Annotated in this window: 455 protein-coding genes, 55 tRNA genes, 6 rRNA genes, 5 pseudogenes, 2 riboswitches and 8 other annotated features (2 of these 531 cut by a window edge); of the genes and pseudogenes, 57 read left to right on the top strand and 464 right to left on the bottom strand. The window is 32.7% G+C overall.

Annotation, left to right across the window (positions count from 1 at the left end; genetic code table 11):
- The 38 genes and pseudogenes from QO263_RS13515 to QO263_RS13700 all read right to left on the bottom strand — a co-directional run.
- Positions 1-282, bottom strand: partial view of a hypothetical protein gene (locus tag QO263_RS13515; protein WP_285622453.1) — the 5' portion only. The gene continues 54 nt to the left of window position 1, outside the view; only the first 282 of its 336 coding nucleotides appear in the window; its start codon is at positions 280-282; its stop codon lies beyond the left edge, outside the window.
- Positions 283-300: 18 nt separating this feature from the next.
- Positions 301-1758: pseudogene (locus QO263_RS13520) on the bottom strand (VirD4-like conjugal transfer protein, CD1115 family); the annotation flags it as partial.
- A 7-nt stretch (positions 1759-1765) separates the two neighbouring features.
- Entirely contained in the window at positions 1766-2251 is a 486-nt protein-coding gene (locus QO263_RS13525) for a TRAG family protein (protein WP_285622457.1), read from the bottom strand.
- Entirely contained in the window at positions 2184-2522 is a 339-nt protein-coding gene (locus tag QO263_RS13530) for a hypothetical protein (protein WP_285622458.1), read from the bottom strand. Before QO263_RS13530 ends, QO263_RS13525 begins: the two co-directional genes overlap by 68 nt.
- Positions 2497-2718 (bottom strand): aspartyl-phosphate phosphatase Spo0E family protein, encoded by a 222-nt coding sequence (locus QO263_RS13535; protein WP_285622460.1) that lies wholly within the window; start codon positions 2716-2718, stop codon positions 2497-2499. Before QO263_RS13535 ends, QO263_RS13530 begins: the two co-directional genes overlap by 26 nt.
- A gap of 2 nt (positions 2719-2720) precedes the next feature.
- Positions 2721-3281: an MT-A70 family methyltransferase gene (locus QO263_RS13540; RefSeq protein ID WP_285622462.1), complete on the bottom strand. Its 561-nt coding sequence runs from the start codon at positions 3279-3281 to the stop codon at positions 2721-2723.
- A 121-nt stretch (positions 3282-3402) separates the two neighbouring features.
- On the bottom strand, positions 3403-4773 hold the full coding sequence (locus tag QO263_RS13545; RefSeq protein WP_285622464.1) for a relaxase/mobilization nuclease domain-containing protein: 1371 nt from the start codon (positions 4771-4773) through the stop codon (positions 3403-3405).
- 11 nt (positions 4774-4784) lie between these two features.
- The gene (locus QO263_RS13550; protein ID WP_285622466.1) at positions 4785-5093 is read right to left on the bottom strand and encodes a plasmid mobilization protein; all 309 of its coding nucleotides are present in this window, start codon (positions 5091-5093) and stop codon (positions 4785-4787) included.
- 342 nt (positions 5094-5435) lie between these two features.
- On the bottom strand, positions 5436-5987 hold the full coding sequence (locus QO263_RS13555) for a GNAT family N-acetyltransferase (RefSeq protein WP_285622470.1): 552 nt from the start codon (positions 5985-5987) through the stop codon (positions 5436-5438).
- 567 nt (positions 5988-6554) lie between these two features.
- Positions 6555-7505, bottom strand: coding sequence for a DUF3991 domain-containing protein (locus tag QO263_RS13560; RefSeq protein WP_285622472.1), 951 nt, complete (start codon positions 7503-7505; stop codon positions 6555-6557).
- Between the two features lie 61 nt (positions 7506-7566).
- On the bottom strand, positions 7567-7944 hold the full coding sequence (locus tag QO263_RS13565; RefSeq protein WP_285622475.1) for a DUF6075 family protein: 378 nt from the start codon (positions 7942-7944) through the stop codon (positions 7567-7569).
- A gap of 96 nt (positions 7945-8040) precedes the next feature.
- A complete protein-coding gene (locus tag QO263_RS13570; RefSeq protein WP_285622477.1) occupies positions 8041-8334 on the bottom strand; it encodes a hypothetical protein in 294 nt (97 codons plus the stop codon).
- Between the two features lie 215 nt (positions 8335-8549).
- Positions 8550-8939 carry a hypothetical protein gene (locus tag QO263_RS13575; RefSeq protein WP_285622479.1) on the bottom strand — a complete coding sequence of 130 codons (390 nt, stop codon included), beginning with the start codon at positions 8937-8939 and terminating at the stop codon, positions 8550-8552.
- 66 nt (positions 8940-9005) lie between these two features.
- Positions 9006-9131: a hypothetical protein gene (locus QO263_RS13580; RefSeq protein WP_285622481.1), complete on the bottom strand. Its 126-nt coding sequence runs from the start codon at positions 9129-9131 to the stop codon at positions 9006-9008.
- A gap of 75 nt (positions 9132-9206) precedes the next feature.
- Positions 9207-10217, bottom strand: a complete 1011-nt coding sequence (locus tag QO263_RS13585; protein WP_285622483.1) for a ParB N-terminal domain-containing protein — start codon at positions 10215-10217, stop codon at positions 9207-9209.
- Positions 10210-11007 carry a ParA family protein gene (locus QO263_RS13590; protein WP_285622485.1) on the bottom strand — a complete coding sequence of 266 codons (798 nt, stop codon included), beginning with the start codon at positions 11005-11007 and terminating at the stop codon, positions 10210-10212. The genes QO263_RS13585 and QO263_RS13590 overlap by 8 nt, the downstream gene beginning before the upstream one ends.
- A gap of 98 nt (positions 11008-11105) precedes the next feature.
- Positions 11106-11387, bottom strand: a complete 282-nt coding sequence (locus QO263_RS13595) for a sigma factor (RefSeq protein WP_352168822.1) — start codon at positions 11385-11387, stop codon at positions 11106-11108.
- Between the two features lie 76 nt (positions 11388-11463).
- Positions 11464-13113 carry a peptidoglycan D,D-transpeptidase FtsI family protein gene (locus tag QO263_RS13600; RefSeq protein ID WP_285622487.1) on the bottom strand — a complete coding sequence of 550 codons (1650 nt, stop codon included), beginning with the start codon at positions 13111-13113 and terminating at the stop codon, positions 11464-11466.
- A gap of 62 nt (positions 13114-13175) precedes the next feature.
- Entirely contained in the window at positions 13176-13796 is a 621-nt protein-coding gene (gene udk / locus QO263_RS13605; RefSeq protein ID WP_285622490.1) for a uridine kinase, read from the bottom strand.
- Positions 13797-13801: 5 nt separating this feature from the next.
- Positions 13802-15031 (bottom strand): peptidase U32 family protein, encoded by a 1230-nt coding sequence (locus QO263_RS13610; RefSeq protein ID WP_285622492.1) that lies wholly within the window; start codon positions 15029-15031, stop codon positions 13802-13804.
- On the bottom strand, positions 15024-15686 hold the full coding sequence (locus QO263_RS13615) for an O-methyltransferase (RefSeq protein WP_285622494.1): 663 nt from the start codon (positions 15684-15686) through the stop codon (positions 15024-15026). Before QO263_RS13615 ends, QO263_RS13610 begins: the two co-directional genes overlap by 8 nt.
- Before the next feature lie 297 nt (positions 15687-15983).
- The gene (gene mltG / locus QO263_RS13620; RefSeq protein ID WP_285622497.1) at positions 15984-17057 is read right to left on the bottom strand and encodes an endolytic transglycosylase MltG; all 1074 of its coding nucleotides are present in this window, start codon (positions 17055-17057) and stop codon (positions 15984-15986) included.
- 189 nt (positions 17058-17246) lie between these two features.
- A complete protein-coding gene (locus QO263_RS13625) occupies positions 17247-17735 on the bottom strand; it encodes a QueT transporter family protein (protein ID WP_285622500.1) in 489 nt (162 codons plus the stop codon).
- Positions 17736-17797: 62 nt separating this feature from the next.
- The gene (locus QO263_RS13630) at positions 17798-19462 is read right to left on the bottom strand and encodes a ribonuclease J (RefSeq protein WP_285622502.1); all 1665 of its coding nucleotides are present in this window, start codon (positions 19460-19462) and stop codon (positions 17798-17800) included.
- Between the two features lie 247 nt (positions 19463-19709).
- Positions 19710-20144, bottom strand: coding sequence for a Fur family transcriptional regulator (locus QO263_RS13635; protein ID WP_285622505.1), 435 nt, complete (start codon positions 20142-20144; stop codon positions 19710-19712).
- Positions 20145-20260: 116 nt separating this feature from the next.
- On the bottom strand, positions 20261-20524 hold the full coding sequence (locus QO263_RS13640) for a DUF1292 domain-containing protein (protein ID WP_285622507.1): 264 nt from the start codon (positions 20522-20524) through the stop codon (positions 20261-20263).
- Between the two features lie 4 nt (positions 20525-20528).
- Positions 20529-20951, bottom strand: a complete 423-nt coding sequence (ruvX, locus tag QO263_RS13645; protein WP_285622509.1) for a Holliday junction resolvase RuvX — start codon at positions 20949-20951, stop codon at positions 20529-20531.
- Positions 20952-20963: 12 nt separating this feature from the next.
- Positions 20964-21914 carry an aldo/keto reductase gene (locus QO263_RS13650; protein WP_285622511.1) on the bottom strand — a complete coding sequence of 317 codons (951 nt, stop codon included), beginning with the start codon at positions 21912-21914 and terminating at the stop codon, positions 20964-20966.
- Between the two features lie 83 nt (positions 21915-21997).
- Positions 21998-22159, bottom strand: a complete 162-nt coding sequence (locus tag QO263_RS13655) for a hypothetical protein (protein WP_285622514.1) — start codon at positions 22157-22159, stop codon at positions 21998-22000.
- A gap of 493 nt (positions 22160-22652) precedes the next feature.
- Positions 22653-22907, bottom strand: coding sequence for an IreB family regulatory phosphoprotein (locus QO263_RS13660; RefSeq protein ID WP_285622516.1), 255 nt, complete (start codon positions 22905-22907; stop codon positions 22653-22655).
- A gap of 151 nt (positions 22908-23058) precedes the next feature.
- Positions 23059-25698, bottom strand: coding sequence for an alanine--tRNA ligase (gene alaS / locus QO263_RS13665; RefSeq protein WP_285622519.1), 2640 nt, complete (start codon positions 25696-25698; stop codon positions 23059-23061).
- Between the two features lie 56 nt (positions 25699-25754).
- Positions 25755-25959: a binding site (T-box leader), on the bottom strand.
- A gap of 98 nt (positions 25960-26057) precedes the next feature.
- Positions 26058-27236: an AI-2E family transporter gene (locus tag QO263_RS13670; RefSeq protein ID WP_285622522.1), complete on the bottom strand. Its 1179-nt coding sequence runs from the start codon at positions 27234-27236 to the stop codon at positions 26058-26060.
- A gap of 46 nt (positions 27237-27282) precedes the next feature.
- A complete protein-coding gene (locus QO263_RS13675; protein WP_285622526.1) occupies positions 27283-27444 on the bottom strand; it encodes a YtxH domain-containing protein in 162 nt (53 codons plus the stop codon).
- A 49-nt stretch (positions 27445-27493) separates the two neighbouring features.
- Entirely contained in the window at positions 27494-28027 is a 534-nt protein-coding gene (locus QO263_RS13680; RefSeq protein ID WP_285622528.1) for a PRC-barrel domain-containing protein, read from the bottom strand.
- A 295-nt stretch (positions 28028-28322) separates the two neighbouring features.
- Complete coding sequence (nifU, locus tag QO263_RS13685; RefSeq protein ID WP_285629318.1) at positions 28323-28751, bottom strand: Fe-S cluster assembly scaffold protein NifU; 429 nt, start codon at positions 28749-28751, stop codon at positions 28323-28325.
- 9 nt (positions 28752-28760) lie between these two features.
- Complete coding sequence (nifS, locus tag QO263_RS13690; protein WP_502928722.1) at positions 28761-29933, bottom strand: cysteine desulfurase NifS; 1173 nt, start codon at positions 29931-29933, stop codon at positions 28761-28763.
- A 46-nt stretch (positions 29934-29979) separates the two neighbouring features.
- Positions 29980-30429, bottom strand: a complete 450-nt coding sequence (locus QO263_RS13695; RefSeq protein ID WP_285622534.1) for an RrF2 family transcriptional regulator — start codon at positions 30427-30429, stop codon at positions 29980-29982.
- 178 nt (positions 30430-30607) lie between these two features.
- Positions 30608-31240, bottom strand: a complete 633-nt coding sequence (locus QO263_RS13700; protein WP_285622536.1) for a hypothetical protein — start codon at positions 31238-31240, stop codon at positions 30608-30610.
- Positions 31241-31352: 112 nt separating this feature from the next.
- On the opposite strand from QO263_RS13700, the gene QO263_RS13705 reads away from it, so the two are divergent.
- Positions 31353-32792 (top strand): hypothetical protein, encoded by a 1440-nt coding sequence (locus tag QO263_RS13705; protein WP_285622538.1) that lies wholly within the window; start codon positions 31353-31355, stop codon positions 32790-32792.
- Here QO263_RS13705 and QO263_RS13710 read toward each other — a convergent pair.
- On the bottom strand, positions 32789-33091 hold the full coding sequence (locus tag QO263_RS13710) for a putative Se/S carrier protein (RefSeq protein ID WP_285622540.1): 303 nt from the start codon (positions 33089-33091) through the stop codon (positions 32789-32791). The two genes, QO263_RS13705 and QO263_RS13710, sit on opposite strands and share 4 nt — an antisense overlap.
- An 85-nt stretch (positions 33092-33176) precedes the next feature.
- Here QO263_RS13710 and QO263_RS13715 point away from each other — a divergent pair, with 85 nt between their 5' ends.
- Positions 33177-34028 (top strand): glycosyltransferase family 2 protein, encoded by an 852-nt coding sequence (locus QO263_RS13715; protein WP_285622542.1) that lies wholly within the window; start codon positions 33177-33179, stop codon positions 34026-34028.
- 203 nt (positions 34029-34231) lie between these two features.
- On the top strand, positions 34232-35023 hold the full coding sequence (locus QO263_RS13720) for a glycosyltransferase family 2 protein (protein ID WP_285622545.1): 792 nt from the start codon (positions 34232-34234) through the stop codon (positions 35021-35023).
- Positions 35024-35097: 74 nt separating this feature from the next.
- Here QO263_RS13720 and QO263_RS13725 read toward each other — a convergent pair whose 3' ends face one another.
- The 5 genes from QO263_RS13725 to QO263_RS13745 form a co-directional block, all read right to left on the bottom strand.
- Positions 35098-36075, bottom strand: coding sequence for an SDR family oxidoreductase (locus tag QO263_RS13725; RefSeq protein ID WP_285622548.1), 978 nt, complete (start codon positions 36073-36075; stop codon positions 35098-35100).
- Positions 36076-36077: 2 nt separating this feature from the next.
- The gene (locus QO263_RS13730; protein WP_285622552.1) at positions 36078-37403 is read right to left on the bottom strand and encodes a nucleotide sugar dehydrogenase; all 1326 of its coding nucleotides are present in this window, start codon (positions 37401-37403) and stop codon (positions 36078-36080) included.
- Between the two features lie 197 nt (positions 37404-37600).
- On the bottom strand, positions 37601-38407 hold the full coding sequence (locus QO263_RS13735) for a hypothetical protein (RefSeq protein ID WP_285622555.1): 807 nt from the start codon (positions 38405-38407) through the stop codon (positions 37601-37603).
- Between the two features lie 61 nt (positions 38408-38468).
- Positions 38469-39500 carry a CotS family spore coat protein gene (locus QO263_RS13740; RefSeq protein WP_285622559.1) on the bottom strand — a complete coding sequence of 344 codons (1032 nt, stop codon included), beginning with the start codon at positions 39498-39500 and terminating at the stop codon, positions 38469-38471.
- Positions 39501-39529: 29 nt separating this feature from the next.
- The gene (locus tag QO263_RS13745) at positions 39530-40837 is read right to left on the bottom strand and encodes a glycosyltransferase family 4 protein (RefSeq protein WP_285622562.1); all 1308 of its coding nucleotides are present in this window, start codon (positions 40835-40837) and stop codon (positions 39530-39532) included.
- Between the two features lie 197 nt (positions 40838-41034).
- On the opposite strand from QO263_RS13745, the gene QO263_RS13750 reads away from it, so the two are divergent.
- Complete coding sequence (locus tag QO263_RS13750; protein WP_285622567.1) at positions 41035-41844, top strand: glycosyltransferase family 2 protein; 810 nt, start codon at positions 41035-41037, stop codon at positions 41842-41844.
- Between the two features lie 133 nt (positions 41845-41977).
- Here the strand turns inward: QO263_RS13750 and QO263_RS13755 are convergent, their stop codons facing one another.
- From QO263_RS13755 to QO263_RS14000, 50 genes are all read right to left on the bottom strand, one after another.
- Positions 41978-43042, bottom strand: coding sequence for a glucose-1-phosphate thymidylyltransferase (locus QO263_RS13755; RefSeq protein ID WP_285622569.1), 1065 nt, complete (start codon positions 43040-43042; stop codon positions 41978-41980).
- 304 nt (positions 43043-43346) lie between these two features.
- A complete protein-coding gene (locus QO263_RS13760; protein ID WP_285622571.1) occupies positions 43347-44303 on the bottom strand; it encodes an L-threonine 3-dehydrogenase in 957 nt (318 codons plus the stop codon).
- A gap of 215 nt (positions 44304-44518) precedes the next feature.
- A complete protein-coding gene (locus QO263_RS13765; RefSeq protein WP_285622572.1) occupies positions 44519-46132 on the bottom strand; it encodes an S-layer homology domain-containing protein in 1614 nt (537 codons plus the stop codon).
- 132 nt (positions 46133-46264) lie between these two features.
- Entirely contained in the window at positions 46265-47005 is a 741-nt protein-coding gene (locus QO263_RS13770) for an amino acid ABC transporter ATP-binding protein (protein WP_285622573.1), read from the bottom strand.
- Positions 47006-47018: 13 nt separating this feature from the next.
- Positions 47019-47801, bottom strand: a complete 783-nt coding sequence (locus QO263_RS13775; RefSeq protein WP_285622575.1) for an amino acid ABC transporter permease — start codon at positions 47799-47801, stop codon at positions 47019-47021.
- Between the two features lie 66 nt (positions 47802-47867).
- Positions 47868-48713, bottom strand: coding sequence for a transporter substrate-binding domain-containing protein (locus tag QO263_RS13780; RefSeq protein WP_285622577.1), 846 nt, complete (start codon positions 48711-48713; stop codon positions 47868-47870).
- A gap of 124 nt (positions 48714-48837) precedes the next feature.
- A riboswitch (Lysine riboswitch) is annotated at positions 48838-49012 on the bottom strand.
- Positions 49013-49203: 191 nt separating this feature from the next.
- Positions 49204-50118: a pseudouridine-5'-phosphate glycosidase gene (locus QO263_RS13785; protein WP_285622580.1), complete on the bottom strand. Its 915-nt coding sequence runs from the start codon at positions 50116-50118 to the stop codon at positions 49204-49206.
- Position 50119: 1 nt separating this feature from the next.
- On the bottom strand, positions 50120-51205 hold the full coding sequence (locus QO263_RS13790; protein ID WP_285622583.1) for a PfkB family carbohydrate kinase: 1086 nt from the start codon (positions 51203-51205) through the stop codon (positions 50120-50122).
- Between the two features lie 168 nt (positions 51206-51373).
- Positions 51374-51910 carry a TDE2712 family protein gene (locus tag QO263_RS13795; RefSeq protein WP_285622585.1) on the bottom strand — a complete coding sequence of 179 codons (537 nt, stop codon included), beginning with the start codon at positions 51908-51910 and terminating at the stop codon, positions 51374-51376.
- A 52-nt stretch (positions 51911-51962) separates the two neighbouring features.
- The gene (locus QO263_RS13800; RefSeq protein WP_285622588.1) at positions 51963-52460 is read right to left on the bottom strand and encodes an SEC-C metal-binding domain-containing protein; all 498 of its coding nucleotides are present in this window, start codon (positions 52458-52460) and stop codon (positions 51963-51965) included.
- Positions 52461-52553: 93 nt separating this feature from the next.
- On the bottom strand, positions 52554-53945 hold the full coding sequence (gene asnS, locus QO263_RS13805) for an asparagine--tRNA ligase (RefSeq protein ID WP_285622591.1): 1392 nt from the start codon (positions 53943-53945) through the stop codon (positions 52554-52556).
- 88 nt (positions 53946-54033) lie between these two features.
- Positions 54034-54276, bottom strand: a binding site (T-box leader).
- A 518-nt stretch (positions 54277-54794) separates the two neighbouring features.
- Entirely contained in the window at positions 54795-55622 is an 828-nt protein-coding gene (locus tag QO263_RS13810; RefSeq protein ID WP_285622594.1) for a CsxC family protein, read from the bottom strand.
- Between the two features lie 168 nt (positions 55623-55790).
- A complete protein-coding gene (locus QO263_RS13815) occupies positions 55791-56597 on the bottom strand; it encodes a CsxC family protein (protein ID WP_285622597.1) in 807 nt (268 codons plus the stop codon).
- A gap of 136 nt (positions 56598-56733) precedes the next feature.
- On the bottom strand, positions 56734-58071 hold the full coding sequence (locus tag QO263_RS13820; protein WP_285622602.1) for a replication-associated recombination protein A: 1338 nt from the start codon (positions 58069-58071) through the stop codon (positions 56734-56736).
- Positions 58072-58393: 322 nt separating this feature from the next.
- A complete protein-coding gene (locus QO263_RS13825; RefSeq protein ID WP_285622606.1) occupies positions 58394-58720 on the bottom strand; it encodes a DUF4870 domain-containing protein in 327 nt (108 codons plus the stop codon).
- 109 nt (positions 58721-58829) lie between these two features.
- On the bottom strand, positions 58830-59894 hold the full coding sequence (orr, locus tag QO263_RS13830; RefSeq protein ID WP_285622608.1) for an ornithine racemase Orr: 1065 nt from the start codon (positions 59892-59894) through the stop codon (positions 58830-58832).
- An 87-nt stretch (positions 59895-59981) separates the two neighbouring features.
- Positions 59982-61352, bottom strand: a complete 1371-nt coding sequence (locus tag QO263_RS13835; protein ID WP_285622610.1) for a GlmL-related ornithine degradation protein — start codon at positions 61350-61352, stop codon at positions 59982-59984.
- Positions 61342-63558 (bottom strand): D-ornithine 4,5-aminomutase subunit OraE, encoded by a 2217-nt coding sequence (gene oraE, locus QO263_RS13840; RefSeq protein ID WP_285622613.1) that lies wholly within the window; start codon positions 63556-63558, stop codon positions 61342-61344. Before oraE ends, QO263_RS13835 begins: the two co-directional genes overlap by 11 nt.
- The gene (locus QO263_RS13845) at positions 63558-63923 is read right to left on the bottom strand and encodes an ornithine aminomutase subunit alpha (protein ID WP_285622615.1); all 366 of its coding nucleotides are present in this window, start codon (positions 63921-63923) and stop codon (positions 63558-63560) included. Before QO263_RS13845 ends, oraE begins: the two co-directional genes overlap by 1 nt.
- A 15-nt stretch (positions 63924-63938) precedes the next feature.
- Positions 63939-65366, bottom strand: coding sequence for a 2-amino-4-oxopentanoate thiolase subunit OrtB (gene ortB, locus QO263_RS13850; protein ID WP_502928723.1), 1428 nt, complete (start codon positions 65364-65366; stop codon positions 63939-63941).
- A complete protein-coding gene (gene ortA, locus QO263_RS13855) occupies positions 65350-65664 on the bottom strand; it encodes a 2-amino-4-oxopentanoate thiolase subunit OrtA (protein ID WP_285622620.1) in 315 nt (104 codons plus the stop codon). The genes ortB and ortA overlap by 17 nt, the downstream gene beginning before the upstream one ends.
- A 10-nt stretch (positions 65665-65674) precedes the next feature.
- Positions 65675-66721, bottom strand: coding sequence for a 2,4-diaminopentanoate dehydrogenase (gene ord / locus QO263_RS13860; RefSeq protein ID WP_285622623.1), 1047 nt, complete (start codon positions 66719-66721; stop codon positions 65675-65677).
- Positions 66722-66953: 232 nt separating this feature from the next.
- Entirely contained in the window at positions 66954-68363 is a 1410-nt protein-coding gene (locus tag QO263_RS13865) for a sigma-54 interaction domain-containing protein (protein WP_285622625.1), read from the bottom strand.
- Positions 68364-68387: 24 nt separating this feature from the next.
- Complete coding sequence (gene pgeF, locus QO263_RS13870; protein WP_285622626.1) at positions 68388-69212, bottom strand: peptidoglycan editing factor PgeF; 825 nt, start codon at positions 69210-69212, stop codon at positions 68388-68390.
- Between the two features lie 136 nt (positions 69213-69348).
- Positions 69349-69804 carry a transcriptional regulator NrdR gene (gene nrdR, locus QO263_RS13875; protein WP_285622628.1) on the bottom strand — a complete coding sequence of 152 codons (456 nt, stop codon included), beginning with the start codon at positions 69802-69804 and terminating at the stop codon, positions 69349-69351.
- Between the two features lie 94 nt (positions 69805-69898).
- Positions 69899-70180, bottom strand: a complete 282-nt coding sequence (locus tag QO263_RS13880; protein WP_285622630.1) for a YlmC/YmxH family sporulation protein — start codon at positions 70178-70180, stop codon at positions 69899-69901.
- A gap of 138 nt (positions 70181-70318) precedes the next feature.
- Entirely contained in the window at positions 70319-71092 is a 774-nt protein-coding gene (gene sigG / locus QO263_RS13885) for an RNA polymerase sporulation sigma factor SigG (RefSeq protein WP_285622632.1), read from the bottom strand.
- Between the two features lie 202 nt (positions 71093-71294).
- Complete coding sequence (sigE, locus tag QO263_RS13890) at positions 71295-72026, bottom strand: RNA polymerase sporulation sigma factor SigE (RefSeq protein WP_285622634.1); 732 nt, start codon at positions 72024-72026, stop codon at positions 71295-71297.
- Positions 72027-72932: a sigma-E processing peptidase SpoIIGA gene (gene spoIIGA, locus QO263_RS13895; RefSeq protein WP_285622637.1), complete on the bottom strand. Its 906-nt coding sequence runs from the start codon at positions 72930-72932 to the stop codon at positions 72027-72029. It abuts the gene before it with no gap.
- Between the two features lie 145 nt (positions 72933-73077).
- Positions 73078-74169 carry a cell division protein FtsZ gene (gene ftsZ / locus QO263_RS13900; protein ID WP_285622639.1) on the bottom strand — a complete coding sequence of 364 codons (1092 nt, stop codon included), beginning with the start codon at positions 74167-74169 and terminating at the stop codon, positions 73078-73080.
- Positions 74170-74442: 273 nt separating this feature from the next.
- Positions 74443-74784 carry a small basic family protein gene (locus QO263_RS13905; protein WP_285629319.1) on the bottom strand — a complete coding sequence of 114 codons (342 nt, stop codon included), beginning with the start codon at positions 74782-74784 and terminating at the stop codon, positions 74443-74445.
- Between the two features lie 2 nt (positions 74785-74786).
- Complete coding sequence (locus tag QO263_RS13910; RefSeq protein WP_285622642.1) at positions 74787-75530, bottom strand: DUF881 domain-containing protein; 744 nt, start codon at positions 75528-75530, stop codon at positions 74787-74789.
- Between the two features lie 20 nt (positions 75531-75550).
- Positions 75551-76285 carry a DUF881 domain-containing protein gene (locus QO263_RS13915; RefSeq protein ID WP_285622643.1) on the bottom strand — a complete coding sequence of 245 codons (735 nt, stop codon included), beginning with the start codon at positions 76283-76285 and terminating at the stop codon, positions 75551-75553.
- A gap of 11 nt (positions 76286-76296) precedes the next feature.
- Positions 76297-77049, bottom strand: a complete 753-nt coding sequence (locus QO263_RS13920) for a cell division protein FtsQ/DivIB (RefSeq protein ID WP_285622645.1) — start codon at positions 77047-77049, stop codon at positions 76297-76299.
- Between the two features lie 51 nt (positions 77050-77100).
- On the bottom strand, positions 77101-78351 hold the full coding sequence (murA, locus tag QO263_RS13925; protein WP_285622648.1) for a UDP-N-acetylglucosamine 1-carboxyvinyltransferase: 1251 nt from the start codon (positions 78349-78351) through the stop codon (positions 77101-77103).
- A 95-nt stretch (positions 78352-78446) separates the two neighbouring features.
- The gene (gene murG, locus QO263_RS13930; RefSeq protein WP_285622651.1) at positions 78447-79553 is read right to left on the bottom strand and encodes an undecaprenyldiphospho-muramoylpentapeptide beta-N-acetylglucosaminyltransferase; all 1107 of its coding nucleotides are present in this window, start codon (positions 79551-79553) and stop codon (positions 78447-78449) included.
- Between the two features lie 4 nt (positions 79554-79557).
- On the bottom strand, positions 79558-80667 hold the full coding sequence (gene ftsW / locus QO263_RS13935; RefSeq protein WP_285622654.1) for a putative lipid II flippase FtsW: 1110 nt from the start codon (positions 80665-80667) through the stop codon (positions 79558-79560).
- Between the two features lie 2 nt (positions 80668-80669).
- The gene (gene murD / locus QO263_RS13940; protein ID WP_285622660.1) at positions 80670-82028 is read right to left on the bottom strand and encodes a UDP-N-acetylmuramoyl-L-alanine--D-glutamate ligase; all 1359 of its coding nucleotides are present in this window, start codon (positions 82026-82028) and stop codon (positions 80670-80672) included.
- Between the two features lie 23 nt (positions 82029-82051).
- A complete protein-coding gene (gene mraY, locus QO263_RS13945) occupies positions 82052-83017 on the bottom strand; it encodes a phospho-N-acetylmuramoyl-pentapeptide-transferase (RefSeq protein WP_285622663.1) in 966 nt (321 codons plus the stop codon).
- 48 nt (positions 83018-83065) lie between these two features.
- Positions 83066-84523, bottom strand: a complete 1458-nt coding sequence (locus tag QO263_RS13950; protein WP_285622669.1) for a UDP-N-acetylmuramoyl-L-alanyl-D-glutamate--2,6-diaminopimelate ligase — start codon at positions 84521-84523, stop codon at positions 83066-83068.
- Positions 84524-84648: 125 nt separating this feature from the next.
- Positions 84649-86826 (bottom strand): stage V sporulation protein D, encoded by a 2178-nt coding sequence (locus QO263_RS13955; protein ID WP_285622671.1) that lies wholly within the window; start codon positions 86824-86826, stop codon positions 84649-84651.
- Positions 86827-86838: 12 nt separating this feature from the next.
- Positions 86839-87312, bottom strand: coding sequence for an FtsB/FtsL family cell division protein (locus QO263_RS13960; RefSeq protein ID WP_285622673.1), 474 nt, complete (start codon positions 87310-87312; stop codon positions 86839-86841).
- Between the two features lie 30 nt (positions 87313-87342).
- The gene (gene rsmH / locus QO263_RS13965; RefSeq protein WP_285622679.1) at positions 87343-88275 is read right to left on the bottom strand and encodes a 16S rRNA (cytosine(1402)-N(4))-methyltransferase RsmH; all 933 of its coding nucleotides are present in this window, start codon (positions 88273-88275) and stop codon (positions 87343-87345) included.
- A gap of 56 nt (positions 88276-88331) precedes the next feature.
- A complete protein-coding gene (gene mraZ / locus QO263_RS13970; RefSeq protein ID WP_285622682.1) occupies positions 88332-88763 on the bottom strand; it encodes a division/cell wall cluster transcriptional repressor MraZ in 432 nt (143 codons plus the stop codon).
- A gap of 231 nt (positions 88764-88994) precedes the next feature.
- Positions 88995-89162, bottom strand: coding sequence for a Spo0E family sporulation regulatory protein-aspartic acid phosphatase (locus QO263_RS13975; protein ID WP_285622685.1), 168 nt, complete (start codon positions 89160-89162; stop codon positions 88995-88997).
- Positions 89163-89334: 172 nt separating this feature from the next.
- A complete protein-coding gene (lgt, locus tag QO263_RS13980) occupies positions 89335-90087 on the bottom strand; it encodes a prolipoprotein diacylglyceryl transferase (protein WP_285622688.1) in 753 nt (250 codons plus the stop codon).
- A gap of 87 nt (positions 90088-90174) precedes the next feature.
- On the bottom strand, positions 90175-91461 hold the full coding sequence (gene yfmH / locus QO263_RS13985) for an EF-P 5-aminopentanol modification-associated protein YfmH (RefSeq protein ID WP_285622691.1): 1287 nt from the start codon (positions 91459-91461) through the stop codon (positions 90175-90177).
- A gap of 6 nt (positions 91462-91467) precedes the next feature.
- Complete coding sequence (yfmF, locus tag QO263_RS13990) at positions 91468-92739, bottom strand: EF-P 5-aminopentanol modification-associated protein YfmF (protein WP_285622693.1); 1272 nt, start codon at positions 92737-92739, stop codon at positions 91468-91470.
- A gap of 18 nt (positions 92740-92757) precedes the next feature.
- On the bottom strand, positions 92758-93951 hold the full coding sequence (locus tag QO263_RS13995; protein WP_285622695.1) for a ferrochelatase: 1194 nt from the start codon (positions 93949-93951) through the stop codon (positions 92758-92760).
- Between the two features lie 101 nt (positions 93952-94052).
- Positions 94053-94556 (bottom strand): YhcN/YlaJ family sporulation lipoprotein, encoded by a 504-nt coding sequence (locus QO263_RS14000; RefSeq protein WP_285622698.1) that lies wholly within the window; start codon positions 94554-94556, stop codon positions 94053-94055.
- A 149-nt stretch (positions 94557-94705) separates the two neighbouring features.
- Here QO263_RS14000 and ychF point away from each other — a divergent pair, with 149 nt between their 5' ends.
- A complete protein-coding gene (ychF, locus tag QO263_RS14005) occupies positions 94706-95797 on the top strand; it encodes a redox-regulated ATPase YchF (protein ID WP_285622701.1) in 1092 nt (363 codons plus the stop codon).
- 173 nt (positions 95798-95970) lie between these two features.
- On the opposite strand, the gene QO263_RS14010 is transcribed toward ychF, so the two are convergent.
- The 3 genes from QO263_RS14010 to pepF form a co-directional block, all read right to left on the bottom strand.
- Positions 95971-96420, bottom strand: coding sequence for a peroxiredoxin (locus tag QO263_RS14010; protein WP_285622705.1), 450 nt, complete (start codon positions 96418-96420; stop codon positions 95971-95973).
- Positions 96421-96735: 315 nt separating this feature from the next.
- Entirely contained in the window at positions 96736-97344 is a 609-nt protein-coding gene (locus tag QO263_RS14015; protein ID WP_285622708.1) for a DUF3298 and DUF4163 domain-containing protein, read from the bottom strand.
- 99 nt (positions 97345-97443) lie between these two features.
- The gene (gene pepF, locus QO263_RS14020) at positions 97444-99255 is read right to left on the bottom strand and encodes an oligoendopeptidase F (RefSeq protein ID WP_285622711.1); all 1812 of its coding nucleotides are present in this window, start codon (positions 99253-99255) and stop codon (positions 97444-97446) included.
- A gap of 185 nt (positions 99256-99440) precedes the next feature.
- On the opposite strand from pepF, the gene QO263_RS14025 reads away from it, so the two are divergent.
- Positions 99441-100820 carry an MATE family efflux transporter gene (locus QO263_RS14025; protein WP_285622714.1) on the top strand — a complete coding sequence of 460 codons (1380 nt, stop codon included), beginning with the start codon at positions 99441-99443 and terminating at the stop codon, positions 100818-100820.
- 187 nt (positions 100821-101007) lie between these two features.
- Here QO263_RS14025 and QO263_RS14030 read toward each other — a convergent pair whose 3' ends face one another.
- From QO263_RS14030 to QO263_RS14075, 10 genes are all read right to left on the bottom strand, one after another.
- Positions 101008-101964 carry a 1,4-dihydroxy-2-naphthoate polyprenyltransferase gene (locus tag QO263_RS14030; RefSeq protein WP_285622716.1) on the bottom strand — a complete coding sequence of 319 codons (957 nt, stop codon included), beginning with the start codon at positions 101962-101964 and terminating at the stop codon, positions 101008-101010.
- Positions 101965-101995: 31 nt separating this feature from the next.
- Positions 101996-103807 (bottom strand): DUF2207 domain-containing protein, encoded by a 1812-nt coding sequence (locus tag QO263_RS14035; protein ID WP_285622719.1) that lies wholly within the window; start codon positions 103805-103807, stop codon positions 101996-101998.
- A gap of 164 nt (positions 103808-103971) precedes the next feature.
- Positions 103972-104649: a metal-dependent hydrolase gene (locus QO263_RS14040; protein ID WP_285622722.1), complete on the bottom strand. Its 678-nt coding sequence runs from the start codon at positions 104647-104649 to the stop codon at positions 103972-103974.
- Positions 104650-104851: 202 nt separating this feature from the next.
- On the bottom strand, positions 104852-105523 hold the full coding sequence (deoC, locus tag QO263_RS14045) for a deoxyribose-phosphate aldolase (RefSeq protein ID WP_285622726.1): 672 nt from the start codon (positions 105521-105523) through the stop codon (positions 104852-104854).
- A gap of 18 nt (positions 105524-105541) precedes the next feature.
- Positions 105542-106114 (bottom strand): phosphate propanoyltransferase, encoded by a 573-nt coding sequence (pduL, locus tag QO263_RS14050; protein ID WP_285622728.1) that lies wholly within the window; start codon positions 106112-106114, stop codon positions 105542-105544.
- A gap of 90 nt (positions 106115-106204) precedes the next feature.
- Positions 106205-106792 (bottom strand): flavodoxin family protein, encoded by a 588-nt coding sequence (locus tag QO263_RS14055; protein WP_285622731.1) that lies wholly within the window; start codon positions 106790-106792, stop codon positions 106205-106207.
- A gap of 98 nt (positions 106793-106890) precedes the next feature.
- A complete protein-coding gene (locus tag QO263_RS14060) occupies positions 106891-107862 on the bottom strand; it encodes a restriction endonuclease (RefSeq protein ID WP_285622734.1) in 972 nt (323 codons plus the stop codon).
- Between the two features lie 69 nt (positions 107863-107931).
- Positions 107932-108609, bottom strand: coding sequence for a TIGR01906 family membrane protein (locus tag QO263_RS14065; RefSeq protein ID WP_285622737.1), 678 nt, complete (start codon positions 108607-108609; stop codon positions 107932-107934).
- Positions 108610-108624: 15 nt separating this feature from the next.
- Entirely contained in the window at positions 108625-109245 is a 621-nt protein-coding gene (locus tag QO263_RS14070) for a DedA family protein (RefSeq protein ID WP_285622740.1), read from the bottom strand.
- A gap of 134 nt (positions 109246-109379) precedes the next feature.
- Positions 109380-109553, bottom strand: a complete 174-nt coding sequence (locus QO263_RS14075; RefSeq protein WP_285622743.1) for a hypothetical protein — start codon at positions 109551-109553, stop codon at positions 109380-109382.
- A gap of 160 nt (positions 109554-109713) precedes the next feature.
- Here QO263_RS14075 and QO263_RS14080 point away from each other — a divergent pair, with 160 nt between their 5' ends.
- Positions 109714-109896, top strand: a complete 183-nt coding sequence (locus QO263_RS14080; RefSeq protein ID WP_285622745.1) for a hypothetical protein — start codon at positions 109714-109716, stop codon at positions 109894-109896.
- Between the two features lie 58 nt (positions 109897-109954).
- Here QO263_RS14080 and QO263_RS14085 read toward each other — a convergent pair whose 3' ends face one another.
- From QO263_RS14085 to QO263_RS14150, 14 genes are all read right to left on the bottom strand, one after another.
- Complete coding sequence (locus QO263_RS14085) at positions 109955-110413, bottom strand: hypothetical protein (RefSeq protein ID WP_285622748.1); 459 nt, start codon at positions 110411-110413, stop codon at positions 109955-109957.
- Positions 110414-110542: 129 nt separating this feature from the next.
- A complete protein-coding gene (gene asnA, locus QO263_RS14090) occupies positions 110543-111556 on the bottom strand; it encodes an aspartate--ammonia ligase (protein WP_285622751.1) in 1014 nt (337 codons plus the stop codon).
- A gap of 57 nt (positions 111557-111613) precedes the next feature.
- Positions 111614-111862, bottom strand: a binding site (T-box leader).
- Positions 111863-111930: 68 nt separating this feature from the next.
- A complete protein-coding gene (locus QO263_RS14095; RefSeq protein ID WP_285622753.1) occupies positions 111931-113106 on the bottom strand; it encodes a CD0519/CD1768 family membrane protein in 1176 nt (391 codons plus the stop codon).
- A 164-nt stretch (positions 113107-113270) separates the two neighbouring features.
- The gene (locus QO263_RS14100) at positions 113271-113996 is read right to left on the bottom strand and encodes an amino acid ABC transporter ATP-binding protein (protein ID WP_285622755.1); all 726 of its coding nucleotides are present in this window, start codon (positions 113994-113996) and stop codon (positions 113271-113273) included.
- The gene (locus QO263_RS14105; RefSeq protein ID WP_285629321.1) at positions 113989-114600 is read right to left on the bottom strand and encodes an amino acid ABC transporter permease; all 612 of its coding nucleotides are present in this window, start codon (positions 114598-114600) and stop codon (positions 113989-113991) included. Before QO263_RS14105 ends, QO263_RS14100 begins: the two co-directional genes overlap by 8 nt.
- 75 nt (positions 114601-114675) lie before the next feature.
- On the bottom strand, positions 114676-115509 hold the full coding sequence (locus QO263_RS14110; RefSeq protein ID WP_285622758.1) for an ABC transporter substrate-binding protein: 834 nt from the start codon (positions 115507-115509) through the stop codon (positions 114676-114678).
- Between the two features lie 289 nt (positions 115510-115798).
- Positions 115799-116011: a DUF3006 domain-containing protein gene (locus QO263_RS14115; protein WP_285622761.1), complete on the bottom strand. Its 213-nt coding sequence runs from the start codon at positions 116009-116011 to the stop codon at positions 115799-115801.
- Between the two features lie 11 nt (positions 116012-116022).
- The gene (locus QO263_RS14120; RefSeq protein ID WP_285622763.1) at positions 116023-117084 is read right to left on the bottom strand and encodes an MBL fold metallo-hydrolase; all 1062 of its coding nucleotides are present in this window, start codon (positions 117082-117084) and stop codon (positions 116023-116025) included.
- Positions 117085-117115: 31 nt separating this feature from the next.
- Positions 117116-117634: a hypothetical protein gene (locus QO263_RS14125; RefSeq protein WP_285622765.1), complete on the bottom strand. Its 519-nt coding sequence runs from the start codon at positions 117632-117634 to the stop codon at positions 117116-117118.
- Between the two features lie 13 nt (positions 117635-117647).
- Positions 117648-118262, bottom strand: a complete 615-nt coding sequence (locus QO263_RS14130; RefSeq protein ID WP_285622768.1) for a J domain-containing protein — start codon at positions 118260-118262, stop codon at positions 117648-117650.
- Positions 118246-119133 carry a DUF5685 family protein gene (locus QO263_RS14135; RefSeq protein ID WP_285622771.1) on the bottom strand — a complete coding sequence of 296 codons (888 nt, stop codon included), beginning with the start codon at positions 119131-119133 and terminating at the stop codon, positions 118246-118248. The genes QO263_RS14130 and QO263_RS14135 overlap by 17 nt, the downstream gene beginning before the upstream one ends.
- Positions 119134-119384: 251 nt before the next feature.
- On the bottom strand, positions 119385-121184 hold the full coding sequence (locus QO263_RS14140) for a putative glycoside hydrolase (RefSeq protein ID WP_285622774.1): 1800 nt from the start codon (positions 121182-121184) through the stop codon (positions 119385-119387).
- A 134-nt stretch (positions 121185-121318) separates the two neighbouring features.
- Positions 121319-121777, bottom strand: coding sequence for a ribonuclease HI (rnhA, locus tag QO263_RS14145; protein WP_285622777.1), 459 nt, complete (start codon positions 121775-121777; stop codon positions 121319-121321).
- Between the two features lie 20 nt (positions 121778-121797).
- Positions 121798-122019, bottom strand: a complete 222-nt coding sequence (locus QO263_RS14150) for a YdbC family protein (protein WP_285622780.1) — start codon at positions 122017-122019, stop codon at positions 121798-121800.
- Between the two features lie 138 nt (positions 122020-122157).
- On the opposite strand from QO263_RS14150, the gene QO263_RS14155 reads away from it, so the two are divergent.
- Positions 122158-122649 (top strand): hypothetical protein, encoded by a 492-nt coding sequence (locus tag QO263_RS14155; protein ID WP_285622783.1) that lies wholly within the window; start codon positions 122158-122160, stop codon positions 122647-122649.
- 94 nt (positions 122650-122743) lie between these two features.
- A complete protein-coding gene (locus tag QO263_RS14160) occupies positions 122744-123301 on the top strand; it encodes a CD3072 family TudS-related putative desulfidase (RefSeq protein WP_285622785.1) in 558 nt (185 codons plus the stop codon).
- Positions 123302-123397: 96 nt separating this feature from the next.
- On the opposite strand, the gene QO263_RS14165 is transcribed toward QO263_RS14160, so the two are convergent.
- The 4 genes from QO263_RS14165 to QO263_RS14180 form a co-directional block, all read right to left on the bottom strand.
- Complete coding sequence (locus QO263_RS14165; protein ID WP_285622787.1) at positions 123398-124777, bottom strand: ABC transporter substrate-binding protein; 1380 nt, start codon at positions 124775-124777, stop codon at positions 123398-123400.
- Positions 124778-125108: 331 nt separating this feature from the next.
- Positions 125109-125933 (bottom strand): carbohydrate ABC transporter permease, encoded by an 825-nt coding sequence (locus QO263_RS14170; RefSeq protein WP_285622789.1) that lies wholly within the window; start codon positions 125931-125933, stop codon positions 125109-125111.
- A gap of 23 nt (positions 125934-125956) precedes the next feature.
- Positions 125957-126862: a carbohydrate ABC transporter permease gene (locus QO263_RS14175; protein WP_352168855.1), complete on the bottom strand. Its 906-nt coding sequence runs from the start codon at positions 126860-126862 to the stop codon at positions 125957-125959.
- An 11-nt stretch (positions 126863-126873) separates the two neighbouring features.
- Positions 126874-127914 carry an ABC transporter ATP-binding protein gene (locus QO263_RS14180; protein WP_285622792.1) on the bottom strand — a complete coding sequence of 347 codons (1041 nt, stop codon included), beginning with the start codon at positions 127912-127914 and terminating at the stop codon, positions 126874-126876.
- A gap of 305 nt (positions 127915-128219) precedes the next feature.
- Here QO263_RS14180 and QO263_RS14185 point away from each other — a divergent pair, with 305 nt between their 5' ends.
- A complete protein-coding gene (locus QO263_RS14185) occupies positions 128220-128390 on the top strand; it encodes a hypothetical protein (RefSeq protein WP_285622795.1) in 171 nt (56 codons plus the stop codon).
- Between the two features lie 110 nt (positions 128391-128500).
- Here the strand turns inward: QO263_RS14185 and QO263_RS14190 are convergent, their stop codons facing one another.
- From QO263_RS14190 to QO263_RS14200, 3 genes are read right to left on the bottom strand one after another with little or no spacing between them, the layout of a single operon-like run.
- Positions 128501-129667 (bottom strand): class I SAM-dependent methyltransferase, encoded by a 1167-nt coding sequence (locus QO263_RS14190; protein ID WP_285622798.1) that lies wholly within the window; start codon positions 129665-129667, stop codon positions 128501-128503.
- Positions 129668-129679: 12 nt separating this feature from the next.
- The gene (locus QO263_RS14195; protein WP_285622799.1) at positions 129680-130006 is read right to left on the bottom strand and encodes a DUF1294 domain-containing protein; all 327 of its coding nucleotides are present in this window, start codon (positions 130004-130006) and stop codon (positions 129680-129682) included.
- Positions 129993-131372: a CCA tRNA nucleotidyltransferase gene (locus QO263_RS14200; RefSeq protein ID WP_285622801.1), complete on the bottom strand. Its 1380-nt coding sequence runs from the start codon at positions 131370-131372 to the stop codon at positions 129993-129995. Before QO263_RS14200 ends, QO263_RS14195 begins: the two co-directional genes overlap by 14 nt.
- A 183-nt stretch (positions 131373-131555) precedes the next feature.
- Here QO263_RS14200 and QO263_RS14205 point away from each other — a divergent pair, with 183 nt between their 5' ends.
- Entirely contained in the window at positions 131556-133574 is a 2019-nt protein-coding gene (locus tag QO263_RS14205) for an LTA synthase family protein (RefSeq protein ID WP_285622807.1), read from the top strand.
- A 581-nt stretch (positions 133575-134155) separates the two neighbouring features.
- Positions 134156-136186, top strand: coding sequence for a M28 family metallopeptidase (locus QO263_RS14210; protein WP_285622809.1), 2031 nt, complete (start codon positions 134156-134158; stop codon positions 136184-136186).
- A gap of 300 nt (positions 136187-136486) precedes the next feature.
- On the opposite strand, the gene QO263_RS14215 is transcribed toward QO263_RS14210, so the two are convergent.
- From QO263_RS14215 to QO263_RS14260, 10 genes are all read right to left on the bottom strand, one after another.
- Entirely contained in the window at positions 136487-137251 is a 765-nt protein-coding gene (locus QO263_RS14215; RefSeq protein WP_285622812.1) for an acyl-CoA dehydratase activase, read from the bottom strand.
- Between the two features lie 82 nt (positions 137252-137333).
- Positions 137334-138479, bottom strand: a complete 1146-nt coding sequence (locus tag QO263_RS14220; RefSeq protein ID WP_285622814.1) for a double-cubane-cluster-containing anaerobic reductase — start codon at positions 138477-138479, stop codon at positions 137334-137336.
- 253 nt (positions 138480-138732) lie between these two features.
- Entirely contained in the window at positions 138733-139179 is a 447-nt protein-coding gene (aroQ, locus tag QO263_RS14225; RefSeq protein ID WP_285622816.1) for a type II 3-dehydroquinate dehydratase, read from the bottom strand.
- Positions 139180-139294: 115 nt separating this feature from the next.
- On the bottom strand, positions 139295-139816 hold the full coding sequence (locus QO263_RS14230; RefSeq protein WP_285622818.1) for a shikimate kinase: 522 nt from the start codon (positions 139814-139816) through the stop codon (positions 139295-139297).
- Positions 139817-139883: 67 nt separating this feature from the next.
- Positions 139884-140162: a chorismate mutase gene (locus QO263_RS14235; RefSeq protein ID WP_285622821.1), complete on the bottom strand. Its 279-nt coding sequence runs from the start codon at positions 140160-140162 to the stop codon at positions 139884-139886.
- Positions 140155-141252 (bottom strand): chorismate synthase, encoded by a 1098-nt coding sequence (gene aroC, locus QO263_RS14240; protein ID WP_285622823.1) that lies wholly within the window; start codon positions 141250-141252, stop codon positions 140155-140157. The genes QO263_RS14235 and aroC overlap by 8 nt, the downstream gene beginning before the upstream one ends.
- Positions 141230-142531: a 3-phosphoshikimate 1-carboxyvinyltransferase gene (gene aroA, locus QO263_RS14245; protein ID WP_285622825.1), complete on the bottom strand. Its 1302-nt coding sequence runs from the start codon at positions 142529-142531 to the stop codon at positions 141230-141232. Before aroA ends, aroC begins: the two co-directional genes overlap by 23 nt.
- Positions 142532-142735: 204 nt before the next feature.
- Positions 142736-143803 carry a 3-dehydroquinate synthase gene (gene aroB, locus QO263_RS14250; protein ID WP_285622829.1) on the bottom strand — a complete coding sequence of 356 codons (1068 nt, stop codon included), beginning with the start codon at positions 143801-143803 and terminating at the stop codon, positions 142736-142738.
- Positions 143804-143835: 32 nt separating this feature from the next.
- Positions 143836-144981, bottom strand: coding sequence for a DUF362 domain-containing protein (locus QO263_RS14255; protein WP_285622832.1), 1146 nt, complete (start codon positions 144979-144981; stop codon positions 143836-143838).
- A gap of 75 nt (positions 144982-145056) precedes the next feature.
- Positions 145057-145884 (bottom strand): DegV family protein, encoded by an 828-nt coding sequence (locus QO263_RS14260; RefSeq protein WP_285622835.1) that lies wholly within the window; start codon positions 145882-145884, stop codon positions 145057-145059.
- Positions 145885-146036: 152 nt separating this feature from the next.
- Between QO263_RS14260 and QO263_RS14265 the strand changes: the two genes are divergently transcribed.
- On the top strand, positions 146037-147200 hold the full coding sequence (locus QO263_RS14265) for a YibE/F family protein (RefSeq protein ID WP_285622837.1): 1164 nt from the start codon (positions 146037-146039) through the stop codon (positions 147198-147200).
- Positions 147201-147232: 32 nt separating this feature from the next.
- On the opposite strand, the gene QO263_RS14270 is transcribed toward QO263_RS14265, so the two are convergent.
- The 14 genes from QO263_RS14270 to QO263_RS14335 form a co-directional block, all read right to left on the bottom strand.
- On the bottom strand, positions 147233-148426 hold the full coding sequence (locus tag QO263_RS14270) for an NAD(P)/FAD-dependent oxidoreductase (RefSeq protein ID WP_285622839.1): 1194 nt from the start codon (positions 148424-148426) through the stop codon (positions 147233-147235).
- 124 nt (positions 148427-148550) lie between these two features.
- Positions 148551-149546 (bottom strand): ABC transporter substrate-binding protein, encoded by a 996-nt coding sequence (locus QO263_RS14275; RefSeq protein WP_502928724.1) that lies wholly within the window; start codon positions 149544-149546, stop codon positions 148551-148553.
- A gap of 41 nt (positions 149547-149587) precedes the next feature.
- Positions 149588-150379: an ABC transporter permease gene (locus tag QO263_RS14280; protein WP_285622843.1), complete on the bottom strand. Its 792-nt coding sequence runs from the start codon at positions 150377-150379 to the stop codon at positions 149588-149590.
- Complete coding sequence (locus tag QO263_RS14285; RefSeq protein ID WP_285622846.1) at positions 150373-151206, bottom strand: ABC transporter permease; 834 nt, start codon at positions 151204-151206, stop codon at positions 150373-150375. The genes QO263_RS14280 and QO263_RS14285 overlap by 7 nt, the downstream gene beginning before the upstream one ends.
- A complete protein-coding gene (potA, locus tag QO263_RS14290; protein WP_285622849.1) occupies positions 151203-152252 on the bottom strand; it encodes a spermidine/putrescine ABC transporter ATP-binding protein in 1050 nt (349 codons plus the stop codon). The genes QO263_RS14285 and potA overlap by 4 nt, the downstream gene beginning before the upstream one ends.
- A gap of 18 nt (positions 152253-152270) precedes the next feature.
- Positions 152271-152810, bottom strand: coding sequence for a helix-turn-helix domain-containing protein (locus QO263_RS14295; protein ID WP_285622852.1), 540 nt, complete (start codon positions 152808-152810; stop codon positions 152271-152273).
- A gap of 199 nt (positions 152811-153009) precedes the next feature.
- Positions 153010-153447 (bottom strand): Fur family transcriptional regulator, encoded by a 438-nt coding sequence (locus QO263_RS14300; RefSeq protein WP_285622855.1) that lies wholly within the window; start codon positions 153445-153447, stop codon positions 153010-153012.
- Positions 153440-154291, bottom strand: a complete 852-nt coding sequence (locus QO263_RS14305) for a metal ABC transporter permease (RefSeq protein WP_285622858.1) — start codon at positions 154289-154291, stop codon at positions 153440-153442. The genes QO263_RS14300 and QO263_RS14305 overlap by 8 nt, the downstream gene beginning before the upstream one ends.
- Positions 154291-154974, bottom strand: coding sequence for a metal ABC transporter ATP-binding protein (locus QO263_RS14310; protein ID WP_285622861.1), 684 nt, complete (start codon positions 154972-154974; stop codon positions 154291-154293). Before QO263_RS14310 ends, QO263_RS14305 begins: the two co-directional genes overlap by 1 nt.
- On the bottom strand, positions 154975-155928 hold the full coding sequence (locus QO263_RS14315) for a metal ABC transporter solute-binding protein, Zn/Mn family (protein WP_285622864.1): 954 nt from the start codon (positions 155926-155928) through the stop codon (positions 154975-154977).
- 138 nt (positions 155929-156066) lie between these two features.
- Positions 156067-156849, bottom strand: a complete 783-nt coding sequence (locus QO263_RS14320) for a TPM domain-containing protein (RefSeq protein ID WP_285622866.1) — start codon at positions 156847-156849, stop codon at positions 156067-156069.
- A 12-nt stretch (positions 156850-156861) separates the two neighbouring features.
- A complete protein-coding gene (locus tag QO263_RS14325; protein WP_285622869.1) occupies positions 156862-157425 on the bottom strand; it encodes a LemA family protein in 564 nt (187 codons plus the stop codon).
- A 112-nt stretch (positions 157426-157537) separates the two neighbouring features.
- Positions 157538-158716, bottom strand: a complete 1179-nt coding sequence (gene thiI / locus QO263_RS14330) for a tRNA uracil 4-sulfurtransferase ThiI (RefSeq protein WP_502928670.1) — start codon at positions 158714-158716, stop codon at positions 157538-157540.
- Positions 158713-159870 carry a cysteine desulfurase family protein gene (locus QO263_RS14335; protein ID WP_285622874.1) on the bottom strand — a complete coding sequence of 386 codons (1158 nt, stop codon included), beginning with the start codon at positions 159868-159870 and terminating at the stop codon, positions 158713-158715. The genes thiI and QO263_RS14335 overlap by 4 nt, the downstream gene beginning before the upstream one ends.
- Before the next feature lie 503 nt (positions 159871-160373).
- Here QO263_RS14335 and QO263_RS14340 point away from each other — a divergent pair.
- Positions 160374-161366: an asparaginase gene (locus QO263_RS14340; protein ID WP_352168866.1), complete on the top strand. Its 993-nt coding sequence runs from the start codon at positions 160374-160376 to the stop codon at positions 161364-161366.
- 32 nt (positions 161367-161398) lie between these two features.
- Here the strand turns inward: QO263_RS14340 and QO263_RS14345 are convergent, their stop codons facing one another.
- The gene (locus QO263_RS14345; RefSeq protein WP_285622880.1) at positions 161399-162799 is read right to left on the bottom strand and encodes a hypothetical protein; all 1401 of its coding nucleotides are present in this window, start codon (positions 162797-162799) and stop codon (positions 161399-161401) included.
- 208 nt (positions 162800-163007) lie between these two features.
- Between QO263_RS14345 and QO263_RS14350 the strand changes: the two genes are divergently transcribed.
- The gene (locus tag QO263_RS14350; RefSeq protein ID WP_285622883.1) at positions 163008-163961 is read left to right on the top strand and encodes a hypothetical protein; all 954 of its coding nucleotides are present in this window, start codon (positions 163008-163010) and stop codon (positions 163959-163961) included.
- A gap of 47 nt (positions 163962-164008) precedes the next feature.
- Here QO263_RS14350 and QO263_RS14355 read toward each other — a convergent pair whose 3' ends face one another.
- Complete coding sequence (locus QO263_RS14355) at positions 164009-165052, bottom strand: HD-GYP domain-containing protein (RefSeq protein ID WP_285622885.1); 1044 nt, start codon at positions 165050-165052, stop codon at positions 164009-164011.
- Positions 165053-165121: 69 nt separating this feature from the next.
- Complete coding sequence (locus QO263_RS14360) at positions 165122-165598, bottom strand: nucleoside recognition domain-containing protein (protein ID WP_285622887.1); 477 nt, start codon at positions 165596-165598, stop codon at positions 165122-165124.
- Positions 165599-165901: 303 nt separating this feature from the next.
- Here QO263_RS14360 and QO263_RS14365 point away from each other — a divergent pair.
- Positions 165902-167149 (top strand): annotated as a pseudogene (locus QO263_RS14365) (IS110 family RNA-guided transposase).
- Positions 167150-167265: 116 nt separating this feature from the next.
- Here the strand turns inward: QO263_RS14365 and QO263_RS14370 are convergent.
- The 4 genes from QO263_RS14370 to QO263_RS14385 all read right to left on the bottom strand — a co-directional run bounded on the left by QO263_RS14370 (position 167266) and on the right by QO263_RS14385 (position 170877).
- Positions 167266-167742, bottom strand: coding sequence for a nucleoside recognition domain-containing protein (locus QO263_RS14370; RefSeq protein WP_285622890.1), 477 nt, complete (start codon positions 167740-167742; stop codon positions 167266-167268).
- Between the two features lie 100 nt (positions 167743-167842).
- Complete coding sequence (locus QO263_RS14375) at positions 167843-168823, bottom strand: acyl-CoA dehydratase activase (RefSeq protein WP_502928671.1); 981 nt, start codon at positions 168821-168823, stop codon at positions 167843-167845.
- Positions 168798-169907, bottom strand: a complete 1110-nt coding sequence (locus tag QO263_RS14380; RefSeq protein ID WP_285622893.1) for an acyl-CoA dehydratase activase-related protein — start codon at positions 169905-169907, stop codon at positions 168798-168800. Before QO263_RS14380 ends, QO263_RS14375 begins: the two co-directional genes overlap by 26 nt.
- A complete protein-coding gene (locus tag QO263_RS14385; RefSeq protein WP_285622896.1) occupies positions 169879-170877 on the bottom strand; it encodes an acyl-CoA dehydratase activase-related protein in 999 nt (332 codons plus the stop codon). The genes QO263_RS14380 and QO263_RS14385 overlap by 29 nt, the downstream gene beginning before the upstream one ends.
- A gap of 807 nt (positions 170878-171684) precedes the next feature.
- Between QO263_RS14385 and QO263_RS14390 the strand changes: the two genes are divergently transcribed.
- The 4 genes from QO263_RS14390 to tnpC all read left to right on the top strand — a co-directional run bounded on the left by QO263_RS14390 (position 171685) and on the right by tnpC (position 174232).
- Complete coding sequence (locus QO263_RS14390; RefSeq protein ID WP_285622899.1) at positions 171685-172239, top strand: site-specific integrase; 555 nt, start codon at positions 171685-171687, stop codon at positions 172237-172239.
- Between the two features lie 124 nt (positions 172240-172363).
- On the top strand, positions 172364-172726 hold the full coding sequence (gene tnpA / locus QO263_RS14395; RefSeq protein WP_285622901.1) for an IS66 family insertion sequence element accessory protein TnpA: 363 nt from the start codon (positions 172364-172366) through the stop codon (positions 172724-172726).
- Positions 172720-173076 (top strand): IS66 family insertion sequence element accessory protein TnpB, encoded by a 357-nt coding sequence (tnpB, locus tag QO263_RS14400; protein ID WP_285622903.1) that lies wholly within the window; start codon positions 172720-172722, stop codon positions 173074-173076. Before tnpA ends, tnpB begins: the two co-directional genes overlap by 7 nt.
- A gap of 112 nt (positions 173077-173188) precedes the next feature.
- The gene (gene tnpC / locus QO263_RS14405; RefSeq protein ID WP_285622905.1) at positions 173189-174232 is read left to right on the top strand and encodes an IS66 family transposase; all 1044 of its coding nucleotides are present in this window, start codon (positions 173189-173191) and stop codon (positions 174230-174232) included.
- A 56-nt stretch (positions 174233-174288) separates the two neighbouring features.
- On the opposite strand, the gene QO263_RS14410 is transcribed toward tnpC, so the two are convergent.
- The 3 genes and pseudogenes from QO263_RS14410 to QO263_RS19055 form a co-directional block, all read right to left on the bottom strand.
- Complete coding sequence (locus tag QO263_RS14410) at positions 174289-175305, bottom strand: site-specific integrase (protein ID WP_285622909.1); 1017 nt, start codon at positions 175303-175305, stop codon at positions 174289-174291.
- Positions 175292-176245: a tyrosine-type recombinase/integrase gene (locus QO263_RS14415; protein ID WP_285622912.1), complete on the bottom strand. Its 954-nt coding sequence runs from the start codon at positions 176243-176245 to the stop codon at positions 175292-175294. Before QO263_RS14415 ends, QO263_RS14410 begins: the two co-directional genes overlap by 14 nt.
- 45 nt (positions 176246-176290) lie before the next feature.
- A pseudogene (locus QO263_RS19055) lies at positions 176291-176419 on the bottom strand (tyrosine-type recombinase/integrase); the annotation flags it as partial.
- Between the two features lie 370 nt (positions 176420-176789).
- On the opposite strand from QO263_RS19055, the gene QO263_RS14420 reads away from it, so the two are divergent.
- Entirely contained in the window at positions 176790-177170 is a 381-nt protein-coding gene (locus QO263_RS14420; RefSeq protein ID WP_285622916.1) for an IS110 family transposase, read from the top strand.
- Positions 177124-177951: a transposase gene (locus tag QO263_RS14425; RefSeq protein ID WP_285622919.1), complete on the top strand. Its 828-nt coding sequence runs from the start codon at positions 177124-177126 to the stop codon at positions 177949-177951. The genes QO263_RS14420 and QO263_RS14425 overlap by 47 nt, the downstream gene beginning before the upstream one ends.
- A gap of 164 nt (positions 177952-178115) precedes the next feature.
- Here the strand turns inward: QO263_RS14425 and QO263_RS14430 are convergent, their stop codons facing one another.
- Genes QO263_RS14430 through istA (QO263_RS14440) form a run of 3 tightly spaced genes read right to left on the bottom strand, consistent with a single transcriptional unit; the run spans position 178116 to position 180859 of the window.
- The gene (locus QO263_RS14430) at positions 178116-178556 is read right to left on the bottom strand and encodes a hypothetical protein (protein ID WP_285622922.1); all 441 of its coding nucleotides are present in this window, start codon (positions 178554-178556) and stop codon (positions 178116-178118) included.
- Positions 178557-179366, bottom strand: coding sequence for an IS21-like element helper ATPase IstB (gene istB, locus QO263_RS14435; RefSeq protein WP_285622924.1), 810 nt, complete (start codon positions 179364-179366; stop codon positions 178557-178559).
- On the bottom strand, positions 179363-180859 hold the full coding sequence (gene istA, locus QO263_RS14440; RefSeq protein ID WP_285622927.1) for an IS21 family transposase: 1497 nt from the start codon (positions 180857-180859) through the stop codon (positions 179363-179365). Before istA (QO263_RS14440) ends, istB (QO263_RS14435) begins: the two co-directional genes overlap by 4 nt.
- A 187-nt stretch (positions 180860-181046) precedes the next feature.
- Here istA (QO263_RS14440) and QO263_RS19160 point away from each other — a divergent pair.
- A pseudogene (locus tag QO263_RS19160) lies at positions 181047-181202 on the top strand (IS110 family RNA-guided transposase); the annotation flags it as partial.
- 407 nt (positions 181203-181609) lie between these two features.
- Here the strand turns inward: QO263_RS19160 and QO263_RS14445 are convergent.
- The 7 genes from QO263_RS14445 to QO263_RS14470 all read right to left on the bottom strand — a co-directional run bounded on the left by QO263_RS14445 (position 181610) and on the right by QO263_RS14470 (position 184750).
- A complete protein-coding gene (locus tag QO263_RS14445) occupies positions 181610-181879 on the bottom strand; it encodes a hypothetical protein (RefSeq protein ID WP_502928672.1) in 270 nt (89 codons plus the stop codon).
- Positions 181845-181970: a helix-turn-helix domain-containing protein gene (locus tag QO263_RS19060; protein WP_352168875.1), complete on the bottom strand. Its 126-nt coding sequence runs from the start codon at positions 181968-181970 to the stop codon at positions 181845-181847. The genes QO263_RS14445 and QO263_RS19060 overlap by 35 nt, the downstream gene beginning before the upstream one ends.
- Before the next feature lie 469 nt (positions 181971-182439).
- Positions 182440-182778: a S24/S26 family peptidase gene (locus QO263_RS14450; protein ID WP_285622933.1), complete on the bottom strand. Its 339-nt coding sequence runs from the start codon at positions 182776-182778 to the stop codon at positions 182440-182442.
- A complete protein-coding gene (locus QO263_RS14455) occupies positions 182768-183562 on the bottom strand; it encodes a hypothetical protein (protein ID WP_285622936.1) in 795 nt (264 codons plus the stop codon). The genes QO263_RS14450 and QO263_RS14455 overlap by 11 nt, the downstream gene beginning before the upstream one ends.
- Entirely contained in the window at positions 183555-183857 is a 303-nt protein-coding gene (locus tag QO263_RS14460; protein WP_285622939.1) for a PqqD family protein, read from the bottom strand. Before QO263_RS14460 ends, QO263_RS14455 begins: the two co-directional genes overlap by 8 nt.
- 99 nt (positions 183858-183956) lie before the next feature.
- The gene (locus QO263_RS14465; RefSeq protein ID WP_285622941.1) at positions 183957-184109 is read right to left on the bottom strand and encodes a hypothetical protein; all 153 of its coding nucleotides are present in this window, start codon (positions 184107-184109) and stop codon (positions 183957-183959) included.
- 44 nt (positions 184110-184153) lie between these two features.
- Positions 184154-184750, bottom strand: a complete 597-nt coding sequence (locus QO263_RS14470) for a hypothetical protein (protein ID WP_285622944.1) — start codon at positions 184748-184750, stop codon at positions 184154-184156.
- A 246-nt stretch (positions 184751-184996) separates the two neighbouring features.
- Here QO263_RS14470 and istA (QO263_RS14475) point away from each other — a divergent pair, with 246 nt between their 5' ends.
- Together istA (QO263_RS14475) and istB (QO263_RS14480) are read left to right on the top strand one after the other, a co-directional pair.
- The gene (gene istA, locus QO263_RS14475; RefSeq protein ID WP_285622947.1) at positions 184997-186559 is read left to right on the top strand and encodes an IS21 family transposase; all 1563 of its coding nucleotides are present in this window, start codon (positions 184997-184999) and stop codon (positions 186557-186559) included.
- Positions 186547-187290 (top strand): IS21-like element helper ATPase IstB, encoded by a 744-nt coding sequence (gene istB, locus QO263_RS14480; protein WP_285622950.1) that lies wholly within the window; start codon positions 186547-186549, stop codon positions 187288-187290. The genes istA (QO263_RS14475) and istB (QO263_RS14480) overlap by 13 nt, the downstream gene beginning before the upstream one ends.
- On the opposite strand, the gene QO263_RS14485 is transcribed toward istB (QO263_RS14480), so the two are convergent.
- The 4 genes from QO263_RS14485 to QO263_RS14500 are packed head-to-tail and all read right to left on the bottom strand — an operon-like array spanning position 187287 to position 192010.
- Positions 187287-188396, bottom strand: a complete 1110-nt coding sequence (locus tag QO263_RS14485) for a YcaO-like family protein (protein WP_285622953.1) — start codon at positions 188394-188396, stop codon at positions 187287-187289. The genes istB (QO263_RS14480) and QO263_RS14485 overlap by 4 nt on opposite strands.
- A 13-nt stretch (positions 188397-188409) precedes the next feature.
- Positions 188410-189480: a radical SAM protein gene (locus QO263_RS14490; protein ID WP_285622956.1), complete on the bottom strand. Its 1071-nt coding sequence runs from the start codon at positions 189478-189480 to the stop codon at positions 188410-188412.
- The gene (locus QO263_RS14495) at positions 189481-191115 is read right to left on the bottom strand and encodes an ABC transporter transmembrane domain-containing protein (protein ID WP_285622957.1); all 1635 of its coding nucleotides are present in this window, start codon (positions 191113-191115) and stop codon (positions 189481-189483) included.
- 13 nt (positions 191116-191128) lie between these two features.
- Positions 191129-192010: a radical SAM protein gene (locus QO263_RS14500; RefSeq protein ID WP_285622959.1), complete on the bottom strand. Its 882-nt coding sequence runs from the start codon at positions 192008-192010 to the stop codon at positions 191129-191131.
- Between the two features lie 323 nt (positions 192011-192333).
- On the opposite strand from QO263_RS14500, the gene QO263_RS14505 reads away from it, so the two are divergent.
- Positions 192334-192948 (top strand): helix-turn-helix domain-containing protein, encoded by a 615-nt coding sequence (locus QO263_RS14505; RefSeq protein WP_285622961.1) that lies wholly within the window; start codon positions 192334-192336, stop codon positions 192946-192948.
- 218 nt (positions 192949-193166) lie between these two features.
- On the top strand, positions 193167-193619 hold the full coding sequence (locus tag QO263_RS14510; protein ID WP_285622963.1) for a hypothetical protein: 453 nt from the start codon (positions 193167-193169) through the stop codon (positions 193617-193619).
- Between the two features lie 396 nt (positions 193620-194015).
- On the opposite strand, the gene QO263_RS14515 is transcribed toward QO263_RS14510, so the two are convergent.
- The 69 genes from QO263_RS14515 to QO263_RS14855 all read right to left on the bottom strand — a co-directional run bounded on the left by QO263_RS14515 (position 194016) and on the right by QO263_RS14855 (position 228586).
- Positions 194016-195431 (bottom strand): S-layer homology domain-containing protein, encoded by a 1416-nt coding sequence (locus tag QO263_RS14515; RefSeq protein WP_285622965.1) that lies wholly within the window; start codon positions 195429-195431, stop codon positions 194016-194018.
- 35 nt (positions 195432-195466) lie between these two features.
- Positions 195467-197626: an Eco57I restriction-modification methylase domain-containing protein gene (locus tag QO263_RS14520; RefSeq protein WP_285622967.1), complete on the bottom strand. Its 2160-nt coding sequence runs from the start codon at positions 197624-197626 to the stop codon at positions 195467-195469.
- A gap of 25 nt (positions 197627-197651) precedes the next feature.
- On the bottom strand, positions 197652-198665 hold the full coding sequence (locus tag QO263_RS14525) for a ribonuclease H-like domain-containing protein (protein ID WP_285622970.1): 1014 nt from the start codon (positions 198663-198665) through the stop codon (positions 197652-197654).
- Between the two features lie 147 nt (positions 198666-198812).
- Positions 198813-200480, bottom strand: a complete 1668-nt coding sequence (locus QO263_RS14530; RefSeq protein WP_285622972.1) for a sensor histidine kinase — start codon at positions 200478-200480, stop codon at positions 198813-198815.
- Position 200481: 1 nt separating this feature from the next.
- Positions 200482-201150, bottom strand: a complete 669-nt coding sequence (locus QO263_RS14535) for a response regulator (protein WP_352168881.1) — start codon at positions 201148-201150, stop codon at positions 200482-200484.
- A complete protein-coding gene (gene phoU / locus QO263_RS14540) occupies positions 201150-201806 on the bottom strand; it encodes a phosphate signaling complex protein PhoU (RefSeq protein WP_285622974.1) in 657 nt (218 codons plus the stop codon). The genes QO263_RS14535 and phoU overlap by 1 nt, the downstream gene beginning before the upstream one ends.
- A gap of 5 nt (positions 201807-201811) precedes the next feature.
- Positions 201812-202564, bottom strand: coding sequence for a phosphate ABC transporter ATP-binding protein PstB (gene pstB, locus QO263_RS14545; RefSeq protein ID WP_285622976.1), 753 nt, complete (start codon positions 202562-202564; stop codon positions 201812-201814).
- Positions 202565-202569: 5 nt separating this feature from the next.
- Entirely contained in the window at positions 202570-203436 is an 867-nt protein-coding gene (gene pstA, locus QO263_RS14550) for a phosphate ABC transporter permease PstA (RefSeq protein WP_285622978.1), read from the bottom strand.
- Complete coding sequence (gene pstC, locus QO263_RS14555) at positions 203436-204290, bottom strand: phosphate ABC transporter permease subunit PstC (RefSeq protein ID WP_285622981.1); 855 nt, start codon at positions 204288-204290, stop codon at positions 203436-203438. Before pstC ends, pstA begins: the two co-directional genes overlap by 1 nt.
- A 51-nt stretch (positions 204291-204341) precedes the next feature.
- Positions 204342-205220 (bottom strand): substrate-binding domain-containing protein, encoded by an 879-nt coding sequence (locus tag QO263_RS14560; RefSeq protein ID WP_285622984.1) that lies wholly within the window; start codon positions 205218-205220, stop codon positions 204342-204344.
- Positions 205221-205432: 212 nt separating this feature from the next.
- Positions 205433-205508: transfer RNA gene (locus QO263_RS14565), tRNA-Phe, on the bottom strand.
- Positions 205509-205520: 12 nt separating this feature from the next.
- Positions 205521-205597 (bottom strand) — tRNA-Ile (locus QO263_RS14570).
- Positions 205598-205644: 47 nt separating this feature from the next.
- A tRNA-Ile gene (locus QO263_RS14575) sits at positions 205645-205721 on the bottom strand.
- A gap of 11 nt (positions 205722-205732) precedes the next feature.
- A tRNA-Pro gene (locus QO263_RS14580) sits at positions 205733-205809 on the bottom strand.
- 26 nt (positions 205810-205835) lie between these two features.
- Positions 205836-205909: transfer RNA gene (locus tag QO263_RS14585), tRNA-Trp, on the bottom strand.
- Positions 205910-205984: 75 nt separating this feature from the next.
- Positions 205985-206061 (bottom strand) — tRNA-Ile (locus QO263_RS14590).
- Positions 206062-206071: 10 nt separating this feature from the next.
- Positions 206072-206163, bottom strand: a tRNA-Ser gene (locus QO263_RS14595).
- Positions 206164-206172: 9 nt separating this feature from the next.
- A tRNA-Ser gene (locus QO263_RS14600) sits at positions 206173-206261 on the bottom strand.
- Between the two features lie 15 nt (positions 206262-206276).
- A tRNA-Lys gene (locus QO263_RS14605) sits at positions 206277-206352 on the bottom strand.
- 143 nt (positions 206353-206495) lie between these two features.
- Positions 206496-206571, bottom strand: a tRNA-Gln gene (locus QO263_RS14610).
- A 50-nt stretch (positions 206572-206621) separates the two neighbouring features.
- Positions 206622-206698, bottom strand: a tRNA-Arg gene (locus tag QO263_RS14615).
- A 45-nt stretch (positions 206699-206743) separates the two neighbouring features.
- A tRNA-Gly gene (locus QO263_RS14620) sits at positions 206744-206817 on the bottom strand.
- Between the two features lie 138 nt (positions 206818-206955).
- Positions 206956-207041, bottom strand: a tRNA-Tyr gene (locus QO263_RS14625).
- Between the two features lie 86 nt (positions 207042-207127).
- Positions 207128-207203, bottom strand: a tRNA-Thr gene (locus QO263_RS14630).
- Positions 207204-207355: 152 nt separating this feature from the next.
- A tRNA-Asp gene (locus QO263_RS14635) sits at positions 207356-207432 on the bottom strand.
- A 17-nt stretch (positions 207433-207449) separates the two neighbouring features.
- Positions 207450-207525 (bottom strand) — tRNA-Val (locus tag QO263_RS14640).
- Between the two features lie 77 nt (positions 207526-207602).
- Positions 207603-207677: transfer RNA gene (locus QO263_RS14645), tRNA-Glu, on the bottom strand.
- A gap of 110 nt (positions 207678-207787) precedes the next feature.
- Positions 207788-207863 (bottom strand) — tRNA-Met (locus QO263_RS14650).
- 19 nt (positions 207864-207882) lie between these two features.
- A tRNA-Asn gene (locus tag QO263_RS14655) sits at positions 207883-207957 on the bottom strand.
- Between the two features lie 153 nt (positions 207958-208110).
- A tRNA-Phe gene (locus QO263_RS14660) sits at positions 208111-208186 on the bottom strand.
- Between the two features lie 9 nt (positions 208187-208195).
- A tRNA-Ile gene (locus tag QO263_RS14665) sits at positions 208196-208272 on the bottom strand.
- A gap of 35 nt (positions 208273-208307) precedes the next feature.
- A tRNA-Pro gene (locus QO263_RS14670) sits at positions 208308-208384 on the bottom strand.
- Between the two features lie 27 nt (positions 208385-208411).
- Positions 208412-208503: transfer RNA gene (locus QO263_RS14675), tRNA-Ser, on the bottom strand.
- A 9-nt stretch (positions 208504-208512) separates the two neighbouring features.
- Positions 208513-208601, bottom strand: a tRNA-Ser gene (locus QO263_RS14680).
- A 15-nt stretch (positions 208602-208616) separates the two neighbouring features.
- A tRNA-Lys gene (locus QO263_RS14685) sits at positions 208617-208692 on the bottom strand.
- 18 nt (positions 208693-208710) lie between these two features.
- Positions 208711-208786 (bottom strand) — tRNA-Gln (locus tag QO263_RS14690).
- Positions 208787-208836: 50 nt separating this feature from the next.
- Positions 208837-208913 (bottom strand) — tRNA-Arg (locus QO263_RS14695).
- 45 nt (positions 208914-208958) lie between these two features.
- A tRNA-Gly gene (locus tag QO263_RS14700) sits at positions 208959-209032 on the bottom strand.
- A 137-nt stretch (positions 209033-209169) separates the two neighbouring features.
- A tRNA-Tyr gene (locus tag QO263_RS14705) sits at positions 209170-209255 on the bottom strand.
- An 86-nt stretch (positions 209256-209341) separates the two neighbouring features.
- Positions 209342-209417: transfer RNA gene (locus tag QO263_RS14710), tRNA-Thr, on the bottom strand.
- 152 nt (positions 209418-209569) lie between these two features.
- Positions 209570-209646, bottom strand: a tRNA-Asp gene (locus QO263_RS14715).
- Positions 209647-209663: 17 nt separating this feature from the next.
- Positions 209664-209739: transfer RNA gene (locus QO263_RS14720), tRNA-Val, on the bottom strand.
- Between the two features lie 77 nt (positions 209740-209816).
- Positions 209817-209891 (bottom strand) — tRNA-Glu (locus QO263_RS14725).
- A gap of 66 nt (positions 209892-209957) precedes the next feature.
- Positions 209958-210046, bottom strand: a tRNA-Leu gene (locus QO263_RS14730).
- 7 nt (positions 210047-210053) lie between these two features.
- Positions 210054-210128: transfer RNA gene (locus QO263_RS14735), tRNA-Asn, on the bottom strand.
- A 5-nt stretch (positions 210129-210133) separates the two neighbouring features.
- Positions 210134-210250: ribosomal RNA gene (rrf, locus tag QO263_RS14740) — 5S ribosomal RNA — on the bottom strand.
- A 90-nt stretch (positions 210251-210340) separates the two neighbouring features.
- A 23S ribosomal RNA gene (locus QO263_RS14745) occupies positions 210341-213281 on the bottom strand.
- A gap of 187 nt (positions 213282-213468) precedes the next feature.
- A tRNA-Ile gene (locus QO263_RS14750) sits at positions 213469-213545 on the bottom strand.
- Positions 213546-213605: 60 nt separating this feature from the next.
- A tRNA-Ala gene (locus QO263_RS14755) sits at positions 213606-213681 on the bottom strand.
- A 142-nt stretch (positions 213682-213823) separates the two neighbouring features.
- Positions 213824-215424: ribosomal RNA gene (locus QO263_RS14760) — 16S ribosomal RNA — on the bottom strand.
- The 16S, 23S and 5S rRNA genes sit together here with 37 tRNA genes alongside, the layout of an rRNA operon.
- A 992-nt stretch (positions 215425-216416) precedes the next feature.
- A complete protein-coding gene (locus tag QO263_RS14765) occupies positions 216417-216575 on the bottom strand; it encodes a hypothetical protein (RefSeq protein ID WP_285622988.1) in 159 nt (52 codons plus the stop codon).
- A gap of 235 nt (positions 216576-216810) precedes the next feature.
- A complete protein-coding gene (locus QO263_RS14770; protein ID WP_285622990.1) occupies positions 216811-217437 on the bottom strand; it encodes a peptidoglycan recognition protein family protein in 627 nt (208 codons plus the stop codon).
- Positions 217434-217838, bottom strand: coding sequence for a phage holin family protein (locus QO263_RS14775; protein WP_285622992.1), 405 nt, complete (start codon positions 217836-217838; stop codon positions 217434-217436). Before QO263_RS14775 ends, QO263_RS14770 begins: the two co-directional genes overlap by 4 nt.
- A 78-nt stretch (positions 217839-217916) precedes the next feature.
- Positions 217917-218048: a CD1375 family protein gene (locus QO263_RS14780; RefSeq protein ID WP_285622994.1), complete on the bottom strand. Its 132-nt coding sequence runs from the start codon at positions 218046-218048 to the stop codon at positions 217917-217919.
- Between the two features lie 35 nt (positions 218049-218083).
- Positions 218084-218215 (bottom strand): hypothetical protein, encoded by a 132-nt coding sequence (locus tag QO263_RS14785; protein WP_285622996.1) that lies wholly within the window; start codon positions 218213-218215, stop codon positions 218084-218086.
- A gap of 2 nt (positions 218216-218217) precedes the next feature.
- Entirely contained in the window at positions 218218-218586 is a 369-nt protein-coding gene (locus tag QO263_RS14790) for a hypothetical protein (RefSeq protein ID WP_285622998.1), read from the bottom strand.
- 20 nt (positions 218587-218606) lie between these two features.
- Complete coding sequence (locus QO263_RS14795; RefSeq protein WP_285623000.1) at positions 218607-219386, bottom strand: hypothetical protein; 780 nt, start codon at positions 219384-219386, stop codon at positions 218607-218609.
- 1 nt (position 219387) lies between these two features.
- Positions 219388-219915, bottom strand: coding sequence for a putative phage tail protein (locus QO263_RS14800; protein ID WP_285629327.1), 528 nt, complete (start codon positions 219913-219915; stop codon positions 219388-219390).
- A gap of 9 nt (positions 219916-219924) precedes the next feature.
- Positions 219925-220944 (bottom strand): baseplate J/gp47 family protein, encoded by a 1020-nt coding sequence (locus QO263_RS14805; protein WP_285623002.1) that lies wholly within the window; start codon positions 220942-220944, stop codon positions 219925-219927.
- Positions 220944-221339 (bottom strand): DUF2634 domain-containing protein, encoded by a 396-nt coding sequence (locus QO263_RS14810; RefSeq protein WP_285623004.1) that lies wholly within the window; start codon positions 221337-221339, stop codon positions 220944-220946. Before QO263_RS14810 ends, QO263_RS14805 begins: the two co-directional genes overlap by 1 nt.
- Positions 221336-221569: a DNA helicase gene (locus QO263_RS14815; RefSeq protein WP_285623006.1), complete on the bottom strand. Its 234-nt coding sequence runs from the start codon at positions 221567-221569 to the stop codon at positions 221336-221338. The genes QO263_RS14810 and QO263_RS14815 overlap by 4 nt, the downstream gene beginning before the upstream one ends.
- Entirely contained in the window at positions 221566-222495 is a 930-nt protein-coding gene (locus QO263_RS14820) for an XkdQ/YqbQ family protein (RefSeq protein WP_285623009.1), read from the bottom strand. Before QO263_RS14820 ends, QO263_RS14815 begins: the two co-directional genes overlap by 4 nt.
- Positions 222492-223166, bottom strand: a complete 675-nt coding sequence (locus QO263_RS14825) for a LysM peptidoglycan-binding domain-containing protein (RefSeq protein ID WP_285623012.1) — start codon at positions 223164-223166, stop codon at positions 222492-222494. Before QO263_RS14825 ends, QO263_RS14820 begins: the two co-directional genes overlap by 4 nt.
- Positions 223166-225046 (bottom strand): tape measure protein, encoded by a 1881-nt coding sequence (locus QO263_RS14830; RefSeq protein WP_285623015.1) that lies wholly within the window; start codon positions 225044-225046, stop codon positions 223166-223168. Before QO263_RS14830 ends, QO263_RS14825 begins: the two co-directional genes overlap by 1 nt.
- A gap of 181 nt (positions 225047-225227) precedes the next feature.
- Entirely contained in the window at positions 225228-225629 is a 402-nt protein-coding gene (locus tag QO263_RS14835; RefSeq protein ID WP_285623018.1) for a phage tail assembly chaperone, read from the bottom strand.
- A 49-nt stretch (positions 225630-225678) separates the two neighbouring features.
- On the bottom strand, positions 225679-226152 hold the full coding sequence (locus QO263_RS14840) for a phage tail tube protein (protein WP_285623022.1): 474 nt from the start codon (positions 226150-226152) through the stop codon (positions 225679-225681).
- A 16-nt stretch (positions 226153-226168) separates the two neighbouring features.
- Positions 226169-227218 (bottom strand): phage tail sheath C-terminal domain-containing protein, encoded by a 1050-nt coding sequence (locus QO263_RS14845; protein WP_285623025.1) that lies wholly within the window; start codon positions 227216-227218, stop codon positions 226169-226171.
- 17 nt (positions 227219-227235) lie between these two features.
- On the bottom strand, positions 227236-227643 hold the full coding sequence (locus QO263_RS14850; RefSeq protein WP_285623028.1) for a phage tail terminator family protein: 408 nt from the start codon (positions 227641-227643) through the stop codon (positions 227236-227238).
- A 478-nt stretch (positions 227644-228121) separates the two neighbouring features.
- Entirely contained in the window at positions 228122-228586 is a 465-nt protein-coding gene (locus tag QO263_RS14855; RefSeq protein ID WP_285623031.1) for a DUF722 domain-containing protein, read from the bottom strand.
- Positions 228587-229024: 438 nt separating this feature from the next.
- Between QO263_RS14855 and QO263_RS14860 the strand changes: the two genes are divergently transcribed.
- Together QO263_RS14860 and QO263_RS14865 are read left to right on the top strand one after the other, a co-directional pair.
- Positions 229025-229351, top strand: a complete 327-nt coding sequence (locus QO263_RS14860; RefSeq protein ID WP_285623033.1) for a helix-turn-helix domain-containing protein — start codon at positions 229025-229027, stop codon at positions 229349-229351.
- Positions 229352-229373: 22 nt separating this feature from the next.
- Complete coding sequence (locus QO263_RS14865; RefSeq protein ID WP_285623035.1) at positions 229374-229835, top strand: ImmA/IrrE family metallo-endopeptidase; 462 nt, start codon at positions 229374-229376, stop codon at positions 229833-229835.
- A 611-nt stretch (positions 229836-230446) separates the two neighbouring features.
- Here QO263_RS14865 and QO263_RS14870 read toward each other — a convergent pair.
- The 24 genes from QO263_RS14870 to QO263_RS14985 all read right to left on the bottom strand — a co-directional run bounded on the left by QO263_RS14870 (position 230447) and on the right by QO263_RS14985 (position 245362).
- Positions 230447-230523: transfer RNA gene (locus QO263_RS14870), tRNA-Arg, on the bottom strand.
- A 5-nt stretch (positions 230524-230528) separates the two neighbouring features.
- Positions 230529-230603, bottom strand: a tRNA-Cys gene (locus QO263_RS14875).
- Between the two features lie 9 nt (positions 230604-230612).
- A tRNA-Gln gene (locus QO263_RS14880) sits at positions 230613-230688 on the bottom strand.
- Between the two features lie 96 nt (positions 230689-230784).
- A tRNA-His gene (locus QO263_RS14885) sits at positions 230785-230861 on the bottom strand.
- Positions 230862-230893: 32 nt separating this feature from the next.
- Positions 230894-230967: transfer RNA gene (locus QO263_RS14890), tRNA-Gly, on the bottom strand.
- Between the two features lie 39 nt (positions 230968-231006).
- Positions 231007-231081: transfer RNA gene (locus tag QO263_RS14895), tRNA-Gly, on the bottom strand.
- 42 nt (positions 231082-231123) lie between these two features.
- Positions 231124-231209, bottom strand: a tRNA-Tyr gene (locus tag QO263_RS14900).
- Between the two features lie 97 nt (positions 231210-231306).
- Positions 231307-231382: transfer RNA gene (locus tag QO263_RS14905), tRNA-Thr, on the bottom strand.
- 153 nt (positions 231383-231535) lie between these two features.
- A tRNA-Asp gene (locus QO263_RS14910) sits at positions 231536-231612 on the bottom strand.
- A 32-nt stretch (positions 231613-231644) separates the two neighbouring features.
- Positions 231645-231720: transfer RNA gene (locus QO263_RS14915), tRNA-Val, on the bottom strand.
- A gap of 65 nt (positions 231721-231785) precedes the next feature.
- Positions 231786-231860: transfer RNA gene (locus QO263_RS14920), tRNA-Glu, on the bottom strand.
- A gap of 68 nt (positions 231861-231928) precedes the next feature.
- Positions 231929-232005 (bottom strand) — tRNA-Met (locus tag QO263_RS14925).
- A 41-nt stretch (positions 232006-232046) separates the two neighbouring features.
- Positions 232047-232122 (bottom strand) — tRNA-Met (locus QO263_RS14930).
- Between the two features lie 22 nt (positions 232123-232144).
- Positions 232145-232233 (bottom strand) — tRNA-Leu (locus QO263_RS14935).
- A 7-nt stretch (positions 232234-232240) separates the two neighbouring features.
- Positions 232241-232315, bottom strand: a tRNA-Asn gene (locus tag QO263_RS14940).
- 5 nt (positions 232316-232320) lie between these two features.
- Positions 232321-232437: ribosomal RNA gene (rrf, locus tag QO263_RS14945) — 5S ribosomal RNA — on the bottom strand.
- A gap of 233 nt (positions 232438-232670) precedes the next feature.
- A 23S ribosomal RNA gene (locus QO263_RS14950) occupies positions 232671-235733 on the bottom strand.
- 161 nt (positions 235734-235894) lie between these two features.
- A 16S ribosomal RNA gene (locus tag QO263_RS14955) occupies positions 235895-237425 on the bottom strand.
- A gap of 757 nt (positions 237426-238182) precedes the next feature.
- Positions 238183-238758 carry an indolepyruvate oxidoreductase subunit beta gene (locus QO263_RS14960; RefSeq protein WP_285623038.1) on the bottom strand — a complete coding sequence of 192 codons (576 nt, stop codon included), beginning with the start codon at positions 238756-238758 and terminating at the stop codon, positions 238183-238185.
- Between the two features lies 1 nt (position 238759).
- Positions 238760-240535 (bottom strand): indolepyruvate ferredoxin oxidoreductase subunit alpha, encoded by a 1776-nt coding sequence (gene iorA / locus QO263_RS14965; protein WP_285623041.1) that lies wholly within the window; start codon positions 240533-240535, stop codon positions 238760-238762.
- 48 nt (positions 240536-240583) lie between these two features.
- Entirely contained in the window at positions 240584-241492 is a 909-nt protein-coding gene (locus QO263_RS14970) for a bifunctional enoyl-CoA hydratase/phosphate acetyltransferase (protein ID WP_285623043.1), read from the bottom strand.
- Between the two features lie 133 nt (positions 241493-241625).
- Positions 241626-242759, bottom strand: a complete 1134-nt coding sequence (locus QO263_RS14975; protein ID WP_285623045.1) for a tetratricopeptide repeat protein — start codon at positions 242757-242759, stop codon at positions 241626-241628.
- Positions 242760-242798: 39 nt separating this feature from the next.
- Entirely contained in the window at positions 242799-243575 is a 777-nt protein-coding gene (locus tag QO263_RS14980; protein ID WP_285623049.1) for a hypothetical protein, read from the bottom strand.
- A 5-nt stretch (positions 243576-243580) separates the two neighbouring features.
- On the bottom strand, positions 243581-245362 hold the full coding sequence (locus QO263_RS14985; RefSeq protein ID WP_285623052.1) for a B12-binding domain-containing radical SAM protein: 1782 nt from the start codon (positions 245360-245362) through the stop codon (positions 243581-243583).
- 342 nt (positions 245363-245704) lie between these two features.
- Here QO263_RS14985 and QO263_RS14990 point away from each other — a divergent pair, with 342 nt between their 5' ends.
- Positions 245705-245905 carry a hypothetical protein gene (locus QO263_RS14990; protein ID WP_285623054.1) on the top strand — a complete coding sequence of 67 codons (201 nt, stop codon included), beginning with the start codon at positions 245705-245707 and terminating at the stop codon, positions 245903-245905.
- A gap of 43 nt (positions 245906-245948) precedes the next feature.
- Here QO263_RS14990 and QO263_RS14995 read toward each other — a convergent pair whose 3' ends face one another.
- From QO263_RS14995 to infC, 22 genes are all read right to left on the bottom strand, one after another.
- Complete coding sequence (locus QO263_RS14995) at positions 245949-246986, bottom strand: hypothetical protein (protein ID WP_285623057.1); 1038 nt, start codon at positions 246984-246986, stop codon at positions 245949-245951.
- A gap of 81 nt (positions 246987-247067) precedes the next feature.
- Positions 247068-247781 (bottom strand): hypothetical protein, encoded by a 714-nt coding sequence (locus QO263_RS15000; RefSeq protein ID WP_285623060.1) that lies wholly within the window; start codon positions 247779-247781, stop codon positions 247068-247070.
- 19 nt (positions 247782-247800) lie between these two features.
- Positions 247801-248250, bottom strand: coding sequence for a zf-HC2 domain-containing protein (locus tag QO263_RS15005; RefSeq protein WP_285623065.1), 450 nt, complete (start codon positions 248248-248250; stop codon positions 247801-247803).
- Positions 248229-248825, bottom strand: a complete 597-nt coding sequence (locus tag QO263_RS15010) for an RNA polymerase sigma factor (RefSeq protein WP_285623068.1) — start codon at positions 248823-248825, stop codon at positions 248229-248231. Before QO263_RS15010 ends, QO263_RS15005 begins: the two co-directional genes overlap by 22 nt.
- Before the next feature lie 29 nt (positions 248826-248854).
- Entirely contained in the window at positions 248855-250276 is a 1422-nt protein-coding gene (locus QO263_RS15015; RefSeq protein ID WP_285623070.1) for a DUF4097 family beta strand repeat-containing protein, read from the bottom strand.
- Positions 250277-250410: 134 nt separating this feature from the next.
- Entirely contained in the window at positions 250411-252111 is a 1701-nt protein-coding gene (gene argS, locus QO263_RS15020; RefSeq protein ID WP_285623073.1) for an arginine--tRNA ligase, read from the bottom strand.
- Positions 252112-252412: 301 nt separating this feature from the next.
- Positions 252413-252625: a binding site (T-box leader), on the bottom strand.
- Positions 252626-252672: 47 nt separating this feature from the next.
- Positions 252673-253275, bottom strand: coding sequence for a GerMN domain-containing protein (locus tag QO263_RS15025; protein ID WP_285623075.1), 603 nt, complete (start codon positions 253273-253275; stop codon positions 252673-252675).
- Positions 253276-253290: 15 nt separating this feature from the next.
- Entirely contained in the window at positions 253291-253734 is a 444-nt protein-coding gene (locus QO263_RS15030; protein WP_285623077.1) for a 2-thiouracil desulfurase family protein, read from the bottom strand.
- A 41-nt stretch (positions 253735-253775) separates the two neighbouring features.
- Entirely contained in the window at positions 253776-256154 is a 2379-nt protein-coding gene (locus tag QO263_RS15035; protein ID WP_285623079.1) for an endonuclease MutS2, read from the bottom strand.
- Positions 256155-256187: 33 nt separating this feature from the next.
- A complete protein-coding gene (locus QO263_RS15040) occupies positions 256188-258656 on the bottom strand; it encodes a U32 family peptidase (protein ID WP_285623081.1) in 2469 nt (822 codons plus the stop codon).
- A 142-nt stretch (positions 258657-258798) separates the two neighbouring features.
- Entirely contained in the window at positions 258799-259341 is a 543-nt protein-coding gene (locus QO263_RS15045; RefSeq protein ID WP_285623087.1) for a cell division protein ZapA, read from the bottom strand.
- Between the two features lie 425 nt (positions 259342-259766).
- A complete protein-coding gene (locus QO263_RS15050) occupies positions 259767-259907 on the bottom strand; it encodes a M56 family metallopeptidase (RefSeq protein WP_352169754.1) in 141 nt (46 codons plus the stop codon).
- A gap of 212 nt (positions 259908-260119) precedes the next feature.
- A complete protein-coding gene (gene pheT, locus QO263_RS15055) occupies positions 260120-262516 on the bottom strand; it encodes a phenylalanine--tRNA ligase subunit beta (protein ID WP_285623090.1) in 2397 nt (798 codons plus the stop codon).
- Positions 262517-262537: 21 nt separating this feature from the next.
- On the bottom strand, positions 262538-263560 hold the full coding sequence (pheS, locus tag QO263_RS15060) for a phenylalanine--tRNA ligase subunit alpha (protein ID WP_285623093.1): 1023 nt from the start codon (positions 263558-263560) through the stop codon (positions 262538-262540).
- 19 nt (positions 263561-263579) lie between these two features.
- A complete protein-coding gene (locus QO263_RS15065) occupies positions 263580-263843 on the bottom strand; it encodes a hypothetical protein (RefSeq protein WP_285623097.1) in 264 nt (87 codons plus the stop codon).
- A gap of 214 nt (positions 263844-264057) precedes the next feature.
- Positions 264058-264277 (bottom strand) — a binding site (T-box leader).
- A gap of 11 nt (positions 264278-264288) precedes the next feature.
- Positions 264289-264378, bottom strand: a complete 90-nt coding sequence (locus tag QO263_RS15070; protein WP_285623100.1) for a YqzL family protein — start codon at positions 264376-264378, stop codon at positions 264289-264291.
- A gap of 92 nt (positions 264379-264470) precedes the next feature.
- The gene (gene rlmB / locus QO263_RS15075) at positions 264471-265277 is read right to left on the bottom strand and encodes a 23S rRNA (guanosine(2251)-2'-O)-methyltransferase RlmB (protein ID WP_285623103.1); all 807 of its coding nucleotides are present in this window, start codon (positions 265275-265277) and stop codon (positions 264471-264473) included.
- Positions 265278-265287: 10 nt separating this feature from the next.
- Positions 265288-265941: a potassium channel family protein gene (locus QO263_RS15080; protein ID WP_285623106.1), complete on the bottom strand. Its 654-nt coding sequence runs from the start codon at positions 265939-265941 to the stop codon at positions 265288-265290.
- Between the two features lie 12 nt (positions 265942-265953).
- The gene (locus QO263_RS15085; protein ID WP_285623109.1) at positions 265954-267300 is read right to left on the bottom strand and encodes a TrkH family potassium uptake protein; all 1347 of its coding nucleotides are present in this window, start codon (positions 267298-267300) and stop codon (positions 265954-265956) included.
- A 127-nt stretch (positions 267301-267427) separates the two neighbouring features.
- Positions 267428-267778: a 50S ribosomal protein L20 gene (gene rplT / locus QO263_RS15090; RefSeq protein ID WP_285623110.1), complete on the bottom strand. Its 351-nt coding sequence runs from the start codon at positions 267776-267778 to the stop codon at positions 267428-267430.
- 26 nt (positions 267779-267804) lie between these two features.
- The gene (rpmI, locus tag QO263_RS15095; RefSeq protein WP_285623113.1) at positions 267805-267999 is read right to left on the bottom strand and encodes a 50S ribosomal protein L35; all 195 of its coding nucleotides are present in this window, start codon (positions 267997-267999) and stop codon (positions 267805-267807) included.
- A gap of 22 nt (positions 268000-268021) precedes the next feature.
- Positions 268022-268549, bottom strand: a complete 528-nt coding sequence (gene infC / locus QO263_RS15100) for a translation initiation factor IF-3 (RefSeq protein WP_285623115.1) — start codon at positions 268547-268549, stop codon at positions 268022-268024.
- 352 nt (positions 268550-268901) lie between these two features.
- Here infC and ftsH point away from each other — a divergent pair, with 352 nt between their 5' ends.
- On the top strand, positions 268902-270482 hold the full coding sequence (gene ftsH / locus QO263_RS15105) for an ATP-dependent zinc metalloprotease FtsH (RefSeq protein ID WP_285623119.1): 1581 nt from the start codon (positions 268902-268904) through the stop codon (positions 270480-270482).
- Between the two features lie 71 nt (positions 270483-270553).
- Here the strand turns inward: ftsH and QO263_RS15110 are convergent, their stop codons facing one another.
- The 11 genes from QO263_RS15110 to QO263_RS15160 form a co-directional block, all read right to left on the bottom strand.
- On the bottom strand, positions 270554-271156 hold the full coding sequence (locus QO263_RS15110) for a DUF445 domain-containing protein (protein ID WP_285623121.1): 603 nt from the start codon (positions 271154-271156) through the stop codon (positions 270554-270556).
- Positions 271157-271435: 279 nt separating this feature from the next.
- Positions 271436-272338, bottom strand: coding sequence for a putative sporulation protein YtxC (gene ytxC, locus QO263_RS15115; protein ID WP_285623122.1), 903 nt, complete (start codon positions 272336-272338; stop codon positions 271436-271438).
- Between the two features lie 81 nt (positions 272339-272419).
- Entirely contained in the window at positions 272420-273157 is a 738-nt protein-coding gene (locus tag QO263_RS15120) for a DUF6873 family GME fold protein (RefSeq protein WP_285623124.1), read from the bottom strand.
- Between the two features lie 114 nt (positions 273158-273271).
- Positions 273272-273346 (bottom strand) — tRNA-Cys (locus QO263_RS15125).
- A 198-nt stretch (positions 273347-273544) separates the two neighbouring features.
- A tRNA-Gly gene (locus QO263_RS15130) sits at positions 273545-273619 on the bottom strand.
- 19 nt (positions 273620-273638) lie between these two features.
- Positions 273639-273714: transfer RNA gene (locus QO263_RS15135), tRNA-Phe, on the bottom strand.
- Positions 273715-273818: 104 nt separating this feature from the next.
- The gene (hslO, locus tag QO263_RS15140; protein WP_285623126.1) at positions 273819-274703 is read right to left on the bottom strand and encodes an Hsp33 family molecular chaperone HslO; all 885 of its coding nucleotides are present in this window, start codon (positions 274701-274703) and stop codon (positions 273819-273821) included.
- A gap of 205 nt (positions 274704-274908) precedes the next feature.
- Positions 274909-275109: a cold-shock protein gene (locus QO263_RS15145; protein ID WP_285623129.1), complete on the bottom strand. Its 201-nt coding sequence runs from the start codon at positions 275107-275109 to the stop codon at positions 274909-274911.
- A 156-nt stretch (positions 275110-275265) separates the two neighbouring features.
- Positions 275266-276003, bottom strand: a complete 738-nt coding sequence (locus QO263_RS15150) for a class I SAM-dependent DNA methyltransferase (protein ID WP_285623132.1) — start codon at positions 276001-276003, stop codon at positions 275266-275268.
- Between the two features lie 95 nt (positions 276004-276098).
- Positions 276099-276296 (bottom strand): alpha/beta-type small acid-soluble spore protein, encoded by a 198-nt coding sequence (locus QO263_RS15155; protein WP_502928673.1) that lies wholly within the window; start codon positions 276294-276296, stop codon positions 276099-276101.
- 295 nt (positions 276297-276591) lie between these two features.
- Positions 276592-277566, bottom strand: a complete 975-nt coding sequence (locus QO263_RS15160) for a type II CAAX endopeptidase family protein (RefSeq protein ID WP_285623137.1) — start codon at positions 277564-277566, stop codon at positions 276592-276594.
- Between the two features lie 189 nt (positions 277567-277755).
- Between QO263_RS15160 and dapA the strand changes: the two genes are divergently transcribed.
- On the top strand, positions 277756-278634 hold the full coding sequence (gene dapA, locus QO263_RS15165; protein WP_285623140.1) for a 4-hydroxy-tetrahydrodipicolinate synthase: 879 nt from the start codon (positions 277756-277758) through the stop codon (positions 278632-278634).
- Between the two features lie 9 nt (positions 278635-278643).
- Positions 278644-279408, top strand: coding sequence for a 4-hydroxy-tetrahydrodipicolinate reductase (dapB, locus tag QO263_RS15170; RefSeq protein WP_285623143.1), 765 nt, complete (start codon positions 278644-278646; stop codon positions 279406-279408).
- 41 nt (positions 279409-279449) lie between these two features.
- Here the strand turns inward: dapB and hpt are convergent, their stop codons facing one another.
- Positions 279450-279977, bottom strand: coding sequence for a hypoxanthine phosphoribosyltransferase (gene hpt, locus QO263_RS15175; RefSeq protein ID WP_285623146.1), 528 nt, complete (start codon positions 279975-279977; stop codon positions 279450-279452).
- Positions 279978-280319: 342 nt separating this feature from the next.
- Between hpt and QO263_RS15180 the strand changes: the two genes are divergently transcribed.
- Positions 280320-280493, top strand: coding sequence for a hypothetical protein (locus tag QO263_RS15180; RefSeq protein ID WP_285623149.1), 174 nt, complete (start codon positions 280320-280322; stop codon positions 280491-280493).
- Positions 280494-280496: 3 nt separating this feature from the next.
- Here QO263_RS15180 and QO263_RS15185 read toward each other — a convergent pair whose 3' ends face one another.
- From QO263_RS15185 to QO263_RS15200, 4 genes are all read right to left on the bottom strand, one after another.
- Positions 280497-282389 carry an N-6 DNA methylase family protein gene (locus tag QO263_RS15185; RefSeq protein WP_285623151.1) on the bottom strand — a complete coding sequence of 631 codons (1893 nt, stop codon included), beginning with the start codon at positions 282387-282389 and terminating at the stop codon, positions 280497-280499.
- A gap of 16 nt (positions 282390-282405) precedes the next feature.
- On the bottom strand, positions 282406-282537 hold the full coding sequence (locus QO263_RS15190) for a hypothetical protein (RefSeq protein ID WP_285623155.1): 132 nt from the start codon (positions 282535-282537) through the stop codon (positions 282406-282408).
- 40 nt (positions 282538-282577) lie between these two features.
- Entirely contained in the window at positions 282578-283252 is a 675-nt protein-coding gene (locus QO263_RS15195; RefSeq protein WP_285623157.1) for a single-stranded DNA-binding protein, read from the bottom strand.
- A gap of 238 nt (positions 283253-283490) precedes the next feature.
- Positions 283491-284927: a Mur ligase family protein gene (locus tag QO263_RS15200; protein WP_285623160.1), complete on the bottom strand. Its 1437-nt coding sequence runs from the start codon at positions 284925-284927 to the stop codon at positions 283491-283493.
- 171 nt (positions 284928-285098) lie between these two features.
- Here QO263_RS15200 and QO263_RS15205 point away from each other — a divergent pair, with 171 nt between their 5' ends.
- Positions 285099-285263, top strand: a complete 165-nt coding sequence (locus QO263_RS15205) for a small, acid-soluble spore protein, alpha/beta type (RefSeq protein ID WP_285623163.1) — start codon at positions 285099-285101, stop codon at positions 285261-285263.
- Positions 285264-285356: 93 nt separating this feature from the next.
- Here QO263_RS15205 and QO263_RS15210 read toward each other — a convergent pair whose 3' ends face one another.
- Positions 285357-286127 (bottom strand): polysaccharide deacetylase family protein, encoded by a 771-nt coding sequence (locus tag QO263_RS15210; protein WP_285623166.1) that lies wholly within the window; start codon positions 286125-286127, stop codon positions 285357-285359.
- Positions 286128-286317: 190 nt separating this feature from the next.
- Positions 286318-286570: a binding site (T-box leader), on the top strand.
- Between the two features lie 56 nt (positions 286571-286626).
- On the opposite strand from QO263_RS15210, the gene QO263_RS15215 reads away from it, so the two are divergent.
- Together QO263_RS15215 and QO263_RS15220 are read left to right on the top strand one after the other, a co-directional pair.
- Positions 286627-287106, top strand: a complete 480-nt coding sequence (locus QO263_RS15215; protein WP_285623169.1) for an Lrp/AsnC family transcriptional regulator — start codon at positions 286627-286629, stop codon at positions 287104-287106.
- Positions 287103-288272 carry an aminotransferase class I/II-fold pyridoxal phosphate-dependent enzyme gene (locus QO263_RS15220; protein ID WP_285623172.1) on the top strand — a complete coding sequence of 390 codons (1170 nt, stop codon included), beginning with the start codon at positions 287103-287105 and terminating at the stop codon, positions 288270-288272. The genes QO263_RS15215 and QO263_RS15220 overlap by 4 nt, the downstream gene beginning before the upstream one ends.
- Before the next feature lie 163 nt (positions 288273-288435).
- Here QO263_RS15220 and QO263_RS15225 read toward each other — a convergent pair whose 3' ends face one another.
- The 5 genes from QO263_RS15225 to QO263_RS15245 all read right to left on the bottom strand — a co-directional run bounded on the left by QO263_RS15225 (position 288436) and on the right by QO263_RS15245 (position 292856).
- Entirely contained in the window at positions 288436-288828 is a 393-nt protein-coding gene (locus tag QO263_RS15225; RefSeq protein ID WP_285623174.1) for a MaoC family dehydratase, read from the bottom strand.
- Positions 288829-288839: 11 nt separating this feature from the next.
- Entirely contained in the window at positions 288840-289502 is a 663-nt protein-coding gene (locus QO263_RS15230; RefSeq protein ID WP_285623177.1) for a 3-oxoacid CoA-transferase subunit B, read from the bottom strand.
- On the bottom strand, positions 289503-290168 hold the full coding sequence (locus QO263_RS15235) for a CoA transferase subunit A (protein WP_285623179.1): 666 nt from the start codon (positions 290166-290168) through the stop codon (positions 289503-289505).
- Positions 290169-290237: 69 nt separating this feature from the next.
- Positions 290238-291569, bottom strand: coding sequence for a short-chain fatty acid transporter (locus QO263_RS15240; protein WP_285623181.1), 1332 nt, complete (start codon positions 291567-291569; stop codon positions 290238-290240).
- Between the two features lie 96 nt (positions 291570-291665).
- Entirely contained in the window at positions 291666-292856 is a 1191-nt protein-coding gene (locus QO263_RS15245; RefSeq protein ID WP_285623184.1) for an acetyl-CoA C-acetyltransferase, read from the bottom strand.
- Between the two features lie 402 nt (positions 292857-293258).
- On the opposite strand from QO263_RS15245, the gene QO263_RS15250 reads away from it, so the two are divergent.
- Entirely contained in the window at positions 293259-294983 is a 1725-nt protein-coding gene (locus QO263_RS15250; RefSeq protein WP_285623185.1) for a sigma-54 interaction domain-containing protein, read from the top strand.
- A gap of 20 nt (positions 294984-295003) precedes the next feature.
- Here QO263_RS15250 and QO263_RS15255 read toward each other — a convergent pair whose 3' ends face one another.
- On the bottom strand, positions 295004-295492 hold the full coding sequence (locus tag QO263_RS15255; protein ID WP_285623187.1) for a pyridoxamine 5'-phosphate oxidase family protein: 489 nt from the start codon (positions 295490-295492) through the stop codon (positions 295004-295006).
- A 186-nt stretch (positions 295493-295678) separates the two neighbouring features.
- Here QO263_RS15255 and QO263_RS15260 point away from each other — a divergent pair, with 186 nt between their 5' ends.
- Positions 295679-296623, top strand: a complete 945-nt coding sequence (locus QO263_RS15260; RefSeq protein ID WP_285623189.1) for a Na/Pi cotransporter family protein — start codon at positions 295679-295681, stop codon at positions 296621-296623.
- A 45-nt stretch (positions 296624-296668) separates the two neighbouring features.
- Here QO263_RS15260 and QO263_RS15265 read toward each other — a convergent pair whose 3' ends face one another.
- Positions 296669-297793 (bottom strand): polysaccharide deacetylase family protein, encoded by a 1125-nt coding sequence (locus tag QO263_RS15265; RefSeq protein WP_285623192.1) that lies wholly within the window; start codon positions 297791-297793, stop codon positions 296669-296671.
- Positions 297794-298063: 270 nt separating this feature from the next.
- Between QO263_RS15265 and QO263_RS15270 the strand changes: the two genes are divergently transcribed.
- Complete coding sequence (locus QO263_RS15270) at positions 298064-298267, top strand: alpha/beta-type small acid-soluble spore protein (RefSeq protein ID WP_285623194.1); 204 nt, start codon at positions 298064-298066, stop codon at positions 298265-298267.
- Positions 298268-298437: 170 nt separating this feature from the next.
- Positions 298438-298968, top strand: a complete 531-nt coding sequence (locus QO263_RS15275) for a DUF4364 family protein (protein WP_285623196.1) — start codon at positions 298438-298440, stop codon at positions 298966-298968.
- A gap of 44 nt (positions 298969-299012) precedes the next feature.
- Here the strand turns inward: QO263_RS15275 and QO263_RS15280 are convergent, their stop codons facing one another.
- The 7 genes from QO263_RS15280 to pgsA form a co-directional block, all read right to left on the bottom strand.
- Positions 299013-299939 carry a YncE family protein gene (locus QO263_RS15280; RefSeq protein WP_285623198.1) on the bottom strand — a complete coding sequence of 309 codons (927 nt, stop codon included), beginning with the start codon at positions 299937-299939 and terminating at the stop codon, positions 299013-299015.
- Positions 299940-300037: 98 nt separating this feature from the next.
- The gene (locus QO263_RS15285; protein ID WP_285623201.1) at positions 300038-300268 is read right to left on the bottom strand and encodes a hypothetical protein; all 231 of its coding nucleotides are present in this window, start codon (positions 300266-300268) and stop codon (positions 300038-300040) included.
- A gap of 55 nt (positions 300269-300323) precedes the next feature.
- Positions 300324-301622 carry a bifunctional folylpolyglutamate synthase/dihydrofolate synthase gene (locus tag QO263_RS15290; RefSeq protein ID WP_285623202.1) on the bottom strand — a complete coding sequence of 433 codons (1299 nt, stop codon included), beginning with the start codon at positions 301620-301622 and terminating at the stop codon, positions 300324-300326.
- Positions 301623-301709: 87 nt separating this feature from the next.
- Positions 301710-303347: a hypothetical protein gene (locus QO263_RS15295; RefSeq protein ID WP_285623204.1), complete on the bottom strand. Its 1638-nt coding sequence runs from the start codon at positions 303345-303347 to the stop codon at positions 301710-301712.
- Positions 303348-303512: 165 nt separating this feature from the next.
- A complete protein-coding gene (locus QO263_RS15300; protein ID WP_285623206.1) occupies positions 303513-306155 on the bottom strand; it encodes a valine--tRNA ligase in 2643 nt (880 codons plus the stop codon).
- Positions 306156-306193: 38 nt separating this feature from the next.
- Entirely contained in the window at positions 306194-306364 is a 171-nt protein-coding gene (locus QO263_RS15305) for a hypothetical protein (protein ID WP_285623207.1), read from the bottom strand.
- 45 nt (positions 306365-306409) lie between these two features.
- Positions 306410-306634, bottom strand: a binding site (T-box leader).
- Between the two features lie 47 nt (positions 306635-306681).
- A complete protein-coding gene (gene pgsA, locus QO263_RS15310) occupies positions 306682-307227 on the bottom strand; it encodes a CDP-diacylglycerol--glycerol-3-phosphate 3-phosphatidyltransferase (RefSeq protein ID WP_285623209.1) in 546 nt (181 codons plus the stop codon).
- 295 nt (positions 307228-307522) lie between these two features.
- On the opposite strand from pgsA, the gene QO263_RS15315 reads away from it, so the two are divergent.
- A complete protein-coding gene (locus tag QO263_RS15315; RefSeq protein ID WP_352168907.1) occupies positions 307523-308533 on the top strand; it encodes an ABC transporter substrate-binding protein in 1011 nt (336 codons plus the stop codon).
- Between the two features lie 162 nt (positions 308534-308695).
- Here the strand turns inward: QO263_RS15315 and QO263_RS15320 are convergent, their stop codons facing one another.
- The 3 genes from QO263_RS15320 to QO263_RS15330 form a co-directional block, all read right to left on the bottom strand.
- The gene (locus QO263_RS15320; RefSeq protein WP_285623214.1) at positions 308696-309442 is read right to left on the bottom strand and encodes an AAA family ATPase; all 747 of its coding nucleotides are present in this window, start codon (positions 309440-309442) and stop codon (positions 308696-308698) included.
- A 117-nt stretch (positions 309443-309559) separates the two neighbouring features.
- Positions 309560-310228: an HAD family hydrolase gene (locus tag QO263_RS15325; protein WP_285623216.1), complete on the bottom strand. Its 669-nt coding sequence runs from the start codon at positions 310226-310228 to the stop codon at positions 309560-309562.
- A 105-nt stretch (positions 310229-310333) separates the two neighbouring features.
- Entirely contained in the window at positions 310334-310669 is a 336-nt protein-coding gene (locus QO263_RS15330) for a GNAT family N-acetyltransferase (RefSeq protein ID WP_285623218.1), read from the bottom strand.
- A gap of 278 nt (positions 310670-310947) precedes the next feature.
- Here QO263_RS15330 and QO263_RS15335 point away from each other — a divergent pair.
- Positions 310948-312194 (top strand): annotated as a pseudogene (locus QO263_RS15335) (IS110 family RNA-guided transposase).
- Between the two features lie 83 nt (positions 312195-312277).
- Here the strand turns inward: QO263_RS15335 and QO263_RS15340 are convergent.
- From QO263_RS15340 to QO263_RS15360, 5 genes are all read right to left on the bottom strand, one after another.
- Positions 312278-312466 carry a hypothetical protein gene (locus tag QO263_RS15340; protein WP_285623220.1) on the bottom strand — a complete coding sequence of 63 codons (189 nt, stop codon included), beginning with the start codon at positions 312464-312466 and terminating at the stop codon, positions 312278-312280.
- An 84-nt stretch (positions 312467-312550) separates the two neighbouring features.
- On the bottom strand, positions 312551-313405 hold the full coding sequence (locus tag QO263_RS15345) for a class I SAM-dependent methyltransferase (protein ID WP_285623222.1): 855 nt from the start codon (positions 313403-313405) through the stop codon (positions 312551-312553).
- Positions 313406-313724: 319 nt separating this feature from the next.
- Positions 313725-314786 (bottom strand): Glu/Leu/Phe/Val family dehydrogenase, encoded by a 1062-nt coding sequence (locus QO263_RS15350; RefSeq protein ID WP_285623224.1) that lies wholly within the window; start codon positions 314784-314786, stop codon positions 313725-313727.
- Between the two features lie 207 nt (positions 314787-314993).
- Positions 314994-315764 (bottom strand): CAP domain-containing protein, encoded by a 771-nt coding sequence (locus QO263_RS15355; protein WP_285623226.1) that lies wholly within the window; start codon positions 315762-315764, stop codon positions 314994-314996.
- 294 nt (positions 315765-316058) lie between these two features.
- Positions 316059-319292 (bottom strand): DEAD/DEAH box helicase, encoded by a 3234-nt coding sequence (locus QO263_RS15360; RefSeq protein WP_285623228.1) that lies wholly within the window; start codon positions 319290-319292, stop codon positions 316059-316061.
- A gap of 205 nt (positions 319293-319497) precedes the next feature.
- Between QO263_RS15360 and QO263_RS15365 the strand changes: the two genes are divergently transcribed.
- Positions 319498-320571, top strand: coding sequence for a GIY-YIG nuclease family protein (locus QO263_RS15365; RefSeq protein ID WP_285623230.1), 1074 nt, complete (start codon positions 319498-319500; stop codon positions 320569-320571).
- A 47-nt stretch (positions 320572-320618) separates the two neighbouring features.
- Here the strand turns inward: QO263_RS15365 and QO263_RS15370 are convergent, their stop codons facing one another.
- The 5 genes from QO263_RS15370 to trpS form a co-directional block, all read right to left on the bottom strand.
- Positions 320619-321002 (bottom strand): metallopeptidase family protein, encoded by a 384-nt coding sequence (locus QO263_RS15370; RefSeq protein ID WP_285623232.1) that lies wholly within the window; start codon positions 321000-321002, stop codon positions 320619-320621.
- A 259-nt stretch (positions 321003-321261) separates the two neighbouring features.
- Complete coding sequence (locus tag QO263_RS15375) at positions 321262-321822, bottom strand: DNA-3-methyladenine glycosylase I (protein WP_285623234.1); 561 nt, start codon at positions 321820-321822, stop codon at positions 321262-321264.
- A gap of 226 nt (positions 321823-322048) precedes the next feature.
- Positions 322049-322843: a uracil-xanthine permease family protein gene (locus QO263_RS15380; protein ID WP_285623236.1), complete on the bottom strand. Its 795-nt coding sequence runs from the start codon at positions 322841-322843 to the stop codon at positions 322049-322051.
- Positions 322840-323325, bottom strand: a complete 486-nt coding sequence (locus tag QO263_RS15385) for a solute carrier family 23 protein (protein ID WP_285623238.1) — start codon at positions 323323-323325, stop codon at positions 322840-322842. The genes QO263_RS15380 and QO263_RS15385 overlap by 4 nt, the downstream gene beginning before the upstream one ends.
- Positions 323326-323908: 583 nt before the next feature.
- Positions 323909-324919 (bottom strand): tryptophan--tRNA ligase, encoded by a 1011-nt coding sequence (trpS, locus tag QO263_RS15390; protein ID WP_502928674.1) that lies wholly within the window; start codon positions 324917-324919, stop codon positions 323909-323911.
- A gap of 87 nt (positions 324920-325006) precedes the next feature.
- Positions 325007-325215: a binding site (T-box leader), on the bottom strand.
- A gap of 257 nt (positions 325216-325472) precedes the next feature.
- Between trpS and QO263_RS15395 the strand changes: the two genes are divergently transcribed.
- Positions 325473-326321: a DegV family protein gene (locus tag QO263_RS15395; RefSeq protein WP_285623242.1), complete on the top strand. Its 849-nt coding sequence runs from the start codon at positions 325473-325475 to the stop codon at positions 326319-326321.
- A gap of 120 nt (positions 326322-326441) precedes the next feature.
- On the opposite strand, the gene pyrE is transcribed toward QO263_RS15395, so the two are convergent.
- The 9 genes from pyrE to QO263_RS15440 form a co-directional block, all read right to left on the bottom strand.
- The gene (gene pyrE, locus QO263_RS15400; protein WP_285623244.1) at positions 326442-327005 is read right to left on the bottom strand and encodes an orotate phosphoribosyltransferase; all 564 of its coding nucleotides are present in this window, start codon (positions 327003-327005) and stop codon (positions 326442-326444) included.
- A gap of 1 nt (position 327006) precedes the next feature.
- Entirely contained in the window at positions 327007-327912 is a 906-nt protein-coding gene (locus QO263_RS15405; protein WP_285623246.1) for a dihydroorotate dehydrogenase, read from the bottom strand.
- Complete coding sequence (locus QO263_RS15410) at positions 327905-328645, bottom strand: dihydroorotate dehydrogenase electron transfer subunit (protein ID WP_285623247.1); 741 nt, start codon at positions 328643-328645, stop codon at positions 327905-327907. Before QO263_RS15410 ends, QO263_RS15405 begins: the two co-directional genes overlap by 8 nt.
- Complete coding sequence (gene pyrF / locus QO263_RS15415; protein ID WP_285623248.1) at positions 328620-329492, bottom strand: orotidine-5'-phosphate decarboxylase; 873 nt, start codon at positions 329490-329492, stop codon at positions 328620-328622. Before pyrF ends, QO263_RS15410 begins: the two co-directional genes overlap by 26 nt.
- The gene (locus tag QO263_RS15420; protein ID WP_285623250.1) at positions 329482-330687 is read right to left on the bottom strand and encodes a dihydroorotase; all 1206 of its coding nucleotides are present in this window, start codon (positions 330685-330687) and stop codon (positions 329482-329484) included. The genes pyrF and QO263_RS15420 overlap by 11 nt, the downstream gene beginning before the upstream one ends.
- A gap of 3 nt (positions 330688-330690) precedes the next feature.
- Complete coding sequence (locus tag QO263_RS15425; RefSeq protein ID WP_285623252.1) at positions 330691-331122, bottom strand: aspartate carbamoyltransferase regulatory subunit; 432 nt, start codon at positions 331120-331122, stop codon at positions 330691-330693.
- Complete coding sequence (pyrB, locus tag QO263_RS15430; protein WP_285623255.1) at positions 331122-332048, bottom strand: aspartate carbamoyltransferase; 927 nt, start codon at positions 332046-332048, stop codon at positions 331122-331124. Before pyrB ends, QO263_RS15425 begins: the two co-directional genes overlap by 1 nt.
- A gap of 343 nt (positions 332049-332391) precedes the next feature.
- A complete protein-coding gene (locus QO263_RS15435; protein ID WP_285623257.1) occupies positions 332392-332640 on the bottom strand; it encodes a spore coat protein in 249 nt (82 codons plus the stop codon).
- 15 nt (positions 332641-332655) lie between these two features.
- Positions 332656-332862 (bottom strand): hypothetical protein, encoded by a 207-nt coding sequence (locus QO263_RS15440; protein ID WP_285623260.1) that lies wholly within the window; start codon positions 332860-332862, stop codon positions 332656-332658.
- Between the two features lie 172 nt (positions 332863-333034).
- Positions 333035-333139: riboswitch (SAM riboswitch) on the top strand.
- 151 nt (positions 333140-333290) lie between these two features.
- Between QO263_RS15440 and QO263_RS15445 the strand changes: the two genes are divergently transcribed.
- Genes QO263_RS15445 through QO263_RS15455 form a run of 3 tightly spaced genes read left to right on the top strand, consistent with a single transcriptional unit; the run spans position 333291 to position 335767 of the window.
- On the top strand, positions 333291-334304 hold the full coding sequence (locus QO263_RS15445) for a methionine ABC transporter ATP-binding protein (protein ID WP_285623263.1): 1014 nt from the start codon (positions 333291-333293) through the stop codon (positions 334302-334304).
- Positions 334297-334950 carry a methionine ABC transporter permease gene (locus tag QO263_RS15450; protein ID WP_285623266.1) on the top strand — a complete coding sequence of 218 codons (654 nt, stop codon included), beginning with the start codon at positions 334297-334299 and terminating at the stop codon, positions 334948-334950. The genes QO263_RS15445 and QO263_RS15450 overlap by 8 nt, the downstream gene beginning before the upstream one ends.
- Positions 334951-334963: 13 nt before the next feature.
- On the top strand, positions 334964-335767 hold the full coding sequence (locus QO263_RS15455) for a MetQ/NlpA family ABC transporter substrate-binding protein (protein WP_285623269.1): 804 nt from the start codon (positions 334964-334966) through the stop codon (positions 335765-335767).
- 48 nt (positions 335768-335815) lie between these two features.
- Here QO263_RS15455 and ppsA read toward each other — a convergent pair whose 3' ends face one another.
- The 18 genes from ppsA to QO263_RS15545 form a co-directional block, all read right to left on the bottom strand.
- Positions 335816-338179 (bottom strand): phosphoenolpyruvate synthase, encoded by a 2364-nt coding sequence (gene ppsA, locus QO263_RS15460; RefSeq protein WP_285623272.1) that lies wholly within the window; start codon positions 338177-338179, stop codon positions 335816-335818.
- Between the two features lie 245 nt (positions 338180-338424).
- A complete protein-coding gene (locus QO263_RS15465; RefSeq protein ID WP_285623275.1) occupies positions 338425-339843 on the bottom strand; it encodes a L,D-transpeptidase in 1419 nt (472 codons plus the stop codon).
- 153 nt (positions 339844-339996) lie between these two features.
- A complete protein-coding gene (locus tag QO263_RS15470; protein ID WP_285623278.1) occupies positions 339997-340878 on the bottom strand; it encodes a YitT family protein in 882 nt (293 codons plus the stop codon).
- A 179-nt stretch (positions 340879-341057) separates the two neighbouring features.
- Complete coding sequence (locus QO263_RS15475) at positions 341058-341255, bottom strand: hypothetical protein (protein ID WP_285623280.1); 198 nt, start codon at positions 341253-341255, stop codon at positions 341058-341060.
- Positions 341256-341455: 200 nt separating this feature from the next.
- Positions 341456-342808, bottom strand: a complete 1353-nt coding sequence (locus QO263_RS15480; RefSeq protein ID WP_285623282.1) for a TldD/PmbA family protein — start codon at positions 342806-342808, stop codon at positions 341456-341458.
- The gene (locus QO263_RS15485; RefSeq protein ID WP_285623285.1) at positions 342808-344199 is read right to left on the bottom strand and encodes a TldD/PmbA family protein; all 1392 of its coding nucleotides are present in this window, start codon (positions 344197-344199) and stop codon (positions 342808-342810) included. The genes QO263_RS15480 and QO263_RS15485 overlap by 1 nt, the downstream gene beginning before the upstream one ends.
- Positions 344200-344453: 254 nt before the next feature.
- Entirely contained in the window at positions 344454-345578 is a 1125-nt protein-coding gene (locus QO263_RS15490; protein WP_285623287.1) for an aminopeptidase, read from the bottom strand.
- A gap of 194 nt (positions 345579-345772) precedes the next feature.
- Positions 345773-346165: a DUF2500 domain-containing protein gene (locus QO263_RS15495; RefSeq protein WP_352168919.1), complete on the bottom strand. Its 393-nt coding sequence runs from the start codon at positions 346163-346165 to the stop codon at positions 345773-345775.
- Between the two features lie 21 nt (positions 346166-346186).
- Positions 346187-346924: a metallophosphoesterase family protein gene (locus QO263_RS15500; protein WP_285623289.1), complete on the bottom strand. Its 738-nt coding sequence runs from the start codon at positions 346922-346924 to the stop codon at positions 346187-346189.
- Positions 346925-347068: 144 nt separating this feature from the next.
- Positions 347069-347656 (bottom strand): hypothetical protein, encoded by a 588-nt coding sequence (locus tag QO263_RS15505; protein WP_285623292.1) that lies wholly within the window; start codon positions 347654-347656, stop codon positions 347069-347071.
- A 76-nt stretch (positions 347657-347732) separates the two neighbouring features.
- On the bottom strand, positions 347733-348410 hold the full coding sequence (locus QO263_RS15510; RefSeq protein WP_285623293.1) for a HesA/MoeB/ThiF family protein: 678 nt from the start codon (positions 348408-348410) through the stop codon (positions 347733-347735).
- 33 nt (positions 348411-348443) lie between these two features.
- Positions 348444-348995, bottom strand: coding sequence for a class IV adenylate cyclase (locus QO263_RS15515; RefSeq protein WP_285623295.1), 552 nt, complete (start codon positions 348993-348995; stop codon positions 348444-348446).
- Positions 348996-349262: 267 nt separating this feature from the next.
- On the bottom strand, positions 349263-350972 hold the full coding sequence (gene ptsP, locus QO263_RS15520; RefSeq protein WP_285623297.1) for a phosphoenolpyruvate--protein phosphotransferase: 1710 nt from the start codon (positions 350970-350972) through the stop codon (positions 349263-349265).
- 11 nt (positions 350973-350983) lie between these two features.
- A complete protein-coding gene (locus QO263_RS15525; protein ID WP_285623299.1) occupies positions 350984-351247 on the bottom strand; it encodes an HPr family phosphocarrier protein in 264 nt (87 codons plus the stop codon).
- Between the two features lie 13 nt (positions 351248-351260).
- The gene (locus QO263_RS15530) at positions 351261-352829 is read right to left on the bottom strand and encodes a BglG family transcription antiterminator (protein WP_285623301.1); all 1569 of its coding nucleotides are present in this window, start codon (positions 352827-352829) and stop codon (positions 351261-351263) included.
- Between the two features lie 209 nt (positions 352830-353038).
- Positions 353039-353731, bottom strand: a complete 693-nt coding sequence (locus tag QO263_RS15535) for a metallophosphoesterase (protein WP_285623304.1) — start codon at positions 353729-353731, stop codon at positions 353039-353041.
- A gap of 97 nt (positions 353732-353828) precedes the next feature.
- Positions 353829-356549 (bottom strand): ATP-binding protein, encoded by a 2721-nt coding sequence (locus QO263_RS15540; RefSeq protein WP_285623308.1) that lies wholly within the window; start codon positions 356547-356549, stop codon positions 353829-353831.
- Entirely contained in the window at positions 356546-357649 is a 1104-nt protein-coding gene (locus QO263_RS15545; RefSeq protein ID WP_285623310.1) for a metallophosphoesterase family protein, read from the bottom strand. The genes QO263_RS15540 and QO263_RS15545 overlap by 4 nt, the downstream gene beginning before the upstream one ends.
- A 316-nt stretch (positions 357650-357965) precedes the next feature.
- On the opposite strand from QO263_RS15545, the gene rimO reads away from it, so the two are divergent.
- A complete protein-coding gene (gene rimO, locus QO263_RS15550) occupies positions 357966-359273 on the top strand; it encodes a 30S ribosomal protein S12 methylthiotransferase RimO (protein ID WP_285623312.1) in 1308 nt (435 codons plus the stop codon).
- A gap of 87 nt (positions 359274-359360) precedes the next feature.
- Here rimO and QO263_RS15555 read toward each other — a convergent pair whose 3' ends face one another.
- From QO263_RS15555 to QO263_RS15865, 64 genes are all read right to left on the bottom strand, one after another.
- Entirely contained in the window at positions 359361-361520 is a 2160-nt protein-coding gene (locus tag QO263_RS15555) for a bacteriocin-associated integral membrane family protein (RefSeq protein WP_285623314.1), read from the bottom strand.
- 27 nt (positions 361521-361547) lie between these two features.
- Positions 361548-362192, bottom strand: a complete 645-nt coding sequence (locus QO263_RS15560; protein WP_285623316.1) for an ATP-binding cassette domain-containing protein — start codon at positions 362190-362192, stop codon at positions 361548-361550.
- A gap of 527 nt (positions 362193-362719) precedes the next feature.
- A complete protein-coding gene (locus QO263_RS15565; RefSeq protein WP_285623317.1) occupies positions 362720-363391 on the bottom strand; it encodes an ABC-2 transporter permease in 672 nt (223 codons plus the stop codon).
- Complete coding sequence (locus QO263_RS15570; protein WP_285623319.1) at positions 363391-364266, bottom strand: ABC transporter ATP-binding protein; 876 nt, start codon at positions 364264-364266, stop codon at positions 363391-363393. Before QO263_RS15570 ends, QO263_RS15565 begins: the two co-directional genes overlap by 1 nt.
- Positions 364266-364640, bottom strand: a complete 375-nt coding sequence (locus QO263_RS15575) for a GntR family transcriptional regulator (RefSeq protein WP_285623322.1) — start codon at positions 364638-364640, stop codon at positions 364266-364268. The genes QO263_RS15570 and QO263_RS15575 overlap by 1 nt, the downstream gene beginning before the upstream one ends.
- Positions 364641-364830: 190 nt before the next feature.
- On the bottom strand, positions 364831-365061 hold the full coding sequence (locus QO263_RS15580) for a DUF2164 domain-containing protein (RefSeq protein ID WP_285623327.1): 231 nt from the start codon (positions 365059-365061) through the stop codon (positions 364831-364833).
- 97 nt (positions 365062-365158) lie between these two features.
- Positions 365159-366430 carry a metallophosphoesterase gene (locus QO263_RS15585; RefSeq protein WP_285623329.1) on the bottom strand — a complete coding sequence of 424 codons (1272 nt, stop codon included), beginning with the start codon at positions 366428-366430 and terminating at the stop codon, positions 365159-365161.
- A 207-nt stretch (positions 366431-366637) separates the two neighbouring features.
- Positions 366638-367807 (bottom strand): iron-containing alcohol dehydrogenase, encoded by a 1170-nt coding sequence (locus tag QO263_RS15590; RefSeq protein ID WP_285623331.1) that lies wholly within the window; start codon positions 367805-367807, stop codon positions 366638-366640.
- Positions 367808-367990: 183 nt separating this feature from the next.
- On the bottom strand, positions 367991-368920 hold the full coding sequence (locus QO263_RS15595; RefSeq protein ID WP_285623333.1) for a DUF2935 domain-containing protein: 930 nt from the start codon (positions 368918-368920) through the stop codon (positions 367991-367993).
- Positions 368921-369041: 121 nt separating this feature from the next.
- The gene (locus QO263_RS15600) at positions 369042-371831 is read right to left on the bottom strand and encodes a VWA domain-containing protein (RefSeq protein WP_285623337.1); all 2790 of its coding nucleotides are present in this window, start codon (positions 371829-371831) and stop codon (positions 369042-369044) included.
- Positions 371821-373614: a vWA domain-containing protein gene (locus tag QO263_RS15605; RefSeq protein ID WP_285623340.1), complete on the bottom strand. Its 1794-nt coding sequence runs from the start codon at positions 373612-373614 to the stop codon at positions 371821-371823. Before QO263_RS15605 ends, QO263_RS15600 begins: the two co-directional genes overlap by 11 nt.
- A 4-nt stretch (positions 373615-373618) precedes the next feature.
- Positions 373619-374488 carry a DUF58 domain-containing protein gene (locus tag QO263_RS15610; protein ID WP_285623342.1) on the bottom strand — a complete coding sequence of 290 codons (870 nt, stop codon included), beginning with the start codon at positions 374486-374488 and terminating at the stop codon, positions 373619-373621.
- Positions 374489-374762: 274 nt separating this feature from the next.
- The gene (locus QO263_RS15615) at positions 374763-375746 is read right to left on the bottom strand and encodes an AAA family ATPase (RefSeq protein WP_285623345.1); all 984 of its coding nucleotides are present in this window, start codon (positions 375744-375746) and stop codon (positions 374763-374765) included.
- A 153-nt stretch (positions 375747-375899) separates the two neighbouring features.
- A complete protein-coding gene (locus tag QO263_RS15620) occupies positions 375900-377510 on the bottom strand; it encodes a DUF8809 domain-containing protein (protein ID WP_285623346.1) in 1611 nt (536 codons plus the stop codon).
- 12 nt (positions 377511-377522) lie between these two features.
- Positions 377523-378404: an ABC transporter permease gene (locus QO263_RS15625; RefSeq protein ID WP_285623348.1), complete on the bottom strand. Its 882-nt coding sequence runs from the start codon at positions 378402-378404 to the stop codon at positions 377523-377525.
- Positions 378404-379330: an ABC transporter ATP-binding protein gene (locus QO263_RS15630; protein ID WP_285623351.1), complete on the bottom strand. Its 927-nt coding sequence runs from the start codon at positions 379328-379330 to the stop codon at positions 378404-378406. Before QO263_RS15630 ends, QO263_RS15625 begins: the two co-directional genes overlap by 1 nt.
- Entirely contained in the window at positions 379330-381750 is a 2421-nt protein-coding gene (locus QO263_RS15635; protein ID WP_285623354.1) for a DUF8725 domain-containing protein, read from the bottom strand. The genes QO263_RS15630 and QO263_RS15635 overlap by 1 nt, the downstream gene beginning before the upstream one ends.
- 248 nt (positions 381751-381998) lie before the next feature.
- Positions 381999-382223 carry a glutaredoxin family protein gene (locus QO263_RS15640; RefSeq protein ID WP_285623357.1) on the bottom strand — a complete coding sequence of 75 codons (225 nt, stop codon included), beginning with the start codon at positions 382221-382223 and terminating at the stop codon, positions 381999-382001.
- A gap of 75 nt (positions 382224-382298) precedes the next feature.
- Positions 382299-382562: a YciI family protein gene (locus QO263_RS15645; RefSeq protein ID WP_285623362.1), complete on the bottom strand. Its 264-nt coding sequence runs from the start codon at positions 382560-382562 to the stop codon at positions 382299-382301.
- A gap of 237 nt (positions 382563-382799) precedes the next feature.
- Positions 382800-383465 carry a flavodoxin family protein gene (locus QO263_RS15650; protein ID WP_285623364.1) on the bottom strand — a complete coding sequence of 222 codons (666 nt, stop codon included), beginning with the start codon at positions 383463-383465 and terminating at the stop codon, positions 382800-382802.
- A 212-nt stretch (positions 383466-383677) separates the two neighbouring features.
- Positions 383678-384094, bottom strand: a complete 417-nt coding sequence (locus QO263_RS15655; RefSeq protein WP_285623367.1) for an NUDIX hydrolase — start codon at positions 384092-384094, stop codon at positions 383678-383680.
- 141 nt (positions 384095-384235) lie between these two features.
- Positions 384236-385081: a DUF3788 family protein gene (locus QO263_RS15660; RefSeq protein ID WP_285623369.1), complete on the bottom strand. Its 846-nt coding sequence runs from the start codon at positions 385079-385081 to the stop codon at positions 384236-384238.
- Between the two features lie 395 nt (positions 385082-385476).
- Positions 385477-385839 carry a DUF6483 family protein gene (locus QO263_RS15665; RefSeq protein ID WP_285623370.1) on the bottom strand — a complete coding sequence of 121 codons (363 nt, stop codon included), beginning with the start codon at positions 385837-385839 and terminating at the stop codon, positions 385477-385479.
- A 67-nt stretch (positions 385840-385906) separates the two neighbouring features.
- Positions 385907-386101 (bottom strand): DUF4177 domain-containing protein, encoded by a 195-nt coding sequence (locus QO263_RS15670; protein ID WP_091730609.1) that lies wholly within the window; start codon positions 386099-386101, stop codon positions 385907-385909.
- A 38-nt stretch (positions 386102-386139) separates the two neighbouring features.
- A complete protein-coding gene (locus QO263_RS15675; RefSeq protein ID WP_285623373.1) occupies positions 386140-386649 on the bottom strand; it encodes a GyrI-like domain-containing protein in 510 nt (169 codons plus the stop codon).
- 286 nt (positions 386650-386935) lie between these two features.
- The gene (locus tag QO263_RS15680) at positions 386936-387391 is read right to left on the bottom strand and encodes a GNAT family N-acetyltransferase (protein ID WP_285623375.1); all 456 of its coding nucleotides are present in this window, start codon (positions 387389-387391) and stop codon (positions 386936-386938) included.
- Positions 387363-387824, bottom strand: a complete 462-nt coding sequence (locus tag QO263_RS15685; RefSeq protein ID WP_285623377.1) for an NUDIX hydrolase — start codon at positions 387822-387824, stop codon at positions 387363-387365. The genes QO263_RS15680 and QO263_RS15685 overlap by 29 nt, the downstream gene beginning before the upstream one ends.
- Before the next feature lie 36 nt (positions 387825-387860).
- Positions 387861-388349 (bottom strand): GNAT family N-acetyltransferase, encoded by a 489-nt coding sequence (locus tag QO263_RS15690; RefSeq protein ID WP_285623380.1) that lies wholly within the window; start codon positions 388347-388349, stop codon positions 387861-387863.
- A gap of 189 nt (positions 388350-388538) precedes the next feature.
- On the bottom strand, positions 388539-389045 hold the full coding sequence (locus QO263_RS15695; RefSeq protein WP_285623383.1) for a D-glycero-alpha-D-manno-heptose-1,7-bisphosphate 7-phosphatase: 507 nt from the start codon (positions 389043-389045) through the stop codon (positions 388539-388541).
- Between the two features lie 165 nt (positions 389046-389210).
- Positions 389211-389375 (bottom strand): hypothetical protein, encoded by a 165-nt coding sequence (locus QO263_RS15700; protein WP_352168932.1) that lies wholly within the window; start codon positions 389373-389375, stop codon positions 389211-389213.
- 165 nt (positions 389376-389540) lie between these two features.
- Positions 389541-390431 (bottom strand): hypothetical protein, encoded by an 891-nt coding sequence (locus QO263_RS15705; protein WP_285623386.1) that lies wholly within the window; start codon positions 390429-390431, stop codon positions 389541-389543.
- Between the two features lie 214 nt (positions 390432-390645).
- Positions 390646-391377 (bottom strand): carbon-nitrogen hydrolase family protein, encoded by a 732-nt coding sequence (locus QO263_RS15710; RefSeq protein ID WP_285623388.1) that lies wholly within the window; start codon positions 391375-391377, stop codon positions 390646-390648.
- Positions 391378-391589: 212 nt separating this feature from the next.
- The gene (locus tag QO263_RS15715) at positions 391590-391988 is read right to left on the bottom strand and encodes a GNAT family N-acetyltransferase (RefSeq protein ID WP_285623391.1); all 399 of its coding nucleotides are present in this window, start codon (positions 391986-391988) and stop codon (positions 391590-391592) included.
- A 43-nt stretch (positions 391989-392031) separates the two neighbouring features.
- On the bottom strand, positions 392032-392919 hold the full coding sequence (locus QO263_RS15720; protein WP_285623393.1) for a GNAT family N-acetyltransferase: 888 nt from the start codon (positions 392917-392919) through the stop codon (positions 392032-392034).
- A gap of 66 nt (positions 392920-392985) precedes the next feature.
- Positions 392986-393171, bottom strand: a complete 186-nt coding sequence (locus QO263_RS15725; protein ID WP_285623396.1) for a hypothetical protein — start codon at positions 393169-393171, stop codon at positions 392986-392988.
- Between the two features lie 138 nt (positions 393172-393309).
- Positions 393310-393630: a DUF2651 family protein gene (locus QO263_RS15730; protein ID WP_285623399.1), complete on the bottom strand. Its 321-nt coding sequence runs from the start codon at positions 393628-393630 to the stop codon at positions 393310-393312.
- Positions 393631-393842: 212 nt separating this feature from the next.
- Positions 393843-394517, bottom strand: coding sequence for a hypothetical protein (locus QO263_RS15735; protein ID WP_285623402.1), 675 nt, complete (start codon positions 394515-394517; stop codon positions 393843-393845).
- An 84-nt stretch (positions 394518-394601) separates the two neighbouring features.
- Positions 394602-395225 (bottom strand): HD domain-containing protein, encoded by a 624-nt coding sequence (locus tag QO263_RS15740; RefSeq protein ID WP_285623405.1) that lies wholly within the window; start codon positions 395223-395225, stop codon positions 394602-394604.
- A 263-nt stretch (positions 395226-395488) separates the two neighbouring features.
- Positions 395489-396340: a 5'-3' exonuclease gene (locus tag QO263_RS15745; RefSeq protein ID WP_285623408.1), complete on the bottom strand. Its 852-nt coding sequence runs from the start codon at positions 396338-396340 to the stop codon at positions 395489-395491.
- Positions 396341-396433: 93 nt separating this feature from the next.
- The gene (locus QO263_RS15750; RefSeq protein ID WP_285623410.1) at positions 396434-396970 is read right to left on the bottom strand and encodes a GNAT family N-acetyltransferase; all 537 of its coding nucleotides are present in this window, start codon (positions 396968-396970) and stop codon (positions 396434-396436) included.
- A gap of 127 nt (positions 396971-397097) precedes the next feature.
- Positions 397098-397823 (bottom strand): hypothetical protein, encoded by a 726-nt coding sequence (locus tag QO263_RS15755; RefSeq protein ID WP_285623412.1) that lies wholly within the window; start codon positions 397821-397823, stop codon positions 397098-397100.
- Between the two features lie 37 nt (positions 397824-397860).
- Positions 397861-398001, bottom strand: a complete 141-nt coding sequence (locus QO263_RS19065; RefSeq protein WP_352168936.1) for a histidine phosphatase family protein — start codon at positions 397999-398001, stop codon at positions 397861-397863.
- A 106-nt stretch (positions 398002-398107) separates the two neighbouring features.
- Positions 398108-398242 (bottom strand): hypothetical protein, encoded by a 135-nt coding sequence (locus QO263_RS15760; protein ID WP_285623415.1) that lies wholly within the window; start codon positions 398240-398242, stop codon positions 398108-398110.
- A gap of 24 nt (positions 398243-398266) precedes the next feature.
- On the bottom strand, positions 398267-398992 hold the full coding sequence (locus QO263_RS15765; protein ID WP_285623417.1) for an HAD family hydrolase: 726 nt from the start codon (positions 398990-398992) through the stop codon (positions 398267-398269).
- Between the two features lie 401 nt (positions 398993-399393).
- Positions 399394-399546 (bottom strand): hypothetical protein, encoded by a 153-nt coding sequence (locus tag QO263_RS15770; RefSeq protein WP_285623420.1) that lies wholly within the window; start codon positions 399544-399546, stop codon positions 399394-399396.
- Positions 399547-399697: 151 nt separating this feature from the next.
- On the bottom strand, positions 399698-400435 hold the full coding sequence (locus QO263_RS15775; protein WP_285623423.1) for a GNAT family N-acetyltransferase: 738 nt from the start codon (positions 400433-400435) through the stop codon (positions 399698-399700).
- Positions 400436-400545: 110 nt separating this feature from the next.
- Positions 400546-401364, bottom strand: a complete 819-nt coding sequence (locus tag QO263_RS15780) for a hypothetical protein (protein WP_285623425.1) — start codon at positions 401362-401364, stop codon at positions 400546-400548.
- A 231-nt stretch (positions 401365-401595) separates the two neighbouring features.
- Positions 401596-402249: a zinc dependent phospholipase C family protein gene (locus QO263_RS15785; RefSeq protein ID WP_285623428.1), complete on the bottom strand. Its 654-nt coding sequence runs from the start codon at positions 402247-402249 to the stop codon at positions 401596-401598.
- A gap of 425 nt (positions 402250-402674) precedes the next feature.
- Complete coding sequence (locus QO263_RS15790) at positions 402675-403115, bottom strand: DUF3888 domain-containing protein (RefSeq protein WP_285623432.1); 441 nt, start codon at positions 403113-403115, stop codon at positions 402675-402677.
- Between the two features lie 25 nt (positions 403116-403140).
- Positions 403141-404025, bottom strand: a complete 885-nt coding sequence (locus QO263_RS15795) for a hypothetical protein (protein WP_285623434.1) — start codon at positions 404023-404025, stop codon at positions 403141-403143.
- A 197-nt stretch (positions 404026-404222) separates the two neighbouring features.
- Positions 404223-404663, bottom strand: coding sequence for a DUF6144 family protein (locus QO263_RS15800; RefSeq protein WP_285623437.1), 441 nt, complete (start codon positions 404661-404663; stop codon positions 404223-404225).
- A gap of 281 nt (positions 404664-404944) precedes the next feature.
- Positions 404945-405436, bottom strand: coding sequence for an NAD(+) diphosphatase (locus QO263_RS15805; RefSeq protein WP_285623442.1), 492 nt, complete (start codon positions 405434-405436; stop codon positions 404945-404947).
- Between the two features lie 299 nt (positions 405437-405735).
- Positions 405736-406704, bottom strand: a complete 969-nt coding sequence (locus QO263_RS15810; protein ID WP_285623445.1) for a phosphotransferase — start codon at positions 406702-406704, stop codon at positions 405736-405738.
- Positions 406705-406972: 268 nt separating this feature from the next.
- The gene (locus tag QO263_RS15815; protein WP_285623448.1) at positions 406973-407461 is read right to left on the bottom strand and encodes an NUDIX domain-containing protein; all 489 of its coding nucleotides are present in this window, start codon (positions 407459-407461) and stop codon (positions 406973-406975) included.
- A 360-nt stretch (positions 407462-407821) separates the two neighbouring features.
- On the bottom strand, positions 407822-408649 hold the full coding sequence (locus QO263_RS15820; RefSeq protein WP_285623450.1) for a hypothetical protein: 828 nt from the start codon (positions 408647-408649) through the stop codon (positions 407822-407824).
- Positions 408650-408801: 152 nt separating this feature from the next.
- On the bottom strand, positions 408802-409314 hold the full coding sequence (locus QO263_RS15825; protein ID WP_285623452.1) for a zeta toxin family protein: 513 nt from the start codon (positions 409312-409314) through the stop codon (positions 408802-408804).
- A gap of 155 nt (positions 409315-409469) precedes the next feature.
- On the bottom strand, positions 409470-410105 hold the full coding sequence (locus QO263_RS15830; protein WP_285623454.1) for a Type 1 glutamine amidotransferase-like domain-containing protein: 636 nt from the start codon (positions 410103-410105) through the stop codon (positions 409470-409472).
- A gap of 87 nt (positions 410106-410192) precedes the next feature.
- Complete coding sequence (locus tag QO263_RS15835; protein ID WP_285623456.1) at positions 410193-410666, bottom strand: GNAT family N-acetyltransferase; 474 nt, start codon at positions 410664-410666, stop codon at positions 410193-410195.
- A gap of 374 nt (positions 410667-411040) precedes the next feature.
- Positions 411041-411319: a hypothetical protein gene (locus QO263_RS15840; RefSeq protein WP_285623458.1), complete on the bottom strand. Its 279-nt coding sequence runs from the start codon at positions 411317-411319 to the stop codon at positions 411041-411043.
- 381 nt (positions 411320-411700) lie between these two features.
- Positions 411701-412243 (bottom strand): ribonuclease FAU-1 family protein, encoded by a 543-nt coding sequence (locus tag QO263_RS15845; RefSeq protein WP_285623460.1) that lies wholly within the window; start codon positions 412241-412243, stop codon positions 411701-411703.
- 270 nt (positions 412244-412513) lie between these two features.
- A complete protein-coding gene (locus tag QO263_RS15850) occupies positions 412514-412996 on the bottom strand; it encodes an NUDIX hydrolase (RefSeq protein WP_285623462.1) in 483 nt (160 codons plus the stop codon).
- A gap of 33 nt (positions 412997-413029) precedes the next feature.
- The gene (locus QO263_RS15855; protein WP_285623464.1) at positions 413030-413227 is read right to left on the bottom strand and encodes a hypothetical protein; all 198 of its coding nucleotides are present in this window, start codon (positions 413225-413227) and stop codon (positions 413030-413032) included.
- Between the two features lie 3 nt (positions 413228-413230).
- A complete protein-coding gene (locus QO263_RS15860) occupies positions 413231-413476 on the bottom strand; it encodes a hypothetical protein (protein ID WP_285623466.1) in 246 nt (81 codons plus the stop codon).
- A 446-nt stretch (positions 413477-413922) separates the two neighbouring features.
- A complete protein-coding gene (locus QO263_RS15865) occupies positions 413923-414396 on the bottom strand; it encodes an HIT family protein (protein ID WP_285623468.1) in 474 nt (157 codons plus the stop codon).
- Between the two features lie 368 nt (positions 414397-414764).
- On the opposite strand from QO263_RS15865, the gene QO263_RS15870 reads away from it, so the two are divergent.
- Entirely contained in the window at positions 414765-416072 is a 1308-nt protein-coding gene (locus QO263_RS15870) for an IS110 family RNA-guided transposase (RefSeq protein WP_285623470.1), read from the top strand.
- A 392-nt stretch (positions 416073-416464) separates the two neighbouring features.
- On the opposite strand, the gene QO263_RS15875 is transcribed toward QO263_RS15870, so the two are convergent.
- The 7 genes from QO263_RS15875 to QO263_RS15905 form a co-directional block, all read right to left on the bottom strand.
- On the bottom strand, positions 416465-417466 hold the full coding sequence (locus QO263_RS15875; protein ID WP_285623472.1) for a S66 family peptidase: 1002 nt from the start codon (positions 417464-417466) through the stop codon (positions 416465-416467).
- 312 nt (positions 417467-417778) lie between these two features.
- Positions 417779-418633 carry a hypothetical protein gene (locus QO263_RS15880; protein ID WP_285623474.1) on the bottom strand — a complete coding sequence of 285 codons (855 nt, stop codon included), beginning with the start codon at positions 418631-418633 and terminating at the stop codon, positions 417779-417781.
- A gap of 148 nt (positions 418634-418781) precedes the next feature.
- Positions 418782-420602 (bottom strand): group II intron reverse transcriptase/maturase, encoded by a 1821-nt coding sequence (gene ltrA, locus QO263_RS15885; RefSeq protein WP_285623477.1) that lies wholly within the window; start codon positions 420600-420602, stop codon positions 418782-418784.
- Positions 420603-421489: 887 nt separating this feature from the next.
- Positions 421490-422311 carry a hypothetical protein gene (locus tag QO263_RS15890; RefSeq protein ID WP_285623480.1) on the bottom strand — a complete coding sequence of 274 codons (822 nt, stop codon included), beginning with the start codon at positions 422309-422311 and terminating at the stop codon, positions 421490-421492.
- A gap of 634 nt (positions 422312-422945) precedes the next feature.
- A complete protein-coding gene (locus QO263_RS15895; RefSeq protein WP_285623482.1) occupies positions 422946-423452 on the bottom strand; it encodes an HIT family protein in 507 nt (168 codons plus the stop codon).
- A gap of 728 nt (positions 423453-424180) precedes the next feature.
- Complete coding sequence (locus QO263_RS15900) at positions 424181-424378, bottom strand: hypothetical protein (RefSeq protein WP_285623485.1); 198 nt, start codon at positions 424376-424378, stop codon at positions 424181-424183.
- A gap of 329 nt (positions 424379-424707) precedes the next feature.
- Entirely contained in the window at positions 424708-425463 is a 756-nt protein-coding gene (locus QO263_RS15905; protein ID WP_285623487.1) for a class I SAM-dependent methyltransferase, read from the bottom strand.
- 437 nt (positions 425464-425900) lie between these two features.
- Between QO263_RS15905 and QO263_RS15910 the strand changes: the two genes are divergently transcribed.
- Together QO263_RS15910 and QO263_RS15915 are read left to right on the top strand one after the other, a co-directional pair.
- On the top strand, positions 425901-426680 hold the full coding sequence (locus QO263_RS15910; RefSeq protein WP_285623490.1) for an ABC transporter ATP-binding protein: 780 nt from the start codon (positions 425901-425903) through the stop codon (positions 426678-426680).
- A complete protein-coding gene (locus QO263_RS15915; RefSeq protein ID WP_285623492.1) occupies positions 426673-427497 on the top strand; it encodes an ABC transporter permease in 825 nt (274 codons plus the stop codon). The genes QO263_RS15910 and QO263_RS15915 overlap by 8 nt, the downstream gene beginning before the upstream one ends.
- Before the next feature lie 48 nt (positions 427498-427545).
- On the opposite strand, the gene QO263_RS15920 is transcribed toward QO263_RS15915, so the two are convergent.
- From QO263_RS15920 to QO263_RS16000, 17 genes are all read right to left on the bottom strand, one after another.
- Positions 427546-427710, bottom strand: coding sequence for a zinc-ribbon domain-containing protein (locus tag QO263_RS15920; protein ID WP_285623495.1), 165 nt, complete (start codon positions 427708-427710; stop codon positions 427546-427548).
- A gap of 191 nt (positions 427711-427901) precedes the next feature.
- Complete coding sequence (locus tag QO263_RS15925) at positions 427902-428864, bottom strand: tetratricopeptide repeat protein (RefSeq protein ID WP_285623497.1); 963 nt, start codon at positions 428862-428864, stop codon at positions 427902-427904.
- 73 nt (positions 428865-428937) lie between these two features.
- Positions 428938-430371: a sensor histidine kinase gene (locus QO263_RS15930; protein WP_285623499.1), complete on the bottom strand. Its 1434-nt coding sequence runs from the start codon at positions 430369-430371 to the stop codon at positions 428938-428940.
- Between the two features lies 1 nt (position 430372).
- Entirely contained in the window at positions 430373-431062 is a 690-nt protein-coding gene (locus QO263_RS15935) for a response regulator transcription factor (RefSeq protein WP_285623501.1), read from the bottom strand.
- 74 nt (positions 431063-431136) lie between these two features.
- On the bottom strand, positions 431137-431376 hold the full coding sequence (locus QO263_RS15940; protein WP_285623503.1) for an SHOCT domain-containing protein: 240 nt from the start codon (positions 431374-431376) through the stop codon (positions 431137-431139).
- Positions 431377-431449: 73 nt separating this feature from the next.
- The gene (locus tag QO263_RS15945; RefSeq protein ID WP_285623505.1) at positions 431450-432187 is read right to left on the bottom strand and encodes a DUF3784 domain-containing protein; all 738 of its coding nucleotides are present in this window, start codon (positions 432185-432187) and stop codon (positions 431450-431452) included.
- Between the two features lie 109 nt (positions 432188-432296).
- Entirely contained in the window at positions 432297-432857 is a 561-nt protein-coding gene (locus QO263_RS15950) for a histidine phosphatase family protein (protein ID WP_285623508.1), read from the bottom strand.
- Positions 432858-432873: 16 nt separating this feature from the next.
- Positions 432874-433611, bottom strand: coding sequence for a lysoplasmalogenase family protein (locus QO263_RS15955; RefSeq protein WP_285623510.1), 738 nt, complete (start codon positions 433609-433611; stop codon positions 432874-432876).
- 126 nt (positions 433612-433737) lie between these two features.
- The gene (locus QO263_RS15960) at positions 433738-434520 is read right to left on the bottom strand and encodes a sugar phosphate isomerase/epimerase family protein (RefSeq protein ID WP_285623514.1); all 783 of its coding nucleotides are present in this window, start codon (positions 434518-434520) and stop codon (positions 433738-433740) included.
- Positions 434521-434675: 155 nt separating this feature from the next.
- Positions 434676-435161: a hypothetical protein gene (locus tag QO263_RS15965; RefSeq protein WP_285623517.1), complete on the bottom strand. Its 486-nt coding sequence runs from the start codon at positions 435159-435161 to the stop codon at positions 434676-434678.
- A gap of 28 nt (positions 435162-435189) precedes the next feature.
- Entirely contained in the window at positions 435190-435813 is a 624-nt protein-coding gene (locus QO263_RS15970) for a non-canonical purine NTP pyrophosphatase (RefSeq protein WP_285623520.1), read from the bottom strand.
- A 95-nt stretch (positions 435814-435908) separates the two neighbouring features.
- Entirely contained in the window at positions 435909-436028 is a 120-nt protein-coding gene (locus tag QO263_RS15975; RefSeq protein ID WP_352169756.1) for a nucleotidyltransferase domain-containing protein, read from the bottom strand.
- A gap of 158 nt (positions 436029-436186) precedes the next feature.
- Entirely contained in the window at positions 436187-436843 is a 657-nt protein-coding gene (locus QO263_RS15980) for a CPBP family intramembrane glutamic endopeptidase (RefSeq protein WP_285623522.1), read from the bottom strand.
- Positions 436844-436890: 47 nt separating this feature from the next.
- On the bottom strand, positions 436891-437607 hold the full coding sequence (locus tag QO263_RS15985; RefSeq protein ID WP_285623524.1) for an ABC transporter permease: 717 nt from the start codon (positions 437605-437607) through the stop codon (positions 436891-436893).
- A complete protein-coding gene (locus QO263_RS15990; protein ID WP_285623527.1) occupies positions 437607-438446 on the bottom strand; it encodes an ABC transporter ATP-binding protein in 840 nt (279 codons plus the stop codon). The genes QO263_RS15985 and QO263_RS15990 overlap by 1 nt, the downstream gene beginning before the upstream one ends.
- 558 nt (positions 438447-439004) lie before the next feature.
- Complete coding sequence (locus QO263_RS15995) at positions 439005-439691, bottom strand: anaerobic ribonucleoside-triphosphate reductase activating protein (RefSeq protein ID WP_285623530.1); 687 nt, start codon at positions 439689-439691, stop codon at positions 439005-439007.
- A 33-nt stretch (positions 439692-439724) separates the two neighbouring features.
- Positions 439725-441845 carry a ribonucleoside triphosphate reductase gene (locus tag QO263_RS16000; RefSeq protein ID WP_285623533.1) on the bottom strand — a complete coding sequence of 707 codons (2121 nt, stop codon included), beginning with the start codon at positions 441843-441845 and terminating at the stop codon, positions 439725-439727.
- Between the two features lie 222 nt (positions 441846-442067).
- Here QO263_RS16000 and QO263_RS16005 point away from each other — a divergent pair, with 222 nt between their 5' ends.
- Positions 442068-442622: a hemerythrin domain-containing protein gene (locus QO263_RS16005; RefSeq protein ID WP_285623535.1), complete on the top strand. Its 555-nt coding sequence runs from the start codon at positions 442068-442070 to the stop codon at positions 442620-442622.
- Between the two features lie 195 nt (positions 442623-442817).
- Here the strand turns inward: QO263_RS16005 and QO263_RS16010 are convergent, their stop codons facing one another.
- Positions 442818-444260: a M28 family peptidase gene (locus tag QO263_RS16010; RefSeq protein WP_285623539.1), complete on the bottom strand. Its 1443-nt coding sequence runs from the start codon at positions 444258-444260 to the stop codon at positions 442818-442820.
- A 329-nt stretch (positions 444261-444589) separates the two neighbouring features.
- On the opposite strand from QO263_RS16010, the gene QO263_RS16015 reads away from it, so the two are divergent.
- A complete protein-coding gene (locus tag QO263_RS16015) occupies positions 444590-445900 on the top strand; it encodes an alpha-L-fucosidase (RefSeq protein ID WP_285623541.1) in 1311 nt (436 codons plus the stop codon).
- Between the two features lie 70 nt (positions 445901-445970).
- Here the strand turns inward: QO263_RS16015 and QO263_RS16020 are convergent, their stop codons facing one another.
- The 7 genes from QO263_RS16020 to QO263_RS16050 form a co-directional block, all read right to left on the bottom strand.
- Positions 445971-447293 carry a sensor histidine kinase gene (locus tag QO263_RS16020; RefSeq protein ID WP_285623544.1) on the bottom strand — a complete coding sequence of 441 codons (1323 nt, stop codon included), beginning with the start codon at positions 447291-447293 and terminating at the stop codon, positions 445971-445973.
- Positions 447294-447308: 15 nt separating this feature from the next.
- The gene (locus tag QO263_RS16025) at positions 447309-448031 is read right to left on the bottom strand and encodes a LytR/AlgR family response regulator transcription factor (protein ID WP_285623547.1); all 723 of its coding nucleotides are present in this window, start codon (positions 448029-448031) and stop codon (positions 447309-447311) included.
- 720 nt (positions 448032-448751) lie between these two features.
- Positions 448752-448871, bottom strand: a complete 120-nt coding sequence (locus QO263_RS16030; protein ID WP_285623550.1) for a cyclic lactone autoinducer peptide — start codon at positions 448869-448871, stop codon at positions 448752-448754.
- Positions 448872-449468 (bottom strand): accessory gene regulator ArgB-like protein, encoded by a 597-nt coding sequence (locus tag QO263_RS16035; protein WP_285623552.1) that lies wholly within the window; start codon positions 449466-449468, stop codon positions 448872-448874.
- A gap of 157 nt (positions 449469-449625) precedes the next feature.
- Positions 449626-451812, bottom strand: coding sequence for a heavy metal translocating P-type ATPase (locus tag QO263_RS16040; protein ID WP_285623554.1), 2187 nt, complete (start codon positions 451810-451812; stop codon positions 449626-449628).
- Positions 451813-452162: 350 nt separating this feature from the next.
- Positions 452163-452714 carry a phosphatase PAP2 family protein gene (locus QO263_RS16045; RefSeq protein ID WP_285623557.1) on the bottom strand — a complete coding sequence of 184 codons (552 nt, stop codon included), beginning with the start codon at positions 452712-452714 and terminating at the stop codon, positions 452163-452165.
- 165 nt (positions 452715-452879) lie between these two features.
- Positions 452880-453107: a DUF6199 family natural product biosynthesis protein gene (locus tag QO263_RS16050; RefSeq protein ID WP_285623559.1), complete on the bottom strand. Its 228-nt coding sequence runs from the start codon at positions 453105-453107 to the stop codon at positions 452880-452882.
- Between the two features lie 335 nt (positions 453108-453442).
- Here QO263_RS16050 and QO263_RS16055 point away from each other — a divergent pair, with 335 nt between their 5' ends.
- The 3 genes from QO263_RS16055 to QO263_RS16065 are packed head-to-tail and all read left to right on the top strand — an operon-like array spanning position 453443 to position 456199.
- Positions 453443-454456, top strand: a complete 1014-nt coding sequence (locus tag QO263_RS16055) for an ABC transporter ATP-binding protein (RefSeq protein WP_285623561.1) — start codon at positions 453443-453445, stop codon at positions 454454-454456.
- 11 nt (positions 454457-454467) lie between these two features.
- Positions 454468-455340, top strand: coding sequence for an ABC transporter permease (locus tag QO263_RS16060; protein ID WP_285623564.1), 873 nt, complete (start codon positions 454468-454470; stop codon positions 455338-455340).
- 19 nt (positions 455341-455359) lie between these two features.
- Positions 455360-456199 (top strand): ABC transporter permease, encoded by an 840-nt coding sequence (locus tag QO263_RS16065; protein WP_285623566.1) that lies wholly within the window; start codon positions 455360-455362, stop codon positions 456197-456199.
- Positions 456200-456271: 72 nt separating this feature from the next.
- On the opposite strand, the gene QO263_RS16070 is transcribed toward QO263_RS16065, so the two are convergent.
- The 6 genes from QO263_RS16070 to QO263_RS16090 all read right to left on the bottom strand — a co-directional run.
- Positions 456272-457579 carry a 6-phospho-beta-glucosidase gene (locus QO263_RS16070; protein WP_285623568.1) on the bottom strand — a complete coding sequence of 436 codons (1308 nt, stop codon included), beginning with the start codon at positions 457577-457579 and terminating at the stop codon, positions 456272-456274.
- Positions 457580-457950: 371 nt separating this feature from the next.
- Positions 457951-458064 (bottom strand): RCKP-type rubredoxin-like domain-containing protein, encoded by a 114-nt coding sequence (locus tag QO263_RS19070; RefSeq protein ID WP_352168956.1) that lies wholly within the window; start codon positions 458062-458064, stop codon positions 457951-457953.
- Positions 458065-458148: 84 nt separating this feature from the next.
- Positions 458149-459888, bottom strand: a complete 1740-nt coding sequence (locus QO263_RS16075) for an ABC transporter ATP-binding protein (protein WP_285623569.1) — start codon at positions 459886-459888, stop codon at positions 458149-458151.
- Between the two features lie 15 nt (positions 459889-459903).
- Positions 459904-460344: a MarR family winged helix-turn-helix transcriptional regulator gene (locus QO263_RS16080; protein ID WP_285623570.1), complete on the bottom strand. Its 441-nt coding sequence runs from the start codon at positions 460342-460344 to the stop codon at positions 459904-459906.
- 163 nt (positions 460345-460507) lie between these two features.
- A complete protein-coding gene (locus QO263_RS16085) occupies positions 460508-460885 on the bottom strand; it encodes a hypothetical protein (protein ID WP_285623571.1) in 378 nt (125 codons plus the stop codon).
- A 283-nt stretch (positions 460886-461168) separates the two neighbouring features.
- Positions 461169-461373, bottom strand: partial view of a PTS sugar transporter subunit IIA gene (locus QO263_RS16090; protein ID WP_285623573.1) — the end only. 242 nt of this gene lie beyond the right edge of the window; only the last 205 of its 447 coding nucleotides appear in the window; its start codon lies off the right edge, out of view — the gene reads right to left on this strand; it ends in the stop codon at positions 461169-461171.

Consider the following 461373-nt stretch of genomic DNA (forward strand, 5'->3'; position numbering starts at 1 on the left):
TATTGTAGATATTACCGCTACATTAATTCGCTTTTGCCACATCTTTTGATCCATTTCATCCGCTGCTCCTTTTCTAAGAAAGAAGAATCCAACAAGTAAAGCACCTGCTATAGGTGCTAATACCATTAGCCAAGTGGTAGCATCTTTAATAAGATTTTCTGTTCCCTTAGCTATCTTACTATCTTGTAATCTTCCTGGTGCTGCAAATGCAACTACTTTATTAAGTAATGTAAAATACATTACTGTAATTAAAGTTATAGTTTTCTTATATAATTTTTTCATATATATCGTTCCTCTCTTCTAATATTCAGCATAAAAATCCCATATTCCCCAGAGCTCCATTTCATTAAATCTTACTGATTTTTCTTTACGCCTATTTTCTCTTATCTCTCTTACTTTTGTGTTGTGTGTTTTGCTCCCAAGTCCCAGCATTTTATTAAAATGCCATTTACTCAAATCAGGAGCGTACATAATAGCTGGATGACTATTTGACATAACTAAAGAGTATGGTCTCTTTATAAGCCTTACTTCATCTGAAGTAAGTAAAGCTCTCGCCGTAAGGTTTACACTATGTGAGCTGCTAGGTGTAGTATATTTCCCATGAGAAGCACTTTGAGAATAACTAGTTGTTGTATAATTCCCTAGTCTTTCAGATATTTCTTTTAATGTTTCATTGTCACTTGCCTGTAAATATATCCAGTATTCACAATTTCCCCTTATGGTTCTAGCTGTCTCCTTGCCATACTTCTCTTCTAACTGAGCAAAGGACTGTAGGAATAAATTAAATCTTATTCCCCTTCCTCCTCCTACGGTCAATTTGTTTGCAAAGTCAGAGATTTGAGTAAAGTTTCCAAACTCATCTAATACAAAATTAACTCTATTTTTTAATCTTCCTCCTTTCGCATCTGCCGCTTTTACTAGGTGTTCATAGTGTTGTGATACTAAAAGACTTGCTAATGAATAGTAGGTTGTCTTTTCATCAGGAAGTATAATAAACACAGCAGTTTTTGAATCCCCTAAATCCCTTGGATCATAGTCACTTCTACAAGTCATAGAGTTTATTAAAGGATTTGTAAACAGCCTTAGTGTTGTTAGTGCAGCAGTAAAAAAGCTACCTTTTGTTTTGGACGGAGCAACTTCAGATATAGCTAAAAGTCCTTTAGCAGGATGATTATCCTCTAAGTTCTTTAAGTATTCAACTATGGGCATTGTCTTTCCAACAGGCTTACACATTTCAGCTATAAAAAAATAGACATTTGTCATGTTCTGAAAACGTCTATTTTCTCCTTCTCTATTATCATAAACTACACTCATGATAGCACTAGCAATAGTAGATGCTTCCCCATCCCTCCATATTCTTTCACCCTTTGCTTCCCCTACTAATGTAGCTGTTAAATCCCAGGTCGAGTCTATGGCAGCAGATATATCATCTCTATCAACTGCATCAATTATAGGCTGTAGGAAATTATATTCATTACTTTTTAGGGGATTTCTAAAATCTATTGCATAGACATCATATCCTAGCCTTTTTAGAAATGGACCAGTATAGTGAAATAACTCTCCTTTAGGATCGCTTAAAAACATACTCTCTCCTGCTAAGCCTAAGGTACTTATAGTTTGCAAAACTAAACATCTTGTTTTTCCACTCCGAGTAGCTCCAATGATTAAACTATGAACATCGTCTTCTACAAAATAAATCTCTTGTTTAGTCAAGCCTTTCTTCGCCATACCTAATACAAGTCCCCCGCCTTCTTTAGGTAAAAAGCTATTGCTCAGACTTTTTTCTCTTTGCTCTATTTTCCTCACCTCTTTCATTCAAATCCTTTTCTCCTTTTTTGATAAGGTCTTTTATATAACTGTTACTTGAGTTTAAAGTGTAACTCTTAAAAACCTCCTTTTTTTCTTTTTCAGTAAGCCATCTAGCTGAGCCATGTTGATTTTGCCCTGCTTTAACAGGTGTATATATCATAGGTGTTACTTTAGTAAGTTGGCTCTGGTATGCTTTATCATCTGAAAAATAGAAACCAATACTTGCTAAAAAGCTAAGTGCCAAAAAAGATAAAAAGAGCTTTAAATGTTTTTGATTAGACATAAGGCTCTTTAAACAATCTTCAAACTTAGGAAAACTTAAATTGTTAATTTCTCTAGATAACAGTTTATGAAATATAGTTGAGAAAAACACGCTAAAGGTAAAACCTATTATTAATACTAGAATTGAAATTATAATTTTGTTTCTTTTTTGCCTGTTCATGTAAAGCAATCTCCTTTCTAACTCTTTCTATTACAAAATAATTTATTTCTAAGTCTATTTTTAAAAAACACTCTCTAAATCCCTTATCGTTTTCAAAAAGATAAAAATTTTCATAGGTTTTAATAAGCCTTCCATTAAATTTTGAATCACAGCTTTTAGAATCCTTTCTCTTTATTTCATAGCTATCTCCCTTATTCAATCTATTCAATTTTATAAGTTTATCTATATAGAAGCCTTTTATATTATCACCTACTTTTAATCTTTGTTTCATATTCCAATACTATTAACTCATCGAGTTGCTGGCTCATCTCTACAATTTCTTTGCTAGTTAGTAATTTTTCATCAGAAATTGTCTTATTAAGCTTTTCTCTTAGGCTTTCTAAATTATCTTGTTTCAGTATTTTAATCCTCTCCTTTGAAGTAAAAAACAAAAAAACTAACTTTATAGTTAGTAGCTCTTGTATCATTTTTAGTTGTTGACTTCATTCCCCCAGCAATCCCATCCTTCTACTTTTTCTCTCGCAAACAATTCTATTTTTGATATGTTACCAAATAATTTCTCAATTCTTTTTCTTGCTTCCTCAGGTTTCTTACTGTGCTTAGTTCTTATTTCTTTAAGTAATCCTTTTACGTTATTTGCTATCTTATATTTTCCCATACTACCCTTAACTCCTATTAGACAGAGTTCCCAACTTTTTAAAGTCCATGGTGCAAAATTAACACATGTCTCTCCACTTTCGTATTTCTTAATCCAATTAAATCCTATTGTTTTATATTTAAAGCCCCATGCTTCTAATAGTTTTATTCCTTCTTTTAAGTGGCTGTCTGTTACCCACATGAAACAAATACAATCTCTTTCAGCTATATCTTGTACAGGCAATTTTTTAAACTCTTCTAACGTCATTGTTTGATAATGATTATCTTCTAATTTGTCAAAGTCTCTCCCATTATCCTGATATTTTTTGCTCCCATATTTCCAGGGTGGATCTGCATAAATCACATGATATTTTTTTGAAGGAAATGGTGGCATTTTTTAACTCCTTTCTCTAAATTTTTAATTTTAAAAACGAAATTTTATATTTCATTTTTGTTCTTTACTTATTTTCAATTTATCTCGTAATCTAAATTTTTAGTACTTATCTAAATAGTTTTTATCTTTCCCAATCCAAACCATCACCTTTTTCTTTTTCCTTAAATTTTTCTTTTAGAGCTTGTCCTTCAAGGAATGACCTAGGATAATCTTTATGACCTAAATCTGGGTTTTTTTCAAGTATTTTTATTGTTTGCATGACTAACTCTTCTTTGGCTTCGAACCTTCTTTGCAATTCTCTTTTTTGTGTAGTTTCCTGATGTTGAGAATTTAATTTAAATGTTTTTAATAAATTCTCCTTTGAGAAAATTCCTGGTGGATGGAATTTATCACTATTACATTTTCTAACTTTACCATTAACTGAAAAGATAAATGTAATATCTTTTCTGCTATCTTCCCATCTAACCTGATAACCTAATTGCTCTAATTTAAATATAAAATCTTCTTTTGATGCTGCAACTTTTTTACAGTCGTTAATTGTATAAAATGCTTCTGTTTTCCAGGATTCTCCCTCTTGCTTATATTTAAGTTCTTTATCAGATAATCTATAAATCTGTTTATTAAGTTCAAAACGTTTTAATAGTTTTTCTTTAGTATAATTTTTATAGTCTTCCAATTTTATGTCTCTACATTTTTTATTATCAGGAGTTATAAAGGTAATATACTTCCTAGTATCTTCCCATCTTACTTTATATCCTAATTTATTCATATTTTTAATAAAATCTGACTTGCTTATGGAAACCTTAATACAATCATTAATCGTTAATTTTAATTCATTCTTCCATGAACGATATTCTTTTTTTGCCCTCAATTCTCCTCTGTCCATGTTTTTTCTTTGGTTCTTGTGTAAACCCGTATTAACATAACTATATTTAAGTCCATATTCTTTACAAACTTCATTTGATAATTCTTTCATCTCAGATAAAAAAGTATTTGATTGTTGCCATTTCTTACCTGTCTCAATGTTTACAGTATTTAATATAATATGCGTGTGAAGATGTCCTTTGTCTATATGGGTCGCCGCAAAAATTTGAAATCCTTCAAATCTCTTTTCTCTTGAAATTAAATCAAGAGTTATTTGATGTGCTGTTAAAGGATCCAAATTTTCTTTATCAGAATATGAATGGTAAAAATGCTTAAACATTCTTCCACCTTCTTTACGATACATCTTTTTTACAAGTATCATATCATTATATGCTCCATCTGTATCTGAAAGACAATTTATTCCAGTCATCAATTTAACTTTAGTTTTTTTGTTTTGTGTAACGTACTTAAATAATTCTTCTACATTCTCCCTTTCAACTATATCAGCTATCTCCATTAGTTCAATTTCTGTCTTTTCTTCTTTTCCTGCATATTTTGTAACGCCCTTCAAATCTGATTTTTCTTGAACCTTTTTATTTTTAGGTTCAGTCTCTCCAAAATTAGCCATCTCTCACCTCATTACATTATTAAACTTATCCTTTCAAATATTTCAGAAATTTTATTCTGCATATCGTCTGTGTTAATATAAGAAATTCTGCCTTGATGAGCTAATAAGGTTAACTGATTGAGATTTCTACTAATACCTCTCAAATCTTTGGTGAGCTCTTTAAATTCTTCTATCACTATTATTTTTTTATTTAGTGCTGCATACCTTAAATATTCACTTACTGTCATATTTGCTTTTCTAGCTTTTTCTTCTATTCTCTTATTTTCTTTTTCATTAACCCTAAAAGAAATTTTTAAAATTCTATTTTCAATTGCAATCACTCCCCTTAATTTTCAAAATAAAAAAACACTAATAATGTCTAAAATAGGCTATTTATTAATTTAATCTGGTAATGTAATTCTAAGTTCTTATCTCTTTAAATGCTAAGCATTTAATCTTAACAGTTTTTCTACCATTACACTCTCCTTTGTTATTAAAAAATCGTCTGCAACATAAGCACTCTTGATTAAATTTGATTAAATCAACATCTTTCACGCTTCGCCTCCTAATATTATAGTTAGTGTATGATAAACTTGAAATGCTACATAAAAATACCGTAAAATTCATTTCTGAATAATACGGTATTTTTGTTGATTGTTCCGTTTTTATAATTATGCTGTTTTCTAAGAATATAGTGTCTTGCTTAATATTACGCTCTTATAGTTTGCAAAATCCCATTGAATAGTTTCTACATATCTATACTCTCTTTTTTTATAAAATTCAATTAAATGATGTGCTGATTCAGCAGTATCTATTGCAAGCTCTGTCACATTCTTTATCGTTTTAGCCTCTTCTTCAACAATGTCCATCATTTTACTGCCAATTCCGTATTTCTGAAATTCAGGTGCAACGGCAAACTGTCCAAACTTAGCTACAAAACCTTTACTATACCAACTGCTTTTTTCCGAAGGTTCTGGACCATACAAAGATATTGTTGAAATAATCTTATTCTTATACATGCCTATATAACATTTGTAAGCATGCGTTGCTCTTTTTAATGTTATACTATGATTCTGCGTAGCTGCTACATAATTAAGGCCCATGTCAGCTAAAATTTTGTAGGATTTATGAAGAAGTTGTGTTAACTCTTCAATTGAATCCCCACTTGAAAGTAATCGAAACTCTATATACTCGTCATCATTAAAGCTATAGGAATATAAACTTCTTTGTTGCATCTAACCCCTCCTTGTAATATCGCAGAATTTCAAATTATATATTGACTTTTCTTGAAATAATAGGACATAAGTTAAAATTAATATGTCATAATCCTACTACTTACTTACAAGGCAATTATAGCATATTAGCTATGCTTCATATAGTTTTTTGCATAATATAGAAACTTTCAACTTCATAAGCAGAGATATATTATTCTAAATACATTATATTTATTTTTAATTAAATTTTTTAAACTATTAAACATAAAGCAATCTCTCAAATTTTAATTTTCTCACTTTAAACATAGCTAATGCTTTTTTGAGGGTTCGGGATACTTCCCGAGTATTTAGGGGTTAAGGGGTATCCCCTTACAAGCTATTTTCGGACGAATGTCCGACAAATAGGTCACTTGCCTTCCCTAAAAGAGAAGTTTTGGGATATTGAAAAAAAGAAAAATATGCTTGTAGACACTCTCTTATACATTTTTGCACCTCCAGTTCTAATACCTAACGTTATTGAAAGAAAGAAAAAGAGGAGGTATATTTCTAGCTCCTCTTCATTGAATAAATTATTTTCTTATTTGTAACCTATATCTCTAATTCTTCATCTTCTACTTCTTCATAATTTTTCTCGTTGTTAACGTGCTTAGAAGAAACTATATCTTCATTAAAATCTTTTAACAGTGGATATTCAACTTCTATGCTATAATCACATTTGTACTTTTCTACTAAGCTTTTTGTAGCTTTTTTACCAGCTTGGTCATTATTGAGACAAAATCGTATTGTCTCAATATTTTTGTTGTCTCTTAAAAACTTTTTTAATGCTATGTCAGATACACCTGCCAATGATATAGCATTATGATTAAAACCTTTATTAATACTCATATAACTCATCAACTCAATTGGAGATTCGAATGCATACAATCTATCACTATTTCGTTTTAAAAAATTAAAGGAGTAGGCTTTATTTGAATTTTTCACCTCTCCTCTGAATCTCTCTGTGTTAGTGTTGGTACCTCTTATACTTGCATATTTAGCATTACCATCTTTGTCATGCCCAACAAAGACACAATTTTTATATTTATCCTCATATAGCTTTTTATCCTTTATGAATTGATAAACAATATCTTTATCAATCCCTCTTGTTTGGATGAGATAAGCTATCATATGTTTATATGTATTATTTTTCTTTGGAAGAACTAATTTTCCTTTGGTATCTTCTTTCTTTACGTTCTTTATGTCTTTTTGATAATTAAAAGTGTTGCTGAAAGTAAGTCCAAGAAGTTGTTTAACTGATTCGACCCAAGATTTATTTTCTGTAAACATTACAAACTGAATTGGACCTCCACCTTTGTTTTGAGAAAAGCAGTTCCATTTGTTGATTACAGGATTTATGTGAAGTCCCCCATATCCTTCTATTTTGTATGAATTAACCCCTACTCTTTTTACATCAAAATACTGGCTTGCATATTCAAGGATATTTACACTATTAGCTGATTGAATTTGCTCATCGGTAAATCTACGCTTTTCATATGCCATAAACATGCCTCCTTAAAATATAAAGAGAAGCTAAAGTTCTAGCTCCTCTTCTAGTTCATCTTCAATATTCAATTTTTTCAATATTCCTTTCAAACCTGATGTCAATTGCTTTGGTTGCAAGACTATAATTCTCCCTATCTAAGCAGTAAAAGATATTCATTGGTGATATATAGTCATCCTTGAAATTATTATATAGATTAAAACCTAAACGTATTAATGCCTTAGAGCTTGTTGAAAAATCTACTCTTTCATCAGTTAAGCATTCGGGATTTATGCTATTGTTTTTAAAGTCATATATAAAATTTCTTTTTTTATATAAATCATTATTGCCTGCTATAATATAAAATAGTGCATGTCTTTCACTGTCTTTTGGATAAGTATTGTCTTTTTTAATTAGCTCTCTAAATTTTAGAGCATGCTTACTACTTAAAAAAACCATTTGTTTTCCCTCCATGTTTATTTTAATTTATATATATGAAAGAGCAGGCAAGAATAATACTTACCTACTCTAATAGGGGGTTAAAAAACAAAAAGCCTATATTTCAGATTCCCATTCATCTTCACTCTCATCTTTATTTCTTTCTGTAGAATCTTGGGACTTATACCAATAATCATCACAGTAATGACCTTGGCCAATACCTTCGAATTCCCATCTAACTTGACAATTGTTAGAGATTGAAAGACTAGAACTAATGCTAGAAAGTATTTTTCTAGCTTCTTCTATATTATCAACTCCTGTATTATACTTAAATCCTTCGACCTCTTCATATGGTAAATTTGATTTAAATTTAATAACGCCTACATAATTCTTAGAGTTTGCTTTACTCATTCTTATTCCTCCTGTCTATTGTTTTTTTACATAAAAAAATAGATAGCTGATTAACGCTATCTATTCTTATAAAAACTTTATTATTCTAATTCTTACTTATCATTTATCATTGGTGGGTAACCTTCCTCATTAATTCTAAGTTTGAAAGTAATCTCCCTATTCTTCCATTTTCATCATATAATGCAACAAAAGTTGTTGCCGTTATCCTAATCTTTTTATAATTCTTCGATCATTAAAAGCGCACTTATACCTAAGTCTGTTATTGCATAAGCATACTCTAAATGAGCTACATTTCTAACATTGACTACAAACCCTCGGGTTTCCAAGTCATTCAAACAAATATATAAATCAGTCCTTTCAAATCCACTAGGTCTATCAATATTTTCATATAGGTTAGTAAAAACATAACATTGGCTAATTTTTTCGCTTAACTTATTTTCGGCAGTGATACTACCTTGCATTTTTCCTTGTTTAAAGAAAGTATTTAACACTTCAATATGAATTGCATGTAGTCCTTCTAATTTTGATATAATATTATTTTTAATAAAACAACTTTTATTAAACTCTTTATTTACATATCCTTTTTTTAATTCGTGAATTGTCATAACTTATTACCTCCTTTCTTTATAATCTTAATAAGCCGTCTTCTCTTGTAATGTAAGTGTATTTTTCTATACAGCATTGAGTTTATAGGTAAAATCAATTAAAAACTCTTCTCTTAATCTGCGGACTTCTTCACTTGTTAATGGTCTGTACTCATTTAATTTTGATTTTAACTCTTCAACCTTATCAAACATAGAATATCTCTCCTAAAAGTTAATAAATTAGAAATTTTTAATTTTTATTATAATTATTATATCATTAACAATACTTTATTCCATCTCTAATTCATCTTCATTTTCAATTTCTTGACTCTGTGAGAAATATAATTCCAATGCCTTTTCAATTATCCTTTCAATGTCTTTTTGATTTTGACCTTCTGAAAAATATTTGCTAATAATCTTTGGTTTTACTTTAATACTTTTAGGTTTTTTATTAGGATTATCAAAATACTTTCCAGACAATATATCAAAAGCTTTTTCTTCTGTGAGGTTTCTTTTCTGAGAAAGTTTCTTTAAAACTGTAGCTTTCTTTATATCTACCTTAAATTTATTCTTTTTCAATATCCCTTCAATGCTCTCCTGTTCATCTTTTTTAAGGAATGATAAATCTACTGCTGCAATAAATGGAATTTCTTTTGTATCTAGTCTAATCTTTAGCGATTCGTTTAGTGTATCTACTTTTATGTATCTAGCGACATCTCTTGCTGAAAGTTTATAATCATCACCAACTTTTTTATCACTTCTTCCCTGAGTGCCAAATTGGCACGAATCTAAGTTTTCCTCTAAATCATCAGCATTTGAAAGCTTTTCAAGTTCATTTATCAAGTCTACTTTTTTGCCTTGCTGCTTTATTGCATTATAGTGTTCAGTTAATACTCTAGCTTTTTCTGAATAAGATAAATCTGTAAAGGATCTCTGTATTAAATTACTCTCTGTAACTATTAACATAGCTTCTTCATCAGTTAATCCTTCTTTGATTACTATGGGTACTCTTTCAAGTCCTGCTATGGTTGCAGCATTGGCCCTATTATGTCCTGAAAGGATTTCATATTTACCGTTATTATCAGCTCTAACTATAAGTGGTAGTATTACTCCATGCTCCTTTATACTATCCACCATGTCATTTAGACGTTGGCCTTCGTATAGCTTAAAAGGATGATTTTTAAAAGGTACAAGTTGAGATAAATCTATTTCTTTTATTCCAGAATCTGAGCTTTCTAGCAAATCTTCTTCATCAGAAAATAAATCGTTTATGTTTATAACTTTTCTTTTCTCAATCATTAGCAATCAGCTCCTTGGCAAAACACTGGTAAGCTTCAGATACCTTATTTTTAGGATCGTATTCTATAATACTTTTTCTATTTTTGATTGCTTCTCCAGCTCTAACAGAAACAGGTATTTTATTATTAAATATTTTCATATCTAAATCAAATTTATCTTTAATATACACTGCACTTTCATTCACTGCTTTAAGCATTTCTTTGGATAAGTTAGTCCTTTCATTTAGCATAGTTATTAAAACACCTTCTACCTCAATACTTGGATTTATTCTTTTCTTTGTCTTCTTTATTGTAGATGTTAAATCCCCTAAACCCTTAGCTGATAAAAATTCTGGAGTAACAGGTATAATTACGCTGTCACAAGCTGTCAGAGCATTGATTGTCAATGTACCTAATGATGGTGAGCAGTCTATTAATATATAATCGTAATCTCTTCTTATAGGCTCTGTAATTGATTTTAATATCTGTTCTTTACACATGACATTTACCAACGTCATTTCAATGCCTGCTAGTTGTAGATTTGCAGGTATTAGTTTCATATTTTCTTTGATTTCTAAAATACAATTCTCTTCTGTTTCTCTTTCTTCTATTGCAGCTGTCATAAGTGTTTGAATACCTGGTTTATTATCTGTCTTATATCCTAAGGCAACCGTTAAACTTCCTTGTGGATCAAAGTCTATCAATAAAACTTTTTTTCCTATTTGTGATAACGCATATCCTAAATTTAAAGCTGTAGTCGTTTTACCTACTCCGCCTTTTTGGTTTACAATCGCTATTATTTTATTTCCCATGTTCATGTCTCTCCTTTTCTCGTAAATTAAAAAAAGATAAGTTTTTTACTTATCTTAATGAATAAAGTTTGTGATTATACCTCTTATTATCGTTGTCTTTATGGTACTTTTATAAGACCTATTGTACCAATAGAAATTAAATCATCTACCTCTCTTCCAGTGTTATGATATTTCTTTACTATATGAGCAACTAATCTTAAATTTCTTTCTACTAAAATATTCTTTGCATCTTCGTCTCCTTGTTCATATAGCATTAAATAATGCTCCTCCTCCTCCTGAGAAAGAGGCTTCGGAAAAGAACTGCTACTATAAACATAGCCAACTAGGGGTAGAATAGGATTAACAAGAAAACTAAGGCCTGCTAATACAGCCGCTAGCATTAGAGCAAACACCTCCATAATATTATGCACTATAATTAATTATATGAAGATGTTTAGTCTTGTGTGCACGTACACTTTACTTTAAATCAATATCATAAATACTTTTTGCAATCTCCTCGAATATTGGTGCCGCAATTTTGCCCCCTGATCCACCTTCCTCTATAAAGACAGTAATTACATATTTAGGTTTATCACTTGGAAAATAGCCTGAAAACCATGCATGAGTTATCTTTTTGCTATTTTCCGCTGATCCTGTTTTACCTGCTGCACCACCAATACTTGACATATTAATATTTTTCGCCGTACCATTATCAACAACACCTTCAAGGACTTTTTTAATTTGTTTACTTACTTTTGTCGATAAAGCCCTTTCTTCCTTTTCTCTCATTACCTTTTTAACAAAACCGCCTTCTTCAGTTACAATACTATCTACTATACTTATATCTTTCTTAACACCTTCATTAGCAATAATCATCATCATATTAGTTACTTGTATTGGTGTAACCTCTATATTAGATTGGCCAATGGATATATTTCCTATAGCAGGACCTAATAACTCATCATTTTTAGGAAGATTTCCTGACGATTCAATTAAAATATTTTGTATTTTTTCTCCAAAGCCTAATCTTTTAGCCATATCAATTATTTTTTTAGCCCCTACTTTTTTTCCTATCTGGATAAAAGCTGAATTGCAGGATTTGGAGAAGGCTTCATATGCAGTTATTTCTCCATGTCCTTCAGTATTATTGCATTTAATTTTAAAACTTCCCAAATCTTCATACCCCTCGCATACAAAGGTATCATTAAAGCTAATCAAGTCCTCCTCAAGGGCAGCAAGCATAACGACAGTCTTAAAAATGGAGCCTGGAGGATAAGCCACCTCTAAAGCTTTATTATAAAAGTCCATATTATTACTATTAAAATTTATTCCAATATCGTTTTGGTTTAGAGTCGGCCTGCTTGCCATTGCCAATATATCACCTGTTGTCACCTCTGTAACTATAGCAGCACCGTTAACCTTCCTATAGTCAAGTACTTTTTCTACTGCTTTTTGTATATTTATATCTACAGTTAATTTCACACTATTAGAACTAGTTTTTTTCTCGCTAATGACTTCTGTATCCTTTAGACCAGGAATAACTCTTTGTTTTCCATCTACTGCAACATACTTAACACCAAAGCTGTCATTCATTTTTAAAATGCTATCGTATTCTTTTTCTATTCCATACTCACCAACATTCTCACTTTTCTTTATATATCCTATAACATGCGAAAGCAAATTGTTACCATCATACCTTACTTTTCTTTCCTCTATAGTTACACCTCTAATAGAAATATTGTCTTCAACTTCCTTGCTTAAAGGTATTTCAATAATTCTATTACTTGATTTTTTTATTATTTCTATGTCCTTCTCTGAGAGATCAAAAGCTTCTCTTATTTTCTCTAAAGTCTCATCGTCACCTGATACAGCGTCTCTAAATATATAAATTGTCTTTTCTGTTTTATTGTTTGTTAACTGAACATTATTTCTATCAAATATATTTCCTCTGGCAGGAGCTACTCTAATTTCCCTTACATATTGTTTTCCTGCCTCTAATCCATATTTTTGCCCCTTCACTATCTGTATCCAAAATAGTCTTATAACAAGCATTGCAAAAACAATAGTTGAGACTATCATAATTTTCTTTGCTCTTCTATAAATATTATTCCTTGTCTTCTTATCCATAATAAAACCTCCATATAAGCCTATGGAATAATTATTCCCAACTTAGTATGGAGGTATAATATCTATTTTGAAATTATTGATTTAACCTTTGTAACCATAAGATCAATGGCTACTTTGTTGTATCCACCTTCTGGAATGATAATATCCGCGTATCTTTTACTTGGCTCTATAAACTGCATATGTGCTGGCCTTACAGTTGTCATATACTGCTCTATAACTGAGTCCAAGGTTCTTCCTCTTTCTTTAATATCCCTTGTTATTCGCCTAATAATTCTTACATCAGAATCAGTATCCACAAATATTTTGATATCCAATAATTCTCTGATCCTCTCATCATCAAGTATTAATATACCTTCTAGGATTATAATATCCTTAGAGTAAACAACTATGGTTTCTTTCCTTCTTGTATGTTCTTCAAAATTATAAATAGGTTTATTAATGGAATTTCCATTCATGAGTGCAGTCAAATGCTCAATTAGCAAGTCATTATCAAAAGCAAAAGGATGGTCATAATTAGTTTTTACCCTCTCCTCAAATGATAAATGACTCTGATCCTTATAGTATGAATCCTGTTCAATAATAACAATATTCTTTTCTGGTAATGAACCGAAGATTTCCATTGCAACAGTACTTTTCCCTGAGCCAGTACCTCCAGTAATGCCAATTAGTATTGGTCTGTTCAAAGCTATCATTCCTCTCTAGGTTTTCTAATAATGTCCCAAGTTTCAACAGGTTTATCCATCTTGATCTTTATAATCTGCTGTGCATGAGGGGCAACATCAATTTCATTATTAGCTTTGTCCCACATTTTTTCAATTACTTGGTTAAAATGCTCCTTATTAGGTCCAAAAACCTCAATCTCATTACCAACAAAGATTCTATTCCTTTGTTCTACTGTTGCTATACTTGTGCTATTGTCATAATCTAGTACCAATCCTAGAAAGTCATATGTTCTAATATATGAACTGCTAGTATATAACTGTTCGTTACCTGTTGGCTTTCCAAAGTAAAAACCTGTTGTATGATCTCTATGACTAGCTTTTTTTATTTCTTCCAACCATTTTTCGTTGAACTTATAATTAGCTGGATCAGCAAAGTATTCGTCCATAGCCATTCTGTATGATCTTACTACTGTAGCAACATAATATGGGCTTTTCATTCTGCCCTCTATCTTAAAGCTCTTTACCCCAGCCTCTACTAACTCCGGAATATGTTCTATCATACATAAATCCTTCGAGTTAAAAATATAAGTACCATTCTCATCCTCATATACTGGATAGTATTCATCTGGTCTTTTCTCTTCTACTAAATTATACTTCCATCTACAGGACTGTGCACACTCACCTCTATTTGCATCCCTATGCGTCATATAGTTACTTAGAAGACATCTCCCTGAGTAAGATATACACATTGCACCATGAATAAAGGTCTCAATTTCCAATTCAGGAGGTATTTTATCTATAATTTCTTTGATTTCATTTATAGATAGTTCCCTAGCCAACACTATTCTTTTGACCCCTATTTTATGCCAAAAATTTGCTGATAGGTAATTTGTAGTATTAGCCTGAGTACTAATATGAATCTCCATATTTGGAGCAATCTCTTTTACCACTGAAACTACTCCAGGATCAGATACAATAACAGCATCTACACCTATTTCATCTAGTGTTTTTAAATATTCAGGTAGACCACTTAAATCTTCATTGTGCGGAATGATATTTAAAGTAACATATAATCTTCTTCCTCTTGAATGAGCAAATTCTAAGCCTTCTTTAATCTCATCAATAGAGAAATTTTTTGATGAAGCTCTAAGCCCAAATGCTTCGCCACCTAAGTATACAGCATCTGCTCCATAAACTATGGCCATCTTAAGCTTTTCTATATCTCCAGCTGGAGCTAAAAGCTCAGGTCTATTCATTTTCCTTTACCTCCTTTTTATAAGTAATGGCAACTCCATCACCAATTGGTATTACACTTGATTCTAAGTCTTTATTGCTAGTTATATAATCTAAATAATTTCTCATTCTCTTCACTATGGTTTTTTTCCTTCTCAATACTAGCTCATCACTGGCTACCATTCCTTTATACAGGACATTGTCTGAAAGGATAATTCCCCCATCAGCTAAGTTTCTTATACAATGAGGAAAGAACTCCATATATTGTCCCTTTGCAGCATCTATAAATATAAAATCAAACTTATCGTCAATGTTAGGCAGTACTTCCTCTGCTTCGCCTTTGATTATTTCTATCATATTTGAATATCCATTATCATGTATATTTTTCTCAGCAAGACCTGTCATATCATCTCTTTTTTCTATAGAGATAACCTTGCCATCCTTTTCCATAGCACTAGCCATCACTAATGCAGAATAGCCGATTGCAGTTCCAATCTCTAGTATTCTCTTAGGCTTTGTAATGCTTATCAAAACCCTAATAAGCTGAGCCACTTCAGGATGAATTATTGGCACATGATTAAGTTCTGCGTACTTCTCTAGCTCTACAAAAAAATTATCTCTTGATGGAATTAAACCCCGTATATATTCCTCAACGCTGCTTTCATTTATATTGCTCAACCAACTCTCTCCTTGCATAAAAAATCATTTTCCACAGTCTCGCTACACAAATTTATGATCTGGCATAATTGTAGTACTCAGAAACTTGCTTTCTGAGCCTCCTTTATTTTTCGATAAAATCATTCAAAAAATCAGGTTAGGTCATAAATAATACGTGGGCAGTCTCCACGTATTATCTTTACAAAATATTCTATCCAACCTAGTAATTAAAATACTATCATTAAATTTGACAGTCCAAAATATATTTTAGCCTATTTATATGAACTTTAAAAAACAAAATTTTACTTTTATAAAGAATTATCTTTTATTTTGTATTCTGTTTTTTGCTTTTTTATGCTCATCGTATGTCACACTAAAAGTATGAGTTCCTGTTTCATCCTCATTAAATACAAAAAACTTATAGTCTACATCAGCAGGATTAACAGCAGCTTCAATTGACCTTATACCTGGAGAAGCAATAGGCCCAGGTGGCAATCCTTGATTAATATAGGTATTATATGGTGAATCAATCAAGGTATCTTCAGTGGATAAAACTGGTTTTCTTTCTCCTAGAATATATTGTACAGTAGCACATGATTGTAGTGCCATTCCTACCTTTATCCTATTATGAAAAACACCTGATATTATTTCTCTTTCACTATCGACTCTACCTTCTCTTTCAATAATTGAAGCAAGAGCTATAACTTGATTTATGTCTAAATCTAATTCTTCTGCCTTCGCTTTTAGTTCATCAGTATATAGGCTATCAAATCTGCTTAGCATTTTCTTAACAATATCCTTTTCACTTACATCAGTATATACCTCGTAAGTATCTGGATACAAATAGCCCTCAAGTGATAGTTCTTCAGGAACATCCTTTAGAAAATCAAACTCAGATGAAAAATTGGAAACTTTTGAAGTTAATTCGAGAAAAGAATTTTTATCAACTAAACCCATTTCGCTTAATCTTTCAGCAATCTGTTTTAACTCAAAGCCTTCTGGTATAGTAAATGTAACAGAATCCTTTTCAACTCCTCCTGCCACCAACTTCCTCATAATTTCTTCCTGAGTCATACCATTATTTAATACGTATTTCCCAGCTTTAAACTTCCCATCCATCTTTTCGTATTTTGCAAATAAACTAAAAATCAAATCATTTCTAATAAGATTATTGTCTTTCAAAATTTTTGCTATACCATTTGATGATGTTCCCTTTGGTATTACAATTTGTATTTCTTTAATATTTTCTACTGCCATTGGCTGCAATTGGTTGTCCACAAATTTTTTAAAGCTAATAATAGATATTGCAATAATTACTAGGACAATAATAAAAAGATATAGTAATATAGGCTTTTTTCTTCTTTTTTTGCTGCCTTCAATAGTCTGGGTCATATTGCTCCCCCTTTTATCTTATTGTTTCTTAAATTATACAATACTTGCTACTGTAAATACAAGAAGTATGAACAAAAATCGGCAAATAAAGATGCTTATTTTAGTTAACATAATCTAATTATGGTAAGCTAGCAATTTGATTCTTAAAAATCTATAAACACCAAGCAGAATCCTAACTTTATAATATAATTAATTATATCCGCTTTTTTTCATTCTATTGTATGCATATAATACTATATTTCCAAACAAACCAACAGCAACTAATTCCCCTGCACCAATACCTGCTGCTACTGCCCAATAACCTAACTCTGGGAAAAAAGAAGATACCCATATTGATACTAAAAGAGCATTCAATATAACAGGCGGTAAAATACCCAAAAACTTATTTGGCATTTTACTAGTCAAGTATGCAGAAATTAAGGTTATTAGACTTCCTCCTACAACATCAATAAGCCCATAGCCTGAAGCAAAAGTGAGTATTAAATTTGCAATAAAGCAACCGACAAAGACTCCTGGAATAGCAGCGGATTCTACTAAAGGCAATAAAACTAAAGCCTCTGCAACTCTCACTTGAATAGGGCCAAAGGCAAGCTGTCCTAAAGGTATTTCGATAATTACTAAAATAACATATAACGCTGCTATCATTCCTGCTTTTGCTAAGTATTTAGTATTTTTCATTCTTTCCCTCCAAATATGATCATTAATTAACCAAAGAGAAGTCGTAGTTAATACTACGACTATTATACCTCCATGATAATTGGAAGAATCATTGGGTTTCTCTTAATTTTTTCATAAAGGAAATTTCTTAATGCATCCTTAATACTAGATTTTAGTGTTGCCCAATCTGTAATTTTATTTTTTTCACATTCTGTTAATACATCTCTTACAATGGTTCTAGCCTCTTCCATTAAATCTTCTGATTCTCTAACATAAACGAACCCTCTAGATACTATATCTGGTCCTGAAATCACATAGCCTTCTTGTTTACTTATAGTAACTACTACAACAATAAGACCATCCTCTGAAAGATGCTTTCTATCTCGAAGTACTATATTACCTACATCGCCAACACCTAGTCCATCAACTAATATATTACCTGCAGGAACACTTCCTACTATAGCTCCACTATCCTTAGTAAATTCAATTATAGATCCATTCTCAGCAATAAATATGTTTTCTTTTGGCATCCCTAGCTCATGGGCTAAACCAGCATGTTGTTTTAAATGCCTATATTCACCATGTACTGGAATAAAAAACTTAGGCTTCAGCAAACTATGCATTAGCTTTAGCTCTTCCTGGCAAGCATGGCCTGAAACGTGTACATCAGCCAAAGCTTCATAAATAACATTAGCTCCTCTTTTAAACAACTGATTTATTACCTTTGCTACTGTCTTCTCATTGCCTGGAATTGGACTAGCTGATATTATAACTAAGTCTCCTGGCATTAATTCCATCTTTCTGTGGTCTGAAGATGCAATTCTTGCAAGAGCAGACATAGGCTCTCCCTGGCTGCCAGTAGTTATAACTACTATTTTATTGTCTGGGTATCTATGCATATCATTTATATCGATTAAAGTGCCTTCAGGTACATCTAAATATCCTAAATCTGTAGCTACTTTTACTACATTAACCATGCTTCTTCCTGATACAACAACTTTCCTATCAAAAAGAACCGCTGCATTGACTACCTGTTGCACTCTATGAATATTAGAAGCAAAAGTGGCTACAATGATTCTTTGTTTAGCAGTTAAAAATATATCCTTAAACGTATCTCCAACCGTCTTTTCAGACATTGTATATCCCGGTCTCTCTACATTAGTACTATCAGCTAAGAGAACTAACACTCCCTTTTTCCCTAGCTCTGAGAGCTTATGAAAATCCATTACTTCTCCATTAATTGGAGTATAGTCAACTTTAAAGTCTCCCGTATGAACTACTGTTCCCACAGGTGTATGGATAGCTAAAGCTACAGAATCAGGTATACTATGAGATGTTCTTATGAATTCAATATCAAATTGACCAAGCTTTATACTTTGTGATGCTTTAACTACATTCAAAATGGTATTACTAATATTATGTTCCTTAAATTTATTTTCGACTAATCCAAGAGTAAGCTTAGTTCCATATATAGGTACATTAATTTTCTTCAATACATATGGCAATGCCCCTATATGATCCTCATGTCCATGAGTTAAAACTATACCCTTTATTTTTTCTCTATTCTTTAATAGATATGTTATATCTGGAATAACTACATCTATCCCTAGCATTTCGTCTTCAGGAAAAATAAGTCCGCAATCAATAACGATAATATCATCCTCATATTCGATAGCCGTAATGTTTTTTCCTACTTCATATAAACCCCCTAGAGGAATTATTTTTAATTTTGATGATTTTTTTGCCACTCTGTCACTCTCCTTTTATCTTTTCACTTAAATATACAAAAACTCACGCTCAAATAATTTTATTCTTATATTTGAATACCATTTTATGCAGCTTCACTTTTCATCTAATATTATTCTATCCATAAAACCATTAAAAATTTCAAATGCAAATAGCATACAGAAACTTTCCTAATGGTACTTTTCCCCACATCATAGTTACCCATAGCCTTACAAAATTGTAAAAAAATAAATCCCAAATTGGGATTTACTACTTACAATCTTTGCAATAACCAAAAAACTTTACATTATGATCTATAACCTTAAAATTTTTCTGTTTTTCGATTTCCAATTCAAGATTCTCAAGTAAGTCCAATTCGACCTCTAATACTTTACCACAGTTTAAACAAATAAGATGATGATGCTGGTGGTCATTAGAAGAAGAACTTAGTTCGTATCTGCTGCACCCATCATTAAAATTCAGCTTGTAAATAATATTTAATTGTTCAAATAACTGCAACGTTCTATATACAGTAGCAAGCCCAATTTCAGGATATTTATCTCTTACGCTATCGTATATCTCCTCAGGGCTTAAATGTCTACCATGATTTTCCAAGATCACGTCCAATATAACTCTTCTCTGTGTTGTAAGCTTATACCCTTTTTCCTTAAGCTTTGTTTTTAAATCGTCAAAAAAATTATCCATCATTCCACCTGCTTATTTGCTTTATAAATATAGTCTATTATTATAACATGCAAAAGTCAACAAATATGTAAGTAATTATAACAAATTTGCCTTAGAATAAGCATATGAAAAAACGACTACAGTATTTCATCTGCAATAGCCTCATAGACAGCCACAGCATTTTCAAGTTCTTCTTCATCTTCAATATTTACTAATAGTAATTCTCCATTTTCGTCATACTCAATTCGCAAAATGTAAGCCCCATCTTCAGCTTCTTCGTTTTGTAACGGAAACAATACTGCATACTCATCTTCCTCAATATCAAATGTTGCCATTACTTCGAATTTTTGCTCTTTACCATTTTCATCTATTAATGAAATAATATTGTCATCATTTACCATGCTCTCATTCTCCTTTTTTATTTTTTTCTAAATAAGAGTTTAAAATATATGTTGCTGCTACCTTATCAATTACATCTTTTCTTTTTTTTCTACTCACATCTGCATCTATAAGCAATCTTTCCGCAGATACTGTAGTTAGTCTTTCATCCTGTAATACTACATTAACATTAAATTTACCCTTGAATTTTTCAACAAAATGCAATACTTTTTCCCCCTGCGGGCCAATAGTATTGTTCATATTCTTCGGTAATCCAATTACAACTTCAACAATATTATATTCACTAATCAATGCTTTTAATTCGCTAAAATCACTATTGATTCCCTTTCTTCTTATAGTAGTAATTCCTTGGGCAGTAATACCTAATGGGTCGCTTATTGCCACCCCAATAGTTTTATCTCCTACATCAAGCCCCATTATTCTTTCCATAAACTCCTCCAATTATATTACTTTTATGCAAAACTCTGGACATTTTCTTGCACAATAACCGCAAAGGACACATTTCTCCATAATTGGAACTGCTTTATTATTTACTAAATGTACTCCACCGTTCTTACATGTCTCTACACAGGAACCGCAGCCTATACACCAATCTGAAATATGAAGCCTTCTTTCCTTCTTTTTAATTCTTTGTTTAATATCATCAGGAATATATCCACTGTTAATCAAACTTACATTCGCATCTACTTCATCTTTGCTTTGCATTCCCATGGCAAATGAATGTAAATATGGTACATTTCTAACAAAATCAACTGATTCCTCTACGCTCTTAATTAAATGTCCTCCGCCTAAGGGCTTCATACCGTAAATGCCTTTTCCGATATTATAGGATATTTTTAATGCAGCTATCATATCATCCACACTTCCATCCTGTATTCCTATTCCTAATTTGTTGATTATAGGATGTATCACTTCAATTTCTCTGTATTGGTTAGCTGCCAACACAGCTTCTACTCTATGGGTGGATATGCCTATAGCTCTAATAATGCCCTTTTCTTTAGCTTTCATAAAATACTCTATCGCTTCATAATGTCCACGAATTGTATGCTTGCTCTCCTGCTCATGCAATAGAAAAATATCTATATAATCTGTGTCTAATTCACTTAAAGCCTTAGATAAACTTTTTTCAGCTGTTTCTTTTGAATAAGAATATGATTTTGTAGCTATAACTATATCTTTTCTATTTACTGTTTTTAATGCTTCTTTTATATGCCCATAATTATCGTATATTTCTGCTGTATCTATGAAATTAATGCCCTTGCTAAAAGCATAGCTTATAATCTGAGCACCTTCCAAAATATCCAAATTCACCTGCAATGGCCCAATAGTTAACGATCCAAAGCATAACTCAGATACTTTTATACCTGTATTACCTAACAATCTATTTTCCACTATGTCACTTCCCTAAGATTCAGTCATATAATCAAATATATAATACATTAATATAGTCACCAAATATGCATTTGATATAGCTGCTAAAAAACTCCCGAATCATTTACTAATAATCCTACTATACTTCCTATAAGAGTGCTGATAAGCCCAGCAGAAAAATATTTGCTGCTTTTAGTTAACATAGTAATTTTCTTCTTACAATTGAACAGCATATATATTTCTCCTAATCCACTTCTAGCAATCATAAAAAGCCTTCTGTCCAGATGAGTAGGATTTAGATTTATATAGATATTAATTATACCCTAATAAAGATAAACAATAACACTATGATACCAATAATGATAACTTTTTTCAAATCAATCTTAACTTTAAAGACATATGATAAAAAAATTATATATGAAAATAACTATGTAGTAACCAATACCATTGATAAAGCAGTTAGCTTCTATAAAACTTTCAGCAGTATCTGAATTACCAAATACTGCTGTCTTATGCTCACTATTGTGTAAATTATTTCCTAACACACCTATTACGGAAGCATTAGTGCTATTATTATTTACATTGTTAAGCTTATTGATTTCAATATTAGTAATACTGTATCCTTCTGTAGTCTTTCCTGGTCTTCTTTCATAGGCAGCTTGAACTTCCTTGTCCAGGTCAAAAAAAGTTAAAGCAGCAATAAAGCATCAATACTTATGCTTCTCTTTTGCAACTTATTCAGCAATTAGACCTCTCCTATTACTTTTTCCCTAAATACTTTTTAAGAATTTCCTCTAAAAGCTCATCTCTTTCCAATTTTCTTATTAGAGTTCTTGCATTATTATGGCTAGTTATATAAGTAGGATCTCCGGACAATATGTACCCTATTATTTGGTTTATTGGATTATAGCCCTTTTCTTCTAACGCTTCATAAACCGAAAACAATATTTCTTCAGCTTGACTTTTATTATCCTTAGAAACATTAAATTTCATTGTTTGATTGATACTGTTCATAGAAACACCCCCTTATATATTTATATCATATATTGAGATTTGTATACATCTATTTATTAAAAATTCTATGGCTTGTTTGAAACACAATAGAAATTCTTAGCCAAGCACTTCTATTGTGTTTCTTCAATTTATACACTACAAAACAGTAAAACTACTTAAGCTGAGATAATACAACATCCTTTACTATACTTAAAGCCTCATCTATCTTTGAAGGATCTTTTCCACCAGCTTGAGCCATATCTGGGCGTCCACCGCCACCTCCGCCAGCCATCTTTGCTACCTCTCTAATTATGTTTCCAGCGTGTATTCCCCTACCTACTAAGTCTTTTGTTGCCATAGCTATAAATGAAACCTTATCTTCTAATACTGAGCCAAAAACAATTACTACAGAATTAATAGAGTCTCTCGCTTTATCACCTAATTGTCTAAGGCTATTCATATCCATTCCATCAATTCTTTTACTTATGACTTTAACCCCGTTTACTTCAAAGCTCTCATTTATTATATCATCTAATTTTGACATAGCCAAATCCGATTTTAGTTTTTCAACTTCTTTTTCTAAATGCTTTGTATCATCAGTTATCTGCTGTACCCTACTTATTATATCCCTTCTATTTGTTTTTAGAATATCAGCCATCTTCAATATCTGCATATCCATTTCTACAAACTGTTCATATGCTTTCTTTCCTGTAATAGCTTCAATCCTTCTAACACCAGAAGCTATACCTGATTCACTTACTATCTTAAATATTCCTATTTGACTTGAGTTTGAAATATGGGTACCTCCGCATAGCTCTTTGCTGTAGTCACCGATTTTTACTAATCTAACTACATCACCGTATTTTTCATCAAATAGTGCAGCAGCTCCCTGATTTCTAGCATCCTCCAAGGAAGTCTCTACAATTCTTACATCTAATCCCTCAAATATTTTATCGTTAACAATTTCCTCTATTCTATCAATTTCTTCTTTTTTCAATGCCTCAAAGTGTGTAAAATCAAATCTCAATCTATCTGGCATTACCAATGAACCCGCTTGATTTACATGATTCCCAAGTACTTCCTTTAACGCTTTATGAAGCAAATGAGTCACCGAGTGATTTCTAGCCGTAGATAGTCTTTCTGATTTATCAATCTCTGCGCAAACCTCAGCTCCACCTTTAAGTGTACCTTCAATTACTTCAACAAAATGTAAAATTTGTCCGCTGCCATTCTTCTTTGTATCATTTACTTTTGCAACAAATTCATTACCTCTTAGCAAGCCAGTATCGCCAACTTGACCTCCTCCTTCAGGATAAAAAGGAGTTTTGTCTAATAGTATTATACCCTTTTCATTTGAGTTTAAAATTTGAACTTCATTTTCATCCTTTAAAACTGCAATTATTTTTGAACTTAAAGCCGTTTCTGTATACCCAACAAAATCAGTTCTTATTGTACTATCAATTGACAATGGACTATCTTTACTCCATGCCTGATTATCACCTGCTTCTCTTGCCTTCCTAGCTCTTTCTCTCTGTTTCTCCATTTCAGAGTTGAATTCAATCTCATCAACCGATAAATTATGCTCTTCTAAAATTTCCTTAGTCAAATCGAGAGGGAAACCATAAGTATCGTATAATTTAAATGCAAATCCACCATTTAGTACTTTTTCATTATTATTTGACATATTTTCAATGTACTCATTTAGTATATTTATTCCCTGATCTATAGTTTCTTGGAATTTTTCTTCTTCAACCTTTAATATTTTTTGAACTTGAGGCAGTCTTTCTATTAAGTCGGGATATGCCTCTCCCCATAATTCAACTACAGTTGGTACTAGAGTATTTAAGAAATCAGTTTCTATTCCTAAAAGCTTGCCATGTCTTGCAGCTCTTCTAATCAATCTTCTTAGGACATAACCTCTGCCTTCATTGCTTGGCAAAACTCCATCGGAAACTAGAAATGTTACCGCTCTAATATGATCTGTAATTACCCTTATGGACATATCTTTCTTTTCATTTTCCCCGTAAGTAGCCCCACTCTTTTCTTCAACCTTTTTTAGCAATATTTTCATTACATCAGTACTGAAAATATTCTCTGCATTTTGCATTACAGCTGCAATTCTTTCAAGACCCATTCCTGTATCAATATTTGGGTGTGGAACAAGGTTATAATTTCCTTCCTCATCCTTATCGAATTGTGAAAAGACAAGATTCCATACCTCTACATATCTATCACAATCACATCCTGGCTTACATCTTTCGCTGCCACATCCGTATTTCTCGCCTCTATCCACATATATTTCAGAGCAAGGTCCACATGGCCCTACTTCGAGTTCCCAGAAGTTGTCTTCTTTTCCTAATTTAACAATCCTATCTGATTTGATTCCAATGTACTTATTCCATATTTCATAAGCTTCATCATCTTCCTCATAAACTGAAACCCATAGCTTTTCCACTGGAATTTCCATTCTTTCAGTCATAAACTCCCATGCCCATTCAATAGCTTCTTTTTTAAAGTAATCTCCAAAAGAGAAATTACCTAACATCTCAAAAAAAGTGCCATGTCTTGCTGTTTTACCTACATTCTCAATATCATTTGTTCTAAAACATTTTTGGCAAGTTGCCATCCTTCTTCTAGGAGGTTCTTGTGCTCCCGTAAAATATGCTTTCAATGGTGCCATTCCTGCATTTATTAATAATAAACTTTTGTCATTTTTTGGTACTAAAGAAAAGCTTGGGGCAACCAAGTGTCCTTTTTCATTAAAAAAGTCTAAAAATTCTTTTCTGATTTCATTTAATTCTGTCTTTTTCATAACCTATCTCCCCTCTAATCATTTTTTAAATATAAAAAACTCGCCCCTATATCCTACTTAGGGGCGAGTTTACCCGCGGTACCACCCTACTTACTAAAAGTTAGCCTCTCAAAAAGATAACGGATAAACCGGAAACCTCTACTATATATTCAAGGCTCCAACTCCAGGACTGCTTCAATATCCTTGCCTAAATGCCTTCCAGCCTAGGGCATTCTCTCTGCAAGGTTTGGAATATTTACTAATTCCTTTCATTGTTGTTAAATATTTATTTCTTTATAAAATAATTTATTCTCTCTATCTGTTATTGAACTATCTATAGATAGGATTATAATTTATAAGCCGTATTTTGTCAATATAGGTTATATGCGAGAAATTTTGTCAATTAGAAAGCTTGAAACTATCTTCAGAACTATTGTCGCAGGAATTGCAAAGAGCATGCCTGTAATTCCGAAATAGCTTCCTCCTATTAAAAGTGCCAGCATTATAATTACAGGATGGACCCCAACACTTTCTCCAACTATTTTAGGTGCTATTATGTTACTCTCTAATTGCTGAATAACTGTGAAAGAAATTATGACCCATAGAGCTTTCATAGGACTTTTTAACAGAGCAAATACTATAGCAGGGAAAATGCCTATTATAGGGCCAAAATAAGGTATTATATCTGCTATACCAGCAACTAAACCAATGATTATGGCAAAATCTACTCCAATAATCAGTAAAGCTATTGAAGAAGAAATACCAACAAAAGTACAGACTAATAACTGCCCTCTAATAAATCTTCCTAAAACTTTATCAACCTCTCTTCCAATTTTTAAAACATCATTTCTTTGATTTTTAGGAATTATGAGTGTGATTTTTTTCTTAAAATAATCTTTATCTTTTAAAAAATAATACGCCATAATAGGTACAATAACAAAGCTCACCATCTTTGAGAAAATACTAATTGCAGAATTAGTGATATTTCTCAAATAATTGAGAATCAGTACCTGAAAATTCTTAAGATTTTCAAAGAAAACTTCTTTTATTGCCTGAAACTCTGGAGGTAATTTATCTAAATGCTTAGAATACTTCACAGAGATGTTATTAAAATAATCATATATTCTATTGAAATAGCTAGGCAACAACCTTACTAAATTTTCAAACTCACTAGATAATTTTGGTACAATGGATACTATTAGTAAAATGATTAGAGTTAATAAAAACAAATATATAAGTAATATGCTATATGATCTTTTAAATCCTCTTTTTTCAATGATATTTACTAATGGATTAAGTAAATAAGATAGTACTATTGAATAGAACACCAATAAAAGTAATGGAGCAATTTTACTATATCCCTTAAAAAGATTATAAAATATAACTATTAGAATAACTATCACAAAAGTAAAGATAATTTTTCTACGTGAAAATTGAAGCCTATTTTCAGGCTTCACATATCTGTTGCCAATATTCAATAAGAAATATATACATAATCCCAACAATGCGGTTATAAATATACTTCGTAAATAGTCACTTAGTTTTAGAAGATTATCCATAATGTGGCTCCCTTTGATGTAAATTAAAGGCAGCTAAGCTGCCTTATTAAAATAATCCTATATTGCTAACAACACTCGTTACTATTCTTCTACCTACCTTCATTGCTTTTCTTCTCTGTCTTGGGCTCATCCTTGTGATTGCATACATTCCAGCAGTAGCACCTATTAAACTCCCTGCTACAATTCCTGATATAAATCTTCCTTTCATATTCTCACCCCATTTTTTAGATTCTTTATACTTAGTTTGGTACAAATTTTCAAAGTAATTCTAGAAGTTTTTTGTAATCTTCCTTATATCTGTCAAATGAATTTTTAGCTTCATTACTTATAATAATAGAATTCTCCCCAAAAACTGCCTCAGTAGTATATGGCAATACATTTCTACCTTCTTTAATATCTTGAATTAACCCATCTGTAAGTATAAAACCTATTATTTTTCCGTTTTTATCATCTATTAAAGTATCTTTTACATGCCCCAGACTCTCTCCATCTTCAGTTAAGATTTCTTCTTCAATTATTTTTTTTTCATTAATTAACTGATTTATTTCTGGTAATAAACTAGATTTTTCTATCATATTTTCGTTTTTGATAATCAATGCTTCTTCGCCTATTGAATCAATATTATTAAATTGAATTATTTTAGCCTCTCTAAAAATATTTCCTTCACTAACTAGAAAACCTACTATTCTATATTTTTTCTTTGAATATATTACTTCCTTTACAGTCGCAATTTTGCTTCCAGATTTTTTACATATTACTGGGAGTCCAATTATCTCACTTACTTTCCTCAATTGAATTACTCCTTTTATAAATTTCTATGTAATTAGTATTCCACATTAACAGTTGAATATTATTTTGTTTATTTCCACAGTTTGCATTTTTCGTAGTCTCGCAACGCAAGTTTATTTGCTCCCTGCTCTCACATAAATTTGATTCTTACAGGACATTCCTATATAAACCTACAATAAGATTAGCATAATTACAGTACTCAGAAACTAGTTTTCTAATTAGTTGTTGACTTTCATATAGAAAAAGAGGCTGTTTCATAACTGATTTGTAAGTTATGAAACAGCCTCTTAAGTTCTCTTATTCGTGATCGTGAACATCCTCATCAGGATTAAAGTTTTCTAATCCTTCTATGACCACATTATTCTTCTTAGAATAGTCATATAAAGCTGATTTAATAGCCTGCTCAGCTAACACTGAGCAATGCATTTTAACTGGAGGTAAGCCATCTAAAGCTTGAGCTACAGCTTTATTCGTAAGCTTCATTGCTTCTTGTATGGTCTTTCCCTTTATTAGTTCTGTAGCCATACTTGAAGAAGCTATTGCTGAGCCACATCCAAAAGTCTTAAATTTTACATCAACAATAGTATCATTTTCGATTTTTAAATACATTTTCATTATATCTCCACACTTTGGATTTCCTACTTGACCAATTCCATCAGCATTTTCAATCTCTCCAACATTTCTAGGATTCATAAAATGCTCCATAACTTTTTCTGAGTACATAATTTTACCCCCTTATATCCTTTTTACATTTTCGTATAATGGTGACATTTCTCTTAATCTATCAACTATTTTAACTAAATTCTCTACTACATAGTCTATTTCTTCTTCTGTATTAAAATCTCCCAATGTAAGTCTTAAGGATCCATGAGCAATTTCATGAGGAAGTCCTATGGCCAATAATACATGTGAAGGATCTAATGAGCCTGATGTACATGCTGAGCCGCTAGAAGCTGATATTCCTACCATATCTAAACTCAGTAACAAAGACTCTCCTTCAATAAATTCAAAGGAGAAGTTAACATTACCAGGCAGTCTATTTTTAGGATGTCCATTTAGTCTGACATAGCCAATGTTTTTATATATATCCTTTATGAACTTATCTCTTAATCTCGTAAGATTGCTATTATGCTCGTCTATAGTTTCATAAGCTAGCTCTATAGCTTTGCCAAACCCAACTATACCAGGAATGTTTTCTGTCCCAGCTCTTCTGTTTTTTTCCTGAGCTCCACCATGTATATGTGGATGAATCTTTACTCCTTGTCTTATATAAAGAGCTCCTACACCCTTTGGTCCATATAATTTATGGGCAGACATAGACAAGAGATCAATGTTCAAGTCATCAACATCTATATTAATATTTCCTATTGCCTGTACAGCATCAGTATGGAAATAAATCTTATTTTCCTTAGCTATATTACCAATTTCTTTTATTGGCTGTATGGTGCCAATTTCATTATTTGCAAACATTATAGAAATTAAGATGGTCTTATCAGTAATTGAATCTTTTAATTGCTCAATATTCACTGTTCCATTTTCATCTACGTCTAAATAAGTAACCTTAAAACCATTCTTTTCTAGGTACTCACATGTGTGAAGAACCCCATGATGTTCTATTTTTGAAGTAATAATATGATTACCCTTGTCTTTATTTGCAAAAGCAATTCCCTTTATTGCCCAGTTATCGGCCTCTGAACCACCACCTGTAAAGAAAATTTCTCTTGAATTAGCATTTAATACCTTTGCAACCTTTTCTCTGGCCTCATCTATAGCAGCTCTAGTTTCTTGACCCAGTCTATAAATACTAGATGGGTTTCCATACTTTTCTGTAAAGTAAGGAAGCATTGCTTTAAGAACTTCTTCTTTTACAGGAGTAGTTGCTGCATTATCTAGATATACTTGTCTTATCATATTTCATCCTCCCAATAAGTTGTACATATTTTAAAAAATAAGGCTAAATATAGTACATGTATCCTTTACTTCCATTTATTTTTATAAAATCATCAACCATATCTTGTAATGTGATTGAATCAATTACATCATTAATACTGTTTCTAATCTTAACCCAAACATTTTTAGTAACACAGAAATCCTCTTTTACACACTTACCTAAATTTTCATCAAGTACACACTCTGACGGTGCAATATCTCCTTCTAAAGCTCTTATAACATCTCCTACTGTAATGTTCTTAGGATCGTCATTAAGTAGATACCCTCCTTGAGCTCCTCTTACACTCGTTGCTAGTCCATTTTTTCTTAAAACTGCAATTAGCTGTTCCAAATAATGTTCAGATATATCCTGACTCTCAGCTATATTCCTTAGCACAACAGGACCTTCCCCATAGTGTAAGGCTAATTCAAACATAGCCTTAAGCCCGTATCTCCCTTTTGTTGAAAGCTTCATTAAACCACCTCTTTATAATTCCAAGTATATTACTAGGCTTTCTTTTCTAAGTATATTATACCCTACTATTTCTGTCAACATTCAATTTAAAATAATTATTTTTTTGCTGCTTTCAAAAAAAAATTAAAGGCTACTAACATTAATTAGTAGCCTAAGAGGAGCTAATTGCTCCTCTTTTTTATGCATCTGGGAATAAATCTTCAAATTGAGGAGGGAAGAAATCTGGGAATGGTTCATACTCAAAATTATCACAAATACCCGTTGGACTGAATTCTTCACACTCAGGTGGTTCTGGACAGAATCCGAATGCTGGAATAAGTAATTGCACTCTGCCTACAACTTTTACAATTATGAATACTCCAACAGCAAATGATAACACACAACCGCTTTGAGTTGGCTCTCCTAATACTCTTGAAGCTGTTTCCACCACTATTCTAAAATCAAATTCATCTCTAGCATCTGGAATAAATAATATTATGTCTTTAAAAATATCTGGTAAAAATCCGTTTATAACGGTTCCGTCAGTAGTTATTACCTCAAATGGTACTCTTAAAGTAAATCTTACTCTTCTGAAATTCGGCCTGTTTTGTATATCTGTTACGACTAAAGTATTTTCCACAATAAAACCAGGTCTAAATCTGATGTTTGCAAATGTTTTTTCTCCCAATTCAACATCTATTCTTGGGAAACATTCTCTTTGTTGACAATGTGCGTATACCTTATCAGTAATAATACATACTGTTTCAGTAATATAACTTAGATCATCCGGCACAAATGGATCACCAGGACTTGGATCGAATCCGTTTACCATAGTTTTCACTCCTTTACCCAAATATAATTTAATAAAATCATCTTTACTTTCATATTATGAATTATAGATAGAATTGTGATTGTTTTTTAATATGTTTGAAAGGGTGATATTGATGAATATTTTTTACATCAAAGATTACATAATAAAAAATTCAACAGGAGAAATCCAAAGATTTTATTTAGACAAAAATAATAGAATTAATTACGACTTATACAATAATAATTGCGTTTTAACTGATCAGTACCTTATTTCTGATGACATTATCAATGATTTCTCGCTAGACATAGATAGTAAAGACAGAGTACATTTGATTTATCTTACTAATGAGGGAAGCGTATACTACAATCTTTATTCAAATAAGAAATGGGCAAAGAAAGCTATTACTCAGTTTGATATCAGATCAAATTCTTATAGCAGTTTGGCTTTAAGAGTTAATAAAGAAAACATCCATATTTTATATTCCTTTTCGAACCTAATAAATTCAAAAGTATGGACTATTCAGCATCTTATAGGAGTTAAAGGAATTTGGGAAAAAACTAATGTAATTAGCTTCACATCCGGCAAAACAATACCAACCTACTCTTTTGATTTTGACAAATTCGATAATATTCATATGATTTATACTTCGATTGTAGAAAATGCTCAACAAATTTACTACACCTTCTTTAACTCATATTTAAAAAAGTGGAATCAAGTTCCTAGGCTACTATCAGAATATCAAGATAGTAGTGGCTATCCATATATTCTAGTTGATAAAGCTGACAATATTCATGCAATATGGACAGTCCATAAAAATAATAGCTCTGAAGTAAAATATAAGCATCTGCCACAACTGGGCAGCAGTAAAAATACATGGAAGGAAGAATACTTTCCTTTCTTGAACAATGAATATAAATACCCCATGATCTATGAAGAAATAGACTGTCTTAAAATATTTCTAATAGGTAATAACAAAATTTTTTCTCTAGTTTCCTATGATTATGGGTTTAGTTGGGGTTTAAACAACACTTTATCCATACCTGAAGAAGCTAAAATTCAAATAGCAAGATATCTTACCAATTTCCCTGGAGAGAAAAACATAAAGGAAGTGTCTCAAGTCTTATTTTGCCTAGATGGCAAAAAAATTTTACTTAAACAGAACTTAATAGACTATTTAAGTAAATTCTCTTTCATAGATGAGAAAAAAAATAAAAACATTAACTTTGAAGCTACTGAATCAACAAATACAAAAGAATTTATTGATGAGGAAGATTCTATATTAAGTTATAAAGAAAAAAATGCCGAGCACCAAAAAAAATACTTTAGCGAATTAATAGATATTACCCTTATCACAGATACACTATCTGATATATCAGATAATATGAGAAGTTTAGACGATGTTAATAAGGATTATATTTATCAATTTAAAAATATAGATAATACTCTCCTTGCACTTAAGGAGTCCATAGACATCAATAATCAATGTCTTGTAGAGATAAACAAAAAGATTGATGAACTAAGTAATAGAACCTTAAGAAAAAGGTTCTGGTCAAGACTATTTAAACGTGCTTAAATACTGTTCTTAAGGCTTATGGCATCATAAACCTTAGTTCCGTTTCTTTTTTCTACATGGTAAACACCATATATTTCTTTTTCAAAATCTGAAGAATAGTTTTTGAAATAATTTAAATCACTAAGTCTTGAAAATTTAATAGAATAGCTACATCCACCACTTATATGACATGGAGTGGATATTAACTGAAACATGCTATAGCCTGCTTTTTCTAATTTATAATACAATTGGACAGCATAGTTTTTTGATTTAAATACAGCTATATAGTATTTACTTCCGCTGATAGATTTAATGTCCATATTATCACTTCCTTTAAGTTATATGATATAAATATGTTCTGTGTAATTAAAGTTGTTACAAAATTTTTAATCAAGGAGAAAAATTATGCAAAAAAAATTGCATGCTAATATAAAGCCTATAACTATAAATGCGGGAAAAACACCTATTAGTAGGGTTAAGTTAAAGCTTGATAATAGGAAGCCTATAAAATATGATGATAATTCAGCAGATACAAAAGTATCTGTTATCACCTGTACAAATAGACCTAAATATATAAAAAACGTTTTTGAAAACTATCATAGACAGTTATTTAAAGATAAGGAGCTAATAATTATTCTAAATAACAATAAAATGAATATAAATGAATGGATTTTGAAATCAAAGGAATATCCTGATATTTCAATTTTTCAAGTGGATGAAAGTAAGTCTTTAGGCTACTGTTTAAACTACGGAATTGAAAAGGCCAGTTATGAAATTATAGCTAAACTAGATGATGACGACTATTATGGTCCTAAATACCTTTCTCAGGCTGTTAATGCTCTAAAATATGCTGACGTAGTTGGTAAATACACTACTTACGTATATTTTCAAGATACTAAAACCCTAGCCATTAGAAATCCTAAAAGAGATAATAGGTACGTTTATAGAATAGAAGGGCCAACCCTCGTATTTAGAAAAGAAATTTTTAATAAAATTAAATTTCAAAATAAATCATTAGGAGAAGATAATCAATTCTGCAAAGATTGTATAAAAAATGGTATCAAGTTATATGCAACTGATAGGTATAATTATGTATATATCAGACATAATTCAACTGATAAGCATGCTTGGAATATTAGAGATGAGTTATATAAGAAGCTGTGTAAAGTTATCGGTGAAGTTGATGACTATATAAGTTTTATAGAGGATTCTAAGAACAGAAATAAAAACAGCCAAAAGAAGAACCGACCCCCTTAGTTAGATTTTTGGTCTAACTTTTGGGGGTCGGTTCTATACTTGGTTGTTTTTTGCTTTTTGCTTCCATTATGTGTTATAAAATGCAACAAATATATTGGTAAAGCATAGTATTACAATAAGACTTCACTACTAAAAAAACAGTTTAAAAAAACATATATCTCAATGCTTATTAATTAATTGTGTAAACATTTGAAGGTGATTATATGAGTATATGTATGCAAAGTAAAATGAATCAAGTAATTTTAAATAATCCAGTTAATAAAAAAATTGGCAGATTGAATAGGCATAATACAAAAAGTAGCATAAATCATGGGGTTTCAATTATAACAGTTACGAATAGACTTAACCATATAAATCAAGTTTTTGATAATTATAATCGACAAAAAATCAAAAGAAAAGAACTAATAATTATACTGAATAATAATTCTATGAGTTTAAAACATTGCAAAGCCATGTCTAAAAAATACCCAAATGTAAAAGTATTTAAAAAGGATGAATCTATCACATTTTCAGAATGTAAAAATTATGCTATAACAATGACTAAGTTTCCATATATATCGCATTTTGATGATGATGATTATTATGCCGAAAACTTCCTAAAAGATATACTAGAAACATTTAATAAAGTAGAAGCAGATATTATTGGGAAAAGATCAGCATTTGTTTACTTTTCTAGAAACAAAATATTAGCCATAAGATTTCCTAGATATGAGAATGCTTATGTAAAATTTGTTATGGACTCCAGTATGGTAATTAAGAAAAGTGTTTTTGACAAAATAAAGTTTCCGACTATGAAATCTGGTGCTGATTTCTCCTTCCAGAAAAAATGTTTAAAAAATGGTTTTAAAATATTTTCAACAGATAGATACAATTATGCTTTCATAAGGCATAAAAATTTAGACAATCATTCATGGAAAATAACAGATAATGAACTGCTTAGAGAGTGTTCAATAATCTGTAGGACCGATAATTTCATTAAATATATTACAAAATAATATTATCAGAAAAATATATGTCAGCCTAACAATCTGATAAAATTTAGATTGTTAGGCTGACTATTTCAATTTAATTATCTAAGTTTTTCTAAATACCAGTTTATAGTTTTTTTAATTCCAGATTTAAAGTCATAAATTGGAGTATAGTTAATTAGTTTTTTTGCTTTTTCAATGTTAGCAAAGCTATGCATCACGTCTCCAGCACGCCAATCCATAAAAATAGGAGATACTTTGGCTTCTAGTATATCGCAAATTTCGTTTAGCAAGTCTAATATTGACACTCTATTCCCTGTAGCAATATTAAATACATTTCCAGTAGCCTCATCACTAGCTAAGCATGCCCTAATATTTGCTTCAACTACATTTTCTACAAAAGTAAAATCCCTTGTTTGCGACCCATCTCCCCATATAACTGGGGATTCTCCTAAAATAATCTTCTTAATGAAGCTTGGAATTACTGCTGCATACTGAGAATTAAAGTCTTGATTTTTACCAAAAACATTAAAATATCTTAAGCCAATAGTTGGTAATTTAAAATTGTCATGAAATATTCTTCCATACATTTCATTTGTTACTTTTGTTATTGCATATGGGGATAATGGTTTTCCTTTATTTTCTTCTTGTTTAGGAAGATTTTCATTGTCACCATATACCGAAGATGATGATGCATAAACAAATCTTTTGATATTATTATCTTTTGAAGCAATTAGCATATTTAATGTGCCTGAAATATTTACATCATTAGTTGTCTTTGGATCTGACATGGATCTAGGAACTGAGCCTAATGCAGCATTATGCAATACATAATCTATATCTTTGCATGCCTTGTTGCAATCATTAATATCTCTGATATCACCATCAATCAATTGAAGCTTTGAGTTTGATAATAAATGTTCAATATTTTCTATTTTACCTGTACTAAAATTATCTAGTATTGTAACCTCTAATCCTAAGCTCAGTAGTTTTTCTGCAATGTTTGAGCCAATAAAGCCTGCTCCTCCTGTAACTAAAAGCCTCGTATTTTCATAAAATTTATAATCTCTATTTTTCATTGCTATAGCCCCCAGTATATAAGTCCATGTTCTTCAAGTAATTTTCTATCAAATATTCTCTTTATATCTATTAAAACTGGAATATTCTTAGATGAATACCTCTTTTTTAAATTAGGTATATCATATTCAACAAATTCCTTATGGGCTACTGCTATTAATAGTGCATTGACATCAGCTAAATCGTCAAATTGACAGATTTCAATATCATATTCACTTTTTACTTTATCTTTATCTACAATCGGGTCATAAACCAGAACTTCAATATCATATTCCATCAATTTATATACTATGTTAGCAACCTTTGTATTTCTAATATCTGAACAGTTTTCTTTAAAGGAAAAACCTAATATTCCTACTTTACAGCCCTTAACTACAGCCCCGGATTTAATTAAGCTTTTTATAGTGTTTTCAGCAATATATTCGCTCATATAATCATTTAATTTTCTTCCTGGAAGAATCACTTGAGAAGTATATCCTCTCTTTTCAGGTAAATAAGTCAAGTAATATGGATCTACTCCTATGCAATGTCCACCAACTATACCTGGCAGGAACTTAGTAAAATTCCACTTCGTAGAGGCTGCATCAATTACTTGCTTTGTGTCAATGTCGAGCTCATCCATTATTATTGCTATTTCATTCATAAATGCAATGTTTATATCTCTTTGAGCATTCTCCAAAAGTTTTGCCGCTTCGGCCACTTTTATACTTTCTGCCTTATAGGTCTTAGCTTCCAGTATCAAATCATAGACATTGGAGATTATCTCTAGGGATTCGTGGTCTATTGCGGATACAATCTTAGTTATTGATTTAAGTGTATGAAGTTTGTCCCCTGGGTTTATTCTTTCAGGAGAGTATCCGACCTTAAAATCTAATCCACATTTCATATTTGATTCTTTTTCTAAAATTGGTATACATACTTCCTCTGTTGTTCCAGGATATACTGTTGATTCATACACAACTATAGAATCTTTCTTTAGATTTTTTCCTATTATTTTAGTTGCAGCTATAATATAGCTTAAGTCTGGAGTATTATCATCATGCACAGGTGTTGGAACAGCTACAATATAGAAGTCTGAATTCCTAATATCCTTCTCGTCTGAAGTGAACCTAATACTTGATTTAAGAATTATTTCAGCATCTATTTCTTTAGTTGAATCTATTCCTTTCTTTAGCTTTTCAATCTTATAATTATCTATGTCAAAACCAATTACATCAGTTACCTCAGAAAAAGCTAAAGCTAGTGGAAGTCCCACATACCCTAAACCAACGACTGATATTTTTGAACTTTTATTAACTATATTTTCATATAAGTTCTTGAAAGAACTCATTATTTTCCCTCCAAGGTTAATTTTGAATATTTAGTTACTATTCATGTAATATATTATGTTAATTCAATAAATTAGTGATATCTTTGTACAAAAAAACTTGGATATTTGAAGAATTGCAACTATCCAAGTCGAATTTTAAAATCTGATATTAATTTTAAAAATCTAGTTATTTCTAATGTGTTTATGAATATTTTATTTTACCCATCTTTATATTTTTCTAATTCAACTGATAATTCTATAATCTTTTCTACAGGTAATATTTTAAGCATATCTAGAAACAAAGGATCAGAAAAATATTTTTTTAACTGATTTTTAAGATGGTTATATCTTGCTTTTGAAGATTCTTTTCTATTTTCAAAGTATCCCTCAATTTCACAGCTAAGATGTAGTCCATGATGAGGTCTATATTTTCTAGCTTGATTTAACTTGCCAAAACCTATTTTTTTATTAATGATATAGTAAAGAAATCTTTCATTGCTTTTCATTTTATCCATCAATTTATATAATTCATCTATATTATTCAAATAATATTCAATAATTTTATTCATCTTGCAATAATATTCTTTTACCTTAAAGAAATGAAGACCTGATAATCGTTTTGTTCCTATACGAATTTCATTGCTATAGGGAAGATCAATATTTTCGCAATGCTTTAAATGTCCCTCTAAAATAGAAGGAGTCTCTTTTACAATTAAAAAATCTACATCCCCTATATATGCATTTTCAAATTCCTTAAATTCATCATAAGGAATCAAAAATCTTAGGACTCTCATAGTACTATCTGAAAATCGAAAGTTAGAATAGTAGTTTTCTTTAATCTCAAAATTGCTTGACAATCTTTCTCTTATTAAGTCTATACACTTTTTTTCACCTTTAGGCAATGTCTCTCTTAAAAAAACCTTAACATAATACTCAGGATAGCTTTTTAGAATACTGTATATATAAAAAGGTATAAATTTAGTATAGTCTTCATAAACATATACTGCAAAACACAAAGATTTCATATTAACCTATCTCCTTAAATCTATTTAAAAAACACAAGAATATTTTTTGAAAATATTATGATTACATTACTAATTTATTGATAATGTCATCATAATTCCCTAAGTCATAGTATAGCTTTTTTTCAGTTTCTATTGATTTAATTATCAAACTTATAATGTTATCCATGTTTTGCTTTCTATTCATCTTTATATATTTTTCAAATAAGTTAATTGCTTCAATGGGATATAAAAAAATAAGTCTTGCTACTAACCATTCTTCTTTTGATAAAGGATTGCTCTGTTGATACCATGATAGAATTTTCCTAATTGTATCACTATCGTATATATTAGTATAATAAATATGATAAATCAGCTTTCTAATATCTATAGCTGGAAGCTCCATAGCCAATGTGTCAAAATCAAATATATATACTCTATTATCAGGGCATATTCTTAAATTATATCTAGCATAATCTAAATGACATAGTGAGCCTTTTCTCTTAGCCTTTTCCACCCATGAATTGTATTCAGATATTCTTAATGCTAAAACAAGCTGTTTTGTTCTTTTAATAAGGTAAGGTAATTCTTTCAAAATAACTTCCCCAATTTTTGTATTTTTCTCCTCTTCCTTCCCTATTTTATATGAACATCTTAAAATCCTTAGACCATTTATCATCATATTAGGCCATTTTCCTAATAAGTCAATAATATTACTTTCAGCTGGAGGTATAAAACCCTTTGAAGCATTGTGAAATCTACCTAATTCATTGACAATAGTCTCTAAATCATCCATGCTATTATAGCGTGGTGGTCTTCCATTTATTACTTTCATTAAAATATAGCAGCTGCCTTTATAAGTAGTGTAAGGTCTATTATCAACATTAGGATAAATTTCTGGAATATTAATACCATTTTTTCTTAGATGTTCCATTCCAGCAATAATAAATTTTGTTCTTGGTTCAAGTCTGCAAAACTTTTTTAGAATCATAGGTCCTTTTTCTGTAGCAACTGTCCAAATTTCTCTACCCTTACTTCTTTCTAAAATAATGTCTTGAACTTTAAAATTATATTTCTTAAGTATCATGTTTTGTAGGTTTCTCCCACTTTCGCCCATATCTTTCTCCTTTATAAAATCTATAAAAATTATCTTTTTAACATTTTTTTATATAATTTTATATATCTTTTAGCTATAATTTTTCTTGAGTAATTTAATTCAACACTTTTTCTGTTATAGAAGCCAGTTTTTTCTCTGATATGAGGTTTTCTCAGCATTGTATTCATTGCTTTAATTAATTGCTCAATATCTTCAGGATTAAAAATAATATTAGAGCTACCTCCAATAATCTCATTAACACAGCCTACATTACTTGCTATAACAGGTATACCGCAAGACATTGCCTCTAAAAGAGTATTCGGAAAGCTTTCATACCTAGAAGCAAGAATAAAGCAATCAAATTTCTGATAATATTCAACTAATTCTTCTCTTGGAATTTGTCCTATTATTTTAATTCTTTCCTTTATGTTCTCTTCTAAGCAGCTAATTAAACTATATGCATAGTCACGTTCTCTACCTATTAGAAATAACTCTACTTTATCATTTTCCGCAGCAATAACCGAAAAAGCATTTATTATATTATCTACTCCCTTTGCATATCTTAGCTTACCAACATAGCCAAATACAAATTTCCCCTCATTATCTGCTTTGTTTTTTCTCTTTTTAGGTTTAAAGAAACCAGAATCAATTGAGTTTGGAATTATTTCATATTTTAAATTATTTATCATCATAATCTTCTTAGCTGCTTCAGCAGTTGCATTGCATGACGAAATAACTAAATCACAGTTTTGAAGTGCGATTTTTTCTAATTCTAACCTTTGATATTCCACTAATGAAAGAGTATCTTTCATTTTTTTATAATATTTAGTAAAGCTATGAAGCCTTATTAAAGTTCTGAAATTATTTTCATTATAATTGCTTGCTAATTGTTCTTTTACATCCTTTAAGAAACAATACGCTTGCCCATCTAACTCTGGAAATTGGATAATATCAATTTTTTTTTCATTTAAAAACGAAAATAGCTTTTTTGATACAGCCTTACTCCAATATAATGATTTAAGTGTAGCTCTCTTAAGTTTTATATGTTCTTCTGGTTGATAATACATTGGGAAAATTTTATATATATGAACTCCATTTTCAAAATAGCTGGTTTCCTTTATTCTAGTTAAGGTAATTACGCTAACATCATGACCAATGCTTACAAGACCATTGGCTAATTCATAATAGACTGTACCAATTCCTCCTCCTGGTGTTCTTCTCTCATCAGTTGGATACTCATTAGTAACTAAAACTATTGAAAATCTATCTTTTTTATTACTTCCTTTTATTTCTAACTTCCTTTTTAAAACATCTGCAATAGATTTATTTACTGGATTTGTTATTATTTCACTATTCAATTATATCCCACCTTGTACTAAATACTAGCTTAATATTTATGCTCATAATAATTATATGTATTCTCACACCATGTGTTCTAATGAAAAAGACTTATAGCAAAACAGAATTCATTAGAATAAAATAAATTAAGTGAAAAGTATAGATATATATCTTTAATATAATTCTTCAAAAAAATTAAAAGGAGTATAGAGATTCCATGCCTACTAAGCTTGAGTACTATAAACCTAAGAATCCAGTAAATAAGACTATTAAAAAAACAAAAAAAACTATGAAAAAAAGCATTACTAAACGAGAGAAACAAGGTTTTTCAGTGATTACTGTTACAAATAATGAGTTGTTTATTGATAATATTTTCGAAAATTATAATAGACAAATTTTTAAAAATAAAGAATTGATAATCGTATTAAATAAAAACAGCTTGAATATAGATAAATATAAATCTAAAGCGAAGTCCTACAATCATGTGAAAATTCATAGGATGGACGAGAAAATATCCTTAGGCTACTGTTTGAATTTTGCAGTAAATATCTCAAAATACAATATAATTGCAAAATTTGATGATGATGACTACTATGGTTCTAAATATCTTTTAAACTCAGTTGAAGCCTTTGAGCAAACAGGGGCGGAAGTAATTGGTAAAGCCTCCCATTTAGTTTATTTTCAACAGTCACAATTACTAGCAATTAGGGATCCAAATAGTGATAATAGATATGTTGGTTTTGTTAATGGCTCCACACTTATGTTTAAAAAAAGTGTATTTAAAAAAGTAAGCTTTGCAAATGTCTCAATTGGAGAAGATACACAGTTTTGTAAAAGTTGCATAAGAAAAGGAATCAGAATCTACTCCTCTAACATGTATCATCATGTTTATATCAGACGAAAATCCAGGGCATCCCATACTTGGAAGGTAAGCGACAGGTTTTTGCTAGAGAGATTTTGTAAGCCTATTATGAGAACAACAGATTATATATCCTATGCAGACAGAACTAAGATCCTGCCTATATAATCTGCTCATTAAGGTTACTAATAGCGAAGTTCTAATATAATTCAATAAAAAAAGAGGTAGGGATTTAATTTCTAACGGGAGATGTTTTTTAAAAGTTATCATTACCATCTCCCTATAATCCCTTCGAGGTCTGTCAATATAGTATTAGGCTACTATCTTTACCTAAGATAAAGGAGTTAATTTTCCTACAAGAACCTTGAGAAATAATATTACAATTTTTTTCAATAATACTAGAATCAATAGTATTACTAATTCGTGATATAAAGCATTTATCCAATATAATGCTATTTTCTATCTGAGAGTCTATTATTTTTACATTATTCATAATCGAAGTATACGGTCCAATATAACTATTTTCAATAATTGTATTGTTTCCAACAATTACAGGACCTCTTATGATGCTATTGTATATCTTGGAATTTTCTCCAAGAGATATATTCCCAGTTATTGTGCTTTTTTCATTAATTAATCCTTTGATATTATTTTTTAGTCTACTTAGAATATGTTGATTAACGTGTAATATATCTTTTGAAGTCTCTAAATCTAACCACAGGGACTCTGAAATATTATATGTTACTTTATAGTCATTGTTTAAAAGCCATTTTATACTGTCAGTAATTTCATATTCTCCTCTCCATGAAGGACCTATTTCCTTACAACCCTTAAATATGTTTTTATCAAAGATATAAACTCCTGCAATAGCTAAATTAGTCTTTGGATTTTTAGGCTTCTCCTCTATAGCTAATACTTGATCCTCTTTTATCTCAGCAATTCCAAAATTTTGGGGCTCATCTACCTCATGAAGAAGAATACTGCAATTACTAGATGAATTATAGTAATCGTCAATTAGTTTTTTTAAATCAAACTCGTAAAAATTATCTCCAAGTACTACAATGAAATCATCATCTTTTACAAAATTCTCAGACATAGCAACTGCATCTGCAAGTCCTAAGGGTTGAGATTGATGAATGAATTCATAGGATAAGTTTTTATTTTCATATTCCTTAAGAGTATTTTTGAAAATATCTTCATCATCTTTTATAAATATACCTATTTCAGTTATATTTGCTTCTACAAGGGAATCTAGAATATAAAAAATAACAGGTCTATTTGAAACAGGTATAAGTTGTTTGGGTAAAGTATAAGTAATAGGTCTTAATCTAGTTCCTAATCCGCCGCATAGTATTACTCCCTTCATTTACACACCTCCATAAATCCCTAATGAATATCATTATGTAAGCAAATTGATTAAAGTTATATTATTTTATTATATGAATTAGCTTATTTTATGTCACTTATAATTCTTCTATTACCTGGGCAATAGTCAAATAGCGACATACATCAAATTTCATTTAATGATTATTGCATTTTTATGTATTTTTATGTAAAAGAAAGCTGATTTTTTAAAAAAATTTTACTATTAAAGCACATAAAAATACCCTATGAGTAACTTTTTTGTCCACTCATAGGGTAGATTTGAATTATAACTATTTACTATTCAATTATTTCCCTAGCTTTATTCTTAATTTCTCCAACATATCATTAGTCATTGTTGCTAAATTGTATTTTGGGCTCCATCCCCATTCTTTACGAGCTGCACTATCATCTAATGAGTTAGGCCATGAATTAGCAATGTTTTGTCTTATTGGATCAACGTCATAATCCATCACAAAATTAGGAATATGTTTTTTAATCTCTGCATAGATGTGCTCAGGAGCAAAGCTCATAGCTGTTACGTTAAACGCATTTCTATGTACTAATTTTGCTGGATCTGCTTCAGCAAGCTGAACGATAGCATTTATAGCATCAGGCATATACATCATATCCATGTAAGTACCTTCTCCTATAAAGCTTGTATATTTTCCTTTTTCTATTGCATCATAGTAAATGTGTACTGCATAATCTGTTGTCCCGCCGCCTGGCAAAGCTTCATAGGAAATTAATCCAGGGAATCTAACTCCCCTAGTATCAACACCATATTTTTGATAATAATAGTCGCATAAAAGTTCACCTGAAACTTTCGTCACGCCATACATAGTGGTAGGTCTTTGAAGTGTGTCTTGTGGAGTGTTGTCTGCTGGAGTAGATGGTCCAAATGCTGCAATGGAACTAGGTGTAAATACAGAAACTCCTGTTTCTCTTGCTACCTCTAGAACATTAAATAATCCACCCATGTTGATTTCCCAAGTAAGAGACGGATTTTTTTCACCAACTGCAGATAATACAGCAGCTAGATGGATAACAGTATCAATGTTATGTTTTTTCACTACATCAGCTACTTGTTGAGCATTAGTTACATCAACAATCTCAAATAAACCAGACTCTATTAGCTGTTCTGCTCCTGCTTTTTTACTTCTACTGCTGGCGATTACATTAGCTTCACCATAGTTTTTTCTTAAATACATAACTAATTCAGTACCTATCTGACCTAAAGCACCAGTCACTAAAATTTTTTTCACGCTTCCACCCCCGTAATTTGACTTAAAAACCATTTTGAAACTCCTTGATTATTATATCACATTCTTCGCTAAACTTTAATATTAATAATTGTTACACTTTTTTTATATTATAATAACCATCTTAACTATTTTTAACCAAATATATTATACTATTAGTTTTCCTAGAAAATAAAAAAGAGCAGAAGTGCCTCTGCTCTAATTTGCGGATAATTTTTTTAATTAAAGTCAATAGAATCCTTTACCCTATTTAATACTGCAGCCATTTCTGCTCTTGACATCCTTACCTTAGGTCTAAATGTCTTGTCCTCAAATCCAACAAAAACACCTGCACGATTCATCTGCATAATTGAATCATAGGACCAGCCCGCCTTTACATCAATAAAAGGATTTTTATAATCTGTAGTATTCTTATGATAATTTGTAATTCTGCTTAATAAAGTTGCCATTTGCTCTCTAGTAACAGGTTCTTCAGGAGCAAACTTTTTATTGCCCACACCCGCAAAAATACCTTTCTTAGCTGCTATTTGGATTTCTTTATTTGCCCAATGAGTTGAAGAAACATCAGTAAATTTATCTCCATTGGTAGCATTGATTTCTTCCAATCCTAATGCACGAACTAAAGTAGCAGCTGCTTGTGCTCTAGTAATAGTTTCATTAGGTGAAAAATTCACATTGGAAGTTCCTTTCATCCAGCCCATACCAACTATTGAAAGTATATCATTTTTTGCCCAACTATTCTCAACATCTGTAAAGTACTTGCTATTAAGCCAAAGCTTATAATAATCCCAGGTACTAGGCAGCTCTTGCCCCAAAGACCAACTACCAGTGCCTTTTAAATTATATTTATGAACTAACTGAAGCTTGTCCTTTATAGAATCTTCATTTTCAAACCACATTGTATAATTTCCTGGAGACAAGGCTTTTCCATTAACTAATAATTTTGTGTCATTTACACCTATTGAAAAAGTAGCATATGGAGACATAGTAGTCTTATCAAAGTATACCTTACCCTTATAGTGCTTTATTACTGAATCAGCTTTAGCTAAGCTTATACCATCACCACCTACTGATTCATTATCATTCCAGTATCTTCCGAAAAATGGGATGCCTAAAACTATTTTTTCTGGACTAACCCTATTTAATACATATTTTATTGAATTCTCTACAAATGATTTGCTGGCTACAGGTCCTGGTTTGCTGCCATAATAACTCTCATCGTAAGCCATAAGCATCAGATAATCACTATATTTAGCTAATGCCTCATAATCGTATGAACCATGCCAGCCCGTAGTAAATCCTCGAGGATTTGCTGCTACCGCTACTGACAATTCTTTTCCTTTAGGAAGCTTGCTTCTTAAGATTCTAACAAAGTCTGTATAGTTTGCTCTGTCAGCTTCAGTTACATTTTCAATATCTACATTAATTCCATCAAGATCATATTTTTTTATTGCTGCTACGATCTCATCGGCTAGCCTCTCTCTATTTGTTAATGCCGCTCTCCCTAATTCTCTATCCCAATGATTGCTTATAAAAGGAACCACCTTTATATTTTGAGCATGCATACTTTTAACAAATTCAGCACTTAGCAAACTAGTCAACAATAAACTGCCATCGCTGTTGATATTGAAATAATTTGGAGAGATTACACTTAAAGAACCATTAGTCTTCTCAACTAAGCTCATTTGATTATTTGCATCTCCAAAGTATAAGTACGTCATATTATATTTACTAATCTCAGCTTGTCCCTCATCTGGCTTGAATAAAAATATTGATAAGACAATAGCTATTATTGCTGGAATGGTGATTATTAACATTTTTTTATTTTTCATAGAATCCCTCCTTCATATACATTATAAAAATATTTAAGAGATTTCAATGAACAAATTATGTAAACCAGTAAAAAATATAGACTCATCTCATATATAATACCTATACACAAGGTGAGTCTATATCATAAAAAATTACATCCTTTTTAAATAGCGCTGTAAAAATTCCTTAGTTCGTTCTTGAGTTGGATTATTGAAAATTAGTTCAGGATTGCCCTCTTCCGCAATAACTCCCTTATCCATAAATACCACACGGTCAGATACATCCTTTGCAAATTCCATTTCATGAGTTACTATTAGCATGGTAAGGCCTGATTCGGCAAGCTCCTTCATAACCTTAAGTACCTCGTCTACCATTTCTGGGTCAAGAGCAGATGTTGGCTCGTCAAATAAGATAACTTCTGGTTCCATAGAAAGTGCTCTGGCAATTGCAACACGTTGTTTTTGCCCGCCTGATAACTGCTTAGGCTTTGCATTAATGTATTTGTCCATTCCAACAATCCTTAAATACTTCATGGCCACCCTTTCAGCTTCTTCTCTGGAACGTTTAAGGACTTTTATCTGTCCTATTACACAGTTGCTTAACACATCATGATTGTTAAACAGATTAAACTGCTGAAACACCATACCTAATTTTGTCCTATATTCATATACATTATGATTATCATCTAAGATATTTTCTCCATTATATATAATTTGGCCACTACTTGGCTTTTCTAGAAGATTAACACAACGAAGCAGAGTTGATTTACCAGATCCAGATGAACCGATTATGCATACTACCTCTCCTTTGTTTACTGAAAAATCAATATCTTTTAATACTTCATGAGCTCCAAAGGATTTGCTTAAATGTTGTATATCGATTACTTTCTTCATATTTTCCCCTCCTCTAGTATTTAATCTCTCTATTACCCTGTTTCTTGCGTATTATATCCTCTGGTCTTGCCACCTGCATCTGATTGCCTGCCATAATATAATCAGCAGGTCCATCCATTTTTCTTTCGATTAAACGTAATATCCTTGTAACTGTAAAAGTCATTACTAGATAAATAATGCTTGCCACAAAAAATGGTTCAAAAAACTTAAAGCTACTGCCTGCAATTGATTTTGTCTGGAAGTACAATTCTGTTACAGAAATTACATTCAGTACTGAAGTATCCTTTATATTAATAACAAACTCGTTGCCTGTTGCTGGCAAAATATTGCGAATTACCTGTGGCAGGATTACATTAGTCATAGTTTGAACATGATTCATACCAATAGCTTGAGCTGCTTCAAACTGTCCTCTGTCAATTGAAACAATACCGCCACGAACTATTTCTGACATATAGGCCCCAGTATTTATGGAAACTATGAATATAGCCGCTACAACTCTATCCATTTGTATGCCAAAGGCCTGTGCGGAACCATAATAAACTACCATAGCTTGCACTATCATCGGTGTACCACGGAAAAATTCTATATACATAGAAAGTATAGTATTAACTATTTTAAGACTTGTTCTCCTTGCTCCTTTATCAGGAACTGGTATGGTTCTTATGATTCCTACTATCAAGCCTATGATAAGGCCTGCAATAGTACCTATAATTGAAATTAGAAGTGTCATACCAGCACCTCGAACAAACATTGGCCAATTCTTTACAGCAATTTTAACTACAGTTTCAAAGCTCATTTACTTACCTCCTCTAATAAAATTATGAAACTGACTATTTTAAATTAAGTCAGTTTCATAACAAAACTATTGAACTGCTGGTTGATTTTTAATAGCATTATCCATAATACTTTGACGTTCTTCCTCTGATATGTCTGATAAAATTTCATTAATTTTTTCAGTTAACTTACTGCCCTTTACAACGCCTACAGCAATAGCTGTATCCTCATCTGATGTAACAAATCCATCTTCAAATTCTACAAATGTAAAGTTTTCATTAGCGGCTGTTGCACTAATTCCTTCTGGACGTTCAGAAACATATCCATCAATTATTCCTGATTCAAGGGCAACCCTCATAGCTGGAAAGTCATCCATAGCTGTTTCCTTTATAACACCTTGAATCTGATCTATTACTGTGTAGTGAAAAGTATTTAATTGAGCTGTTACCTTGGCTCCTTTAAAATCTTGTATAGAAGTAGCTTCTTCATATTTACTGCCTTTTTTAACAACCATAACTAAATCTGATTTATAATAATTATCCGAAAAATCGATTGACTCTGCACGTTCTGCTGTTGGTGACATACCAGCTATGATTGCATCTATTTTCCCTGAGGTTAAAGCTGGTAAAAGACCACCCCATTCAGTTTTTACAATTACTAGTTTTCTTCCTAATCCCTCAGCAATTTTCTTTGCAATTTCAACATCATATCCACCTGCATATTCTGAGTTTCCATCAATTTTTACTCCACCATTAGAAGCATCCATTTGAGTCCAGTTAAATGGCGCATATCCTGCTTCAAGTCCTACTCTAAATGTTTCTTCTCCTGTCTCTGATGGTACATTTGCATCTCCTGAATTATTGCCAGAACCACATCCTGTTAACAAAATAACTGCTGATAAAAAAATTGCTACAAATGATAAAATTCTTTTCATTTAAATCTCCTCCTTATTTTTGTGTAAAGCGAAATGTCTTGGAGAAGAGTCCATCATAAAATAAAAAAACTCTGGGCTTTCACTCAGAGTTTTATACACACAAAAAATACAGCATGTGTTAAATTTGAATGATAGCTCTCCACAAATAGCTTTGTGACAGTTCTGCATATATTCTATGCAAAACCAACTATACAGCCTTAAAGCATCAGCTGTACGTTTCGGCAATATCTCCTTTCATATAGCTTCATTGTGCTTACCTCTGCTATATTACTAATAAATACTGCACCTCTACCTATTAAGTATTCACTTTTAAATCATTATGGACTAAATATCGAAATATGTCAATAGAAATTTGAAATTCTTTTATTTGACTTAATTGATTTAATTGCAAAACTAAATTAGGCCCCTTTTTACATTGCAGTCTAATTTAATTTTACAAAGTCTAAGTTAGTTTTTCAATTAATCTTTATCGGCTAAAATACATTGAATGTTATAATCTACTTAGCTCCAATGCCAATTTAGCTGCTAATCTAGCATTGTTATAAACCAATTGTATATTTGATTCTAAGCTTTTACCCTTAGTTATATCCTTTACCTTTGAAAGTAAAAAAGGAGTTGCTTCTTTGCCTTTTATCCCATTATTTTCAGCCTCTACTAGAGCTTCATTTATTGCATTGTTTATGTTGTTATAGTCCATTTCATATTCATAGGGTATTGGATTACCAATAACTAAGCCACCTTTTAAACCTATATCCCATTTAGCCTTCAATGCTCTAGCTAACTCAGTCTCAGAATCTACTCTATAATCTGTCTTGAAACCACTTTTTCTAGTATAAAATGCTGGAAATTCATCAGTTCCAAAACCTATAACTGGTACTCCCTGTGTTTCTAGATATTCCAGTGTAAGCCCGATATCTAATATGGATTTTGCTCCTGCACATACTACCGCTACATCAGTATTGGCTAGTTCTTGTAAATCAGCAGAAATATCAAAGGTCTCCTGAGCCTGTCTATGAACACCACCAATTCCACCTGTGGCAAATACTTTTATTCCAGCCATAGCTGCAATTATCATGGTAGCTGCTACAGTAGTAGCACCATTCATTTCTTTTGCAATAATAAAAGGCAAATCCCTTCTACTAGCTTTTACTACATCCTTACTATTTCCTAATATCTCTAATTCCTTCTCATCTAATCCAACTGTCAGTTTTCCTTTTAATATTGCAATAGTCGCTGGAACTGCTCCATTTTCTCTTACTATTCTTTCAACTTCCCTTGCAGTCTTTATATTTTCAGGATAAGGCATACCATGAGAAATAATAGTTGATTCTAGTGCAACTACTGGAAGCCCATTATTAAGTGCTTCTTCAATTTCTGGTTTTATTGATAAATATTCGCTTAACATATTATTCACTCCTCATTTTCTTAAATATATTTTCAGCTGATATGTTTGGATTTATTGTGTTTTCATGACTTAAAGCCATCTCTGCCGCATACATAGAAAAATGTATTGCATCATCTATTTTCATATCATTAATGTAGCTGTAGACTAGTCCAGCCATAAATGCATCTCCTGCACCAGTAGCATTTACCACTTTTACATTTGGAGAGCTTACATATTTTTGAGTATATTCATCTTTATAAAATACTCCTCTTTCACCTAAAGTGATAAATATTCTTTTCAATCCTTTATTCAACAATATTTCTGCAGCCTTTTCAATATCTTTATTGTCAATTATTTTAATACCTGTTAGCTCTTCAGTTTCATAGATATTTGGCTTAATTGTATGGAAATAACCGATCAAATCTTTAACCTTATTAGCTTTCGCAGTGGATACTGTATCTATGAAAAAGTCCTTGTATCTAAAATTACTTAAGAGATATTCAATTAAATCCTGTGATAAATTGGTGTCTATTACTATGGCAGACGAGTTTTCAATAATATGAGCTTTTGCTTTTATAAAATCAATATTCAGATAATCAATGATATCCATATCTGAAATTGCCACCTTCATATCTCCATTTTCATCTAATACAGATAAATAAGAGGAAGATGGCAGGTTTTTCAAGACAAGGCAATTGTCAATATCAATCCCTGCACTTCTACACTCATAGGATATTTTATCACCATATAAATCTTCACCAAAAGCTGATATTAATTTTGTTTTAGCGCCTAGCCTAGATAAATTCTCTGCTATATTTCTACCTACCCCTCCAGCTGAAACTTTTACTATTCCTGGGTTTGAATCATTTAGTTTTAATTTACATAGAGAAAATCCCTGGATATCAACATTTGCTCCACCAATAACTGTCACATAAGCCTCTTCATTTAAAACATACCCTTTTCCTTTGATATACCCTTTTTTAGTCAGATTGCTAATATGAACTGCTACAGAAGATCTAGTAATGCCTAAATAATCTGCAATTTCCTGCTGACTTATCATAGGATTTTTCTTTATCATTGAAAGTATTTCTTTTTCTCTTAAGGTCATATTTATCACCAACTTTTGTTTATAATCTAAGCTTATGCTTATTTTAGTATATCAGAATTATTTCTAGTTTTCAATCAAAAAAGTAGCAGCCAAAACTAAGGCTTGCTACTTTTATTTTTAAATTTATACTATAATTATATACACAACTACTTTTGTCCAATATAGATTTTACTTTAAAAGCTCAATAATTTTTTCTTTAATGAAGTCACTAATCTCTAATTCACCTATATAAGTTTTCTCATCAACAAAATCTGGTCTTACTCTAAAGAAGTTTATTATCAGCTTATCGCTAGATATTACATACTCTTCTGTATGGAAAGGTACAAAAAATACTTCAATAGTCTCGTAATCCTTGCTTTCTTTAACAGAATTTATTTCATCTACTATTGAATCTAGATTTAACTTCTTTATTGGCTGCAGTATTGCATCAGTATATTCTAAGTCTTCTAACATCCAAAGATTATTGTTCCAGAATCTTCCTTCCTTCTTGTTTTTACTTTGAAATGGTTCTCTATTAGATACTGCACTCATGGCTCTTCTCACTGATTCTCCATCGAATTCTTCATCATATATGAGTTCAAAGCCTTCCATACCTGCAACATCATTTAAGTATTTTTCAGTGACTTTTTCTCTATCATTTGTAGCTTGCCAAAAGAACAGCATTGCCTCTACTGTATCAAAGTTTACTTTTATTCTTTGTACCATTACAATTCCTCCCAGTTCTCTTGTATATTAGCTTCACATATATATTTACATATTATTGTCCACAACATTTTTTGTATTTTTTCCCGCTTCCGCATGGACAAGGATCATTTCTGCCAACTTTTTTATCTTTAACTACTGTTTTAGAACTTCTATATTCTTTTGTTATCTCTTTCCTTCTTTCTTGAGTTAATATATCATCCCATTGAGGTAATTCATAAAGCCATGGTGCTTTTGCATTAAGCATATTGAAGTATAGCTTTTCAAAATCAATTTCTAGCTCTATTTCGCTATCTTCCTCTAGGTTTTCTAAATCAAGAGAGTTCACTAAGCTTGTATTTATACCATCTAAAAATCCTGTGAATGTGACAGCATCTAAATCAAACTTTTCAGCAAGCTCTTTTAATTTTCCCTGTATAGCATTATTTTTACCTTCTAATATACTTGCATATACGCTTTTTTCTTGCTCTAAATATACTTCCCAAAACTTATTATATTCTTTTTGATCTCTTTCTTCATAAGCTGTTTCTGACCACTCTTTATATAGACCCATATCTATCTCCTCCTAAAAATAACTAAGTTAATCTATCCCTATTAGCTATGTCACTAATTGAAATAGCTAGCATTATTAATAATATTACTTAAATTAAAATTCAGCTGAATTTACTGTTCTAGGGAAAGGAATTACATCTCTGATATTACTCATTCCTGTCAGATACATAATAGCTCTTTCAAACCCTAACCCGAAGCCAGCATGTTTAGTTCCACCATATTTTCTTAAATCTAAATACCACCAATAATCCTTACTATCAAGTCCCATTTCTTCCATTCTTTTTTCTAAAACTTCAAGTCTTTCTTCTCTTTGACTTCCTCCTATAATCTCTCCAATACCAGGTACTAGTAAATCCATTGCCGCAACAGTCTTATTATCATCATTTAATCTCATATAGAAGGCTTTTATATCCTTTGGATAGTCAGTTACGAATACAGGCTTCTTAAACACTTCCTCAGTTAAATATCTTTCGTGCTCTGTTTGAAGATCACATCCCCATGAAACAGGATATTCAAATCTATCTTTAACTTTTTCTAGTATCTCAATTGCTTCCGTATAGGTAACAGTACCAAAATCAGAGTTCACTATATTGTTAAGTCTTTCAATTAATCCTTTGTCAATAAAGGAGTTGAAAAATTCCATTTCTTCAGGAGCATTTTCCATGACATATTCTATAATATATTTTAGCATATCTTCAGCTAATTCCATATCATCTGTTAAATCCGCAAAAGTAATTTCTGGCTCTATCATCCAGAACTCAGCAGCATGTCTTGCAGTATTTGAATTTTCTGCCCTAAATGTAGGACCAAAAGTATAGACATTTCTAAATGCTAAAGCATAGCTTTCTGCTTCAAGCTGACCACTTACTGTTAAATTTGTTTCTTTACCAAAAAAGTCTTGTGAATAATCAATCCTTCCAGCTTTATCCTTAGGTACATTTAACATGTCAAGAGTGGAAACTCTAAACATTTCTCCCGCTCCTTCAGCATCACTTCCAGTAATAATAGGTGTGTGAACATAGACAAATCCTCTTTCTTGAAAAAACTTATGGATTGCATAGGCTGCTAGAGATCTTACCCTAAATACTGCTGAAAAAGTATTGCTTCTTGGTCTCAAATGAGCGATGGTTCTTAGATACTCCATGCTATGTCTTTTCTTCTGTAGTGGAAAGTCTACACTTGAATATCCTTCTAATTCTATTCTTTCAGCTTTAATTTCAAATGGTTGCTTTGCATTAGGTGTTTCTACTAACATTCCTTCAATTTTTAATGCAGAGCTTATTGGATACTTAGACACTTCTTCAAAGCTTGGCAATGTTTCATCATATACTATCTGGATGTTTTTGAAAAAGCTACCATCATTTATTTCGATAAACCCAAAAGATTTAGAACTTCTAATAGTTCTTACCCATCCTGCTACTTTAAGAGTTTTTCCTAAGTACTCTTCTTTATGTCTATAAATATCTTTTACTAATGTATAACTCATAATACTTCCTCCTTTTTATTAATTTTTATAATTATTTTATTTTTAACTTCAGATAATTTAAAGCAATAAAAAAAGCCCCTCCTTCCCATAAAGGGACGAAAGGCTATATTTCGCGGTACCACCCTAATTGTCATATTATATGACCAACTTTATAAAAGTACTATTCAATACTGCTCGCTAATAACGGTGCGATTCCGTCTAAGTCTACTCTCTTTGGATTTCGGTTAGAGACTCTGAGATGTTCTTCAATATAGATTTCGTGCCAACCTTCCACCATAGTCAGCTCTCTATAACTACCTTCTATATCTACTCTTCTCTTCATAGTCTTTTTTGTTTTATTTACCAGTATTATAATATTTAACAAATCTTTTGTCAAATATTATTTGTAATTATAAATTTAAATATTCACCAAATATTACAAAACTTAATATACAAGATTTTACTATAAAATTTTATCTTTAGTATTATAAGTACTTCTCCATATTAGTTAGTATCCCACTTTATCTAATTAAGTTACCTATTTATACTAGTTAATAATAATTATTATGCTATGATACTTAGAGTTTGTAAGCCTGCCTCGGCTGAACTGACTTCCCTAACAAATTCTTTAAGCCTCAGTTCAATTCGATTTTATATTATCTAGCAAATCAAGTTTAGTCATTTACAATTTACTAAAATCGCAAAAAATATTTGCACATTTTTATTAGTTAATCATATTATAATAATGAAAAGCTTTTGTACCTTGATATCTATAGCAAAATCCCTGATATGGTCTTTAAATGAAAACAAATAAACATCTGGGTATAAAACCCAGATGTTTAATAGTAGAATCTATTATTTAGAGTTTTCTTATTCACAAGTAGATGAACAAGAATAGCCTCCTGTGTCACCTATAGCTACTTGACGCTTTTGTAAAATCTTCAATGTTATGAATATTACCATTTTTTCTTCAATATTCTTGAAAATTCTTTCTTCAAATGGAATCTCTGCTCTGTGAGGCTTAGCAGGAAATAAGAACTCATCAAATTCTACAATTCTACTGCTGATCAATTCACAGAAAGGAAGCTCATTGAAGAATTCTGTTGATATTTGATTGAATTCAGATAAGTCACCAGATAATAATTTGTCTTTTTCTGCGAATTCTGGTCCGTGTAGATCTTGTTTTCTAAAGTATTCGAATTCTGATTCACTTCTGTTTATAATAGGTGCAGGAGCCGTTCCATTAAAATTAACTGGTGTTGTGAATTTAAATGGTACATCTATTGTGCAGTGCTTAATATCTCCACATAATCCTTTTACATTTGAGCAGCCAAGTGTAGCATACTCAATATTCTTTCTTACAAAACCTTTTACAAATAGCATGTTAGTATTTTGTAATAATAGACATTGAGTAATCTTTAGATGTTTTTTAATATTTTTAATTTCTATAGCTGGTTCTGGTAGTTCAATTATTGAATCTACATTCACTTGTACTGTAAGCTCTGCTAAAACAACAGGTACCTTAGCCACTACTCCAGAAACTATAGGTGCTAAGTTTACAGGAGCGTTAACAGCATCAACTAACGTAGTAGAAGTGATGTCTGTGCACACTGATTTTCCTGGCTTACACACATTACAAGTTTCTTGTTTACCATAGTTTACCTTTGATCCATATTGATTATTGTCTAGATAAGACATCGGTTTACCTCCTTAAAAACTATTCCTAAATATGAGACTTTTCTTTCTGTCTCATATCCTAGTACATAGTATTCGGGGGTGTTTTTTTAGTTACACTTTTCTCATAAATTTCTTGATTAATACCTTAGATATATTTTTGATTTACTAAATGTGACCAAGCACCACATCTCAAGGCATCATAGGAATAGAAACCAGTCGATTTTGTAAAATTCTTATTTCAACATAGAGAACTCCTTCTCCTTCAATTGCATAAATTCCCTGTTGTATAGAGATATTATCATTTTCTGTTTTGATTTCTATTAGTTTTTCAGACTCTATTATTTTGCTGCTGGTAATTTCACAGTACGGTACTTCATTATAATACTCGTTGGTAATTTGATTGAAATAGTTAAAATCATCATACACTATATTTTCATTTTCATCTAAATCAAAATTTAAATATTCATTGTTTTTGATGTATTTGAATTCTTCTGCTGTGTTCTTTATAATCTCTTGAGGCTCCATTATATTATATTTAATATTAGTTGTACACTTAAATGGTATATCTAGAATTAGAGTTTGCACTGCACCATATGTTTTATCGCTGTTTGAAGAAGTATTTGTATAGTATTCTATACTCTTCTTTACAGAACCTTTAATAAATAGTACATCGGTGTCTTGCATTATATTACATTGATGAATATTTACTTTCTTTGCTATCTCCTTTATCTGGAGAATAGGTTCAGAGATTTCAATTAAAGAATTTATATTAATTTGAACTGTAAAGGCAGCAAGCATTACTGGAATTTTAGCTATTGCACCTGATTTTAGAGATATTATTTCTACCTCTTCATTTGGACAATTTTCTATAAGTTTTTCTTCTCTCCACCTTTCCCCGTTCCACGCTTTTTTATATTGCTGTGATATATGTACTACATTAGAGTTTTCATATAATACTTTATAACTTTCTGAGTGTTCAACCCTTACATTTACCATTTTTTCACCTCTTTTTATCAAATCCAAAAATAATTAAAAATATTTTCTATATTTATACTATTCTATTGAGACTATTAAGTTCCGATTTGCAAAAAAATAAATAAGGAACAAATATATCTGTTCCTTAGAGTAGAATTTATTTTTCAAGTAAGTCTTTTAATCTTTCCTTAATAATCTTCTCATATCCATTTTCTGTAGGTCTGTAATAACTGACTCCTACTAGCTCATTAGGTAAATATTGCTGCTGGGTAAAACCATTAGGATAGTCATGGGGATATAAATAATCCTTACTTTTTTCATCTTTATTTAATATATATTTTTCCTCCATTTTTCTTGAAGTAGAGTCTCTAAGGTATGTGGGCACCTGACCCATTACCCCTTTTTCAATATCGCCTAAAGCCCTATCTATTCCCACATAACATGCATTGCTTTTTGGTGCACAGGAAACATATACTGCAGCTTGTGCAAGTGGAATTCTACCTTCAGGCATACCTATAGTATTTACAGCCTGAAAAGCTGATACTGCTAAAGTAAGGGCTTGAGGGTCAGCATTGCCCACATCTTCTGAAGCACATATTATTATTCTTCTTGCAATAAACTTAGGATCTTCCCCTGCATATATCATTTTAGCAAGCCAGTATAGAGTCGCATCAGGGTCTGAGCCTCTCATACTCTTTATGAAGGCTGAAATAATATCATAATGCTCATCACCATTTTTTTCGTACCTAATTGCTCTTTTTTGTATGCACTCTTCTATTACGCTTAAGGTAATTTTAATAATGCCATTTTCATCTGGAGGTGTAGTTAATACTCCTAGTTCTAATCCATTTAATGCAATTCTTGCATCTCCATTACAAGCATTGACCAAATGTTCAAGAGCGTCATTATTAATTTCAATGTTAAATTCCCCCAAGCCTTTATCTCTATCCTTGATTGCATTATCTAAAATCATCTTGATATGTTCATTTTTCAAAGGTTCAAGCTTAAAAACCATAGACCTTGAAATAAGTGCCTTATTTACTTCAAAAAAAGGGTTTTCTGTTGTTGCGCCTATGAGTATCAGTGTTCCGTTTTCAACATATGGTAAAAGAGCATCCTGTTGGCTTTTGTTAAACCTATGTATTTCATCAATAAAAAGAATTGTCCTTTTGTTATACATGCCAAGTCTTTCCTTGCTTCTTTCTATAACCTCTCTAATATCCTTTATACCTGATGTTACAGCATTTAGCTGTTCAAAATATTTCTTAGTAGAATTAGCAATTATTTTTGCCAAAGTTGTTTTACCTGTTCCAGGCGGGCCATAGAAAATAATAGAGCTTAGCTTATCAGCTATGATTCCTCTATAAAGAAGCTTTCCCTTCCCTATTATATGATCCTGACCTGTAAATTCTTCAAGTGTATTTGGTCTCATTCTATCTGCAAGTGGTGCAGATTTTTTCATATTCATCTCAGCACTAATTTGAAACAAATCCATATGCTTCACCTCTTGTATATTTCTAAGCTACTCTAATAAGTTTCTTATATAATCAATCTATTCTTCATTTATAGCATCTATAAAATCAATCTTGGCTCTTCTATGAAGCATTTCTTCAATTATTTTTTATTAAATAATTTACGCTTCTCCGCCAAGATTCATTATATCATAGTTTATCACTCTTAAAATAACTTCGCAAATGTCTTAAATCTCTTGATTAAGTTCCATCACCACGTACTTTATTTCTTCATTCCAAAAAAGTCCTCCTTCATATACTCTTATATATAAGATATGAAGGAGGACTTTTTTAGAAGTATGATTTTTACATTTTTCTTATAATAGAACCTGAAATAGGATAAGAGTAATCTACACCATCTATTACTTTTACTATTGCTATTATTGGGAAAACTACAGTTACTATTCCTATCACTAGCAATAGAGGTATCCCGATAAGAACAATAACTAATATTCCAGAAATAATACCAGCAGCAATCAGCATGATTTGAAAACCCAAAGCCTCTTTTGCTTGCATTTTAACAAAATTATCATTTGAGACTAAAAGAGCTATTATCGGTGCTATAATTGGTATTCCAACAAATACACCAAGATGAGCTAAAGCGCATAAAAGTTTTTGTTCAGTAGTTAGCATTCCAGCATTACCTCCTTTGGTAATTTAATTATATTATAATACTATTCTAATTGAAAGAAAAATAATTAGATACCTGTATATAAAAGTAGGAACACTAAGCTATTTATTATTAAACAAATATCTTCTTTACATATTCAGAGGTTAATGTGCTTAAAATTCCTCCATAGCTTAATTTAAAAGATACTCTATCTCCAATCTTATAGCTGCTTGAGCTATCTGTAATATCAATAATCAGATGATCACTACTGCCTCCTAAAATACTTATCTTATCATCTTCTGGAACTATATTATCTGTACTCACATCTTGTTTTCCTATGGCACAAATAGCTCTTTTTCTTATTCCTCTATCTTGAAAAACAGGCTTATTGCCAAAAGCATCCATTCCTATTTCACCAATGGGCAAAGAAGGCTTTTCTTTTATCTCAACTATCTCTGTTATTAGTGTAAAACAATCCTCATACGTATCTTGAATTCTATTTCCATATGCAGTTTCCCTTCCTAAAACTATGGATTCGCCTAATCTAAGCTGATTTATGCCTTTAGGAATACCTTCTCCACATTGGAGAAGATGCAGGCTGCTTGAATTTCCACCAGATACGATTTCAAGCCTTATGGAAAATTTCTTTTCTATTTCCTTTTTTATATTTATTAAATGGTTTAGATTTTCTTGTTTAGGTATTACTCCGCCATAGCATGTGAGATTAGTTCCTATGCCGATTAAATTTATGCCTTCTAGCTTTAAGATTTCTCCTACATTCTGAAAGATTTCTTTTTCATCAATAATGCCCTCTCTTAAATCTCCTAGATCTATCATCAAAATGACATTATGGACTATGGATTTTTCAATGGCTTTTTTTGAAAGTGCTTTTATTGTATCTAATTCGGAATTCAAAGATATATCTGCAAATTTCACTACTTCTGAAGCTTGGCTAATCATCGGAAGCCTAAGCAGTAGCTTTGGAATATCTATCGATTGCATCCGTTTTAAGTTTTCAATCCTAGAATCTGCAAGAATTGAAGCTCCAGACTCTACTAAAACCTTTGCTATTTCTGGCATTCCACAAAAAACTTTAGTTACAGCAGCTACATTGATTCCGCTGTCATTGCAAAGAGCTATTAATTTTTCTGCATTATGTCTTATTTTATCTAAAGATATTTCTACCCTCGGATACATTTCATCCCTCCTTATATATTTGTAACAACAGTATAAATTCCTAATATTCTAGATAAACAATATTTAGGGCTGGCATGAAAACCAGCCCTAATCTATGCCTAGGCTATTTTTTAGAAGCTTTGTTGCAGCTTCTGGATATTTTTCTGACAACACCCCTAAAGACGCCATAATATAATTATTGTCAACCAATATTTGTGCTTCTTTATTTGGCAGTAGCTCATTGCCTTTATTGCTTGATGCAATACGTTTCATAATCTCCACTCTATTAGGCAGTCTAGTTAGTGCTCCCCCAGTACCAACTATATATCTAATATTTGTTAAATCCTTACCTTCTGCAATTGTTTTTTTGCCATTAGGACCGTACAGATATCTAAACTTCCCCGCATGTCTTTTTACTGCTGTTATCACTGCTTCAAGGGTTAATTCTTCAATGAATCTCTTTTCAATATCCGAAGCTGGTATAGGTTTATGGCTTTTAACCAACATAGCTAATTCCTCCGTACCAATGTTGAGTTTATATGCCAAGTCATCTAATCCAATTCTATCTACTATATTCTTTAAATTTACATATACCCCTAAATCTCCTTCTACCGTTCTTTTTGAAATTGGCTCAGGACTTATTAATAATCTATTTACTTCATCACTGCCTTCTGTGACAGAATGAATATCAGTTGTAGCACCACCAACATCTATAACAAGAACATCTCCCAGTTCTTCTTTTAACAGTTTTGCCCCCAACATAACTGCTCCTGGTGTTGGCATAATTGGTCCTTTTACCATTTCTCTTACTTTACCCATTCCCGGTGCATGTATAATATGCTCTTCAAACACTTCTTGAATGATTTTTCTTGTTGGCTCAATATTTAACTGGTCAATTTTAGGATAGACATTTTCTACTATGTATAGCTGCGCTTTTGTATCTTTAAATATTTCCCTAATCTCTTCTTGATTTTCTACATTTCCGGCATATATTACAGGAATCTCTAAATTTAATTGGCTAATTAATTCGGCATTGTAAAGAGCAGTATCTCGTTCACCATAGTCTACTCCTCCAGCAATTAAAATAATATTAGGATTTATTTCTATAAGTTTATTTAAGTCTGTTTTTCTCATCTTACCAGCTGTTATCATATGAAGGTTTGCACCTGCACCTAGAGCACCTTCCTTTGCCGCTCTTACTGTCATGTCATATACTAGACCATGAACAGTCATCCTTAATCCCCCAGCAGCACTACTAGTAGACATTAACTCATCATACCGCATATAATCTTCTATCCCCAGATTTTCACTTAAATCTTTAATTGCCATTCTAAGTCCTATATTTACATCTCCATTTCCTACAGTTGTAGGAGCTTGACCCTGCCCCACAAATACAGGGCAGTTGTCATATATCCCATTAAAAGCATTCACTACTGTAGTTGTACTACCTATTTCAGCCACTAGTACATTAATTTTCATTTAATATTTCCCTTCTTTTTTTAACGAGGAAGGTAGCTACATGAACTCCTTTTGTACCTCTTCCAAATCCCACATCCACTCCCTGCTCTACTGCTAGCTCATTAGATACCTGAGTTCCCCCGCAAGCTAAAATAATTCTATCTCTAATACCTTTTTCTACACAAAGCTCATGGATACGTTTCATATTTTTATAATGAATATCATCATGACTAATTATTGTTGAAGCAAGTATTGCATCTGCATTTAATTCTATGGCCGCATCTATTAGCTTTTCAACTGGTACTGAAGTTCCAAGATAATGACATTCTATTCCGTAGCCTTCTATTCCCCCATGTTTAATATCAATTATTTCTCTTAAGCCTACAGAGTGTTCATCCTCTCCCACTGTTCCTGCTACTATTTTCATTGGACATCTTTCTATTTCTTCTCTTATTTCATCATCTGACATAATCTCTGGCTTTGGCGGAATTACGAGTGTACTTGTATCTATTGTAAATGGCACCTTTCCTTTTAGTTCAATCCTAGTACCTTCTGCTGCTTGAAGCACTTCCTTATGAATTACTTCCACATCCTCAAGCCCTAGATTTTTGCCTATTTCAATAGCAGCAAATTCAGCTGTTCTTTCGTCAGTTGGGAGGAATAATGTTATCTGAATTATTCCATCGCCTTGCCACTCCATTTCAGGCTTTATCTTTGTAGTTTCTCTTAGTTCTCTTGTTTCTTCCATCCTAACATTTACGTTATCAGTTTCATCTAATTCATCAATGTATACTATCTTATCTGGTTCTTCAAAGGTGCATCCTCCAATAAGAGCTGACGGATTACCTACTGCATTTGCATCGTATTGCTGCACATTGTTATATCCAAAATGGGCAGTAACTGGAGCCATATAGTCATTTTCTCTTTCATATACAGTTCCTACACCTATACCTCCATCGATTTTTCTAACAATACCATCACCATTTCTTTCAGGATAATATCCCGAGTCAACAAAAAATCCTTCTTCTACTGCTCTAAAGTATCCACCTACCTCAAGCATTTCTTCCATAAATAATATGGCTCTTTCTTTTAGTTCTCTAACCTTATCTGCCAATTCACCACTATTTCTTTTTATTTCAACCATTTCTGTAAGTCCGTCCATACCTATTAAAGCTTGCTTTGCAGTATTCGTTCCTTCTATATTGTATATATGCCATGGAACATTTCTTCCCTCATCTGGAGTAATGGTAGATTGGATATCTGCTCTTGTAAGCTTTGAAATTAAGAGATTAAGAGTATGTGTTACAGTAGCTTCTCTTGTTGAAGATCCCATATATTTAGTATTTTGTTGAGCTCTCATTTTGTATTCCTTAAATAACTCCCTTAGGGCAACTGCATAAGGCAAGTCAATTCTCATACAAGGAGCTGGTGGTGCTGTTGGCGGTACAGTTGAAAGACATATGTTTTCTTTTCTCATTCCTATCTTTACAGAATACATAGAGTTAATAGCATGCTGTACCATAAGCTCTGGCATTACCTTCCACGCTTCTCTAGCTGTTGCATTTGCATTGTGAGCACCATCAATCTGAGCCATATCCGCCCAGGTCATGACTTTTTTTGCCACTGCCGCATCTACAAAGGATCTAATCATATTAATGTTTCTATACAAAACATTATATTGCGGATCCTGATGAGCTCCATTTACTCCTTCCTCAGCAAACATAACTGCTATTTCTGGACCTGCTACTCCACTTACATAGGAGTGATAATTAATTGGCCTTCCGACTTCGTCTTCTATTAGATCAAGAGCCTTTCTTTGTGCTCTAACTTGTTTTCTAGTAATAGGTATACCGCCTATACCTTGGGGAGTTCCCTCGATTAGACCATCAAAATGGCTTTGGCCAGCAGTTCTAATAACCATTAGATGATCCGCTCCATGCCATGCAGCCATTCTCATTCTTCTAATATCATCTTCGAATCTCCCTGATGCAATTTCAGTGGTAATAACTGAATCTGGCTGTGGATCAATATCATCAAAATAGTGTGCTGATGGTAAAGGCTGACTTTGCTCTAGATTTTCTGATGTATCATAATATTGAAACTTTCCTATATCTCTTTTCTGTCCTATTCCGTCTCTCCAATGCCAGCCTCTTCTTCTAGGTCTATAGCTTTCAAGATTCTCTAATATATTTGCTATATCTAATTTTTCATTAGGCTTCAATTTCATTAATTCTCACCTCCTGCAAATATTTTCATGACTTCGTCCCACATCTGTCCTTCTACTAGTTTCAATCCTGCTTCTCTAACACTCAAATTATAATCCTTAGACAATCTATATACTAAATGACCAGCTCCCCTACCTAATAATCCTCTATCTATGGCTCCGTCAACAATAGCAGTAGCCTCTAAGCTTGAAAAACCCATTCTTAATAAAACTGATCTTTCAATTGAAGGACTTGTTTGCTTATAAGCCAAGTCTATCAGTGGATCAACAATTTTTTCTGCCAACTCCCAAAATCTCGCTTCTAGCTGCTCCTCTGATAAATCTTTTAAATGCTGCCTTCTGATTTCAAAATCATCTTTTCTTTTCATGCTCACACCCCCAAATTATACTCTTATTCCTAGTTCCTTTAATGTATCGATAACAAATTCAGTATTTGATTTACTATCTTCAGCTAAAAATTTGACATCTTCGTTTGTGAAGGAAGTCACATTGGTTATATCTATACAGTTTTTAATATAGGATTTTCTTAGCTTGTTTAAATCTATATCCTTTGCTTTTATTAAACCTGGATGCTCTGGCAATATAATATTCTCACCAGGAATTTCTTCTTCAGGATTTCCTATAATAATCTGAATCCCATTTTCCCTCGCAAAAGTAAGCTGAGGCTGTATGTGCTTACCTGCACCAGTATATTCAGTTTCTTGTACTAATACTATTTTATCTTGGTCCAGCTCTTGAGCAATTGAAAAAGCTGCCGCCAAGGATGTATTTCCTGCTGGTCCTCTTTCTATGCCTTCTATCTGAGCTAAAGCCTCAGTTATATAGAATACTTCTCCTTGGTTCACTGTCACATATCTATCTAGGTATCTAAGTGGTCTGCCTGCTGACCTAGGTACATCTGAACGATCTGGCCAAGTAGCAAAAGGTATTCCAAAACCAGTATGTCCAGTAGTAAATGATTTTCTATTAAACTGCTTATCACTTGCCATATGAAGTCCCTTTAAGTTTACACTAGCGCCAACTATTTGAGTATTTAATGCACCTGCTTTTATAAGTCCTCTAGCAGTTCCTGTCAAATTACCTCCCCCTGCATTCGTTGCGACTACTACATCAGGGTCTCTTCCTTCTCTTTCCCTAAACTGCATAGCTATTTCATAGCCTAAGGTTTCAACACCAGCAATTCCAAAAGGAGTATACAATGAAGCATTAAAATATCCTGTATCCTCTAGCATTCTTAAGAATGTATAGAAGAGTTCAGGTCCTACGGACAATTGAGCTACTTCTGCTCCTAATGCTTCACATTTTCTTGCTTTTTCAATTATCTCGGGCTGCCCTATTCCCCTTGAATCATAGCATTCTTGAACTATGATGCATTTAAGTCCTCTCATGGCAGCTTGACTAGCTACTCCAGCTCCGTAGTTACCACTTGTAGCAGCAATTACACCCTTGTATCCAAGTTTTTTTGCATGATAAACACTTATTGCCGCCCTTCTTGCCTTAAAGCTACCAGATGGATTTGAAGCCTCGTCCTTTATAAATATTCTAGCTCCCTTACCCTTAGGAGCTAATTGCCTGGCAAGCTTTGTAAGGTTTTTAAGCTCAAGAATTGGAGTGTTTCCTACTCCTGTTTCTCTTTGTATTTCCTGCATCTCCTGCAAGGAGTATCCTGTCTCTCGCATCATTCTTTCATAGTCAAAGGCTATTCCACCTGTTTCAAATTCATCATAATCTATACCTACAGCTTGTTTCATAATGTCCTTTTTTCTCGCCATGACTGCATCGTAGCTTATATCATTATTCAATTCTTTCACCACCTTCGAGAATACCTCTTAACTGTCTGCCTATGTACAATAATTCTGGTATGCATTTTCCAAAGTCATGTTCAAAATAAGGATTGATTTCTATAAGATTTCCAGATGCTTTTCTTCCTATATAGGTCTCTACAGTTACGGTATCTCCAATCTTTGCCTCATCAGCAATCAGAAAACCTTTAGTCCACATTTCAAGAGGAACTCTCTTTGTGTCTTCTGGAACCTGTGCTGCTCTTTGATCAGGAGTCAGTACAATGCTGTGTATTCTTACCCAATCACCTTTCTTAGCATAATCCATTGATATCACCCTACCTTTTTATTAAATCTCTCATGTCTCCCATTATTGCTCTTGGAACCGGTAAATCTATCATTGTTTTTAAACCCGGTTCTGCATTTATAACATGAGGAATCATATTAACACACATAGCTATAGTGCCTAATCCACCTTCTACCTCTGGTTTAATAGACATATTTACTTCCGGTGTACCCTTTATTGTTATGTAATCTCCAGTATAAGTCCCTTCCATTTCAGGCTCTATTTGTTGAGGATGTATCATGTCTATCTTAACTTCTCCGTTTACATATCCTTGACCTGTCATGTTTACTCCTGCCACATCTCCTGCTTTAGCAAATCCAAAAGGAGACTTCCTGTCAACACTAGTAACTATTGGCTTCATCTGTTGTTCAATCTTTCCTACTTCCCATCCTATAGCCTTAGCAATCATCTGTATGGATTCAGGAAAACCAACATGTCCAGCTAATGTACCATCTGTTATTCCCCTTTCAAATGCTTCAACGGTCAATCCCACACCTTGCTCCTCCATTACAGCAGGTCCAAATGGTGATAAGCTATTTACTCGTTTAGCTTCTATATGCTCTACATCAATCATGCATCCTGTTAAGCAAACTACTAGTAAATCCATTATTAGTCCTGGATTAATTCCAGTACCTAGTACTGTGACACCATTTTCCCTGGCTATATTATCAAGTTCTTTTGCTAATTCTGGACTTTGGGCATATGGATAAGACATTTCCTCTGCCGTAGATATAACATTCACTTTCTTTTCTAGTGCATATTTTAGTTTTGGAAATGCATTTTTAGTAAAGGAATCAGTAGCACATAAGCATATGTCACAGCTTTTTTCAGTTAAAACCTCTTCGATATTACCATTAATAATCACTTCCGGTCTTTCTTCTCTGTCAACGCCTAATACTTCATAAATACTTTTTCCTATTTTATTTGGACTTACATCACAAATACCAACAATCTCTACTCCTTTTTTCTTTAGCAGCATCTTTGCCATTCCACTTCCCATTGCCCCAAAACCCCAAATTATTACTTTAACCTTCTCCATAAACCACACCTCCAAAATATTCTTAAAACTTACTATATTCACCAAATACTAATGCAATATCTTTGCCAATAAACTATGACTTTTTAAGTAAAAATCTTTATCATTCTTAGCCGTTACTGCTATGTAAATTGCTAATGTATAACAGAAAACTTGGGTAATTAGTTAAGTAGAAGCATTGAGTTAAAAAAATAACCGCAAAATATTTTGCAGATATATGCAAAATATTTTGCGGTTATAATGGTATCTCGTATTTTTTAATTTTATGTTGCAGAGTCTGCCTTTTTACTCCCAAGATTCTTGCAGCTTCAGAAATATTATAGCCAGACTCATCAAGAGACTTTTGTATTAGTCTTTTTTCTACTGAATCAATTATTTCTGATAAGGGTTTGTGAGAATGAATGATGTCATTATAATTAGATTCATCCTCTAATGAGTTGGGTACGAAACCATAGAAATGCTCTGATTTGAGTACATGCTCATCTCTATAAATTAGATTCATAGCTCCTTCTATTAAGTTCTCCAGTTCACGAACATTCCCTGGCCAGGAATGCTTCATAAAAGCCTGCATCATGTCCTGAGATATTACCCAGACATCTTTATCTAATACTTCATTATATCGCTTAATGAAATGTGCACATAGAAGCTTAATATCATCTTTTCTCTCTCTTAATGGTGGAACTTTAATAGAAATTACATTTAATCTATAATACAAATCTTTTCTTATTATTCCCTTATTTATTGACTCCACAGGATCTTCATTAGTAGTAGCAATTATACGTACGTCAATAGGTATGTCTTTTAATCCTCCCACTCTTCTTATGCAGCCTTCTTGTAATACTCTAAGAAGTTTTGCCTGTAAAGAAAGACCCATTGAATTAATTTCATCTAATAAAAGTGTTCCTCCGTTTGCTTGTTCAAACAGACCTGGCCTGTCCAGTGCGCCTGTAAAGCTTCCTTTTACTGTTCCAAATAAAATGCTCTCCAATAGAGATTCTGGTAAGGCAGCACAGTTTTGTCCAATAAACGGATTGTTTTTTCTGCTTCCATCGTAATGTATACTTTGAGCAAACAGTTCTTTTCCAGAGCCTGTTTCACCATAAATTAATACACTAGAAGATGAATCCTTTGCCTTCCTAGCAATGTCTATAGATCTTACAAAGCTTTCATTATGACCTCTTAAGTCCTCAAATGTATACTTATTGCCCGTACTTAAAGGCTCTTTTTCTTTATCTCCAATGAGTTCCATCTGCAAATCAACCAGTTGTTCTGAAAGCTTTTGAATATTAGTAACGTTCCTTGCAATTTCCAGTGCTCCTAAAACAGTTTTATCTTTCTTAATAGGAATAGTTGTATTTATTGTAGTTATTTTTTCGCCTTTATAATTTAAGTAGGTCTGAGTTTTATCGAATATCTTCTGCCCAGTACTGACAACACTTAACAAAGTACTTGTGTGCTCATTTAGACTAGGAAATATTTCTAGCAACTGCTGGTTTATAACCTTTTCTTTTTCAATCCCCTCTAATTTAGCCATTGATTCATTATAAAATATGGTTTTTCCATCTGAATCTACAACATGAATTCCTACATCTATATGCTGCAAAATTTTTTGCAGTAGAAGCTTTTCAAATTCATGTGACCTCATACAATCATCCCTTTTATTGTCGAATTATATAAGCTGTATTAAAGCAGCCATTCTTCCTGTTCTTCCATTTTCCTTTCTATAGGAAAAAAACTTATCATTATTGCAGCCAGTACACAGTCCACATATGGTAATATTTCTACTTAATATTCCATTTTCCTCTAATATCTTTTTATTTGCTTTCCACAAGTCTAACCTCCATGTTTCTGTAGACTCTTTCATAAGCACTTCTTCAGTAAATGGTAGACTCTCATTGAATTTATCGTATACATCTTTTTTAACTGTATAACAGCAAGACCCAATTGATGGACCTATGCCCACCAGTATATCCTTAGAGTTTGAACCATAAGCCTTTTTCATTGTGTCAATCATTTTTTCTCCTATCCTTGCTACAGTGCCCTTCCAGCCAGCGTGTGCAACTCCTGCAACATTTTTAACTTTATCAAGGAAAAATAGGGGAACGCAGTCTGCATAAAAAGTTAAAAGCATAAGGCCTCTTACATTAGTTAGAAGCCCATCTATTTCTTTATAATCCAAAGGCTTATCTAAGCCCTTACCTGCATCTTCTTCTGTTACAATTCTTATAGTTGTAGCATGTACTTGATCAGATAGTACCATTTTTTCTAGGGGAACGTTAAAAGCATCTGAAATGCTTTGGAAATTTCTTATTATATTTTCTTTTTCATCTTTTGTATTTAAGCCTAGATTTAATGTGTTAAAAGGCTTAGGGCTTACTCCGCCTATTCTAGTAGTAAATCCGTGCTTAACAAGTCCTGTCTGTTCAAAGCTAGGTATTATATAATAGTGCAGTCCACCTATTTCTCTTAGTTCAAAGCCTATATTTTCGTTCACAGTATCACCTCTTTTAACTTTTTTTGAAATGCAGTATGAAACATAATGGGAATACTAAACGCACTTCCAAATAAAGCCATAATTCTTAGTAACATGCTTCTCTGCCTAAAATACTTGAAAAGGACTCAAAAGAGTCCTATTTTTCATCAAGTATTTTCTTAAGCTCATCCATGAATGTATTCAAATCTTTAAACTGCCTGTATACAGAAGCAAATCTAACATAGGCAACCTCATCAATGTTTTTGAGTCTATTCATAACCATCTCTCCTATGAGATCTGTAGTTATCTCTCTTTCCATAGAGTTAAAAAGCGTCTTCTCTATTTCATCCACCATATCTTCAATAGCCTTCATAGAAACTGGTCTCTTTTCACAGGCTCTAATTATCCCATTTAGGAGTTTATTTCTATTATATGATTGTCTATTTCCATCTTTTTTAATTACTACAAGGGGTATGTCCTCAATCTTTTCATAAGTTGTGAATCGCTTATTGCATTTAATACATTCTCTCCTCCTACGAATAGCTTGTCCTTCATCAGTAGGCCTAGAATCAACTACCTTGGATTCATAATAATCACAATAGGGGCATCTCATCTTTTTTCCTCCCTTTAAGCCAAAGTCTTAATCAAATTATATTATATCTTTTCTTTAATGTCTACATATAATCATCTTCTATACTTGATTATTTCTACTCTTCCCTATTTTCTCCTCCATAAAATAAATAATCCTCAGTATTTATATTAAGATCTACTAAGATAACATCTGAGCCTATTCTAACAATATTCTGCCATCTGATAACATAATCTTGATTTTTGCCAAATAAACCTAGTATTCTTCCTGGTCCTGGTAGGACAATAGCATCAATTGTTCCCTTCTCTAGATTTACTTCTAAATCTGATATGAATCCTATCCTAGTCCCATCCTTTACATTTATTACTTCCTTTTCACGTAAATCAGTAGTCTTTACCATTGTTTCACCTTCTTTTCAATATTTATATACTATATATATACTATGTAAGCCTATAATATTATTCCTAATATTTATCCTGTGAAACAATGGTAAATTATCAACAATTGAATATTAATTTTAATTAATCTTCTGTGCTAGTTAAATTAATTTTCTCATATGTTTTAAAGCTGTTTTCTCTAGTCTTGATACTTGAGCTTGAGATATTCCAATTTCCTCAGCAACCTCCATTTGAGTCTTTCCTTCATAAAACCTTAGATTAAGAATGAGTTTTTCTCTATCATTTAGCTTTCTAATGGCTTCCCTCAAAGCTATCTCCTCCAACCAAGTCTCATCTTCACTTTTTTCATCACTGACTTGATCCATAACATATATTGCATCCCCACTATCATGATATATAGGTTCAAATAGAGATATTGGATCTTGAATAGCATCCAAAGCAAAAACTACTTCTTCTTTTGGTAAACCTAATGCTTCAGCTATTTCAGATATAGTAGGTTCCTTTGAATTTTTATTTACCAAATGATCCCTTGCCTGCAATGCTTTATATGCTATATCCCTTAATGATCTACTAACTCTTATTGAATTATTATCACGTAAATATCTTCTTATTTCTCCAATAATCATAGGAACAGCATATGTTGAAAACCTAACATTTTGTGATAGGTCAAAATTATCTATTGCTTTTATCAGTCCTATACATCCTACTTGGAACAAATCATCGACATGCTCGCCTCTTTTACTGAATCTTTGAATGACACTTAGAACTAATCTCAGATTTCCTTTTACAAACTCTTCCCTTGCACTCATATCACCTGCATGTATTCTATCAAATAGCGCTCTCATTTCAGTATTAGTAAGTACTGGTAGTTCAGAGGTGTTTACTCCGCATATTTCTACTTTATTTATATGCATATAAGTAATTCATTCCTTTCTTGATGTTTTGCCCCTTTTACATAAAAATTATTGCCTTCTTTACAGTTTATTATTCAACAATTAATGTAAATAGATTAAGTAAATTTTTAAATAAAAAAAGACCCATTGCTTTCATTACAGATGACAAAAACATGCCAGCCTGAACTCCAGTTAGGGTCCCAAACTACTTTATTTTTCTGATTTAAATCATTTTATTTATTTCCTTTTTTAGTCTTTTAATTATTCTTTTTTCCAATCTGGATATATAAGATTGAGAAATGCCCAAAAGATCAGCTACCTCTTTTTGTGTTTTTTCTTCTCCATTTTTAAGTCCAAATCTAAGTTCCATGATTTTCTTCTCACGAACTGTCAATTTACAAATTGCCTGATTTAATAAATCTTTATCTATTTCTTCCTCTAATGATTTAAATATTACATCATTTTCAGTACCCATTATATCTGACAATAATAGTTCATTTCCATCCCAATCAATATTTAAAGGCTCATCAAAGGATATTTCAGCTTTAAACCTACTATTTCTTCTAAGGTACATTAGGATTTCATTCTCAATGCATTTTGAGGCGTATGTAGCAAGCTTTATTTTTTTATCTGGCTTAAAAGTGTTTACAGCCTTAATTAACCCAATTGTCCCTATTGAAACTAAATCCTCTACTCCTATGCCTGTATTTTCAAATTTTCTTGCAATATATACTACAAGTCTGAGATTTCTCTCTATTAACACAGTCTTTATAGACTCATCCTCGCTAAGTTTTGATACAAGGTAATTTTCCTCTTCTGGAGTTAAGGGAGGCGGCAGAACTTCACTTCCTCCAATATAGAATATCTCTTTTTCATCATATAATCTAAGTCTTCTTAATATCCTTATATAATGTATCCTAATTATTAGTTTTAGCTTATTTATTATCTTTCTCACTTAAACTACCTCCTTTTCAGTAAACATTTCAGGATGAAGTAAGGCAACATAATTATCATCACTTGCAAGATTATTATTGTAAATCCCTACAATAATATCACAAAATGATTTATCCTCATCGTCCTTAACTATGACATTATCAGGTTTAAATCCTATTAGCATACCGTTTTCTTTTCCCAAGGATTTATATGGTATCAATCTAAATTTCAAACTAGAAGCGTTTTCGACCATAATTTCTGAAATAGCCTGTAAATCATTCTCTTTATACTTTTCAAAGATACTTTGTACCTCTTTAGGCAATAGATCTTTTATAGCAGAGAATTGAATTATTATTACTGGTGTTTGTGTGAGTGGGTCTCTCAACAGATTTCCGGTATCAATTAACCCCATTACCTCAACAGATTTATTGTTTAACCCAACTACAATAGGCATATAAATCTTATTCTTTGTTAAAATTGATTGAATATATCCCCAAACAATTTTAATCAGTATGTATGATATAGAAACAGCAAGTACTAGCATTTTTACAGGAAAATCCCTAATGTAAAATATGCCATTGCCTGCATAAGCTTTTACATCAGCTAAATAAAATAATGCTAAAGAGGCTCCAGCAAATATAAAAGCCATTACATAGAATGTCGCTATAAGTCTAATAAATTTTTTGATTTTAACAGGGTTAAAAGCTACTATTATTATTAAAATAGAAACAGAAAATTTTATAATGAATTTAGTCATGAACCTTAATGATGGAAAAAATATGACTAATGAATAGATTGCCCCAATAAAAGAAGCTAATAATACTCTAATATTATTTGCCTCTGTTTTTGTAAATTTTTTTGTTAAGTAAAGTAGAATATAATTAATTATCATATTTTCAAGCAAAAGATACTCTGCATATATGTACAAATCATTGCCCCCTTTTTGTACATCCTCATTATAATAAACTTTTATTCACCTATCCTTATTTTTATGTCTATTATAATACAATGAAGTTTAGAATTATGTCACATACTGAAGTCGAAAAAAAACCCTTTCTATATAATAGAAAGGGTTATTTATCTCTTCTCCTTAAAAAAGTTGGAATATCTAAGTCATCAGTATCAAAATGTTTCGTTTCAGGAATATGTTTTTCTTTATTTTTGTCAATAGGGATAGATAAGGATGGCTTGTCTACAGGTTTTTCTTGTATGACATTGTCAAATCCTGTAGCAATTACTGTTATCTTTATCTCATCCTTTAAGTTTTCGTCTAGACCTGCACCAAATATAATATTAGCATCTGGATCCACTGATTGCCTGATGAGATCGGCAGCTTCATTAACCTCAAAAATTCCTAAGTTTGGTCCTCCTGTTATGTTTAATAAAACACCTTTTGCTCCTTCAATAGAGGTTTCGAGTAATGGACTATGTATTGCTTGTTTAGCTGCTTCAGTTGCCCTATTTTCACCGCTTGCTTTTCCTATTCCCATATGTGCTAGTCCTTGATTCAACATAATTGTTTTAACATCTGCAAAGTCTAAATTTATCAGCGCAGGTACAGCAATTAAATCAGATATACCCTGTATACCTTGTCTCAAAACATCATCTGCTATGGTAAAAGCTTCAACAATGGAGGTTTTTCTTTCAACTACCTGTAATAATCTATCATTAGGTATAGTAACCAATGTATCTACTCTCTTTTTGAGTTCTTCAATTCCTTTTTCTGCATGCATCATTCTTTTTCTACCTTCAAACATAAAGGGTTTAGTTACAACTCCAACAGTTAGAATACCAAGCTCCTTGGCTATTTCTGCAACTATAGGTGCTGCACCTGTTCCAGTTCCGCCACCCATACCAGCAGTTATGAATACCATATCTGCACCCTTCAGGATTTCTGTTATTTCGTTTCTGCTTTCTTCAGCCGCCTTCATGCCAACTTCAGGATTAGCCCCTGCTCCTAGTCCTCTCGTTAACTTTTCTCCAATTTGAAGCTTAGTCTCTGATTTAGAAGAATGAAGGGCTTGTCTATCAGTATTAATAGTTATAAATTCAATTCCTTTTACCTGATTTTCTATCATCCTATTTACAGCATTATTTCCGCCACCGCCAACTCCAATGACTTTAATGTGTGCAAATTGTTCTACATCTACTTCAAAATCGAACACTTTATTACCCCCTTATTTAATACTAAAATAGTCATTCAATAGTTTTATATACATTCAAAATTTGCTACTTTTCTTGTTTTTCCCTTAATTTTTTATTTTTTCTTTCTAACATTATTATATTCTATACGATAATTGAATTTCCTCTTTAATATTTTATTTATCGCACCTGCTAGAATGATAAATGTTGGCTTGTATCCACATTTCCTTCTTTAGTCCTAGATACTTTTTGTAATTAAAACCATATTTTCTAAGATTTAGTCAAAAGGAAATAAATTATTCCTTTGTATCTTTTTTTCTAAATAGTAATCTCCTTATGATTGCAAAGTTTTGGAACAGTCTACCACCAAAAGCAAAAATCGCTGCATAATAGAGAGGTACTCCTAATCTGTCTCCAACATAAGCTAAAAATGCCGCCAATACTGCATTACCAAAAAAGCCCGATATAAATATTTCTGTATTGAACGTTTTTTCTAATGTAGCTCTTAGTCCACCGAAGACAGAGTCGAGACATGCTAGTATGGCTACTGAAACATATAGAGAGTAACTGGCTGAATAAGTTATTGGTAAGTATATACCCACTAAAACTCCTATAACAATACCTACAAAAGCTAATATAATCATGATTGTTCACCTTCTTTTTTTGGTTTTGCGTGTTTAAATTCTTGGTCTGCCCAGTAATATTTAGGCACATATACGTTGTCTTTCATTATTGTTTCAACTCTAAGCTTGTGGACCTCCTTCAATATCCAGCCATAAGTATTTGGTGCATTGATAGCTGCATAAAGTAATTTAGGATCTCCTATTGCAGTTATAACAAAAGGATTTGCAGAGCTTCTGCCATTAACTCTTATTGTAGGTCCAGCACATTTAATCTCTGATCTCGACATAACCCTTTGCCCATTAATACTTATAGCCTCTGCACCAGCCTTCCTCAAATCATTTAAAAGGATTTGTACAGTAGCATCATGCACAATATCATCGTTTATTTGTCCACCAACTATTTCTTCATCTTCGTTATCAGCTAATATTATCCTTATCCCAGGGCCTTGAACATCATCTAACCCTGATACTAGCTTTAACTGACTTATCTCATCCATCAAAAGCTCTGAAACATTGGAATCTTCATCATTAATGACACTTTCAAGCTTTGTTAATTCCTTTTTCCTATTTTCTGTTAGATATTTTATATCATCAATTTCTTTACGAATATTATTTATATCGTTTTTCATCGTCTGTATAGACTTTAACGAAACTAAGTCATAATCATCTATATTCTGCTTCATCTGAAAAGACAATAATACCCCTAGTAAAATAGAAAGGATTATGAGCCATACCATTCCGTTACTTTTTTTCTTGCCCATTATTTAATCCCTCCCAATGCTTAGTTTGATATTTCTTCTACTGGTTTAGCATATCTAAAATCTTTGATTTTTCTATATTTAGGAATAACTATATTTTGTTCCTGTTTAATGTGAATATCTAAATTAAGAAGATTTTCCATTCGCCATATGAGTCCATGCTTTATACGAAGTGCGTTTTCTAAATCATCAGGTTTTCCTATTGCCCTTATCACAAAAGGAGGACCTACGGATACTCCATTTATCTCTAGGTGACCAGCAGCTGGAACTATTTCTGTGAAGCTTGTATATCTTTGTTCATTTATAGAGATAGCTTCTGCCTCTGTTGCATTTATGACACTTATCATTTGGAGGAGAAACTCATAATTTTCAACAATAATACTAGAATCACCTCCAAATATAACTTCAGCTGGAGGGTCATTTATTTCAATAATAATCCCCGGACCTTGGAGATCTTCATATCCTGCTAAGGCTCTATACTTTTCTATATCCTTATATAAATTTTCAACATAAACATCTTTTTCTGCTTCGCCTTTTTCATACTGTTTTAGCTTAGATTCAAGATTATCTAATTCATTTCTTATCCCGTCTCTCTCGTCTTGAAGCTTTTTATAATCAATTGCCATCTGTTGAGCTCTTTGAGTAGGTATTGTTCCATAGCCTACAGTATTCTCAACAGTTTTGAATTGAACTGCTAGAATTATACCTAATGCGATACAGACCAATATAATGGCGACTTTGCTCTTGACATCGTTCATTTTCTCCACTCCTAATCATTATCCTTAATTATGACTGCATTGCTTCCTTTGTCTAGATGAATCACCCGATACCCTTGGTTTTTGCTTTCTAGTTCTTTTAATATAGATATAAGAAAATTCAATTTATATTTTACATCATCTAAGGTCCCAAATGCAACCTCTCCTCCATTATCCATATAAATAGTAATTTTATTATTTTCATCAATATTCGCTGTTTTAAAGGAGGTTGATAATCCTAGGCTTATGATATCGTTGATAAATTCCAATATTTTCTCTTGTATTTCTTCATTGCTAAAGACTATTTTTTGCCCTATTACTGGATTGCTTATTTCTAATCCACTTATTTCAACAATATGCTCATCCTTTTTTTCAGAAAGCATATTTAAAATAGTTCCTTCTTCATCAATATATACATATGAATTAATGTAATTAATAATAGCTACTTCTTTTCTCTCTTCTATATTAATAAATATTTTATTTGGTAACTTTCTCTGTACTTTAACATTTTTTACGTAAGGATGCAATAATATGTTTTCCTTTGCCATCTTCAGATTAATCTTAAAAATATTCTCATCTATTATTATACCTGATGCAAGTATCAATTTATCATCGGTAATTTTTTCATTTCCAAAAACCTCTATACTAGAAATATGAAAAAAGCTTGTCTTAGTATAAAGAATAAAAAAGGTCGAGGTTAGTAATAAAATTATAATAAATATAAGTCTGTTCTTTTTCCTTTTAATTTTTCTATCTACTTTACTCATCATCTTCCTCCGTCAAGGCTTGTCCTTCAGGCTTTAAGCAGCATAAGCTGCCTAAGTCTTCTTAATGTCTGCATTTAAAGCAAGAAGAGCTTTTTCTAAACCATCATAGCCTCTTTCAATATGGAAAGTATCTTCTATAACTGATGTTCCATTAGCTGCCAATGCAGCTAAAACAAGAGCGGCTCCTCCTCTTAAATCCTTAGATGTAACCTTTGCACCTGTAAGTTCTTTTACTCCTTTAATTATAGCAACCTTTCCTGCTATCTTTATATTGGCACCCATTCTAACAAGCTCTTCTACATGCTTAAATCTATTTTCAAAAATTGTTTCTGTAACAATGCTTGTTCCATTAGCAATACTGAGTAAAGCAATCATTTGTGCCTGCATATCTGTAGGAAAGCCAGGATAAGGTAAAGTCTGAACTGTTTCAATAGCATTGACCTTTTTAGGTCCAATTATTTTTAAAGTAGTACAATTATTATATATCATACATCCTGTTTCCTTTAGCTTTGCTATAATAGATTGAATATGCTCTACCTCTATATTTTTCAGTATAACTTCTCCTCCTGTGATTGCAGAAGCAACCATATAGGTTCCAGCAACAATTCTATCTGGTATTATCGTATGCTCTACGCTAGTAAAGCTATCTACGCCATCTATTCTTATTACACTTGTGCCTGCCCCATGTATCTTGGCTCCTATTCCGTTGAGAAAGTTCTGAAGATCTATTATCTCTGGCTCACGGGCAGCATTTCTAATTATTGTAGTACCTTCAGCTTTTACAGCTGCTAACATAATATTTTCTGTAGCACCTACACTTGGAAAATCTAGCTGTATATCACAACCCTTTAATTTTTCAGCTTTACAATACAGAAAACCATGAGATTCTTCGATTGTAGCCCCTAGTTGTCTAAGTGCTTTTAAATGAAGATCAATAGGTCTAGGTCCAATCTCACATCCACCAGGATAGCTCACTTCTACTTCACCACATCGAGTCAACATTGCTCCCATTAATATAATCGAAGAACGCATTTCCCTAACAAGCTCTTCTGGTATCTTAATCTTAGAAATATTTCTTGAGTCTACAAAAATAACATTGTCTACTCTATTAACCTTGCATCCTATAGAAATTAAAATTTGTTCCATAATCTCTACATCTCTTAGATTTGGAGTATTAAAAATCGTACTTGTATTATTATTTATTACAGTTGCTGCTAATATTGGTAGCACTGCGTTCTTAGCTCCTATTACAGGAACTTCTCCAACTAGCCTTTTGCCACCTTCTATGATATACTTACTCATTCTTACACCTCCAGAATATGCTCCAAACTGTATGTAAAAAACAGTATATATCTATCTTATGCATATTCATAAAAGGTGTTACAGTTACAAAACATCTATGAAATTAATTCTCTTACTATATTAAGTATTCTATCATCTGCATTAATGATACCCATTTTTCTACTTTTAATTGCCATATCCCTTAATTTTCTTTTATCAGACAGTAGATTGTTGATCTCTTTGTTTAGTAGTTCTCCATTCAAGTCTTTTTCCAGTATAACTATACTGGCTCCATTTTTTTCTAGAGCCCTTGCATTATACTCCTGATGATTTTCTGTAGTATAAGCCTTTGGTATAAGTATACTTGGAATGCCTACTGCTGTTATTTCTGCAATGGCAATTGCTCCACCACTAGTCAAAGCTACATCGGCTATAGACAATGCTTTTGGTACCTCAAAAAAATATGGATATACTCTAATATTATCTATTAACTCATCTACGCCTTTTTGTTTCAACTCTTTCATAAAGCTTTCATATAATCTCTTACCTGTTACATGAATTATTTGCATATTTTGATTATTACTATTCTTAACAATAACCTCAAGCATAGCATCATTTAATTTCTTCTGGCCGCCACTTCCACCAAAGGATAATACGAAGGGTTTATTTTTATCAATATTTAGGTCCTCGTAAGCAACTTGTTTATCAAATCCAACAATATCTTGACGTATAGGATTGCCTGTAATTACCAATTTATTAGTGTCCTTAAAATACTTTCTAGACTCCTCAAAGCTGCCTGCTATTCTGTCTACAAATCTAGAAAGTATTCTATTGGTAACCCCAGGAAAAGCATTTTGTTCATGAATCATTGTAGGTATTTTCTTTAATGCAGCAGTTAAAACAAGAGGTCCACATACGTACCCACCTGTGCCTATTACGATATCGGGCTTGAAATCATTTATTACTTTTTTAGCGTCACTTAAACCTAAAAATAGCTCCTTAATAGATTTAAAGGTATTCTTTGAAAGCTTCCTGCTAAAGCCCATTACCCTAATAGTCTTAAATCTAAGCCCTTCCTTTGGAATTAATTCTGCTTCTAGCCCTTTTTCTGTTCCTACATATAATATATCTGCGTTCTTATATTCCATTTTAATTTTTCTAGCAATGGCTAAAGCAGGGTAGATATGTCCCCCTGTACCTCCACCTGTAATCAACACTTTCATGCTTTCAGCTCCTATCTAATTCCGAATGTCTTGATATGTTTAATAAAATACCAGCAGCTGCCATATACATCATTAGTGATGTTCCTCCAAAGCTTATGAAGGGCAATGTAATTCCTGTAGTAGGCATTGAGGATGTTACAACTGCTATATGGATCAAGGACTGGACAGTAATAAGCGAAACTATCCCTGTTGCAAGATAACATCCAAATAAATCCTTTGTACCTAAAGCAATTCTTAAACCTCTCCATATTATGAGAAGAATTAGTAGCATAACAGTCACACATCCTAAAAATCCAAGCTCTTCACCAATGATTGCGAATATAAAATCATTATAGGGCTCTGGAATGTAAAAAAACTTTTGCCTGCTTTTGCCTAGGCCTAGTCCAAACAATCCACCTGAACCTAAAGCATAAAGAGATTGGACTGCTTGATATCCAACATTATCTCTTACCTCTGGAGCAAAGGGGTCCAGAAAGGCCAAGATTCTCTTTCGTCTAAATTCTTCACCTAATATTGCTAAAAAACCTGCTGCCCCTCCAAGTATGGCCAGAAAAGAGAGATGAAATATATTTACTCCTGAAACAAATAGGAGAATAAACAAAGTTAAGCCTAGTGTAGCACTAGTACTTAAATCCTTCTGCAAAATTATGAGTCCACAGGCAATCCCTATTATTACCATGGACGGGATAAATCCTTTGGTAAACTTCTTTATACTGTCTTTTCTTTTAGCTAAAAAAGATGATAAATAAATAATTGATCCCAATTTAATAGCATCTGACGGCATGAATGTAGTAAAACCTAAATTAATCCATCTTCTAGCTCCATTGGCCTCCATTCCAAGTGGCGTATATATTAATAATCCTAAGACTATTGATGCAGTAAATATTAACCTAGCCAATTTATCAAGGTTCCAATAGTTAAAGTTCATGAAGAATATCATGGCTACTAGTCCTATAGCACTGGCTACAAGTTGTTTTTTTAAAAAATGGTAGCCATCTTTCTTGCTGTACAAGGCATCTGGCCAACTAGAGCTAAAGACCATTATTATCCCAATACAGACAAGTAAGATTACAGCAATCATCAAGGTAAAGTCACTGGCTCTTTTTTTAGCCATTCTTAATCCTCCCTTAAATTCTTTACAGCTTGCTTGAACATCCTTCCCCTTTCTTCGTAGCTTTTAAACATATCCCAGCTTGCACATGCAGGAGAAAGTAACACATTGTCATTGGACTCCGATAATTCAAAGCTTTTTTTAACTGCTTCTTTAATACTATTTACTATATATATATTATTAAAACCCTTACTTATTGCAGTATCTTTTATTTTTTCTCTAGTTTCTCCTAATAGAATTAAAGCCTTTACCTTATTATCAAAACTATCTATAAATTCTTCAAAACTGCCTCCCTTATCAATACCGCCTGCTATCAATATTATTGGCTTGTTAATAGCTTCAATAGCCTTAATTGAAGCATCTGGATTTGTTCCCTTTGAATCATTATAAAAACTTACACCAGATATGCTACCTACAAACTCTATTCTATGTTCTACCCCTTCAAACTCCTTAAGTGTACTTGCTATTATCTCAGCCTCAATTCCCATTGCCCATCCAATCGCAACTACGGCTAAGGCATTCTCTATATTATGTTTACCAGGTATCCTTATGTCACGATAATCCATTACATTAATAGATTTTAGTCCGTCATTTATAATAATTTTACAATCGTCAACATAAACTCCTCTATCTAGCTTATTTCCTGCACTAAAATATATTAAATTCGAATTTATTTTCTTTCCTATTTCTCTAAGCAATAAATCGTCATAATTTAAAATAGTATAATCGCCTTTTTCTTGATTCATAAGAACTTTTTTCTTCGCATTAATATAATTATCAAAGGTTTTATGCCAATTCAAATGATCAGGAGTAATATTTGTAATTACACTTATGCTAGGCTTAAAATGTTTAGTGCTTTCTAGCTGAAAACTACTTGCCTCAATGACAAAAATATCATTCTCATCTGTATTTACTGCTTCCCACAATATTCCTACTCCAATATTTCCTGTAACATGGCATTTTAAGCCTGCTTTTTTAATCAACTCTCCCGTTAGGGCTGTTGTAGTAGTTTTTCCATTAGTACCAGTTATAGCGATAAACTTATTTTTAGAAATTCTATATGCTAGTTCTATGTCTGTAACTACTTCAATTCCTTTTTCCAGAGCTTCTTTCATAATTGGTGCTTCTAAAGGAATACCTGGGCTTTTTACTATTAAGTCAATATTCCCTAAATCTACGTTATTGCTGCCCAATACATAATCTATATCTATATCCTTTAATTCAACCAAATGCTCTTTAAGCTCTTCTTCTGACTTCATATCAGTTACTGTTATCTTTGAACCCAGTTTATTTAAAGCTTTAGCTGTAGACACTCCACTAATAGCTAAACCTAATATTAATACATTTTTATCTTTTAATTTCATTTTATTCACCTGCTCCTATTAGATTAACTTAAACTATAAATACCTATTAAACATAGAATAACTGTGACTATCCAAAATACTACTACTACCTTTGTCTCCTTCCAGCCTTTTTGTTCAAAGTGATGATGAATTGGTGCCATTAAGAAAACTCTCTTTCCTGTAAGCTTAAAAGAGGTTACTTGTATCATCACTGAAACAATCTCAGCTAGGTAAATACCTCCTACTATAGGAATTATCAAGGACAAGTTAAGCAGTACTGCTATAGCTGAAACTGCTCCTCCTAAAGCTAAAGAACCTGTGTCACCCATAAAAACTTTTGCTGGGTACGAATTATGCCTTAAAAAGCCAAGACAAGCTCCTGCTAAAGCAGCAGAAAAAATAGCTATACTATCCATACCAGCCTTAAGTGAAATCAAACTAAAAGAGGATAATATAATTAAAGTTACTCCTGACGCCAATCCGTCAAGTCCATCTGTAAAGTTAGCACCATTTACAGTACCGAGTACTACTACTACAATAAATGGAACATATAGCATACCTAAGTCTAGGTAGGTATTATCCAAAAAAGGTACAATAATTTTAGTTCCTAAAACTGAATTATTTGATTGATATATTGCTAAAATCACTGCTAGAACAATTTGTCCTAAAAGCTTTTGATACGCTCTTAATCCCAAGGATCTTTTAAGTACTACTTTTATGAAATCATCTATAAAACCAATAAGTCCAAAACCAATGGTTGCTAATAGCAGCACAATCATATCTCTATTAAGCAGTCCAGACGATATTGTAGTAATTAATAGTGCAGCAATTATTATAATACCACCCATAGTAGGTGTGCCACTTTTTTTATAATGTGTTTTTGGTCCTTCCTCTCTAACACTTTGTCCTACCTTCAATCTTTTTAGTATAGGAATTAAAATAGGACCTAAAAGCAAAGTTATAGTAAATGATATAACTATTACTCTTATAATATCTTTATAGTTTGACATATTACTTCTCCTCCAAATGCAGATTAAATTCTTTCATCTTTAAGTTTTCTAGATTGATTTTAGCGCTTCTTTAACAATTTTACTTTCATCAAAAGTCAATACCTCTTCACCAATAATGGTATATGTCTCATGACCTTTACCGGCTAATAATATTATATCTTTTGGTCGGCTGTTCTTAATAGCATATTCTATTGCTTCTTTTCTATCAACAATAGCTATATAATTACCTTTGACATTTTTTATGCCTTCTATAATATCATCAATAATTTTTTTTGGCTCTTCTGTTCTTGGGTTATCTGAAGTTACAATGCATAAATCACAATGTTTTCCTGCTACCTCTCCCATGGGAGCTCTTTTAGATTTATCTCTATCTCCTCCAGCTCCAAAGACTATAATTTTTCTTCCTTCTGCAAATTCTTCAATAACAGATAGTACTTTATCAAGGGCATCAGCAGTATGTGCAAAATCAACGATAACTGTAAAGTCCTTATTAGTTGGAATCACTTCAAATCTTCCTTTTACTCCCTTTACTTGCTCTAAGCCTTCTTTAATATGTTCAATGCTTATGCCATATGCAAAGGCACATGAGGCAGCTGCTAGGCTATTATATACAGTAAATACACCTGGGATATTCATATTTATATCAGCACTCCCCTTAGGAGTATGTAATTTAAAGCTAACACCTGTAGCTTTAAGCTGCAAATCTGTTGCATAAATATCTCCCTTAGATTCTATTCCATATGTTAATAATGGCGTGTTAACTTTAGATAATTCATCAATAAGCCTTCTACCATATTCGTCATCAATATTTATAATATTATATTTACTCGTCATGTAAAATAGTTTCTTCTTTGCATTATAATAATTTTCAAAGGTTTTATGATAATCTAAGTGGTCTACAGTGATATTGGTAAAAATTCCCACATCAAAATTACTATAAGCAACTCTATTTAATTCCAGAGAATGGGATGATACCTCCATAATGCAATTCTCAACATTATATTTTAACATCTCGTCAAATAATTGCTGAAGCTCTAAGGACTCAGGGGTTGTATTTTTGGTCTCTATATTCCTTCCATTTACTTTACTACCCATAGTTCCTATTATTCCAGTCTTTTTCCCACTCACTCTAAATATTGAATCTATAATGTAAGTCGTGCTTGTCTTTCCATTTGTCCCTGTTACACCTATTAGATTAAATTTATTAGAAGGATTATTATAGAATTCAGAAGATATTTTAGCTAAAGCTTGCCTAGAATCTTTTACCCTAATTAAAGTTATTTCTGAGTTAAGTGCCACATCTCTTTGAACAATAATAACTCCTGCTCCCTTTTTTATGGCCTCATTTATAAAATCATGACCATCAAATTTAAATCCCTTAATAGCAATAAAAGCATTGCCTTTTTCAACCTTTCTCGAATCATAAGCAACTCCAGTAATATCAACGTCTGTATGTCCATTTACCACTTCCATATCTAGGTCGAAAGTAATTTTACTTAACTTCATTTACTCCACCTCACAGAATAAGAGTTTGCACTCTATATGATAATACCATAAATTTATAAATGAATATAGTCTACTTAAAAGGCAACTTTCAAACATTTTGCTTGAAGTTGCCTCATAAGTCAATTTTAATTAACGTTGTCAAATCTTACATTTACTAGAGAATTTAAATCCACTTCTGTTCCTGCTTTCGGCATCTGCCCAACAACTACTCCTGACCCAGAGAATTCAAATCTAAGATTTAATTGGTTTAAAACCTCAATTGCTTGTTCACGAGTAGTTCCTGTCAAATCTGGCACTATTATTTTTTCAGTGTCCTGTCTTTTTGATTCTATATATAAATCGATGCTAGATCCTCTCTTAACAACTGTTCCTGGCGAAGGAAACTGATCTAAAACAACGGAGCCTTCTTCTATAAAATAAGCATCAGTATTGTACTTCAATCCTAGTGACAAAACTATTTTACTAGCATCTTTTATGTTTTTATTTCTTACTTCTGGAACTGTTACATTTTCCTTTTCATTGCTCTCTTGTTCTTCTTTATTAAATTGAGGTTCTACATCAAGATAATTCAAAACATCCTTAACTACTTCACCTGCAACTGGTGCAGCAATTTGTCCACCATAGTATCCTCCATTGCTAGGCTCATCTACAATTACAATTACAACTATTCTAGGATCATTTGCAGGAGCTATTGCTGCAAAGGAAGCTACATATTTACCGTCTGCATAACGCCCATCAACAACTTTTTGTGCAGTTCCAGTTTTCCCTGCTATTCGATATCCTGGTACATAAGCACTTTTTCCTGTTCCATCTGAAACTACGCTTTCCAATATTTTCATAAGTGTTTTTGAAGTTTCTTCAGAAATAACCTTTCTTTTAATTTCTGGCTCATATTTATGTATAACATTCCCCTCTTCATCTACTAGTTCCTTTACTACTCTAGGAATCATTAGATTTCCTCCATTTGCTACAGCAGATATAGCTGTAGCAAGCTGGATAGGAGTAACTGCAACTCCCTGCCCAAAAGAGATAGTAGCCAAATTTACATCCTTTATTGCCTTAGGACCGCTAGGTATTATTCCTGGCGATTCCCCAGAGAATGGCACTCCTGTTAATTCGCCAAATCCAAAGGCTCTTAAGTATTCGTACATTTTTTCTGCACCTAATCTAAGACCAACCTCTACAAAGACTACGTTACATGAATTTTGTACACCTTCTACAAATGTTTGGCTACCATGAGGATTATAATATCTCCAGCATTTAATAGGTTTTCCGCTTTTTATTTGTCTAACATATCCACTACAATAAAATTGACTACTTGGAGTTACAACATTTTCCTCGAGACCTGCTGCAGCTGTTATTATTTTAAAAGTTGACCCAGGTTCATATACGTCGTTAACAGCAAAGTTTCTCCACATATCATACCATTTTTTCTGAATTTCCTCCTGTGATAAACCCTCCCAAGACTTAGCTTCATCTTCGTTAACAGGTATTGTGGGTTTATTTGGATCATAGTCCGGCTTGTTAGCCATAGCCAATAAATCTCCTGTCTTAGGCTCCATTACTATGATCGAAACATTTTTTGCTTTGTTTTTAACTAATACCTCTAATGCTGCCTTTTCAGCAAAATGTTGTATAGTCTCATCCATAGCTAAAACAACATTCAAACCATTTTTCGCTTCGTAGAGTTTCTCATTATCATAGGGAAGCTGTCTTCCTGCGGCATCTGTAGTTTTAACCCACTTTCCTGCTGTTCCAGTTAAAAACTTGTTAAATGCTGCCTCAATTCCATACTGACCTACTTGGTCTACATTATTATGACCTATTATATGTGCTGCAAAGCTTCCAAAAGGATAATATCGCTTATTATCTTCAGCTATTTCTATACCTTTTATATTAGCTTTTCTTAAAGCTTCACTTTCTTCCTTCTCTATCCACTGCTTTATCTTTACTAAGCTCTGCTTACTGGTAATCTTTTTATATACTTCTTCTTCATTAAGCTGTAATATTTCAGCAACTTTTTTAGCATCTTTCTCAGGATCCTTAATATCAATAGGTCTACACCACACAGTATCTCTGCTAATGCTTATTGCAAGTTTCTTACCATTTCTATCAAGTATAAATCCTCTTTCAGCTTTTACTGGAATTCCCCTAGTCCATTGTTCCAATGCTTGTTTTTTAAGTCCTTCACCTTGAACAATCTGTATGATTCCCAATCTTACAATCAAAGCGAAGACTAATGCAGATACAAGCAGTAAGGTAACAATCAGCCTTCTTTTCGTTGATAAAGTGGGTAGCGACACAAACCTGACCTCCTAAAACTTATTAGATATTTTACCAACTAAATTACTAAACAATTTCAAAAAATCTAATCCTTCTTTTTCGTTGACTTCTTCCGCACTATTGCTAGCTATACTGTATATAGCATTATCATTAACAGCTATGTACACTGTTTGTTCATCTGTGGGATACACCATTCCTAATCTGCTCTCAGCTTCTTTTTCAATCCATCCAGATTCCTTAATTCTTTCTAACTCCAAGGAAATATCTACCTTATGCTTTTTTAGCTCTATTATTTCCTTATCCAGCTTTGAAACCTCCATTTTTATCTGAGTTATTTGAGCATATCTAAATAAAACTCCTAAGCAAATAACTAGGGCTAGTAATGCTAAACCAAAGATTTTGACTTTAAATGAAGAGTTGCTTTTTTTAATCTGTTTAACTTTCTCATCTGCTACTACATTATTGTCCTCGACATATGAATATACTTCTCTTTTTGCTACTAACAAGTTTATTCACTCCTTTTAACGTTTAGAACATTAAACTTTTTCTCCAATCCTTAGCTTTGCACTTCTTGACCTTGGATTAATTTCAATTTCATTTTCTGATGGCAAAGTAGGTTTTCTAGTAATAATATTTAGCTCTTTTTTCTTGTTACATGTGCATATAGGCATTCCTGGAGGACAAATACATTCAAGGCTTAACTCCTTAAATGTCTCTTTCACAATCCTGTCTTCTAGAGAATGAAATGTAATTATGCAGATTCTTCCCCCAGTATTTAGTACCTTCACAGCATTAATAATTGAATCCTTAAGTATCTCAAGCTCTTTATTTACTTCTATACGTACGGCTTGGAATGTTCTTTTAGCAGGATGTGGCCCATCTTTTCTAGCTCCACTGGGAATAGCCTTCTTTATAATGTCTACTAGCTCGCCAGTAGTATCTATAGCCTTGTTTTTTCTTTCTGTCTCAATAAATTCAGCTATCCTAGCCGCCCACCTTTCTTCACCATACTCTTTTATGATTCTTTCCAGCTCTTTTTTCGAATATTTATTTACAACATCCCATCCGCTTAAATCCTGAGATGTGTCCATTCGCATATCAAGAAATGAATCCTTGTTATATGAGAAACCTCTCTCCCCTTCGTCTAATTGGTGAGATGAAACTCCTAAATCCAAAAGTACCCCATCTATTCCTGATATATTCTGCTCTCTGACTATGACATCCAAGTTTTTAAAATTGCTGTGTACTATTGTTACTTTATCCTTATAATCTTTAAGAACCTCGGTAGCCTTCTCTATAGCATTAATATCTTGGTCTATGCCAATCAGTCTCCCAGTTTCTAGTCTCTTCACTATTTCCTTCGAATGACCTGCACCCCCAAGAGTGCCATCAACATATATTCCATCCTTCTTGATATTAAGTCCTTCTATCGATTCCTGTAATAATACCGATATGTGCTCAAAGTCCATATCATCACCTCATATTTTTTAAGTCTATTATTTGCTATTTAGGTTACATATATGACTTAGATACCAAGCTCAGCCATTTTTTCAGCTATTGATTCATAACTAAGGTTTTCATCATCATTATATAAATCCCATTCTTCCTTACTCCATATCTCAACTCGATTAGAAACTCCTATTATTACTGCTTCCTTATCTATTTTACAATGCTCTCTTAGGTTTCCAGGAATGAGAATTCTCCCTTGCTTATCTAATTCACATTCAGTCGCCCCAGAAAAGAAAAACCTCACAAAGGCTCTTGCATCCTTACGAGTAAGTGGTAAAAGCTTTAATTTTTCCTCTAATATCTTCCATTCACTTTTAGGATAAACAAAAAGGCAATTATCCAGTCCCTTAGTAATAATAAAGATATCACCAAGGTCATCTCTAAATTTTGAAGGAACTATCAAGCGTCCCTTACTATCTAATGAATGTTGATATTCACCAATGAACATATACTACACCTCATTTAGGGAGTCTCCCCCACTTTGTACCACTTTGCACCACTTTATAATAGTATTTCTATATTGCTTCATAAAATCCTGCTAGATTTATAGAAATTTATTATTTTTTTTATAGGTCTTTGGCACCAAAAAACAGCATTTTTCAACAAAAAAATAAAATCAGCTACCATATTGATAGCTGAAAAGTAAAAATATTGATTTTTAGTTATTTAAAATAAAAAATTAAGAAACCTTAATCTTTTTTCGTTCATTGGTTTCTGTTTGATAGAATAAAACAATAAGATCGTCTAACTGTGTACTCAATCTATATATTTGTTCATAGTCTCTGTCTTCCATGATTGATTTATTAAGCTTGTCCCTCATATTTGTAATTTCGTCAATAATCTTCATTTCTCCGTCACCCTTTTATAGTTGGTGAGGTCATTTTATTACAATTTTCTTGATATTGTCAATTCCATTCTAGACTAATCTACCTATATTATCTATTTTTGACATCAGTTCTCTCTCTTTTTCTTCAATTTGATATGTTTTCTAGTTTATTTTAATACAAAAAAGTGGCTATTTATTCACATATTTCATCATTATTTGACAAACTTCTTTTTCTAAGGATTACAATGATTACAATACTAATAACTATAGTTATTACGCTAATCAATTGTGCAACTCTAATTGTACCATACATTAGGCTGTCTGTTCTCAATCCTTCAATGAAAAATCTCCCTACAGAATAAAGTGCAAGATATAATAGAAAAACTTCTCCATCTGCTTTTTTTCTTTTTCTATACCATAATAAAAACAGGAAAACTCCAAAATCCCATAATGATTCATATAAAAAGGTCGGGTGTACTTTTTGCCCCCCTACGATAATTCCCCAAGGTAAATCAGTAGGTCCACCATGAGCTTCACCATTTGCATAATTTCCCCATCTTCCTATGGCCTGCCCTAGAATAATACTTGGTCCAGTCAAATCTGCAAGCTTCCAAAACTTAATTTTCTTTACCTTGCAAAATACTATGCCAACAATTATTGAAGCTATTAGAGCACCATGTATTGCCAAGCCACCTTCTCTAGTATTAATGATTCTCATAAAATCGCCTTTATAGTAATCCCAGTTAAATACAACATAGTAAATCCTAGCCCCTATAATAGCAGCAGGTACAGCAACTAATAATAAATCTAAAATATCCTCTTCTTTTATGCCAACTCTTTTAGCTTCTCTCATGGCAACTAGTGTCGCCATTAATAATCCAAAAGAAATAATAATTCCATACCATCTAACTGGCACTCCCAATATTTCAAATGCAATTGGATCCATTAAACCCTCCCCTTTCGTAATATATTAAAGCCACCATTCCTTCTAGTAGCTTTAATTATATTTTTATTTTATTATAAAGTCAATAAACTACTTAGGATTGACAATAGATAAGCAGCAACTATTTTCATTAAGAAAGTTTTTACATCTTTCTTCTAAGTTCTGAATAGTTATGCTTTCTAATGTTTCTAAATAATTAAGTAAAGAGTAGTTTTTATAAGAATAATTTATAAAACTTGTTGCCATATTTTCAATAGAATTTAATTCCACAATGTAATAACCAATTAATTTCCTCTTAATTCTATCAAATTCACTTTCTGATATACCTTTTTTCATTGCACTCTCTGCATTTTGTAGTATTCTTTTATGGACCTCTCTAGGATTATTTGATTCACCTGCCAAAATTGCATACCCATAATCTCTATAGCCTAAATACTGAAATCCAAAGCTATCGTTTATTAATCCTTCTTCATAAAGCCGCCAAAAAAAATCTGAACTATTTCCATATAGCACTTCGAGTAAAATATTAGTGCAAATTTCCTTGTGCACTAACTTATGACCATCATAGCCTACATCTAAATCTTTAAATCCTATATTGAATAAAGGTATAGAGACACTTGAATTTTCCTCAATAAGCTTTTCATTAATAGACTCGGGCTCCTCAATCTTTATTCGAGATATTCCCTTCTCTAGCTTCTCTGTTTTCCTTTGCTTTTTCTCAATTATAGCTAATGCTTTTTTAAAATCAATGTCTCCTATCATAAATATAAGCATATTACTTGGATTATAAAATGTATTGTAGCATTTATATAATAGCTCCTTATTTATGCTCTTTATACTTTCAACTGTACCTGCAATATCAATTCTTACTGGATGCTTAGCATACATTCCAGTAAGACAATTCGAATATACCTTCCAATCAGGTGAATCATTATACATTATAATTTCTTGCTGTATAATACCCTTTTCTTTTTCCACATTATCATCTGTAAAATAAGGCTCTTGAACAAAACCAACTAGCAATTCTAAATTCTTTTCAAAATCGTCCACACATGAAAAAAGATATGCGGTTTGATTATTGCTTGTGAATGCATTTACATATGAGCCTAATTTGGCAAATTCGTCAAATATGTTTATATCTGGCTCTTCAAACAGCTTATGCTCTAGAAAATGTGCTATACCCTCTGGAACTACTATTTCTTTCTCATCTCCAATAGGAATAAATATATTATCAATTGAACCATAATTAGTTGAATATATGGCATATTTCTTGACATAGTTTTTCTTAGGCATATAAAAAACCTTTAATCCATTGCTTAGCTCCACATTAAGAACCTCTTCATTGAGTTTTTTGCTCTTTATAGAGTTAATCTTCAATATATGTCACCCCTCATCTTCATTAGTTAGGAAATAAATAGTATCTAGCTTTAGTTCGCAGGATTTAATAATCTCTTCTCTTGTAACACTTTGAATACTTTTTACATAATCATCAAAGGATTTATCCTCCTTTGAGATAGCGTTACTTAAATAATACTCAGCTATAGAATAATTATTATCCTGTAATTCCTTTATTGACGTAGTTATTGAGTTTTTAGCATCTTTTATATCCTCTTCAGTAAAATTACCTTTAATCATTTCTTCTACCTGACTCTTAATTATTTCTTTTGTTTTTTCGAAATTTTTACTTTCAATACCCGAGGATATCAACATAATAGACTTATATTTAAGCACTTGAGAATACACATAATAGGCTAAACTTTCTTTTTCTCTAACATATAAAAAAAGTTTAGAATTTGGCCCACCTCCAAGTATTTCACTGGCCACTATAAAAGCATCGAATAATTTATCGTCATAGGGTATATTTATTCTATAGCCTAGTATTAATTTGCCTTGGCTAACATCCATTTTTTCAAATATAACACTTTTCCCACTTAATTTTTTGTTTGATAGGCTTTCTCGTGGAATATCAATAATATCTTTTCTATTTAAATTAACTTTACTGCTCAATATTTTTTCAATATCTAAGTCTAATGATTTCCCAACAATCGTTATTTCTATAGGACTAGTTTCTAACATATTTTTATAATGGTCATACAAACTCTTATTATCTATCTTCTTTACATTATCAATATCTCCAAATTTATAAACACTAAATTTCTCACCCTTACACATTTCCTCTATAGCTCTATCAAAAGCATACTGTTTCTTGTCATTAATTCGTCCTTCAATTCTCTTTATTAGATTTTCTTTCTCCTGAGTTATATACTTCTCTACAAAAACTCCATCCTCTAGTAAAGGGTTATATATAATATCTAAAAGTATATCGAAAAGCTTAGTATTATAGTCACCTGCCCCTGTAAGTTCAGCATCTGGACCTTCTATAGAAAATCTTATAATGTGCTTTTCACCCTTCTTATTTACATCTAGATTTAAATTTGCACCATAAAGTTCTTCAAGCTTTTTCTGTATATCCATAGAAGTTTTGTAATTCATAGTGCCCCTTTTTAGAACTGAAGGCACTAGAGCATTTAATGAAGCTTCTTCATTGGATAAAGGTCTTATAAAACTGAAGCTAATAAAACTTGACTTGAATTTGTCAGTACTTATTCTATTAACACCTATACACTTTCCCACTTCTCTTCTGTTATATTCCATTTGCATATTCTCCTTTATCTATTCCCATTTCTGAAGATTTGTAAATTCAATTCTATTCTTTAGTTCATTAATAAACAGCAGATCATGTAAAAAACCATCTATAATTATCACCTTTACACCCTCTGGAATATCAACTTTTGAAGCAATACTTCTTGAGATAATAGTGTTTTCAATATTGGTAACAGATGGTTTAGTGTAAATTATTATAATTTCGCCTATACTGTAATCTAGTAGAGCATTCAAAGAATCCACATAATCAGGCTCTATATATTTAAACCAGCCAGCTTTAATCTTGTTTTCATCTATACTAAGGTAGTTCAATAATTTGGATTTAATTCTATTTCTAAACATTGAATCTTCTCTTGCTGCTTTTAGATTCTTGTCTTTCTCATACCCTATTTGACCTTCACCAACTAATATGATACCAGTACTGCCTATGTTATCCTTGTTTATATGCTGTTCAATAATACTTTCGTATGAGGTTACCATAGCCTCACTATTCCATAAGGGTTCTATATATTTCACCTCTATATTTAGTTTAAATAATTTCATTTTTTCAATTCTAGATTTTAAAATACTTAGGTTTTGACCATCTGTCAGGAACACTGGAACAATTATTACATCCTTATATCCATCATTGGCAATATTAATTAAAGCCTCCTCTACGTATGTGGTATCATACATATAAGATAGATATACTTTAAAGCCCTCAGATAAAAAGGTCTGAAGCTCCGATCCTATCTCCATTGTATTCTTCCTATAATCACTTTTGCCTAACCTCTGATAGTATCTTTTATATTCGTATAAGACAAAGGGTGAAAGCATCTTACTTTTTATTGTTCCATTTTTATTAATATTTGTTATAATCTTTTGAAAGGAATACATTTCAGGTTCTCCCTCGTATACCAATAGTACTGCTTTTCCTTCAACTTCCTTACTTCTTCCTGTAGTCGATAAATTCATGGAATAACCTCTAGTACTTATAAAGAGAATCGAAATTAAATAAGATAATACAAAAACAAATATTAAATAATAAAAAGGAGTTTCCTTTAATATTTTCTCCCTATCTTTTATAATTATTATAAGGACACAGACAGAAAGAATAAGAAAAATACTTTCCTTCGGTTCTTCAAAAACTAGATACAGCACACTAAAAAATACAAATAGGAATATGTATATTGAGTTTTTATCAAAAAATATTAGCTTCTTCATATATCCTCATTCTCCAAACCTAAAATAGATTATGCTACTATATTATTTGAAAAATTTTCAATATATGAAGAAATCCAATCAAAAGACTGGATTTTTAAAATTTACTTTGTATTTTTAATCTTATTTAATACACCCTCAATGTCTTTACCAAGGTTTTTAATCTGCTCTCCTCTAATCATGGATTGTTGGATGTCATCTAATTTGTCGAATGTCTTTTTATCTGTCGCAATGTCTACTTCAGTAATATTTGGATTAAAGCCCTTTACTGTATTTATTATTTTTTCTCGCAATTCTTCAGATAATATACCTTCTTTTTCTCCTGATACTATAACTGCCACTACAGCCTTATCTCCCCAAAATATTACAGTTGCATCATCAATTCCTGTTAGTCCTACTAATGAATCTGCCGCTTCCTCACCTTTTATTACTTCTTGATTTATTTCTGTAGCTTTTCTTTCTTGTTGAGTTTTCTGTCCTTCATCAGTTCTATTATTTTCTGTACCCACATTAGGTCCAGGTTTTCTAGGAGCCTGACAGCCTGATACAATAAAAACAATCAATAATATGACAGAAATACTATACAGCATGCGAAATATTTTGTTCACTATTCACACCTCCTAAGTTTTAGTTTTCCAAAAAATATTTTTTTTATTAATAAAAAGCTTAATTTAAATTGAAGTGGTAAAAATATTGTTGTATAATTTACCTTAGTGCATGAAATTACTTATCATAAAGTATCGAAAGGAAGATAATAATGAAATTAGGAATTGTAGGATTACCTAATGTAGGTAAGAGTACCCTTTTTAATGCTATAACAGCTGCTGGTGCAGAATCAGCTAACTATCCGTTTTGTACTATAGAACCAAATGTTGGTGTTGTAGCAGTACCAGATGAGAGACTAAAGGTACTAGTGGACATCTTTAATTCAGAAAAAGAAGTACCTACTGCTATTGAATTCTTTGATATTGCTGGTTTAGTTAAGGGAGCTAGCAATGGTGAGGGATTAGGAAATAAATTTTTATCACATATTAGGGAAGTAGAAGCCATAGTTCATGTGGTAAGATGCTTTGAAGACGAAAATATAACTCACGTTGAAGGAAGAATAGACCCTATTGGCGACATTGAAATCATAAATATTGAGCTTATGCTTTCAGATTTAGAGATAATAAATAGGAGAATTCAAAAAACAGAAAAACTCGTTAAGGCTGATAAATCTCTACAGAAAGAGCTTGATGTACTAAATACTATTAAGGAAACAATAGAAGCTGGCAGCTCCGTAAGAGCAATTGATTTTACAGATGAGGAGAAAGCTTTTGTTAAGGACTTAAATCTATTATCATATAAACCAATTCTATACGTTGCAAATATATCTGAGGAAGACCTACTTTCTAATCCTGAAAATGATTATGTAAAACAGGTAATAGAATATGCTAAAAAGGAAAACTCTGAAGTAATAACTATATCTGCACAAATCGAGGCTGAAGTCTCAGAACTAGAAGATGAGGAAAGGCTAAGCTTTTTAAATGATTTAGGTCTTGAGCAATCTGGATTGGATAAGCTAATAAAAGCTAGCTACAAGCTTTTAGGCCTTATGAGCTTCTTAACTGCTGGTCCTAAGGAAGTTAGAGCTTGGACGATTAAAATAGGCACTAAAGCACCACAAGCGGCAGGTAAAATTCATTCTGATATGGAAAAAGGATTTATAAGAGCTGAGGTTGTGAACTTTAATGATTTAGTCACATGTGGAGGTTATCCCCAAGCAAGAGAAAAAGGATTAGTGAGGCTTGAAGGAAAAGAATATGTAATGCAAGATGGAGATGTGGTTGTGTTTAGGTTTAATGTTTAATCAAAATCTACTGTATTAAGTAAAGAATTTATTCATTCAGAAAAAAGTATCACTATGAACTTCAGTAAATTATACCCTGTTGATGAAGCTAAGAGCTAAAAAAACACAAAACTTGAAAATCAAGTTAAAGGGTGGCGAAAAGCCACCCCTTATTATTAGATATTGAGGGTGTTCTACTCCCCAGTCTTTAAGAATTCTAGTACTTTTTCTGCATGTCCCTTTGCTTTCACATTTCTAAACTCTTTTACTAGCTCTCCATCCTTATTAAATACAAAAGTAGATCTTTCTACTCCCATATATTCCTTTCCGTACATCTTTTTAAGCTTCATTACATTAAAAAGGTTATGAACTTTTTCATCTTCATCACTAAGAAGTAAGAATGGTAAAGCATGCTTATCTCTAAATTTGACATGAGAATTTAAACTGTCTCTGCTTATTCCGATTATAACAGTATCTAGTTTTTCAAATTCATCATATAAATCCATAAATTCTAGTGCTTCTGTAGTGCAGCCCGAAGTACTATCCTTTGGATAAAAATATAATACTACATTTTTACCTTTAAAATCTTTTATTGAAATATCAGTACCGCTAGTTTCCTTTAATATAAAGTCATAATTTAACATATTCAAACCTCCTTATTAATATCTAAAAATGTACACAATATAATAATAAAGCCTTATTGAAATCACTGCTGAAATGAATAGCTCAATATAAACAGATTAATTAAAATACTTTTGTATATACGATACCACAAATTAATTTCTGGAACAATATAATGGGATTTTATATATTATTTCTTATCCTTTAATTGCTTAATTAAAAGCATATAATATTAACTTTCAAAGGAAATAAAAAAGGACATTGAAGCAACAATCTGTCATTCAAATGTCCTTTTAAGTATTTATTATTTAGAAAATCTATTATACTTGGTAGTTTTATTATATACCCATCATCCTGCTAAGTATCCCATCTTCTACGATAATATCCTGTAGCTTATAAATAGGTATTGAGAAATATGGAAAACCTGCAACGTATGGTGAGATTTCGTATAATTGAAAAAATATTATAAGATTGTTGTCCACTATATAAAAGTCTTGATCTGGCCAGATTCCTTTAAACTCTTCTAGTAATGGAATATCCCTTTCTTTAATCTGCCCATCAACTATTTCAGATATTCTCTTAACATAGTTACTACCTGGCTTGAATAAGTCCTTTAGTTCATAAACTCTTCCTGTCGATACATCCATGTTTAATGCCTTGATGATTGTCATAGGATGTGCTCCTCCAAAGTTTCCTAATTGACCTAATGTAAGACTAAGAAAATCCCTTTGATTAGCCTTCAGTTCATATGAACCAGTAATATAGGTTATTCGATCAGGCTGCCTTAATTCAGAGGCAATCTTTAGCATTAGTCTATAAATTTCAAAATTTATCTTTTCCTGTGCAACTGGATTTCTAAGTCCGTATACCATTGGGTAAAGAATATCTGTAGTAGGAATATAATATCTGTGAGTTTGGATCATAACAGGCAAATATCTAAAATCCACATTTTCACCTTCCTAACTTTCATAATAATAGTCTGTAATTAAAAAACTCTAATCACTACTAATTTATGTAAGTTAATAGCTATGGTGACAATGGATATATTATCCCCTCTCAATTTCATCTGTAAGGGCTATAATTTGATCTATTAGGCTTCCTATATACTCTATAGTATCTAACAATGGCTTATCAGTAGTTATATCTACTCCAGCCATTTTAGCAAGCTCTACAGGTGTCTTTGTTCCTCCTGACTTCAATACATTTTTCCAGTCCCCTACTGCTTTCTCTCCTTCAGATAATATTCTTTGGCTCACTTCAGTTGCAACTGTAAGACCTGCACTATAAGTATATGGATAAAGTCCCATATAGTAGTGAGGCTGCCTCATCCAAGTTAGCTCTGCTCCTTCATTGATAATTACAGAGTCTCCCCAGAATTTTTCTAATACACCTTTCTTAATTTCACTAAGCTTTTGTGCATATACGCTTCCACCATCGTCTATTATTTTATATACCTCTCTCTGATAAGCAGCCTCTAATAGATGTGTTACAAAGTTATGATAATATGTATTGCTAATCATAGAAGACAAAACCCATCTCTTAAATCTAGGATCATCCTGTTGCTTAACAAGATAATTGCATAAAAGCATTTCATTTATAGTTGAAGGTGCTTCTATAAAATAAAGTGATGGAGATTCATTGAATAGATTATTATACTGTTGTGACAACATAAAATGCCCAGCATGACCTAATTCATGAACTAATGTAAATACCTCACTCATGAGACCATTCCATGAAAGAAGTATATATGGATGTACGCTGTACGGAGTTGCACAAAAGCCACCAGTAGATTTACCTATATTTTGAGCAAAATCTACCCATCTTTCATCATAAGCCTTCATCACTAAATTAAGGTAATCTTCTCCCATAACAGATAAGGCACCTTCAATATATTTCTTTGATTCTTCTATAGTTACATGTGGATCATAATCAGGATCTATGGATACCTTAAGATCAGCAAAAGTTACTTCATCTAGCTTATATACTCTTTTAATTAGTTCTGCATATTTTCTCATATGAGGTGCTAGCGTTTCCATTATCACATCTATTTGTCTGTCATAAAGCTCCCTATCAACCTTCTGATCAAATAGCAAATAATCAAATACAGAATTATGCTTTCTCATTGTAGACATGATTTTTTCTTTTTGAACCTGTGCTTGATATGCAGAAGCTATTGTATTTTGGTATTCTTTAATTTTCTTGGAAAAGGCATCAAATGCTGCCCTCCTTATTTCTGTATCTCTTTCAACTTGGTAGTTATTTTCAAACAATACAAAACTAAGAGGATGTTCTTCACCCCTTGCTTCAAACTTACCGAAATCCATATCTGTCGATTTGGTTTGCTCGTATAGGCTGCCTGGAAATCCTAGTACTGGCGATAAACTAGCAAGAGCTTTTTCAACCTCTGGATGTAGAGTATGGGGTTTACTTCTTTTTATATCCTCCAAAAATATTTTATATTTTTCCGTCTTGTTAATAGCTTCATCTAGTATCTTATCATCTGTTTCCTTTAGTTCGCTTTCTATAAAGGTAAGCCTGCTAAAGACCTCTGAAAGCATCATATCATTCTTTGTTAATCTCGTTTGACTATCTGAATTCGTTTGATCTACTGATAATGCTAGATAAGCATAATCACCAGTCAGTATTCCTTTTATGCATACTTTTTCAAACTCCTCAACACATTTTAAAATAGTCTCTGAAGCATTTAATTTTCCTTTGTATGTACTTTCTATAATCTTAGATTCTTCAATAATTTCTTTCATTGCTTTTTCATATTCTTCTTCTGTTTTAAAGATGTGGGATAAGTCCCATGTCAATGATACCTCTATTTCTTTTCTAGGTTTTAATCCATTACTCAAGTTTATCTACCCTCTTTCATTTAAGTTATGGTATATGTATTATTTTACCTTAATGAATTAAAAAAGCAACTAAAGAAATATATGGATTTAAAGCCAAAAGTTATAACAGAAAAGTAACAGATTGTTCAATGATTTTATTGTATAATTATTTGTAGCTTAATTGAATTGTAGAGGAGTAGAAGAAAATGGAGGAAAGCGTAAAAAAATTTGATTCAAAAGAAATCAGAAAAAAAATCTTATCAATGATTTTACCAATTACTATAGAAAACATCCTTCAAATGTTAACTGGATTTGTTTCTATGGCCATGATAGGAAGAATTGATGCCATAGCTATTGGAGCATTGGGAATAAGTCAAAGAATAACTCAGATTGTATGGGCATTGTTCAAGGGAGTTACTACTGGTGCATCTGTTTTTGTGGCTCAAGCCTATGGAGCAAATAATATTAAAAAGCTCAAAAGTGTTGTGCAGCAGACTCTATTATCTACAGTTATACTGGTATTGATTTTTCAGCAAATTATTTTCTGGAAGGCTTCATCACTCTTAAGCATTTTTAATCCTTCTATAGAGCTTATGACAAATGCAACTTTATTTTTGAAAATTGTATCATGGGGACTTCCTTTCATGGCTATATCTCTTGTAGTCACTGGAGTATTGCAGGGAATGGGCAATGCTAAGGTTCCTATGAAAATAGCATTTATAATGAACATAGTAAATATAGCTTGTGGCTTTGTACTTATTTTCGGTAATTTAGGCTTTCCTGCTCTAGGAATTAAAGGTGCTGCTATCGCAACTGTAATTGCTCAAATAGTATCAGCTTTAATAGGATTATATGTTCTCTTTGATAAAAATGGTGTTCTAGGTTCTATGTATAACAAGAGCTTCTTTGAGCTTGACTTTAAAGAAATATTTTCAGTATATAAGGTTGGAATGCCTAGTGCCTTAGAATCTATTTTCTGGCAATTAGCCGCTATTATATTGACTAAGATTATATTATCCTTTGGAGAGACTGCATTGGCTGCATACCAATTGGGACTTCAAGCCGAATCAATTTCCTTTACTCCTGCAGCAGGATTTGGTATTGCTGCAACGGCATTCGTTGGTCAGGCAATTGGTTCTAAAGACAAAGAGTTGGGCAAAGTTTATTTAAGAGAACTTGTAATAGGCACTTTGCTTATTACCGTTTTCTGTGCAAGTATTTTGATTTTCCTTCCAAGAGGAGTTATGGGACTATTAACTGACGATTATGAGGTAATTAAACTAGGCTCCATATACCTTATTATAATGGGATTAGTACAGATTCCTCAAAATATCTCAGGCGTGCTAAATGGTGCTCTAAGGGGTGCGGGCTTTACTAAGGTTCCTATGATAGTTGCTGGTGTTGGAATTTGGGGTATTAGAATTCCTTTCGCACTGCTAATGACTTATTATTTTAAACTTGATATTAAAGCAATATGGATTGTTATGGGTGTGGATTTAGTTTGTAGATTTTTCCTAAGCCTATTTATATATAAAACTAAAGATATTTACGAGCAGGAGCTTTTAATTGAGGCATCAAATACATAAAAAAACTTGTGATAATTTCATGGTCACTTAAAAAGTCTGTTTTTTTGTTTGTCATTCTGAGACGCAATCGAAGAATCTTATGTTTTCAATACATAAAAGATTCTTCGCTGACGCTCAGAATGACAGAAAAGGAATTTTTCAGTGGCCTCAATAATTTCACAGTTTTTTTATATCCCTTCCTTATGAATTAAAAGATAATCTTAATCACAGCCCCTATACCAATAGTAAGGACTTGTACAATATTTAAAATCACAAAGTTTTTAACTGCCAAAATAAATGTATCTTTTTTAGTTTGCTTTTCAATAAATAATTTGATGTTTTTATTTATTGGTATAAAAGTAAGCAGTGAAATAGCAGATATAGTTGGAATAATCCCTAGTATAATCAGCAAAACAATATCTAAATATGCGATATAATATAATGCTCTAAATAACTTTAGAGCTCTTTCCTTTCCTATAAAAATTGGCAATGTGTATCTTTTATTTACTATATCGTCATCTATATCGCAGGTATTATTAGCCAGCATTATATTCGCAATTCCTACTATAGCTGGAATACATAACAAAAAAACATATATTATTTCTTTTATATTTAGACCAAGGCTCAATACTTCATTTGCAAATGAATAAAAAATAATATTACTATCATATATGTGTATGAACACAGAAATGAACACTATTATGAAGCCCATAAATAGCCCTGAAAATATTTCTCCCAAGGGCATATGAGATATAGGTATTGGCCCATAGGAATATAAAACTGATGCAGCAAACGATACAGCTCCTAGCGCTAAAACAATGAAGTTAGTATTTATGTATAGTAAAATACCAAATACTATGGCTAGTAAAAACAGTAGTATTATAGTAGCAACTACAACAGATTCTTTCAAGCTATAATTCACTATTGCATTATGCGTTTCATAATTATACCCATGCTTCTTGACAGCCTTTCTATAGTCCATATAATTATTTATAGCTGTAGTTCCCATATCTACAGAAATTAATGAAATGAACATTATTATAAAGTTTTTCAGGTTGAAATTGTCAAATCTATAAAGTGTATATACTGTTCCAAGAAAAAATGGAATTACACTAGCTACTTTAGTTTGAATTTCAACTAGCTTAAGAAAGCTTGATATTGTCATGTTATTCCTCCTGTATCTTTTGTTTTAGGTACTAGAAGCCTCCTGCTCCCCCTCCTCCAGCACCGCCGCCTCCGCCGCCAGAGAATCCACCTCCACTGCCAGTTGATGAAGATACGCCACCGAAGGAATTATCTATGCTTTTTCTGAAGGTATTATTTCTATCCTGTGCAAATATAAAATACCAGTATAGCCAACCATTACTGTATAGATAGTTCTCATTGCTATTTGATGTATCAAATTTTAACTTTTTAATCACCTTTTTATCTACACCTAATCCTAGTGCATATATTAGAGATATGTCTAATGGATACTCGCTAGATTCATTTATTTTAGTATAGTTTTTGGAGTTATTCATGTATTTTTTAAACCCCAGCCACTTCTGGTACTGACTATATCCATAATCTGATTTTCTAAAAAATAAAGTTATTCCATATATCAACAATGATATAGAGGTAGCAAGCAAAGCTAACCCAAACAAATTCTCAAAAATCAAGGTTACAATACTTATCAGCAATGTTATTGAAGAAAAAATCACTAAAAATGTTCCGTATTTATTTCTTCCTTTTTCAAAATATCCTTTATTAATAGCATCTTCTTTAATCTTCTTCTGCCACTTATAATAACTCATTTGAAATTCTGAACTATATTTATTGCTATATTTTTCAATATCCTTAGTGTTTACAGATGTTCCATCTCCAATTTCATCTAATAGCCAGCTCATAAAAAATTGCTCATGGCTTAGCAGTGCATTATCATATTCTTTAACCTTTGTAATTGTAAAATCTTTAAGTTTTTTTCTCTTCTCTGTATATTCTTCGCCATCATCAATTTTTATATAGCCCTTTCTAAACAAGTCAAGTATTGTAGCCATTATAGCATTTGAATCAATAAATGCAGTTGTAATATACCCTGCTACAGCAGGAGTACAATCCTCAGGTATTACATTATTACTAATGGTTTCATAAATATCTCTTTCTCGCCTAAATATATTCAACATCAAAATAAAAATAAGAATTTCTACTATAGATATAATAAGAGAAATATATCCTAGGGATCTAGTTATTGCTGCATCTAAGACTAGCTTTTCTTCTATTCGCTTTTGAAAAGAAGCTTCTTCATCTAATATGTTTCTATAATTATTTTTGTCTACAAGATTATTAGAATAAGGGATAAAGTCTTTTGGAAAAAGAACTCTTCCTTCAATATATGTGTTTTTAGGAACATCCTTTACCTGCATATAGACAATATTATTAGTCTTTCTTGTTATCTTCCCATCTAAAGGGCCATGTGCAAATATTTTGACTTCATCATTCACATCATTTTGAGGAAGTTTTATTTCTACAATAAAGTCATTTATAGGAGTCTTATTTTCTTTACCTAAAAATTTATAATATAACTCTCCAATATCATTGTGTCTAATTGCAACATTTTTGATTGTATAGCTTATCCTAAAAGTTTTTTCTTCATTTCTTGAAGGTGAGAATATTTGTATCTTATTCACATCAGTACTCTCTTTTACAACAAAAACCTCATGGTCTCCTTTTTTCGCATCCTTAACTCTTTTATATTGATATTCACCACTTTCTCTAACCTCTGCTACTTTAATATCTTGAACTCCAGATGTTTTATCTAGTACTATTTCTCTAAATACGCCATTAAACTTATCATTAAACTCAAATGTTATGTCCTCTATTATTGATAAATCCCCATTTTCCAGTAATATGGATTCCATTTTCCATTCTGGTATGATTAAAGACTCCTCAGCATTAGACTTAGAAGAAAAGCTAAGGACTATTATTATTGCTAGAAATAATAATAGACTGTTTCTTAAAAATATCTTCACTTTATTTCCTCCTCTTAAAAATGAATAGTAAAAACACAGTACCAACATTGTATGATTTGATTATAAAATAATTTATGTATATATACAATACAATATCCCATTATAGTTATGTCAAAGTATTGAAAAAAATTTAACCCTTTAGTTTTTTACTAAAGGGATTTTTCTTATAATTCTATACTCTCGCCAAATGATAATACTTTAACTTTTGCTTTCCTTACTTTTTTTTCAAATTCAAAGGGATCAGCTTTTATTACTGGAAAAGTATCATAGTGCATAGGAACTACAGTTTTGGGCTTTATAAAATCTACTGCCCTCACTGCATCGTCTATATCCATTGTATAGTTACCTCCTATTGGAATAAAGGCAAGATCAATGTTTTCTTCCTCTAAAAGCTTCATATCTAATGTCAGGCCAGTATCTCCTGCATGGTATATTTTTTTATTTTCAATCTCAATTAAAAAACCGCAGGGATTGCCGCCACATTTAAATTCTTCTCCATCATATATTCCTGAACCATGTAAAGCAGGTGTCATCTTTACCTTTCCAAAGTCAAAGCTAACCCTTCCACCAATATGCATAGTATGTATATTTAAGTCAAACTTAGTTAAATAGTTACCTATTTCGAAATTACATATTACCATAGCGCCCCATTTTTGAGCTATTTCCATAGTATTTCCTAAGTGATCTCCATGCCCATGGGTTACAAAGACATGAGTTATGTCCTTTAAATCATCTACATTCACTGGACAATTTGGATTTCCTGAAATAAATGGATCGATTATTGCCTTTATCCCCCTACTCTCAATTAAAACTACTGAGTGACCAAGATATTGAACTTTCATTAAATCATCCTCTCCATTTAATAATACTAACACAATCATATTATATATATGTACTACATTCAACCCTAATGTATTTCTAATATAATCAAAATACTTGATATAAAAAATAGAGTAGCTAGTACAATTTATGCCTGCTACTCTATTGCTTTACTATAATTATTTATTGTTATTATAATCGTGGAAAATAAAATGATCCATATAATTAATAGCTATGATCTGTCACTTCTAAGCCTTTAACTATTTCTACAGAAGAACTTGCTCCTATTCTTGAAGCGCCTGCTTCTATCATTTCTCTAGCCTTTTTTGAATCTCTTATTCCTCCTGATGCCTTTACTCCAATATTAGGACCTACTATACTTCTCATTAGCTTTACATCTTCTACAGTTGCTCCGCCAGTGCTAAAGCCTGTAGAAGTTTTAACATAATCAGCACCAGCCTCTAGGGACAGTTTACATGCCATATCCTTTTCTTCATCTGTCAATAAACAGGTTTCAATAATTACCTTAACTAAAGCTTTATCTTTAGCTGCATTTACAACAGCTTCTATGTCTTCTCTTACTATATGGTATTCTTTGTTTTTCAATGCTCCTACATTGATTACCATATCCAGTTCATCTGCACCATTTTCTACGGCATTCTGTGCTTCAAAAGCCTTCACTTCTTTTGTAGTGCTTCCTAATGGAAATCCTATTACTGATGTAACTTTTACATCAGTGCCCTCTAATTGACTCTTTACAAAGCTTACGTAGTATGGATTCACACAAACAGATGCAAAATTATATTCTTTTGCTTCATCACAAACCTTTTTTACCATTTCTCTGGTAGTATCTGGCTTTAATATTGTATGATCGATCATTGAGGCTATGTTTTTCATATGGCTATACCCCCAAAATTATTTTATTAATTCTACCATCTGACCATTTTTTACTCCTGCAGCATTTCCTTCTTCAACGTCTACATGCATTTCTAATGCATAGTCTTTATTAACTCTCACTAATACATTGTCGAAAACTAAACCTCTTTCTCCGCCAACTTTTACCTTTACTCTATCTTTATCCTTTACTCCAAATTCATCAGCATCTGAAGTATGCATGTGAATATGCCTTGCTGCGGCTATTATTCCTTCTTCAATAATGACTTCTCCTTTTGGGCCTACAAACTTAGCTCCTGGGCTTCCCTCTAAGTCTCCAGAATCTTTTACTGGTGGAACCACACCTAGAACAAAGCCATCCGCCAATGAAATTTCTACTTGTGATTTTTTTCTTTCAGGTCCTAATATTCTTACTCCCTTTAATGTGCCTTTTGGTCCAACTATATCAATTTTTTCTTCACAAGCATATTGACCAGGCTGGGACAAATCCTTAAGTCTATTAAGCTTGTATCCCTCTCCAAAAAGTTTTTGTATATGCTCCTCGCTTAGATGAACATGTCTGTTTGATAATGCTATTGGTAGCATGTTTTTCATAAATAATTCCTCCTATAATTTTTACTACAGATAAATCTGCGCTCTTTATAGCCTTTCATCAAATAATTATAATTCTTTTAGCTATAAAAATCAAATGTTTATACTATGTTTAGATAATTCTTTTCCTTTTTCAAATGCAAGGTCTAAAATCTCTTTTCTTTCCCATACTGGTATTTCATCCGTATGAGAGGCAAATATATTCTCTCTGTATTCAGTATTTATTGCTTTAAAAAATAAATCCATTACTGGAATACACGCATCAAAATGTCCTTCTCTCTTAGGTGCTCCTCCTACACAAATAAACATTCCAATTCTTTTTTTATTCACATCTATAGATGGATTTTTCAGAACGTATTTGCTTGACCAGTATACTTGACATCTATCTATCATCATTTTAGTTAGACTGCTTACAGTATTGAAATACAATGGTGAGGCAATTATAATAATATCACTGCTGTTAAAATCCTCATACATACTCTTCATATCATCATCCATAAAGCAGTCACCAGTTCTTTCACAATTACCACAAGATATACAAGGTGAAAACTTTAGGTCTTTTAAGTAAGCTTTTTTCACTTCTACTTCATTCGTTTTTAGTCCTTCTATAACCTTATCTAGTAGTTTGTCTGTGTTCTTGTTTTTTCTGGGACTTCCCATAACTGCCAATACCTTTTTCATAAAAACCTCCTTAATTATAGCTAAGGCTACTAGCTTAAGCCAGTAGCCTAATAATTATCTAACCTTTGCATATTAAAATGATTTTTATAGAATATAAGCTATAAAACTTTATTCTCCTGTTTTTCCTCGTCTACTCTAAATAGGTTAATTAATAATACTATCAATGATATAATCGCTATGGAAAAGATAATGACTGCAACAATGTTATAATAAGTAGTATATGGTGTAAATCTTCCAAATACAATCATTGTAATTCCTAAGAAAATGTATTTTATTATCTTTCCCTTTGACAATACAACATCTTTATAGCTTTTAAAATGCATCCTGCTATCAGATATTTCATTTAAGATTATCTTTTTTATTTCAGCTTCTGATGGATATAAATCAGCTTTTTTTATGATTTCTAATAATCCCTCAATATCTACGAGCTGAATTTGTGCATATTTTCTAAGCTTAACAAGCAAATTATTAGCCTCATGAGTAAATGAAGATGTAGTAATAATAACGCCCTCGGTTAATTCAAGCCTTCTTAGCTCGATGAAGAAATCCCTTACAATATCCACTCCTACCTTATAATCATTATCGTATTGCAAACATCTAATACCAACTTTTCTATCTGATATAGTCCCAACTATATCTATATCTCTTCTATCTACTTTAGTTATACTGTCGAACCCATATTTCTCTAAAATATCAACTATATAATCTAAGAAATCTTGCGGAGATTGGTTTAACAACTCTCTAAGAGTCTTTTTAAGAACTACCTGTTTGTTTACTAAAAATATTTTCTTTTGCAGCTTATTTTTGTTTATTTTATACATTATTAGATTATAGAGAACAAAAACTTGAAGTGAAATTATTGCTGAAAATATTAGGCTCTCACTGATAAAATAGAAAAGAAAAATAAAGCTAATCAGCACAATGATTCTAAATATTATTTTGTCTAAGATAATTGCCATGTATGTCTTTCCTGTTCCAGGCTTTTCACTATAGTATCGCCTTAATCTCATACCATTAATAATATTTATAGATTTCTTTTTAAGATTATTTTTCATAATATCTACATTCATATTGTTATCCTCCTTTTACATTAGATTATCTCCAATTTTAGGAAAATAATAACAATATGATTAGAAAAGCTATTGTGCTTTATATTTAGACCTTCTTTTCAATACAATTCCTGCTATAAGAAACAATAACAATTCAGCTATAAAAAACAATAAGATTCTATATGCCATGCTGCTAAAAAATTCTAATGGTAGCATTTGAATAAGTATATCTGTATTTGGGTCTAAGAGCCATAAATCATTGGTAAAAAATATATGATGGAAATAATTAAAGTATTTATTAAAATCTATGTACATTAGCAGTCCTAAGATAGCCATTATTGCAGTAGGCCATAAGGAAGCAATAATAAAAGCTTTTCCAATTGCTTTTCTATGAAAGAGTGCTAAGAATGCCAAGGATATAATTAAAGCAATTAACATAGTGTTTCTTATAATATATCCTTTTGAAAATAAATCTTTTACGTCTACCATATGTAATATTTCTCTTTCCTCAAAAACCTGTTCAGTTTTATTGTTTACCTGTGCAAATATTATTAAATTTTCTCTTTTTCCTTTTAGATAATCTAGCATTTCACTTGTAACAGTCATAAGGTTTTTCATCTCTATACCAGTTACTTCTGTAATATTGTATTCTTCATATTTTTTTTCATAAAAGTCTAAATCAAAGGCCACAGCTTCTACATCAGTCAATAATAGCACAAAGGGTAATGATATTGAAATAAGTATAATAAAGAAAACAGCTTTTTTCATTTATACTCCCCCATTTTAGTCAAGTAATCTTTTTTTCAATTGAAGCATTATTAAATATATTATTATTGCTATTATTGCTATAATAATAAAATATCTATTGTAAACATCTAGTTTTCTTAAAATTATGGTCCAGTTTTCTCCAAGCAGTTTGCCTAGTGCTATGAGTACAAAGTTATGAAAAAACGATACTGCTATTATGGATAAATAAGCAGACTTTCTTTTTACCTTAAATACTCCAGCAGATAATAATGTCAATGAAAAAATTCCGGGTATAAATTTACTAATAACTATTACAAGAGCTCCTAATTTGCTAAAAAGCTTATTCAGCTTAGCAATCTTACTAGTACCAAATAAAAGCGCAACTACTTTAGAATGTAATATCTTTTCTTCTTTTTTCCTGCCTATATTATATAGCAATATTGATGACAAAGAGGTTGAAGCTACTGCATTGGTAATAATAAAATATATGTTTAAATGCGCGACCTCTGATAAATATCCTTCTATTATAAGCACCATATCTCCGGGATAGGGCGGAAAAAGCACTTGAAGTGACTGTGAAGCAAAGAAAAATACATATGACAATAAAACGTTCTCCATAACAATATTATGTGCAAAATCAATTATAAATTCTTCCACAATATCCCCCCTAATTTCTGTATGTTCTAATAACTGATCCCTCTAAAAATATATAATAAAATAAATGTAATTTCAATATTATAATATCATTATATGCCTTTTTCTTCACAAAAAAACCCGATATATCGGGTTTTTTATGACATGGCTCTTTCTAATTTATCTAAATGCTGTATTGGAAACATTCTTAATAATTCTTTGAACTGTTCTACAGAAAGTCCTTGCGTTGTAGTATATATCTCTATTTTTTCATCCAATCCTGCATTTTTAAATTTCTGCTTTATTTCTTCAAAGTTCACATCATTTGGCATGTAATCGCTCCTTTTTATCTCCCTATTTTAAAAGACTAGATTCATTAATAGTATGAATTAATTCACTTTAAAATATTCTAGTATTATGAGCGCATTGCGTTATGCACACTACATTGTAATTTTCATATTATATATTGATAATATGAAGGGAGGCTCCATAATGATGAGAAAAAGTAGAAGAAAAATGACCATCGACGAACATATACCGCAAACTGAACCAATTCAAGAGATCGAATTTATAGAAAGCATTGATGACAAAGAAGTTTTCAATACTGGGCAAAATGATATTTCTAGTTGGATAATTATAATAATTATTGTTATTTTTCTGTTCCAGTTTCTATAAAATAATACTTATAAAAAAGTGGGAAAAACCCACTTTTTCAATTAGGTAAATTTATAGGTTATTTGCCCGTTAATGTCTTAATTAAGGATTCATGATCCATTTCTAGCTCCAGTTCATAAACGCCATACTTAAACTTTCTTTGAAGACTTTTTTCTTTTATTTTTTCAATAAATCCTTCTTTATCCTTTATAATGCCTTCTTCAAATAACTTGTCAACTATTTGCTCACTATTATCACCCTTATTAATGACAAACTCTATAACATGCTTGTCCTCTTCAGCTGGTGTAGCATCTTTCTCTGAATCATTTGAAGTATATTCTGGTGTTTTTTCATCGTCTTTTGAGATTGCTTCTTTTAAAGAGATCATTCCTAATTCTCTAGCTTTTTCAATTATTTGTGCTTCTGTATATGAAATATATTCAGTTTTAGGATATGCTATGTTTAGCAAGCTAGAAATTAGAAATCCTATGCCTATACCCAAAATTAAGAAAAGCTTATTCAGTTTATTTGTATCCATAAGCATCTCCTTATATTATGATAATGTAATCTATTATTATATAATAACATGAAAAGAATAAGATGTATATCTAAATTATAGAAACTCCTTGGATTCCTCCTATACCTAAAGAGTAAAATATAATACTCCTTACAGTAAAAATATATTTGCCATATTGCAATTTCTAATCATATCCTTAGGCCATGCCGATGCCTGTACCTCACCAATATGTGCTTTTTGAAGAAAAAACATACAAATCCTTGACTGTCCTATACCTCCACCTATTGTATAGGGCAGCTTTTCACTGAGAAGCATTTGATGATAATCTAGACTCAGCCTATCTTCACTATCACTCTTCCTTAACTGCTCTATTAACGCTTCCTTGTCTACTCTAATGCCCATTGATGAAAGCTCGATTTCCTGCTCCAATATAGGATTCCAAAAAATAATGTCACCATTTAGTTTCCAGTCGTCATAATCTGGTGCCCTACCATCATGCTTAGTTCCAGAATTCAGCAAATCACCTATTTTCATAAGGAAAATTGCCTTCTTTTCTTTTGCAATAGCGTGCTCCCTCTCCTTTGGTGTGAGATTAGGATACATATCCTCCAGCTCTTGTGTAGTAATAATTGTAATATTCTCAGGTAAATTCTTATCTAATTGAGGATAAATGCCTGTAATATATTTTTCTACTTTTAAAAAAACATTATATATTCTTCTTACTATTTCTATCAAATATTTTTCTGTTCTTTGAGCTTTTTCAATAACTAGTTCCCAATCCCATTGATCCACATATATAGAATGGATATTATCTAAATCTTCCTCTGCCCTAATGGCATTCATATCTGTGTATAGTCCTGTATTTGGTTTGAAGCCATATTTATCCAACGCCATTCTTTTCCACTTTGCAAGAGAATGAACTATTTCCAGCTTGGCATAGTTATCATACTTCATTCCGAAAGAAACAGGCTTTTCCATTCCACTTAAATCATCATTTAGACCTGTTTCTGGCTTAACGAATAATGGAGCGGATACTCTTATCAAATTTAGTTCTTTAGCGAGCTCACCTTCAAAATAATCTTTTATCTCTTTTATTGCTATTTCAGTGTCAATTACATCTAAAGCAGGTTTATAGTCATCTGGTACTATTAATCCTTTTATCATTTATCTTTCTTCCTTTCTATATATAAATATCAAAAAATAAAAATGCTTTTCATCCAAAACAAGGACGAAAAGCATATGTTTCCGTGGTGCCACCTAAATTAGCTAAATATTAGCTCACTTCATCAGTACAGAAAATATTCGATACTGTCCAATATATAACGGTTTGACTCCGTCTAAGCCTACTTTCTGTCGATTTCGGTTAGAAACTCATAGATGTTCTTCAAATAAAGTAATGTATCGAACTCTCACCAACGCCGACTCTCTTTGACATTTTCTTTACTCTACTCTTCTAATCATAGCTTTTAGTTTTTCTTCGATTTAGTATTTTTAATATTATAATCTTATTATGTTAAGTTGTCAATAATTTTATTATCCTAGAATAGTTTACTTAAGGAATTTATTAGAACTAGAATGTAATGAGCTGATATACCAGCAATTATTCCACCAATAGTATGGCTTCCTATTGCTTTACCAATCAATTTTCTATGTCCTAATGCATCGAGCATTGCAACATGTGTACTTAAAAAGCCACTCCAGCACATTCCCATAGCTGTAAATACTGCTATTTCATTTGAACCGATAATCCCATTTTTCAAGAAATTTGGAACTAAGCTTAATGCTGCTCCAACTGCGCCAAGAGCAGTTATAGGAAATGCTATAGCCTCTGGTCTTTCAAATCCAAATAATACTTTAGAAGCAGGAGCAATCAATTCTCCTATTTTAGGCAATAACCCTACTCCTTCAAAAGCCTCTCCTTGATATCCTATAGAAGGGTCTAACGGGCCAAAGGTGAGTATCATGATAATAGTACATATTACGAGCACTCCAGGAATTATGCTAAGCCCTATATCTACTCCAAGCTTTCCGCCTTCTAGAAAAGCAGTGAGAAATCTCTCAAAAAAACTACCTTCTGATCTCTCTATCAATGTATCTGATAAATCCCTTTTATATGAATTCTTTTCAACAGTAGCCTTGCTCACACCCATAGCTTTTCTCGTTCTATAGGCCATGATTCTTACACTAACTATGCTGCCAATTATGGCCCCAAGATTTCCTACTACTGCTTCTTTAAAATACCCTAATCCTATCATAAAAGTTGTAACAATCAATCCCATTCCAAATGCTGTACCAAGATTACATAAGCATGGAGTTTCATATTCTTCAAAATAGCTAATATATTCGTCATCCTTTGCTAGTGAAATAATAGCAGGATTATCTGACAGATATGTCGTTATTATTCCAAGAGAAGCAACTCCAGGGAGACTGTATAAAGGTCTCATAAGCGGTGAAAAAATCTTATTCAATATCTTTACCAATCCAAACTCTGTAGCTAGTTTACCAAAGGCACCTGCTAATACTGCGATTGCCATTATATATAGTACTGTGTCTACTAGGAGCTGATAAGCTGTTGCCATGATAGTTGAAAACATGTTGCTAATTCCCATTTTAATACCTATATAACCAAAGAATGTTATTAATAAAACAAGAAAGGCAAGCGTATCTAAATAAGGAATTTTTCTTTTCTCTTTACCTGCCACAATATTTTGCATTTTCCCACTCCTTTAGACATTGTATTTAGTCAATCCACTCACATTATAACCAATAGTTCATCTAAAGGGCAATAGCTTAAAATCATAATTAAATTAAGTTTGTGTTAAATATTCTTGACAAATATTTAACAACTATTATCTAAAATTAATATTCATTGCCTTGGTTAGACTAAAAGCTTGGCAAGAAATTCTTTTGTTCTTTGATTTTTAGGTGTCTTAAATATTTCTTCAGCTGTTCCTTCCTCTATTATAAAGCCTTTATCCATAAAAAATACTCTATCAGCTACTTCTTTAGCAAAACCCATTTCATGGGTAACTACTATCATTGTCATACCTTCTTTAGCCAAGCCCTTCATAACATCTAGTACCTCTCCAACCATTTCAGGATCTAATGCAGATGTAGGCTCATCAAACAACAGCACATCTGGCGACATGGCTAAAGCTCTAGCTATAGCTATTCTTTGCTTCTGACCTCCCGAGAGATTTTGAGGATAAGTATTGGTTTTGTCTTCTAAGCCAATCCTCTTAAGAAGCTTTACAGCAATATTCCCAGCCTCTTCCTGTGACATCCCTTTAACTTTCATTGGAGCTATAGCTATATTTTCTAATACAGTTAGATGAGGGAAAAGATTAAATTGCTGAAATACCATCCCCATCTTTTGTCTTTGTAGATTTATATCATTTTTTTTACTTGTAATGGATTTTCCTTCAAAAATTATTTCTCCTGATGTAGGTTCTTCAAGTAGATTAAGGCATCTCAAAAAAGTACTTTTCCCTGAACCACTAGGACCGATGATAACTAGAACTTCACCTTTTTTTATATTTGTTGTTATGTTATTTAAAACTTCTAAATCTCCAAATTTTTTATTTAGATTACTAATCTCAATCACTTGTCTTTAACCTCCTCTCCACTCTACCTACTAGCTTAGATAGTGTGTATGTTAGCACAAAATAAATTACGGCAGCTGCTAAAAGAGGCTCAAAAGGTTTAAAGGTATTACCTCTTACTGTTTCAGCATTGTACATTATTTCAGGTACACCAATTACAGATACTATGGAAGATTCTTTTATAACAGTAATAAACTCGTTTCCTAATACAGGTAATATGTTCTTTAGTGCCTGAGGAAGTATAATATATCTCATTGACTGAACATGAGTCATACCGAGAGATCTTGCTGCTTCCATCTGTCCTTTATCAATAGCTTGAATCCCAGATCTAATTATTTCGGCTACATAGGCACCACTATTAAGCGATAATGCTACTATACCTGCAGGGATTGCTGAAAGATTAATAGGTAAACCATAGTAAACTATAAATAATTGCACTAATAGAGGTGTTCCTCTGACAAATTCTATATAAGCTGTTGAAAAAAATTTTAATAATTTTATTTTCGATTGCTTCATTAGCCCTAATAAAGTACCTAAAGCTACTCCAAATACTACAGAAAAAATTGCTATAACTACAGTATTCTTGGCACCTATTATAAAAAACATATAATATTTATTTAAAAAACTAAAATCTAACAAATCTTTACCTCCTAATAAGGGCTAATGCCATACATATTAACCCTATTCATTGTCCATAATTTCATTTGCATTGATTACAAATTCTTCTATCTTGTTTTCTTTCATTAGTCTTTCAATAGTTTTATTAATTGATTCTAATAATTCCTTATTTCCTTTTTTTACAGCCACTGCTGAACCGCCTTCTTCATCTTTAAATACAATATCAGTCATATATAATTCATCATTGCCCTTTACATAAGCGCTTGCCACAGGTTGTTCCACTACAACTGCATCGACCTTCCCGGTTTTAAGCTCAAGCATTAAATTAGATACTTTTCCAAGTGCTTTTATCTGTGGAGATTCTATTTGCTCTTTTGCTATATCCTCCTGTATTGCTCCTTTTTGAACTCCAATGATCTTTCCCTTTAAATCAGATATTTCTTTATATTTATCTATATCTTTTTTATTTACAACAAGTCCATGCTCTGCATTATAGTATATGGTTGAAAAATCTACTTCCTTTACTCTCTCAGCATCAGGTGTCATCCCTGCCATTACAAAATCAACCTTATCTGTCTTTAAATCAGCTAATAATCCGCCAAACTCCATGCTCTTTATTTCTAGTTCCACGCCTAAATCCTTTGCTATTTCTTCTGCTATTGCTATATCAAAACCAACTATAGTATCTTTTCCATTGACTTCTTTATGAAATTCATAGGGTGGGTAATCTGGACTTGTTCCTAGAACTATTTTTCCAGAAGCCTTTATTTTATCTAAGCTTGTTCCAGTCTTTCCAGCCTTTCCATTTCCTGAATCTTTCCCGCATCCAGTAAATGTAATTGTGATTAATGCTAAGATTAAAGCTACTACAACAATATTTTTTAATCCTTTTATCATTTTGACTCCCCCTTAATTTTTATCTAGATTTTATAATAATACATCTTTTTGTATATATTATCAAGTATTTTTTTAATATTTTTTACTAACAATTTATTCAATCAATTGAATTTAGTATAATTATAATTATGTAAATAAGTCATTCCCAGCTTGACAACGTTTTCATTTTGACTAATGCTCTAATCCTCTTTTATCTGCTGCTGCATGTTTTTTGTATAATGCATACTTATTCATGTAATTTTATTTGTTTAGAAATATAGGAATAAAAAAAAGCCACTCCCTTGAGTGACTAGTTAAATAAATCTTCTAAAAGCTTATCTGCTTTTCTTTTTCTTTCTTCTGTTTTCTCTTCATCAATATAAATATTATCTCCATCTATTATTAAGACAGAACCTTCCTTTACTTCTAATGGCAGTAAATCCTTCGGGATATTTTTCATAGTCTCATCTTCTAATTCCACAACTGCAAAGTCTTCTTCAAATCTATCTATTATACCCTTCAAATTTTTCACCTCTATTTCTTAATGCATGCTTTATGCGGCTGGTAGCCTTCATTTTCTGCTTCTTGAGTTGACTTAAATTCTACTTGGTTTTCTTTATTAGGCAGACTGCTGCAACTTTCAGAATGATATATTTTAGTGTTTTTATTTCCAATATATCTTTCTATATTTTCTTTAGAATTCTCTACATTATCTTCAGTATTATCAAATCCTTTTATATCTATATTGGTTCCATCTGAAATGAGTACAATTGTCCCCATTTCATCTGTTCTCAATATGCTTACCCCTTTTTTAGTCAATCTTTCAATTGTCTCTTTATGAGGATGTCCATAATCATTACCTTTTTCTACGGATATAACAGCATACTTTGGATCTATCTTATTTAAAAATTCTTCAGATGTAGATGTTCTACCTCCATGATGCCCTACTTTTAACACATTTGCTGATAAGTTATATCCCTTTTTAATCATTTCGTTTTCAGATGGTTTTTCTGCATCTCCAGTAAATATAAATGATGTGTCCTTGTATTCTAATTTAGTCACTATAGAATAATCATTAGTCTCACTATATTCAGAAGAGTTTGGAGCTAGTATACTGAACTTTAACCCATCTTCCATGATAATATCTATTCCAGCCTTCCCTTCTACAGCCTTTAGTCCCTTATTCTTTATTTCAGCTACTAGGGTTTCAAATATCTTTGTAGAAGCAGATTTTTTTGGCATATATATCTTTTCTATATCGAAGTTTTTAATAACTTCTGGAAGCCCACCAATATGATCCTCATGAGGATGTGTTGCTATGAGATAATCAATCTTTTGTATTTTTAACCCTTTAATATAGTCTATTATTAGCCCCGCATCTCCTCTATTTCCTCCATCTATAAGTGAAGTAGTGCCATTTGGCATCTGTATAAGTATACTGTCTGCTTGACCTACATCTAAAAAGTGTATTACTAGATTGCTATCATTGCCAATACTTGAACCTTGGCTATCTTCTAAAGTCCCTAGATCTTCACAGCCTGTTATGAGTAAAAGAATTGCTATAATCAGTAGTAAAATATTATTTAATTTTCTCAAACTTATCTATATCCTCCTTCTATGTTGCTATTTACCTTATTTTTGGTCTTATCTTATTTCGATAAAAGTACACACCTAGACTAAATGCATAATCGTATACTATAAATGCTAGCTGCATTAATAGAAATACTGCCCAAGCTGGAAGCTTTATTATTATCTCTCCAAGCAAAGCTCTACTGACAATACTGTATGTAATATAAATAGATAGATTAAATAACATGAACTTTATAAACAACTCAACTGCAAGAATATTTATTCTTTCAATCAACGACTTTACTATTGCATAATAGCCAAAGAAAATAGCATATGGTAGTACTGCCGCCTTATTTGGAATTATGATAAAACTAAGTATAGAAGATGAAAAATATACTAAAACAGCAAAACCAATATTATTTTCAATTATAATCGCTGCAAGAAAGAAAGTACTTAGAGCAAAGAAAAACAGTCTATTTGTTGGCAATATTGAAGATATATATAGTGATACAGTTGACAAAAGAGTCACTATACCACCTAAAGCAACTTTTTGTGATTTACTATTATATCTTCTCATAATTATCCTCCCACTATATGCAGCGTATCAAATCTCCCCCAAGACATTCGCAGAGACAGTCACTGCAGAACAAGCATTGACATATTTCACAAAAAGATGGGTCTTTTCTATATCCTCTACTAGTTCCGATGTCCCTATATGCATTTGCTCTAGAAGCTAAATTGTTCAAAGCCGTCCTATACTCTGTATTATAAGGATCAAGGTTCACAGCTAATTGTATATGCTGATATGCCATATCATACCATCCACGTCTAAGGAATATTATTCCTTTTAAGTAGTTCCATTCAGCATCTCTAGAGGTAATGCTTTCTAGCATTTGATCTGCTTGATTAATATTTCCTCTTTCAATATAGGCCCTAATCTGTGTATAAATACTAGAATTATTATTATTATATTGCTGGTTGCTCCAATTATTACTTTCTTGATTTCTATTATAGTTGCCTTTGTTTTTCATTAGGAAATCATATGCTTCATTAATTTCCTTTAATTTTTCTTCTGCCAAATCTGATAAGGGATTGTTAGCATATTGATCTGGATGATATTTTCTAACTAACTTCTTATACGCTGCTTTTATTTCTTCTTCGCTAGCACCTTCTCTAATTTCTAAGACTTCATATGGATTTCGCATGTTTGCAGACCTCCCTTTTATTTAGTATTACTTCCATCTTATGTCGAGTTCCCATATAGACTATATTTTCAATTATACCCTGATTTTTTCTTATATTGAGAATTTCAAAGCTTTTTGAAATAGCTTCTAAAGACATGGTTAAAGAAAATTCTATAGAGGCTACTATCCTCTCTTTAAAATTATCTACCGTTTCATCTTTATTGTAATTATATTGCAGCAGAACTGGGTTATAGCTTTTGTTTTTAATATCATCTTCTAAATCGTTAAAAGCATCTAATATATATATCCATCTTCCAAGATTATATCCTATCCACTTGAGGATTCTTTCTGTCTTATTGTCTTCAATATAATCTGGAGCTGATATTTCTTCCATGAGCTTTCCAAAAGTATCTGCAGCTTCATCTATTCGATTACATTTATTTTTTTCTAATTCCGTAAGCTTATCTAAACAATCTTTTATTACAAGAGACTTATTATTATATGCATTATTTGCCTTTTTTAGTGGCAACAAGAAAGGAGTAGCTGCTATTAGTGATTTAATAGATTTTTCATCCTTCCAATTGTCTAATAATTTATAATATATAAGTATGATGCTTATATTTGAAGCATAGATTAAGGATTTATTTGTATTTACTATGTCTTTCTTTTTTAAGGGATTAGCTATACAGCCTTCTCGGGTTATAATTTCCTTTTCTTCTTCTATTGAAGATAGCAATAATGCTAGGAAAGTTAAATCATAATTTAATCCAAACCTTACTATATGATTAAACTCTTTCCCCAGAGTTTTACAAAGCCCACAGTAATATGCTTTAAACATATCATACTCTCTAACCTTTAGTTCGCTTTTATAAGGAGTTACGTATCCAAACAATATGATTCACTCTCTCAGAAATATTTACGTGCATATATCTATTTTAATTTATAAGTAAGTATATATCAATAAACAAAATATGAAATATGAATCTCTTATACCTCTACCCAAATCAAGATATTTTCATAGTAAAAAAGTAAGAGACCCTTCGCTATACTTCTCAGGGTGACAAAGAATGTTCCCATCCTAAGTGTAACGAAAGATCTCAATTTGTAATTAGCTATATACTTTTATATTTCCAATACCAGTTTTTATTGTACTTCAATTGGTTTTATTTCTGGTCTTGTAACCTTCCAGATTCCATTTTCCTTTTTAAGCTTCCATGAAGCCTCTTCACTTATTGCCTTTAGCTCTTTTTCCTCAAGCTTTGTACTATATTCATAGGATAGCTTAACCTCTGCATTATTCTCATCCATTAAAACATACTCTTTCACTTCAAATTTAATTAGCTTTAAGTCTAGTGATTCTACACTAGTTTCAAATTCTTCATAGTTAAAGACTCTATCTTTTATTGGTGTAAGAAGATACATCTTTGAGTAAACTTTATTTTTCTCTGCATTTAGATAATCTTTTAGTACACTGTCAGGCGTTCTGCCAATTAAGTCCTTTTCTTTATCCTGTCTTTTATCTGGAGTAATCACATTGTTTTCTGCTTCCATAGGAAAATATGCTAATGGATCATAGGTATTTCCTGCATTCCAAACAAGATACTCATTAATTCCAAGTTCTTTTCCAGCCAATATCTGTTCTCTTACTTCTTTAGGTGTATAGTTTATATATCCCTTCACCCAAGATGCTGTGAAGCCTTGAATCCAAGGCCTAATTACTGGAGGGTTCTCTAATGAAGCATTTCTTTCAATAGCTTCTTTTAACGCTCCTGCCAGTACTCCATAAGGTTCTTTATCTGGTACTGCATATCCATACCAGCCTGCACCGTAGTGACTTGGATATATCATAGGGCACATATAATCTGCACTCTTAGCCATTTTTCTCCAAGTCTGACCTATATCCTCTGGTTTATCATCCCAGGATTTTGTTATAACTCCAAAAACATCGGCTGCAATATTAACCTTATAAGATTCCAGCTCTTGTTTTGCATATTCAAGAAAATCCTCTACCGCCTCATCTTTAGCTCTACCATCTCTGCCGGGAAACTCCGTTATAGGATTATATTTTTTTGCATTATCAGGAAAACGTATATAGTCAAATTGAATCTCCTTAAACCCATTTAATACTGCTTCCTTTGCAATAGCTATATCATAATTCCAAACAAACTTATCATATGGATTTACCCATGCCACACCTTTATTATCTCTCCAAACCCCTCCCGATTTAAGCTGTATAGCATGATCAGTTCTATGACTAGCAAAATTTTTATCTTTAAATGTTACAATTCTAGCTATAGGATAAATATCATACTCTTCAAGTAGTTCCATTAGTGCTTTAACATCTTTAATTCTCACATTTTTATTAGCTTCAACCTGATCAACTATAGCTATATCGCTTTTATATGTCATTAATCCATCATCATCTTTTACGTCAATAACTACAGTATTGATCTCAGTAGCTACTGCAATGCCAAGTATCTTCTCAAATTTATTAAGCTTGTCCACCTGTGGTTTTAGTTCTTTTATTTTTTCATTATTTTTTGTGTGTAATGCCTTAGCATATTCCGAATATATTTCTACATTTGCCTTGTCCACTGTCATACCTGCTACATTACCCGTAACAAAAAGTCCCTTAGCTTCGACTTTTTCTATTTCCCTATCATCATCTAAAGGTAACAAAGGCACATAAAAATCTCCAAGTTCTTCTTTTCTTTGCTCTTCTAGAGCCTTCCTTTCTTCTACCTTTTTTTCAAGCTCTGCTTTTTTTTCTTCTTCTGACATCTCTTTATTATCTTCTTTTTGTTCATTATTATCCCCACCTATAGTATCTGCTTGTACAACTTTACCGCCTGATGGGTTTTTTGATATTTGACAGCCCGTAATTAATAAGGATAAAACTAAAATAAGTACCATTAATGTTGACACGACCGGATATTTCCTCATATGCTACAATAACCTCCATAAAATTATTTGAAATATATAAGCTGAAAAATTTTAAAAAATATATATATTCTACTTTATTCTACTTTATTTTTACATCTAAGATGTTACAGAACGATTACACATTAACTACAAGATTATTTCTTTACTTCTGCCATACCTTTATTGGCTAATGCATCTGCTAATTCATTAAGCTCTATCCCACTATGTCCTTTAACCTTTATGAAATTGATGCTATTAAAACTATTGACTAAATCAATTAACTCGCTCCATAAATCTTTGTTTTCAACAGGCTCCTTTTTGGAATTAATCCAGCCATTTTTTTGCCATTTAACATACCATTTTTGGTTAAAACAATTACATAAATAAGCAGAATCTGTATGTATTTCTATGGGTATACTTTTTTTCTTAAGGGCTTGGAGAGCCATAATACAAGCTTTAAGCTCCATCCTATTATTAGTGGTGTTGATTTCTCCACCACATATTTCTTTTCTATTATCTTTATATATAAGTACTGCTCCATATCCCCCTATATTTTCGTCATGCTGATTCCCTGAGCATGCCCCATCTGTATATATAATTATTTTATCTTCCATCCTATCCCATCCTAGTTTAATTATAGTTTTATTTTGTTTAAAGCATCTCTTAAGCTAATTAGCTCTTCTTTCGTCAAAGTGATTCCTTTTCCCATCTTTTCCTTGTCAGGTGCCCAATCTCTAATATCATATTTAGGCTCTCTAGCATTCCAGCTGATTAGGTTTAATTCCTTAGTCCAGCCTTTTGATGATTCAGAAAATACAGCTATTTCTTCAACAACCTCATATTTTATTTCTCCCACAACTATTCCTCCTCAGCATTTAAATTTTATTTGTCCTTTTATGTCTTATTATACTATAATAATAGACATAATGAAGTAAAATTATATGAATAAATATTAAGTAAAATATATTAAACTATAATTATGGAGTGTGAAGTCATGAAAAAAACAAAATTATTTAATAAAAAAGCTATTATAGTTATACCTATTGTGCTTGCACTATTATTAGGCTCTGTAGGCACCCTAGGACTAATGGGTCTAGGTAATCAACCTGATTCCAATGAATCACAGTCAGAATATCTTAGCATTGATGATCTAAAAAAGTTAATTGACAATGAAACTGTGTTAAAGATAATGGACATTCATGAAAATCTTGATAACTATATAGATGAGACACAGACCTTTGAAATGCAGTTTTTTGAATTTGAAGATGGATATTCTGTAGGTATTGAATACTCTTTTGAAGGTGGAGAGCCTCTATTGTTTGATATACCTGCTAATTTCACTAATGTAGAGTTACCTGAAGATATACAAAATAGTGATTGGATAAAAGTATCAGGAAAAATTGGCAGAACTGATGAGGCAGATAGTGACCATACCCATACTGTTCCAGTCATTTACGTTAGTTCAATTGAAAAAATTGATAAATAATAGCTTTCTTATTTAAAAGTACAATTTGACTTACTCTATATCCAATAATAGAATTTAACAAGTACGCAGTTAATTCAATAAAGGAGTGAGCAAATTGGATAAAGTTAAAAAAGTTATTTTACTATGTCACTGTGTAATAAATGAAAAATCAAAGGTAAAGAAAGTTGATATTAACCCTCCTGGAGATATTAAAGAATTTATTAATCTACTTATAGATAATGAAATCGGTATTATACAGCTACCCTGTCCTGAATTGACATGCTATGGATTAAAAAGATGGGGTCATGTTAAGGAACAGTTTGATACTCTCTATTATAGAAAAATTTGCAGGGAACTTTTCCAGCCTTATCTTGAGCAAATTCAGGAGTACTTAGCTAATAATTACAAAATAGTCGGCTTAGTTGGCATTGAAGGCAGTCCTACCTGTGGAGTTTATAGAACATGCTCTGGAAAATGGGGAGGACAATTAGGTAACAATCCTTATCTTCAAGATACTTTAAATACTATAACTTTAGCAGAAGAAAGTGGAATTTTAATTGATGAGATAAAAAACATTCTTAACAAGAATAATATTTCCTTTCCACTTATTGATTTTAATAAAAATGATATGACTACTTTTATGGATAAAATCAAGCCAATTATAGAACAATAAATAACTGGATTTTAAAGATTATATTCACTAGTGCTCAGTATGACAATAAAAAAATACGACCAACAGTACGCTGGTCGTATTTTTTTATATTTTCTATTAGTTATTTCTAGCCTCTTGCATTGCTCTTTCTCCTCTTTCTTGAGCAGCCTTCAATGCATCGTCAATTGATTTTTCATTGCTGAACACTAGATCTAATTCTTCACCTAATACGTCAAGTGCATTTATTTCTCCAATATTTCTTGCCCCTTGGAAGCCAATTTCCATGCTTGGAAATGAAATAGCCTTAACTGGCTTTTCTTCTAAGAATTTTTTGTAGTCATCTAATTCTTGAACAGATTTTCTAACAGGTAGATACCCTGTTTGTTGTGAGAAGAATGCTGTGCTTTCTGCACTTGTAAGGAATTTTGTATACTCCCATGCAGCTAATTTTTCTTCTGGTGATAGAGTATTAAATACCGCTACATTTGTCCCATAAAATAATTGATCATTTGATTTATGACCTGGAAGTGGAGCTGCAAACCAATTTAAACCTTCTATAGAGTCCTTTTCTATATATGGAATTGATGATGTTGAAGCTACACACATAGCTGCTCTGCCTTGTTGTAGTGGAACATTAGCATTTTTATCCTCTCCAGCTAATCTTGCAATCTTTTCTTGTATCATGCTATTTAAAAATTCCACAGCTTCCTTAGTTTCTGGAGTGTCAAAATTAACCTTGTCTTTTTCTTCACTGATTATTTCTCCACCTGCTTGTTTAACCCAAGGTGCTATATCTGTTGAAAGATTGTTTGCTAAAACTAATCCATATATTTCTGGTTCACCATTCCCATCTTCATCTACAGTTAATTTTCTAGCTGCTTCTTTCCATTCTTCCCATGTTGTAGGTACTTCTACACCTGCTTCTTTAAGCATATCTACGTTATAATAAAGCACCATTTGACTTTTATTAAATGGCATAGCATATTGTTTACCATCCCAAATACCATCATCTAAAAACAATTTTGGAAAATCTTCTATTTCTGTCTTTGTCAATCCAATTTTTTCATTTTCCATATATGGGTTTAAATCTTCTACTAAGCCTTTAGATACATACCAGGATAGTCTATTTGAATATATTTGAGTAATTGCAGGTAGCTGATTTGCTTTTGCTGCACCCATTAATTTATCAAATAAATCTCTATATCCACCTTGATTTACTAATTTAACAGTTATGTTATCATGAGTTGCATTAAAATCATCTGTTAGTTTTTGAAGAGCTTCTCCACTTGCCCCACTCATTGCATGCCAAAACTCAATTTCTACTGGATTAGTAATTTCAGTTGCAATTGTTGCTTCTTCTCCTTTTGTGTCTGGACTTTCATGTTGGCTACCTTCATTTCCTGCTACATCATCTGTTGTAGTCTTTGGACTATTATTACATGCTATAAGTCCAAATACTAATACTAATGACAATACTAATGCTAAAAGCTTTTTCATAAAATATCCCTCCTGTTTGTTAAGTATGATAGATTGCTTTTTATATATATAAACCCTTTAGCAGTCTCGCAACACAAATTTATTTGCTCGTTAACACTCACATAAATTTGGTCCTCGTTGCATTTGACCTACCTACGATTTATAAAATGCATAAATCGGGTTAGGTCATAAAGCAGTCTCGCAACACAAATTTATTTGCTCGTTAACACTCACATAAATTTGGTCCTAACGGACACTCCTATCATAAACCTACGACAGGGTTGGTCCTCGTTGCATTTGACCTACCTACGATTTATAAAATGCATAAATCGGGTTAGGTCATAAAGGTTTATTATCCTTTTATACCTGTCCGTGATACTCCTGCAACAATATGTTTCTGGAGAATTAAGTAAATAATAAATACTGGAATTATGTTCATCGTAGCAGCTGCCATCAAAATATTATAATCTGTTCCTGCCTCAGAGGAAAATGCAGATAAGGCTACAGGTAATGTTCGCATATGCTCTGAATTTGTAACTATTAAAGGCCACATAAATGAATTCCAGCTGCCTATAATTTTAAGTATAGCTAGAGTTATGAGGGCTGGTTTAGCCAAGGGAACCATTATTAGCCATAAAAATTTTATATCAGAGCATCCATCTATCTTGGCAGAATAATATAACTGCTCAGGTATTCCAAGAAAATATTGTCTGAGTAAAAATATTGCATATATACTTGCACACCAAGGAATTATTAATGCCTTATAAGAATCTATCCATCCAAGCTTACTAAGGGTTACAAAGTTTGGAATAATCAAAACCTCACTAGGCACCATCATAGTTGCTATTAGTATTGAAAACAATATGTCTCTGCCTTTAAACTTAATCCTAGAAAAGGCAAATGCAGCTAATATAGTTGTAATTAACTCACCAATGGTAACCATAGCAGCTACAAATATGCTATTTATAAAGTACCTTTTAAAAGGAGCAGATCTAAAAGCAATTTTATAGTTTTCCCACACTAGTTTTGATGGTATCCATTTTGGAGGCATTATCAATACCTCATTAGATGGCTTAAGGGATGTAGAAATCATCCATGCAAAAGGCAAAAGTATAAAGATTGCACCTATTAGTAAAAACAAATATATAATTGTTTTATGCAAAATTCTTTTTCTCATATCTTTTACTCCCTTAAAAGAACTCAATAATTGGTTTTCTTCTGTCCTACCCTGAGCTGAATTAAAGTAAACACTAAAATAATTATAAACAATACAAAGGCTGCCGCTGATGCTATTGAAAACTGCCAATACCTGTTAAACTTATTGAATATATAATATACAATAGTAAGTCCACTTTTAAGAGGGCCCGTTTGCTTATCATATAGAACAAATACTTCATCAAAAATCTTAAATGAACCAATTACTGAGGTTATTGATACAAAAAATAGTGTTGGAGAAAGTAACGGTACTGTTACAGAAGTAAATCTCCTCCATATAGATGCACCATCAATTTTAGCTGCTAGGTAATATCTTTCATCTATGTTCTGAAGTCCCGCTAAAAAGATAATTATTTTATATCCCATACCCTTCCAGACATTCAGTAAAACCAGCATTGGTATAGTCATCTTAGGGTTTGTCAGCCAGTTTATTTTTTCTACACCAAAAATCATAAGTATTGAGTTTACCATTCCAAATTCTTTGTTAAACATCCAGCGCCATACTATTGAAACAGCAACTGTAGATGTAATAAAGGGAATAAAATATACACTTCTAAAAAAATTCTTTAGCTTTATGTTTGAATTAAGGAGTAATGCAAATCCTAGAGATACGATTATGGATAATGGCACTGCCCCTAAGACAAATATAAATGTATTCTTAAGTGCTAGATAAAAGTCTGGGTCTGTTAATACATATTGAAAATTATCTAATCCCCTCCTATAGACTTCATCTGTAAGATAATCAAAGTCAGTATAAAAGCTCATTGCAAGAGATTTTACTATAGGATATATTTGAAATACTGTTATAATTAACAGTGCTGGAAGCAGATATATAAAAGCTTTAACTTCTTTTATATTTGAGATTTTTTGTATAATTGCTGGTTTTTTCATCTAACCACCTCTTAGAAAATATGCAGCTTCTTTATTCCTAAAGCTATACTGTCTCCGATTTTTAAATCTAGGTCCCAAGGAGTTACCATAACAAGCTCCCATTTTCCTACTTTTGTCTTTACATATATTTCTTTTCCAAGGGTTTGCAGACTTACTATGCTTCCAATAAAGGAATAAGCTTTTTCCGCTATGAATAAATCCTCTGGCCGTATACCTATAGTTACTTGCGCATTGCTTTTATTTAGATTTGATGTATATTTACCTATATCTAGTATCACATTTGCATCCTGTATTTGTACAGAATTGGTGTCATCTATATAATTTCCTTTTAACAGGTTTATAGGAGGATTTCCTAGAAATCTAGCAACAAACTCATTTGCAGGATTCATATACATTTCTTTAGGAGTAGCAAATTGTTGACACTCCCCATCCTTCATCAAAAGAATTTTATCCGATATACTCATTGCCTCTTCTTGATCATGAGTAACAAAAATTGTTGTAATCCCAACCTGTTTTTGAATTCGTCTTATTTCATCCCTAAGCTCAATCCTCAATCTGGCATCTAAGTTAGATAAGGGCTCGTCCAAAAGTAATATCTTAGGTTTTTTTACTAAAGCTCTTGCTATGGCTACCCTTTGCTGCTGTCCCCCTGATAATTGAGAGGGTTTACGATTTAACAGCTCATCTATATGCATCAGTTTTGCAATTTCCTTTGCTTGTACTTCTGCCTCTTTCTTGGGAACCTTTTTCATCTTTAATGGAAACATTATGTTCTTTAATACTGTCATATGAGGATATAGAGCATAGCTTTGAAATACCATTCCAATTTCTCTATCCTCTGCCTCTATGTCATTTACTTTTATGTTTCCAAAAAAAATATTCCCTGAGGACAATTTATGAAGCCCCGCTATTAAAAAAAGTGTTGTACTTTTACCGCAGCCACTAGGCCCTAATATTGAAACTAACTCACCATCATCAATAGTTATGCTAAGATTTTTTACTGCCCCTACTGTATCAAATTTCTTTGATAATTTTTCTAATCTTATTTCCAAGTTAACACCTCATTTTAAAAGGCAATTATAATTACAAAAAAACATTGCTAATCTTTAAAACAGTTAGCTACAATAGATAATTTTTTCACACTTTAGTTTATATTCACAACAAGTAACAGGTTAGCACTTTTATTGTTGAATTTGAAATTGAATATTTCTATATTATTGTACAAGTTTATAGATAATTAAAATACCTTCCTATTTTTTTACTTTGCAAAACAAGTTTTTATAGTTATGGAAGTTTGTTATAATGTACATGCTGATTATAATGTACGGATGAATTTGAGTACTTAAGGAGGGCATAAATGTTTGAAATAATTTTGATATTATTTGTGGCTGCTTATCTAGTATATACAATTGCATTTCAGATACCTAGGAGGCTTCAGAAGATGGAAAATAAAATGGATAGCTTAAGCATGCAATTAAAAGAGATTAATCTTAAATTAGTTGGTATTATTAACAAGAAAAACAAATAAGATTCTTAGCTATCGTTCAGTATAACACCAGCTGGGTCATTCTAAACTAAGCCAAGAATCTTAGGGTCATTGGTAATATTGAATTTTGATTTCATTTTCAAAACTATAATTTATAAGTTTAGATGTCTTTTTAGCTTCTCTCCCAATTCCTTTTCTATATAAAGTTCTTCTATACCCCAGAACTCTTTGAAGTCTAGATATTGTTTTACAGCATCTCTGTTTAAATTATCAGTTTTTATAGCTCTTATGAGTATATTTTTGGGAGTATGCTCCATATCTATAAATTCCATTAGTTGTACAGAGTAGCCTAATATCTCTAAAATATTTGCTCTAATACTGTCTGTTACTAAGGATGATAGCTTTTCTTTTATAATTCCGTGCCTTTCCATTGGAATCATTAAAGGATTATGAATAGTATCAAGGAGTTCATGCTGACAGCATGGTACTGAAAGTATTGCTTGAGCTTCCCAATTTACTGCCTTGACCAATGCAGCATCAGTGGCTGTGTCACAGGCGTGAAGCGTCACTACCATGTCTACATTATCATATCCTCTAAAATCCTTTATGTCACCATGTATAAATTTTAGCCTATTATAGTCAAGGTCTTTAGCTACTTCGTTGCAAAAATTGATAACATCGTGCTTTAAATCTAATCCTATTATATTTACATTTAAATTTAATATATTTATAAGATAATGGTATAAAGCAAAAGTCAAATATGATTTTCCACATCCAAAATCTACAATATTCAAGGTTTTATTCGTCTTTATCCTTGGCATGACATCTGCAACCATTTCTATAAATCTATTAATTTGCCTAAACTTGTCATACTTTTTTGAAAAAACCTTTCCATTTTCATTCATTACACCTAGTCTTATAAGAAAATCACAGGGTATACCATCTTCAATAATATAGGCCTTTTTTCTGTTATGGCTTAAGTCTACATTCTCTTTTGTTGGATTCTTTTTTAGTATTGTGGCTTTACCCTTTTTGCTAATTAGAATTTGATAATCTGCCTCTGTTGTAAAAAACATAGCCTGTCTAAAATATTCGTTTAATAATCTATTTATTTCTTGAATAGCTTCTAGTGATTCTAAATTTTTATGAATAACCTTTTTTTCATACTCAAAAGTAAATTGAAATTTCTTTTCTTCTCTTATTAACACTGGCTTAATACTAACCTTATTAAAATCAACTTCATTTTTCTTTTTCAAATTGCTCAGCACTGCATAAATAAGCTTTTCACCTTGTATTATATCTTGAATTGTATTTTCCATTGTGGTCACTCCTTAAGGCTTCATTGGCAAGTTGTTTAGATATACTGTTATTATTGTAGTCATTATTCTATTTAATATGTAAATGGCAGGGACACCAATATAGAACTTTTGCTTTTTAGTTTTATGATTAAAAAACACCATTCCAATTAATACTCCAATAGCTCCCCCAAGAAGAGCTAGTATGATTAGAGTAGCCTCTCTTACTCTCCAGTCTCCTTTTTTAGCTTTTGACTTATCTATTCCTATTACTATAAATGAGATAATACTAATTACAATTCTATATACTGCAAATCCAATCTCCATATCTGAAAAATTACTTAAAAAGCTAGTTACTGTCATTATCCTCACTCTCCTTTTGCTGAAAATCTATTTGCTGTATTTTCTGTTTGGCTAGTCCTGCCAATAATTCTTTTTTGTTCAACTCAGGGCTCTCTAATATAACCTCTAATAAGTAATTTAGTATATCTCCTATTTCTTTGCCCTGATTTATTCCTAAATTCATTATATCGTATCCATTAATATCTAAATCTCTTAAGGTTATAGGCTCTTTTTGATTGATTATTCTTGTGCATTCTTTTTTTAGGTTTTCAATATTTGTAAAGTCATGAGGTGGTGCTGAGCCTTTAATGTCTGCAATTTGGAGTCTAAAAAGTCTATCTAGATTATCTATACCAACCTTATTGATAAACTTTTTATAGCTTTTTTCTCTTAAAAAATCATACCTAGACATATGTTCATTAACTAAAAGCCTTACACTGTCTATGGTTTTATTATCAAATTTAAGTCTAGTCAATATTTCCTCTGCTTTTTCAGCACTTATTTTATGATGCCCATAAAAATGTCCCTTACCATTTTCATCTACTGTAAAACATTGAGGCTTTCCTATATCATGGAGAAGTGCTGCAAGTCTTAGGGTTATATCCTTCTCCGTATTATCTAAAACCTCCATAATATGATTAAATACATCCTTATCATGGTTAGAATTGTTTTGTTCAAAGCCTATACATTCTATAAGCTCTGGCACTATATACTCCATCAGTTTAAGTGAAACTAACCTTCGTATCCCTTCTGATGGTTTTTCTGTCATAATTATCTTTAAAAATTCTTCTCTAATTCTCTCATTACTTATATTTTTAAGAAGCTCTCTATTATTTGTCATTGCTAATGCAGTACCTGCTTCAATATCAAAGCCTAGCTGCGCGGAAAATCTAACACCTCTTATAATCCTTAATGCATCTTCGTTAAATCGTTCATTAGGATTGCCTACAGTCCTTATTATTTTTTCATCTAAATCTCTTTGTCCATTAAAACAATCAATTAATCCAACAAGTTCATTGTAGGCAAGAGCATTGATTGTAAAATCTCTTCTCTTTAAATCTTCATATATATCCTTGGTAAATTCTACTTCTCTAGGCCTTCTATTATCAATATAATCTTTATCCGTTCTAAAGGTTGTAATCTCAAAGTTTTTATTATTCACTACTACAGTTATGGTGCCATGCTTCAATCCTGTGGGTATTGTACTATATTCTTTAAATATTTCTTGTATATCCTCAGGTTTTGCATCTGTACATATATCCCAATCAGATGGCTCTTTACCTAGCAGGATATCTCTTACACATCCCCCAACTATATATCTAGAATATCCGCTGCTTCTCAGTTCTTTAAATATGATGTCTACTTCTTTTGGATATGTTATTCTCATGTCTTTCTTCAACTCCCAACAGCTTTTCTATTCTTCATTTTATACTATTTGATTTTTATGTCAAACAAAAAACTAAAGATATATAAATGCAAACTAGATTCAACTTTTATATTTCTTTTTCTAATTATTTTATTTACTGTATCATATTATACTACTATAATGTAACTGAGGGGGATTGTGGAAATGATTAGAATAAATAAAGATAGGCATCTATTATTTTATTATATATTATCATTATTTTTCATGGAATTCATATTGAGAATATCGATAGTAAAAAACTTTTTTTCTTCTGGGCTAATATTTACTTTATTATTTACTATTTCTATGGCAGCCCTGCTTTTTATTATATGCAGCTCATTTAGTGATAAAATTAATTACATATTATCTTCAGTATTTCTTGGAATTTTAGCGTTTATTTTTTCTTCACAATTGATATATTACAAATTTTTTAGAACCTTTTATACTGCTTATTCACTTGGAAATGGGTCCCAGGTTCTCGAATTCTGGAGAGACATTTTAATTCTCATATTCCGAAATGTTCTATGGATTATTCTATTTTTTGCTCCCGTTATATTAATTATAGTTTTAGGACAGAAATTGTTTTGTTTTAGAAAAATTGAAAAATCCTATAAATTCTCCTTGATGTATTTTACCATTTTCTTGCATATTATGAGCTTAGAAGCTATTTATATTAATGGAACTGATGAAAACTCTGCCTATGATTTATATTTTAACAGCAATTATCCTGTCCTTTCAGTAGAAAAGCTCGGACTAGTCACAACAGTGAGGCTTGATTTCCAAAGATTGATTTCAGGATGGTCTCCTTCTTTAAAAGCCTCAGCAACAGAACTAACGTATTCTTCTAGTGAGAAATCTGCTTGTCTCACATATGAAAAAGACCCTACTTTAGCTGAATTTCCCACTCCAATAGCTGAATCTGATAAAAAATTAGTCGGAGAAGAAAAAATTGAATACAATATTATAGATATAGACTTTGAACTTCTAATGTCAAAGGAAGAAAACAAAGCTATTAAAGATATGCATGAGTATTTTAAGAATGAGCAGCCTACAAAGAAAAACGAATATACAGGAAAATACAAAGGATATAATCTTATTCTGATTACAGCAGAAGGTTTCTCACATTATGCCGTAAATAAAGATGTAACTCCAACTCTATACAAACTAGTTAATGAAGGCTATAATTTCACCAACTTCTATAATCCCATATGGGGAGTAAGCACCTCCGATGGTGAATATGTGGCATGCACTGGACTCATTCCTAAAAGTGGTGTGTGGAGCTTTTATCATTCAGGGAAAAATCATATGCCATTTGTAATGGGAAATCAGTTGAAAAAGCTTGACTATAAGACAGTTGCTTATCATAATCATACATATACTTATTATAAAAGGGATGTTTCTCACCCTAATATGGGCTATGATTATAAAGGAGTAGGAAATGGTCTTGACGTGAAAAAAACATGGCCTGAATCTGACCTTGAAATGATGGAAAAAACTATACCTGAATATATTAGCAATCAGCCCTTTCATGCCTATTACATGACTGTAAGCGGTCATATGCAATACAACTTTTTCGGAAATTATATTTCTTCAAAAAATAAGGAGTACGTAAAAGACTTGCCTTATTTTGAAGAAGGCAAGGCATATATTGCAGCTCAGATAGAGCTTGATAGAGCTCTAGAATATTTACTGAGTCAGCTTGAAGAGGCTGGTATTGCAGATAAGACTCTCATTGTCTTGAGTGCAGATCATTATCCATATGGCCTTAAGGACGATGAAATAGATAATCTTGCAGGCCATGAAGTCGAAAAAAATTTTGAATTATATAAGAGTGCCTTTATTCTATATACAAAGGGTATGAAACCTGTTATTATAGATAGGCCTTGCTCAAGTCTTGATATTATCCCAACTATTTCTAATTTATTGGGACTTGAATATGATTCAAGACTCCTTATGGGAAAGGATATTTTCTCTGATTCAGAGCCTTTAGTTATTTTCTCAAATAGAAGCTTTATTACTGACAAGGGGAATTATAATTCTCTGACAAAAGAATTTACTCCAGTTGATGGCATAGAAATTGAAGAAGGATATGTGAAAAGTATTTCTTCTATAGTAAGAAACAAGTTTTATTACTCTGCTAAAATACTTGAAACTGATTATTATGGAAAGGTGTTTGAAAAATAAGACGAAGGAGATGCTGCAAAACTAGTTAATCTAGTCTAGCAGCATCTCTTCTTTCATATCTTTTGGCATCACTTGCTTCAAAGATAACAGGATTTTTTAGTATTCTATGACAGATTTGTTTTCATTTTAATCGAGCACATGGAGTTGATCTACCAAACGTTTTTTAGTCTTACTTACACCACAAGGGCATCTTTGTTCTGTGCATATGTACTCCTTGTATATAGTACAACTTGAATAAACAATTTCATCATATGCATCTTTTAATGCGTGCCAGTGAGTGGAAACTTCAATATCTGTCCAGCTTTGACCATCTACATAAACATGTTGCTTTCCAGTAAAATCACAGGGCACATAGTTAGGTGTAATAATACCATTTAGATAGTCATCTTCATTAGCATAAGAAACTGAAAATACTGTAAAAATAAGTACTAAAGTAATAAAAGACTTAACATTCTCTTTTTCATACAGAATAACCCATTTCCTATGCTGTATGGCAAATATGTCATTATATTAAATAATATACAAATTTATGTTATAATTATCTTGTCTACAAATTCCTATATAACAAGGAGGGATACTAAATGAAGTATAAAAGGTTTATCCTTGCATGTCTGGTTATAATGTTACAAACATCTTGTACTGCTAATAAGACAATAGACAGCCTTAACTCAAATATTCAGGATACTGTATCTATTCTTGCATCTAAAAATCTAGGTGGAAGATTAACTGGAACTCTGGGAAATGAAATGGCCCAAGAGCTTATTGTCAATGCATTTATGGATATAGGATTGAAGCCCTACATAGAAGAAAGTTATCTTCATGAATACAAGCATATATACTTGCCACCAGAAAAGCAAAAACATATCCTGAAAATTGAATTTTCAAAAGATAATATAAAAGAACTGGCTTATGGTATAGATTTCTTAGAACAAAAGAATATATCTAGTATAGATATAAACTATCCAATAGTATTTGATTTATATGATAAAAATATAAATGAATCCATTTTAATTATAGACGACTTGGATAGATTATCAGAATACTATAAAAATGAAAATAAGAATATTGAGCCTAAAGCTATTTTGGTCAAAGCACAAATCTTTAAGAAGTACTTGAGCATGCAAGAAAAGGGAATTCCTGTTATCCAAGTCACTCCACAAGTCTATGATGAGTTTTTAAGTAATCCTAGAGCTATAGTACGTATATTTCAAGAAACTGATATTCAAGAAATCCAAGCTCATAATGTTATAGGAAAAATAGAAGGACATAATAATGAAAAAGCAATTATTCTCTCAGCTCACTTCGACCATGTTGGCAAATTATCTGATGATGAAATTTTCTTTGGAGCTATTGATAATGCTTCGGGGATGTCTGCTCTTATGGAACTGGCGAAAAAACTGCAATTATACTATAATGAAAACAAGCCTAGCTACGATATATTATTCTGTGCTTTTAACGGCGAAGAATCTAATCTACAGGGAAGCAGAGCATTTGTTAAAGAAACTCAGGAAATATATTCTCAAATTATAAATATTAATATAGATTCTATCGGAATAAAAGGCGATGATATTTTAGCCATAGCTGGTGACGAAGAGGTAAGTGGTCCATTAATAACCGAGTTGTTGAATTTCTTTGAACAAAATCAGCTTAACTCAGTGATTGAAGGCACTGACTTAATATCTGATCATATATCATTTTCACAATCTCAAATTCCTTCTGTAAACTTAGGTAATTTAAATATTGACAACATACACACTACTAGGGATACTGTATCAGGGGTAGATATTAAGTACATTGCACAGTTAACAGATGTCCTTTATGATTTCATAATAGCTAAAGAAACAAGTATTTTTTCTACAGAGGGATTATTCCAATACTCAATAACTAAAAATGAAGAAATTGAATCAGAAGACAATAATATTATGATTGCATACTCAAAAGCAAAAAAAGACATGCCCTTTGGTAGTTATAAAATCATTATTCTAGAAGATAAACCACTTACAGTAATCAACACAATTGGTAGTTTCAGCGATTTGCAATCAATTAAAGACTTTTATGCAGATTTAGAACTACCAGAAAGATACAACGGATATGATTTTTTAAAAGTAAATATAATAGATAGTACAATAGCAATAGTAAACGATGGTTTTATTAAGATTGGTAACTTATTATTAGATAAAGATTCATATGAGATTGGAAAAGAATATAAATTGAATATGGATAAAGAAAATATATCTCGTATAGATATTTTATATGAGAAAAATGGTACAGCAGATAACAATGCTTTTAGAATAACAGTTATTCGTAGCTCACAATTTAAAAGTGAATTTGAAAGCGAATTTGAAACTAAAACTATTATACTGGGAAATCAAGAATATACTTTAGAGTATGACAAAAATACAAAAATAATTTGTGGTATAAGAACTGAAAAAGAAGTTAGTGGAAATATCTATAATATATCATTATTAAAGGGAGCTATTATTACAGTAGACATTGATAATATTACGAATAAAATATTAAAATCTACTTTTAATATTGAAGAAATTGAAAGCATTGAGGATTTTATACAATCTATAGATATTGATTATTTCATTAATACTATATGGGGGTAATTATATATAGATTGATATACTTATCTCCTCAAAATCTCTAAGATAAAATGGAGTGTCGCAAAACCACTGAATCAGTTAGCGAAGCTCCTTTTTTGGTAAATAAAAAAAATCAACCGTCATACTTGACTGATAATCTATATGTCAGTTCAATTGGTTGATTTAAAGCATATATTAATAAATCCATGAGTTTAATGATTAAATAATTTCATTTTTTACACTGCTTTTGCCACGGGTCAAAAACCTGTTAAATTAAGGAAGTTATATCATTTCTATATTGGAAGATCCAATTAATCGAAGTATCTAATCTCTATAACCAATTACTGCTGCACCAATGGCTCCTAGATATTGTGACAGCTCTGATGAAAAAACTTCTACTCCTAATTTTTTGCTTAAGAATTCTCTTAGTAAATAGTTTTTTGATACACCACCAGAGAAGAAAACTTTATTTTGAACTCCTACCTTGCTTACAAGAGTATAGGTTTTACTGCATACGGATTGTAGCAATCCTGCTGCTATGCCTTCCTTTGATGCTCCGCTTGCCATTAGGCTTATTACTTCTGATTCTGCAAATACAGTACACATACTGCTTATGGTTTCAGGGGTTGCGCCTTCTCCAATTTGTGATAATTCACTTACATCTATTTCTAGTGCATGAGCCATTACCTGTAAAAAGCGTCCAGTTCCAGCAGCACATTTGTCGTTCATCAAAAAGTCGATGATATTGCCTTTTTCATCTAGCTTTATTACCTTGCTATCTTGACCGCCGATATCAATAACGGTCCTTATATTTGAATCTATAAAGTGGGCACCCTTTCCATGGCAAGTTATTTCAGTTACCTTTCTATCTATAAATGACAGTGCAACTCTACCATAACCAGTTCCAACTATGGACTTAATTTCATTTTTATCTACTCTTGCCATTGATGTTACCATTTCAAATAGCTTTTCTCCTGATTCCTTCGGACTCCAGCCCGTAGGTATTATTTCCTTAGCAACTATTTCATGACCATCAAATACTACAGCTTTAGCAGCTACAGAGCCTACATCAATTCCAACACTGTACATTTAACCCCTCCTTCTAAAGCAATTGCTATGACATTCAAATTGTATCTTACAACTTGAAAAAGAGCCACAAGGCTCTCTTTCACTATTTTATTCCTTCTAAAAATGCCTCTACCCTTACCTTTATTTGTCCAACATCAGAATCAGAATAATCCGTTTCTATTTGAAGGAAAGGAAGATTTAGTACATCTTTTGCAAAGTTTTTAACTGTAAAGGATTCAATATTATATGTGTGACATGCCTGCCATGTTAAGTCTACTATACCATCTACTTCATATTCTTTGGCAAGTCTTTCAATTAAATCAAGTCTGCCATTATTGTTTGTCATACATGAACATGGAGTAGATAGATATTTTTCTGCTAAAGCTGTAATAGGATCCTTATCTTCATCAACAAGTACATCTAAACCTTTGTATCCAGTACAATTCTCTAAAGCAACAACGCTGGCTCCTGATTCCTCAAGTATTCTAAGTACCTTTTCTGAGCCGCTTCCTATAGGACATCCTGTCAATAAAATACGAGGTGCATTTTCATCAAAGGCATAAATTCCTTTTTCTACTCTTTCCTCAACTTCTTTAGTTAATCTTTCTATTAATTCAATTCCCGCTTCCTTGTCAACATTAAAGCCTTTTAGCCATTGAGCTAGCATCATATCCATTCCTGATAAAGGTGCTGGTTTATGAGCATTTAGTTGATGAAGTCGTTTCATTGCTTTTCTTTCTCTATTCAATAATTTAATTGCAGCCCTTAACTTATCATCTGTAATCTCTACTCCAAATTGTTTTTCTAAAAACTCCTTAAAATAGATCATTTCTTTTTTCCATAGCTCTAGAGAATTTTCAGCATTAGCAGTTTGAGGAAGATTCATGATGTGCATTGGCTTTAGCTTTGACATCAGCTCATACATTTTTTTCTTTCCATCGCAGGTTGTCTCTGCTAATAGCACATCTGAGAAGTAAAAATATGGACACTTATCAGTAATAGCAAATCCATAGCTTGATTTGATAAGCGGACATAAGTTTCTTGGAAGTTCTTTCTCAGCTTCTTCTATTGGTGCTTGTATTGTACCACAAAGGCTGACAGTAATCGCATCTGCTGCCATTGCGATTTCTTGTGGTGAAAATACACAGTACATTCCTACTACTTTTTTGCCTGCTTCACTAGCCTCTTTAATTTTTACTGAGTTGACTCCTCTTAGCCCCTCTACCTCTGCCATTATTTCTGGTCTCATTGAAATTGCCCCCTTTATTTTAGGTTGTTTTTATATTGTCAATAATTGCTTAATGTCTTATTTTACAAGTACATAAATAGTTTAGCAGATAGGTAATCTATTAACAATTGAATAGGAAGCATATGACTATTGAAATTTTCCATAGAATGTAGCTCTCATATAGATAATTCTTATTGCTTTTATAGGCATATAAAAAAACATTGAGTTTAAAGCACTAAAATTACTAAAACCCAATGTCTTTGTTATAAAAAAATTATAATTTGTCTAGATTTTCTAAATAGTTTTTCATCCCTATCATCGCCATAGTATATCCATATATTCCAAAACCGCTGATTTGTCCTATACATGCAGGAGCTATTACAGATTTTCTTCTGTACTCTTCCCTATTATATATATTGCTTATATGCACTTCAATAGTAGGTATATTCACTGCTTTTATGGCATCATATATGGCTATACTATAATGAGTGTATGCACCAGGATTTATTATTACACCATCATAAGTCCTTAAGGCATTTTGGATGTAATTAATTATCTCACCTTCTATATTACTTTGAATTATATCTATATCTAGGGAAAGTTCCTTTGCATTTTCTTTCAGTTTTTCACAAAGCATTTCGTAGGAAGTATTTCCATATATGCCTTTTTCTCTAATTCCTAATAGATTTATATTAGGTCCATTCACAATAAGAATCTTCAAGGTATCATCTCCATTGCTTTAATTTTATCCTACACACACCAATCAATAGTAAAATAACAAATAGGAGGTTTCCAGCAAAACAGTGTATTACAAGATATAATAACATGGTTTAACCTTACCTGCTCAATCTGCTGTGATAATCAATTATTAAGATAATATCATTGACAGCACAATCTATGGTCTTATCATTCATTAATTCATAATCACAGTATTTTTTATATAATTCTATTCTCTCATCATAAAGCCTGTACAAGTTCTCCTTCTTATCTTTCAGTAGAGGTCTTTCTTCTGTATTTATGTCCTCAGCTATATTTTCTAAAGGCCTATTAATAAAAATAATTATCCCATTATTTTTCAGCGCTTCGATATTTTCAATTCTTTTTACAACTCCTCCCCCTGTTGCCATTACTATATGTGATTTTAAAGACAATTCCTTTATGGATTCAGTCTCTAATTGTCTAAAATAATCCTCTCCATTTTGAAAGATTCTTGAAATACTTTTACCAGTAATTTTTTCTATGTAATTATCACTATCGTAAAAGTCAACTCCAAGTCTCTGAGCTAACATCTTTCCTATGGTTGTTTTGCCGCAGCCAGGCATTCCTATTAAGGATATATTTTTTTCAAAACTATTCAATCTTTTTCCTCCCAGTTTCTATATGGTGAATTTTTGAGGTTCATATCATCTATAATATCTATTAATTTTATTTGCCATCATCTATTTCTTTTTTCTGTATATCCTTACTTATCTTAAAAATCATTTTATAAAATATCTCTAGCTCGTTACTTAAGCTTTTGTCATCTAGTTTTTCAACATTCTTCTTGATTATTTCATTTTCTCTTGATTCATCATATATGGGCATATTGTTATCCTTTTTATATTCTGCAACTCTCTTTGCAATTTTCATTCTCTTTTCAAAAAGCACTATGAGCTCATTATCTATTTCATCTATTTCTTGCCTGAACTTTTTTAAATCATTCATTGAATTTTCCTCCCTGTTCCATTAACAAGTCTAATACAGCTAATGCAGATACAGCTTCTACTACAGGTACTGCTCTAGGTACTATGCATGGATCATGCCTGCCTTCTATTTCTATTTCAGTATCTGTCATATGCTTTATGTCTACTGTTTTTTGCTTAAGGCTTATAGATGGGGTTGGTTTTATTGCAGCTCTAAATATAACAGGCATTCCGTTGGTTATGCCTCCTAAAATACCACCATTGTTATTTGAATAAGTCTTTACTTCACTACCTTTAATATAATATTCATCATTAGCCTGAGAACCCTTTAACCTTGCAATTTCAAATCCTCTTCCAAACTCTATGCCTTTAGTACCTGGAATTGAAAACAACAAATGGGATAGCTTACTTTCTACTGAATCAAAAAATGGTTCTCCTAATCCAGCTTGTAGGTTCAAAATTGCTGTCTCAATAGTTCCACCTATAGAATCCCCCTCCAATTTAACTTTTTCAATTAATTCTATCATTTCCTCTCCCTTTTCATCATTTACTATAGGGAAATCTTTTTTACTTAATTGATTCAAGGTTTTAGCATCGACCTTTACTAAGTCAAAGAAGTCATCCTGTATATGGCCTATGCTTGAGATGTGGCTTCCAATGACTATATTACTTTGCATTAGAATTTGTTTTGCAATAGCACCTGCAAAAACTAAGGGAGCTGTTAGCCTGCCAGAAAAGTGTCCTCCTCCTCTATAATCATTAAAGCCCTTATATTTTATATAACCAGTATAATCAGCATGTCCTGGACGTAATAGTTCTTTTGTTTTGTCATAGTCTTGAGATCTATTATCTTTATTACGGATAATAGCACATAAAGGCGTTCCAGTAGTTTTATTATTAAAATATCCACTTATTATTTGAGCAGAATCTGCTTCCTTTCTTTGAGATGATATTTTATTTCTCCCTGGTGCTCTTCTTTTCATTTCCTTATCAATTAACTCAAAGTCTATCTCTAATCCAGCTGGCAATCCATTAATTACTACTCCAATTCCCTCTCCATGGGATTCTCCAAAAATTGACAGCCTTAATTTATTTCCCCATATTCCACTCATCTATAACACCACCTAATCTTACAAAGTCCTGCCAAAATTCTGGATATGATTTATTTACTGCATTGCTATTTTTAATTATTAGAGGTTCTCTGCATTTAGTAGAGGCCACTGCTAAAGCCATAGCAATCCTATGATCATTCCAGCTGTCTACTACTCCTCCATTTAATGTATCCACTCCATTTATATTAAGTCCATCCTCAGTTTCTACTATATCAGCACCTATTTTATTTAACTCACTTGCTATTGCCTTTAGCCTATCTGATTCCTTTATCCTCACTCTTTGTGCATTGACTATTTTGGTTTTTCCTTTACTTAAGGCTCCAAGAACAGCTAAGATTGGCACTAAGTCTGGACACTGGGAAGCATCTATTACTATTCCCTTAATCTGTGAATCAATTGCTCTTATGTGCTCATCCGTATATATGATATTAGCACCCATTGCAGCTGCTATATTTAATATTTCCTTATCTCCTTGAAGGGAGTTTTGATTTAAGTTATTTATGGCAATATCGCCATTTAATGTCCCCGCGGCCATCCAAAATGCTGCTTGAGAAAAATCTCCTTCTACTTTATAATCTGATGGGGCATAGTTCTGATTTCCTGGGACATAAAATCTACTATAATTATCATTCTGTATATTGATAGAGAATCTATGCAGCATATCTAAGGTTAAGTCAATATATCCCTTGGACTCTAGTCTCGTTGTTATCTCTATTGTGGAATTCCCTGACAACAGGGGCAATACAAACATAAGTCCTGTAATGAATTGGGAGCTTATATTGCCTTCTAGTTCAAATCTTTTAGGTTTAAGTGTTCCTTCTATACTAAGAGGAAGCCTGCCATTATCGTTTGAATATTTAATTCCTTGATCATCAAATATTTTATAATATGAAGTCAGTGGTCTTTCTACAAGCTTTCCTTTACCAGTAAATATGATTTTTTCTCCTAATAGACATGCAATTGGTATTAAAAACCTGAGAGTAGAACCTGATTCACTACAATCAATTATTTCTTTTAGCTTTTCTATATAGCCCTTACCTTCTATAGTTATTCTATTTCTATTAGTTTCCTTATTGGTGTCTATATCTACTACCTTCATACCAAAAGCCTTCATTCCTTCTAAAGTAGCTAGTATATCCTCCGAAAAAATTATGTTTTCTATATGGCTAGTTCCCTTCGCTAATGCTGCACATATAATTGCTCTATGGCTTAGACTCTTCGACGGCGGGATATTAATACTACCTTTTAGCGGTGAAGGTGTTATCTTAATACAATTCATATATCGAGTCCTCCTTTATACAGTTCTCAGTTAAATACGAGATTCTTCGACTGCATACCAGATAACTTTTTTTGTCATCCTGAACGTAGTGAAGTATCTCGTTTTCAATTCTCAGCTTAGGATTTCTTCATGGGTAGATCCTTCATGAGTAAGGCTTATTCTGTCCGTCTCAGGATGACAGTTTTGGCACAGTCTAACAGTAATTTACGAAAATAGATACTGAGCCACTTTTTCTTTTTCTATCTTTTTTATGAAGCTTTCTCCGATTTCATTGATTAAAACTAAATTTATAGATTCACTTTCGCTTTTCTTATCTAAATTTATTGCCTCTAAAAGTATATTGAAGTCTATTTTAGGTAGCTCAAAAGGCAGTTTAAATTTAACTAAAAGCTCTTTTATCGAATCTGAGGTGCCTTCTTTCGTTATACCCATAGATTCACTTTTTCGAACAATACAGTACATCCCTATAGCCACTGCCTCTCCATGAGTGTATCCTTCATAATTAAAGGCTTTTTCAATGGCATGGCCTATGGTATGCCCAAAGTTTAGGAGCATCCTCTCTCCTGCTTCCTTTTCGTCTTTTTCTACTATTCCTTTTTTTATATTACAGCAGCTATATATAATTTCATTAATTATTGTGAATAAATCTAACTCCGTATTAATTTCTCTAAGCCTATTAAATAGCTCCTTATCTTTTATGCATGAATATTTTATAACCTCTGCCATTCCATCATGCAAAAATCTTTCAGGTAAGGTTTTTAATAAATCTGGATCTATGTATACTGCCTCAGGATGATAAAAATTGCCTACCAAATTTTTGCCTCTTGATAGATTTACAGCTACTTTACCTCCAATACTGCTATCTATCTGCGCTAATAGGGATGTAGGGATTTGTATATATCTAATACCTCTGAGGAAGGTAGCAGCTGCAAAGCCTGCTAAATCACCTACAACTCCTCCCCCAAAGGCTATTATCATGTCTTTTCTAGTCATTCCAGCATCTAACAGCTGGTTATAGACATCAGTTAGCACATCCAAGGATTTACTATTCTCTCCTGCTTCTACAGAAATAGTATTCACTTCAAATCCATAAGATTTGAGATTCTCTGACAATGCCTCGCCATATATTCTCTGTACATTATGGTCTGTTATTATGATAATTCTTTTATTGTTAAAAACTTTCTTTATTTCATTTCCTATATCATTAATGATACCTCTTTTTATTAATATAGGATAACTTTTTTGGGGTAATTTGACTTCGAGTTTATACAAAATTATATATCACTCCTATTTATTGCAATAATTTATAGCTTTGACAACAGCTTCATCAATGCAGGTCTGTGTATATGGATTGCTTTCTCAGGACAAAGCTCCTGACAGCAAAAACATCTTATACAGCCCCCTAAATTTACAACTGGCTTTTTATTAACCATTTCAATAACCTTTGCGGGACAGTTATTTGCGCAATCTCTACAGCCTATACAATCCTTATGATGAAAAACTGGTTTAGGCTGCAATAGCCTATTAGACAAAGTTCTTATAAGAGAAGGCTTATTATCTTTAATGAAATGAACACTTCTTATGGTTGGTGCCTTAAAATCATTTACTTTAAACCCTTCTATGCTATCACCAATGAGTTCAATGTCATCTAAGCTTCCCTTGATTATTTTCCTTTCTACAGCTCTTAAAATAGTGGGAACCTTTAATGGGTCTATATTTACTATTGTAGTAGCTACAACATCTAGATGACAAGGTGATGGAGAAGCTAATACTACACCTATTTCCTTTGGCTCTCCTGCAGAAGGTCCTGCTCCCTCCATGCCTACTATTCCGTCCATAAAAGACAGTACCGGATTAGCGTACAAGCAAATATCTAATAGTGCCTCTGAAAAATCTTCTATATGAGGCATTTTAAAATGGTATTCTGCCTTATGCAGTCCAGGAATAATACCGAACATATTTTTTACTGCCCCTGTAAATAGCATCATACCGTGAGTTTTAAGCTTAGATACTGATATAATCTTATCAACATTTGTTACCATTTCCGCTACTTCCATAGTTTTTAATATCTTACCCTTTTCATTTTTCACTTCTACAGAATTTGTGTTGTAGTTTAGTTCTGCTCCTATTTCATTTGCAATTTTATCTATTCCACAATATTTATATATTCCTTTTAGAATTCTCTCATTAAAAGGACCTCCAGGGCTATCACCTATAACTACATTTGCACCGTATTCTATTAATATCTCAGCTAATGCCTTGACAAACATGGGATGAGTTGTAGTGGCTTCCTCTGGTTTCTTTTTCATCAGTAAATTTAGCTTTAAAAGTACAGTTTCTCCTTTATTAATATATTTCTCTATTCCTCCAAGATTATTAAAGCTTTTATTAATAGATTCCCTTACCTTATCATAATCATAACTCCTGCATTCAGTTAGTGATACCAGCATAGCAAAACCTCCTCTAAATATGAGAATACCATACAAGTATAAAAAAATCACTATATTATATAGTGATTTTTCTCTCTACCAGCTTGAACATAATCCTATGGCCTTTGGCCCAATATGTGAGCCTATTACAGGGCCAAGCTCATCTATTGTAATTATTGCATTTGAGAATCTCTTTTCTAGTTCAATTTTATATTGCTGTGCTTCACTTATATTCTGAACATGAGCTATGGATATTCTCTTTACATTTTCAGGAACCATAGAAATGATAGCTTCCATAGCCTTCTTTTTTCCTCTTTCCTTTCCTACAGGAACTAGCCTGCCATCAACTAGCCCGATTACAGGTTTAATATTGAGTAAAGTTCCGAGAAAGGCCGTTGTATTAGATAATCTTCCTCCACGCTTTAAATACTCTAATGTATCTACAGTCAGATTGATGTTCATGTTTTCTCTCTGTTTTATTATTTCTCTTTCTATTTCCTTCCCTGATAATCCTTGTTCTGATAATTGAACAGCAATTTCAACAAGTAATTTTAGATTTCCAGCAGACGTCTTTGAATCTATTACAGTTATTTTGTCTGAAGCTACTATATCAGCTGCTAATCTAGCGCTATTATATGTTCCACTTAGCTCAGAGGAAATAACTATAGTGACTATTTCTTCTCCTAGCTCAAGTGCTTTTTTATATGCTTCAACAAAGTCTCCTACTGCTGGTTGAGATGTTGTTGGAAATTCATTTGTATTCTCTAGCTTATCAAAAAAATCCTTAAATTCACCTGCAAACCCCTCCTTATTTACACTACCACAAAAATGTACTGAAAGAGGTACTATATTAATATTTTTTTCATTAGAATCTTCTTTTTTAAAATATGCTGTACTGTCTGTTACAATCTGAATTTTTCTCATATATATCCTCACTCCTATTATAGTATATGTTAATAGTACCAGATACTAGAACCTGATTCAAGTTGTATTTATGAACAATATAGTAAACAAGAAAATGTATTTTTCTATTCATTATGATATAATGTAAAAAAACTGATTAAGGAGGAATTTTGTTGAAAAGAATCTCTTATATAATTGTAGCAATGCTTCTACTCTGCTCTTCTTTTAGTTTTGCCGAAGATGAATATGATAATTCAGAAGTTGGTTATTTCTATGCTAGAGGTAAGGTAATGGAAGTATTATCAGATTTACAGAATACTGATGAAAATAATACGGGCCAGCTTAACATCGACAAGCAGGTAATAAAGATTAGAGTTACTAGTGGAAAATATAAAAATGAGGAATATATTATTGAAAACCATGTTAGTGGAAATCCTGTCTTTGATATCATAGTTAAAGAAGGCGATAATGTAATATTAGACATAGAAGAAGATGAAAATGGTGTTCCAGAGATCTCAGTTGCTGATTTTGCTAGAGATAAATACTCTGCCTTACTTCTATTTGTTTTTATAGGATTACTGATACTGATAGGTAAAATGAAGGGAGTTAAATCTGTTATTTCACTAACTATAACTGGAGCAGTAGTGATGAAACTCATGCTTCCTATGATACTTAAGGGATTTAACCCAATATGGGTAGCTATTTTATCAGCTACTATAATCACCTCAGTAACCTTTATCATAATTGCTGGAATTAATATTAAGTCTTTTTCCGCTATTATAGGCACCATTGGTGGAGTTGTATCAGCAGGAATCTTAGCTTATATTGTTGGCTCTTTAGTCAAATTGACTGGATTAAGCAGCGAGGAAGCTAGTATGCTCATGTTTATTCCTCAACAGATTAATTTTGATTATAGAGGGCTCTTGTTTGCAGGTATAATAATCGGAACTCTAGGAGCAGTAATGGATATAGGCATGTCAATAGCCTCTGCTATGTATGAAATGAAAAACTTAAATCCTGAAATGCCTCCAAGTAAATTAATTGCCTCAGGGCTAAATATAGGAAGAGACGTTATGGGAACAATGTCTAATACTCTAATATTAGCTTATACAGGAAGTTCTGTGCCATTACTGCTACTTTTTATGGCCTATGATACGCCTCTAATTAAAATATTAAACTTAGATATGATAGCAACAGAAATTGTCAGAGCATTAGTAGGAAGCATTGGATTAATAGTGGCCATTCCTATAACTGCCATGGCTACAGGACTAATATTGAAATACGAACATATTTTCCCAAAATTCAAGAAACAAAGCAATGAAGAACAAAAAAATTAGGAGATAGAATCATTCTATCTCCTAATTTTTTATTAAAGCTTCTCAATGATTTCTTTACAGCTAAGGCCTTCATTAATATATTCTGATATATCTCTATTGCCAATCACTGCCTTTCTTACACTTGACATCTTAGATAAGTCTCCAAGAAGAATACCACCAGATAATTTATTATCAGTCACAAATAGCCTGTAGTGAGCATCTTTGTCATCATATTTCAAAGCATTTGTAAAATCCTTTATATTTCCTACTGAGAAAAGAGATATATCGCCTATAGAAAGTGTAGTAAAAGGCTCTGGATGCTTATATTCTTTGCTAGCTCCTGCCATATTAGCTCCAGCGATTTTACCTTGATCATTTGCAGCTGTCCATAGTCCTAAAACTATACCGTTCACCTCTGCTATATCTCCAGCTGCATATACATCTTCAATATTAGTTTTCAAAAAACTATCTACTTTTACTCCTTTATCAAAATCTATAGCTGTATCTCTTACTAAATCAATATTTGGTCTGATACCAGCCGAGAAAAGAACTGCATCTGTTTTGATCTCTCTATTATCCTTGAATCTAATACCCTCTGCTTTTACTTCTCCTAATATCTCTTCTGCGGCAGCATCAAAATATAGATTTATTCCATTATCGCTTAATTTTTGTGAAACTATGTCTGCTAACTCTTTATCTAATTGTCTAGGAAGAAGATAAGGGAAAAACTCTACAACATTTACCTTCTTACCTAGTTCCTTTATTGCCCATGCTGCTTCAAGACCTAGAAGCCCTCCACCGATTACAGTAATATCCTCACATGAATTAAAATATCCCTTTATATATTTCAAATCCTTTAGAGTTCTTAGTGCGAACACGCCATCTTTAAATTTTCCACCTATTGGAGGCACAAAAGGTCTGCTTCCATTAGCTAATAACAGCTTGTCGTATTCAACAACCTTGCCATCATCTAACTTAACCTTCTTATTTTTTGTATCTATTTTTTCTACAATTTTTCCTAATATGACATCAATTTTATTTTCATCGTACCAGCTTTTTTTATTTACTAAAAGCTCATCATCATTAAATGATTTACTTATATAGTGGGAAAGCTTTACCCTGTAATATGTAAAGTACTCCTCTGATGTGATAATAGTTATGCTTCCTTCTTTGTCAATATTCCTAATTTCCTTTGCTGCAGATAAGCCTGCAATTCCATTTCCAATAATAACATATTTCAATGTCACAAAATCCCTCCTAACAAATTTTTTACGTATGTAGTTATACTTCTTTTTATTAATTACCCCTTTGTTATAAATTTAATCATCTATAGGCTAGAACCAATGCAAAAAACCACGGATATTCCGTGGTTTAGCTTTTTACATCAGTCCATATTTTATCGTATTCTTTTATAAACTCTCCTAAATCTAGGAAAACCTCACAATTATTTATTATATCATCACTAGGATATGCTACTTCATTGTTTATTACCTCTGGAGCTAATAGCTTCATAGTCTCTTTATTTGTAGTAGAATACCCTATATATTCAGTATTTTTAAGTGCTATATCTGGTCTACTCATAAAGTTAATAAACAATTCTGCTTCTTTTTTGTTTTTACTTGCCTTTGGTATTACTATATTATCAAACCAAAAGTTACTGCCTTCCTCTGGCACTACATATCTTAAGTCTTCATTTTGCTCCATCATATACACTGCATCTCCAGACCAAACAACAGCTAAGGCAGCTTCCTCGCCTATCATCATATCCTTTACTTCATCACCTACATAAGCTAATAATAAAGGCTTTTGCTTTATTAATTCTGCTTTTGCTTCCTCTAACTCATTTACATTTCTAGTGTTTATTGAATAATTTAGTTTCTTTAGGGCTACAGCTATAGAATCTCTTTGACTATCAAGCATTAATATTTGACCCTTGTACTTACTGTCCCATAGTATATTCCAACTGTCTACAGGCTCTTTTACTACTTTTTGATTGTATAATATTCCTACAGTTCCCCACATATAAGGCACTGAGTACTCATTGTTAGGATCAAAGTCTAGATTTTTAAACCTATCATCAATGTTTTTGTAATTAGGTATATTATTCATATCGAGCTTTTGCAATAAATCTTCTTTAATCATTTTTTCAATCATATAGTCTGAAGGAAATACAACATCATAATCTGTTCCACCAGATTTGATTTTTACATACATTTCTTCATTTGTAGCAAAAACTTCATAGTTTACTTTAATATTATATTCTTCTTCAAATTCATCAATAACTGACTCATCTATATAATCTCCCCAATTGTACACATTGAGTACAATCTGGTCTTGATTGCTACAACCAGTGCTAATTAAAACTATTGATAATACTAAAACTAAAGATAATAATCTCAAACCTCTTTTCAAGCTACATCATCCTTTCCTTTAATTTCTAATGAACTTCTTTTATTTATCATCAGAAGAAGAATCAAAACACTTAAAAACATAAGAGTTGAAAGAGCATTTATTTTAGGATTTATTCCCCTTCTTGCCATCGAGAATATCGTTATAGATAAATTTGACACTCCCGAACCAGTAGTGAAAAAGCTAATAACAAAATCATCTATTGACATAGTAAAGGCAATTAAAGCCCCAGAAATAATTCCTGGCATTATTTCCGGCAATACTACCTTTCTAAAGGCATAAAATGGTGTTGCTCCCAAATCCATTGCTGCCTCCGCTAAGTGCTTGTTCAATTGCTTAAGCTTTGGTAAAACTGATAATACCACATAGGGAATATTGAACGTAATATGTGCCAGTAGCATAGTTACTAGTCCTAATTGCTTGCCAACGAATACAAAAAGCGACATTAAAGCAACTCCTGTTACTATATCAGGATTTAAAACAGGGACATAGTTTAAATTCAATAATATTTTTTTCTTAAAATGGCCTGCATTGTGTATTCCAATAGCAGCTAAGGTACCTATTACTGTTGCTATTGCTGATGAAAAAAACGCTACTAATACTGTATAATATAAGGCCTTCATTATTTGTCTATCTTTAAATAATTCGACATACCATTTCAGAGTAAAACCGTCCCAACTCCCTCTTGATTTAGAGCTGTTAAAGGAATATACTATTAAAACTATAATTGGGGCATAAAGAAATAAATAAAGTAAAAATGCATAGAATCTTTTTATCCATTTTTCTACCATATCCTGCCCCCCTCTTTATCTTTATCAAACCTCTCCATAAATGCCATGGCAATAAGTATCATTACCATCATAATGATAGATATGGCAGAACCAAAATGCCAATCGTACACTGTCAAGAATTGTTGCTCTATTAAATTGCCTATGAGCATATATCTATTTCCACCTAGCAGCCTTGAAATAACAAATGTACTAACTGCTGGCATGAATACCATAGTTATGCCAGAAACTACTCCTGGTATACTTAAGGGAAAAATTATCTTTCTAAAAACAGTTATTCTATTTGACCCTAAATCCTCTGCCGCCTCTATAATGCTTTTATCTATTTTACTTAGCACTGTATATATTGGCAGTACCATAAATGGTAAAAAGTTATAGACCATACCAAGAATAACTGCGCCATTATTATATAATAAATTTAATGAAGGCAATCCTAAAAATTCTAAAAATCCATTTATCAGTCCTTGTTTCCCTAAAAGCGTCATCCAAGCATATGTTCTCAATAGAAAATTCATCCACATAGGTACAATGAATAAAAGCACCCAAAAATTTCTTTTCTTTGGCTCCATGCTTGATAATATCATGGCCATGGGATAACCTAGTACAAAGCAAATTATCGTTGATATTAGAGCAAGTCCTGCAGAACGTCCTAATACACTAATATAATTTGGCTGTAAAAACCTCTTAAAATTTTCCAATGTAAACTTCATTTCTTTTATGTTTTGTATATTCCCTTCTGTAAAACTAAAAAGCAGTACTAACAAAAGCGGAATTATTGTAAACAAAGTCACCCAAATCAAAAATGGGAAAGAAGCTGCGCTCTTTTTCATCTCTCACCCACCTTTTTCATAATATGAATACTTTCAGGGTCAATTACCATGCCAATGTGTGAGCCCACTGGCTCCATTACTGTACTGTGTATCATCCATTCCCTGTCTTTTTCTTGTACCATCATTTCATAGTGAACTCCTTTAAATGTAACAGATGTCACCAATCCAGTGAGCATTCCCTCTTTTTCAGGTACAACCTTTATATCTTCAGGTCTTATGACAATATCTACAGGAGTATTTTCTCCAAATCCTTTATCAACACATGGAAATTGGGCGCCTGCAAACTCAACTAATAAATCCCTCACCATAGTACCTTCTATTATATTGCTTTCACCTATGAAGTCTGCAACAAACGCATTTTTAGGCTCATTATATATATCCTCTGGTGTGCCAATCTGCTGAATCTTACCTTTGTCCATTACTATTATAGTGTCGGACATTGTTAAGGCTTCTTCTTGATCATGAGTTACATATATAAATGTAATTCCAACTCTTTTTTGCATGTCCTTTAGCTCTATTTGCATATCTTTTCTAAGCTTCAAATCTAATGCCCCTAGGGGCTCGTCTAAAAGCAATACTTTTGGTTCATTTACCAATGCTCTGGCTATGGCTATTCTTTGCTGTTGACCACCACTTAATGAATCAACATCTCTTTTTTCAAAGCCACTTAGGTTAACTAATTTAAGAATTCTCTGCACCCTATCTTTTATTTCATCATTTGGTACCTTTTTTATTTTAAGACCAAATGCTATATTTTCAAATACATTCATATGAGGAAATAGTGCATATTTTTGAAATACCGTATTAATTTGTCTTTTAAATGGGGGAACATCATTTATTTTATTCCCTTCAAAAATTATGTCTCCAGTTGTAGGCTGTTCAAAGCCTCCTATGATTCTGAGTGTAGTGGTTTTACCACAACCGCTTGGACCAAGCAAGGTCAAAAACTCATTTTTTCTAATATAGAGATTAATATCCTTTAGTACTACTGTTTCATCATATTCTTTAGAAATGTTTTTTAAATCGATAATAATATTATTCTCCAATTATATCCCCCCTAGCTATTAAAAATTCGGTGGTGTGCTCACCCACAATACTTTTGCTTTTGTCTTTCCAATATTCTTTATATAATGATTAGCATGAGCTTTATAATAAAAGCTTTCACCTTTTTTTGCTTTATACTTTTCATTTCCTATGTGTATAGAGATTGTACCTGATAAAACATATCCAAATTCTTCACCCTCATGGGGATAATCTTCTTTAGAGCTTCCCTCTGGCTCTAGTTCTAAAAGTATTGGCTCCATTAGGTTTTTTTGAGCATTTGGAATCAACCAGTTTAAAGTATATTTAAACTCGTCATTTTCAGTTACAAATACATCATCCTTTGAAAAGACTATTTTTTCATCTTCTATCTCATTAAAAAAATCTCTAAGGTTTGTTCCTAACCCTTCTAATATATCTACTAAAGTAGCTATTGATGGAGAGGTGAGATCTCTTTCCAGCTGAGATATGAATCCTTTTGTAAGTTCACACCTATTTGCTAATTCTTCTTGGGTTAAAGAGCTCTTAACTCTAAGTCGCCTAATTTTTTCACCTATTTTCACAAAAAATCCTCCTTGTTAAATTAGCTCTTTATTAAACTTTTTGTTTATAATTACTAAACTATTACTTCTAACTAGTATATTATAATCAAAATATATTTGAAAAGTCAATAGAAATAAAAAAATATTTTTTTGTCTTTAAACCTGTATAATATCTAGTTTCTAATAACAAATAAAAAATAGAGCTTCTTTCATATAAGCTCTATTTTTTATCTAATAAACATTCTTTGCAAAATCCATAAATCTCAAATTTATGTGAATCTGGAAGAAATCCTTTCTTTTCAAATATAGTCATATCAATTTTTTCAAAGGGACAGGATTTAAGTGTCTCTACTCTCCCACATTTTTTACATATCATACTATGAATATGATGGTCTTCAAAGATAATCTGGTAATAGCCTTTTCCATTTTCCAGACTTATCTTTCTTACAATGCCTATATTAAGAAAAATCTCAAGATTTCTATATATAGTTGAAAAATTTATATCTTTGTTTTTTTTAAGAACCTTTTCAAATATCTCTGATGGTTCTAGCAAATAATCTTTGTTTTCTATAAGGACATCTAATATTGTTTTCCTATGATTCGTAAGCTTGTATCCTTTTTCTTGTATATTTTCGTATAAAGCATTTGTTTTATCCATCATAAACATCTCCATTTACTGTATTAGTAGTCTTTTTTACTAATTTCATATACAGGCTTTTAACAAGGATAACTAAGAACAGTAGTAGCAAAGATACAATTACTATTGATCCCCCTGGTGCTACATCTAAATAAAAAGAAGCTATTAATCCAATGGAAACGGAAAGCACACCAAAAATATTAGTATAAATGAATGCTTGCTTGAAGCTTCTAGCTATTTGGATACTAGTAGCTACTGGCACTGTCATCATAGATGAAATCAATAAAATACCAACTATCCTCATAGATAATGTTATGGTAATAGCTACAAGCATAGCAAATAAAAGATTTAGCTTGTTCACTGGTATACCCCTTAATTTCGCATCAGCTTCATCAAATGTCATATAAAATAATGCTCTAAAGAATATTAGTACTACAGCAATAATGATTATACCTAAAAAAGTAACTATTTTTAAATCATCTTCTGTAACTAAGGATATGCTACCAAACATGTAATTCATAATTCCTATAGTTTTATTTTTTCCTATACTGATGAGTAGACTAGCTGCACCTATTCCAGCTGCCATGACTATGGCAAGGGAAAGCTCTGCATATTCCTTATATTCCTTTCGAAGCTTTTCCACTACAAAGGATGCTGCCAAAGTAGTAACTATAGCTGTATATAGTGGGTAAATATTAGTAATCATTCCTATGGCCACGCCAGCTAAAGCAGTATGAGAAAGGGTATCCCCTACCATTGATAACCTCCTCAGTACTAAAAAAAGCCCCATACTAGAACTTATTATAGATATGATAATTCCGATAAATAATGCTCTTTGCATAAATGGATATGAAAAAATACTCATTACTGTCCTTCCTCTCTAATACTTATTTTTCCGCTATCTAGATGAAATACTTTATTTGCTCTATTCTGTAATGTACCAACATCATGTGTAACAATCACTATGGTTATTCCATAATCTTTATTTAATTTATCTATCATACTAAAGAAAATATTCTGAGATTCTGTATCTACTCCTATTAGAGGTTCATCCATAAATATTATTTCTGGATTATTTACAAGGAGTTTTGCCAAAAAAATTCTCTGCTGTTGTCCCCCAGAGAGATTACCTATAAGGCTGTCCTTAAACTTAACCATATTTACAGCCTCCAATGCAGCTATTGTAGCTTTATTTATTTTCTTATTCAATATTTTTAAAATATTCATTTGAGAATACTGACTACTTCCAACTACTTCTTCTACTGTGGCTGGAAATTTAGTATTAAAATTTCTTGCATTTTGTGGTAGATATCCAACTCTATTCCACTCTTTAAAGTCTCCAATATCAGAACCAAATATCTTTATGCTGCCATCATTAGGTTTAAGAAAGCCCATCATTAGCTTTAATAATGTGCTTTTAGCTGAGCCGTTTGCCCCTACTATTCCTATATAATCTTTTCTATCTATTTCAAAGCTTATATTGCTAAGAACCAAATTTTTTTCATATCCAAAGCTTAAATTGTTTACTTTTACTATTTCCTCACTCATTTATCTCACCAATGCCTTTTTTAAGTTTTCAAGGTTTTGCTCCATTAAAAAAAAATAGTCTTCATTTTTATCCTGCTGTTCCTTTGTAAGTCCTGCAATTGGATTTAGCTCTAATACTTTAAGATTTCCTTCTTTAGCTAATAACTCTACTACCTTTGGGCTTGCTAAGCTTTCTAGAAAAATATATTCAAAGTTTTCTTTTTTTATTTTATCCATAAGGTTGGCAAGAGTTCTTGGGCTAGGTTCTTCATGAGGAGTTATACCTGTAACTGAAACCTGCTCCAAGTTATATCTTTTAGTCAAATAGCCAAAGGCTTGATGTGAAACTAATATGGTGTTTTTGCTCCTATCTTTAAGCTGAGAATCATAAGCTATGTCCAATTCTTTTATTCTTTCTGAAAAATTCTCATAATTTTTCTTATAAAAGTCTTCATTTGCTTTATCTAACTCTATAAGCTCTATCATTATCTGATGAGCCATCTTATCCATATTAGCTGGATCAAGCCAGATATGAGGATCATATAAGCCATGATTATGTTCATCATGATTATGTTCATCATGCTCATCTTCTTCCTCAATTTTTATTAGATCAACATATTCGCTCAAATTTATTGTCTTAATGCCTTTTTCAGTTAAGCTATTAGATAGTTTTTCAGCCCAAGGCTCCATTCCTGTTCCATTGTAAATAAACATGTCTCCATTTTCTACATTTGAAATTTCTCTCATTGAAGGCTCATAATCATGAGGCTCAGAACCGTTTGGTATAACAGAATATAATTCTATCCTTTCTCCACCAACTTTCTCTGCTGCAAAGTAAATTGGATAAAAGCTTGCATAAACCCTTAGTATATCGCCCTTATTTTGTCTAGGTTCTTCTATATTACAGCCACTTAGTAAAAGCATAAATACTATAGTCATTAAAGATATTTTCTTGATTGATTTAATTTTCAACATATTATCCTCCTATTAATGCAAATAGTTTGCATTTGCTTTTCCAATTTATTATTACCCATTAAATAATAATTATAACCATTATTTTTATATGGAGGCTTTCCTTAAAAGGAAAAGAGCGTAGAAATTATCATCTACGCCCTACCATCCTCCACCAGCGCCTCCTCCTCCAGAGGAACCTCCTCCTCCGCGGTTTCCGCCGCCTCGTCCTCCTCTGCCTCCACCAAAACCACCTCTTCTTGATGAAGACCTGAGTAACATCATAGTAAGCATTCCACCGAAAAATCTAAAGTCAATAAATAAAAATATTATAATACCTATGACTATTACTATAGGCTTTATACCAATTCCAGTACTATAATATTCATCGTAATCATCATAATTTCCTTGAGATTTTGAACTATCAGGACGTTCTATATCATACTCATTAGCTACTACAGATAATATAGCATCAAAGCCTTTTAGTATGCTTGTATTATAGTCATTTTCCTTAAAGTAAGGAAACATGTTCTTATCTCTAATTTCGCCTACTTTTCCATCTGGCAAAGCTCCCTCTAGTCCATAGCCTACTTCAATCCACAGCCTTTTCTCATTGGGAGCTACAAGAATTAAAACACCATTGTTTTTTTCCTCGCTGCCTATGCCCCATTTTCTAAAAAGCTGGACTGCAATCTCCTGTTCACTGTTTCCATTTAGTGAATTTAATGTGGCAACTACTATTTGTGCTCCAGTTTCACTATAAAGCTGTTCATTAGTATTTATTATATAATCTTCAAGATAACTATCTATGATATTTGCCTCATCATATACATAAAAATACCTGCTTGGCTCTGGAAGCTTAAATCCACTTCCGTAGGCATTAACACCTACTAGGAGTAAAAGAATCGTCAACAGAAAACAAAGGGTTAATCTGTTTTTTTTCATTTACGTCACCTGCTAAAAGTTTACTTTTGGAACTTCTTTATCTTGCTCACTTATCTCAAAGTATTCCCTTTGTTCAAAGCCAAACATACCTGCAATAATATTCGCTGGAAATGATCTCACTTTATTATTTAATACCTTTGCTGATTCATTATAATCCATTCTAGATACGGCAATTCTATTTTCTGTTCCTGCAAGCTCATCTTGGAATCTTATAAAGTTCTCATTAGCCTTAAGCTCCGGATAAGCTTCTACTACTACATTTAATCTATCTAGTGCGGTTGTAAGCTGAGCATCTGCTGCAGCGTATTCACCTGGAGTTTTAGCAGTTTCAAGCTTGCTTCTAGCCTGTGTAACTCCTAACAATACATTTTCTTCATGAGCTGCATAGCCCTTCACAGTATTTACTAGATTAGGTATTAAATCTGCTCTTCTTTTTAATTGATTTTCTATTTGTGCCCATTTAGCATTAACTTCTTCATCTAACCTCACTAAATTGTTATAGCTGCCTGCGATAACAAAGCCAAAAGCTATTACTATTGCAAGTATTACAGCTAATATAATTAATCCTGGTCTCATAATATCATTCTCCTTTACTATAATTTCTATAAAATATTTCTTAACCACTAATTACATATTATTAACTTTAATAATATAATACTACAAAAATTCAAGTTTTCCTAATATTATATTAAGGCCTTATTTCATAAACTTCCATTTTATCTATTGCATCCTCTACAAGCTTTTCATTATCTAAGGCTTTTTCCGATTCTTCAATATCTTCTAGTTTAGGTCTTGTTACGGGGTGTTTAGGTAGAAATACTGTACAGCAATCCTCAAATGGAAGAATTGAAGTCTCAAATGTACCTATTTCTTTCGATATTTCTGTTATTTCCACCTTGTCCATTCCTATTAGCGGTCTTAATACAGGCAATTTAACTGAAGAATTAGTTACATTAATGCCTTTAATTGTTTGACTAGCTACTTGCCCTAGGCTCTCCCCAGTAATCAGAGCATCTATTTCCTCTTTCATAGCTATTTTTTCTGCTATTTTCATCATAAATCTTCTAGAAATAATAGTCATCTCATCTTCAGGACATTTTTCGTTAATCTCTTTTTGAATATTTAATAGATTAACACTGAACAATTTTATTTTCCCACAATAATTAGTCAATATTTCGGCTAGAGCCTTAACCTTTTCTTCTGCCCTTTCACTAGTAAATGGATAGCTATGATAATGAACGGCGCTTATTTCTACTCCTCTTTTGGCTATCATAAAGCCTGCCACAGGACTGTCAATGCCACCTGATAAAAGCAATAGTCCTTTTCCATTTGTACCTACTGGCAATCCACCAAATGCCTTAATCTTTTCAGTGTATATATAGCAATTAGTTCTAATATCTATATATATATATGCCTCTGGATTGTGTACATCTACAGTAAAGCCTTCTGAATTGCTTAAAATATACGCCCCAACTTCCTTTGCAAGCTCAACTGAATTAGGCTGAAATCTTTTATCCGCCCTATTTACATCAACCTTAAATGTTTTTATTCCTCTCTTGCTTCTTACTTCTTCTAGCAGCTTTAATGAGTGCTTTTTAATTTCATCTATATCCTTTTCTATTCTATAGCTAGGACTAATATTGACAATACCAAATATTCTTCTTAATCTTTTAATCAATTCCTCTTTATACTCTTCTTCTGCTTCAATATAGATTTTACTTTGCTCCTTATATACTTTAGTTTCTCCCATTCCTCTTGCAATGTTTTTTATATTTCTTACAAGTTTATTCTCAAAAAAATAACGATTTTGTCCTTTTAAAGCAACTTCACCAAAGCTAACGCTTATTACCTTATCCAATATTCTCACCTCATAGTTATTCTTCTAATATCCTTTACTGATTGTTCTAATGTTTGAGCAGCATAATCAATTTCTTCTAGTGTATTGTAATGTGAAAAGCTAAATCTAATGGCTCCTTCTATCTCCTCATCCTTTAATCCTATAGACTTGAGTACATGACTCTTTCCCTTTCCATGAGAAGAACAAGCTGACGCTGTGGATACGTATACTCCGTTATCCTCTAGATAATGTAATAATACTTCTCCCCTAACACCAATAAATGAAACATTTAATATATGAGGAGCACATCTGTCATCTAAAAGACTATTTACTTTTACATCCTCTATATTATCTATTATCTTCTTTACAAAATAGTCCTTTACTCTTTTTATATCTTCTGCTTCCTTCTTATATTTTTCTTTTAGAATATCTACAGCTTTTCCAAAGCCTATAATTCCTGGTACATTTTCAGTGCCTGACCTTATACCTCTTTCCTGATTCCCTCCATAGATTATAGGTTCAAGTATAACATCCTTTTTAACATATAACCCGCCTACTCCTTTAGGGCCATGAACCTTATGGCTGCTAAAAGAAAATGTATCTATGTTAAGCTTTCTTAAATCAATATCAAGCTTACTAAAGGCTTGAATTCCATCTACATGAATTTTGGTGTTTTTATTTTTACTTTTTATTACTTCATTAATGTCATTTATGGGCAGAATGCTTCCTATCTCGTTATTTACCATCATTATAGCAACAAGAATAGTTCCTTCATTAATACTATCTTCTAATTGCTCTAAATTTATCATACCATATTCATCTAAATCTAGATATGTCACTTTTAAGCCTTTACTTTCATAGTGCTTTGCTATGCTTAATACTGAAGAATGTTCGAATTTAGTTGTAATTATATGATTTCCTCTTCTAATATTTTTGTTTATTATGCCCTGAACAGCAATATTGTTTGATTCAGTGCCACCTGACGTAAAAAATATTTCATCTTTATCACATTTCAAAAAATCTGCTATTGTTTTCCTTGAGCTTTCTATTCTTTTTTCAACTTCTAATCCCATTCTATGTAAAGATGATGGATTTCCGTATTGGACCTTCAACATATGACATACTTCGTCTATTACCTCATCTCTTGGCCTAGTTGTAGAGCTATTATCTAAATAAACCTTCATAAGTTCACCTCATTTTCTAAAATATATAATCCTTCTACATCTAGTATTATATAAGTCCTTATTATTTATATATTCTAAATTAAATAGTAAAAAAGATTTGCATGCTTATTATTATATAAGAAATTGTTGAAAGTTAAAAGTCATGTTATTAGCTAAAATAAAATCTTTCCAATATATTTATAAACTTTTTCTCTAAAAGCCTTGCAAACCATGTCGTAATTTGTTATAATTTGTTTGTGGTTATCCCCCTGGTAACCTCAAATGAGATCTCTATTCCCAATACCCCTTTTGAACGGTTTACTTTGCTTCCTAAACGTATAGGAATGCGCAAAAAGACCCCCTCGAGGGGTCTTTTTGTTTTTAGACACTACATAAATTACTTACACGAAATCGAGGATTTCGGTAATCTGCTTAATTTATTAATTTAAATACATTTCTTTTTAAATATTTCTTTTTTATGCTAAAATAATATTAGTTAATTCCATTCTATGGGGGGGCTAATTGTGAATAATAAAGTGGCAGTGATTTTCACTGGTGGTACAATATCTATGAAGGTTGATCCTAGATTGAATGCGGCTATTCCAGCTTTATCAAGCGAAGAAATAATGGGTATGGTCACAAACATAGAAAGGTTCACAAAAATTGAGACAATTAATTTTGGAGAGTATCCTGGTCCTCATATTACTCCTAAAATGATGCTAGAATTGTCTAAGCTTGTAAAAAAGACCTTAGAAAGAGATGATATTACAGGAGTTGTTGTAACTCATGGTACAGATACTCTTGAGGAAACTGCATATCTTTTAGATTTAACTATTAAATCTGAAAAACCTGTTGTTGTTGTTGGTGCAATGAGAAATTCTTCAGAATTAGGTTATGATGGACCAAGTAATCTATCAGCTGCAATTTGCACTGCCATATCTAAGGAGGCCATAAATAAGGGTGTCTTAGTTGTCATGAATAATGAAGTAAATGCTGCATCTCATGTAACTAAAACAAATACCCTATCACTTGATACTTTTAAATCTCCCGAATTTGGTGCGTTAGGCATAGTGGATAACGATAAGGTTATTTTTTATAGAGATATCCTTGATCATCATCATATAGAAACTAATGACATCGAATGTAAAGTTGCATTGATTAAATGTGCTGCAGGTATGGATTCTGATTTAATTGATTATTGTATAGATGCTGGATATAAGGGTATTGTAGTTGAGGCTATGGGACGTGGTAATATTCCTCTTGAAATGTTCGAAGGAGTTAAAAGAAGTCTAGATAGAAACATCCCTGTAGTTATTGTCTCAAGATGTCCAACTGGTAGAGTACTAGGCACATATGGCTATCCCGGTGGTGGGAAAAACCTTAGAGATGTTGGTGCAATTTTTGGTGACAATCTTCCTGGTCAAAAGGCGCGTATTAAGCTCATGCTTATATTAAGCATTACCAATGATATCGATACTATAAGAGAAATATTTGAGAAAGATATTTATACAGAATAAAAAAAACTGGCTTGATGTTCAGGCCAGTTTTATCATCTCATTAAAAAGCCTCTTCTTCTTCTACTTAAAAAATATTCAATATCATTTACTCTTTTTTCTATCCCTATAATTTTTTCTTCACAAGTATCTATATTTTGATTTTGGGAGCTGGTCTCAGATATCTTATTTTCCAATATTTCAGTAATAGTTTTTAATGCCTGTTCTATTATAGTAACTCTTTCTTTTAACTCCTCTATTCCTTCTAATTTTACTTTCAATTCTTCAATTTCTTTCATTTCTTTGTTTTCTTTTATGTCTATTAAATTATCCTCGATTCTACTCACATCCCTTTCTGATAAGATATCTAATTCGTCTATTTTTTCCTCATCGACTTTTTTTTTAATTTGTGATTTTAGTGGAACTTCTACTGCATTTTGGATATCACCAAATCCAATAAAAGAAGTACTTTTTCCATATGTTCCAAACCCATAATTAAAATTATATCCATCTATTATGGAGCTATTATTGGTAGAAAATTTATATCTTGCAAAATCATCCTTCTTTGAATTTTCCCATGAATAAGGCGAACTCCAACTTAGACCCCTGTCCTCAGAAAAACAGCTCAATAAACCATCATACTCTATCCATATAGTCCATAAAGTTCCACCACTATTTATGAAAGTAGGATACATGCAGTTTGCTGGATTTGACAATACATGTTCCGTAACCCTAGTAATTTCTCCATTTAGTATATTGTATTTTTCATATGTTATTACGAAATTACCATCTATGAGCTTGCTATAGCATAAATCAATTTCATTATTCCCTTGGCTTAGCATATCTAAATACATCTTCGCAGAACTATCTGTAGTAAGCTGAATTTTATCCGACCATTGAGAATCAGCTAAGCTAAATGTATTTACAAAAACCTGTTCTATGTTGTCTACTATGTCATAATAACCCATCACTACCATATCCTCTAGTTGTATAATGGAAATTGGATTCAAAATCTCCCTTTTAGTTATGTCTGTAACTATATGCGTATCCCATTCATCCTTTAATAGACTGTGATGGTATATTCTGAACTTATTATTGCCTTCATTAGCTTCTACACAATATATAATATGTATTTGGTCATTTATTACTTTAATATTTATATTCCTAAGCTTAGCATCAAATTTTTCTGCAAGCAGATGTTCTTCTTGCTTATAACCATCTATTGACACCAATACAATGCTTCCATCTATTTTCTGGCATACAAGATACACTGTCCCATCCTCAGATATGGTAGAGTCGTATTCATCTAGGCAATCACTAATAAGGATTCTTTTTTCAGCCTTTTCGCTATTTTTATCATATAGTACCATCTTAATTTTCTTTTCATACATATAAAAGCTGTATATATTTTCTTTATTGTCCATTATGAGCACATCATGAATATTCATAAAACCCATTGAAACACCTCCTTACATAATTATTATTCTGTAACCTACTGAAGATCATATTCATAATATATTGTATAACCATAGTTTTGCTCCTTATATAATAATATTTTCTACTATAAAAAATATGACAGAATAGTACATGAATGTAACATAATTTTTACGCAAGAATATATTGAAAGTGAGAAGTATTTCATATTTTAGAAAAGGAGGATTAGTTATGTCTTGTGGTAATAAATCTGGGCCAATAAACCTTGCTTTACCAGATAAATGTTGTACAGCTACAACTGGTTGTTCTCCATTCGATGGCAATTTAAGAAGGGTTGTAACTGAACCAATATATGTACAGAAAGTTTATGACGCAAAATTGTTTAATCTTCAAGCAATTAGAACTGTAGCTAATCAAACATTCTCTCCAGCATTAGGCAGAGGTGCAAGAATAATTAGAATACTTGATATTAGATGTAGGAAGTTCTTTAATCCTAGGAATATTAACGATCCAGAAAATCTTGCAGCATCTCCTGATACCACTCTTTCAGGTGCAGAGTTTGTTGAAACTTCACATGGGATCCCTGTAACAGCAATAGGACCTGATGGATTTGCTAGTGAAAGATTAGTTTACACTGATACTCAAGATTGTGATGAGCTTGGTAGAGGAACACCTATTTTCGGTACACAGAATATAAGAATCACAGGAAATGTAGTTATAGAAATTGATGTTCTATTTACTGATGATTGTGATAAAGAATGTGTGACTACGTTAACTGCTAATGTGCCAGTTGGTACAGCAGATAACCCACTGCTAATAACAAACTTCTTTGAACTATGCTTACCATCAGTATTTGAAGGTGCTTTCCTTCCAAGATTCACAGAATTCTGTAATATTTCTTGCGAATCAAGACTTGCAACTAACAGTATTATGAGAGATATAATGATAAATCCTACTACTGGAGTTGTCAGAGCTAACCTATTAATAGCTCTATGTGTAACTTGTGAAAAGAAAATTATAGTTCCTGTTCAGCTTTGCGTACTATCAACAGGATTCCCTGTATTATCTGCTGAAGAATCTCCTATTTGCAGTACTTTCCCAAGTCTATTCCCTAGGCAAATAGATAGTAATAAGCCACATCGTTGTGTATCTGAATCCACTGAAGCAGAAAATATTGAGGAGTAGTGCAACGTATATAAAAGCTCAAATCCAAAGGATTTGAGCTTTTTGTATTAGATAATTACATCTTCTATATAATAGCTTCTATCTGTTAACAAGTCAATAAATTTATCTTCTACTTTTACTATTGGTCTTGTAGGCATTTGCTTATGAATATATATTACCTCGCCTATGTCTCCGCTGTTAAGCTTAACTACATTACCTACATAAAATTTTGATATATTATTAATGAATGTAGTTGCTATTCTAGGATCCAAAGTTACAAAGCTGTCGTTAAAAATTTGCTCTGCTACTAAAAAAGGTGATTGTTTTTCCTTATATACTCTTTCTGTTGTCATTGCATCAAATATATCGCATATAGCTATTATTTTTGCATATTCATGTATTTTCTTAGATTTAACTCCCATTGGATATCCGCTTCCATCTTCTCTTTCATGGTGCTGTAGCGCACCAAGGGCTACATTCTTGCTTATACCAACAGTTTCATCCAGTAAATTATATCCTAAAATAGTATGTTTTTTTACTAACTCAAATTCACTTTCAGTCAGTTTACCCGGCTTATAGATAATATTATCTGAAATCTTAACCTTTCCAATATCATGAAATAGTCCTGCTAAAGAAAGCTGCTTAAGCTCAACTTTTGAATATCCTAACCATTTCCCGATTATTATTGCTAACAAGCAAACATCAATAGAATGCTGAAAAGTATAATCATCATCCTCTTCTATTTGTCTCAACGTACCTAAAATATTATTGCTCTTAATAACTTCCTCTATCATTTCATTGATGATCTCGCCTATTTCGTTTACGGCTAGCTTTTTCCCAAATCTTGCGTTAAATAGAATTGTTCTTGTTTTATTGGCAAATCTATTGTATTTTTCTGTGAATCCATCATTGTCAATAATCAAAAAGTCGTTTTCATTATTCTTGTTTAGGTATACATCTATATTTTTTACCCCTAAGCTTTTTAAAGTTAGAATATTATTTCTATTTAATACTGTACCACTTGTTAGCAATATTGCACCTGTCTTCTCATTGTCTATATTTTTATTGATTACCATTCCTACTTTTACTTCATCAATATTTAAAAGTGCCATATAGCTCTCCCCCTGCCAGCAAAGTTATACTTCTATATTCTATATTTACCAGCAAAATCCTCTTTTCTTCTACATCCTAATTCTATCTTTAGATAATATTCTGTCAATATATCTTGCTGTTAATGAATTTAAAACTAATGCTACTATAATTCTAACACCTAGCAATAACCAGCCATTTGCGCCAATTGCAGCGAATAATAATGTATCTTCGAACACAGAATGACAAGCTACTAAAAAAATTACTACAAGATAGAGATCTTTTTTGCTTAAATTTCCTTCTTTAGCACTACTTATTATGACCCCTGCCCCATACGCAAGTCCTAGTATTAGTCCTATAATTAGAGGAAAAGTAGAATCCTCAGAAATACCTAAAAATCTTGCCAATGGCTTCATTTTACTAGATAATTTCCCCAAAACATCCAAGTCCTTTAATATTTGCATTACCACCATAAGTGGAATGACTATCTTTGCTATATTTAAAACTGAACTAATGCTTCCTATTGTTCCTTCCTTTAAAATCTCCATAATGCTCATCTTTATAGCCATTCCTTTCGCTTCGCTCAAGGCACAAAACGTAATGAAAAAGTGCTTTTGAGCGTTATTTGTTTTATAATTAACCCCATAGGGATTTCGGTAAACTACAAATCACGGGGAGGTGAGTGGGCTGTCTGACTTGTCAGATGACCGTATTTTTATATGTGTAGAACGCCTTTTCAAGCACAAATAAGTGTACCTTAGAGTACGTAACCTTATCTTTGTTTAAACAATCTCGTTTAAATGCCAGGCGTTCAGTCAATGCCGTATCTCCCTATAATTCTTATGAACTTTCTAGTTCAGAAAGGAGTCCCTATGGCTTTAAAAATCGTGTACAAAATCTGCTGCGGAATTGATGTTCACAAAACTTTTGTTGTAGCCTGCATCGCTTCCACCGATAAACAAGGTGTTACCACCTACAAGAGCCATCGCTTTTCCACCTACACCAAAGGTCTGAAAGAGCTGTTACAATGGCTGCTTGAATCTAATTGTAAGGATGTCTGCATGGAATCTACAGGTAAATACTGGATTCCCGTGTACAACGTCTTGGAAAAAGACTGTTCTATTGTGCTTGCACATCCTAAATACGTTAAGGCTATTCGTGGTAAAAAACTGACAAGAAAGATGCTAAATGGATTGCTGACCTGTTTAAGCATGATCTTGTTGCCGGTAGCTTTATGCCCCCTGCTGATATTCGCCAGCTACGCGACCTTATGCGCTATCGTTACAAACTAACCTGCTTTATGTCCAGTGAAAAGAACCGTCTTCAAAACTGTCTCACGGTTTCCAACATTCAATTGTCTTCCGTTGTCTCCGACACTTTTGGTAAAAGTGCTCAAAAGATTCTGAATAAGATTCTTGAAAATCCTCTAGATACTTCATTCGATATTGAACCTTTAATTCACGGCTCTATGAAGGGTAAAATTCCTGAATTACAGCTCGCCGTTGATGGGCATATCTCCCCGCAACAGGCTGGTAAATTAAAGATTATCAAGAAGCACTTTGAAGATTTGGAATCCCGGAAATCAGAGTTAGAAGAACTGATTCTTGTGCTCGCCAGCCCCTATCAACAAGAACTCGACCTAATCCTAACCGCTCCATCTTTTAAAAACATCTTCTCTGCAATCACAATCATTTCAGAGATTGGTGTTAATATGGAGGCTTTTCCTTCTGGCGAAACACTTGTGTTCATGGGCAGGGCTTACACCTACCAACAATGAAAGTGCAGGGAAGAAAAAATCTGTCCGGGTTTCCAAAGCTGGATGCTATATTAAACCACTTCTTGTTCAATGTGCCAACTCTGTGGTTAAAAGTGAAAAGCATCCAGAAATCCGTAACCGCTACCTTCGTTTAAGAAAGCGTCGTGGTCACAAGAAGGCAATCATTGCAATAGCAAGAATGCTTCTAACAGCATTATACAACATGTTGAAGAAAAATGAACCATACAATGCTGAACTTTACAGAAACTCTGACGTTATTCCTGTCAATCGCGAGATTACTGTAGAGCAGGCTATACAATTAGCAAAATTCCAAGGTTACAGAATTAAGTCAGCTACTGAATAACCTTAATTTTGTCTATATATTCAATTTTTTGAAGCCACCGCAAGATGGCTTGTTTGCTATGCCCTTAAGTGAAGTGCCAATCCCTAGTTTTCTTTTTCAACCTTCTTCCTCCAAAATTATAAAAGTATGTTTAATATAAGTCCTGATAGAATTGCAAGTGATAATCTAATAAACAGGATAACTACAACATTTATTCCCGTCTTTTTTGCAACTGCTGTTTCCATAAATAAGCTATGGGAAAATGAAAGCATTACTGCTATAATTGTAATCTCTTTTGAGGTTAAGGTAAGAGTTGCTATGGAGCCTAATGCAGCATATAGATTGACCATGTTCCCTAATACTAGTACGATTGCAGCCTCACCTGGCAGCCCTACAATATTCATGAAAGGCTTAAAAATATTAGATATAGCTTCTAATAGAAAAGTATGCTTTAGAATCGTTACTGCAAAGTAAACAGGTATTATAATTTTAGCCAATGTCCAAGTGGTATTCAATCCACTTTTTAGACCTTTTATAATCGTTTGCTTATAATCCCAGCTGTTCTTATTGTTTTCAGGCTTTAAGGAGCTATCTTTCAAGCAATTTTCTCCCACAATGTCATCCCCTCTTCTATAATAATAATAACGATATTATTATAGCATAGAGAGCCTTGCTTCGTCACAACTAAAAAGCAGATACATATAGTACCTGCTTTTATGCTAAGTTTTTATTCGAAGCTGTTAATTGCCCAGTCCATTTTCCACATTTATCTCCATATCTAGCTATAATAGAATTATTTGCAACTATCTCAATTACTTCACACATATTAGAACAATCTCCACATTCGGAGCCTTTAACCTTATATGGTACATCTGAAATGCCCAATCCTCTGAAGCTTGTTTTTCCTTTAACCTTTATTTCCTCCTTAGCTAGTAATGCTACTCCAATAGCTCCCATAACATCAAAATGTTCTGGTATTAGAACACTCGTATTGAGAACATCTTCAAAGGCTTTCTTGATTCCTGCATTGGCAGCTACTCCCCCTTGAAAGACTACTGAATCTAGAATCTCTTTTCCCTTTCCCACATTATTCAAATAGTTTCTGACTAATGCTTCACAAAGACCTCTTACTATATCCTCCTGATTATGACCTAGCTGCTGCTTATGTATCATATCTGATTCTGCAAAAACTGCACATCTGCCAGCTATTCTGACCGGATTTTTAGATTTTAAAGCTAGCATCCCAAATTCTTGAATTTGAATATCAAGTCTTGAAGCTTGCCTATCTAGGAAGGATCCTGTTCCTGCAGCACAAACAGTATTCATTGCAAAATCAGTAACTACCCCATCTCTAAGTAATATTATCTTTGAATCCTGTCCTCCTATTTCTAAAATAGTCCTGACATCCGGAACATATTTTATTGATGCTACAGCATGTGAGGTTATTTCATTTTTCACTACATCTGCACCTAATATCATACTAGCTAGATATCTCCCACTGCCAGTAGCTCCTACTCCCTTTATTGATAAATCTCCTAATTCCTTTTTAATTTCTCCAAGTCCATTCTGTAAAATTTCTATAGGCTTACCTTGAGTTCGTATGTATTTCTTTAGTAAAATATTATCCTCTTCATCTATTAAGATAATATTTGTGCTTACAGAACCAACATCAACCCCTAAGTAACATTCTTTCAATATCTTTTTCCTCCCTTCTTTTTTTCAAAAGGTCTACAAATGCCTCTAGTCTAGTTAGGTATCCAGCCTCACCTGTCATCTCATCAACTACTAAAGTAAGTATAGGTATATTATAATCTCTCTGAATAGCAGGAAGAATACTTTCAGCCACTATCTCTGGCATACAAGTTAACGGAAATATCTGCACTAGCCCATCAAATCCAGATTGAGCATACTGCACTGCGCTACCTATGGTTTCTCTTCCATGCCCTCCTACTAAGGTACTTAAGTATGGTCTTGCTGCCTCCCATTTACCTTTTTCCTCCTTTGAGCCAAATGGAAATGAAAATATATGATGTCTTGCCCAGTTGCTTGGTGTTAAAGCTTTTTCTACTTCTGCACCAAGATGCCCAAGCTTTTTTTCTACATCTAAATTTACGAAAGGTTCAATAATAGTATATATCTCTCCAATTATACCAATTTTAATTGGTCTTTTTTCAGCGTCTATTTCTATTTCATCTAGTCTTTCTCTAGATTTTTTAATAAGCTGCAAAATTTCCTGTACTCCGTGTGTATATTCTATATCCCTATAAAATTCTTCCATTATCATATCTACCTCATATCCATTTAAAGCTATTGGACGCTTTTTATTTGCAAGATCGGTTAGGGCATCTGCATCGCATAGTATTTTATATGCCCTTTTACCGCTTCTTATAATTTTATAAGGATTTGACGTATTCATTGCCTCAGCTACTCGATTTATCAATACCATTGGCTTGCCGTCAGGAGGATCAAAAGCTATGATTCTAGCATCATATCCTAAATCTTTTAATAGGGCCTGTTCCATAACAGGATAAAAGCCAAATCTACAGGGACCACAGCTACCAGTTATTATTACAGTATCTGCACCTTTTTCAATGGCCTCAATATAATTACCAATGTTTATTTTCAAAGGCAGGCAAATTGACTCAGGTGAGTATTTAGTTCCCAGCTCAAGGGTTCTTTTACTGCATCTAGGCGCTAAAACCACTTCATTACCTAAATCCTCCAGTAGTCCTTTAACAGCAATATATGTATTACCCATGTGTGGAAATGTTATTTTCATTTTTACTCCTCCGTTTAATCATGTCTATAAATGCTTCAATTCTAGTATTTATGCCAGCTTCTCCTGTATGTTCGTCTATTGTCAATAGGGTAAAAGGAATACATTCCTTCCTAGCTTCTCGCTGTACAAAATCTATCAGTACTGAATCAACCCCACATCCAAAAGAAGAGACATATATTATCCCATCTATTTTTTTCTCATTAATCATATAAAATGATGAACCAATAATTCTTTTTCCAAAACTCCAAAACATTCTTTTAGGCAACATTGAGGAATAATAATCTGCCTTGACAGTATCTATCATCTCCGGGGTCACAACCCTAATGCCATTGCTCCATAGTTTTTTTATTAAGTTCATATTTATATATTCATCATATAGATTATACGGATGACCTACTAGCATAAATATAGGCCCATTATTATTAATTGGCCTTATTGCTTTAGTAGCACTATTATAAATCTGTATGGCCTCAATAGGTATCACACCTTTATTGATGAGTCCTCTATAGTTCTCATAATGTTTAGATGCAACTTTATAGGCTTTCTTTATCTTAGAAATATTTGGAGTAATATGTTTCCCGGCTTCTTCAACTGCATCGATTAATCCAGAATTAGATTTTATTAAATTTACTTTTAAGTCAATACAATTGGGAAGGTTATCTACTGAATTTTGCACCATTTCAGGTAATCCTAAATATTTTGGGCAACCATACTCTCTTTTTTGAATGCTAATCATTTTAGGAATAAACAGATAATCTACCTTATCCCTTAGACTCATTACATGCCCATGATATACTTTTACTGGGAGACAGGCTTCATCTACACAATTTGAAACTCCATCATTTAATATAAATTTATTTGTTTTAGGAGAAACAACTACTTCTGCTCCAAGCTCATTAAAAAATTCCTTCCATAAAGGAAAATAATCATAAAAAAATAGGCTTTGTGGAATACCAACCTTGAAAGACATTAAATCCCTCCAATCTCACTAGTATAGTATGGGCTAAATGTCTTGTTTTTATAACCTATAGGAGAAGATAATTTATTTGATTAGTTTGATCTATTCCTACTGCAAGGGGATGAAAAGACATAGAGGACAGAAGAAAAAGATAAAAAGCGGAAGTCAAATATTTAATGTAATCTGATAGAGGTTCAAAATTTGCCTTAACCTGAAAGGGTGTAGACTTACCATGTGGTATTTCCTGGCAGGAGGGGATTGTAAACCTATGAATTTTAATAACTCAACGACGGATAAAACGGAGAGTCCAAAAGACATAAAATCACTTTCCAACCAATAAGAATCCATTGATTGGGCAAGTTAAATACAATGTTAATAGGCTACAAATCCGAATCGCTAAGAAAGGCAAAAACAAAAAGTGTCCATTAGGAACCCCGGCATGTATGATATATCCATGCAGGCCCTTTATGCTCTAGCACTTGAGCCTATTGCTGAAACATAGGTTGATAGCATTTTTTGATTTTCGCAGAGTGGGAAGTGCAAAAAACAAATCTTTTGTATGCTTACTAGAAAATGTTCTCCAACATGGATACTTGAGGGAGATATCAAAGGCTGTTTTGATAACATCAACCATGACTGGTTACAATCCAATACTCCAGTGGACAAGAGAATCATGAAACAATTCCTAAAATCAGGTTTTATTTATGAAGGTAAACTGCTGTATATCACATAATTACTGGGTTTCCCTTTGATTTACTTTGCATAATCTTCGGTAATGATTATAAAGTAGACCCAAAAATCATTGAATGAGGTATTTTAATGAAAAAAACAATTAAGGAACTATTGCGTTTAGGATACACGGAATGCTCTATGAAGTTTTATCGTAACAGGTGGCAAAAAATCCTACAGTTTGCAGAGGAGAATAACGAAACCCATTATTCTGAACAATTAGGGATTAATTATGTTGAAAACCATTTTCAGATTTATAAAAAGAACTTTGACCAAACCCTATCACAGAAAGATACACAGGAACTTTGTATCATCCAAATGATTGGAGATTTTCAGCTCCATCATAAAGCTTTAATGCGATGTTACAAACATCAAGAATTTCTTAAAGATCAATATTATATTATCATCAGCAATGACTTCAGTAAATACTGTGAATCTAAAGATTATTCCAAGGTAGCTGTAGATCATTATGTGAAACAATCAAAACGATTTATAGATTATCTGGTTTCTCAGGAGATTTACGACTACCAAAATATCACTCTTCCTATTGTCAACAGCTATATCAATACACTAGCTAGATATACCTATACAACTGTGGAACAGAATATCTGCTCCATTCGTGCATTTTTAAGATATCTTTTGTAAGCGTATAATAATTGATGGATTTTATAACTGATCCCCAAATGAGATAATGAAGTAGACTTGTGAACACTCTTAAAGTGTTTACAAGTGTTACAAACACTTTAAAAGTCTCAGGAGGGATATCTGTATGGACATGAGAACTGTAAGTCATCAGGTTAAGGTTCAGGAATGGCGTGAAATTATCTCTAGATGTAGAAATAGTGGTATGCCAGTACGAGAATGGTGTAGCAAAAATGGAATTAAGCCAAGTCAATTCTATTACTGGCTAAGGGTAATTCGCAATGAGTCTCTGGCATTGATACCAAGAGAACTGCAGGTAGTTCAACCTTCTTTTGCAGCTGTTAAAGTTTCTGAAATGAACAATACAGACACTGATGAGGCTGGTACCTGTGCAGTAGTAAAAACTAGTTCATTTTCCATCGAAATTAAGAATGCTGCTAATCCTAAAACACTGGAGCAGGTTCTCCAGATATTAGATAGCTTATGTTAGCAGAATTTAATGACTTTGTCCATATTTACGTTGCATGTGGGCATACGGATATGAGAAAATCAATCGATGGTCTTGCAGCCATTGTATCTCAGAATTTTCATCTTGATCCCTTTGAAAAAAGTCTGTTTTTGTTCTGTGGAAGAAGACGTGACAGAATAAAAGGATTATTATGGGAGGGAGATGGTTTTTTACTACTTTACAAAAGACTTGAAGGAGGTTCTTTTAGCTGGCCCAAAGATCCTCAATACGTCTTAGAGATAACCCCTCAGCAGTATCGTTGGTTAATGGAAGGTCTATCTATTCACCAGAAAAATACCATACCTAAATTAGAGAAAAAAAGAGTAATTTAAAGGCTTAAAAACGCTAAAAAATGCGTATTTTAAGCCTTTTTTTAGTAGCTTTTTCAAACAAAAAATGGTATAATTAAGATAGATAAAAACTTAGGGAGAAGGCTAAATTCCAATGACTGAAAGCTTGATAATACAAACACTTCAAAAGACAATTGAATCACAAAATGAAATAATAGAATCTCTAAGAAAAGAGCTTCAACGTGCTAATGAAAATGTAGAATTTTTATTAAAGAAACTATATGGCAGAAAGACTGAAAAAACATCTGCAATTGATGGACAACTTGTAATTGAGGAAGTGGCTCTTGGTCTTTTTAATGAAGCAGAAGTAACTGCAGATTTTACAGAGCTAGAACCAGTTCCATTCGAAGAACCTGTAAAAAGAACACGTTCAGGTTACAAAAGGAAGGCAGCATTTAAAAATATCCCTCAGCAAGACCAAGTATACAAATTAGAAGAAACTCAAAGGAATTGTCCTAAATGTGGAGATAATCTATCAGTCGTAGGTAAGAAATTTTTACGTTCAGAAATTAAATATATTCCAGCCGAAATCAGCATTGTAAATATATATCAGGAGACCTATGAGTGCAGAAAATGTAAAAAAGAAGGTCTACCTTCTATTTTTAATTCCTATACTCCAGAACCAGTATTACAACATTCCTATGCCACTGCATCAAGTGTAGCTTGGACTATGTATCAAAAGTTCGTACAAGCAGTTCCCCTATATCGCCAAGAAAAAGATTGGAAGCAGATGGGTTTTTGGGTAAGCCGTGCAACACTATCCAATTGGATACTAAAGACATCCGAAGAGTGGTTAATGCCTGTAGTGGAAAAACTTGAGGAAGAACTCTTAAAAGAGAAATATCTACATTGTGATGAGACTCCAGTTCAAGTATTAAACGAGCCAGGAAAGAAAAATACTACTAAGTCATATATGTGGGTTTACTCTACATCCACTCATGCAGATCATGGCATTAGAATATTTAAATATTCTATGGGCAGAGCTGGAGAAAACGCAAGCAAGTTTCTCCAAGGGTTTAGTGGATTCTTACATACGGATGCTTTTTCAGGTTACGGAAAAGTAAAAGATATCCGCCACTGCCTGTGCTGGGCTCATGTCAGGAGTAATGAGAAGTTGATTTTAATGGGATGTAATTAGTACCAAGCCTTAATTTATCAAATTTGACTTTATATTACTTCCCATTTTATTATTGATTATCCTAGACTATTTAACCATTCTAATAGAGACTTATTTTCCTGCCAAATGGGCAAATCATCACTTGGAACCAGATTCATACCTTTTTCTAAGGCTTTTCTTTTCATTTCTCCATCAATTCTAGCGTAAATTTCTGTCGTTTTAATATCCACATGGCCTAAAAGATCTCTTATATATATTAAATTAACACCTGCCTGCAGAAGATGCATACTTTTACTATGGCGGAAACAATGAGGGGTAAATTTATCTGGAAAATAATCCTTATAAGTTTCTTTTGCTATTTTTACATATTTATCAATAATATAAGAAACACCTTTTCTAGTTAATTTTCCACCCATCCTATTTTGAAATAATGGTTCAAAATTTAAATTATCCTTATTGAGACTATAACTTTCCATATAATCCTTAAGAAGTTTTGACATTGATGGCAATATTGGAATAATACGTATTTTATCCCCCTTACCAGTTATTTTTACTGTACCAGGGATGTTTAATCTAATATCAATTGGCCTTAAATCACACAGTTCTTGTACTCTGCAACCAGTATCATACAAAAGACTGAGTAATGTAGCATCACGTAGACCTGCTTTTGACCTTGTATCAGGAAGATTTAGTAAAAACCCCATGGTATCCTGATCTATATACTCTATAGTTCCATTTTTTGTTTTCTTGTAGGGAATATCTAGTATTTGTTTCATTTGCACCATAATAGAAGGCTCTTTTTTCATTAAATAGCGACAAAATGAATGTATTGAAGCTAGTCTGATATTACGGGTAGAAATGCTGTTATTACGTTTGTTCTCTAGCCATTTAAGAAAATTTAATATATTGTCTTGGTTCAAACTACTTATTTGAATTTTTTCAGGAGAAATAGATAATTCTGATTCGTAAAAGTTCAATAAAAGCCTAAACATATCCCTATATGAAAGAATTGTATTTGTGCTAAGACCTGCTATACCAGGGAGATACTTAGATAAATAATTTGAAATATAAATTGATAGATTAGTAGGTTTCATTATTTTCCTCCTTCAATTGTGGAAGAACATCACAACCAGAATTTATCAATAACTCAAGAATTTCCGGATAAAATTCTGATGTTAACCTTAGGTAATGCTGGGTTTCTTTAATTGATGTATGCCCAATATAAACAGATAAGAGTGGTAGTCCCGCATAAATATCTACTCCCGATCTTTGCATGGATTGTAATGTATGAACACAAAAAGTGTGCCTTAAGTCATGTTCCCTTGGTCCAAGGCCTACCCCTAAATGACTTATTCCTGCTAATTTTAGTATTATTCTAAACCATTTATATATGGTTGCCCTGGTAATATGTTCAGTATATTTAGCTGGAAATAGGTAATTATTTAAGTTAGTATTCTTTCTAAATCTACAAATATAATCTTTCAATATTTCTGCCATAGGATCAGATAAAGGAACCAACCTATCTTTGTTTAATTTAGCTTCGTGGATAGATATTAGATTATTTTCTAAATCTACATCTTCATATTTAATATTAGCAGTTTCTGTTGCCCTTAGACCACAACTGTATATCAGGCGATAAAGAATGGGCACCTGTATATGTCGCAAACTTCCAGAGTAGGGCTTAATTGAATCCGTAGCCTCAAAAATTCGAGATATTTCTTCTTTAGTAAATATATATGGCTGATATTTTTTTATCTTTATCTTTGGAATTTCAGGATAATTGACCTGAAAGCTATAACATTCAGCATATCTACAAAATTGTAGTATAGTGTTTACCCTAGAATTATGGGTACTTGATTTTTCATTAATTCTTCTCATACACCATGATTCAAGTAATTCTAAAGGAATTTTCTTTCCTGATAAATCATAGTTTTTAGATAGTAATGAGAATCTAAACAGAACTCCTTCTTCAATTCCATATTTAAAACCTAATGAACGCTTGTAATCAATATACTGAATTATTATATCTTTCAAATCCCCAACAGGCGTATAATCCATTTTAGAATTTTCGGTTGTCCTAGTATCTTTGTGTCCAAGGATTTCTGATATAATTGGTAATGGTATATTATTTTCTAGTAGATGGGTTGCAAGTGTGCTTCTTAATGCATGAGGGCCTCCTTTACCATAGACTTTACAATCAATGCCAGCATTATTAGCATGACTAGTATAATAATGTCATAGTCACGAATGACTATGCTGTTAACACATTTCTATTATTTCGTAACAGAAGAAGGAGTTCTTCCTTCATCAGACGTTACTTCTTAAATTAATATGTCTGACGGTTCCTGGTAGACTCCAGACCTATCATAAAGTATAATCTTTACGGATAGGATAAAGAATGTTCATCTCCTTGGGAAGTCAGTTTCTACTGACCTATACCTACGATTAAGTCAATTAGTCCATTCAATGAGGTTTTATGATTTGGCTGGTTGGGAGCCTCAGGCTATACCTGTATCACATGCTAGGATGTGTACTCATTGCTTGGAAATGGATTCCTATCAGAAAGGAGCTGTAGATCATGTCAAACATTATTAAATATGATTCTTTTATTTCGGTTGGTATTGATGTTGGTGCTGACTTTAGCTGGATGTCTATTGCACTACCTAACCAAACCTTTGTAGGAAAACCTTTCAAAATTCTACATTCTGATTTAAATTCCCTAGCTGCTTCTGTTTCTAAAATCAAAGAAGCAGAAGAGCTGTATTCTTTGGAAAGTCGCATTTTCCTCGAATCCACGGGAATTTATCATTACCCACTCTTCTGCTATCTTCGTGATAAGGGATTTTTGGTATCCATCATTAATCCTATCATCACTAAGAATAGCACAAATATTAACATTAGAAAAGTACATAATGATAAATTTGATTCAAAAAGCTGCATTAATTGGTTTAAAGCCTGATTTAAAAGTTTCTATTATGCCATCAGACCTTGTACTTGATTTAAGAAATCTTTCAAGAGAATATTATGATCTGATGGATAACCGCTCTGCTTATGTTAATAAGCTCCAAGGTGAACTGCGGATGGTATTTCCTCAGTTTTTAAATATTTTTTCTAAAATAACTACAAATACTGCTTTGACCTTGTTGGAAAAATATACTTCACCAGATGCTTTTTTAAACGCTTCTAAAGATGAAATAATTCTTTCCATTCGCTCTACTGCACGTTTTGGTCTTACTTATGCTGAAAACAAGTATAATGCAATTATTCAGGCAGCAAATGATGCAAAGACTTTTGGTCATTCAGTAAGCAGCAACTTTAAGCGTATTCTTCTATATATTCGTTTTATCCGTCAGTATGATGAAGAAATCTCAACCATACTCTCTGATATGCATGAATTCGTGAATGCTAACGAGGATACTGAATTTGTAAAACAGATACACCTCATTGAATCCTTTAAAGGTGCAGGATTTCTTTCTGCTGTAAGCCTTATGGGTGAAATCGGAGATTTTTCTGCTTTTCATTCGCCTAAACAGCTTTTTGCTTATTTTGGTCTAGACCCGGCGGTAAAGCAATCTGGCAAGTTTAATGGCAGCAAAATTAGTATGTCAAAACGTGGTTCGCGTATTGCTAGAAGAGTAATACACACCATGGCTTTAGTCAGTATTGGGTTAAATCGTAATGGATCTGCTAACAATTCTGTTTTACGTGAATACTATCTTAAAAAATGTCAGTGCTGTTGATTGTCAAGTAATTTTGACCACTTTTTACGAATAAATTTGACCATCAAATCTAATAATCGTTTATATATAATTTTTGTATTTTCTTAGTGGTCAATTTTAAGCTTTTACACTTAAAATTAACCACTTGTATCATTTATTTACGTCTAAAATTGACCACTTTATAACTAGTTTATAGTTATCTGATAGCCATCCATTTTCAGTGCTGTTTTATCTATAATAACCGTATTTGAATATCGGTTGAGCTTAATATATTTACTTAATTCCATTAGCTTCTCTTGCATGAGGTCTTTGTATAGGAATTCAAGAGTAATATCTTCTATGCTATTAACAGAAACGGTTTTACGGATTGATATTTCGTTTTCAACCTTTTTATTACATAATTCTTCTATTCCCATAAAGATTTCTCCTTCTGAAGTACTGGAAGTTATTATCTTATTGTTTATAGAATCGAAACTAAACCCAGGAGAGTTCTTAATTCTCATTATTACACCCCTAGGAGCTTTACTTCCATAATTCTCACTAATATATTCCATTGCAGCCTGATTACCTGATTCATTATATATATTTGCTATTTTTTCGTAATCATATTTACGCACTTTAGACATCTATTTTCCCTCCTTAGTACTTTGTTTTCTAGATTTAGTTTCTTTTTGTTCTGCTAGATATTTCCCACCTTTGACACGGAAACTATCTCCTGTTACACTAAGGATATGACAATGATGGACTAATCTATCTAGTATTGCGGTCGCTGCTAATTGACCAGTAAATATTTCATCCCATCTGCTTAAGGGAAGATTAGTTGTTATGATTAGGGAGCTTTTTTCGTATCTTTGCCGGATAACCTGAAAAAATATGCTCTCTTTTTCTTTGCCCATTTTGACGTAGGAAAGCTCGTCTATGATAAGGAGCTGAACCTTACTTAAAGCCTTTAACGTCTGTTTTAAAGTATCTTTCTTAACCGCTTCTGATAGTTTGTCCATTAATTCCTTTGCGTTAATAAACATGACAGTTTTTCCAGCATTACAGGCGTTTATTCCAATTCCAGTGGCAATCATGCTTTTACCAACTCCAGGCGGACCAATGATAATGATATTTTCATTTCGATCCATAAATGACAGTGTACCTAGTTCTTTAACCTTTTGATAGCTGATGCTTTCATTAAAATCGTATTCTATGTCATCTAAGGTTTTGATAAAATCAAATCCTGCCTTAAGCGTTAACCTTTCTGTCAGTCTTTTTTTCTTTCCTTCTTCTTCAACTTGAATCAGCCTAATTAAGAAATCCTTGTATCCTAGCTTTTCTTTTATGGCCTCTTCTATGATGCTTTGATAGTTTTCACGTATATCAACAAGCTTGAAGAGTTTTAGCATTTCGCGGATATATTTGTCGTCATATTTCGCAGTACCTGCTATCATAATGCTGTTACCTCTCTAGTTCCCTCATAGTAATCTAGGCTTCTTATGATGCCCTCAGTATCAGTACTTTCGATAGCTTCATTGGTTTTAGTATCATCTGCTATGATTTTAAAGAAGTCATTCCTTATCAGCTGCTTTATTGACTTAATATCAAGCTTGTTATTAGCGATTGCGTATGCGATTATCTTATCCAGTACTTCAGGCTCATAAAGATCTAATAGTTCCAATATCTTTCTGGCATGATAACTAGGTTGTTGGAACAACCCGGTTGCAGCCTTTAAATATGCTTCTCCATTTTTAAATGTACTCGTAAAATCTCTTTTTATCTGTGGAATAGATTTATTAGCTTTGACTTTAATATCTTCATAATGTTCAGGGTTTCTAAAGATCCCATGTTTACCATCCTGAACCTCAAGAGACATTATGTATTCTTGTTCCTCTGTATATATTTCTATACGAAATCCATAAACAATGCGGTATTTAAGCTGTTTTGTAGCATATTTTATTGGTACGCTGTACTTATTAGTATTTATGTGTATATATCCATCATTGCTTACTATTCTTTTTTCAAGGGCTTTCATTCTAAATCTAGTGTTTGGTAGTGGCAATAGTGCCTGGATTTCCTCATTTTCGAAGAATTCATTAGGGATTCGCCTTGTGGTTGTATGCATTTCTCCATTCCAATCCCTGATAAATTTTTTTCCTCTTTTATTTAGCTCTTCCATAGAAGAAAATGTATTTCCTTTGATAAATTGCTCTTCTATATATTGAAATGGTTTTTCTATCTTGCCCTTGGTTCTAGGCCAGTAACAGTTACAGGCATTAAGCTCTGTACCAAGATGTGCAGCCAAAAGAAGCGCCTGCTCATTAAATTTTATTTCATCCTCACTCTTAGGGTTGTTTTCTATTACAAGAGTCTTAGGATTATCAATCAAAAGCTCTAGTGTAATGCCACCCAAATCATCATAGAGTTCTTGTATTGCTTCATAAATTGCTTCAGAATCACAAGATAATGAAAAACATATTGCCTTCTTTCTACTTGCTGCTAGTATCATGCTAAAACAGTAGACAGTTCTAACTCTCTCGGTTACTACAATCTGATACTCAGACCAATCATACTGAGCTTGATCTCCAGGAGGTGTTTCAATTCTAACAGTTGCATCGCGTGAGATCTCAGTCTTTCCTTCATCAATTTTCTTTAAGGCTCTGTAAATTGGATTAATTGAACCATCATAGCCCTTTTTAACTAACTCCCTAAAGATTCTTGTGCCATTGAAGTCGTATTCAGTGGAAGTACGCCATATTAATATCTGATCTAAATATGATTCAACCTTGGAAGGGTAATGAACTCTAGTGTACTTTGGCTCCTCCTTTAGCTTTATTAGCTTCTTAACAGTGTTTCTTGACATATTTAATTGCTTTGCAATCTTAAGTATGGGAACCTTTCTTTTATGTAATTCCTGTACTGCTGCCCATTCTCTCAAATTTTTCACTTCCTCCTTGACCACCTTTCGTAAATACTACAAAAGTATGGTATATTATTTATATTAGGTGGTCAATTTTGGGCGTAAAAAATTATGAGAAAACGAATTAAAATTTTTGGCTAGATGCTTTGAATTTTATCCACTTGGTGGTCAGTTTTATCTGTTAATTAGTGGTCACTTTTAATTGTAAATCAATAAGTGCAAACCTAAGATGGTAGCTCTTGGAGCAATTATGCACAAAGTATGCAATATTGTATTTGCAATTTTACGTGATGAAAAAGAATTTGAAATCATCACTCCAGAACAACATCAAATGAATTACTTAAAAGCGAAATGCGACATCGCTGCATAGTGAAATTCTATATTTCAAATTTTTGTTTTTTGATAATCACTCAAAAGGCTTGTTAACGTTACCCTTTTTTAGCGCAACTGGTATATCAAATATTTTTAAATTACTTATTGACAATTCTTAGCTGGACTTAAATCATACACCTTATTAGTTATTGATCCAATACATCAATTATTGATCGCTTACTATCTTTTAGAACAGGAAATTCTAAAGGATGATTTAGCTTCAAAACCCCCTATGGTTGAAGCAAGAAAACAAGCCCGCATGTTAGGACTTAGGTTCACAGATATTAAAAATCTAACCTTTGATTGCTTTCATTGGGAAGAAAAGAAATTGAAATTTGCCTAATTAAAAACAAGAGAGGTTGTCACTCTTCTCAACCCATCTGAAATAGGTTGGACTGTAATTGACTATCTAAGGTATGGTAGACCTAAGGTGGATTCTCTATTGGGCACTAAAGCTTGAGGTGGTACATTCTGACTATCTTTTAACTCTTTTACTACTTTACGTATTGTAGATTCTGCTCCAACAAATCCTTTTTCTTCAACTAGTCGATCATAAATTCGTTTAGCTGTATGTTTTTGTTTTTTGAGACCATGTTCTTTATCTTCTTTGAAGCAGCTTAAGATAAAGTCCTTTACATCCTCAGTAACTGTAAACTGTCTGTCTTGCAATACCAAGTCTTTTCGCGATATCTCTTTGAGATTCTCCATTAATGTAGCTTTGTCGTATATCTTTATACATGTCCACTTCTATTACCACACCTTTCATCCCTCCCGAAAAATATTTAATTATATTTTACAGGATTAATATGTTCTGTGGTAAACTAATTCAATATCAAATTAGGTAAAAGTGGTACACTTTTAGAATATCATTTACACTTATTTCACCAGAAGTGCGGAAGAATCCACTTTTAATTGTAAATCAGTAGTTCCTGTAAACGGTCTAGATTCTTTTATTATAAAAAATACAGATGAGAATTAGAAATTAGATTTTCATCCGTATTTTTTATTTAGGACCATTTTGCAACAACACCATATATATTGGTGCACTACTTTAGATCCCATCTTATAATAGAAAATGTTATTTTTGGTTAACGGTTACTACCTCAATCCTTTATCAAACTATCACTGTTAAGCTGTCGACCATGTAAGTACACGGAATCAGCAAATACCTAGCTAGACTATTGATAGAGTTCTCTGAACAATCTATCTTGATCTTTTATTTCTTTAGAATCTTATCATATAATTACTTCAGCAATGATCATTTGCATAGCTACTGGAGCATCAATTTCACTTCTATTATCGCCTTTAAAATAACAAATATTGTTTTTTATGTCTATTAACCTATGGCATACCAACCTCTTAGTAGGTGAATTTAAATCAATATATATATATATATTGTTTAGTTTTAAAGATGTTGGGTTAATCAACTTAATTTTTGATTTTGGTAATATAGTAGGTAACATACTTGTTCCATCAAATAAAAACGAAAAACTGAAGCCCATTGAAATCAAATTCATAATAATCTCTGTTGAGTGTTCAAAATCATATTCTATTTTATTAATACTATCTTTCATTTATAATCTTCCTTACTGATTCCCATGATTGATATTCACAATTATAAATATCAATCCAATCTTCCGCAATATAATAAATCTTGTTTATGAATGAATAGATTACGTCGTCAATAGAATCATGATATGAATAGGCAACAGTAAATCTTAATAAGTCTATCAATCCATTCATTCCAATTTTGTCTAAACAAATAAGTCTTATTTTTTTAACAATATACCACTTATTCACTTCTTTTGATTTATTCTCTGCATCCCATATTGGACAAGATAGTAAAATAGAGGATTTTTCAGCGCAAATATGAATATGATCATCAGCAATAATCTTACCTGATGTAAATAATTTGGAAATCATTTTAACAGAAGTAGATTTGCCAGAATTACTTCTTCCTAAAAAAATGTATCCTATCTCATTCTGTACAAAACATGAGGCATGAATAGTTAAAATATTCTTCATATAAAGTAAGTAAATTGATAATTCATTTGCTATTGCAGTCATATCATTATAAGGTGAGTTTATAGTGAGATTGCCCCCATCTATCACTTCTGAAGTAATAATTTCAGAATATGAAGCATTAGGATTATTTAAACTAGTTAATATGCATATCGTCTTATAATAATTGTCTTTTTTATTAACTTTAAGTGATTTAACAATAGTTCCAAATGGAAGTTTATTATCACTCATTTTTATAGCTATGAGGCTATTTTCTGCAAATAATTTTGATGATATATTATTAGAACTCAATACTAAATAATTATTATTTAAATGATAATTAATTGTTTTAATCATCATTAAGCTCCTTAACTAAATTCATGTTTTTCAATTCAGATATAAATTCAACTACATCTCTATCTATTATTTCTCTTTGTATGTCATAAACTTCTTCTATAGAATCAATAATATCTGAAATTTTAACTTCATCATTTTCTTCTATTAATCTCCATATATGAGTTCCCGTTTCACTAATTTTGAATAAATTATCTACTTCTATGGAACTATCATGTATTGGAATCAAAAACCATTCACCTGCAATTATTCTAATTCTGCAAGTACAAGTCTTTTCAATTATGGATTCAATGTTCATTTAATCTTTCACCTCTCTTAGTTTTTTAGCTAACTTAGTGATTTTTCCTAAAGTTAGACAAATCCAGAGCATTACGCTCCGGATTTGCCTCTTTTGTTCTTATGCATATGGTAACACGACGCTCTGCTTCCACCCAGAGCAATTACCTAAAACTGTAGTTGAACTTGCACTAAATTTGACGATTTCAATTTTAGGTTTTGTATACTCAGTCTTCTTATTGATAAATTTTTTCTGCTCTATAAATTTTTTCATGTTTTCACCCCCTTATATTTAAACTTTATATAAATCTTCTATCTCTACTTAAAACTATAGGATAGAAGATTTAATAATAACTCTTTTTCATTATAATATTTGCATTCGCAAAAAAAATCACATGTTTCGCATTTGTAACATGAAACTTGAGGCATTAAGTTTTTTATGTTTTTATTTAGAATATCATCTATGCTATCAAGTATAAGCGTATCTACATTATAATTACTAATAAGTTCTTTAATTTGATTCGGTGTATATTTACAACTTATTAAATACAATATAGACGTTATTGATGAAACATAGTTGTAAAATGGAATATTTCTATGTGCCTCATAATCTTTTAGCCATTTTAATCCATAAGAATATGCTTGTTCATAATCCTCCAACAAAATACTTATCCCTAAATTTATAAAATTTCTATTGATTAATTCCATATTGCTATCAGGTTTGATAATTAGAGGAATCCTTATTGTTGACAAAAGAGTAGTATCGTTAGATACCAGAAATGAATCCCAAAACTTTTTTATTTCAATTAAGTTTTCTGTTTTATATTCACCCCTAGATAATTTCATATACAATTTACAATTTCTTTTAATTTCCTCTAAAAAATATAATTCTCTAATATTGTCTGTCAGTGCCACTTCGCTAAAACCTGGGATTAATAATTGAATTGATTCAAACCCTAAAAAATTTCTATCCGCAATATAAACGCTCTTATTTAATTTTAAGAACAACTCGTCATAATATTTCACCATTTCTGTGTGACTGGTATAATAAAAGGGAGGAATTTTGGCAAACAAAAACGGAGAAAATTTTCCAGCTTAATACAATAATACCTTATCTTCTGATAAAATTAAAGATAAGTTTTATCAGGGGAGGAATACAGCTTGAAGGGATGGAATATGTTTGCTGAAATTAAGCAGTATAAATTAAAAGGATTCAATAAGTCTCAAGTAAGTAGATTTCTTAATATTAACTACAAAACAGTAGATAAATACTGGAACATGTCTTATGAAGAATATGCAGAACTAAAGGAGGATGCTAAGAGTAGAAGTAAAAAGGTTGATAAATATATGGAGCTAATATTATCTTGGATAAAGGAATTTAGAGATATTTCAACTGCTCAAATATTTGATTGGCTTAGAGAAAGGTATGGTGAAGTGGATTTTAGTGATAGAACATTAAGACTTTATGTAAAAGATTTAAGAGAAAAACATGGACTGCCTAAAGTTCCTTGTGCAAGGCAGTACGAGGAGATTCCAGAGCTTCCAATGGGATATCAAGCACAAGTAGATTTAGGTCAAACTTGGTTATCCAAGCGTGATGGCTCAAAAATTAAAGCATATTGTTTTGCAATGGTACTTTCTCATTCAAGATATAAATTTCTATGGTGGAGAGACAAGCCTTTTAATACCCTATCATTCATAGAAGCTCATAATAAAGCTTTCGAATACTTTGGAGGCATGCCAAAAGAAATAGTATATGACCAAGATAGGATTTTGGCAGTATCAGAAAACCATGGAGATATTATCTTCACTGAAATGTTTCAAAACTACATAAGTAGCATGAAATTTAAGACTAGGCTATGCAGAGCTTTTGACCCAGAAAGCAAAGGAAAAATAGAAGCAGTAGTCAAATATGCAAAATATAACTTTGCAAAGCATAGAGCCTTTATAGATATTGATTTACTAAATGAAGACTCACTTAAATGGTTAGATAGAACTGGTAATGCTAAAGTACATGAAATAACAAGAAAGGTACCTAAAGAAGTGTTTACTCTGGAAAAGGAACACTTACAGAAAGTACCTAGCCTGTTTGAAAATATTCAACTTAATGATAGTTTAACCTATTCTGTCAGAAAAAACAATACCATATCATACAAACAGAATAGATATCAGGTTCCAAAAGGTACATATAGACCAGGTAAAGAAGTTAAACTAATAATAAATGATAATAAGATGAATATAGTCGATTTAGATACTGGACTAGTTATAGCAACTCACGGTATTAGTAATCAAAAGGGTAAGTTAATTCAAATATATCATCCAGAAAGAGAAAAAAAGAAAACCAAAGATCAAATGTATGATAAAGCCTTTAAAGCTCTTGGAATGACAGATAAAGCAAAAGAGCTATTAGATAACATACGAAAAGAAAAAGAGAGATATTGTAGAGATCAGTTTGGATTAATAATATCAGTAGTAAAGGATTATGACGAAAAGCTAGTAGGACAAGCAGTAGAATACTGTGTAAAACGAAAGCTATTTAGTGCAGGAATGTTTAAAGATACACTAGAATATTTGAGTATAAAAAAAGAAACAGGTTCAGAAAAGAAATATGATAAAGCAAATCTATCCATCTCTTCAAAGTACCAAGATGTAAAACCAGAGATCAGAAACATTGATGAATATATAAATGCTTTGAAGGGAGATAAAAAGACATGGATAAACTAGAGCAAATTAAAGAACATGCAAAAGAACTTAGCCTGAATTACTTAAGAATTAACGCAGATAAAATTATTGAGGAAGCTGATTTAAACGATTACTCATATCAAGATATATTAATAAAAATACTTGAAAATGAAATAGAAATAAGAGATAAAAAAGCACAAGAAAGAAGATTAAAGAATGCAGGATTTCCGGTAATAAAGAAAATAGAAGACTTTGACTTAGATTTTCAAAAATCTATAACAAAGAAACAGATAAATAGGCTATTAGAAATGGAGTGGATAGATAGGATGTATAATCTTATCTTCCTAGGCCCTCCAGGTGTAGGAAAGACGCATCTATCAATTTCATTAGGATATAAAGCAGTAGAATTAGGGTATAAGGTTAGCTTTGTAACAATGGATAACCTGATGCACGTACTAAAAACACACGAAATATCAAGAAAGAGCAAAGGAAAAATGAATAGAATACTATCTTCAAGCCTTGTAATAATAGACGAACTAGGTTACCTTCCAATAACAAGAGAAGAAGCAAATCTATTTTTTCAGTTAGTATCGGCACTTCATGAACAGGCTTCAATTATTATCACATCTAATAAAGGCTTAGAAGATTGGACAGAGCTATTAGGAGATCCTGCTTTAACAACAGCAGTATTAGACAGAATTACATACAGATGTGAGCTTTTTAGCATGTCTGGCAAGAGCTATAGACTAGAACACAGAAAGTCATTATTCTAATGTTCAAACTGGGAAAAATTCAGTAAAATTATTTGCCGAAATTTCTCCAAAAACACTTGCCAGTAACATTCTGAATTTTCATGATAGTTTTTTCCCCAAATAGCAGGTAGAATCTTAGCTTTTTTTCTAAAAAAAATTTCCAAAGGAAAAGTTCCAATACCATTATGGAATATAGATGATATATTTATATTTTTATCAATATCATCAAAATTTGAGTAGAATGGAGTCATATCATTTAATTCATTTATATTACTACCTTGCAAAAACTCACTTAATGAGCGTGTAATTGCAGTATGTAAATCAGGGTGGCAACCAAAGTTTAAAAAATATCTCATACTAATTCTATCTATATATAATACACCTATAACCGGAAAAATATTTTGTTGTGAACAGTCTAAAAAAACTACATCTATGTTATAATCGTTTAATATTTTAACATAGTTGTCAATATCATGAAAACGATTACTGATTACAGGAGTAATATTATAAATGTATTTTATCAATGATTTAAGAACTATATTCTTTGCAATATATCGTTCAATTACTTCAGAATATGCTTGGACAAGAGCTTCATTAAAAGTATTACCCGAAGCCATTCCATTAGATCCATAGTAATAGTCAAGTAATGTATAAGGAATGTAAATAACATTACTTTCATCAAACCTGCATGAAAATCTAGAGAGTAACCTACTTCTTGGCTGGTCTGAACTATAAAAATAATCATACAACTTTTTTGCTACTTGATTATCAAATACTAGCTTTGTCCATTTTTTTATCATATTTACATCATCTTCGCTTTTAATATAGTAATCATCTTTAAAAAACTTATAATTGATTTTGCTCTCTAAGGCGTGTATATCACAAAGTCGAAAATGGAGGAAGTTCTGTAATCTTTCAATTAACTCAGCATAAGCACTTGCCTTAGCAAATTCTATGCTTGTTCCTTTACCATTTGCTGAAATACTAGTATTAGAAACGTTTATTATTACAGAAAAAATACCATCTATGGGTTCTAATATTATTTCGTTTAATGAGATGCCAATAGATTGAAAAATATTTTGGATTTTATTTATAGTATCCATTGGCTCAGCATCTTTAAAGTACATATTAACCACCCCATCACTTATTTTTATTAATCTCTTCATAGGCAACTTCTGCTAATTTCAATTTTTTCATTATAAATTCATCTGAGAATCTCAAGTTCTTGTAGTTATCAATTAATTCTCTGGCATGTTCTATAAGGCTCTTGGATGTATCAAAATCTGGATCACTATATATTTTACCCCAAGGACATTGCTCTCCATTAGAAAAAATCTCTTTTGCCAAGCAGTAATCTTCATCTGAACGTCTGAACATAGGATACCATTTTTCCCAAGCTTCCCTCATAGATGAGGTTAATAAATCATATTCTGGTTTCCAAAATGTAATACAAAAATTTAATTGTCCATACGGATTAATGTTGAAGTCATAAATTCCTGTTTTACATGTTTTTTTCTCAGGTCCTTTTGTCTCAAGTAGCAATGCTTCCTGATATAACATCTCATAAATAGGATTCTTATCTAAATATTCTTTAATCATATCAGAAGAGCAGCGGTAGGAATCACACTTCTCGCCGTTTTGCTTCCAAAAGATTTTACATGTTGGAGTATACTTCAAACCATTTTGTCTAGCAAAGTCAGCAATTAGGCCTACTTGATTCAAGTTGATTACTGTAACTGGTGTTCTTATAGTTAAATCTATTCCCTTATTTTTTAAAGTTAGGATGTTATTAAGAGGAATTACTACATCTATATTTGAATCGGTAGCTTTTTGATAAACTTCATTATTAAATGCATATAGAGAAACAAATAGTTTTTCTGGATGATGTAAACTAAATAATTCTACCACTTCTTCAGGCAAAAATACTAAACTTGTTTCTACAGATGGGAACATTCCTTTCAGCACTATTTGTTTGTAAATATTACAAAAATCACTTCTAATCAGTGGGTCACCACCTGTTAAGTTTATATGAAAGCATCCCATGTCTGCTAATTCATTAATTATAGTTACAATTTGCTCATAGTTCATCTCTGGCATTTCTTTTTTTCTTTCATTATAGCAAATTAAACAATTTAAAGGACATTTTCTAGTTAACTCAAAGTTTCCAATTAGCGGAATTCTCTTTTTTGACGCAAATTCTTGTATATCCATCTATAATTGTCTCCTTTCAACTTTTACTATATTTTTAGTATGAGAGCTTATCAAATTACTGATTTGATGGGTTGTATAAATAATTGCTCTTTTTTTACTTTCTTCAACTATACACTTTTCCATAACCTGTATAGATTTAGCATCGATATTCGATGTAATCTCATCCAATATCAATATTGGAGTAGGGGTAATCATAGATCTTATAAATGTTATTTTCTTTTGTTCTCCACCTGAGAGTTCACAGCCACCCTCACCAGCAATCTTATACATTTGTTCATCCTTAAAGTTTAGTTTACTAAGAAACCCTTTAACAGTTTCAATTGTCTTACTATCTGCACTTTCTAAATCTAGAGGATATAAGCAATTCTCAATTACAGTTAAATTAAATAATATGGCGTTTTGCTTTGAATAAGCAAATATTTTCTCAATATATTGTAATTTTTTATCGGCATATATGAGACCTTTTTCAATGTTATAAATGCCTAATAAACCTTTTAATATTGATGACTTTCCACTTCCATTATCACCTTCCACAAGGTTTATTGTCTTATCCTTTATGTTAAAGTTCTTACAAGTAGCTACTTTATTGCCATTTACTGATATTTCCAGATCTTCTCCAGACATTAAATAAGGAGCAGTATCTTTGTATTTCAAAAATTCATACTTTATAAAATCTTCTTCTTTTAAAAAAGCTAAAATATTATCTATACTAGCAAAACCTTGTTGAAGATATTGAAAATATCTTATCATATTAGTTATGGGAGCAAAGAATTTTTCTGAATATATTACAATAACCAAGAAACTACCAGTATCTACTTTTCCATTAATAATGTTAAATGTTACATACGAAAGCGCAATAGCAGTTCCAATGACTCTACAAGTTTTTTCCAATACATAGAATGTACTTAATTTCTTATCAGACATATTGGATATGTTTCTATATTCATTGTTTACTTGCCCAAACTTCTTGACCTCTCTTTCTTCACCATTGTACACTCTAATATAATCTATGTTATTATATGAATCATTTAAATTATTTATAATTTTAGTTCCAGCATCAATTCTATTTATTGCCAATATTTTTTGTTCATGCCCTGATCTTTTGGCCATGAAATAGGTAAAAGGTATTACGCTTATGAGTATAAGAAGGATAATAGGATCAATTTTAATAATGAATATGCTCATTATAATTAAATCTAAAATATCCGAAAGCATAGTAAACAAAGATGTACTAAATATTAATTCTAAACGTTCAGTATTATTAAATACCATATTTGTTACTAACCCCATATCCATTTCGTTTAATCTATTTACATTAACTTTTAATAGCTTACTATAAGTTCTATTTCTAATTTTAAAGACTATCATGTTTGAAAATTTAGACGAAAGATAGCAAAACACATTCCTTATAATAGTACCTAGGATCAAAGTGATAACATATATAATAAGAATAGTTTTTATCGTATTTACGCTACCATTACCAGCTAATAAATCAATTATTATTTTTGAAGTTTCTCCTAAAATATTTGTTGGTAATATAGAAAAGAAAGAAGATGTAATAGCTAAAAGGAGAATACCAAATAGTGTCCACAATTTTACATTAGATATTTTTAGTAATTCTATAATTCTCTTCACATCTTTTTTCCTCCTATAATTTTACTTTTAAAATAGATGAGATCTTCGTTTTATTTTCTAACTCTTCCCAAGCGGGACAATATTTATAAGATTTATTATTTATGTTTAACTTAATATCATCTACAATCTCTTCTAGAGCATAAGTTGTCATCACATCCCAATTTATTGAATATTCTCTTGTAAGAACAGGACAACCTTTTAGATTACCACTAGAGGTTATATATAATAAATCTCCAGCATCACACCTAATTTGAGATTGTAAAGCATCAACTTTGATTTTTTGAGGATACTTTTTTATAATCACATCTAATTCAGAAGAAGATAATCTAAAATTAGTTTCTAGATGTTTTTCATTAAGAAGAGGAAATAATGCTGGATTTATAGAATGCTTTATACTATTCTTTTTAACATATTCAATAAATTTATCTAATTGGTGTAAATTATGCTTCATTGCAACATATTTCAATTCAACATCAATACCTTGTTTTAAAAACCAATTAACGTTGTTAAAGATAACATCACAATTAGTTCCTACTCTTGTAATATATGAATATATCTCATCTGTCATCCCGTATATGCTTACTTCCATAGCAAATGGTTTCTTTTGAGTAAGTGCCAGCTTTATCTTATCTGTTAAAATAAATCCATTTGTAAAAATTGTCGTTAAAAATCCTTTGTCAATCGCGTAGCTATAAAATTCATCAAACCTATTGAGCATAAATGGCTCACCGCCAGTCAGAAAAAGATTTATAGAATCAGTACTTATGAAAAAGTCTAGTATTTTAGTATATTGCTTAAAACTAAGTGTAGCAACTGTACTTTTGCCTTTATCTACATAACAATGGTGACAGTTGAAATTACATACATTTGTTAACTCAATGCCTATCGGTCCCATATTAATTCCCCCTTTATTCGATTGCGTTTTATAACTCCCCTGAATAGTAAATCGATATTATTATTTTTGTAAATCTTTGTAATTCCATAATAACATTTTATTAATCTATGTCAAGTTAAATGGCAAATTTTATTCACAGATTTTTTTAAATCCTCAGTTGACAAAATAAATGCAACCTTATCGAATTAAGGTAGTTGCATTTAATCTTACAAAGTGGCAGGTTGCATTTAGTCTGTCAAAAACTCCAGTTTTTTTGTCAAGAATATATATGAAGACAATTACCATATGTATCTTGCGCAAATTAGAAAACTGAGGAATTTATCGTGGCTAAAAATAAACATTTAACTGACGCTGAGCGTCTACAAATTGAACAATGGTTGAAGGATAGGGTATCCATCAAGCAGATTGCTCTGAAACTTGATAAGAGCACATCAACTATTTCAAGGGAGATTCGTTCTCGCGCCATAACCAGCATCAAATTTGTACCATACCGCACTCACAATAGGTGTGTGGAACGCTATGATTGCCATAAGCACTATCTTTGCAGTGACAAACCGAACTGCACAAAACGTTGCTCTACATGCAACCTTTGCAATGAATTATGCGAGGCTTACCAAGAACAGCCCTGTTACAAACTCTTTGAGCCGCCATATGTCTGCAACGGCTGTATAGAGGAGCACCAATGTGTTCTTCGAAAAAAATATTATCTTCACCACCAAGCTCATGAAGCTTATCGTGAAATGCTTGTGGAGTCTCGTATTGGAGCTAATATAACTGAGGATGAACTATTGGTGCTTGATGAGATTGTAAGCCCTTTAATCATGCGTGGCCAGTCAGTCCATCACATAGTCACACATAACCCAGATCAATTCGAGGTTAGTGAAAAATCCATTTATCGTTATATTTCAGGCGGCCTTCTAAAAGCTAGAAATATTTGATATGCCCCGTGTTTGCCGCACAAAGCCACGTAAGTCCAAGCCAGTGGAGCACAAGGTTGATAAAAGCTGCCGGATTGGACGCACATATGCCGAGTTTCTTTCCTTTGTAGAACAATCAAACTCTTCGGTTGTGGAAATGGACTCAGTTATCGGACGAGTAGATGGCAAAATTTTACTAACTATGATGTTCAAGTCCTGCGATTTGATGGTAGCTTTCATTGGGGATCGAAACACATCACAAGTCGGTGATTGATGTTTTTAATTCAATATACTGCGCGCTAGGCTCAAGGCCTTGTTCCCCATCATCCTCACTAGACAACGGCTCAGAGTTTTCAAACCCGAAGGCGTTGGAGTATGACGCACAGGGTAACCGCAGGACAAGGTTGTATTATTGCGACCCCTGCGCATCATTCCAAAAGCCTAATGTAGAGTTGAATCATGAGTTCATAAGGAAAATACTGACCAAAGGCAGATCCTTTGATGATCTCACGCAAGATGACATCTCACTTATGATGTCACATATCAACTCTTATTCCAGAGAGAAACTGAATGACAAGTCACCATTTGACACATTCGGCTTTCTCTATGGATACGACGTCCTTGAAAAGCTGGGAATTAGCAGGATACCAGCAAACGAAATATTACTTAAACCATCCCTGCTTAAAAAATAGTTTAATCTAATTTCCTGCGAAAGACACAGCTAACTTAACAGTCGTTTTAGGGGGCGCATTTACTCTGACCGAAAAGTCAGATTCTTGTGACCCTTATATGAGTTTGCCCTTTTTTATCGAAAATCAAACCAACTATTACCATTAAATGCTGAACAAACTATGTTTTTTGTACTTTTTCCCTTTTTCAATTTCACCTTTGGAGCAATTAGCTGAAACTCAGTCCAATTTACCCTGACAAAGGTTGTATTTACTTTGTCTATTCACCCCCAAAAACAAAATATCACGGACAAAAAAAAGAACCCAGCAAGATTAAAAGACTTTTTCAAAGCCTAAAATCTGGAGGGTTCTCTTTATTTTAGTTATCGGAGCTTAAAACAGCTATTTCCAGACAGCCCCTTAATAATTTTGCTTCAAACTAAGAACTTCTTTCAATGCTCCTATAAACTGTTCATCATATTTTCTACTATTAAATTTATATGCATCTAAACCTTTTATTTGTTCCCAGCCTTCCCTAAGAATATTTTCAGCATCATCATATTTCTCTAGATTAATAAGTACATGACTTTGATTCATTAATTGCGCAATTCGTATATCAGCATTAGAGCTATTAATATTATCATACAATCTTATTGCCTCACTAACATTTCCTTCCGCCATATGAATCTTAGATTTCATAAATAAAGCGTTATTACTAACCACTTCACTTGATGATGTGCTCTCCCAACGATCTAAAGCTCTTAGCATTATATCTGTGTTTTCGATTAAATCAGAGAACTTTTTAAAGATAATCTGTAGTTCATCGTCAGTTACTATAGCACCATTGGCATATGAAGTAAATATTTCATCTATAAGTTGGGATTGATTATTATAAGCTTTACTCTCATATTTAATGAGGTAATAATTTATCCCAATAATATTGTCATATTTATTTTTCTTTAATTCCTCTATGGTCTTTATAGGATCTGAGTCATATAAATGTTGCTCTTCAAAGGGTATGATACCAACTAGAGACTCATACTCTAGCGTTTCAATAGCCCTTTTATAAAGCAAATCCTTAGCATCGAGCTTTCTATCTATATAGTCTCCAAATAAAGGATATTCCGTAGCGACATTACTGCTTTCTACAAGCGTTATATCTCCAATATATGATTTCTTCTGGTATTCCATATCTTTATATAATCTTTGAATAATTGTAACTGATTCAGCCCTAGTAATATTATTTTCAGGTTTAAATGTTCCGTCTGGATTTCCAAAAATTATTCCATTTCTAGCCATTGATGTAATTTGATTATAGTACTTGTAATTATCATCGATATCATTGAAGCTAATATTCTTTAAATCTATTGGCAAGGTGGTAAAAAAGTAAGTTAAAACTGTTGCTTCTTCTCTAGTTATTTTTTCATTAGGAAGAAAATTATCTCCAGAAAATATATCTTGAAACTTTACATAGCTGTTTTTATTATCTATAAACGACTTAACTCTAGAAATGTGATCATATGCCCAAAAGCCACTATCTATGTCTAAATAGTCAAGAGCCTCATTTTCTAGCTGTTGATCATTGATTATTCCTTGTTTTTTTGCAGTTCTATAAAGTAATGATACATACTCAGCTCTACTTATATCGCCATCTGGATTAAAGGAACCATCTTCATATCCATTTAGCAATTTTACAGTATTGGCTCCCCACATTATAGAATCTTCTGCCCAATGGCCAAAAATATCGTAAAAATACATTCTTGCATATGTAATATTCAAGCTGAAAAATAATAATAAGCATGTAGTTATTGTGACAAATGTTTTTCTTAATCTCATGAAATCCCCCCGTTAATTTATTCGATATATGATTATTATACATATTTATTAATGATGTTAATTTCACTTTTTTCAAGTCCATATAGCCTAAAAAAATAGTTATTTATATAATTGATTTCTTCTTCAATTTCATGCTCTAGATATTTAACGTTACAATTAGACTCTTTGTTCCCTTCTATAGTATCTGTTTGTCCAAGTTCATAATATAAATTCATTATTTTCTTAACTTTATTCTCTATTGACTCCATTTCTACGCCAATTTTAATTTTTAGAGTCATGAGTTTATTAGGATAATATTCATACATACCTTCATTCAACTTTTTTGCAACTGATTTAAAATAAAACTCAAATAGCGAAGAATTTAGGAAGGCTAACAAATATTCTAGAGATATTTTGTTTATATAATTGTCTCTGAGACTTATTATATATACATCAGCACTACAACACATTTCTCCATACTCTATTGTAAATTCATTAGCAGAGGCTTTATAAGGAAATAATATTTTAGGCTGCTTAAAAACCCCAACATCTCGTCCCCATTGAAGTTTATACCACTCCCTTGTACCAGCTAAACATTCTCTCCTATTTTCAAGTCTATTCCTATAAGGTGCAATATGATTTATAGTATTTTTATACTCATCCAAATCATCAATCAAATCTGTGTATAAAACAAATCGTTTACTTTGAATATTTCTAAATTTCCTTACCTCACTATTTTTCACCCAAGGTTTGCAAATATCTTTTTCAAGGCTCTCTCTTTCGATAGTTTTAATATCTACGATAAAAGCCTTATCGCATCCAGTTATTATTCCTTGATTGCATAGGCAAACCTCATCTAAAAGATGTTCACCCTGAGCCTCTATTTTACAAAATAACTGTCTTTCCTCTTCACTTGCCAATAGCCATCCACTATCATCTAGTTTCTCTTGGCTAACATAATATTTTTCAAAATCTCTACTAAGCTCTAGATTCATTTTTTTAGGAAGTATGCCTTCCTTATGTCTATATACTAAAATGTTATCTTTGCTCGACTGTATTTTAAGGAGCTTAATTATTACCGGACTAATACCTATCCCCTTAAAAATATTTACTCCATAAAAATCTATTATCTCTTCTATTTTATATTTATTTTTTAGAAACTTTCTCAGATCCTTGGCTGAAGGTGCTTCAAGAAAATATCTTGATGTTATAAAAATCAACTTCCCATTTTTGTTAAGAAGCTGGTATCCTTTTTTAAAGAAGCAATAGGAAATATCTGCTTTATCTGAATAAACATCATAATATATATCTTGAAGTATTTTTCTATAGTCCTTATCAATGCTTTTATGGCCAATATAAGGAGGATTACCTATTACTAAATCATACTTACCCATGCTGCAATCTTCTAATATCATTTCCTCTAAATAATCTAATAGACTATAGTCCTTTTCCACTACAATGTCTTTATTGAATATATTAATTTCAAGATTGTCTCTTATCTCTCCTTTTAGCATCAGTGAAACTCTTGTCATATAGACTGCAAAGGGATCTATATCAAATCCTGTTAAATTGTTCTTCAATATAAATGAATGAAATCCATCTTTTATCTCTTTTTCTAGCTTAGGATAGTTCTGAATTATAGCTGTACGGTTTTCATCAAATATTTGTTTTATTTTATCATAGGCTTCTAATAAGAAATACCCCGCACCACAGGCTGGATCAACAACACTAAAATATGGATTTTCTATAATTGCTTCATCAGTTATCCCTAAAGAAATCATGTGTTTCACTATATATTCTGGTGTATAAACCTGCCCTAGCAACTTTTCCTGCTTATTGGTAATAAAAGTCTCATAAAGTTCACCTAATGAAAATCTTGCTAATTCGTCTTTATCTATATCTTTAAGTACTTTAACAATATTAATTTTAAGTTCTTCATTTAATAATATCTTGTCATTAAATAATTTGTCTGCTTCCTTAAAATTTCTAGATAAAAATATTGAATATGTTTTTTCAATTAGTTCTACGTCTATGTCTTCTGAACTAATACTCTTATTTTCTTTTAAATATTTAATGCCTAATACTGATTTACCTATAAAAAATAAAATGCTTTTTATTCCTAGGATATAGATATCCACTTGTTCTTTATCTATCTTGTCTAAAGAATCCTTAGCAATTTTTTTTAAGATTAAAGTATAGATATTTTTAGTTCCCACATATTTCCCTCTTTTCTATTACTGACTAAAATTTATTCTTGCTAAGCTCTTGCCATAGATATTTTATCAAAATCTCAATATTATCTGCTAAAATATTACCATTATGGCTAAGTATTAATATATTATCTGGCAAATTATACTTTAATCTATTGATTTCATTAGTATTCAGCTCTAGGACTTTTGAATCATAATATATACATTTGCTCCCATCAGATAGTTTCCCACTTTCTATCTCTAGGCTAATCTGAATCTTGCCTGTTTGTGGACACCATTTGAATGTATGAGAAGTTCCATAATGCATTTCATCTGGTAAATTTAGAGTATTGGTTAAGCCTTCCACATGCATCATATTACCCTTACACTCAATGCTTTCTACTTCAACAGCTATATCAATACTATAATTAAGATATTCTGTTTTAAAATTAATTCTACTTTTATAGTCTATAATATCAAATATCTTCATGATTTTTGGAAGATTATATATATCTTCGTAATTATGCCTTAAAATAATGTCCTTAATATTATTATTTTTTGTTTTAATATACTTATAATACATTTCTACACTTTCTTTACCGCTTATAGTGTCTTCTCGATTTATTCCTAATAATTTTTCTATACTCTTGAGATTATATTTTTCTAGGCCTAATAAGTTTTTCTTATTTCTAATAATCTTTAACATATCGATACTTTGAATATTTTTTATTTGATAATCTATGCTATGATGAACAAGCCTGCAATTAATAAAAGGTATATCAAAAGCATCACCATTAAAAGTAATCATTACTTCAAAATCTGATACATATCTAATAAAATTACATAGTAGATTTTTTTCATCCTTTTCATCATTGCCAAAAAATTGTATGATTTCCGTTTTCGAATTATTAGTATACAAGAGCCCAATTAGAATTATATGATTGTACTTTCTACTAAAACCTGTAGTTTCAATATCCATAAAACAAACTTTTCTATCTGCTATCTGATTTTTAAGCGTATCTGGAATATCAATTTGTTCATCTAATACATGCCTAATAACTTCCATACTTATCTTCCTTTCAATTTCACCATATGTATTACTACGTATTTTAGTAAATTATATCAAAGAAATGTAATTGATGCTATGAAGAGAAAGTATGAAAATAGCTAACTATGCAAAAAAAAATACTACCTAAATGATTTAAATAATCAATTAGGTAGTAAATTTGACTGTGATTTTAGTGCCAACATTGACAGTACTGCTTAATGATATTTTAGCATTATGCCGCTGAACAATATGCTTGACTATGGATAATCCAAGTCCTGTTCCACCTGTAGATTTAATACGGCTCTTGTCTACACGATAAAACCGCTCAAAAATACGATTTTGATATTTCTCTGGAATTCCAATACCAGTATCTTCAACAGATAGTATGGCATATTTATCTTCGGCCTTCACAGTTACAATTACATTACCATTAGGTTTATTGTAGCGAATAGCATTGTCACAAAGATTATATATAAGCTCTTCCATCATACTAGGATTAGCAAATATTTTACATGATTCGCCTACAACCTCCATAGATATTTTTTTCTTTTGAGCAGGCACTAATAGCATGTTTTTACATTCCTTAGCTATCTCTAACAAGTCTACCTGTTCAAGCTGTAGTTCTGCGCTAGTCTCATCTAACTCAGATAGCTTGATGATATCATTTATAAGCAATATTAGACGGGCAGCTTCATTGTGTATTTTTTTAGCAAAATCCTTTATATCTTCTTGCTTTGCTATGCCATTTTCTATTATTTCTGCATATCCAGAAATAGAAGTAAGAGGTGTTTTTAATTCATGAGATACATTTGCCGTAAATTCTCGTCTAATTTTTTCACTTTCCTTTTTTTCTGTGACATCTAACAAGATACACATAACGCCAATAATTTCATCCTTGTCATAGACAGGATTAGTAAAGACCTGTAGGCACTTGCCATTGATAAAAATGTCATCAGATATACTCTCACCTTTAACTGCATAGTTGATGCTGTTGTTTAAAGGCTCATTACGTGAAAGATACAAAATATTCTTACCTAAATAATCTATTTCCTTTGCAGAAAGCAGACGAATTGCACTATGATTAACAGATAAAATATTCTTATCAATACTTAGCAGTAAAAATCCCTCAGACATATTTTCCAATATCATTTGAATTTTATTTTTTTCCTGCTCTATATTCTCCATCTGCCTTATAATACGTATGTTTTGCATTTTAATTATTTTAGCAAAAGGAATCAGTTCATCATAGGCTAAATTGTTCTCTAGTGAGTCTATATTTTCTGCCATTTTTTCGATAGGATTAATGATTCGTTCAGTTAGGGCATTAGAAAGCAAAAGACATAGTAGAAATATAATCATTCCAATCCCTATGATGAGTGGAAAAACTCCTAGAAATAAAGCCAAAATGCTATGAGTCTGTCTTGAAACACGCAAAATGTTACCATCTTGCAATAGCATTGCATAATAAAAGGTATTATTTTCTAAGGTGTTAGAATAACGAACTGCTTCACCTGTACCTGTTTTTATAGCCTCAACAATTTCAGGACGATTACTATGATTATCCATTTGATTAGTATTAGCATCACTTTCATAAATAACCTTACCATCTGGATTAATAATGGTAATACGTATCTCTTGAGACTTAGTTTCATAAAATTGAATATTATGGCCAGAGAGAACATAGTTTTCTCCTAATAGTCCCGCATAAATTCTTAAATCTCTCTTAGTCTGCTGTTCAATAAGTCCATAGTATATCATCATAGTAAATATAGTAGTAAGCAAAATAGATATACCACCAACAAGATATAAATGAAAATTAATTTTTCTCCTCATATCAATCCCCTATTTTATATCCGACATTTCGTACAGTTTTTATTGCTTTTCCTCCTATTCCAAGCTTTTGACGCAGTGTTTTTATGTGCATATCTACAGTTCTGCTTTCTCCCTCAAATTCAAAGCCCCATACCTGCTCCATTATTCTATCTCTTGATAGAACAATTCCTTGATTATGAAGCAAGTATTTGAGCAGTTCAAACTCTTTAAAGGTTAGTTCGCAGTCTTTACCTTTAACTGTAACACGATGCCTTTCATCATCAAGAATAATATCTCCGAAACTCAAGACTCTAATATTATCTGATTGTCGAGCTCGTCGCAATAAAGCCTTAACACGAGAAATTAGTTCCATTACACCAAATGGCTTAGAAATATAGTCGTCAGCACCAGCATCCAACCCCTTTACCTTATCCAGCTCAGTAGTTTTAGCTGTAACCATAATTATTGGTATATTTTTTGTTCTTTCCTGATTACGTAGATTTCTTAAAATACTAATCCCATCTTCATCAGGCAACATAATATCTAGCAAAACAAGATCTGGCAACAGCTCTTTACATGCATTATAAAAATCAGAGCTATTTTCGAAGGATTTTACTATATAGCCACTGCTTTGCAATGCATAACTCTCTAATTCTCGTATGTTTTTATCATCTTCTACAATATAAATCATTATAATATCCTTTCGTTTTTATGTTTTCCTGTTATAGAAAAAGCAACCCATTCTGCAATATTTACTGCATGATCACCTATACGTTCAAAATACTTAGCAACCATTAATAGGTCTACTGCCTGTTCTCCACTTTCAGCATTTTCACGAATTAAAGCAATTAGTTCATTCTTTACAGTATTAAATAAATCATCTACAACATCATCATAATCTTCAACTTCATAGGCTAATACTAAATCACGTGCTACGAAAGCATCAATACTGTCCTTTACCATTTTTGTAGTAGCTTGAGCCATTTGGTGAACATGTTCAAGATTTTTAATGTACTCCTTGTCCTTCAATCTAAGCGTGATTTCTGAAATATCTGAAGCATGGTCGCCTATACGCTCCATATCAGTTATCATTTTTAGTGCAGTGGAAACCAAGCGCAAATCTGATGCTACTGGCTGCTGCTGTAATAATATCTTTAAGCATCTGCTTTCGATTTCCTTCTCTTTTTCATCTATTATTTCATCAAAATTAATTGCTTCCTTTGCCAAAATCTCATCCTTATTAATCAATGCTTCAACTGCTTTTTTAATTGCATTTTCAATGAGTAAACCCATTTCTATTAGCTCTGTGTTTAGTAATTCCAATTCTCTATCAAATCTATTACGCATAACTTTTAACCAAACCTCCCTGTAATATAGTCTTCAGTACGTTTATCCCTTGGCATAGAAAATAATTCCTCAGTAACACCATATTCAATTATCTCTCCAAGCAGAAAGAAAGCTGTTTTATCTGATACCCTAGCTGCCTGCTGCATATTATGCGTAACCATAATAATAGTATAATCATTTTTTAATTCAAGTACAAGGTCTTCAATCTTTGAGGTTGAAATAGGATCTAGGGCTGAGGTAGGCTCATCCATGAGCAGAACCTCTGGGTGGATTGCTAAAGCTCTTGCTATACAAAGCCTTTGCTGCTGTCCACCTGATAAGTCTAGAGCGTTCTTTTTTAATCTGTCTTTGACTTCATCCCATATTGCTGCGCTTTTTAAAGAGGTTTCCACAATTTCGTCTAGCTTCATTTTCGAACGAATTCCATGAGTTCTTGGTCCAAAGGCAATATTGTCATATACACTCATAGGAAAAAGATTAGGTTTTTGAAATACCATACCGACACGCTTACGAAGTTGGTTAATATCTATATCTCCATAAATATTTTCTCCATCAAGAAGTACTTCTCCTGTAATTTTGCAATTTTCTACCAAATCATTCATACGATTAAGAGTTTTTAGTAAAGTAGATTTACCACATCCTGATGGACCGATGAAAGCAGTAATTTCGTTGCTCTGTATTGTCAGATTTACACCTTTAAGTCCCATAAATTCCCCATAATAGAGTTTCAAATCATTTATTTTAAATTTATCTTTCATAGCTGTTATCCTTTCACTATTTTTTTCGCCACGTATGCTGAAAGCCAGTTGATAAATAAAACTATAATAAGTAATACTACAGCTGTAGCATACGCCTTATCAGTATGCAATCCTTCGCTAGAAAGTGCGTACATATGAATGGCAAGGGTCCGTCCTGAGGAAAGTAAATTTGATGGTATTTCAGCTACAGTACCTGCCGTATACATTAGTGCCGCTGTTTCTCCAACAATTCTCCCAATGGCAAGAATAATTCCTGCCAATATTCCAGGAAGAGCAGATGGCAGCACGATTCTAAATACAGTTCTTAATTTTCCAGCACCCAGACCATAGCTACCTTCACGAAATGAATCAGGTACTGCTTTTAATGCTTCTTCAGTAGTACGCATAATTAGTGGCAATATCATAATAGCAAGGGTAAAGGCACCAGCCAGCAATGAAAAACCCCATCCAAGTGTTGTTACAAAAAATAGCAATCCAAATAATCCATATACTATAGAAGGTATACCCGAAAGGGTTTCTGTAGTTAATCGGACTATTCTAGTAATTCTGTTGCCACGTTTAGCATACTCTATCAAATAAATTGCTGAAAAGATTCCTAATGGAACTGCTATAAGCAATGACAGCACAACCATAATTATGGTATTTATTATAGCTGGCATAAGAGAAACATTTTCTGTAGTATATTTCCACGAAAAAAGATCAAGGGAAATATGTGGAACACCTTTAATTAACATATAACCAATTAGAAATAATAGGATTGTAAAAGTCAGAATAGCTGATATTGTCACCATCAAAAACAGTATCATAGATAATGGGTTTTTCTTATATGCCTTTACCTGACTCTTAAAAGTCTGTTTGTTAATATGCTCCATTATATTTTCCTCCTTGTTAGCATCGAAAAAATAAAATTGATGATGAGAATAAATGCGAACAGCACTACTGCTGTAGCAATAAGTGCTCCTCGATGCAAATCGGCCGCATAACCCATTTCTATAACAATATTAGCTGTTAAGGTTCTAATACCCTTCAATAATCCTGCTGGCATTCTCGCTTGATTTCCTGCTACCATAATTACAGCCATAGTCTCACCGATTGCCCTTCCAATTCCAAGCACTATACTTGCAATTATTCCTGATTTTGCAGCAGGTAGAGTCGCGAAAAATATACTTCTCTCTCTACTTGCTCCTAATGATAATGCCCCTTCATAATAGCTATCAGGAACAGCACGAATGGCCGACTCGCTTACTTCAATTATAGTAGGTAGTATCATAATTCCAAGTAAAATAGAGGCTGTTAATATGCTGCTTCCATTACCACCAAATACATTTCTTACAAATGGAACTATTACTACAAGTCCAAAAAATCCATATACAACTGAGGGGATTCCCGCCAACAATCCTACTGCTGGTTTTAAAATTTTATGGATTTTTTTTGGACAAAATTTAGCCATGAAAACAGCTGTTAAAACACCAATTGGTGCACCAATAATAAGTGCACCTATGGTAACATATATGCTGCCAAGTATCATTGGAAAGATACCATAAGCCGCTGGCTCATTTCCTGGTGACCAATCTTTTCCTAAAAGAAATTGAAATACACCTATCTTGCTCATAGCAGGAATACCGTTAGCGAACAGAAAAATACAAATTAATGCTACGGCAATAATAGAAGCTAGAGCAGCGATTAAAAATACATTTTTCATTAATACTTCTTTGAAATTTTTCATATTTTTCTCCTAAACATAAAGGGTTTATTTGACTTTATTTCAATAATTCCATTATTTTGTTTCTTTAATTACTTCATTCCAGCTAGTAAAACTTCCTGTAAAAATACTCTTTACTTCATCACTAGAAATATTGTCTAATGGATTATCAGTATTGACTATAACAGCAATACCATCCAATGCAATTTCAATAGGTGTTAAGCTTGCCTTTTCGCTATCTTTTAATTCACGAGATGCCATACCTATATCGCAAGTTCCATCAATCACTGCTTGAATTCCTGTTGTTGAGTCACTTTGTTGAATTTCAATATTAGCATTGGGATTAACAGATATATAAGCTTCTTTTAATTTCTCCATTATAGGAGTTACAGAAGAAGAACCTGCTACTACAATCTTACCGCTTGGTTTAGTACCGCTATAAGCAAGTGCACTATCATTAATTTGAATGTAGCTTTTAGCTACTACTGATTGTCCATCAGCACTCAGTATGAAATCAATGAAATCTTTCTTCAGTCCAGTTGCCTCGCCTTTTATTGCTATATTAAATGGACGAGAAATTTTATAGGTTCCATTTTTAATATTTTCTACATTTGCAGCAGCATTATCAATATCTAATGCTTTTACACTATCATTTAATGAACCCATAGAAACGTATCCTATTGCATAAAGATCACCTGAAACATTAGTCAACATAACATCAGTTTTGTTTGCAATAGTAGCTTCCTTAGTTGTCTTATCTATTTTTTTTCCATCGCTATCCTTTTCTTCAATTTTAAAAAGCTCTATAAATGCTCCTCTTGTTCCGGAACCATCCTCTCTAGATATAACTGAGATATCTTTACTTGTATTGAATCCGTCTTCTGATTTAGAGCATCCTATAAATAAGGTTGAAGCCAATACTAAAAGTAACATAGCAGATATTGTTTTTTTCATGTTTTATACTCTCCTTTATTTTGTTTTCAATGTCATTATAATTTATATAAGTAAAAAGAAGAGGTAAGGTTATGTAAAATGTAAGTAAAACTTTTCAATAATATGTGGAATATTAAGAAATGTAGTATAGGGAAAGGTAATATTCTATGTATAAGACAATAGATACCAAAAAAAGTTTAAGCGAGATTATCTAATCTCGCTTAAACTTTTTTTGGTGCCCAGAGGCGGAATCGAACCACCGACACGGGGATTTTCAGTCCCCTGCTCTACCTACTGAGCTATCTGGGCAAATGATTATTATGGTGGGCCTTCAGGGATTCGAACCCCGGACCTGCCGGTTATGAGCCGGACGCTCTAACCAACTGAGCTAAAGGCCCTCATAAATATGAAGTATATAATTAGTATCTAATGGGAAAATTATTGATGGTGGGCCTGGGTGGACTCGAACCACCGACCTCACGCTTATCAGGCGTGCGCTCTAACCACCTGAGCTACAAGCCCATCATTTTTATTGGTCGGGGTGGAGGGACTCGAACCCCCGGCCCCATGGTCCCAAACCACGTGCGCTACCAAACTGCGCTACACCCCGATCATTGTAATATTTTATTATAAAATTGGCAGGGGTGGAGGGAATCGAACCCCCACTAATGGTTTTGGAGACCAGTGTGATACCACTTCACCACACCCCTATATCTTAGGTAGAATAATAGCTTTGAATGCCTACATTCCACCAACTTAATTATGCCTTTAATTTAATTACTTAATGGTGGGCCTTCAGGGATTCGAACCCCGGACCTGCCGGTTATGAGCCGGACGCTCTAACCAACTGAGCTAAAGGCCCTAAAAAAACATGGCGGAGAAGGAGGGATTTGAACCCTCGCGCCCCTAAACGAGACCTACTCCCTTAGCAGGGGAGCCTCTTCAGCCACTTGAGTACTTCTCCATATTATTTTGGCGGAGGGGGTGGGATTCGAACCCACGTGGGCTTGCACCCTAACGGTTTTCAAGACCGCCCCGTTATGACCGCTTCGGTACCCCTCCATGTTATTTGTTTAATGGTGACCCATCCGCGATTCGAACGCGGGACACCCTGATTAAAAGTCAGGTGCTCTGCCGACTGAGCTAATGGGTCAATTTTAATTTATTTCTCGGATTCACTACTTTATTATGCTAACTCATTCTAAGCAACTAAGCGATGTACCCCAAATCAAAAGCATGATTTGGGTCCCCTGCTTATGCCGACTGAGCTAATGGGTCAATGTTAGCAGATTATACTGGCTGGGGTAGCAGGACTCGAACCTACGAATGCCAGAGTCAAAGTCTGGTGCCTTACCGACTTGGCTATACCCCAACAATTATTTTTCCTTGAGACAGCTGTAGCAATGTCCACTAGGATTATTATGGCGTACCCACAGGGATTCGAACCCCGGACACACGGCTTAGAAGGCCGTTGCTCTATCCTACTGAGCTATGGGTACATATTATTTTTGCTCTTATTGGATATAATTATATGTTACTTTTTATGGAGCGGGTGAAGGGAATCGGACCCTCGCAACCAGCTTGGAAGGCTGGGGCTCTACCACTGAGCTACACCCGCATGTATTAGTAACTCTATATATTACTTACTTTAGTTGCGGCTTGTTTCTGGGACACCTAAGCGATTCACACCAAACCAAAAGCATGGTTTGGGTTCTCTGCTTATACCACTGAGCTACACCCGCATGTATTTATTTTTTGGTGGAGGGGACTGGATTCGAACCAGTGAAAGCACAGCTAACGGATTTACAGTCCGTCCCCTTTGGCCAACTCGGGAACCCCTCCATATTTTACAGTCTAGTAACACAATTTTGGTGCTCATTGCGTTTGATCTACCTTTAATTTGCTTCGCAAATTAGGTTAGGTCATAATGGAGCTGGTGAAAGGAATTGAACCCTCAACCTACTGATTACAAGTCAGTTGCTCTGCCGATTGAGCTACACCAGCACATTGTCTTTACTTCTCGGATTAACTTTTTTTACTGCATTAACTCCTTATAAGCAACTAAGCGATTCACACCAAACTAAAAGCATGGTTTGGGTTCTCTGCTTATGCCAATTGAGCTACACCAGCATATTGCTTTACATATTAAAAACTATTGGCGACCTGGAAGGGACTCGAACCCTCGACCTCCAGCGTGACAGGCTGGCATTCTAACCAACTGAACTACCAGGCCAAAATGTCAATTATTTATGGTGGGCGCAATAGGGCTCGAACCTATGACCCCCTGCTTGTAAGGCAGGTGCTCTCCCAGCTGAGCTATGCGCCCATAAAATTTTAAATATTGAATTTATGTGATCTTTACAGACACTCCTAAATGTTGTCCTGACGGACAGATACTAAAGTTGGTGACCCTACCGGGATTCGAACCCGGGTTACCGCCGTGAGAGGGCGATGTCTTAACCGCTTGACCATAGGGCCATTATCATTTTAATTGTCCTTATCAGGCTTCTGTTTATTACCTGCACTTATACTGATATAATGGTTTCTCCTACAGACAATCTTAATTTTTGTCCTAAATATGAATTTTATGGTTGCGGGGGCCGGATTTGAACCGACGACCTCCGGGTTATGAGCCCGACGAGCTACCAGCTGCTCCACCCCGCGATGATTTAAATATATTTATTGGCTCCTAGGGTGGGACTCGAACCCACAACCTACCGGTTAACAGCCGGTTGCTCCGCCATTGAGCTACCCAGGAATACTCATGGCTAATTAATTTTTAACTTAGCGACAAAATATATATTATCATATAGGATTGATTATGTCAATAGTATTTGCTTGGTAATTTAAGGTATTGCTTGTGGTGATTAAAAAACCCCCATCATTTTCTATAACGACAAGGGTCTTTAATTGGTGCCCAGAGGCGGAATCGAACCACCGACACGGGGATTTTCAGTCCCCTGCTCTACCTACTGAGCTATCTGGGCAAATAATAATGGTGGGCCTTCAGGGATTCGAACCCCGGACCTGCCGGTTATGAGCCGGACGCTCTAACCAACTGAGCTAAAGGCCCTCATATAATATCACGACTAATTATATTTCTATTATTGGTCGGGGTGGAGGGACTCGAACCCCCGGCCCCATGGTCCCAAACCACGTGCGCTACCAAACTGCGCTACACCCCGATTTAGTATGAAATATATCCAGCCGAATGGCGGAGAAGGAGGGATTTGAACCCTCGCGCCCCTAAACGAGACCTACTCCCTTAGCAGGGGAGCCTCTTCAGCCACTTGAGTACTTCTCCATATTATTTTGGCGGAGGGGGTGGGATTCGAACCCACGTGGGCTTGCACCCTAACGGTTTTCAAGACCGCCCCGTTATGACCGCTTCGGTACCCCTCCATGTTATTTGTTTAATGGTGACCCATCCGCGATTCGAACGCGGGACACCCTGATTAAAAGTCAGGTGCTCTGCCGACTGAGCTAATGGGTCAATGTTAGCAGATTATACTGGCTGGGGTAGCAGGACTCGAACCTACGAATGCCAGAGTCAAAGTCTGGTGCCTTACCGACTTGGCTATACCCCAACAATTATTTTTCCTTGAGACAGCTGTAGCAATGTCCACTAGGATTATTATGGCGTACCCACAGGGATTCGAACCCCGGACACACGGCTTAGAAGGCCGTTGCTCTATCCTACTGAGCTATGGGTACATATTATTTTTGCTCTTATTGGATATAATTATATGTTACTTTTTATGGAGCGGGTGAAGGGAATCGGACCCTCGCAACCAGCTTGGAAGGCTGGGGCTCTACCACTGAGCTACACCCGCATGTATTAGTAACTCTATATATTACTTACTTTAGTTGCGGCTTGTTTCTGGGACACCTAAGCGATTCACACCAAACCAAAAGCATGGTTTGGGTTCTCTGCTTATACCACTGAGCTACACCCGCATGTATTTATTTTTGGTGGAGGGGACTGGATTCGAACCAGTGAAAGCACAGCTAACGGATTTACAGTCCGTCCCCTTTGGCCAACTCGGGAACCCCTCCATATTTTACAGTCTAGTAACACAATTTTGGTGCTCATTGCGTTTGATCTACCTTTAATTTGCTTCGCAAATTAGGTTAGGTCATAATGGAGCTGGTGAAAGGAATTGAACCCTCAACCTACTGATTACAAGTCAGTTGCTCTGCCGATTGAGCTACACCAGCACATTGTCTTTACTTCTCGGATTAACTTTTTTTACTGCATTAACTCCTTATAAGCAACTAAGCGATTCACACCAAACTAAAAGCATGGTTTGGGTTCTCTGCTTATGCCAATTGAGCTACACCAGCATATTGCTTTACATATTAAAAACTATTGGCGACCTGGAAGGGACTCGAACCCTCGACCTCCAGCGTGACAGGCTGGCATTCTAACCAACTGAACTACCAGGCCAAAATGTCAATTATTTATGGTGGGCGCAATAGGGCTCGAACCTATGACCCCCTGCTTGTAAGGCAGGTGCTCTCCCAGCTGAGCTATGCACCCATAAAATTTTAAATATTGAATTTATGTGATCTTTACAGACACTCCTAAATGTTGTCCTGACGGACAGATACTAAAGTTGGTGACCCTACCGGGATTCGAACCCGGGTTACCGCCGTGAAAGGGCGATGTCTTAACCGCTTGACCATAGGGCCTTATTATTTATCATAGTTAATCCTTACAACACTCTTAACTATTGTCCTAGGGACAAATATAATAGCTGGTGCCGGGAACCGGAATCGAACCGGTACGATCTTTGGGGATCGCAGGATTTTAAGTCCTGTGCGTCTGCCTGTTCCGCCACCCCGGCATTTTGCTGGCTCCTAGGGTGGGACTCGAACCCACAACCTACCGGTTAACAGCCGGTTGCTCCGCCGTTGAGCTACCCAGGAATACCATCCAGCAACGCCCTACTCTCCCAGGCGGTTTCCCACCAAGTACCATCAGCGCTGAAGGGCTTAACTTCTGTGTTCGGTATGGGAACAGGTGTGACCCCTTCGCTATTGTCACTGGATTTATGCCCTAAATCATTTGTTCAGAGCTTATATATATTTAGTTTTAAGGTATTTATTTGTACCTTAAAAACTACACAGCGTCCATATTTCTGGTCAAGCCCTCGACCTATTAGTATCGTTTAGCTTAAAGCATTGCTGCTCTTACACCTACGACCTATCAACCAGTTAGTCTTTCTGGGGTCTTACTCTGTTTACCAGATGGGAAATCTTTTCTTAAGGGGGGCTTCGCGCTTAGATGCCTTCAGCGCTTATCCCTACCAGACTTGGCTACTCAGCCATGCCCTTGGCAGGACAACTGATACACTAGTGGTCTGTCCATTCCGGTCCTCTCGTACTAGGAACAGCTCCTTTCAAATTTCCTACGCCCACGACAGATAGGGACCGAACTGTCTCACGACGTTCTGAACCCAGCTCGCGTGCCTCTTTAATGGGCGAACAGCCCAACCCTTGGAACCTGCTACAGCTCCAGGATGAGACGAGCCGACATCGAGGTGCCAAACCTCCCCGTCGATGTGGACTCTTGGGGGAGATAAGCCTGTTATCCCCGGGGTAGCTTTTATCCGTTGAGCGATGGCCCTTCCACTCGGCGCCACCGGATCACTAAGTCCAACTTTCGTTCCTGCTCGACTTGTGGGTCTCGCAGTCAAGCTCCCTTCTGCCTTTACACTCTTCGCACGATTTCCGACCGTGCTGAGGGAACCTTTGAGCGCCTCCGTTACTTTTTAGGAGGCGACCGCCCCAGTCAAACTGCCCAACTGACAGTGTCCCAAAACCAGTTTCATGGCCTATGGTTAGAACTTCAGTATCATAAGGGTGGTATCCCAACGACGACTCCACCAATGCTGGCGCACTGATTTCTCTGTCTCCCACCTATTCTGTACATAGGATACCAAAATCCAATGTCAGCTTGCAGTAAAGCTCCACGGGGTCTTTCCGTCTAGTCGCGGGTAACTCGCATCTTCACGAGTACTACAATTTCACCGGATCTCTTGTTGAGACAGTGCCCAGATCGTTACACCTTTCGTGCGGGTCGGAACTTACCCGACAAGGAATTTCGCTACCTTAGGACCGTTATAGTTACGGCCGCCGTTTACTGGGGCTTAAGTTCTTACCTTCGCTTGCGCTAAGCATTCCCCTTAACCTTCCAGCACCGGGCAGGTGTCAGCCCCTATACTTCATCTTTCGATTTAGCAGAGACCTGTGTTTTTGGTAAACAGTCGCCTGGGCCTATTCACTGCGGCCGAAGGAGGCTTATGTGGCTTGCACTTCACCTCCCTCGGCACCCCTTCTCCCGAAGTTACGGGGTTAATTTGCCGAGTTCCTTAACAAGAGTTCTTCCGCTCATCTTAGGATTCTCTCCTCGCCTACCTGTGTCGGTTTGCGGTACGGGTACCTTTAGGCTTGATAGAAGCTTTTCTTGGCAGTGTGGATTCAGTTAGTTCGCTACTTGTATTTCGCTCCCCATCACTTCTCAGGATATTGTACCTACGGATTTGCCTTTAGATACTCCCTACTTGCTTAGGCACACTCAACCAACGGTGTGCTTAACCTATCCTCCTGCGTCACTCCTTCTCTTTTAGCGCCTTCTGGTAGTACAGGAATTTCAACCTGTTGTCCATCGCCTACGCCTTTTGGCCTGGGCTTAGGTCCCGACTAACCCTGAGTGGACGAGCCTTCCTCAGGAAACCTTAGGCTTTCGATGGGTGAGATTCTCACTCACCTCTCGCTACTCATGCCAACATTCTCTCTTGTATACTGTCCACTACTCCTTTCGGTATAGCTTCTACCTGTATACAATGCTCCTCTACCGATACTTACGTATCCCACATCTTCGGTGACTAGTTTGAGCCCCGGTAATCTTCGGCGCAAGACCACTCGACCAGTGAGCTATTACGCACTCTTTGAATGTGTGGCTGCTTCTAAGCCAACATCCTGGTTGTCTGTGTAGTCTTACATCCTTTCCCACTTAACTTGTACTTTGGGACCTTAGATGGTGGTCTGGGCTGTTTCCCTTTTGACTATGAAACTTATCTCACATAGTCTGACTCCCAAGTATATGACTGTGGCATTCGGAGTTTGATAGGTTTTGGTAACGCATGCGCGCCCCTAGACCAGTCAGTGCTCTACCTCCACGTCACTTTCCTTGAGGCTAGCCCTAAAGCTATTTCGAGGAGAACCAGCTATATCCGGGTTCGATTGGAATTTCACCGCTACCCACAGGTCATCCGATAGCTTTTAAACGCTAAGCGGTTCGGTCCTCCATTGAGTTTTACCTCAACTTCAACCTGCCCATGGGTAGGTCACCCGGTTTCGGGTCTACGACATGCAACTTAATCGCCCTATTTAGACTCGGTTTCCCTACGGCTCCATACCTTAAGTACTTAACCTTGCTGCATATCGTAACTCGTTGGCCCGTTCTACAAAAAGTACGCGGTCGTTCATATATAGAACTTCCACTGCTTGTAAACATAGGGTTTCAGGTTCTTTTTCACTCCCCTCCCGGGGTTCTTTTCACCTTTCCCTCACGGTACTATTCTCTATCGGTCACTAGGTAGTATTTAGCCTTGGGGGGTGGGCCCCCCTGCTTCCCACAAGGTTTCTCGTGTCTCGTGGTACTCTGGATCTCAGCTGGTGGGTTATCTATTTCGTATACTGGACTTTCACCTTCTATGGTGGGCCTTTCCAGACCTCTTCTACTATAGATTTTCCCTACCGTTATGCTGGTCCGCAACCCCAGTAAAGTTACCTCTACTGGTTTGGGCTCTTCCCCGTTCGCTCGCCGCTACTTAGGGAATCGATGTTTCTTTCTCTTCCTCAGGGTACTTAGATGTTTCAGTTCCCCTGGTCTGCCTTCTATCTACCTATGGATTCAGTAGATGATTCCTAAGGTTCTCCTTAGGTGGGTTTCCCCATTCGGATATCTACGGATCTATGTCTACTTGCGACTCCCCGTAGCATTTCGGTGCTTATCCCGTCCTTCTTCGGCTCCTAGTGCCAAGGCATTCACCCTATGCTCTTAGTATCTTGACCAGATGCTGCAATTACCCAAATCTTTGATTTGGTGTAATTGTAGTACTCAGAAACTTTGTTTCTGAGTTTCCGTTTGAATTGTAGTTTTTCAATCTTTTCTGTCTTGATTTTAAAACTTTCTTACGCTGTGTAGTTTTCAAGGTACAAATGATACCCAGAAATCTTAGTTTCTGAGATTTCTTTTATGTGGTGGGCCTGGGTGGACTCGAACCACCGACCTCACGCTTATCAGGCGTGCGCTCTAACCACCTGAGCTACAAGCCCACATAATGGCAGTCCTTACGGACACATATAACTAATGTCAATAAACAAAAGCTATAATTATGGTGGAGATGAGGAGATTCGAACTCCTGACCCCCTGCTTGCAAGGCAGGTGCTCTCCCAACTGAGCTACACCCCCATATTTTATTGAGTGTTGAGAGTTAAAAATGAGAATTGTTTAGATTCTCTTTTAGTTTCTCTTTCTCTTTATTAAGTTTTATCTATTTGAAAGACTTTGTTAGCCTCTCAAAACTGAACAGTGAAAAGGTACTTCTCCTTAGAAAGGAGGTGATCCAGCCGCACCTTCCGATACGGCTACCTTGTTACGACTTCACCCCAATCATCGATCCCACCTTCGACAGCTGCCTCCTTTAAGGTTAGCTCACTGGCTTCGGGTGTTACCGACTCTCATGGTGTGACGGGCGGTGTGTACAAGACCCGGGAACGCATTCACCGCGACGTGCTGATTCGCGATTACTAGCAACTCCGACTTCATGTAGGCGAGTTGCAGCCTACAATCCGAACTGGGATCGGCTTATTGGGATTTGCTTAACTTCACAGTCTTGCTTCCCGTTGTACCGACCATTGTAGCACGTGTGTAGCCCAGGACATAAGGGGCATGATGATTTGACGTCATCCCCACCTTCCTCCGGTTTGTCACCGGCAGTCCCTCTAGAGTTATCAGCTTTACCTGTTATCAACTAAAGGCAAGGGTTGCGCTCGTTGCGGGACTTAACCCAACATCTCACGACACGAGCTGACGACAACCATGCACCACCTGTCTCCTCTGTATCCGAAGATAAAGGATTATCTCTAATCCGATCAGAGGGATGTCAAGCCCTGGTAAGGTTCTTCGCGTTGCGTCGAATTAAACCACATGCTCCGCTGCTTGTGCGGGTCCCCGTCAATTCCTTTGAGTTTCAGTCTTGCGACCGTACTCCCCAGGCGGAGTGCTTAATGCGTTAGCTGCGGCACTGATGGATGTCTCCACCAACACCTAGCACTCATCGTTTACGGCGTGGACTACCAGGGTATCTAATCCTGTTCGCTACCCACGCTTTCGTGCATCAGCGTCAGTTGCAGTCCAGAGAGTCGCCTTCGCCACTGGTGTTCCTCCTAATATCTACGCATTTCACCGCTACACTAGGAATTCCACTCTCCTCTCCTGCACTCAAGCCCTTTAGTTTCAAATGCTAACTACGGTTAAGCCGTAGCCTTTCACATCTGACTTAAAAGGCCGCCTACGCACCCTTTACGCCCAGTAATTCCGGATAACGCTCGCCCCCTACGTATTACCGCGGCTGCTGGCACGTAGTTAGCCGGGGCTTCCTCCTAAGGTACCGTCCGTTTCTTCCCTTAGGACAGAGCTTTACGACCCGAAGGCCTTCTTCGCTCACGCGGCGTCGCTGCATCAGGGTTTCCCCCATTGTGCAATATTCCCCACTGCTGCCTCCCGTAGGAGTCTGGACCGTGTCTCAGTTCCAGTGTGGCCGTTCACCCTCTCAGGCCGGCTACTGATCGTCGCCTTGGTGAGCCGTTACCTCACCAACTAGCTAATCAGACGCGGGACCATCCCATACCGATAAATCTTTGACTCACGTATCATGCGACACTTGAGCTTCATGGGGTATTAATCCCGGTTTCCCGAGGCTATCCCCCTGTATAGGGCAGGTTTCCCACGCGTTACTCACCCGTCCGCCACTAACACAATATTCAACACTCAATACTCAGTTCTATTTGCCTGAGATCCTTCGCTATCGCTCAGGATGACATAAAAGAATTTCGTCTGAATACTCAGTGTTGAATATCATGCTCGTTCGACTTGCATGTGTTAAGCACGCCGCCAGCGTTCATCCTGAGCCAGGATCAAACTCTCATATAAAAGCTTTTTGTTCTCCTGTCACTCGTTATAACGTTGACATGTATTTTTAAGCGTATCTCAAAATTTGAAATTTTGGATGTTTGCTTGTGACTTCTCACTGTTCAGTTTTCAAAGACCAACTATTATTTCGCCCGTTAGGGCTATTGTTATGAGTGTCTAAAGGAGCACATCTACTATATGTTCATCAAGACACATTTTTTCAGCAACTTTTATATCATAGCATTTTCGAGCTTATTTGTCAACAGTTTTTTGAAACCTAATTGATTTCTTTTTTTACTATTTAACAATCCATCACCAAGAAGTTCATATTAGGCTTCTTTAGCGACTTGTCTAGTATAGCATTTTAGAATTTTCTTGTCAATTGCTTTTTGAATCTATTTTTTGTATCATTTCTTGTCGATTAGTGACGACCTTATTACTATAACAAATTATTTGATAATTGTCAATAGGTTTTTATGCTTTTCTTTTTTGCATAAAATTTAATTAAAAGCAACTTTCACTAATATATCATATTATTGTTCTTTTTTCAACAAATATTCAATAATTATTTATCTTGGCGAATCATGTCAATTATATAAAAAGTATTATAATCTAGGATTATTGTAAAAAGAACATAAACCAATTTATAAATCATTACATATACTGTTATTAGAAACAAACATTGATTACCTAGACTTAATTTTAGGAAGAATAAGGAGGTGTAGTAATGTCAGAATCTAAACTTGGTATATTTGGAAATGGCAGTAGTTTATTATTTTTCTTTTTGATACTTGTAATAATATTCTGTAATTGTTTTTGGGGTTAGGTTAATTAAAAGCAAAACATAGTGTTATGACTTAAAATTAGATGTAATTTATGATTTGATTTAACATAGCTTCGTACTTTGATATTGACACACATAAAAAATAGAAAGCTTAATTCTAGCTTTCTATTTTTTTATGTGCTAAAGTTACAAGAATATATAAGAGTAATTTCCATCTAAGTTTCTAATATTATATGTTCGTTAATTTCCTTAATGTTTCTTCTATTAATTCTTTGTACTTTATCTTACTCTTTATTTTTTCATAGCAATACATTTTCATATCATAAGTTATTTCATCACTTTCCAGTATACTTTTATAATCTACAATAGCAGAATTTACCCTTTCCAATATATAAGTCCATTCTTTTATAATATCTATATTTAGTACCCCTTTCCATAATAGTCTATGTTAATGCTCTCTTTCTTACTATGTTATGCAGAATTTTGTATTTTAAAAGCAGAAACTAAAAATACTCTGACTACATAAATTAAACCTTCTGATGACACATCTAAAGAATCGAATGTTATTACATGATTTTAGAATTTTTAAAAGTAAAAAAAGACTAGAGTTTTTGAACCCTAGTCTAATTATCTATCCTAATTCTATGTAGCATAGCCCATACTTCTTCTCTTGTTATAGGATCCTTTGGTCTAGTTCCATCACTTATTTTTTCTTTTACTATCCATGTATGAGCCTCTTTGGCCCACGAGGATACTTCGTTACTTTTCTCTTTTTTCACTTCTTCATCTATACACTTTATAAAATCATTCCAATATGGGAGGATTATTCTAGGACATTGTTTGCTACTCCAATGTTTATGTGGTTTTACTCTATCTGTTCCCCAGTCTTTCTCTATTAGTATAGAGGCTATTAGCTCTACAGCATTCTGTTCTGTCTTAGCATAATCTCCTGATTCGCAAATTTCAATTCCTATAGATTTAGTGTTACCTAGTCCGTTTGCTCCATCTCCTGCATGATATGCAACTTCTGAAAGAGGTATAGCCTCTATAGCCTCAAACTCATCTACTACTATATGCCAGCCTGTGGTGCTAGTATTTTGTGGATTATCTAACCATGCACGTTCATTCTTAGCTGTAGAAGTAGGATTAGCTGTATTATGTACAGTTATATATTGAAAATCTAAGGCTTTACCTATTCTTTTCTTATTATCTTTTTGCAAGTGTTGTTTTCTTACTTCACTATATTTCATTCTAGCTTTCTCTCCTTACCTTTGAATATCCCAACAGCTTTTTTTATTGGTTCTGGAACAGATATACCCACTCTACCTACATTTTCTATTATTGATAAAAGCTCGTTACCAAGGTAGAAAAATATAGTAGCATCTCTAACTATATGTCCGTCTCCTAAGCTAATGTCTATTAAATTTGCTACCGCCACAAGAGTAAATATTAATACTTTCTTTGCTATCCCTTTAAATCCTACTGAGCTAGATAACTTTCCTCCTATCCCTGCAGCTATAATGCCTGTTATATAATCTATAATTACAAATGCTAATAGTACAAATAACAACTGAGACCACCCTCCTAAGATGTACGATAGTACACCTCCCAGTGCTGCTAAGATAGTCTTTATTATACTTTCGATATTCATTTTGACACCTCCAAAATTATTAAAGAAGGGCATAAAAAAAGCCCTTCTCGGGTTTAAAATTGTTCGTTAAAGCCTTGGTTAGTCTATTAATGCTTCTTGAACTGCTGTTCTTAAATTAAACAGATTAGGCACTTGTTCATATGTCATTCTTTCTGCTAGTATTAAAATCACATAGCTTCTAACTATAGCTGAATCAGGTTTAAATGTCATAGCTATTACCTCCTTCACAAATTTTATTATATTTCTTATTGTTCTAAACATTGCTGAACTACCTCACGCAAATTAAACAAATCAGGAACTTCGTTATAAGTTTTCAATTCTTTTTTTATTAATAAAACATAATCCTGTACTATTCTGCTTTCTGGTGTAAATAACATATTTACATTCCTCCTTGGAGTGAAATTATCAACTCTATCAATTCTGCACTACTTTGAGCTTGTTCTATTCTCTGCATTTCATTTAATATTGCAATAACTTCTAATGTTTCTGCTGTATTTTGTGCTATCTGTAAATTTATTTTTTCTTCTAGAGTAGGCCCTAATGGTTTAACAGGTTTTTGTATTGTTTCAAATTCTAACGTTTCAAAGTCTAATATTTTTACATCTACTGTACTATCCAACACTGCTCTTTCTAATTCTTCATTTTCTATGTTTTCTAATATAATATCTTTGTCATTTATTTTAGAAGGAATTGAAGGATATTCAACAGTTGTGACTAGTCCGTCTTGTCGTGTTCTTATATTTAACATACTACCACCCCTTATTTAAATTAAAAGTAAGCTATATAGTTATACCTCTTATTAGCAGCATTTGATTGTGGGCGATATCCTGAACCCGATTCTTGAAAAACTTTAAAGCCATTGGCAACTATTTCTAAAACTAGTTTTGTTCCAGAATAATTCGAAGGAGAACCCGTTACAGCAAACCCACCAGCCGATCTAGTATAAAATGGGTCTTCACATTCTACAACTAATACAGCCACAGGAGTAAAACCTAAATTAATAATCCTTTCAGTTTGACCATCACCAGTATAATATCCAGATACATACCCTACATTCGAGCCTGCAAAATCAGTTATTTTCTTTCCACTATCTATTACATCTTTACTAGCATTAAAAATAGCTATATTATTAGTAAGAGCACTTGCAGGCTTATTAATTTTAGTAGCAAGACCAGTTGCAAGACTATCATTTACTGTCTTTACTGATTTTGAACTTGCTACAGTTGTAGAACTAGTAGAAGTTACACTATCGCTTATAGCTGTCTTATCTATTTTTTTTGTCTCTAACTCAGCCATTTGCGTAGAATTTTCTGCTAATTTTTCTTCTACTGTTTTATCGTCACTAGCTTTTATATCAATTGCTTTTAAAACAATGTCTCCTGTTTTAGTATTTACAGATGTGACAGGAACCTCTATATTACTAGTTTTATCATTTATCACTTTTAAGGCTTCATCTATTATATCCATATTTGCATTAGCATCTTCAATATTATAAAATTCATTTCCTACAGGTTTTTTCAAATTATAATTAGGTGTTTGAATAGCCATATTAACTTATCACTCCTTCCCTAAGCTGAGCATGTGTGTATGCACTTAGTTGTGCATGTGTATAATGACTTAGTTCTGCATGTGTACGATATACGTACTCAAATGTAAAACTAAGATGTGCAGGCTTAATTTCTTCAATGGTTAAGGTCAAGTCTGCCATGTTAGCTGGTACTCCTAAAGTACCTACGAATTTTATCCTAAAACTATAGTTCTCATTATCTTCTATTACTTCTACCTCTCCATTGGAATAAGATTTAGCAACATCAACAATCATTTGTTTTGTTACTGTACCGGTTCCTCTAATTTTTGCTCTAATTCTCTCACGTCTAAATTCATCGCTTTTACTTACATCAACTTCTATACCATATATTTTTTCATATCTGCTTAGTAAAGCAGTAGCGGTATTTACAAAACACTGATCTATAGTTTTATTTAAACTGCTTGCAAAGCTGTTTATATCAGTACTTAAAATGCTCTGCAATTCTTCCATTGTCAAATTGCCCTTATAATAGTCAGGTAGTAAAGTCATAAAGTCCAACTATATCACCTCCGTAAGCTTTACAGTGCCAGTAATAGGCATTTCGGTATCTAGTATCATAATATTCGCAGTATCATTATTTACAAGTAAATTTGAGTAATCCGACACCCCTGGAGTAGATAACAAAATACTTCCTATTCTTGCATAACTCACACTGTAAGTTTCAAATACAATTTCTTTAAGGTACGCTGTGAATACTTTGGTAAACTCTGTTATAACATCAGTTATTAGCTTTGTACCATCCAGTACTATATCAGCTGTTACATTTATTTCTTTACTTATAGGACTATCTACCGTTACTGTTGCACCTATTGGTCTTACAGTCTCAATATAATCATATACAGTTTGTTCTAATGTTTCATCTATTTCCATATTACTATCAACTATAATCACTTTTACAGTACCATTGCCATCCCACAAAGGAAATACTTTAACATCTCCCACTCCAGGAACTTCAAGTGCCCATTGCACATAATTATCAGCATTGCCAGAAGTTGATGGAGCTTGTATCTGATTATAAAACCTTGTTCTTAGATTATCATCTGTCTCCCCATCTATTCCTGAAATAATTATATCTGTAAGAATTGCAGTTACTCCATTGACATTATCAATATTTTCAAGAGTTCCAGCGTATTGATTGCCTATCTCTCCTAACTGTTCACATTGTGCTTTGTATTCTGTATCTGATATCTTTTCAGTGATAATATAAGTTGTATCATTCAATCCCCATCTAGTACCAATTGATATGGGACCAGTAGTTGATATTTTTCTCGCTGCATATGTTGCAGGCTTTCTTGTAATTCCATAGTCAGCAACTACCCTATCTAGGTACTCACCTACCGCTGTATCTCCACTAACTAAGTCAATAAAGTGATTTAGCTTGAAATAGGTTTGAGCTAATTGAAAAGCACAAGGAGCTAAAGCATCATATAATACAGAACCCTCTCTTTTATCTACATCACTTGTAACTCTTCTAAGCATATTGCTTAGTATATTTTCATAAGTCATATTTTCAAACATTAGATGTTCACCTCCTTATTTATCTCAACTTCACCATAGATACTTTGTACATCAAAAGTACATATCATTTCATCACCTTTAGCTTCAAATTTAAAATTATCTACACTTTCAATTCTGTTATCTTGAAGTAAGCATTCTTGTATTCTTCTTTTTAGCTCTATTTGCGCATAAGTAGAATCTTTACCTATAAGGCTTTCAAGTTCAATCCCATAAGAAAAGCCATATACTGGATGCTCATACTTTTCAGTATTTAGCACCTTATATATAGCTTGCTTTAACGCCTCTATTTCATCAGTTATGCCTTGTATTTTGTTCCTTGTAATTTTATATGTCCTAGTAGTTTCTACATCTTCTGTTACTTCTAGTTCTGTATTAATTGAGCCTTTTGGTATCATTCAACAACCACCTCCAGGATGTAAAATTGCTGCCCCCCATGATTTCTTAGAAGCCTCACCTTATTACCTAATTGTATTGTTCTTTTGAGGTTGCCAACTATAAGCTCGTTTGGAATAGTTAATTTAGCACTTATTTTAATACCATCAGCCGCTACTGTACCAACCATTAAGCTAGTTAATTTCGCATTATTAAGGTAATTTTGAACTATAGTTTTTATTTCATTTATCATAACATCACCTCTAAGCTCATAGTATGGACTGGCATAAACTCATGAGTAGCAGAACGAACTATAAGTCTTTTATTAAGCTCTATATCTTCTATCTGTCCATAAAAACTACTTCCAGCTCTTACTCTTGTATCCCCTAAGCATTTAAGGGTTAAACTCTCTACTTCCTGATTGTATAGTTTCAAAAGTGTATCGGCCATTGACTTGATTTGCGAAGCGTTCATTTTTTCACTTGCTACATTGAAGTATTGCAATAGTCCATATCTATTAATAGACTTTTTGTCCTCGACTTCAATAAATTGAGCGTTGTTTTTATCTTGTATCCTAATCAAATTATAGAAGCCATCGTCAATGGACTTACCATAATCAAAATCATATACAAAACTCTCATCTCCTAAAATCAAATTTAGCTTTAGTTCTTCAATGTCACGAATAGATATAGCTCCAAATTCATCACGTAAAGCATAAAACCTACCTGTATTCTGCAATGTCTTAGAGATAGCAGAATATATAATATCAAGCCATGTCATATTATCATATACATCTGTAGCTAATATATATTTTGTATCATTGAGTGCTCCTTTTAACAATCCAAAATAGTTACACATTCTATTTACAAGTGTTGTTACTGTGGCACGACCAGAGGCAAAAGTATCTTTAGCTTTACAGTATCTCAGTTGGTCATATGCTGTAACCTTAATTTCTTTGCTCTTATTCATTCCGACATTGAATACAACACCATAAAACATTTTTACATCATTGTACTTAAAGCTTACTGTACTGCCATTTTCTATGATTAAATCATCATCGATGTAAGAAAACTCAAGTTTACTACATCCGTCATTTAGGCGATCATTCCAAGAAATTGACGTTACAAGCTCGCTAATCTCATATATTTTTCCATCAATATCAACTAAGAACTCCATCATACAGGTATCACCAACTTTTGACCCGGATAAATTAAGCTAGGATTCTTAATCTTATCTTTATTGGCATTTGCAATTTTAGGATATTGATTACCATCACCATAGTATTTTTTAGCTATAGCCCATAGACTGTCTCCAGATTGTACAACATATGAACCAGTGCTCTTAGGATTAACCTGCTGTGTAGGCTCTTCTTTTTTTACTGTAGCTAATATTCCTTTTGAAGTAGGAGTTGTAACAACTACTGACTTTTTACCATAGGGTCTATATTCAATTAAACCAAAGCTAATATATTTATCTCCTTCTTCTCCAGCCTTTTCATTTATTTCCAAGTCCTCAATTAACACTAGAGTGTTTATATCATCGCCTATTCCATTGCTAGCTATAAACCTAATGGGTTTTAGCTCTTCTCTCAATTTCTTAAAAAGATCAATATAGTAATCAGCATCTTTAAAACCATTTGCAGTTTCAACATAATGTAAAGGCTCATGAGGAAGCTCACACTCAAAACTATATTCTGCAAGCTCTACATGTGTAGGGATTAATATTTGACCAAGTTTTAGAATCTCATACTTTTGATTTGCTTGTACTACTTTAGTTTTAATTTGTTCAGGATTAGTGGGAAGCCTATATGTTCTGTTATTGTAGTCAAAAAATATAGCATAATTACTCATCAAGCATACACCCCCTCTGCTGCCGTTGCTATTTCTTCCTGCAATATCTTTCTTATTCTTCCTGCCACCTTATCAGCATCTGCATTTTCATGTACATCACCAAAAGTTACTTGAATATTAGGAGCTAGTGTTGCTGCACTAAATTTGTTTATATATTCTCTTTCTGCTATATCTCTTAAATATTTTAAATCTTCATCTGACATATCTACCTCAACTGCTTTATTGTTTCCTGTACCTTCTACTATCAATGGATTATTATTATCTATTGTATCTAAATCAGAAATATTATCATAAAGATTATTGTCTATTGTACCTAAATCAGAAATACCATCAAAAAGATTATTGAAACTAAATTTATTTTGAAAACTTTCACCAGCACTATACCCAATATCCCATGCTGTGCCATATTCAAATCTATCGAGATGCATGGATGACGAATCCATTCTTGGAACTTTTATTTCAGCTTCGCCAACTAAATTATCTACTATCCCCTGAAGCCCACTTCTCCATCCGCTAATTGAGCTTGCTAAATTAGAACCAAATAATGTATCAATTACTGAAGCAATACCCTCTAAAATTCCAAGGACAGTATCAGCCATTCCTGCAAATAATCTTACAATTGAACCTATTGGATCATTAAATACGTTGGCAAGAAATTCGGCAACATTTGCATATCCATTCCAAATATTAACTATCAAATCAGCAATCAAGTTCCATAAGCCTACAAATAAATTTCCAACAAAAGCTAATGCAACCATAAATGCACCTGCAATAATCCCTGTTGCTGATATACTTGTGCCAGCAAACTTATTTACTGCTGCTACTGCTGCATAAAATATCGCTATCAATGCAATAACTGCGATTATAATCCAAGTAATTGGACATGCTGCAAGCGCTGCATTAAGTCCGTCCTGTACTAAGATTAATGCAAATATTGCTGCATATTCTAACCAGTCTGCTGCTACCTTTAACATTTTTGCTCCTAACATTTTTAAAGTGTTTAAATAAGCTATGCCACTTGTCGCATTATATACTACCAATGCGCCTATAATACCCCAGAGTAAAGGTTCTATTATACTCCAATTATTAGTAAAGAAAGAGCCTATGCTAGATATTATATTAATTAAAAAGCCTGCTACCTGTGATACCCTGTTAAAGCCAGTAATTAAGCCATTAACAAAATTTTCAAATCCTTCAGTTTCAATTAACTTATTGACTTCTTCAATAATAGGTCTAAATGCTTTTAACCCACCATTTTTGATTCGATTCCATATATCTGCGAAAGTTATTGACACATCCTCAAATCTTCCGTTTATATCTTTACTCATTGCAAACATAGCATTTTTAATTATGTCTGATGTTATCAGTCCGTCTACTGACATTGATTTTAATTCATCCTTAGACAGACCTGTATATTTGGCAATTGCCTCAGCAATCACAGGAGCATTGTCCAAAATAGAGCTAAATCCGTCACCTTGAAACGCTCCTGTAGACATTGCCTGTGTTAATTGTGATAAGGCAGAAGATTGTTCGGTTGGACTTGCATCGCTAATTTTGAAAGATTTTTGTGCTAATTCCATAAAAGCTATCAGTTCATCGTTAGAACTAAATGCATCTTCTGCTAATATCCCCATTTCTGATATTGCACTAGCCATATTAACATAGGCCCCTCTTGACCTATTTGCAGCAGCAAATACTTTATCTTGGAGTTCAGCTTGAGTCTGCAAACCATCATTTATAGAACCAAGTCTTGCATTGGTATTCATAAACCCATCTATAAAATCCGTACCTTTTTTCAATTCTTTAAAGCTTTTGTTAATCTTCTCAATCTTAGATATATAACCATTGAACATCTTAAACATAGCTTCTAAAGTTGCCACTATCCTCTTCCCCCCTTCGTTCTGATTTTCTTTGCCTGTTTCTTTTCCTCCTCTATTCTGATTTGAATGCTTCCATATATAAATGCTTTTTCCTTATCATCCATATTTGTAAACGTAGAAGGAAGTATTCGTAGTTTCTGTAAAGCAAAGTGAGCTAAATTAAACTCTGCATCACCTTGCTTTATTCGTTTTTTACTTCTTCGATATCCTCATTAATATCATAATCAAGACCACTTAGAGTTTGAACTTCTTGTGCTAATAGTGCATATTCACCAATTAGCAACATATTTTTGAGGCATTCAGCTTCCCCCAATCCATATATTTTTTGCAATTCTGAGTTCGTTAGGTCAGGAAATACAACTGCACTTGCTGTTAATGCCTGCACATATTCAGTTTTGTTAAATGTTTCAACACCCTTCTTATCTTTCTTCGTATATTTCTTAATAAACTGCTCGTTTTCTTTTTGTGTTATCGGCTTGATAGTAAACGGTACTGGTTTGCCCTCTTCCATAAACCTATTTGAAACTATGATCTCTTTATTTTCTACTTCTATTGGATTTAAAAATGCTTTTAATGAACTCATAAAATATCCCTCCATTTAATATTGAGAGGAGCAGGTGAAAACCTGCTCCTTATCTATAATTCTCTGGTAAATTAAAATAACTTAGTCCTTCTAAGCTGTCAAAGGTAAAATCAGTATCAATAGTAATAGGATCATCTGATTGATCGTCAAGAACAGCCACAGGAATTGTCTTTAATAGGACATTGAGTAGTACAACTTCCTGAGTACCTATGGTTGATTGTTCGTCAAAGTTCTTGATCTGTAGTTTTAGCCCTCCATAGTAGCCCTTCTTGATATATTTAATTGCAAGTCTTAGCATGTCACTATTCATGAAATACATTGTCATAGAGCCTGTCCCTTCTGCTCCTACAACCTTGTGCTGTGTCATTCTATGGCCTAACATTCTTCTAGATTGAATAACTAAGTCTAGTTGAGCCTTTATATTAGAAATCTCAAACAACTCTCTATTAGAGCCCTCTATTGTAATAAAAGCTTTACCCTCTTTAGAGGATATTGTATCAGACAATCTTGTATAATTATCCATATGTCACCCTCCTTCTTTATGATAAATTAACTGTAATATACATTTTCTCAACACTATCTACTGGTTGGATATAACAATCAATAACAACCGCATCCGAATCTATTCCTTGATTAACTGTAACATCTTCCGGTATAAAGTTTTGAATTGCATTTAATCTCTGCAACTCATTGAAATATTCAATTAGCGTTGCCCTTAATAAGGACCTACCATCACCATTATTATTTATTTTACCAACATAACTAGATTCAAATATCTCAACAATATCATTATTGATTCCGTCAATAGTTCTAATCACTCTATTTTTAGCAAATTGTTTCCCTTTATCTGCTGTAACAGTCGTTAAAGAGTTAACGTCATATACTGCTGTAACATTTTGAGCTGTGTCAACTTTAAAAATGAATTCTCCTGCAGTAATAGCTGTCTCCATTTCTGACTTAGTCATTCTAGGTACTACATCAATAGCACCTAAATATTTTCTTCCAGTGTTAGACTGGTTGATGTTTGCCCCTGCTGTAACCCCGGCAACCCATGCAGTAGCTTGAGCTGGCGTTAGTATTACCCCATCTGCAAATTTAACTCCATGAGTTACATTGATAACACCTTCATAGTCACCTTTGTAATTAGCTAAAACCACTTGAGATTTAATACCCTCATCATCTCTCATAGCTTTAATCCATGTAGCTATAGCAAGCTTATTAGATTCATATGCTTCATCATCATATGGGTAGCAAAGAGTATTAAATATTTCAGTTTTCAATGTATTTAATGCAACTGTAATCTCTGCTTCTGTATGAGCTACTTCGCCTAAATTATAAATAATAACTGTCTTTGCACCTTTTAAAACTTCATTTGCAAGCAATTTATCTGTAGATGTAGTACCTTCTGGATATTTACTTGTATCAGTAGTACTAATCTTATACATTTCTCCTTTTGCTCCTACACTCATTTCTTGAAGCAATACCACTATTCCTCTATCACCTGGGGTAATAGATAGTGGAGCATTTGTTAAAAAATTAATGTAAGCACCAGGTAAGATTTTATTTTGACTTGTCCATGTTCCTCCCATGATAATCCTCCATTCTCCTAAATATTAGTTGTTGTTTGTTGTGTCTGCATTTTAATTTCTTCCTCTCGCCTAATCTCTGAATAATTTATGTCAAATTTAAAATGCAGTACATTGTCTGTTATTGTAGCTTGTTTATTTAAAGCTCTGTAAGTTCCTATCAAATCAAATGTCCTAATTAAATTTAGTTGTACTTCTAAGCAATCTGATTTTATCTCTGTAGTCGATTTATCGCTGAAATAAGCCACATCAAAAGAAATTATGCTTTTATATTTGCTATTCAACCGCTTATTGTACTTCTGATCTATGAGTTTAATTAAAAATGATTTTTTCTCGAAATTTTCAGGAACATTTTCATCATAGATTGTATATTCTGGATATAATTTTAACAGTTTATTTATTATAGACTGCTTAATGCTATTTATCATATTTTCTATTCACCCCCTTAACTTCTTTCTTAAACTCTGTTGTTTATCTCTTTCCTTGCTTAAATTTCAAGCTATATTTTAGTTTCTATTACTTAATTGTACTTATCTTTAGTAATTAGATGTTTATGTTTTACCTTATTAATTTGTCTACTCTTTCATTAGTCTTTGTCTTCTCTATTTCTGTGTTTTAAAATTTTTCTTTTTTACTAATCCATTTATATCCCTCCATACTCTTTATTGGCCGATGTCAGTCCTAGGCTCTTGTTCTTTATACTCTGTACATATCATCTACTTTAAAAAATTTCTCACCTCTATTCCATATATTCAAAAACTAGAAAAGGACTAAGTAAAGCAACCCTAGTCCTAATAAAATGCAGTATACTATCTTAATTAATTTTTTTGTGAACCTGAACTGATATCTGCCTAATATCATAATACTATATTTTTTCACTAGAAAGGGGACATAAGTGGGACATGATTACATAACTTCTTTCTCAAGTACTTTCTCTCCATATAATCCAACTGCCAGTTTTCTTATAGCTTCTGTCCTTATTCTTTTGCAATGTCTTTCACTATATTTAACCTCATATGCTATTTGCCACCATTGCCATCCTTCTATGTAATACATACTCACTATCTTTTGCTCTGTTTCTTTTAATTCTTCTAATAATCTATCTAATTTGTTTAGTTTCTCTAATAGCTTTTCTTTCCTCTTGATAATTAATTCTTCTTTTGCAATATTTCTCTCTGCTACGATCTCTGTCATACTGCTAATTTTATTTGTAGCACTTGTTTGTATTCCATCATAGCTTATCGCTGTCATTCCATCTTCATTTTTAAGTTCTTCTAGCTGTTTATCTGCTATTTCAATATTTATTTTAAGCATATTATAGTTATAGAGTAATCCTTCTATATTTTCATAATATTTGTCTTTTATTTTCATTTCGTAACCCTCCTTACCTTGTTATTTTGACTTCCCCAACCTTATGCTCCTCGCATCTAGTAATAAATCTTTTGCGCTTAGGACAATATCCTGTTTCGTACTTCCTACCTTATTTATATAATTCTATTTTCTTCTATCAATTTATTGAGCCATTCTGCAAATGTCCTTGTAATTATTTTATTATTCCTAGTTCTTGTTTCTATGAAAATCTTCTACCAGCTTGTACAGCTTCTAAGTCTCTGTACATAAACTCACCTCCTTCTTTTATGCAATTGCGTATTGTGTGTTTTCATTATATTCGCAACTGCATATTGTGTCAATAGCTTTTTCTTATAAAAATTTGGAATTGCGAATATTCTTGCTTTACATTTAAAGTAGAATAATGTAATATGTAATTACTTGATACGAAACATCGTATAGATTGAGGAGGAACATTTTGTGAAAAAAGCTAAAGTATTAAAAAAGTTAATTGAAGATACAGGTAGTATTAAGGCTTTTGCAGAAAAAGCAGACATACCGTACACCACTTTATATTCAATATTGGAAAGAGGAGTGGGAAAAGCTTCTGTAGATAATGTAATCAAAATATGTAAAACCTTAGGAATAACTGTCGAGGAAATGGAAGAGATGGCAAAAGGTGAGATAATGGAAAAAAACAAGCCTGCTACTATAGCTGCTCACTTAGATAAAGTAAAGCTTACAGAAGAAGAAGAAAAACAATTGAATGATTATATTCAATTTCTATTGTCTAGAAGAAAGAAATAAGCAATAATAAGGGGGATTTTTTATGACATATGAAGAGTTGGTTTTAGAAGCAGAGAATGAGGGAATAGAAATATTGGAGAACAATCGTATAGTTGGAATGAAAGGATTGTATGTAGATAATACAATAACTCTTAATTCTAACTTAAAAACTACTATAGAAAAAAAATGTATATTAGCAGAAGAATTAGGACATCATTACACTAGTTTTGGCAACATCATAGATCAATCTAAGGTTCCAAACAGAAAACAAGAAAGAAAAGCACGAGCTTGGGGATATGAAAGAATTGTTAGTATTCAAAAATTGATAGACGCTTCAAAATACGGTATTAGAAATAAATATGAGTTAGCTGAATACATAAATGTCACGGAAGAATACTTAGAAAATGTATTGAGTTATTATAAAGAGAAATATGGTCTTTATTATCAATTCAATAATCATATAATTTATTTTGACCCTCTAGCTGTCTATGAAAAATTTTTTTAATCTTGCAAGGAACGTATGTTCTGCATATGAAAATAGGAGATATTTCTAAAAAACAAAGGGAAAATGATAAAGAATTTTAGGGGTTAAATGAAAAACTAAATTCCATACTGCAAGAGTAATTTTGCAAGAGTAATTTCTATTTGACTAGAAATAAGTTATGCACATATTTTTGATTGTATATTGCAAGGAACATATATTATGTATATTTTTAAATTTTTTCCGGTATAATTTATAGGTACTGTTGATTGTCTGCCTGCGCAGGAAAAGAGGTTATCATGAGTTATATTGGTAGCAGGAACTTAATTAAATAATGAAATAAAGCTCAAAAAAATAGACATACCTTATAAAAAATTTCACGCTTCAAGGCAGACCTATGCTACTCGATTAATAACAAACGGAACACCTTTATTAACCAGTGTTCCGTTTGTTAGGTCATAGTTCCATAAAAACTACAGAAATATATACTCATGTTTTAGAAAGCACAAAAGCGAATCATGTACAGTCCTTGAACTCGCTATTCAAGTAGATTTTAAAACCAATTGGCTAAAAATTGGCTAAATCTGTTTTAGTACAAAATTCGCTTTCGCATAATTGAGCATTTTTAATTTGTTTGGTGTACCCAGAGGGATTCGAACCCCCGACCTTCTGATTCGTAGTCAGACACTCTATCCAGCTGAGCTATGAGTACTAATATGGAGGCGACACCCAGATTTGAACTGGGGAGTAAAGGTTTTGCAGACCTCTGCCTTACCACTTGGCTATGTCGCCATAATTATATGGCTGGGGTAGCAGGACTCGAACCTACGAATGCCAGAGTCAAAGTCTGGTGCCTTACCGACTTGGCTATACCCCAACAACTATAGGATCAATAATTAAGAATATCCTACAAAATCAATATTAATTTTTACACGAAAAACAACTGTCAGGATTAATATTTAGAATAAAAAAGTGGGGTGGATAATGGGATTCGAACCCATGGCCTCCAGAGCCACAATCTGGCGCTCTAACCAACTGAGCTATAACCACCATAATATATCAATTATATCTTTCACAAAAAATGGAGCGGGTGAAGGGAATCGGACCCTCGCAACCAGCTTGGAAGGCTGGGGCTCTACCACTGAGCTACACCCGCACAATTAATTAGTCTTATATGATGAATACATAATCGAATTGGAGCGGAAGACGAGATTCGAACTCGCGACCCTCGCCTTGGCAAGGCGATGCTCTACCACTGAGCCACTTCCGCATAATACAATTGTTTTTTATATCTGGATTCTTATATATTTATTGGTGGAGGGGACTGGATTCGAACCAGTGAAAGCACAGCTAACGGATTTACAGTCCGTCCCCTTTGGCCAACTCGGGAACCCCTCCGATTTCGCAGTCTCGCAACACAAATTTGGTACTCGTTGCGTTTGACCTACCATCGATTTTCCGATAAAAACGTCCAGAAAATCGGGTTAGGTCATAATGGAGCTGGTGAAAGGAATTGAACCCTCAACCTACTGATTACAAGTCAGTTGCTCTGCCAATTGAGCTACACCAGCATATTGTCTTTACTTCTCGGATCAACCTTTTTACTGCATTAACTCCTTATAAGCAACTAAGCGATTCACACCAAACCAAAAGCATGGTTTGGGTTCTCTGCTTATGCCAATTGAGCTACACCAGCGTATTTGTCCTACATAGTAGAAATTTATTGGCGACCTGGAAGGGACTCGAACCCTCGACCTCCAGCGTGACAGGCTGGCATTCTAACCAACTGAACTACCAGGCCAACTAAAATTCATATAAACCTTCTATAGAAAATGGTGGGCGCAATAGGGCTCGAACCTATGACCCCCTGCTTGTAAGGCAGGTGCTCTCCCAGCTGAGCTATGCGCCCATAATTTTAGATGTTCAATCTAGTATGGTCTTAACAGATCTCCTATCATGAACTTAAATTAAGGTTGGTGACCCTACCGGGATTCGAACCCGGGTTACCGCCGTGAAAGGGCGATGTCTTAACCGCTTGACCATAGGGCCTTATTTAAATGTTGAAATCAGTCCTAATGGACACTCCTATTTATCGTCCCACAGACGGATATTAAGGTTGGTAGCGGCGAACGGATTTGAACCGCTGACACTGCGGGTATGAACCGCATGCTCTAGCCAACTGAGCTACGCCGCCATGATTAAAAATTACATTAGTCCATCTGGACAGAAATATTATGGTTGCGGGGGCCGGATTTGAACCGACGACCTCCGGGTTATGAGCCCGACGAGCTACCAGCTGCTCCACCCCGCGATGTATATTTAATTATAGTAATTGGTGCCGGGAACCGGAATCGAACCGGTACGATCTTTGGGGATCGCAGGATTTTAAGTCCTGTGCGTCTGCCTGTTCCGCCACCCCGGCATTTTGCTGGCTCCTGGGGTGGGACTCGAACCCACAACCTACCGGTTAACAGCCGGTTGCTCCGCCGTTGAGCTACCCAGGAATACCATCCAGCAACGTCCTACTCTCCCAGGCGGTTTCCCACCAAGTACCATCAGCGCTGAAGGGCTTAACTTCTGTGTTCGGTATGGGAACAGGTGTGACCCCTTCGCTATTGTCACTGGATACGAGTAACTGAAATCTATGATTTCTTCTCTCTATACTTAGCATTGACTAAGTATGTTATTTATTTTTTAGGAACAAGATTTAGTATAGCATATTTTTCGCTACTTGTCAAACCTTTTTTATCAAGGTAATTTGATTCTTTTTCAGTCATTAAGTAGCTATTCACACAATCTTAAAAAGCGTTAAGATTGGTTCTCTGCTTGTACCTTAAAAACTACACAGCGTCCATATTTCTGGTCAAGCCCTCGACCTATTAGTATCGTTTAGCTTAAAGCATTGCTGCTCTTACACCTACGACCTATCAACCAGTTAGTCTTTCTGGGGTCTTACTCTGTTTACCAGATGGGAAATCTTTTCTTAAGGGGGGCTTCGCGCTTAGATGCCTTCAGCGCTTATCCCTACCAGACTTGGCTACTCAGCCATGCCCTTGGCAGGACAACTGATACACTAGTGGTCTGTCCATTCCGGTCCTCTCGTACTAGGAACAGCTCCTTTCAAATTTCCTACGCCCACGACAGATAGGGACCGAACTGTCTCACGACGTTCTGAACCCAGCTCGCGTGCCTCTTTAATGGGCGAACAGCCCAACCCTTGGAACCTGCTACAGCTCCAGGATGAGACGAGCCGACATCGAGGTGCCAAACCTCCCCGTCGATGTGGACTCTTGGGGGAGATAAGCCTGTTATCCCCGGGGTAGCTTTTATCCGTTGAGCGATGGCCCTTCCACTCGGCGCCACCGGATCACTAAGTCCAACTTTCGTTCCTGCTCGACTTGTGGGTCTCGCAGTCAAGCTCCCTTCTGCCTTTACACTCTTCGCACGATTTCCGACCGTGCTGAGGGAACCTTTGAGCGCCTCCGTTACTTTTTAGGAGGCGACCGCCCCAGTCAAACTGCCCAACTGACAGTGTCCCAAGACCAGTTTCATGGCCTATGGTTAGAACTTCAGTATCATAAGGGTGGTATCCCAACGACGACTCCACCAATGCTGGCGCACTGATTTCTCTGTCTCCCACCTATTCTGTACATAGGATACCAAAATCCAATGTCAGCTTGCAGTAAAGCTCCACGGGGTCTTTCCGTCTAGTCGCGGGTAACTCGCATCTTCACGAGTACTACAATTTCACCGGATCTCTTGTTGAGACAGTGCCCAGATCGTTACACCTTTCGTGCGGGTCGGAACTTACCCGACAAGGAATTTCGCTACCTTAGGACCGTTATAGTTACGGCCGCCGTTTACTGGGGCTTAAGTTCTTACCTTCGCTTGCGCTAAGCATTCCCCTTAACCTTCCAGCACCGGGCAGGTGTCAGCCCCTATACTTCATCTTTCGATTTAGCAGAGACCTGTGTTTTTGGTAAACAGTCGCCTGGGCCTATTCACTGCGGCCGAAGGAGGCTTATGTGGCTTGCACTTCACCTCCCTCGGCACCCCTTCTCCCGAAGTTACGGGGTTAATTTGCCGAGTTCCTTAACAAGAGTTCTTCCGCTCATCTTAGGATTCTCTCCTCGCCTACCTGTGTCGGTTTGCGGTACGGGTACCTTTAGGCTTGATAGAAGCTTTTCTTGGCAGTGTGGATTCAGTTAGTTCGCTACTTGTATTTCGCTCCCCATCACTTCTCAGGATATTGTACCTACGGATTTGCCTTTAGATACTCCCTACTTGCTTAGGCACACTCAACCAACGGTGTGCTTAACCTATCCTCCTGCGTCACTCCTTCTCTTTTAGCGCCTTCTGGTAGTACAGGAATTTCAACCTGTTGTCCATCGCCTACGCCTTTTGGCCTGGGCTTAGGTCCCGACTAACCCTGAGTGGACGAGCCTTCCTCAGGAAACCTTAGGCTTTCGATGGGTGAGATTCTCACTCACCTCTCGCTACTCATGCCAACATTCTCTCTTGTATACTGTCCACTACTCCTTTCGGTATAGCTTCTACCTGTATACAATGCTCCTCTACCACTGTCGTAGATTCAATGCTACCCTTAAGTTTTCACTTAACTAGAATCTGGCCGAAGGCTTTTATTGTAGCCTTTTGTGGCCTTCGGCAAAGCTTTCTTTGCCCTTTACTTTAAGAGTAATATTGAATCTACGACAATCCACATCTTCGGTGACTAGTTTGAGCCCCGGTAATCTTCGGCGCAAGACCACTCGACCAGTGAGCTATTACGCACTCTTTGAATGTGTGGCTGCTTCTAAGCCAACATCCTGGTTGTCTGTGTAGTCTTACATCCTTTCCCACTTAACTTGTACTTTGGGACCTTAGATGGTGGTCTGGGCTGTTTCCCTTTTGACTATGAAACTTATCTCACATAGTCTGACTCCCAAGTATATGACTGTGGCATTCGGAGTTTGATAGGTTTTGGTAACGCATGCGCGCCCCTAGACCAGTCAGTGCTCTACCTCCACGTCACTTTCCTTGAGGCTAGCCCTAAAGCTATTTCGAGGAGAACCAGCTATATCCGGGTTCGATTGGAATTTCACCGCTACCCACAGGTCATCCGATAGCTTTTAAACGCTAAGCGGTTCGGTCCTCCATTGAGTTTTACCTCAACTTCAACCTGCCCATGGGTAGGTCACCCGGTTTCGGGTCTACGACATGCAACTTAATCGCCCTATTTAGACTCGGTTTCCCTACGGCTCCATACCTTAAGTACTTAACCTTGCTGCATATCGTAACTCGTTGGCCCGTTCTACAAAAGTACGCGGTCGTTCATATATAGAACTTCCACTGCTTGTAAACATAGGGTTTCAGGTTCTTTTTCACTCCCCTCCGGGGTTCTTTTCACCTTTCCCTCACGGTACTATTCTCTATCGGTCACTAGGTAGTATTTAGCCTTGGGGGGTGGGCCCCCCTGCTTCCCACAAGGTTTCTCGTGTCTCGTGGTACTCTGGATCTCAGCTGGCGGGTTTTCTATTTCGTATACTGGACTTTCACCTTCTGTGGTGGGCCTTTCCAGACCTCTTCTACTATAGATTATCCCTACCGTTTTGCTGGTCCGCAACCCCAGTAAAGTTACCTCTACTGGTTTGGGCTCTTCCCCGTTCGCTCGCCGCTACTTAGGGAATCGATGTTTCTTTCTCTTCCTCAGGGTACTTAGATGTTTCAGTTCCCCTGGTCTGCCTTCTATCTACCTATGGATTCAGTAGATGATTCCTAAGGTTCTCCTTAGGTGGGTTTCCCCATTCGGATATCTACGGATCTATGTCTACTTGCGACTCCCCGTAGCATTTCGGTGCTTATCCCGTCCTTCTTCGGCTCCTAGTGCCAAGGCATTCACCCTATGCTCTTAGTATCTTGACCAGATAAAAATTGTAGCTTTATTTATCAATTCTGTATTGATTTTAAAACTTTCTTACGCTGTGTAGTTTTCAAGGTACAAGTTGACAACCTGTGTTGTCAATTAAGTTGAAAGACTTTGTTAGCCTCTCAAAACTGAACAGTGAAAAGGTACTTCTCCTTAGAAAGGAGGTGATCCAGCCGCACCTTCCGATACGGCTACCTTGTTACGACTTCACCCCAATCATCGATCCCACCTTCGACAGCTGCCTCCTTTCGGTTAGCTCACTGGCTTCGGGTGTTACCGACTCTCATGGTGTGACGGGCGGTGTGTACAAGACCCGGGAACGCATTCACCGCGACGTGCTGATTCGCGATTACTAGCAACTCCGACTTCATGTAGGCGAGTTGCAGCCTACAATCCGAACTGGGATCGGCTTATTGGGATTTGCTTAACTTCACAGTCTTGCTTCCCGTTGTACCGACCATTGTAGCACGTGTGTAGCCCAGGACATAAGGGGCATGATGATTTGACGTCATCCCCACCTTCCTCCGGTTTGTCACCGGCAGTCCCTCTAGAGTTATCAGCTTTACCTGTTATCAACTAAAGGCAAGGGTTGCGCTCGTTGCGGGACTTAACCCAACATCTCACGACACGAGCTGACGACAACCATGCACCACCTGTCTCCTCTGTATCCGAAGATAAAGGATTATCTCTAATCCGATCAGAGGGATGTCAAGCCCTGGTAAGGTTCTTCGCGTTGCGTCGAATTAAACCACATGCTCCGCTGCTTGTGCGGGTCCCCGTCAATTCCTTTGAGTTTCAGTCTTGCGACCGTACTCCCCAGGCGGAGTGCTTAATGCGTTAGCTGCGGCACTGATGGATGTCTCCACCAACACCTAGCACTCATCGTTTACGGCGTGGACTACCAGGGTATCTAATCCTGTTCGCTACCCACGCTTTCGTGCATCAGCGTCAGTTGCAGTCCAGAGAGTCGCCTTCGCCACTGGTGTTCCTCTTAATATCTACGCATTTCACCGCTACACTAGGAATTCCACTCTCCTCTCCTGCACTCAAGCCCTTTAGTTTCAAATGCTAACTACGGTTAAGCCGTAGCCTTTCACATCTGACTTAAAAGGCCGCCTACGCACCCTTTACGCCCAGTAATTCCGGATAACGCTCGCCCCCTACGTATTACCGCGGCTGCTGGCACGTAGTTAGCCGGGGCTTCCTCCTAAGGTACCGTCCGTTTCTTCCCTTAGGACAGAGCTTTACGACCCGAAGGCCTTCTTCGCTCACGCGGCGTCGCTGCATCAGGGTTTCCCCCATTGTGCAATATTCCCCACTGCTGCCTCCCGTAGGAGTCTGGACCGTGTCTCAGTTCCAGTGTGGCCGTTCACCCTCTCAGGCCGGCTACTGATCGTCGCCTTAGTGAGCCGTTACCTCACCAACTAGCTAATCAGACGCGGGACCATCCCATACCGATAAATCTTTGACTCACGTATCATGCGATACTTGAGCTTCATGGGGTATTAATCCCGGTTTCCCGAGGCTATCCCCCTGTATAGGGCAGGTTTCCCACGCGTTACTCACCCGTCCGCCACTAACTATATTAATTTCAATCCGAAGACTTCCATTAATATAGTTCGTTCGACTTGCATGTGTTAAGCACGCCGCCAGCGTTCATCCTGAGCCAGGATCAAACTCTCATATAAAAGCTTTTTGTTCTCCTGTCACTCGTTATGACGTTGACATGTATTTTTAAGCGTATCTCAAAATTTGAAATTTTGGATGTTTGCTTGTGACTTCTCACTGTTCAGTTTTCAAAGACCAACTATTATTTCGCCCGTTAGGGTTATTGTTATGAGTGTCCGTTAGGACTCATTTTTTGTCATCAGCTTTAGGAGCCGACTTTTATTATGTTAACATTTTTATTATCTTTTGTCAACACTTTTTTATAATTTATTTTCGTTTTTCTTTTCTTGTCGTTTAGTGACGACTTCATTACTATAACAAATTTTATACAGACTGTCAATAGTTTTTTCTTTAACATTTGTTTAGAATCACTATCTAATTTCTTAGTTTTAACGACACAAGCAAATATATCATATTAGTATACTCATGGTCAATAGCATTTTATTCTTAACAACTCATAATTATTGTTCCACAGTAAGCTATGAATATGCAGGATGGCAGTCTCGCAACACAAATTTATTTGTTCGCTATCGCTCTCATAAATTTGGTGCTCGGTGCATTTGACCTACCAGCGATTTTCCGATAAACTCATTCGGAAAATCGGGTTAGGTCATAAGCAGTCTCGCAACACAAATTTATTTGTTCGCTATCGCTCTCATAAATTTGGTCCTAAGGGACACTCCTATTATAAACCTACAACAGGGTTGGTGCTCGGTGCATTCGACCTAAGTCGTAAAAATGGAGCTAAGGTTTATCCCTAGCTCCATTAATCAATCACTAAACCAACATTTTACCTATGTTAAATGCTTTCAGATTAATATCTACAAATTTTTCTTTTACCTCTTCCTTAATAACACTTTCCCAATCTATTTCATCTATACCCATTGCTTTAATAAGAGCTCCAAGCATAATCATATTTAGTGTTTTAATATTCCCTAATTCTTTTGCCTCTTTTGCCGCATCTATATTTATGGTTTTAACTTTTTCTTTTAAATCTTCAATTATTCCTTTTGGGTATTCTGCTTTTCCAGATAAAACTGGTGCAGGCGGTATAGCATAATCATTTACGACTATCTTTCCATTTGGTTTTAAGTATTCTATCCATCTCATAGCTTCCATCTTTTCAAAGGACACTATTATATCAGCCTGCCCGATACCTATTATTGGTGCATAAACTTTTTTCTCATACCTTATTTGTGTGGTTACACTGCCACCACGTTGTGCCATTCCGTGTACCTCAGACATCTTAACATCATATCCTGCATCAATAAGACCTTTAGATAAGACTTTACTAGCAAGTATTATTCCCTGTCCTCCTACCCCTACAAACAAAATATTTTTCACATCAGACATATTACTCACCCGCCTTTACTATTGCTTTAAATGGACATATTTGCAAGCATACATCACAGCCTACACACATAGATTCGTCAATTATTGAACCTATATTTGCATCAAATGATATAGCTGGACATCCAGCTTTAGTACACATCTTACATTTCCTACACTTTTCTCTATCAACTAAGCATTTAATTCTTTTGTTCAAGTTATATTCTTTTATTTCTTCTGTAGGTGATTTCTTTAGAACACAAGGCATCTTGGTTATTATTACCATAGGCTCATTTGTATTAAGTGCTTTATTAATAGCATCCTCGGTTTCTTTTAAATCTAATGGATTTACTACAGCTATGTTCTTAACCCCTATAGCCTCGCATAACTTTTCAATATCAATGTGTTCTGTTGCCTCTCCAGATAGAGTATATCCTGTTCCTGGGTTGTCTTGATGTCCTGTCATTCCTGTTATCCTATTATCAAGTATAATAGTTGCCACATTTCCTTTATTATAGATTACATTTATCAGGCTTGTGATGCCAGAATGGAAGAATGTAGAGTCTCCTATAACTCCAAATACCTTAGTATCTTTTCCACCCTTTTCGAAGGCTTTAGTAAATCCGTGCCCAGCACTTATGCTAGCCCCCATACATATACATGTATCCATGCTCTCTAGTGGTGGCGCTGAACCTAATGTATAGCATCCTATATCTCCTGTCACAACTGCATTTTTCTTTTTGCTAAGTACGTAGAACAATCCTCTATGTGGACAGCCTGCACACATTGTAGGTGGCCTTCCAACAACTTTTTCAGGACTTATATCTACTTTTTCAGGTTTTTTTCCTAACAATACTTCTGCTAATATATCTGGATTAAGCTCTCCCATAGCTGGAATAACATCTTTACCAATAACATTTATGCCCATGCTTCTAATTTCATCTTCTAAGTAAGGCTCTAATTCTTCTATTACATATAGCTTTTCTATTTGTTCAGCAAATTCTTTTATTTTTGCCTTTGGTACAGGGAATGTAAATCCTAATTTTAAGAATGAAGCATTGTCGCCAAAAACTTCTTTTGCATACTGATATGCTACTCCTGAAGTAATAACTCCTATTTTTCTGTCATTCCATTCTATCTTGTTTAATTCAGAATTATTGCTTAGTTCTTCTAACTTTATTAATCTTTCTTTTAGCAATAATCTACGTTTTTTTGCATTTGCAGGTGTGGCTACATATTTTGAAATATCCTTTTTATATTCTTTAATTCCAACTTCTTTTCTCTCTCCAATTTCCACTAAGCCTTTTCCATGACATATTCTTGTTGTAAGTCTTAGTAAAACTGGTGCATCATACTCCTCACTTATTTCATATGCAATTTTAACAAAATCCTTTGCTTCTTGGCTGTCACTAGGCTCTAGCATGGGAATCTTTGCAGACTTTGCATAGTATCTATTGTCTTGTTCATTTTGAGAGCTATGCATTCCTGGATCATCTGCTGATACAATTACACAGCCTCCATTGACTCCTGTATAGGCAAAGGTAAACAATGGATCTGCCGCTACATTAACACCTACATGCTTCATTGCAGCTATAGATCTTGCACCTGCTATAGAAGCTCCCACAACTACCTCTACAGCTACCTTTTCGTTCGGTGCCCACTCTGAATATATTTCTTTATGCATTGCTATGTTTTCTAGTATCTCAGTACTTGGAGTCCCTGGGTAAGCAGCAGCTACAGTTGCTCCTGCCTCATATGCCCCTAAGGCTACTGCTTCATTTCCAGTCAATAATCTTTTCATACTTTTACACCCCTTTATTTATAGTTTAAAAAGAATTCAAAGCATTATTTAATTAAGTTCAGAAATCATGCTTCCAAGAGCAATTGAATAGAGCTTTGCCTCATGAGAGTCAGCTCTAGATACTAAAACTATTGGAACCTTCGCTCCCATTACAATGCCTGCTGATTGGCTATTTGCAAAATAGGTTAAGCTTTTTCCAATTCCATTCCCTGTTTCGATATTAGGAACTAGTAGAATGTCTGCATCTCCTGCAACTTCACTATTGTAGCCTTTAATTTTTGCCGCTTCCTTTGAAACTGCTAAGTCAAGTGCCAAAGGTCCATCAATGATAACACCATCTTCAAATAGTCCACTTTCGCTCATTTTCTTTAGCTCATCAGCATGAATAGTGGCAATCATCTTAGGGTTTACTTTTTCTTTTGCAGCAATAGCAGCCACCTTTATTTTTTCATAACCAAGAGATTTGCAAACCTTCACAGCGTTTTTTACTATTTTTACTTTGTCTTCTAGATTTGGCTCTAAATTCATTCCTCCATCTGTTAAAAATACAAATTTATGATATGCTGGCACTTCGTATATCATTACATGACTGAGTAAGCTATCTGTTCTTAGTCCATATTCTCTGCTCAATACTTCCTTCAATAATATAGATGTATCTATTAATCCCTTCATAATAAAATCTGACTTGCCACTACTTACATGTTTTACTGCTATTTTCGCAGCTTCCGCTAAATCTTTTACGTCAATTCTTTCATAAGCCTCAATAGATAACCCCAGTTCCTTAGCTATCTGCTCAGTTTTTTCAATATCTCCGATTAATATGGGTTCTACTATTCCAATTAAAGCAGCTTCATGAACAGCCTTAAGTACTTCTTCATCTTGACAGGCAGCTACTGCTAATTTCTTCTTTGCTTGTCCTTTTGCATTTTCAATTAAGTCTGTTAAGTGTTTTAGCAAGTTATTCCCCCCTTTAAAATATGTAATAACCATCAGGGAAATCGTTTCCCAAACCTATTCTATCACAATAATATCTATTTGTTCAAAGTGTTTACAAAACCTTAAATGTTTTTAAATAAAAAAAGAATATGACCTAGGCCATACCCTTCATTTTTTCAAGCTCTTGTTTACATGAAATAGTTATTTCATCAGTACTACACTGTTCATAAGCAGTATTTATATCTTTTTCTGCATTTTCAATGTCGTTTATTTGTAAATATGCCATTCCTCTATTACATCTTATTTCATAGTCTTTGGGCTTTAATTCTATGGCCCTTGTAAAATTTGAGATTGCCTCGCTGTATTTTCCTATAAAAGCTTGGCAAAGTCCAAGTTCGTTTAGTGCTTCTACCTGATCAGGCACAAAATCAAGAACAGTCTCAAACTCTATAATAGCTTCCTCATACATGCCTATCTGCCTATATCCTAATCCAATCATGAAAAACAAGTTCCACCAATCAACATACCTTTCCTTTAGCGGCAAAAGCTTTTCTAAGCCTGCTTTTGGATTTCCAGATAAAATTAAATTATATCCTTCTTCATATATTACATCATCCTGAATTGTCTCTAAGTTTTCTCTTATTTCCTCTAGCATTTCAGTATCTTTTCCTAACTGAATGTATCTCTCCCACATTAAACTGCTTTTTACATATTGCTGGCTATTTTTATAATGGTAGCCTAACTTATAGTAAGCTAAATCAAAGCTTGGGCTTTCATTAATAATCTCCTCAAAAACATTTGTTGAACTTCTCAGAAAAACACTACCCATTTTATTGTTAACTGTAAATAATCTTCTGGCTTTTTCCTCTAAAGCAAGAGCATAATTGTATTTACCCATTAAATTTTTACTATTAATATGATACAAAGCTCTAAGCCAGACAATACCATCTTCAAAGGCATTTTCATTGACCTTTTTCAGTCCCATATAAAGTATATAATCTTCTATTTTTTCATCATAATGATAAACTATCTTTTTATATTGTTGACAAAATGCAAATCCTGGATCTGCTCCAATAATGTATATCATTCCATTAATAATAGAAGAAACCTTTACTTCATCCTTGGCTGTTCCCGTTTTTATTTCACTAATTAATTCATTTACAATTAATGGTAACGGTACTTCAGAGCCTATTTTATAATCCTTTATGAAAACCATTGAGTCAGGTTTTACCTCAATAAAAGAAATATTATCTGTCTTCTTAAGAAAGTATTCCCGTAATCCCTTCATATACCTCACCTGTCCTTTTTACGATAACTGCAAAGTTGATTATTTGTATAAATGCTGCATATATGCTCTTTTTCTTCTAGTACTTGTACTTAATGTATCAAATAAAATTCCTCTATATATCATAATAAAAGAAAACATAACTTGACCTATTACATAAAGCAGAATACCTCTTATAGAGAAGCTAAAAAAGTAACCAGAGCTTATAGCAAAAACATCTCTTATCACATTACCTGTAACTAGATAGAATAATCCTAGCATTATAACATTTGGTACAAACCATTCAATCCAATTTTCCTTTACAAAATTAAATGCATATGTTACCGTATCCCAAGCAGAGTAATGCTTTTGATATATAGACTCAGGTAGAGCATTCATCAATATTAAGACTAAAAGGCTTATTATAAAGCTTATGGTTCCTGAAAGCGATAAGTTCGCTGAATAAATTACAGGTCCTATAATCCTATCAAATAAAAAGCTAGCTACCCAGCCAATGAATAGAACCCCATATACCTTCCATAAGTACACTGTAAATCCATCCTTAAAATCTTGTATGGTAACTCTTCCATATCTAATTATTTGATTAAGAAGATATAGAAAGCTTGATATCATGGCACTAGTTGCTATAAAGGAGATAATCCCTGAAAAGAATCTCATAATAGGGATTCTAAAAATTATATTCATTACAATAATTAAGGCAATATTAAGTAAAGTATATACAAATCCAGTAAAAACAATTACCCAGTTGTTCAAGAATAGCTTAGAGGCTTTCTTTATTGTGCTTCTATTTACTAAAAGTAAATCCTTTAAAATATCCAAATCCATCACTCCTCTTTTAAAAATTCTTCGGTTACTTGAAAACACCTACATTTTTCAAATACTTTTCTATCATAATCATAGACAAATAATATATAGGTATCTGACAAAATATCGTGACCAAGCTTATAATTTTTCTCTCTGATTTTCAGTATATCATAATTAAACTTATCAATATATACTTCATTAATTATCTTTTTTGCAGGCACATCTAGATATTCAGGCAAATATTTTTCTAGGTTTGCCACGTTCTTTAAAAAATCATGTTTCTTATGCTTTGGTATATCTTCACTTGCTTTTCTCATAAAATTAGGAATAGTAGGAGATTTAGTATTATAAATAAAATCAAATCTAAGAATATCTTTAAATAATTCTATATGCTTAATTATATTGCTGCTATAGAATTCTAGAAGTATTCTATATAAATCTACTCTGCTATGGGCCTTACTATTAAGATTTTCCTTTTCCCAGTATTCAGAAAAAGATTCAAAGAAGTCGAAGGGCTTATGATAAAAATTATTCATTATAAAATTAATGCTATTTTCAAAATAAAGCTCATTCGCATATTTTTCTACTAAGTCCTCAATAGCCTTTAGCTTAATCATTTCCCCATAATTAACATAACTGCTTTCAAGTACCTCATAAGGCGGCCTATCTAAGAATTTATAGCCATACAAATCTTTTTTGCTTCTTAGCTCCGATCCCTTTAAAAGCTTTAAAAAACCTAGCTGTAGCTTTTCAGGTCTTAAAGAATAAATATCATTAAATGACTTTTTAAAGCTATTGATATCTTCATATGGCAGACCAGCTATTAAGTCTAAATGCTGGTGTATGTTATTGAAGCTTTTAATCTTCATTACCACATCCATTAGTTTTTCTGTATTAGTCACTCTGTCTATAGCCTCAAGGGTATGAGGGTTAGTTGACTGTACACCAATCTCAAATTGGAATAAGCCCTCAGGTACATTTTCTAAAAAGCTTAGAACATCATCATCTAATAAATGAGCAGTCACCTCGAAATGAAAGTTAATATTTTTTACATTCTGTCCAATAATAAATCTCATGATTTCCAAAGCATAATCTTTTTTTGCATTAAATGTTCTATCTACGAATTTGACTTGCTTAACCTTTGCATCTATTAGCTTTTTTAAATCTTCTTTAACTCTTTCAATTGAAAAAAATCTTACGCCCTTAATGGTAGATGAAAGACAAAACCTGCAATTAAAGGGGCAACCCCTTGAACTTTCGAAATAAACTATTCTATCTTTAAAATCCTCAAGACAGTCATCAAAAGGAGAAGGTATAATATCTAGGTTTTGTATTAATGGTCTAGATTCATTTATACGTACTTCCTTTCCATCCTTAAAGATAAGCCCCTTTATACTTTTAAAGCTATTATCCTTGCTCTCCAGTTTCAATAGCAGCTCTTTAAAAGTCTCTTCTCCTTCACCATAAATGATAAAATCAATAAAGGGATTATTTTTTATCAATTCCTCTCCATCAAAAGATACCTCTGGCCCACCTAATATAATCTTTATGTTAGGGCTAACCAGCTTTAGCGCTTCTGATATACGAAGTATGTCTTCTATATTCCAAATGTAGCAAGAAAAAGCCACTACATCAAGCTCCTTCTTAAATATATCCCCTATTATATAATCAATATTTTGGTTTATTGTATATTCCTCAATATCTATATCAGGAAAGGCATCCTTAGCAAAGCTTTTTAAATATCTTATTGAAAGAGAAGTATGTATAAACTTTGAATTTAAAGTTGTTATGAGTATTTTCATTGTAAAACCTTCTTTCACATTATTGCGTAATCACTATTTAGAATTGCTGCTTTATATAATTTTGAATATTATTAACTGACACGACAGATTGAATTATATCAGCAAATGTAGTTGGATATTTACATCTTATATTGTTAACACAATTTTTCAAGTTAATCTACTGGTTTCATACCAACTATATTATATCAGAGATATTATAATATTAGTATTTATCTATTGTACAAAAATTAAAAAGAATTCTTCCTAAAAAATTTGTAAATTGGTGAAGGTATTTATCGTTTTTTATAGAATAGTTAACTTAATAATTACATTAGTTTGCACTAGAGGAGGGGATTTAATAAAATGCAAGAATTCGAGAAAATATCAATTGCTGAAATTTCAAAAAAAGATATGTTGGTAATATTAGAAGCCCTTGAATATACAGGAAAAAACACTAATATTGATACTTTTCTGAAATTAAAGGATAACATTATTAGAGAATTAAGTGATTTAGCAGATACAAGTGAGGATGAATTCATAAAATATTTAAATAAAGATCTATAATATAGAGAAGTGGTTCTTTGACCACTTCTCTATATTTCTAATTTCATCTTTTTATGATTTTCCAAAATCTATAAATACCTGACTTTGTTCTTATAAAGCTTATTATTCTTTCAGGCTCATTTATTTTCCTTATGACTTGGCACTTCTTCAATAAAGTATGAAAAAATAGTTCTCCCTCTTTGTATTGAAACACATCAGGTAGTATGTATTTGTCTATTTTAAGGCTCTCAGCTGCAATTCTTCCTTTTCTTAATTTTCCCAAAAAACTGCAAAGATTTTTGATAAAATCCTCGTCCTTTAAAAGAACACCCTCGCAATTTGATTTTAACCCATTAAGACCACCAAGAAAAAAACTAGACAATTCACAAGCTTCTTGCTCTTCTAATATATTTAAAGATTGCTTTAAAATACTGTACCTCATTCCGTTATTTGCTCCATTTAATGTGCTAAGCAATTCAATACGTCTTCTTTCAAATTCAATAATATAATTTCCCTCATATGAATCTAATGAGAATCTAAAATTATTTGAATGTTCCTTGATAAAATCCTTCTGAGAAAAACAAATTATTTCTTCTTTAATTTTACTAGTCAAATCATCATAACTAATGCTTGGATTAGCAATGAGGATAAAAAGAAGCTTTGAAAGTGCTAAGCCTTCAAAAACAGATAGAATTTTACCAGAAGTATAAAGGATGCTCTTTAATATTTCACTTCTAGCCACTTCCCAATCTTCGTTTGCAAAGATTATAGGTGTGATTCTCGCCAGCATACTATCATCTTCATACTCCCAATAAGCTTTCTCATCATTATTTAGGCTCCCTAATAAGCAATTGTTTTCTCCATGCCTATAATAATACCATAGCTTTAACTCCTCGTTGAATCTTTCATAATCTATTATTGAACCGTGACTAGATTCATAAGGAACTAAGGATTTAATAGTAATAATCATAATTTCTACTATATAGGTCCACTGATTCCTGTCATATTCTAATGAATTGAATGAATTAAAAAGTTCTTTATATCTATATACTTCTTCACCACATCCACAAACTATAAATTTTTCTATATTAGTTTCAAGCATGCTAACACCCCTTAGTTAAGCTATATATAGTATAGCAGAAACTATGATATTTAAAAAGTAAAAGCTAGGTAAGCCCTAGCTTTATTCATTAGTATTTTTTTTAGTTTTTTTAAGTATGAAGAATCCAAAAATTATTAGAACCACTGGGAATATTGAATCTCTTATTAGCCTTATTGCAACTCTAATAGACTCAGAGTTCATGTTCATTCTATTAGTTATATAAACCAGCTGATCAAAGAATTCATTTAATAGCACTAACCCACCTAACACTATTAATCCAATTCCTAAATGCCTTGCATTTATATTTTTAATATCTACTGGAAAAATTAAGTCCTCATCTATATCTTCATCACGCTCTAGCTTTCTTCTCATATGGAAGCAATCGAAAAAGCTATAGAACCATACGACTGTTGCAAAGAACATTAGAAAATCTGCTGAATAAAAGAAGCTTGATAAAGCAATAATCCCGAAAAACACTAGCATAATCTGAAGTCCTCTTTTCATTAGACCCAAATACATATGTCCGCCACCAGGTATAAAGGAAAAAACAATAGACCAAAATGTGCTATATTTTCTTGGAGTCCTTTCATTATGATAATTTGATTTATTAGTATTATAGTTATTTTTATTATCCTCATATGCTGTGTTCTTTATAATTGGCAAACCATTCTTTTTTGCACATTCAATACATACTATCTTGCCATTATTATTAACTGCACAATCCTTGCATATACCTACTTTACAATCAGAGCAAATATAAACTGCTTCTAAATTCTTATGATATTCACAATTCATATGCTTACCTCCTTATTATCTATTTATTACTATTATTGTTGTGGAAACTTGTTATATATTTTAATCCTTCTGATATCTTTGTAATTGGGCTCGTTACAACTTGATTTATCTCAAAGGCACTCCTAAATATGCCTCTTGCTAGGATTTTATGATTATAGTCTGAAAAGTTAAGTAATGATATCATTATTCCTGCTGCTACAAAGCTAGCTCCTAAATTCTTTAGAACCTTAGTACTTTTCTTTTTAGAGTTTTCAAAGCTACTTATTTTCATCATTATTTTATCTGCTAAATCATCTGGTGCACTTATAAAATGGCTGTCCAGGATACTAAACGCAAAGCTCATATCCTCATATTCTTGTTTGCATTTATTGCATTTTTCTAAATGCTTTTTTATATTATGTTTTTCAATATCACTAAGTCTATCTTCAAAATATTTATCAACTTTGTTTAAGACTTCTTTGCATTCCACTTGTATCCACCCCTATCATTTAGCTTAGTTAATTCATCCTTCAATAGTCTTCTAGCTCTATACAATCTAGTTTCAACAGTTCGTTCAGGAACATTAAGAGCTGTTGAAATATCCTGATAAGACATGCTGTTAAAATGATACATTATGATTACAGTCTTATATTTATCAGGAAGTCCATGAACCAGTTTGTGAACTTCCCTTTGATTTTCAGAGCGAATGAATGCTTCATCAGGCAAAGGATTATCATCTCTAATGTCAATATCAATAGTTTCATCATCATCGTTTATTATGCTGGTACTTAATATCTTCACTTTGCTGTTTTTCCTTTTCCAGTCTAAACAAGTATTTATTGAAATCCTATATATCCAAGTAGAAAGCTTACTTTCAAATCTAAATCCACTTATTTCTTTATATACCTTAAGAAATATTTCCTGCGATAAATCTTGAGCTTCATCATAATTATTTGTGAATTTATATGCCATCCCAAATATCCTATTTTTAAATAATTCAACTATCTCTTTAAAAACAGTATAATTTCCCGCTTTTAGCTCACAAACTATACGTTCTTCATTCAATTGTTACCACCACCCTATTTCCTAAGAAGCTAGTTTGTGTTAAGATCTATGTTCCCATTTCTACTTCTTATATAGAATTTTATATTACTATTATCTATAAAATCATTTATACTTTGGTCTGTAATGCCTTCAGTTACATTTAAACCTAATCTATTTTTAATTTCTCCAAACTCTGCTACAACATTAAAGCTGCCTTTCTGATCTGATGGCACTGTAATATCTATATTACCAAACTCGTTTTCTATTTCTATACCTTTTTCAATTAATTCATTGGTTTTAAATGATATGTTTCCATTATTCGAAATTATCTTTATATACTTGCTGACACTATTCACACTAATATTTCCAAACTTATTATAGGTATAAAGTTCTCCTTTGATATTTTCAACGTTGACATTATCATGTTCGCTCTCAATATTCAAATTTCCTCCGATATTTTTAGCATCTACCCAACCAAACTGATTCTTAATCTTAACATCCTTTTCAACGTTTTCAACATATACACTGTTATGTTGGTTACTTATGTCAGCACTACCCTTAATATTTGTTGCTTTAATACTTCCAAAGGAATTGTTTACTGTTAAATCCTTGGACACATTGTCTATTACTACATCTCCATGCTTAGAATCTATCTCAGCATCCTCACTAATATTATCTACAATCGTACTGCCAAAGGAATTGTCTAGCTTTACTGCACCTATAATATCAGCTACTTCAATATTACCATGCTGATTATTAATTTTCACATCTTTTTTTATGTCCTTTACAGTTGTGTTTCCAAATTTGTTTTCAATATTTGCTTTGATATGCGCTGGCATATGAATATCATAGCTTACGCTTATTTCTCCTGCTTTATCTCTATCGTATTTAGAGTTGTCTAAGTCAGATAATACTTTGAGACTGCTTCCACTCTCATCAATCTTTACAATATTTTTCGATAGCTCATCTGCATAAGTTTTATCATTATACCTAATTTTAATCTTTGCTGCTATCTCTATATTGTCTCCTGAACCCTCTATTATTTCTACATTACCAAAGCTGTTTAATACTTGAAGCTCATCCTTGCCTTCAGTATTAATAGTAAAAGTATAATTATAAGTTGATTCATCCTTATAGCTTGATACAATTCTTGAGAAGTCTCCTAAATCAAACGACTGTAAGTTTGACAAAAAATCGAAGTTAAAGCTTGAATAAATAGACATTATGATTATTATTATACATAGCATAATAACACTTAATGGATCTACATAAGTCCTTACATCTTCAGACCTTCTAGATAATACAAACTTAGTTATAATAATCTCTATACCAAATAGTATAATTATACTTGGCCACGCAATGGCAAATATTATTTTAAGATTGATGTCGGTAAAGTTTTTCATAAGTAACAAAATACCTAGTGAAATAAGTGTTATAGCAAATGTAATAATTCCGATTTTCTTTTTTTGCATACTATAGTCCTCCTTCATTGCTTCTTTATATTTATAGACGGACAATAGATAATAATCCCTTCAAAAAAAATAGAAATATTCCTTCACTATTTCATACATGAAGGGCATTTCTATTTTTCAGCTTATTATTTCATCTACATTTTTTGTGGTGCCTCAATTCCTAATAATCCAAGGCCGATTTTAATTACTATGGCAGCACTGTAGACTATTAATAGCCTTGCTTTTTGAAGTTCTTCATCCTCTACAATTATTGGACATTCATGATAGAACTTATTAAACGCCTGTGCAATATCTATTACATGTCTTGCAATAAATGATGGCTCGTTCTTTTCCATAGCTGCTATAGCAGTATTCTGAAAAGAATATAATAGTCTGATTATATTTACTGCCTCATCATTTGTGAGTAAAGAATAATCCACATCTGGAGTTATAGGGTACTCTGCCTTACTTAAAACACTATTAGCTCTTGCGTGAGTATACTGAACATAAGGGCCAGTTTCTCCTTCAAAGCTAAGCATTCTATCCCAGTTAAATACAATATCCTTGATCTTACCATTGCTTAAATCATTAAATATAACTGCTCCTATTCCAACCATTTTTGCTACTTCATCTTTGTTTTCCAGGTTTGGATTTTTTTCCTCTATTATTTCTTTTACTTTTTCTATGGCTTTGGTTAATAAATCATCAAGTAAAATGACATTTCCTTTTCTAGTTTGAAGTCTACCCTCTTCTGTACTTACTCTTCCAAAAGGAGCATGGTAAAGGTCTTTAGCCCAGTCATATCCCATAAGCTCTATTACCTTCATCCATTGGTCAAAGTGAAGCTTTTGAGAATAATCAGTTAAATAGATAGCTTTTGCAAAACCATAGGTCTCTTTTCTGTAAATTGCAGCAGTAATATCCCTAGTAGCATAAATAGTTGTTCCATCACTTTTTAATATTATACAAGGCGGCATATTATATTTTTCTAAATCAACTACATATGCACCTTCACTCTCTACTAGTAAATTCTTTTCCCTCAGCATATCTACTATTCTGTCCATCTTATCTTCATAAAAGCTTTCGCCTGTATTGTAATCAAATTTTACTTTTAAAAGGTCGTATATCCTGTTGAATTCTTCTAAGCTTAGCTCAACAAATCTTTCCCATATGTCCCTAGCTTCCTCATCTCCATTTTCAAGTTTCTTGAACCAAAGTCTTCCTTCATCTTCAAGTTCAGGATTCTTCTCTGCTTCTTCATGAAATTTCACATAAAGAGCTTGGAGTGTTTTTATAGGTTCCTTTTTTAGTGCCTCATCGTCTCCCCATCTTTTATATGCAGATATCATTTTTCCAAATTGTGTTCCCCAATCGCCTAGATGATTGATTCCTATTGAATTATAGCCTAAAAAGTTATAAATCCTGTATAGTGAATTACCTATTACTGTTGATCTTAGATGACCTACATGGAAGGGCTTTGCAATATTGGGTGATGAATAATCAAATAAAGCATTTTGACCTTTTCCAATGTCAGCGGAACCAAACACTTCTTTCTTTACAAATACCTCCTTTAGTACTGTTTCACTAAAAACCTTTTTATTTACAAAAAAGTTGATATATGGTCCAACATTTTCTATTCTCTCAAATAGTTCATTTCCTTTTATGTTATCTACTATTTCCTGAGCAATAACATTAGGAGCTTTTCTAAGTTCTTTTGCTAATCTGAAGCATGGCATTGCATAATCTCCAAGATTATAGGTAGGTGGAACTTCTAAAAGGTCTATTATAGTATCTTCATTTAGGTTTTCAAAATTTTTGCTTACTAGCTTTCCAATTTCTTTTTTAAAGTCAATCATGATTTGCCTCCTTATATATTTTTTCGTTTTTAATTTTCATTATTTTTTATTTAAAAATAGATCCATTACTATCGTTCAGGATGACAGAAAGAAGCATTTAGAAAATCGGGTTAGGCCATTTTCCGCAGTCTCGCAACTCAAATTTATTTGTTCGCTGTCGCTCACATAAATTTGGTCCTAACGGACACTCCTATCATAAACCTACAACAAGGTTGGTGCTCGTTGCGTTTGACCTACCATCGATTTTCCGACAAAAGCGTTCGGAAAATCGGGTTAGGTCATAAAAAATCTCGCCTCTAATGAAAGAGACGAGATTAATCCCGTGTTACCACTCTAATTGGCATACATAAAAGTATGCCCACTCAAGCCCTTTAACGCTGGGTATCGGCAATATCCTACTTAATTTCAGATGGCTTCTCAGAGGCTCTATTCAGATACACCTATGTGTCAGCTCCCACCACCCTGACTCGCTGTGACAATCAGTACAACCTACTTTCCTCATCCTAGAATTTCTATATGTTGTTTAAAAGCATAGCATATTTTGTTAATTATTTCAAGAGGTTATTTTTCAGGTATAAATTCGCTGCTAAATACAAACTCCTTTTCAAGACTAACACCATTTATCTCTTTAATACTCTCCCCTCCTACTTTAAATACTACCTTTTCATTTTCTGGGAAGAACGTAATTGTATTAACTATGGAATCGATGGCCATACGTATTAAATCTTCTTCTTTAGGCATATTGTCAACAAATTCCTTAGATAAATCTAAATAAACAGTGCCGTCCTTCTTCTCAAGCTCCAATACTTTTGTATTCTTAGGAACAGGAGATACAAAGCTTTCCTTATTATAAGTAAAAAGTTTTTCCAATGCTATTTCTTCAATAGTCTTTTCTTTAAGTATGGGATCATCTGATTTTATTTCAAATCTTTCTCCAAAAATATATGGCAAGTCTTTATGCTTCAAATATACTGCAAAGTCTATATATTTTACTTTATCTGAACTCGTATCATTATTCTCTTTCTCTACTTCCTTCCCTGTCTGATCATTGTTGCTATCCGCAGAAATAATATCTCCTTCGCCATTATCTTTGTTTTTGGAGCATCCAAACAAACTAAATACTGCAATAGCTAATACAAGGAAAAATACTAACCCTTTCTTCATCCCTACACCCCCATATTATTTTAGGTTTTCAATATCATCTTCTTCGGTATATACCTTAATACCGTATTTCTCAAGGAGGTCAGTCGTTATTCCATTTCCTTCAACTAATATTTTCTTAAATTGTCCATCATATATTTTCCCTTTTCCACATGATGGACTTTTTGCTTTCAATATTGCTTCTTTTGCTCCAGTAAGTTTTGCGATTTTTAACGTCTCCTCTGCACCTTTAAGAAACTCTTTTGTTAAATCTTTTCCTTCTATATTTACTACCTTTCTATTGCCATTTTCATCATAAATAATTTCAGAAGGAAGTCTAGGAGTTGTTAGTCCACCAAGCTGTTCTGGACAAACTAAAATTGCTTTCTTCTCCTCTATTAGTTTGACGATTTTAGGTTCAAGATTGTTCCTTCCATTATATTTGCAATTGATACCTGCTAGACATGCGCTTATCAAATACATTTCAATCATTCCTTTTATATTTTAATGACAAAAGCTGTAGTCTACTTAATTTCTACTACAGTTACTCCCGTTCCGCCTTCTCCATAGTTTCCTAGTCTATGGGTCTTAACATGCTTATGTCCCTTTAACAGTTGGGTTATGCCTTCTCTTAGAATACCTGTACCCTTTCCATGTATTATATAAACCGTCTTTAATCCAGCTATATACACATCATCAAGGTATTTATCCACATCCAGCATTGCTTCTTCTAAATTTTTTCCCCTTAAATCTAACTCATTTTTTACAAAAGAGGATTTTGATTTTACTATTGATTTCACTGCTGTTTTATTTTTTGCTTTTTCATCTTTACCTGACCTAGCCAATGTAGAGATATGGACATTGAGCTTCATTATTCCCACTTGAACCATAGCATTTCCAGCTTCATCTGGCTCATTTAGCACTACGCCCTCCTGATTTAAACCTAATAGTGTTACATTCTCTCCAGGCTTTAAATTTTTTGGAGGCTTATTGCTCTTTTTAACTATTATACTTTCTGTAATATCTCCTTCTACTTTCTCTAGCCCTTTTCTTATTTTATCTCTAGCTTCTTGCAGTTTTTTATTTTTATCCTTTTCAATTTCTGTTGAAATATCTCTTATTTCATTTATTATACTTTCTGATTCTTCTTTTGCTTCTCTTAGTATTTTTCTAGCTTCTTTTTTAGCCTCTCTTATTATTTCATCTCTCCTGCTGTCTGCTTTTTCTTTTTTCTGAAGAAGCTCGCTTTTAAGCTTTTCTATTTCTTCCCTTAGCTTCTTAGTCTCTTCTCTATTTTGTTCGGTTTCTTTTCTATCTCTTTCTATACTAGCTAATACATCTTCAAATTCTATGTTTTCCTTTGATACTAGATTTCTTGCACTATCTATAATGAAATCATTTAACCCTAATCTCTTAGATATCTCAAATGCGTTAGATTTTCCTGGTACTCCAATCAAAAGCTTATATGTGGGACTTAATGTCTCCACATCAAATTCCATAGCTGCATTTTTAACGCCTGATGTGGTCAGTGCATATACCTTTAGTTCACTGTAATGAGTTGTAGCAACAGTAATGACATTCCTGCTGTATAGATGATCTAATATTGCCATAGCTAATGCTGCTCCCTCAGTAGGATCTGTACCTGCACCTAACTCGTCAAAAAGTACCAAGCAGTCATCTTCTACATTGTTTAATATATCCACAATATTTGTCATATGAGATGAAAATGTACTTAGGCTTTGCTCTATACTTTGTTCGTCTCCAATATCAGCAAATACATTCTTAAATACAGCCATTTTAGTTCCGTAATCTACAGGAATTTGTAAGCCTGACTGTGTCATCAAAGTAAAAAGCCCTAGGGTTTTTAATGTTACAGTCTTTCCACCAGTATTGGGTCCTGTAATTACTAAAGAATTGAATTCATCTCCAATATAAATGTCTATAGGCACCACTTTATCTACATTAAGAAGGGGATGACGACCGTTTTTTATTCTTATATAGCCTTTATCATTTAAATCAGGCTTCATTCCCTTCATAGATAAAGACAGCTTTGCCTTTGCAAAAATAAAATCAATTCTAGACAGCCTCTTCTGATTAGCTCTTATCCCCCCACTAGCAGACGCAACGTACTGAGTAAGCTCTGCTAGTATTCTTTCTATTTCGGCTTTTTCCTTAAGCTTTAGCTCCTTTAGCTCATTATTTAGCTGTACCACTGCCATAGGCTCAATAAAAAGAGTAGCTCCACTAGAAGACTGATCATGTATTAACCCTTGAAAGCTAGATCTATACTCTTGTTTTACAGGTACTACAAATCTATCCTCTCTTATGGTTATAATTCCGTCCTGCAACATTTTTTTATTTGTCGATGAGCTAATTATAGAGTTAAGCTTGCTTCTTACTGCATCATTCTTTGATGTGATTTGTTTTCTTATGCTTCTTAAAAGTGGGCTCGCACTATCAGCTACCTCTTCCTCACTAATAATAGCATTGAATATAGCATCCTCTATATCCTTGTAGGTACTTAAATTATTTATTAGCTCTTGTAAAATCGGGTATGTTGAATCCTTGTCACTTTTGTCCTGTCCTAAAAAACCTTTTATTCTTCTAGTTGCTCTTAATGTATCAGCAACTTTTAATAGTCCTCCCGGAGAAAGAACTGAGCCAATTTCAGCCCTTTTTATTTCAATTAATATATCATGTATTCCACCAAGTGGCGCACTACCTCTTTTAATTAATAAGCTCACTCCCTCATCTGTTTCATTTTGAGAGTATTCTACTTGAGCCAAATCTGTGCTTGGTACTAGCTTCTCTGCTATTTCTTTTCCCAAGCTAGACTCTGTTCTATCTATAAGCAATTGAATAATCTTACCGTATTCAAGTACTCTTAAAGTCTTTTCGTTCATACTTACCTCCTCTTTAGGCACATCATGCCTTAATCAAAGAACTCCCCTAAAAAAGTGTCCTGTAGTATTGCCAGTTTGCTTTTTTAATTCACTAGCAATTTTTTGCATCTCATTGCTGTCAATTTTATCATTAATATAATTATAGTATAATTCTTGAATTAATTTAATATTATCTTTTTCTATTGTAAAATCCAATCTCATCATATCTACGCCAGCAGAAAAAATTTTATCGCTGCTTTCTACAATGATTAAAGGCTGACTGTTATAAATTATAGTAGATTTTCCCTTCCTTTTCATTTCAAATGTCATGCCTTTTCTATCATACAATCCATATCCGCTAGCAAGCTCGCAGCTACTGCAATTTTGATCATTCTTGCAGCCTTTCACAAGTGACATTGGACAATGCCTTGTTGTCATTAAAGGAAAATAGCCATATCCTATGGCTTCATATTCCATAGAATTATTTTTGCAAATATTTGAGATTTGGCTTAGCTTTAGCTCTGGTGAAAGTGTCAGACTGCTGACCTTATTTTCCGCCAGTAATTTCACTATTGAACTATTGAATATATTAAATCCAATATCGCAATGTATATTTGTCGTTTCGTATCTATTTTTAATAAATTCTAATGTTCCTATATTTGAAGCACTGATTCCATCTATATTATCGACTATTTTATCAAATATACTTTTAAGTTTATCAAACTTTTCATTTGAAATAATCTTTTCTGTGGAAATATATATTTCTTTATTATATTTCTTTACTTCTTTTATTTGGTCCTCAACATCTTCATTATAATCTAAATAAATTCTATCTAATTTATTTAAGTCAAGCTGTTTGAATTGTGAGCTAGAATCTATCTTTACACTAGTTTTTCTTTGTCTGCTATTTTCACTTTTAGAATAGTCAAAGACTTGATTTATGCCTTTCTCGAGCTTTCCTGCTGTTATTTCTATTCTGTGATTAAAATTACTTCTTTTTTTATTCAGCTCCTCTATTCCTTTTCTTCGCAGTCCATTAAGAACGCTTACTGGAATCATAGCTCCTTCTTCTAGTTCAATATCAATGCTCTCTGCTATATACGGAGTATCACCTAGCTTGTTCATTTGTTTTATTATCTTTTCCTTATCTAGGGAAAGCTTTATACCTTTCTCGGGGACCTCATCACTCAATACGTTGACGTAGTTGTGGTCCTGCCAAATTACCAGTCTTACTGGTTTTTCTATTTTTACTTCTACAGCCATGTTTATCTTAATCCTTTTCAATTTATCTTTGCTTGTATAAGTTTCAGAAGCAGCAGCATTTAGTAATAAATCAAAGGTTTTATATACTTTTGAACCAGCTTCCACGCCACTGATATATTTTATTTTTATGGTCTTCCCTTTATTGCCTTTTGGAGCAGCTTCATTGCCTTCAATAATCTTATCGACTATCTGTCCATGACCTTCTCCTTTTTTATCGATTATTTCTATTCCGTCTCCTTTATTTAGATCATCCTCTAAGCCTATATGAATAAAATTCTTATCTGCCCTTATGACTTCACCAATGAATATCCCTCTATTATTGGGTTTATCAAAGGAAATAAGCTTCTTCCCATATTCTTCTGCTATATATCCTTTTGTAAAGCCTCTATTAAACATTTGAGCAATGTCTCTAAAATCTTTTTCTATTAGCCTTTCACTATGTTTTCCAAGAATTCTATCTAATTCTTTTCTGTATCTATTCACTATAACTGCCACATACTCGGGTTTCTTCATTCTTCCTTCTATCTTTAATGAGACAACTCCAGAATTTATTATTTCTTCTAAATACTCTATTGTATTTAAGTCCTTTGGACTAAGAATATATTTTTCCTCGAACTTAGGGCTTATTACTTTGTTTTTTTCCACATCTACTATAGAATATGCCATTCTGCATGGTTGGGCGCATCTGCCTCTGTTCCCGCTTCTGCCTCCTATCATGCTGCTCATCAAACATTGTCCAGAATAGCACACACACAATGCACCATGTATAAATGCTTCTATTTCAATATTTGTCTTTTCCTTTATATATCTTATTTCATCAACTGACAATTCTCTAGCAAGAACCACTCTCTTAAAGCCTAGTCCCTCTAAAAATTGTACCCCTAAATAATTATTTATTGACATTTGAGTACTTGCATGTACCTGAAAATCTGGTAAAAGCTCTCTTATTATTCTAGCTAAACCTAAATCCTGCACTATTAAAGCATCAACATCTATATTATATAAGAAGATTAAATAGTCAATTACTTCCTTTAATTCATTATCATCAAGGAGGATATTTAATGTTACATATACCTTAACATCTCTTAAATGTGCATATTCTACTGCATTTTTTAAATCTTCATGGCTAAAATTGGAGGCATACTGTCTTGCATTAAACATTTTCCCTCCTAAGTATACTGCATTTGCACCATTTTCTACTGCTGCATAAAGTGCTTCCATGCTTCCAACTGGCGCCAATATCTCTATTTTATCTATCATAATCTCATCTCCTTGCAAACAACAGTAATTCTAATAAAAAATAAAGAGTAGTATTCTACTCCCGTAAGCTAGACAACTCTATTATAATGTGGTTAGTTTTTTTGTACAATAATATTTTATCTAATCAAATTACTATTATACATTAATCCATGCCTAACATTTTTAAAGCTTCTCTTAGCTCTTTTCTAAGCTGAACCATTTCAACCTGATCCTCAAATAGCTTATTTTGAAGATCATCTACAGACTTATTTACTCTATCTAATTCATCATCCTTCTTCTTTAAATTCTGTTCATGCTGTCTAATGATTTTATTTAAATTTTCTATTTCTCTTTTAGACTGTAATAATTCATCTTTATAGCCACTACATTCATCCTTTAATCCTCGTAATTTATTGTTACTATTATCTAAGTCATTCTTTACTTGTTCAAATTCCTTTAGAGGCTCGACTACATTTTCATTTAGTTCATTCAATTCATTCATAGTCTTAGTATATTTATCAGCCATATTAAAAGCAGCCAGTATAGCAGCCATAGTTTGACTTAATCTTTTATTCTTTTTCATAATCTCTTTTATATTATCATCTACAATCTTTGCAATACTCATTATGTATTCTTCAGATTCGTTTCCTAATACAGAGAATTCCTGACCATTTATATTAACTATAACTCTTTCCTTGTTCGTCATAGCTTCACTCCCTTTTTAAAACATCACTTATAGTATTATTCTTTTTATTTATGTAAATTCCTTCTATTATATAAAAAGTATTTTAAAAATTATTTTAGAATAATCTCATAGTTTAGTATATCAAAAATAAGCCTTAAAATCATAATTTGTTAAAATTAGCAGAGTAGTTAACTGTAGAAGATGAACTAGCTCTCTACTCACTGGCATTATGATAAGAAAAAAGCACCTAATTCATGATTAAGTTATATTCTCATTATAATTGAATATTTTATTTTAATTTACTAAACTAATTTGCATTAAGTTCATCTGCATAACAGCCAATATAGAGTCATTTAGCCTACGTGGTTTCTTTTCTGTATATTTATATTAATCAATTTAGCAAAATGATTAATTATAAAATCATATCCAACTTCAAAGGGATTAAACTAGTGGACAGACACTACTAAAAAGGCTAAGAACTTTATAATATGGTCATGTCTCTTAATATGGGTTTGCTCATGCTGTATGATATATGGTTTCTCAGTTTCAGTAAGATTAGCAGGAAGATATATTTTTGCATTTACTATTCATAGCCAATGAGAAAATTAATAAAAATACACACTCACGGTTTCGGTCACGAATAATTCTATAGCTCATTCCAGCTAAAAATTATAGTCGTGCCCTGCAAATGTTCGCTTAGTATTTTTATTAATTCAGAGTGACTGTGAATAGTAACCTAATATTATAGGAACAATGATATTCCTACTAATAGGAAAAAGAGCAGGTACCTGCTCTTTTTTTAGCTTCTTAATATAGCATTTAAGTTTTCTTTTAGTTTTTCTACTATTTTATCATGAACTTTGGATACATCTTCATCTGTTAGAGTCTTTTCATGTGACCTGTAAACAATTGAATAGGCTACACTTTTCTTGCCTTTTTCTATTTGTCCACCCTTGTATACATCAAATAGTTTAATAGTTTCTACTAGGTTTTTACTATTCTCTTTTATTATCTTCTCTATTTCTTTTACCATAACTTCTTCATCAATTACTAATGCAATGTCTCTTGTGACTGATGGATATTTAGGTAGTGGAGTATATTTTCTTTCTAAATTAGATGCCAATACTATCAATTCAAAATTCAGTTCTGCTGCATAGACTCTTTCCTTCATTCCAAAGTTATCTAATACATCAGGGTGAACTTCACCTATTATCCCTAATACATGATTTCCTAATGTTATTGTAGCAGTTCTTCCTGGATGGAATATAGGGTCATTCTTTTCTCTAATATAATCATAATCTTTAATTCCCAGTTTTTCTAACATTGTATCCAGTACACCTTTAATTGTGAAGAAATCACTATTTCCATACATTCCAATTGAAATAACTCTATTTTCATATGGCAATTCCTTAATAGGAAGCTCCCTTGGTACAAATGTGCTTCCTATTTCATAAGCCCAAGCTTTCTCTACGCCATATTTATAATTTCTTGTCATTACCTCTAGCATATTTCCAATAAGAGTAGTCCTCATTACACTAAAGTCTTCTCCTAAAGGATTTCTTATCTCAACGTATTTTCTTTTCATACTGTCTTCAGAAATATTCAATTTATCATATTGCTTAGGACTTATAAAAGAATAAGTTGTGATTTCATTTAACCCAATGCCTGTTAAAATATTTTTAGCTTTATCTTCAATTTGTCTAATAATTGTTTTCTCTGCTTTTGTTAAAGTTCCAACTAAAGGCTGTGTCTCAATCTTATCCAATCCATAAATTCTGCCTACCTCTTCAATTAAATCTGCTTCAATGCTTAAATCTCTTCTAAATGATGGTATGGAAGCAGTTATTTTGTCGCCGTCAAGTCTTGCCTTTAGCTCCAGTACATTCAGCATTTTTACCATTTCACTGGCTTCAATGTCTGTTCCCAATAGTCTATTTGCCTTTTCTGGTGATAGCTCCATTATTCTTTCTTCTGATTTTCCATCATATATGTCAATATGTCCAGATACTACAGTACCTGCATTTATTTCTTCAATAAGCTGGCATACACGATTGCAAGCAATATCTGATAAATTTGGGTCTAAATCTTTTTCGTACTTTGCTGATGCCTCTGTTCTTAAGCTTACCTTTCTAGAAGTCAATCTTACACTTCTTCCATTGAAGTTTGCTGATTCTATAAGTATACTTTTAGTGTCCTTTGTAACCTCACTATCTTCTCCGCCCATAACTCCTGCAATAGCCATAGGTCTGCTTTCGTCTGCAATAACTAGCATTGATGAGTCTAAGCTTCTCTCAACACCATCAAGAGTCTTCATTTTTTCCCCTTCTGATGCCCTTCTTACAACAATTCTTTTACCTGATAATTTGTCAAGGTCAAAGGCATGTATCGGCTGTCCTATTTCCAGCATGACATAGTTTGTAATATCTACTATATTGTTTATAGGCCTTACTCCTGCTTCCATAAGCCTTCTTTGCATCCACATTGGTGATTGACCTATTTTTATGTCTTTTACCACCTTTGCATAATATCTATAACATAGGTCCTTGTCCTGAACTGTTATTCCATTCATGTGCTCGTTAATATCATCTACTTGATTGTTGATTTTAATATCTAGGTGTTTCATGGTTTTCCCTAAGGTTGCAGCTGTCTCTCTAGCCATACCAATGATACTTAAACAATCTGGACGGTTTGGAGTTATTTCAAAGTCAATAACCTCTCCATACAATCCAAGAGCTTCCTTTATATCTTGACCTAAGGCATACTCTTTATCAAGTATAAAAATACCATCCTTGTTTTCCTTTGGCACTACATTGTCAGCTATACCTAGCTCCTGAGCTGAACATAGCATTCCATTTGATTCAATTCCTCTTAGCTTTCCTTTCTTTATCTTAACTCCTCCTGGAAGCCTTGCTCCTACCAGCGCTACAGGAATATAATCTCCTACCTTAATATTATTGGCTCCAGTTACTATTTGGATTTTTTCGCTCCCTACATCTATCTGAGTCACAACTAGCTTATCTGCATCTGGATGCTGAGATATTTCTAATATTTTGCCTACTACAACATTTTCGATTCCTTTATCTATATTTTCAATTGAATCAACATGAGAGCCTGACATAGTCAGCCTATCTGCCAATTCTTTTGAGTCTATATCTATATCAACATATTCTTTAAGCCATTTAACAGGTACTAGCATGTTTCTTTCCTCCTTCTATTCCTAAAATTGATTTAAAAATCTCATATCATTTTCAAACAATAATCTTATATTATTTATTCCATACTTAACCATAGCAATTCTATCTACACCTAATCCAAATGCAAATCCACTATAAACCTCAGGATCTATTCCACAATTTCTCAGAACATTTGGATGCACCATTCCACAGCCTAGAAGCTCCATACTCCAACCAGTTCCATTACATGCGTCACAGCCTTTGCCCATACATTTTAAACAAGATACATCAACCTCTGCACTTGGTTCTGTAAATGGGAAGTAATGTGGCCTAAATCTAGTTTTCATATCACTACCGAATAATTCCTTTATAAACATATCAATTGTATGCTTTAAGTTTGCCATAGTAATATTTTTATCTACTACTAGACCCTCTAATTGATGAAACATAGGAGAATGTGTGTCATCTACATCATCAAATCTAAATGTTCTTCCAGCAGATACAATTCTTAATGGCGGTTTAGATTGCTTCATAGCCCTTATCTGTACTGGTGATGTATGAGTTCTTAATAATATGTCATCAGTTATATAAAAGGTATCGGACGGATCCCTCGAAGGATGGTTTTCCGGTGAATTTAGTGCATCGAAATTATGATATACTGTTTCCACCTCTGGTCCTTGAACAATGCTAAAACCCATACTCATAAAAATATTTTCCAGTTCTTCCATTACCCCTATTAAAGGATGTCTGTGTCCTTTTTCTACACTCTTACCTGGCATTGATATATCAATTATTTCTGATTTTAACTTTTCATTTTTTGCTTCGTCTTTAAGTCTCTCTTTAACCTTCTCAATTTCACCTTCAATTAACTCCCTCACTTCATTAGCTAATTGTCCTATAACAGGTCTCTCTTCTGGTGATAATCCTCCCATTCCTCTAAGTACTTGAGTCAGCTCTCCTTTTTTTCCTAGATACTTAACTCTTGCTTGCTCTAAAACATCTAATTTGCTTATCTTGTTCAACTCATTTAAGGCATTTTCCTTTATGTTGCCTAGCATTTCCTTCATTTATATCGCTCCTTCCATACTATTTAAAAAACCTAAATATCAAAATGATAATTATATAAACAAAGCTAATCATTAGAGAATTCTTTAGAATCCTGTAAAATTCGCTATTGTCTTTCTGTTTTGTATTCTGGTTAGTATTATTGCTGCTTTTATTCTTTCCTTTACCTTTTTGATTATTGCTTTCTGATTCCTTTATATTACTTTTCCCCTTTATACCTCTAAACATATAAGTAATGCTAAAGTAAATCATAAAAAAAGTTAAAAAACTAACTACATATTCCATTTAATTCACTCCTCCCAATACAATAAATGGCATCTAAATAAGCAGTTTCGCAACACAAATTTATTTACTCGCTACCCTTCATAAATTTGGTCCTAACGGACACTCCTATCATAAACCTACAACAGGGTTGGTGCTCGTTGCGTTCGACCTACCATCGATTTTCTGATAAAAGCATTCAGAAAATCGAGTTAGGTCATAAAAAAAACCTCCGTCATGAAGGGACGAAGGTTTTCCGTGGTACCACCCTAATAATTTGATTATTCATCAAATCACTCATTATGTTAACGGTAAAAAAACCGGCATAAGTCTACTACTATTTCAACCTAGCAGTTCAAGAGTGAACTTCTGTATTCTTTACTTAGAAGTGCTTTCAGCCTTTGACACTTCCTCTCTTAAAGTATTTGAATACATACTTTCTCCATCATCACTTTTAGATATTAATTTATTAGTTCATCAAAAGCGCTTTGTATATTAGATAGGCGTTAATAGAGCCTGTTAGCTCAAACAATTTCCAGAAAAACTCAGCGTTTAACATATGGTAAAACACCTCTCTAAGCTATTTACTAAGATTATAGCATGAGGTGTAAAAAAAAACAAGGAATATGTAAACTAAATTTTTTGATTTTTTTAAAATTTTAATCTTTGTCTCAAGACCTCGTACATTATAACAGAAGAAGCAATTGCAGCGTTTAAGGATTCTGCTTCTCCTGGCATAGGTATCTTAATCAATAAATCAGAATCAGCTATGATTTCATTTGATACTCCAGATGCTTCATTGCCTATTATTAGAGCAAAATTCCTTTTAAAATCTACATCAAAGCAGTATTCATTTGCATCCAACGAGGTTGTAATGACTGTTATGCCTCTATCCTTTAAATCCTTTATAGCTTCACATGCGCTCTTATAATATAGAAGTGGAATATGGAATATAGAGCCCATGGTTGAGCGAATAGTTTTAGGATTAAATATGTCAACACAGCCTTCTGTCACTATAATTCCATTTGAACCAAAGGCATCGGCAGTTCTGATAATAGTACCCATGTTACCTGGATCCTGTACCCTATCTAGAAGAATTAGAAAGTTTTCCTTATCCTTTATAATTTCATCTATTTTCTTTAAATCATAGCTTACAACTGCTAGGATTCCCTGCGGCTTCTCTGTATCTGATATTTCATTAAAGAGCTTATCTGATATATAGTTTATGTTATAATTCTCTTGACTTATTTTATCAAGCAACTCTTTTCCACCATTAATACTAAATAGCATGTCTGAATAAACCAGATACGCTATATTAGCATTTGAGTCAACACATTCTCTAACTGCTCTAATGCCTTCAACAAAAAAGTTTTTTTTCATCCATCTATCTTTTTTCCTGTAGAGTGATTTTACTTCTTTTATTATGGAATTTGATGAGCTTGTTATCATTTCATACATACTCATAACCTCATTCTGCTTTTCTCTCAAGCTTAGCTAAATCCTGATTATTCCCTAGCACTATTAATATGTCCCCAGGTCTAATTACGTCATCAGCATTAGGTGATATATTCATATTATCTTTTTGTTTTATCGCCATTACATTTATTCCATATTTTGCTGGTAGCTTAAGCTCTTTTAGTGTTTCATTTTCCCATTCCTTAATTGCTGTAATTTCAACAATACTATAATCTGGGTCTAATTCTATATAATCAACTACATTTGACGAAACTAAGTTATGTGCAACTCTCACACCCATATCTCTCTCAGGAAATACTACTCTGTCTGCTCCAATTTTTGTAAGAACCTTGGCATGTACATCAGTCTGAGCCTTTGCTATTACTGTTCTTACACCTAATTCTTTAACAATAAGAGTCGCCATAATAGAAGCTTGAATATTTGAACCTATACTTATTACAGCAACATCAAAATTTCTAATTCCCAAAGCCTTTAATGCCTGCTCATCTTCAACATCTGCCTGTGCTGCATAAGTAACCTGATTGGATAATTCCTGTATTATTTCTTCATTACTATCAATTGCTAGCACATCATAGCCTTGGTTGTATAATGTCTTTGCAACACTTGAACCAAATCTTCCACAGCCAATGACAACAAATTGTTTCATTTCCTCACCTTCCTAGCCAATCATAATCTTCTCTTCTGGATATCTAAAGCTTCCTTTATCTTTTCCTTGCTTTTTAGCAAGGGCTATACCTAATGTTAAAGGTCCAATTCTCCCAGCAAACATAGTAAATGTCAATATTAGCTTTCCCACACTGGACAATTCAGGGGTTATTCCTCTTGTCAAGCCTACTGTAGCAAAAGCTGATGTAGTTTCAAACAATAAATCCAAGAAGGAATTCTTAACCTCTGTTAGAGTTAGCACCATTGTAACAAATACTACTAATACCAGTGATATCCCTAATACCGCCAGAGCTCTAAATATTAGTTCATATGGTATTCTTTTCTTGAATGCCACTACATCTGTATTACCTTTTAGCACAGATGTAATACTTAATATTATAACACCAAAAGTTGTTGTCTTTATACCACCTGCTGTAGAGCCTGGAGAACCACCTATAAACATTAATATTATAATGAGGAAAGATGTTGCCTTTGTCAGTCCTCCTATGTCTACACTATTAAATCCAGCAGTTCTTGGTATAACTGCCTGAAACATAGATGCTACTATCTTTTCAAGAAAAGATAAACTACCAAGTGTTTTGGGATTATTATATTCAATAATAAATATAAATACAAAGCCAATTACAAGCAGCATTGCTGTAGATAACAATACGAGCTTTGTGTGAAGCGAAGTCTTTCTAATGCCTTTATGGGATGTCAAATCAGCATAAACACTAAATCCAAGTCCTCCTAAGATAATAAGCATAGCTATAGTACCATTAATTACTATGTCTCCTACAAAAGGTACTATACTATTGCCAGTAATATCGAATCCTGCATTACAGAAAGCTGAAATTGAGTGGAATATTGAAAACCCTATCCCAGTTTTAATGCCGTATATAGGAATAAATCTTGTTGACAAAAAAATTGCTCCTATAGCCTCTATAGTTAGTGTTGAAAATATAACATATTTCGTAAGCTTTACTACACCTTGGAGCGAAAATTGATTTAATCCTTCTTGTATTACAAGTCTTTCTTTTAATGTAATTTTCTTCCCTAAAAGCAATGCTAACAGGGTAGCCATAGTCATAAATCCTAATCCGCCCATTTGTATCAATAGTATTATTACAATCTTACCAAATAAGGTCCAGTGAGCAGCCGTATTGACTACAACTAAGCCTGTAACACATACTGCCGATGCCGCAGTAAAAAGTGAATCAATAAAGCCGATACTTTCTCCATCTTCAGAAGCTATTGGTAAATTAAGAAGAGCTCCTCCGATTATTATTAATCCTGCAAAGCCTAATGCTAAAACTTGTGCTGGGTTTAATTTTATTGCCTTCATCTGTCTTAATTTCATAAGTATCTTCTCCTAAAATTCATCAACTTAATGTATAATATAATATCATTTTAACCATTTAATAACAATACTATGAACTTAGAAAACTAGAAAAAATAAAAAGCTCCGTAATCGGAACTTTTATTGTCTAAGCATTCTTAGCAATTTCAACTAATCTTGCAAATCCTTGTGCATCATGAATTGCCATTTCTGAAAGCATTTTTCTATTTACCTCTATATTAGCTTTCTTTAAGCCATTTATAAAGGTGCTATAGGACATACCATTAATTCTAGCTGCAGCATTTATTCTTGTAATCCAAAGTTTTCTAAAATCTCTCTTTCTTAATTTACGTCCTACATATGCATATTGAAGTGATTTCATTACAGCCTGATTAGCTGGTCTATAAAGTTTGCTCTTTGCACCATAATAGCCTTTTGCAGACTTTAAAATTTTTCTATGTTTTTTCTTTGCATTTATTGCTTTTTTTACTCTAGCCATCTATTCTCTCCTCCTCGTTCATCCAATTAGTATGGTAATAATGGTCTTATTCTTTTTTCGTCTCCAGAGCTAACTAATGTTGCTTTTCTTAATTTTCTAATTCTCTTTGCAGACTTCTTACCAGTTAAGTGGCTTTTATATGCTTGATGTCTCTTTAATTTCCCAGATCCTGTTTTCTTAAATCTTTTTGCTGCTCCTCTATGTGTTTTCATTTTTGGCATAATGTTTCCTCCTTCCAAGTAATCAGTTTTTTGGGTTCAAATACATTACCATGTTTCTGCCTTCTAGTTTTGGCTGCTTATCTATGACTCCATACTCCGAAGTTATTTCAGCAAATTTCTTAAGTACAACTTCTCCTTTTTCAGTATGGCCCATTTCTCTTCCTCTGAATCTAACTGTAACTTTTACCTTATCTTCATCCTTCAAGAAATCAATGGCTCTTTTAGCCTTGACATTTAAATCATTAGCCTCAATAGTAGGTGTAAGTCTAATTTCCTTAATAGTAATAACTTTTTGATTTTTTCTTGCTTCTTTTTCTCTTTTTGCAAGCTCATACTTGTATTTACCGTAATCCATTATTCTACACACTGGTGGTTTTGCATTTGGAGCTATCATAACCAAATCTAGCTTCCTATCATCTGCAACCTCCATGGCTTTTTTTGATGACATAATGCCAAGTTGTTCTCCATTAACATCAATCAGCCTAATTTCTTTTTCTCTGATTTCCTCATTTACCTGAAGTTCTTTAATATTAAGACACCTCCTGAACATTTTTGATAACATAAAAGCGGATAGTAAAAACCATCCGCCATATTACACGACAATAAAAGCAATTAATCTTGCTTGTAATTCGTCAATATTAACCTTATGAGCATATGTGCTGTAAGGTGAGAAGCGGATACTACTTCTACTTTGTTTTTTTCTAATGTAATTCTTAGTATATTATATGCAATCATTGGACAATTGTCAAATCTTTTTTTGATTTTTTTATGAAATAATTTTCATCAATAATTTTCATTATTTTTCTTTTTCTATTAGCCTCATTTATCTAATATTAACATAAACATTGGTTAAAATAATACTATCAATTTAAACTTTTCAAAAATGATTAGAAAACTTTTCAATGAAGAGGGTGATTAATATATTAAAGAAGAAAATAACATTTGTGATTGTGATAATTTGCCTTTCACTATCTACTTTTCTAATATATGAAAAGTATTTTTCTAGTATAAATTTAGTTAACGTTTCAAATGGTGATAGATTTTTTATTTGGATGGTAACATCAATAGTATTAATATACTATATAAAGCTTGACTCTAAACCGACCTTAGCACCAGCTTCTTTTAGCAGTGAAAAGAAGAAGACAGATGATTCTCCTAATGAAAACAATAAACCCAGTGTATCTTTTAAAGATGTTGCAGGATTAGATGAGGTAAAGGAGGAACTTCAAGAAATTACCGATTTTATAAACAACTCCGAAAAGTATATTAAAATGGGAGCTAAAATTCCTAGAGGAGTTCTATTTTATGGACCACCTGGTACTGGTAAAACGTTGCTTGCAAAGGCTCTAGCTGGTGAAACAAAATCAACCTTTTTATATGCCAGTGGCTCTGAATTTGTTGAAAAATATGTCGGTGTAGGCGCTAAAAGAGTTCGTACATTATTTGAGAAGGCTAAAAAAGAAGCACCAAGTATTGTGTTTATAGACGAAATCGATGCTATAGGCTCAAGACGAAATTCAGACAGCAACAATGAAAAAGACCAGACCTTAAATCAGCTTCTCGTCGAAATGGACGGATTTTACAGATCTCAAACTGTTATAGTTATAGGAGCTACAAATAGACTAGACCTTTTAGATGAAGCGCTTCTAAGACCTGGTAGATTTGACAGGCATGTATATGTAGGAAATCCAAATGTTAGGGCTAGAAAAGAAATATTTGGTGTTCATACTAAAGATAAGCCTTTAGATGCCAGTATTAATATAGAAGATTTAGCTAAAAAAACCCATGGATTTTCAGGAGCACAGCTAGCGAATATTGTAAATGAAGCAGCTATAATTGCTGTAAGAAATAAAAAGAAGGTAATAGACATAAATGATTTTAACTCTGCCATTGAAAGAGTTGTAGCAGGACTAGAAGTGAAAAATCCTTCTGTATTAGATAAAGAAAAAAAAATTATATCCTATCATGAGGCAGGTCATGCTCTTGTAGGAAAACTTCTAAATGTGGATATGATACAAAAAATATCAATAGTCCCTAGAGGGCAGGCATTAGGCTATGTCTTAAGAGTGCCAGATGAAGATAGGTACTTACTGACTGAAAAAGAGCTTCATGATAAGATAAAAGTACTTCTTGCAGGAAGAGCCGCTGAATATGCAGTTTTTGGTGAAATAACAACTGGAGCCAAGGATGATCTTGTTAAAGCTACTGAGATTGCTCAAGAAATGGTATGTAGCTATGGGATGAGTTCTCTTGGAAATATATCAATAAAAGAGCAGTATATAAAGTATTCCTTTCATAAGGTTGATAAAGAGATTAAAAGTATTTTAAACAGCTGTTATAGTGATGCGTTACATCTGATAAAATCTAACAGAGATATACTACGCTTAGTTTCTGAATATCTCCTAGAAAATGAAACAATGACTGGTGATGAACTAAATTGTATATTTGACCAGTATAATAACTCACATGTAATGGCTACTTAGAAAATAAATATTAATAAAGTTCAGGGAGCTTAATCGGCCCCTGAACTTTATTTTATAAGAAATAAAAGACTCTATATAAAAGTAGCTATCAATCCTTGAACTATACCAATAATAAATCCTAAAACTCCACCTAATATTTCAATATGCTTTAATTCAGTTTTTGCTATTGAAACTATTATCTCCTCTATTCTTTCAATACCAAAGGAATTGATTTTCTCTTCAACAATTTCAGATATACTTATATCTTTAGAAGCTTTATCAATACCTTTTCTTATTAAGTCATTAATAAGAACCTCTCCATCCTTTTCAATGAGTTCATCTACATAAGAATAAATCATGTTTTTAAAGAGACTAGGTATAAGCGATGGAAGCTTGTCTTTTATTATCTCATTAATTTTATTTTTAATAGCAGTTTTTATCTGTGATATATTTTGCTCTCCTACTACTTTATCTACAATTTCCTCCAAGGATAAAAGCTCTTGCTCAATAACATTACCTATGCTCTTTGCTATTTCATCTCTACGTTTTGGTATCAAGCCCTGAATACTATAATTAAGTAAAGGAATCTTTACAGGATGAAAAGGTCTAAATAATAGTCTAATGGCAATTAGATTTGTGATCCATCCAATCAAAGCTCCTATTGATGCAAATATCAAAATTTTTATTATTATCATAGTCTCACCTTCTATTAACATTATGCGACTTATTATAACATATTTTGCAGGTATATAAAATATAGTTATAATACTACCCCATAATCTTATAAGGAAGACTTTTCCGATAAAAGCGTTCAGAAAATCGGGTTAGGTCATTTTACACAGTCTCGCTACACAAATTTATTTGCTCGCTATCGCTCACATAAATTTGGTGCTCGTTGCGTTTGACCTACCAACGATTCTTTCGATAAAAACACTCGAAACAATCGGGTTAGGTCATAAAACATCCTTCCAAAGTTAGTATCCTTTGAAAGGATGAGATGAGACATCAGTACAGCATAAATCACAGCCCTCACATATAGTGACCTTGCTTAAGAAAATATTTTTGATTATGTTGATTATATCAAAATTATTTGTCCCGTTATCTAAATGAATAATAATCTTTCTAGGTGCTATAGTTATAAGTGAGCTTATAAGTAAATCATCATAATTAATATCTATTTCAGATAGTTCTTCGCCTATCTCTTCAAGAAATTCGTTATTTATTGCCAGCCTTTTTTCATCAATTAATTTATATTTATTGTTACTAAATATGATATTTACTACCTCTCTTTTCGGCTCTTGGATTTCCACAAAATATTGAAGTATTTTTATGAACTCTTTATACTCTTTTTCAGCAAAATAATCCTCTATATTTTTATCTATAGCATCTTCTATAGTATCTAGATAGTATTTTAGCCTAAAGTTTATAAAACCCTCTATGTTAATTGAATCGTTTTCTTCTAAAAAATCAATTACAGATTTTAATATCCTAGATTTCTTACTTATTTTGTATATTATTCCCTCTGTGTTGATGTATTCATTTTTTTTCAAGTAATCTAGTGTACTTGCTTTTATCTTTTCCTTTTCATCCTTATCAAAATAATATAAATTATAATGTAATAGTCTTTCAACTATGTTCTCTTGATACATATCTATTATCACATCAGCAATGCCATTAGCCATATAATGCTTAAACACATTTTTAATGTTTTTATGTTTTTCGCTGCTTTTATTACTTAAGTTATAATCAACAAGAAAAAAATCTCCGCATTTGCCAGTATTTTTTTCTATAATTAAATCTTCCTTTTTAAAAATATCTATATATTTATTTAGTATATCATCTGCTTCAACCTTTGATGCAATCGTAAGTAGTCTCATTTGCTTCACTCCTTTCTGCTGTAATAGTAGTATATGTTTAATATAAAGGTATATTCTCATAATAATGATGTAATAAATGTATTAAAAAGTAATTATTGAACCAATATCAATCATTCTATTGTTACTCAAATAAATCGGCTTTATTTTGTATTTTTTCAAAAAACCATTTATTTTATTTAGACTAGGATGCTTTTGTATACTTCCTGACAGAAGCAATTCATCTTTTGAAAGCATACCCGTAGCTCCTCCAATGAAGCCATAATTCAGACCTGGCAGTTCAATAAATCCTTCTTCAACTAAAAGCACGTCTATACTATGTTTTTTTAATTCTTTATAGATAGAAGGATCAGAAGTAATGCCTATATCTTCACCTATTATTGCTAAAGAACATTTTGAATATCCCTGCTTCACATTAATAAAATCTATGCCTTCTTTTGCCATATAAAACTTTAGCTTTTCATCTGTATATTTAGTATTGTGAACTGCATATTTCGAAATCCTTGCTACATTATATGCAATGTTTTCAGGATAGTTTCTACTGAGTTTTTTCTCTCCTTTAATAACTTCTATGTCATAAATAGAGAGTATATCGCTATAATAATCATATACATTTGGAGCAACTATTACCTTATTATAGTTAATAGGGTGTATTACTATATCAGGATGGTAGGATATAGAATCATATAGTTCTTCACATTTACATGTTTTTATTACCTCTAATCCATGCTTAATTAAATTTTCTTTAATTTCATAGCTAATTCTACCATCTACAATTGCTATACTAGCTTTACCATAAGGAATAAATGGATTTTTACACATAAGATACTGTCTCCTTATTCTGTCTTTATTATTATCATATATACCACAATACAGGATAAAAAATACAAAAAATAAAAAAGCCTTCCTTTTAAGAAGACTAAATTTTTAAGTATATGGAGGCGACACCCAGATTTGAACTGGGGAGTAAAGGTTTTGCAGACCTCTGCCTTACCACTTGGCTATGTCGCCGTTATTACATATTTGATATAAAATACTTATGTTTGATAAGTAACGCATCAACTAAGCGATTCGCACAAAACGAAAAACATGTTTTGGCTCTCTGCTTATGCCTTACCACTTGGCTATGTCGCCGTTATTAAAATTGTTTGGTTAGGTCAACTTGGAACTCTTATAGGACAACTAATTGTTCCTTACGGGTAAAATTAATGGAGCGGAAGACGAGATTCGAACTCGCGACCCTCGCCTTGGCAAGGCGATGCTCTACCACTGAGCCACTTCCGCATGACCACTTTCGCATAGCTGGTGCCCAGAGGCGGAATCGAACCACCGACACGGGGATTTTCAGTCCCCTGCTCTACCTACTGAGCTATCTGGGCATAATTCCTCTCTAGCGACAGATTTTAGTATACAATATTCTAAGCATAATGTCAATAGTATTTTAAAAATTTATCTCAAGGCTATTAGGCCATTAGAACTCCCATTATGAGCTTGCTCCATTTAGCAACTCGTTAAGCTCATCTCTATTAAAATGATACTTTTGGTTACAAAAATGGCAAACTAGCTCTGCCTCGCCATCCTCTTCAATTATCCTCTCCAATTCCGTCCTTCCGATAGCTATCAAGGCTTTTTGTATCCTTTCAACAGAACAATCACAGGTTAACTTAACTGCTACTTTATCTTTTATATCCATATTAAAGCCACTGCAAACATTGAATAGTATATCTTCTGGTGTATAACCTTTTTCAATTAATGATGATACAGGTGGAGTATTAGCTAAATTGCTTTCAAGTCTATCTAATGCTTCTTCAGTTGCATCAGGCAAAACCTGGATAATATAACCTCCTGCAGCTTTAATCGAAGTATCCCTATCTACTAGTACCCCTAAAGCTACTGCTGACGGCTGCTGTTCAGAATAAGCAAAATAATTCGTCAAATCTTCGGCTATTTCACCTGTCACTATATCTGATTGCCCAATATATGGCTCCTTTAAGCCAAAGTCCCTAATTACTGTAACTTTTCCATTTCTCCCAACTGCGCCACCTACGTCTAGCTTGCCATTTTCTTTTAATTGCAAATCAACATTAGGGTCTCCAACATATCCTTTTACTTCTCCCTTGCTATTTGCCACAGCTAGTACTGTACCTAGAGGACCTCCTCCTTTTAATTGGATAGATATAGTCTCTTTTTCATTTTTAAGCATGGTGCCCATAATAGCTGCTGCAGTTAGAGTACGTCCCAAAGCAGCAGAAGCAGTCGGTGTTGTATTATGTATATTCCTAGCATTATTAACTAAGGTAGTTGTATTTGCTACAAAAACTCTAATATTTCCTTTATCATCCATAGCTCTTATAACATAATCCTGCATAAATATCCTCCTGTGCATTTTTGTAGAAGTCATCTATTTTTTTATCTATTTTAATCATATTTTCTTTGCTGCCTTGTCTTTTAGTTATATATAATATATATTTTACTTAATAATTCAAAAATAATCAAAAAATATGAAAGCCCCACTAAGGGGCTATGCTACCGTCAGAAAACTATATATATATAAAGTTTAATGTAATAGTCAATTATAGTTTTGTAACATTTGTAGCTTGAGGTCCTTTTTCACCTTGAACTATTTCGAATTCAACGTTTTGTCCCTCATCTAAAGTTTTGAATCCATCTCCAGAAATTGCAGAATAATGAACAAATACATCTTCTCCAGCTTCAGTTGATATAAATCCATAGCCTTTTGTTGCATTAAACCATTTTACTGTACCTTTAACCATTTAAAACATTCCTCCATATACTGAAAAATTTGCAGATGAACCTCTTATGTACATCCACCTTCAATTGCTAGTTTATCACATGAAAATATCTTTGTCAATTAATATTCCCAGCTAAATCCCTATTCATTCAATGCTTTGGGCATAATACAAAACATGCTATTTTATCGCAAAAAAAGTTAACCTTTCACTTTCAGAAGTAGGTGATTCCTTGGAATATCCATCGTATACTTTAACTATCCTAAAGCCAGATTTTTTAAGTGCAGTTTCTATTTCTAAAGAAGTATAAGCTTTTTCAATATGTAATTCATCAAACCTTTTGTATAGCTCCTGTTCTTTAACAAAAAAAGTTATATAGAATTCACAAGTATTATCATCCTCATTATACTCGTTCTCCCAAACATAAAATACCTCTTCGTTATCTTCAACAAATACATTGTTGCCTATAACATTTTTTAGTTTATAATATGAATTTACATCAAAAATAAATACTCCATCGGACTTTAAATGAGAGTACACATTAACAAAGGTCTTTATCAACTCAGAATATTCAGTTATGTAGTTTATACTGTCACATACAGAAATAACTGCATCAAATTCCTTATTAAATTCAAATCCCACCATATTTTGCTTAAATAGTTGAATATTTCTGTATGAGTCCAGCTTATTGTATGCAACTGATAGCATATCCTCAGATAAATCAAAAGCAGTTACAGCATACCCCTCTTGACACAAAAGGCTAGTGAAATTTCCAGTCCCGCAGCCCATTTCTAATACCTCATGTGGTTTTTTATCATGTGCTTGTAAAATATATTTTATGAAATCTATCCAACTAGCATAGTCTACATCTTCCATTAGTTTATCGTAAATATGAGCAAATTCTATGTAAGCCTCCATATTTTGATCCCCTTTTCTAAATCTCAAAATGCTCTGCTTAATATCTATTCAATTTTAGTACAATTCTATTAAATATTCAACTATTCTGTTACCTATTACTTTATCTCTTTGTTATTAACTTTTGCACTATTTCTATTTCGCACCGTCATGATACCACCAATTCTTCCGGTTTCCTTCGCAGTAAGTCCTCCCCATCCAACTTCCTTAATTTTTTCCATCAGTCCTAGTTCTTTTGCTATCTCGTATTTTAATTTATCTTGAGGCGTTTCAATTTTTATTTTTTTCTTTTTCACGAATATCATTCCTCCTTCTACCTATTATTTGAAAAAAGAGAAATTTTATTCTTGTACTATATGTAATAAAAATGTTACCTAATCTAAACAAGTATTAAGATTGCGTAAAAGTTAACTAATTCCCTTGATTTATATGTATCTTGTATGTTAAACTGAGGTCTGAGAAAGATACTACTTTCCCACTCCCCCTTTAATATATAATTGTATATATTAAATTACACTGAATAAAGGACCTACTTTCCCCAGGTAGGTCCTTTGTTATTCTACTCCATAAAGATTTCAGCAATCTGCTTGTTTACATTTTAAAAGATAAATATGTTACATAGATAAATATCAGTAAAACTAGAAATATTGGAATATAAGAAGCTATGCCTTCTTTAGTACTTCTTTCTATTCCCTCTCCCTCATATATAATAGTGTCTATTTGAATATTAGAATACATATTTTCAGACTTCTTATCTTCAACCCCTGGCAATAGCTTTAAAAGAAAGAAAACTATTATCCCGCAAATTACTGCTACAAAACCTATTCCAATACCTCCTATTAACATAGCCGTAGTATCTGAAATAGCTCCAGATACTGCTGCGTCTGCTGCCATTTCCGGATCTATGCTTATTTTAGTTACAAGCATTCCCAATACTAACGCAAAGGCATTGTTAGCTGTATGGGCAATAATAGAAGAAAAAATACTGCCAGTCTTATGAACAATATATCCAAATATCAGACCTAAATAGATGGGTCCAAGTAAGTTCTGAATATTAAAATGAAACATACCAAATAAAATAGCAGAACATATTATACTTAATTTCATACCACGCTTTTCATATGCTTTCATCACAAATCCTCTAAACATTACTTCTTCACATATTCCTGCTGATAAAGCTATTACTATTAGACCTATTATCATTTCCTGACTGTTTTCAGGTATTGGTACAGGATTAGGGCTTATTTTTCCAAAATAATTTAAAACTATCAGCATTAAGTAATTGAAAAATGTTCCAATGGGATAAGAAAAAATAACTATTAACGGAATAAGTAATGCCTGCTTAATAGAAATCTTATTGAGTCTAAGAACCTCTTTAAGACTATAGCCTCTCATTTTTAAATAAAAAATTGTAGGTATAAGTATAATTATAAATTCAGTAATTAATAATCCTGAATATATTTCTTTTCTTTGCACATATGAACCTAAGAGTAGCAAGATAATCCCAATAAACAAATAAAAAAAATTGGCCTCAAGTATGGAAGGCCTTGAATTGTCCTTTATCATTAATTAACCTCCTGTATTAAATTTAAATTCCACATTCTATTCTATCATTTATTGCTCATTAAATTCAATTACTATTAGTATATTCTGTATCTTTTTAATATCTATAGTAATATATTATATTTAAGGAGGTAGAATATCAGAAAGTTTTCTGATAGTCTAATTATGATATAACAAATAAGGAGGGATTTGATGGCTTTGTTTAAGGGATCAGGAGTCGCAATAATTACACCTTTTAAAAATAATCAAGTAGATTTTGAAAAACTTGAAGAATTACTAGAATGGCATATTGAAGAGCAAACCGATGCCATAATTATCTGTGGTACAACAGGTGAAGCTTCAACAATGACTGATAAGGAACGTTTAGAAACTATAAAATTTACAGTAGATAAAATTAACAAAAGAATTCCTGTTATAGCAGGTACAGGAAGCAACAACACTCATCATACAGTTGATATGAGTAGAAATGCTGAAAATATCGGAGTAGATGGACTGCTTATAGTAAACCCATATTATAATAAGACCACTCAAAGAGGCCTTGTAGTTCACTACAATACTATTGCAGATAGTGTTAATATACCTATAATCGTGTATAATGTTCCAGGCAGAACAGGACTAAACATCACTCCAAATACCTTATCTGAATTATCTAAGCATCCTAATATAAGAGGAGTTAAAGAAGCTAGTGGCAATATAAGTCAGGTCGCTGAAATAGCTCGTCTATGTCCAGAGAATTTTGCAATTTACTCTGGCAATGATGATATGGTAGTTCCGCTCTTATCCTTAGGAGGAATAGGTGTTATATCCGTAGTAGCAAACATACTTCCAAGGGATACACATGATATGGTATTTAGTTATTTAGAAAAGGATATGGAAAAAGCTAAACATCTTCAGCTTAGGATGAAGCCTTTAATAGATGCTCTATTTATAGAAACAAATCCGATTCCAATAAAGAAGGCTATGAATCTATTAGGCATGGATGTAGGGGATTTAAGGCTACCACTAGTTGAGATGTCAGAAGAAGGCTCCAAGGTGCTTATCCGAGAACTAAAAAACTATAATATGCTATAGGAGGTCGCCATGCTAAATGTAATAGTAAATGGATGTCATGGGAAGATGGGGCAGGTATTAGTATATCAAATCAAGCAGGACAACGAGCTTAAAATAATTGCTGGCATAGATAGAGAGCCAAGAAGAATAAAAGTAGACTTTCCAGTCTATGACAATATATTTGATTGTAAAGAAAAAGCAGATGTTGTCATAGATTTTTCTAGACCTGAAACTCTACAGGGACTTTTGGACTATTCAGTAAAAACTAACACTCCACTAGTAATAGCAACTACAGGCATGTCTCCCCAAGATATGAATAATATAAAAGAAGTATCAAAAAAAGTTCCTATTTTCCAGTCTGCAAATATGTCAGTCGGAATGAATGTCTTAATAAAGTTAGCTAGGGAAGCAGCTAAGATAATGGAAGACTCTACAGATATTGAAATAGTTGAAAGACATCACAACTTAAAGGTAGATGCGCCAAGTGGTACAGCTTACTTAATTGCAAATAAAATAAATGACAGCTTAAAAAATCCTAAACAATACATCTATGGAAGACATACTAAAACAGAAAGAAGAAATGAAAATGAAATTGGAATTCACGCAATACGAGGTGGAACCATAGTAGGCGATCATACTGTAATATTTGCTGGCAGCGATGAAATAATTGAAATATCACATAGTGCTACATCTAAGAACATATTTGCCTTAGGAGCTATAAAAGCTGCCAAGTTTATAGCTAATAAGGAACCTGCTTTTTATAATATGGATAATTTAATGGAAAATAAGATATGAATTTAAAAGAGCTGATTTTGCAATCAGCTCTCTCTCTATAATTAATCAACAAATGAAAAAATGTAAGGAACATTTCTGTAATAATCTCCATAATTTAAACCATATCCAACTATAAATAAATCAGGAATAGTAAATCCTACGTAATCAGATGTAATTTCAGTCTTTCTTCTTTCAGGCTTGTCTAACATAACACAAGATTTAATACTATTTGGATTCTTCTTCTTCAAATGCTCTAAAATCTTTTCCATAGTTAGTCCTGTATCCATAATATCATCAACAACTAATACATCTCTACCTTCTATGTCATCCTTAATATCATTGACAATATTTACTAGTCCTGACGATTCTTCACCATGACCATAGCTTGCAGTAGTTATGAATTCTATTTGTATAGGCACATCAATCTCCCTTACTAAATCCGAAGCAAAAATAAAACTTCCCCTTAAGAGAGATATAACTACTAAATTTTTTCCTTCATAATCCTTACTTATCTGTTGACCTAGTTCCTTAACTCTTTTCTTTATATCATCAGCAGAGAATAGTATTTTTTGTTCTTTGTCAGTAACCATAAAAATCAACCCCTTTAGGAATAATTATGAAATATTATAATAACAACCCTGTATATTTTAAACTCATTCTAAACCATACAATTTGCTTTGTCAATAATTTGATTAAAGCATTTTTACAAAAGCATTAAAGCAATTTATGTAACAATTTTATTACATAATTAAAATATACTATTAAAAGAAGGATTTTTAGAAATCGTATAGAATATATATCGAATATATGCTAATGGTAAACTTTTTTACATTCTTTCTCTGGTAAATATATTATTTGTTATGTATTTTTTGTTTTCTTTTGACTATATTTAAAATATATTAATAAAAAACTTTATGTCGGAGTTGACAAATATGACGGATATAAGAGATATTAAAGAAATAGAAAGAAAGTTAGTTGAACTTTCCTCGGCATTTATTATATTATTTGATAACCTTAAAGCAAAGGGTATCATTAGTCAGGAGGAATACGATGCTCATACTATGGTTAAAAGAGATTTTTTACATAGGATTAGCAATAATCACTGATAGCTAATTTATTTCCCTATTTATAATTTCAATTTCTTTTGAATTTAGGCTAAACACCTGAAATATAATCTCGTCTAAAAAGAGATTCAAAGAATCCCTTCTTTTTTCATGTTCAATAATAACCATACTATCTAGATCATCCTTTGCATATATTTTCGTATTTAAAAGTATAATCTCATCTACTAGACTTCTTATTTTTTGTTGTATATTTTCATGAGGAATTTTAATAGGACTATATTGAATATGAAATATCTTAAGCTGCGGAAACAATTTTCCCTTTTCTCTTATTAAAGTACTATACAAAAAGTGAAAAAGCTTTGAATTTAATAATGCTAATACGTATTTAATATCTAATGTATTTTCATAGCTACCTTTGATTACTAAAGAATAGAGGGTATTTAAAATATAATATCTCTCATTATCATATGAGCAAATGAATTTATCTGCTGTTTGCCTAATAATCAGTTTTTCCTTATTTATCATGTCCTCCCTCATAAATGTTGCATATTCGCCTTTACTTCTATTTATTATGCTTTTATCATCGATAAAATATATACCTGACCACTGATGACAAAACCTTTGTACATTTTTCCCTTCTAACACTTTTTTTGCATAGGTTCGATTCTCATTTGTTGTCAAAAGCTTTTTTCTGACATTGCCAGTTGCTATACCAGCAACTACTTCTGCTACATCCTTTATTCTTAAGGAACAATCATTATATATTTTTTCTCTAAGCTTAAAGGTTTCATATGAAGAATCAATATCAAAAACGTTCAGAAGCGTATTTTCATAAAACCTTTGAGGAATTTCTTTATGTTCCTTTATTTTTATATCTCTTTTTTTATCTTCACTATTAGAAATATTTTTACATATAATCAGATCATCTGCTGTTGAAATGTCTTTATGCATGGAAATAATGATCATGTTCATTCCCACATCTTCAAAAATTCCTTCTCCTAAATTGATTATGCTTGTAATAGATGAATTTTCTAGTATAAACCTTCTAACTGGAGCAAAGTTATTGTTAGATAATAGATTTCCAGGTACAACGAAATAAAGATATCCGCCCTTTTTTAGCAATAATATCGACTTTTCAATAAAAAGTCCATAAATATCAAATCTTCCTATTGCAGTTCTAAAATTTTTTTTCATGTATTCTTTATCAAAATATTTATTCAGACCTCTATTTTCTAGATATGGTGGATTACCTATTATTAAATCAAAATGATTTTTACTAAATAAGGGTTCTGTCAAGAAATTATCTGCAAATAAGTTATATGTAAAGCCGTTAAGCTTGCCAGTTTTCTTAAACACTTTAATCATCAGCAAATATCTGCATATTTCTATTGCCCTGGGATCAACATCTATTCCATATAAATTATTTTGTATAATGTACCTGCATATATCTATGCAATCATAGTTTGTTCTATCTAAATACAGCTCATATAGCAGGTCAAAAATATATGCTAAAAATACTCCGCAGCCACAAGCAGGCTCTAGTATCTTTATGTCTTCTAAGTCATGATAGTCTAGTAAAGCTTCATTAACTGAGCCATCTACTATATATTGGACTATCCACTCTGGAGTATAATAAATACTATATTTTTCTTTTTTATTTATTCTTTTCCCTACTATGTACTCATAAATTCTAGACAAAACCATATAGTCATACCAAAATTCTTTTAAGTCATCACTTTCGAGAAGTGAATATGCCCTGCACTCCTGTGCCTTTAATAGCTTATCTGCATCTAATTTTTTTATCTGTTCGTCTCTAACTCCATGTTCTCTTAAAGTGAGTAAAACTGCAGAATAAATTATATCCTCTTCTATTCTTCCATAGGATTTTGTGGGATACATTTCATAAATACTTTCGATTATAGCTAATAAGGGCTTCATATTCCTTCACCTGCTCTTAATCAATGATTTTTTTCTGAAGCAATATTTTTTTTATCTCTTTTAATTCTATTAAAATTTTATTTAATGAATACTGCATACTAACAAGTATAGTCAAAAAAACAAAAATAATAATAATCTTATGATCCATATTATCACCTCAATAGAATTATACCAAAAAACAAGACCTTTTAAAGGTCTTGTTTTTTCCCTTCTCTATTATTATCTTCCCTTACAAATTCTAGTTTTGATATTGAAACCTCAAATGCCACCTTGTTTAATACTTCTCCTTCGCCTGTTCTCTTCTGATATTCACGGCTTTGGATTCTTCCCCATAATCTTATGTGATCGCCAATCTGAAGCTTTTCGCAAAATCTTGCATTTCTTCCCCAGGCGATGCAAGGTATGTAGTCAGATTTGTTATAAGGCCTATTAACTGCTACTAATAAATCTGTTATCTCTCTACCAAACGGAGTTGTCCTGTATACAGGCATTTTGCATATATATCCGTCAAGATAGATTTCATTTGGTCTTTTTAGCAATTCATTAAGTTCTTCTTCGGTTTCAGGAATGTGTGCATCCCTTGCAAATACTGTTAGAACTAATTTGTTGCTTCCACTTACATATCTGTTATAAGACCTTAGCTGTCCTTCAACTACTACATTTACCCCTGGTTTAAGATCCATATTAACTAAAAGTCTTTCAGAAATTGTAATTGGTAACACATCAGAATAGTCACTTAGTCTAGGTACCTCTAAATCAAAAGAATAAAAGCCCTCCCCATACATTTCATGACTAAACTCCTTATCATTGATTATCTTGCCCACTACGGTTATTGAATTCGAATCAATTACCTTGTCAGCCATCAAACCCCACTCCCCTTCCTATTCTTATGTTTTTTTAATCTAAAATATGTTTATTCTGTATTTCTCAATAATATGAATTTTTTTTAGATCATTAGTAAAATAAAAATAAGAACAATGTCATAGAATAATATTCTATAGTGTTTATTAGACACAAAAAGGAAAATTCCTTCTAAAATACCACAATTTATTATTTTTAAGCTTATTTAAAGAAAAAAACTTATTCCTATTCAGAATAAGTCTAATCTATGTGAAGCAATTTTTTTATAATCTTTTTTCCCTCATCCATGCCCTGAGCTCCTAGCATTAGTATCAAATCATTTTTCTCTACTATTCTTAATGCCTCTTGCAAAGAATCCACTAATGTATCATTAATTACATATTTAACTCTCATTTTATCTAAAGTAGCTTTATAGGCTAGAATCTCTCCCCTTCTCACATTATCCTCAACTCCTGTTGCATCTTTGCTAAGTGTCAAAATAAGATTTACATTTTTCATAGTATCACACCAAGAGCCTATAATCTTTGCATTATTTCTGTTGATCTGTACCCCTCTATTTCCTCTTATGGAATTAACTATAATTAACCTGTTAAAATCTAATGATTGAATAGTTTCAAAAATAACTTCATAACCAGACGGGTTATGACAAAAGTCGTCAATTATTAAATAGTTTTTATCAAATATTATACTAAGCCTTCTATCTATTCCGGTAAATTTACTTAATGATTTAGCTATTTCAAAAGGTTGTACACCAAAACAAAGAGCTCCACTAATAGCAGCCAAGGAATTATATATGTTATGTCTTCCTATTAATTTCAGAAATATAGGTAGTTCCATAGGCTCAATCTCCGCGCTATTTAATGCCGTCAATCCTCTTTGTATACATAGATTGAAATTGATACCATCTAGTAGCTTTAGGCTAGACGCTGTAATACTAGACTTAGGATTTAATCCATAGGTAACTGCTATTGTATTTGTATTTCCTTCTATAAGCTTTAGCCCTTCATTATCATCTAAATTGATTATCGAAATTCCATTTTTCTTCAATGAATCAAACAGCATTTTTTTTGATTTTATATAATCACTCTTAGTTTTATGAAAATTCATATGATCATAACCAATATTAGTATGTATAGCCATATCAAAGTCTAATCCATAAACTCTTTCTAGTTTCAGTCCATGGGATGATACTTCCATAATGACTACTTCAACCTTTTCTTTTGCCATTTCGTTTAGTGCATAAAATAAAACTTCAGGATCTGGAGTTGTTAGGTTTGTAGGTATATGTTTTTCACCAAACTTGATACCTAATGTCCCGATGACAGCAGTTCTAAATCCTGCTTCTTTTAGAATGTGCTCTAGTATATAAGAAGTAGTAGTTTTACCATTGGTGCCAGTTATTCCAACTAATATAATTTTTTGCGATGGATAGTCATAATATTGGTTAAGTAACTCCGCTAGCTTTTTTCTGGAATTTTCAACCTTTATTACAGGTATGCAGCCAGTTTTAATACCATCCTCTGTATAAATAATACTTGCCCCTCTTTTTATTGCCTCATCTATGTACTGGTTACCATCCTTACTTTTTCCACTTATTGCAACAAAAGCAAATCCCTTCTGCACCTTGCTTGAATCACATGTAATACCTGTAATATTCACTCCATCTGTTTTCATCATATCAGCTCTCCTTGTAAAGTCTTTAAAAAAGAAGACGGGTAAAAAATCCTATGAATATAGGTTTACCTTTACATGTTTTTTTATGTGTAAATGACACATCGTTTTCCTAGTTCCGTTAAATTCCAATAATATTTTTTGAAATTAATCAAAGAATAATTGAGAGGTGATAAAATGAAAAATAAAAATATTTCTCCTAATGCAAGGCAGGCTTTTCAAAGCTTTAAAGAAGAGTTAGCCAAGGACATGGAGCTTGACCTAAGAGATAGAGATGACCATATCACTAAAATGATGGAAAATGAAAACACAGATAAGTATACTCATCTAGGAAGATCGTAATAACAAAAATCAGGTTAGGTCACTTTCCGATAAAAGTTTTCAGAAAATCGGGTTAGGTCATAAAAAAGTAAAGTAAGGCTTAAAAGTCTTACTTTACTGCTTTTTGATTTGCTTTCCATTATTATCAATATAGAAATCATCTTTATGAATAAGCTCTGATATAGGAACTATTTTATAGCCATCGGTCTGTAGCTTTTCTAGGATAATAGGCAAATATTCGGATACATACTTAGCATTGTTATGAAAAAGAACTATTGAACCATTTTTTACATTTCTAGTAACTCTATCTACTACGGGCTGAACTCCGAATTCTTTCCAGTCAAGTGAATCTACATCCCATTGTATTACATAGTACCCATTTTCTCTACAAACTCTTATTAATCTATCATTATAATCACCAAAAGGTGGTCTGAATAATATGGTTTTTTTGCCTGTAACATTTTTTATGCTGTCTTCTGTTGTTTTTATTTCCTTAATTATCTGGATATCATCTAGCTTAGACATGTATGGATGGTTTGTTGAATGATTTCCAATTTCATGTCCTCTCCTATCTATTTCTTTGACTACTTCAGGATATTTTTTTACCCAAAAATCTACAAGAAAAAAGGTGGTTTTCACATTATACTTGTCCAGAGTGTCTAATATATCATTAGTAAAATCTGTCCCCCATGCTGCATCAAAGCTAATTGCTATCTTTTTTTCAGGAGTATCAACATAGTATATTGGCAGTTCCCTAGCAGGTGAAAAAACGCTCCTAATTCCATTTTCTTTTATAACTCCAGTAAACATGATTGATACAACTAGAAGTATCAATACTGCGGTTACTTTTATAGCAACTTTTTTATTTAATATATAAACCTTCATTCTTCCCCTCCTTAAAATATTGTTATTATAATTTATTCTTCTGTTCTAGTATTATTACTTATAAAAATAAAAAAGCTGTGACTTCCATAGTTCATAATGTTTTATCAGTGAAAAAAGCAAGCAAAAATACTAGTTAATAGCTATTGATAATAAACTTCTTTATGGTTATAATATAAGGAATATATAATTTTGAAAGATGATGATAAGAAGTAGTACATTAAGGAAACTTTTTAGAGAGCTGGAGAATGGTGAAACTTTAGCAAGGGAACTTTATGGAAGCAGTCTTTGAATCTCACACTGCGAACTAAGAATTTGCACTCTTAAAGTAGCTAGTGACGTGTCCTCACGTTATAGGGGATGGAATATATCTATATATTCTAGCTAAGTGAGCAATCTATTTGCTTATTAGGGTGGTACCGCGAAGTAAATCCTTCGTCCCTTTCTGGGATGCAGGATTTTTTTATTACAAAAAATAGAAGGGTTAAATAGGAGGGTTAAAGTGGAAGAAATTCTTGAGATTTTAGAAAAAAATAGTAGGTATACTGATGAAGAAATAGCTGTCATGTCTGGAAAAACAGTTGAAGAAGTTAGAGAAGCTATTCGTGATTTTGAGGAAAAGAGTATAATAGCTGGCTTTACTACTCTCATAAACTGGGAGAATACTGGTAAGGAAACAGTTACTGCTTTAATCGAGGTTAAAATTGCTCCACAAAGAGGAGAAGGTTTTGATAAGGTAGCTGAAAGAATATATAAATTTTCTGAGGTAAAAGCTTGTTATCTTATGTCAGGAGATTTTGATTTAACAGTAATTGTTGAAGGAAAAACCATGAAGGAAGTTGCTCTTTTTGTATCTCAGAAGCTAGCAGTGCAGGAATACGTACTTAGTACGTCTACACATTTTATCCTTAAAAAATATAAGGAGCATGGTACAGTATTTAAACCAAAACAAATAGATAGAAGAGAGGTATTGATTATATGATACTAGAAAATATGATTCTAGATAATATAAAAAACATGCCCCCATCTGGTATAAGAAAATATTTTGACATGATTAATGAAATGAAGGATGTTATATCTTTAGGAGTAGGAGAGCCTGATTTCGTTACTCCATGGAATATAAGGGAAGCAGGAGTATATTCTCTTGAAGAAGGTCATACTCATTACTCTTCTAATGCTGGATTCATTGAACTGCGTGTTGAAATATCAAAATATTTAAACAGGAGATTTAATCTTTTATATAATCCTGATAACGAAATAATAGTTACTGTGGGTGGAAGTGAAGGTATAGATATTGCACTCAGAGCTTTGGTAGGTCCTGGTGATGAAGTCATTATTCCGGAGCCAAGCTTTGTAGCCTATAAGGGATGTACGACTTTTACAGGTGCAACTCCAAAGGTACTAGAGCTTCGGGAAGAGAATGAATTTAAACTCACTCCTGAAATGCTAGAAAAAGCTATTACTCCAAAAACCAAGGTAGTCATCATTCCATTCCCTAATAACCCAACAGGAGCCATAATGACTAGACAGGAGCTAAGTGAAATTGTTGAAGTGTTAAAGGACAAAGAATTAATAGTAATTTCTGATGAAATTTATGCGGAGCTTTCCTATTCTGGAGAACATGCTTCTATAGCTAGTTTTCCAGAAATGAAGGATAAGACTATAGTTATCAATGGGTTTTCTAAAGCTTTTGCTATGACAGGTTGGAGACTTGGATATGTGTGTGGACATCATATATTAGTCGAAGCCATGAAAAAAATTCATCAATATGCCATAATGTGCTCCCCAACAGTTTCTCAATATGCAGCTATTGAAGCATTAAAAAATGGTGAACATGGTGTCAGGGAAATGGTTAAAGAATATAACAGGAGAAGAAGAGTGCTTGTTAATGGTTTTAGAAAGATGGGATTAGATTGTTTTGAACCCTTAGGAGCCTTTTACGTATTCCCAAGTATTAAGCCAACAGGCATGAACTCTGATGAATTCTGTGAAAAGCTTCTTATGACAGAAAAGGTGCTTACTGTACCAGGTAATGCTTTTGGAGATTGTGGTGAAGGTTTTATTAGAGCCTGCTATGCATCGTCTATGGATAATATAGTCGAAGCCTTAAAAAGAATAGAAAGATTTGTTGATACTCAAAAGCATTAACTGAGCAATAAAATTACTTAATTAAACACATCAGTTTCAATTTCAGCTGATGTGTTTTTTGTCCTTTAGAGTACTATCATCTCATTGTGATTTGCCATTGTATAAAGTTTATAATTATAAAGGTGAGTCAAAGGACAGCCTCTGACTCACAAATTTTTTATATTTAATCATTTAATTTTATGATTTTTCCAGTTCCTACTAGCACTTCTTCGCCCTTTTCATTTGTGCATTTACACTGTAATGTAACTTTTCCCTTCTCTGTAACCTCTGTAACTACTACTGAAGCTTCTATTGTGTCTCCAATAAATACAGGTCCTCTAAAAGATTCATCTTGAGATAGATATACATATCCAGGAAAATATCTTCCGATTATTGTTGAGAATAAACTAGCTGTTAGCATTCCATATACAAGCCTTTTGCCAAACCTGCTATTTCTAGCAAATACTTCATCTATATGCCAAGGACTGCTATCTCCAATTATCCCTCCAAATAAATACACATCTGACTCAGAGAAAGTCTTTCTAAACGAATAGGTATCTCCAATTTTCGGTATCATTTTTTTCCTCCTTAAATAGCCATTTCTTTTACTTTTGGATCCACTATTAATTCTGCCTCTGTTTTTAATAGAACATCTACAACAGATACTCCAGGAGCTACTTCTTTTAATACTAGGCCTTTTTCTGTTACTTGCATGAATGCCAAATCAGTTACGATATAATCAGCTACCTTAGCTCCAGTAAGTGGAAATGTGCACTCTTTAAGAATCTTCGATTTTCCATCCTTTGAACAATGATCTGTTGCTACTATTACAGTTTTTGCTCCTGCAACTAAATCCATTGCTCCTCCCATTCCTGCCAGTTTGCCGCCAGGAACTATCCAGTTTGCTAAGTTCCCATATTGGTCAACCTGTAAAGCACCAAGCACGGTGTAATCTAAATGTCCACCTCTGATTATGCCAAATGACATTGAACTATCAAAGACACATCCGCCAGGTAAAATAGTACAGAACAGCTTACTTGCATCCACAAAGAAAGGATCTTCTTCTCCTGGTACTGCTGGAGGTCCTCCCCCGATTATTCCGTTTTCTGCATGTAGCCAAACCTTTACTCCTTCAGGTAGATACTGTGGAACTAGTCCTGGTATACCAACCCCTAGGTTCACTAAATCACCATCTTTAAACTCTAATGCTATTCTTTTAGCAATAATTTCTCTTGGTTTTAATCCTGCCATTTATTGACCCTCCCTTTGTACTAAAATGTCTACAAAAGTGCCTGGAACCATTATTGAGTCTGGATCTAGCTCTCCCATTTCTACAATAGGATTAACTACCGAAGCAATAACAAGATCAGCTGCTGTACACATTACATCATTGAAGTTCCTTTGAGTACGTCTAAAGATAAGATTTCCATTTTTATCAGCTGCATAGGCTTCTACTATGGCTACATTAGCTTTAAGTGGCGTGTGATACAGCCAGTCTTTGCCATCTAGATTCATTCTCTTACCTAATCCATTTTCCTCTATTGCTGTATCAAGACCTGTTGGTGTCAACACCCCACCTAAACCAAATCCAGCAGCTCTTATTCTTTCTACTAATGTTCCTTGAGGATTTAATTCAAGCTCCATCTCTCCTTTTTCTACCAACTCCGGGATTATAGGAGTTAGTCCACACCATGAACAGATAAATTTTTTTACACATCCAGCATATATAAGCTTGCCTACTCCTTCATCTGGAGTTCCTCCATCATTTGATACAACTGTAATATCTTTTACTCCCTGTGCTATCATTTCATCTATTATATTATCTGGTGTTCCTACAGCATAAAATCCACCAGCGTGTACTACTGAGCCACTTTTAATATAGCTTGCTGCTTCCTTTGCACTCATTATTTTAGCCATTATTACACCTCCAAGATTTTAAAAGTTCAATCAATATATTTGCAATAGTTTTCCTGCTGTAAAAAGCTATTAAGGTATGAATGTAATTCCTAAACCGAAGGCGATGCCCCCAAGTATAAGTGCCAATATACAATATCCCATTATATCTTTTGCCTTCATATTAGCTATAGCAAGTAAAGGCAAAGCCCAGAATGGCTGTATCATATTAGTCCATTGATCTCCCCATGCAACTGCCATTGCTACTCTAGCAGGATCAGCTCCCATTGTTTTAGCTGCTTCCATCATTATAGGTCCTTGTACTGCCCATTGGCTTCCACCAGATGGTACAAAGAAATTTATAAAGCCTGCACTTAAAAGTGAAAATAGCGGCAATGTTTTAACTGTAGATATTGAAACAAATGCATTCGATATAATTGTTGCTAATCCTGAATCTATCATAAGACCCATTATTCCTCCATATAGAGGGAACTGCATAACTATTGGACCAAGAGATTTTCCACCCTCTACGCAGTTATCAATAAATTGTCTAGGTGTTTTGTTTAGCAATAATGCTATTGTTAAAAAGCTCATATTAGTACTATCCATAGTTAAACCGCCGTCCTTAGCGAAAAATCTAACCATAAATATAGCTGCACCAATTCCTAGTACTAAATTTATAATTCTTGCATTTTCTAGTTTATCAGCAAAAGTCATTTTACTTCTATCAAGAACTACAGTTGCTGCTAACTCATCGTCTCCAAATATAGCTGGATCTACTTCTTTTATATCTTCCTTTTTTTCTGGAGCTAGTCTGCTCATTAGAAGAGGAGTTAAGATTAAAAGCGCTAAAGCAGTTATTATGTTAAAAGGTGCAAATATTGTTTGTGAAGTAGGGATTATTCCAATCATTCCCTCTAGGAAGTGACCAGGTGTAGCTATGCTTAGTGCAGTACTACTTGTATATCCCATATGCCATATTAAAAATCCTGAATATCCTGATGCTACTAGTAATGGATAATGACATCCTTTTACGTTTTTAGCTAGTTCCTTAGCCATTATTGCTCCAACTACTAATCCTGCAGCCCATGATAGCAAAGAGAATATTCCTGCAATAAAGCTAGCAAGAAAATATGCTCTAACTGGAGTTCTAGCTGTTTTACATACTTTCTTCAGCATTTTATCTACTGGTTCCGTTCTTATAATTGCTGTACTAAACACAAGGGCAATACTTATTTGCATAGTAAATACTAAAAGTCCCCAAAGTCCTTTGGACCAAGCATCGATTAATCCCAGTGGCTTTGAATCAGTAAATATTAATGCTGCAATATATACTACAAAAGTCAATATGGCTGCAAATATATATGGGTCTGGCATGTATTTCTCTACAACTTTAACTAAAAAATTACTAACCTTCTTTAACATACAATTTCCCTCTCCTTTAATTTTAATTTTTAATTATATATTTTAATTTGAGGAATTCTTATTTTAAATTAAACAGCAGGAAAACTATTTGAATTGCTATTCTACTTCTACGTAAACTGCATCTCCTTGGGCCATTCCACTACATATAGCACATACGCCTTTTTTCTTGCCTTGTCTTTTTAATTCATATATAAGAGTCATTAATATTCTAGCTCCTGAAGCTCCTATAGGATGTCCTACAGCTACTGCTGAACCATTGACGTTTACCTTTTCATCCATTGTTTCTTCGTCCATTCCTAAAATCTTACAGCTTACTAAAGGCACTGCTGCAAAAGCTTCATTTATTTCAATTAAATCCATATCGTCAACTGTCATGTTATTCTTATCTAAGATTTTCTTTATAGACAATCCTGGAACAGTTGCTATATATTTTGATGGTTGTGATACCTGAGCATAGTCTTTTATAACTGCTAGTGGTTTCAAACCTAGTGCATCTGCTTTTTCTCTTGACATAACAACTACTGCTGAACCACCATCATTTACTCCTGGAGCATTTCCTGCTGTAACACTGCCGTCTTTTGAAAAAACAGGAGGCAGATTTTGTAAAGTTTCTAAAGTAGTTTCAGGTCTTGGAAATTCATCTTTTTCAAATATCGTTGTACCTTTTTTGCTCTTAATCTCTACTTTAACTCTTTCATCTTCAAACTTATTTTCTTCTTCTGCTTTTTGCCATCTCATTTGACTTCTATATGCCCACTTATCTTGTGCTTCTCTTGAGACATCAAATTCCGCTGCAACTTGTCCACCTATTACTGCCATATGGACATCGTTTTCCGGACACCAAAGGCCATCATTAATCATGGCATCCACTAAGTTTACATTACCCATTTTACTTCCCCATCTTGTATTAGGAGAAATGTAAGGTATATTACTCATGCTTTCCATTCCACCTGCTACTACTATGTCCGCATCTCCTGATTTAATGATTTGTGCAGCTAAAGTAACTGCCTTTAGTGCAGAACCGCATACTTTATTGATTGTGAATACTGGTACCTCTGATGGAATACCTGCAAGAATAGAAGCTTGTCTTCCAGGAACTTGTCCTGCACCTGCTGGTACTACCATTCCCATTATAACTTCATCTACTTGATCCCCAGTAATACTAGCTCTCTTTAGAGCTTCTTTAATTGCAATAGATCCTAATTCAACTGCTTTAAAATTCTTCAAAGTACCACCAAATTTTCCAAAAGGCGTTCTTGCTGCACTTACAATAACAACTTCTCTCATTGACTTTTCCTCCTTCTTATTTTGTTTTACGGATATATATAATAGCAATTTAGATGCCAACTTAGAAAAAATCAATTATATTTTTCTATACACTTGTTATTTACTAGCTTATAAAAATTCATCTATTTTTTTATTGTTGTTTTATCGATTATTTTTCCGTATTTATATGCAAATCTGCCTATTCACAAAAAATATCACTTGCATTTTTGCATATACTATGTAACAATCTAAGTGCAAAGATTCGACAATGTTCGATGTATATTGTAAGTATAGCATGATTTTTCTTTGAAAATATCAGCAGCTACACTTGTTATCTACTTTAAATTTTGGAATTTTTTATATGCAAATTTGCATATATAGCTTAATAGCAAAACTGTACACAAAAGGAGGAATGTTTTACCAATGAATAATACTTTTACATCTGTAGGTACTGCACCATTTGGCTTTGCAATAATAAATAAAGAGTATAAGGTACAATACCTTAATGATGACTTCTCAAGGATTTTACAATACTCAAAGGAAAGCGTTTTGAACAAAAATTTAGAGCTTTTTCTGCCACATATTAAAAGCTTTACTTTGAAAGCTGATTCTGAAATAAAAAAAATACGAACTTCTTTGGGACAAGAAATTGCTGTTCAAACAAAATGCATTCCTAATCTAATGAAGGATAATTTTTTAGTATTCTGCTATGATTTCTCAAATTATGAGTTTTTACTCAAGCAATTAAATGAATCCAATGAAAAAATATATCTTTATCAATCAATGTTAAATAATTTACAGGATGGGATTTTTGTAACTGATGAGAAGGGTAAAACATTGTTTGTAAATGATGCATTTTTATCATTATCAGGGCTAAAAAGATATGATATTATCGGTAAAACTGTATACTATCTAATGAGTCACAAAATTGTCCCTAACTCTTGCTGCGCTAAGGTACTAGAAACCAAATCGCCTTCCTCAACCTTAAATCACTATTACCATGGAAAAAGCTGCCTCGTTTCTGGCAGCCCAGTTCTTGATTCTAATAATCAGCTTAAAATGGTGGTTTCTGTTATAAGAGATGTTTCTGAACTTGAACTACTAAGGCAAAGACTCGAAGCAGAAAAATCTTTAGCCTTAAGTTATAAAGCTAAACTAAAGCAGCTAGAAGAGAACAACCACTCACAGCCTTTAGTTACTAAAAGCAAACCCATGACCGATATTTATGAAAAAGCTTTTAAGGTGGCAAATATAGACAGTTCTGTACTCATACTTGGAGAAACTGGGGTTGGCAAAGACTTTTTAGCTAATTATATACACAAAATAAGTAAAAGAAGTGAAGAAGGCCCTTTTTTAAAAATCAACTGTGGAGCTATTCCTGAGCACTTACTAGAATCTGAGTTGTTTGGATATGAGGCAGGAGCTTTTACTGGAGCTAGCAGAAATGGAAAAGCTGGGCTATTTGAATTAGCGAACAATGGAACTCTTTTTTTAGATGAAATTGGCGATATGCCTTATAGCTTGCAGGTAAAGCTATTAAGTGCTATACAGGATAAGAAAATGTATCGAATTGGAGGCAGTAAAGTTATTAACTTTAATTGTAGAATAATAGCTGCTACAAATGCAGATCTATTAGAATTAGTTGAGCAGAAAAGGTTTCGTATTGATTTATACTATCGTCTAAATGTTATAAATGTAACTATACCACCTTTGAGACATAGAAAAGAAGATATTATACCTTTAGCTATGGAATTTTTAAATCAGTTCAATGAACAGTATGGAAACAGTAGGTATTTTGCTTCTAAAACTCTAGAACTGTTCTTAATCTATGATTGGCCTGGAAATATAAGAGAAATGAAAAACCTAGTAGAAAGACTAGTCGTAATATCAGACAAAAATTGTATTGAACCGGAAATGTTTTATGAGCAAATTTTAGATAAGTCAAAAATCAATTATGAAAGTTTTTTTGTTAGAAGCTTAAGTAAAGAAAGTATAGAGCAGGGCAATCTCAAGCAAAAACTTGAAAGCTACGAAGCTCATTTAGTAAAAGAAGCTATAGATAAATTTAGAACTTTAAAAGAAGCATCCGATTATTTAGACATAGATTTATCAACACTTGTACGAAAAAAGAAAAAGTATAATATCTGAAAAGCTGTGGATGCCACAGCTTAATGCATAGATAGCACTCTATCCTGCTTTTCTATGACCTGATCGTTCTTGAGGATTTGCTTAGTCCTGTCTCCATTCAAGGCATCTAGATATACTATTTCATCAGGTATTATTTTAATAATATTTATCCAATCTTTTTCTATAGCTAATAGCTGCTCATATGGAGCATGCTTTTTAGCTTCATCTACTAAATCTGAATGCTTCAGACTAGTATGCGCCTGGCCAAATACCTGCACTCCCTTTATCTTTTTATAATCTAAATACTCTGTATTCACTAGTAGACACACATTGGGATTATCCTGAATATTGTTGAATTTGTCCCCTCCAGAGGATATCACATATATGTCCATATTATCTCCAGTAAAATATTGTACAGGGCTGCATCTAGGTATATTGTTTCCGCATGTGGCTAATGAAGCTAGATTGTTTTCATCTAAAAACTGTTTAATATTGTGTTTTAGTTCTGCAGTATTGAGTCTTTTATCCATTTTCCCACCTCTTTTTTGTTTTTATAGTCACAATTATTATTTACAATTGAAGAAAAAATAATCTGCCTATACAGAATTAAGATAGTTTGTTAGATAGCTTACACCTTTTTTGTATTAGTCAAAAAAAACAGACATATACATTAATTATATGCTTGTAAAGATTTTGTATAGGAGGAAGCTAGTCTGATGAGAAATATTTATCTTGTTTCATTTTTAGGTATTGCTGGAGGGCTTACATTGTTTCTATTTGGTATTAGTCAGATGTCTAAATCCTTTGAAGGAGTTATCTCATATAAAATAAAGCATAGAATAGATAAGATTACATCAAGTAAAATAGGTGGAGTTTTTATAGGTATTTTTATCACTGCCCTTCTTCATAGCAGTAGTGCAACCACGATTATTGTTATTAGCTTAGTTCATGGAAATCTATTAAGCATATATAACTCTATCCCTATAATAATGGGAGCAAATATCGGAACCACATTTACTGCCCAATTATTAGCCTTTGAAGTTCAAAATATTTCAATATATCTTTTTATGGCAGGAATATTGTTGATGATTGTTTTGAGAAATAAAAAACATCATATAATATGGAAAATCGTGTTAAGTCTAGCTTTTATCTTTGCAGGCATGGATGTAATCACTTATTCTATATCTCAAATTAAATCTACAAAATTCTTTTTTAGTATTATAAGATATCTTAGCAGAAGTAAAGGCATGTCAATATTGGCAGGCTTTATATTAACTGCTGTTATTCAAAGCAGCACAACTGGTATAACTATACTTCAGGTAATGACTGCTAGTAATATTATAAGCATTGAATCTGCAATTCCAATTATTTTGGGTCAAAACATTGGTACCTGTGTAGATACTGTTATAGGAAGTCTTGCGACAAATAAAGTAGGTAAACAGGCAGCTTTTGTGCATGTACTGTTTAATTTATCTGGTGTAATCATTTTTTATTTTTTAATTGATTATTTTTGTGCATTTGTTGTAAAATTATCTCCTAATAATCCTGCGAGACAGATAGCTAATGCTCATACAATATTCAATATAGTAACCACTATTATTTTGCTTCCTTTTTCGTCTATATTGCTGTATATTTCTCAAAAAGTAATTGGAGAGAAATAAAATATAAATACACAATTTTTATTAAGGCAAAAGGAGTAGGAAACCCTACTCCTCATAAATATAAAGTTCTTTATCGCCTAGCTTATCCTTGTCCACTTTTTCTTCCAGTTTTTTTGGAACTGTCACTATATCTGGATTTCCGTCGCTTATATATCTTCTATCTGGATTTTTATCCATTACTGCAAGCCAGTCATACATTCCAACACCATCTACCTTCGTTTCACTTGCCCTTACTCTATGTATTGAATAAGGATCAAAGGCTTTATCTATAGGTGATACAGATGGGTCCCAGCCAACATTTAAGACTGCAATGTTTTCATAAGATTTTCCTTCATATTCTCCTTTCTGAAGATATGAATACAATGATTTATCCTTAGGCCTTGCACCGTAGCTAAGTGCATAGGTGTTTACTTTATAGCCTGAAACATAGCTTTCTAAAAATGCTGCCTGCTCACCTATAACCTTTTGAATCTTATTAGCATCATTAATCTTGGACATATCATTATGCTCTAATGTATGGTTTCCGATATCAAATCCTTTTTCTACTAAATAGTTTAATTTGTATTCTACTAATTCTGGCTGTCTAAAAGGATTTGAACCAAATACAAAAAATGTAGCCTTTAACGGAAAATCTGGATGCTCTCTGCTAAATTCCTCTAAAATTCCTACTACACAATCAGGGTCAACTATTTTTTCTCCATCTTTCTCAATGATATTGAAATTGTTCTGATTTCCATCATCAAAAGTTAATACTACTGGTGTTAACCCAGCTTCAACATTGATATTATTATTGACAAAATCCTCAAGGCTAATAGGTCTATATCCCTTTTCATATAGTGTTTTTAAATCTTTTTTGAAATTTTCTGGAGTTCTAACCCATTCGGCCTCTTCTTTTCCTATATTGTGATACATAAGCACCATTATCTGTCCTGCTTCATTTGGTTTAAGAGACAAATCAATTTTTTCTTTTGGATCTACATAGCTATTTTCTTCTTCATCTTTCTCTTGTTCATTTTCATTGTTATCTACTTTTCCTTCATTATTTTGCTGAGCTTGATTGTCTGACATAGAATCATTATCTGCTTTTGTTTTACTAGTATTTCCTGAACATCCTGCTACTAACAATAAAAGAATTAATGCAATTGAAATGAATTTAATTGTTTTCCTCAATATTTTTCTCCTCCTTTGTAATTGATTGCATTTTTTTAAACTTTATATCTATAATATTATTATATTGAAAATAAGTTGTTTAAGCTATATTATATTGATGACAATTCGGTTACATTTACGATTTCAAATGTAAAATTTTGTTAATTTTTTCTATATACTATCCTTCCTTAGTATTAATTGCTAGAATATAGAGTATGTCTGCTGGTTATATTATTAATACAACATCAAGATGATGTTGCATTATAAAAAAATCTATTTGGAGGGAAAAACATGGCTGGATCAAATAGAATAGTAGTTCCTGAAGCAAGAATGGCTTTAAACCAAATGAAAGCTGAAATCGCTAGCGAGCTAGGTTTAACTAACTATGAATCAATAGATAAAGGAAACCTAAGCTCAAGACAAAATGGATACGTTGGCGGTTATATGACTAAGAGATTAGTAGAAACAGCTCAAAGAAGCTTAGCAGGTAAATAACAATATAAGTAAAAATATAAAAAAAAGAGAAGTGGCATTATACCGCTTCTCTTTTTTTTATGATATAATATACCTTATATTATGATTTTTTATATTTATGTAATTCATTATCAGATGTATAAGTAATTTCAATCCAAAATATGCCATTTATGGTTTAGAAGGTGATAAATATGTTTGTTGACAATAGTAAAGAATTAGCACAGTATAAGCTTCTTATTTTATACATACTAGATAATGCTGAAATCCCAATGAACAACTCAGAAATTACTCAATTTTTACTAGAAAATAACTATATGAATTATTTCCTAGCGCAACAGTTTATAAGTGAACTAGTAAGCTCTAAATTTATTGAGTTTTCTACAAAGGATGGACAAGAGTACTATCATCTGTCCCGTGCAGGAAGGGATACTCTTAGCTTTTTCAACGATAGGATACCTCAATCCCTAAAAGATGAGGTAAACAAAAAATATCAAAAGAAAAAAGAAGAAATGATAAAGGATAGCCAAATCGTCGGAAATTATTATAAAAAAAATGAATCAGAATATATTGTAAATTTAAAGGTAATAGAAAAAGACATTAATTTATTTAGTATGTCATTAAATGTCGTTTCAAATAAACAGGCAAAAATGATATGCAATAACTGGAAAGAAAGTCCTCATGAAATTTACAAAAAAATAATAGAACTGTTAATAGATGAATAGCCTGCTAGATGCAGGCTATTTTTTTCTTGTTATTTCTTTGATGATTAAATTATGATTAAACCATTAGGTTCAATACCAACATTTAAGCTGCATATTATTTTACTCTTAGGATAATTAAAAATCACAACCCTATTATTAAGCGCATCAGAAATAAATAGTTCATCATTCTTCTTTATTATATTGTTTGGCATCCCACCTATGTTATATGCAGACCTTATTTTATATTCAAATAAATCGACTTCATACAAATAGCCATCCTCTACATTAGTTACATATGCTGTTTTTTTATCCTCTGTAATAACCATATCGACTATTACTCCCTGTACGTCAATCACTTTAATTTCCTTTTCTTCCTTCAATGAATATATTATTAGTTTACTATCTACCATACCATTAGAAGGCGGGGATAATACAAACATAATATCATCATCAATAGCAACATGAACTGGATTATATTTCAACTTGATTTTTCTTTCAGTATTTTGAGACAAATCAATTATATCTATACTATATCCATTGTTATTTGAAATAAATAATCTGTTGTTTATTTTATCTACTTTTATATCATGAGGTCTCTCACCTGCTGGAATATTCTCAATTACATTAAATGCACTTTCTTCTATTACAGATATTGAATTCGAATCGCTATTTGTTACATATATTAAACCGTTGTGACGAACTAAATGACTAGGAAAGCTGCCTACAAATACCATGTCCTCTGTTTTTTTAAAAGTAATATTTATTTTATATACACTATTGTTATAAGAATTTGCAGAGTAAATAATATTATCCTCTTTAAAGCATATATGATGAGGTCCTACATATGGCCCGTTGGAGGTTTCTTTATCCTTTATTTTCATTGACTCACTGAGATATATAGTATCTAATAAGCTATAAGTATCAATATTGATAATAGATATTGAATCACTACCTGTATTTGCAACTATAAGTTTATTTCCACGCAGCTCCAAACTTATCACCTCTCCCAATTCACTTATATATCAGTCTATGCTTTATATTTATTTTTGTGATTTTGTGATTAGGAGAAAAAAATAGATGCATATAGCATCTATTTGAAATCTAGCAATATATTCTTTATCATTGTATTTTTTTCTACTGTTAAATCTCTTAGCTTTATTTCCTTTATTAGGTTATTAAGTATTGCAATTTGTGACATATATCTATAATCATCATATTCATAAGGCATTTGCTTTATCTCACTAATTATGTCAAGAGTTGTTTCTATTAGTTCTTTATCATCTAATCTTTTATACCGCCTAAACTCTAGTACGATTGCCAACCCCTCCTATTGAATAGAATAATACTATTTTATTCAATAAAGAGTATAAATATGATTACTGCATTTTATTTACTATTGTTCTCACATCTCCGATTAAATACAAAGAACCAGAAAATACAATCAAATCCTTTTCAGTTGCTTGTTCAAAGGCTATTTGTACAGCTTTTTCTATATTACTTTCTATAATTATATTACCATTATATTTTTTAATTTTTGCTGCCAAGTCATCTGCCTTCATTGCTCTAAATATATTAGCCTCTGTAACAACTACCTTATCTGCAATTGGAACTAGTTCTTCTATCATATGGTCTACATCCTTATCTGCTAATATAGCCACACCTAATATAAGCCTGTCATAGCTAAATATGTCCTTTAAAGTCTTTTTAAGTGCCTGTATACCTTGAATATTATGGGCACCATCAATGAGAAATGTTGGATTTCTTCTTAAAACCTCAAGCCTTCCACTCCACTTTGTTCCCTTCAGACCTTTTCTAATGGCTTCATCTGTTATAGACATATATCCTTCTTCTCTAAGAGCCAATATTGTTGTTAATGCAGTTGCCGCATTTTGTAGCTGATGTGTGCCTATAAGCTGAATTTCTAAATCAGGCATCTTAATATTTTTATATTCAAAGCTAAATTTACTTCCAAATTCAGTAGCCTCTATAATCTCTAAATTTACTATAGGAACAAATGCAAGCTTGGCATTTTTCTCTTCTGCTACTTTAATTATAACTTCCTGCGCTTCTTTATCCTGTGGATAGCTAATTATAAACCCATTATCCTTTATTATTCCTGCCTTTTCATAGGCAATTTTTCCTATGGTATCACCTAGTATATCCGTATGATCCATTGAAATAGTTGTAATAACCGATGCTAAGGAGCTTTCAATGACATTTGTAGAGTCAAATCTACCCCCAAGACCTACCTCAAGAACGACAAAATCAACATTTTCTTCTTTATAATATTGCATAGCTATAGCAGTTACTATTTCAAATTCTGTTGGGTGAGTCATACCCTTAGCTAGCATTACATCAACCTTTTCCTTTACTTTTAAGGTTATTTTAGCTAAGCTGTCATCATCTATGTCTTGATTATTTATCCTCATTCTCTCGTTAAATACCTCTAAATAGGGCGATGTAAATAATCCTACTTTATATCCTCCTTCTACAAGGATATTTGCAATAAAAGATGATGTAGACCCCTTGCCATTAGTACCTGCCACATGGATAAATTTAAGGTCATTATGTGGATTACCTAGTAATCCCAACAATTCTCTTATGTTGTCAAGCCCGAGCTTACTACCAAATTTTTTTGTCCCATGTATATATTCTATAGCTTCTCTGTAGTTCATCTTCTCACTCCTGTAAGTTTTATCTTCTATATTGTATACTTAATTTTTGTTTTGTACAATATAGAAAGGTGCTAACTTGGCTAGTGTTTAAAATAGGTACGGTGTAAATAGATAATTAATAAAAATATGATAATACATTAAAAACATTGCATACACTTTATAGCCCTGAGGCTCATCAGCTTCTTTTTTATAAGTAAAGGCAAAGAATCCAGCCAATACTGCAAACAATAAAGGTATCCCATATTTAACTGAATCTAAAGTAAGAAATTCAGGCATAATGTATGCTTTTTTATAGTAAAAGTCCATTGAAGTAATCTGAAATATGAAGTGAATTATCATGCCTATGAATAAATATAGGTTGTATTTTTTCTCCATTACGCTATACCACATAAACATACACAATAGCCATATAATCGAAGGAAAAATATTAAATAATCTTGCCCCTACAGAAACTATTAGCAGATTTACTAGATATGGAGCTTCTTCTGCAATGGCTCCTTTAACATCTTCCGTTGTCAGTTTTGCATTATCCTTTAGAACAACTTCATCATTGCTTGTTCCCATAACTACTGTAGATCCAAAGCCTCCAGATTCATTCCACAATACATAATCATCATTATTATCTCTCAAAACAATTACTTGATTAGACCACTTGTTAGTATTGGATACTAGCTCAGCACTATTGAATCCGTCTTTTATAAGATTAAGCTTTATAACATTTGAATCAGCAGTTCTGGGATCTAAGTTGCTAGGTGCTGTAGTGAATACTGTCACTCCATTATGCTGATTGTCCAACATAACCGGCGTACTTGAAAACTCCCTAACCTTTACGTCTATTGCCCATCTAGTCTTCAGTTCATCAAAAAGTTCCTTAGTTCCTTTACTATATCCATTAATTATATAAGTATAGCTAGTTTTATCATCTCCTTGAACAGATGAAATGGAATAGACATAATCTTTATCTATCGCTAATGCTATATCCTTTATCTGGTTCTTTACTTCAAGCATAGATGTCATAAACAATGAGCTATCCCATTTACTATCCTTATATTCAGCGATATAAACTTCTTTTTTTGAATCATTCTCTTTAAATGCAACCGTTTGTAAATATACAACACTATTATTAGTCTTTATGTTAACCATTTGTACTTTGCTTAAATCAGAAGGGCCTCCAAGTTCATTAATTTCTCCATTTAAATCTTCATAAATGCTTACTTTACCATCTGAAAACACAACTGCTAAATACCTATTATCCTCAGTTATATCAAAGTCTATGACATTTTTATGAAGCTCATGGACCTGACCAAATTTCTTGCTTTTATCATCTAAAACTGATGTGTACAGGATATTTTCTTTATTATCTCTCCAATACAATTTTTTTCCCACAAGCTGTATATCCTCAGAGTAAATTCGATTTATATTTAGCTTATCAATACTAGCCTCATATTCATCTTCAACCTGCATATTTCTTTTAAGCTTTGTTATCTTTAGCCTTTCTTTACCTTCATTTACTGGTGATAAAATTATTATATTGCCTTCCTCAGTCATATCTGCTACAATTTCTCTTGCATAAGAAGTGGTATTTACTATAAAACTCCTACTCCAATTTTGTGAAGGTTGTCTAGCCATAATTATTGCATTGAAGCTTATATGCATTAGTGAAATAAGTAAAAACGAAATTATAAAAAATAAAAACAGTTTAATCGAAAAATTCTTTTTTCTCAACCTAGCTTCACCCCCATTTTCTATATTATACCACCTCGATAGTTTTTTGAATATTTAAAATTTTTTAACTTTATTTGATTTTTATTAATAAAATGTAACAACAAAACTCATCAGCTATAGATAAAAGCCGATGAGTTTTTATGCTTTATTTTCACTTTTTGTATCCTATTTTCTTAGGCTAGTTAATCTATCTAATACCTTTTCCATCATTTGCTGATACTTTATCTCTTTCTCTTTTTCTTGTTCAATTACTTGCTTTGGAGCTTTGCTAACAAAGCCTTCATTCGATAGCTTCCCCTTTACTCTCTTAATCTCGCCTTCAAGCTTTTCTCTTTCTTTTTCTAATCTCTCTATTTCCTTTTCTATATCAACTAACTCTTCTAGTGGCAAGAAAATAGTACAATTCCCTACTACAGCTGACATAGCATCATCACTGATATTTTCCTTACCTTCTACTATCTCAATATCTGAAGCAGATGCAAGAGTTTTGAAAAATCTTTCTGATGAGCCAAGAATACTCTTTAATTCACTATCAGTAGTCATAAATATAGCCTTTGCTTTTTTTGAAGGAACTACATTCATTTCTGCTCTAATGTTTCTTATGCTTTTAACTGCTTCCATTATGAATTCTATAAACTTTTCTGCATCATTATAGTCTTTATTCTCATCATATACAGGCCAGCTTTCAACAATTAGGTCATTAGTTTTTCCTGGCAAATGCCCCCATATTTCCTCTGTGATATATGGAATAAATGGATGTAGAAGCTTTAATATATCTTTTAGTACTGCTAAGAGTACATATTTTGCTGTTTCTTTATCCTCCAAGTCTTCACTGAATAATCTTGGTTTAACCATTTCAATATACCAGTCACAATATTCATTCCAAGTGAAATCATATATCTTTTGTGCTGCTATACCTAATTCAAACTTTCTCAAGTTTTCAGTTACTTCCTTTGTTACAGTATTAGCTCTTGAAATAATCCATTTATCCTCCTCTGAAAGCTGTAGTTTTTCTCCACCTTCAGGAGTATTAGTACTATCTAAATGCATTAGAACAAATCTAGATGCATTCCATAATTTGTTTGCAAAGTTCCTGCTAGACTCAACTCTTTCAATGTAAAATCTCATATCATTTCCAGGTGTATTTCCAGTTACTAGGGAAAATCTCAAAGCATCTGCTCCATACTGTTCAATTAAGTCAAGAGGGTCTATTCCATTTCCAAGGGATTTACTCATCTTTCTTCCCTGAGAATCTCTTACAAGACCTGTAAAGAACACATTTTCAAAAGGCAGTTCACCAATATACTCCAAGCCTGAAAACACCATTCTTATAACCCAGAAAAAGATTATGTCATATCCTGTCACTAATACATCTGTAGGATAGAAGTATTTTAACTCCTCCGTATTTTCTGGCCAGCCTAATGTTGAAAAAGGCCATAATGCAGATGAAAACCATGTATCAAGAGTATCTGGATCTTGAATAATATTTGTACTTCCACAGCTGCATTTTTCTGGCTTCTCTGTAGAAACCATAACTTCATTGCAGTCCTGACAATAATATACTGGAAGTCTATGCCCCCACCATAATTGTCTTGATATACACCAGTCTCTTAAATTTTCCAGCCAATTTAAATAAATTTTTCCGAATCTCTCAGGTATAAATTTAAGCTTTCCTTCCTTATATGCATCTATTGCAGGCCCAATTAATGGCTGCATTTTTACAAACCATTGCTTTGATATTATTGGCTCTACTACTGTACTACATCTTTCGCAATGGCCTACATTATTAGTGTGTTCTTTTATTTCAACTAGATATCCTTGTTCCTCTAAGTCCTTTATTATTTCCTTCCTAGCTTCATATCTTTCTAAGCCATTATATTTTCCACCATGTTCATTGATATGACCATGATCATCCATCACTCTAAGCTGCCCAAGATTGTGTCTTGCACCAACCTCAAAGTCATTTGGATCGTGGGAAGGTGTTATCTTAACTGCACCTGTTCCAAACTCCTTCTCAACATACTCATCAGCTATTATTGGTATTTCTCTGTTGACTAATGGCAGAACTAATGTCTTACCTACTAAGCTTGAATATCTTTCATCCTCTGGATGTACTGCTACTGCTAAGTCACCTAGCATTGTTTCAGGTCTTGTGGTAGCTATAACGATGTATTCATCACTATCTTTAACTGGATATTTTATATGCCATAGCTTTCCTTGAGACTCCTCGTGTTCAACCTCTGCATCAGAAAGTGCAGTTCCACAGCTAGGACACCAGTTGATTATTCTGTCTCCTCTATATATTAGTCCCTTATCATAAAGCCTAATAAATGCTTCTTCAACAGCTTTACTTAAGCCTTCGTCTAAAGTAAATCTTTCCTTCGACCAGTCACAGGAAACTCCTAGCTTTCTCAGCTGATTTCTAATATTTCCACCATATTTTTCTGTCCAATCCCAGGCTTCCTCAAGAAACTTTTCTCTTCCAAGCTCATACTTATTTTTCCCTTCGGATTCAATTTTAGCAACTACTCTTGCCTCTGTAGATATGCTGGCGTGGTCTGTTCCGGGTAGCCAAAGTGCCTCATAGCCCTCCATTCTTTTCCATCTAATGAGTATATCTTGAATTGCACCATTTAATGCATGCCCCATGTGAAGATTACCAGTAACATTTGGAGGAGGCATCATTATTGTAAATGGCTTTTTCTCCTTATTAACATCTGCTTTAAAATGGCCTTTCCCGTTCCAATATTTATAAATTCTTTCTTCAAATTCCTTAGGATCATAAGTTTTTGCTAATCCTTCACTCATATAAAAAACCTCCTTGTAATAAGTCTTATTGATAATACCTATTTACCAAAAATCATTAATATAGTTGCTGCAATAGTTAGACCTAAGCCTATTAGCTTGGCTGTTAGTAAAGATTGTAATGTAGTTATCTTGCCTCGCTTAAAAAGTATATCAGCTCCAAAAATAAAAGCTGTCCCTGCAATAATTAACAATACTCCTAATTTAAACATGAAACCCATCACATCCTATAAAATAATAAAAGCCCCTCGTCACAATATAAGGACGAAGGGCCGTAATCGCGGTACCACCTTATTTCCAGATATAAAAATATCTAGCTCTCATTAAAATAACGGTTACAAACCGTTCAAGCCTACTGCATTTTTTCAGCTTGAAAGCTCAGAAGCTACCTTCAGTAAACATTTCCTAGTAAAGTCTTTCAGCCTATGGACTCTACTCTCTTTGTAGGTTATTTACTTACTCCTCTTCATCATTGCAATTAATATATTGATTTTAATTATTTCCATGATATATAACAAAGTTAAATTTGTCAATATGTTTTAATGTTTTTATTGTCCTTTCTTACTTCCTTAAAGCCGAAGAAGTAATTGATAAAAGCTATTAAGGTTAGAACTACAGCAATCAAAATAAGCAAAAAATTTATTGTTTCGGGAAAATTAAAAGCTATTGACAAAATAGCTACATAAAAGGCTATTGTGGCAATCTTCCCAAATTTATTTGCGGGAATAAGGGTTTTATCAACACTACAATAGAGAAATAAGGCTCCTATTACCATTAACATTTCCTTTATACCTACTACTATTATTACCCAAATAGGTATATATGATTTACTCGTAAAGCATATTAATACAGTTAATTGCATTAGTTTATCTGCTAAGGGATCCATAGCAACTCCCCATTTTGTTACCATATGATAAGTTCTAGCAATATAGCCATCTAAAACGTCTGTAACACCAGCTAAGGCAAATACAAGAGCTGCATACAGCACATTATTTTCTAAGGATGAATAAAATACAATTACAAAAATAGGAACAAGGAAAAATCTAACAGTCGTTAAGATATTTGGTATATTCATATGTCACCTCATTTAGTTATTTTAATATAAAATTTAACTGTATAATATATATTATATTTTTAAAGACTATTTGAGCAACAATAGTAGAATTAATAGTTATCTAAATATATTATTAGCTTTGAATTTTATATTAAATAATATTCTATTCCATTATATGAAAATCCTGCAAATTTTCATAATTTCTTATGCATTTTATGTCTCAGTAAATAGCTTTTAATATCTAATTTCATTTTGTAACCTTTCCTAAAAAAATGAATATTATAAAATAATCTATTTATTATATACAAGGAGGGGTATGATGTCAAAGCTAAAGCTAATTTCAATAGTTTTACTTATAATAACCTTAGCAGCTACATTTTTGATGGGATGTCAAAAAAGCGCTGCTCTCAAAGACATAAGGTTAATCGAAGTGACCCACTCAGTTTTCTATGCGCCTCAATATGTGGCTATTGATAAAGGCTTCTTTGAAGAGGAAGGCCTAAAAATTGAGCTGATTAACGGAAAAGGTGCAGACAAATGCATGACTGCAATACTTAGTGGTGAGGCTGAAATAGGATTTATGGGTCCAGAGGCAACTATATATGTTTACAATCAAAATAAGGAAGACTTTGCAATTAATTTTGCACAACTAACTCAAAAAGATGGTTCTTTTTTAGTTGCCAGAGAGCCAGATCCTAATTTTACATTCGACAAATTACGCGGAAAATCTATAATTGGTGGACGTAAAGGCGGTATGCCAGAAATGACTCTAGAATATGTAATTAAAAAGCACGGTCTGCAACCAGGAACTGATTTAGAGGTACGTACTGATGTACAGTTCGATATAATGGCAGGTGCTTTTACTGCTGGAGAAGGAGATTATGTAACATTATTTGAGCCAGTAGCTTCTCAATTAGAGAAAGAAGGAAAAGGATATATAGTTGCATCTATAGGTGCAGAGGGAGGATATATTCCATATACCTGCTATAGTGCTAAGAAAAGCTATATGGAAAAAAATCCTGATGTCATACAACGCTTTACTAACGCTATTTATAAAGGTATGCTTTGGGTTCAGTCTCATTCAGCAGAAGAGGTTGCAGATGCCCTACAGTCTCAGTTTATTGAAACAGACAGAGAAATATTAATAAGCCTAGTTCAAAGATACAAAGATCAGGATACTTGGAAGCCAGACCTTGTGCTAACTGAAGATGGTCTAAATCATATGATGGACATCATGGAACTAGCTGGTGAATTGGAACAAAGAGCTGATTATAATAAAGTAGTAAATACTGAATTTGCTAAAAAAGCTATGGACAATATAAAATAAATGAAAGCCTCGGAATTGGTTAACTTCCGGGGCTTAATTTATCCCAATCAAGAGGACTGGTTGTTGATAGCTTTTTTAAATTCATCTCGCTTCTCCATGCTTTATATAAATTATCGTACCATATCATCATGTTCTAACAATATTTATGTTGTTTCTACAAATTTAATTTTCTAACAAAATCTTGAGCATCCCTTCAGTATTATTAATGAAGCTTTTCATTACTTGATAATGCTCGGTGTCATGATATGTAACTCTCTCATATCCACCCTCAATATTGTAAATTGTTGAATTTGGATATGCCATAATAATTGGAGAATGTGTCGCTATTATAAATTGAGAATTATCTGATACCAGCTCATGTATTCTGCTTACAAGTGCCATCTGTCTTGTAGGCGATAATGCAGCTTCTGGTTCATCAAGGATATATAATCCATTACCCTCAAACCTATTCATTATCAATGACATAAAAGACTCACCATGGGATTGTTTATGCAATGATACCCCACCATAAGAATCAATTACTCGAGGCCAAGCGCCATCCTTGTCTAACTCATCAATATTTGAGGCTACATTATAAAAGCTTTCTGCCCTAAAGAAAAATCCATCCTTCGCTCTTTTAACTCCCCTTGTAACCTGAATGTATTCAGATAATGCTGAATGTGTTTCATTGGTGGCAAACCTAAAGTTTTTACTTCCACCTTCTGGGTTAAAGCCGTATGCAACTGCTATAGCTTCAAGCAAGGTTGACTTTCCTGTTCCATTCTCTCCGACTATAAAAGTAACACATGGATTCATTTCCAGTCTAGTTAGCTCTTTGATTGCTTTCAATGAAAATGGATAGCTATTTGTTAAATGTTTTCTATCTAGTTCAATTGCTCTAATATATTGATATAGACTTGACTCTAACATATAATCCCAACTCTCACTAATATTTATAATATAGATACAATCCTCCGCTGCTCAAACAATTTGAACTTCAAAAAAAATTATCCAGCTTCCTACTTTGATATTCTATATATCTTTCATTTAAAAATTTTCTTCAGTCATAATAAACTTCTTAAATGATTCAACAGTTGTAAAATAGTAGTCTGAATTATTTTTCATGTATTTCTGTATATCTGGTATTATATGAGACCATCCTGCTCCTGCAAATTTTACATTACAGCTTCTTGCCATATCTAACCCAGGCTTTAAATCATCTACTACTAATACTTCATGTCTATCAAAATTAAATCTCTTCATAATCTCCAATATTGGATAAGGATTTGGTTTCCTTTGATGTTCTTCTAAATCCCAGCCAAATATTAAATCGGGGGTAAGATTACAGTTCAACATATAATCTCTAGCTATTTGTTCACTTTCAGAATGAGAAACCACACATATTATACCACCTAATTTTTTATACTCTTTTATTAATTCAGGAAAACCTGCGTAAAAATCAGGCGACTTTGACTTTGTGTAGCTTTTCCATATTCTATATTGATATTCCTGCTCAGCTTTACTGAACTTCAATATGTCTTTACATAATTCTGAAAAACCGGGATTAAAACAATAGGAAACAAATTCTTCTAAGCTTAAAAGTTCCTTTTCAGGTCTTAGTGTTTTTAGTGCTTCTATAAAAGAAGGGTAATGGATGTCTGGTGTACTTTTAACTACTGTATCATCATGGTCTAGAATTAAGCAACGGTATTTCAACTTAATCCCTCCCTATTCCAATTATTTTCCTAACTTTACGAATTATTTTCTTGATTTATGCCAAGCCTCAAGGCTTTAACTCCTATTACTATCTTTAACTCGAGATTATAAGGTTTTAATCATATGTACCATGCCTGGAACATATCCGAGTTTTTGATTCAGCACAATCATATTATGATTATTATAATGAGTTGTTGTATGTATAGTTTTGATACCCTCTTGTCTGCACCATTTTTCTAATAGCTCTTTTAGTTTGGTTGCTATTCCCTGTCTCCTGTAATCTCTAGCTACATACAATGATAGTATCATGACACTGTCCTGAGGTTTCTCTTGTTTGCATGCCCAAATGAAACCTTGAATCTTATCTTGCTCATCTTCTGCAATCATAAGAAATAAATCTTCATTTTTATAGCCATTCCTTTCGCTTCGCTCAAGGCACAAAACGTAATGAAAAAGTGCTTTTGAGCGTTATTTGTTTTATAATTAACCCCATAGGGATTTCGGTAAACTACAAATCACGGGGAGGTGAGTGGGCTGTCTGACTTGTCAGATGACCGTATTTTTATATGTGTAGAACGCCTTTTCAAGCACAAATAAGTGTACCTTAGAGTACGTAACCTTATCTTTGTTTAAACAATCTCGTTTAAATGCCAGGCGTTCAGTCAATGCCGTATCTCCCTATAATTCTTATGAACTTTCTAGTTCAGAAAGGAGTCCCTATGGCTTTAAAAATCGTGTACAAAATCTGCTGCGGAATTGATGTTCACAAAACTTTTGTTGTAGCCTGCATCGCTTCCACCGATAAACAAGGTGTTACCACCTACAAGAGCCATCGCTTTTCCACCTACACCAAAGGTCTGAAAGAGCTGTTACAATGGCTGCTTGAATCTAATTGTAAGGATGTCTGCATGGAATCTACAGGTAAATACTGGATTCCCGTGTACAACGTCTTGGAAAAAGACTGTTCTATTGTGCTTGCACATCCTAAATACGTTAAGGCTATTCGTGGTAAAAAACTGACAAGAAAGATGCTAAATGGATTGCTGACCTGTTTAAGCATGATCTTGTTGCCGGTAGCTTTATGCCCCCTGCTGATATTCGCCAGCTACGCGACCTTATGCGCTATCGTTACAAACTAACCTGCTTTATGTCCAGTGAAAAGAACCGTCTTCAAAACTGTCTCACGGTTTCCAACATTCAATTGTCTTCCGTTGTCTCCGACACTTTTGGTAAAAGTGCTCAAAAGATTCTGAATAAGATTCTTGAAAATCCTCTAGATACTTCATTCGATATTGAACCTTTAATTCACGGCTCTATGAAGGGTAAAATTCCTGAATTACAGCTCGCCGTTGATGGGCATATCTCCCCGCAACAGGCTGGTAAATTAAAGATTATCAAGAAGCACTTTGAAGATTTGGAATCCCGGAAATCAGAGTTAGAAGAACTGATTCTTGTGCTCGCCAGCCCCTATCAACAAGAACTCGACCTAATCCTAACCGCTCCATCTTTTAAAAACATCTTCTCTGCAATCACAATCATTTCAGAGATTGGTGTTAATATGGAGGCTTTTCCTTCGGCGAAACACTTGTGTTCATGGGCAGGGCTTACACCTACCAACAATGAAAGTGCAGGGAAGAAAAAATCTGTCCGGGTTTCCAAAGCTGGATGCTATATTAAACCACTTCTTGTTCAATGTGCCAACTCTGTGGTTAAAAGTGAAAAGCATCCAGAAATCCGTAACCGCTACCTTCGTTTAAGAAAGCGTCGTGGTCACAAGAAGGCAATCATTGCAATAGCAAGAATGCTTCTAACAGCATTATACAACATGTTGAAGAAAAATGAACCATACAATGCTGAACTTTACAGAAACTCTGACGTTATTCCTGTCAATCGCGAGATTACTGTAGAGCAGGCTATACAATTAGCAAAATTCCAAGGTTACAGAATTAAGTCAGCTACTGAATAACCTTAATTTTGTCTATATATTCAATTTTTTGAAGCCACCGCAAGACGGCTTGTTTGCTATGCCCTTAAGTGAAGTGCCAATCCCTAGTTTTCTTTTTCAACCTTGGTACTCTGAATTTTCTGTAATGTTTCATCTATATCTGTAGTTGAAGCCCTGTAATCTGGAATCCATATTTTAGGTGTAGTATTATGCCACTTAGCAATCTGATATAAAGTTTCGCTTATTTCCTTTTTTATACTGCTTTTATCTATATGAACTCTTCTATAATTCATTGTTAATTCCTCCTGTCAAAGTTAGAATATCATTCATATTTAGCAAAATCATTTCAGCACTGTTTAGAACTTTCTTAGCTATGGTTATTTTTCAGTTATAAACAAAAGATGATTGCTTGCACCTAAGAATTCAGGTTTTTCACAACAGTAATAATGATAATTTAGCCATTGTCTATAATTTTCATCATTCATATTGTTTATCTTATCTGCTAACAGCTCACTTAATCCATCAGCAGCAACCTCTGCACTAATTCTTAAATTTGAACCTTTTAGTAGACTCCTGCAATCTTCTACTGTATGAAAAACAAAAGGAAAGTCTTTAACCTTGAAATTTTCATGATTATACGCATCCCCCTGTAAAAATTCAGGATTATAGCACATAGTTTCTGTTACGATAACCATATCATTAGAAATGAATGCGAAAAACATCTTTCCATTATCCTTACAAACTCGTTTCACTTCAGCTATGCATTTCATCCTATCTTCAATTCTAGCTAAATGATACAACGGACCAAAGCATAAAACAATATCATAGCTTTTATCTTCAACCATAGAAATATCCATGGCATTGCCTTGAAACACTTCAAGAGACATCCCTGAAACAATTTTTTCTTTAATTTGAGAAACATGTTTTTCTACTAGCTCGATTGCTGTTACCTCATATCCTTTACTTGCAAAATATAAGCTATATTCTCCTGTTCCAGCTCCTAGGTCCAATATTTTCATTCCGTGCTTAAGATGTTTTTCGATCTGTCTTACTGTTGTCAAGAACTCAACCTGAGTTGCTTTTGTAGACAATCTTGTGCCTTCGTCAAAGATATTATAAATAGCTGAAATTCTCTCTTCTTCCTTTTCTATCTTTAAAATATCCTCAATTTTCATATTCAACATCTCCTCGTCTATTAATAAAACTACTTTAACTGCATTCACTTCTAACATACCTTTATCTCTGTATCTTCTTTAAATCTTAAATAATTCAATATGTTATGTTGGCTAATTTACATTTCAGTTACTAAATTTTTTTGTCCCTATATAGCATTATACTGGACGTACATGTATCATTTCCTACTATCTTATCATAATTCACAGCAGTTTTCCCTACTTAAGATAAAATTCATTGCTTCAAATTTCTATTCCCTTCTGAACACTCCTTAGACTCAATAAAAAACATAACGCAATATGCAAAACAGGAGTGTGAAAACATCCACACTCCTGAAAATGACTATATCAGCATATTTATAGCATCGTATCAAAATAATTATTTGCTCAAATAAACTGTTTTAGTTCTACCAATCTTCTCTATTCTTTCTTCAGCCATTCTATCTGCTGCTTTACTAGTTGGTATATTGTCTCTCTTAGATATTTCAAATACTTTCTTAACAACATTATAAATATTTGAAGCTCTATTCATTGCTCTTTCTTTGTTGTATCCTAATAACTCTTCGTAAACATTAATTACTCCACCACTGTTAATTACATAGTCTGGAACATATAATATTCCTTTATCCATTAACATTTGTCCATGTTTTTCCTCTGCTAATTGGTTATTTGCAGCGCCTGCAACTATTTTGCATTTAAGTTGATCGATTGTAAAATCATTTATTACTGCGCCCATTGCACAAGGTGCATAGATGTCGCATTCGATTTTATGAATTTCATCAGGAGCAACTGCTGTAGCACCAAAATCATTTACTACTTTTTCAATACTTTCTTTTTTAATATCTGTAACATATAGTTTTGCTCCAGACTCGTGTAAATGCTTACATACGTGATATCCTACTGAACCTAATCCTTGAACTGCAACTACTTTTCCTGTTAAATCGTCGCTTCCAAAAACTTCATTAGCTGCTGCTAATATTCCTCTAAATACTCCAAAAGCTGTTACTGGTGATGGATTTCCGCTTTTGCCTTCTAAGCCTACAACATAATCAGTTTCATCATTTATGTATGCCACATCTTGAGTGCCTATATTCATATCCTCTGCAGTAATATATCTTCCAGCTAAACCTTCTACATATCTTCCAAATACTCTTAATAATTCTTCACTTTTAACTTTTTCTGGATCTCCTATGATTACAGCTTTACCTCCACCTAGATTCAATCCTGCTGCTGCACTCTTATAAGTCATGCCTCTGGATAATCTTAGAACGTCTATGATAGCCTCTTCTTCACTTTCATAGTTCCAAAATCTTGTACCTCCTAGAGCTGGTCCTAAAGTAGTGTCATGAATACCAATAATTGCTTTTAATCCAGTGCTACGATCTTGACAGAAAACCAATTGCTCGTAATCGTATTTCTCCAAATACTCAAATATTTTCACACAAAAAACCCCCTTTTATTATTTTACTTTTTTATGAGCTATTATTTATTGTACAAATCATTTCCTCTTATATTATAAACTTAAATGATAACGTTTTCAATATTTGTTAAAAACTATTAATTTTCTTTAACAACTAGCTTTTAATTATACTTCACTCAATAAAACAGCCCAAATAAGTCAATCGACCTATCTGGGCTGTGCTTGTTATTAATAAGGTTTAATGAACATTTGTGTCCAATATGGTTCGTTGCTACCTTTATAGTATCCAACTCCGATTTTTGTGAAGTTTTTAGATAATATATTAGCTCTATGTCCTTCAGAATTCATCCAAGCTTTTACTACTGCTTCTGCTGAAGGCTGACCCATAGCTATATTTTCCCCTGCTGTGGAATATTTGATTCCAAATTGCTTCATCATATCAAAAGGACTGCCATATGTTGGTGATGTATGACTAAAGTATCCTTTAGTTGCCATGTCTTGTGATTTCATACGTGCAACTTTTGATAATTCTGCATCAATCTCAAGTGAGTTAAGGCCATTCTTTTGTCTTTCAACATTTACCAATCTAACAACTTCCTTTTCAATTGCACTAACATCACCTAAATTAGAATCTTTATTATCGTTACTTGGTTGGTCTACTGGTTTTTGTTCTTCATTATTATTTACTGGAGTTTCTGGTTTTGATGTTTCAGGTTTTTGTGTTTCTGGTTTTTGTGCTTCAGGCTTTGGTGCCTCTGTTCCTGCAGGTTTATCTGTATTTACATCATTCTTTTTAGTCTGAATTTTAATAATGTTACCATATTTATTAAGGTAATCACTAAAGTTAAATGTATTTATTTTAGTAGTTTTCAATGCACAATTATCATTATTTTTTGAAATAACCTTGAAACCTGCAGCATTAGCTACGCTAATGTTTGAAAATACAAATAATGCTACTAAAATAGATACTGTTTTCATCTTTCTTGAATTTTTTTTCATAAGTTAACCTCCTTATAACCTTTCTTTTTTAAATGTGATGTTAGGGGAAGTGCCTTTAAGATCGACCTTGTTGAAAGTATAACACTAATGGTATGAAGTCTAAAGGCTTAATATTTACAATTAGTGGCTAATAATGGACATGCCCCGAATATATGGTATTAAATATAAGCTTCATCTATAAAATATTAGTAATGAAAAAGTATAGCAAAAAAATTTAAAAAGCAAGAGGACAGAGTTATTGCTTCACGCTAAAGCAGTGACCTATCTTCTTGCTTTCTGTTCTCTTTTTCTTAACTATATTTCAAATAAATCCCTAATATCCTCTTCACTCATTTTTGAAACAAGGGTTTCCCCTGGTTGGATTACTGAATCTATTAGCTCCTTTTTTCTTTCTTGGAGCTTGAAGATTTTATCTTCAATTGTTCCTTGAGTTATTAGCTTCATAACATGTACCACACTTTCCTGTCCTATTCTATGAGCTCTATCTGTAGCCTGTTCTTCCACAGCAGGATTCCACCATGGATCAAAGTGAATAACTGTATCTGCTCCAGTAAGATTTAAGCCTGTACCCCCTGCTTTCAAAGATATTAGGAAAATTTGTCCCTTGCCTTTGTTGAAGCTATCAACTAATTGTCCTCTCTCCATTGTGTCAGTTGAACCATCAAGGTAAAGGTACCCTATTTCTTTCTTTTCTAGCATATGGCTTATAATTTTCAACATGCTTGTAAACTGAGAAAATAGTAGTATTCTATGCCCACCATCTAAAATATCGCTAATTAACTCCTCAAGCAGCTGGAGCTTGCCACTTTCACCATTAAAGCCTTCAATAAACAATGATGGATGACAGCATATTTGTCTAAGTCTTGTTAATCCAGCCAATATCTTAATATGACTTCGTTCAAAGCCCTTGTCTTTTATTTCATCCTCTATTTCACCTTTTATTTGATTTAGATAAGCTATATATATTTTCTTCTGCTCTGTAGTAAGCTCTGCTACAAGCTTATGCTCTATCTTATCAGGCAGTTCTTTTAAAACTTCCTTTTTAAGCCTTCTCAATATAAATGGCCTAATATATTTACTTAACTCCTCCAGAGACTTTTTGTCATTTTCTTTAATAATAGGTCTTTCAAATTTCTTAGTAAACTTGCTATGTGACAGTAAATATCCCGGCATTATATAATCAAATATTGACCATAGCTCAGTCAAAGAGTTTTCTATCGGCGTTCCTGTAAGTGCGAAATAATTATGGGCCTTTATATCTTTTACAGATTTTGCATTTTGAGACATAGGATTTTTTATATGCTGAGCTTCATCCAATATACAGTACTTAAATTTAATATTCTCATATAGCTCTATATCCCTTCTTATAAGAGGATATGAAGTCACTACTATATCATAATTCATAATATCCTCTATATTGTTTTGCCTTTCATCCTTACTTCCTGAAATCACTAATGTACTTAGTTCAGGTGTAAACTTTTCAACTTCTGCAGCCCAATTATATACTAAGGAAGTAGGTGCTACAATAAGATTGGGCAGCCTGTTGCCCTCCATTTTTTCTGACAATATAAATGTTAATACTTGAAGTGTTTTACCTAATCCCATATCATCTGCCAATATTCCACCCATTCCATAAGCAGCTAAGGTCTTTAGCCATTTAAAACCAAATCTCTGATAATCTCTAAGTATTTTTTTTAACTTTTCAGGAATAGTATAATCTATATCTCCAGGCTCTTTTATATTTTGTACCAGCTCTTTAAACAAAAGGTTTCTTTTTATATAGTTGTTCTCAGATTGTTTTAGCTTTTCATCTAAATACAAAGCTTTAAATTTAGGTATTTGCATGATATCCTTTTCAAAATCCTTGTTATCAAGCTCAAGATAATCTATTATTTCTGACATGCTTTTTAGCTCGTTCATTTCAAGTGGTAAATAGGAGCCATCCTTTAGTTTATAGTATTTTTTCTTTTCTCTTAGGGAATTAAAAACCTCCATTAATTCAGCTCTGTTTATACCGCTTATATCAAAACTAAATTCCAGCATATCATTTTCAGAATTTAATCTAACTCCTCCCGAAAATGAAGAAATATCTTTTATCTTTACATTTTTAAAAGCTTCTGAATAAAATACTTCTGCTTTTTCTTGAAGTAAAGGTATTTTTCTAAAAACAAATTCAAACTTTTTTTCCTCATCGTCAAGATAAATCTGATTATTTTTTACTTTGAACTCTGAAGTCTCAAAAATACTGACTATTTCTTTTTCTCTTTCAAAATCTCTTATAAGTATTCTATCTTCCTTTGCTTTCTTTTCCTCATGTGTAAAAGGATTTATAACTATATCTCCGTATATATATCTCAAATCGGCTAATATAGCATCTTCATTAGTGTCTAAATAGACTTCTGGATTTATCTCTGGCTTATATATTAATGATTGTACTTTGGAATCTATTTCTATGTCTCCTATTTTTTCTATAAATGGATACACTTCTGATACGAAATTATCGTTATATTCTTGTGGTATATTAATAGAATTATTTCTTTGTTTAATAAGTGCAGCATAAAAAGGAACAAAATACTCTCTTTGCTGCTTTGAAGTCTTATAAATTGAATCTTGTCTAAAAAAGTATTCTCCATCAGTTACTAGTGGAATAAGTACTTTTCCATAATCCACATTTAATACTAAATCCTTTTCAAGCTTATCTAGCTTAAACTTTAAAGGTATGTTTTCTTCTAGTATCTTTACATTTTCATATTTTCTATTCATTATAATGGATTTAAAGCTTCTGTTTTTCATAATTTCAAAGAATCTCTTTGTAGTTATTGATGTGAAATTTACTCTTTTCCCTTTAAATAAACTTGTTTTTCCAAAGCCATAGACATTTTCATTGATTACTTTTTCTGTGTCATATATCTCTTGTAGCAGATTTATTATAGGTTGATCCATTTCATTAAATCTATGAATTTTGGGATCAAAAGTAAACTCTTTTCCAAATTGTAATTCTTCCTTGCTTTCCAAGCTTTCTAATAATTTTTTTATGCTTTTCACAACATAAAGCTTATTTTCTCCTATACGAAGGCTTATATAAGATGAATTATCCATATCTCCATAAGGATTTGGTTCAAATTCATAGGTTATTTCAAGTTGAACAGGGCTCTTTACATCTAATTGCTTATATCTAAAGAAGTCCAGTATATTTTTAGCTATACCATATGATTTAACTTTGTCATACTCACCTTTTTGATCTCTTTCTCTAATTTCGTACAAAGTAGCCACGATATGCTTACAATATCCCCAGTATTCATCATATGCAGGACATGTACAAGATCCTCTATGAAAATTTCCTTCGTCATTAAATTCTACCTTTACATTGTATCTTTTATTACCTGAAACAACAGCATTGAACAATATTTTCTGGCTATTAAACGTTATTTCTCTTACCTTATTTGTTCTATAATATTGTTGTCCTTTTAAATGAGTAGTGCGCAATGGACATAAGGTTTTGATTAGTTCTTCTGTAATATTAAACATAGTTCACCTCAAAAATACAAACCAATTTTTTCTTTATTCGCTAAATTAAAAAACTAAGATTATTATATCATAACCACTTCCAAAGTAAATTTTCTTTTTACTTATTTTTCCTAGGATATAAACCTGACTATTTTATCACATTGCACAGTTCTCTATATAATGCTAAAATAAAATAGATTTATTATCTCAAGAAAGGAGAGCAGCTATGGATTTAAAAGAAAAAGTAAAAAACCTTCCTTCATCACCTGGAGTTTATATTATGAAAAATTCATTTGGAGATATTATCTATGTTGGAAAATCTAAAAATCTTAAAAACCGGGTTAGCTCTTACTTTCAAAATTCAAAAAACCATCCTCAAAAAATTGAACGGCTTGTGAAAACTCTGAAGGATTTTGACTACATAATTACAGATACTGAATTCGAAGCATTTATGCTGGAGTGTAAGCTAATAAAAAAACTAAAGCCCTTATATAATAGGCTTATGAAAAGCCCTTCTTCTTATATCTACATAGAAATAATCTCTGATAATAACAGTATGAGTATAAAAGCTGTAAATATTCCTAATGAAAAGCATTCTGCAACTTATTTTGGACCATATACAAGCAGAAGTACTGTCGAAAGATCTATTCAAGGTATAAAGGAGTTCTGTAAAATAGCATGCAATAATCCTTCTAAAAAAAGTACCTCGTGCTTAAATTATTCTTTAGATCTGTGCCTTGGTATGTGTATGGGTGGAGAAGCAATTGAAAAATATAATAAAATAATTAATAAAATTATAGACTTATTTAGTGGTATTGACGGAAAAATACTTGAAGAAATGGAGCAAAAGATGTTACATGCTTCTAACGATTATGATTTTGAGACTGCTGCTAAGTATAGAGACTATATAAGCGCAATAAAAACTTTAGTGAGTAAGGAAAGAGTAATAGAATTCACAGAAGACAATAAAAATATAGCAATAGTAGAATATTTAAATGATTCAAGCATTAAACTTTTTCTCGTTAAAGGAAATAAAATTCTTTTTAAAGAAAAATATAATATGAATAGCTTAGATACCAAACGATTATATACAAGCATAAAGTCAAATATTCTAAATTACTTTAAGGATAATGATCTAAGCATAACCATACAAGTAAATAAGGAAGATGTAGATGAAGCTCAGATAATATACAGCTACCTTAAAAGCAATAATTGCAACTATGCCATTATTCAAGATGTGGAGCTAACACCTGACTGTATCGACGATTTAATTTCAAGTTTACTCCACTTAAAGAAATAAAATAACATTAATAACAAGTTAGACTCCACATAAATGGAGTCTTTGTTTTAATCTAGTTTCTTTTTTCTATATTCCTGCATATCCTGAAAATCCTTTATTTCTAATCCTCTTTCTCCTGCTAATGATTCAAGATGATGGGTAAATTCGTGTAATAAAGTATCCTTTAGTTTATTACGTAATGCTCTCATAGAAACGTCACTATAAACTTTTTTGAAGGAGCCATAATAGATTGCTATATGTCTACCAGTTAAGCTTCTAGAATATTCTCCCATGATGTATAGAGTATCTACATCCCTACTTTCAGGATGTATTTTATATTCAGGCAAAAGTATAATTCCTCCATTTAATTGTTCAAAAAAATAATCTGGTATTTCTTCTGCTATGTCGTCTAATATTTCATGAATTTCTTCTATTGTTGGAAAGTCATCCATATATAACAATCCTTTCTTGTAAACTTGTATTTTAAAGCTGTTTTATTATATAATACTTTATTTTTTCTCCTCATACAATAGGATATGATTCCAAGGTCTTATTCCAAAAAAGTCTTGCATTACCACTAGTCTATATTTTCGATTTCCTAAGGCAGTCCATTAACATAGATTCATACTACTTCTTTCTATTTAAATGATTATAAAATATATAAACATATCAGTTAATTAAGTAAAGCTATGCGATTGACAGAATATCAGTTCAACACAGTTCTTCATATCTAAAGCATCCTGTAACATGGTCATTAATCAATCCAGTAGCCTGTAAATATGAATATATTATTGTAGTACCTAAAAATTTAAAGCCTCTTTTCTTTAAATCTTTACTTATTCTATCAGATAATTCCGTATGGGAAGGGACATCTGATAGTTCATTCCACTGATTTATTATGGGTTTATTATTGACAAAAGACCATATAAAGTCATTAAAGCTTCCAAATTCATTTTGTATCTCTAAGAATCTTCTAGCATTATTTATAGAAGCTTCAATTTTTCTCCTATTTCTAATTATGCCAGAATTGTTCATCAATTCTTCTATTTTATTAGTTCCATACTGAGACACCTTAACAGGATCAAATCCATCATATGCTTTCCTATAATTTTCTCTTTTTTTTAGAACTGTTATCCAACTTAGGCCTGCTTGAGCTGATTCCAGAACTAAGAATTCAAAATGCTTTTTATCATTATAAACTGGTACTCCCCATTCCTCATCATGATACTTTACATATAACTCGTCATCTCCACACCAAGCACATCTAAGCATATTTATCCCTCTTATCATAAATATTTATTTAAGCTAAAATAAGCCTAATATTCTATTCAACATCATATAATCATTTTCCTGCAAGTCTAAATGTCTTAGATTTAGTATACAAAAAAACCGATAAGATTAAAAATCTCATCGGTTTATGCTGCAACTATTTAACCATATCCAAGCTTTTCGGATGCTTTTTCTTATGCTAGAATAAGATAACGTCAATAGTTAAAAACTACTGAGGTATTGTCTCTTCATTTTCCTTGTCTTCATCCATCTCATGAGGTAGCACTATATTTAATATTATCCCTACAATGGCAGCAAGAGCCATTCCTACAAGTTTTATTTCTACAAGACCAATTTTTATAGGAATTACAGCACCGCCTAAACCAAAAACTAAAATAACTGCAAAAATTATCATATTTCTAGTTTTTGAAAAGTCCACTCTGTTATCAACAAGGGTTCTAGCACCTATAGAAGCTATCATACCAAATAGAACTATTACCGCTCCGCCTATCACAGGTTTTGGTATAGTACTTGTAAATGCATTTAATTTGGGTATTAAACCTATAAACATTGTCATTATAGCCGCTATTCTCATAACTTTAGGATCCCATACTTTTGTAAGTGCTACAACTCCTGTATTTTGAGAGTAAGTTGTATTAGCTGGTCCTCCTAATAAGGCTGCTACTGAAGTCGCTATTCCATCTCCCATCAGAGTTCTTGTTAGTCCTGGATCTTTAGCAAGATCTCTTTTAACTACCCCACTCATTGCTAATACATCTCCTATATGTTCTACGATTGTAGTAAGGGCGATTGGTGCAACAATCATTATTGCTCCTATATCAAATTTAGGTAATGAGAAGTTTGGAATTCCTATCCATCTTGCCTGAATAATTGGAGAATAATCAATTCTACCTAACACAGCAGCTAAAATATAGCCTGTTCCTAATCCAAAAATAACTGGTACAACTTTAAAAAATCCTTTTGCAAACATTGATATTCCTATAATAGTAGCCAATGTTATCATGGATAACAGCAATCCTGAGAAGCCATGTTAATGGCATTAGGTGCAAGAGTCATACTTATTACAATTATTACTGGTCCAGTCACTATAGGTGGAAAAAATCTAACTATTTTTTCAGCGCCATAAACTGCTATTAACCCTGCGAAAATTAAATAAATCATTCCTGCCACAATTATACCGCCTCGTGCATACTCAAGACCATATAGTTCTCCTGCCATTATAATTGGAGCAATAAATGAAAATGATGAGCCTAGATATGCAGGTACTTTTCCTTGAGTAATAAAGTGAAAAAGTAAAGTCCCTAATCCTGATGTAATTAGAGCAACGCCCACATCAAGCCCAGTTAATATTGGAACTAATACTGTTGAAGCAAATAGTGTGAATACATGCTGTAATCCAAGTGCAATTCCTCTCCCTGGTCCTAAAGTACTTATATCCGTAATAGGATAATTAACTTCTCTACCTTGTTTACTCTGTTTATTCATGTTTTCCTCCTTATAATTTTATTCGTCAGTTAGCTTTCTAGTTCTTTACAGCAAATAAAAAAAGTTAACCTTTAAAACAAAACTACTTGTTAAAACATACTCTCCTTTAATAGCTCAGAGTAAATCTACCCCTTAACAGCAAACCATTTTGAAGATTAAAAGACTGTCACCTCCTATATAAGATTTAGTCTGAATAGTACTCAATAACTAGGTACTATGGTCTATGTTATACTAACCCTCTTTATTACAATATTATAAAGTTCCTACAGGGTTTATCGAAAGTTTGTTGATAAGTGATAAAGGATAAAAAACCTATTATTCCAGGATAATCCAAGTTGTATATTATATTTTTTCGAGTTTCTATACTACTTTCTTCTAGTCTATACATTCCACTAATCATTGAAAACAATAAGAAAATTTCTAATTTAACCTGTTATAGTAGCCAATTTCAGTATCGCAACAAAAAATGGATAGGTTTCCCTATCCACTATTGTATTTTTCATTTTCAAATTAGAAGTACCCTTAAGCTTTCTCTCAAAGCGACAATTCTCATGCAAGCTAAATATTTTGTGGAGTATGCTACCTATCTTGGTATAAATCCAACCTTCTTGTATACCTTTCTTAAGGTTTTATTAGCCACATATTCTGCTTGTTTTGCTCCATCTGTATATATTTTTTCTAAATAATCTTTATTTTTCATTAGATCGGCAAATTTTTCTCTAACTGGCTTTAGTCCCTCTACTACAACTTCAGCTAAATCTGACTTAAATTTTCCATATCCTTGACCTTCATATTTATTTTCTATTTCTTCAACACTTTCTCCTGAGAATTTAGAATAAATAGTAATAAGGTTTTTTATGCCCAGCTGTTCATCTGAATATTTTACTACTCCTATTGAATCTGTAACAGCTCTCTTTATTTTTCTAACTGTAGAATCATTATCCTCTATAAGGAGAATATAATCATTTTCATCGTCGCCTGATTTTGACATTTTACTTAGGGGATCTTGCAGTCCCATTATTCTGTTTCCAAACTTCGACATATATAAATCAGGCACTTTAAAGGTTTCGCTATATTTATTATTAAATCTTATGGCTAAATCCCTTGCAAGCTCTAGATGCTGCTTTTGATCCTCTCCTACAGGTACAAGGTCAGCCTGATACAATAGAATATCAGCTGCCATTAATACTGGGTATGTGAATAATCCTGCATTCAGATTTTCCTCACCTTTTTGCGATTTTTCTTTATACTGAGTCATTCTTCCTAATTGTCCCATATATGATATGCAATCTAACACCCAAGCTAGTTCAGCATGTGCACTTACATGTGATTGGAAAAATAGGGTGTTTTTTTCAGGCTCTATTCCCGACGCTATATATTGAGCCAAAATCTCTAAAGAACGTCTTCTTAAATCCTTAGGTTCCTGAGGTACAGTTATTGCATGTAGGTCTACTATACAATAATAGCATTCATATTCATCTTGAAGCTCTACCCAGTTTTTTAATGCTCCTAAATAATTACCTAAGGTAGGCTCTCCTGTAGGCTTCACTCCACTAAAAATGACTTTCTTCTCACTCATTGTATTACCTCCCATTTCTTGTAATTTGTTTTTTATTAAAACTTACTTACCAATAAAACAAATGCTTCCCAAAATAACTAATAAAAAAAGCCCTTCATCTCGATAAGAGACGAAAGGCTGTTTCCGCGGTACCACTCTAGTTAGTCATAGGACTCACTTAGTCTATAACGGTAGACATCCGTCAAATCCTACTACTATTTCAGATTTGAACTCATGAGTCCATTCAACAAATATCAATGTTTCAGGCTCCCACCGCCCCTGAATCGCTGCAGCTTGATTAAATGTTTACTATTCTCATTCATTGCTTTAAATATATTGTTATATCTATTATATATAAATATAAAAAAAAGTAAACTAGTTTTTTGTATTTTCTTTAGTTTACACGCTGCAGCTTTAAAAAATCTTAAATATAATATGCAAAATAGATGAGAGTTAGAGGCTTTGATAGGAGGACTATATCACTATTTCTTGTTGATTCCTCCTGCTATATATAATTATAGTTGTTATATTTTATATTTTAATAGTATAATATTTATTAAGATATGATATAGAAGGGGGAGAAAAACAAGTGAGTAAGGTAAAAATATTTGCTGACAGCACTTGTGATTTAAGCAGGGACCTTATCAAATCAAATGATATTTCTATTGTCCCTCTATATGTTGGCTTTGATGAAAATACATACAAGGATGGAATTGAAATCACAACTAAAGAGCTATATGCTAAGGTAGAAGAGTATGATAAGCTTCCTAAAACCTCTGCTCCATCACCATTAGACTTTATCAATGCTTTTAAACCGTTTGTTAAAGAAGGAAAGGACATACTCTATATAGGGCTTTCATCTAATCTATCATCAACATTACAAAATGCAAAAATAGCCGCTTCTGAGTTTTCAGATGCTAAAATTGAAATTGTGGACTCATTTAATTTATCTACTGGTGTAGGACTTCTTGTAATGAAGGCAGTAGATTTAGCAAAAGAAAATCTAGGTGTGGAAGAAATAGCGAAAAGAATACGAGGATTAGTACCTATGATAGAAACAGCTTTTGTACCAGATACACTAGACTATCTGCACAAGGGTGGAAGATGCTCATCTCTTCAAGCTTTGATGGGAAGTGTCTTAAGAATCAGACCAATTATAAAGGTAGTAGATGGTGGAATGATTGTTGGGCAAAAAGCAAGAGGAAAAAGAGAAAAAATTCTTGAAACAATGCTTGAAAATGCTATTAAAGACAAGGATAACATGGATAAAAAAAGGATTTTTGTAACCCATGCTGAAGGTCTTGAAGACGCCATGTTTTTAAAGAATAAGTTAGAAGAAAGCTTAGATGTTGAAGAAATTATAATTACTGATGCTGGCTGCGTAATATCCAGCCATTGTGGGCCTAATACTGTTGGAATATTATATATTTTAAACTAAAAAATAATAGCTATAAAGCTACTAAAAGTTCATTTACGTCATCCTGAGCGCCAGTGAAGAATCTCTCATGTATCAAAACATGAAGTTCTTCAACTACGTCTCAGAATGACAGGTATAAAGTTAGATTTTTTCCCTACTGCCGGGCTTAATAAATGGAATCCTCTCTTTACATAGTGGGCAATCATCACTTTCATAGCTTTCTATATCTAACCTTACTGCACTATAGACCGGATACTGTAATTTCCCCTTGCTTCGATCAGCTATACATGCAATCCCAACTACCTCTCCTCCTAATTTTTTAACCACATCTGTGGCTTCTAGGGCAGATTTTCCTGTAGTCACTACATCTTCAGATATTAAGACCCTATCGCCTTTTTTTATTTCAAAACCTCTTCTTAGAACCATTTCATCATTTATCTTGTCTCTCTCTGTAAATATGGCTTTTTTCCCTAGCTGTCTCCCAATTTCATAAGCTACTATTACTCCACCCATTGCGGGTCCCAGCACAATATCTATATCCATATCCTTCAATTGCTCCACCACTATTTTTAGTATCTTTTCAGCCTCTTTTGGATATTGAAGAACCTTGGCACATTGAACATATCTGTTGCTGTGCTTACCTGACGATAATAAAAAATGACCCTCTAATAAAGCTTCTGTTTTTTTCAAAATGTCAAATATCATTCTAGCTCCTCCTCGCTATTCCTTTGATTTCCATAATGGATTTAATTCCTTCTCTATTTAGAAAATCTTCTATTCCTTTGATTATGTCTAGTGATATATCTGGTCTTATAAAATTAGCACTTCCCACTTGTATTGCATCTGCTCCTGCCATTATAAACTCTATGGCATCCTTCCAATTCATAATTCCGCCTATTCCAATTACCGGTACATCTACTGCTGCAGATACTTCATAAACCATCCTCAAAGCTACTGGCTTAATTGCTGGGCCAGATAGTCCAGCAAAGATATTATTAAATACCGGCTTTTTCTTATATATGTCTATAGCCATTGCTTTAAAAGTATTTACTAAGGATAATATATCTGCCCCTGCTTCACAGCATTTTACTGCCATATCTACTATATCCTCAGCATTAGGAGAAAGTTTTACAATAATTGGTTTTTTAGAAACCTTTTTCACCTTTGATACTATTTCCCGTGCAACCTTTGATTTTATCCCGAAAGCCATGCCCCCTTCCTTTACATTTGGACATGATATGTTAAGCTCTATAAAATCTACATTAGTGTCATTGAGCTTATCTATTCCTTCTAAATACTCCTCAATGCTTCCTCCGCCAAGATTTGCAATAATAACAGTATCAAGCTCATTCATAAAGGGCAATTCATTGGCTATAAAATTATCTATTCCTGGATTCTGGAGTCCTATGCTATTCATTAATCCTCCTGTTGTTTCATAGAGCCTAATTCCTTCATTACCTAGCTTTTCATTTAAAGTAAGTCCCTTAGTACATATTCCTCCTAATTTAGAGACATCGAAGAAATTCGAGTACTCCTTCCCAAATCCGAATGTACCAGAAGCTGCTATTACAGGGTTTTTAAACTCAGCACCACATATATTTACCTTAAGCATGAATTATCACATCCTCACCACTAAATACAGGCCCATCCTTACATACTGTCTTCATTCCACTATTTGTCTTGCAGGTACATCCTAAGCATGCTCCTATTCCACATGCCATATGGTTTTCCTGGGAAATGTATATCTTTTTTTTGTTTAGAATACAAGACTTTATTACCTTATCCATCATTATACTTGGGCCACAGCTCAGTATGATATTGTATTGTTTAGGATCAAAGATTTCTGTTATAAAGCCTTTATGACCAATTTCGCCTGTATCTGTTGCAACATATATTTCATTTACAGCACCTTTTATTTCATCTATTAAATATACTTGCTCTCTAAATCCTGCATAAAAATCAACTTTGCAGTCTTCTAGCTGTTTTGCCACATAATACATTGGCGCTATACCGATTCCTCCTGTTACTATTGCCACTTTCCCTTTAATTTTTTCTATGTCAAATCCATTACCTAAAGGACCTAAAAGCTCAATTTGCTCATCTCTTTTTAGCTGGCTAAATAGCTTAGTTCCTTCTCCTCTCACTTCATATAGAAACTCTATTTTTTCTTTATCCAGATTATGAATGCTAATAGGTCTTGATAAAAATGGTTCCTTGTTCCATGACCTTAGCATATAAAATTGGCCTGGTTTACCTTCAAATCCACCTTTTATTGTTAATTTAAAGATTCCTTCTAAGATTTCATTGTTCTCAAATATTCTAGCCTTCATATGCTTTGACTGCATTATTTATGGCCTCCCTCATAGATAACACTTCTTCTCTAGCATAGATATCAAATTCATTCTCCATATTATGCTTTTTATAGGCAAGGAGAATACCTCTAGAGGAATTTACTATGCCTCCGTTTCCATGCTTCAAATATCTCGCCACATCCTCAGCTGTTCCTCCCTGAGCTCCATACCCGGGTATGAGAAAGAACAGATTATTTAGACTTTCTCTAATATTCTTAGCCTCATCTGAATGAGTACACCCTACAACTCCTCCTATGGAACTATAGCCATATCTTCCTAAATATTCACTTCCTAGGTTTTTAATTTTTTCACCTACAGTCTTATAGACTGGATTATTGTTGTAATCCTTAATATACTGGATATCATGAGCACCCTCGTTTGAAGTTCTGATGAGAATAAATAACCCTTTTTCTTTTTCTCTGACATAGTTTAGATATGGTTTTATGCTGTCCATTCCCATATAAGGACTTAATGTTATGAAATCGCTTTCGAAATCTCCTTCAAGGTGAGCTTTTGCATACATCTCAGCTGTTTTTGAAATATCTCCTTTTTTTATATCTGCTATTACTAAGCAGCCTTTGCTTTTAATATATTGAATTGTTTTTTTGTAGGCAATTAATCCATCTATACCTAAGGCCTCGTAGTATGCAATCTGTATCTTAAAACATGCTGAAATATCGTAAGTAGCATCTATTATTCTTCTGTTAAATTCAAATATTGAATCAGATATTTTCATATATTTTTTTATAATATTTTCAGGTATATATTCAATTGAAGTATCTAGCCCCACACAAACTACGCCTTTCTCTGATACTGATTCATATAATTTATCAATTATCATAATTAATCTCCTCCCTAGAATACATAACTTCACCAGCTTTTATAGTTGTCTCTATGATTCCCCAAACCTTTGCCTTATTAAAGGGGGTATTTTTACCCTTTGATAAGAAGCCTGATGAATCTATTTCATACATCTTTTCTATATCGACTAGAACTAAATCTCCATCATAGCCTTCCTTAACTTGTCCTTTGTTTAATCCCATTAATTCAGCAGGATTTTTTGACATAAGCTCTGATAATCTATTTAAGGAAATGTGTCCTTCTTTAACCAGTTTTGTTAAACACACAGAAAATGCCGTTTCTAACCCAGATATACCAGGAGCTTTTTTCTCTTTATCTAAGGCACTATGAGGAGCATGATCTGTAGCTATTACGTCTACCCAGCCATCCTTTATGCCTTTTATGAGAAATTCCACATCCTCCTCAGTTCTAAGTGGAGGATTTACTGTGTATTCAGTTTTGTCATCTAATGCGATATGGTGGGGAGTTACTTCACAGGTTACTCTAATTCCCTTTTTCTTTCCCTCAATTATATATTGTAATGCCTCCTTTGTACTTACATGAGCCATGTGAAGTCTAACATCAGCCTTCTCTGCTAACTCTATATCTCTAGCTGTCGATATGTTTTCTGACAGTCTGGTATCATATTTGCTTATTTCTCTATCCTCTGCATGGGACATTACAATAAGGTCTTTCTCCGCTGCTTTTAGCATAGCCTCCAGCATTACCTTATTGTTTTCTACTCCATTTCCATCATCTGATATAACTTTTACTCTAATGTCTAAGCTGTCAAGATGAGCTATGCTCTTGCCATCAAAGCCATTAGTTATGGATATAGATTGATGTACATCTATTAGACCAATTTCTTTAGCCCTATTTAAAACATAATCCGCTACTGACAGACTGCTGCACACAGGCCTAGTATTTGCCATGAGATTCACTGCTGTATAGCCCCCTTTTAATGCTGCAAGACTTCCAGTTAATAAATCCTCCTTGTATTCAAAGCCTGGCTCCCGAAAATGACTATGCATATCTATAAAAGAAGGTAGAAGGATAAATCCTTCTGCCTTAATGATAGGACAATTTTTTTGAATATTTGGGCCTATTTCTTGAATAATTCCATTTTCAATATACACATCTGATATACAGTCCTTGTCACAATCAATTACTCTGGCTCCCTTTATGAGCAAGTCCATGATTTACACCTCCTGAAAGTGATATATTTCATCACAGTATTCACATCTATATAGACCTTGCTTCTCATCTACTAAAGCAAACCTATGAGTTATATTTCTTTCTATAGAAGTAACGCATCTAGGATTTTTACATTTGATTATTTCTTCTACATTTCTAGGAAGCCTAGGCTTTATCTTTTCAATGATGACTTCATCCTCGATTATATTTACTGTTATATTTGAATCAATGAGTCCAAGTACTGTTAAATCGAAATCTATTACATTTTCAATTTTGATAATATCTTTTTTACCACGTTTTTTACTTGAAGCATTTTTTATTAGCGCTACAGTAAAATTTGCCTTATCTAAGCCTAAATAGTTGAATATCCTCACTCCTTGTCCTGCTTCTATGTGATCAATTACTATTCCTCTTTTAATGCTATTTATAGTAACCATTATTTATCCACCCCCAAAAGTTTTGACATAAGAGCCATCCTTGCAAACATGCCATACCTAGCCTGTTTAAAATAGCAGGCTCTAGGGTCACTATCAACCTCATATGAAATTTCGTTGACTCTTGGAAGGGGGTGCATGACAATCATATCAGTCTTTGCTTGAAGCATCTTTTCAGCATTTAAAATATAACTGTCCTTAAGCCTTACGTAATCTTCTTCATTAAAGAATCTTTCTCTCTGTACTCTTGTCATGTAGAGAATGTCTAGCTCGCCCATATAATCTTCTATTTTTTCTGCTTCTATAAAGGAGATATTATTTTTTTCTAGTATTTCTTTTCTTATATATTCTGGAATATGCAATTCTGAAGGGGATATCAATACGAATTTGTTGTTTTCATACCTTGACATTGCTTTGATAAGTGAATGAACTGTCCTTCCAAATTTAAGATCTCCACATAGTCCTATGGTTAAATTTGAAAGGCGTTTTTTTATGCTTCTAATGGTAAGAAGATCGGTTAATGTCTGAGTTGGATGATGGTGTCCTCCATCACCTGCATTAATTAATGGGATATTTGAATGTAATGAAGCAAGCTTTGGTGCTCCTTCTTTGGGATGTCTCATAACTGCTATATCTGCATAGCAGCCAATTGTTCTGATAGTATCTGCTATGCTTTCTCCTTTTGCAACTGAGCTTGAGTTAGGCTCTGAAAAGCCTATTACTCTTCCTCCTAATCTTAGCATTGCAGCCTCGAAGCTTAATCTAGTTCTCGTGCTTGGCTCAAAGAACATAGTTGCTAGTATTTTCCCATCACATATATGGGCATATTCTTTAGGAGCATTAATCATTTCATCTGCTAAATCAAATATCTCTTTAAGCTCATCATTTGTAAAATCCATGGGTTCAATTAAATGTCTTCCTGTTAACATATTATTCCTCCTTTTCAGTCTCACTGGACTATTTTAAAGGCATAAAAAAACCTCCATAGGAAGGCACACTAATAGACAGCTTAAAAACAAGCATCCTTATTTACTCCTTCCCAATCTCTCTGGATTAGATTAAAGGTTTTTTTATTGTCTGTAGGTATATTATCATTTGAATAATAAAAAGTCAACATTAATTTTGCTAGCAGTCTCTCTACACAAATTTATTTGCTCCTAATGGACACTCCTATCATAAGCCTACAATAGAGTTTGACCTACCAGCGATTTTTCGATAGAAATGCTCGGAAAATCGGGTTAGGTCATAAAAGGACTCAAAATGAGTCCCAATTTATGGTTGATTCAATTGATTTTTAATTTGGCTAATGTCTTGTTGATTAGCTGTTGGTGGCGATGAAGTATATCCTTTTTGCTCTGCAATTTGTGATAGCTGGTACTGGAACTGCTCTGCTTCGTCTCTTAATTTTTGTAGGGCGCTTCTTAATTGCTGGTTTGAACAGCCAGTTATTGCCATTCCATAGGACTGTATACTTGACTTAGTCATTGCTAAAACATCATTTACAATATCTCTTTCTTGCAAATAAAATACCTCCTCTTATATTGATTGAATAAGGTTCTGTGCAGTAGTATTTGCGTCTTGAGCTCCTTGGCTGAACATTTGTTTTAATTGTGTATCTTGACACATACTTGCATATTCGTATAGTTTTGTCGTCATTAGCTTGTGGTTACTTATGATTTCACTAAGATTTTGAAGCTCTGCTTGATTTATCTGGGTTAAATTAAGTGGATTTTGTAAAGTCATAAAATTTCTCCTTTCTTTTTGTACAATATCTTACAATTCTAAAACCTCTGCTTTTTATATTTTGCCTCATAACACAAAATTTTATTATATAATTTTTTAAAAAAGGTTGACAAAAGATATAATAATAATTAGAATAGATAAGTATAGTAACAATAATAAAACAAATATTGAACTCTTATCTAGAGAGGTGGAGGGACGGGCCCGATGAAACCCAGCAACCAGTGTTATTTAACACGAAGGTGCTAATTCCTGCAGCAAAAATGCTGAAAGATGAGGGAGGATAAATAGCATATGTATTTTACCTCTTTCGTTTGAAAGAGGTTTTTTAATTATATAAGGATTATTTAGAGAAAATAGGTTTAACTATCTATTATAGATGATTTTCATTTGTGAGGTTTAGTACAGTAATTCATTAAAGGAGTGAAGCAATGATTGATATTAAGAATGTAAGTAAAGTTTATAAAAGTAAGTCTTCTGATGTAGAGGCTTTAAAAGATATTAATTTACAAATAGATAGAGGAGAAATATTTGGAATAATCGGTCTCAGCGGAGCAGGAAAATCTACTCTCATAAGAACTATCAATAGGCTAGAGGAGCCAACGGAAGGCACTATTATTGTCAATGGAGAAGATGTAACTAATCTAGATAAAAGAGACCTACGAAACACAAGAAAAGAAATCGGAATGATATTTCAGCATTTTAATTTATTAAATTCAAGAACTGTATATAATAATATAGCCTTTCCTCTAGAAATAAATAGCTATGATAAGCAAACTATAGAAAAAAGAGTAAATGAATTACTAGAGGTCGTTGAGTTAGTTGATAAAAAAAATGTATATCCGTCGCAGCTAAGCGGAGGACAAAAGCAAAGAGTTGCCATAGCCCGTGCACTTGCCAACAATCCAAAGATACTTCTATGTGATGAGGCTACATCAGCTCTAGATCCTAAAACCACTAAGGCAATACTTGATCTAATTAGAAAAATAAGAAAAGAATTCAATCTAACAGTAGTTCTTATAACTCACCAGATGGAGGTTATAAAAGAAATATGTGATAGAGTAGCCATAATAGAGGCTGGCAAAATAATCGAACTAAATACAGTAGAAGAAATATTCGCTAAACCTAAGACTAATACTGCAAAGGCATTTATTTCTCACATTCATAGAAGTGATGAAGAAAAGATAATATATCCTAAAACCCCAGGCTCCACTGTAATTAGACTTAGCTACTTAGGCGATTCTGCTAAGAAGCCTATTATATCAAGTCTAATCAGAGAATTTGATATTGATATAAATATACTGTCTGGAGATATTGATGAATTACAATCCACTAGTGTGGGCAGCCTTTTAATTCAGGTTTTAGGTGATAATAAGGAAATAGAAAAAGCCTTTGAGTGGCTCAAAAAACAGAATATTGACCTGGAGGTGATATGGAATGGATAATCTAATTTCTCTTTTACTTCCTTCCTTATGGGAAACTATTGTAATGGTAGCTTTATCTACAGTGTTTTCACTGGCACTAGGATTTCCTCTAGGCATACTATTAGTTATAACAGAAAAAGATGGAATATGGGAAAAGCCAGCATTAAATTCTATACTAAGTGCTATAGTAAATATATTTCGATCATTTCCATTTATTATATTGATGATATTTGTCATGCCATTAACTAAACTAATAATTGGTAAATCCATAGGAACGCTTGCAACTGTAGTGCCTTTATCCATTGCAGCGGCACCTTTTGTAGCTAGAATTATTGAAGGAGCATTAAAAGAAGTAGACAAAGGAATAATAGAAGCCGTTTCCTCAATGGGTGCTTCTACTTTTGAAATAATAACTAAGGTATTAATTCCAGAAGCTATGCCTTCATTAGTACTTGGGATTACATTAACCATAATAAACCTAATAGGATATTCCGCTATGGCTGGAGCAATAGGAGGAGGTGGACTAGGGGACTTAGCTATACGTTATGGTTATCATAGATTTCAAACTGATGTAATGATCGCTTCTGTAGTTCTTATAATAATATTAGTTCAAGCGATACAATTTATAGGTAACACAATAGCACTAATAATTGATAAAAGAAAATAAGGGGGAATATGTGATGAAAAAATCTTTAAATGTTTTATTAGCAATTATCCTAATCACAACAATTGCAATTACTGGCTGTCAATCTAAATCTGAAAACGATAAGGTTATAGTAGTAGGAGCTTCGCCAGAGCCTCATGCACAAATGCTAGAATTAATAGCAGATGATTTAGCAAAAGAAGGCTATGAACTTAAAATCGTGGAATTTACAGACTATGTAAAACCAAACTTAGCATTAGATGAAAAAGAACTTGATGCAAACTTTTTTCAGCATCTACCATACCTAGAGGATTTCAATGAAAAAAATAGCCTTGATTTAGTATCATTAGCAAGTACTCATATAGAGCCTATGGGACTATATTCAAAACAGATTGATAATATAGATGAACTTAATGATGGCGCCGAAATAGCTATTCCAAATGATACTGTAAATGGCAGCAGAGCTTTATTGTTCCTTGAAGATAAAGGACTAATAGAGCTTAAAGAAGGTGCAGGCTTTAGTGCAACAGAAAAAGATATTGTAAAAAATCCTAAGAATCTTAAATTCAAACTTCTTGAAGCAGCTTTATTGCCTAGAGCATTAGACGAAGTAGACGCTGCTGCAATAAACGGAAACTATGCACTACAGGCTAATCTATCTCCTTCTAAGGATGCAATCCTGCTAGAAAGATCAGATTCACCTTATGCTAATATAGTTGCTATAAGAAAAGGCGAAGAAAATAGCCCTAAGCTTAAAGCCCTAGTAAAAGCTCTTCAATCAGATAAAATCAAAAATTTCATCAAAGAAAAATATGGTGATGGAGTTGTGCCATCATTCTAAAATAGTGAAAACCCTTCTGACATAAACAGAAGGGTTTTATTATTTTTATTATAAGCTTCTTATCTTACTTAATATCATTCTTTGTTCAACTGATGCTACAAGTCTTCTTGTGTAGGATACTGTATCTGGGTTTACACTCATACTGTCTATTCCCTCTTTTACAAGGAATTCTGCAAATTCTGGGTATTGGGATGGTCCTTGTCCACAGATTGATATAGTTTTTCCATATTTGTGAGCAGCCTTTATCAATATAGATATTGCTCTTTTAACTGCTTCATTTCTTTCATCAAAATATCCCATATTGTTTAATATACCTGAGTCTCTGTCAGCACCCATTGTAAGCTGAGTTAGGTCATTGCTTCCTATACTGAATCCATCTACCATTTGAGCAAACTCCTCTGCTTCAAATACTACAGATGGAACCTCTGCCATTATCCATAGCTTAAAGTTTCTGCCTTGCTCTAATCCTTCTTCAGCCATTATTTCTTTTACCTTTTTAAGTTCCCATGTAGTTCTTACGAATGGAAGCATTACGTATACGTTAGTTAAACCGTATTCATCTCTTACTTTTCTGATAGCTCTACACTCTAATCTAAAGCCCTCTTCATATTCAGGAGAAATATATCTAGATACTCCTCTCCATCCTATCATTGGGTTAGCTTCTATCGGCTCAACTTCGTCTCCGCCCTTTAATCCTCTAAACTCATTTGTTCTGAAATCACTTAGTCTAACTACTATAGGTCTTGGATATATTTCTTGTGCTACCTTTGTAATGCCCTCTGCCATTTTATCTATTAGAAGCTGCCCTTGCCCTGTTTTTAACAGGTACATTGGGTGTGCACCTACTAGATTAGTAAATATGAACTCTGTTCTCATTAAGCCTATGCCATCAAATGGTAGGTTTTTATATCTGCCTATCATTTCTGGCTCGCCTAGGTTCATGTATATCTTAGTAGCAGTTACTGGTGCTAATTGATGAATTAAATCTTCGCTAACTGCTCCAGCTGTGGATACTGCCTTTTCTTCCTTTTCTTGTTTTTCTTGAAGTACTATGCCTTTATAAACAACTCCTCTTGTTGCGTCTACTGTTACTTCCATGCCTTCTGCCAATATTTCACTTGCTTTTTTTCCACCAACTATACATGGGATACCTAGTTCTCTAGATACAATGGCTGCGTGACATGTCCTTCCACCCTCATCAGTAACTACTGCCGCTGCTCTTCTCATAGCAGGCACCATATCTGGATTTGTCATAACTGTAACTAATATATCTCCGTCCCGTACTCTATCTATCTCAGTGATGTCTTTAATATTTCTTACTCTTCCACTATTAATCCCTGGTGATGCAGGTAATCCTCTAACTAAAGCAACTAGCTCTGTAGGTTGTTGTTGTGTAGATGTCATTTCCTTGCTCTCCCCCTTTAATGTAGTAATTGGTCTTGCCTGTAATATATATAATTCTTCAGTATCAGCATCTAGTGCCCATTCAATGTCCTGTGGTGATTTATATAAATCCTCTATTATCATTCCGTTTTTACCTAAATTTGCTACCTCTAAGTCATTTAAACATGGAGCATTAACTTTGTCGAATCCAAGGTATTCTTCAACCTTTACTTCAAGAGTTCCAACATCATTTGTGTTTTTTATAACCATAATATTTTTCTCAGCAATATTTTTTTCAGCAATAGCTAATGTCTTTTTATCAAGTATAAATTCATCAGGAGTTACTATACCTGATACTACTGCTTCACCAAGTCCCCAGCTAGCATTTATCATTATTTGGCCTAAATCGCTTGTAACTGGGTTCGCAGTAAACATGACCCCAGATATTCTGCTGTTAACCATTTTTTGAACAACTACGCTTAGTGCAACTTCTTCATGTTTAAATCCTTGATGTTCTCTATAATATATTGCCCTTGCAGTCCATAGAGATGCCCAGCATCTTTTAATGTGTCTCAATACTTCTTCTATTCCGCTTATATGCAAGTATGTATCTTGCTGTCCAGCGAATGAAGCCTCTGGTAAATCTTCTGCAGTTGCAGAGCTTCTAATAGCTACCTGTGGATTGTTCATATTTATTTTTTCACTAAACTCTGTATATGCTCTAATGATTTCTTTTTCTATTTCCTTTGGCATATCTGCTTTAACGATTAATCCTCTTATTGCAGCACTCTTTATTTGAAGTTCTGAGGAATCTTCCATATCTATTCCTGATAGCATATTTAGTATGTCACTTTGTAAGCCTGATTTACTTATGAAATCTGTATAGGCAGAAGCAGTAACACAGAATCCTGGAGGAACGTTTGCCCCTTTTACAGTCAATTCACCAAGATTAGCACCCTTACCTCCTACTATCGGTATGTCTCCCTTGTTTATTTCATTAAACCACATTATATACTTGTATTCACTCACTTATATCGCTCCCTTCCATTAATTCTATATATATTATAGCACATATATTTATATATGCTATACTTTTTATGAATATTTTTTATTATTTTATGATTTTAGTATTTAAACACGTCATTTTAAATATGTAGTATGTCACATATAATTTCGTTAAATTTCTTAAATCATATTTCCTATATAGTTCTTTAATAACACAAGCTTTTACCTTAGAAAAAAAGTCCTCTTACTTAAAGAAGACTTTTTTGCATTTAATCAATTACAATTACGGCAGTATCATTTAAATCTGCCCAATCATATACGAACTTAGCATGACTAGTATAGTTTCTCACACATTTTGCTGATCTAGGGACAGTTCCTATGGTCAATAGATACTCCTTAATCCCAGGATCAATATTTTCTCCATCCTTCTTTATATAATCAACAGGAACTCCATGTACATACGCTCCAGCTGAAAATCTTGTTCCATAAGGTGCATATCCTCCTATTTCTCCTGTTTTATGGTCTAGATAAAAGAACCTATCTCTTTTTTGCAGTACTTTGAAGCTGCCAGTCGGAGTCTCGTATTTGTTCTCCTCAGGTACTCCTGTTGTTGCAAGTGTATATGAAATCATGGTCCATTTGCCATTTATTTTTTCGAATAAGGCTTCATTCTGATTTACTTTGTCTACTATTATAGCCTTATCCAATCTATCTAAATTATCGTCAAAGGATATGAACTGCTTAGGTATCCAGTAGTCTCCATCATATACTAGATTTCTGACCAAAAAATATTCTTTTGCTTCATCAAGAATGAAGACTATCATTCCATCAGGAAAATATCTAAATTCATTTTTATTTTCAAGGTCATAATAAGCTGGTGCACTTTGATAAGCTTGAATTCCAAACTCGTCAACTGCTTTTCCGTCCTTTAAAGGTGGAGAACCATTTTTGTCTTTATAGTTAGATATATATCCATATTTTTGCTGTGCCAAAGAATATTCCAATTTCTTTAGCTCCTCAGACATGCTGTCAAATCTAAATCTTCTAGGCACTCCTGCATCATTTGTTACATACCCATAGGTAGTCTTTCCACCTTCCAGCCAAGACAGCAAATACCATACTTGTGTATTATCAAGATTACTTGAATTATCTATATTGGCTCTGCCTTCAAGCTTTACCTTAGAATACTGTGTTGCCTTTCCTAAAACAGTAGAATCTAGTGAAGGACTTTCTTGAATATTGACATTATCAGATGTAATCAATAGATAGTCATAAGGAATATCATAGTTATGATATCTTATATCTACATCTATATCCTCTGGTATTTGAGTCACATACATTTGTGCTGTGCTAATTGCGTTCATATTGTTAGCAAAGCCATCTGTATTAGCTCTATTAGAACTATTAGTTATACTGTTTTGCTGAAATGAAATATCTTTTTTCTCTCCAGTATTACTTAAATAGGATTTCGTAATTTCTCTATCCTCATTGATATCAATATAATTTATATCCGTTTCATAATCGTCTTTATCTACAATTTTTTCTCCGCCGATACCTCCTTCTTCAGTATTAATATCAGGGCCGATTTGGGTTTGATTATTTGGCTTTTCTGCTCTATTTAGCCCTCTTATACCACATGATGTAAGTGCTAATACTAGAACTAGCAAAATAAAAAAATATTTCTTCATATACTAAATACACCTCCAGTGTATTTAGTTTAACCAAAAACATTAAAAAAAGTATAAGAAAGATTCTTATGAAAATCTTTCTTATACTTTTAAGATACCTTCACTTCATTTAATATTGCATTAGTATATTTATACACTCATTATAGTGTTTGATCATATTCCCACGTTTTGAAAGCTACTGCCTTTTACTTCTACTACATCATTTATGGTCAAAAATGCACTTGGATCTATTTCCTCAACTAGATTTTTTAGCTTAACTACTTCGCTTGACGTAATTATACAGTATATTACCTTTTTGTTTTCCTTTGTATATCCACCCATACCTTCTAAAAATGTGACTCCTCTATGGAGTTTTTGAATTATAGAATCTGCTAATTCTTGAGATTTATCAGATACTATTACAATATTCTTTTTTACATTAAATCCTGTTTGAACCTTATCTAATATTTTATAGCCTAAATACAGTGAAATTAATGTATACATGGCAGATTTATAACCAAATAATAAGGATGAAAGCGAAATAATAACAGTATTTACTGTCATAAGCCCTGTGCTGATATTTAAGTTATACTTTTTCTTAAGGATTGCAGCAATAATATCTAGTCCACCCTGACAGGTTCTGTTTCTAAACATAAGCCCCATACCTAATCCATTTAGAACTGCACCAAAAACAGCGCTAAGCAGTACATCATCTATGATGAAATACTCACTTACACCATTTGTAATAGTTAAAAAGAAGGAAAAAATAAACATTGATATAAATGCATATGATACGAACTCCTTATCTACCATTTGAGCACCTATAACAATTATAGGTAGATTCATAAAAAATACAGATATTCCTGTGGGTATACCTGTTAGATACTGTATTATTATGCCCAAGCCTCCTACGCCACCACTTAGAAGCTTACTTGGTATAAAAAATACATTAAATGCTAATGCACACAACAAATCTCCTAATAATATAAAAAATAATTTTTTTATAATCTTAGTTATATTTTTTGAATTATTAATTTTTGGATATTGAATAGTCATTTTATTTTTTATTCTCCTTATGTTAGTACTTTTGTAGGTTCATTTTATTCATTTATAGATGGTAGGAATGATATTGTATACTGTAACATTATACCACAAAAAACAGCTATTAATACTGAAATAAAAAAACAGGTCTCAACTTTTTGAAGCCTGTTTTTTATATAAAATTATATCAGCTTTTAGCAAGGAAAGCATCTGTTAAATATTATGATTAATATTAGAAAAAAGAAAAGTAAACTTTCATCCAAACCATCAAACAAAGGACAATTGCAGAATATTAGCACTAGTATTAGAAAGAAAAACAGTAAGCCCTCATTAATTTCATGCTCAATTGATTCTGTTTGCACTGGCATATTGCTGCTGATTTCTAATGACATAAAATCCTCCCCTTTTATATAAAAATATTGATTATTGGGTCAAAACTATGTAACCCATGGCTATATTACATATTATTCCCAACTTAAAAAATTGTTACTTTTTTAAATTGGCCAGAAGCTTACCAGTACTATAATCTCCCTAACTAATAAAAGAAACGAGTTCAGCTTGAACTCGTTTCTTTTATTAGTAAATATTCTATTTATTTTCCTGCAACAGCTAGACTATTTATTTTGAGAGATGGTGAGCCTATATAGCCAAAGCCAGGAAAACCAAATTTCAAGTCATTTCCGACTGAATCTATGTTCTTAAGTACTTCATATAGATTACCTGCTATTGTAATTTGATTTACAGGTCTGCTTATTTTACCTTTTTCTATTAAATATCCATATGCAGAAAGTGAAAAATCTCCTGATACAGCATTTAATCCAGAGTGAAGTCCCTGCACATCGATTATCATAATACCCTTTTCAGTACTTTCAATCATATCATCTACGCTGGTGCTTCCATTTTCAATATACATATTTGTAGGTGATATGGAAACTGGTGACTTGTATGAACCTTTGCTGGCATTTCCAGTAGATTCAACACCATCCTTTTTAGCTGTTTTAGAGTTGTGAAGGTATGTCTTTAATACTCCCTTATCTATGACCTTCTTATATTTAGTAGCTACTCCTTCACCGTCAAAGGAAGCTGAGACTACTCCATCCTTTAAAAATGGATCATCTACTATTGTTATCAATTCTTTTGCAATTTGCTCATTAAGCTTTCCTTTTAATAGAGATAAATCTTTTTGTACATTTTCAGCTATAAAAACTGACGAAAATGCTTGCAATACACTTGCTGCCACATCATTTCTAAGTATAATAGGGTATTCTCCTGATTCTATGCTTTCTGCTTTTAGCATCGATATAGCTTCATCTACTGCGCCTTTTGCTAATTCCTCTGCATTAAACTTTGAGAAATCATTGCTTATAATATATTTTTCTCCAGTTTTTATATCGTCCCCGTCTTTGACTACGACAGACACATATGTTTCAGCTATATTAGACTTATTTTCTAGATTTAGCCCCTTAGTATTGGCTAGTACGCTATAGCTTGTGGATTCATCATATAAGCAGTAGTTAACAGAAGTTACTCGTTTGTCTGCTTCATAAGCTGCTTTTTCGAGGGCTTTTGCAAACTCAATCTTTTGCTCTGAGGTTACATTTTCAAGCTCACTATTATATGTATTTACTTCTTTATATTCCTTAGAGCCTGCAAATATTTCTTCTTCATCATCACTATCTACAGTTACAGCATTTCCCATAGCTTCTTTTATAAGCATATCTATTGAGGATTCATCTACCTTCTCTGTGTATGAGTAGCCCATTTTTCCATTATATACTCCTCTAAAGGATAGGCCTACCTCATCTGATATGCTGTATTTATCTATTTCTCCCTCAAATATTCTTGTGTCAAACTGCTTATTTCCTTGGATGTATACTTCCATATCCCCTAAGCCTAATTCTTTTCCTTTATTAAATATCTTTTCTATTAATTCTCTATTCGCCATTACTGACCACCCTTTCTTCCACCTACTGTTATTGACTTAACTCTTATAGTAGGTTGCCCTACATCTGTAGGTATAGAGCCACTTAGTGACCCGCACATACCCTGACCAAAACCAAGATTGTTGCCTACCATATCTATTTCTTTAAGCACTTCAAGCCCTGTACCTATTAGTGTGGCACCTCTTACAGGCTCTGCTATCTTTCCATTCCTAATAATATATCCTTCACTTACTGCAAAGTTAAAGTCTCCAGTAGCAGGATTAACAGAACCACCACCCATGTATTTTGCATATAGACCATATTCAGTATTAGCTATGATTTCTTCTTTAGTTGAGCTTCCATTTGCTATATAGGTATTAGTCATTCTCGATGTTGGAGCATATTTGTATGATTGTCTTCTGCTGGAGCCTGTGGATGGCATTCCCATCTTTAGACCATTTAGCTTATCAATCATATAACCCTTTAATACACCATTTTCAATCAAAACATTTTTCTTAGTCTTTGTTCCTTCATCGTCAATGTTCTGTGAACCCCATGCATTTGGTATAGTACCATCATCTACGGCTGTAACAACGTCTGATGCTACCTTTTCCCCTAATTTTCCTGCAAATACTGATGTCCCCTTAGCAACAGATGTGGCTTCTAATCCATGACCACATGCTTCGTGGAAAATAACTCCACCAAACTCATTGTCTATAACTACAGGCATTTTTCCGCTTGGACATAGGTCTGCATATACCATTGCTTTTGCAATTCTAGCTGCTTCCTTAGCATAATCCTCTATGTTGATCTTGTCATAGAATTCAAAGCCCATATGTGCTCCGGGCCCATAAGAACCTGATTGCATTTCACCATTTGCAGATGCAACTGCTGAAATTGCAGTTCTAGTTCTTGTTCTCTTATCCTCTACATATAGTCCTTCAGAGTTAGCAATAAGTACATTTTGCTCATTATCAAGATATCTAACTGTAACCTGGGATATGACCTCATCAAAATTCTTAGCTGCATTGTAAGCTCTCTTTATTAGCTCGACTTTTTGTGATTTTTCTATATTGCTTGGAATCACTTTTATTGGATGAATATTTTCTATTTCTGTTTTAGTGAAATCTAAAACTTGATTAATACTGCTGCCTTTTATAGCTGCAGCTGCTTCTTTAGCAACTTTAATTAGATTTTCTCTAGTTGAATCATTTGTATACGCATATATACTATTTAAACCATAGAATATCCTTATGCCTACACCATAATCTCTTCCTGATATGCCGCTCTCTATCTTTCCTCCAACTAGTAAAAGTCCAGTGTTAAATCTGTCCTCTACAAAGATTTCTGCAAAATCTCCTCCCGTTGAAAGAGCAGCTGTTAAAACATCTTCAATAATTGGCCTGCTTAACATTTATTAACCCCCTTAAATCTACTGTACATTTGTAATACATGTATTTATATGTTTATTTCGATACTCGAATGATTTTTCCTTCTTTTTAAAAGATTAAATTTTTTGACAAAAAACAAATCCTTCTCTATGGTTCAAGGTGACAGAAAAAGCTAGACTTAGCCTAGTCTCACCTTTCTAACAATAGTGAAGGATATAAAAGTCATGTATTAATTTATTGTAAGAAATTTAATTTGCTTTTATTATCATGCTAAAATCTATATTCCCTTTTCTATCACATCAAATAAAAACTTGCCATTTTCATAGAAAAGCTCACCATCAGCGTAAATCTTTCCTCCATCTCTCATGTCGCAAAGCATATCCCAATGAATTGTAGACTCATTTTTCGCACCTGTACTTGGATAGGCAGCACCTACTGCAGCATGTACTGTTCCTCCAATTTTCTCGTCAAAAAGCATGTTTCTAGTAAATTGTTGAATTCCATAGTTAGTGCCTATAGCTATTTCACCCAATGTTCTTGAGCCTGAATCAGTATCTAGCAAAGCAAGTAAAAGGTCTTCTCCCTTTGCAGCTTCTGCCTTGACAACCTTACCCTTTTCAAATGTAAGCCTTATGTCTTCTATTTCTTTTCCTGCATATATTCCAGGAAAGCTAAATCTAATATGTCCTTCTACTGAATCTTCAACTGGACCTGTAAATACCTCACCATCCGGGAAATTAACTTTTCCATCACAGTTGATCCACTTTCTACCCTCAATACTCATCCTCAAATCTGTATCCTTAGATACTATACGAAGATCCTTCTTTGTGTCTAAGTACTTAACCACTTTCTCTTGTTCCTCAGAAATTCTCTTCCACTCTGCTGTTGGATCTTCCTTGTCAATCAATCCTGCTTTAAATACAAAGTCTTCATATTCTTCAAGAGACATATTTCCCTCTTGTGCATCTGAATGTGTAGGGAATTGGGTTAGACACCATCTATATTCTCCATTGGCTTCACGTTTATTCCTGATATCTACTATTTCTTTTAATCCTCTTCTTCTTGCAACTATTCTTTGTGGGTCAACTCCTGCTAATTCCTTTGTATTTACTCCACCAAGCAAATGTATTGTTGCATCATATTTTTCTGCTATTGTTCTGTTAAGAGGTGAAACAAACTGAAGCTGCTCATCGCTTCCTTCTTTTAATAATATTTCTGAAACACCTTCAATATTAGCTGCAATTTCAGGATAAGCACCAGCCCTTAGAGCTTCTCTATAAAGCTCCATTAGCAAAGGTCCTGTCGCTACACCACCTGTAATTTGCAGATATTCTCCTTTTTTGATATTTAGTGAATAATTAATTATTAAATGTGCTAGTTTTTGCAATCTAATATCTCTCATTCCTATGACCTCCTTATTAATTTTTCCTAATAATAAATTCGCCACTACTTTGAAATGACCAAAAATGAATTTTCTGCTACATCAAAATTAAAACGATTTTATCATTAATAGGAAAAATATTCTATATGTTTTTGTTTATTCCTTTAGAATTTGTAAAACAATTATTAAGTTTTATTAATAAATACGGTGTATTTCTATCTCAATCTCTCAAATCCTAAATATCTTGTACCTTGGAATTTCAGTTTTCCTCTGTCTCTTTCAGTCATTAGTCCATATTCATTGCCAGGCACTTCAAGCTCTATCCTATCTCCACTTTCAACCTGAAAGGTTATAAAATATGAGGTAGAACTGTGATGGTGGGCATGACCGTCATTATTATGGTGATGATGTGAAACATCTATTCTTTTAGAAGCTATTTCTACATCTACATTAAGAACTGGCTGAGCATTGTTATAATTCCATTGTTTGATTCCCTTAAAAATGCCTATAATAAACATTGAAATGACTACAACAAAGCCAATCACTATCATTATTGGGACAAATGAAAACATAAAATCATCAAAGGGATTGAACATAAAGCCTCCCATATAATGCACCTTCCTTAATTTTTATTTTCTTCCTCTATATCTCCCTGTTCTTAACTCATTAATGTATGAATCTATTTCTGGCATATTGGATTCTTTTGCTAATTTTACTGCTAATTCTACATCGTAAGGTACTCTTACAAAATTAATTTGAAAGCCCTTATTATCTCTTCCACTATATTCTCCTTCAAGAATTACATAGGAAGCCAATGTTATATCTAATGGATTACCTACACTGCCGACATTAAATATGACTTTATTATCAAAATATCTAATATATGCCCCATGGATATCTCCATATCCAATAATATCAGGCCTTTGCTCTCCGAAGGTATTTCCTGTGTTTTCTGTATTGTCAAACATTCCAAGGAGCTTTTCCGAAGGGCTGTGACTATGTACCCTATGGAATACACCTTGAGGTGATGCATGAAATAGTCTTGTCAATCTCCCACTAATATAAAAGTCCACTGAAAAGGGTAATTTGCTAATATAGTCTAATCTTTCTTCCCCTAGCTTTTCTCTAGCCCATACCACCATTTCATAATCATTTTCTTTGGATATCATCATATCCCAGTTTCCCATAAGCACTTCAGTGCACTCTGCTCTAACAATATCTACTGCTTCAGCAGGATTCGGTCCCTTACCTGCTAAGTCTCCTAAGCATATAATCCTTTCAATTTTCTTCTCTCTAATATCATCTAGAACTGCTCTTAATGCAGGAATATTTCCGTGAATATCTGAAATAACTGCTACCTTGTCCAAGACAAACCCTCCTATAGCATCCCCGAATAAGTCTGGAGCTACTTGTATTATCTTTAGTTCCTATTTTATTATTTATTCCACATACGCTCTTGGAAATCCTTCTAAATCTATGTAAATGTAATGATAAATTTAAAAAGCCTCTGCTTAATAATAAGGCTTAAATTCATCGTCAGAGGCTTTCATTATATCAACTATTTTTTCAATTTTCTTCAACTGGACTTTGCCTTTACTTGGCATTAGTGGTTCTATGGATTTTGCCAGTTTCATCATAGATGTGAGTTTATCTAAGCTTTGAGTAGATACAGCTTGAGAATATTCTTCAAGATTTTCCTTCGCTTTTAATATGTTTTGCTTTGTCTCTATGACACCTTCTGCTAATTGCCTGTTACTATCATCTAAATAAGTAGATAGCTTAGATAATATCTTTTCTTTTCTATCTAGCATTGGTAAATCTTGATTTAATGCTTTAACATTGTCAGTATAATCACTTTTTATTATTCTGTTGACTCTATTAAGTATTTCAAAAATATCTTGTACCTTACCTAAAATATACTGGTCTTCCTCTAAAAAATAGGGACTTATTTCTTTAAGCAGCTTAATTTTATCCTGGTAGCTTCTACTGAAGCTTTTCCCTTCCTTAAGGCTTCCCCCTTTTTCAATCAGGGCAAAAACCAAAATTGGTAAGGCTACTATAGCTAAATTCTGCAAGCTTTTGAGTTTACTTTCTTCCATACTATAACCACCTTATACTTTAACATCATTAATTTATTTTATGCCTATAAAATATAAAGGTGATTGATATTAGTAGTTATAGATTTATTATCTCATATTCTTGATTTAAAGTATTAATTAGGAGTACTCTTCTTCTTAGTAAGTCTCCTCTGTTTATTAGGAGCTTCAGTGCCTCGCTTACTTCTATGGATGCTACTAGAGCAGGCGTGAAGGAAGGATTGCCCAGTTCTGCTTCCAAACCTTTTTTATCATTATTGGAATATAATAAATCTAAAGTCCTATCACCTGGGAAAACAGTTGTTACCTGCCCATACCAGCCTGCTATGGCACCATGTACAAGGGGTATACTAAGTGCCTCTGCTTGTCTCTGAATAAGCAATCTAGTATGTATACTATCTAGTGCATCAACTATGACATCATGGCCTTTTAATATTTCTAAGCCATTTTCTTCAGTTAATCTTTCATTGACAGCTTTTATTTTAACTAATGGATTAATATTATTAACTCTTTCTTTAGCTACTAGAGCCTTTGGTTTTCCTAATGAGCTCATATCTGATAAGATTTGTCTATTTAAATTTGTCTCTTCAAATACATCTCCATCTATTACAGTTAGGCTTCCAATCCCTAATCTTGCAAGCATTTCAATTATATATCCACCTAATCCTCCACATCCAACTACACAAACCTTGAATTTGTTAAGACTGCTGTTTTCTTCAGGTGACAGCATGTTCATGTTTCTAGAGTACCTATTCATCATTATCCCCTCAATTCTAGTTAACATGTAATTTTACATTCCCTCTAGTCCAAGCTCTGCTCTGAGCTCTCTTAGGGATTTTGTAGTTATATTGTCATCATCTAGCTCTAAAAGCGCTGCCGCTCTTTTTATATCTTCTTTATTTACCACTTCTATCTCCAGATAAGGATATGGATAAGTAGATTGATCCCAAGTATCCATATCAAATCTCATATCCTCATATATATATGAAATTCTTTCCTTAGTACCTTCATGGATTACTCTAAAATTCAAATGCTCCAATATACTATTAAGTGCCTTTTTATCTGTAACCATTGTTTCTATTTCCAGATTTTCTCTAGCTATTTCACTGGATACATTCTTTTTTAATGTAAAAAAAATATCTACCTCACCAGTAACTAAATCTCTAGTTTCTCTTACTCTTAAATATCCGTCACCTAGTCTTTCAATAAGCTTATCCTCCGAATCATATAAAGTGTTAATTTGATATTCCTTGCTTAATAGCTTTGCACCTAGCTTCTCAAGTCTTTGTTCAATGTCCTTTTTATCGATACCTAATACTTTTACTTCTAATTCCTTTGCCATTTTGTTCTCCTTCCAATATGTATTATTCAAATAAAAATTGTCAATTATAAAACCAGAGGTGAAATTCATATGCTATATATATTATTTGCTTTACTAATCCTATTCTATATGTTTTTTGTAATTATTAAAATACATAAGAAAAAAATTGATAGACTAATACATTTTCTCAACTATGTCGATTATACTGATTTGAAAGCTAAGCTAATTGAGGATAATGAAAAAGACAGGTAAAAGTATTGGATTTCCTTTTCCTGTCCTTTATATAATCTAATTTAAGCTAATTTTTTTAACAATAAAATCCTTTACTTCCTCTGCAGTCGGTAGTTTAAGCATCTCTTCAATAATATCCTCCATATCACTCTTAATGAGATTATTCACTATCCATCTAGCTCTTAGCATAGATGATGCGCTCATACTAAATTCATCTAGTCCCATTCCCACAAGAACTGGAATTAGCTGCGGGTTTCCTGCTACTTCTCCACACATCCCAACCCATATTCCCTCTTTGTGTCCATTATCTATCACTGTTTTTATCAGTCTTAAAAGTGCAGGATGAAACTCATTATATAAATAGGCTATTTTTCCATTGCCTCTATCTACTGCAGTTGTATATTGTATCAAATCATTCGTTCCTATGCTGAAGAAATCTACTTCCTTTGCAAACAAATCAGACATCACTGCCGCTGCAGGTATCTCTATCATTATGCCTACTTCAATATTTTCATTAAACTCAATATTTTCATTTCTTAACTCAATTTTTACATTATCTAATATGCTCTTAGCTTGCCTTAATTCTTCAATAGCTGATATCATAGGAAACATTATTTTAATATTTCCAAAAGCACTTGCCCTAAGCAATGCTTTAAGCTGAGTTCTAAAAATATCTGTTCTGTCTAAACAAAGCCTTATGGCTCTATATCCTAAAAAAGGATTCATTTCCTTAGGAAGCTGAAGATATGGCAGCTCTTTATCTCCACCTATATCTAAAGTTCTAATAACCACTGGTTTGCCTTCCAGCCTCACAGCCACTTCCTTATATGCTTCAAACTGCTCATCTTCTGTAGGTAATTTTTCTCTATCCATGTACAAGAATTCAGTTCTGTAAAGTCCTACTCCTTCACCGTCATTATTTAGCACTCCATCAACATCCTTTGGTGTGCCTATATTTGCAGATATTTCAACTTTAAAATTATCTTTAGTAATACTATCCTTCCCTCTTACTTCTTCAAGCTTTTCCTTAAATCCAATAAAGGCTTCTTTTTTTCTTTCATATTCTGCAATTACTTTTTCCTCAGGATTAACTATTACAGTTCCAGTATCGCCATCTAATATTACGTAATCTCCATCTGAAATAAGCTCTAAAGCTTTTTCTAAGCCAACTACAGCAGGGATTTCCATTGTTCTAGCCATAATTGCTGAATGAGCCGTTTTCCCACCTATTTCAGTTATGAAGCCAATGACTTTATTTCTATCCATTTGAGCCGTGTCTGAAGGTGTTAAATCTTCAGCCACAATTATTACTTCTCCAGATAAATTGCTTAAATCCGTTTCTTCTACATCTAATACTATTCTTATGAGTCTCCCTGTTACATCTTTTATATCTGCAGCTCTCTCCTTCATGTATTCATCTTCCATAGCCTCAAACATATCAACGAAAAATTTAGTGACCTCGGAAATTGCCCATTCTGTATTTACGCTTTCTTCTTTTATCTTATTTTCTATCTGCCCAAAAAATTCTGGATCTTCTAGTATCATTCTATGAGCCCTAAATATACCTGCTTCTGCTTTACCGATTGTACTAAAGGCATGCTGATACAATGCTTCTATTTGTTCCTTCCCCTTTTCTCTTGCAGCCTCAAGTTTTGAGATTTCCTTTTCAGGCTCAGCAATAAATTTTTTTTCAATTTTTATTACTGGTTCTTTTTTTACTAAAGCTTTTCCCATTCCAATCCCAGATGACACACCTATCCCTATCACTAAAAGACCTCCTATTCCCCAAAATTACTCTCAACCAATGCCTTTAATGCTTCAACAGCTTCTTTCTCATCTTCTCCCTCAGCCTTGATTGTTAATTTTGTCCCCTTGACTGCACCCATACTTAATATTCCCATTATACTTTTTGCATTATATTCTTTTTCATCTTTGATAACTACAACGTGAGACTTAAACTTCGATGATATTAAAACAAATTGACTTGCAGGTCTCGCGTGAAGACCAGTTTCATTTTTTAATATTACATCTGCACTATACATTTCTATTTCCCCCTTATTTTTTACTAGACTCCCTTAAAGCATCTATATTATTAATAATAGCTTTTATTTCATCAATATCCCTGTCTGACACAAGAGGTCTTACTCTGACAACAGGCTTTTTGCTTTCTAATATAGGGACTGTAGTGATTACAAAATCATAGCTTTTTTCATCCTTGTTTTTATATTCCTGAATATTAGTAATATCCACTATTTCTATATCATTAAATGCTCTCTTCAATCTGATAGCAACCAAGTGAGCAGTGCCTATACCGCTTCCGCACACAATTAAAGCTCTTACGCTATGCCTATTTCTTTCTAGGGCAGCACCTATATGTATTGCTATATATCCTATTTCTTCTTCATTAACCTTTACATCAAAATGCTTTTCAAATAATATGCTTGTTGCCCAAGAGGCACCAAAAACACTAGGATAATTTTTCTTAATGTCTTCTAACAATGGGTTCCTTATGCTATGACCATATTTAAGTCTGTATATTGTAGGTTGAAGATGTAACGAGAGACCCACTAATAATTTTTCATCATTACTAAAGTCTACTGATAAAACATTACCTGCCAAATTAATTATTTCATTTGCTAGAATAATAATTTCTGGTTCAATGTTATCTAAAATCTTGTCATTATCTTCATCAAGTCTTTGCCTTATCTTGGAGCCTATAATATGTGTAGAAACATATGCAACTTCACTTTCTGGTATGCTGATACAAAGCTCATCCTCAAGTTTTTTACAAATCCATCTGGATAAAGCATATTTCTTGTGTTTCTTAAGATTTTCAAGTATATTATTCTCCATTTGAACTGACATGTTCGTCACAATTCTATTTATGCTTATTGCTATATGAACTGCTAAGCTATTAAAGGATTCGTCAGTAAATAAGAAAAACATTTTATTCTCAGCCTTATTTAGTATATCTTCAATCACAGGTATATCTACATCAGGCAATAGCTCCTTCAATATGGCTTGGCTTTCGTAAGTAATCCTAGAATTAAAATGCAGTGTGTTAGTACTTGATATAGTCCCTGATTCTTGACTATCATTATTTAATATAGCTAATAAATCTGACATTGCTTTTCTATACTTTATCTCATTACCTCTAATCTCCATGCCTTTGCCTTGCTTCCTCACAAGCTTTAAATCATATTTCTCTAGAAGCCTCTCTATTTCTTTTAAATCTTTATGTATAGTCACACGGCTGATAAATAGCTCCTCTGCCAGCTGCTTTGCTGTAATGACACCATTTGCCTTAAGTAGCCTTTTTGTAATATAAAGTCTCCTTTTCTCTACTGAAAAGGGCTGTATATATTTAGTATTGGCAGCAAACAAATCATCAAGAAAACATTTTCCCTTGGAGCTTATTTCAATCCATATACCTACTCTTGGTTTTTTAATTATTTTACCTATATTGTTTTTTTCCATAAACTCATCTATAGTCTTTAAATCATTTCTGACTGTTTTATTTGATACATTTAGTATATGTGCAATTTCATCTATAATGATAGGGCCTTCGCTATTGATAAGTATTTCAATTATTTCACGACATCTCTCATTTGGAACACTATTCATTTTCTTAACACCTCTATCACAAATAATAATGTGGTAAGGATTTACGATCAACTTTGTTAATAATATAATACCACAATATTTTTTGGTTGTCGGTTCTATTTTGTTACTCATTAATGTGGTAAAAGTATACAATCAATATCTCTTCGAGGACATAATAATAGGAATACAAAACGGTCATTTTCAAGATGAACGTGTATTCCTATTATTTTTTAACCTATTATTTTTTTAGGTATGAAATTAAGATAATCACTAGATATACAATGAAAATCAATTCCTTCTATACTTCCTTCAACAGCAAGTCTATGGCCTTCTCCATGAAGATGTCCATATACGCATTTTGTCACATTATATTTTTTCATAACCTCTACAAATTCATTCGGTGCTTTATCTTCTGTATTAAAGGGTGGATAATGAATCATAACTATTTTATCTAATGTACTATCCTTAATGAAGGAAAGAGATATATTAAGTCTATTTATTTCTCGTGCAAATATTTTCTCGTCATGCGAATCAAACTCATCACTATCCTTTGCTGCCCATCCCCTTGCACCGCATATGACAGTAGAGTTATATATATAGCTATCATTATGTAGGAAATGAATAGTTTTTAAATCAAGTCCTTCAAGCTTTGATTTTGTAGACCACCAATAATCGTGGTTTCCTCTACTTATGACTTTCTGTCCAGGGAGTTCATCTATTTTCTTTAAATCAATATATGCTTCCGAAAGTCTTAATGCCCAAGAGATATCACCAGCAATTAGAACTATATCATCCTCTAGTATGATATCCTTCCAATTATTAAATATTTTTTCTTGATGAGCTATCCATTTGTCGCCAAAAATATCCATAGGCTTATCTCCTGTTGAATCTAAGTGAAGATCTGCTATTCCGTATACAGCCACAATGTCACCCCCTATATTTAAGTTAAAGTTAATGCTTAGCATTAACTCTTAAATCACTATTTTTACAGGTTTCTCTAGTTAATGCAGTACATTAAGCTTATTGTAGATTAACTAAATTAAACTTCACGCCTTTATTTTTAAGTACTTCTTTTTCCCTAGTATGACATGTAAACAAGATTATCTGTCTCTTTAAGCTTTCATTAGATAGAAATTCTAGAATATTTTCAAGTCTATCAAAATCATACTGCACAAAGCAGTCATCTAAGATCAGTGGCAAATTATTTTCTTCCTTAATTATATCAATGATTCCAAATCTCATTGCAAAATACAGCTGATCTATAGTACCTCCACTTAATTTTTCAACATCAACTATTCTATTATTGCTAGGGTCAACAACCTTTATATCTAGGTTTTCAGTTATTTTTATATCAGTGTACTTGCCAACAGTCACTTTCTTGATGATTTTTTCAATCCTGCTATTAAGTCCGGGAGCAAAGTCTCTTTGAATATTTCTAGATATTTTATCAATAGTAGCTCTAGCTAGCTCCAGTGAAGATAGAGTTCTTTCAAATTCATCTTTAATATTGTTTTTTCTTATTATCTCCTCTTCTATCTGTACTAGCTCGGCTGTTGTCGAGCTTAGAATTCTGATCTTTTCTTCAAATCTTGTAAGCTCGTTTTTTGTTTCTAATATTTTATCATTTATTTCTTTTAATTTAACTAGTAATTTTTCTTTATCAAGCTCTTTGATATCTTCCTCTATTGTTTCAGTAAAATCCTCAGACTTTTTCTTTAAAAATTCTATGTTATTATCTCCAAGAATATTATTAAGCAAACTCTTCTGACTTTCTAATAGTTGAATAGACCTCTCATAGCTTCTCTTTTTCTCCAAGCCTTCTTTAAAAGAATCAATGCTGTTTACGTTGTTCTTCTTATACAGCATAATTAAGTTATTACCTAAGTTTTTTTGCTTACAATCGATGTCCTTTACATCTTTTAATAAATCATTGATTTCATTAAATATTTCCATTTCATGTCTTTTTTGCTCTAAGTATCCATAATATCTGCTTTTTAGTTTTCTAATATTGTCCATAGAAACTACGTCTTCTTTTATTAAATTTAGATATCTCTTAATTTTATCTTCAAGCATTTGTATTTCTTCAATTAGACTGTTTTTCTTATTCTTAAGTTCCAGCACCTCATTTGCTGCAAAATTTTTCTGAGCTATATCATTTGCTAGCTTTCTTAGTTCTGCCTTAGATTTACAACCACATGAAAAGAGTATATCTAGCATATCCTTTTCTAGTTCTTCGACTTTACTCTTTCTTTGTCTTTCTTTTTCTTCAATGTCAATTATTTGCGCTTTTAATGAATCAATATAGATATTTAACTCCTTTGATGAAAAAAAAGTATATATTAAAAGTATAAGCGGGATAGCTGATACAAAATACAATGCTTTAGATATGATAAATCCAAGGGCTACACTTAATAAAGCTCCAAGTGTAGAAAGGATTTTTATAAGCTCTATTTTCTTAAGACTTTTTGATTTCTCGTCCAATCTAGTATTCAGAAACATTATATTATTATGCTCATTGCTATATGACAAGCTATTTTTCTGTTCTTCTAGCTCCTCATATCTATAGAGCTTTTCATTTACATTTTTATTATTAATATCCGCATTACCAGCAGACTTGCCAGCTATTTTATCATATATTACTTCTAAATCCTGTTTTTTCTGATCCATAATGTTAAAATAGGCTATTAATTGTTCAATTTCTTCACTTTCAATTCCTTCAAAATAGCTGCATTGATCTATTATGGCTTTGATCTTTTTATGCCTTGTTTGGAACTTGCTTTGCTTTTCCTTTAACTCTCCTTTATTTTCATTTAAAGTTCTAATTTCCTGCTGATATTTAATTGACTCAGTATAGTCATCATTACTTAACACTGAAAATTCCTTAAGCTCTTCTACTTGTTTTTTTAATGCATTAATTTCCTCTGAAAGCCTTAAGCATTCATTATATTTTTCTCTTGCTTGAAATACTTCAAGCAAATTAATCTTACCTTGAATTTCAGCCTTTTTTTCATTTAGCTCTCTTATTTTGTCTGATAGGGAATTAGACGCTTCCTGATATTCCTTTACCTCTAATGAAATAGCTTGAGCTTTTTTTCTCTCATTTTGTAACTGCTCTATTTCTTCAACTATTTTGCCATAAGGAGATGTCTTAGTCCTTTTTTCAGTTCCTATATCATTTATCTTCTCATCAAATTTTTCTAATACTTTCTTAATAGAAATATCCTCGTCAAGGCTTCCCCCTAGATTAATTAGACTATCCTTAACTTCTTTTGACAACGCATCCTCAGCCTTACTTTTTAGCTGACTAATTGATATTGTGTTATTAAATACAATGCTGTTTAACCCCATATGAATTGACATAGGCTGATGAAGTCTAGTCACATTATCGTACTCAAAGAAATGACTTATATCCTCGCCAGTCTTATCATCAATTATTTTAACTTCATCACTACCCTTTAGGAAGTTTCTTTCTATTCTGTACACATCATTTCCAGCTATATATTTTAGAACCCCACTGTAATCAGTGTGATCCCATGGTAAAAACCTATCATAATCATCAGAATATATTTTTCTTTTTATATAGGGCTTAAAAAAGCCAAAAAACATTCCCTCTATAAATTTATGAATTGTGGTTTTACCTGCTTCATTATCTCCATATACAATATTGAATCCATCTTCCAGAGTAATAGATTTGCCTTTAAACTTCCCAAAGGAAGTCAATAAAAGCTCTCTTACAATCATTTTTTCACCTTCTCGCTTAGTAATACTTCTAGTCCGTAGTATAGTGCATTCCTTACTATTTCATTGTCCAATCCTTGTTTCTCCATTTCTTTTATAAAAAGTCCAATAATATTATTCGAATTTTCTTTATAAATTTTATCTAAATCATAATCTGGAGTAGTTTTATCTATTACATCTAAATAGTAAAATTCGTTAAGTAAATATTCTTTTATATCCCTTGTATTTAAATCAATATAACTATCCCTAGTTCCCGTAATTATTGTTCTATACAGATTCTTTGCTCTTTTTTCTTTACTATCAAGTAGCTTTATTGCATCTATTATTTCATTATAGCCCATATTCTCATTTATAGCGATTTCTTTAATTATAAATTCTCTTTTAGAAAATGGTTTAAAAGACATTTTAGTTTCATCTACTGAAATTGTACCTTCTATAATGCCATGACTACCTGTCTCTCCGAAGTCAAGGGGTTCGGGACTGCCGCAATAGCTGATATTATCATTGATGAACTGAGGCTTATGGATGTGACCTAAAGCAATATAGTTAAATCCACTATTCATTAATGCATTTTTACTGATTGGAAGGTACTCAGAATCTTTACTTAAAGCATCTCCATGAGCAAGAAGAATATTGATTTTACTAGTGTCTTCTACTTTAATCTCATCTAATATATTATCTCTTTCTAATTTCTTATCCCAGCTAAGACCCCATATTACCACATTTATATCATTAAATTCAATTCTGGTTATGGAATTGGGCTCGAAAATATGGACATTATCCCCCCATTTAATCAATTTATATAAGGACCTTTTTCCAAGGGTATCATGATTTCCTGCTGATATGACTACTTTTGTGTCCATAATCTCTCTAAATTTAGAATCTATTCTCTTAACGTCTGCAACTGAACAGTATTCATCCTCAAATAAATCTCCTGCTATTAAAAGAATTTGTGCTTTTATTTCCTTACATCTATCTATTATTCTATTAAAAGTTTCCCACAGCTCAAGTCTTCTTGTATTGGCCTGATTTTTATCAAAGCTTGCACTTTTAAATTCCATTCCAAGATGAACATCTCCTGTGTGAATACATCTTATATCCATATACTACACCTCCGCTTGTAGAACATATATTCGATGTCGACAGATAAAAATCCTCTTAATTTTTAAAAAAATCACGTAAAATCAAAGTGGTATAGCATTTATTTTTATGATAAAATAATTAATATTAGAAATCATATCTCAAAAAAATAAGATTAATTTAACTGGATGTGCTAGTCAATATAAAATTTCATTGATCTAAACTCGAAAATTTTGTCAGCAAAGCAAATTCAACCCGAAACAAGCTTACAAGCTCTAATTTCGTAGCATAACAATTGTATTAACCAGCACAGCAGATTAATTTAGAAAGGAAATAAATATGAATGTAGGATTTATCTCATTAGGTTGTAGTAAAAATTTAGTAGTCACAGAGGGGATAATCGGATTATTTAATAGTCATAATTTTAATATAGTAAATGATGCACAGGAGGCAGATATAATAGTAATAAATACTTGTGGATTTATAGAATCTGCAAAGCAAGAAGCTATAAATACAATATTTGAAATGGCAGAACTAAAGAAGAATAGATGCAAATACTTAATCGTAACAGGCTGTCTTGTTCAAAGATATAAGGATGAATTAGAAAGGGAAATTCCTGAGGTCGATTTATTTTTAAGTATTAGTGATTATGATCGTATATGGAAGGAAATTGAGAATCTACTAGATTTAGAAGAAGATAAGCATGCTATATTGGATTTCAACAATAGGGTACTAACAACTGGAGAAAATATGGCATACCTCAAAATAGCAGAAGGCTGCAACAACAACTGTACCTACTGTGCTATTCCATATATTCAAGGGCCATATATATCTAGGCCTATGGAGGATATTCTAAAAGAAGCTAAAAACCTTGCAGATCAAGGAATAAAGGAGCTAGTAGTCATAGCACAGGATACTACAAAATATGGAATAGATTTATATGGCGAGTCAAAGCTTGCCCAGCTTTTAGAAGAGCTTTGCAAAATAGGAGGATTTCAATGGATTAGATTCCTATATGCCTATCCTGAAAGCATAACAGATGAATTAATTAATGTGGTAAAAAATAATCATAAGATTTGCAGCTATTTTGATATACCAATTCAACATATATCAGATTCAGTATTGAAAAGGATGAATAGAAAAAGTGACGGTGCAAGTATTAGAGGGCTAATAGATAAAATAAGAGAAGAAATACCAGATGTAATACTAAGAACTACATTGATAGTAGGATTCCCTGGGGAAACAGAGCAGGATTTTAATGAATTATACGAATTTGTAAAAGAAACAAAATTTGATAAATTAGGAGTGTTTACTTACTCAAAAGAAGATAACACCCCAGCAGCAAAGCTAGAAGAGCAAGTACATCATTCTATTAAAAAAAGTAGATTTAATAAAATAATGAAACTTCAAGAGCAAATTTCAAAGGATAAACTAAATGAAAAAATAGGCAATGTCTATCAGGTATTGATAGAATCATTAACCTCTGATAATGAATACTATGTGGGCAGAACATACATGGATGTACCAGATATGGACGGAGTAGTATTTGTTAAAAATAATGGTGAAGGAAATCTAATCAACAAATTTGTATACTGCAAAATTCGTGAAGCAATAGAATACGATTTGATTGCTGAAATAGAGAATTAGGAGAATCCGTAATTTTAAGGGACAGGTAGAGCAATAATTATAAAAGCATAGGAGCCAAGGTTTGCTCCTCTTGGCTCCCTTTTATATCTACAAAGCTACTTTCATTCTTCTATAATAGAATAGCATAATTCCGCCACATATAATATCTATAGTCAATGCATACACTGATGCTAGGAATATATTTTTGGAGTATGTGGAATATAATATAGCTACAGGAACTATAAATGAAAGTAGCAATTCTATTAGCAAGTCTGCATTTGCTAAAACATTTGAGTATCCATTCACTTTAAGAATAGATAACTTCTTTCTTTTACTACGGTAGTATAGTGCTAAAACTGAGAAATTCATAGCGATAATTACTCCAGTTGCAGGTAGCAATGATAAAATTGGTGTCAAAACTCCTTGCCTTGCACCGTTTTTAAGTCTTTGTACTCTTTCTTCTGCTGGAAGAAGAATATAGCCTCTTTTCGGATCTATCTCCTCAAGCTTTAGTTTGGCTTCTTCCATATTCTCAAATCCTATTAAATAACAATGTTGAATTATGGACTTATCAAACCTAAAGGCATTATCTGAGTACAATTCAAAGAATGGTGTTGTCTGATATCCTTCCATTTCAGATAATCCATATACAATAAATGGATAATCTTTAAAATCTTGATTATCTTGTATTATAACAAACTTCATAGGATTTCCATTTGTATAAAAATATTTCTCTTCAATGATATTTTCATCATAAATCGATTTTGGCAACAATATATACACAATATCTCCTGATAGATCTAAGTCTACTGCCTTTCCATCCTGCCCTATGATTGGATGCTTCTTTAAATAATTCCCATCAACAGTAAAACCATTGTATTCTCTCTGCGAAGCATCCCAAATACCTTCCTTCGTTTCGCTTCCTTCGTTCTTTTCTTTCTTTTCATCTTCTTTGAATGCTCTAGTAAGTAATGCTGTAGACCTTCTTTGAAAAATCATTTGACCTGTTTTCGACAGCTGATTGTATATATGTACGTGTTCATCATATACTTCATCTGTTTCCCCTGGCTCGATGTATTTTGCTATATCATATCCATCAAACCTAGTTTCCATCGTATTTGCATATATATCCAATACTCCATTATACTCTTCCCCCACTTTTTTTATCTCAAAATAATAAGGAATCGATGTTGTAAGACTCTTGAGACCAATTGAAAACATTGGTATCAACATTACCGCAAAAATAATTTTCGCAAAAAAAGTAACGTTAAGCAGCATATTATTGAAATTGTAATTTTTTATAAGTTTTGGCAATCTCAAAAAACTCACTATCAAGTATACAAAAATCAATATTCCTATGAATACTGTATTTATAATAGTAAGAGCCAATAGATATTCCTTCATGAAATCAAGCACTGTTTCATTCCATTTATGGATATAAAACACAAAGCTAAGTACCGTGGCTATTACCTGCATAAGAATCGTATTTGATATAATTGGAGAAAATAGGTTCAGAGCAATTCGTCCATTAGAAAATCCATGCATTTTTTCTATTGCAATCTTTTTCATTTCATCTGAAATATTAAAAATCATAAATAAGCAAAGGAGTACTGAAGATAATACAAAAAAAACTTTAATTTGATTTCTAAATGCCTCATCATAATCAAATGAATGAGAATGCATTTCATTGATATCAGGCGATGCAAATGCAAATTCTTCAAGTATATCAGCATTGAAATCGCTCACACTCTCTTGTGAGTGGGAAAAAATTCTAATTGGGTGATATTTTTGAATAGAATCCTGCTTTAAATCAGAAAAAGGATGAATAGTCACACTTATTTTAGGATTGATTAAGTGAATATAGTAGTCTGGATTTAATTCATAATTGGTAGAGTAGAACTTTCTGTCAATTGTATTTTCTTCTTTTTCTGCTTTTCTTTTAGTAACATTTAGATTAAATAGTTCATCCATATTTTTGTCAGGATACACATAAAAAACAAAATCCTCATTATAACCATCTTTTTCAATTCTATCTGAAATTATGATTACATTATGTTTTTTGGCTAAATTCTCAAGCTTGTTAATATAAACATCATCGTCCATATCTGCGATGCTAGTGGTAAATTGTATATGAGAAGTTGCTTCCCAATCATCTAGTCCATATATATTATAAGTATCTGATACTTCTCTTTCTGAATAAATATCAAAGATGATTAAAAATAAGGAAAAGGTCATGATTATTATTAATAAAGAATAGACTTTTTTCATTTAGCGCCTCCATATGTATTTAATGTCCTAATTTATGTCATCAAGATTAAATACTACATCAAATCTTGGTAGTAAATCTAAATCATGGGTAACTACCAATACAGTTTTTCCTTTATTTCGAAGGGTTTGAAATAAATCCATTACTAAATACTTATTTGTCTTATCAAGATTTCCTGTAGGCTCATCCGCCAGCACTATACTGCATGGCTTCAAAAGTAGTCTGCCTAATGCAATCCTCTGTTGTTCGCCTCCTGAGAGAGTATGGACCTTCCTGTTTTTAACACCTGTTAGCTGTATTTCCTCTAAGGTTTGATCTATAGCTGATTTCCTATTATCATATTTTCCGTATCGCATCCCAATCTTTAGGTTCGATTCGACAGTCTCATTTTCTAACAGAGCATAATTTTGAAACATATATCCTATTTCTTTTCTTAACATCTGTTGTGCCAATCTGGATTTTATTGAGATGTTTTTATTTCCTAAAAGGATATAGTCTCCACTTGTATGCTTGTCCAACAAACCAAGTATATTAAGCAATGTACTTTTCCCCGAACCAGATTTCCCGACAAATCCTACAAAGCTTCCCTCTTCCACCTTAAAGCTTAAATCGTTAAAAAGTACTCTTTCTCCAAAACTTTTCTTTAAACTGTTTACTTCTAGAACTGTTCCCATATAATTAATCATCCCCTTAAAAATATCTTTTTCAGAAAAGGGAGCTTATCAGCAATCATTGCATCAAAGCTCCCTTTTCTCATTTGTACATTACATAACTATATATCGCTGCTATTCCCCTTGCAAAGCTTTTATACCATCTGAATTTTGCTTTTATAATGTTTGGCCTAAACATACCATAATAAAATACATTTGTCAAGTTATTATCCTATTTAGTATAATTTTCCCAAATAGTCCAAAATATCAACTTGTTGCTTGGAAATCCTTGGAATTACGTATTTTCAAAATTGCTGAAATAGATAATTATGAGAATCAATAATTTAAAGGGACAGGCAAACTGTCATCCTGAGACAGGCAGTATAAGCTTTACTTACGAAGGAGCTACCCACGAAGGATCCTGCTTAATAAAGAGATTCTTCACTGCGTTCAGAATGACAAAACGTGTGGATAATAAATTTCACACAGCTGGCGGATGTCTTGATTTACAATCTTAGATTAGATTATCCTGTCCCTTTGTTTATGTGATTTTACATTATTTTGTTCTTTTTAAATTGGTTTATGCTCGCTAGCATTGTCAATAAGTATATGGCAAATGCTATACCTAATAGCAAAAAACTCCATCCAGTTAGGTCTAGTGAGATACTTTCTAAAAACATCTCTAGCTTACCTGATTCAATAAAGCTTGGCTTTGGAATATATTTAGCCAATGACGAAATGATAACAGGCAAAAAGAAGAATCCGAAAAAGAAAAGCCTTGATAAATTAATAGCCTTTGCTGCTCCGTATCTAAAAATAAATGTATACAAAATTCCTGTAAATATTAAAGCAAGGCTTACTCCAACCGATAGAGCCAAGCTAAGAGTGCTGTCAAATACTATTTTGCCATTTGTAAATCTTGCTAGGACAAGGTAATATAGCATTCCAGCAATTGCTAATAAAAGGGCTGTGATGTATTTACTCATTACAATTTTATATGGCTTTAAGGGAAGAGTCCTCAATAATGAATATCCTTTATTTTTATCCTCTGCATATTCATTTCGTGCTGTTACACCATAAACCATCATAAAAATAAACCCTACAGACATAAAGATTCCCATGTCATTACGAATAGTTGACATAATAAAAACCAATCCTATCATAAAATAAAGCAATATAGTCTTCCTAGCTTGATAAATGTCTTTATATATTATATATAACATTAATTTTCCCCCTTTACTAATGATATTAATATTTGGTCTATACTTGTGTTTTCAATCCTTATAATATCCTTATCTATATAGGGCTTTAGTGTGCTTTTCATCTCTTCGCTTTTATCTGTTAATCCTGAAATCCCAAAGAAATTTTTCTCTATTCCTAAAAGCTTATTCTTTATGTCATTTATCTCATATCCATTTTTTATGTGTATAGTTTTCCATTTTTCCAATAGTTCATCTTTTGTAGCAGAAAGCACTATTTTACCATCTATTAAAAATGTTACGTAATCTGCTACCTTTTCAATATCTTCTGTTATATGAGTCGAGAACAATACTGACTTATTCTCATCCCGTATTACTTCTAAAAGAATTTTTAGAATTTCACTTCTGATTACTGGATCTAGTCCTGATGTAGGCTCATCTAATATTAAAAGCTCAGGATTGTGAGCCAGTGCGAGGGCTAAAGCAAGCTTTACTCTCATTCCCTTTGAAAGCTCTTGAACCTTTTTGGTGCTACTTACATTAAACCTTTCAATAAGAGTATAGAATTCATCTCTATCCCATTGTCTATAGTGTTGAGAAATAAATTTTTCCATCCATTTTACACTCATATCTTCATAGAAAAACTGTTCCTCTCCTACATACCCTATTTTATTTTTAATCTCTTCTTCTGAGCTTTTGTAATCAAGACCAAATAGCTTTATCTTCCCACTATCATAGTTTATTAGATTCATAATGGCTTTAATTGTTGTGGATTTTCCTGCACCATTAGGCCCAACTAATCCCATTATATAGCCCCTTGGAAGAGTTAAAGAAATGTCCTTTAAAGTAAATTCTTTATATTCCTTCCTTAAGTTTGATATCTCTAAAATATTACCCATTATCTTTCCTCCTTTAATTCTTTTAATATTTTTATAATGTCTTCTACTTCAATATAGTATTTTGCAGCTTCATCTAGTATCTCTTTAAGATTTATCCTTATCTCACTAATTTTTTCATTTCTTAGATTATCTTTATTTATTGGAGTTACAAAGGAGCCCAATCCAGGTCTTGTTGTTATGTAGCCTTCGTTTTCTAGATCTGCATAGGCTCTCTTGATTGTAATCACACTTATTTTAAGCTCATTCGCCATAGTCCTTATAGAAGGTAAAAGCTCATCTTTCTTTAAATCTCCTGTGACTATTGCATGAATTATCTGATCTTTTACCTGTTTGTATAAAGGGTCTGGATTAGTATTAGACAAGGTTATAAACATTTCATCACCCTAACTGTATATATAGTATATATACAGTATATACTTGTCAAAATACTTTGTCAACAGCTTTAGCAAAAAAATAAAAAGCTCTTAGACTAAAAATAGACTAAGAACTCCTAAAGACTTTGCATTATCTTCTGTATGCATTTTTAAAGAACAAACTCTTGTAATAAAATCTTATCTTTTTTTCCTAATATTTCTGAATTTCTAACAAATCTTCTACCATTTCACTCATTCGTCTATATGAATCATAAACTCCTTGGTTATAGAATTCTGGTCCTAGCTTCTCTATAAAAAAATCTAGAATTAAAGTTGCTGCTAGGTAACCCATTTCTTCTTCTCTTTCCTTGGCAAAATAATCTATAATTGCTGCAATCATCTTTTCCTTTTTTTCCTTGCTTAATATGATTTTATTGCTCATGTATTTCCTCTCCTTTAAATCCAGGGGACAAGCTTATTGATAGCTTGTTAGTATCTGAAATTTCATGTTTACTCATACTGAGTATATAGCTTTTTATTCAGTCTGGCAAGGTACTTATTAACATATTGTATTCCGTACTACTAACTGTACTAACCAATTCGGCATTTCTAAGACCCTTAAAATATCCTAAATTTAATTTGGCGACTGTCTTTGCCATGATTTCAAAGTAATCTTTTTCAGCATCACTTAATTTCTCTGCTATGGCAGCATAATATTTTTCAAATGATCTATTTTCAAAATAATCTAGTGAATAGTCATTAAAGTTTGACATATTTTCATCTTCTATTTTATTATTTAAAGCCCAATTTTCTACATCAATTCTGTGTGAATTGTATTCGAATCCACTGTTAGGACAATATTTTAGTTCTCCATATAGATTAGGATAGGCAAGTATACTTCCTGTAGCAATGTCATATAATCTGTAGTCATCTACTATATGGCTTTTTATGCTCTGCAAATGAATGTGACCTGTGAGAACTACTTCAATTCCCAACTCTTGAAATACATTTATTACCTCCAGGCTATTATCTATTACATAACCCTTATTGATTACTGAATTATGAGGTAACAAGCTATGATGCATAGAAGCTATCAATTGGGCATTGTTTTCTTTAGCCATGACTGAACACTGCTCTATCCACTTAAGAGTTTCAGGGGAAATCATTCCATTTATTTCAGGTGCATTTGAAAATCTTGAATCATTTTTTTTGGTTGAATCAAGCATGAGCAGCCAAAGATCCTTCGATGGCATCACAAGGTAGCTTAATGAATGTTCATCTCTAGAAATAGCTTCATCATAACCAAAAGAATTGTATATTTCAGAAAAATCTTGAGTGGTAATAGATTCAGCTTTACATGGCTCTTTACCAATATAATTCCCTGCCCATGGATTATCTATGTCATGATTTCCTGGGATTACGTAAACACAGGTACCTTGATTTTCTATATCTTCTAGTTTCTTAGCAAAATCTAAATGACTTTCTTTCTCGCCATTACAGGATAGGTCACCGCTTACAATTAAAAAATCTGGTCTCTTATTGCTTACTTCCCATATAAAAGTATCCATTATTTCGTCTGCATAGTTAAGCAATTTGCCATCATTGGAGCAACAAAAATTTTCAAAGGCTTCATTTTCGTCATATGTTCTTTTGGAAATATAATGGGGATCTGAAACTATAAAAAAAGTTAATTCCTCTCCTGAGACAATTTCATAGCTAGGCGAAGAAAATGTTGCTTTTTTCATGCAACCTGATAGCATAATAAAGCATAAACCGATCGAAATGCTTAATAAAACCCTTTTAGAAACCATAGACACACCCTTCTTTCCTATAATAAATAAAAGGCAAAATGTGAATTTTGGTTATATTGGTAATATTGTTCATTTAGTTCATGTTAATACTATTATACTATAAAGATACATTTATGGATAGTAAAAATTGTGTGAAATTACAAAATAATGGGGTCAACCTTTTATAATTTTATAAAAGACTGACCCCTATTACTGTAATTTTTTTAATTATAAAGCTGATTTGTATATCTCAAGTACATCATTATAGCTTAAAGGTTTATATGAGCCTACTGCTCCTCCATTATAGTCTGTTACTGCCTTAGCCATTTTTTCTAGATTTTCTTCTCCTATTCCAAGCTCCCTTAAGGTTGACGGTATGCCTAAAGATGAGAAAAATTCTTGAGTTTTGTCTATGGCTTCATTTGCTATATCATAATCGTATTTATCACTCTCAATATTCCATACATTTTTGCCGTATTCAACAAACTTATCTACATTTGTATCGTCTAAAACATGTCTCATCCAGAAAGGTGTCAATACTGCTAAGCCTACACCATGTGTAATATCATAATAAGCTCCTAATTCATGCTGTAAAGGATGAACGCTCCAGATTGCTTCTTTTCCATATCTTATTAGTCCATTTATGGCAAGACTTGATGCCCACATAAGATTGGCTCTTGCTTCATAGTTATCTGGTTCTTTAATAGCAATCGGCCCATATTTAATACAGGTTTTCAATAGTCCCTCTGCTATTTTGTCTTGTACAAATGCATCTTTATTGTTACTAAAATAAGACTCTAGCACGTGGCTCATTATATCAGCTGTTCCTGCTGCCGTTTGACTTGCTGGTACTGTATATGTGTAAGTTGGGTCCAGTATAGAAAACTTAGGTGCCATATCAGGATGGCCTATTCCTAATTTCTGCTTAGTCTCTGGATTTGTAATTACTGCTCCTGCATCCATTTCTGATCCTGTAGCAGATAATGTAAGTACAGAGGCTATTGGAAGTACTTTTTCTATTTTAGCTTTCCTAATAACTAAATCCCATGGATCACCTTCGTAATAGAAACCAGCGGCTATTACCTTTGCACAGTCTATGGAGCTTCCGCCTCCTACAGGTAATATAAAGTCTATATCATTTTCCCTACATATCCTAATTCCTTCTCTTACACTTTCTATCCTTGGATTAGGCTCTATCCCGCTTAACTCCCAGAATGGTATGCTTTCTTCCTTTAATATGCTTATAACCTTGTCATAAACACCTGTTTTCTTTATACTGCCTCCTCCATATGCAATTAAAACCTTTGAGCCATATTCTTTAATTTCTTTTCCCAATACTTGGATTTGGTCTTTTCCAAAGAAAATTTTAGTTGGTATAGAATAATTAAAATTAAGCATATTTACATCTCCTCATTCTAAATGTTATTCTTTTTCTATTTAAGTCTAATATACCCTAGATTTATCCTTATAACTAGCTATATTATAAAAAGTTTTCTCTTAACAAAAAAATAAAAATGAAAGCATAAAAAACTGTTTTTACCTTTTATGCTTTCATAATGCCTGTAATAATATCCTAATTTTTTATTTGCCCACTTGCTGAAACTTTCTTAACAGACGTAAGTAATGATTAGATTCACGAAGAACATGATCTCCTAGCAAAGGTATTATTATCGACCTGATCTTACATTCAATTAACCCTTGAGTCCCTTGAGCATTAAAGTCACGGATCCTTTTTGTAGCTTCAGTGCTTTCATCTGTAACTTTTGAAATTGGTATAGCTTTATCCAGGGTTTTTTTAACGTCTTCTGTTAATTGATCAAATTCTTTACCAAAATTATTTGCCGCATTAAATAGAGCATCCTCCGTTGGGTCAAGTAATCCTCGAATAAACTTTGAATGTTCAGCCATAATTCTATTCCAAAATAGCTCCTGCTCATAAATCTCTTTTTCCACGTTAATTCGTTCTCTATTTTGAAGTCTTGCAATCATTCGTAAATATAATTTTGCTTCTCTCATGATGTGATCGATTAACAATGGATAATTAACTGTAAACATATTGCAAGACAATACATTTGATAAAACAGTAGCCTTAAAATCTATTAAAGCTGTTAACAAAATCATTGTTTTTTGATTAAGATTGTACACTGCTTGTTCTAACGCTGGACTAAACATCATAAATTCTCCGCCCATTAATTCAATTTCTGCTTGTGTGAGACTAGTTTGAATCTGTACCCCTGTAAAATATGATGATGCCCTCTCAGCATTTAGTGTATATGGAGTTACAACCTCACCTGATTCAATGACGCTTTGGCTAACAACTCCATTTGAAAGCAAAATAACCTCTCCTAAAAGTCTATCAAATTCTACCCGAAATGCATCTGCTTGTTGGGTAAAATTTATATCCCTTGGTGTAAATCCTATTTCGAGAAAAAATGAATGTTCTTTCATTATTCTAACAAAAAAAAGATGTATTTCAAGAGATTGTCTTATAAAATCAATACTTGATAGCAAAGGTACCCCCTCCTTTTATAATAAAATACCCCTATGCTATCATAGTATTGCTATTTTGCTAAATCAGTTACATTTAGTTATAGTAAAAATGTTATATTAGAATATTATTTGTATATTATAATTATTTTCTTTTTTTATCCTTCGCCTTCAGTAGTCTTGACATATCAAGTCCTTGATCTACAGTTTTTTCTGTTACTTTACCTTCCTTAGCTTCTTGTTTTTCCTTCTTTTCTAATCCTGTCATAATATCTAAATCTGATTTATTAAATGTATTTCTCTTTTTGCTTCCAGCTTTTTCTCCTATTACCTTAATATTTTGAACCTTGGCCTTAGAAGTAATTACATTAGCATTATCTTTTTCCCGCCTAAGTTTAATATTTCCTAGATTTAATCTTCTAATAGCAATATCAAAAATAAATAGAAGCAATGCTATTGAAAGAAATATAGGATATAATTCTCTACTTCCAAAAACTCTATTTAAATCATCTGTAAAGACTTCACTTGGGTTTGTGATGAATTTACCACCTGATTTATTTTTTAATAACTCCAGCCTATTACTAGTAGCAGTTATATCATACTCTTTAGAATAATTCGATGTTACTGCATAGTTTGAAGTATTGACTATTTCATCATCTTTGTATTGATTTATCTTGACTATATATACTCCCTTGTCTGATACTGGAAATGCTCCTCTGTATTCTCCTGGCTTAGATGGAGATAATTCTAAATCAAAGCTTTCTAGATTTGGTGTTATTATAGTGGCCTTAGTAGATACCCCTTCATTAAAGTCTCCAATGTCTGTAACTATAATCTCCTCTTCGTCACCATTGCTAATTGACTCAAAAGCAATTTTCTCACTAGAAGCCCTAGGAAAAGTCCACTCTATCATATTATTAATAAAATCTGTTCCCTGCTGTGTGTTTAGATAATCTGAACTCCAGCCTCCATTTAAATCTGAAGTCCAAGCCACAGTTCTTCCAAGACCATATTGCCATTCTGCAAGTATTGGGTCTCCTACATCACTTGTAAGGATTGTGGTAGCCCTGTCCTTGCTTGAAGCTCCAATATATCCATCTAGGCTTGGTATTCCGTCAGCAAAGGGACTAATCATTTCATGTAAAGAATCTATAATAGGAGTAAATGTTTTGTTGTTTATATAGGACTTTGACGCTAAAAATGTTTCTTTAGTAAATATTTGAGGTATTGATGAAAATTCATCAGCAAAATAGTATCTGCCTTTTCCGCTGTTTGCAATCCATTCGAGTAAGCTAGTATCAGAATCTGCTCCAACCGCAACTGTTGACACTGTTATTCCAGCTTCATTTATACCCTGTATTACACTTTCATAGCCTGTGGATTCTGCCTGACCATCAGTAAGCAATATTATATGCTTCAGCTTTGTATCTGCATCCTTTAATGCCTTATATGCCTCATCTAGTGCAGGAAGTATACTAGTTCCTCCCCCTGCTCTAATAGTTCCTATGCTCGATTTGATCTTTTCCTCATCATCTGTAGGTGATAGCTTAACCACCCATTGTGCCGCTCCATCAAAGGCAATAACTCCTATTTTATCCTTTGGCTTAAGTGAATTCACTGCCTTTATGGCCGCTTCCTTTGCTATCTCCATCTTGCTTATGCCATACTGGCCACTTTCCATACTTCCTGATTTATCAATTACAAGCATAAGGCCTAAGCTAGGAACTTCGCCCTTTACTTTCATTTCCATATCTACAGGGAGTATTTCTTCTAGGGGAGTCTTATAGTATCCTCCAAGAGCAAAACTATTCTCTCCTCCTGACACTACTAAGCCTCCGCCGTAGTCTCTTACATAGCTCTTTAATGAATTTAGAAACTCTGCTTCAATATTTTCAAGAGACACATCACTCATAATTATTGAGCTATAAGGGACTAGTTCAGATAAGCTTCTAGGCACTTCTCTGTCTTTTATATATCTTACATCTATTCCTGAGGCCATAAGCAGTTTATTCAATTCCCTTCCCTGCTGGCTTTCTCCATCTATTAACAGTACTCTTGGTGTTCCCTTTATATCAGTATAGGTAGAATATTCATTGTTCTGAATTACTGTATCATCTACTGACGATATGACAGCCTTATAAGTCTTAAATCCAGAGCCTTGTGCTACATCACTAAATACAAACTTGTTATTTCCCTTTTCAATATTTATTTCCTTTTCTCCAGATAGTTCACTATCTGAATAAAGTCTTAGCTTTCCTTTCGTCTTTACATTGCTACAGATATCTATGATTATGTCAAATTCCTGATTTTCATACAGCCTACTTGGAATGCTTATTCCATTTAACTGGACATCTTCACTTATATCCTTTTCAATATTATATATCTTAAAATCAATATCCTTTTGATTAATAAAAGCTGCTTCTTTAGAACTATCCCCTATATTTTCCTCTCCATCTGTAAGAAGTACTATTCTTTTCATACTATCAGATGGTAATAATGTTTGGGCTATCTTTAACCCCTTTTCAATATTTGAAAGTCCTGTTCCTGGTTTAGTCTGAAACTCTACAGTTTTTATACCTTCTCTAAGGGGCAGCTCTACTTCTCCATTTTGTCCAAAGGTAATAACACCCACCTTGTCTTTCTTAGTAGAATTCTTTAAGGCTTCCTCTATAAAGCTTATAAATCCTTCTTGTGAATTTCTTGTACTATCAGATAAATCTACTGCAAATATGGTTGCTGTAGTATCAACATAGGTTTTAATATTCATTCCTGCCAAGGCTAATATTAGTAAAATTGCAATTGTACTTCGAATCGCTAATATGGTTCTAGATTTTTCTTTATTCATTGATTTTAGAGCATTTCTAAAATAATAAAAGAAAGCTAACATTAAAGGTATCAACAATAAAGCTAATGGAGTGCTAAAATTAATTGCCACGATTATACACCACCCATTCAACTGCTAATATTAAAATAGCTATTAGTAGCAATATATTGCCTATGTTTTTCTCGCCTTTTATCTTATTTTGCATTTCAATAATTTCTTTTTGCATTTCTATAGATACTAACTCGTATTTTGACTCACTACGAGTATCTGCATTAGATACAAAGTAACTGTTAACTGTATCCTTATCTAGCTTTTGCTCAATTGTATATACTCCTATTTCCTCCGTATCAGCATAAGGAGCTAATGGAAATGGAGGTGCAAGCTTTTCTTTTTCACTATTTGGCTTTATGATGCTTATTTCTTTACTCCTAGGTAAAGCCTCTAGATTTAGGCTTTCTCCTGATAAAACAGATGTCTTCTCCTGTGTACTCATATTCAGCGAGTAGTCTAACATATTTTGCACAAAAATAGGAAAATCTATTTGAAGCGGAAAATCCGTATCATGTAAATCAAAGCCTATGAGAACATATTTTTGATTTTCTTTTTGCCCTTTTGCAATTACTGGCTTATCATTTATTAATAATACCGGCTCTACCCAGCTGGTGTCTCCAATATATTTAGACTTACTAATTGAAAAGTCTAGACTAACAAATCTAAAAAGTTCATCATTTAATGCTTTCATTTCCCCTGAATCTATGACTGTCTCCTTAAATAGGTCACTGCTTGTGGGAGCTATCATTATTATATTCCCATCTGTAGGGAGCTCCCCTGGAGCTAAGCCATCAAAAATATATAGCTCATAACCATTTATATTCTCTGTTATTTCATTAGTCTTATATAATTCAATATTGTTGTTTAAGCTAACTGCTTTTTCTAAAAATACATTGCTCTTTGTAACTAATAGAGCCTTCTTAATTGAGTTTGCATTTACAATGTGATGCCTGATATTGTCAGCCTTTAAACTATCATCTACATCTGCTTCTGCTCTTAATAATCTGGCATTTTCAGCAATATCATGCCAATAGACACTCGTACTTTCTTCTGGTGATAGACTGATCTCCTTTACGTCATAAAGAGCATCATCCACATATAGAGACAGATCAAAAGTAATATCTTCATCTGAATAATTAGTAACTGTTGTAAGGACAGTTATCCCTTTAGAATCTAATGAATGTGAAATATTATCTATGGCAATATTTCTTTGCTCTCCATCAATATAGTTCAATAGCAGCTTGTCTATATCTGTGTCAATCCATTTGTCAGTATAAAAGAGTATTGAGTAATTATCTATATCCTTTACCATAGCTCTCAATAAAGATAGAGTTTCCCCTATATTGTCCTTTGAGTTAGTTGGCTTAATTGTTGCTAATTGCTTTTTAGCAAGCTCTTTGTTTTTCGTGCTATTTAATATTATATTTGGCGATGTATCCATAGTAATAATAGTAATCGATGTATCTGGTCTTAGATTTTCAATTATCTTCTCGGCTTCTTTTTTTGCAGTATCAAATCTAGTACTGTCCTTTGATTTTCCTTGCATGCTCATGGATGTATCTAAGACTATAATAGTATTTCCACTGCTTGCTGCTGATGAAAATATATGTGGCTTTGCCAATGACAATACTATCAATAAAAAAATCAATAATTGCAAAATAAGTAGAAGGTTTTTCTTTAGCCTCTGCCAAGGTCTATTTGCTTCAACATCCTTAAGAGCCTTCTCCCATAGATAATTACTGGATATTATTATATCTGTATGCTGTTTTTTTAACAAATACATTATTATAATTGGAATAAGCCCAATAAAAAACAAAAAGAAGAGTGGAGAGTAAAAGCTCATTATATCACCTCAAAATCCCTACATTAGTTAAATTATCAAAGACTATGGATTCAATTGAAAGCTCATTTGAAATAAGGGTGTATTGACAGCTAAATTTTCTGCATATTTCCCTATTTCTATTAATGAAATTCTTAAATGTCTTATCATATGAATTTAAAACAGACTGAGTCATAGATATATCTTTTCCTTCTTCTGTTTCACTATCTATAAACCTAATATCTCCTGAGTAAAATGGAGTAATCTCTTCTACAGACAAAAGATTTAACACTACTATACTTTGATTCATAAATGATAAGTACTTAATAGCAGCTTGAAAATTATCGGAAAACAGGTCAGATAGTATTATTGAAATGCCCCTTTTGTAAGCTTGCGTTTTTATGATTTGAAAAAAGTCTTCTGACTTGTCAAAGATTATATTATCTAAATATGTAGCTAATCTATGTGCATTGTTTTTTCCGCTTAATTGCTCTAATGATTCAAGTTTGTTATTTCCATGGATATATATGTTCACCCTATCCATATTTGCCAAGCTTAAGTATCCAAAAACTAAGGCTAACTGCTTTGCTAGAGTAGATTTTTTAGGATTGCCAAAATCCATGGATTTAGATGCATCTATAAAAATATTGATATTAGCTTCTCTTTCCTCCATAAACAGCTTAATAAAAAGCTTCTGAAACCTTCCATATGCATTCCAGTCTATCTTTCTAAAATCATCTCCTGGAACATATTCTCTAAAATCAGAAAACTCCACTGATGAGCCTTTGCTTTTAGATTTTCTACCTCCACCATATCCTTGGTTTAGCACCACATTGGAGTTAAGCTTTAGAGATTCTAGTTTTTTTAATAAACTGCTATCTATGAGTTTTTGTTCCATATAATCAATCCTTTAAGCTATCATTTTTCTTAATAGAGATCCTTCGCTAGCGCTCAGGATGACAAGCTAGAATAGGGATCAGCCCCTATTTGACTTCTGTTCAATATGACAGGTTTTCAGTCACCCTTAACAAATATGAAAAATCACTTTTTTAAAATCACTCTGAATGGACATGAAAAATCTTTCTTTTTTAGTCATACTAAACGAATGTGAAAAATCTCTCTTTTTTTCAGTCATTCTGAACAAATGTGAAGAATCTCTCTTCAATTCTCAATTAATTTCGTAACCCTTCAATTATTTGTTTTATAATATCTTCACTGTTAATGCTATCTGATACTGCTTCAAAATTCAGTAATACTCTGTGTCTCAATACAGGATAAGCGGCATAATTAATGTCATCAAATGAAACATTATATCTGCCTTCCATCAATGCCTTCACTCTTGCAGCTTTGATAATAGCTTGAGCTCCTCTTGGACTTGAGCCATATCTAGTATATTTTTTCGTTATCTCTGGACTTGAAGCTTCCTCTGGATGTGTAGCAAGTATAAGCTTCATTGCATATTCCATGACTGGCTTTGCTATAGGCACTTCCTTTGCTATATTTGCCATCTTAATAAGCTCTTCTCCATTACTTACTTTATCAAGTTCGTTTTCTCCTACTGATGTGGTGATATTGACTATTTGGCTAAGCTCCTCTAGCTTGGGAAACTCTACATATAGCTTAAATAAGAATCTATCCATTTGAGCCTCAGGTAATGGATAGGTTCCTTCCATTTCAATTGGGTTTTGCGTAGCTAATACAAAAAAGGGCTTACTCATAGTATAGGTAGTGTTGCCCACTGTAACAGTTTTTTCCTGCATTGCTTCTAGCATTGCACTTTGAGTCTTTGGCGTTGCTCTGTTTATCTCGTCTGCAAGAACTATGTTGCTGAATATAGGCCCTTTTTGAAATGTAAATCTACTTGCTCCCTTTTCATCTTGTGTGATTATATTTGTACCTACTACATCTGCTGGCATTAAATCTGGTGTAAATTGAATTCTAGAAAATTCCAAGTCAAGAGCTTTTCCTATAGTCTTTACAAGCTGGGTTTTGCCCAAGCCCGGCACCCCTTCTAGTAGGACATTGCCCTCGCATAATATAGCTATAAGTACCTGCTCTATAATATCTTTCTGGCCAATTATAGCTTTGCCTATTTCATTTTTTATTTTTTCCGTTTGCTCCCTAAAGCTCATTATATCTTTTTCTGTTATTTGCATTTTTACACCTCTATTCTTTTTGATATCTACTGGCATCGAACTTAGAATAAAATACACACTCACGGTTTTGGACATGAATAATTCTATAACTTATTTCGGTAAGATTTATAGTCATGTCCTGCAAATGTTCGCTTAGCATTTTATTCTAAGTTCTTACTCTAGGTCACTAAAATATTTACGTATTACTTCCTTCATATTGGGAGGTATTTCTTCGTTATCTAGCCTTTTGTATGCATTTTGCTTATACATATTTAGTACCTCATTATAAGGCATGGATTCACCTTTCATATCTCCAAACTTCTTTACCTGTATAACGTCCTTGTCTCCTGAATTGTTCATATTGCCATGTACTTGAGTTTGATTTCCTTCTCCTCCAAGATTTTTTGGAGTGAATACACTTTCGTACTCTTTTACTTCTTTTTTGGAGCCTTCTTTTTTTCCCGACTGTCCTGAACTGTTGCCTGAGGAATTTTCATTTCCAGGTGATGAACCTTCTCCCGCTCCACCGCCTGCGCCTTGACCTGTTCCTGAACCTTGACCATTACCAGAGCCTTGACCTTGACCGTTTCCCTGTCCTTGGCCACCCTGTCCGCTATTCCCTTGGCCGCCTTGAGAACCCTGGCTATTTGAACCACTGTTATTTCCTTGAGAGTCTAATTCACTTAGATTGTCCAGTGCCTCATTAAGCTGTGAAATCGCTCCTGAAACCTGAGAATCACTCATCAGACCTGATAATGACTCTTCCAAGCTGTTTAGACTATTTGATAGCTTAGCATCATCAATATTGCCCTCAATATTTTGTGATATAGCCTCAGATAATTGATTAAATGCATTCTTTAGGTCAGGATTGTCTTTAAGCTGTTCTGCTAATGCGGCTACGTCTTTTGCTAAGCTTTCAAGCTTTTCTTTATCCATATTTTTTATCTCTTGCGCCATTTTTTCAATGCTTTCAGCAGTCTTTTCTGCATTTTTATCTTTTAAATTCTCCGCAAGTTCTTTAGTAAATTTCTTATCAGAAAGTTTTTTTGCTATGTCCTCAATTTTCTCCTGCCTTAATTTTTCTTCTATATTTTTAAGCTCTTTTTTAGCCTTTAAGGCTTCCTTTTGAATGTCCTTCATATTTTCAGACTTATCAAGCTTCTTCCTTAATTCTTTCAGTATATTCTCTATTTGCTTTTTTTCTTCTAATGTAAGCAGTTTTTCTTCCTTTACCTCTTTTTCTATTTTCTTAATGCTTTCTATTTCATTTTTAACAATATTTTTATTCTTTTCTTTAAGAAGTGCCTCTTCATGAGAAGGTGTCTTTATAAATCCTACAATTATTGAAGATAAAATCATGAGCATAGCTATGTCAGCTATTTTCATTGAAGGCTTAATAAAAATATGTTTTTTGATATCCTCCCTATCTAGACTATAAACAGCATCCTTTTTTTGCAGCTCTGCTAGTCTTGAATCATTTCCCTTAAGCTCTAATGCCGTTATAGTCCTTTCCTTTAATCCAAAGGAATCTACAAGCCTAGCAGTTTCATAATATGAAGGGAATTTATATATTGACCATAATAGTCCAAACACTAGAGACATACCCAAAGCTAAAATTATCTTTGTCCATATGAATGTAACTGGAATTACCTTAGATAGTATCATTAGCATGAGCAAAAATGATGAAAATGCCAAAAATGAATATGAGACATATATCATCAATTTACTAAAATAATATTTAATCCTTAAGGGCTTTAACAACTCTATTAATTTTTTATCAAGCATAGCAATCAATCCTTATTTAGATTTTTTAGCTAATTTCTTTCTTTTACTCTTTCCTCCAAGCCTAGTCATAGGATTTATCCTTAATGATGATAAATACAGTAATATAGCTGATAAAACTAAATCAAAGCCTAGATTAATGTACAGTGGAAGTAAAGGATTGCCGGTAGATCCTCTTCCTATGAATCCACTTAGTATATCTGTACCCATCATTTTGAAAAGTATTGAACCAAGACCACTAAGCGGATTTGCATATAAAATTACAGGGAAGGTCTGAGTAATAGATAATCCTCTAGGTAGATAATAAAATACTCTACTTAATAGAACTACAAAAAAGGTCCCCCCTAGTAAAAATAATGCCATCATATAGCTTGCTACTGTTGATGTTGATGTCTTTTTAAAAAATGTTGACATAAAAATACCTATACTCCCGAAGAGTATTGCTGTTACAAAATAAAAGCCAAATATAAGTATTATGTTTCCAGGTGAAACTCCGCCAAATATAAAAAATGTACTCATTACAGGTATAGATGCTATCAACAATATAATCACTTCAGCAAGTGAAGAAAAAAGTTTTCCAAGTATTATTGAAATACTAGACATCTTAGTACAGATTAACAGCTCAAGTGTACTACGTTCTCTTTCTCCAGAAATGCTACCTGCTGTAGTAGCAGGTACAATAAATATGAGCAGTAGTAGCTGAAATATAGTAAATACAAAAAACATCTCTTTCACATTATCTAGTCTCATACCTCTATAGCTGTTATATGAAAAAATAACTTCTGCAAATACTAATAATACGAGCAATGACAATATTAGTACATAGAGAGAAATCATTACAGGGGTTCTCCATGTTCTCATTCTAGTCTTTAATTCCTTCTTTAAAACTGGATTCATTATTCCGCATCTCCTTTCGTAACCTGCATAAATATTTCTTCAAGGTTGCTTTGAAGTGGATTAAATGAAGCTAAAGATATTTCCTTTAACACAAGCTTTTTAATGAGGCTAGCCATGTCTTCTTCACTACCACTAAATCCAAATTCTATTACATTGTCATTGTCATATATATTTGAAACCTGTGGCTCCTCCATTAAAATATTAATTGCTTTCTCTGCATTATCTAATACCTTTATACGTACTCCATTCGTACCAGTTACCTTCCTCAATATTTCATCAACAGTGCCACTTATAGCTACTTTACCTTTTTCAATTATACCAATGCCGGTACATAGCTCAGATAATTCGGGTAAAATATGAGAGCTTATTAATATGGTTTTTCCCATTCTCTTTAGTTCTCTTAATATATCCTTCATTTGAACTCTAGCCCTTGGATCCATACCAGAAGCTGGTTCATCTAATATCAGAAACCTGGGATTGTGAATAAGACTTCTTGCTAAACAAAGTCTTTGTTTCATACCTCTAGATAGTGCATCTACATAAGAATCCGCTTTGTGAGATAAATCTACTAAATCTAAAAGCTCTCCTAGCATCCTTTTCTTTTCATCTTTATTTAATCCTTCAATATCGGCATAAAACTCTAAATATTCATTTACTTTAAGATTATCATAAACTCCAAAGAAGTCTGGCATGTAGCCTATGCTGCCTCTAGCTTCTTTAATATTTTTAGATACATCTATATCGTCAATATATATATTCCCTGAAGTAGGTTTTAGCAAAGTAGCTATCATTTTTAATGTTGTAGTCTTACCTGCTCCATTAGGTCCTACAAATCCAAATATTTCTCCTTCTTTAATTTCAAGGGAGAGATTATCTACTGCTGTAAATCTTCCATATTGCTTAGTTAAATTCTCTATTCTTATCATTACTTAGCTACCCCCTTTATAGAAAATGTAGGCATCCATATTCGATCTCTTCCGTCTACTTCTATCTTTAGCTTGGTTCCATAAATTTCATCATAGTAGGTGTTTTTATTGTTATTATCTATTAGGATAGTAAAGCTCGTATATTCATCCCATTGACTAGTTGCATAGTTAAATATCCAGATTTTATTGCTAGAGGATATATTGCCATATGCTAGGTTAATATTTAATTCATCAAAATCTATTTTTTCATCTGATTTTATGGACATAACTGTGCTTCCCTGTCCATAAAACCCTCTATCATAAGCATCGTAATTCAAGCCATTCAATTCTAATATCTTTGGTGATAAAATTCCATATGGTATTTCTACTACTTCACCTTTTTCATAATTCATATTAATTGGCATTAAAATAATATTTCTATCAATTCTTTCTACGACTTTTTCATTTACAGTTATGTCACTGGATAGCTTATCTGTATTCCATGCTATTATAAATGCTCCATCATTATTGTTGTCAACGTTAATATATTGAAATAAGCCTTCTAACATATCTCTTTTTATATCTTGAGAAAGTATGACATCTTGATTATTTATATTCCCAGGTCCACTATTCCAAGGATAAATAGACTCTATTACTTGATACATATCTCTTCTGTATACTGCTGCCCCTTGATTAATAGTAGAAGATGTATTTAAGTTAAAGCTTATGGATTTTGATTCTCCAATTTTGATATCTCCTAGCTTATGAAAGTTTAGGCCATAGAATAATATAGCATCTTTTAGCTCTATATTTGAATTGTTTTTTATTTCTCCTGATATTGTATTGTCCTTTAACTTTAGCTCTTGGGAAATGCCATTATCTAACTTTTTGGTTTCCTTTAAAGTTATTTGCTGCACATCCCAGACACCTTTCTTTTTGAATGAAATAGCTCTATTTTTTTGCAGAATGTACTCTAGAATAATATCATTATCACCGTATTTCATATAGTCATCATTGCTGTATCTGCTATTTGGAAATATATCCGTGTCTTCACTTGAGCTAATGTTTACATCCCCATTTTTAAAGCTTATAACGCCTGCAAAGGTATTAATGTCATAGCTATCTGCGCCATTATTTATATTGATAACCGAAACATTATTCATAAGAGGATTTTTGAAGCTAGTTCCAGAACCCCAGATGAGCACTACTACAGAAAAAAGCACAGCTAATGCAGGAATAGTAATCCAAGCCATTTCTCTTTTATCTAGTCTCTTTAAAACTAGGTAATTAATAGGTCCTACTATTACAGTAAATATCATTAATACTGCAATAATTACTTTTACAGAAGGAGCCTTGCTACTTGGAATATATTGATTTATATCAAAAAATCTATAGGGAGAATTATTGCTGGTTAAAATATCTTCAGAGTGAGTTTCTGAAACATCACTGGTCAATATTCTCTCTAGAAATTTATCTTTCCCACTCCAGTCTATAAAGGGACTCAAACCTAGATCAAAGGTTGATATAACTACGTTTCCATTGCCTTTGCTTTCACTAAATATAATAGGAAGATTTCCTTCTTTCAAAATAACATTTCCCGAACTAGATATGGCATCAACTATTGAAAGAGGAGAACTAGGCATAAATGCATTTCCACTAGAATCCTTAATATTGTCAAATTTAGTAATCGCAGTAGTTCCGGATACTTCTATGTAATTGATATCACCTAGACCCTTTAATGTCTTATTGTAATTAGGCCCAGTACCTATTAGCAGTACTCCCCCATTGTCTACCCATTTTATTAATGCCTCTTTTTCTTCACTAGTTAGCTTTTCAGTATTATAGTTGTTTATTAAAATTACATCAAGCATGTTTAAATATCTAGTATCCGTAGGAATTTGTCCATCTAGATCACACATGGATGATGTTCTATTGCCACTTTTCTCATCTGAATTTTGAAATGTCATAAGAGGTAAATACCATAAAGATTCAAATTCATCACTTAGTACCCCAATACCTACTGTGTTAGATGCTTTAGCTATAGGCATAGCTACGGATTGGTCTTCCCATATGAGTTTATCATTGCTGTCTAAAATCCTTATTTTATATTCGCTTACTTGTCTGTCTAGCTTAAGTTCCATATTTATAGTCTTTGTAGCTCCTTTTGCTATGTCTAAATCTTTAGTATAAGCAGTATAAAGCTTTTTACCTGAAGAGACTATATTCTCAAATAGAATCTGTATTTTTCCATTAACATCTTTTTGATTGTTTTTTACCTCAATATTTACAGGTGTAACATATTCATATTTAAAAAATCCATTAAAGCCAATATTAGCCTTAACTTCAAAAGGCGCTTCTGCATAGGTTGTGGCAGAAAAGCCAAAGGAAAAAATTACAAATGCAGCCGCTAACATTAAAACAGTTTTTATACTTTTGCGCATCCCGTTCTCAGTCCTCCTAATTTAGTTATAGATATTTAACGAAAATGTTCTTTATTTGTTCCGCATATCACTTAAAGAAAGCAATTCTCTCTGAATGGGTCATAAGCTTATTATACTATATTTCACATTATAAGCTAGAAAAGTAAACATATCGTAAGAAAAATATAATAAATAGCAAAAACCCTATAAGTATATTGCTCACTTATAGGGTTAATACATAAATTTTACTGCTATTCCCATCTTTTATTTTATAAAAGTTCCTCTAGTTTTGCTTTATCAAAGCCTACTATTTCTTCTCCGTTTACTACTATTACTGGAACTCCCATATATCCTTTTTGCATCAATTCTTTTCTTGCAGAAGGATCAGTGCTAATATTTTTTTCTTCATAGCTTACACCCTTTTCTTGAAGATATTCCTTTGCTAAAGTACAATATCTACATGTATTACTTGAATAAACAACTACGTTTGCCATATAAAATCCCTCCTTAATTTTTATTGTATTTTTATTATACCCTACAGGGGTATGATTAATCAAGTTATAAAAAAATTATTCTATATTACTTCTCCATTCTTTTAAAGTTAATTTTCTAGATTTCTCTAATACCGCCGGATCATTTTCTGCAAGCTTTTTAGCTTCCTCAATGCTATCTACTTTGTAGATTATAAGTCCTCCACTATGATCGGTAAAAGGACCCTTCGCAAATATCTTTCCTTCATCTATGTATTTTTGAAGATAAGCTTTATGTACATCTAATATTTCTGCATCCTTTTCAGGATCTATGGTTTCTAACATAGCAGCATATAATATCATGCTTTCAACTCCTCATGTTTTTGATTATTGTATTATATATTTTTATTTTAGGCAATAGATATGTTTTTTATAAATTATACTAATCTATGTTCCAATATTTACGATGTTTTTGGACTAAATTCTAAAGCTAGGTTCCATTTCTATTCCAGTAAGGGTTATAGTGTACAAAGTTCTAAGATTATGCCCTAGTACACCTTTATACAAATATAATTTAAACAGCTGTATCTAGCTTTATTATTATTTTCTTTCAGCTATTATATTACCTATCATATTATTTACTAGTGGTTCTATTCGTACTTTGATATCTTCCCAATCATATTTTTGGATAGGAAAAATAGAATTCTCATCTTTAATTACTTCTTGTATTGGAAGTGCTATTCCGTTAGGCCACTCCTCATTTACGCCTAATATATTCATTTCTATTGGATATGATAATGCATTTGCAATTGTATTTAAAACTACTCCTTTGTATCCCTTGATTATTTCTTCTGTTCCTCCACCATGGCCTATAATCCCAACTGGTTTTTTATATAATGGAGATCGATATTCTTCCTTATGAAATCGTGGTAAAAATGTTAACTGCTCCATTTTTTCCAATAGCATAGATAGCTTAGATGGTATCGGAGCATAGTGTGCTGATACTACAAATAATCCATCGGATTTTATTACTTTAGAATAAATATTATTAAAATCTTCATCATATACACATACTGCCTTTTTAAAGCATTTTCCACATCCAATACAAGGGCTTAATTCATAGTCCACAAGCTTTATTATTTCTACTGAAATTAGGCTTTCACTCTTTTTTATGACCATTTCTTTAATTAAGTTGCATGTCTTTGATGAAGTACCATAATCCTTTGCATGCTTAATATTTGATGCTGATATACAAGTAATTATCATACCCTACTCCTTTTCTGCTTTTATTTAACTCAAAAGTTTAGCTTAGATATGAAGCTAATTATGACATCTAGCTATTAAATCTCAGTCACATATGCCTTATTGGGTCTTATTAAATATTATTAGTCACCTTATTTAAAGCTAATCCAATTTTAGTAACCTCTAAATTTATTCTCAGCTATTTACAATAGCTTGTGCTCATTTTGTAAAAAAATCTATTTTAAAAGTATGTTTTTATAAAGAAATATTTGCTCCATTATATGCCCAATATTGCCTTCTCCAGCAAACTTAGAAACATCAAAAAAATTCTGATTTATTTCTATCCATTCTAAGTCGTTCTCATCTCCATATACAGATATCTCTTTATTCAAACGTCCAACATATGCTTCTACTTTAATGCTAGATAAATAATATGTAAAATCCATTAAATGTGTTAATATAACATCTTTTTTAGAAATACCCGTTTCTTCCTCCAATTCACGATAAGCTGCACTTAATCCATCTTCGCCACTTTCAATCTTTCCTCCAACTAAATTGTATAGTCCCTTATATGGATTTTTTCTCCTTTTACACATAAGTATATGTTTACACATACTATCAAAAACAGCGATTACATTAAAATCTATATTCATTGTTTCTCCTCCATTTTTTAGACATGAAAACTTGCATTGGTTCATTCCAACCTTCTTCTCTGATTTCATTAAAAATATCATCAAGGTCATGAACTAATCTCTAACTCTTAAAATAACATATATAATCTATCTTTCTCAGCTTTAATAATTTGGTTTTTTCTTTATATTTAGTAATACTAATGCATCATTCAATTGAGCATTGTCAATAACTCTTAACCAAATCCATTTTCCATCATGATACTGTTTAGTACTATCTACTAAATTTAGCGTTGCTTCACTCACCTGATCCTTCATATTATTAAAAGTCTCTAATTCCTTCCTGCCAAATGTAAATAGGACAGTAAAAGCTTTTCTTTCAGGATGAATTGAAATAATTGTTTTCTTACCGTATTTATAATGTAATTCCCAACCATAATTTTTTCCACCATATTTGATATACTTATCAAGTCTATAATTATGCTCAATAAAACTAATAAGCTTATTCCAAAGCTCTACAATGTTTCTTTCTTCAATAAATTTTTTCATAATATCTTCACTAGGCTTAATTTTTTCATTAAACATTCTGGAATGTTTCCCTTGCATCTCTCTCAGTTCATTTAATCTTTTAACATTTTCATATGGCTTAATAATGTCCCTATAATCATTTCTTTTGATTTTTTTTTGAAATTTTTCCTGTATATCTTCTAACCTAACAGCCCTTTCCTCAAGCTTTTTGCATATATATCTATCGCACTGTGAGCAATTTTCATATCCGTGTCCTATTACACAGGGCCTAACAGGACATCCACCGTCAATTAGACGTGCCGTCAGGCAATCTGAACTAATGCATCCTTCACAGTAAATATCCTTTGCTTCTATTCTGAAGCCAAAGATTTTAAACCAGCCATCGCTCAATAACTGTCTTTTATCCTCTTTGTCAATATTCTCCTTGTATGCTAGACACAAATCACATCTATAGCCACATCGTGTTAGTATTTCTTTTGTCATTTACTGATACCTCCTTTTTGGATAAATACATATTCTAGAAGAGCTTAAAAGCTTTAGTCTACTTTATTTTAAGAGTTCGCCTTATAGCACACTCCTAATTTTATAATGATTTTTCATTGATATTTCCAGCCATGTTCTTATATACTAATTATATGAAAATATTACCATAGCATCAATATCTGATGCATAGCCTTGTGAAAAATCTCCGTTCATTTATTTTCATAATTATCTCTTAAAATAAGTATAGCACTTAAATTTGACAATAGTATGTCATATTTAAGTGCTATACAATCTTATGTTTTATTTCAGATATAAATAATACTTGGAATTTTAGCAATTTCAAAGTATTGGTTTTATTTATTAATTCAAACTCCTCGTAAATCGCTATAATTAACTCACAATATCAGACCAAACATTCTTGAAATTTCTTCAAGGCCACTTCTGATTTCCTCTCTTGAAAAGTCAGCACTTTCCAGTTGTTCGTCACTTAGCTCATTTAATCTTTTATAGAAATCAACGGCTACCATTAAGTAATTTCTGTCATTGGCTTTGATTCGTTCGTATAATAAATTCTCTGCCTCATTTATTTCTAAAGAATTCAATAGCTCCAATAGTTCTTTATATAATAAGTCTGTCTGAGTATGATTTGTTTCATCTATGATTTCATAATGAACGGTATATTTCTTGAAAAAAAATCTAGCGATTAATTGAATTATATTTTCAATTTGTCTCATAATCCAATCCTTTTGATAAAACATAAAAAGCTTCACCTCATCAAGCATAAAATGCTATATTCAATACTATGTATATTATTTAATAAAAATATTATTTTTTTCTCTTAAATACTGCTATTGCCTCTCTACCATATCCATTAGCTCCATTTGTTGAAAAGCATGAAACTAACTCCCATCCTTGTTCTCCAAGTTTATTTAGCTCATAGTCGAAATCTTCTGTTTCCAATATGCCTCCGCTGAAACCCTTGAGTTTTATTTTGATTGTTGAATACTCCCACCTTTCCATTTAATTTCCTCCTTTACTCTACAAATATAAATATATTATTACTCATCTCTTAAATAGATACAATAATCTAAAATTACTTTTCCATTTTCATCTGGTGTTGTAAAACGTGGACAATTATAGAGTTCAAAGACCCAAGCATTATTTGCAACCTGCCATCCTTCATCATTAATTTTAGATAGACACATGTCATGTGATTCCCGTCCATAAATTTCACCATTATCATCACGACCGTAAATCCAGCAAGTACCTACATCCCCTGAAGGAATATCAACATACATATAGCCCTCTGGAATTGGTGTCTGTTCTGGAAAAAACATTCCTATCCAATATTCAAACTCGTCTGCACACCTCATACAGCCAAGATAGGCATCTCCGTTTTCAGGTAAACTCCCTAGCTCTTCTAAGGTTTTAAAATAGCCTTTTTCAAACCATTCATTCCACTTGCTGCCAAAACTGCCAGATGAGTCTCTGTCCTTATCAGTATATCGCTTCCCAATTAGCCTTAGAGACGGAAATCTTTCCCTATAAACCTTGATAACTTCTACCATTAATAATACCTCCTGTTAAATATTTTTTCATTGACCTTGTTCTACTAATTTTAAGCAATTAAACAAATCTTGAGACTATACAGGGCTTAACCACCCGCAACTACCACAAATCAGCCTTTTCATCTACCTTTCAATTTATATTTTTTAATAGCCTAAATTTGAGACCTTTACTAAGCAGCTTTCTATAAGTTATAGATTTGAGAATTTGAGCTCTTTAACAAGATTTATAATACACTAATAATGTACACTCATGCATAAAATATAAATTGTTTTTAGCTCAGACAATTCAATTGAACTTGTTAAAAAAATAAGTTACATCATCCTCCTGAATACTACTTGTTTTTTCACCACCAGCTTTTTCATATAATGCACAAGCAGCAATATTATGCTTTTGTGTAAATAAGAAGAATCTACAAATGCCTGTCAATTTGCATAGATTCTTTATATCAGTAAGAATTTGAAAACCAATTCCCTGCTTCTGAAATTTTGGAAGTACACCTACTTCATGAATATATAGCATGTTACCTTTATTATCTAGACGATTTAACTCATATCCGTATGCAAAACCAATTATTTGATCCTCCTGAATACATGCAAAAATCCAATTTATTGGATTTGAAAGAAATTGCCTTGCGTTTTCTTCAAAGATAAAATTACTTCGAAAATCATTTTCCATTTGTAAGACAAGTTCTAAATCTGAAAGATGTAGCTTTCTAAATTCTCTTTTCATTTTTTGAGCCATCATATTCCTCCCATGATATATATAATTCCTCAATCTTCTTAAACAGATATGGTTGAATTAAAGGATATGTTAAGCTTTCGGGTATAGTATCAAATAGTTTAATTTCACATATTTCAGAATCTGGCAATTTACCAAGATACCTCACATCGGAATAAAACAATTGTCCAAAGGATTCAGTTTCATCTCTAACCACTGAGTATATACACACTGGAATAATACTAAATTCCTCTGCTCCAGTTTCTTCAGACAATTCTCTTGAAGCTGTAAAATCAATACTTTCATCTTTTTCCCTATGTCCGCCTGGAATTTCCCAGGTTAATCTCTCTTTATGTCTTACAAATATCCATTTACCTTCATACCTTGCCATAATAACTGCAAATTGAAGTTTATTATCTTCTATTGTATTCAGTTCATAGAATTTTACCTTTAGCATATTAATAACTCCTTTAAATTCCATTTTTGTAGTAAATCAATGATGCCTTACATACCTCATTTCAAAATATATTGATTCAATACCATCTTCAATAAAGGTTTCAATTTCACAAAATCCAACCTTTTTTAATAAACCTATTGAGCTGTGATTATTGGAATATGTAAATGCTCCAATTTTTTCTATATCGAACTTATTAAATACTTCTTTTATAAAGGTTTTTGTAGCCTCTGTTGCTATACCCCTGCCCCACAGTCCCTTTTCGAAAATAACAACACTTAGCATCGCCATTTTTTCATTACTTTCATCTATACCATAACACCAAATATCTCCAATATATTTATCTTCAAAATAAATTACTTTACCATAGCTCAAAGCATCTTCTCTCAAAGATTCCTTAAATAGTATTAATGCTTCTTTTAAAGATTCAATACTGAAAGGAAATAATCTTTTTATTTCATCATCTTGAGTCTTCTCCCAAAAAGTCACAACATGATCTTTAGTTCTTGTTTTTAGCATTATGTTCATAAATATCACCCTTTTATCATTGTCTAACATCCTATACTTGAATTGAGCAACTCCTTATATTCAGGTATAAGTCGATTGTTGATTGCCATCATAAGGTCTTAAACAGCCAAAATAAAAATATGCCCTATAACATTTCTCTTGCTATAGATCCCATAGAATTTAGATTCTTATTACATGATATTTTTTACGCTACAGATACCTAACTACATCTATTAGCGAATCTACAAATAATGTCTCTCCTTCTCTATTTCCTATTCCTATACCAAATGTCTTTATTTCTAACTTTTCCCCTAGTTCAACATCACATAATGAATCTCCTACAATAAAACAATCTTTCATATCTATTTCTGGATATTTTTCTAATGCCATTTTTATCAAACCATCTTTTGGTTTCATACAGCTACAATCTGATTTTCTAGAATGAGGACAATAAAATATATCTAATATTTCAATCCCATTATCTTTTATTTTTTCTACAAACTTATTTGTAAAATTTTGATATTGCTCTATAGAAATGATTTGTTCATCTATTAAATACTGATTTGTTATAATAATAATTTCATAACCTTTTCGTTTTATTTCTTTAAGAGCATCTATTGATCCCTGTATAAAATCAGGCTCAGTTACATTTCTCCATAACTCATCCTCATAGTCTTCTATAATTGTCCCATCCCTATCTAAAAATGCTACCTTCAAAAACTTACCTCCTTATTTAGCCATTTCTCTAACTCAAAAAACATATCTGCATATCGTCTAATAGACATTATAGTTTCAGTTACTTGAGTAGTTCCCATCTTCTGCTCTTCTTCGTCCGTACATTCAATCCATAAAGACCTTTTTAAATTATACTCGAGCCATTTTTTATATATTTAGGACTGAAAGAGCATTTTGATATTCTTCTTTAGAAGGATCACCTTTACCATCAACCATAATAAAGTTTATTGGAGGTATTTCAATTAAAACAGGTTTATTCTTTGGCATATAAAGATCTTTGTATTCTTTTTTATAATCTAATTTGTCAGACACATTTATTAACTCCCCTCTCGTAGATAATTCTAATTTTTCTAATAATTTTCACAAATAGCACATAATGTCCTAAGATTACACCTTGATTTGCATTTACGAAAATATATTGTTATCTTTTTCCCAATAATTCTTCTCATGATATAAGGGATGCACAACATATTTTGGTTACCAACTAGGATACAATACACCTGTCCCACTACCTGCAAATGAGCTTTGCTTTCCATCATAGTCAAAAGAAGCAACTTCCTCACGATAAAAAATACCGCCTTTTGTTTTCATCTCTAGCCATACAGTATGTGCTCCTTCTTTTTTACGGTATTCACTTAAATCTACATCGAAGGAAATAGAGCTTAGTTCCTTATTAAACTTTGCATCGGCTTCTGTCAATTGCATTTCTTTACGACCTATCTCAGTATCTGTAGAAATATCTTCAATTACAATTGTTACAGTAGGTGTTTCGTTTAGTAAAAAATATGATTTTTCATCCCGAACATAGACTGTAAGTGTAAGTATTTCCTCATTCTTCTCAGTAGAATTATTTTGATTTCCCCAACGGCTTTCATAGCCTAAGGAAAGTAATTCATCAAGGTAAATTTCTGGTAAGGACTCCTGTCTCATGCCCGCTAGTGATTCAAATGAAATAATAGGGACAATCTTTTGAGTCATTTTAAGTGCAAAGATCGCTGTATAGTCTAAACCATTAGTGGAAACCATCTCTTTCTTTTCATCCCCCAAAGATAAAAATATTATTTCATCAGTACGTTTTTCCTTTGGCACAGCTCTAACTGTAAATGCTAGTTGCTCATTTTTGTATTCGGTTTCTGTTTCCAAGGATGACAGCAGACTTTCACTTTTTTCGATTTTACTTACCAGTTTATTCCCTAAATTACTTATATATTGATTAGTAGTTCTAATCTTATTATTAAAATTAGAATGCATTCTACCTACTTCATTTTGAAGATTTTTTACCTGCTTTTTCAATGACAGCATTGTCCAAATACTCGAAATCATAAATACACATATTATAATTGCCACTATTTTTTTGTTCCTATTCATTTTGCCATCTCCCTATTGCCTAAATTATCCTTTACCTAAATGCTGTGTTCAGTATAGTGACAACACTCATTTGCTATCGAACAGTTACAGAATAAATATCATTCTATACATAACATTATTATTTTTTTATCTACATCATCAAATTCGCCTATGTCATCCTTAATATTACTCCTAATATACCTTTAATCATATGTATTATAATTACAAGATACTACTATACTTCATATTCTAAAACACCAAGGCTACCCATCGGAAGTTCCTTTAATACATGTCCATTTTGAAATACGCAGCATCCTCCCTTAGCTCTACTTTCATCCTCTACATAGCTGTTTATCATCAACACTGGAGCTTGAATTTCTTTTACTTGATGAGCATATTCTTCTCTTTCGCCATTTTCCCACTTGTCTATAGAATAGTCAACATATAATGGCCATAAAACACAATCTGCCTTCAACTCCTTAATCGAATCAATGTGCTCATCATCCCATAAATCTCCACATATGGCTGTTGCAAATCTTTTGCCTTTGTAGTTGAAAAGAGAAAAGCCGTTCCCTTCTTTATAATATCTAAGGTCTGCTATAGGCTCTTTCCAGCCAGGCGATATTCTACGATAATTATCTAATATTTCACCACTGTCAGAAATAACTATATTACTGCTATAGATTATATCTTCTTCTCTCTCAATATATCCAAAAGAAAGGGCAATTTTATGCCTTATTGCAAGCCCTCTTAATGAACTGATAATTTCATCATTTTGGGAGCATGCTTTTAATAAGTCTTGATGATATTCCCAGGATAATCCTTCAAATCCTTGTAAGAAAGACTCTCCAAAGCAAATTAGATCGAATTTCTTCTCACTACACTTAATCAACTGTTTCTTTATTTGATTAAAGTTGTATCCAATGTTTCCATCCTGAAAAACTTCTGAAACTAAACCAATTTTCACAAGATAGCACCTCTCAAAATTTACTAGTTTTACATAACTTGGTAATCGTTCAATCCTTGTTTTTATCAAACACTTCCTAAACTTTATACTAATATTTCTTTTCTTCATAAAACTATGCCTGGCTCACCTTTACACAAGTACATTTCTATAAGAAGTTTCAACATTCTTTTCTCATATTCCTTCACATAATAAGAAAAACATGAAATAATAATTTATTTATACATTTGAATGTACCATGTTTTATAATCATGTTTTTTATAAAAACTGATGATACTATTAATATCTTTCGTTGATGAATAAATTAAAGACCTCTCAATTCCATTTTCTTTTGCTACATCCAGCAATTTATCTAATAAAAGGCTGCCTAAACCTGCGTCTCTGCTCCTTTGTGATACATAAATGTCATCTACCTCATTAATAAATCCCAAAACCTCTTCACAACAATCTTTCATAAAAATAAGCTTTTTATGGCAACTTTCAGAACAATTCCTTCCTGTACATCTCCCAGCAACTTCTATATTTTTTTCTGTCAGAGGTATGATCTCTCCTACATATATTTCTCTTCCGTGGTTTATTACATAAGGCTTTTCTTCAGGATATTGATTGTTCAATAGATTATCCAAGAATTTATCTGATATAGGGCTAAAATACCTTTCATAATTCCTTCTTCATAATAAACAGTTCTCTTATTTCTTTGACTTTTTTATAGCCGTTTTTTTCATATAATGATTTAGGTTGCCAATTATGTTCGTCAGGAAATGATAGTACTTCTATCGATTTATATTTTTTCTCTTTCGCCTCTTTTTCAAGATAATCTATTAGTCTCGTAGCTATACCTTGTCCACTCATTTCTTTACGGACAGAAAGACAAGTAATCATAACATCATTATCATCTTTACTTGATATTGGAAAGCCTAACTTTTTTGATATATCTAATGGAAATGCTTCAATAAAACCAACTGGCATTTCATCATAATATCCAATATATCCAATTAAACTACCCTTATCTAAATTCTCTTTCAAAAAATCGCCCTTCAATTGTTCATACTTAATCCAGTTTTCTGGAAAATATGCTTTTTCATCTAGATATGGATTATATTTCGTACAAATAATACAAGTATCTCTAAGTATTTTTTTCCCATATCTTTTAATTTGAACTCTATTGTTATCACACTGAAATATTTCTTTTTTTATCGTTGTATAATCAAATTTGTAATCTTCTTCTTTAAAAAATATTCCATATTCTTTTAGAGCATTTGATATTGATTTTGGAGATGGTGGAAAACCTTCAATTTGATTTCCTTGAATGAATAATTCCCCATAAAGAAGTGGATATGTTCCGTTTCCATTAACACTTTTTATTATTTCTTCTTCACTAGGAAACCATGGATGTGACGATTCGAATTTACAATCAAATACATTAAAGGATTCAAAATCAACCTGTTCTTTATAATTTGAAAACAAATTATAAAGACGATCTAATGAAGCAAATGCTTCTGGACAAATTGGAGTATAAAAATATCTTATTATAATTTTTTTCACTATAAATCACCTCTTTACTATATGGTTTATTTTAGATAACTTATCGGTATTTGAGACATCACTGAATCAGCCCCATTCACCTGCGCCAATACCGACATTACATACTTTTATATTTTTAATGCATCTGAAATTATCCTCATAAAACTTTCTGAATAAATATTCGATGTATATACTCTCTTTTGATAAATTCCATGGACCTGCTTCTGGCCCATATATAGAACCGTATATTTTTAATAATTGATCTTTATCCATGCTTTTCCCCCATCTTTTAGTATTTTAAACTTCACATGGCATCCAACATCTCCAATATATCCTTGAACTAAGCTAAAGACCTTAGATATCTTATATCTACGTTTGTAAAAATGTCTGGAAGATACCATTTCGATCTGCTCATTTAGCACGTTTTACGGCATAATTCCCTATAAAACTGCCAAATAAAGCAACTACTCCATATCCAATGCTATAAACCCAAGCACTGGAATTATAGAATATTAAAATAGACGGCAGAAATAAAAATGCTACTATTACAGAATAAAAAATGCTAAAGGGTCTTTTAATTCCATAAATAAATGAGCATATGAAACAAATTAAAGGGATGATAATTAACAACATAAGCATTGCTATTCCTGTATCTTTAATCAACAATGGTAATAGATAAAAATCTAAAATGATTGCAATTAAAAAAGGTATCATTGCTTTTATCTTCTCCAAAACTTCAACCTCCTCAAAATATAAATACTCTCTGTTTGTAGGATTAGTTGCAATGTCACACAACACCTACGCATTTATGGTGTCCCTGAGCTAGTCTTCAAAGATAGAACTCTTGACAATTTTTTGCTCTTGGTGGAGGAATGTGATGCACATCTCCCTAGGATTGCGCCCTCACGCACCTTTATATATTATATACATTACTATGCGTAGTTTTAAAAACTTCCTTTCTTCCTAAAAAGCTTTTTCTGCTTCCCTATCTCTTCAATTATTTTTGTTGTGCTAACGACATAATTATCCATTTCTTCTTTGGTAAGATATTCAAACTCTCTATTAAAGTCTGGTTTTTCATTTAAATAGTAATCTCTTATATATTTTGTCTGCTTTTCAATTGCACCCTTTGGAAAGTAATCTAAGTAATCAGGCACATCTTGTATATGTATAAATTTCTTGAAAAACACTGATTCTAAATTTTCATTAAGATATTTGAAATCAAGCCCATACCAATCTTCTTTGACAGTCCAGATAAAACTTGGGTCATTTTCAAGTCTCTCCTTGTAAATCAAATTTTCTTTCAATCTCTTCACAATTTTATCCCACTCAATGTCAGCTATGAGATGAAAATAATATCCTATAAGAAATGAATTTCTTTCTCTATTATCAGATAGCTTATCATCTCTAATGTACTCCTCATAAAATGCATCGGCATTAATTTTACCCTCTTCATCTTTCCAATGAGTTATTTTTTTAGGTGGGTCAAATTGACTCCAATCTTCGTTTGGCACACCAGAATCTGGTCCAATGTTACCTACTAAAAAAGGTTCAACTTCAAACTTGTATTTTTTCAATATATTTTCTGCAACTCTTAAATGAGCAATCCATGTTGCCATTATCCATTCCTCCATTTTTTATGATTCCATCTGAGAAAAAAATCTAATTTTAAATAATTACGTATAATGAACCTGCATTTATATTTAAGCTATCCCCAAGTCAAATGATAAATGCTTTATGAATTCTTTAGTGAGTTTTTGCTTTTCCTTCCAAAACTCTTTTGCTTTAGCTGTAACCATTGGATTAGTTCTCATAATTTTATCTGAAAAATTCTTTATGTGTTCATATGTCTTCTCAAAACTTTGTATTTGTTCTGAGCCTTCCATCATACAATCCCAAACAATTGCTAATGCTCCCGTTTCATCAAGTAAATCAGCTTCCATTAGTATAATTAATTCTTTTGGCGTATCCTTTATATACATTAAATCTTTTTTAGAGTGATTTCTAATTAGATATGTAACAATATCTACAAATTCAATACTAAATCCATTTTCTATCAAATAATCTTTACATATCTTTGCACTATTCTCAGCATGATGGCTATTATCTTTGTCAATTCCATATCCAACATCGTGGAATATCGCCGATACAAGTACAGCTTCCTTATTTATATTATCTACTTCCGACATTAACCTTTTTGTCCATAAAAATACACGCCAAATATGCTCTGAACGTTTACGAAAAGGAAACTTGCCAACTTTACTACAATCCTCACCACCACTAAATTCCAACCTATCTTTAACAAAATCTAGCATAGACTTATACATATTTATTCACATCCTTGCTTAATTTAAATTTCATTAGCTTGTCTCTATTACCAGAGAAGGTTTATCATTCTAGCTCCCACATATTTGCAACCTCCCTAAGCTAAACCACAAGCGGAGTCTTTCTACCAACTAAGGGATGTGATGCTCAATTTTCTAAGATTACGCCTAAATGCATCTTTATGCAAATACACTTCCAAATACCACTATCCAAGACTCATATTTTGCATTGTAAATACTTTATTCTATTTCATATACTGATTTTTCTAAAGCACACCAGTATCTTTAAGAATTTTCATAGTTGTAAACTTTTCATTATTATAGTCATATGTAGTATCATCAATGAAAAAAGGTAAAGGAGCGTTTCCAGTTAATTTGATCAAATCTAAATTGGCTCTTACTCTTGTAATGTTTTCGTTAAGTGTTGCTTTTATTGATGGCAATTGTATATTTGCTAAGTTTTCTAGAATATTATGCACACCACCATACTGGTTAATTAGTTTTATTGCCGTTTTAGTTCCAACTTTGGGGACTCCTTTTAAATTATCAGACTTATCACCAATAAAAGCTTTGTAATCTGCAAATAAGGCTGGCTTAACTCCATATCGTTCAAATACTTTTTCTTCATCGTATATGATCGTATTTTTACCACGATAAACATATAAAGATACATTTCTATCAATAAGCTGTAAAAAATCAGTATCATTCGAAACAATAAATATCTTCATTTTTTCTCTATACATTTTTACATAACTTGCAATAATGTCATCTGCCTCAAAACCATTAGTCGTTTCAAAATACCTTATATTTATGTACTCCAAAGATTTCATTATATCTTCTAATTGTGAAAAAGGATTATTAATTTCTTCAATATCCGTGTAATCCATTCTATTAGCTTTATATTCTGGATTAATTTCCGCACGGTTGCTACCACTTTCGCCATCGAAAATAACAACAATATTGGATGGTTCAATATTTTTTATTATTTTTAATAATGCCCCAAGAAAACCTACTATTGCATGAATAGGCTTGTTATCTTTACCCAGTATTCTTGCAGGCATCCCATAAAACATTTGAAACAGTAGATTGTGGCCATCTACTAATAATAATTTTCCCATATATAGTCTCACCTCCGTTAGTTTTAAAATTGCATATTTTACAACTACCGTCATGTTAATTCACAAAATATAAATATTGATGTGAAAAATATATTAATCAATATTCAGTCCCATAGATATAGAATCATAAAACCTGTTATTAATGAAAAAATCTCTGGTTATAACTCCTTCTTCTTTAAATCCAAGTTTTTTATACAAATGAATTGCTGAAAAGTTGTCACTTCTAACTCTTAAATTAATTTTTCTTATTATTCTTGATTGTTTGCACCACTCAATCATGTATTTAATAAGCTGAGCTCCTATACCTTGTCCCCAGTAATCTTTTAATACACTAACCCCAAATTCTCCGGTGTGTACTATTCTCGGTCTTGCACCTCCTGAAAAATTTAGGTTTCCAACAACTTTTCCTTTTGTTTCTGCAATAATGAATAGCGCATTATTTTGTTTTGAAATGTTATCAATAAAATATTCTTCCTGTTCAATAGTTTTATCGAATTCTCCTTGTCCAAATGTTAAATAATCTGATTCTTCACTAACCATATCAATATAATTTAATACTGCTCCTGCGTCAGATTTATTTGCTTTTCTAATTATTACTGTATCTCCATTCTTTAATTCAAATTGTTTCATTCTGTCCCTCCAAAATATGTTATCATCATTTCCTATAATGTCTCAAAGATTAGCGATGTCGGACTTTCTTTAAATTGCTTCTCTCCAATGTCACTAAAGTTCTATTAGATGAAGCTGCTTTTTCACTTCACTTAAAAGTCTTCATTTCTAGTCTCCTCTCAATTATCTCAAAAATATCTTTACTGATACTGATATTATTTAGATACTTAATAAACTTCAATTCTGCTTCATCAAAAGATATTCCAAATGACTCTTGAAAGCAAAGGTTAAAGTCTTCGCCTAAATTCTTGTAAAACTCTTTGTATGTTCCTATTCTAAAAACAGATATCATATATTCAGTAAATGCTCCTGACAAAGAGTATGTAATAATATAGCTATACTTATGAAAATTTGAATTCTCTATTAAGTCACAAAGTCTAGGCAACTTATTTTTTTCTAGGAAATAAACTACCCAAGCAAAATTGGATATGCCCCACCAAGTTTTGTCAAAAAACATTGCTAGACCTTCTCGAATAAAATTTTGAGGTGGTTTTGCTAAAGTATTATATGAAATGATATGAGCATCTTCATGATACCCGATGCATTTAATATCTTTATTGTAAACTGCATAGATTTCATCTGGCATTCTCGCAAAACCGTTACCCGGTTCATTATCTCCATAAAATTCACCTACTTCAACGGGCGAATTGCAAAGATAGTAGTTTAACTTCTTATCTAATTTAACATCTAAAACTTCACATATATACTCAAAACAATTTTCTTGTGTCTCAATAATTCGAATTATATCTTGTTCAGCATGAGATCCTCCATGATAATGAAAAATATAATGCTCTGATTCTCTTATATTCCACATATGTACTCCCCCTTACCACCAGTATAAACAACCTTTGCTAATATAGAAAATTGATGTGTTTGGGCGACCCTAGTGCTTGTTTTAATCCAACTTCAGTTAAATCAGCATCGGGATACCCCTCAAGATTGAAAACACGATCTTTTTTAGTTTCTCCATGCCTAATAAGATATATATTCATTTTTCACTCACCTGCTATAATTTAGATTAATGCTCAAAATTTCGGATTAACTTCCAATAGCTTATTACATAGATCTATATTTCCATTAACCTCCAATCTTCTAACTTTATTTAGAATTTGCATATGTTGCTATATAGAAAAAATACTTATGAAAATATGTATCTACAAATCTGAATGAAGGCATATTGTTATTTGTAGCTGCTGATGCAAATCGATAATCACTTGCAAATAATTCGTTCATAATATTTAAACTTCTTTATTTACATTACAACAAATCTATCAATTCTTTCAACTTAAATATTTCATTATCAGGTTTAATGTCAGTATCATTTAATTTAAAATTCTTATTGAACCATATTCCAGTTAAACCTAGCTTTTGTGCTGGTTCAATGTCACTTTGGAGATTATCTCCTACCATTATGGCATCTTCTGGACTAACTTTCATTCTATCCAAAGCAATTTCAAATAATTGTTCCTTTGGTTTACATATTTTTAGGTAATAACTAAATGTAAATATGTCTATATACTTAGCTAATTCAACTTTTTTAAAACAATTAATCATGACCTCATCATAAAGTCTTGAATTTGAAATAACACCAATTCTATATCCTTTTTGTCTAATATTTTCTAATGTTTGGTGAAGATTTTCTTCAATCCAAACATTATTCCTATATTCTGTATAAAAAATATCTAGTGCTTTTATACACATATCTAGATCTAGTTCTACATCATATTTTTTTAAAAAGCTATTTAAATAGTCCTCTACTGCATATTCAGTATGATGAATTTTTCTTAAAGGCATAGCTTTTTGCCACTCATCAAAAAAATGTTTTTTCACATTGTTAAATTCAATTTGGCAGCTATATTGCTTAAGAAAACTTGTGAGGTAACTTATTCCAATAACATCCTTTTCTTCATCAGTTTTTCCAAAATGAAAATGTAATAATGTGTTACCCATATCGAAAAAAATTGCTTTTGAGCTTTTTACCATCATTTCCTCCAAACATTTTTTTATAGTTAGTACAATATTGGTCAAAAATTTCATCTAACACTTAGAATTTGCGATATCAAGACACTTTAGCCATACTTAGATTAGTGTCGCAGATATAGCTTGCTGTCTCTTTAAGCTAAATGTCACGTAACATACATGTATTTGTAATATATTTGGACTGAACCCTATAGATATACCCCGTTTTGCCACCAGCGAAGGAATGTATTATACATAGTCCTAAGATTGTGCATAATGTACCTTTGCGTAAATGTATTATCCTTTATTCATTAAAATGTCTTCATCAACTCGTCTATGCTTCTAAATTTAGAATTTTTAGTAGTAAAGAAAATGATGTCCCATAATCTTCTGAGCACAACCCTAGCTTTATTTTTACTAATGCTTTACAATGAAGTAAAATGATTTAAGTAAAATTCATAATCAATAAATTCCATTCCTTGATATATTACTGTCGGTATATTTTCTATTACTATTTGATTATTAATTATTTCATGTAGATACAAATCATTTCTAATTTCAAAGTTTTCAGAAGTCAACTCATTTCTTCTAAATTGATATACTTTCTTAGGTGATGCAATAGACTGAAATACAGTGGTGCACTTTGCCCTAAAAGTTCATTCTAGTGCGCCTTTATGCAAATGTACGTTATCTAATTATGCAACATGCTTTTAAACAATATCTAAGAATCTATAATTTTATAGAAACAACGATTTCCTTAGCTCTAATTTCAAACCCTAAATTCTTGGCTAAATTTATTGAAGCAGTATTTTCTGAATCCACCCAATATATAGGAAGAATATTATTATTAATACACCATTTTACTGCTTCACTCACAACTGCCTTTCCAAATCCTTTATTTCTATAATTCGAATCAGTCCATACAGCAATGTTCCCACCACCAAAATCTATATCCGAAATTTTACATGCAGATACAATTTTTTTACCCTCAAGTACGACAAATTTTCTACCCTCTAGGATTTCACCTTTTTTTCTTTCCCAAATTTCCATTTTCTTTGCTTCCTCTATATTTTCTAAGTCATTCATGAAAATTTCCTTTGTTAATTTTAAAACAGATGAATTTAATGAATCCCATATACCATAGTCTACACTAGGAATTAATCTATACATTTTTCTCAAACTAAAACTTTCTAATATATCACTGAAAAAAGTGTTAAGTATTTCAATAATCTCATCTACATTTTCAGTAGCTTGTCCTTTAATAAGGTCAAGTAAATTATTATAATATTGAGGAGCTACTGAAAAAATTAGTTTCCCATCTATATGTGTTGATATCAAGTATTGTACAAATTGACCATTTAAAGATTTATTTCTTTGATTAGAACTAAATACCCTTTTACCTATTTCAAGTTCCCTTTTATCTATACCTAGATACTTATAGTAATAGTTTTGAAATGTTGAGTTCAATTGAAATCTTCTCCTTTCACCATTCTAAAATTCTTGCTCTAAAATTGCACTTTCAGATAGGAAATGAAAATTTCTTTCATCAAAATAACACTTTATATAGAAGAAATAACTCATTTTGTATTGCTCATTAAAGGAACGTAATCAATTCCTTTTCCCTCACGATAATCGTTCCATTCTCTAAAAGCTTTTCTCATGTACTCCTCTTCATCTTGAGTAATGTCAGTAGGCAAATATCTCCATTTAACACATAAGTCAAGTAATCTTTGAAATCGATAATCTGTAACTTCTTTGTACATATTATCAGCTATTTTAAGCTTGCTTGAGCAACTCATGCCAGTTTCAAAGAAAAAATCTAGCATTGCACGTATAATTACAGTTTGTACAATAATTCTTATCGTTGGGTTTTCACAAGTTTTTAAATATTGGACATACCAATCTGGTTTTTCTTCTTTTAATAATTCATTCCATTTTCCAGAAATATTCTTAAATAAAATTATATCTTCACGTGTAGGATTATCTATCTTTTCAATAATATTTTCTCCGAATATAGTGATGCCAGAATCTTTTATTCTCATGATTTCTATTGGTAATTCCATTAAATCTTTATTTTCTAAATTTAAATCAAAATCTGTACTATACGGTATAAATAAATCGCTGTAACGATAAATACATCTTGATATTGGGATGTCGTTATTTGTTTCTTGTTCAGTCTTAGTGATTGTTTTAAACACTATATCACGTGAATTAGATGGAGCATTATCTGAAAGAACATGAATTAAATCTATGTCACTACCAGCATTTCCTGTATAGCTATTATCTGATAAGCTACCTACAAGTATCACTGAAATAAAAATGCTATTATTTAATGAAGATATGTTTTTTAGATGGTGATTTATTATTTCCTTCGCTCTTTCCAAGCTTTTATTCATTTTCTATTCCCCCAAGTTAGTATAATTACTCCTGTTCACAAGTTTATATTATTCTGTATTATTTATTTTTTAAAACAAAACTCTCAAAAATAGGTCCGCTATTCCCATTTTCTATAACATTTCGAATGTTCACAACGTTCATCTGTTCTTATTAAGTTGGAATGCTGATGAATGTTGAGGACATCCTGTTATGAGACGTTATACACAGATAGCACATTATAAAAATTATATTTAAATACTTACAAAGTATTTGTCCGGTTTAATATGATTTTCCATCCCTTTGAAGGCAGCTATTTCATTTATGCAAGTTTTAATACTTACATCAATAAATTCAAGAATACTATCAAAAGGATATATCTCTAAATCTGATATATCAAACCTTTCTTCACTAGAAAGCTCCATCCTTAATTCCTTGAGCAAGCCACTTAACTTTTGCTCCTTTACTTCTTCAATCCCAATATCTCTTATCTCAATAATACGATATAATAAATCATATCTATCTCTCAAGATACTATTTAATTTTCGATAATCATTATAACCCTTTTTATAATATATATTGCGTTCAGATTTCGGGATTTTCCTAACATAACGATCTGCCATTAGGCAAAACCATATAGCGTCCATAATTAAATGGCAGTAGTATCCTAAATATAGATCATCAACTTTCATTTGTTCATAATACTGAGTTTCAAACTTACTCCAATTGATTCCTTTCAATTGTTTTTCGTAAATATAGTCCCAATAATGTGAGGTATTGTAGCTCCCATCATCATGTGAAGACATATCCGGCGCTAATGACCCAATCAAAAATCTATTTTCATCTTTTATCTGTATCTTCTTAATTATTTCTTCTGCGATTAAATAATGTAACACTTTAGACGCCAATACTTTCACCCCACTGTAATCTAATAATCTTTAATTCACATTTTTTTTCTGATATGTCTTAGCAGATACTTCAATATCAGCTAATGGTAAAAAGATACATCCCCTTACGACCAAATTCACTTAATGTTCATGTATTTGTGACATCTCTGAACCGGGTCTCAAATATAGACCCCATAGTGAAGCTTTGCTTCCAACGAAGGGATGAGGTATAAAGCTTGTACCACATACACCCATACACAAATATCAGTGATAGTCAATCCTCTATGTCATAGATCCTTCAATTGTACTGATTAATAGTTCGTATATCATTCGTGCATAATTTTTGCATGTATTCGTCATGTTTATTAAATGATTACTAATAATATCTCTATTATAATAAGGTTATACTACCCCTGCATTGATTATTTGTACTTCCTATTGACGTACTAATCATCTTTATGTGTAAAATCAATAACTTTAACCTCTTTACCATTTAGTTGAAAAGTTATAGTTTCTATGCTATAAGCAGGGTTATGAGCCCCTACGAATGTCTCTACTTGCATTTTTAGTATATGGTCAAATACTATTGGTTCTATAGAAATAATCTGTGCATTCATGTACTGCCTAGGTTCTCCATAATACTTGGTAATTTCCTCCTTGATATAGGGATGTAATAGTAAAAATAGGATACGTTCCTTGTAATAACATTTTTGTTCATCTGATAACTCTTCCCATAAGCATTCTCCACTGACATTATTTTGGTTCGATATTTTTTTGCTGTTTATTTTTGGAGATGTAAACCGGAATATAAGAAATAGGGTACTTACACATATTATTACTATAAAAACAATGATTATTGGTTTTTTCCAACAATAGATCTTTTCCATAAACTCACCTCTATAATTTATATGCTTAATTAGGTGAATTTATCTTATATAAAATAATTCTATTAGCAGCGTTAATCAAACATAATAGTTTCTCTAATCTGTAGGTAATGTCCGTGATTCTAGACTCTTTGTTTTTCCATGAGTCCGATAACGGAAAGTAAATATAATCTTTTACACTGCTACCCATATCCCATGTCCCATTTTCATTCCTATTGTTTCTAACCCATTCTTCAACGTATTTTAACTTGTGGTTATTGTGTTTATACATAGTCATTAATTCTACGGACGCAAGAAAACGACTTGCTGTTTTAGAATTAAATTCTGCAGGAAGATTGTATAAAGATTTATTATATCCTAAATAATATATACCATTTTCATGTTTCATTATATAGTCAAATACAAGACCCTCCACTTCTTGGCTAAGTCTATCAGCTATGAGAGATACCTGATAAAAGGAAACAAAGTCAATTAATCTACCCCCCTGTGCTTTTTGTGAAAATACCTGCTTATATGCCTCAAGATAATCATAATGAGAATATTCACCAGTTCTGAATGCAGATGAAATAATCCAAGCCCATATATCAGCAATATGATTTGCTTCAATATCATCGTTAGTAAATCTTCGTATCCATGTTGAAAGCATTAATTGTGTGAATATATCCCAATCATGAATTTTTTCACGTCTATCAGGCATTTGTTTTTTACCAACCATGCAATCATGCATATATTCAACAGCTTTTTCAATACATCTATCCTTAATAGTATATCCTAAAATTTGCAGCCGTCTTAATGCTTGTTCGGTAGTAATAGGATTTTTATTAGGTTCTGATAATGTGTGAAAATATCCCCACGAACCATCTTCTCGTTGTAATCCAATGATTTCATTTGCCCATCTTGTTTCTTTATACATTATTTTCACCTTCTCAAAGTATGTATTACCTATGCTTCAACTTATATTTGAATAGATTTCTCTATTCTTTAAAGATTGCACCCTAGTGCACCTTTACACAAATACTAGGAAATAATAAAGTCCAAAGCTTTAATTGATAAAAAAATATAGAATACACATTTATTTATCTTAAGATATGCTAAGAATAAAAAACTATATCAGATGCTTATTTTGAAAATACAGTCTTTTCCGCCACTAGCTATAGTTTCTTGAATTTCAGATGAAACAGCTTTATCACAAATCATACTAAATGTTTTTATAACATGACCATTACAACATTCACACCATGTTTTTGATATAGGCTCATATTCTTCTAATTTGCGAAACATTCCACATACGCATTTACCCAATCCAAATGAGACGTTAAGGATACCTTCATCTTTTTTTACATATCCTGGAGTAAGAAATTTTGAATATTCAGCACAGAATTCATCAAGATTATTGCATTTCTCCTTTAACCTGTTAATTTCGACAATCTGCTGTTTAGATGGATTACATGTATGTTTCTGTCTTACTCTAACAATAGTATCTTTATCAAGTAACTCGTCCATCCTATCCATTATTGCTTTTCCCAGCTGTGCCTGTTCATGAGCAGGCATTTTATCTGGTAGTGTGGAACAGCTTTATAGCCATGTCCTCCCCTAGTACCTCCTTTATACTTATGTATATCTGGTGAAACTTATAAATAGCCATTAATATCACTCCAATCATTTTCATTTATATGTAATGACAGACGCACTAACATCCCAATATTCGCGGCATCCCCAAACTAGACCTTAGAGCATTACTCCTTTCAGCAAAAGGATTGCACAATACCCTAGATTGCGCCCCAGTACACCCTTGCGCAGACACATGTTATCTGAAGTAAAACACAGCCAAATCATTTCATGCTTTTGATTGACTCAAATAATTGCCTAGCTATACTTCCACTACGTAATAATTCCTTGGCTCTTTCGAAACTATACCATTCAACCTGGTCAATTTCCTTCGACTTATTGAATTTTCTCTTTTTCACTTCACATATAAAGCCAACCATCAACAATTCTTTCTTCTCATGATAGTAACTAGCTAAATATTCTACTTTTTCAACTTTCTGGCCTGTTTCTTCCTCAACTTCTCTTATTACTGCTTCTTCCAATGTTTCTCCCTTCTTAATATATCCAGCAACAAGACCCCAATAAATTTTTGATACACGTTCTTGCTTTAATAAAGCAATTTCACCATATTCGTTTATTACAGCAGATATTATGCATTGCCCAAACCAGTCAAAGTATGGAACATCACATTTGTTGCAAAACGGCATTAGCCCTTCATCGCCAATTTCTCTTAATCCTAATTTTTCTCCGCACTGTGGACAATAATTAAATTTCATCCTTAATTCCCCCAATATCTTTTCAGTCATATACTATTACTATTATTTATTTCAAATAACATCCCTGAGCTAGACCCTAGATATATACCCATGAAGGGATGTGGTGCTGACTTTCCATACCAACGTTCCTCTAAGCCCTTTGTGTGAACACGTTGTTAGATGTTGAAGTGATATCACTCTACAGTGTCTTTCTAAACTGTTTTTTAATGGAAAGAATCTTTTCAACCTTTAATTTTTTCTCATACCCACATGATGTTAAAATCATTTAACAAATAACCTTCTTTATATTTCGTGTTCTCTCATTTTGCGTTTAATAAGTCATCCATTTCAAACCAATGGTCTGTAATCCATAATATTTCATCTCTGTACAGTGTAGCTTTACAAAAGTCCATTGTAAAACATTCAGATTGCACCCACCATAATATTTCTATGCACCACGAAATCCGCAAAGCATCTGTAACATTTGATAATGTCAACGGTAAGTGCTGCGAATATCCTTTTATGAATGCATTGATTTTTTCAATATCAAGTTGATTATCATTTAAGGCAAAAGATAGAATTGCTCTACCAATATCATGCCAAACAAAGCTATAACAGTTTCGATCAAAATCAATAATTGCCGATACACCATTTTTATCAAATAATATGTTGTCAGGTGTGAAATCTTCGTGAGTAACCCCTTTAGGAATCTTATCAAAAAAATCTTCCTTAAGCTGCCTTAATATGGGTTCTTGTGCAAGTACAGCTTGTTGATATTCAAGAGGCATATCTAAAGAAATATTTTTCTTACGGTTATTATAGTTATCCCATAATGAGTTAATTATCTGTTTGCCGTCTATTGGAAATCCTTTAACCGTATTTTCTTGCAGCTTAGAAAAAGCTTTATGCATTAATGCACACTCACTACCAAGGCTCTGCATTTGGGTTATTGATATAGTTTTACTTGTTTCGTTTTTACCCAAGCAGTAATCCATAACCATATACATTGTTTCGTCATTTAAGATACGAATCACTTTATTATCATATTGATAAATATATGGACATATTATACCGTATTTTCTAAGGATTAATTGTCGTTGCAAAGCTGATTCAATAGAATTTATCTGATTTCTACTAAACCTCTTGTTACTATATTGCTTAACGAGTAATTGACCATTTTCAGTAGTAATCTTCCATAGCTTGTTCAACCAACCACCTGCAATAGGAGTTACGCTATTGCAAGTTATCTTATAACTGTTTTTTAAATCAGTTAATATACTTTTATCCATATAATCACCATCCATAAAAACAAAATATAAATAATCTACAATAGCTAAGTATCAATTCCTAACAGAATTAACACTTTAAGTACGTTTATTTTGACCTCAAAGCTATTCTCTGAAATGATATCACTTTTTCATCTAACGTTCCCGTATTTGCAACGTCCCTGAGCTGGACCACAGAGATATATCCCTTGGTGGAGCTTTGTTCATATACAATAATTTCATGCATAACAAAAGTGTATTGCTAAATATTATAAGCTAATATACCTTTTGGTTATTCCTTACTTAAGGGCTCTTCAATGAACAATGGTGAAAAACTATTTGTCTTTATATATTCCATAAGTTGATCGTGTATATAAGGAACATAATTAATGTCTTCTAAACCTGAAATAGGTACCCATTTTGATTCACTAGATATCTCTGGATTATCGGGATTTATATCTGGGACAGATGGAGGTTTTATTTTATCATCCCCGTTTAAAAAGCAACGAAAAACAAGACTGATTTGCGGCGTTTTCCCATAAGTAAAATTGCAATTATTTGGCTCATATTCAAGAACAAATATTAAATCTCCAACAGTAACATTTAAGCCTGATTCCTCATATATTTCTCTAATCACAGCTTGTCTAACAGTTTCTCCGGATTCCACACCACCCCCTGGTATATTATAATACTTGCCCCCACCAAACTCATTTAATAAAATCTTATCCTCATTAATAACAATGCCACGTGCACTGACCCTAATATGAAAACTCGTACTCATATTTTTTCCCTTTCTTTGAATTTTTAAGTTTTTTTTAACTAGAAAAATGATACGAACTAAACAAAACTATGGTAATATAAAAGAACTAAATTTAAGACCTCGAAGCCTCCCCTCAATATTGACATTGAACATAACGCCAATATTTGCGACATCCCTGAACCAAGCCCGAAAGATAGATCCCCCTGGCGGAGCTTTGCTCACAGTGAAGAGATGTGGTGCACATTGCCTAAGATTGCAGCCCAGTGCACCTTTACCCGAATACATTGTTATAAGATGTGGCGACATCTTTTCCCTCAATAATCCTAAAATATACGTCTTTGTAGAAATTATCAATCATGTTTATTTAACATTCTGTGTATCTTAATCGTTCTTAATTGCTTTTGAAGCAAATTTACGATATCCTTCATCAAATATTTTCTTTAGTCCCAAATTACCATTTTTCAACCACTCATTAGCTAGGTACAGCATTCCAACCATTGCTCCAAATCTTTCATAGTAACTTCCCATCGTTGATGCTTGAATATATTGTTTTTGTTTAGATGTGTCTTCTTCAAGTAGTGCATTCTTCATTGTTTCAACGGTATCTGTATAAATCTTTCTGAATTTTTCAGACTTCCAATCTACTGATGAAATGTTTTTATTTTCAAAAGCCAACAGATGAGCAAATCCTTCATTAAATGCAATTGCATCTAGTCCTTCAACATATGTTCCAGATATGTATGTGTTCTTCAGATCTGGAAAAGCTGCATTAATACAAACATGACATAATTCATGTGTTAATAAATTATTTATAACATCAGATACCACAATATTCTGATAGGCAAGCCAATTTCCTATATCATAAACTGCAATTGTATTTTCGCTTTCATCTTGTAATGCTAAAGCATCAAACCCCTGTGGTAAACCTACAATAAAATAAACAACAACATCCGATATAATTTCCCCCCAATTTGGAAATAACAGATTCCATATTTCAACATTATTAGGTTCAAAGTTATCTATATGTTTTCGGATTTCTGTTGCGATTCTTATCATTGTTTGAATATCTTTTTGAGAATACGATGGCTCTTTAAAAATATTCATATCACCACTTAATCCTTCAAGATACTTGAAAAGCCAATTCTCCTTGTACTTATCAATGTTTCCATTTTCTAAGTAAAAATCAAATATCTCAGAATTTATAATCATCGCAATTCCTCCTTCATATTGTACAAATTCTTTTTATAGTACATAATTCTAAAATTTATCACAACTTGCTTTTATAAAACAAGACCCAAAAGCATTACCCCTGGTGGAGAATTGCAATTTTTCTTTACGCACAATCCTCCATAATTTCATAGTCAAAGTTGGATATCAACTTTATATTCATCATTAATCAATATATAATTACAATTATATTTCTTGCACATTTCTAAGCAAGTTTTATTATCCCTTAAAAGTAATTGTTTCGTACATTCTGTATCATCAAGACGCTCCTCAATAATACTAGCGTACTTTAAAATATCATCAAAATGATTCTCTATATAGTTCGATGTCATAATTAAATATACTAACCTAATATGTTTCAAATAATCTTCATTAAAATAACTCTTCCAATCATATGGGAAATAACATCCTTCAATAATTATATTTTGTTTGTTTTCAATTACCGTTTTTATTATTTCTTTTACAATTGGCCATAATAAATCCGTCATTTTATCATCATCATTAGGTGTAAGATTTGTCATCCCACTTCTAATCAGGCCCATTTTTAGGTGATCTAATGACATTGCTGGGAAATTATATTTTTCAATTAATTTCTGAGATAATGCTGTTTTTCCAGTATGTGTACTTCCACCAATCAATATAATCATATGCTCCTCCTATTTTTCTATATTATTAATTATCATAACCTAACCCCATAGTGGAGCTTTGCTCACAGTAAAGGGATGTGATGCACATTGCCCCAAAAACTTGCCCAAATGCACCCCTGCGCAAATATATTGTTATGTACAGTGGCAACCACCTATTAGATACTTTTTTCGTATTTTATGTAAGCCCCATAGAATTCCGTTGAATCATCAACTACCTCTATAAATGAATTATCAAAAAGACCATAAATAGTAGCATACTCAGTTGCTTCGTAGATATCTTCCATATTTTTTTCACTTTCTGTATCTAAATGTGGTTCAATATTTATATCTACTAATCCTATACCTTCAAAAATTGATAACTCAGGGATATTATCTTCTATATCTTTTGGCAGTATAACTCTTTTAGCCATATTTATTGAACCTGCACTCATACCGATAGTAATTCCATTTCGGTTTTGTAAAGACGGAATTAATCCATATTCTTTTATGTAACTAATCTGTTTTAGTGTATCTCCACCTGATATCCATACAATATCTGCTCTCTCTAGGTAGTGAATTGCTTCATCTTTTGATACTCTATTATCTATTACCTGTACCTTATCAAATACTATCCCTTTTTCCTTAAACATACTTATAAACAAATCAGCATATTTGTCTGTTTTAGAATATCCTGCAAAATCTGATGCAATAAAAACAAATAAACCTTTATTACAATAATATTTCTTTAATCTTTGAATAAAATCATCTGTAAAACCATTTGGAAAGCCACTTGTCAAAAAAAATATTTTCATTTTCTTCTCCTCCCCAAAATTGCTAAAAAATATAAAGACTTCAAGGTCTTGCCCCGATATTGCCATTGCCATGTGACCCCTTGTTATCTATAGAGCCAATCTTGCAACAACTTCACCACCGGAAATATCCCCAGTTTCAACAAAACCAAACGAGGCATATAGTTTTCGAGCAGCTTCATTTTTTGGATGATATGAGAGAAATACAGAAACTGCATTCCCTTGTGGAAATGTTTTAATTAATTCTAATGCTTTTGCAAATGCTTTTTTTCCATATCCTTTCCCTTGAAAATCCCTATCGATCATAAATCTACATACCCCATAACTTTCTTCAGAATAATCGTTCTCTTCAGCTGTATCGTGATACATCATCACGAATCCAATAACATTACTGTCTTCGCATATAGCATATGTCATAGGTGGTAGTTCATCATTTAACAATGCAACATATGATTGTGCTAAACTATACATATTGGAAGAAATAAAATCATCTTGTTCATCCGTAACTCTAAGACGCATGCATGCTTCCCAATTATCCCATGTGATTTTCTCTAACGTAACCATTCTATCATCCTCCTAAGAATATATTCCATCTTTTATAAGCAATATTAATATGTCTCCAAACTAGTTGTTTTTTTACAAATCCTACTTTCGGTGCATGTCATCTAACGTAACCGTATTCGCGACGTCCATGAGTTGGACCTCAGAGATAGACCCCTTAGTGGAGCTTTGCTCCCAGCGAGGGGATGTGGTGCACACTACCCCAAAAACTTGCCCTAGTGTACCCTTGTGCAGATACAATGTTATAAGATGTGGCAACTTTTATTCCTATAATCCATTACATAATTTTTACGGTGTACAACTAATTCACCAATTCATGCATCCCTCATTGTAGACTTGTTCTTTTTGGATTTTTCCCTATATATTTTTCCGAAACATTATGTCAAAAATAGCAATGCAACAATTAAATCTAATGCTACTACCATGCTTAATAGGATATGGTATAGGTCTGGAATAATTCGTTTTTCAAAGGTTTGTAGTACTTTAACTGTATTCTTAAAACAGTCATTATATCCCTTGATCTTTTTCTCTGTTGCCCCAAAGAAATAAAATCTCCAGTGATTCATAAATAAGGCTGTGAACCATAGTAAATAAAAAATAAACAATGCCCATTTTCCTACATTATTAAATATTATAAAAACAGCTAAAACAGTCACTAATATTAGCCACTAATAAAATTCAAAACTATGAAATCCCATTCCATCAACAAGGACCTTTCCCTTTATACTATATGCCTTGACACATCCCCAAAATAATAATAATGTTAAAAATGACATTAGAATGACAACATAATACAATGCATTTCACCTCACAAAAATAAACCCTGTTATCTGAGTATTTAAATAATTATACGAAATTTAATTTTTTATAAAAAAGACTTCAAAGAACGGCTCTGACATCGCCGTGTCTTCTGACGTTCCCGTATTTACGACATCCCTGAACCGGATCCCAGCGATAGATCCTCTTGGCGGAGCTTTGCTCCCGGTGAAGGGAGGACAACTTGATGCTGGCTCTTTAATCTCTATACACTGTGCCTTCTATTCCTTTAAAGTGACCATATATTTCAAGTAATTTATATTACTGTTTAATAGCCAATTTTTATTATTTTCAATATAATCAATAAGAACTTTTGCCTCATTATAAGCTAAATCATATTTTTCTTTTGATATCACTTTATCTTCCAACGCTTGTTTGAGTTCATCTTCATCAAGTAATAGAACCTCTCCAGATGGAAGTAATACAACATCAAGGTATAAATCATCATAATAAGGTATCCCAGAGGAACTAATCTTATTACCATCACATATATCAAAGTATAATTGTATAATTTCTTGTTTTTCATCAAATTGAGTAGTCAAAGCATAGTTTCGATCCTTAGGAAAATATTGGGTCCATATAAATCCATCGTTAGCTAAACACAACTTTTTCTCTCCTTCGCCTACAAATAAAGGTTCACATACTTTGTCTAAATAAATAATTGCCATATACCCTGTATAGTCTTTATCTTTTATATACGCTAACATAAATCTTTTTTCAACAACTCTCGTCCAATTTGGTCGATCTGCATAAGTTCGTTTCATTTCATACCCCCAATCCTGAATCATAACAAATTCCGAGCAGGAAGAGCCATCTCCTGCCACCTATATCATCTAACGTCTCCTTGTTTCCGGCACCTTTGAGCCCTGTTAAGTGGAGAAAAGGTGTGTTTTGGATTCTTCGAAGGCTCGCCCCCCCTGTAGCCACAACGAACGGAGACACTTTGTTATGTGCAGTGGCAACTGCATCTTTGACTTAATAATTTGCTATAAGATAAATGAAGAATACAAATTGTATGCTTTATCCATGTCCTTTTATATCTTTCTGTTGATTTCTAAGTTAAACTCTGGCTGTGTTATATATGACAAGTACTGTACATTTCCATCATAATCTAGATATGCTTTAAATCGTTGACGAATAGCAGGAGATGTAATCATGTCAAGTGCCTTGTCTTTCTTTACCCAGCATGATTCTGAGTTTTCATCCGAAATATCTAGAGTGCCACCTAAAAAAGTACAAATAAAATCCATCATTACCTTTGTTGGGACCTTTTCAACTCCATTGTATCCCTTATTTATTCCTGTGTTTGATGAAATTGCAAAGAGCTTTTCTACCTTAATATCAATTCCGCTTTCTTCTTTTATTTCTCTAACAACTGCGTCAATCAGGTTTTCTCCAACCTCAACCTGTCCACCTGGGAAAACCCATCCTCCATGATACGTTTTAACCAACAAAATTTCATCCTTATCATTTTCCACTACACCTGCTGCTGCAACGATATGAGTTGGCATTATCATTTATCTCACTCCTTCTCCAAATTTAATCTTGACTCAGTAATGATCTGAAGATTTTACAAGTTCATCATCTTCTGTAAAAGCAACATCTAAATCTTCTAAATAATCTGTTAAGATAATTGTATGATATGCCCCTGTGTCAACTATAACATCGTCAATAATAATAGACTTGTCCCCTTCTTGTAAAAAAATAGAAGCATATAAAAGTCCATTTTTATAATGTAAATTATACATACTTTATACGCTCCTCCTAATTCCTATATGTTTTACTAGGTCAATTATTATTTTTTCATTTTTAGTGCTATAAATATACTCCCCTTCTTTACGTTGAATAAAATCTTTCATGGCTTCTTTACCATCTTGAATAGCTTTTATAATAGCAACTTCATCAACATGTTCCTTGTTCTCTTCAATGCGAGATTCTACTATTTTAAACTTAACAAACTGATCAGGATATAATTTTCTTACTTCATCCCAAGTCATAAAATCTCCCCTTTTTATTTATTACATAATATAACTTTATTATATCAAACTTGGATAATAAATTCTCATCAAAATTTCTATCTTAATTACATAAATAAATCCCAAAGATATTCTATAAACGTGTCTGTTGCCTAACACCCCTGTGTTCACGACGTTTTATCATCAGACAGTAAGAGATTGTTCATAAGGCACGATGATGAAATGTGGTGCTGACTTTCTATACCAACATTCCTCTAAGCCATTTGCGTGAACACGTTGTTAGATGTTGAAGTGATATAACTCTACAGTGCCTTTCTTAAACTAGTTTTTAATGGAAAGTATCTTTTCAATCTTTAATTTCTTCTCATACTCACATGTTGCCAGCATGAACGGCCATGCATTGTTATCTGCAGTATGGGGCAGACTCGCTTGGATTTAAATAACACCCTAAACCCTTAGGGAATTACCTATCTTATTATTTTTTTGCTAAAATATCTCTTAAGCTTGTCTGCATATTCTATTCGCTCTTCAGCTTTTGTCATCTCTCTTTTTGTTCCATATAAGTTATCATCTTTATATCGCGGGAATACATGCAAATGATAATGCCATACATCTTGATTACCACAAGGTTCATTGTGTTGTCTTGAGGATACTCCATCACATCCATATACTCCTTTAAGGGCAATTGCTACTTCTTTTTCTAAATCATGAATTTTTGCCGAAAGATTTGATGGTAAATCATATATATTTTCAATATGTTCATTTGGAATTATAATGACATGACCTTTATTGTTTTTCCACCAACCAGCTGCAATAAAAGCTGTTATGTATTCATCTTGAAATATTATATCTGATTGTTTTGTTAGAACATGTTCATTTTCAATTCCTTGAACTACTAAACAAAATGGACATATATAATTCTGTGGTTCATGGTTGTACATTTAATCATCTCCTAGTATAATAATGTCATAGTCACGAATGACTATGCTGTTAACACATTTCTATTATTTCGTAACAGAAGAAGGAGTTCTTCCTTCATCAGACGTTACTTCTTAAATTAACATGTCTGACGGTTCCTGGTAGACTCCAGACCTATCATAAAGTATAATCTTTACGGATAGGATAAAGAATGTTCATCTCCTTGGGAAGTCAGTTTCTACTGACCTATACCTACGATTAAGTCAATTAGTCCATTCAATGAGGTTTTATGATTTGGCTGGTTGGGAGCCTCAGGCTATACCTGTATCACATGCTAGGATGTGTACTCATTGCTTGGAAATGGATTCCTATCAGAAAGGAGCTGTAGATCATGTCAAACATTATTAAATATGATTCTTTTATTTCGGTTGGTATTGATGTTGGTGCTGACTTTAGCTGGATGTCTATTGCACTACCTAACCAAACCTTTGTAGGAAAACCTTTCAAAATTCTACATTCTGATTTAAATTCCCTAGCTGCTTCTGTTTCTAAAATCAAAGAAGCAGAAGAGCTGTATTCTTTGGAAAGTCGCATTTTCCTCGAATCCACGGGAATTTATCATTACCCACTCTTCTGCTATCTTCGTGATAAGGGATTTTTGGTATCCATCATTAATCCTATCATCACTAAGAATAGCACAAATATTAACATTAGAAAAGTACATAATGATAAATTTGATTCAAAAAAAGCTGCATTAATTGGTTTAAAGCCTGATTTAAAAGTTTCTATTATGCCATCAGACCTTGTACTTGATTTAAGAAATCTTTCAAGAGAATATTATGATCTGATGGATAACCGCTCTGCTTATGTTAATAAGCTCCAAGGTGAACTGCGGATGGTATTTCCTCAGTTTTTAAATATTTTTTCTAAAATAACTACAAATACTGCTTTGACCTTGTTGGAAAAATATACTTCACCAGATGCTTTTTTAAACGCTTCTAAAGATGAAATAATTCTTTCCATTCGCTCTACTGCACGTTTTGGTCTTACTTATGCTGAAAACAAGTATAATGCAATTATTCAGGCAGCAAATGATGCAAAGACTTTTGGTCATTCAGTAAGCAGCAACTTTAAGCGTATTCTTCTATATATTCGTTTTATCCGTCAGTATGATGAAGAAATCTCAACCATACTCTCTGATATGCATGAACTCGTGAATGCTAACGAGGATACTGAATTTGTAAAACAGATACACCTCATTGAATCCTTTAAAGGTGCAGGATTTCTTTCTGCTGTAAGCCTTATGGGTGAAATCGGAGATTTTTCTGCTTTTCATTCGCCTAAACAGCTTTTTGCTTATTTTGGTCTAGACCCGGCGGTAAAGCAATCTGGCAAGTTTAATGGCAGCAAAATTAGTATGTCAAAACGTGGTTCGCGTACTGCTAGAAGAGTAATACACACCATGGCTTTAGTCAGTATTGGGTTAAATCGTAATGGATCTGCTAACAATTCTGTTTTACGTGAATACTATCTTAAAAAATGTCAGTGCAAACCTAAGATGGTAGCTCTTGGAGCAATTATGCACAAAGTATGCAATATTGTATTTGCAATTTTACGTGATGAAAAAGAATTTGAAATCATCACTCCAGAACAACATCAAATGAATTACTTAAAAGCGAAATGCGACATCGCTGCATAGTGAAATTCTATATTTCAAATTTTTGTTTTTTGATAATCACTCAAAAGGCTTGTTAACGTTACCCTTTTTTAGCGCAACTGGTATATCAAATATTTTTAAATTACTTATTGACAATTCTTAGCTGGACTTGTATTAGAACAATCTATCAAGTGGTGAAACCCAATAGAAAAACCATAGGCTCCGCCCATCCCAACCCCCATTGCAGATAACGTCCACGTATTTGCGACGTCCTGAGCTAAGCCCCAAAGATAGAACCCCCGGCGAAGGGATGTGATATACACTGACCTAGGTTTGTTCCTGAGTGCACCCTTGCGCAAATACACTGTTATAAGATGTTGCAACTTCTTTTTCCTATAATCCTCCGCATAATAAGGAGGTTACGAGGCAAGCCATTATTTTAACCAATCTTCTACAATTGATATTTTCTTTTCCGTAGCATTAAGTTCGATATCACATCCTATAGGTAAGGTCAGCATTGGATGTGTATGACAACAATCAAAGTCCGCAATAAATGGTAACTTACTATCTCCTAGCACCTCTAATAATACTTCATATGGTCTTCGACTTGTCTTTAAATCGTCAAATAACTCATGTTTTCCAAGAATTATTCCCGAAATTTTATCAAATACACCATTTACCTTTAAAAAGGAAAAACTTCTTTCTATTGTTGCAATATCTTTTAAACTATCTTCTATAAAAAGTATATCTCCATTTTTTATTTCAGGCATATATTTACTGCCCCATATCCCTTGAATTGTATTTAAGTTCCCACCTATAACTCTGCCCTTGACAACCCCTTCATTAACTGTTATCCATTTGTTTTCTCTTTTCTCCTTGCTTCTATCTTGTGTTTCCCAGCTAATGTACTCGTCTGTCCAATATTCAGGGGTTTCGAAAATATAAGGGATTTTTATTTCATCCACAATGATATCTTCAAAATACTTATATGTATAATCAACAAAGGGTAACAGCTCTCCGAAAGAAGCCACTAATGCAGGTCCATAGTATGTACTTATTCCAGTTTGAGCATATATGGCAAGTAAAATTGCAGTTACATCAGAATATCCTATTATTATTTTAGGATTTCTTTTAAATGCCTCATAATCTATATATGGAAGAATCGAATTTGAGTTCATTCCTCCAATTGTTGACATTATGCACTTTATTTCTGGTTTTCTAATCAATTCATTTAATTCTTCTGCTCTTTCCCTAATAGTTCCGGATCTGTAGAAATCATGCTTCCCTATAAGATTTCCTTCTATAATATTAAAACCTTTATCTTGTAAATATTTTTTTGCTCGTTTAAATCTTTTAGGACATGAGTATGTTATAGGTGATGATGGTGAAAAAATACCAATTGAATCTCCAATCTTTAATTTTTTTATGTATCCCATTATTAGTCTCCTTTGAACATAATATTTTTAATTCGTAATAATTTACTATTTCAGAATATCTTACTTCCGTCAAACTGGCTCCCAAAGTACAACCTTGATATCGTCATGTCTTATACCGTCCCAGTATTTGCTACATCCCTGGGATAGACCCGAAAGCATTACCCCCTGGCGGAGCTTCGCTCCCGGTGAAGGGATGTAGTGCACATAGCCCTAGGGCCCTGCCCAAGTGCACCCTTGCGCAAATATTTTGTTATAGGGCGTGATGATGTTTTTACCCGCCATACACCTTCACATAATATAAATGACGTGCATCTAAAGTATACATTTATAACATCTATATGTATCATTAATATTAAAGCCTGCAGCCAAAGCTGAATTTAATTCTTTAGTATTATCTTCATCAATAAAATATAGAACTTCCTTTAATGTACCGAACTCATTATATAATTGCATCAATACTTCATCAATTAAAATACTTTCAATATTTTTATCTTTATATTCATCATCAATAAACAAACCAAAGATTTCTGCGATTTCTTTATCTGTTTTAACGAAAATACTCGCATGAATTACTCCGCTTTCTTTAAAAACAAATACTCGAAATCTTTCTATTTCTTTTTGTAAGTTTTTGCTATTATAATACATTTCTAAAGGAATTGCATATTTGTCATGAAATATTTCATATTCTTTAAAATTGTCTTTAGTAATTTTTTCTACCAAATCATGTTTTAGGCTTATATGTGATTGTAAATTATATAATCTGGTATCTATTAAAGAGTCGATACATCTAAAATTTCTTTTCTTGAAATATTGGTTAGCATTTGTATTGGAAAAAGGTACTCCTATGAATAATTCATATCCAGGTAATTGCTCACCTATATAAGCAATAAACTCATCTGCAATTTCATCATAATTTTCTTTTATTAAGAACATTGTTGTTTGTGCATATTTTTCATTGGATTTCCAAAAGTATATACAAACTCCACATAATACATCCTGATGATAACAAGCTATTATTCTTTCAAGCTCTGAGCCTATAGCCCTTTCAATATATTCTTTAACCTTTTCTATTGAACTTAACCTATGATAACTTGCATACAAGTCATCTTGACATAGCTCCCATGCAAAATCCATCACTTCATCTAATTTGTTAACTGTTTTTATCATCGTCTACACCCCTTTTGAAATTAATCCTTAAATTCTATTTAATTCCTATTAGTTGGTTGTCGAGTAGGTAGGGAACTTTTCAGTTCCTTTCCCCCCTAAGAACCGTACTTGTGTGTTTCCACACATACGGCTCAAGCCATCATTTATCTCAAACATATTGGTAACTAAATTTCTTGAATTCTTCTTTCATCAATATATACCCTTCTTTGGAATTAGGCTCTAAATGATTTCTATTAAAGTAGGTACTGACTCTGGGTAGGTCTTTACCTCCTCCATATTTCTCAAGCAATATTTGGTGTTGTAGCTGACAACTATGGTGTAACAGTTCCAAGTTGGCATAACGTTCATCTCCACCTAATCTTTTAGGTACAATTTGATTTATCTTAAGTTGTTCTTCTCCTACTAGTGATTGATTACAAACTCTACATTTGTAACTGCTTTGTTTTGCTAATTTTCTTCTACTCAAAATATTATCTCTTATGAATTCCTTTTTATCTCTTTCTTCAAAGTATTCTTCTAAACTAGCATCATCAGGGCTATTTCTATATTTGACTACTGCATGTCTGACTATTGGTATCCAACTCATCTTAAATAGCTGGGTCTTGTTATCATGAGGGTCTGTCAATATCCATCTATCTTTACTGACACCTGTATAGTCTGGTTTGAAGTATCTTTTGTAAATCCATTTAAAGGGTTTATTGTCATGTAAGTTTTTCAAATACTTTCTTATTTTAATCCATATATACATATCCAGATTACTAAATATCTTCTTTGAGACTTCACTTGACCAATAGTTTCCTATTCCTCTTATTATCGGATTTAATTTCATTATTAGGTCTCCAGCTGGTCTCCCTCTCATTTGCTTGAAGACATTTTTTATTGTCTCTTTAGCTTTTTTAACACTTGCTTTGGATGGTTTTATCAGTAACTTCATACCTTTGTTAGTTTTGTATTGTCTTAGATTGAATCCAAGAAAATCAAATCCTTCTTCAATATGTGTTACCTTTGTTTTATCTTCTGCTAGTGTTAACCCTCTTTTATTAAGGTATGGCTTAAGCTTTTCATACATGCTAATGGCTTCTTCTTTTGTTTTACATACGATTACAAAATCATCAGCATATTTGACTACCCCAACTGACTTCCTAGATAGTTTATGGTAGTCTCTATCTTGATAGTAGCTGACACCAAGTTCTTCTTCCATACCATGCAAAGCAATATTTGCCAGAAGTGGAGATACTATACCCCCTTGAGGGGTTCCAGAGTCTGTATCGTTAAAGGAATCATTATCAACAAATCCTGCTTTGAGCCATTTCTGTATAGCATCCTTAGCAGGAAATCCTATCAAACAATCCATAATATATTGATGATTAAGGTTATCAAAACACCCTTTAAAGTCTCCCTCAAATATCCACTTTCTTGTACTTCTTGATGATAATTTAGTGAATAAATTGACTATGGCATCTTTTACACTTCTTTTTGGTCTAAACCCATAGGAAGAAGGTTCAAACCTTGCTTCCCATTGTGGCTCTAGGGCATTCTTAACAATATTTTGAAATATTCTATCTTTAATGACTGGTATCCCTAGAGGTCGCATTTTCCCGTTTTTCTTAGGAATATATACTCTTTTTGCTGGTCTTGGTCTGATATATTTGATATTGTATCTCTTAAGGAGATTATATAATTCTAATCTATCTTTTGATGTAAGTATGACTTGTCCATCTACACCAGCAGTTTGTTTACCTTTATTAATCTGTGTTACTCTTTTAATTGATAGTAGCAAATTAGCTTTACTTCTAATCATTAGCCTTTGAAGCTTTTTTAATTTTCTTCTTTGACCCAATTGTTCGGCACGAAAAATCCGTTGGCGAAGTTTTTTCACATATTCATAAATTTTCTTCCAATTAATCGTTTCCCAACTCTGTACATATGGAGAAACAGCCGACGTATTAAATTCATTAATAGTTTCCATAACATGCTTCTCCTTAAAAAAACTCTTCTGTCCGTTTTCTTTCGCGTTGATGACCTTGTGGAAGTCTGCCCTCTTTCGAGTGAATTATCAAATTCTATCCAGCGGGTTATGATTTTCCCTAGACTTTCGTCTTGCTGACATTCGCTTTCTCCACAATCCTTTACCCTCTGGTATTGTGATTTTCTTACGATTATCCTACCTCTATCGAGGAACATAAAGGGCTTACCAAGTTCCACTAAATGTAGATTCAAATGGGTAAGTATCCTTCTTTACTCCGATGGATATATGGGTTACTGCACGATTGAAATGCGATTCAATCTTTCCTATCCATATTAAGCTTGGTACTACGCAGTACGCTTATCGTAGATAACGAAGATTACAAAGGTTCAACTCTCGCTTATACTCTCCCATCTTTCCCTTAACCCTGTATTACTCCTGCGTAAAGCAATGACATTGGGCATTTGACTCTCATGCAACCTACAATTCAATTACTCAGAATGCAGTTTCGAGCAGGGATATGTTTAGTAACTAACATAGTTTCTACAGAAACACTACTATTTAGCGACTTCTTGTCGCACCACATTTATCTACTGTTATGCAATATCTCCTTTTCATTTAAAGGCCCACAGAGAACTGCCCTGAAATTGCCGTGTCTTCTAACGTTTCCGTATTTGCGACGTTCCTGAACTGGACCCTAAAGATGGACCACTTGGTGGAGATTCGCTCCCGGTGAGGAGGATGTGATACACACTACTCCAAAAACCTGCCCGAGTGCACCTTTACGCAAATGTATTGTTATAAGATGTGGCGATGTCTTTTTACTCAATAGTCTTTCACATAAAATAAGCCTTCAGTTCCATTCAACAATGCAGATTGCGGCTACAAATTTAATCACTTAGCAGATGCTGAATATCTCCTATTTCCTTTCCTCTTCGTTTTTGACGCCAATCTTTATATTGTTCATGCATCCACTGTTCCTGGTTCGAAGTTATCTTTTCTGGAGTATACCGATAAACTATGCTCAAATCTAGAATCTCCTGAAAAATATAGCTTTCTACATCTTGTTTCATGCGCATCCCGACCTCTTTTTTACTGGAACAGCTTTTTCCCGTTATAAAATAATAATCCAGCATTGCATTAACGATAATGCTCTGTGCTATAATTCTAATAGGTGGATTTTCAACGTATTTTATTCCTTCCTTATACAGTTCCGGAAACCTTTCTTTTTCCTGTCTACTCCATGTGGCTGATAGTTTTTTGGATTGTATAATATCATAACGTGTTGGAGTATCTATAAAATCAATCACATCTTCTCCCCAGATAGTAATACCAGAATCCTTAATCCGCAAAATCTCAATAGGTAATTCAATTAAATCCTTATTTTCTAAACATAGTTCAAAATCACATCTGAAGGGTCTTTTCATCTCATTAAGCCTATAAATGCACTTTGCAATTGGTAAATCATGTTTCGTAAGTGATTCAGATTTCTTAATTATATCTTTCACCCTATTTCTAATATCATCGAATACTCCATCTTTATATATATGAATTAAATCAATGTCACTTCCAGCATTACCTGTATAGCTATTGTTAGATAATGAACCAACCATAATTACAGATAAAAGTTCACTTGATAATGCATTTTCTAATTCATGAAGATGAATACGAATGATTTCTTTTGCTCTATCTTCTGACTTATCTCCCAACATTTTCACCTCAACTAATATAAATATTGTCGTTTATAAATAAGACCCTAAAGAACAACTCCGATATCGCCATGTCTTATAACGTTCAGTATTTGCGATGTCACTGAACCGACCCTAAAAATAGACCCCTCTGGCGAAGCTTCGTTCCCGGTGAAGGGATGTGGTGCACAATGCCCTAAGATTATACCCTAGTGCACCCTTGCACAAATAGCTGGTTTATGTGTAGTGGCAGTTACCTTGCAGTCTATTCATTTAAATAGTCTATGAAATATATTAGAAATTAATAGCCCAAGTTAACAACTTATAAAAAAGAATCTAAACTTTATTCTCTCTTCTGGGGCTCTAATAACCTCTTATTCAGATCTTCTGTTTTAGAAATGAAACTAATTAATTTCCATTCCAAATCTTCTAGAACACTTTTTAGAGCAATGGTCACAGAAATAAATATTATAAAGCCTACTAATAGTGGATATTGACATATTCTAAGAAATTCAAACAATTCATTTTGAGATAGATATCCAAATCTCGAATGAAGCCTTATAAATACGCAGACAAATAGAGTTCCAAATAAAATGCTTAATCCAATAAAGTAGCGATAACATTTTTCTGTTTTTTTATAATTACCTCCAATAACCCTTTACAACAGAAGTTCTTTTAGTTTCTGTTTATAAAGTTCTGCTGTTTCATGATAGTCCACAAGCATCCCTTCTTCTCTGACAAAGTTTCCATAGCCTCTTGGCTCTCCTTTTAATCTAGGAAAAAGTTGAAAATGCAAGTGATTCCTCTTCCCGTCGCATATTGTGCACATATATACTTTCTCTGCACCTAAAATTTCTTTATGAAGCTTAATTATCGCATTTGATATTTTTAATATGTATGTTCCTAATTCGAGAGGCATTTCAGAGATATCTTCATAATGTTCCTTTGATACAATAATTGTCTGTCCTGTCGCCCTTGGGTACTTCTCAAATTGACATCTTACCTTTTCATCCTCGTAAATAATTAAACCATCGTCAGGAAATATATTCCCTGTACTAAAATTATAGCATCCGAAGCATATGCCTTTTTCCTGTAACTCTTTTATCTTTTCAACTCTTTGCTCTAGTGCCTTTTTTTCCTCTTCTGACAATTGCTTAACGTACATTTTACCCCACCCCTTTCCATTTTCATTGTTCTACAATATTTTACAGAAGTGACGCTTCATAAATTAAAAAGAGGCAACAAATTTTTGCTTAAATGTAAGCCCTCAAATTATGACTTCGAAGCCCTGCCCCGACATTGCCATTGCACATAACGTTCCCGTATTTGCAACATCCCTGAACCAGACCCAAAAGATAGACCCCTCTAGAGGAGCTTCGCTCCCGGTGAAGGGATGTGGTGCACAATGCCCTAAGATTGCGCCCAAGTGCACCCTTGCGCAAATACACTGTTATAGGACGTGATGATGATTTTTGCCCGTCATAAACCTTCACATAATATAAAAAAACGAATCAACTTCCGAAAAACTTATTTATTCAACCCATTTTACAGTATAGCTGTTATATCATCAAAATAATTTTGGGCATTAACGGCAAGATTCAGATATCAAATTGTCAATCCCATCTTCCAAGCCATAATCAATCAAAGTTCTTGACTATTTCAATACAAGTCTTTCCCATTAAGACCTTTCCATTCTTTCCTGCACCTGAAGCACCGTCAGCTAAAAGGAAAACTCTTTTATCAGGTGAAATATAAAATATGTCACCATTAACTCCTGAACTGCCCGTTTAACTTGAGACATAGGATATAGTATTCATAAAACAACTCCCCTCTCATGTAAATAACACTTACTTTGTCATATTCTACTAATACACATTATCTTAAGAATTCATCCTACTTCTCAACTAAGATTGCTCTATCATTTTCCACTCTGAAAATCAAAAAATCATCATCTTCCTCTACACATTCTTTTTCATATCTAAATTCTTTATCAATTAACATCTCGAAATAGTTCGTTTTCATATTTAGTTCGAAAACTGGACACTGGTCAAATCTAACATCACCAATATAGATTGCTCTGATTTTTTTCATCTAATGTCATCTCCTTTTAAGACACCTGAATCTACAAATGCGCATAAATGGCTTCTAAAATATATTATCTTTCTTTTTACATATTTTTTCAAACAAGACCCTCAGAGAACTGCCCCGATATCTCCATGTCTTATAACATCCCAGTACTTGGGACGTCCCTAAGCTGGACCCGAAAGATAGACCCCTTGGTGAAGCTTCTCTCACAGTGAGAGGATGTGGTGCACATCGTCCTAAGGTTAAGATGCGGCAACCTGTTTTTGCAAAGTATGTTCCACATAGTATAAGAGTTGTGGAGTAGAACAACTTCTGTCTGCACTTATACCATGAAATTATGGCTTTCTTGCCAAATACAAAACTATCGTATCATAAAGCTTTATATTATTATCAAAACTCAAAATAGCGTCCTTGATGCCTGCATAAAATTTTGATTTATACGGCTCCTGAAGAGTTATATGACTAGCATGTGTACTTATCCATGAGACATACTCGTCAGCATTAAATTCTCTAGTTTTGTGATAAAGACGTCGCTCAATATCAGTAAAGCCATACTTTTCAGTATTATTATAATTTAATTTGCCGCATATATATTCTGCTTCTGGATGAAAATATTCATCATATATTTCCTGCATTTTTAAGTATAAGGGTTCATTAGCACTTTTTTCATCTGTTCTAGTTAACATCATCGCAAATGTTCCATTGCTTTTTAATATATCATAAACTTTTGGAAATCCGATTTCCTCTGGTATCCACTGGATTGTTGCAGCCGAATAAACCAAATCAAATTGATTATGCCCAAAATCATATGTTTCAAAATCAGCATTTACAATTTGAAAATTATCATATGATCCAAATTTATTCTTTATATACTTTGCAAGATTTTCGCCAAGTTCAATTGCTAAATACGAACAGCCTGTTTTCAATATCGGTTCAGTAGCTTGACCTGTTCCGGGGCCAATTTCAAGAGCTTTTTTGCTAAAATCTAGCTTTGAGTATTCTATAACATCGGAAAAAAGTTCATAACAATAACGGGTTCTCCATTTGTCAAATTCTTCAGGAATGCTGTCAAAAACCTTTCTAAAATCCATATTAAGAACCCCCTTTAATATAAAAAATCTCCAGTATACTTTTCTACTGTCACGCTATATCTTGTTTTTCATTAAAAAGACTCCAAATCATAACCTCGACATCATCATGCCCTATAACTTATAAATCTCCAACACCATGTCGGTAATCCTGACATGTATATCATCGTCAATACCCTTAGCTTTAAAGCCTTACAACTCCCCTAGCTCTTAACTCTTTATAAGTATATTAGGTATAAATGGGCAATAAAAAATAAGTCTTATACTATTTCTACATAATCCATCCTTTCCCTTCCACACTTCTACACTTTTACATAAATAAACAAAATAATTTTTGACAATAAATTAATTACCCGGCGCTACAATATACGCCTTCACAAACTTCACTGATTCTGAATATTATGAAGTACGTAGATTTTTGATTTAAGGAGACGATATAGATGAAGGAACAAAAAATAGTAGAAATCAAAAATGTTGGCATGAATTATCATACTCTAGATGGTGAAACCATAGCCATAAAAGACATTAGCCTTGATATATATAATGGTGAGATAATTGGTATTGTAGGGCCTAGTGGCTGTGGCAAGTCTACATTACTGTCTATAGTAGCGGGACTTATGAAGCCAACGAAAGGTAATGTCTATATTAATAGTAAAGAAGTAAACGAACCAAGTAAAAATATAGGATATATGTTTCAAATGGACCACCTATTTGAATGGAGAAATATTTTAGATAATGTCCTAATAGGACTTGAAATACAAGGCAAAATTAATAACAGTACAATAAAATTTGCCGAAGATCTTCTAGAAACCTATGGTTTATCCGAATTTAAGAAACATTATCCAAATCAATTGTCTGGTGGTATGAGACAGAGAGTAGCTCTTATAAGAACCTTAGCCGTAAAACCAGACATATTGCTTTTAGATGAACCTTTCTCTGCTCTTGATTATCAGACAAGATTAGCCATAGCAGATGAAATAGGATCAATTTTAAAAAAGGAGAAAAAAACAGCTTTAATGGTTACACATGATATTTCAGAAGCAATCTCCATGTCCGATAGGATTGTCATATTGTCTAATAGACCAGCAACTATAAAAGAAATAATTCCAATAGAACTCAATTGCCCGAATGGTATCAGGACACCTATGAAATGCAGAGAAGCTCCTGAATTTAGATATTACTTCAATAAGATATGGAAGGAGCTTGATGTCCATGTATAATAACAATTCAATTGATAACAACAACATATCAAAAGAACAACAAGAATATTTGAAAAGAGTTAAAAATCGAAAAAGAACAATACTTGTAACTCAAGTATCCATCCTATTAATAGCTGTCTTGCTCTGGGAAATTGCTGCCCAATTTAAATGGATTGATACTTTCTTTACTAGCTATCCTTCTAAAATAGTCGCTTTATTTATAAAATATGTAAAAAATGGTATGATTTTTGAACATATCGGCATTTCCTTAATGGAAACTATTGCAGGCTTTATAGCTGGAACTGTCCTTGGTATACTAGTTGCAGTTCTTCTATGGTGGTCAGAATTTATAGCAAAGGTATTAGATCCATACATGGTAGTGCTGAATAGTCTGCCAAAGACAGCCTTAGCACCTATAATAATATTATGGGTAGGTGCTGGATATTCTGGTATCATCGTTACAGCTATTAGTATTTCAATAGTCATAACAATACTAAATGTCTACAGCAGCTTTATTGAGGTTGATGAAGATAAAATAAAGATGCTAAAAACATTTGGAGCTACTAAGTTTCAAATATTAAAAAAGGTTATATTTCCAGCTAGTGTGCCTGCTATGGTAAGTACTTTAAAAGTAAATATAGGAATGTCCTGGGTAGGTGTAATTGTTGGAGAATACATTGTATCAAGAGCAGGCCTGGGGTACCTGCTTGTATATGGTGGGCAGGTATTCCAATTGGATTTAGTAATGATGAGTGTAATAATATTGGCTATACTCACTACTTTTATGTATAAAATAATTGCTATTTTGGAAAACAAAATCATGAAATGGAGACAGTAAAAAATAAAGGCTGTTGATTATATTTAATCGACAGCCGCCTGCATCTGACTAGTATCTAGAAGCTCTTTGATTTTTTTGTTGTTTTCTAGCATTTCTACATTCTGGACATCTTTTAGGCTCTTGGAATCCTTTTTCTGTATAAAACTCTTGTTCTCTTTCTGTGAAATCAAATTCTTTTTCACAATCTTGACATACTAACTTCTTATCTGCCATTACATTTCACCTCCTAAATGAGTGGTATCTTTATACATTTTTACACAAGACCACCAACTTAGGAGAGGGTTGTTTCAAATGGATAAAGTATTATATTATACTAATAGAGTATACCATGTTGTTGGCATAAAATCAACATGTAACGTGTTTAAAATTGTTTCTTTATTACACTTTTTTATTATACAAAGTGATTAATCCTCTAAAAGAAAACTGTATCTTTCATTTTCTCTTATGACCTCAAGATCCTTGTCTGTCCTTACCATATATCCAAAGTCTGGATACAACTTCTTTGCTATTATTAAGTCATCAATAGCTGTATCAATATTACCTAAGTTTATATTGCAGCATGCTCTATTGTAATAAAGGAATCCTGCTTCAGGATTTTTTTCTATTCCTTCTGTAAGAATATTTATAGCCGAATTATATTTCTTTTCTTCTATATATATGGCAGATATATTTAAATAAGAATAAGGATATCCACTATAGGCCTCTATAGATAGTCTATAGTACTCAATTGCCTTTTTAATTTTTCCCAAATGTTTTTGAATTACTCCCATATTGAATAATGATTTATAATAATTACCCTCTATCCTTATGCTTTCCTTAATCATTCGAAAGGCTTTATCATATTCTTTAATCTCTTCATATATTGAGCCTAAGTTATTATATGCAACATAATCGTCTGGTGTTAATTCAATTACTTTTTTATAAAATTTTATAGCTTTTTCTTTATCTCCTCTTTCATCATAAATATTTGCAACATAAAAATAGGCCCTATCATACTCTGGCTCAAATTCAATTGCCTTAAAGTAGTTTTTTAACGCGATATCTTTTTCACCTTTTTCATCAAATATTATAGCCCTTCCATAATATGCCCCTGCTTCATTTGGATTTATTCGAATGATGCTATTATAAGTTTCAAATGCTTTTTCCTTTAATCCTAATTCATCGTATAAAACAGCTATATTAAATAAAATATCTATAGTTTCATACTTCTCTCCTTCAAATTCTAAAGCTTTTTTGAAGAATTTCAGTGCCTTTTCCTTATTATCTTCATCAAAGAAGTTTTCTGCTAAAATCATATAATTATTCCTGCGATCTACTTTGTTACATCTTTGTCTCATCAATATCTGCACCTCTATCTTTATTGTCAATAAATTAAGACTCCATTCAGAGAATGCCTTCTCTTTCATGGATAGATATAGTTTATCATATGTGAAAATTAAATCATATAGTCAAAATATTATCATCCTTCTGGCTTTTAGGCAATATAATTACAAACCTACTCCCTTTTTCCTCTTGACTATATACATTAATGCTTCCTTTATGTGCCTCTACCAAGGTCTTGGCTATAGTAAGTCCAACCCCCGTCCCTCCCGTCCTTCTACTCCTAGATTTATCACTTCTGTAAAACCTTTCAAAAACAAAAGGAATATCCTCTTTATTTATTCCAATGCCAGTATCTGTTATTTCTATTGTGACACTTTTTTCATCTTCACTAAGAAGCACATCAACCTTACCTAAAGTATCTGTAAACTTTAATGCATTGGAAATTATATTAATCATTACTTGTCTTACTTTGTCCTTATCTGCTTCAATCATGACATTTTTCCTTATATGCTTATTAAGTTCAATTTCTTTTATCTCAAATTCATATCTAAAGCTTTCTACTACATTTTCGATTAGCTGCGATAAATCAACCTGCTCTATTTCTAATTCTACTCTATGGCTTTCAATATCTGTTATATATTTAAGCTGTTCAACAAGTTTTTTAAGTCTAATAACCTCTTCTCTACATATATCTAGCTTATCCTTTGTAGGCAACCAAATTCCGTCATTAAATGCCTCTATATGGCTTTGAAGTATTGTAAGTGGTGTCCTAAGTTCATGGGATATATCTGTAGTCAATCTTTTTCTTAAAATTTGTTGCTCCTTAAGGGATTTGGCTAGATGATTTATAGATTTTGACAGCTCTATTAGCTCTTCAGCATCGTTTTTCATGTCAATATTAGTATCTAGCTTTCCCTCTCTAATATTATTTGCAGCATGAGTAATTTTAAGTATAGGCTCTGACATAACTTTTGAGTTATATAGTCCTAAGAGCATAGCTAAAACTAGAGAAATAAATGAAGCAAAAAGAATCGAGTTGTTTATTCCTCTTGTAAAATCTACTTCTCTCTGGGATATTATAAAAGGACCTGCATATCCTATCTCAACTGTTCCTACCCTTTTATCGTCTACAATTAATTCTGACATTTTCACCGTAGTAGTTGAATCATTTATTTGGCTTCTACTACTTCCTCTCATCATGCCTTTGCTCATACTTCTCATCATTTGATTGTGCATTCTCATCATACTGTTGCTCATAAAGTTCTCAAAAACAATGTCGCCATTTTCGTTCTTTATCTGAATATCAAAATTATCTATAAGACGTGAGTTCAATATATTGCTTAGGACTCTATTGGACCAGCTTTTATCAAGAGAATATGAATATTCCACCATCTTAACTACATCTTCAATCCTATCTATCTGTTCTTCCTCCATATAGGTATTGAATTTTTTAAATATCGTTATATTAGTAATTATTCCAACTAAAAAGATAGACAGTGTAGCTATGCTTATCATTGATATAATAAATTTAGTTTTAAGCTTTTTAGACATATCATTCACCTACAAACTTATATCCTACTCCATAGACTGTATGGATGTATTTAGTATTTTTGTCCTCTATTTTTTGTCTAATATTCTTAATATGAGTATCGATAGTTCTATCATAACCTTCATAATCAATTCCTAGAATCTTTTCTATTAAATCCTCCCTGCTAAATACTATATTGGGGTTCTGTGCTAGTGTAGATGCTATTTTAAACTCTGTAGGAGTTAAATCAACCTGTTCTCCACTTTTCTTTAACTCCATTTTATTTAAATCTATAAGCAAATCGCCTCTATTAAATTCTATAATATCTGCTTTAATAAAGTCTTTTTGTGTCCTTCTCAGTATAGTTTTTATTCTAGCCACTAACTCTTTTGGACTAAATGGTTTGACAAGATAATCATCTGCACCTAAATACAGACCAGTGACTCTATCCTCTTCTTCTGCCTTAGCAGTTAGCATAAGTATAGGTACTTGCGACTTTACCCTAATGATTTTGCATATTTCTTCACCAGATAAATCTGGGAGCATTAAATCCAATACTATGAAATCAATAGATTTTCTTTCAAATGTTGAAATTGCTTCATTACCGCTATATGCAGTATATACGATGTATCCTTCTTTTTCAAGGTAAGCCTTTATGACTTTTGTAATCTGAACCTCATCATCTACCACAAGAACATTTTTGGCCTCATCCATAATTTTCACCCCTTTAACTCAAAAATACTACAATGACCAGTATCTTGCAATACTGGTCATTAAAATAAGCGTTATTATTTTATTCTCTTTTTTATCTTTTCATATTCCTCGTCGCTAATTTCTCCATTTACATATCTTTCATTTAGTATTTCCATTGCTTTATCTGAATTGCCTGGAATATTGGTGAACCCTTTTATCAGCTTATATACAAGATATATGACTAAGGCTGCTATTAGTACCCTAAATACTCCCATGCCTAGTATCCAAGGTAAGCCGGCTCCACCACTAAAGCCCATTCCAAATCCACGACACATAACATTCACCCCTTCAAATTGTTTTCTGACTTTAAATACATTATAGAAAACAAATTTGAAGATAATATGAAGATTAAAAAACTAATCTTATTTTATTATATAATTCTTGAGTTTTTTCACTGCTGCTATAATTTATTATTACATATCCCTTTTTTAGCCTTAAATACACATATGGAGGTTTCCCATTATTTATATATAACCTTCCCTTTCCAATACTTTCAAGGGTAAACTTACCTCTTAAAACATTTCCAAAGTCAAAGCCATTGTTTTTTCTCAGTACCTCTGGAATCGAATCCAGTAATACTACTTCCATAATATCTTCCGTATGAACTATAGAGGCATACATTCCTCTAATATTTATAATTTTATCATCTACAGTAATATTGAGTTCTTGTGCTCCATATACACTAAGCCAAATGACAAAGGCAAAGATAACTGCCATAAATCCAATAGTAATACCTATAATAATCCGTGTACTTTTTTTCATGCTTCCATCGGGATCTAATGCATTTTTATCATATTTCTGAACCTTTATCAGAACATAGGGAGTCAAGACAAAGGGTATGGCCGTAATCAATATTATTCCTAAAGTTTTTAAGCCTGTGGAGATTAAAATCGCTCCTAAAACAAAAGTTCCTCCTAGTAGGAAAGCAAAATTTCCCATAAGCCTACCTAGTCCTTCTGTATCAACATTTTTTTGCTTTTCTTTAGACATAGTATTATAGCCGGATATAAGCCAATAAAATTTAAAATACTTAATCAATATACCTAATACTATAAATAAAGTCCCTATAAAGATAAAAATATACATCACAATCCCTCCTTACCATAGAGGTATTAGCTGGAAATTTTATATTATATTATACCACAAAATAATTGGTTGTTAAACTTATGACGATATTTTAATAAAACCAGTAAAATTATACAATTAACTCTTTTATTATCTTGGCTTTAGTGCCTTCAAAATCAATATATACAATATGAGGCATTAAAGGCTTTATCCTTTCAAAGCAGCTATAGTTAAAATTTCTATCATAATAGTTTATTATAGTACTAAGGGCTGTTCCATGCGTACCTATAACAATATTTTCATCTGAATTTTTTTCTAGTATTTCATGTAGTGTAGATATATTCCTTTTTTGTACCTCATTCAAGCTCTCACCATGCTCACGCTTGTAGTCAAAATCATTCCACTGTTCTCTTGCAAAGGAATTAAAGTCCTCTAACCATATATCATCTATTTTTCTTTCTCTAAAATCATCTATAATATTAATATTCAAATTTGATTTTTCAGCGAAACTCTTTATGGTATCATAGGCTCTTTTGTACGGACTTGAAAATATCTTAGTAATTTGCTTGTCTAATAGAAATTTAGTCACTTTTTCACTATCTGCTATGCCCTTCTCAGTAAGCGGGCGCAATAAATCATCTTGTATTGAAAAATCTGGCTGTGCATGTCTTACGAAATATACTCTTGTCATAATTTTCTCCTGTTCTTTATTTTTTAGATAAACACGAAAAATTGTATCCGCTCAAAGAAATCAAAACCTGTGAGGGAAGGTAGAAAAACCACATTAAGACTCCTGAAATATTATACAATAGATTAATTATACCACTAGAAATGTTTATTAAGCTAATTATATTAAATATACCTACATTTACATCACATAATAAGAAAAGCACCATTCCAAAGGCTATTAAATATTTATTTGGAAAAGGAAGCAAGTCATATTTACATGCTTTTATAGCTTTTATAGTACTGATTATTAATGATACAGCATAGAATAGAGCCGATAAAAATAGTACTTCTATTTTTATAATAAAGAAGTTTATAGTCAGGTATATACCCACTATTATGAGCAAAATAACTATTGCCCTTATCAAAATAAGCTTTGTTTTATTTCTTTCATATCTGATAGCATAAAGTATATGAACTACTGAGAAAATACCTGTTCCAAGAACAAAATAGTCTGTGAAAAGGAGCAAAAAATCTGCAATAATAGTGATAAGTAGTCCAGATTGCAGTAAAAGCTTATTTTCTTTGTCAAGATAATCTTTTCCTATTAAAACCGACAACAGAAAGCATAGTACTATAGATATAAATTTTACTACGCTTGATGAGATGAAAACTTTTACTGAAAAGAAATCAAAATATAAAAAAGCAATGTACAATATACAAATCACTATAAGCAATATTTTAATTGCTAACAGCTTACTATTTGTTTTTACATGCATAATTCATCTGACTCCATTCATTTTATAGATACATTTTAATTTTCCATCTAACGAAGCTAGAACCTAGCAAGCATAATATCTATTGTGTAAAGCACAATGATTCTTGATGGTTTACATGCAAATAGGTTATCTAAAATCAACTATTTTATTTACTGATTCCTTTAAGGCCTCGCTAGTCTTCACTTCTATTACAACAGAAATATTGTTATCTCTAGCAAACTCAAGTCTTTCATCTATAGGTATTATTCCAGTATATAGTGATTGATGGTCCGATTCTTCATTAAAATCATGAAGATGCATATGCTTGATTCTATCGGCCAAATTCATTAAAACAGGCTTTTCACTAAAATTAACCTTAGCATCATGTCCCACATCCCATGTTAAGTTAAAATTTTCAAATACAGTTAGCATATCTAATGCTCTTTTGATAAAAGGGATGTGAAAATTGGAGGTATTTTCAATACACAATATTACTCCCAATGAGCTTGCATAATCATTTAACTCAGAATAAGATTTATATAATAGTTTTTTGAACTCTTCCTCATATTTTTCATTAATCCATTGCCTCGAACTAGGTAGTGTGCAATAAATACCATTGCTTAAATGCATATTAGCAAGCTTAATCTCAGCTTTACTAGTCCATTCTATCAGTTCTTTACAGCGTTCTATATGTCCTTTTTTAATTGGTGGATGAAAAGAAGATAAGTCAATTTCCTCAGGAAAATGAACCGTAAAATTAACTCCATATTTCCTTTTAGCTTCTAATGCTTTCCTGTAACTGAAGCTTTCAGGCATAAAAATAGGATAATTCATATTTAGCTCTATAAAATCTAGTTTTAATTCATTGCAAAGCCTTATGTTTTCTTCCAGACTATTGAATTCTATTAATACAGGCATTCCTAATTTCATTTATAAAGCCTCCTGTCTGTAGCTACTTTGTAAGTAGAAGTACTAGAAATCCTCTGCATCTTTAGGTAGTGCTTTAATCCTCTGCAGATATTCTGTTACATTTATATCATCTTGTGCTGGATAGGTATATCCTAATTCTTCTGCCAGCTTTAAATCTAAAATGAGTTATTTCCTTCAATTTCAACAGCTTCATCTGCATCAATATTAATTTTTATTTCTCCCTTAGCCTTTTTACCTACTAGCTTTATTCTACTGGTTCCCTTATTAAGCGAAATAGTTTTGCTTCCCTCTTCTGTACCACTTACAATATTAATAACTTTATTATCTGACGTTATCAAAACTAATTTAAAATCACCTGATTTTATAGTTGATTCAACATTAAATACAATATCTTTTTCCCTATCAGTTTTAATCTTAAATATAGTATCTGTCCCAGAAAAAGAAGTAAAATTAATCTTAGCTTCTTTCCACAGGACCTCCCCTTGTCTTTCCAAATATGTAAAGCTATCTTCCACTTTAGCTATTTTACTTTCATCATCAAATATACTGTTTTGGTAAGTGACTACAGGACTACATCCAACAGTAGCCATAGCTAAAATAATAATAAAAAAACTTAGTAATAATTTCTTATAATTTTTCAACCTTAAAACCCCCAAATCATTTTTTTACTTATTTCAATTTAACATTTTCAACAAAAAAGTTTTTAAACCCTTCAGCCATTTTATATTCTGTTTCAAAATTATTATCCTTATTTATCTCTAGATAATACTGACCTGTTTCTATTTCGATTGAAATTGAGTCTAAAGGAAATCCGTTGATTCTTTTTATATGAGGCTTTGATGTTATAATAAACTCTTCGGAAGCAATATCTTCTCCGTCGTATTCAAAAATATTTTTTTCATCAATGATCAAGCATATTGCATTCTTATATTTTGCTTTAACAACTCCCCCCAGTTCCGTTACTAAATTAGTATAGTATTCTATCATCTCATCATCATTTAATTCTTTTCCGTTAACTCTTCTAACATGAACTCCTGGCTGCCTCTCATTTTCTAATCCTTCAATATATAATTCTGAGTCACAAGAAAATACCGGTATTTTTAATTCTCTATAATATGCCATAGCCTTAATCTTGGCATTTTCTAATGGATCATTGCCTATTTCATTAATTGAAGCAATATCTGGATTGCCAATATCTCTTAAACTAATAATTTCTATATCCACTCCTTTCAGCATTTCCTTCATATGTTTGATTTTTGCAAGATTAGATGTTCCATATAATAATCTTATCATCATGATTCCTCCCTAGCTAATCTTCTCTTATGTTCTATAAGTAGAACTAGACTTAAGCCTTATCCAATTCGACTAGAAATTAAGGATTAAGTACTTCAATTAATATCAATAGGTTCTTTTACTACGACTAGAAAATCTATATCACTGTCATTTGTATAGCAGCCCATGGCTAACGAACCATGTAAGTATATACCAATAAGATTTTGTATTAGTATTTTTTATAGCTTTCAATTATTGTATCTAGTATTCTCATAGGCTCTATGCTATCACCTAATCATTTTATGTATAGAACTTTAAGTGCTTTCTGTTTTCTTTGTAAAAAACAATTCTGTCTTCACGGGTTTTTGTGTGAAACTCAAATTTATTGCCGTTTTCATTCTAAAACACATGCAAAAAATGAAATAGCATTATATAGAGAATGGGCTAAAATACAACAGAACAGTGATCCTGTGCTTATATATAACAGTCCTAGTATTAAACCACATACTACTGCAGATAATGTTTGTACAAAATTAAAATGAAGTATAGCAAATAAAAGTGAGGATACTAGGAGAGCAATAACTGTACCATATTTATTTTGTAATGAACTTAGTATATAACCTCTCATTAGTATTTCTTCTACTATAGGAGCAAGCAAGCAAATTCGAATAAAATTTGCGATGGGAAATTGTCTTAATGAAGCAATTGTTTTCTGATATCCCTCTGCACTAGTAGTAAACACACTATCAAAGAAAGTATCTAAAAATTTATCGAGCAAAATAAAAAACAGAACTGAACAGCCAATTGCTAACAATATCCCTTTTAATGTTATATTGCTAAAAATGCTAATTTTTAGCTTATATTTATTGGTTAAATAAAAAATAAATAGGCTATTGAAAACAATTAAAGTTAAGAGGTTTAACCAAGTAGAAATTTTAGTCCCAAAAGTTCTCCATATGGTTATATCTAATATAGTAGGAAGTATCCCGCACATTATAAAGTATATTACTAACCAGACAACAACATTTTCAATGCTGATAGTGTATTCCATGTATTCCCCACTCCTTACACTGCCCTTTTAAGCTAAGTTAAATTTATTTATTCAAAACTAATTTTTGATAGTTGATACACACTGATAACAATTGCTACCAATAATATAATAGCAAGTGGTATAATTAATTTTATATCAAAACTTTCACTTGTCATAAGCTTAAATCCCCATGTAGCAGGGAAAACTTTTCCCACATTTTCAAGTACCTTTGGGAGCATATTTACAGGGAACATAATTCCTGCCAGCATAATTGAAGGTAAGAATATAAACTGTGATGCCATTGTAAGCTTTGATATGTCTTTGATAAATAGTCCAAGCACTGTTCCTACTGACAAACTAACTATAATAAAAATTGCAAGTGATAAAAAATAGTGAGCTAAATTAGTAGGAATTTTTGCATTAAAAGCTAGTGGAGCAGTAAAAAATATTACGAGACTCACAATGAAAAGATGGACAAAAGCCGATATAAAGTTATTTATTGTAGCTACCCATAGGGGTAAGCCGCCCACCTTGTAAGCCTTTTTAATTTCACTTCCATACAACTCTGTAAGTGGTATAGGTGTTCCTAAAATTGCCCCCATTGTCAACCCGAACACTGTCATGGATTGGATTAATGTATCCTTCGAAGCAGGATTGATAGATGAAAATATACCTCCCATAAATGTAAAAAAAACAAGAGGAACTACGTAATAGGTAAGAAGTACACCTTTATTTCTTAAATCAAGTTTCCATTGTAGTACGACACCATATAAAAATGCATTCATTATTTTCCCTCCCTTGCTATGTCCATAAATCTTTGTTCTAGTGTAACTCCTTCAATTTTCACATCAAGAACAGTATTTTGAGTTTTCTTGCATGCTTCGAGCAATTCAAGCAAGGTATCTCCGATATTTTCTGAAATAAATAATGAATACCCTTGCTCATATTCATCAGCTTTCAATGGTCTTTCGGTTTTAATATGTATTTTGTATTGTCTTCCTATTTCACTAGTTAATTCATTTATTGTACCTGTAAAAGCAATTTTTCCATTCTTGATAATAGCAATTTTATCACAAAGGCTCTCTACTTCTGCCATATCATGACTTGCTATAATTATAGTTTTTCCTTGTTTTTTTAATTTTCGAATCTGCTCATGAAGGGATACTCTTCCTTCTACGTCAAGTCCAGCAGTTGGTTCATCTAGAAATATGATATCTGGATTGCTTATAAGTGCAAGTGCTAAATGCAATCGTCTTTTTTGTCCTGTGGACATTTCTTTATACTGCTTATTTTTTATTAGATTAAGTCCAAAAGCATTGAACAATTCAATATCTGCTAGTACCTTGTTCCATTTACAAAACAGTTGATATACTTCTATTGCCTTAATATTTTCAGGGAGCGATGAGGATTGCAGTTGCACACCTATACTTCCAGCTACTGTAATACTCCCACTATCATATTTCCGAATACCTTCTATACACTCAAGTGTAGTCGTCTTTCCTGCCCCATTGGTGCCGAGTAAGGCAAAAATTTCACCATGATGTACAGTAAAGGAAATATCTTTAATGACAGTATTGGTTCCATAGCTTTTTGTTAAATTATCTACTTTAATAACAACATTCATCGCTTTCAGCCCTCCGTATAATAGGTATGATTTTATCAAAGTTTTCAATTTTTAATGTTTCAATTCTCATTTTGCCCTCCAAAATTATATAATTACTTTTAACTACTTTCGAAAATACGTAATTACTTGTTAACCAATTTGATAAAAATCTGCCATTAGTGGATATCTATGTTTTATTTAAATTTTCTATGCAACTTGTTACCGTTCTTTCAATAGTTTGTATCACTTTTGTAATCTCTTCAATATCGGTGTTTACATGAATTTTTGTAAAATTTGTAAGTTTTACTTCCCCCCCTTCTATTTATACTGCATATATAAGGTATTCGGATAGAATCCAATTTCTTATAAAATCCTGTCATATGCAAAAGGCAAAACAAGTTTCGTAAATCTATATAAATCATCATTTTCAAAATAACTATAAGGTATTTTTTAATGGTATTGGCAGATATTATATGTGTCCTATTGTAAAAATTATAATTCAAACTTACAAAAATTACAACAAAAGCCATATTGCAATATTTTATATTACAACATGGCTTTCAATAAACATATCTCTTATCAGCTACGTATCTTGAATGTATCAAAGTGGCATTTAATCTGCTCTTCTATTTTCTTTAATGTTTCAATATCATAAGAGCTAAACTTGTTTTTCCCAGCTAATACTGTAGCTCCATCTCTGAAATTTTGTACATAATATCTCTTACTTCCTTTTAGATATTGTGCTATCTCAATTATATCCTTAGCTGTTAATAGTTCTTTACATACAGTAGTTCTAAACTCATAATCAATATCAGAATTTTTTACTATATCAATGCTCTCAATTATTTTATTTATATCAATATCCGTATTTGTCACCTTATTATATTTATCAATTGGAGCCTTTATATCCATTGCAACATAATCTAATAATCCGTCAGAAATGAGTTTTTTTAGAATATCTGGACTCGTTCCATTAGTATCTAGCTTTACTAAATAGTCTTTATCTTTTATCTTCTTTATAAAATCATATAGGCCCCTATGAAGAGTTGGCTCTCCACCTGATATACATACTGCATCTATCATTTTCTTTCTCTTATCTAGGTAGGCCAATACAATGCCTTCCGTTAATTCTTCTCCTTTATTATTCACAAGATCAGAGTTATGGCAATAAGGGCATCTAAAATTACAGCCACCTGTAAACAGCACTGTACATATTTTATCTGGATAATCAATAAATGATGATTTCTGATGTCCCTTAAATTCCATAGCTATTTCCCTTTCCTTCATAAAAATTAATAATTATATTGCTTTCTTTATTCTTTGCTCATTAAGATTTAAGCTTACATCTGTGTCAAATTCCAGCCTATCTTCATATTCTTCCTTTTTACCCTTGTTCCAAGACTGAATAGGTCTATGGAATCCAACGACCCTAGTCCAAACTTCAGTATTTTTACCACAGTCTGGACAAGTAAATTGTTCTCCTCTTAAATATCCATGATCTGGACATATACTATAAGTTGGCGTAATTGTTAGATATGGTATTCTGCTATTTTCAAAAGCCCTTTGCAATAAGAGCTTAACTGTTTCAATGCTATTAATTTCTTCTCCTATAAATCCATGCAGTACGGTTCCACCAGTGTATAATGTTTGAAGCTTATCCTGATGTTCGATTGCTTCAAATATATCTTTAGTATGATCTACTGGAAGCTGTGTAGAGTTTGTATAATATGGTTCATCTGTTCCCTGAGTAAATATCTTAGGATACATTTTTTTATCCATTCTTGCAAATCTGTAAGCAGCTCCTTCTGCTGGAGAGGCTTCAAGATTCCAGAGGCTTCCTGTTTCCTCTTGGAATATCTGGATTACTCTATTCATAAACTCCATTATATCTATTGCAAAGTCTCTGCCCTCTTCTGTTGTGATATCTTTTCCAAGTAAATTAATGCATGCCTCATTCATTCCGTTCAATCCTATAGTACTAAAGTGATTCTTAAAATATTCTCCCTCTGCATCCTTAATAGCTTGAAGATAGAATCTAGAATAAGGGTAAAGTCCTGCATCCATGTATCTTTCAAGTACCTTACGCTTTGTTTCGCATATTTCCTTGGATATTTCCATTAGCTCTCTAACTCTTTTCTTAAATTCCTCTACTGAGTGGGCTAAATATCCTATACGTCCCATATTCAATGTAACCACATTTATAGAGCCTGTAAGCGGATTTGCACCAAATAATCCTCCACCTCTTCTTCTAAGCTCACGATTATCAAGCCTAAGTCTACAGCACATACTCCTTACATCTTCTGGACTTAAGTCACTATTTACAAAGTTTGCAAAATATGGAGTACCAAACTTTCTAGTCATCTCCATAATGGAATCAACCACTTCTGAATTCCAAGGAAAATCCTTAGTAATGTTTATTGTAGGTATAGGAAAACTAAAGCTTCTGCCTGCTCCATCTCCCTCCATCATTACCTCGCTATATGCCTTATTGAACATGTCCATTTCCTTTTGGAATTCTCCATAGGTTTTATCTTTTCTCTTGCCTCCAATGATAACCTCCATATTCTTAATCATTGGATGTGGAGTAATGTCTAAGGTTATATTAGTAAAAGGAGTTTGAAATCCAACCCTAGTAGGTATGTTTAGATTGAATACAAAACTCTTCACTATCTTTTTCACTTCATCATAGCTTAGCCCGTCATAATAAATAAATGGAGCCACATAAGTATCTAAAGAACTGACAGCTTGTGCACCCGCCGCCTCTCCTTGAAGTGTATATAGCCAGTTTACAAGCTGCCCTAAAAATGATTGTAAGTGTTTTGCAGGTAAAGATTCGATTTTTCCACTAGCACCTTTAAATCCACATAAGAGAAGAGCCTCCAAATCCCATCCACAGCAATATGGGGCCAATAGGCCTAAATCATGAATATGCAAGTCTCCTTTGATATGTGGATCTCTTAGCTCTTTTCTATATATTTTATTTAACCAATACTTTTTAGTTATAGACTCAACAATATGATTATTTAGCCCTTGTAAGCTAAATCCCATATTAGCATTTTCATTTACTCTCCAATCATCTAGCGATACATATTCATCTATCAGTGTCTCTGCATCCATAAAAAGATTTTTAGTTTCTCTTAGCTCTTCATGCTTTCTTCTGTATAATATGTACGCTTTTGCAGTTTTGGCATGTCCTTCTTCTATCAGAACCTTTTCAACTATGTCTTGAACATCTTCAACAGATGGTATACTTGCTCCAAAAGCTTCTGTTACTATGCTAACTACCATTTTTGATAGTCTTTCAGCAGTTTCTCTATCATCTCCACCAACTGATTTTGCTGCTGAAAATATTGCGTTTTCTATTTTTTTTACATCAAAGTCGACAATATCTCCGTTCCTTTTCTGAACCCTAGTAATCAAGGTATAGCCCCCCTATATTGTGGTATCAATGTTTATGATACATATATATTGTATATTCATATATAATATTATAGATTAAATAAAATTTATTTACAACTGATCTCGTGCTTTTTTTATGTTTTTTTAATATTTAGGACATAAGAACTAAGATAAAATTATTTAATGTTTATTATTATTTTTTGCGGATAATAATAAAGTAAAGATTATTTGGGAGTGATATTTATGAACACAATTGAGATTCTCGTAAACGAGCATGATAATATTAAGAAAGTGCTTAGAATAATAAGAAAAATATGTGTAGATATTGTTGAAGGAAAAGAAATTCCACACGATGATCTGATTTCAATTATTGATTTTATAAGAAATTATGCAGACAAGTATCACCATGGGAAAGAAGAAGATATGTTATTTAAAGACATGGCAACAGAACTAGTTGATAAAATAGGCTCTGGCCCAGTTCAAGGAATGCTTATTGAGCATGATTATGGAAGAAGTTTTGTTAGAGAGCTTGAAGCTGCCTTAAAAGCATATAAGGAAGGTAATAATGAAGCTAAAGTTGACATAATATCAAATGCTATGGGATATGCAAATCTTTTGGAAAAACACATATTCAAGGAAGACAATATGCTATACAAATATGCAGAAAAAAATCTAAAAGAAGAAACTATAAATAAATTAGATAGAGAATTTAAAGAATATGAAGAAAACAAGGAGCATATAGAAACTAAGGAAAAGTATATTAGATTGGCAAGGGATTTAGAAAAGAAATATATATAAATAAGCGTCATTCTGAACGTAGCAAAAAACTTTATCTCCTTCACCAATCTTAATATCTGTCCGCCGGGACTATAATTATGAGTGTCCTACGAACCAACCTTAGTATCTGTCTGTCAGGAAATCAGTTAGGAGCGCTTTTGAGCCTACGTTCAGGATGACAACTATTTTTACTTTACAAATATTATATATTATCTATTAAAAAGCATTTTTATCCAAATAATATAGTACAAGCTTAGCTATTTCTGCAATTCGTTTTTCATCTATCTTATCTATTGTATCGTCTGGTGTATGATATCCATTTTTTAAATCCATATTGATCAAACATAATGAATCTATGCCTTTAGCACCAAAAGAATCGTGATCACTTCCCTGCCCTGCCTCTTGTGCACAATCAATTTTTAGTACTTTTGAATACTTATAGAACTCTTCCCTTAGTTTAGTATTAATATTGTCAAAGCTCAATAATGTGAGAGGCATTTCAGTTTTTGAACCTATCATATCTAAATTGATCATAACTGTTGTTTCTTTATTTAGCGGATATAGTGGACTATTAACATAATGATATGAACCATATAGACCTTCTTCTTCTCCATTAAAGGCAATAAAAAGAATAGATTTTTTCGGCTTATATTTTCCTTCCTTCAGTACTCTTGCTATCTCCATCATAACAGCAGTACCTGAAGCATTATCTAATGCCCCTGGGTTATAAGTGCCATTTTTATTGTCTCCTGCATGATCAAAATGAGCTCCTATAATAATGAATTCTTTTTTTAGAGCTTCATCTTTGCCTTCAATGTATCCTATTACATTTGCTGCAGTTACATTTTCAACTGCAAAGTCCGCCTTCATATTAATATCTAGATCTTTATTGGCAGCATCAACTAAATCTTTAAATGTCGCTGTATCGCAATTGAAAAGCATTGGTTTTTTTTCAGCAAATTTTGCTGTAGGTTGAGCATTTGGCGCTACTACAAAGCTGCCATAAGCATGATTTGGATTATCAATGTCAACTTCCATTACCATTCCACCAATGCTGCTGTTCCTCAATAATACTCTATTAATTATATTTGTACTTCCTGCACTAGAAATAATTTTGCTTGGTACTAGAAGAATCTTTCCTTCATATGGTTTTAAATCTGCTGAAAGTATTCTAGGATCATCTATAACTACACCTTTTCCTTTTACATCTCCTTTTATACTTAGAGAAGTAGTCCACGTATATACAGAAAATTCCTTGATGTATTCGTACTCCTTTTCTACCTTCCCACTTATATTTACTATTTCTAGTTTAGGAGCACTATATGTAAATCTCACATTTTGATCATAATTCTGTAAATAGCCACCTAAATCACTTGGATAGTCAAGTTTAATTTTTTTAAAGTAATTAGCTATATATTGGGTAGCAAGCTCATTTCCTTTTGTTCCAGCAAGCCGTCCCTTGTACTTCTCTGAGGTCAATTCATCAATTATATTCATTATATTTTCTGAATTTAGATGCTTTTCTTTAATATTTACAAAAGCTATTTTTTGATCCTTTCCAATATTGTTAGCTTTACCAAAAGTTGTACATCCACTAAAAAATAAAAACGCAGCAAGTACAATACTAACAAATACTGTGAGTTTTTTATTTATCCTCACTTTTACCACCCCCATATATAATTATATACCAAATAATATAAAATATTGTTAGTAAATTGATAAATTGGTTAATTCTCTGATTTTATCACCATTTGCATTCCAAAATAGTATTTCCATAAATTAACCTGTTGTGCTAGTTAATTTAGCTTTTTAATTAATTAGTTTTGCACCAAATAGCTTACACAATCTAAATGGAAAAATTAATGATATTTGTTTGTACAAGATTATAAAACAGACTGGTTGTAACTGTTTTATAAATTGATATAATTGAAATATATATATTATTTATAAAATGTCTATTAGCAAGGAATAATCATAGGAGGGATAAGATGAATCTGGTTGAAGAGAGAAATAAGAGGACATATTGGTTTCTTAGAGATAGGCTTGGCATGTTCATTCACTGGGGCTTATATTCAATTCCTGCAAGAGGGGAATGGGTAATGACTAATGAAAAGATGTCAAAGGAAGAGTATAAGCAATATTTCCATGAGTTTGATCCAATAAGCTATGACTCCAAATTCTGGGCTAAAGCCGCAAAAAATGCAGGAATGAAATATGCTGTTATGACAGCAAGACACCATGATGGTTTTTGTTTATTTGACAGTAAGCTTACTGATTACAAAGCTACTAATACTAAAGCAAAAAGAGATTTAATAAAAGAATATGTAGAGGCATTTAGAGCTGAAGGTCTTAAGGTAGGTCTTTATTATTCTGTTATTGATTGGCATCATGATGATTTCCCTCATTATGAAGATAGACACCATCCCATGAGAGATAATGAGAATTACAAGGATGTAAAGCATGATTTTGAAAAATATCTAGAATATATGCATGGACAAGTTCGAGAGCTATGTACAAACTATGGGAAAATAGATATTCTCTGGTTCGATTTTTCCTATGATGATATGGTTGGTGAAAAGTGGAAAGCCACTGAACTAATAGATATGGTAAGAGGCTTACAGCCTGATGTAATAATCGATAATAGATTAGAAGCAAGTGGGGAAAACTCTGGAAGTATTATGACTAATAATCCTAGCTTTTTTGCTGGTGACTTTGCATCTCCTGAGCAAATTATTCCACCAGAAGGAATAGTGGATGAAAACGGCAATTCAATACCCTGGGAAGCTTGTATTACAATGAATAATCACTGGGGTTACTCTTCTACAGACAAAAATTTCAAATCTGCAAAGATGATTATTAGAAAGCTAGTAGAATGTGTTAGCAAAAACGGAAACCTTTTGCTAAATATTGGACCTGATGCAAAGGGTGAAATTCCCTATGAGTCCCTAAATATTCTAGATAGCATGGGCAAATGGCTAAAACAAAATGGCAGGAGCATATATAACTGCGGAAAAGCCTGTCTTCCGAAACCTGAATGGGGCTATTATACTCAAAATGGTAATAAATTATATGCTCATATTTTTGAAGGAAGCATAGGACCTTTAGGTATCCAAGGACTAAATGGTAAGATTAAAAAGATTAGATTGCTTTCCGATGGCTCTGAACTTAAGATAATAAAGCCTTGGAACACTATGGATTATAATAACTATGTTTTCATTAATTTCGGAACACCTGAGCATCTTACATATCCATTGCCAGATGATATTGATACAGTTGTAGAGCTTGAGCTTTTAGATTAAAAATGGGAATAATTCAATAAGCAAATAATTTCAAGCCTCTAAAACTATTTTTAGTAAAGGAAGAGACAGATTATTCTATGTCTCTTTCTAGAGGCAAAGCTATATGAACAGCAAAAATATTTTCCTTATCTTCAATCTTTAAGAGCCCTTCGTATTGGTTTACTATTCTTTTTATATTACTTAATCCAAAGCCATGATTTTCTTTGTCTTCTTTAGTTGTAAATCTATTCCCTAAAGATTCTGATTCTGTGCTTACCATATTTGATTTTGAATTCGATACCTCAATAACTAAATAGTACCCCTTGGTGAAAATTCTAAGATTGATCAGTGGCTCATTTACACTAGGATTTAGACACGCTTCAATTGCATTGTCTAAAAGATTGCCTATAACTATAGACAAATCAATATAATTAAAGGACAGGTTTTGAGGTAATTGAATATCTAAGTTCATATTGATTTTCTCTCTTAGTATCTTATCTCTTTTCATATTTATTAATGCTGTAATTACAGGATGTCCCACATCAATAATCTTATTGATAAAAGAAATATCATCAGCTAATCCCAGTATGTATTTTTTCGCTTCCTCAGTCTTATTAAGATAAATCAATCCATACAATGTACTAACATGATTATTAAAATCATGCCTTTGAGCACGGATATTTTGCACAATATCTTCCATATTCTTAATATAAAAGTTTTGATTCTCATATTCCTTTATCTTTAATTTCATCAATTCTTCCTGTTGCTCTTGTTCAAGCATCTTTTTTGTAAATATATATATTAACCAGCTAAATAAAATAGCACATAATGTGAAAAGGAAAAAGAAGATGTAGTCCATATAAGTGCTAACTCTTATGTATCTATAAAGAATAAATGCCATATAAATAATAATTGCATTAAATAGAAATATAAAAGCTATAGGCAGACTTTTTTTATTCCGAATATATGAGAAAAAGGATGTTTTTCTAATCCAGTAATGTACGGTAAGAAGAAAGCTACCTTTTGCTATAGCAATTGCTAAAATTCTATAAATGTTAAGCTCTAATATCAGCGATGGTGATAATCTAAAAATATATATAATTAGATTAGCTGCAGCTAGCTCTAATGCAAACATCAAAACCATCCCAATAAGTAGCATAATAAAAATATTTAAAAAAGTTTCTTTAAAAATCAAGAAAAAAACAAAGCTCATTGAAATCAAAATCAATATAAAGCCTATGAAACTAGCTAATCCAAAAAAGCTATTCACAAAAGTATTGAGTAATACAATTATAAACAGCCACAGTAGGACATATTTATTGTTGGACTTTTTCCCTTTAACAAAAGCTTTCATATAATAATAAAGTATATTTACATCAATAATATTTGTTAAAAAATTAGCTACTATTTCCATAATCATCACCTTAAATTAACAAAATAATTTCTTTTCTAATGCTTTTAGAACATCTTGCCTGTATTTTCTACCAATAGGTATTGCTTGTTCTATACCACGTAGTACCATTTCGTTATTATTTATATTTAGAAATTTTTCAGTATTTACTACAAAACCCTGATGACAACGTAAGAATATATTCTTGTCCAAAGACTCCATTATGGATTTTATTGTGCCACTGAATTCATATTTGCCTACTTGAGTTAAAATATAGGTTTTTTTACCTTGTCGTTCAAAATAATAAATATCCTCATATTTCAAACTTACTATTCCTTGCCTTGTTCTATAAGAAAAGGTCTTATTCATATTGTTATACGCTCTTATTTCTTTGAGACGCAGATAGATCTTTTGCATCAAAATCCTGAAATTTTCATATGTAATAGGTTTTATAATATATTGAAAACTTTCTATTTGGAAAGCCTCTAAAGCATAACTTTTATATCCTGTTAAAAATACAATTATTGTGTCTTCATACCGTTCCCTAATTTTCTTGCCTGTTTCTATACCATTTAATTCCCTCATTTCAATATCTAAAAAGATAATATCCATATGCTTATCCTTTATTAATTCCAGCAATTCTTCTCCACTATAGGCTTCGATTATTTTGACATCATAATCAATATCAATCCTGTTTATATATTCCTTAATGATATCTACATGGGTTTTATCGTCATCGCAGATTGCAATAATCAAATCCATATGTCATACCTCCCATATAAATCTTATATCATTTATCATTATTCTATATGTAAATTGGATTACCTTCTTTTAATTTGAAAATTTTTGTCATTTGCTGAAATATTATAGAAAAACAGCTTTCTAATAAAATTAATTTCTTTGATGTTTGTAAATCTTTTAATTAGATCAATTTAATTATTATAAGACTATAAAAAGCAATCAATTGAATAATATTTCATAATATGGTAAAATATCAGTGAATCAAATAATATTTTTAGGGGGATTCCAATGAATAAGCACAGTCAATTTTCATTAATATTTTTAGGAGGGATACTATTACAATCAGTTTGTGTATTGGGAACTTGCATTTCAAGTTTGAGCAAATTCAACGAATTGTATAAAATTCTTTTTGGAGTTCTACTTATTCCTAATATTACAAGCTACCTTCTTATTATCACTGGTTTATTGGGTATCTTTAACATAAATATATTTAGGAAAGATACATAATTCTCCTCTTAAAATAAATATTTGATATACATACTAGGAGGTAATTTAATGATATGTCCTTATTGCAATGAAACTATGAATCCTGAATCTGCTAATTAAATGCTATTTCAAAATAGATTAGCATAAACAAAAACAGCCCAAACTTTTTAAGTCTGAGCTGTTTCAGTCCTACATGGGGCAAAGCAGTAATCCTATTTTTTATCCTTCTATGATAGTTTTTATAAATAATATTGACTATTTCTTAGGAGATTTAGGCTGATATAAAAGACCTATGCAGTTAATATTTAATCCTAAGTTAGCAAAAGTCATAGCCACTGCTGCCACACCATTTAATAATCTAGTCTTTGCTTTCATTTAATTCACCTCCTCATACGATTTTTTTCTTGCTATTAAAGGCGTCAATGTGATTCCCTCGCAGAGAAATCCCAGTGACACAATATTGCCATAAGTAATAAATGATTTATAAATTAATCCTAAGCTGATAGTAATTAAACTTCCTATGATTATTACATATATACTTCTTTTCTTATAAAGCTTCTTCTCAAGTTCATTTAGTCGTTTATTCTCTGTATCAACTGGTGCAAATGCTAGAACTAAAATAGCAGATATGATTAGCATGATAACTGAATATAATGGGGTGTGACTGATAGGTAAGGCTTTAGAAAGAAATATGAAAGAAAAAGTTATGATATTTGTAATTACAAAACATTGCCAGAAAGATTCTAAATGTACCCCTCCAGCTTGAATTCTTAGCATGCTAAAAGCTAAAGTAAATGCAATAGCCTCTTTTACAACTCCTAATAATAGTGATATAATAAATAAACCTAGATATTTGATAATCGTAATCAATAAGATTTCAATTCCAAAAACATACATATCCATATTCTCTTCATCAATAGCATTGTTGTCTTTCATCTTCTTAAATATATAACAGGCCATTTGATTAATCATATTTTCCTCTTCCCTTAGATTTTCAGATTTATTGTAATTCAAAAGTACCATAATTTAATTCTTAGGACAACCCTTTTGGCATAAACGGTAGTCTAAAAGGCATAAACGACATAAAAACAGCCCAAACATTTTTAAGTCTGAGCTGTTTTTTAACTATCTATTTAACTTTCATAACTCTCATTGAATTAAGCACTGCTAATAATGCTACTCCTACATCTGCAAATACTGCTTCCCACATTGTAGCTACTCCAAAGGCACCTAGAGCTAAGACTATGGCCTTGACTCCTAGGGCTAAAACAATATTTTGAACGACTATTTTTTTAGTCTTTTTGGCTATAGATATTGCCTGTGAAAGCTTTGAAGGCTCGTCTGTCATCAGTACTACATCTGCTGCTTCTATAGCTGCATCTGAACCTAATCCTCCCATGGCAACACCTATATCTGCTCTTGCAAGTACTGGTGCGTCATTGATTCCATCTCCTACAAAGACTAATTTACCTTTTTCACCTTTTGCCCTGCTGATTTTCTCTAATACGTTTACTTTGTCCTCAGGTAGTAGCTCTGAATAATATTCGTCAAGCTTAAGCTCATTTGCAACCTGCTTAGCTACATTATCTAAATCACCTGTAAGCATCATAAGCTTTTTAACGCCTTGATTTCTCAAGGACTCCATAGCCTTTGCTGAATCTTCTTTTAACATATCGGAAATAACTATACTTCCTGCAAGCTTCCCATCTATGGCTACATAAACTATAGTTCCTGACTTTTCAATTTGAGTAGCTGCTATACCTTCTCTTTCTAGTAGCTTTAAATTACCTGCTAATACAACACTGCCCTTTACATTGGCCTTTATACCATGCCCTGAAATTTCTTCATAGCTTTCAATCAAGCTTTCATCTATTTCTCCATTGAATTCTTCTATAATAGATTTTGCAATTGGGTGGTTTGAGTGAGTTTCTGCAATAGCAGCAGCTCTTAAAACTTCCTCTTTGGAAAATCCCTTCTCTACATTTATCTCTGATACTTTAAATACTCCCTTAGTCAATGTACCTGTCTTATCAAATACAACTGTATCTACTTCATTTAATGCTTCTAGGTAGTTTCCACCTTTAACTAATATTCCTGATTTAGAAGCTCCACCTATACCTCCAAAGAATCCAAGTGGAATTGATATTACTAATGCACATGGACAAGATATTACTAAAAATATCAAAGCTCTATATATCCATTCTGAAAATGGATCTCCAGTAACTATAGGAGGTATAACAGCTACTAATGCTGCTCCAATAACTACAGCTGGAGTATAATATCTTGCAAATTTAGTAATGAAATTCTCTGTTGGTGCTTTTTTGCTGCTGGCATTTTGAACTAAATCTAGTATTCTTGAAACTGTAGATTCATTGAATTTCTTCTTTACCTCTATAGTCAATAATCCACTAGTATTCACAAATCCACTTAATATATCATCGCCAGCTTTTATTTTTCTAGGTACTGATTCTCCTGTAAGTGCAGAAGTATCAACCATTGATTCTCCTTCAACTACGATTCCATCTAATGCTACTCTCTCTCCTGGCTTAACTACTATATAATCTCCTATATTTACTGACTCTGGACTTACAACAACTAGGCCCTCATCAGTTCTTAGATTAGCATAATCTGGTCTAATGTTTAGAAGCGACTTAATAGATTTTCTTGAACGCTCAACTGCTATATCCTGGAACATCTCACCTATTTGATAAAATAGCATTACCGCTACAGCCTCTGGATACTCTTTAACAGCAAAAGCTCCAACAGTTGCAATAGCCATTAAGAAATTTTCATCAAATACTTGACCTCTCGTTATATTTCTAACTGCTCTAAAAAGTACATCGCCACCTATTAGAAAATAGCTTATTACATATAGTGGCAATTGTATATTTACATTTTTATTTAGCATAAAACCAGCTACGAATAAAATTGCTCCTACTCCAAGCCTTATAGTTTTTTTATTCAATAAGCCATGTCCACCTTCTCCATGGCTATGTCCATGGCCATGGCTGTGATCGTGCTCATGGTCATGACCAGAACAGCATTCACTTTTACTATGGCGATGACCATGTATCCCTAGCTCCTTTAAATCATTGTCGGTTTTAACGATGACATCTGGCTCCAATGTATTTACTATTTTCTTTATTTTATTTAGTATTACTTCAAAGTCCAGACCATTATTATACTCTACAGACATAATCTTAGTAGCAAAGCTAAAGCTTGCATTTTCAATCTCTTCCATAGATTTGACTTTATGTTCTATCTTTGCAGCACAATTAGCACAATTTAAGCCTTCTAATACGATATCCTTTCTCACTATAATCAATCCCCCTTGTTGTGTTATGTATCTATAATTAGTCTATCGGAACATATGAACAACTGTTCATATGTTCATCTGATTATAGTATACTACCTGAATATATTAATGTCAATAGTTAAAATCTCCATTTAAAAGTATTTTCGTATTGCCGTATTGTGTCTCTAGAAACACAATATTTTTGCATCAGGTTACTTTACTCCCATGCTTCAAACCCAGTATTTCTGCTACGCTTGGTGGTTGGCTACAAAGCTCTTTGGTGATTACCTTGGCTGACTTTCACCAGCAAGTGTGGTCCGGCTTTACTGGACGCATGTCATAAAAAAAGAAGCATTAGTTTATCAATGCTCCTATCTTGCCGCTCTAAATATATGATTTATAAAATAAGAATGGGTTATCATAGATGATGAAACTCCCAATATAATTCCTACTATTACATCAGAAGGATAATGAACAGCTAAATATATCCTAGAAATTCCCACTAAAAATGCTAATGTAATAAATATAATCATTAACTGTGGAAAATAATAGGTTAGTATTGTAGCCATGGAAAAGCTAGCTGTTGTATGCCCTGATGGGAATGAATAATCCTTTAAAACTATATCAAAGGTTCTTATATTTTCTAAAATATTATACGGTCTCTCCCTAGTTAAGGCTCTCTTCAATACCTGAACAAAGACCTGACTGAAGGATAATGAGGCTAATAATTCTATACCTAAATGTCTAGTTCTGCTAAAATTTATCACTATCAGTATTAAAGGCATAAGGCCTGAAAATATTAAGCCTCCAAGTTCAGTTATATGGGGCATTATAAAGTCTAGCACTTTACAGCTTAATCTAGTATTGCACATATGAAAAATCCTACTATCACCAAAGATAATAAATCTTTTTAAATATTTCATTACCATCTTCCTTCTCGTTATATTGTCACGTACTACTATTATAGATATTATTGGTGGTTTTGTAAAATGTTTTTTGATTTTATAACATATTTTGTCATAGTGTAGTAGTGATTTGTTATTAATTATTAGACGTATCAAAAAGATAAATTACTGCAATAAATAAATTTATGATTTTGTAAAAAATACAACCAATATGAATGTAATAACTATAACACCTACTATGGAAGAAAATCTAATGTATTTTATGTAATCCTCACTTGGTTCTATATCGCCTTTATACATCCATCTTTTTCCCATCTTTGCGGCTTGTTCAGGATACATTATTGAATATATAAGCAAAGCATAAAATGGAATAAAAAAGATGATGGTAAGAAAATTTTCAAGAATTCTCATAGCCTTCCTCCTATCAATTATTCAAGTCTTGACGAATTAATTGAACTCATTAGAAAATGGATTATTATATATATATTTCTATCATATATAATAATATATCAGTTTCACATACGAATTTTCACTATTGATAGAATTATGCTACAAATCATCAATATAATCATTAACTATATTAATCATTTACAAGCTGACTTTAAATATTTTTTATGATTAAATCAATATTTTAAATATAATTATTAATATTTTTAATTTTCCTATTGACATTATTAATTTTATGGTTTATTATTGACTCATACCAACATATGGAACTAATAATAAACCTTGGGAGGTATGCCATCATGTCAGATTATGCTATAGAAGTAACTAATCTTAAAAAAGAATTTGAAGTTAAAAAGAAAAGCCAGCCTTTTTGGAAAAGAAAAAAAGGTGATAAAGAAATGTTTATTGCGGTAAACAATGTAAACTTCGATGTTAAAAAAGGTGAAATATTTGGTTTTCTTGGACCAAACGGTGCAGGTAAAACCACTACTATTAAGATGATCTCTACTTTACTTAGACCATCATCGGGGGCTGTAAGAGTAAACGATATAGATGTGAATAAGAAACCATTAGAGGCCTTAAAAAATCTTGGAACAGTACTATCTGGTGAAAGAAGCACATATTGGAAGCTTACAGGAAGAGAAAACCTCAAATACTTTGCAGCCATGAACGGCATTACAGGAAAAGCTGCTGATGATAGGATAGATTCTCTCCTCAAAAGATTCAGTCTAGAAAAAAGGGCAGATGAAACTGTAGAAAAATATTCAACAGGTATGAAACAAAGAGTAGCACTTGCAAAAGCCTTGATATCAGAGCCATCAATAGTAATACTTGATGAGCCAACCTCAGGATTAGATCCTCAATCAGCTAGAAATCTTAGGGAGCTTATATTAGAAATAAAAGAAGAAGGAAGAACTATACTCCTAACAACTCACTACATGGAAGAGGCAGACCAGCTAAGTGATAGAATAGCGATAATAGATCATGGTAAAATAATAGCACTTGATACACCTCAAAATTTAAAGAAAAGCCTTAATAAAACTAATGTAGTATTGCTTGAACTGAACAACTGGAACGAAGACATCTCAAATAAAATTAAAGATATTAAATTCATTGAAAAAGTGAATTCTAAATTTAATGATACAACACAAAAATGGGAGGTCAAGGCTCATATCCAAAATGGAAATGATACTATTAGCAGTTTAATATCTACCATAACTGCATCAGGTACTAAAATCAATAATTTTAGTACAGAAGAGCCAACTCTTGAGGACGTGTTTATAAGTTTGACAGGAAAATCTCTTAGAGAATAGGAGGTGGAATAATGGAAGCTATAGCTAATAAAAATAATCGCATTGCTATAAATGCAAAGCCCTCTATGATTACAGCAATAATATATATTTTTAAAAGAGATATGAAAATAATGTTTAGATATCCATCTTGGTTTATTCCAATGCTTATATGGCCAGTAATATTTCCCTTAGGCTTTATATTTACTGCCAAGGCATTGTCAGGAACTAGTGGTAATTCGCTAGAGACTTTTTTAGTTCATGCAGGCACTACCAATTTTACAACGTACATGTTAATAGGTACTACTATGTGGATGTGGATAAATATAATGCTTTGGTCCTTTGGTAGCAGCCTAAGACAAGAGCAAATAAGAGGTACTCTCGAATCAAATTGGCTGTGTCCAGTTCCTAAGATAAGTCTATTGCTAGGATATTCGGTTTCACAATTAGTCATGAGTTTAGGTTATATTATAGTTGCAGTTATAGAGTTTAAGCTTGTATACAATTTTGAAATTGTAGGCAGTCCACTGTTATCACTCTTAATCATTCTATTATCTATACCACCAATCTATGGAATTGGATTTATATTTGCGAGTCTGGTAATGTGGGCAAAAGAGGCTAATTCAATGGTTTTTCTAGTTCGAGGAATTATGTCCATATTCTGTGGAATAACTTACCCACTTGCAGTACTTCCAAATTGGATGGCTAGTGTGTCTAATATGATACCTCTAACCTATAGTATAAGAGCCCTTAGAGCAGTAGTATTATCAGGTGCGAATATGAACGACATTAAAACAGAAATTTCTGCTCTTATAATATTTGGACTTATATTAATGACAACGGGAATATTAGCATTTCTATTTACTCAAAAGAAGGTAAGAGATACAGGCTCTTTGGGACACTACTAATATTGAAAGGAGTATTTTTATGGATACAAATAGATTTAGAAATTATATTTTGGCTATATTAGCTATTACTAGAAAAGATATTAAAGTATTCTTTAGATATCCTGTAAATGCACTGTTTAGAATTGTAGAACCAATAATGTGGATAACTCCAGTATACTTTTTAGCTAAATCATTTCAGATAGCTGGGGAAAATGTAGGCTTTGCACAGTATACCGGTACTACTGACTACATGGCATTTCTAATACTAGGTAGTATTGTTAGCAGTTTTGTTAGTGCTGTGTTATGGGGCATGGGATTTTCACTTAAAAATGAAATGGATTCAGGTGTTATAGAGTCAAATTGGCTGACACCAGTACCATTATGGGTACAGCTCATAGGCAGGTCTTTGTTTTCTCTTTTTATTACTACATTGAATTCTCTATCAGTAGCTTTTCTTGTGTGGCTATTATTTGGATTTAATATAGTTGCTAGTGGAATACTTCCTGCTATAATCACTCTTATTCCTCTATTAATAGCTCTTTACGGTCTGGGATTTGGAATAGCCTCTTTAGTTCTAATCACTAATAACGCTAATAATATTATAGATATAAGTAACTTTATTCTTAACACTATATGTGGAAGCGACTTTCCTATAATAGTACTTCCAAGGTTCATCCTAGCATTATCCCTTTCACTTCCTTTGACTTATGGATATGATGCAATAAGAGGAATAATGTTAGGAACAAATACACTGCTTCCTATTCACATGGAACAACTCATACTAATAGGCTTTATGGTAGTAGGACTAATACTTGGTCATTATATTTTGAAAAAAGTAGAAAAACATTGTAAAACAATTGGAAATATAGGTTTTCATTAGAAGAAGCGGAGTTACCCCCTGCTTCTTCTATGCTTTTTATCTAAATACTACCTTTATTAGTTTAGTATATATTTACTCAAATTGAGGAAGATACCCTCTATTCTCTCTAATAATGTCATCTAATATTAATTTTGCAGTCTTAACAGATGGAACTAATGGATGAGCAATCAAAGCTTTTAATGCTGTATTGTAATCTCCTGTAACTCCTGCCTCTACTGACAGCAATTCATAGGCCTTCACACTGCTGATGAGCCCAGAAATCTCAGGTGGGAGTTTTCCAACAGCTATAGGATGTGCTCCATTGCTGTCTATAACCGCATTCACCTCTACAACAACATCCTCAGGCTGGTTTAAGATCGCTCCGTTATTCCTCACATTTACTGTATGAATCTCTTTTTTATTGTTATATATTGCACTTATTAGTGATACTGCTGCATCTGAATAATAGGCTCCTCCTCTTTTTTCTAGCTGAGGAGGCTTGATATCTAATGACTCATCTGCATATATTTCAAAAAGCTCCTTTTCAACCTTCTGAACCTGATCTGCTCTAGTGCCTTCTCCTGTTGCTAGTGCTGTTTTCATATCATCAATCATTTCATCTGTCATATAAAAATATCTATGGTATGGACATGGAATCATGGATAGTGCTCTTAAATAATCTTTATCCCAATTTAGGTCAGTAATATTCTTCATAGTTAATGAGGCTCCATCACAAAGCATATTTATTACTTTGTCAGTGATGTCCTTTCCATCCAGATATACCTTCCTTCCCCAAACTAAATGATTCAATCCTGCAAATTCAATTTGCAATCTGCTGCTGTCTACTTCTAATAGCTCGGCTGTATTTTTTACCATATGTATTGGTACATTACATAGTCCAATGGCTTTTACATTTGCATATTTAAGTATGGTTTCTGTTATAAGACCAGCAGGATTAGTAAAGTTAATGAGCCATGCATTAGGTGAAAGTGTTTCTATATCCCTACATATATCTAAAATAACTGGAATAGTCCTCATTGCCTTTGCAAATCCGCCAGCACCAGTAGTTTCTTGCCCCAGCACATTATACTTCAATGGTATATGCTCGTCTCTTGCTCTTGCTGCCAATCCACCTACACGTAGCTGAGTTAATACGAAATCAGCATCTTTTATAGCCTCTTTTCTGTTTAAGGTAAGCTTTATTTGTATATCTAGCCCTGCTTTCTTTACCATTCGTTTAGCTAAATTGCCTACTATTTCTAATTTGCTTCTCCCTTCTTCTATATCTACAAGGCATAGTTCTTTTACAGGTAATTCCTCTACTCTTTTAATAAATCCATCAATTAGCTCTGGAGTATAGCTGCTTCCCCCACCAATAACAGCAATTTTTAGACCCTTCATTACCTATTCCCCCTTTATTTTTCTGTCACTCTGTGCATTACTTTCCTGTATGTAATTTTCATTACGAACAATTTATATACTAATTATATTATATAACCTCCTAAGGCTAGATTTTAACTTTTTTGTATAATTAATGATTTTTCTATCGACATTATTTTCATATTATCAGTATAATTTACAAAAAGTAATTCAGTGGTTTCGAAAAAATCGGGTTAGGTCATTCTCCGCAGTTTCGAAGCACAAATTTGTTCACTCCCTTCGGTCGTGCAAATTTGGTTCTCATTGCGTTTGACCTACCATCGATTTTCTGACAGAAACATTCAGAAAATCGGGTTAGGTCATAAAAAAGAAGATAGAATATTCTATCTTCTCTATTGTTCTTCTTTTTCAAATTTTTCTTTTGGAGCACCACATTTTGGGCATTTCTTTGGTCTGCATCTGCCTTCCTTCGTTTCTCCACATACAGTACACTTCCAAACTGCCATTTAGTTCACCTCCATATGTTTTAAGATTATATTTGACGTAAAAAATTATTTTCCTGCTATTAAATGCAAAATAATATAATTTTTTTAAGCTGCTCCATCAGGTATATATCCTCTAAACTGAGCCTTATAAAGCTTAGCATAAATTCCATTGCTATCTAATAAATCTTCATGTCTTCCTTTTTCCTCTATTCCCTTATCAGTAAGTACAACTATTTCATCGGCATTTCTTATAGTTGAAAGTCTATGAGCAATTACTAATGTAGTTCTACCCTTTGACAATCTCTCTAAGGATTCTTGTATGGCTATTTCGGTTTCATTGTCAAGAGCAGATGTAGCCTCATCAAGAATCAAAATCGGAGGATTTTTTAAGAAAACCCTAGCAATAGATATTCTCTGCTTTTGTCCACCAGAAAGCTTTACTCCTTTTTCTCCAATATAGGTATTATATTTATCTGGCAAAGTCATAATAAAATCGTGTATATTAGCATTTTTAGCAGCTTCTATTACCTCTTCATCTGTGGCATCTAGACTTCCATATAATATATTTTCTTTAATAGTGCCTGTAAATAAAAATACATCCTGTTGCACTAAGCCTATGTTTTGTCTCAAGGATTTTAATTTGATGTCTTTTATGCTAATTCCATCAATTAATATATCTCCATCATCTAATTCATAAAATCTAGGTATTAAATGACATAATGTAGTTTTTCCACCACCAGAAGGCCCTACTAATGCAAGAGTTTCTCCTGCCTCTATTGTATAGTTTAATCCTGCTAGCACGGTTTTATTGTTATCCTGATAGCTAAATGTAACATCTCTAAGCTCTATGCTCCCTTTTACATTTTCAAGATCAATTGCATTTTCACTATCTGAAATGTCAGGCTCTATATTCATTATTTCTACGAAACGCTCAAAGCCAGTCATTCCATCCTGATATTGCTGAATAAATTGGGCAAGCCTTCTAATTGGTTGAAGAAAGAAGGTTACATATAATAAGAAAGCAAACAAATCGCCCATATTTATAAGCTCTGCATAAGCAAAATATCCACCTAGACTTATTACTATAAGGTTTAAAATATTTGAGAAGAACTGTATTCCTGCTGTAAATTCTGCCATTGTTTTAAATGATGTTTCTCTAGATTCCTTAAATTCACTGTTTCCTACATGGAACTTTTCTATTTCATGCTCTTCATTTGTAAAAGATTTTGCTACTCTTATACCTGATATACTATTTTCAAGCTGTGCATTAACCTTAGCAATCTTTACTCTTTGAGCTTTAAAGGCGTTTTCCAGCTTAGCTCTTTTAGAGATTGCAAACCAAATCATAATTGGAATAAATGCAAATATTATTAGTGTTAGCCTCCACTCTATTCTAATAAGAATAACAAAAGAGCCTATTAGCATCACAAAGGATATGAAAAGATCTTCAGGTCCGTGATGTGCTAACTCCGTGATCTCTCTAAGATCATTTACTATCCTTGACATTATGTGCCCAGTTTTCGTATTGTCAAAATAGCTAAATGATAAAGACTGAATATGAGTGAATATATCCTTCCTCATATCAAATTCCATTCTTGTCCCAACAACATGGCCATAATAATCCACTATGTAGTTGGCAATATATCTGACTATATAAAGTACAACCAACACACCAGTAATTATGAAAAGAGTTCGGATTCTTCCTTCCGGAATTATATTGTTTATAACATTTCTAGTTACTATAGGAAAAACTAAATCTAAGGCCGCTATTAAAAGTGCACAGGCCATATCTAATAAAAATAGCTTCCAATGTGGCCTATAGTATGAAATAAATTTTTTTATCAATGTACTCATCCTCCTTTATTTTTCTTCTAAGCGCTTAGCTAATTCATCTAATCCATATAGCATTTTATCTACAACGTCAGCTTCAATATCAATCAAAGCTTTTCTTATAAGTTCATTGCTAGCTTGATAATTTATTGAGTTTATCAGCTCTGCACCAGCGCCTGTTAAAATTACTCTACTTACTCTCCTATCATTTTTGTCTTTAATCCTCTCAACATAACCCTTTTCTTCTAGCCTAGAAATTCTCTCTGATATTGTGTTTTGCGCCTTTTTAGTCTCCACAGCCATCTCTCCTATAGTTGGAGGATTGGCAGTGTTCTTAAGATAGATTAAGGTGTGGAACTGATCTAGAGTTAGATTGTTCCCCTGAGCTATTTCATGGCGTTTCATATGTATTATTTTGTTTATTAGCCTTACATTTCTGACTATTTCCTCTGTTTTTTCTGAGATATTCACATTATTTCTCCCTTTTTATATCGTAATACGATATTTTTGGTACACTAAATATTATAAGTTATTTACTATTCACTGTCAATGTCTAATAAATAATAAAAGGATGGAAAAAATCCACCCCTTTAAATTTAGAATAATATAAGCATAGATACTATATTTCATAATGTTAGTAAAAATCACGGTCCCTTCTTCTTCTTCGTCTTCTCCTTCTGTGTAAGAAGGTACCTAACAGTGTAATTCCGATGAGGTCTCTAAATATCCTTCTCCTGCCAAAGAAAGGTCTTTGCATGATATCTATTTCCATACCCATACCACGTTTTCTTTCATCTAAGTCTTGGTCTATCTCAGGATACTCTCTCATCATTTTTTCATATATTTCATCAGTCATACTCTCTAATTCTCTTTTAGAAGGTTCCCATTCTTCTCCTTTTTCTCTAGTATGTCTTGATATACACTCATGAATTCTAGGTTGTAATTTATGGTAAAGCTCAGGAAACATATGATTCATATCTTCACCATTGAGATATCTATCCATATCATCCATCCTAATTATACCTCCTTATTTCATGCTCTTTGCACTATATTTTATGTAACCATATTTTTTTTGCTACATAAAAAAAGATTTCTAGCAATTTTCTGATAAAAGCCTTCGAAACAATCGGGTTAGGTCATTTTCCGCAGTTTCGAAACACAAATTTATCTGCTCGCTATCGCTCGCATAAATTTGGTTCTCATTGCGTTTGACCTACCATCGATTCTTTCGATAAAAGCCTTCGAAACAATCGGGTTAGGTCATAAAAAAACAGGATAATTTTTATATTATCCTGTTACACAACCTTCTTCATTATTTTAATGACTTCACTTTTACATTTTGCATTTATCACATTCTTTATAGCTTCCTCATCTCTTAAAAAATCTACTAGTTCAGATAGTGCATTCAAATGCCCCTCAGAGTCTGTAGAACAAAATGATATTATTAGTTTAATTGGATCATACTCTTCATCGCCAAATTTAACAGCTTCTTTTAATGTA

This window comes from Proteiniborus sp. MB09-C3, assembly GCF_030263895.1.
Classification (GTDB): Bacteria; Bacillota; Clostridia; order Tissierellales; family Proteiniboraceae; genus Proteiniborus.

Excerpts from the sequence above, each read along its gene's own strand:
- QO263_RS13525 (WP_285622457.1), bottom strand. The coding sequence starts at position 2,251 with ATGAACAGGCAAAAAAGAAACAAAATTATAATTTCAATTCTAGTATTA.
- QO263_RS13530 (WP_285622458.1), bottom strand. The coding sequence starts at position 2,522 with ATGAAACAAAGATTAAAAGTAGGTGATAATATAAAAGGCTTCTATATA.
- QO263_RS13535 (WP_285622460.1), bottom strand. The coding sequence starts at position 2,718 with ATGATACAAGAGCTACTAACTATAAAGTTAGTTTTTTTGTTTTTTACT.
- QO263_RS13540 (WP_285622462.1), bottom strand. The coding sequence starts at position 3,281 with ATGCCACCATTTCCTTCAAAAAAATATCATGTGATTTATGCAGATCCA.
- QO263_RS13545 (WP_285622464.1), bottom strand. The coding sequence starts at position 4,773 with ATGGCTAATTTTGGAGAGACTGAACCTAAAAATAAAAAGGTTCAAGAA.
- QO263_RS13555 (WP_285622470.1), bottom strand. The coding sequence starts at position 5,987 with ATGCAACAAAGAAGTTTATATTCCTATAGCTTTAATGATGACGAGTAT.
- QO263_RS13560 (WP_285622472.1), bottom strand. The coding sequence starts at position 7,505 with ATGGCATATGAAAAGCGTAGATTTACCGATGAGCAAATTCAATCAGCT.
- QO263_RS13565 (WP_285622475.1), bottom strand. The coding sequence starts at position 7,944 with ATGGTTTTTTTAAGTAGTAAGCATGCTCTAAAATTTAGAGAGCTAATT.
- QO263_RS13570 (WP_285622477.1), bottom strand. The coding sequence starts at position 8,334 with ATGAGTAAAGCAAACTCTAAGAATTATGTAGGCGTTATTAAATTTAAA.
- QO263_RS13575 (WP_285622479.1), bottom strand. The coding sequence starts at position 8,939 with ATGACAATTCACGAATTAAAAAAAGGATATGTAAATAAAGAGTTTAAT.
- QO263_RS13580 (WP_285622481.1), bottom strand. The coding sequence starts at position 9,131 with ATGTTTGATAAGGTTGAAGAGTTAAAATCAAAATTAAATGAGTACAGA.
- QO263_RS13585 (WP_285622483.1), bottom strand. The coding sequence starts at position 10,217 with ATGATTGAGAAAAGAAAAGTTATAAACATAAACGATTTATTTTCTGAT.
- QO263_RS13590 (WP_285622485.1), bottom strand. The coding sequence starts at position 11,007 with ATGGGAAATAAAATAATAGCGATTGTAAACCAAAAAGGCGGAGTAGGT.
- QO263_RS13595 (WP_352168822.1), bottom strand. The coding sequence starts at position 11,387 with ATGCTAGCGGCTGTATTAGCAGGCCTTAGTTTTCTTGTTAATCCTATT.
- QO263_RS13600 (WP_285622487.1), bottom strand. The coding sequence starts at position 13,113 with ATGGATAAGAAGACAAGGAATAATATTTATAGAAGAGCAAAGAAAATT.
- QO263_RS13610 (WP_285622492.1), bottom strand. The coding sequence starts at position 15,031 with ATGAATAGACCTGAGCTTTTAGCTCCAGCTGGAGATATAGAAAAGCTT.
- mltG (WP_285622497.1), bottom strand. The coding sequence starts at position 17,057 with ATGACCCAGACTATTGAAGGCAGCAAAAAAAGAAGAAAAAAGCCTATA.
- QO263_RS13625 (WP_285622500.1), bottom strand. The coding sequence starts at position 17,735 with ATGAAAAATACTAAATACTTAGCAAAAGCAGGAATGATAGCAGCGTTA.
- QO263_RS13635 (WP_285622505.1), bottom strand. The coding sequence starts at position 20,144 with ATGGATAATTTTTTTGACGATTTAAAAACAAAGCTTAAGGAAAAAGGG.
- QO263_RS13640 (WP_285622507.1), bottom strand. The coding sequence starts at position 20,524 with ATGGTAAATGATGACAATATTATTTCATTAATAGATGAAAATGGTAAA.
- ruvX (WP_285622509.1), bottom strand. The coding sequence starts at position 20,951 with ATGGAAAGAATAATGGGGCTTGATGTAGGAGATAAAACTATTGGGGTG.
- QO263_RS13655 (WP_285622514.1), bottom strand. The coding sequence starts at position 22,159 with ATGATTGCTAGAAGTGGATTAGGAGAAATATATATGCTGTTCAATTGT.
- QO263_RS13660 (WP_285622516.1), bottom strand. The coding sequence starts at position 22,907 with ATGAACAGTATCAATCAAACAATGAAATTTAATGTTTCTAAGGATAAT.
- alaS (WP_285622519.1), bottom strand. The coding sequence starts at position 25,698 with ATGAAAAAGACAGAATTAAATGAAATCAGAAAAGAATTTTTAGACTTT.
- QO263_RS13670 (WP_285622522.1), bottom strand. The coding sequence starts at position 27,236 with ATGGATAATCTTCTAAAACTAAGTGACTATTTACGAAGTATATTTATA.
- QO263_RS13675 (WP_285622526.1), bottom strand. The coding sequence starts at position 27,444 with ATGAAAGGAAGATTTATATCAGGAATTGTAGCAGGGAGTTTAATAGGT.
- QO263_RS13695 (WP_285622534.1), bottom strand. The coding sequence starts at position 30,429 with ATGAAGCTTTCAACAAAAGGGAGATACGGGCTTAAGGCTATGTTTGAA.
- QO263_RS13700 (WP_285622536.1), bottom strand. The coding sequence starts at position 31,240 with ATGGTAAACGGATTCGATCCAAGTCCTGGTGATCCATTTGTGCCGGAT.
- QO263_RS13705 (WP_285622538.1), top strand. The coding sequence starts at position 31,353 with ATGAATATTTTTTACATCAAAGATTACATAATAAAAAATTCAACAGGA.
- QO263_RS13710 (WP_285622540.1), bottom strand. The coding sequence starts at position 33,091 with ATGGACATTAAATCTATCAGCGGAAGTAAATACTATATAGCTGTATTT.
- QO263_RS13715 (WP_285622542.1), top strand. The coding sequence starts at position 33,177 with ATGCAAAAAAAATTGCATGCTAATATAAAGCCTATAACTATAAATGCG.
- QO263_RS13720 (WP_285622545.1), top strand. The coding sequence starts at position 34,232 with ATGAGTATATGTATGCAAAGTAAAATGAATCAAGTAATTTTAAATAAT.
- QO263_RS13725 (WP_285622548.1), bottom strand. The coding sequence starts at position 36,075 with ATGAAAAATAGAGATTATAAATTTTATGAAAATACGAGGCTTTTAGTT.
- QO263_RS13730 (WP_285622552.1), bottom strand. The coding sequence starts at position 37,403 with ATGAGTTCTTTCAAGAACTTATATGAAAATATAGTTAATAAAAGTTCA.
- QO263_RS13735 (WP_285622555.1), bottom strand. The coding sequence starts at position 38,407 with ATGAAATCTTTGTGTTTTGCAGTATATGTTTATGAAGACTATACTAAA.
- QO263_RS13740 (WP_285622559.1), bottom strand. The coding sequence starts at position 39,500 with ATGGGCGAAAGTGGGAGAAACCTACAAAACATGATACTTAAGAAATAT.
- QO263_RS13750 (WP_285622567.1), top strand. The coding sequence starts at position 41,035 with ATGCCTACTAAGCTTGAGTACTATAAACCTAAGAATCCAGTAAATAAG.
- QO263_RS13755 (WP_285622569.1), bottom strand. The coding sequence starts at position 43,042 with ATGAAGGGAGTAATACTATGCGGCGGATTAGGAACTAGATTAAGACCT.
- QO263_RS13765 (WP_285622572.1), bottom strand. The coding sequence starts at position 46,132 with ATGAAAAATAAAAAAATGTTAATAATCACCATTCCAGCAATAATAGCT.
- QO263_RS13770 (WP_285622573.1), bottom strand. The coding sequence starts at position 47,005 with ATGAAGAAAGTAATCGATATACAACATTTAAGCAAATCCTTTGGAGCT.
- QO263_RS13775 (WP_285622575.1), bottom strand. The coding sequence starts at position 47,801 with ATGAGCTTTGAAACTGTAGTTAAAATTGCTGTAAAGAATTGGCCAATG.
- QO263_RS13780 (WP_285622577.1), bottom strand. The coding sequence starts at position 48,713 with ATGAAAAGAATTTTATCATTTGTAGCAATTTTTTTATCAGCAGTTATT.
- QO263_RS13785 (WP_285622580.1), bottom strand. The coding sequence starts at position 50,118 with ATGTTAAGCGAATATTTATCAATAAAACCAGAAATTGAAGAAGCACTT.
- QO263_RS13790 (WP_285622583.1), bottom strand. The coding sequence starts at position 51,205 with ATGACCTTAAGAGAAAAAGAAATACTTTCAATGATAAAGAAAAATCCT.
- QO263_RS13795 (WP_285622585.1), bottom strand. The coding sequence starts at position 51,910 with ATGGTACAAAGAATAAAAGTAAACTTTGATACAGTAGAGGCAATGCTG.
- QO263_RS13800 (WP_285622588.1), bottom strand. The coding sequence starts at position 52,460 with ATGGGTCTATATAAAGAGTGGTCAGAAACAGCTTATGAAGAAAGAGAT.
- asnS (WP_285622591.1), bottom strand. The coding sequence starts at position 53,945 with ATGAGTTATACATTAGTAAAAGATATTTATAGACATAAAGAAGAGTAC.
- QO263_RS13810 (WP_285622594.1), bottom strand. The coding sequence starts at position 55,622 with ATGTCTTATCTAGACAATAATCAATATGGATCAAAGGTAAACTATGGT.
- QO263_RS13815 (WP_285622597.1), bottom strand. The coding sequence starts at position 56,597 with ATGGTAAATGTAAGGGTTGAACACTCAGAAAGTTATAAAGTATTATAT.
- QO263_RS13820 (WP_285622602.1), bottom strand. The coding sequence starts at position 58,071 with ATGGATTTGTTTCAAATTAGTGCTGAGATGAATATGAAAAAATCTGCA.
- QO263_RS13825 (WP_285622606.1), bottom strand. The coding sequence starts at position 58,720 with ATGCTAACTACTGAACAAAAACTTTTATGCGCTTTAGCTCATCTTGGT.
- orr (WP_285622608.1), bottom strand. The coding sequence starts at position 59,894 with ATGTATCCGAGGGTAGAAATATCTTTAGATAAAATAAGACATAATGCA.
- QO263_RS13835 (WP_285622610.1), bottom strand. The coding sequence starts at position 61,352 with ATGAAAATTAATGTACTAGTGGCTGAAATAGGTAGTACAACTACAGTA.
- oraE (WP_285622613.1), bottom strand. The coding sequence starts at position 63,558 with ATGAAATTGAAGCCTAATGAAAAATTAGATATAGCAAATATATTAGAG.
- QO263_RS13845 (WP_285622615.1), bottom strand. The coding sequence starts at position 63,923 with ATGAAAAGAAAAGATGATTTTGAAATCAGAAGGCAGCATTTAAAAGAT.
- ortA (WP_285622620.1), bottom strand. The coding sequence starts at position 65,664 with ATGGATTATGCTAAGAAAGGTGATTGGGTAAGAATACACAGCATTGTA.
- ord (WP_285622623.1), bottom strand. The coding sequence starts at position 66,721 with ATGGAGAAGGTTAAAGTAATAATTTGGGGTTTTGGGGCAATGGGAAGT.
- QO263_RS13865 (WP_285622625.1), bottom strand. The coding sequence starts at position 68,363 with ATGAGGTCACATGAATTTGAAAAGCTTCTACTGCAAAAAATTTTGCAG.
- nrdR (WP_285622628.1), bottom strand. The coding sequence starts at position 69,804 with ATGAGATGCCCCTATTGTGATTATTATGAATCCAAGGTAGTTGATTCT.
- QO263_RS13880 (WP_285622630.1), bottom strand. The coding sequence starts at position 70,180 with ATGGTAAAGACTACTGATTTACGTGAAAAGGAAGTAATAAATGTAAAG.
- sigG (WP_285622632.1), bottom strand. The coding sequence starts at position 71,092 with ATGCATATAAATAAAGTAGAAATATGCGGAGTAAACACCTCTGAACTA.
- QO263_RS13910 (WP_285622642.1), bottom strand. The coding sequence starts at position 75,530 with ATGGGCAAGAAAAAAAGTAACGGAATGGTATGGCTCATAATCCTTTCT.
- QO263_RS13915 (WP_285622643.1), bottom strand. The coding sequence starts at position 76,285 with ATGAACGATGTCAAGAGCAAAGTCGCCATTATATTGGTCTGTATCGCA.
- QO263_RS13920 (WP_285622645.1), bottom strand. The coding sequence starts at position 77,049 with ATGAGTAAAGTAGATAGAAAAATTAAAAGGAAAAAGAACAGACTTATA.
- murA (WP_285622648.1), bottom strand. The coding sequence starts at position 78,351 with ATGAGTAAGTATATCATAGAAGGTGGCAAAAGGCTAGTTGGAGAAGTT.
- murG (WP_285622651.1), bottom strand. The coding sequence starts at position 79,553 with ATGAAAGTGTTGATTACAGGTGGAGGTACAGGGGGACATATCTACCCT.
- ftsW (WP_285622654.1), bottom strand. The coding sequence starts at position 80,667 with ATGGCTAAAAAAAGAGCCAGTGACTTTACCTTGATGATTGCTGTAATC.
- murD (WP_285622660.1), bottom strand. The coding sequence starts at position 82,028 with ATGAAATTAAAAGATAAAAATGTATTAATATTAGGTTTAGCTATTAGT.
- mraY (WP_285622663.1), bottom strand. The coding sequence starts at position 83,017 with ATGTCAAACTATAAAGATATTATAAGAGTAATAGTTATATCATTTACT.
- QO263_RS13950 (WP_285622669.1), bottom strand. The coding sequence starts at position 84,523 with ATGAAGTTAAGTAAAATTACTTTCGACCTAGATATGGAAGTGGTAAAT.
- rsmH (WP_285622679.1), bottom strand. The coding sequence starts at position 88,275 with ATGGACTTTGAGCACATATCGGTATTATTACAGGAATCGATAGAAGGA.
- mraZ (WP_285622682.1), bottom strand. The coding sequence starts at position 88,763 with ATGTTCATTGGTGAATATCAACATTCATTAGATAGTAAGGGACGCTTG.
- QO263_RS13975 (WP_285622685.1), bottom strand. The coding sequence starts at position 89,162 with ATGAAGATTATTGACGAAATTACAAATATGAGGGACAAGCTTAATAAA.
- lgt (WP_285622688.1), bottom strand. The coding sequence starts at position 90,087 with ATGGATCCAATTGCATTTGAAATATTGGGAGTGCCAGTTAGATGGTAT.
- yfmF (WP_285622693.1), bottom strand. The coding sequence starts at position 92,739 with ATGGAATATAACAGAAGAGAAGTGGGAAAGTGTATAGGTGTTAATAGA.
- QO263_RS13995 (WP_285622695.1), bottom strand. The coding sequence starts at position 93,951 with ATGAAGAAGCTAATATTTTTTGATAAAAACTCAATATACATATTCCTA.
- ychF (WP_285622701.1), top strand. The coding sequence starts at position 94,706 with ATGAAATTAGGAATTGTAGGATTACCTAATGTAGGTAAGAGTACCCTT.
- QO263_RS14010 (WP_285622705.1), bottom strand. The coding sequence starts at position 96,420 with ATGTTAAATTATGACTTTATATTAAAGGAAACTAGCGGTACTGATATT.
- QO263_RS14025 (WP_285622714.1), top strand. The coding sequence starts at position 99,441 with ATGGAGGAAAGCGTAAAAAAATTTGATTCAAAAGAAATCAGAAAAAAA.
- QO263_RS14030 (WP_285622716.1), bottom strand. The coding sequence starts at position 101,964 with ATGACAATATCAAGCTTTCTTAAGCTAGTTGAAATTCAAACTAAAGTA.
- QO263_RS14040 (WP_285622722.1), bottom strand. The coding sequence starts at position 104,649 with ATGAAAGTTCAATATCTTGGTCACTCAGTAGTTTTAATTGAGAGTAGG.
- deoC (WP_285622726.1), bottom strand. The coding sequence starts at position 105,523 with ATGAAAAACATAGCCTCAATGATCGATCATACAATATTAAAGCCAGAT.
- pduL (WP_285622728.1), bottom strand. The coding sequence starts at position 106,114 with ATGAAAAACATGCTACCAATAGCATTATCAAACAGACATGTTCATCTA.
- QO263_RS14055 (WP_285622731.1), bottom strand. The coding sequence starts at position 106,792 with ATGAAAAAGGTATTGGCAGTTATGGGAAGTCCCAGAAAAAACAAGAAC.
- QO263_RS14060 (WP_285622734.1), bottom strand. The coding sequence starts at position 107,862 with ATGAATGTAGATATTATGAAAAATAATCTTAAAAAGAAATCTATAAAT.
- QO263_RS14065 (WP_285622737.1), bottom strand. The coding sequence starts at position 108,609 with ATGAAAAAAGCTGTTTTCTTTATTATACTTATTTCAATATCATTACCC.
- QO263_RS14075 (WP_285622743.1), bottom strand. The coding sequence starts at position 109,553 with ATGCCAAATGATGTGAACTTTGAAGAAATAAAGCAGAAATTTAAAAAT.
- QO263_RS14080 (WP_285622745.1), top strand. The coding sequence starts at position 109,714 with ATGATGAGAAAAAGTAGAAGAAAAATGACCATCGACGAACATATACCG.
- QO263_RS14085 (WP_285622748.1), bottom strand. The coding sequence starts at position 110,413 with ATGGATACAAATAAACTGAATAAGCTTTTCTTAATTTTGGGTATAGGC.
- asnA (WP_285622751.1), bottom strand. The coding sequence starts at position 111,556 with ATGATAAAAGGATTAATAGTACCAGATGACTATAAACCTGCTTTAGAT.
- QO263_RS14095 (WP_285622753.1), bottom strand. The coding sequence starts at position 113,106 with ATGCAAAATATTGTGGCAGGTAAAGAGAAAAGAAAAATTCCTTATTTA.
- QO263_RS14105 (WP_285629321.1), bottom strand. The coding sequence starts at position 114,600 with ATGTTTTTTATAATAGGTGCCAAGAATACTGTAGTTATAGCAATTTTT.
- QO263_RS14110 (WP_285622758.1), bottom strand. The coding sequence starts at position 115,509 with ATGATAAAAGGATTAAAAAATATTGTTGTAGTAGCTTTAATCTTAGCA.
- QO263_RS14125 (WP_285622765.1), bottom strand. The coding sequence starts at position 117,634 with ATGAGAAGATATAATAGTAAATCACAAAAAGTTGCTTTAGGTGGTATA.
- QO263_RS14130 (WP_285622768.1), bottom strand. The coding sequence starts at position 118,262 with ATGCGAAATCCATATGAAGTCTTAGAAATTAGAGAAGGTGCTAGCGAA.
- QO263_RS14140 (WP_285622774.1), bottom strand. The coding sequence starts at position 121,184 with ATGAGGAAATATCCGGTCGTGTCAACATTAATGGTACTTATTTTAGTT.
- rnhA (WP_285622777.1), bottom strand. The coding sequence starts at position 121,777 with ATGGAAGATAAAATAATTATATATACAGATGGGGCATGCTCAGGGAAT.
- QO263_RS14155 (WP_285622783.1), top strand. The coding sequence starts at position 122,158 with ATGAAAAAAACAAAATTATTTAATAAAAAAGCTATTATAGTTATACCT.
- QO263_RS14165 (WP_285622787.1), bottom strand. The coding sequence starts at position 124,777 with ATGAAAAAGCTTTTAGCATTAGTATTGTCATTAGTATTAGTATTTGGA.
- QO263_RS14170 (WP_285622789.1), bottom strand. The coding sequence starts at position 125,933 with ATGAGAAAAAGAATTTTGCATAAAACAATTATATATTTGTTTTTACTA.
- QO263_RS14175 (WP_352168855.1), bottom strand. The coding sequence starts at position 126,862 with ATGAAAAAACCAGCAATTATACAAAAAATCTCAAATATAAAAGAAGTT.
- QO263_RS14185 (WP_285622795.1), top strand. The coding sequence starts at position 128,220 with ATGTTTGAAATAATTTTGATATTATTTGTGGCTGCTTATCTAGTATAT.
- QO263_RS14190 (WP_285622798.1), bottom strand. The coding sequence starts at position 129,667 with ATGGAAAATACAATTCAAGATATAATACAAGGTGAAAAGCTTATTTAT.
- QO263_RS14195 (WP_285622799.1), bottom strand. The coding sequence starts at position 130,006 with ATGACAGTAACTAGCTTTTTAAGTAATTTTTCAGATATGGAGATTGGA.
- QO263_RS14200 (WP_285622801.1), bottom strand. The coding sequence starts at position 131,372 with ATGAGAATAACATATCCAAAAGAAGTAGACATCATATTTAAAGAACTG.
- QO263_RS14205 (WP_285622807.1), top strand. The coding sequence starts at position 131,556 with ATGATTAGAATAAATAAAGATAGGCATCTATTATTTTATTATATATTA.
- QO263_RS14210 (WP_285622809.1), top strand. The coding sequence starts at position 134,156 with ATGAAGTATAAAAGGTTTATCCTTGCATGTCTGGTTATAATGTTACAA.
- QO263_RS14215 (WP_285622812.1), bottom strand. The coding sequence starts at position 137,251 with ATGTACAGTGTTGGAATTGATGTAGGCTCTGTAGCTGCTAAAGCTGTA.
- QO263_RS14220 (WP_285622814.1), bottom strand. The coding sequence starts at position 138,479 with ATGAGACCAGAAATAATGGCAGAGGTAGAGGGGCTAAGAGGAGTCAAC.
- QO263_RS14235 (WP_285622821.1), bottom strand. The coding sequence starts at position 140,162 with ATGAATGATTTAAAAAAGTTCAGGCAAGAAATAGATGAAATAGATAAT.
- aroC (WP_285622823.1), bottom strand. The coding sequence starts at position 141,252 with ATGAGTGGAATATGGGGAAATAAATTAAGGCTGTCAATTTTTGGAGAA.
- aroA (WP_285622825.1), bottom strand. The coding sequence starts at position 142,531 with ATGAATTGTATTAAGATAACACCTTCACCGCTAAAAGGTAGTATTAAT.
- QO263_RS14255 (WP_285622832.1), bottom strand. The coding sequence starts at position 144,981 with ATGCTGGTATCACTAACTGAATGCAGGAGTTATGATTATGATAAGGTA.
- QO263_RS14260 (WP_285622835.1), bottom strand. The coding sequence starts at position 145,884 with ATGAGAAAAATTCAGATTGTAACAGACAGTACAGCATATTTTAAAAAA.
- QO263_RS14280 (WP_285622843.1), bottom strand. The coding sequence starts at position 150,379 with ATGGTAGAAAAATGGATAAAAAGATTCTATGCATTTTTACTTTATTTA.
- QO263_RS14285 (WP_285622846.1), bottom strand. The coding sequence starts at position 151,206 with ATGAAAAAGAGCGCAGCTTCTTTCCCATTTTTGATTTGGGTGACTTTG.
- QO263_RS14300 (WP_285622855.1), bottom strand. The coding sequence starts at position 153,447 with ATGGATAAAACAAATGCTTTATACGAAAATATACAAGAAAAAGGATAC.
- QO263_RS14305 (WP_285622858.1), bottom strand. The coding sequence starts at position 154,291 with ATGAGTATTTTTTCATATCCATTTATGCAAAGAGCATTATTTATCGGA.
- QO263_RS14310 (WP_285622861.1), bottom strand. The coding sequence starts at position 154,974 with ATGAGTGAGGAAATAGTAAAAGTAAACAATTTAAGCTTTGGATATGAA.
- QO263_RS14315 (WP_285622864.1), bottom strand. The coding sequence starts at position 155,928 with ATGTTGAAAATTAAATCAATCAAGAAAATATCTTTAATGACTATAGTA.
- QO263_RS14320 (WP_285622866.1), bottom strand. The coding sequence starts at position 156,849 with ATGAAAAAAAACAGATTAACCCTTTGTTTTCTGTTGACGATTCTTTTA.
- QO263_RS14325 (WP_285622869.1), bottom strand. The coding sequence starts at position 157,425 with ATGAGACCAGGATTAATTATATTAGCTGTAATACTTGCAATAGTAATA.
- QO263_RS14335 (WP_285622874.1), bottom strand. The coding sequence starts at position 159,870 with ATGAAGGTTTATTTAGATAATAGCTCTACAACTAGGCCAAGAGATGAG.
- QO263_RS14345 (WP_285622880.1), bottom strand. The coding sequence starts at position 162,799 with ATGGGTTTTATGAATATTCATGATGTGCTCATAATGGACAATAAAGAA.
- QO263_RS14350 (WP_285622883.1), top strand. The coding sequence starts at position 163,008 with ATGTCTTGTGGTAATAAATCTGGGCCAATAAACCTTGCTTTACCAGAT.
- QO263_RS14355 (WP_285622885.1), bottom strand. The coding sequence starts at position 165,052 with ATGGCACTTTTAAATATTGATGAAGTAAAAGTAGGAATGGTAATCAAT.
- QO263_RS14360 (WP_285622887.1), bottom strand. The coding sequence starts at position 165,598 with ATGGCTATAAAGATGAGCATTATGGAGATTTTAAAGGAAGGAACAATA.
- QO263_RS14380 (WP_285622893.1), bottom strand. The coding sequence starts at position 169,907 with ATGAAAATAACATTTCCACACATGGGTAATACATATATTGCTGTTAAA.
- QO263_RS14385 (WP_285622896.1), bottom strand. The coding sequence starts at position 170,877 with ATGTCTTTCAAGGTTGGTATTCCACAAAGCCTATTTTTTTATGATTAT.
- QO263_RS14390 (WP_285622899.1), top strand. The coding sequence starts at position 171,685 with ATGAAAAAAACAATTAAGGAACTATTGCGTTTAGGATACACGGAATGC.
- tnpA (WP_285622901.1), top strand. The coding sequence starts at position 172,364 with ATGGACATGAGAACTGTAAGTCATCAGGTTAAGGTTCAGGAATGGCGT.
- tnpB (WP_285622903.1), top strand. The coding sequence starts at position 172,720 with ATGTTAGCAGAATTTAATGACTTTGTCCATATTTACGTTGCATGTGGG.
- tnpC (WP_285622905.1), top strand. The coding sequence starts at position 173,189 with ATGACTGAAAGCTTGATAATACAAACACTTCAAAAGACAATTGAATCA.
- QO263_RS14410 (WP_285622909.1), bottom strand. The coding sequence starts at position 175,305 with ATGAAACCTACTAATCTATCAATTTATATTTCAAATTATTTATCTAAG.
- QO263_RS14420 (WP_285622916.1), top strand. The coding sequence starts at position 176,790 with ATGTCAAACATTATTAAATATGATTCTTTTATTTCGGTTGGTATTGAT.
- QO263_RS14425 (WP_285622919.1), top strand. The coding sequence starts at position 177,124 with ATGATAAATTTGATTCAAAAAGCTGCATTAATTGGTTTAAAGCCTGAT.
- QO263_RS14430 (WP_285622922.1), bottom strand. The coding sequence starts at position 178,556 with ATGTCTAAAGTGCGTAAATATGATTACGAAAAAATAGCAAATATATAT.
- istB (WP_285622924.1), bottom strand. The coding sequence starts at position 179,366 with ATGATAGCAGGTACTGCGAAATATGACGACAAATATATCCGCGAAATG.
- QO263_RS19060 (WP_352168875.1), bottom strand. The coding sequence starts at position 181,970 with ATGAAAGGTGTGGTAATAGAAGTGGACATGTATAAAGATATACGACAA.
- QO263_RS14450 (WP_285622933.1), bottom strand. The coding sequence starts at position 182,778 with ATGAAAGATAGTATTAATAAAATAGAATATGATTTTGAACACTCAACA.
- QO263_RS14455 (WP_285622936.1), bottom strand. The coding sequence starts at position 183,562 with ATGATTAAAACAATTAATTATCATTTAAATAATAATTATTTAGTATTG.
- QO263_RS14460 (WP_285622939.1), bottom strand. The coding sequence starts at position 183,857 with ATGAACATTGAATCCATAATTGAAAAGACTTGTACTTGCAGAATTAGA.
- QO263_RS14465 (WP_285622941.1), bottom strand. The coding sequence starts at position 184,109 with ATGAAAAAATTTATAGAGCAGAAAAAATTTATCAATAAGAAGACTGAG.
- istB (WP_285622950.1), top strand. The coding sequence starts at position 186,547 with ATGGATAAACTAGAGCAAATTAAAGAACATGCAAAAGAACTTAGCCTG.
- QO263_RS14485 (WP_285622953.1), bottom strand. The coding sequence starts at position 188,396 with ATGTACTTTAAAGATGCTGAGCCAATGGATACTATAAATAAAATCCAA.
- QO263_RS14490 (WP_285622956.1), bottom strand. The coding sequence starts at position 189,480 with ATGGATATACAAGAATTTGCGTCAAAAAAGAGAATTCCGCTAATTGGA.
- QO263_RS14500 (WP_285622959.1), bottom strand. The coding sequence starts at position 192,010 with ATGGGACCGATAGGCATTGAGTTAACAAATGTATGTAATTTCAACTGT.
- QO263_RS14515 (WP_285622965.1), bottom strand. The coding sequence starts at position 195,431 with ATGAGATTAAGAAAAACATTTGTCACAATAACTACATGCTTATTATTA.
- QO263_RS14525 (WP_285622970.1), bottom strand. The coding sequence starts at position 198,665 with ATGGAAGTTATTAGGCATGTATTAGATGAACAAATTGATATTCCAGAT.
- QO263_RS14530 (WP_285622972.1), bottom strand. The coding sequence starts at position 200,480 with ATGAGGAGAAAAATTAATTTTCATTTATATCTTGTTGGTGGTATATCT.
- QO263_RS14535 (WP_352168881.1), bottom strand. The coding sequence starts at position 201,150 with ATGATTTATATTGTAGAAGATGATAAAAACATACGAGAATTAGAGAGT.
- phoU (WP_285622974.1), bottom strand. The coding sequence starts at position 201,806 with ATGCGTAATAGATTTGATAGAGAATTGGAATTACTAAACACAGAGCTA.
- pstB (WP_285622976.1), bottom strand. The coding sequence starts at position 202,564 with ATGAAAGATAAATTTAAAATAAATGATTTGAAACTCTATTATGGGGAA.
- pstA (WP_285622978.1), bottom strand. The coding sequence starts at position 203,436 with ATGGAGCATATTAACAAACAGACTTTTAAGAGTCAGGTAAAGGCATAT.
- pstC (WP_285622981.1), bottom strand. The coding sequence starts at position 204,290 with ATGAAAAATTTCAAAGAAGTATTAATGAAAAATGTATTTTTAATCGCT.
- QO263_RS14560 (WP_285622984.1), bottom strand. The coding sequence starts at position 205,220 with ATGAAAAAAACAATATCTGCTATGTTACTTTTAGTATTGGCTTCAACC.
- QO263_RS14770 (WP_285622990.1), bottom strand. The coding sequence starts at position 217,437 with ATGAAATATAGTGAAGTAAGAAAACAACACTTGCAAAAAGATAATAAG.
- QO263_RS14775 (WP_285622992.1), bottom strand. The coding sequence starts at position 217,838 with ATGAATATCGAAAGTATAATAAAGACTATCTTAGCAGCACTGGGAGGT.
- QO263_RS14780 (WP_285622994.1), bottom strand. The coding sequence starts at position 218,048 with ATGACATTTAAACCTGATTCAGCTATAGTTAGAAGCTATGTGATTTTA.
- QO263_RS14785 (WP_285622996.1), bottom strand. The coding sequence starts at position 218,215 with ATGTTATTTACACCAGAAAGCAGAATAGTACAGGATTATGTTTTATTA.
- QO263_RS14790 (WP_285622998.1), bottom strand. The coding sequence starts at position 218,586 with ATGTTAAATATAAGAACACGACAAGACGGACTAGTCACAACTGTTGAA.
- QO263_RS14795 (WP_285623000.1), bottom strand. The coding sequence starts at position 219,386 with ATGGCTATTCAAACACCTAATTATAATTTGAAAAAACCTGTAGGAAAT.
- QO263_RS14800 (WP_285629327.1), bottom strand. The coding sequence starts at position 219,915 with ATGACTTTACTACCTGACTATTATAAGGGCAATTTGACAATGGAAGAA.
- QO263_RS14805 (WP_285623002.1), bottom strand. The coding sequence starts at position 220,944 with ATGTTTGAAAATATGACTTATGAAAATATACTAAGCAATATGCTTAGA.
- QO263_RS14810 (WP_285623004.1), bottom strand. The coding sequence starts at position 221,339 with ATGATACCAAAAGGCTCAATTAATACAGAACTAGAAGTAACAGAAGAT.
- QO263_RS14815 (WP_285623006.1), bottom strand. The coding sequence starts at position 221,569 with ATGATAAATGAAATAAAAACTATAGTTCAAAATTACCTTAATAATGCG.
- QO263_RS14820 (WP_285623009.1), bottom strand. The coding sequence starts at position 222,495 with ATGATGGAGTTCTTAGTTGATATTGATGGAAAAATATATGAGATTAGC.
- QO263_RS14825 (WP_285623012.1), bottom strand. The coding sequence starts at position 223,166 with ATGAGTAATTATGCTATATTTTTTGACTACAATAACAGAACATATAGG.
- QO263_RS14835 (WP_285623018.1), bottom strand. The coding sequence starts at position 225,629 with ATGAGTTCATTAAAAGCATTTTTAAATCCAATAGAAGTAGAAAATAAA.
- QO263_RS14840 (WP_285623022.1), bottom strand. The coding sequence starts at position 226,152 with ATGGATAATTATACAAGATTGTCTGATACAATATCCTCTAAAGAGGGT.
- QO263_RS14845 (WP_285623025.1), bottom strand. The coding sequence starts at position 227,218 with ATGGGAGGAACATGGACAAGTCAAAATAAAATCTTACCTGGTGCTTAC.
- QO263_RS14850 (WP_285623028.1), bottom strand. The coding sequence starts at position 227,643 with ATGATAAATAGCATTAAGCAGTCTATAATAAATAAACTGTTAAAATTA.
- QO263_RS14855 (WP_285623031.1), bottom strand. The coding sequence starts at position 228,586 with ATGAAAATAAAAGACAAATATTATGAAAATATAGAAGGATTACTCTAT.
- QO263_RS14865 (WP_285623035.1), top strand. The coding sequence starts at position 229,374 with ATGACATATGAAGAGTTGGTTTTAGAAGCAGAGAATGAGGGAATAGAA.
- QO263_RS14960 (WP_285623038.1), bottom strand. The coding sequence starts at position 238,758 with ATGTCTGATGTGAAAAATATTTTGTTTGTAGGGGTAGGAGGACAGGGA.
- iorA (WP_285623041.1), bottom strand. The coding sequence starts at position 240,535 with ATGAAAAGATTATTGACTGGAAATGAAGCAGTAGCCTTAGGGGCATAT.
- QO263_RS14975 (WP_285623045.1), bottom strand. The coding sequence starts at position 242,759 with ATGAAGGGATTACGGGAATACTTTCTTAAGAAGACAGATAATATTTCT.
- QO263_RS14985 (WP_285623052.1), bottom strand. The coding sequence starts at position 245,362 with ATGAAAATACTCATAACAACTTTAAATTCAAAGTTTATACATACTTCT.
- QO263_RS14990 (WP_285623054.1), top strand. The coding sequence starts at position 245,705 with ATGCAAGAATTCGAGAAAATATCAATTGCTGAAATTTCAAAAAAAGAT.
- QO263_RS14995 (WP_285623057.1), bottom strand. The coding sequence starts at position 246,986 with ATGCTTGAAACTAATATAGAAAAATTTATAGTTTGTGGATGTGGTGAA.
- QO263_RS15000 (WP_285623060.1), bottom strand. The coding sequence starts at position 247,781 with ATGAATTGTGAATATCATAAGAATTTAGAAGCAGTTTATATTTGCTCT.
- QO263_RS15015 (WP_285623070.1), bottom strand. The coding sequence starts at position 250,276 with ATGCAAAAAAAGAAAATCGGAATTATTACATTTGCTATAACACTTATT.
- argS (WP_285623073.1), bottom strand. The coding sequence starts at position 252,111 with ATGATTGACTTTAAAAAAGAAATTGGAAAGCTAGTAAGCAAAAATTTT.
- QO263_RS15025 (WP_285623075.1), bottom strand. The coding sequence starts at position 253,275 with ATGAAGAAAGGGTTAGTATTTTTCCTTGTATTAGCTATTGCAGTATTT.
- QO263_RS15030 (WP_285623077.1), bottom strand. The coding sequence starts at position 253,734 with ATGTATTTGATAAGCGCATGTCTAGCAGGTATCAATTGCAAATATAAT.
- QO263_RS15035 (WP_285623079.1), bottom strand. The coding sequence starts at position 256,154 with ATGAACGAAAAGACTTTAAGAGTACTTGAATACGGTAAGATTATTCAA.
- QO263_RS15040 (WP_285623081.1), bottom strand. The coding sequence starts at position 258,656 with ATGATAGATAAAATAGAGATATTGGCGCCAGTTGGAAGCATGGAAGCA.
- QO263_RS15045 (WP_285623087.1), bottom strand. The coding sequence starts at position 259,341 with ATGACGAACAAGGAAAGAGTTATAGTTAATATAAATGGTCAGGAATTC.
- pheT (WP_285623090.1), bottom strand. The coding sequence starts at position 262,516 with ATGCTAGTACCTGTTAAATGGCTTAAAGAATATGTTGATATAGATATA.
- pheS (WP_285623093.1), bottom strand. The coding sequence starts at position 263,560 with ATGAAGGAAATGCTAGGCAACATAAAGGAAAATGCCTTAAATGAGTTG.
- QO263_RS15065 (WP_285623097.1), bottom strand. The coding sequence starts at position 263,843 with ATGGAATATGTAGTTAGTTTTTTAACTTTTTTTATGATTTACTTTAGC.
- QO263_RS15070 (WP_285623100.1), bottom strand. The coding sequence starts at position 264,378 with ATGTTAAACGCTGAGTTTTTCTGGAAATTGTTTGAGCTAACAGGCTCT.
- rlmB (WP_285623103.1), bottom strand. The coding sequence starts at position 265,277 with ATGTATGAAATGATAACAAGCTCATCAAATTCCATAATAAAAGAAGTA.
- QO263_RS15080 (WP_285623106.1), bottom strand. The coding sequence starts at position 265,941 with ATGAAACAATTTGTTGTCATTGGCTGTGGAAGATTTGGTTCAAGTGTT.
- QO263_RS15085 (WP_285623109.1), bottom strand. The coding sequence starts at position 267,300 with ATGAAATTAAGACAGATGAAGGCAATAAAATTAAACCCAGCACAAGTT.
- rplT (WP_285623110.1), bottom strand. The coding sequence starts at position 267,778 with ATGGCTAGAGTAAAAAAAGCAATAAATGCAAAGAAAAAACATAGAAAA.
- rpmI (WP_285623113.1), bottom strand. The coding sequence starts at position 267,999 with ATGCCAAAAATGAAAACACATAGAGGAGCAGCAAAAAGATTTAAGAAA.
- infC (WP_285623115.1), bottom strand. The coding sequence starts at position 268,549 with ATGTTCAGGAGGTGTCTTAATATTAAAGAACTTCAGGTAAATGAGGAA.
- ftsH (WP_285623119.1), top strand. The coding sequence starts at position 268,902 with ATGAAGAGGGTGATTAATATATTAAAGAAGAAAATAACATTTGTGATT.
- QO263_RS15110 (WP_285623121.1), bottom strand. The coding sequence starts at position 271,156 with ATGATAATAATAAAAATTTTGATATTTGCATCAATAGGAGCTTTGATT.
- ytxC (WP_285623122.1), bottom strand. The coding sequence starts at position 272,338 with ATGAGACTACTTACGATTGCATCAAAGGTTGAAGCAGATGATATACTA.
- QO263_RS15120 (WP_285623124.1), bottom strand. The coding sequence starts at position 273,157 with ATGTGTAAAAATCCATTTATTCCTTATGGTAAAGCTAGTATAGCAATT.
- hslO (WP_285623126.1), bottom strand. The coding sequence starts at position 274,703 with ATGCAGGATTATGTTATAAGAGCTATGGATGATAAAGGAAATATTAGA.
- QO263_RS15145 (WP_285623129.1), bottom strand. The coding sequence starts at position 275,109 with ATGGTTAAAGGTACAGTAAAATGGTTTAATGCAACAAAAGGCTATGGA.
- QO263_RS15150 (WP_285623132.1), bottom strand. The coding sequence starts at position 276,003 with ATGGAGGCTTACATAGAATTTGCTCATATTTACGATAAACTAATGGAA.
- QO263_RS15160 (WP_285623137.1), bottom strand. The coding sequence starts at position 277,566 with ATGATAAAGGACAATTCAAGGCCTTCCATACTTGAGGCCAATTTTTTT.
- dapA (WP_285623140.1), top strand. The coding sequence starts at position 277,756 with ATGGCTTTGTTTAAGGGATCAGGAGTCGCAATAATTACACCTTTTAAA.
- dapB (WP_285623143.1), top strand. The coding sequence starts at position 278,644 with ATGCTAAATGTAATAGTAAATGGATGTCATGGGAAGATGGGGCAGGTA.
- hpt (WP_285623146.1), bottom strand. The coding sequence starts at position 279,977 with ATGGTTACTGACAAAGAACAAAAAATACTATTCTCTGCTGATGATATA.
- QO263_RS15180 (WP_285623149.1), top strand. The coding sequence starts at position 280,320 with ATGACGGATATAAGAGATATTAAAGAAATAGAAAGAAAGTTAGTTGAA.
- QO263_RS15185 (WP_285623151.1), bottom strand. The coding sequence starts at position 282,389 with ATGAAGCCCTTATTAGCTATAATCGAAAGTATTTATGAAATGTATCCC.
- QO263_RS15190 (WP_285623155.1), bottom strand. The coding sequence starts at position 282,537 with ATGGATCATAAGATTATTATTATTTTTGTTTTTTTGACTATACTTGTT.
- QO263_RS15195 (WP_285623157.1), bottom strand. The coding sequence starts at position 283,252 with ATGGCTGACAAGGTAATTGATTCGAATTCAATAACCGTAGTGGGCAAG.
- QO263_RS15200 (WP_285623160.1), bottom strand. The coding sequence starts at position 284,927 with ATGATGAAAACAGATGGAGTGAATATTACAGGTATTACATGTGATTCA.
- QO263_RS15205 (WP_285623163.1), top strand. The coding sequence starts at position 285,099 with ATGAAAAATAAAAATATTTCTCCTAATGCAAGGCAGGCTTTTCAAAGC.
- QO263_RS15210 (WP_285623166.1), bottom strand. The coding sequence starts at position 286,127 with ATGAAGGTTTATATATTAAATAAAAAAGTTGCTATAAAAGTAACCGCA.
- QO263_RS15220 (WP_285623172.1), top strand. The coding sequence starts at position 287,103 with ATGATACTAGAAAATATGATTCTAGATAATATAAAAAACATGCCCCCA.
- QO263_RS15225 (WP_285623174.1), bottom strand. The coding sequence starts at position 288,828 with ATGATACCGAAAATTGGAGATACCTATTCGTTTAGAAAGACTTTCTCT.
- QO263_RS15230 (WP_285623177.1), bottom strand. The coding sequence starts at position 289,502 with ATGGCAGGATTAAAACCAAGAGAAATTATTGCTAAAAGAATAGCATTA.
- QO263_RS15235 (WP_285623179.1), bottom strand. The coding sequence starts at position 290,168 with ATGGCTAAAATAATGAGTGCAAAGGAAGCAGCAAGCTATATTAAAAGT.
- QO263_RS15240 (WP_285623181.1), bottom strand. The coding sequence starts at position 291,569 with ATGTTAAAGAAGGTTAGTAATTTTTTAGTTAAAGTTGTAGAGAAATAC.
- QO263_RS15245 (WP_285623184.1), bottom strand. The coding sequence starts at position 292,856 with ATGAGAGAAGTTGTTATTGTAAGTGCAGCAAGAACGCCTTTTGGAAAA.
- QO263_RS15250 (WP_285623185.1), top strand. The coding sequence starts at position 293,259 with ATGAATAATACTTTTACATCTGTAGGTACTGCACCATTTGGCTTTGCA.
- QO263_RS15255 (WP_285623187.1), bottom strand. The coding sequence starts at position 295,492 with ATGGATAAAAGACTCAATACTGCAGAACTAAAACACAATATTAAACAG.
- QO263_RS15260 (WP_285623189.1), top strand. The coding sequence starts at position 295,679 with ATGAGAAATATTTATCTTGTTTCATTTTTAGGTATTGCTGGAGGGCTT.
- QO263_RS15270 (WP_285623194.1), top strand. The coding sequence starts at position 298,064 with ATGGCTGGATCAAATAGAATAGTAGTTCCTGAAGCAAGAATGGCTTTA.
- QO263_RS15275 (WP_285623196.1), top strand. The coding sequence starts at position 298,438 with ATGTTTGTTGACAATAGTAAAGAATTAGCACAGTATAAGCTTCTTATT.
- QO263_RS15290 (WP_285623202.1), bottom strand. The coding sequence starts at position 301,622 with ATGAACTACAGAGAAGCTATAGAATATATACATGGGACAAAAAAATTT.
- QO263_RS15300 (WP_285623206.1), bottom strand. The coding sequence starts at position 306,155 with ATGAGTGAAGGATTAGCAAAAACTTATGATCCTAAGGAATTTGAAGAA.
- QO263_RS15305 (WP_285623207.1), bottom strand. The coding sequence starts at position 306,364 with ATGTTTAAATTAGGAGTATTGTTAATTATTGCAGGGACAGCTTTTATT.
- pgsA (WP_285623209.1), bottom strand. The coding sequence starts at position 307,227 with ATGAATATACCAAATATCTTAACGACTGTTAGATTTTTCCTTGTTCCT.
- QO263_RS15315 (WP_352168907.1), top strand. The coding sequence starts at position 307,523 with ATGATGTCAAAGCTAAAGCTAATTTCAATAGTTTTACTTATAATAACC.
- QO263_RS15320 (WP_285623214.1), bottom strand. The coding sequence starts at position 309,442 with ATGTTAGAGTCAAGTCTATATCAATATATTAGAGCAATTGAACTAGAT.
- QO263_RS15340 (WP_285623220.1), bottom strand. The coding sequence starts at position 312,466 with ATGAATTATAGAAGAGTTCATATAGATAAAAGCAGTATAAAAAAGGAA.
- QO263_RS15345 (WP_285623222.1), bottom strand. The coding sequence starts at position 313,405 with ATGTTAGAAGTGAATGCAGTTAAAGTAGTTTTATTAATAGACGAGGAG.
- QO263_RS15355 (WP_285623226.1), bottom strand. The coding sequence starts at position 315,764 with ATGAAAAAAAATTCAAGAAAGATGAAAACAGTATCTATTTTAGTAGCA.
- QO263_RS15360 (WP_285623228.1), bottom strand. The coding sequence starts at position 319,292 with ATGTTTAATATTACAGAAGAACTAATCAAAACCTTATGTCCATTGCGC.
- QO263_RS15365 (WP_285623230.1), top strand. The coding sequence starts at position 319,498 with ATGGATTTAAAAGAAAAAGTAAAAAACCTTCCTTCATCACCTGGAGTT.
- QO263_RS15370 (WP_285623232.1), bottom strand. The coding sequence starts at position 321,002 with ATGGATGACTTTCCAACAATAGAAGAAATTCATGAAATATTAGACGAC.
- QO263_RS15375 (WP_285623234.1), bottom strand. The coding sequence starts at position 321,822 with ATGCTTAGATGTGCTTGGTGTGGAGATGACGAGTTATATGTAAAGTAT.
- QO263_RS15380 (WP_285623236.1), bottom strand. The coding sequence starts at position 322,843 with ATGATAACATTGGCTACTATTATAGGAATATCAATGTTTGCAAAAGGA.
- QO263_RS15385 (WP_285623238.1), bottom strand. The coding sequence starts at position 323,325 with ATGAATAAACAGAGTAAACAAGGTAGAGAAGTTAATTATCCTATTACG.
- trpS (WP_502928674.1), bottom strand. The coding sequence starts at position 324,919 with ATGGGAGGTAATACAATGAGTGAGAAGAAAGTCATTTTTAGTGGAGTG.
- pyrE (WP_285623244.1), bottom strand. The coding sequence starts at position 327,005 with ATGATATTTGACATTTTGAAAAAAACAGAAGCTTTATTAGAGGGTCAT.
- QO263_RS15405 (WP_285623246.1), bottom strand. The coding sequence starts at position 327,912 with ATGCTTAAGGTAAATATATGTGGTGCTGAGTTTAAAAACCCTGTAATA.
- QO263_RS15410 (WP_285623247.1), bottom strand. The coding sequence starts at position 328,645 with ATGCAGTCAAAGCATATGAAGGCTAGAATATTTGAGAACAATGAAATC.
- pyrF (WP_285623248.1), bottom strand. The coding sequence starts at position 329,492 with ATGATAATTGATAAATTATATGAATCAGTATCAGAGAAAGGCGTAGTT.
- QO263_RS15420 (WP_285623250.1), bottom strand. The coding sequence starts at position 330,687 with ATGGACTTGCTCATAAAGGGAGCCAGAGTAATTGATTGTGACAAGGAC.
- QO263_RS15425 (WP_285623252.1), bottom strand. The coding sequence starts at position 331,122 with ATGGTTACTATAAATAGCATTAAAAGAGGAATAGTAATTGATCACATA.
- pyrB (WP_285623255.1), bottom strand. The coding sequence starts at position 332,048 with ATGTTAACAGGAAGACATTTAATTGAACCCATGGATTTTACAAATGAT.
- QO263_RS15440 (WP_285623260.1), bottom strand. The coding sequence starts at position 332,862 with ATGACTTTACAAAATCCACTTAATTTAACCCAGATAAATCAAGCAGAG.
- QO263_RS15445 (WP_285623263.1), top strand. The coding sequence starts at position 333,291 with ATGATTGATATTAAGAATGTAAGTAAAGTTTATAAAAGTAAGTCTTCT.
- QO263_RS15450 (WP_285623266.1), top strand. The coding sequence starts at position 334,297 with ATGGATAATCTAATTTCTCTTTTACTTCCTTCCTTATGGGAAACTATT.
- QO263_RS15455 (WP_285623269.1), top strand. The coding sequence starts at position 334,964 with ATGAAAAAATCTTTAAATGTTTTATTAGCAATTATCCTAATCACAACA.
- QO263_RS15465 (WP_285623275.1), bottom strand. The coding sequence starts at position 339,843 with ATGAAGAAATATTTTTTTATTTTGCTAGTTCTAGTATTAGCACTTACA.
- QO263_RS15470 (WP_285623278.1), bottom strand. The coding sequence starts at position 340,878 with ATGACTATTCAATATCCAAAAATTAATAATTCAAAAAATATAACTAAG.
- QO263_RS15475 (WP_285623280.1), bottom strand. The coding sequence starts at position 341,255 with ATGTCATTAGAAATCAGCAGCAATATGCCAGTGCAAACAGAATCAATT.
- QO263_RS15480 (WP_285623282.1), bottom strand. The coding sequence starts at position 342,808 with ATGGCGAATAGAGAATTAATAGAAAAGATATTTAATAAAGGAAAAGAA.
- QO263_RS15485 (WP_285623285.1), bottom strand. The coding sequence starts at position 344,199 with ATGTTAAGCAGGCCAATTATTGAAGATGTTTTAACAGCTGCTCTTTCA.
- QO263_RS15490 (WP_285623287.1), bottom strand. The coding sequence starts at position 345,578 with ATGAGAGATATTAGATTGCAAAAACTAGCACATTTAATAATTAATTAT.
- QO263_RS15495 (WP_352168919.1), bottom strand. The coding sequence starts at position 346,165 with ATGGGAGGCTTTATGTTCAATCCCTTTGATGATTTTATGTTTTCATTT.
- QO263_RS15505 (WP_285623292.1), bottom strand. The coding sequence starts at position 347,656 with ATGGAAGAAAGTAAACTCAAAAGCTTGCAGAATTTAGCTATAGTAGCC.
- QO263_RS15510 (WP_285623293.1), bottom strand. The coding sequence starts at position 348,410 with ATGAATAGGTACTCTAGAAACATGAACATGCTGTCACCTGAAGAAAAC.
- QO263_RS15515 (WP_285623295.1), bottom strand. The coding sequence starts at position 348,995 with ATGGCAAAGGAATTAGAAGTAAAAGTATTAGGTATCGATAAAAAGGAC.
- QO263_RS15525 (WP_285623299.1), bottom strand. The coding sequence starts at position 351,247 with ATGTATAGTGCAGATGTAATATTAAAAAATGAAACTGGTCTTCACGCG.
- QO263_RS15530 (WP_285623301.1), bottom strand. The coding sequence starts at position 352,829 with ATGAATAGTGTTCCAAATGAGAGATGTCGTGAAATAATTGAAATACTT.
- QO263_RS15540 (WP_285623308.1), bottom strand. The coding sequence starts at position 356,549 with ATGATTGTAAGAGAGCTTTTATTGACTTCCTTTGGGAAGTTTAAAGGC.
- QO263_RS15545 (WP_285623310.1), bottom strand. The coding sequence starts at position 357,649 with ATGGATATAAGATGTATTCACACAGGAGATGTTCATCTTGGAATGGAA.
- rimO (WP_285623312.1), top strand. The coding sequence starts at position 357,966 with ATGAATGTAGGATTTATCTCATTAGGTTGTAGTAAAAATTTAGTAGTC.
- QO263_RS15555 (WP_285623314.1), bottom strand. The coding sequence starts at position 361,520 with ATGAAAAAAGTCTATTCTTTATTAATAATAATCATGACCTTTTCCTTA.
- QO263_RS15560 (WP_285623316.1), bottom strand. The coding sequence starts at position 362,192 with ATGGGAACAGTTCTAGAAGTAAACAGTTTAAAGAAAAGTTTTGGAGAA.
- QO263_RS15565 (WP_285623317.1), bottom strand. The coding sequence starts at position 363,391 with ATGTTATATATAATATATAAAGACATTTATCAAGCTAGGAAGACTATA.
- QO263_RS15570 (WP_285623319.1), bottom strand. The coding sequence starts at position 364,266 with ATGGGTAATATTTTAGAGATATCAAACTTAAGGAAGGAATATAAAGAA.
- QO263_RS15575 (WP_285623322.1), bottom strand. The coding sequence starts at position 364,640 with ATGTTTATAACCTTGTCTAATACTAATCCAGACCCTTTATACAAACAG.
- QO263_RS15580 (WP_285623327.1), bottom strand. The coding sequence starts at position 365,061 with ATGAGCAATAAAATCATATTAAGCAAGGAAAAAAAGGAAAAGATGATT.
- QO263_RS15585 (WP_285623329.1), bottom strand. The coding sequence starts at position 366,430 with ATGGTTTCTAAAAGGGTTTTATTAAGCATTTCGATCGGTTTATGCTTT.
- QO263_RS15590 (WP_285623331.1), bottom strand. The coding sequence starts at position 367,807 with ATGCTTAATTTTAATTATTCTATACCAACTAAAATTTTCTTTGGAAAA.
- QO263_RS15605 (WP_285623340.1), bottom strand. The coding sequence starts at position 373,614 with ATGAGCTTTTACTCTCCACTCTTCTTTTTGTTTTTTATTGGGCTTATT.
- QO263_RS15610 (WP_285623342.1), bottom strand. The coding sequence starts at position 374,488 with ATGGAACAAAAACTCATAGATAGCAGTTTATTAAAAAAACTAGAATCT.
- QO263_RS15615 (WP_285623345.1), bottom strand. The coding sequence starts at position 375,746 with ATGCAAATAACAGAAAAAGATATAATGAGCTTTAGGGAGCAAACGGAA.
- QO263_RS15620 (WP_285623346.1), bottom strand. The coding sequence starts at position 377,510 with ATGCTTGATAAAAAATTAATAGAGTTGTTAAAGCCCTTAAGGATTAAA.
- QO263_RS15625 (WP_285623348.1), bottom strand. The coding sequence starts at position 378,404 with ATGAATCCAGTTTTAAAGAAGGAATTAAAGACTAGAATGAGAACATGG.
- QO263_RS15630 (WP_285623351.1), bottom strand. The coding sequence starts at position 379,330 with ATGATAAGAATAGAGAATTTAACTAAGCAATATGGAAGATTTACAGCA.
- QO263_RS15635 (WP_285623354.1), bottom strand. The coding sequence starts at position 381,750 with ATGCGCAAAAGTATAAAAACTGTTTTAATGTTAGCGGCTGCATTTGTA.
- QO263_RS15640 (WP_285623357.1), bottom strand. The coding sequence starts at position 382,223 with ATGGCAAACGTAGTTGTTTATTCAAGTAATACATGTAGATATTGTACT.
- QO263_RS15645 (WP_285623362.1), bottom strand. The coding sequence starts at position 382,562 with ATGATATTATATGCTGCTATGTTAGAAACCATAGATCCTGAAAAGGAT.
- QO263_RS15650 (WP_285623364.1), bottom strand. The coding sequence starts at position 383,465 with ATGATAATTACTTGTATATCAGCATCAAATATTAAGCATGCAAAGGAT.
- QO263_RS15655 (WP_285623367.1), bottom strand. The coding sequence starts at position 384,094 with ATGAATATAGATTTTAATGTAATCGCTGTTTTTGATAGTATGTGTAAA.
- QO263_RS15660 (WP_285623369.1), bottom strand. The coding sequence starts at position 385,081 with ATGACAAAAGAAATACTAACACGATGTGGCTATAGATGTGATTTGTGT.
- QO263_RS15665 (WP_285623370.1), bottom strand. The coding sequence starts at position 385,839 with ATGTTTTATCAAAAGGATTGGATTATGAGACAAATTGAAAATATAATT.
- QO263_RS15670 (WP_091730609.1), bottom strand. The coding sequence starts at position 386,101 with ATGGAAAGGTGGGAGTATTCAACAATCAAAATAAAACTCAAGGGTTTC.
- QO263_RS15675 (WP_285623373.1), bottom strand. The coding sequence starts at position 386,649 with ATGGTAGAAGTTATCAAGGTTTATAGGGAAAGATTTCCGTCTCTAAGG.
- QO263_RS15680 (WP_285623375.1), bottom strand. The coding sequence starts at position 387,391 with ATGGCTCAAAAAATGAAAAGAGAATTTAGAAAGCTACATCTTTCAGAT.
- QO263_RS15685 (WP_285623377.1), bottom strand. The coding sequence starts at position 387,824 with ATGCTAAAGGTAAAATTCTATGAACTGAATACAATAGAAGATAATAAA.
- QO263_RS15690 (WP_285623380.1), bottom strand. The coding sequence starts at position 388,349 with ATGAACATAATGCTAAAAACAAGAACTAAAGATCATGTTGTGACTTTT.
- QO263_RS15705 (WP_285623386.1), bottom strand. The coding sequence starts at position 390,431 with ATGAATAGGAACAAAAAAATAGTGGCAATTATAATATGTGTATTTATG.
- QO263_RS15725 (WP_285623396.1), bottom strand. The coding sequence starts at position 393,171 with ATGGATAAAGATCAATTATTAAAAATATACGGTTCTATATATGGGCCA.
- QO263_RS15735 (WP_285623402.1), bottom strand. The coding sequence starts at position 394,517 with ATGGCAACATGGATTGCTCATTTAAGAGTTGCAGAAAATATATTGAAA.
- QO263_RS15740 (WP_285623405.1), bottom strand. The coding sequence starts at position 395,225 with ATGTATAAGTCTATGCTAGATTTTGTTAAAGATAGGTTGGAATTTAGT.
- QO263_RS15745 (WP_285623408.1), bottom strand. The coding sequence starts at position 396,340 with ATGGGAAAATTATTATTAGTAGATGGCCACAATCTACTGTTTCAAATG.
- QO263_RS15750 (WP_285623410.1), bottom strand. The coding sequence starts at position 396,970 with ATGAAACAATTTGAATTAAAGAATGGAGATACAGTAATAATTAGAAAA.
- QO263_RS15755 (WP_285623412.1), bottom strand. The coding sequence starts at position 397,823 with ATGTGGAATATAAGAGAATCAGAGCATTATATTTTTCATTATCATGGA.
- QO263_RS19065 (WP_352168936.1), bottom strand. The coding sequence starts at position 398,001 with ATGAATATATATCTTATTAGGCATGGAGAAACTAAAAAAGATCGTGTT.
- QO263_RS15760 (WP_285623415.1), bottom strand. The coding sequence starts at position 398,242 with ATGAACGAATTATTTGCAAGTGATTATCGATTTGCATCAGCAGCTACA.
- QO263_RS15765 (WP_285623417.1), bottom strand. The coding sequence starts at position 398,992 with ATGGTAAAAAGCTCAAAAGCAATTTTTTTCGATATGGGTAACACATTA.
- QO263_RS15780 (WP_285623425.1), bottom strand. The coding sequence starts at position 401,364 with ATGAATAAAAGCTTGGAAAGAGCGAAGGAAATAATAAATCACCATCTA.
- QO263_RS15790 (WP_285623432.1), bottom strand. The coding sequence starts at position 403,115 with ATGGAAAAGATCTATTGTTGGAAAAAACCAATAATCATTGTTTTTATA.
- QO263_RS15795 (WP_285623434.1), bottom strand. The coding sequence starts at position 404,025 with ATGTATAAAGAAACAAGATGGGCAAATGAAATCATTGGATTACAACGA.
- QO263_RS15800 (WP_285623437.1), bottom strand. The coding sequence starts at position 404,663 with ATGCCTGCTCATGAACAGGCACAGCTGGGAAAAGCAATAATGGATAGG.
- QO263_RS15805 (WP_285623442.1), bottom strand. The coding sequence starts at position 405,436 with ATGAAATTTAATTATTGTCCACAGTGCGGAGAAAAATTAGGATTAAGA.
- QO263_RS15810 (WP_285623445.1), bottom strand. The coding sequence starts at position 406,704 with ATGGATAAAAGTATATTAACTGATTTAAAAAACAGTTATAAGATAACT.
- QO263_RS15815 (WP_285623448.1), bottom strand. The coding sequence starts at position 407,461 with ATGAGTACGAGTTTTCATATTAGGGTCAGTGCACGTGGCATTGTTATT.
- QO263_RS15820 (WP_285623450.1), bottom strand. The coding sequence starts at position 408,649 with ATGATTATAAATTCTGAGATATTTGATTTTTACTTAGAAAATGGAAAC.
- QO263_RS15825 (WP_285623452.1), bottom strand. The coding sequence starts at position 409,314 with ATGATTATATTGATTGGTGGAAGTACACATACTGGAAAAACAGCATTA.
- QO263_RS15830 (WP_285623454.1), bottom strand. The coding sequence starts at position 410,105 with ATGAAAATATTTTTTTTGACAAGTGGCTTTCCAAATGGTTTTACAGAT.
- QO263_RS15835 (WP_285623456.1), bottom strand. The coding sequence starts at position 410,666 with ATGGTTACGTTAGAGAAAATCACATGGGATAATTGGGAAGCATGCATG.
- QO263_RS15845 (WP_285623460.1), bottom strand. The coding sequence starts at position 412,243 with ATGAAACGAACTTATGCAGATCGACCAAATTGGACGAGAGTTGTTGAA.
- QO263_RS15850 (WP_285623462.1), bottom strand. The coding sequence starts at position 412,996 with ATGATAATGCCAACTCATATCGTTGCAGCAGCAGGTGTAGTGGAAAAT.
- QO263_RS15855 (WP_285623464.1), bottom strand. The coding sequence starts at position 413,227 with ATGTATAATTTACATTATAAAAATGGACTTTTATATGCTTCTATTTTT.
- QO263_RS15860 (WP_285623466.1), bottom strand. The coding sequence starts at position 413,476 with ATGACTTGGGATGAAGTAAGAAAATTATATCCTGATCAGTTTGTTAAG.
- QO263_RS15865 (WP_285623468.1), bottom strand. The coding sequence starts at position 414,396 with ATGTACAACCATGAACCACAGAATTATATATGTCCATTTTGTTTAGTA.
- QO263_RS15870 (WP_285623470.1), top strand. The coding sequence starts at position 414,765 with ATGTCAAACATTATTAAATATGATTCTTTTATTTCGGTTGGTATTGAT.
- QO263_RS15875 (WP_285623472.1), bottom strand. The coding sequence starts at position 417,466 with ATGGGATACATAAAAAAATTAAAGATTGGAGATTCAATTGGTATTTTT.
- QO263_RS15880 (WP_285623474.1), bottom strand. The coding sequence starts at position 418,633 with ATGATAAAAACAGTTAACAAATTAGATGAAGTGATGGATTTTGCATGG.
- ltrA (WP_285623477.1), bottom strand. The coding sequence starts at position 420,602 with ATGGAAACTATTAATGAATTTAATACGTCGGCTGTTTCTCCATATGTA.
- QO263_RS15890 (WP_285623480.1), bottom strand. The coding sequence starts at position 422,311 with ATGTTGGGAGATAAGTCAGAAGATAGAGCAAAAGAAATCATTCGTATT.
- QO263_RS15895 (WP_285623482.1), bottom strand. The coding sequence starts at position 423,452 with ATGTACGTTAAGCAATTGTCAGAAGAGGAAAAAAAGGCACTAGAGCAA.
- QO263_RS15900 (WP_285623485.1), bottom strand. The coding sequence starts at position 424,378 with ATGAAAAAAATCAGAGCAATCTATATTGGTGATGTTAGATTTGACCAG.
- QO263_RS15905 (WP_285623487.1), bottom strand. The coding sequence starts at position 425,463 with ATGGATTTTAGAAAGGTTTTTGACAGCATTCCTGAAGAATTTGACAAA.
- QO263_RS15910 (WP_285623490.1), top strand. The coding sequence starts at position 425,901 with ATGAAGGAACAAAAAATAGTAGAAATCAAAAATGTTGGCATGAATTAT.
- QO263_RS15915 (WP_285623492.1), top strand. The coding sequence starts at position 426,673 with ATGTATAATAACAATTCAATTGATAACAACAACATATCAAAAGAACAA.
- QO263_RS15920 (WP_285623495.1), bottom strand. The coding sequence starts at position 427,710 with ATGGCAGATAAGAAGTTAGTATGTCAAGATTGTGAAAAAGAATTTGAT.
- QO263_RS15930 (WP_285623499.1), bottom strand. The coding sequence starts at position 430,371 with ATGTCTAAAAAGCTTAAAACTAAATTTATTATATCAATGATAAGCATA.
- QO263_RS15935 (WP_285623501.1), bottom strand. The coding sequence starts at position 431,062 with ATGGATGAGGCCAAAAATGTTCTTGTGGTAGATGATGAGGTTCAGATT.
- QO263_RS15940 (WP_285623503.1), bottom strand. The coding sequence starts at position 431,376 with ATGTGTCGTGGATTTGGAATGGGCTTTAGTGGTGGAGCCGGCTTACCT.
- QO263_RS15945 (WP_285623505.1), bottom strand. The coding sequence starts at position 432,187 with ATGTATATTTTTATCTTTATAGGGACTTTATTTATAGTATTAGGTATA.
- QO263_RS15950 (WP_285623508.1), bottom strand. The coding sequence starts at position 432,857 with ATGACAAGAGTATATTTCGTAAGACATGCACAGCCAGATTTTTCAATA.
- QO263_RS15955 (WP_285623510.1), bottom strand. The coding sequence starts at position 433,611 with ATGCATGTAAAAACAAATAGTAAGCTGTTAGCAATTAAAATATTGCTT.
- QO263_RS15960 (WP_285623514.1), bottom strand. The coding sequence starts at position 434,520 with ATGAAATTAGGAATGCCTGTATTAATAGAATTCAATAGTCTGGAAGAA.
- QO263_RS15970 (WP_285623520.1), bottom strand. The coding sequence starts at position 435,813 with ATGATAAGATTATTATATGGAACATCTAATCTTGCAAAAATCAAACAT.
- QO263_RS15980 (WP_285623522.1), bottom strand. The coding sequence starts at position 436,843 with ATGGAATACACTATCAGCATTGAAAATGTTGTTGTCTGGTTAGTAATA.
- QO263_RS15985 (WP_285623524.1), bottom strand. The coding sequence starts at position 437,607 with ATGAATGCATTTTTATATGGTGTCGTACTACAATGGAAACTTGATTTA.
- QO263_RS15990 (WP_285623527.1), bottom strand. The coding sequence starts at position 438,446 with ATGAATGTTGTTATTAAAGTAGATAATTTAACAAAAAGCTATGGAACC.
- QO263_RS15995 (WP_285623530.1), bottom strand. The coding sequence starts at position 439,691 with ATGGAATTTAAGGGACATCAGAAATCATCATTTATTGATTATCCAGAT.
- QO263_RS16005 (WP_285623535.1), top strand. The coding sequence starts at position 442,068 with ATGAACACAATTGAGATTCTCGTAAACGAGCATGATAATATTAAGAAA.
- QO263_RS16015 (WP_285623541.1), top strand. The coding sequence starts at position 444,590 with ATGAATCTGGTTGAAGAGAGAAATAAGAGGACATATTGGTTTCTTAGA.
- QO263_RS16020 (WP_285623544.1), bottom strand. The coding sequence starts at position 447,293 with ATGGAAATAGTAGCTAATTTTTTAACAAATATTATTGATGTAAATATA.
- QO263_RS16025 (WP_285623547.1), bottom strand. The coding sequence starts at position 448,031 with ATGGATTTGATTATTGCAATCTGCGATGACGATAAAACCCATGTAGAT.
- QO263_RS16030 (WP_285623550.1), bottom strand. The coding sequence starts at position 448,871 with ATGAAAGCAAAGACTAGATTATTAAATGGTGTGGCAGCAGTGGCTATG.
- QO263_RS16035 (WP_285623552.1), bottom strand. The coding sequence starts at position 449,468 with ATGATTAATCAAATGGCCTGTTATATATTTAAGAAGATGAAAGACAAC.
- QO263_RS16045 (WP_285623557.1), bottom strand. The coding sequence starts at position 452,714 with ATGAAATATTTAAAAAGATTTATTATCTTTGGTGATAGTAGGATTTTT.
- QO263_RS16050 (WP_285623559.1), bottom strand. The coding sequence starts at position 453,107 with ATGAGAATTCTTGAAAATTTTCTTACCATCATCTTTTTTATTCCATTT.
- QO263_RS16055 (WP_285623561.1), top strand. The coding sequence starts at position 453,443 with ATGTCAGATTATGCTATAGAAGTAACTAATCTTAAAAAAGAATTTGAA.
- QO263_RS16060 (WP_285623564.1), top strand. The coding sequence starts at position 454,468 with ATGGAAGCTATAGCTAATAAAAATAATCGCATTGCTATAAATGCAAAG.
- QO263_RS16065 (WP_285623566.1), top strand. The coding sequence starts at position 455,360 with ATGGATACAAATAGATTTAGAAATTATATTTTGGCTATATTAGCTATT.
- QO263_RS16070 (WP_285623568.1), bottom strand. The coding sequence starts at position 457,579 with ATGAAGGGTCTAAAAATTGCTGTTATTGGTGGGGGAAGCAGCTATACT.
- QO263_RS19070 (WP_352168956.1), bottom strand. The coding sequence starts at position 458,064 with ATGGCAGTTTGGAAGTGTACTGTATGTGGAGAAACGAAGGAAGGCAGA.
- QO263_RS16085 (WP_285623571.1), bottom strand. The coding sequence starts at position 460,885 with ATGGATGATATGGATAGATATCTCAATGGTGAAGATATGAATCATATG.